This window comes from Streptomyces megasporus (assembly GCF_000718985.1).
In the GTDB taxonomy this organism is placed as follows: domain Bacteria; phylum Actinomycetota; class Actinomycetes; order Streptomycetales; family Streptomycetaceae; genus Streptomyces; species Streptomyces megasporus.
This window is the reverse complement of record NZ_JODL01000002.1, coordinates 1-377252: the sequence shown is the minus strand read 5'-3', so window position 1 is coordinate 377252 and position 377252 is coordinate 1. Positions and strand designations below refer to the sequence as shown.

Sequence of the window (377252 nt, the reverse complement as noted above, 5' to 3'; positions counted from 1 at the left end):
AGAACTGATGCGGATAGTCGTTCACCCGCGCCCTCGCCGCCGGGATCTTCACCCGGTCCATCAACTCCACGGCCTTGGCCTTGGCGTCCTTCCGGGACAGCCCCTGATGCACCCGGGGGATGCGGCCCGGCGGCATGTCGAGGATGCCCATGATCGCCTGCGCGGTCACGGACTTGCCCGACCCGGACTCGCCCAGCACCGCCAGGGTCTCACCCGCGGAGACGGAGTAGTTGACGCCGTTGACCGCCTTGGCGACGCCGTCCCGGGTGTGGAACTCCACGTGGAGGTCGCGGACCTCCAGCAGCGGGCCGCCCTCCCCGCCCGTGCTCCGGTCCGGGGTGGGCGCGGTCTTGTCGATGGTGATCATGTGGTACGCCTCCCTCAGCGCAGCTTGGGGTCGAGGGCGTTGCGCACCGCATCGCCGAGCATGATGAACGCCAGCACGGTGATGGAGACCATCAGGGCCGGCGAGAGCAGGACGAACGGCGCGTTCCTCAGTTGGTCCTTGCCCCGGGAGACGTCACCGCCCCAGGAGACCGTCGGCTCGGAGAGGCCGATGCCGAGGTAGGACAGGGTCGCCTCGGCCGCGATGTAGCCGCCCAGCGCGATGGTGGCGACCACGATCACCGGGGCGATGGCGTTGGGCAGCACGTGGCGCAGCAGGATGCGACGGGTGCCGGCGCCCAGCGCCCGGGCGGCCTGGACGTAGTCCGTCCCCTTGACCGAGATCACCGAGCCGCGCGCGACACGGGCGATCTGGGTCCATCCGAGGAACGCCAGGGCCAGGGTGACGATCCAGATGCTGCGGACGTCGAAGACGTTGAGGATCACCATGGCGCCGACCAGGAAGGGGATGCCGGCGAAGGTGTCGATGATCCGCGACAGGATGCTGTCGAGGATGCCCCCGAAGTAGCCGGCCAGCATGCCGATCGTGCCGCCGAGGAGGGTGACCAGCAGCGTCACCGCGACACCGACGATCACCGACGCGCGGGCGCCGTAGACGACCCGGGCGTAGATGCTGCGGCCCTGCGCGTCGTAGCCCAGCCACTCCGGCGAGAAGAACTTGGTGAGCTGGGGCTCCTGGAGGTAGTGGTTCGCCAGGTCGCCGTGGCGCGGCGAGGCGCTGGTGAACAGCCCCGGCCAGGCGACCATCACCATCAGGAGCGCGATGATGACGGCGGAGGCCACGAACAGCGGGTTGCGCCGCAGGTCGTGCCAGGCGTCGGTCCACAGGCTCCGAGGCTTGCCGACCGTGCCGCCCAGGCTGCCGACCCCCTTGTCGGGCTCCACCGCGAGCGAGGAGGGCGCGGGAACGCCGGGGCCCGTCACCGGTCCGGTCTCGGTCTTCTTCACGTCAGGCATAGCGAATCCTCGGGTCCAGGACCGCGTAGAGCAGGTCGACGATCAGGCTGGCGCAGAGGTAGATGATGATGATCAGCGTCGCGATGCCGACCACGGTCGAGCCCTCGCGCTGGAGCAGTGCCTCGTAGACGGCGTTGCCGATGCCCTGGACGTTGAAGATGCCCTCGGTGACGACCGCGCCGCTCAGCAGCGCTCCGAGGTCGGTGCCCAGGAAGGTCACCACGGGGATGAGGGAGTTGCGCAGCAGGTGGACCCCGACCACCCGGCGCCGCGGGAGGCCCTTGGCGACGGCGGTGCGGATGTAGTCGGAGCGCAGGTTCTCCGCGATGGAGGTGCGGGTGAGCCGCACCACGTAGGCCAACGACAGCGAGGCCAGCACGATGGCCGGCATCAGCAACTCGCCGAAGTCCTCGGAGTCGCGCACCGTCGGCGTGACGACGCCCATCTTGAACGCGAGGAAGAACTGGGCGGTGTAGCCGAGCACGAACGAGGGCACCGAGATCAGCAGCAGGGTGAAGATCAGCATGCCGCGGTCGAGCAGCGTGTCGGCCTTCAGGCCGGCGATCACACCGAGGGAGATGCCGACCAGCACCACGAAGGTGAACGCGAACAGGGCCAGCCTGATCGTCACCGGCAGAGCGTCGCCGATGACATCGGCGACCGGTCTGCCGCTGGCGATCTGGGTGCCGAAGTCCCCTTGGAAGATGCCCGTCAGGTAGTTCCAGTACTGGTGCCAGAGCGGCAGGTCCAGCCCGAGGTCCTTCTTGATCTGGGCGATCTGGGCCTCGTCGAGCGCCTGCTCACCGTACAGCGCGCGCACGGGGTCGCCGGGCAGGCTGTACATCATCAGGAAGACCAGCAGTGTCGACCCGATGAACACCGGGATCATCTGGAGCAGTCGCCGTGCGACGTAACGCCCCATTTTTCCTCCATTGGTTACGACAGGCCCAGGGGCCGTCCCGCTGTGGCAGGAACGGCCCCCGGATGCCTTGCCCCGTCGCCCGCCCGCGAGGGCGGGCGACGGGGGACGGCCGGATGCGGACGGACCGCGGACGGGCTTACTTGACGGTGACCTCGTTCACGACCAGGTCGCCGTGCCAGTCCACCTTCACGTTGTCCACGCGCTCGCTGTAACCGGCGTTCAGCTTGTAGTTGAACATCGGGATGGCGGGCATCTGCTCGACCAGCTTCCGCTCGGCCTCCTGGTAGAGCTTGATCGACTCTTCCAGGCTGGAGGCGCTGTCGCCCTTCTCGAAGAGGGCGTCGATCTCCTTGTTGGAGAAGCGACCGCTGTTGGCCTCGGCCTTGGAGTGGTACAGCTCCCGCATGAAGTTGACGTTCAGCGGGTAGTCGGCGACCCAGCCACCGCGGTACATGCCCTTGACCTTGTTGGAGTCACGCAGGTCCAGGTCGGTCTGGAAGTCCGGCTTGGAGTCCGGGATGCACTCCACACCGGTGTTCTGGCGGATGTTCTCGCAGACCGCGGTGACCCACTCGGCGTGGCCGCCGTCGGCGTTGAACTGGATCCAGATCTTGTTGCCCGGGACGCCGCCACCCTCCTCGACGAGCTCCTTCGCCTTCTTCGGGTTGAAGGTGAAGACATCGGTGTCGAGGTCCTGGTTGCCGTTGACCTGCGGCGGCGTGAAACTGGTGGCCGGCTCACGGGTGCCGTTGAGGACGGTCTTGGCGATGGTCTCGCGGTCGATCGCCATCGACAGGCCCTGGATGACCTTGGGGTCGATGTCCTTGAAGGGCTTGCTGTAGAAGGCCGGGACGATGCTCTGGACCGCCGCGTAGGGCTGCTCGATGGCGCGGTCGCCCAGGTCCTCCTTGTACTTCGGCAGGTCCTTGGAGCCGATGCTGCGGACCATGTCGACGTTGCCGGAGAGGAGCTCCTGGTAGGCGGCCTCGACGGTCGAGTAGTTCTTGAACTTGATGCCGTCGTTGTGGGCCTTGTCCTCGCCCTTGTACTTGTCGTAGGCGGCGACCTGGAAGAGCTTGTTGTGGTCCCACTTCTCGAACTTGTAGGGACCGTTGCCGATCGGCTTCTCGCCGAACGCCTTCGGGTCCTCGAAGGCGACGCTGGGCAGCGGGGCCCAGGTGGTGTAGCCGAGCTTGTACTGGAAGTACGGGACCGGCTTGCTCAGCTCGATGGTGAAGGTGAGGTCGTCGACGACCTTGAGACCGGACATCGTCTCGGCCTTGGGGTCACCCTTCTCCGGGTGGACGTCCTCGTAACCCTTGATGTCGGAGAACCAGAAGCTGTTCTTCTGGTTGTTCTTGATGTTGGCGGCCCAGTTCCAGGTGTCCACGTAGGACTTGGCGGTGACCTTCTCGCCGTTGTGGAAGGTCCAGCCGTCCTTCAGCTTGACCGTCCAGACCTTGGCGTCGTCGCTCTCCACCGACTCGGCGTTGAGGTAGACGATCTCACCGTTGTTGTCGAACTCCAGCAGCTGGGTGAAGAGCGCCTTGACCAGGTAGGACCCGTTGCTCTCGTTGGTGTCCGAGGGGATCGGCGGGTTCTGCGGCTCGCCGACCTCGATCGAGACATAGCCGTCACCCGAGCCCGACTTCGACTCGTTGCCGCTGTCGCCACCACCGCAAGCGGTCGCGGCCAGGGCCACGGCTATCGCGCTTGCGACCCACTTGGCGCTCTTGGCACCGCGCATGGGTTTGCCTCCTCAGGAGTCCACTGTCTTCACGGACGGTCCGCCGCTGCCTCCACCGGCTCTGTGCCGACCTCAGCGGGTCCCGTTGTCACGAGTCAGCGCGGTCAGAACGCACGCTCCTCGATCCGGATTCAATGACCCAACTATTGGGTACTCAGCGCGCGTAAACCACTGTTAAGGGATCTCGGTTTGGTCACATCACCGGGGGCCTGTTGCTCGAAATCCGGACAAAATAATCCGTTACAGACGCCCGCGAAACGGACTGTTAACACTTCTTCCGGTACAGCCAGTCCGCATTCCGGACACACTGTGAGCGAAATCGCTTGACTTCCCGGCATTCGCCCGCTGTGCCCCGACCGCGCGGAGCGTGCCCGCGGCCGTCGGACCGACCGACCGGTCGCCGCGCACGGCGGGTGCCTCGCCCCCCCCCCCGAGGGGGGGCGAGGCACCCGCCGATCCGGCTCCGCGGGGCCGGCCCCGGATCAGGCGTGCTTGGCCCGGGAGGCGGCGCGGGCGCGCTCCCTCTGGTCCAGGACGACCTTGCGGATGCGCACGGCCTCCGGGGTCACCTCCACGCACTCGTCGTCGCGGCAGAACTCCAGGCACTGCTCCAGCGACAGCTTCCGCGGCGGCACGATGGACTCCGCCACGTCGGCCGTCGAGGACCGCATGTTGGTGAGCTTCTTCTCCTTGGTGATGTTCACGTCCATGTCGTCGGAGCGCGAGTTCTCGCCGACGATCATGCCCTCGTACACCTCGGTGCCCGGCTCCACGAAGAGCACGCCGCGCTCCTGGAGGTTGGTCATCGCGAAGGCCGTGACGCTCCCGGCGCGGTCCGCGACGAGCGAGCCGTTGTTGCGGGTCTTCAGCTCGCCCGCCCACGGCTCGAAGCCCTCGTGGACGGAGTGGGCGATGCCCATGCCCCGGGTGTTGGTCAGGAACTCCGTGCGGAAGCCGATCAGACCGCGGGAGGGCACCACGAACTCCATGCGGACCCAGCCGGAGCCGTGGTTGGTCATGCTCTCCATCCGGCCCTTGCGGGTGCCCATGAGCTGCGTGACCGCGCCCATGTGCTCCTCCGGCACGTCGATGGTCATGCGCTCGACCGGCTCGTGGAGCTTGCCGTCGATCTCCCTGGTGACCACCTGCGGCTTGCCGACGGTCAGCTCGTAGCCCTCCCGGCGCATCGTCTCCACCAGGATGGCCAGCGCCAACTCGCCGCGGCCCTGCACCTCCCAGGCGTCGGGACGGCCGGTGTCCAGGACCCGGAGCGAGACGTTGCCGATCAGCTCGCGGTCGAGGCGGTCCTTGACCTGGCGGGCGGTGACCTTGCGGTCCTTGACGGCCGCCTTGGCGTCCGCCCCCTTGCCGGTGCCGCCTCGGCCGACCAACGGCGAGGTGTTGGTGCCGATGGTCATGGAGATCGCCGGCTCGTCGACGGTGATCAGCGGCAGCGCGACCGGGTTCTCCGGGTCCGCCAGCGTCTCGCCGATCGTGATCTCCGGGATGCCGGCGACCGCGCAGATGTCGCCCGGCCCCGCCTCCTCGGCGGGCTTGCGGACGAGCGCCTCGGTCATCAGCAGCTCGGTGATGCGGACGTTCTGCACGCCGCCGTCGCGCTTCAGCCAGGCCACGGTCTGGCCCTTGCGCAGTGTGCCCTGCCTCACGCGGCACAGCGCGATGCGGCCGAGGAAGTTGTCGGCGTCGAGGTTGGTGACGTGCGCCTGGAGGGGGGCGTCCTCCTCGTACACCGGCGCCGGGACCGTCTCCAGCAGGGTGGTGAAGAACGGCTCCAGGCTGTCGCTGTCGGCCGGTACGGTGCCGTCCTCCGGCTTGGTCAGCGAGGCGATGCCGTCGCGGGCGCAGGCGTAGACGATGGGGAACTCGATCTGGCTCTCGTCCGCGTCCAGGTCCAGGAAGAGATCGTAGGCCTCGTCGACGACCTCGTCGATCCGGGCGTCGGGGCGGTCGGTCTTGTTGACGCACAGGATGACCGGCAGCCGGGCCTGGAGCGCCTTGCGCAGCACGAAGCGGGTCTGCGGCAGCGGTCCCTCGGAGGCGTCCACCAGCAGCACCACCGCGTCCACCATGGACAGGCCGCGCTCGACCTCGCCGCCGAAGTCGGCGTGTCCGGGGGTGTCGATGATGTTGATGGTGACCGGGTCGCCGCCGTCCTTGGGGTGGTACTTGACCGCGGTGTTCTTGGCGAGAATGGTGATGCCCTTCTCGCGTTCCAGGTCGTTGGAGTCCATCACGCGGTCGTCCACCTGGCCGAGCTGGTGGGCGGCGAAGGCGCCGGCCTGCTTGAGCATGGCGTCGACCAGGGTGGTCTTGCCGTGGTCGACATGGGCGACAATGGCGACGTTACGGATGTCGTGGCGCGTGGGCATACTGGGGGCGCTTCTCCGGGAATTGTCGATGGCCACACGACCGGGTGCGGCCGCGCGCTCGCCGGGCTGATCATCGCCACGGCACTCTTCCCCCATGGTACGGGCCCGAGAACGGTGGACATGGGCCCGAATCCCCCGTGGGCGCCGCCTGCCGCGGCCCGTCGGGGTCGCCCTCGAGCCGCCGCCACCCCGGTGGCCGGGAACTTTTCCGCCGGGGAATCCCGTCCCGCCGCCCCTTGTGGGAGGAATGTGACGCGCGACACCTCCGGAGGCCGGCGCGCGACGGCCCGTGGAACTCGCCCACGTCACCGGCCCGTTGGCGCGGGGGTCCGGGCCGGCGGACGGTGCGGGCTCTCGGTGCCGTGCTCGCCCGTTCGGTACCCGCCCGTTCAGAACAGGCTCAGCAGGGCCTCCGCCGTGTCCGGCGGCTTGGGTTCCCCCTCACGGGGGAGGTCGAGCTCGAACCAGACGATCTTCCCCTTGGGGGTGCGACGGCTGCCCCAGCCCGCGGAGAGCAGGTCGACGAGCTGCAGGCCGCGCCCGCCCTCGTCGGTGTCGCGGGCACGGCGCCGGCGCGGCTGGACCAGGCCCGTGTCCCACACCTCGCAGACCAGGGTGCGGTCCAGCAGCAGGCGCAGTCGGATGTCCCCTTCGCCGTGGCGCAGGGCGTTGGTGACCAGTTCGCTGACGAGCAGTTCGGCGGTGTCGACGAGGTCGTCCAGCTTCCACTCGGCGAGCCGACGGCACGCCAGTTCGCGGGCGCGGGCGACCGAGCGGGGTTCGGCGGGGAGTCTCCAGTCCCCCACCGAGCCCTCGGGCAGCCCGTGGATCCGGGCCAGCAGCAGGGCTATGTCGTCCTCGCCGTGGTGGGTCTCCAGGGCGCCCAGCACTCCGTCGCAGACGTCCTCCAACGGACGTTCGGCACCCGCCAGGGTGACGCGCAGCGCCTGGAGCCCCTCCTCCAGCGGCTGCCGGCGGGACTCCACCAGGCCGTCGGTGTAGAGGGCGAGCAGGGCGCCGTCCGGCAGCTCGACCTCCATCTCCTCGAAGGGCTCGCCGCCCACGCCCAGCGGCACGCCCTTGGGGACCTTCAGCAGCCGGGCGGGCCGTCCGCCGCCGGGCTCGACGACCGCGGGCGGCAGGTGTCCGGCGTTGGCGAAGGTGCAGCGGCGGGTGACGGGGTCGTAGACGGCGTAGATGCAGGTGGCCAGGTAGACCTCGGAGAGGTCGTCGACCCTGCCGCCCGAGGAGGGGTCACTGGCCCTGCCGCCCGAGGAGAGGTCACCGATCCTGCCTCCGGCACGGGAGCCGGCGGCAGGGCCGGACCGTTCGCCGCGTCCGCGGCGGGGGGCGCCGAGTCCGCGGGCGATCTCGTCGAGGGCGCCCAGCACCTCGGCGGGCTCCAGGTCCAGCATGGCGAGCGTCCGTACGGCCGTGCGCAGTTCGCCCATGGCCACGGCCGCGCGCAGGCCACGTCCCATCACGTCGCCCACCACCAGGGCGGTGCGGTGGCCGGGCAGCTCTATGACGTCGAACCAGTCGCCGCCCACCTCGCTCGCGGCGCTGCCCGGCAGGTAGCGGCAGGCGATGTCGAGTCCGGCGGCCTCCGGGTCGTCCGGCGGCAGCAGGCTGCGCTGGAGTATGAGGGCGCGCTCGTGCTCCCTGCGGTACAGCCGCGCGTTGTCGACGCACACGGCGGCGCGGGCGGCCAGTTCCGCGCCGAGGGCGGCGTCGCGCTCACCGAAGGGCTCGCTGCCCTTGGTGCGGGAGAACTGGACCAGCCCCAGCACCCGGCCGCGCGCGACCATCGGCACGGCCAGGGTGGACTGCACCAGGGTGCCCGTGGCGCGCTGGACACGGGCGGTGCGGAGGGCGTCGGCGTAGGGGGAGCCGGCGGGATAGCGGTGGATGCTGCCGAGTTCGACGGGGTCGGGGTCGGGGGCGCCGGCGGTGCGCCGGCCGAGGGTGATGGGCCCGTCGGAGACGGCGCTGGCGAAGGCCACGCGCCGCAGCGGGCGGGTTCCGTCCAGGCCCTCTCCGGCCCGGGGGTCCTCTCCGGAGAACACCTCGGGGAACAGGTCCACGGAGGCCAGGTCGCAGAACTGGGGTACGGCGACGTCGAGCAGTTCGCGGGCGGTGGTGTCCAGGTCGAGAGAGTTGCCTATCCGGGCTCCCGCCGCGTTCAACAGGGCCAGGGCCCGGCGGACGTCGTCCGGCTTTCCCGCCTCGGCTGGAATGTCGCTCAACGCCGCCCCTTCCTGTACCGGTCCGGTGCTCCGGGCCCAAACCGCCCGGACACACCGGTCCCGTTCACCGCGCGGCCCCGTCTCTTCTCGACGGAGCTCCGCGCCAGTCCCGTTCCCCCCTCTCTCCTAACCAGACGGAGTCGGCTCGAACCACACGCCACGGCGGTGCGGCCTGCGGACCGGCCCGGCGGCGAAGGGCTGCCGGGAGCGGGGACACGTGGCGTGGCGCATTTTTCCGGTGTTCTCGACACAGCGTCAAGGCGCAGGTGAGGCCTCGATTCCGGAAAGGGCGGTGGGAACGCGCCCATCGCTCTCAGGGCAGCGGCAGTTCGAACCAGACGGTCTTGCCGATCGGCCCGTGCCGCGTTCCCCAGCGGCGCGAGCCGCGGGCCACGAGCTGGATGCCCCTCCCGCCCTCGTCGTCGACGCCGGCGGTGCGTTCGTGGGGCGGCGCGGGCAGCGGGTCGGAGACCTCGACGAGCAGGGAGGTGCCGCGCACCATGCGCACGCCGATGGGGCCGTGGGCGTGGCGCATGGAGTTGGTGACCAGTTCGCTGACGAGCAGCACCGTGTCGTCGACGAGCGCGTCCAGGCCCCAGTCGCGCAGGGTCTCGCGGACGGCGTCCCGAGCCCGGCGCACGGCGGGGGTCTCGGCGGGGAAGACCCAGGAGGTGGCGCTGCCCTCGGGGAGGCCGCCGAGTCGGGCCAGGAGCAGGGCCACGTCGTCGACGGTGCCGCGGGCGCCGGGGGCGTCGGACTCGTCACCCGGTTCCAGGTCGGCGAGGACCCGGTCGCAGGTGTCCTCCAGACAGGCCTGGGCCGGGAGGCCGCCGAGCAGGGACACCAGGCGGTCCAGGCCCTCGGTGATGTCCTCGCCCCGGTGTTCGATCAGCCCGTCGGTGTAGAGGACGAGGACGGCCCCCTCCTCCACGGTCAGCTCCACGGTCTCGAACTCCACGTCGCCGACGCCGAGCGGGGGCCCGACGGGACCTTCCACGGGGACGACGTTCCAGGTGCCGGTGCCCGGCCCGGTGAGCAGCAGCGGCGGCACGTGCCCGGCCATCGAGAGGGTGCAGCGCCGGGTGGAGGGGTCGTAGACGGCGTAGACGCAGGTGGCCATCAGGGGTTCGTCGGGCCGCTGGACGAGGTCGTCGGCGAGGTCGTCCACCCGGCGCAGCAGTTCGTCGGGCGGCAGGTCCAGGCCGGCCAGGGTCCGCACGGCCGTGCGGAGGCGGCCCATGGTGGCCGCGGCGCGCAGTCCGTGGCCCATCACGTCGCCGACGACGAGGGCGACCCGTCCGCCCGCCAGGGGGATCACGTCGAACCAGTCCCCGCCCGCCACGGCGTCGGCCTCGGCGCTGCTGCTGCCGGGGACGTAGCGGTAGGCGACCCGCACGCCGGGCGGGGAGGGCACGTGTTGGGGCAGCAGGCTGCGCTGGAGCATCAGGGCGCTCTCGCGCTCGCGGGTGTAGAGGCGGGCGTTGTCCAGGCTGATCCCGGCGCGTCCGGCCAGTTCCACGGTGAGCGCGAGGTCGTCGCGGTCGAAGGGAGCGCGTTCGCTCACGCGGCCGAGCACCAGCAGCCCCAGGACGGTGCCGCGGGCGCGCAGGGGGACGGCCATCAGCGAGTGGATGCCCAGGTCGACGGCCGCTTGGACCTTGGGATCGCCGGGGTAGGTGGCGGAGAGCAGTTCGTGTTGGGTCAGCACCAGGTGGGGCACGGCGGAGGTGAGCACCTTGTCGAAGATCGACCCCGGCTCGAAGGCGACGTCCTGGCCGATCCGCAGCAGGTCGTCGACGTCCGGGCCGTGTTCCCTGGCCTCGGCGCCGAGTTGGAGCAGCGGGGTTTCCGGGGGGTGGTCGGGGTGGGGCAGCTCCCCGCCGTACGCGACGGCGGCGTGGAGCATCACGCCGGCGTAGTCGGCGAAGCGCGGCACCAGCGAGTGGGCGAGCGCCTTGGCGATCCGGTGGACGTCGAGCAGGTCGCCGAGGGTCACTCCGATGTCGTCGAGGAGCTTCAGCCGCTGGCGGGCGCGCTCGATCTTCTCCATCGCGTCGCGCCGCTCGGTGACGTCCATGATCGTGGAGCTGATGCCGAGGACGCGCCCGTCACGGCCGGTGAGCCTGCCGTACGACACCGAGTGCCAGCTATGCCCGTCGGCGCTCAGGACGACGGTGTCCACCACGGACCGGCCGGTGTCCAGCACGAGCTTCTGGATCTGGGCGAGGTCGTCGGCCATGCGCCTCGGCAGGACCTCGTGGAGGGTCCTGCCGAGGATGTCGGCGACCGGTTTTCCGATGAGCCGGGAGAGTGCCTCGTTGACGCGGACGTACCGCTGCTCGGTGTCGAAGATGGCGATGCCGAGCGGTGAGGTGGCGAACAGGGCGTCGAGGGCCGCGAGGTCGTGTTCGACGGCACGCAGTCGGGAGGTCTCGACGATGTTGGCCAGAATGAATGGTTTGCCGTTCGAGGGGGTGAGCAGCGAGGCTCGGGCCTCGACCTCCACGGTGTGGCCGTCGCGGTGCCGCACGCAGAGGATGCCTCGCCAGTACCGCTCGCTTCGGAGGGCGGCGTAGATGCCGCCGGCCTCGACGGGGGCGGCGGTGGGGGAGGTGCCGCGGACGAGGTAGTCGCCGTAGTAACGGCCGACCATGTGCTCGCCGGGCCAACCGAGGATCTCCTCGACCGTCGGGCTCCACAGCAGCACGTACCCGTCCGTGTCGAACATGACGACACCGACGCGGAGGGTGTCGAGCAGCGAGGTGGCCACTCGTTCGACCGCGCCTTGGAATGACCTGGGGGTGTCGCTCACGCCGTCCCCGTCCACGCTCGGGCCATCGTCGGGCATCACATCCTGACAATAAGGACTAAATGTCCATATACCCGATTGTGCCTGGAGTCAGGCTTGATCACCGTTTCCGCGCCGCAGGCGCTCGACGATGTAGCGCCGTTCCTCCGCTCCCCCGCTCGCCCCTTCCGCGCCGGAGCCGCCGCCCGGCCGCGCCCCGCCCAGGCGTTCGGCCATGCTGTGCGCCTCGGCGCGGGTGGCGTACCTGCCGACGCAGTAGCGGTTCCCGTTCGCGTCCTGCCGGATCACCATCCAGGGGAGCGCGATCCCGCTCTCGCTCATCGGACGCTCCCCGCTCCCCGCACTCCGTGCCGCGCGCCGTCACCTGACCATCCACCGGTCCGCATATGCCCGAGCCTACGCCCGGACTTAACGCACCGCATTCGCCTTGGCACAATGCGGCATGATTTCGGCCACGTGTGCGAGTGGAGAGGGGGCGCGCGGGGGCTTCTCAGCGCACGGGGAGGTGGTACACCATGCGGTGCCTGTCCGCCGGGACGACCACGTCCGCCGTCTCCACCGGGCGCCCGCCGGCGCGGTACGTCCGCTCGATCACCAACACGGTGTGCCCCGGCACCCCGCCCAGCGCGATCATCTCCTCCGCCGCCCCCGGACGGGCCGCGATCTCCTCCACCACGTTGTCCACGACCAGGTCGATGGCCGCCATCCTCTCGACCACCCCGCGCCCGCCGAGGGGGCCCTCCTCCGGCAGCATCACGGGGGTGCGTCCGGTGATGGCCAGCGGCTCCCACGAGGTAGAGAGCATCGACGGCTCCCCGTCGACCCGGAAGAGGTAGCGGGTGCGCATCACCCGCTCCCCCTCCTTGACGCCCAGCCGCTCCGCGATCGCGGGGCTCGCCTCCTCCTGTTCGCTGTGGGACTCCCAGGTGCCGCTCACCGACTCGTCGGCCTGCTCCTGCCGGAACGGGCCGACCGCGCCGGCCGTCCGGTAGCCCGTGCGGAACACCCTGCGCGGCTCGGGCCGCTCGCGCACGTACGTTCCCGAGCCGGAGCGGCCCTCCACGAGCCCCTCGGCCATCAACACCTTGCGGGCCTCCAGCGCGACGGTGTCCGAGACGCCGTACTCGGCGCGGATGCGGGCCTGCGACGGCAGCCGGGTGCGCGGCGGCAGCGTGCCGTCGGCGATCTTCCGACGGAGATCCCCGGCCACACGCAGGTATGCGGGCTGCTCACCGAAGGGCACGTGTCCTCCCAACAGCTTGACGGTGGGCAACAGCTTGGCAACGGAACGTTTTCATCCGCAACAATCGGCCAGGGTTTCACCCGATGTGATGAAGTGCTGCTCAGAGCAGGTTTCGGCCCCCATGGCCGGGCCATGGGGGCCGACCGACGCGGAGGCGCCGGGCCGCTCGCTCACATGTCGTTCACCCGCGTGTCACTCACTCGCCGGGCGCGTCAGAACTGCAGCGCCCAGGAGTTGATCGTGCCCGTGTCGAACCAGCCGCTGTCCCTGACCCGCAGCCGCCAGGTGCCGTTGGCGGTCTCCGAGGAGGCGTCGACCGTGTAGGTGCCGATCACGTTGTCGGCGCTGCCGCCCTCGTAGAGGTTCTTGATCCGGTAGGCGGTGCCGTCCGGGGCCACCAGGTCGATCTGCAGGTCACCGATGTAGGTGTGCCGGATGTCGATCTCGACCTTCAGGTCCGAGGGGGCGTTGCCGCTGATGCCGGAGACGGTGATCGGGGACTCCACCGTGCTGTAGTCCCGGATGGGGTAGTCGGTGGTGTTCTCGAAGCGGCCGCCCGGCTCGCCGGGGTCACCCGGGTCACCGGGGTCGCCCGGATCGCCGAAGTTCACGTTCAGCAGCTTGTTCGGGGAGCCGGTGCCGGGGCCGGAGATCTTGCCGGTCACCGCGGCGGAGTCCAGGCCCGCGGCGACCTGGGACGGGGTGGCGCCGGGGTTCTCTCCCAGGTACAGCGCGGCGGCGCCGGCGACGTGCGGCGCGGCCATCGAGGTGCCGGAGATGGTGTTGGTGGCGCTGTCCGAGGTGTGCCAGGTCGAGGTGATGGACGAGCCCGGCGCGAAGATGTCGAGGATGCTGCCGTAGTTGGAGAAGGAGGACCGGGCGTCGGTGTTGGTGGTCGAGCCGACGGTCAGCGCCTCGGCGACCCGGGCCGGCGAGGAGGACGACGCGTTGGTGTTGGAGTTGCCCGCGGCCACCGCGTAGGTGACGCCGGAGGCGATGGAGTTGCGCACGGCGGCGTCCAGGGTGCTGTTCGCGCCGCCGCCCAGGCTCATGTTGGCCACGGCGGGCTTGACGGCGTTCCGGGTCACCCAGTCGACGCCCGCGACGACGCCGGAGATGGTGCCGGAACCGTTGTTGTCCAGCACGCGCACGGCGACGATCCTCGCCTTCTTGGCGACACCGTGGGACGTGCCCGCGACGGTGCCCGCCACATGGGTGCCGTGGCCGTTGCCGTCCTGCGCGACGCTGTCGCCGTCCACGGCGTCGTAGCCGTTCACGGCCCGGCCGCCGAAGTCGGCGTGGCTGATTCGCACCCCGGTGTCGATGATGTAGGCGGTCACGCCCTGACCGGCGGAGTCCGGGTAGGTGTAGCGGTTGTCGAGCGGCAGGGACTGCTGGTCGATCCGGTCCAGGCCCCAGGACGGCGGGTTGGTCTGGGTGGCGGAGATGGAGACCTTCTGGTCCTGCGCCACCGCCTCCACCGCGGGGTCGGCGGCGAGCCGCTTGGCCTCCGCCTCCGTCAGTTGCACGGCATAGCCGTTGAGCGCCTCGTGGTAGGTCCGCTTGATCGTGGCCCCGTACTTCCTCACCAGGGACTTGCCCTTCGAGGAGCCGGAGTCGACCGCGTCCTCGTCGAGGGTCACGATGTAGCTGTTCTTGATCGCTCCCGGAGCGCCGGCGTTCTGGATGACGCCCTCGGCGGGTGGGGCGGCCACGGCGGTCGCCGCGGGCGCGAAGCCGATGGCCAGGGCCGCGGCGGTCACCGCGGCCATGTGGGCACGTCTGCGTCGGGTGGGACGCATCGCTGCCATGTGGGGTCCTCCTCCTGTGGGGTGCGCCTGTGAGGGAAAGCATGCGCATGACAAATCCAGCCACCACGTCCATGCGGTGCGCAATGATTCGCCGCCCGAAAGATTCGCCGATACACAGGAAAGGCACAAGGGTGCGTGCACGAAAGACCCACGCATGTCACATGCCGTCAACACGTTTCTTTTCCGGCCGTGTCGCCCCGCCACATGGCCCGACCCCGCCGAGGGGCGGCGCACACCCCGATCGACCGCACCGACCCCGCCCCCGGTTCGGGACGCCCGCCGCGCCGGCTGCCTCACTCGATCCGATTCACTCGGGCTTCGCGGTTCCGTCCGCCACGCCCAGACGCTCCTGCTCCTCCTCGACGATCCGACGGGCCAGTTCGGTGTCCGACACGTCGACCGCGTCCGGGGTGGCCTCCGCCACGGCGCTGCGGCGAGCGTAGGCGTCGAACAGACGGGTCTTGCTCTCCAACATCCGCACCATGCGCTCGTCCACCCCGCCGGGAGCGAGGATGCGGTGCACCCGGACCGGCCTGACCTGGCCCATCCGGTGGGCCCGGGCCACCGCCTGGTGTTCCAGGGTCGGCTTGACCTGGGGTTCGCAGAGGACGACGACGGAGGCGGCCTGCATGTTGAGGCCCACCCCCGCCGCCTGGATCTGCGCCAACAGCACCGCGGGACCCGAGACGGCCGCGAAGTCGTCGACGATCCGCTGCCGCCGTCCGGCCGGCACGCTCCCGGTGAGCGGACCGAGCACCGTGGCGCCGTCGGCGGTGAGCGCCTCCTCCACCACGCTCAGCACGTCCCTGAAGTTGGAGAAGACCACCGTCTTCCGCCCGTTCTCCCCGGCCTCCCGGACGATCTCCCTGAGCCGGCCCAGCTTGGCGGACTGCTCGGGGTGCTGGTACGCGGCCCTGCGCATCGCCATGAAGTTGCCGTCACGGACGGCCTCGCGGTAGGCCGCCTCGTCAAAGGCGCTCAACTCCTCCCACTCGTCCGTGTGCTGGAGGCTGGGCAGTTCCGTCAGCACGTCCACCTGATTGCGGCGCAGATAGACCGGGGCGACGGCCTTGCGGAAGGCCACGGACCCGACCGGCGTCTCACGGTCGCCGAGGGACTCCGCCAGGTCGGGGTCGAGCATCCGGACCAGATTGCGGAACTCGGCCACGCGGTTCTCCATCGGAGTGCCCGTCATGAAGAGGGTGCGCTCGCAGCGCTCGGCCCACCGGGCCACGGCCTGGGAGCGCAGGGCTTTCGGGTTCTTCACGGAGTGCGCCTCGTCGACCACGAGCATGCCGATCTCCCCGCCGCCCGGGGTCGGGAATCCACGCAGCGCGTCGAAGGTGGTCACACCGACACCACCCCGCCCCTTCCAGTCGGCGAACGCGTCGTGCCGGTCCGGGCCGTGCAGGACCATGACGCGCAGGGTGCTGCGGGCCTCGACCTCGCGCGTCCAGTTCACCAGGACGCTCGCCGGGCAGACGACCATGAAGTGGCTCTGTCCCTCGGCGGCCAGATGCGTCAGCGCGGCCAACGCCTGGATGGTCTTCCCCAGGCCCATCTCGTCGCCGAGGATCACCCTGCGCTGCGCCAGGGCGAACCGTGCGCCGAACGCCTGGTAACCGCGCAGGGAGACCCGGCGGTGGGAGTCGTCGAGACGCTGGTTCCGGACCCGCTCCGCGATCTCCTCGGGCAGGAATCCCTCGGCCGCTACCGCGTCGGGCGCGCGGCCGGAGATCTCGGCGAGCAGGCCGTGGTACTCGGCGGAGCGGAGTTCGAAGTCGACCCAGGCCGCGATGTCGCTCGACGGCACCCGCAGCAGATCCACCGACGCCTGGGCGAGCAGCCCGGGGACACCCGCCCGATCCGCCTCGTCCACCACCGACCGGATCTCCGCGACCGCCGCCAGTGCGCGGGCCCTCTTGTCCCGGCCGGCCAGCAGCATCCCCAGCCGCCCGGCGGCGGGCCCGGCGTCGGCCAGCGGCGGACCGAGCCGTCTCGACAGGTCACCGGCCACGTCGACCGCGCGCCGGGCGTCCGGGCCGGCCTCCACCAGCACGTGCAGGGCCGTGACGAGCGCGGTGGTCCGCGGCTCCGGCCGGTCCACGTCGATGTGGACGGCGACGGTCTCGTGCGCGGCCTCGGACAGCCGGCGGGCGGCGGCGAGGATCCGCTCGGCGGTGTGCCGGCCGACCCCGGGGATCTGCCGCAGTTGGTAGGGACCCGCGTCGAGCACCTGCCCGACCGTGCGCAGTCCGCTCTTCTCGACGCTCCCCAGGCGCAGTCGCCCTTCGGTGACCTCCTGCAGTCGGGCGACGGGGATGGCACCGAGTTCCCGTGCCACCGCCTCGTCCTGGATCGGTCTCAGGGCCGCCCGTACCGCCTCGACGGCCCTGCCGTGGTCGCCGACCACCGACAGGGCCGCCTCGTGCAGCCGCTTCCCTCTCGCGATCACGTCCCGTTCGCTGCGCCCCACCCGGCTTGCCCCCCTTTCCGCACCCCGCATCCTCCCACCGCCGCGCCGGGGGCCCGCACGGGCTCGGTGACCGCCGCCGTACCGCGTCACGCGGTCCCTGCCGTTGTGGGCCCGTCACCGTCCGGCTCTCGACGACGGCCGGGACGTCCACGTCCCTTCCGTTGTCGTCGGCCGGGCATGGCGGAACTCCCGCCGGCGGGCCAGGCCCGGCAGGTTCCTCGCCGGGTGCCACGTCGTGCCCGTCGGCCTCGAAACCGCCGAAGCCGCAGGCGTTCTCTGCGGCAAGGCCGGAACCGCCGACCTCGTCGACGCCACCGTCGTCGTCATGGCGGCCGGTCTCGGCGCCATCGTCCGGACCTCCGGCCCGGACGGCGTCCGCGCTCTCATCGATGCCCAGGGCATCAGGCCCGCCCCCGTCGTCCGCACCGTCTGACCTCCCACGGTCTCCGGCCGGCGCCAAGTCGGCGCACGGCCCGGAAGAGCCCGGAACCCGCAGGAGGGAACAGGAAGGGGCCGGACCTTGCGATCCGGCCCCTGACCTGGGTTTTCCTGCTCTGACCGGCGACTCGGCCGATCCTGGGTTCAGCCGTCAGACGTTGAAGCGGAACGTTCAAAAAGCCCCCTCCTCCCCAGTATCCCCAAGGGCTCCGCCCCCTCTTCCCTGCGTCGGGTCAGCACCAAGTCAGCACCGTGTCGCAAGGTCAGCACCTCACGCCGCCATGGCCATGGGCGTCCCAGGATGGAGCGCCTTCTGGATCACGTCCCGGCAGCGGTCCCACGCCTCCGGCACCAGGTGCCCGTACGTGTCGACGGTCGTCTTGATGTTCCGGTGCCCCAGCCAGCGGCTCACTTCGTGGATCGGTACGCCGTTCGCCAGAGCGGTCGAGGCGAAGAAGTGGCGCAGCGAGTGCGGCGTGTACTTGGGCTTGCCGTCCGGCTTCACCACACCCGCGGCCTTGAGCGCCTTGCCCCAGTGGTAGCCGTAGGTCGAGGTCGTGGGCATCTTCCCCTTGCCCCGCTCTCGCGGCGCGAACAGCACCTCCAGGCCGTCGATCTCCACCGTGCCCCAGCGCTTCAGGTGGTTGCCTATCTCCTGTTCGAGGAACGGCGGGATCGGCACGTCCCGGAACTCGTCCGCAGTGCGGTGCTTCAGAGGCACGAAGCGCGTCACGCAGTCGCTCTGGTTGGCCTTGGCGCTGATCTGTCGGCGCAGCCGGAGGAAGCCGTCCCTCTGGCAGTCCGCGGTCAGGCCCAGCGTCTCGCTGATGCGCAGCCCAGCGCCCGCCTGGAGCCACACCGTGAGCCGGTACTGCTCGGACATGGCCGCGGCGATGGCATACACCTCGGCCAGGGTCGGTATCTCGTCAGGGTCGACGGCCGCGCCCGCTTCCTTGAGCGGTGGTACGCCGTCGCACGGACTGAACGGGATGCGCCGCTCTTTCACGGCCGCCGCCATCATGGCCCGCAGGATGTTCATGCGGTCGTTGATGGTGGAGGCGGCAAGCCCGTCCGCGGCCAGGGATGTCTGGAACTTCTTCACGTCCGAGACCGTCAGGCCGGCGATGGTGCGCGCCCCCAGGGCAGGCTCCAGGTGGTTCGAGATGAAGCCCTGGTAGTTGCGGCGGGTGGACTCGTTGACCGGGTGCTGGGCCAGCCACTCCTCGGCCCACTTGCGCAGGGAGACACGGCCGAGCTGGTGGTCTATGTAGACGCCCTCGCGCTTGTCGTTCTCCGCCTTGATGCCGAAGTCCTCGGCCTCCCGCTTCGTCGGGAACGACTTCTCACGCTGACGGCCGCTGCGCCCTCCCGGCTCCCTGTAGCGGACCGTCCACAGGTGTGAGCACCGCGACTGGTTGCGGCAGTCACACTTCTTGAGAACCTTCGCCATCCTTCATCCCCTCCAGAATCCCGATCGCCTTCTCCGTCAGGCGCCCACCGGCCTTGCCCTCCACCTTGGTCAGGAACCCTCGCTGCCGAGCAGCACGGAGGTGGCCCTTCAACGTGGGCTGCTTCGCGCCCGTGATCTCTTCGAGCGCCTGGATCGGCGCCCGCTCCCCGATGTCGACCACACGCACGTAGAAGGCTGCGAGCATCGCCAGGTAGCGGTCCGACAGCCGCTTCGAGGCCTCCGCCAGCTCTGCCCGAAGACGTTCCGCCTCCCTCTCGGCATCGTCGTCAGACGGTTGTCCCGTGCTACCGAGCGCGTCGATGAACGCGCCCGTGTCGACTTGCCGAAGAACAGTGCTTGAGATGCCCCGAGCGATCTCCTGGGGATCACCGTCCTCATGCGGCTCAACCCGAATCTCCACTGGGCCACCCGAGGAGGAGGTGATCGGCCTCCACATGACTACTTTCCACGAACCGATGCGCTGCTCCATCTCGATCCCCTCCCGAAGGGGGAGGCTGCCAGCGCCGTGTGTGATCTCCATGCCTGAAACCCTATGCAGCTAATCCTCATCTGACAACTCCGGGTGTGACACATCTAGACTTGACATAGATCAACCAGGAGATCAGGATGGCCCCGCAAAGCCGTCCGCCCATCTGGAGGAATCAGCCCTTGCAGGACAAGCGACTCATGACCGTGAACGAGCTGGCCGACTACCTGGCGGTCAAGCCGGCGTGGATCTACAACAACCACCGGGCTCTCGGTATCCCGTCGCGCAAGGTCGGAGGCAGCCTGCGCTTCCGGCTCTCCGAAGTCGACAGGTGGCTCGACAGGGAGTGCCCCGCCGCCGCCTGACCAGCACGGTCATCCCCGTTCCAGCCACAGAGAGGAGGTACATGCCCCGCCACCCGGCGGGACAGCGGGCGCGGCTGCGCCCTGCTTCGGCATATCCGAAGGGAGTCCCACACCCGTGGGAGTCATCAGCAACACCGGACGTACCCTCGATCAGATCGAGACCGTCCCCTACGAGCAGGCGTTCCTCATCGGGGACCTGCTCACCACCAGCATCACGATGCTGTCCGGAGAGCCCAAGGCCGGTAAGACCCTGCTCGCCGCGGGCATGGCCATCGCTCTGATCAACGGACACAGCGAATTCCTCGGGCTGCCCGTGCACCAGCGCCTCGACCACATCATCTTCGGAGTGACCGACGAAGGGGCCAGCGCGGAGCTGAAGGCCCGCCTCACCGGCGCCGTACCGGACAACAGCGTGACTGTCTTCCCCGTCGAAGACACCGGACGAGACGGCTTCTGGGCCAGCGTCCTGGAAGACCTCGTACAGATGCGGCCCGGCCTGTTCGTCCTGGACAACGTGATCGGCGCTCTCTCACCTGGCGAGGACATCTCCGAGCCCTCCGCCGCCGCACGCTTCATGCGCAGCGTGCGCCCCATCAGCTCGGCTGGCATCCCCGTCCTGCTGGTCACCCACACCCCGAAGGGCACTGCCGAGGGCATGTCCGTCGCGTCCTCCCCGATCGGAGGACGACAGTTCGGTGCAGCCGCTCGGTCACTCATCACCCTCCGCAACTCCGGCAAGAAGGGGCGCCGCATCCAGACGGCGATCAACCGGGCACGCGAAGAGCTCGACCTGAAGGTCACCGTTCGCCGCGCCGACGCGAACAGCGAGGTCCCCCTGTGGGAACTCGAAGAGACACGGCCGAACGTCGTCCCCCTTCGCAAGGCGAAGCCCTGGCACCTCGACCTCGCGGACCGGATCGTCCGGGAGCAACCGGAGGGGACTTCCATCAAGGCACTGGCACACAAGTACGCCCAGGACGTGGGCAGAAAGCCCGAAACCATCCGTCCGAAGCTCGCCGAGCTGCTGACGCACTCCGGCGGCCTGTGGGTCAGGAGGCCCACAGAAGCAGCCTGACCTCTGGTGGTGGTGGCCCAGTCCCCTTATAGAGAGTGTCACCACCACCGTCTACCTCGCTCCGCTCGGCAAGCCTCGCTCCGCTCTGCGCTTGCGCAGGCAGAGATACAAGTACGTGCTGACCTAGACAGTCGGCCGCTCCCGCGGCCGTCAGCCGTAGGCTCAACGGCAGGAAAGAGCGGGGCTGGCCGAAGGCCAGCTCCGAGGGCAAAGGCCAAGAGCGGTGCGGCCCCTTACGGGGCCGACAGGGCCAAGCCGCTTATCTCAACGGCAAACAGATGAGGGGCGCGGCAGCGCCCCTCCTGCATGGGCTCCTGCAAGTAGGCCAGCGACAGGGGCGGCCGGAAGGCCGCCACAACGGCAAGCTAAGCCGCCAGCGGCCTCCCAACGAGCAGGACATGGGGGCGCTACCGCACCCACTTGCCGCTGGGGTAGCCCCCTACAACTGGCGATGACGGCCCCTTGTGCTAGCTGCCGAAGATCGTCTTGTCGAAGACCGACTTGCACTGGGAGCACCTCATGCGGTTGGTGCTCATCGGGTGCACCGTGTGCGTGCCGCACACCGGGCACTTATGCCCCTTGGCCATCTACCTTCTCCTGCCTACACGCAAGCGCGCGACCCAGCATCACGCATTAGCTCGGAGAGTACCTCCTGACCTGCAGGGAGGAGAGCGAAATCAACTAATCATTAATCAGCGCAGGAGCAAACGAAACAGCCGCCGACGATGACTCACTCGTACCGTCGGCGGCTGATCGGCTGTCGAACCGGCCTTGAGCGTGCCTCGCACGGCTACTCGGCCTACCCCGCAGTCATGTCCCTTGGTGTGGTGTAACGGAGCATCCGCCGGCAGCCGGGGCACACAGAGGCACTGACAGAGCGCACTTACCGGCCAAGGTCAGCTACAGCACTCCGAAAGACGCCATCGCCCCTGGAGGGCCACGCTGTGTAAGGCGCCGCCATAGCGGGAGCCGCTACGCGGCCTCCTGCTCGCATCGCTTCGCCGTCGCTACCAGGACTGTGGAGCATCCTCCAGTCAACTCGTCGGTACTCAGCTCTACTCCAAGATGTCGAGCGCGGGGAGGCTGTCCACGATCTTCATCGTCTCCAAGCTGACCGTGACGATCCGCTTGAGCAGGTCGATGATGTAGCGCGGGTTGTCAGACCAGTCGTTGGGATCGTTGACGATCCCCGATGCCTTGTCCACCTTGACCTGATAACGGTCGATGATCCACTCGATCGCGGAGCGAGCACCAAGCTGGTAGCGGTACGCCTCCTCGGGGATGTTGGTCAGCTTGACCCGAGTGTTGTAGACGATCGTCGACCGGTCGGCCTGCCCTTTGACCTTCGGGATCTTCATCTTGGCAACCCGGTACAGCTCGCTGGGAGGCGTGGCGGATGCGTCGCCGGTCACCGTCTCGACGATGCCCTTGTACGGCTCGGCCTGCTCGTACCCCAGGTGCAGGTCAGCAAGCTTACGGCCAGCCTCAGCGAAACCCTGGAAGTCCCGGACTTTCGGGATGCGCGGCAGGGACTTTTTCAGGTCCGCAGCAAAACGCTCGCGGTACTCCGAGGAGTGGAGCAGGCCGTAGGTGTAGTAGAAGATGTCGTCCTTAGTAATGGCTGACCCGGTGTACGCCTTACGGTAGTCAGTCAAGGCTGCATCAGTGACGTTATCAACGCGCTCATAGCCTCCGCCATCTTCATCGAAATCAAATCCGCCCTCAACAGCCAGCTTTCGGTATGTGTAGCGAGCGAAGTGCGGGCCGACGCTTTTAGTTCCGACTGCATGCCTGTCCGGTACGCCATCCACCATCAGCAAAGAGAACGGCTCGTCAGCACCAGTTCCTGTGATGTAGAACCCAAAGTTGCGATGTAGGGGTGTCGGGAACAGGTGATCAAGTTGATAAACCGTATTATTGAGCTTCCGGTCAAAGTAAACATGCTGGCGCGTGAAGGGGCGATAGGACGACGAGAATATCCTGTCCACCCGGAATACATACCGTTCCCCCTTCGCGATCCTCGCCTTATCGGCCCGGTCCCAGCTAATTTTCTTCGGATCCAGATCGATGTAATGATCCACGTCCGCAGGTCGAGGTGCAGCGATGCCGCGAGCGGCACAGTGCTCCGCAAAACCAACGACTTGATCGTTATAGAAATCGATCATGGATTCCATGTTCTCCTCAAGGCGCCCCTTAGAGAAGTTATAAACCCAAGAGTCACGAGCGGAATTAATCCCACTGGAGTGCAGGGAAAAGATTCCCCCCGCCTCGCCATCCTTGCCGCTCCTACTAATGGCTTGGAAGGTCGAGAAGCGCTCGTCGCGCTGGTTGATCCAGTCCCCATCCGCGTTCGGCTTGATTCGCTCCCAGTTCACGGTGTTCAGACTTTGCGAGTCGAGAATGCGGAGCTTGTCCTCACGGCTTAGATAGTCACCAATATCGCGATAGTACAGTTCGCAACTCTTCGCGGAGACGCTACCCAGTCCGCCCTTTACCAAGATCAGGATAGCAACAGTGTTGCGACTGCCCGAGGCGAAGATCTTGCCACCTTCCCTACGGGATAGCTCCCCGGAGGTGCGCTGATTACCGCGCAGGTTGTAGCAGTAGATCGCATCGAACTCATCGGTTAGAGATTTTCGCAGGCCGTCCGCTGTATTTCCGTCGATGTAGCCGCCGTTCGAGACGAAGGCGACGACTCCTTCATCCTTGATTCGATCTGATGCCCAGCGAATGGCGCGAACGTATGAATCGTAGAGGGAAGTCTTTAGTTTCGCACTGGACTGAGCAACATAGGTTTTCGAGATGCGCTCATCCAACGTCTCATACTTCAAATTCTGGTTGTTATCGTTTGCGCTGTCCTGCCCCACAGAGTACGGCGGGTTGCCGACCACGACAGTGATCCTCTGCCTTTGCTGCCGCTTCGCCCGCTCACTGTTTCCTTCCAACACGTCCAAACCATCAAGCTTCGCAGCACCGCCTTCGGCAAGCTGGAAGGTGTCAGCCAGTACGATGCCTTCAAAGGGCACATAGGCGTCCTTCTCGCCAGCGAGGTCGGCGTAGGCCGCTTCGATGTTGATCGCCGCGATGTAGTAGGCGAGTAGCACGATCTCGTTTGCGTGCAGCTCCTCACCATACTTGCGTGCTAGGTCCTCCGGCTTGATAAGGCCGGACTGCAGCAGCCGCACCGGGAAGGTGCCAGTCCCGGTGAACGGGTCGATGACGTGGACGCCCTCGTCGGTCAGTGAGCGGCCGAGATGCTTAGTCAGGGCCTGCTCGGTAGATCGCAGGATGAAGTCGACGACTTCTACCGGGGTGTAGACGATGCCGAGCGCGTCAGCGGTCTTAGGCAAAGCAGTCTTGAAGAACTTGTTGTACAGCTCGACGATGACGTGCTGGCGGCCTTCGTGGTTGTCGATGCCTTCAGCGCGGACGCGCACCGAGTGGTAAAAGTCCTCCAGTGTCTTGACCTCGGCGTCCAAGCCCTGGTCGTCGAGGACATCAAGCATGCGCTGCATCGCCTTGGAGACCGGGTTGTGTTCGGTGAAGGCGTAGTCCTTGAAGAGCGCGTCGAACACCGGCTTAGTGATGATGTGCTGCGCCAGCATGTCGATGGCGCTGGAGTCGGTGACACCGGGGTTTATGGTGGCGCGCAACTCAGCGACAAACTCTTGGAAAGCAGCCTGCTTCTCTGGGATGTTCAGGGCAGCCTTGATACGGGTGACGTGCCGGTCGGCGATCTGGGCGATGTCCTTTGCCCAGTCTTCCCAGTAGTGGCGCTCGCCGACCTTGTCGACGATGCGAGCGTAGATCGCTTCGCGCCAGTCGCTTACGGAGAACAAGGCGTCCTGAACATGCTGAGCGTTCTGGGCTTCCTGCTCCTTGGCAGCCTTGGCGCTGTCTGCGGTACTGGATCCGTCCCTATCGCCGACCTCCTCATCGCCGGCACCGATGTGACCGTGGCCGATGATGTCGGGCTTCTTCTTGTTCAGCTCGATTTGGTTGACGGTCGCGTTGAAGCGGTCGTCGTGGGCGCGGAGGGCCTGGAGGACCTGCCAGACGGTCTTGAAGCGCTGGTTGTCCGCAAGGGCCTTCTCCGGTGAGACACCCGCGGGGACAGCGACGGGCAGGATTATATAGCCGTAGTTCTTACCCGGCGCCACGCGCATGACACGTCCAACAGACTGGACGACATCCACGACGGAGTTGCGCGGGTTGAGGAACAACACCGCGTCGAGGCTCGGAACGTCCACACCTTCGGACAGGCAACGGGCGTTAGACAGGATGCGGGCGTTGTTCTGGCCAGGGTCCTGCTTGAGCCAGTCAAGGAGCTGGTTACGCCGCAGGGTGTTGAACGTACCGTCGACGTGTTCAACCTCGCAGTGCAACACGTCGTCATCAGCGTCGTCATACGCGTCAACGACCTCGTTGAACCGCTCCATGATGGCCTTGGAGTCGGCGATGGAGCGGGAGAACGCGACGGCCCGCTTCATCGGTGCTTCGTCCTTGCCAAACCCGGAACCATCAGCGAAGGTGCCGGTGCGCTTGGCCAAGGCGTTCCAGCAGCCGATGATCTTAGCTGCGTCGTCGAGCCGCAGTTCGGAGTCGCCGCCGGCGAAACCCTCTTGGAGGGTCTTAGCGACCACACCCTCGTCGATCGTGAGGATAAGGACCTTGTAGTCGGTGAGCAGCCCCTGCTCCACGGCCTTGCCGAAGCCGAGGCGGTGGAACTCAGGACCGTACTTGGTCTCGTCGTCCATCGAGGCGACGGCCGCGGAGGCGCCCTTGGCTTCCTGCTTGGTGTCGTCGCTGTACACGCGCGGGGTGGCGGTCATGTACAGGCGGCGGTCGGCGCCGATGAAGCTGTCGTCGTGGACGCGGACGAACGCGGACTCGTCATGGCCGGACAGGGTGACGCCAGTGGTGCGGTGAGCCTCGTCGCAGAGGATCAGGTCGAACCGGGGCAGACCCTTCTTCTGGGCGGCGGAGACCGTGGCGATCGACTGGTAGGTGGAGAACACCACCGTCAGGCCGGGGACGGCCTCGACGCTGGCCATCTGCGCGACCAGCCGGTCCGGGTCGGTGGTGGCCGGCAGAGCGAGGTCGTGGGTGGACATGTCCTTGTCGTCACCCTGAGCCTTCTGCTTGCCGACCTGGGCGTCGGAGCAGACGGCGAAAGCGCGGAGCGGAACCTCGGCCTCGTACGACCACTCACGCAGTGACTGCGAGAGCAGGGCGATGGAGGGCACCAGGAACAGGACAGTGGTGTGCTCGCCCTGACCGGCCTCGGCACGCTCCTGCTGCAACCGCTCGGCGATCTTCAGGCTGGTGAAGGTCTTGCCGGTACCGCAGGCCATGATGAGCTTGCCGCGGTTCTGCTTGGTGAAGCCGGCGAAGACATCGTCGATCGCCGCCTTCTGGTGCGGACGCGGGCTCTTCTTCTCCCGCAGCGTCATCTGAACTTCGTGGTCGATGCCCTCCGCGGGCAGGTGCCACTCGACCGGGCTGTTCGCGATGTCGGACAGCCCTATCCGGGTGACCGGAATCTGCTGGTCGTCCAGTGCCTCTTCCGCATGGACGCTCCACTTGTCCGTCGTGGAGATGATCATCCTGCGAGTGAAGACGCCCTTGCCGGAGGCCGTGAAGAAGGAGTCGATGTCCTCCTTGCGAACCGTGTGGTGCGGCTCGTAGAACTTGCACTGGATGGCACAGAAACCGCCAGTCTCCCGGTCCTGCGCGACCAGGTCGATACCGGTGTCGCGCTTGTCCTGCTCCGCACCCGGCCAGTCGGCCCACATCCACACTCGGGTGAACTGCTCGGTCCACTGCGGGTCGGTGCTCAGGTACTGGACCATGAGCTCCTCGAAGCGGGTACCGCGGTCCCTGTTCCCGGTGGCTCCGTTACGGATCGCCCTGAGTACGTCGTGCACCGTCGTCGTAGCCGTAGCCAACTCGCTCCGCACCCCATCACAGTCAGCGGCGCGCGTGTCCGCGCGCCCGGTATTCCACCCCAAACAGCCTGACAACTCTACTGCTCAAGAGCGTGATCCAAGTCCTGATCAGAGAGTTCTGATCGACCTGGAAACCGTGGCGGAATCTCGGCTGCTATGACCTGGCGATCCCCAGTTCCCCTCTGGGGGGTCACCCCCCACCCCATGGGGCAAGTAAGACGCGGGGGCTCTTGCCTGCCTGGGCCAACGCGCCGTGTCCAGATGGACAGGTCGCCGCTACTCAGTCCGCACGACCAGGGCGAGGGATGTACAGACTCGCCGGAAGCTCTGGTGCCCGGCCCTGCCGGTGTGCCGCATGCACTCCAGGTCGACGGCTGCCCCGTCCTCCGAAGGCCCGGCCTTCCAGTCGCACCGCAGACACTCGGCCTCGTACGTGACGTCCGTGTCCGGGTGCTGTGTGATCCGGTGCGTCACGTACCGAAGGATGGAGCGGGTCATCGAGGGCTCCCCGTGGTCCTCACAGCTTCCGCGATCCGCTCCGCGGCCTCCGCTCGCACCATGCCCACGTGTACGTACGCCGCACCCTTGTGGGTGACTGTGGGGCGAACAGAGCCCCAGACGCTCTCAGGAAGGCCGAGGGCCGCCAGTGCCGACCGGAGAGTCTCTGCCGCCTCAACGGCTCTCGTACGGGCGTCTCGCCATGTCTGCATGTCCACCGCTTCAGCGCCTCCGCGTCCGGTGCGGGTGGTTGCGAATCTCGACATCGGCGTCTGTCGCCGCCGACAGGTCTCCTCTGTCGCGCGCTTCCTGTCGTTGCTTGACCAGTGCCCCGCACACATCACACCCCGGTGCCGGCTCCGGGAGCGGGAGGGGGAGTGCCAAGTTCACCGGCCCCGCCATCGTCGTCTTCCTTGTGCTCACTGCACGACCTTCCGCCGACTGCCTGTGCGGCAGCGATACTCCCGCGAGACGTGCGCCGGTTCGCGCTTTAGTCGCGTTGTGGGGTAAAGATCAAGAGCGGCACGCAGCCGACCACTCGGCAAGTCTCGCTCTGGCCGCTTCACCGAATAGGGCGGATTCCTCGTACCCGGAGAACTCCTTCAGGTAGCTCTGGATGTCTCGGCCGTCGTGCAGCACGAGACTGCCCGCCGAGGTCTCGATGGTGACCAGCGATGCGTCATAGATGGTGAAGGTGTTCAGCGGGTTCGTGGGAGTAGGAGTCCCCATCGGGATCACTCCGATACGCACGTTCGGCAAGTAGGTGAGCGAGGCCAGGCGATCCATCTGTTCAGCCAGCGCCAGTGGAGAAACGACGGGCCAGCGGACCGCCTGCTCGGTAAGGATGAACGTGAACTGCTTCGATGTGTCGTAGAGGACAGCTTGCCTCTCCAGCTTTCCCGCTATCGCTTTGCTCGTGTCCGCCGGGGAGTGAGCGAGGCTCGCCCGCACGTATTCCGGGGTGGCCAGCAGGCCGGTAACCATCGAGAGCAGAAAGTACCGCATGTGCGTCGAGGACGCTTCGAGCGCCTTCAGCTCCGTCTGCCTCGTCCCGAGCCCTTTACGGCGCAGCTCCCGCAGGTTCCTCCACTCCGTGTTGGCCATCCTGGCGAGTGCCAAGACCTCGGCGACCATGCTCGGTGGCGCATCGAGGGCTCGGAGGATCTGCTCGACGTCGACAAGGGACGGCCGCACCTTACCGTTCTCGATGCGGCTCACCTTGGACTGCGACATGTTGCAGCGCGCGGCGAGCCGAACCCCGGAGAGTCCGGCTCGCTTGCGCAGGTCTCGGAGCATCGAGGCCAGTTCCTGACCGGACTGGCCGAGCTGCTCGGGCTCGAACGTCACTCGTTCACGTACTCCAAGAACGGCACCGACTCGGCGATCGCGACCCGCTGGTATTCGATGAACGGCGTCGGGTCGCCCTCGTACAGCTCCCGGCCGATCTGCGTTCCGTCTTCCTCGTAGTGCATGAGGACGACCCTCGAACGGTCGAACATCCAGAAGTCCTGGACTCCCGGCAGGGGGTTCTCCCGGTCCGTTACGTCGAGAATTCGGATGTCCTCGCCGGCCAACACATGCGGGGCGTAGTACCGCGAGAACTCGAACCGCAGGTACTCGGAAAGCGGACGGGTCACGATGTGCACTCGTCCCTTTCGTTTCCCCTCCCCTCGTATCCGCTTCAGATTCTCGGTGTACGCGGATGAGTAAGTGTGCGGGTCGACTCGCTTACCGGCCCGGAACGCTTCGAGTTCTTCGGTCTCCTGGGGGACGAGGTACTGCGGCAAGGTCTCCAGCCGCCACGCTTCCGACTGGAATTCCCGGAGCGTCGCCCGCCACTCGTCACCATCCAAGAGCACGGAACGCCTCCCGGAGGACGCTTTCCGGAATCTCGACCAGCCCCTCTCCCTGCGGTGGCGCGAAGGCGTCGGACACGTCGCCCTGCACGATGAACGTTCCCCGCTCGGTGCGGTACACGTTCGGGCAGTCGTCCTCGCCGCACTCGCCGTTCCCGTTGCCGGTCAGTCGGGTCAGCTCTGCACGTTCGGACATATCCACTCCCCTGTCCGCGGCTCCCGGTGGAGCCGTTCAGGACGACCGTACGAGGGCCGCAGAGGGCCGGTCTATGCACTTTGGCGACTATGCACGTTCTTGCATAAAGAGGCCGCGAGTGGCCCGTCAGAGGCAGCCCTCGCGCTTGGGGCACCAGCCGGGAAGTAGAGCCGACCGGCACCCGAAGAAGGCCAGGTCACAGGCGCTTCCAGCCGTGCCGGCGCGTCAGCACCAAGTCAGCACAGGGCCAGGAAACAGCCTGAAACAGCCAGGGAAAACAGGAAGGGACCAGACCTTGCGATCTGGCCCCTGACCTGGGGTTTCCTGCCCTGATCGGCGACTCGGCCGATCCGGGGTTCAGCCGTCAGACGTTGAAGCGGAACTCCACCACGTCGCCGTCCTGCATGACGTAGTCCTTGCCCTCCATGCGGGCCTTGCCGCGGGCCCGGGCCTCGGCGACCGAGCCCGCCTCGACCAGGTCCTCGAAGGAGATGATCTCGGCCTTGATGAAGCCCTTCTGGAAGTCGGTGTGGATCACGCCGGCCGCCTCGGGGGCCGTGGAGCCCTTCTTGATCGTCCAGGCGCGGGCCTCCTTCGGGCCCGCCGTGAGGTAGGTCTGCAGGCCGAGCGTGTCGAAGCCGACGCGGGCGAGGGTGGCCAGGCCCGGCTCCTCCTGGCCGACCGACTGCAGGAGTTCGAGGGCGTCGGCCTCGTCCAGCTCCACGAGCTCGGACTCCAGCTTGGCGTTGAGGAAGATCGCCTCGGCGGGGGCGACCAGCGCCCGCTGCTCGTCCTTGAAGGCGTCGTCGGTCAGCTCCTCCTCGTCCACGTTGAAGACGTAGAGGAAGGGCTTGGTGGTGAGCAGGTGCAGGTCGTGCAGGAGCGCGGCCCGCTCGGTGCCCTGGGCGATGCCGGCGGAGAACAGGGTGCGGCCCTCGTCGAGGATGCCCTTGGCCTCCTCGACGGCCTTCACCTTGGGCTGGACGTCCTTCTTGACCCGGGCCTCCTTCTGGAGCCGGGGCAGGACCTTCTCGATCGTCTGGAGGTCGGCGAGGATCAACTCGGTGTTGATCGTCTCGATGTCGTCCTTGGGCGAGACCTTGCCGTCGACGTGGACGACGTTCTCGTCCTTGAAGGCGCGGATGACCTGGCAGATCGCGTCCGATTCGCGGATGTTCGCCAGGAACTTGTTGCCCAGGCCCTCGCCCTCGCTCGCGCCGCGCACGATGCCCGCGATGTCGACGAAGTCCACGGTCGCCGGGACGATGCGCTCCGAGCCGAAGATCTCGGCGAGCCCGGCCAGCCGGGCGTCGGGCACGCCGACGACGCCGATGTTCGGCTCGATGGTGGCGAACGGGTAGTTGGCCGCCAGGACGTCGTTCTTGGTCAGGGCGTTGAACAGGGTCGACTTGCCGACATTGGGCAGGCCGACGATTCCGATCGTGAGCGACACGTGGCGACTTCCCGTAACGAGAGGATCTTGGTGGACCGGCCCGGACGGGGCCGATCCACCAGTCTACGGGCACCCGAAGGGCGGGCAGGGCGCGTGTCCGAGCCCCCTCGGGACCGGCGCGCGCCCTACGTTGGTTCGGTGGAGCAACACATCGCGCGCATCACCCGTGACCGTCGGCGGCGCCGGACGGCGCGCCCCCCGTCCTCCGACGCCCGGAGCGACACGCCCGGAACCGGACGGGAACGGCCCGCCGGGGACCGGCCCCGCCCCGCTCCCACGACCGCCCGGCGCACCTGGCCACCCGGCGCGCGGCTCACCGCGCTGGGGTGCGGACTGCTGACCTGCGGTGCGATGACGGTGGCCGGCGGGCTGGACGCGTGGCTGCTGGACGGGCACGCCACCGCGTACGGGATCTGCTTCGTGCTGGTCGCCGCCGTGTGCGCGCTGTGGGTGCGGCCGGCGGACCTGGCCGCGGCGCCGATCGCGGCGCCGATCGCCTTCACCGCCGGACTGCTGTTCCTCGGCGGCGACTCGGATGGGTCGGCCGGGTGGCTCCTGGAGATGGTGACCGCGCTGGCCGTCAACGCCGGATGGGTGTACGGCGGCACGCTGGCCTCCGTGCTGGTCGTCCTCGCCCGCGCCGGCGTCGGCCGCCGCGGGTCCGGCAGGTTCGCCCGTCCCGGCAGGACCGCCAAGCGCGCCAAACGCGCCAAACGCGCCAAACGCGCCGAGCCCGCCAAACGCGCCGGGCTCGCCAGGGCGAGGCTCGCCCGGCCGGGCGGGCTCGGCCGGTCGGCCGACCGGGGCCTGTCGGGTTAGCCGGCGGCCTTCCGCGCCGCCTCGGCGCGCAGGTCCCGGCGGAGTTCCTTGGGGAGCGAGAAGGTGATGGACTCCTCGGCGGCCTTGACCAGCTCCACGTCCGTGAAGCCCCGCCCCGCCAGCCACTCCAGGACCTCCTCCACCAGCACCTCGGGCACGGAGGCGCCGGAGGTGACGCCGACGGTGCGCACCTCGTCGGTCAGCCAGGCCTCGTCGATCTCGGAGGCGAAGTCCACCAGGTACGCGGCCTTGGCGCCCGCGCCGAGGGCGACCTCGACGAGCCGCTTGGAGTTCGAGGAGTTCTGCGAGCCGACCACGATGACCAGATCGGCCTCGGCCCCCATCAGCTTGACCGCGTTCTGCCGGTTCTGCGTGGCGTAGCAGATGTCGTCGCTGGGCGGGGAGACCAGCGCCGGGAAGCGCTGCTTGAGCCGGTCGACGGTCTCCATGGTCTCGTCGACGGAGAGAGTGGTCTGGGAGAGCCAGACGACCTTGGACTCGTCGCGCACGGTGACGTTGTCCACGTCCTCCGGGCCGTCGACGAGGGTGATGTGGTCGGGCGCCTCCCCGGAGGTGCCGATGACCTCCTCGTGACCCTCGTGGCCGATCAGGAGGATGTCGTAGTCCTCCTTGGCGAAGCGGACCGCCTCCTTGTGGACCTTGGTGACCAGCGGGCAGGTCGCGTCGATGGTGGCGAGCTTCCGCCGCTCGGCCTCCTCGTGCACGGTCGGCGCCACGCCGTGTGCGGAGAACATGACGATGGAGCCCTCGGGGACCTCGTCCGTCTCGTCGACGAAGATCGCCCCCTTCTTCTCCAGCGTCTGGACCACGTACTTGTTGTGGACGATCTCGTGGCGGACGTAGATCGGCGCGCCGTACTGCTCCAAGGCCTTCTCGACGGCGATCACGGCGCGGTCGACCCCCGCGCAGTAGCCGCGAGGCGCGGCGAGGAGGACCCGGCGTGCGGTCGTGGAAGTCATGGGCCCATCGTACGGGCCCCCGGTTCCGGACTCGGGGGCGAGGCGACGGGACGGACGGCGGCGGGGTGGGGACCGCTGTCGGTTCCGACGGTTAGCCTCCTCGCATGGCTCTCAACACGTCGCCCGAGGCGCCGGTTCCCGTCGGCGAGGTGTCGCGGCTGATCGGCGGATGGATCGACCGGCTCGGCGCCGTCTGGGTGGAGGGGCAGATCACACAGTTGTCCCGACGCCCCGGCGCGGGGGTGGTGTTCATGACCCTGCGCGATCCCTCCCAGGACGTCTCCCTGACCGTGACCTGCTACCGAGCCGTCTTCGACCGGGTCGCGGACGTGGTCTCCGAGGGCGCCCGGGTGGTGGTGCACGGCAAGCCGGAGTGGTACGCGCAGCGTGGCCGGCTCTCCCTGCGGGTGGCGGACATCCGGCCGGTCGGGGTCGGCGAGCTGCTGGCGCGGCTGGAGCGGCTGAAGAGGACGCTGGCCGCCGAGGGCCTGTTCGCGGCCGAGCGGAAGAAGCCGCTGCCCTTCCTCCCCCGGCTGATCGGCCTGGTCACCGGCCGTGCCTCGGCGGCCGAGCGGGACGTGCTGGAGACGGCGCGGCAGCGCTGGCCCGCCGTCCGTTTCGCGGTGCGCAACGTGGCCGTGCAGGGTGTGCACGCGGTGCCGCAGGTGATCCAGGCGGTCAAGGAGCTGGACGCCGACCCGGCCGTGGACGTGATCGTCGTGGCTCGGGGCGGCGGCAGCGTCGAGGATCTGCTGCCGTTCTCCGACGAGCAGTTGGTGCGGGCCGTGGCCGAGTGCGTCACGCCCGTGGTCTCGGCCATCGGGCACGAGCCGGACACCCCGCTGCTGGACCTGGTGGCCGACCTGCGCTCCAGGACGCCGACGCACGCCGCCAAGGACGTGGTGCCGGACGTCCGCGAGGAGCTGGAGCGGGTGCGGCAGTTGCGCGAGCGGGCACTGCGGGCCGTGGAGACGATGGTGGAGCGGCAGGAACGCGGCCTGGCGGACACCATGAGCCGCCCGGTGATGGCCCGCCCGTACACGATGGTGGAGGAGCGCGAGGAGCAGATCGAGGCGTTGCTCGACCGGAGCCGCCGGACGTTCGGCCACCTGCTGGACCGGGCCGGGACGGAGCTGGAGCACACCCTCGCCCGGGTCGTCGCGCTGTCGCCCGCGGCGACGCTCAGGCGCGGCTACGCGGTGCTCCAGCGGGCCGACGGGAGCGCGGTGCGGGCGCCGGGCGAGGTGGCGGACGGCGAGGAGCTGCGCGCCCGCCTCGCCGAGGGCGAGCTGACGGTGGTCGCCCGGCGCGCGGACGGGGACGAGTGAGCGGCCGTGCTGTCCGAGCGCGGCTCTAGGCTGGGCGCATGACGGATGTGAGCACCCCGCCGCCGATCGGGGAGATGGGCTATGAGCAGGCGCGCGACGAACTGATCGCCGTGGTCCGGCGCCTGGAGGCGGGCGGTTCCACGCTGGAGGAGTCGCTCGCCCTGTGGGAGCGCGGTGAGGAGCTGGCTGCGGTCTGCCGTCGCCTGCTGGACGGCGCCCGGGCCCGGCTGGACGCCGTGCTGGCGGAGGAGTCCGGCGCGGAGGACGGCGAGCCGGACGATGAGGGGGACGGCGAGGAGGAGTCCGCGGAGGACGACGGCCTCGGCGAGAGGGACGAGGAGGGCCGGGCGTGACGGTTCCGTCTCACGGAGCCCCGCGTTCGATCGTCCGCCCGCCGCCCCTAGAGTAGATGGTACAAAGTTCAACCATCTATGCGAAGAGGGACGCCCCCATGACTCTGGCTCTCGACAGCGCCGCCCAGGACCTGCTCTTCCGCGAGGCCCACACCGCCCACGCCTTCGCCGACGAACCGGTGTCCGACGAGCAGATCCGGGCGATCCACGACCTGGTGAAGTACGGGCCGACCGCTTTCAACCAGTCGCCGCTGCGGGTCACCCTGGTCCGCTCCCCCGAGGCCCGGGAGCGGCTGGTCCGGCAGCTCTCCGAGGGGAACCGGGCCAAGACGGCGTCCGCGCCGCTGACCGCCATCCTCTCGGTGGACCTCGACTTCCACGAGCGGCTGCCGAAGCTGGCTCCGCACGCCCCGGGCCTGAAGGACCGGTTCTTCTCCGAGCTCCCGGTCCGCGAGGCGTCGGGCTCCTTCAACGCCGCGATCCAGATCGGCTACTTCATCATCGGCGTCCGCGCCGCCGGACTGGCCGCCGGGCCGATGACCGGCTTCGACGCCGCGGGCATCGACAAGGAGTTCTTCGGGGACGGCAAGCAGAAGGTGCTGGCCGTGGTCAACATCGGCAAGCCCTGCGCGGAGTCCTACCGCCCCCGGTCGCCGCGCCTGGCCTACGAGGACGTCGTCACCACCGTCTGACCCCCTCGCACGGCCACTCCCCCGGCCGCCCGCGCTCAGTCCTTCTCGGTCTCGAGCGCGGCGGCCAGTCGCGCGAGGCTGTCGAACGGCGCCGTGCCGGTGACCACCGTGGTCACCCCGGACTCCTCCAACACCAGCGCGTCGTACTTCGGGCCCTCGTAGCGCGTCCACTCCTCGCCCTCGACCGCCTGGGTGCGCTCGGTCCGCTCCGCGCCGTGGGTGACCTTCTCCACGAACCTCGCGGCGTCGCCGTCGCTCTGCTCGACGGCCGCGTACTCGTTCTCCGGGTCCATGAAGCCCAGGTGCCACGCGGCCCCGTGGTCGCTTCGGGCGTCGTACCTCACCGAGGTCGCGCGCCAGGTGTCGGGCAGCCCCACCGGCGCGGCCACCGGGTACGGCGCCGCGCGCCGGGCCGTGACCAGCTCCGTTTCGTAGGTGATCGGACGGACCGGGTCCAGCGAGTCGTCGTGCGGGATGAACAGGTACACGAAGCCGGCGCCGAGAAGGACCACCAGCATCGAGAGCACCATGTTCCGCGCCGTCTGCGTGTCGCTCTTTCTTGCCACACGTCCATCGTCCCCCATGCCCGCATCCCCCCGGACCACCGCCCCCGCGCATCCCCGCGCACCCCTCGTCCGCCCCCGCCCACCCTCCGCGCTCATCCGTGGGGCACCCTGCTCAGTTTGTCGTCGTCCGGATAGGGTCGAAGCACCCTCAAACTTCGGCCGTCGCGTTCGGAGGCCGTACAGACGTGCAGAAAGGTGCGTCACGATGACCGATCACCACCTTCCCTCCCAGCTCGAGGTCAGCCCCGAAGCCCCCGACCGCAACCTCGCCCTGGAACTCGTCCGCGTCACCGAGGCGGGTGCCATGGCGTCGGGCCGCTGGGTCGGCCGAGGCGACAAGAACGGCGCGGACGGCGCCGCCGTCAAGGCCATGCGCACCCTGATCTCCACCGTCTCGATGAACGGCGTCGTCGTCATCGGCGAGGGGGAGAAGGACGAGGCCCCGATGCTCTACAACGGCGAGCGGTTGGGCGACGGGACGGGCCCGGAGTGCGACGTGGCCGTGGACCCGGTGGACGGCACGACGCTGACGGCCAAGGGCATGGGCAACGCGGTGTCGGTGCTGGCCGTCGCCGAGCGCGGTTCGATGTTCGACCCGAGTGCCGTGTTCTACATGGACAAGCTGGTCACCGGCCCGGAGGCGGCGGAGTTCGTCGACATCACCGCCCCGCCCTCGGTGAACATCCGCCGGGTGGCCAAGGCCAAGGGCAGCGCTCCCGAGGACGTCACCGTGGTGATCCTCGACCGGCCCCGCCACGCGGACATCGTGCGGGAGGTCCGGGAGTCGGGCGCCCGGATCAAGTTCATCTCGGACGGCGACGTCGCGGGAGCGATCATGGCCACCCGGGAGGGCACCGGCATCGACCTGCTCCTGGGCATCGGCGGCACGCCGGAGGGCGTCATCGCGGCCTGTGCGATCAAGTGCCTGGGCGGGGTCATCCAGGGCAGGCTGTGGCCGAAGGACGACGAGGAGCGGCAGAGGGCGATCGACGCGGGCCACGACCTGGACCGCGTCCTGACCACCGACGACCTGGTCAGCGGCGACAACGTGTTCTTCGTCGCCACCGGCGTCACGGACGGCGAACTGCTGCGGGGGGTGCGCTACCGCGGGGAGACCGCCACCACCCAGTCGCTGGTGATGCGGTCGAAGTCCGGCACGATCCGCACGATCGACTCCACCCACAGGCTGTCGAAGCTGCGCGCCTACAGCGCCATCGACTTCGACCGGGCCCGCTGAACCGGGCGCCGACCGTCCCGGCGGCGGGCCGGGAGCCCGCCGCCGCCCGGGGAGCCGGCCGGCCACGCCGCGCCGGAGCGCCGTCGGGTCGGTCGGTCAGGCGATGCGGGACACCTGGGGGGACTGCCCCAACTCGGTGTCGCGGCGGCGTCGACGGGCGAGCATCACCCGGCGCTCGGCCGCCGTCAGGCCGCCCCACACCCCGTACGGTTCGGGCTGGAGCAGCGCGTGCTCACGGCACTCGATGAGCACCGGACACCGCGCGCAGACCCGTTTGGCCGCCTGCTCCCGGGAGAGACGGGCGGCGGTGGGCTCCTTCGAAGGGGCGAAGAACAACCCGGCCTCGTCCCTGCGGCAGACCGCCTCGGAGTGCCACGGCCCCGCGTGATCGCTCGAGGACGTGCGCTGAACAGGGACGACGGCGGCCTGCGGAGACTGATGCGGCGTTGGCAGCACGGTCTACTCCTGACGACGGCTACGGCTGTTCTGTCTGTCGATTGAGTCACCTTGTTCCGCCTTGCTGCGCACGGCAGTTCGCGCTGCGGCCGTACGAGAGACGATGCATCGGGCCTACCCACTGTGCGCACGCTTATGCATACGGTGGCGTATCACCGGAACGCCTCGGCCACCCTTCGGGCTTTCGCGTCCCGTGAGGGACGCGGCGCGGCGTGCGCGGCGTGTGCCCCCGCGGCGGACGGGCGGCGACGGGCGGCCGGCCGTCACTCCACGATCCGCACCGGAAGCGGACGCATTGCCTCCCGCAAATCCTTGGCGAGCACCTCGAACTCGTGCCGCCGGGCCGCGCTCTCCCGCATCACCAGGCCGATCCGCCGCGAGGGCGCCGGGTCGGCGAACCGGGCGGTCGCCAGCAGCTCGTTCCGCTCCGTCTCCACGTGCAGCGAGGTGCGCGGCAGCAGCGTCACCCCGAGCCCGCCCGCGACGAGTTGGACCAGCGTGGAGAGTCCCGCCGCGCTCGTGGCGGCCGGCACGCCCTCGAACCGCCCGGCCTCCCGACAGACGTCCAGGGCCTGTTGGCGCAGGCAGTGCCCCTCGTCCAGGAGCAGCAGGTCCAGATCGCGCAGGGCCTCGCGCGGCAGACCGTCCCGACCGGCCAGTTCGTGATCGCGGGGCGTCACCAGGACGAAGTCCTCGTCGAACAGGGGCACCGTCGTCACCCCGGAGGCTCCCGCGGGCCCCGAGGCGCCGAGCGGCACCGCGAGCAGCAGCGTGTCCAACCGCCCGCCCAGCAACCCCTCCAGCAGCGAGGCCGTCTGCTCCTCGTTGACCTGGAGGTCCAGCTTGGGATAGCGATCGTGAACGAGCCGCAGCACCGTCGGCAGCAGGTACGGCGCGCAGGTGGGGATCACCCCGAGCCGCAGCGGCCCCGTGAACGGCGCCCGCACCGCGTCCGCCTCCTCCAGCAGTTCGCCGACCGCGTCCAGGACCGTGCGGGCGCGGACGGCCAACCGCTCCCCCGCCGGGGAGAGCATCACTCTGCGCGTCGTACGCTCGACCAGTTGGACACCCAGCGACTCCTCCAGCGCCGCGACGGCTCCCGACAGGGCGGGTTGGCTCATGCCGATCTCCGCGGCGGCCTCACGGAAGTGCAGGCACTCCGCCACGGCCGTGAACGCCCGCAGTTGGGACAGGGTGGGGGGACGTCCCTGGCGGGAGTGTCGGGCCGGGAGAGTCACCGATAGCCTCCTTCGATCAATGTCAGTGAGTCTAGTTATTTCTTTGATCAATGGCGTCTATGGCAGTGTGGATCATGCCCAACCCTCAGGAAACCCCCGCCCTGGGGTATTTCCACGCAACAAGGAGAGCGTGTGCTCACTGTCGGTGACAAGTTCCCCGAGTTCGACCTGACCGCTTGTGTGGACCTCGACGCCAGCAAGGCGTTCGAGCAGATCAACCACAAGACCTACGAGGGCAAGTGGAAGGTCGTCTTCTTCTGGCCGAAGGACTTCACCTTCGTCTGCCCGACCGAGATCGCCGCTTTCGGCAAGCTGAACGACGAGTTCGCGGACCGCGACGCCCAGATCCTGGGTGTCTCCGGTGACTCCGAGTTCGTCCACCACGCCTGGCGCAAGGACCACCCCGACCTGCGCGACCTGCCCTTCCCGATGCTGGCCGACCCCAAGCACGAGCTGATGCGGGCCTGTGGCGTCGAGGGCGAGGACGGCTACGCCCAGCGCGCGGTCTTCATCGTGGACCAGAACAACGAGATCCAGTTCACCATGGTGACCGCCGGCTCCGTCGGCCGTAACCCCAAGGAGGTCCTGCGGGTGCTGGACGCCCTGCAGACCGACGAGCTGTGCCCCTGCAACTGGACCAAGGGCGAGGAGACCCTCGACCCGGTCAAGCTGCTCGCGGGTGAGTGAGGATCTGAGGACGACATGGCTCTCGACGACCTGAAGTCGGCCCTGCCCGACTACGCCAAGGACCTCAAGCTGAACCTCGGTTCGGTGATCGGCAACTCCGACCTGCCCCAGCAGCAGTTGTGGGGCGCGGTGCTGGCCTGCGCGATCGCCTCCCGCTCGCCCAAGGTGCTGACCGAGCTGGAGCCCGAGGCGAAGGCCAACCTCTCCCCCGAGGCGTACACCGCGGCCAAGGCCGCCGCCGCCATCATGGCGATGAACAACGTCTTCTACCGGACCCGGCACCTGCTGTCGGACCCGGAGTACGGCACCCTGCGCGCGGGCCTGCGGATGAACGTCATCGGCAACCCCGGCGTGGACAAGACCGACTTCGAGCTCTGGTCGCTGGCCGTCTCCGCCATCAACGGCTGCGGACAGTGCCTGGACTCCCACGAGCAGGTGCTGCGCAAGGCCGGTGTGGACCGCGAGACGGTCCAGGAGGCGTTCAAGATCGCGGCCGTCATCCAGGCGGTGGGCACCGTCCTGGACGCCGAGGCGGCCCTGGCCGACCCGGCCCCGGCCGGGGTCTGACCCACCGTCGGCCCCGCGCCACCGCACGGCCGAACGGCCCCGGACCCGTCACGGGTTCGGGGCCGTTTCGCGTGTCGCCCGCCGGCCGCGGGGCGGGGTGCCGGAGCCGACCGGACCGCCCTCACGGGAACGGGATCTCGAACCAGACCACCTTGCCGGTGCTCAGCCTCGTCGCGCCCCAGCGCCGGGCGAGCCGGTTGACCAGGTACAGGCCCCGACCGCCCTCGTCCGTGGCCCGGGCCTGCCGCAGCCGCGGCAGTTGCGGCACGTCGTCCCCGACCTCGCAGCGCAGCACGTCGGTGCGGAGCAGCCGCAGCGTGATGGGACGCTCGGCGTAGCGGACGGCGTTGGTCACCACCTCGCTGACCAGCAGCTCCACGGAGTCCGTCAGCTCCTCCAGGCCCCAGCGCTCCAGCGCGCGCCGCGCCAGCCGGCGGGCCTGCCGCGCGGTCTGGGCGCGCGGGTCGAGGTACCAGTAGGCCACGTCGCTGGGCGGTATCCCGTCGAAGCGGGCCGCCAGCAGCGCGATGTCGTCGTCCCGGTCGCCCGGCCCGAGGATGTCCAACACCTCGTCGCAGAGCGGCTCCAGGGGCGGTGGGGTGTCGGGGCGGGTCAGCCCGGCCGTCTCCGCCAGTTTCTCGCGCAGGTAGTCGATCCCCGTCCAGATGTCGCGGTGCCTCGACTCCACCAGGCCGTCGGTGTAGAGCAGCAGCGTCGCGCCCGCCGGGGCGTTCAGCTCCACCGCCTCGAAGTCCACTCCCCCGACGCCGATGGGCGCGCCGGCCGGGATGCGCAGCACCTCCGCCCGGCCGTCGCGGTAGAGCATCACCGGCGGCGGATGCCCGGCGTTGGCCACCACCATCCGGTGCGCGACCGGGTCGTAGACGGCGTACAGGCAGGTCGCCATCCGGTCGGAGCCGAGCCGCTGGGCCTGCTCGTCGAGGTGGTGGAGCACCTCCTGCGGCGGCAGGTCGAGTCCGGCCAGGGTCTGCGCGGTGGTGCGGAGCTGTCCCATGATCGCCGCGGAGGTCATGGAGTGGCCCATGACGTCCCCGACGACGAGGGCCACCCGGCCGCCGGGCAGCGGTATCGCGTCGTACCAGTCGCCGCCCACCCGGGCGGTCTCGGCGGCCGGGAGGTAGCGGCTGGCCAGCGTCACCCCGGTGGGCTGGGGCAGTTCGTCGGGGAGCATGGTGCGCTGCAACTCGTCGGCGATGTACGCCTCACGGCCGTAGAGCACCGCTTTGTCCACGCCCAGCGCGGTGTGTGTGGCCAGTTGCGCGGCCACCAGCAGGTCGTCGGACTCGAAGGCGGCCCGGTCCGGGCGGCGCAGGAACACGGCCGCGCCGATCACCCGGCGCCGGCCGCGCAGCGGCGCGAGGATCGCCCGGCGCCCGGCCGGGGCGTCGCACCCGGCGCCGAGCAGTTCCGGCAGCGCCTCGCGGGCGGTGGACGAGTCGCCGAACACCGGACGCACCCCGCGCAGCACCTCGGCCAGCGGTCCGCCGCCCCGCACCTCGACCAGCTCCTGCGCCCCGCCCACGGCGCCCTCCGTCGGGCCGACCGGCGGGGGCAGCGGGAACTCCCCGGTGTCGGACGGGTCCTGGTCGGCGGGGGCCGGGGCCGCGTGGTCGGGCAGCCGGTCGGTGCGGCGCAGCCGCAGCAGGAAGGCCCCGGTGGGCCGTTCGTCCCCCACCGGCAGCGGGTCGCGCAGGTAGACCAGGATCGCGTCGGTGAACGCGGGCACGCTGGCCCGGCACAGGCCGAGGACGGTCTCGTCCAGGTCCACTCCGCGGGCGATCCGCCGGGTGGCGGCGCCCACGAACCGCAGCCGATCGCCTCCGCGCCGCTCCCGCTCGGCCCGCTCGTCCCCGCTGGGGTGCTCGGTCGCACCGGGCGCGGCGCCCCGGCCGGCCTCCTCCGGCGCGCCGGGACGGTGACGCCCCACGGGCTCGTCGCCACCCGCGGGCCGGGCGTGGCCCGTCTCCGTCGCGGACTTCGGAGCCGACTGCGCCGACGGTACCGACGGCATCGGCGTCTCCACCGGCAGACCGGGGGCGCCGTGGGAGGAATCCTGGGCCCCGTCGGGCGTGTGCCGGCCGCCGCGCGGGTCGGGCAGCGCGGCGGGCGCGGCGTCCGCGTGGCCCGCCACGGGCATGGCCGTGCGGGCGCCGCCGCCCATCGGCCGGGCAGCGGGCTGCTGAGGGGTGGGGTGCTCCGTCACGCGTAGGGTTCCATCCGTCCGGGGCCGCGCATCGGGCGTGCCCAGCGCTTGGGGACTCAAGGGCGTCGTCGGCAGTTCAGGAAGACCTGGATCTCGGGGGACACGTCCGTGCTGGCCGGCGCGTACGCGAACGACTCCTCCCCGGCGATCTCGAAGCCCGCGTCCCGCACCACCTGGCGCAGTTCGTCCCGTAGGTACCCCGATACCCGAATGGTGTTGCCCAGGAACGGGATTCCGAAGTCGTCCACGTCGGCCTCGACCATCCCCAGGGCCAGCGGTCCGCCGGGCTTCACCTGGCCGTGCAGCATGCGCAGGGCGACGGGGATCTCCGCCCGCGGCAGCATCAGCAGCGAGAAGAAGGCGGCGGCGCCGTCGAAGGGCCCCAGGCCACTGTTCTCCAGGTCGGCGATGTCCATCTGGTGGAACTCGGCGTCGGGGACGTTCTCCCGGCTGAGCTTGACCATGGCGGAGGAGAAGTCGATGCCGACGACCCGGTGCCCGGCCTCCGTGAGCTGACGGGCCGTGGGGACTCCGGTGCCGCACCCGATGTCGAGCACCCGGGACCCGGCGGGCAGTTGCCCCGCCAACCAGGCGCCGGCGGCGACCTGGCCCTCCTTGTGGGGGAACACCTCGTCGTACCGGTCGCCGATCGTGTCGAATGCCTCGGCCTGGCCGGTGCGGTCGATCGCCGTCCGGTCGTAGTCCGCGTACACCTGATGACCGTCCGTGCTGCTCACGTCTGGGCTCCTCTCGCGGACATGCGCCAATTCCCTTGTCGGGTGGTCGAGTTCGTGTCGGGTGGGGCTTTCCGTCAAGTCCGGGTCGATCCTACGGTCGCGGTCCGGGGACACAGCAAGGGGTTGCGGCATCTCCGTGGCCATCATGCGAGAAGCGGGGGCGACGTCACCAGCCCTTCAGCCGATCCGTACCGGTTCGCGGTCCCAGTCCCGGGGCAGCGCCGGCACCGGCCAGGCGGGATCGGGGCGCCAGTTCTCCCAGCCGTCGCGGAAGGGGCTGCCCCACGCGCGGATCGTCGCCACGGCCCGGCGGCCGGCGTCCCGTACCCGCTCGGCCTGGTCCGTCTCCATCAGGCCGGCGCGCTGCGCCTGGTCGAACTCGTCCTCGTCCTTCCACTCCCAGGTGCGGTCGGGGTAGACGGCGATGTCCAGGAAGTGGTCCTCGGAGTCCACCCCGCCCGCCCAGCGGCGCAGCGGCTCCTCCAGGTTCACGTACCAGTTCCTGAACCGCCAGCCGCGGTCCCAGAACAGCCACACCGACCAGGGCTCGCCGGCTCGCGCCAGCTTGAGCACGCCGGTGCCGAACCACCGCGAGCGGACGGTCCTGCGCGGCTTGGTGTAGCGGGTGGCGAGCGGCTCGCGGTGCACGGGCGTGCCGTCGGCCAGCTCCGGCTTGACGCAGGCGGTGCCGGGAGCCATCCACACGGCGAGCAGCTCGGGCGTGTCGCGGACGACGGTCACGGGCCGGCAGATGTGGACGTGGTCGCCGCCGTTGGCCCGGTAGCGCCACAGGATGTGCTCCCCCGCCCTCCAGCGCGGGCCGCCGCCCTCCGTGTCCGTTTCGTCCTCCGTCTGCGCTCTCATGCGCGGATCCTAATCGCGGTCCGGGGAGCGTTCCGCGATCCACGACACGATCCGCGCCACGGTCCGCCCCGCCGCCGCGGGACGGCGGGGCGGGTGGCACGGGGCTCAGGGACGGGTCATGCGCAGCACGTCCAGGGCCTCGTCCAACTGCTCCGGCGTGAGCAGACCGCGCTCGACGTAGCCGGACTCCAGGACCACCTCGCGGATCGTCTTCCGCTCCGCCAGGGACCGCTTGGCGACCTTCGCGGCCTCCTCGTAGCCGATGTACCTGTTCAGCGGGGTCACCACGGACGGTGAGGACTCCGCGTACTCGCGGGCGCGCTCGACGTCCGCCTCGATGCCGTCGACCGTGCGGTCGGCCAGCAGCCGGGAGGCGTTGGCCAACAGCCGGATGGACTCCAGCAGGTTCTTGCCCATCACCGGGAGCATCACGTTCAGCTCGAAGTTGCCGGACGCCCCGGCCACGGCGACCGCCGTGTCGTTCCCCGTGACCTGGGCGGCGACCATCAGGACCGCCTCGGGGATCACCGGGTTGACCTTGCCGGGCATGATCGAGGAGCCGGGCTGGAGGTCGGGCAGGCGGATCTCGGCCAGACCGGTGCGCGGGCCGGAGGACATCCAGCGCAGGTCGTTGCAGATCTTGGTCAGGCCGACGGCGATCGTGCGGAGCTGCCCGGAGGTCTCCACCAGGGCGTCGCGGGCGCCCTGCGCCTCGAAGTGGTCGCGGGCCTCGGTCAGCGGCAGCCCGGTGGTGCGGGCGACCTCGGCGATCACGGCCGCCGAGAAGCCGGGCGGGGTGTTGATGCCGGTGCCCACCGCGGTGCCGCCCAGCGGCAGCTCGGCCAGGCGCGGCAGACAGGCCCGCAGCCGCTCCACCCCGTACCGCGTCTGCGCCGCGTAGCCGCCGAACTCCTGGCCGAGTGTGACGGGCGTGGCGTCCATCAGATGGGTGCGGCCCGACTTGACGACCTCGGCGAACTCCTCCGCCTTGCGCTCCAGCGCCTCGGCGAGGTGCTCCAGCGCCGGGATCAGGTCCCCGGTGACGGCCGCGGTCGCCGCGATGTGGATGGAGGAGGGGAAGACGTCGTTGGAGGACTGGCTGGCGTTGACGTGGTCGTTGGGGTGCACCGGGGCCCCCAGCCGCTCGCTCGCGAGCGTGGCGACGACCTCGTTCATGTTCATGTTGGAGGAGGTGCCGGAGCCGGTCTGGAAGACGTCCACGGGGAAGTGGTCGTCCCAGCGCCCGTCGGCGACCTCGGCGGCGGCCTCGGCGATGGCCCGGGCCGGCTCCGGCTCCAGGACGCCGAGCTCGGCGTTGACCTTGGCCGCCGCCTCCTTGATCCGGGCCAGCGCCTGGATGTGCGCGCGCTCCAGACGCCGGCCCGAGATCGGGAAGTTCTCCACGGCGCGCTGGGTCTGTGCCCGCCACTTGGCGTGCGCGGGCACCCGCACCTCGCCCATGGAGTCGTGTTCGATCCGGTGTTCCGCGCTGTTCCTGTCGTGTTCCTCGCTCGTCCCGCTCATGGGGACGAATCTACTTCTTCGGAGTGTCAGTCCGCGGAACGAACCGGGATGGACGTGACGAACGGCTTCGTCGGGCCGGGGTCGGTGAAGAAGTCGTTGCCCTTGTCGTCGACGACGATGAACGCCGGGAAGTCCTCCACCTCGATTCGCCAGACCGCCTCCATGCCCAACTCCTCGTACTCCAGGACCTCGACCTTCTTGATGCAGTCCTGGGCCAGACGCGCGGCCGGGCCGCCGATGGAGCCGAGGTAGAAGCCGCCGTGCTTGGCGCAGGCGTCGGTGACCTGCTGGGAGCGGTTGCCCTTGGCCAGCATCACGAAGGAGCCGCCGGCCGCCTGGAACTGCTCGACGTAGGCGTCCATCCGGCCCGCGGTGGTCGGGCCGAAGGAGCCGGAGGCGTAGCCTTGCGGGGTCTTGGCCGGGCCCGCGTAGTAGACGGCGTGGTCGCGCAGGTACCGCGGCATCTCCTCGCCCGCGTCCAGCCGCTCCTTGATCTTGGCGTGGGCGATGTCGCGGGCGACGACCAGCGGTCCGGTCAGCGACAGCCGGGTCTTGACCGGGTACTTGGACAGCTCGGCGCGGATCTCGTCCATCGGACGGTTGAGGTCGATCCGCACCACGTCCGAATCGAGGTCGGCGTCGGTGGTGTCGGGCAGGAAGCGCGCCGGGTCGGTCTCGAGTTGCTCCAGGAAGACGCCCTCGGCGGTGATCTTCGCCAGCGCCTGGCGGTCGGCGGAGCAGGAGACGGCGAGGGCCACCGGGCAGGACGCGCCGTGCCGGGGCAGCCGGACGACGCGCACGTCGTGGCAGAAGTACTTGCCGCCGAACTGGGCGCCGATGCCCAGCTTCTGGGTCAGTTCGAAGACCTTCTCCTCCAGCTCCAGGTCGCGGAAGCCGTGGCCGGTCGGGGAGCCGGAGGTGGGCAGGGAGTCCAGGTAGTGCGCGGAGGCGTACTTGGCGGTCTTGAGCGCGTACTCCGCCGAGGTGCCGCCGACGACGATCGCCAGGTGGTACGGGGGGCAGGCGGCCGTGCCCAGGGAGCGGATCTTCTCCTCCAGGAAGCGCATCATGGACGCCTCGTTGAGGACGGCCTTGGTCTCCTGGTAGAGGAAGGACTTGTTGGCGCTGCCGCCGCCCTTGGCCATGAACAGGAACTTGTAGGCGTCGCCGTCGGTGGCGTACAGCTCGATCTGCGCCGGCAGGTTGGTGCCGGTGTTCCTCTCCTCCCACATGGTCAGCGGGGCCATCTGGGAGTAGCGCAGGTTGAGCTTGGTGTACGCGTCGTGGATGCCTCGGGAGAGGGCCTCCTCGTCCCCGCCGTCGGTGAGCACGTTCTGGCCGCGCTTGCCCATCACGATCGCGGTGCCGGTGTCCTGGCACATCGGGAGGACTCCGGCGGCGGCGATGTTGGCGTTCTTCAGCAGGTCCAGCGCGACGAACCGGTCGTTGGGGGACGCCTCGGGGTCCTCCAGGATGCGGCGGAGCTGGGCCAGGTGCGCGGGGCGCAGGAAGTGCGAGATGTCGCGCATCGCCTCGGCCGCGAGCAGGCGCAGCGCCTCCGGCTCGACCTTCAGGAAGGTGCGCCCACCGGCCTCGAAGGTGCTGACGCCCTCGGAGGTGACCAGGCGGTACGGGGTGGTGTCCTCGCCCAGCGGGAGCAGGTCCGTGTAGGCGAACTCGGGGGCACTGGAACCAGTGGACATGGACGTCTCTTCCTCTCGACGACGGCGCCTCACAGCGTAAGACCCCAGGGGGCGGGCGACGGCCGTGAGGTCCCGCTCGTCCGCCCGTCGGGGCCCCTGGTCGCGATGTATCGCGTTCGCTAGTCTGGGGCCGTGGATGAGAAGCGCTCCCTGGAGAAACAGCCCGAGCCCCGGCCCGAGCGGCCCGTGGCCGAGGCGGACGTACGCGCCTCGGACGCCGACCGCGACCGGATCGCGGAGATCCTGCGCGAGGCGCTCGCGGAGGGGCGGCTGGACACCGAGGAGCACGCCGAGCGGATCGACGCGGTCTACCGGGCCAAGACGATGGGCGAGTTCGCGCCGCTGGTGCGCGACCTGCCGGCGGGGCGGCGGGAGGCCCTCCGGCCCGATCCGACGGCGCCGCCCGCCGCTCCCTCCTCGCACGGGTACGGGGCGCACGGCGGCGAGAACCTGGTCGCCGTCTTCAGCAGCGCCTCCCGCAAGGGGCGTTGGCGCGTGGGCGGCAGGCTCAACGCCTTCGCCCTCTTCGGCAGCGTCGAGATCGACCTGAGCGAGGCCCTGTTCGACCACCGGCAGGTCGTCGTCAACGCCACGTCGGTCTTCGGCAGCGTCGAGATCAAGGTGCCGGAGAACGTCACCCTGCACGGCAGCGGCACCGGCGTCCTGGGCAGTTACGAGGTGAAGTCCCTGGAGTCCGACGACCCCGAGGCGCCGATGATCGTGGTGCGCGGCGCCGCGGTCCTCGGCAGCGTCGAGGCCAAGCCCAAGCGCGGCAAGCGCGGCAAGCGGCTGCGCGGGCGCTGACGGGGCGACAGAGCGGCGGAGCGGCGGAGCGGCGAAGGACACAGACGCCTCGCCGTCCGCACGGCCCTCCCCCGGTACGGGCCGTGCGGACGGCGTCTACGCCCGGTCGGCGTGCCGGTCGGTCACTCCGTGCGCAGACCGTCCGGGCGCATCATCCGCCACAGCGGCGGAAGACTGAGGAGCGTCACCAGGGCGACCACCGCCGCGCCGGTGCCCGTCATGGCGGCCAGCCCGGTCCAGTGGACCGCGAACGGCTCGGAGACCATCGCCAGCAGGACCGCTCCCAGCCCGATGCCGCCGACCGCCGCCAGCGCCATACCGAGCACCACGGGCACGGCCGTCTGCCACAGCACCGACCAGCCCAGTGTGGAGCGGCGGGTTCCGAAGGCGACCAGCACCGAGAGCAGCTTCCGGCGCTCGCGCAGTTGCTCCAGGGTGGAGACGACCATGCCGGCACCGATCAACGCCATCACCCCGGCCGCTCCCGCGTACAGGGCACGCTGGACGAACACGAACTCCCCGGCGCGCTCGGTGCTCGCCAGCTCCCACACGTCGACACCGGGGTCGCCGGTCTCCACGGCGTTGCGGACGTACTCCTTCGCGTCGGGCACCGACGGGTCGATTCGCACCATGACCTCGGCGCGCAGGTCCGTCAGGCGGGAGAGGTCGAACGCCGCGGGGGTGGCGAGGATGCCGTCGACGGTCGTCCCCAACGGGCTGATCCTCCCCTCGGCCTCGCGGATGTCGGTGGGGACGGTCCACAGGACGGGCTCGCCCACCTGGACGAGTGCGTCCTTCTCCGGCAGGTACCGCGGGGGGTTCAGGTTCAGCCGCGCGCCGGGGCGGGTGCCGGTGTCCTCCTCCCGGTCCGGGGAGAGGACCACGAAGATGTCCCCGTCCTCGCAGGCCCCGACTCGGGCCAGTTCCGCCAGGGTCGCGCAGTCGGCCACGGTGATCGGTGTGTGGTACTCGTCGTCCACTCCCTTGTCGTACTCCGTGAGGTACGTGTGCGTCGTGCCCAGCGCCTGGTCCACCCCGCGGGCCTCCGTGATCCTCCGGACCAGCTCACGAGCCTCCGCGTCGTCCTCGACCTCGGCGATGACCTGCAGTTGGGCACGGGTCGGGTCCTGGCCGGTCTCGGCGGTGTACGACTTCTCCACCGTTCCGAACAGCATCTGGACGGCGATGGCCCCGGCGACGGCGACGGTGATGCCGCTGACCGCGCGGGCCGCCGACCCGCTGTCGAGTTGGAGGCGGCGGACGGCGAGTTGGAAGGGCAGCGGCCCGCCCCGCACCCGCCCGACGACCCACTCGATCAGCCAGGGCAGCATGGAGGTGACGCCGACCAGCAGCAGCACGATGCCCGCGGCAATGCGGTAGGTGGCGATCGAGCCCTGGTCGGGGTCCAGCCCGCCGAACGTGGGAGCCAGCAGCAGCAGTCCGGCGGCGGGCGGCAGCAGCCGCCACCACAGCCGGCGCCGGCGGACCCCGGAGCCGCGCACCACGCCGAGCGGTTCGATGGCGACCCCGCGCAGCGCCAGCAGGGTGACGGCCACGGCGGAGGCGGGCACGGCCGGCACGATCAGCGCGATCAGCGCGGCGCTGGGCCGTACGTCGGAGGGGAAGACGTTGAGGCCGAAGAGCGTGACCTCGCCGATCAGCTCGCGGACCGGCAGGAACAACACCGTTCCCACGGCCAGTCCGAGGAGGGCTCCGACCATGGACTCCCCCGCGGCGATGCGCCGCACCATCCGGCTGTCCGAGCCGACCAACCGCAGCGCGGCGAGCCTGCGGTCGCGGCGCTCGCCGCCGAAGCGCACGGCGGCGGCGATGAACACCCCGACCGGGAGCAGCAGCACCACGCAGGTGACGACCACCAGCAGCAGCAGGAAGGCGTCCAGCGGTTCCGAGTCGTGGGTCTGGCCGAAGCGGTCGACGCGGAAGGTGGATCCCTCGCCCTCGACGAGTCCGTCCGCGCCCGCCACGTAGACGAGTTCGGCCGGGCCCAGCAGGCCCTCGTCGCCGATGGTGCCGACGATCCGCTGGGGCAGCCGCTCCCTGAGGAGTTCGCCCTCGGGAGAGGCGAGCAACTCTCTCAGGGCGGGTGAGACGAGCATCTCGCCGGGGGCCGGGGCCTCCTCCACTCCCGGGGGCAGCGGCGGGTGGTCGCCCTCGGGCTGGAGGTACCGGCCGCGGACGCTCTCGCCGCGGAACTCGCTGTCGGCCCTGGCGTACAGGGCGCTGCGGTCGGAGCGCTCGACCGTTTCGGAGGGGCCGAAGTTCTCCCGGGCGTCGGCGCGGGCGTCACGGGAGGCGAGCATGTGCGGTATCGAGGCGGCGATCATCAGCACGGCCACGCCGAGACCGACGCCGATCGCGGTGAGCACGGTGCGGGCCCAGCCCTCGCGTCCCCCGAGGAGTGCGAAGCGGGCGCCCATGGACAGGTCGGCCGCCCAGCGGGTCACTCCCGTCGAGCCGACGGAGGGTGCGGGCGGCACCGGCGGTTCACCGGCGGGCGCGGCGATGGGCACGGCATCCCCGGGCGCCCCGGGGGCCGGCGCCCTCATATGGTGCCCGCCAGGTCCCGCACCCTGCCGTCGCGGACGACGATCTCCCGGTCGGAGTAGGCGGCGACCCGGGCCTCGTGGGTCACCAGCACCACGGCGGCCCGGGTGTCGTGGGCGGCGTCGGTGAGGAGCCGCATCACCCGCTCGCCGTTGAGGGAGTCCAGCGCGCCGGTGGGCTCGTCGGCGAAGACCACGCGCGGTGTGGTGACCAGGGCGCGGGCGACGGCGACGCGCTGGCCCTGACCGCCGGAGACCTGGCCGGGCCGGTGCCGGCCCACGTCCTCGACCTCCAGCCGCTCCAGCCACTCCACCGCCCTGGCCTCGGCCTCCTTGCGGGCCACGCCGGTCAGGCGCAGCGGCAGGGCGACGTTCTCCACACAGGTCAGTTCCGGGACGAGTTGGCCGAACTGGAAGACGAAGCCGAACTCCGAGCGGCGCAGGGCGCTGCGCTCGGTGTCCGGCATCGCCGACAGTTCGCGACCGCGGTAGTGGACCGTTCCGGAGTCGGGTCGGACGATCCCGGCCAGGCAGTGCAGCAGGGTGGACTTGCCGGAGCCGGAGGGGCCCATCACGGCGACGACCTCGCCGGGGTGGACGGCGAAGGAGGCGCCGTCCAGGGCGGGGGTGGGACCGTAGGACTTGCGCAGGTCCGCGGCGTGCAGGAGTGGTTCGGCGGTGGTCATCCGCGTACCTCCCGGGCGAGTTGGTCGAGGCGCGCGGCGGTCAGTTCCAGCCAGCGCAGATCGGCTTCGAGGTGGAACAGGGCGTGGTCGCAGATGAGTTGGTCGGCGAGGTCGCCGCTCTTCTTGCGCCGGGTCAGTTCGCGCATCAGCCGCAGGTGTTCGGAGCGCTGGACGTCCAGCAGTTCCGCCGCGTCACGCCCGGTCAGCAGCGCGAGGACGACCTTGGTGTAGAGGGTGGACTGCAGGTACGGCTCGGGTTTCTCCGCCCGGCCGAGCCAGGCGGCGACGTCGGTGATGCCGGCGTCGGTGATGGCGTAGCGCTTGCGCTCGGGGCCCTCGCCGGGTTCGATCCCCTCGACCTCCACCAGGCCGTTCTTCAGCAGCCTGGACATGGTCGAGTAGACCTGCCCGTAGTGGAGCGGACGGTCGTGGCCGAAGCGTTCGTCGAAGGCGCGCTTGAGGTCGTAGCCGTGGCGGGGTCCGGTCTCCAGGAGCCCCAGCAGGGTGTGGCCGATGGACATGCCGACGACTGTACACCACGTGTATACACATGATGTATACACACGGTGGGCACGGCCGGCGGGCCGTGTCTCGCGCGCCGGCCGCGTCCCGCGCGGGGACCGCCCCCGTTCCCCGGCGTCAGTCCTCCGTGCGGGGCGGCCGGCCCCGGCGGGGGTGGGGGCGGGCGTCCCTCGGCATGCGGCCCGCCTCGGCCAGAGCCCTGCGCAGCAGGTAGTCGATCTGGGCGTTGGTGCTGCGCAGCTCGTCCGCGGCCCACTTGGCGAGGGCGTCGTGGACGGCGGGGTCCAGCCGCAGCAGCACCTGTTTGCGTTCCCGCCGGCGCTGCTGCCGCCTCTCCCGTTCGGGGTCCCTCTCCTCGGAGGGCCGCTCCGGCCGCGCGGTCACTGGTAGAGCGACCCCGCGTTGAGGACCGGCTGCGGGGACCGGTCGCCGCAGAGCACCACCAGCAGGTTGCCGACCATGGCGGCCTTGCGCTCCTCGTCGAGTTCGACGAAGTCCTGCGCGGCGATCCGGGCGACGGCGTCCTCGACCATCCCGCAGGCGCCCTCCACGATCGTCCGGCGGGCCGCCACCACCGCGCCCGCCTGCTGGCGCTGGAGCATCGCGGCGGCGATCTCGGGGGCGTACGCCAGGTGCGTGAAGCGCGACTCGATGATCCGCACGCCCGCCGCCCGCACCCGGGCGGTCAGCTCGACGGCGAGCTTCTCGGTGATCTCCTCGGCGTTGCCCCGCAGCGACAGACCGTCCTCGTCGTGGGCGTCGTACGGGTACTCGATGGCGATGTGCCGCACGGCGGCCTCGGTCTGTGTGGAGACGAACTCCACGAAGTCGTCCACTTCGAAGGTGGCCTGGGCGGTGTCCTCCACCTGCCAGACGACGACGGCCGCCAACTCGACCGGGTTGCCGTAGGCGTCGTTGACCTTGAGCACGGCCGTCTCGTGGTTGCGCACCCGCGTGGAGATCTTCTTCCGGGTGGTCAGCGGGTTGACCCAGCGCAGGCCGTCCTTGCGGATGGTGCCGGTGTAACGCCCGAAGAGTTGGACGACCCGGGCCTCGCCCGGCGCGACCATGTTGAGCCCGGCCATCGCGAAGACCGAGCCGATCACCAGCAGCACCCCGAGGACTATCAGCGCCGCCCCCGGACCGCCCGATCCGCCGGAGGCGAGCCGGGCGCCGGCGAGGACGCCGCCGGCTCCGGCCAGCAGCCCCAGCAGGCCGAGCAGCAGGGCGAGGCCGCCCGACACGGAGTGGGCGGGCACCTCGCGCACCTGCGGCACGGGCATCTCGGGAAGCTCTCCGATGGTGGGCGTGGTCTCAGCGGACATGGCGGTCCCCCGTTTCCGTCTGTCGATCGTCTAGCAAAGTGATATCACTTTAGCCGAAGGCGAGTCCTCGCGGAACCCTCCCCCTTCCGTCCGCGACCCGGCGGGGGCGGACGGACCCCGAAACGCCCGGGACCCCGCCGTGTGGCGGGGTCCCGGGCGTCGAACCGGTCGCGCTCGCGAGCGCCCTACCTCTCCGGGGACTCCGGGGGCCCCGGGGTTTCCGGAGAGGCGGAGGGCCCGGGCCTCGGGGCACCCGGCTCGGACGGGCCGGACGGCCGAGTGGCCGTCTCGGCGGTGGCGCCGTGGGGTTTGGCCCCGCCGTGCAGCGCGTTCTCGGCCGCGTACCTCCGCAGGTAGGCGACCACCGTGTTGAGCACCGCCACCACCGGAACCGCCGTCACCGCTCCGGGGATGCCCGCGATGAGGCTGCCGCCGGTCACCGCCAGCACCACGCCCAGGGGGTGCACGCTCACCAGCCGGCCCAGGATGAGCGGCTGGAGCACGTGCCCCTCGAGCTGCTGCACGGCCAGGACCACCGCCAGGACGAGCAGCGCGGTGACCACGCCGTTGGCGACGAGCGCCACGAGGACCGCCAGCGTCCCGGAGGCGAAGGCGCCGACGATCGGGATGAAGGAGAACAGGAAGATGAAGACGGCCAGCGGCACCGCCATCGGGACGTCGAGGAAGTAGATGCCGATGCCGATGAAGAACGCGTCGATGAAGGCCACGATCACCGTGCCGCGCACATAGCCGGTGAGCGTCGCCCAGGCCATCGGGCCGGCGCCCGCGACACCGTCGCGGGCGACCGCCGGCACGAAGTTGAGCGTCCAGTTCCACACGCGCCGACCGTCGTAGAGCAGGAAGATCGACACGAACAGCGCCAGCAGCGCCCCGGAGAGGAACTCCACCACGACGGTGACGCCCTGCCACCCGGCGCTGGTGATCTGCTCGCTGTTGCTGCCGATCCAGTCGTTCAGACTGTTGGCGACGTTGTTGATCTGCTCCTCGGTGACGTGGAAGGGCCCGTCGAGCAGCCAGGTCTTCAGCTCCTCGATGCCGCCCTGGACCTGCTTGGTGAGGTCGTCGAGGTTCTCCATCACCTGCCAGACCGCGAACCAGCCGACCAACCCGATCGCCACCACACCGGTGACGAAGGTGATCACCGCGGCCAGACCCCGCCCTATCCCCAGTCGGCGCAGCCGGGCGACCGTCGGCTGGAGCAGCGCGGTGATCAGCAGACCGACGGCGAAGGCCAGGACGAGCAGGCTGAAGGTGCTGATCACCTTGACCAGGACGTATATGACCCCGGCCAGGATCAGCAGCCGCCACCCCACCTCGGCGGCCACCCGCACCCCCCACGGCACCATGGACGCGGGCGGGGGCGGCCCGTCCGGGGGGGCCGCCACGATCGGTGTGGTGGGCGGGGGCGGCGGCACGGCCTCCTCCGCCTCCTTCTCGGCGCGTTCCCGGCGTTCGGTCACCCGGTCGGCGAAGCGCGACACGCCAACCCTCAACCTCTGAAGTCTCGACATGACGCTTCCTTCGCCCCCTGTGTCCAGTCCGGCCGGTTCCAGTATGGTCCGGCCGGGGCCGATCCGACGCATATGCCGTACCGTTCGCCCCATCGTGGGACGACCCCGACGGGGTAAAGGGTTGCTTCTCTCCGAACACGCCAAACCCCCCGCCCATCGGACGGGGGGTTCGCACCGGAACGAGTCGGCCGGCTCAGTACCAGTGGTTGGCCTGCCAGAACTCCCAGGCGCCGCAGGGGCTGCCGTAGCGTTCGTTCATGTAGTTCAGGCCCCACTTGATCTGGGTGGCCGGGTTGGTCCGCCAGTCTGCGCCGGCGGAGGCCATCTTCGAGCCCGGCAGCGCCTGGACGAGGCCGTACGCGCCCGAAGAGGGGTTCTGCGCCTGGTAGTTCCAGCCGCTCTCGCGCTCGACGATGTTGGAGAAGCACTGGAACTGGCCCCCGCCCACGATCTGCTGGGCCATCGCCTTGACCTGGGCGACCGTGTACGAGCTCTGCACCGCGAAGTCGGTGCGCTCCGCCGAACGGCTGGCGGCCTGCTGCGCCTCCTGACGCTTCTTGGCCTCCTCGGCGGCCCTCTTCTCCGCCGCTTCCCTCTTGGCCTGGGCGTCCTTGGCGGCCTGCACACGAGCTGCTTCCTCGGCGGCCTTCTTCGCTGCCGCGTCCGCGGCGATGGCGGCGTTGTCCGCCTGCTGTGTGAGGGAAGCGGTCTGTACCTGGCCCTGCGGGCCTGCGGGTATGTCTGCGAGGAGCGTCGCGTCCGCGGCAGTGGCCTCGACCGAGTCGGTCGTGCCCTGCTCACTCCCCGAGGCAACACCGACGACCGCGCCGACGGTGGTGACCGCGGTGGCGGACGCCACGGCGAATCCCCGGACCGAGATCCGAGTCACACGGTTTCCTTCCACACTGCCCGCTCAGGTGACCCCGCGGGCGCAATCGTGCCCCTGACACGGGCCTCCCCACGCACTGGTCACGGGAGGCACTGGCCCGGTCGGGTCCCTCCGAGGAGGGATCCCGCGTGGTACTTCGGGCGGCATACGACTCGCTGCTGTTGACTTGTGGACCCACACCCGATGGTGCGGATGGTGCGTGTGTGCCGTATGCGGGGCCTGACAGGAACCACACCCTGCCGGAAACGGAACGACGGACGCAATTCCATGGCGCGTGGGAAAGCTCACACCTCCTCAGGAGCTTCCGTTCCGTGGAAAAGCACGCGCGAAAGGGCCCCGCACCGCTACGCTTCTGCGTTTCGCCGTGCGGGGCCCTCTCAAGAGGTCCTGAACCGGCCTAAACCCGTCCGTCCTCCAGCATCTCGGTCACCAGGGCCGCGATCGGCGACCGCTCGGACCGGGTCAGGGTGATGTGCGCGAAGAGCGGGTGCCCCTTGAGCCGCTCGACCACGGCCGCCACCCCGTCGTACCGCCCCACGCGCAGGTTGTCGCGCTGGGCGACGTCGTGGGTGAGGACGACACGGGAGTTCTGCCCGATCCGCGACAACACCGTCAGCAGGACGTTCCGCTCCAGCGACTGGGCCTCGTCGACGATCACGAACGCGTCGTGCAGGGAGCGACCGCGGATGTGGGTGAGCGGCAGCACCTCCAGCATGTCGCGGGCCACGATCTCCTCGACGACCTCACGGGTCGTCACCGCCGAGAGGGTGTCGAAGACGGCCTGCGCCCAGGGGTTCATCTTCTCGTCGGCGGTACCCGGCAGGTAACCCAGATCCTGGCCGCCGACCGCGTACAGCGGCCGGAACACCATCACCTTGCCGTGCTGCCGCTTCTCCAGCACCGCCTCCAGGCCGGCGCACAGCGCCAGCGCCGACTTGCCCGTCCCGGCCCGGCCGCCCATGGAGACGATGCCCACCTCCGGGTCGAGCAGCAGGTCCAGCGCGACGCGCTGCTCGGCGCTGCGCCCGTGGATGCCGAACGCCTCGCGGTCCCCACGCACCAGTCTGATCCGCCCCTCGGGGGTCACCCGTCCGAGGGCTCTGCTCCGTTCGGAGTGCAGGACCAGGCCGGTGTGCACGGGCAGCTCCGCGGCCTCGGGCACGTACACGCTCTCCGCGGCGAACAGTTCGTCCACGTCCTCGGCGGCCAGCGTCAGCTCGGCCATGCCCGTCCAGCCGGATTCGGTGATCGCCAACTCGGCCCGGTACTCCTCGGCCAGGAGACCGACGGAGGACGCCTTGATCCGCAGCGGCAGGTCCTTGGAGACGACGGTGACGTCGTACCCCTCGGCCTGGAGGTTCCGGGCCACCGCGAGGATGCGCGAGTCGTTGTCGATCGGCCTGCCGTGGTCGCCGCGCATGGTGGAGGGCAGGACGGCCGGGTCGGAGTGGTTCAGTTCGACCCTGAGCGTGCCGCCCAGCTCACCGATCGGTATCGGCGCGTCCAGCCGTCCGTGCAGGATCCGGTACTCGTCCAGCCGCCGCAGCGCTTGGCGGGCGAAGTAGCCCAATTCGGGGTGGTGGCGCTTGGCCTCCAACTCCGTGACCACGACCACCGGGAGCACGACCTCGTGCTCGTCGAAGCGGGTCATGGCCGCCGGGTCGGCGAGCAGGACGCTGGTGTCGATGACGTAGGTGCGCCGGTCGTGGTCTCGGCGCTTCGTGCTGGTCACCACGGATGGACCTACCCCCTCGGAAGAGGTCGGGGTGCGACGGCGTCGCGGGGGATGCGGCCGGGCTCCGGCCCGTGCACGGGCCGGGCACCGGCCCTCCGCGTACACCGTGCGCCTGGGCACGGTCGTCCGTGGTGTGCAAAGGGCCTCCCGGGGCCTGCTCCCTGGACCGGGAGTCGACCTGCAGGGGATATTCCCTGTCCGTGCCGACACCATGCAATGGCATATGCCGTAGGTCGGATGAACGGATGATGACCGATGAGCGCGTGAGGGGGCGAAGGGGCGCGGAGGGAGGAATCCCGGCCTCTCAGCCCCCGTAACGGCGGTGGCGGGCCGCGTAGTCCCGCAGCGCGCGCAGGAAGTCCACCTTCCGGAACGCGGGCCAGAAAACGTCGCAGAAGTAGTACTCCGAATGGGCGCTCTGCCAGAGCATGAAGCCCGACAGCCGCTGTTCGCCGCTGGTGCGGATCACCAGGTCCGGGTCGGGCTGGCCGCTCGTGTACAGGTGTTCGGCGATGTCCTGGAGGTCGAGGTCCTCCGCCAACTCCTCCAGGGTCGCCCCCTGCGCCGCCCGCTCGGCGAGCAGGGAGCGCACGGCGTCGACGATCTCCTGCCGTCCGCCGTAGCCGACCGCGACGTTGACGAGTATCCCCGTGTTGTTCCGGGTGGCCTCCTCGGCGTCCTTCAGGACCCGCTGGGTGTGGTCGGGCAGCAGGTCCAGGGTGCCGACGTGGTGCACGCGCCAGCGGCCGTCGGCGGCCAGGTCCCGCACGGCGTCCTCGATGATGCCCAGCAGCGGGACGAGTTCCTCGGCGGGCCGGCCGAGGTTGTCCGTGGACAGCAGCCACAGGGTGACGACCTCGACGTCCGTCTCGCCGCACCACCCGAGCAGTTCCCGGATCTTCTCGGCCCCCGCCTGGTGGCCCTGCTCCGTCGTGCCGCCCGCGGCCCGCGCCCAGCGGCGGTTGCCGTCGAGGATGACGCCGATGTGCTTGGGCACCTGCTCGTGGTCGAGGCGGCCCTCCACCCGCAGTGCGTAGAGCCTGTAGACCAGCCGGCGCAGCCAACGGGGATACCACCGGGTCCGTTCCCGGGAAGATTGCAGCATCGGTTCGTCAGCCCCTCCATGCCGGTGCCGAGCGTTTAGAACCTTACTGCGCGTTCGCACTGCCGCACGAACCGGGAACGTCACAGAACGGTGATAAGCAGGGAGCCATGAACGACTCACACCCGTATCGCGCCGCCGACTCCCGCTACGACACCATGCGCTACCGCCGCACCGGCCACAGCGGCCTGAAGCTCCCGGAGATCTCGCTGGGCCTGTGGCACAACTTCGGTGACGACCGGCCGTTGGAGACGCAGCGCGCGATCCTGCGCCGCGCCTTCGACCTGGGCATCACCCACTTCGACCTGGCCAACAACTACGGCCCGCCGCCCGGCTCCGCCGAGGAGAACTTCGGCCGGATCCTCGCGGCGGACTTCCGCTCCCACCGCGACGAGCTGATCGTCTCCACCAAGGCGGGCTATCTGATGCACCCCGGCCCCTACGGCGAGTGGGGCTCGCGGAAGTACCTGCTGTCCTCCCTGGACGCCTCGCTGAAGCGGATGGGGCTGGAGTACGTCGACATCTTCTACTCGCACCGCTTTGACCCCGACACCCCGCTGGAGGAGACGATGGGCGCGCTGGCGTCCGCCGTCCGGCAGGGCAAGGCGCTCTACGTCGGCATCTCCTCCTACGGCGCGCGGCGCACGCGCGAGGCGGCCCGCATCCTGCGCGACATGGGGGTCCGGCCGCTGATCCACCAGCCGTCCTACTCCATGATCAACCGCTGGACGGAGGACGACGGCCTCCTGGACACCCTGGAGGAGGAGGGCATGGGCTGCATCTGCTTCGCCCCCCTCGCCCAGGGGCTGCTCACGGACAAGTACCTGAACGGCGTCCCGGAGGGCTCCCGCGCCACGCGGGGCACCTCCCTGGACCCGGCCCTGCTCACCGACGAGCTGGTCGGACGGCTGCGCGGCCTGAACGCCGTCGCCGAGCGCCGCGGCCAGTCCCTGGCCCAGCTCGCGTTGAACTGGGTGCTGCGGGACCGGCGGATGACGTCGGCGCTGATCGGCGCGAGCAGCGTCGCCCAACTGGAGGCGAACGTGGCCGCGCTCGACGGCCCGGAGCTGACCGACGAGGAGCTGGCGGAGATCGACGCCCACGCGGTCTCGGCTCCCGGAGTGAACCTCTGGGCCCTCAGCAGCGAGAGCTGAGCCACCCGGCCACCGCCGGTCCGGGCACCCGGGCGTCCGGGCGTCCGGGCGTCCGGGTGTCAGGACGGGGAACGGCGGGGAACGCAAAGCGGGCCGGTCCGTGGGGGGGGTTACGGACCGGCCCGAGGGGGGGATTCCACCATAGCCCCTGCCGGGGTGTGCCGCGCGCACCGACGGGCCGGTTCACACGGTCAGCCCTCCCGACAGCAGCCCCACCAGGGCCCCCGCCACCATGAACGGCCCGAACGGCATGGCCGCCTTGCGGGTCGCCCGACGCGCGACGACCAGCGACAACCCGTAGACCGCGCCGAACAGGAAACCCGCGAACGCCCCGGTCAGGAGCGCGCCCCAGCCGTACCACCCAAGAGCTACCCCCACCGGGAGCGCCAACTTGACGTCCCCGAGGCCCATGCCGCGCGGGTTGACCAGGAACAGCACCAGGTACGCCCCGCCCAGCACCACCCCGCCCAGCAGGGCGCGGGGCCAGCTACCGCCCGCTCCGGGCAGCAGCGCGGCGACGCCGAGCAAGGCGGCGCCGCCCGCGGCGAGCGGCAGGGTCACGACGTCCGGCAGCCGGTGGACCCTGTGGTCCACCATGGCCAGCAACACCGCGAACGGCGCCAGCAGCAGCCACACGACCAGTTCCGGCCGCCCCCCGACGGCCGCGGCGACGAGCGCGCACACCACCGCCGTGACCGTGGCCGCCGACGCGGCACCCGGCCCGTACCCACCGTCCCGTCCCCTCCCGCACTCCGCGCACCGGGCGGGTCCCGCCCATCCCGGCAGCGCGTGCCCGGCGGGACAGTGCGCGCGCCACGGCGTCCCCGGCTCGACGGCGAGCCGGTAGGCGGCACGCGGCAGGAGCGATCCGGCGACGGCACCGTGGACGGCGGCGAGGGCGATCAGCGTGAGGCGCACGCCGTGAGCGTACGGCGGACGGCCGCCGGGGGCACGGGCCTCGCGCCACGCCTCCCCTCCCCCGGTGACTCTCTGGTAGAACGGCGCCCGGAGCCACGCCACGGCACACCACGGGAGGGACGCCATGGGCCGCCTGCGGGACGGGAGGGGAACGCTGCGCGTCGAGGGGGGCGCGGACGGCGTCCCGGTGGAGATCGCCGCGTCCTACCGCACCCGCACCCGCGGTCTGCTGGGGCGCGACGGCGTCGACGGGGCGCTCCTGCTCACCCCGGCGAGCGGTGTGCACACCTTCCGGATGCGCTTCGCGATCGACGTCGCCTACCTCGACCGCGAGTCGCGGGTGCTGGCCGTGCGGACCATGCGGCCCGGCCGTCTGGGACTCCCCCGGCCGCGCGCCCGCCATGTGCTGGAGGCCGAGGCGGGCGCCCTGGCGCGCTGGGGAGTGCGACCGGGCGTGCGGGTCGCGCTGGAGGCGTGAGCGGAGGGGGCCGGGTCGCGGTTCAGTCGCCGCGCGGGAAGGAGACCTCCACGCGACGGTTCTTCTTCCGTCCTTCCTCGGTGGAGTTGTCGGCGATCGGGTAATCCTCGCTGTAGCCGCGGATGTTGAAGGTGACCTCGGAGGAGAGCTCCTTCAACAACTGCCGGTGGACGGCCTCGGCGCGCTCCTTGGAGAGCTTCTCCCCGTGCTCGTAGGAGCCCAGGTCGTCGGTGAACCCGAAGACGTTGACCTCCGCGGCGCCCTGCTTGTCGATCTCCGCGGCGATGTCCTGGATGCGGGCGTGCGCGTCGGCGTTCAGTCGGGCACTGTCCCGGCCGAAGAGCACCTCGGCCTGGAGGGTGAACTTGGTCTGGCTGTTGGAGTCCTCGCGCCGTTCGGCGCCGCTCTCCTCCTCGACGATGGAGCGGATGTCGAGGACCTTGGGCTCCTTGAGGGTGGCCCCGTCCTTCATCATCAGACCGGGCGCGTTCGGGTCCACCTTCACCGGAGGAGACGGTGAGGGGGCGAAGTCCTGGGGCGCGCTCGGACTGGGTTCGGCACGGGCGGTCCCCTCCGCCGTCGCCGTCAGGGCACCGACGGCGAGGAGGACACCGGCGCTCGCCGCCACGGTGCGCCGCACCGCGAGGGTGCGCGGTCGGATCGTCATCGCTGCGCGCCTCTCACTTGTCGGTGATCCGGACGGTGGCGCTGCTCATGGTGGGGACCTGCAGGTCGACCTCGGTCGTGCTCGCCGGCGGGGCGGGGAACTGGGCGAAGAAGTCGGCGGTCTTCCCGGCTCCGAGACCACCGGGGAACATCGTGCACAGGCAGTTGTTGTCGGTGTCGCGCAGGATGTAGTAGCGCTTCTTGCCCTTCTTGTCGACCAATGTCATACCGGCGACCGAGGCGCCCTTACCCGAAAAGTCCAGGTCGCCCGTGGCCCAGCCATCGAAGAGGTACGCCTGGTTACTGGTGTTTTCGATTCTTCCCTTGACAGTGACGAAACCACCCCGGTCACGGGCCGCCGAGGTCACTATGACATTCACACCGTCCGCGCCGTTGATCGTCGCTATGGCCTTGCCGTCCTCGGAACCGCTGTCCTCGGTGTTCTCCCCGTTCTGCTGCCCCTCCTGCTCCGACGACTGGGAGGAGATGCCTGCTTCCGGTGCCTCGTCGTCTCCCCCGCCGCACGCAGTCAGGGTGAGAGCCAGCGTCGCCGTCGTCACCACGGCGGCGCCTCGCAGGAGCTTCCCGATCTCGCGTGTGCCCATGAATCATGTTCCCTCTGCTCGTCGTTCGCTCACCGGTCCGCCAAGTGGACGGAGAACAGGTCTTCCGGCTCCGGAAGGATGTCGGTGAGGCGGTCGGGGTCGATCTCGACGGGCCCGTCGAACCCTCTACAGATCAACTCGTGTCCCTTGCCGTCCTTTTCTTCAGCGCCGTCTTCCTCCTCACCGATCCCGATGTCCTCGGCCTCCCGGAGACGGCAGCGCGGCTCGATGACGGCCGTGGCGGCGGCCGTGGCGTACTGCCGCTCCGTGCCGGGGATCAACGAGTCTCCCACCGGCTTGGTGTTCCTCACCTCGACCGTGAACCCGGTGGGGGAGAACACCCTTTCGCAGGAGGTCCGTTCCGCGCCGTTCTTCCGCGCGAACTCCGATGCCCTGCCGCAGGGGTCGCCCGTGCTGCCCAGCCTCCTCCCGTCGAGCAGGTCTTCCCAGGCATCCGGGTCGAAAAGGTCCAGGAGGTTGTCCCGCAGGCCGTCCCTGGCCTCCCGTGCGGCGGCCAGCGCGGCGGCGTCCGCCGCGCCCTGGGCGTCGTTGCGGCTCGCCGAGGCCATTCCGACCGCGAAGAACGCGAACGCGAGGAAGAGCAGGCCCGCCACCACCGCCAGGTAGATGGGGTAGGCCTGTCCCGACTCGGAGGAATCCCGACTCACCTGGAGGTGATCTTCTCGATCTGCTCGGTGATCTCCGCCGAGATCCTGTCGCCGAAGTTGGTGTTGAGGATCACGATGATGATCGCCACGACCACCACGATGATGCCCATGTACTCCACCGCGGACTGGCCCTCGTCCGAGCGGCGTCGCAGTGCGTCGACCGTGGTGTTCCGCCAACCGCGAGCGCGGATACGAGCGTTGACGGCGGTCTTCAACAGTTTGTCGCTCACGGTGTTCCCCTCCGAGTCCGGCCGAGCGCGCGTCGGCCGACACATACGATTCTGTGCCCACCACACCGTTCCCGTCACCGGCTTCAGGGCAACCGGTCCTGTCGGTGGCATGGGAAACGTACGCGGGTGTACCCGACTCGTTCCAGGGGCCCAGGGGCCAATTCCCGTCCCTCGGAGGTGTGTTCCGGTCAGTCATGGCGGGTCTCTCCCCGCCGTGCCGTGTTCGGCCGGGCCGCGCCGGCCGCGCCGCGGTTGTCGGCATGCGGTTCGGCGAAGACGCGATCGGCTCCGTCACCTCCGCCTCCCCGCCGCTCAGGCCGAACCGTCCCACCCGGGAAGCCCCCGGGCCCGGTACTGACTGTGCCACATCACATTGCTGTTGCGAAGACATGAGTCAGTACTGTGGCGCATTCGAAACCTTCCGCACTCCCTGTGCTGGAGCGCCACTTGAGCGGCGATGGGAAGTTTGCTCCCGGATTTCGTGTGCGGATGCGTCCGGCACCGTGGGGCGCTTCGGTGTGGTGGTCGCCGTGCCCCGTCTCCCCCTTGCCCCCTACTCCCCCGCAAAGGAGCCGAAGTCGGTTCCGGAGCCGAGGAGGAGGCCGGCGGCCATCAGGATGATGGTCGCCGGCACCATGAAGGTGGTGACGATCATGGTGGCCTTGGGGACGGCCTTCGCCGCCCGGCGTCGGGCGTTCTGCGCGTCGGCGCGCCGCATGTCGTTCGCGATGGAGATCAGGGTGTCGACGATGGGGGCGCCCAGTTCCTCGCCCTGCTGGAGCGTGGTGACGAACATCGCGACCTGCTCGGAGTCGTTGCGCCTGCGCAGCTCGTCGAAGGCCTGACGGCGGCTGACGCCCATGTCCATCTGACGCAGGGTGATGCGCAGCTCGTCCGCCCAGGGCCCCTCGTACCGTTCCGCCACCCGCTCCAGGGCCTGGCGGAAGCCGAGTCCGGCGCTGACGACGACCGCGAGGACGTCCAGGAAGTCGGGGAGGGTGCGTTCGATGTCCTCCCGGCGCTTGCGGACGGCGACCCACAGGCCGACCTCGGCCCAGAAGAGGCCGAAGGCGACCAGCAGGACGGCCGGGATCGGCTGCCCGTCGGCCAGCATCACCAGGGCGCCGAAGAAGCCCAGGAAGCCGTAGACGGCGCGGCGGGCCGCGTAGCGGTCGATGGTCAGGCCGCCCGGGTTGCCCGCCATGCTGATCCGGCGGCGGGTGCGGTCGACGCGCTCCGGCCCCATCAGGCGCAGCACCGCCGGGGCCCAGCGCATGCCCAGCCGGTCGACGACCGAGCCGACGGCGCCGGTGCGGGAGGAGCCGACCTCCAGGGCGATCGCGAGGTCGCCGGGGAGTTTCGTCTCGCCGCGGTACATGCGGACGCCGGCGAAGATCCCGAGGACACCGAGCCCCATGAGGAGCGCGAGCAGCAGACCCATGGCTTCCCCTCCCCCTCAGACGTCGATCCGGGAGATGCGGCGGATGGCGACGAACCCCAGGACGTACAGCGCCAGGGAGACGACCACGGCGACCTGGCCGGCGAAGCTCCCGGTGACCCGGTCCAGGGCGCCGGGTTCGATGGTGTTGATCAGCAGCATGGCGCCCAGGCCGATGGCCGGCACCGTGTAGGCGGTGACGTTCACCTGGGAGAGCTGGGTGCGGACCTCGCGCCGGGTCTCCTTGCGCTCCTCCAGGGTGTGGGTGAGGTTCTGCAGGGAGCTGACGACCGCGCCCCCGGCCCGGTTGGAGAGCACCAGGGTGGTGACCAGGACGACCAGTTCGCGGGAGGGGAGCCGGTCGGCGAGTTCGTTCAGGGCGTCGTCGATGGAGTGGCCCACGGCCAGTTGGGCGGTGACCTTGGCGAGCTCGTCGCCGGCGGGGGCGTCGAGTTCCTCCGCCGCCATGTCCAGGGCGGTGCGCAGGGCGAGCCCGGCCCGGGTGGCGTTGGCCAGGACGCGGGAGAGCTCGGGGAGCTGGGCGATGAAGGCCTCGATGCGGCGGTTGCGCTGCCAGGTGAGGAAGGCGTTGGCGCTCCAGACGCCCACGAGTCCGGCGATCGGCCCGAAGAAGGGCGCCAGGACGGAGGAGGCGAGCAGCCACAGACCGGCCACCACCGCCGTCATGTAGACGAGGAACTCGCCGGGGGTCAGATCCAGGCCGGTGGCAGCGAGTCTGAGTTCGATCCTCCGGCCGAGTCCGGTCCTCCTCAGCCGCCGGTCGACGCCGGTGAACCTGCGGCGGCGTCCGTGCGTCCCCGCGCCCCCGGTCTGCGAGAGCCGCTCGATCAGTGCCCGGCGCTGCGCCCTGCCGGAGGAGTAGGCGTGGATGCCCGCGACGGCGAGCGCCCCGGCGAGCAGGGTGGCGCCGATCGTCGGCAACGCGAGATTGTCCATGTCGGGTGCCGGCTTCCTAGGTGGCTTCTCTGGTGAGCAGTTGGCTGTCGTCCCGGGCGACGCCGAAGGCCGGCGGGACGGCCTCCCCCTTCAGATGGAGGCGTTCGGCCACGCGGCGCGGCAGGGGGAGGCACCGGAAGGCGCCGCGCACCGCGCCGTCCGCGCCCATGGGCCGGGCGTCGAAGCGGCACACGGTGGCGATGCGGTACTCCTCCCGGCCGCGGGAGTCGAGGACGGCGATCTCGCTGACGCGGCGGGAGCCGTCGGGGTAGCGGCCGAGTTGGACGATGACGTCGAGGGAGCTGTTGATCTGGTCCCGCAGCGCTTCGAAGGGGATCTTCACCTCCGACATCGAGGCGAGCGTCTGCAGCCGCATCAGGGCGTCCTCGGCGCTGTTGGCGTGGACGGTGGCGAGCGACCCGTCGTGGCCGGTGGACATCGCCTGGAGCATGTCCAGGGTCTCCCCGCCGCGGACCTCGCCGACGATGATGCGGTCGGGACGCATCCGCAGGGAGTTGCGGACCAGGTCGCGGATGGTGATCCGGCCCTTGCCCTCGACGTTGGCGGGCCGGCTCTCCAGGCTGATGACGTGGCTCTGCTGGAGCCGGAGTTCGGCGGCGTCCTCGATGGTGATGATGCGTTCGCCGTCGGGGATCAGGCCGGAGAGGGCGTTGAGCAGGGTGGTCTTGCCGGAGCCGGTGGCGCCGGAGACGACGATGTTGAACCGGGCGCGGACCAGCCCGGACAGCAGCAGGAGCATCCGCTCGTCCAGGGAGCCCAGGCCGATCATCTCGTGGAGGGTGTAGGCGCGCGGGAAGCGGCGGATGGTGAGGGTGGGTCCGGACAGGGAGAGCGGCGGGATGACGACGTTGACGCGCTCGCCGGAGGGGAGCCGGGCGTCGACCATGGGGTTGGACTCGTCGACCCGGCGGTTGACGGTGGAGACGATGCGTTCGATGGTCTGCATCAACTGCTCGGTGGAGGCGAAGCGGATGGGGAGGCGCTCGACCCGGCCGGCCCGTTCCACGAACACCTGATCGGGTCCGTTGACCATGATCTCGGTGATGGAGGCGTCCTCCAGCAGCGGTTCCAGGATGCCCAGGCCCAGGGCCTCGTCCACGACGCGGCGGATGAGGAGCGCGCGTTCGTGTGTGGACAGCACGGGGCCTTCCCGGCTGATGATGTGCCCCAGGACCCTCTCCAGCCGGACCCGGCGCTCGGCCGCGGCGAGGGACGACATCTCCGCGAGGTCGATCTCCTCCAGCAGCTTGGCGCGGTAGACCGCGACGAGGTGGCTCTCCTCCTGCCGGCCGCCGGCCGTCTCGGGAGCGTTGACGCGCGCCCTCAGGCTCATCGGTGACTCCTTCTGGTGGTACGGGGGTGCGGTCGTGCGCGGGCACGGGCGGGGTGTGCCGGCCGGGCGTCGCTCGCGGGCCTCGGCTCACGGGGCCTCACTCGCGGGGCATGGTGGACCGTCTGCTCACCTCCCCGAAGTCGTCGATGCCGGGGATGACCGACGGGATGGTGACCGAGGCGGTGACGGTCACCTCGTCCTCCGAGACGCCCATGCCGAAGTCGACCGAGAGCCAGTCGCTGACGGCGGCGCGACCGGCCCGCTCGCCGCCGATCCTCCCGTCCTCGACGGACTCGGCGCGGGCGGCGGCGCGGGCCGCCGTGCCGGCCTGCTGGGCGGCGTAGGCCACGAGGCCGAGTTGGATTCCGGCGAGTCCGAGCAGCAGCAACAGCGGCAGGAAGCCCACGAACTCCAGCGAGGCCTGGCCCGCGTCCGCGCGGCGCCGCCGGTGGAACCGTCGGAGGCGGTGGGGTCGACGGGAGTGGTGCCGGTGTGAGTGGTGGACGTTCATCGCGGTTCCTCCTCCACCGCTCCCGCCTTCCCGGTGATCGTCAGCGGAAGGTTCGCGACGCCCGGGAAGAGCACCGGGACCTTCAGCCGCACCGTCGCCGTGACCATGCCGGGCGCTCCGGGGCCGCAGGCGATCTCCCCCTGCCACGCGCTCGGCAGGTCCTCCCGCGCCGCCGCCTGGCAGTCGCCGTCCACCGCCGCCGCGCGGGCGCCCTCGTCGGCCGCGTTCCCCGCGAGGGTGAAGGTGTAGCCGATCAGGACGAACTGCCACATCATCGCCAGCGCGGCCAGGATGATGGGCAGCATGCCCACGAACTCGACGATCGTCTGACCCCGGTCCCGGCCGTCCCCCGCCTCGCCGGTCGGTGTCCGTCCGACACGCATCGTCACCCCTCCCCTGCTCGCCCGTACGGTCCGGCTGTCGCTGTGGTGCCCCTACGGCCGTCGGTCGACGCCTCCCCGGCGGCGGCGGAAGCCGATCGAGCCGCGGTCGGCGTGGGCGCCGCCCCTGCTCGCGGTGTCCGCGGCGGCCCCCTTGACCAGACCCAGTTCCCCGGCCAGGGCCCACATCGCCTGTTTCACGGTGCTGCGGCTGTCGAGGTCCTGCATCCGGCCGGAGTCCACGGCTCCCTGCAGTTCCTTGAAGTTGGCCGGAATCACCCCGCGCGCGACCCGGGTCCGGACGATCTGCGCGATGAGTTGTGGCTGGATCTCGGCGCCGCGGGTGTGGCGGTTGACGACCGTCACCGTCTCCTCGGCCTTGCGGATCTGGAGCCGGTCCCAGAGCCGGATCACGCGCTTGGCCGCGCGGACGGCGACCACGTCCGGGGTGGTGACCAGGACGGCCGTGTCCGCCGTCTCCACGGCGGCGGCGTTCGCGCCGTTCATCTGGGTGCCGCAGTCGACGACCACGATCTCGTGGCGGGAGCGCAGCGCGCCGACGATCTGCCGGGCCGCGCGGTCGTCGACCTCCTCGCCGCGTTCGCCCTCGGCCGGGGCGAGGAGCAGTGCCAGCCCGGTGGAGTGGGCGAAGAGGGCGTCCTGCAGCACGCGCGGGGAGAGGTCGGTGATGCCCGCGAGGTCGACGATCGAGCGGCGGAACTGGACGTCGAGGTAGGAGGCCACGTCGCCCGCCTGGAGGTCCATGTCCACCAGGGCGACGCTGTGGCCCGAGGCGCGGGCGGCGAGGGCCAGTTGGACGGCCAGCAGCGTGGTGCCCACCCCGCCCTTGGCGCCGCTGACCGTGACCACGGTGCCGCCGGGGCCGGTGAAGGCGTCGCCGCCGGGGCCCAGGTGGCGCCGTACGCCGGCCGCCCACTGGGCGGCGGCGCCCACCCGTGCCGCCAGTTCGTCGTAGGACAGGGGCAGACCGACCACGCCCCGCGCCCCGGCGTCCATGGCCGCGGAGTACAGGCCGGGGGTGGTGTCCGCGGTGACCAGGACGATCCCGACCGTCGGGAAGCGCAGGGCGACCTCCCGGATGAGTTCCAGCGCGGGCAGGGGACCGATGCGCTCGTGGACGAGGACGACCTCCGGCAGGTCGCCCACCGACTCGGCGGCCAGGGCCGCGAGGGTGTCCAGCAGCGAGGTGGAGTCGCCGGCCGGCCGCGCGGGCTCGCCGTCGGGGAGCCGGCTCAGCAGCGCCGTGACGGATCGGGCGGCGTCGGCGTCGCCGACGGCGGGGAGGATGCGGGTGACCATCCGTTGCCTCACTTGTCCCGGGTGAGGGTGTAGGTGCGTTCGTCCTCGGGCACGGTCGCCTCGCTGCCGGGGGCGACGAGGGCCAGTCGGACGTTCACGGCGAAGGACTCGGCGAAGGCCACGCGCTGGGCGTCGAGGGTGTCCAGCGCGAAGGTGATGGGTACCGCCTCGGAGTCGCGGTCGACGTCGTCGTTCTCCCGTGTGATGGGGGTGAGTTCACCGACGTCGATGACGCGCGCGTTGTCGACGATCAGTCGGGAGACCTCGTTCTCGTCCTTGTCGCGGAAGGTCGCGTAGATGTTGACGCGGGAGCCGGAGTCGATCTTGCCCGCGACGCCGGTGGCCGCGTCGATCATGATGGCGATCTCCTGTTCTCCCTTCCTCAGTTCGGGCCGGTCGGCCACCATGTCGGACTGGAGCAGCGACCCCTTCTTCAACGGGTTGGTGGCGATTTTCCCGTCGAGGTCGTCGAGGTCGGTGATCGCGGTCTTCGACAGCCAGCGCTCGGGTATCGCGATCTCCTCCACCATTCCCTCGTCCAGGGCCTGGTAGGCCGGTACGTCTCTCGCCAGGCGGTACGCCGTGACCTCCGGCCCGACCTTCGACTCCACGTCGTCGATCACCGACAGCACTCCCACGAAGGCGCCCAGGGCGCACAGGACGGACAGGAGCAGCAGGATGACGCCACGGCGCTGGCGTGAGTTCATGGTTGCGGCTACCTCGTTCGGCGGGTGTCGGCGGTGGACTGACGGTGGACTGACGGTGGACTGACGGCAGGCAGGCGGTGGGCCGGGCGGGCGGAGCGGGCAGACGGGGCGGGCAGGCGGGGCGGAGGGGACGCGCGGTCGCGCGGGGCCGGTTCTCTTGCTCCGCGGCGGGGGTCGGGCGGGGCACCTCAGCGCGCCCGGCCGAGAGCGGCGACGGGCGGGCTGCCGGCGTCGTCGGGTGGCGCCACGGGCGCGGAGCAGAACGCGCACCGGTCGCCGATGAGTTCCAACCCGCACCAGTGGCACTCCTCCCTCCGCACCGAGCCGACGAGCTGGTAGAGGACGGAGACGTCCCGGATGGCCGCGGCGAACTCGATCAGTCGGCCGGTGGCCCACCAGCGCGGGGAGTCGGCGGGCAGCCGCGTCTCCTCCGTCCCCCGCACCCGCCACCGCGGGGCGAGCGTGCCGGTGACCCAGTCGGAGGCGAGCCGGCCGGGGGCGACGGTGAGGTGGGTGGCGAACTCCGGTCCGGCGAGGAAGTCGTCGCCGCCGACCCTGACCAGTTGGGGCGCGGGGCAGGCCAGTACCGCGAACTGTGTGCCGGGCATCCAGGACTTGGCGTGCTCGGTGAGGCTGACGGGCACCTGGTCGAGGCGGGCGACGGAGTTCAGCAGGGCCCCGCCGTAGATGTAGTGGGCCAGCAGGCGGGCGGAGGCGCCGAGGACGCCGGGACTGAAGTCGCAGAGGGAGAGTTGGCTCAGTTGACGTGCCAGGACGGCGGTGGCCAGCGGCGGGAGGTCGACGCCCAGCAGGGCGATGCGGTCGCTCTCCAGGACGGAGCGGACGGTGTGCAGACGCCGGACGAAGGCGGCGGGGACGGACGAGGGGTACAGCACCACGAGGTAGCCGTGCTGTTCGAGCAGGCGGTGCGTCTCGGCGAGCGCGGCGTCCAGCGGCTGCCGGTCGGGCGGTGTCAGCACGTGCGCCGGCGGCGTGTGCGCGTCGGCCGGAGGGAGCACCAGATCGGCACTGGTGACAGCTATCGCGGTGGGCACGTGGGGGTTCCCCTGTCCAAGAACTGTTCTGCGGTACTGCTCTGCCCTGTCGAGTCCTTTTGGTCCTGCCGACTCAGCAGCTTATCGGCGCTTTGGGCGGTGGAGAACAGTTATCGGACGTCGAGAGCTCGGGACCGTGGCCGACAGCCCGTCACGCGGTGAGAGGGCGCGGCGCGAAAAGGGGCGGGCCCCTTGACATCCCCATTGGTCTGAACCATTCTTCCGGCGCATACGGTGGCCACCGTCTCCCCACGCGCGCTCACCCCCCAACGCACGGAGGCAGTAGTGGAAGGCACGACGCGAACAGTCCGCAGGGACGGGAGAGGCCGGGCGGCCGGAGGAAGACGGAGGATCGGCACCCGTACACGGATCGGCGCGGCGCTCGGCGCGGCGGCGATCGCGGCCGGCACGCTGACGTTCGGCGGCCTGACCGGCAGCGCGGGCGCCGCCGAGCCCAACCTGGTGAAGAACCCCGGCTTCGAATCCGGGCAGGCCGACTGGACCTGCTCCGCGGGCGGCGGCGCGATCGTCGGCTCCCCGGTCCACGGCGGTTCGTCCGCCCTGAGGGCGACGCCCACGGACAGCGACAACGCCCGCTGTTCCCAGGCCGTGACCGTCCGGCCGAACTCCGAGTACCGGCTGAGCGCCTGGGTGCAGGGCTCCTACGTCTACCTGGGCGCCTCCGGCACCGGCACCACCGACGTCTCCACCTGGACCCCGGGCGGCTCCGGCTGGCAGCACCTGACGACGTCCTTCACCACCGGGCCGAACACCACCTCGGTCACCGTCCACACCCATGGCTGGTACGGCCAGGGCGCGTACGTCGTCGACGACGTCTCCCTCACCGGCCCCGGCGGCGACCCCGGGGACCCGGGCGACCCCGACCCCGAACCCGAGCCCCCGGCCGCGCCGGGCGGGCTCGCGGTCGGCGCGGCCACGTCCTCCTCGATCGACCTCAACTGGGGCGCCGTCCAGGGCGCCACCGGCTACCACGTCTACCAGGACGGCCGTAAGGTCCAGTCGGTCCAGGGCACCTCGGCGACCGTGACCGGACTGCGGCCCGCCACCTCCTACGAGTTCCGGGTCAGCGCGGTCAACGGCGCCGGCGAGTCGGCGAAGTCCGCCCCCGTGACCGGCACGACCCGGAGCGAGAACGGCGGCGGCACCCCCGGCGCGGGCGTGCCGAAGCACGCCGTGACGGGCTACTGGCAGAACTTCGACAACGGCGCGCGGGTGCAGAAGCTCCGCGACGTCCAGGACCAGTACGACATCATCGCCGTCTCCTTCGCCGACTCCACGGCCAGTCACGGCGAGATCACCTTCAACCTCGACCCGGCCCTCGGCTACGGCTCGGTCCAGGAGTTCAAGAACGACATCGCCGCCAAGCAGGCCGCCGGCAAGAAGGTGATCATCTCGGTCGGCGGCGAGAAGGGCAACGTCATCGTCAACGACTCCGCCTCCGCCGCGCGCTTCGCCGACAGCGCCCACCGGCTGATGGAGGAGTACGGCTTCGACGGCGTGGACATCGACCTCGAACACGGCATCAACTCCACGTGGCTCACCCAGGCGATCCGCTCGCTGTCGGCGAAGGCCGGGCCCGACATGGTGCTCACGATGGCGCCGCAGACGATCGACATGCAGTCCACGTCGACGGAGTACTTCAAGCTGGCGCTGAACCTGAAGGACATCCTCACGGTCGTCAACATGCAGTACTACAACAGCGGTTCGATGCTGGGCTGCGACGGCAGGGTGTACTCGCAGGGCTCGGTCGACTTCCTCACCGCGCTCGCCTGCATCCAGCTCGAAGGCGGCCTCGACCCGTCCCAGGTGGGGCTCGGCACCCCCGCCTCCACCCGTGGCGCGGGCTCCGGCTACGTGGACCCGTCCGTGGTGAACGCCGCCCTGGACTGCCTGGCCAAGGGCACGAACTGCGGGTCGTTCAAGCCCGCGAAGACCTACCCGGGCATCCGCGGCGCCATGACCTGGTCCACCAACTGGGACGCGGCGAACGGCGACAAGTGGTCCGACACGGTCGGGCCGCACGTCCACTCGCTGCCGTGACCTCCCCGGTCTGACCTCCCGCACGGGTGGGGGCCCGGTCCGCGTCGGCGCGGACCGGGCCCCCACCCGTCCTCACCAGGGCAGCTCGCGCACCTGCTGGACGCACAGCACCACGAAGAGCAACCCCGCCGCCCCCAGCATCACGTTGCTCAACGGACCGTTGCGCCACTCGCGCGGGGTGCGGGAGGAGTTGAGCAGCCACAGCAGCGTCGCGGCGAGGAAGGGCATGAAGAAGGCGCCCAGCACGCCGTAGGCGACGACCAGCCCGAACGGCTTGTCCAGCCACAGCAGCCCCATCGGGGGGAACGTCAGCCACAGCAGGTAGCCGCGGAAGGGCCGGGACCGCTCGCGCTGCCCGCGGGCCACCTCCAGGACGGGCGGCTCGCCGCCGGTGCCCTGCGCCCGGGCGGCGCGCGTGCGCTCCACGAAGTCGGCGAAGAGCAGGCTGACGCCGTGCCAGACGCCCACCACCGAGGAGAAGGCCGCGGCGAAGAAGCCGACCAGGAAGAGGTCGGCCGTCACGGCGCCGAAGCGGGCCTCCAGCACGTCGCTCAGGTCGAGCAGCCCCTCGTTCCCGGAGCCGAGGGCGATGTTCGTGGCGTGCAGCAGTTCGGCGCCGACGATCAGCATCGCCACCACGAAGACGCCGGTGGTGGCGTACGCGACCCGGTTGTCCAGCCGCATCATCGGGATCCAGCCGCTGTCGGTCCAGCCCTTGGCGTTCACCCAGTAGCCGTACGCGGCCATGGTGATCGTGCCGCCGACGCCGCCGATCAGCCCGAGGGTGTAGAGCAGCGAGCCGTCGGGCAGGACGGGCAGCAGCCCGGCGAAGGTGTCGCCGAGGTGGGGCGTGACGCGGATCGCGACGTAGACGACGACCACGAACATCACGCCGACGAAGACCATCATGATCTTCTCGACGACCGCGTACCGGTTGAACCAGACGAACGCCAGACCCGCCAGTCCGCACAGGATCGCCCAGGTCCGCAGGGACAGGACGTCGGGGAAGAGCGCCGCGAGCGGCAGCGCGCTGGAGGACATGGCGGTCGCGCCGTAGACGAAGCCCCAGACGACGACGTAGACCGCGAAGTAGACCGTGGTCCACGCCCCCAGGCCGCGCCAGCCGTCCAGGAGCGTCCGGCCCGTGGCCAGGTGCCAGCGCCCGGTCGCCTCGGCGAGCGAGATCTTCACCAGGCAGCCGATGACGGCCGCCCACAGCAGCGTGTGGCCGAACCTGCTCCCGGCCAGCAGGGTCGCCACCAGGTCCCCGGCCCCGACGCCCGTGGCCGCCACCACGATGCCGGGGCCGATGAGCTTCCAACTCGCCTTCCGGGCGGGCGCCGGCGCGGCGTCGACGTCCGCCGCCTCCACCCGTTCCGACCTGCCCGTTCCGTCCGTCTCGCCCGTACCGGTCATGTGCGACCTCCGTCTCGTCCCGTGAACGGCGTGGCGCATCAAACAGCGCGCCGACGGTCGGCACAAGGGGGCGTGGCGGGCGGTCGGAGCGGCGGGCCGCACCGGGGAAGCGGGGTGGAGTCAGTCCAGGACGGCCAGGGCGTCGATCTCGACCAGCAGGCCGGCGGGCAGGCCGACGTAGACGGTCGTACGGGCCGGCGGCGGCCCGACCAGGTCGGCGAAGTGGGCGTCGTAGAGCTCGTTGAACTCGGCGAAGTGGTCGGTGTCGGTGAGGTACACGCGGACCATCACCACGTCCTCCCAGCTCGCGCCGCCCTCCTTCAGGACCGCCTCGACGTTGGCGAGGGTTTGGAGCGTCTGCTCGCGCAGGGTCGGCCCGGCCGGGGTGGGCGGCTGCCCGGGGACGGCGGGCAGGAAGCCGACCTGTCCGGCCACCTGGAGGATGTTCCCCTTGCGCACGCCGTGCGAGAACCGCGCGGGCGGGGCGGTGTGGGTCGGCGGGGTCAGGGCGGTCTTGCCGGTCGTGGCGTTCACGTGCGGCTCTCCTCGTGGGACGGGGGCGAGTGGGACGGAAGCGAGCGGGACGGAAGCGGGCGAGGCGGGAGCGAGCGGGACGGAAGCGAGCGGGACGGAGACGCCGCCGCGGCTCCGCTCCTCGGTGCCTCGCCGCCGCTCGGGGGCCGTTGACCGGCTGTCGGCCGGGATGCTAGACAGCACCGAGCACCGCACGCAACGCGTGTCGTACACGGCGCGGCGTCAGGTCGCCGTGCTCCCACGGAGTTCGGAGTTCCCATGGCCGCCGAGCACGCCCCCGAGCCCGTCGCCCGTCTCGCCGAGGAGGTCGTCGACCACCGCTTCAAGGGCCTTCCCCCGGACGCGGTCGGAACGACCGTCGGCGCGCTCGCCGCCCAGCGGCGCTCGGTGTTCACCGGCGGCTTCACCACCCCGGTGCTGACGCTGTCGGCCGAGGCGCTGGAGCACAACCTCCGGCAGTTGGGCGACTTCTGCGCCCGCCACGGGTTGGCCTTCGCCCCGCACGGCAAGACCTCGATGGCCCCGGGTCTCTTCGCCCGGCAGCTCGACCTGGGCGCGTGGGGCATCACGGCGGCGGTGCCCTGGCACGCGCGCGTCTACCGGGCCTTCGGCGTCGAGCGGATCTTCCTGGCCAACGAGGTGGTGGACGTCGCCGCGCTGCGCTGGATGGCCGCCGAGCAGGCGGCGGACCCGGCGGTGAGGTTCGTCTGCTACGTGGACTCGGTGCGCGGCGTGGAGCTGATGGACACCGCCCTGAGCACCGCGCCGGCCGCCGCGCCGGCCGCCGGTGGGCCCGTCCGCCCGTTGGACGTCGTCGTCGAGCTGGGCGTGCCCGGTGGCCGCACCGGCGTCCGCACCGCCGAGGAGGCGGCGCGGGTGGCGGACGCGGTGGCGGCCTCGCCGGCGCTGCGGCTGGTCGGGGTCGCCGGGTACGAGGGCGAGGTGCCGGACGCCGACGCCGACCGCGTCCGCGCGTGGCTGCGCTCCCTGACCTCGCTGGCCGCCGGACTGGATACGGCGGGCCGTTTCGCCGGGCTCGGGGCGGACGAGGAGATCGTGGTGAGCGCGGGCGGCAGCGCGTGGTTCGACGTGGTGGCCGAGGAGTTCGCGGCCCTGCCCGACCTCTCCCGGCCGGTGCTGAGGCTGCTGCGCTCGGGCGCGTACGTCTCGCACGACGACGACCACTACCGCCGTCTGACGCCGTTCAACCGGATTCCCGAGGAGGGGTCGCTGCTGCCGGCGTTCCGGCTGTGGGCCCAGGTGGTCTCCCGGCCCGAGCCGCACCTGGCGTTCCTCAACGCGGGCAAGCGGGACGCCTCCTACGACCTGGGCCTGCCCCGGCCCGTGGCCGTCCGCACCCCGGAGGGGGTCGAGCGCGACGCGGAAGGGCTGGAGGTGGTGAGGCTGGCCGACCAGCACGCGTTCGTCACCGTCGCGCCGGGCGTGACGCTGGAGGTGGGCGACTGGGTGGCCCTGGGTCTGTCGCACCCGTGCACGGTCTTCGACCGCTGGCAGCTCGTCCCGGTCGTCGAGCCGGACGGCACCGTGACGGACTTCCTCCGCACGTTCTTCTGAACGCCCGCCCCCCGAGAAGCCCCCGAGCCCTGTGGAGTGGACGTGGACCTCGTCCTGCGCGGCGCGCGCGTCGTCGACGGCACCGGCGGCCCCTCGTACCGGGCCGACGTGGGGATCGACCGCGGCGTCGGCAGCGGCACCGGCGACGGGATCGGCGGCGGGCGGATCGCGGTGATCCACCGGGAGGGGGACGCCGGGCCGCGGCCCGGCGGACGGCGCGTGGTGGAGGCGGACGGGCTGGTCCTCGCGCCGGGCTTCATCGACATGCACGCCCACAGCGACCTGGCGCTGCTGCGCGATCCCGACCATCGGGCGAAGGTCGCGCAGGGCGTGACGCTGGAGGTGATCGGGCAGGACGGGCTCTCGTACGCGCCCGTGGACGACCGCACGCTGGAGGAGGTGCGGCAGGCGATCACCGGCTGGCACGGGGACGGCGGGGACGTCGACCTCGACTGGCGGACCGTCGGCGAGTACCTGGACCGCCTCGACCGCGGCATCGCCGTCAACGCCGCCTACCTCGTCCCCCACGGCACGGTGCGGGCGCTCGTCGTCGGCTGGGAGGACCGGCCCGCCACGGACGACGAGCTGCGGCGCATGCGGGGCCTGGTCGCCGAGGGCCTGGCGCAGGGCGCGGTGGGGATGTCGTCCGGGCTGACGTACGCGCCGGGGATGTACGCCTCCGACGCCGAACTGGTGGAGCTGTGCCGGGTGGTGGCCGCTCACGGCGGGTACCACTGCCCGCACCACCGCTCCTACGGCGCGGGCGCCCTGGAGGCGTATGCGCGGATGGTCGAGGTGGCGCGGGAGGCGGGTTGCGCGCTGCACCTGGCGCACGCCACCCTCAACTTCCCCGTCAACGCCGGTCGCGCGCCCGAGTTGTTGGCGCTGCTGGACGAGGCGGCGGCGGACGGCGTGGACCTGTCGCTGGACAGCTATCCGTACCTGCCCGGCTGCACCACCCTGGCGGCGCTGCTGCCGGGCTGGGCCTTTGCCGGCGGTCCGGAGGCCGGCCTCGCCCGGCTGCGGGACCCGAGGGCATGCGAACGCCTCCGGCGCGCGCTGGAGGTGGAGGGTTCGGACGGCTGCCACGGGGTGCCCGTCGACTGGGACACCGTGGAGGTCTCCGGCACCGCCGACCCGGCCCTGGCCGGGTACGTCGGCCGGACGGTCGCGCGGTCGGCGGCCGAGCGCGGCGAGGAGCCTTTCGAGGTGGCGCGGCGGCTGCTGTTGGCGGACCGGCTGGGCACCACCGTCCTCCAGCACGTCGGACACGAGGAGAACGTCCGGGCGATCATGCGGCACCGGGCCCACACCGGCGGCAGCGACGGCATCCTCGTCGGGGACCGGCCCCACCCGCGGGCGTACGGCACCTTCCCGCACTACCTCGGTCACTATGTGCGCGAGGCGGGTGTGCTGTCGCTGGAGGAGTGCGTGGCGCACCTGACCGGGCGGCCGGCCGCCCGGCTGCGGCTGCCGGACCGGGGGCTGGTGCGCGAGGGGTACCGCGCCGACCTGGTGCTCTTCGACCCCGAGACGGTGGCGGCGGGCGCGACGTTCGCCGAACCGCGCACCGCGCCGACGGGCATCCCGCACGTGCTGATCGACGGCCTGTTCGCGGTCGAGGACGGACGCCGCACGGACGTGACGGCGGGCCGCTCGGTGCGGTGCGTCGGGACCCGCGCGGCCTCCCCCGGCGCCGGAGGCCGGGCGCCGGGAGCCAGGGGCTAGGAGGCCTCGTAGGCCACCAGCGAGACCCCCACGTAGTGGACCGCGAACGCGGCCAGTGTGAGGGAGTGGAAGACCTCGTGGAAGCCGAACCAGCGCGGTGAGGGGTTCGGTCGCTTGATGCCGTAGACGACGCCGCCCACGCTGTAGAGCACGCCGCCGACGATCACGCACACCAGCACGGCGACGCCGCCCGCGCGCAGGAAGTCGGGGAGGAAGAAGACCGCGGCCCACCCCATGGCGATGTAGCAGGGGGTGTAGAGCCAGCGCGGCGCGCCGACCCAGAAGACGCGGAAGGCGATCCCGGCGACGGCCGCGGCCCAGATGCCCCACAGCAGCACCTGGCCCCGTCCGCCGGGGACGAGGAGGAGCGCGAACGGCGTGTAGGTGCCCGCGATGATCAGGAAGATGTTCGCGTGGTCCAGACGGCGGAGCACCGCGGTGGCGCGCGGGCCCCAGTCGCCGCGGTGGTACAGGGCGCTGACGCCGAACAGCAGACAGGCCGTCAGGGTGTAGACGGCGCAGGCGATCCGTCCGCGCGGGGTCTGCGCGAACGCGGTCAGGAAGAGGCCCGAGACGAGTACCGCCGGGAACATCCCGGCGTGCAGCCAGCCCCTGAGCCGGGGCTTGATCGGATGAACGGACGCATCGGCGCCACGATCCGCTTCGCGGTGGGTGTCGGAGTCGTCACGTTGCGCTTCGGGTACTGCGGCGGTCATGCGCCTCATCGTACCTACGACTCCGTAGGTTGCGGCTCGTGCGTGGCGTTGGTCACCCCGGGCCGTCTGGACAGAAACACCACGGAGGGGCGAGTATCAAATGAGCGTGGTCGGCACCGGATGAGCAACGCCGCAGCATCCGGGCCGCAGCCCCCAAGGGGCCGACGTCCGAGATACGGAAACAAGAACCGGATACACGTGCGGTATCCGGCACAAAACCCTCAACCTCTGGAGCGATTGTGGCGCGCACTACTGCGGCTCCCAGTGACACGACCCCGACCCGGCACCAGGAACTGATCGCCTGGGTCGACGAGATCGCAGCCCTCACCCAGCCCGACCGCGTGGTCTGGTGTGACGGCTCCGAGGCGGAGTACGAGCGCCTGTGTCAGGAGCTGGTCGAGAAGGGCACCTTCCGGAAACTCGATCCGATCAAGCGCCCCAACTCGTACTACGCGGCCTCCGACCCCACGGACGTGGCCCGCGTGGAGGACCGGACCTTCATCTGCTCCGAGAAGGAGGAGGACGCCGGTCCGACCAACAACTGGATGGCCCCCGCCGAGATGCGGGAGATCTTCACGGGCTCCGGCGGCGAGGGCGGCGTCTTCCGCGGTTCGATGCGCGGCCGGACGATGTACGTCGTCCCCTTCTGCATGGGCCCGCTCGGGTCCCCCCTCTCGGCGCTCGGCGTGGAGATCACCGACTCCGCGTACGTGGCCGTCTCCATGCGGACGATGACCCGCATGGGCAGCGCCGTGCTGGAGGAGCTGGGCGAGGACGGGACGTTCGTCAAGGCGGTGCACAGCGTCGGCGCCCCGCTGGAGCCGGGCCGGGAGGACGTCCCGTGGCCGTGCAACTCCACCAAGTACATCTCCCACTTCCCCGAGACACGTGAGATCTGGTCCTACGGCTCGGGTTACGGCGGCAACGCGCTGCTGGGCAAGAAGTGCTACGCGCTGCGCATCGCCTCGGTGATGGCCCGTGACGAGGGCTGGCTCGCCGAGCACATGCTGATCCTGAAGCTGACGCCGCCCCGCGGCGAGTCGAAGTACGTGGCGGCGGCCTTCCCCAGCGCGTGCGGCAAGACCAACCTGGCGATGCTGGAGCCGACGATCCCGGGGTGGACGGTCGAGACGATCGGCGACGACATCGCCTGGATGCGCTTCGGCGAGGACGGCCGCCTCTACGCCATCAACCCCGAAGCCGGCTTCTTCGGGGTGGCGCCGGGCACCGGCGAGCACACCAACGCCAACGCGATGAAGACCCTCTGGGGCAACGCCATCTTCACCAACGTCGGCCTCACCGACGACGGCGACGTGTGGTGGGAGGGCATGACCGAGGAGCCCCCGGCCCACCTGACCGACTGGCGCGGCAACGACTGGACGCCCGACTCCGGCACCCCGGCCGCCCACCCCAACGCCCGCTTCACCGTCCCGGCGGCGCAGTGCCCGATCATCGCGCCGGAGTGGGAGGACCCCAAGGGCGTGCCGATCTCGGCGATCCTCTTCGGCGGCCGGCGCGCCAGCGCCGTACCGCTGGTGACGGAGTCCTTCGACTGGCAGCACGGCGTCTTCCTGGGCGCCAACGTGGCCTCCGAGAAGACCGCCGCCGCCGAGGGCAAGGTCGGCGAGCTGCGCCGCGACCCGTTCGCCATGCTGCCGTTCTGCGGCTACAACATGGGCGACTACATGGGCCACTGGCTGGAGGTCGGCAGGAAGACGGACCCGGAGAAGCTGCCGAGGATCTACTACGTCAACTGGTTCCGCAAGAACGACAAGGGCGAGTTCGTCTGGCCGGGCTTCGGCGAGAACAGCCGCGTGCTGAAGTGGATCGTCGACCGCCTCAACGGCGAGGCGGAGGGCGTCGAGACGCCCATCGGCGTCCTGCCGACGAAGGAGGCGCTGGACACCGACGGCCTGGAGCTGCCCGAGGAGGACCTGGAGTACCTGCTCACGGTGGACGCCGAGGCCTGGCGTGAGGAGGCCGCGCTCATCCCCGAGCACCTGAACACCTTCGGCGACCACACGCCGAAGGAGCTGTGGGACGAGTACCGCGCCCTGGTCGAGCGGCTGGGCTGAGTCCGGCCCGCGGGTCGGCCCGTCGGCCCCCGCCCCGACGCCTCACGTCGGAGCGGGGGCCGACGGCTCTCGGTCGGCGGCCCGCTCGGCGGGCCCGGGCTCGACGGACGGCCCGGTCGGCTGATCTCGGCTCAGCGGATCTCGGTCAGGCCGAGTTCCCGGGCGTGGGCCTCCATCCGCTCGGCGGCCAGCGCCGCCGCCTCGTCGTTCGCGCGGGAGGTGGCCACGACCAGGGCCTGCCCGGCGAGGGTGTGCGCCCGCTGGTGGAGGGCGGCCACCCGGGCGGGGGCGCCCGCCCCGGCCGAGGGGGTCGCCCGCAGCGGGGCGCGTCCCCGACGCAACCTGGTGACCTCGGCCTCCAGCCGCTGCGCGGCGGTGTCCAGCTCCTCGTGCGGGGTGTACGCGCGCAGCTCGTCGGTCACGGTCAGCAGGGCGGTCAGGTGACCGGCGAGCCGGTTGTCCAGTTCCTCCTCGCGGGAGCGACGCGGAAGACTCTCCTCGGTCCTGGCCGGATCGGCCATGGCGTGGACCGACGGGGTGCGAATCGGTTCGTACATGGATGGCCTCCTGGCAACTACAGAAGTACATCCTAACTTGGACAGAGTCTAAAGTTGCCACCGGTACAGAAAGCGCCCCGATCGCCCGGAACCGTACCGGGAAACCTCCCCGGGCACACGGCGCGACAGCGCGACGGCCCCGCGACCCCACCGTGGTGGGCTCGCGGGGCCGTGCCCGCGCTCGGTGCCGCTCCCGGTCGGCACCGGAGGATCAGTACTGGCCGTAACCGTCGAGGAAGGTGCCGATCCGCCGCACCGCGTCGGCCAGGTCCTGCGCGGTCGGCAGCGTGACGATGCGGAAGTGGTCCGGCTCGGGCCAGTTGAAGCCCGTGCCGTGGACGACCATGATCTTCTCCTCCCGCAGCAGGTCGAGGACCAGTTGCCGGTCGTCCTTGATCTTGTAGACCTTGGGGTCCAGCCGGGGGAAGAGGTACAGCGCGCCCTTGGGCTTCACACAGCTCACCCCCGGGATGCTCGTGAGCAGCTCGTACGCGACGTCGCGCTGCTCCAGCAGCCGCCCGCCCGGCAGCACCAGGTCGTTGATCGACTGCCGTCCGCCCAGCGCGGCGGCCACCGCGTACTGAGCCGGCATGTTGGCGCACAGCCGCATGTTGGCCAGGATCGTCAGGCCCTCGATGTAGCTGGCGGCATGGGTCTTGGGGCCGCAGACGGCCATCCAGCCGCAGCGGTATCCGGCCACCCGGTAGGCCTTGGAGAGACCGTTGAAGGTGATCGTCAGCAGGTCCGGGGCGACGGCGGCCGTGGGGGTGTGGGTGGCGCCGTCGTAGAGGATCTTGTCGTAGATCTCGTCGGAGTAGACGATCAGATCGTGCCGGCGCGCTATGTCCGTCAGGCCGCGCAGCATTTCCTCGTCGTAGACGGCGCCGGTCGGGTTGTTGGGGTTGATGACGACGATCGCCTTGGTGCGGTCGGTCACCTTGCGCTCGATGTCGGCGAGGTCGGGCATCCAGTCCGCCTGCTCGTCGCAGCGGTAGTGCACCGCCGTGCCGCCGGACAGGGAGACCGAGGCCGTCCACAGCGGGTAGTCCGGCGCGGGCACCAACACCTCGTCGCCGTCGTCGAGCAGCGCCTGCATCGACATCTGGATCAGCTCGGAGGCGCCGTTGCCGATGTAGACGTCCTCGACGTCCAGCTCGATGCCCTTGGTCTGGTAGTGCTGCGCCACCGCGCGCCGGGCCGAGAGCAGGCCCTTGGCGTCGCCGTAGCCGTGCGCCGACCCCACGTTGCGCAGCACGTCCTCGAGGATCTCGGGCGGGCACTCGAAGCCGAAGGGCGCGGGATTGCCGGTGTTGAGCTTGAGGATGCGGTGACCCGCCGCCTCAAGCCGCATGGCCTCCTCGAGCACCGGACCCCGGATCTCGTAGCAGACATTGGCGAGCTTCGTCGACTGGATCACCTGCATACGGGCCACTGTACGGGCGGTTCGCGAGGGGCGCCCCGTGTTCTTCCCCACGCGGGTGACGACGACGCCCCCCGGCCCGGACCGATGGCCCCGCCCGAGTCGCCGTCCGTCACGCCCTGACGGCCTCCGCCGTCCCCACCGCCTCGGCCAGCTCCTCCGGCTCGGCCGTGGGCAGGCCGCACACGAAGTGCCGGCAGACGTACGCCGCCGGGCGGCCGTCCAGCAGCGGCCGGTCCCGCAGCAGCGGCGTGGTCTCCTCCGCCTCCGGCTCTCCGACGGCCACCACCGCGCCGGGCGCGCCGGCCAGCAGGGCGGTGCGGTGCAGCGCGGCGGTGGCGGGATCGCCGGCCGGGCCGACCACCGCGATCTCGCGCGGCCCGTCGAGGGCGGCCTCGGCGGCGGCCAGCCCCCAGCCGATGAAGCGCGGCGCGCGGGGGGCCAGCGCTCGCACCACGCCCAGCGCCCGCTCCGCCGCCTCGCGGTGGCGGGCGCTGCCGGTGTGGGCGGCATAGGTCAGCAGGGCCGCGGCGGCGGCCGTCCAGCCGGAGGGGGCGGCGTTGTCGGTGGGGTCCTGGGGGCGGCGGATGAGCCGCTCGGCGTCGTCGGCGGTGTCGTACAGGGTGCCGTCGGGTGCCGTGAAGTGGTCGAGCACGGCGTCCAGGAGAACACCGGCCAACTCCAGCCAGCAGGTCTCGCCGGTCACCGCGTACAGGGCGAGGAAGCCCTCGGCCACGTCGCCGTGGTCCTCGAGCACCCCGGCGCCGGGGCCCGCCTTCCCGTCGCGGGAGGTGCGCGCCAGACGTCCGCGCGCGTCGAGGTGGACGGCGATCAGCAGGTCGGCGGCGGCGACGGCCGCCTCGGTCAGGTCGGGACGGTCGAAGTAGGCGCCGACCTCGGCGAGCGCCGCGATCGCCAGCCCGTTCCAGGCGGCGACGACCTTGTCGTCCCGGCCGGGACGCGGGCGTCGGGAGCGGGCGTCCAGCAGTCGACGGCGCACGGACTCGATCCGCTCGGCGTCCACGGGCCCGTCGGTGTCGGGCAGCCGGAGGACGGAGGCCCCCTCCTCGAAGGTGCCCTCCTCGGTCACCCCGAAGTAGGCGGCGGCCAGGTCGGCGTCATCCTCGCCGAGGACCTCGCGCAGTTGCGCGGGCGTCCAGACGTAGTACGCGCCCTCCTTGTGGGGGCCGCCGGTGCCGCTCTCCCCGTCGGGCACGGGGCTGTCGGCGTCCAGGGCGGAGGCGAACCCGCCCTGGGGGGTGCGCAGTTCACGGACCATGAAGTCCGCGGTGTCCAACGCGACCCGCCGCGCCCGCTCGCTGCCGGTGGCCCGCCACAGGTGCGCGTAGACCCGGCACAGCAGGGCGTTGTCGTAGAGCATCTTCTCGAAGTGGGGCACCACCCACCTCGCGTCCACCGAGTAGCGGGCGAAGCCGCCGCCGAGCTGGTCGTGGATGCCGCCGCGGGCCATGGCCTCGCAGGTGGCCTCGACCATCTGCAGCGCGCCCTCGGAGCCGGTGCGGGCGTGGTGGCGCAGCAGGAACTCCAGCACCATCGACGGCGGGAACTTGGGCGCGCCGCCGAAACCGCCGTACACGGAGTCGAACTCGCGGGTCAGCGCCAGCAGCGCGGCGCCCAGCTCGTCCGGGCCGGGCGGCCGGGGGCGGGTGCCCTCGGCGTACCCGATGCCCCGTCCCGCCAGCTCGCCCACGATCCGCCCCGCGACCTCGGCGACCTCTTCCCGACGGTCGGTCCACGCGGCGTGGACGCCCTCCAGCACCTGCCGGAACGACGGCATGCCGTGCCGGGGCACGGGCGGGAAGTAGGTGCCGAAGTAGAAGGGCTCGCCGTCGGGGGTGAGGAAGACGGTCATGGGCCAGCCGCCCTGCCCGGTGGCGGCCTGGACCGCCTCCATGTACACGGCGTCCACGTCCGGGCGTTCCTCGCGGTCGACCTTGACGGACACGTAGTGGGCGTTGAGGTAGGCGGCGGTGGTCTCGTCGGCGAAGGACTCCTCCGCCATCACGTGACACCAGTGGCACGAGCTGTAGCCGACGCTGAGCAGCACCGGCACGTCCCGCCTCCGCGCCTCCTCGAACGCCTCGGGCGACCAGGGCCACCAGTCGACCGGGGTGTCGGCGTGCTGGAGGAGGTAGGGGGACGTCTCGGCGGCGAGTCGGTTGGCCATGTCCCCATCCTGCCCCCTCGGGGCCCCTCACCGGGAACCGCGGCGCGGCCTCGGCACGGTTCCCGGCGCGGTCCGCGGTCCGCGGGTCGTGGGCCGCCCGGCGACGGGGACGCCGGGCGGCCGTGCCCCGTGGCGGGTTCGCGTGGGGCGCAGTGGTCAGGAGTGTGTCGCCTGGAGCTCCGACAGGGCCTGGTTGAACCGGGTGAGCAACTCGCAGAAGGTCGTCCGTTCGTCCTCGCTCCACTCCTGCGTCAGCAGCGCCATCAACTCGCGCCGCGAGGCGCGCACCTGCTCCAGGCGCGAGATGCCGCGCGGGGAGAGCCGGAGGACGACCGCGCGCCCGTCGTCGGGGTGCGAGGTGCGTTTGACGAGACCGGACTCCACCAGCGGCGCCACCTGACGGGTCACGGTCGAGGAGTCGATCCCCATGCCCGTGGCGAGCGCCTTGACGCCTGTGGGTCCGTCCTGGTCGAGCCGGTTGAGCAGGAGATAGGCGGCCCGGTCCATGGAGTTGCGGGCCTGTCCGACACCGCCGAGCCGGGTCTGTTCCGCGCGGCGCGCGAAGAGGGCGACCTGGTGCTGGAGGGCGTCGAGGAGGGCGTCGGCCCCCGCCGGGGCCTCGTCCTGGTCCTGGGGGGCGGTTGTGGGGGGCATGCTGGCCTGCACGCTTGTCTCGCTCGTTTCGTCGTAGGGGGGGTGGGCGGTCGTCATGTCCGGATGCGTGGGCATGGCCGGTTGCTCGCTTCTTCGGAAGTACGGGAGTACGACGGTCTGAGGGTTTGCCACAGAGTACGCGGATCGGGCCCGCCCCGTACGGGCGCCGGAGGAATAGGTCGGGGACGGTTCGGAGCACCGCAGGTGGGCGCCACGGACCGGTCCGGACGCCCGAGGCGGCGTCGGGCTGCCAGACTGGCGACATGGTTGCCAGTCCTGCCCGACACACCGATTCCGGCCCTCGTTCCGACACCGATTCCGGCACCGATTCCGACCCCGTTTCCGGCACGGTCTCCGCCGACGTTCCGGCCCTCACCCTCGACGACATAAGGGCCGCCCGGAAGACGCTCTCCGGGGTGGCCCGGGTGACGGCGCTGGAGGGCAGCCGTCACCTGAGCGAACTGGTGGGCTCGCCGGTCCACCTCAAGTGCGAGAACCTCCAGCGCACCGGTTCGTTCAAGGTGCGCGGCGCGTACGTGCGGATCGCCGCGATGTCCGCCGAGGAACGCTCCCGCGGAGTCGTCGCGGCCAGCGCGGGCAACCACGCGCAGGGCGTCGCCCTGGCCGCCTCGTTGCTCGGGGTGCGCTCGACGGTCTTCATGCCGATGGGCGCGCCGCTGCCGAAGATCGCGGCGACCCGCGACTACGGCGCCCGGGTGCGGCTGCACGGACACGTGGTGGACGAGACGCTGCGGGCGGCGCGGGACTACGCGGCCGAGACCGGCGCGGTGTTCATCCACCCCTTCGACCACCCCGACATAGTGGCCGGCCAGGGCACGGTCGGGCTGGAGATCCTGGAGCAGTGCCCCCAGGTGCGCACGATCGTGGTCGGGGTCGGCGGCGGCGGGTTGGCGGCCGGGGTGGCGCTGGCGGTGAAGACGCTCCGCCCGGACGTGCGGGTGATCGGGGTGCAGGCGGAGGGCGCGGCGGCGTACCCGCCGTCGCTGGCCGCCGGGCGGCCGGTGGCGCTGGAGTCGATGGCGACGATGGCGGACGGCATCAAGGTCGGGCGGCCCGGCGATGTGCCGTTCAAGATCGTCGACGAGCTGGTCGACGAGATCCGCACGGTCTCCGAGGACGCGCTCTCCAGCGCGCTGCTGCTCTGCCTGGAGCGGGCCAAGCTCGTCGTCGAGCCGGCCGGGGCCAGTCCCGTGGCGGCCCTGCTGACCTCTCCGACCTCCTTCGAGGGGCCGGTGGTGGCCGTGCTCTCCGGCGGCAACGTCGATCCCCTGGTGCTCCAGCGGACGCTGCGGCACGGCATGGCGGCGGCGGGCCGGTACCTGTCGCTGCGGCTGCGGCTGACCGACCGTCCCGGCGCCCTGGCCGCGCTGCTCGGGGAGCTGTCGGTGGCGGACGCCAACGTCCTGGACGTGAGCCACGTGCGGACCGATCCCCGTCTCGGGCTCACGGAGGCGGAGGTGGAGCTGCACCTGGAGACCAAGGGGCCGGAGCACTGTGCCGAGGTGACGGCGGCGCTCCGCCGCGCCGGTTACACGGTGACGGGGTGAGACGCACCCGTCCCGCGCGGGTCGGCGGGCGGCACGCGCCGCAGCGCGTTGACGCGACATATCGCGTTGCTGCATAGTGCTGCTCCGCGGTCGCGTCCATGTCGCGTCCGTGTGCTCGCCCCACCGGAGACGGCCGGCGGCGGACGTGCCTCGCACACGTCCCCTTCCGCCCACCCCTCCGGACCGCCCGTCCACACCATCCATCCAGACCACCCATCCACCCATGGGAGACCTCCATGCCAGGTGCCATCCACGCCGAGGGGCTGGTCAAGACCTTCGGCGACGTCAGGGCTCTGGACGGCGTCGACCTCGACGTCCCCGAAGGCACCGTGCTGGGCCTGCTGGGGCCGAACGGCGCCGGGAAGACCACCACCGTCCGCGTGCTGACCACCCTGCTGCGGCCCGACAGCGGTCGCGCGGTCGTGGCGGGGATCGACGTCCTCGCCCAGCCCCACCAGGTGCGTCGCTCCATCGGCCTGTCTGGGCAGTTCGCCGCCGTCGACGAGTACCTGACAGGCCGCGAGAACCTGCGAATGGTCGGCCGCCTCTACCAGATGTCCGCGCGCGACGCGAAACGGCGGGCGGACGAACTGCTGGAGCGGTTCAACCTCGCCGACGCCGCCGACCGGATCGCCAAGACCTACTCGGGCGGCATGCGCCGCCGACTCGACCTCGCCGCCGCGCTCGTGGTCAGCCCGCCGGTGATGTTCATGGACGAGCCGACCACCGGCCTGGACCCCCGCAACCGTCAGGCGCTGTGGGAGGTCATCGAGGAGCTGGTCTCCGGCGGCACCACGCTGCTGCTGACCACCCAGTACCTGGAGGAGGCCGACCGCCTCGCCCACGACATCGCGGTCGTCGACCACGGCAAGGTCATCGCCCGCGGCACCTCCGACGAGCTCAAGGCGCGGATCGGCGGCGAGCGCATCGAGGTGGTCGTCCACGACCGCGACACCATCCGCACCGCCGAGGAGGTCCTGCGCGGCCTGGGCCGGGGGGCGGTCGCCATCGAGGAGCACACCCGCAAGCTGACCGTCCCGGTGGTCGGCGGCGCCAAGCTGCTCGCCGAGGCCATCCGGGAACTGGACGGTCGGGGGGTCGAGATCGACGACGTCGGCCTGCGCCGCCCGACCCTCGACGACGTGTTCATCTCGCTCACCGGTCACGCCCCCGAGGAAGCCACCGGCGGCGGCGAGGACACCGAGAGCAGCCGAGAGACCACCGGGCGGAAGGAGCCCGTCAAGTGAGCACCACCACCGACCTGGCCTCCAGGACACAGGCCCCCACGTCGGGCGGCGGCGGCATCCGCCAGTCCGTGACGGACTCGCTGGTCATCGCCCAGCGGAACCTGCTGCGGATGCTCCGCATCCCGGAGATGATCATTTTCGGCCTCATCCAGCCGATCATGTTCGTCGTGTTGTTCAGCTACGTCTTCGGCGGATCGATCAACATCCCCGGCGCCGGGCTGGACCCGGACGCCTACCGCGAGTTCCTCATGGCGGGCATCTTCGCCCAGACGGTCACCTTCGCCACGGCCGGCGCGGGCGCGGGCATCGCCGAGGACATGCACAAGGGCCTCATCGACCGCTTCCGCTCCCTGCCGATGACGCGCGGCGCGGTCCTCACCGGCCGCACCCTCGCCGACCTCGTCCAGACCACGCTGACCCTGGTGGTGCTGGCGATCGTGGCGCTGCTCGTCGGCTGGCGGGCCCACGAGGGCGTCCTCAAGGCGCTGGCGGGCTTCGGGCTGCTGCTCCTGCTGGGCTACGCCTTCACCTGGATCGGCGCGTTGATCGGCCTGTCGGTGCGCACCCCGGAGGCGGCGACCTCCGGCGGACTGATCTGGCTGTTCCCGCTGACCTTCATCTCGATCGCCTTCGTGCCGTCCGAGAACATGCCCTCGTTCCTCCAGCACGTGGCGGAGTGGAACCCGTTCAGCGCGACCGTGCTGGCGGCCCGCGAACTCTTCGGGAACCTCCCGGCGGGGTACCAGGCGCCCGACGCCTGGCCCATGCAGAATCCGGCGCTCGCCTCGCTGCTGTGGTCGGCACTGATCATCGTGGTCTTCCGCACACTGGCGGTGCGCAAGTACCGATCGGCCGGCTGACCGGCCCCGCGTCAATCGGCCTCCGGTCCCGCCTTCCGCGGGCCGGAGGCCATGTCGTCCGACGAGTCAGCTCCGGTACGGCTTGGCGGCCAGGATCTTCACCGACGCCATCTTGCCGTTCGGCAGCTCGTACCGCGCCTCGTCCCCGACCTTCTTGCCGTTCACACCCGTGCCCAGCGGGGACTGCGGCGAGTAGGTCTCCACATCCGAGCTCGCGTACTCGCGGGAGGCGAGGAGGAAGGTCAGCTTGTCGTCCTCGTCACCGTCGAAGGCGACGGTGACCACCATGCCGGGCTCCACCACTCCGTCGTCCGCCGGAGGCTCGCCGACCTTGGCGTTCTCCAGCAGCTGGGTGAGCTGGCGTACCCTCAGCTCCTGCTTGCCCTGCTCCTCCTTGGCCGCGTGGTAACCACCGTTCTCACGGAGGTCGCCCTCCTCGCGGGCCGCCTCGATCTTCTTCGCGATCTCGGCGCGGGCAGGACCCGACAGGTACTCCAGCTCGGCCTTGAGCTGGTCGTACGCCTCCTGGGTGAGCCAGGTGACGTTGTCGCTGGTCTGGGTCACAGGTGCTCCTCGTCGGTACTCGGGATATAAAGCAACGCCCTACCCGGAAGGGTGCGCCTTCATGGGTGGGCGAAACCACGAGCCTAACAATTCCGGCGGAAAAGGGAAGAAGGGCAGCCGCCGGAGGCTCGGGAAGATCGTCAGCTTCCGTCGGCCGTCGTACAGCCGGCCAGCCGCGCCGTGGCGGCCCGGTCCGTGGTCCGTACGGTGACCACCTTGTCGATTCTGGTCCGCTCCTGGTCGAAGGTGAAGTCGGCCCGGCCGACCTCGCCGCCGTCCCCCGCCACGGCGCTGAGGGTGCACACCCCCGTGACGCCCTCGTCCTTGCGGATCTCCAGGTGGACGGCGACCTCCCGGTCGGAGGTCACGTCGAATTTGATCAACTCGCCGCTGACCTTCGTTCCGGTGATGTACGACACTCCGAACCAGCCGATGACCCCCAGGAACACCACGCCCAGCACGGCGCCGACCAGCTTCAACACGCGATCCGCGCGCTCGTCCGCGGAGCGCCCGTAGCGCTCCCGGGTGAGCTTGTCGTGTGCCGAGGCCATGGTCACGTCCTGTCGGTCCTATCGGGAATACAAGCGGATACCGCTTCCGTCACTATAGAAGCCGTCTCCCGTGACCAGCCAATGAGGGATCGAGCCTTGACTGAACAGCTCAGACTGATGGCCGTGCACGCGCACCCCGACGACGAGTCGAGCAAGGGCGCGGCGACCATGGCGAAGTACGTGTCCGAGGGGGTGGACGTGCTGGTCGTGACCTGTACGGGCGGAGAGCGCGGTTCCATCCTCAACCCCAAGCTCCAGGGCGATCCCTACATCGAGGAGCACATCCACGAGGTCCGGGCCAAGGAAATGGCCGAGGCCCGCGAGATCCTGGGCGTGAAGCAGGAGTGGCTGGGCTTCGTCGACTCCGGTCTGCCCGAGGGCGACCCGCTGCCCCCACTGCCGGAGGGCTGCTTCGCCCTCCAGGACGTGGCGGAGGCGGCCGAGCGCCTGGTGCGGCTGATCCGTTCCTTCCGGCCGCACGTCGTCACGACCTACGACGAGAACGGCGGCTACCCGCACCCGGACCACATCATGACCCACAAGATCACGGTGGCGGCCTTCGACGCCGCGGGCGACCCCGAGCGGTACCCGGAGGCGGGCGAGCCCTGGCAGCCGCTGAAGCTCTACTACAACCAGGGCTTCAACCGGCGTCGCACCCTCGCCCTCCACGAGGCGATGCTGGAACGCGGCCTGGAGTCCCCCTACGGCGAGTGGCTCAAGCGCTGGGACGAGTCCGAGCGGCCCGACCGCACGCTGACGACGTTCGTGCCCTGCGCGGACTTCTTCGAGGTCCGGGACAAGGCGCTGATCGCCCACGCCACCCAGATCGATCCCGACGGCGGCTGGTTCAAGATCCCGCTGGAGCTCCAGAAGGAGGTCTGGCCGACGGAGGACTACGAGCTGGCGAAGTCCCTGGTGGACACCTCCCTCCCCGAGGACGACCTCTTCGCGGGTATCCGGGACAATTGACGTCATGAGCCCGTCCACCTCCCTCGCACTGACCCACGCCTCCGGCCTCGTCGACCTCGCCAAGGAGTTCGACGAGAACAAGGTGACGCCAGGGGTCCTCGGCTTCCTGGTCTTCGCCGTGCTGGGCGTGGCCGTCTGGATGCTGATGAAGTCGATGACCCGCCGCATCGGGAAGGTCTCCTTCGAGGAGCAGCCCTCCGGGGATCCGAAGCGGTCCTGAGCACCGGCGCCGCCCGGTCCCGGGCCGGGCGGCGCGTCGAAGAGCACCGGCCGAACCGTCGAAGGCGCCGTCCCACACCCGGCGGGTGTGGGACGGCGCCTTCGGCATGTCTTCGGCGTGTCTTCGGCGTGGCCTTCGACGCGGTGCCGACCGCGTGGTCCGGCGCGGCGACCACCGCGCCGGACCACGCCCTTGTCACACCAGGGCGCCGGTGTCGCCGGGCCTCCTCCGCTCCGTCGACCGGCGGCTCTGGCGGGCCATGGTGGCGACGGACGACTTCCCGCCCTTGGTGGGCGGCGGGGCGCTGCTGCGGGCCTCCAACTCGATGGCGAGGGGGGTCGCGGTGAACATCGAGGACCAGGTGCCCACCACGATGCCGACCAGCAGGGCCAGGGCGAAGTCGGTCAGGGAGTCGCCGCCCAGCACGGCCAGCGCGGCCAGGATGAACAGCGCGCCCATGCCGGTGTTCACGGTGCGGGGCACGGTCTGGAGGATCGCGGTGTTGGCCACCTTCGCGAAGGGGGTCTTCCGGTTGGCGCCCCACAGCTCGCGGACCCGGTCGAAGACCACCACCGAGTCGTTGACCGAGTAGCCGATCACGGTGAGCAGCGCGGCCAGGAACACCCCGTCGATCGGCTTGCCCAGCCAGGCGAAGACGCCGATGAGGACCAGCACGTCGTGGACCATCGCGGCGACCGCCGCCGCTCCGAAGGTCCACCGGAACCGGATGGCCAGGTAGAGCATCTGCGCGGCCAGGGCGATACCGAGGGCGATCAGGGCGTTGCGGCGCAGCTCGTCGCCGAGGCTGGGACCGATCAGCTCGTCGCGGATCTTCTCCGTGTCCCCGCCGAGCTCCTCGATCGCCTCGGTGACCTTGGTCTCCTCGGCGTTGGACAGTTCGTCGACGCGCACCGTGATGTCGTCCTCGCCGGAGGTCTGGACGACGGCGCGGGGGAAGCCCGCGTCGGCCAGCTCGGAGCGGGCCTCCTCCGGGTCGACGGGGGTGGTGGTGGAGTACTCGATCAGCCGTCCGCCGGTGAACTCCACCCCGAAGTTCAGCCCGCGGACCGCGATGCCCGAACCGGCCAGGACGACCGCGGCGAGGGAGATCACCAGCCAGCGCCGACCGTGGCGCATCAGGTCCGGCTGCCGTTCGTTGAGCCACTCCCGCACCTTGCCCACCCGGGCGACGCCGGTGACCGCGGGACGCTTGCGGATCGCCTTCCGGGCGGTGACGAACTCCACCAGCACCCGGGTGATGATCAGAGCGCTGATCATGGAGGCGATCACACCGATGGACAGCGTCACACCGAAGCCGCGCACCGGGCCGGAGGCGAAGAAGAACAGCAGGCCGGCGGCGAGCAGCGTGGTGATGTTGGAGTCGGCGATGGCGCTGAAGGCGTTGCGGAAGCCCTCCGTCACGGCGGTGCGCAGGCTCCTGCCGCCGCGCGCCGCGTACTCCTCGCGGGCTCGTTCGAAGACCAGCACGTTGGCGTCCACGGCCATGCCGATCGCCAGCACGAAACCGGCCAGGCCCGGCAGGGTGAGGGTGGCTCCCAGCGCGACCAGCGCGGCGTAGGAGATAAGCCCGTAGCAGGCCAGGGCGATGGCGGCGAGGAAGCCCAGGAGCCAGTAGACGGAGATGATGAACAGCGCGGTCAGCGCCGTTCCGATGACGGCGGCCCAGGCGCTGGCCTCGATGGCCTCCTTGCCCAGCGTCGGGCCGACGGTCCGCTGCTCGATGAGCTCCACCGGCACCGGCAGGGCGCCGCCGTCGATGAGGAGGGCCAGCTCCTTGGCCTCCTCCTGGCTGAAGCTGCCGGTGATCTGCGTGGATCCGCCGGCGATGCCGACGTCACAGGCGACCGAGGGGTCGACCTGTGGGGAGGAGATGACCTTGTCGTCCAGGACGATCGCGACCCGGCGCTTGGGGTCGCCGGCCGGGGAACAGGCGGCCTGGCCGGTCAGCTCGGCCCAGGCGTCCTTCCCCTTGCCCCGCAGGTCGATGGTGACGAACCAGCCGCCGCCGGTCTGCTGGTCGAGCTGGGCCTCGGCGTCCTCCACCTCCGCCCCGGTGAGCTCGGTCGGCCCCAGCCGCAGCCGCTCCCCGGACTCGTCGGCCAGGATGCGCTCCTTGTCCTTCGCCTTCTCGTCCGGTCCGGCGATGCCGAGGACGGGGTGGAAGGAGAGCTGGGCGGTGCGGCCGAGGACCTCGGCGGCCTCGCGCGGGTCCTGCACGCCGGGCAGCTCGACGATGATCCGGTTGTCCCCGGACCGGGCGATGCCGGGCTCGGAGACGCCCAGCGCGTCGACCCGGCGGCGGAGCACCTCCAGGGTGCGGTCGGTGGCCTCCCGGTCGGCCTCGGCGGTGGGCGAGTCGCGGGTCTCCAGCACGATCTGGGTACCGCCTCGCAGGTCGAGGCCGAGGCGTGGGGACGTGGTGAGGGTGAGATAGACGGACAAGGCGACGACGGCGAGGGCGATGAGCGCTCTCACCAGGTTGGCGCGTTTCAAGGGGGGAAGCCTCCAGCGGGGCGCCGCGGCCGGATCGGCAGCGGTGAAGACGGAACGAGGGAACGTCAGGGGCCCGGTGGAGACGGCGGCGCCCGGCCCGGGTGCCGCTTGGTGTGCGGGGGGTTGCCGGCGGCGTCCGGGGGCACCTCGGACGGGCGCGCGCCCCGGGTGGGCCTGGGCGGGTGGGCCCGGCCCGGCAGGGTGGCGCCGCCCGGGTGCGCGGCGTGTCGCTCCCCGGCGGCGTCCCGGTACAGCAGCGGCGGCCGTTCGCATCCGACCGCGCACGGCGCGGCGACGACGTACGGGAGGGAGGCGAGGGACGCGGGGGAGCCGGGGTCCCCGGCGGCCGGGGCGCCGTGCGCGCCCTCCGTCCGGGAGGTGCCGCCGACCGCCGCGACGGAGGGGGCCAGGCCCCCCAGCAGGAGGGCCAGCAGCGCCAGGAGCACACCGGACGCCCCGCCGTGCGGACGCGCGTCCACGCCCGTCCGCCCCGCCCGTCCCGGTCGAGGGGAGGGCGCGGTGGTCCGCTGGGCCATGCCGCCTCCTCCTCGGGCGTTCTGGGCGTTCCTCGGGCGGACCGGCCGCCCCGTGCGGGGGCGGTCGGGTCGGACGCGCGGGCGGCGTCCGCGGGTCAGGGTTCGATCAGCCCCGCCCGAATGGCGTAGCGGGTCAGTTCCAGACGGTCGCGCATCCCGAGCTTGTGCAGCATGTTCGCACGGTGGCGCTCGACAGTCTTGACGCTGATGACCAGTGTTTCGGCGATCTCCTTGGAGGAGTGTCCCTCCGCGACCAGTTTGAGCACTTCCTCCTCGCGGGCGGTGAGCACCCGGTCCGGGACGTCCTCGCCCTGCCGGACCCGGTCGAGGTAGCTGCGGATCAACGCGGTGACCGCTCCGGGGTAGAGGAACGGCTCGCCGCGCACCGCCGCCCGGCACGCCTCGACCAGGTCCCGGTCGGCGACGGACTTCAGCACGTACCCGGAGGCCCCGGCCTTGAGCGCCTCGAAGAGATACTGCTCGTTGTCGTACATGGTCAGCATCAGGATGCGCAGGCCGGGGTGGCGGGCGGACAGCTCGCGGGCCGCCTGCAGACCGGTCATCCGCGGCATGGCGACGTCGAGGACGGCCAGGTCGACGGGGTGCTCGCGGGCCGCGGCGACGGCCTCGGCGCCGTCCCCGGCCTCGGCGACCACCGTCAGGTCCGGTTCGCCGTCGAGGATGAGCCGCACGCCGCGCCGGACCAGGGCGTGGTCGTCGGCGAGCAGGATGCGGGTCGGGCCCTTCTCCTCCGGGGTGGTGTCGGTCATGCGGACGCCTCCGTCGTCTCCTCGCCGTCCTCGGTGGGCACGGACAGTCGCACCCGGGTGCCGTCGCCGGGGCGGGAGTCGACCTCCAGGGTGGCGCCGACGAGCAGCGCGCGTTCGCGCATGCCCCGGATGCCGGCGCCCTCGCGGGCCAGTCCGATCCCCCGGCCGTCGTCGGTCACGCTCAGCTCCACCCCGTCGTCGGTGCGCCGCAGCCCCACTTCGACGCGCTCGGCGTCGGCGTGGCGGGCGACGTTGGTCAGGCTCTCCTGTGCGACACGGTAGAGCACGAGCTCCCTCTCCCGGTCCAGTGCCGGCAGATCGGTGCCGAAACGACGCCGCACGATCAGCCCGGTATGGGTGGAGAAGTCCCCGGCCAGCGCGGTCAGCGCGCTGATCAGACCGAGGTCCTCCAGCACTCCGGGGCGCAGCCGGCGGGCGAGGCGCCGGACTTCGTCCAGGCTCTCGCGCGTGGTCTCCTGGGCGTGCTGCAACTCCTCGCGCAGCTCCTGGTCGGGGGTGCGGTCCGCGGCCCGCTTCAACTCCAGCAGGACGGCCGTCATGCTCTGCCCGACCTCGTCGTGGAGCTCCTGGGCGATGCGGCGCCGCTCGGCCTCCTGGGCGGACAGCGCACGGGCGCTGCTGGTCGCGCGCTCGGTCTCCAGTCGGTCGAGCATCTCGTTGAAGGCGCGGATCAGATCGGCGACCCCGCCCTGTCCGGTCACCGGCAGCCGCTGCCCCGGGCGGAGCAGGTCGACCGTGGTCATCAGGCGGGCCAGCCGGTCCAGCGGGGCCAGGCCGACGCGCAGCAGCGCGGCGTTGGCCACCAGCATGACGGCCAGGCCGCCCACCAGGACGACGGCCTCGGTGAGCAACACGGGCACCGAAACGGTCACCGGCGCCCACAGCAGCAGCGCGGTGGCCACGCCGAGCACCAGCGCGTTGAGCCCGAAGATCCGCCAGAACAGGGACACGGCGCGTACGACCTCCTCGTTCACCTGCCCCCAACTATCCGCCACGTCCGCGGTCGGCCGTCGTCTTCCGTATCCCGGCGTCCCGTGGTTCCCGGCGTCCCGCGGTCCCCGGTTCCCCGAGGGGCGCCCGCCGGCCGCGCGGGCCCCTCCGCCCGCCCGTGGGGGACGTACAGCCTCGCCCCCCGTACAGATGGGTGCCGTCACCTATGGCCATCGCGCGGCGCGCCGCCCATGGTGGAGAGGACAGGGGGCGTGCGGCCCCACGCCACGGCGGGCCGCGCGCCCTCCCCCTGTTCCCCGTCGTCTCTCCCACGGAAAGGACCAGACCGCGATGACGATCGACGCGGCCCGCGCCCAGGACCCTCCCGAACGCCTCTCCACGCACGACGCCCGGCAGCGGCTGGAGCACGAGCGCAACTCGCGCCTCTCCCAGTTGAACGCGCTGGCGGCCAGTGAGCACCACGCGGCCGACGACCTGCTGTCGGTCCAGCTCGACGCCATCCAGCGGGTGCTGAAAGAGATCGACCTCGCCTTCGAGCGGCTCGACGCCGGCACCTACGGGACCTGCCAGGGCTGCTCGACCGCCATTCCGGTCGAGCGACTGGAGATCCTGCCCTACGCACGCTGCTGTGTCGGCTGCCAGCGGCGCACGGCCTGACGGAGCGCCTCGCCGGGAGTGCGGACGGCCGACTCCCACCCTCCGCGCCCCGGCGCTCCCTCCCCACACTCCCCCGCGCTCCACAGAGGACGTGAAGCAGTGAACAACCAGGTCGCCGGCGCCGTCGGCGCCGCACTCACTCCCCGGGAACTGGCCACGCTCCGGGACGACCTGGAAGAGCAACGCCGGTTCCGCATCGACCAGCTGCGGGAGTTCTCCCGTGCCCGGGAGGAACCGCACACGGCCGGCCGGACCGAGGTCGAGGTCAGGATCGTGGCGTCCGCCCGCATGGTCCTCGCCGACGTGGAGGAGGCCCTGGAGCGGATGGACCGGGGGCACTACGGCGTCTGCCTGCGGTGCGCGCGTCCCGTCCCCTTCCACCTGCTGGAGATCGTGCCGCAGGCCCGGTACTGCGCCCCCTGCCGGCAGAGCGGGGAGGCGGGACGGTGACCCCCTCCTCCCTGCTGCCGCCCCTGCGCGACAGAGCGTGGCCGGTGCGCCGGCCGTCCCCGGGGCTGGCGGTCGACCTCGGCAGCGCCCGCACCCGGATGTGGCTGCCCGGCCGGGGCCTGATCGCCGACGCCCCCACCGTGGTCTCGCCCGGCCCCGACGGCACCCATCCCGTGCAGCGCGGCAGCGTCGTCGACGTCGAGGGGGCCGCGCGGCTCCTCGACCGTCTGCTGACCGATCCCCCGCACCACCCCGGCCACCGCCCCGTGGTCGTCCTCGCCACCCCCGTGCTCTGCGACGACGAGCACCGCGCCGCCGCGCTGACCGCCCTGGAGGTCCTCCGGCCCCGTACGGTCCTGACCATCGACAGCGTCCGGGCCGTCGCCCTGGGCGCGAGCGCCGACCTGAGCGAACCGCTGCTGGTCGTGGACATCGGGGCCCACCTCACCGAGGTGGCGCTGCTCGTCGACGGCGCGGTCGTCACCGCCCACCGCACCCCGCTGGGCACCACCGACCTGGACGAGATCACCACCGCCGCCGCCCTCGCCGACTCGGTCGTCGAGACGGTGATCGACATCCTGCGCGACGACCCCACCGCGTGGACGCTCGACGCCCTGGAGCGCGGCGTGCTGCTGTCGGGCGGCGGCGCGCGACGCCCGGAGGTCGTGCACCATCTGGCCCGCCGGCTGCGCGCCCCCGTCCAACCGGCGCCCGCGCCCCACACCGCCGCCGTGCGCGGCGCGGCGGCGGAGCTGGTCGCGGCGCGCGACCGCCCCACGCCCGTGTCCTCTCCCTCTCCCTCTCCCTCTCCCGACGCCTCACGGTGACGCGCCCCCAAGGGCTGCGCGGGAACGGGTCGGAACGCGGAAGCGGACCGCGGCGAGTTCGCCGCGGTCCGTTTCCGTTCCGTGCCCGCCCGGTGGTCGGCGGCCCCGCCCCGAAGGGGCGTGCTCAGCCGAGCGCCCGGTTCAGGTCCTCCACCAGGTCGTCGATCGCCTCGATGCCGACCGACAGCCGCACCAGGTCCCCCGGCACCTCCAGCGCCGAGCCCGCCGCCGAGGCGTGGGTCATCCGGCCCGGGTGCTCGATCAGGGACTCCACCCCGCCCAGCGACTCGCCGAGCGTGAACAGCTCCGTCCGGTTGCAGACCTCGACGGCCGCCTCCTCGCCGCCTGCGACCTGGAAGGACACCATCCCGCCGAAGTCGCGCATCTGCTTGGCGGCCACCTCGTGCCCGGGGTGGGAGTCCAGACCCGGGTAGTACACCCGGGTGACCTTCGGGTGGGCGGACAGCAGCTCGGCGATCCGGGCGGCGTTGACGCAGTGCCGGTCCATGCGCACCGCCAGGGTCTTGATGCCGCGCATCACCAGCCAGGAGTCGAACGGCCCGGCGATGGCGCCCATCGCGTTCTGGTGGAAGGCCAGCTCCTCGCCCAGGGCCGTGTCGGCGGTGATCAGCGCGCCGCCGACCACGTCGGAGTGGCCGCCCATGTACTTGGTGGTGGAGTGCACCACGACGTCCGCGCCGAGCGCGAGCGGCTGCTGGAGGTAGGGGCTGGCGAAGGTGTTGTCCACCACCAGTCGGGCGCCCGCCGTCCGGGCCACTTCGGCGACGGCGGCGATGTCGGTGATGCCCAGCAGCGGGTTGCTCGGGGTCTCCACCCAGATGGCCTTGGTGCGCGGTCGCAGCGCGGCGCGCACGGCCGCCGGGTCGGAGGAGTCGGCCACCGACCACTCCACGCCCCACCGCTCGGCGACCTTGGCGAAGAGCCGGAAGGTGCCGCCGTAGGCGTCGTTGGGGATGACGACGTGGTCGCCGGGCGTCAGCAAGGTCCGCAGCAGGCAGTCCTCGGCGGCCAGCCCGGAGGCGAAGGCCAGACCCCGTCGGCCGCCCTCCAGGGCGGCGAGGTTCTCTTCCAGGGCGGTGCGTGTCGGGTTGGCGCTGCGGCTGTACTCGTAGCCGCCGCGCAGACCCCCCACCCCGTCCTGCTTGAACGTGGACACCTGGTGGATGGGGGTCACCACCGCCCCGGTGGCGGCGTCGGGCTCCTGCCCGGCGTGGATGGCAAGGGTTTCGAAATGCTGTACCGCGTTCCGGTCCGCGTGCTGATCGCTCATGGTCACGAGCCTAGTGGGCGGGCCGTACGGTGGAGACATGGAAGCGCTGCTGTTCCTCGTCGCCATCGCCGCCGTCATCGGACTCCTGATCGTGCCCGCGGTCCGCCGCCGCAGGGAACTGAGGGACAACGGGGGGTTCCCGGTGCGGGTCGCCGAACCCGACCGGTACGGCTTCGTGCCGCCCGACCGGCTGGACGTACGGCTGCCGGGGCCGGACCGGGAACTGGTCGAGGCGCTGGAGGAGACCCAGCGGACCCAGGACTGGCGGCCCGTCGCCCGGCTCCTCGCCCTGACCGACGACGACCCGGAGCTGCGCTGGCAGCGCGTCCAGTCCCTGGCGGGCGCGGCGGCGGTGGAGCTGGCGCACGCGCGGACGGCCCCGGCGGCCGAGGGGCGGCCCCCGGCGGAGCACTCCGCCCTCTCCCTCTCCAAGGACGCCCGGGAGCCCGGCGCCCCGGTCGCGTCCCGTGACGCGCGCTGGCTGCGCGACTGGCGCGCCTCGTCCCCCCGGGACGCGGGCTGCGCCCAGGTGTACGCGCAGTTCCTGGTCTGGCAGGCGCTCGGCGACACCGGTTCGGCGGACCGGCGGATCATCCTGGAGGAGGCCCGCGACATCGCCCGCGAGGCGTCCCGACTGGCCCCGGCCGACCCCACCTCGCGCATCGTGGAACTGTTCGCCGCCCGCGCCGCGGGGGTGCGCCGCGCCGACTTCGAGGCGCTGTGGGAGGAGGTCCGCAGGCGGGCGCCGCACCACATGGGCGCGCACCTGGTGGCGCTTCCGTACTGGTCCGCCAAGGGCCAGGGCTCCCGCGAGGACGCCTACGCCTTCGCTCAGCGGGCGGCCGGCGAGGCCCCCGAGGGCACCCTGCTCCCGGCGCTTCCCCTCTTCGCCGTCTACGACCACCTGCCCGAGGCCAACATGGTGAGCGGCCTGTACCGGAGCGCGGTCGTTGAGCAGGCCGTCGCGGGCGCCCAGTACGCCCTCCACCACGCCCCCGACGACCACCCGGTCGCCCCGCACGTGCGCCATCTGCTGCTGTGCTTCCTGGTGCGCGGCGAGCGGTACGCGGAGGCCATGGAACAGGTGCGGGCCGTCGACGGTTATGTCGGTGCGGTGCCGTGGGTCGACGGCGGCGATCCCGCGGCGGAGTACGCGGCGTACCGCGCCCTGGCGGTCGCCGGCTACGAGAGCCGGGGCGGCGACGCGGCGCACACGCCGCCGACACACTGACGAGAGGTGAGCATGCTGTTCGGCTACCACAAGACCTCCCTCCCCACCCCGGAGGAGGCCCTCAAGGGCCGCCCGGAGCGTCCCTTCCCCGTCCCGGAGGCCCACACGGTCCTGGGCAACCCCCTCCTGGGCCCCTACCCGGACGGCTTGGAGGTCGCGGACTTCGGCCTGGGCTGCTTCTGGGGCGCCGAGCGGACGTTCTGGCGGACGCCGGGCGTGTGGACGACCCTGGCCGGCTACCAGGGCGGCCACACCGAGAACCCGACGTACGAGGAGGTCTGCTCGGGTCTGACCGGCCACACGGAGGTCGTCCGCGTCGTCTTCGACCCGTCGCGGGTCTCGTACGAGGCGCTGCTGAAGCTCTTCTGGGAGTCCCACGACCCCACGCAGGGCTTCCGGCAGGGCAACGACGTGGGCACCCAGTACCGCTCGGCGGTCTACACCCACTCCCCGGCCCAGCAGGCCGCCGCGGAGGCTTCCCGCGACGCCTACCAGTCGGTCCTGACGGCCTCGGGCTACGGCGCGATCACCACGGAGATCCTCCCCGCCGACACCCGCCCCTTCTACCCGGCGGAGTCCTACCACCAGCAGTACCTGGACAAGAACCCCGGCGGCTACTGCGGCATCGGCGGCACGGGCGTGAGCTGCCCGGTGGGCGTGGCCACGGCCGAGGGCTGACCCACCCGGCCGTCCGCCGTCACCACCCGTTCGGACGACGGCGGACGGCTTCCGCCGGATACGCTGCCCGCAGCGAGCAGAATTCCGCCTATGGGAGACGCCATGACCACCTCTGCCGCAGAGCGACCGCTCATCCCCCAGCCGCCCGCCACCGTGGCGGCACTGCGGCAGGCCGTCGCCCAGATCGCGCCGGCGGCCCTCCCCGCCTTCTCCCGGGAACTGGACCAGGCCGCCGACCAGGCACGACAGGGCTCCGATCTCGCACCGCTGCGGCGCTTCGTCGCCCAGTGGGCCGTCTACGTCCACATTCAGCGCCAGCCGCGTCTCGCGGAGCGGCTGCGGAACCTGGAGGAACTCGCCGCCACCGGCGACGCCGGTCAGGCCCGCGAGGCGGCCTCCGAGATCGGCCGCATCCTGGACGACGCACACGCCGCACTCTCCACCTCGCACCGGCGGTGAGCGGCACCTGGCACTGGGAGTACGACCCGGACGGCGCCCACGTCACCGACGGCGTGCCGGACGAGATCGTCACCGAGGTGGAACGCCTCGCCACCCAGCTCACCGAACTGGCCGACATGGGCGTCGACATCAGCGACATGGGCAACGGGCCACGGTCCGGAGGACTGCGCCGCATGGACGCGGCCGGTGGGTGGTTCTACTTCCTGGCCTCCCCTCGGGACTGTCTGATCATCGTCGTGAGGATCGTCCCGCCCTTCGACCATCTGTGAACGGTGGTGGGCGGGAGACTCCCACCACCGGCAGCACCTCGACCGCGGCGGAGACGGCCGCCGCGGCATCGGCGGCACGGGCGTGAGCTGCCCGGTGGGCGTGGCCACGGCCGAGGGCTGACCGGAACGGGCACGTCCGACGCACTGAGGGTGGGGCCTCCGACGGGGCCCCACCCATCGGTCTTTCCGCCCTTTTCTCCCACCGCCGAGGATCCGCACCTCAGAAGTGGCTCAAATCACTGGCTCTGAGCCAGTCATCAGCGAGACCATCTCCCTGAGGCTGGTCGCGGCCGGCGGGAAGCCGCCGTGACGACGCCCGGGAGACGGGCCGTGACGGAGACGCGCCGCGGCTCGGACGGTATGTCGGTGCCGAGGTGTGGTGGCCGGTACGGGGGTACGGCCACCACGCCCCGGCCGTCGGGGCTCGTCGCTCCCCCGCGCCCCGGCGGGTCGGCACCGCCCCGTGGCTCGTGCGGAGCGATGGGTTCAGGCGCCCGCCGCCCGCCGCAGCTCCTCGATCCTCCGCCTCGGGTGGTGGTCGGGGCCGACGCCCTCCACCAGGAAGGCCGTGCTGTCGATGTGGTCGGTCCGCAGCGACAGGATCTCCTGGTACGCCTCGGAGGCGTACCAGGCGCGGGCCTGTTCCATCCCGGGGAACTCGATCACCACCACGCTCTCCGGCCGCTCGCCCTCGTGGACCTCCAGGGCGCCTCCGTGGACGAGGAAGCGGCCGGAGTAGGGGGCGAGGGTGTCCTGAACGCGTTCCAGGTAGGCGATGACGTCCGGGTGGGCGCCGGGGTGGTTGTGGTGCTGGGCGATGGCATAGGCCGTCATGGCTCCTCCTGCGTGGCCGTGGGTGTCGGCCGCATCGGCGCGTGGGCGCGACCGCGGTGGTGCCGATGCTGCCCCGCCCCGGTGCGGGAGTCGATGACCCGCGAGGTCATGCGCGAGGCGGTCGCGAGGCGATGGAGGAGCGGCCCGCCCCGGCCCGGATTCCGGGCTGGGACGGGCCGGGGTGGGGCCGGGTCGGGTCAGGCCGAGACGGTGGAGAACTCCCGCAGGAACGCCGTGTCGAACGCCTTCAGGTCGTCCGGCATGCGGCTGGTGATCAGGGTGTTCGGTCCGTTCGTGCAGACCGAGACCTCCTCGTCGACCCAGTTGCCGCCCGCGTTGCGGATGTCCGTTCGCAGGCTGGGCCAGGAGGTGATCCTGCGGTCGCGCACCACGCCCGCCTCGATCAGCGTCCACGGCCCGTGGCAGATCGAGGCGACCGGCTTGCCGGCCTGGAAGAAGTCCCGGACGAAGGCCACGGCCTTCTCGTCCGTCCGCAGCATGTCGGGGTTGGCGACACCTCCGGGGAGTACCAGGCCGTCGAAGTCCTCGACCCGCGCCTCGGCGACCTGCTGGTCCACCGGGAAGGTGTCGGCCTTGTCGAGGTGGTTGAACGCCTGGATCCGTCCGCCCTGCGTGGAGAGCAGGGTCGGCGTCCCTCCGGCGTCCTTCACGGCCTGCCAGGGGTCGGTCAGCTCGACCTGCTCCACGCCCTCCGGGGCCACGAGAAAGGCGACCTTCACGTCTGCCACGTCCTTTCGACGGTTCGGTCCTCGTTCACAACTCCCCCGTACTCGCTCGGCTCCCCGCCACGGGCCGCCTTATGCGGGGTTCTCCCGATTTTCGGGATATCGCCGGTTTCCGGGCCGTCATGGCCGTGGCGCCCGTCACGGCCGAGCGGCCGTCACGACCGAACGGCCCGCCGGAGCGGGTGCTCCGGCGGGCCGTCCTTCCGTGGCACGTGGTGCGTCGGTGCGTTGGTGTCCCGTGAGGTCCGTGGACCTCACGGGACACATGCTCCGCGCGTTCCGGGTGTCACTTGGTGCGGTAGGCGCTGATGATCGTCTGAGAGAGGGTGTTGCCCTTCTTGTCCGTGACGTTCGCCTTGAAGGAGACGCTCTTGCCCTTGCCCGGGTTCTTGACCGTGACCTTGCCCTTCTTGACCGTGAGCTTCGTCCAGCTCTTGCCGTCGTCGTAGGAGACGTACACGCCGAGCGACTTCAGGTTCTTGCCCGCGCCCGACCCTTGGACCTTCACCGGCACGGAGACCGTGGCCTTGGCCTTGGAGGTGCCGTCCAGGGCCGTCTTCGGGGCGAAGCGCACCGCCGTCGTCGGGAGCATGGTCTGCTCCTCGGCGCGGCCGGAGGTGAAGGTGTAGGTGGCGCTCACCCTGGTGCTCAGCTTCGACACCTTCGCGCGGTCGATGGTGGTGACCAGCTTGTACGACGCCTTGCCCTTCGGCACGGTGAACTCCACGAAGTCCAGGACGTCGTCGCGCGTCGCGAACTTCTTGCCGTTGTGGTACAGCGTCGTCCGCGCCGAGTCGTACAGGCTGCCGCCGTAGTGGCCGTCCCCGTCCACGAACGGGTTGATCGCGCCGTAGATGGTGTCGCCCTCGCGGAAGATGCCGTCCCCGTCCGCCAGGTTGGGGCCGAAGACGCCGTTGTTGAAGGTGCGGCCGTACACCTTGCCCGCGGTGTACGACCGGGCGTCGGCGAAGTAGCCGGCCTCGATCTCGCCGTTCTTGTCGAACAGGGCGAAGTCCTGGGCCCATTCGATCCCCTTGGCCCTGACGTACACCGCCGTGGTGCTCGGCAGCCTCCGTTCCGTCGCGGTGGCCCAGAACGCGGTGGACGGCATCGTGTACAGGGCGCCGGTGCGGCCGGGGAGCGACGAGCCCTGCCCGACGACGATCCTGGCCATCTCCGACTGCTTGGTGTGGAGGTTCAGGCCGGTGTAGAAGCCGCTCTTGCGTTGGTGGGCGACGTGGTACTCCCTGCTGCCGTTGGTCCAGGTGGCGCCGGCGTTCGCCTCGGCCGTCACACCGTCGGTCGCGGTGCCCAGTTGCGCGGTGCGCAGACCGTGCTTCAGCCCGGGCGCGCTGACGGCGAAGCCGAAGTAGGCGTCCTCGGTCTCGACGGTGGACTCGACGTTGAGGCTGGTCTCCCGAGCCTTCTGGTCCTGCACCGTCATCGAGATCTTCTTCGCCTTGCGGGCGTCGAAGGTGACCGTGGTGTCCTTGGTGAGCTTGACCGTCGGCGCGACGATCCAGTCCATGCCCTCGAGCTCCTCACCCGAGGCGTCCGGCAGGTCCATGATCGTGGACAGGGCGTAGTTCCCCTTGGGCAGCCGGACCGTCGCGGTGCCGTTCTCGCCGTGGAGCGAGCGGAAGCCGCCCTCCCCGAAGTCGCCCAGGGTGGTGTCCCACAGCTTCGGCGTCCTGCCGTCGCGCCCGATGGATCGCACGGTCAGGTCGTAGGACTCCACCTCGCGGTCGACGGCTGCCGCGGTCCGGACGGTCTGGCCGCCGCCGGTCGCCGTGATCGCCGCGCTGTACGCACCGTTCAGGTCGCCGCCGAGTCGGGTGTCGGCGGTGACGTCGACGGTGGCCGTGCCGCCCGCGGGGACGGTGACCTTGTCGGCGGCGAGGGTGAACATGCCCTTCGGCGCCGGCTTGCCCTCGGGGTCGTTGCCGGTGACGGCCAGGTCCAGGGTGACGTCCTCGGTTCCGAGGTTGCGGTAGGTGAGGCTCTTGGTGATCGGCTTGTCGTCGCCGTGCGGCCACTGGGCCGTGCCGAAGCCGACGGACACCGGCTCGGCGACGACCGTCTGCTTGATCGCCTTGGCCACGTCGGCCCGTCCCGAGCCCTGCTGGAAGGCGGTGTACCCCTGGCCCGGCGTGGTGGAGGCCGTCAGCGCGGCCTTGATCCGCTCGCCGCTCCAGTCGGGGTGCTGCTGCGCCAGCAGTGCCGCCGCGCCCGCGACGTGCGGGGTCGCCATGGAGGTGCCGGAGATCGCCACGTAGCCGTCGGCGACCTTCTGTCCCTCCTGCTCGATGACGCTGCCCTTGGCCGCCGCGGCGCCGATGTCCACGCCGGGAGCGGTCAGGTCCGGCTTGAGCCCGCCGTCGCCGACCCTCGGTCCGATGGAGGAGAAGTCGGCGAGCTTGTCGTCCTTGTCCACGGCGCCGACGGTCAGCGCGGCGTCCGCGCTGCCCGGGGTACCGATGGTGGAGGGGCCGGGGCCCTCGTTGCCGGCCGCGATCACGAAGAGGGCGCCGCTGTCCTTCGACAGCCGGTTGACGGCGTCCTCCATCGGGTCGACCTCGGGGGTGTCGTAGTCGCCGAGGCTGAGGTTGAGGACCTTGGCGCCCCGCGCCACGGCCCACTCCATGCCCGCGATGATCTCCGAGGTGGTGCCGTAGCCGTCGTCGTCGAGGACCTTGGCGTTGAGGAGCTTGGCGCCGGGCGCGACGCCCTTGTACCGACCCTTGGAGTGGGCGCCCGAGCCGGCCGCGATGGAGGCGACGTGGGTGCCGTGTCCGAAGCGGTCCTTGGTGTCCCCGGCCGCGGAGAAGTTCTTCTCCGCCACGACCTGTCCGGCGAAGTCCCGGTGGCCGGTGTCGATGCCGGTGTCCAGGACGGCGATGGTGACGCCCGTCCCGTCGTAGCCGGCCTTCCAGGCCGTGGGGGTGCCGATCCGCGCCACGCTCTTGTCGAGTGTGGCCCGGTGGATTCCGTCGAGCGAGACGGTGGCGACCCCGGGGGCCGCGGCGAGCTGTCCGGCGGTGGCGGACGGTCGGGTCAGGGCCGCCCACGCCTCGGCCGCGGCGTCCTCGGCGACGGTCAGCGCCTCGCCGTCGACCGAGCGGAAGGTGGCGCGTACGACCGGGTCGGCCGCGGCGTGGAGTTCGGCTCTGGCCTCGGGCTTCGCGCCCCGATAGGTGACGATGACCGGGACGCCGGTCCCGGCGGTCCTGCGGTGGCGTTCGCGGCTCAGTTCGGTGACGTCGAACAGCCGCTGGTCGAGCTTGCGTTCGCGTATGAGTCGGGTGACGTCCCGCGGGAGCACATAGGTGTGTCCCTCGGAGCGGAGCACCCGGACGGGCACGTTCTCGCGCCCCTTGGCGCGGATCATCCCGGTGACCTCGCCGTGCCGGTCGAGCACGATCCGGTCGCCCGTGATGAGGGTGACGGTCCGTCGGTCCCGGTCCGTCCGGTCGGCGCCCTGTCGGGCTCCGTTCTCCGACGGCTGCTTGGGCGGAGCGGCGGACGATGCGGTGGTCAGCCCCATCGTCAGTGCGACGGCCACGGCGGTGGCTATCGCGGTGGCGCCCACTCTCTTCCGATGTGTCAATTTTCCCCCTGGTGAGCTCGTCACCATGCGTGGGGGACCCCAGCGGCCCCCCGCGCGAGCAGTATGCGGGAGGCCGCCGCACCAGCACCATATGGCGATATATGAGACTGGAGTTCTATGTGTGCCCTGGGGTCGACGTCCCTTTCCGTTGGGTCGTCGCCTTCCGGCTCGGTCGGCCTTCGCGGTGGAGGAGACGCCCCGTCACCTCCGTGTGGTTGCTCCCCGCCGCCTGCCTTCCCCTGCGGTGAGCCGCCCTCCCCGCACGGCGGGAGCGTGTCTCCGGTGCGTCGAGCGGTCCGTGAGGGGGTGTGGGGGACCCGGAACGCCCCCCGGAAAGACCGAAGGCGGCGGACGCGGCGCGTGGGCGCCGCGTCCGCCGCCCGGTGGGACGGATCACGGTGTGGCCCGGCGGGTCACTCGGACCGCCGGGCCGGGACGTCAGAGGGCGGAGCCCTTCTTCCAGTCCTCCCAGGACATGTTCCAGCCGTTGAGGCCGTTGTCCGGGGTGATCTCCTTGTCCGGCGAGTTCTTCACGATGACGATGTCGCCGAGGAGCGAGTTCTCGTAGAACCAGGCGCCGTCCTGGTTCGGGTCGTTGGCGCCCTGGACGTCGTTCAGGCCGATGCAGCCGTGGCTGGTGTTGGCGTTGCCGAAGGTCGAGTCGGCGGCCCAGTAGTTGCCGTGGATGAAGGTGCCGGACGTCGACAGGCGCATGGCGTGCGGCACGTCGGCGATGTCGTACTCGCCCTTGCCGTCGTCGTCGGTGAAGCCGACCGTGGCGCCGTTCATCCGGGTCTCCTTGAACTTCTCGGAGATCACCATCTGACCGTTGTAGGTCGGGGTGGCGGGGCTGCCGGCCGAGATCGGGATCGTCCGGATGGTCTTGCCGTCCCGGACGACCGTCATCTGCTTGGTCTTCGCGTCGACCGTGCTGACCTGGGCGCGACCGACGGTGAAGCTGATGGTCTTGTCCTGGACGCCGATGACGTTCGGCGCGCCCTCGACGCCGTCGAGGTTGAGGTCGACGGTGACCTTGGAGCCGGCCTTCCAGTACTCCTCGGGCCGGAAGTCCAGGCGCGTGTCGCTGAACCAGTGGCCCACGACCTCCTGGCCGCTGGTGGTGTTGACCTCGATCGCGGCCTGGACTTCCTTCTTGTTGGCGATGCCCTTGTCGAAGTTGATCGAGACCGGCATGCCGACGCCCACGGTCGAGCCGTCCTCGGGCGTGTAGTAGCCGATGAAGCTGTTGGACGGCGAGACCGTGGTGAAGGTGGAGTTCTCGTGCGCCGCCCGGCCCTTGGCGTCCTCGGCCTGCGCGGAGATCGTGTACTCGGTGGCCCGCTCGAGCTGACCGTTGGGCTTCCAGCTCGCCCCGTCGTCCGCGAGCGTGCCCTCCACCTCCTGTCCCGTGGCGGTGGCCTTCATGGTCACCTCGGTGAGCTTGCCGCCCTTCACCGTGACCTTGACGCCATTTATGGTGGAATTGTCCGATCCGTCCTTCGGGCTGATGACTATTCGCGCGCTGGAAGCCTTCTCCGCCGCGGCCTTGTCGACCTGCGCCTGCCCCTTCTCCGGCTTCTTCGCGGCGTCGGACCCCTCGCCGTCACCGCCCCCGCACGCCGACAGTGTGAGCACCCCACTGAGCAACGCGGCCGTCACCGCGACGCCCCTGCGGCGCTTGCCGTCCGTCATCACACGCTTCTCCATCCGCTTACGAACCTCTGGCTCCCGATCCGCATCCCACGTCGCCCGGTGAAGGCAAACGGGATGCCCAACCCCACAGCAGTACGTATGAGAACGCATGGGAGCTGTGACCCGTTCCACCCAGGGTAGGACTGTGGGGTAAGACACCCGTTCGGTGCCGGAGGTTGCGGTGCCGAGCGGGAATCCCCCACCGTCCCGGATCGTTGCCGACGTTCACCGCACGACAACACCCGGGCGTATCGGGCCGTTTTCCACTCATCGCACAGTGTATGTGCCGCTGTGACCTGAAACGCAGTGTGAGGAAGGCGTGGAGAGCGTCGCCGGAAAGGTGATCGTCATACCGGTCGCCTTTCCTGTGACCCTCTTCCGTGGCTAGCATCGTGTCCCGCACCACCATCACATCGCATCGCATCGTCGCAGCGCCAAGGGGGCTTTTCCGTGCGAGCACACCGCCGTCCGCTGGTGACCGCCGCCGTCGCGGGCGGCCTCCTGTGCGGCCTGTGGTTCGTACCGTCCGCGAACGCCACCGGCGAGAGCACCGCCGTCCGCTCCGAGGTCTCCCGGGTCCAGGCCCAGGGAGGGACGCAGACCTTCGGGGGCGACTCCGTGGACGGGGTCGAACTGGCCGACACCGGAAGCTTTGACAGCACGCCCTACGTCGTCGGGGGTCTCGGCTTCCTGGGCGCGGGCGCCGCCCTGCTGGCCCACGCCCGCATCCGTTCCGGCCGCGAGGCCCTCACGCCAGCGGCCCGGTGACGGTCTCGGCCGCCGCGATCACCCCTCCCCCGCGCACGAACTCCTCGGCCGCCGCCAACTCCGGTGCCAGGAAACGGTCTTCACCCGGCCCGGCCGTCCCCGCCGCGCGCAGCGCCGCGATCACGGCCGAGGCGGCGGGCGACGGGGTGAGCCCGTCGGCGGCGCGCAGCTCGACCGCGCGGGCGGCGGTGTAGAGCTCGACGGCCAGCACGCGGGTCAGGTCGTCCACGGCGGTCCGCAGCTTGCGGGCGGCCGACCAGCCCATCGAGACGTGGTCCTCCTGCATCGCCGAGGACGGGATCGAGTCCACCGAGGCCGGGGCGGCCAGTCGCTTCATCTCGCTCACCAGGGCGGCCTGGGTGTACTGGGCGATCATCAGGCCCGAGTCCACGCCGGCGTCGTCGGCGAGGAAGGGCGGCAGCCCGTGCGAGCGGTTCTTGTCCAACAGCCGGTCGGTCCGGCGCTCGGCGATGGAGGCCAGGTCGGCGACGGCGATGGCGAGGAAGTCCAGCACGTAGGCGACGGGCGCGCCGTGGAAGTTCCCGTTGGACTCCACCCGCCCGTCGGCCAGGACCACCGGGTTGTCCACGGCCGCGGCCAGCTCCCGCTCGGCGACGGTGCGGGCGTGCTCCAGGGTGTCGCGGCCGGCGCCGGCGACCTGGGGCGCGCAGCGCACGGAGTAGGCGTCCTGCACCCGGGGGGCGTCGTCCTGGTGGTGCCCGGTGAGCCCGGAGCCCTCCAGGAGCCTCAGCATGTTGGCGGCGGACGCGGCCTGGCCGGGGTGCGGGCGGATGGCGTGCAGTTCGGGGGCGAGCACCTTCTCCGTGCCCAGCAGCGCCTCCAGGGTGAGGGCGGCGGTGACGTCGGCGCAGGTGAACAGCCGGGCCAGGTCGTCGCAGGCGAGCAGGAGCATGCCGAGCATGCCATCGGTGCCGTTGAGCAGCGCCAGGCCCTCCTTCTCCCGCAACTCGACAGGGGCCAGTCCGTGCTCGGCGAGCAGCTCGGCCGCGGGCCGCACCTCCCCGTCCGGCCCCTCGGCGTCGCCCTCGCCCATGAGGGTCAACGCGCAGTGCGACAGCGGCGCGAGGTCGCCGGAGCAGCCGAGGGAGCCGTACTCGTGGACGACGGGGGTGATCCGCGCGTTGAGCAGGCCCGCCATGGCGCGGGCGACCTCGGGCCGCACGCCGGTGTGGCCGGAGGCGAGGGTCTTCAGCCGCAGGAACATCAGCGCCCGCACCACCTCGCGCTCCACCCGCGGCCCCATTCCGGCGGCGTGCGAGCGGACGATGTTGCGCTGGAGCTTCACGCGCAGGTCGGCGGGGATGTGGCGGACGGCGAGGGCGCCGAAGCCGGTGGAGACGCCGTAGACGGGGTCGGGCTTGGCGGCCAGGTCCTCGACGGTCCGTCGGGCGGCGGCGAGCGCCTCGAGCGCCTCGGCGGAGAGTTCGACGGGAGCCAGACCGCGGGCGACGGCGACGACGTCCTCGGCGGTGACGCCGGTGGGCCCGAGCACCACGGGATTCTGCATATCCATATTCAGGCACACTAAAGAGTGAATCGAGTTCTGTCACGGCCTGGGCGACGCCCGGCCCGGGACCGGGGCGGCGGTCACACGTCCAGACCCCGGATGCGGCGGCGGTCGCCCGCCGGCCGGGCCGTCTCCGCCGCGTCCGCCAGGCGGATCACGGCGTCCTCGGTCTCCTCCGTCTCCCGCGCGCCCTCGCGCCCCGCCACCACCGGTTTGGCCGTGCGGGCGGCCTTCGCGCGGTACTGGGCGGCGTCGGCGAGACGGAACAGCCGACGGGCCGAGCGGACCGGACCTATCGGGTCCCCCGTGGAGGCCAGTCCGCAGGCGACCCCCTCGCCCGGCTCCAGCTCGGCGGCCCGACGGCAGACCTCGTCCGCGACGCGGACCACCTCGTCGGCCGACGGCCCCACCGCCAGCAGACAGAACTCGTCCCCGCCCAACCGGGCGACCAGCGTCTCCGGGAGCATCGCGCCGCACAGCGACAGCACCGAGGCGAATCGTTCCAGCAGCCGGTCGCCCGCCTCGTGGCCCAGTTCGTCGTTGACCGCCTTGAGTCCGTTGACGTCACAGACCAACAGGCTCACCACCGTCCCGTCCGCCCGGTGCCGCTCCAGCGCCTCGTCCAGGCGCACGTCCACCGCCCGTCGGTTCGCCAGGCCCGTGAGGGGGTCGGTGAAGGCCAGCCGGCGCACCTCCTCCAACCGCTCCGTCTGGGCGATCCCGGCCGCCACCACCGACGCCAGCACGGTGGCGAAGTCGGCGTCGGCACGGTCGAAGACGGGTCGGCCGGGCTCCCGCGCCACGTACAGCTCGCCCCACGCCCGCCCGTGCAGCACGATCGGGGCCACCACGCAACAGCCCCGCCCGCGGCGGCGCAGCACGGCCGCCCGCCGCGTCCCGGGCGGGCCCGCACCGTCCCACGGCCCGTCGGCCGACTCCACCCAGGCGCACGGCTCGCCCTCGCCCGACCGGCGCCGGTACGGAAGGCCGGCGATCTCCGGAAAGTCGTGGACGGGGTACGACTCGTCCTCGGGGAACTCCTCCTCGTCCCCGCGCAGCTTCCCCACGTTCGCCAGCACCCGCAGCCGTCCGCGCTCGCGCTCCCAGACGGAGACGGCGGCGAAGGAGCCGTCCATCGCGACCCGCGCGCCCTCGGCGGCGGCACGGGCGACGTCGCGCAGGGCGGGGGCGGCGGCCATCGCCTGCGCCAGCGCCACCACGGCCCTCAATCGCGCGTCGTCACCCATGCCGTACCCAACTCATACGACCCAGGTTATGGGCCTTCCTTCCGGGCCGCCGACCGGCTCACACCGGCCCCCCGAACCTGGTGCCCACTCGTTCCCGGCTCACTCCCCGGGCCAGCGCGGGGCCCGCTTCTCGTTGAAGGCCGCCACGCCCTCAGCCCGGTCCCCGGAGAACGCCACCGAGCGCCAGGCCGCGTCCTCCACCTCCAGGCCGGCGCGCAGGTCCATGCCCCAGCCGGTGCGCAGCGCCCGCTTGGCCGCCCGCAGGCCCACCGGGGAGTTGGCGGCGATGCGCCGGGCCAGGGCCAGCGCCTCGGCGCGGTCCTCACCCTCGGCCACCAGGTGGTCCACCAGCCCCAGCTCGCGGGCCTCGGCGGCCTCCACCCGCCGCGCGGTGAAGATCAGCTCCGCGGCGCGGGCCGCGCCCACCCGGCGCGGCAGGAGCTGGGTGCCGCCCCCGCCGGGGATCACCCCGACGGACACCTCCGGCAGACCGACCACGGCGGTGGGGTCGGCGACGATCAGGTCGCAGGACAGGGCCAGCTCGAAACCGCCGCCGAGCGCGAACCCGTGCACGGCGGCGACGGTGGGCATCGGCAGCTCCAGCACCCCGGTGTAGGCGGCGCGGGCGTACGGCCGCTGCCGCGCCAGGTCCGCGTCGGTGAAGGAGTTGCGCTCCTTGAGGTCGGCGCCCACGCAGAACGCCCGCTCGTGGGTGGAGACGAGCACCACGGCCCGCACCCGCCGGTCGGCGGCGAGGGCGGCGCACGCCTCGCCGATGCACCGGGCCATCTCGGTGGAGACGGCGTTCATCGCCTTGGGTCGGTCCAGCACCAGCTCGGCGACGTGGCCGTCCGCCTCCCGCCGGACCGCGACCCACTCGCCGAACCGCTCCTCGCCCACGCCGTTCGCGTCGCTCATGTCGCTCACGTCGTCCACACAGCCCTTCCGGTTAACGATCGCTCACTGCTCCGGAGCGCATCATGCCATCCGACCGCCCGTTCGGTCAGGGGCTGTGGACGAGCGGGACGCGGCGGGGGCCGGGCCGCCCGTCAGGAGGTGCGGCGGGAGAGCAGCCACGGCTCGACGACGCCCAGACCGCGCACCGGACGCTGGTAGAGGGGCTGGAGCGCGAAGCGGTACACCGAGGCGTCGTCGGTCTCCTTCTCCGACTCCGGCGCCTGCCCGGAGGAGACCAGCTCCGCGCGGAGCTCCCCGTCGACCAGCACCGCGTCCTTGGGAGCTATGGACGTCAGTCGGCTGGCGAGGTTGACCGTGTTGCCGAAGACGTCCCCCATCCGGGTGGTGACCGTGCCGAAGGCCATGCCCACGCGCAGCTCGGGCATCGTCGCGTCGTTGGCCATCGTCTCGATCATCCGCAGGCCGATCTCGGCCGCCGTGCCCGCGTCGTCGGCGACGTAGAGCACCTCGTCGCCGAGGGTCTTGATCAGCCGCCCGCCGTGCGCGGCGATCAGGTCGGCGGCGGTGGTCTCGAACGCCTCGACCAGCTCGCCGAGCTCCTCCTCCTCCAACCGGCGGGTCAGCCGGGTGAAGCCCACCAGGTCGGCGAAGGCGACCGCCTGCCGCCGGTCCACCATCTCCTCGTCGTCCTGCGCCACCCGGCCGGTGGCCGCGGCGAGCTGCCGCCGCCAGACGTACACCAGGAACTCCTGGAGCTCGGGCAGCAACAGCTCCATCAGCGGGTACGCCACCTCGGTGCGGGTCATCCCCGGCTCGGGCGGCTCGGTCAGGCCCTCCAGGAAGGAGTCGATCTGCCACTCCGCCAGCCGTGCCGTCGTCTGCCCGGTGGAGCGCGCCACCTGGACGGCCATCGCCTTGCTGAGCAGCCCGGCCTCCACCAGGCCGGCCAGCCGCCGCAGCGCGAGCACGTCGGCCTCGGTCAGCGCCCGGGCCTGACCGATGTCGGCGAAACCCATCGCCCGCCAGAAACGGGCGGCCATCTCCATCGGGACGTCGGCCGCGCGGGCCGCCTGGAAGGGGGTGTACTGCCGCGGAGCGCCCAGGATCAGTTGCTCGATGCGGAGCGCGAGGGGGTCCTCCTCGGTCCGGTCCGCGTCGCCGGCCTCCGCCGCACCGTCCGTCGTCGGCTCTCCGGCTGGGGTGCCCGAGTCGTCCACTGCCCTTCCGATCCACTCACTGCCGCCGCGCCCACCGCGCTGGGTCGACTCAACGATACGGCAGGTGTGCCCTGGCTCACTCTCCCGGCGATCCTTCCGGGGGGCCCTCCGGAGCGGGCCTGAGGTGCACGATGTCGCCCGCCGCCACCGGGCGCCGCACTCCCTCCTCGCTCGCCAGGACCAGCCGCCCGTCGCCGTCCACCGCGATCGCCTCGCCCACCAACCCGCGGTCGCCGGGCAGCAGCGCCCGCACCCGCCGGCCCAGCGTGGCGCACCCGGCGGTGTACGCCTCCCGGACCCGGCTCGCCTCCGGGTCGCCGTCCACCGCGCGCCAGCGGCCGTACCACTCCTCCAGCGACCGGAGCACGGCCCGCAGCAGCGGGTCGCGGTCGGTGCCGGGCGCGCCCGCCAGCGTCAGCGAGCCGGCCGTGGGCACCGGCAACTCGTCCTCGCGCAGCGAGACGTTGAGCCCGACGCCGAGCACCACGGAGGCGGTCCCGTCGGGGTGCGTCACCCGCTCGGCGAGGATGCCGCCGAGCTTGCGCTCCTCGCCGCCGACCCGCACCAGGACGTCGTTGGGCCACTTCAGCGCCGTGTCCACCCCCGCGGCGCGAGCCAGGGCGGCGGCGGTGGCGACCCCGGTGAGCAGCGGGAGCCAGCCCCACCTCTCCGCGGGCGCCCGCGGGGTGAGCAGGACGGAGCAGAACAGCCCCGAGCGGGCGGGCGCCGTCCAGGCGCGCTCCAGCCGTCCGCGTCCGGCGGTCTGCCGCTCGGCGAGGAGCACCGCCCCCTCCCGGGCCTCGCCCCGCGCCGCCCGCGCGGCGAGATCGGTGTTGGTGGAGCCGGTCTCGGGCACCACCTCCACGGAGGTCCACAGCGACCCGGGACGCACCAGCGCACGGCGCAGCGCGGCGGCGTTCAGGGGCGGCCTGTCCAGGTCGGACCAGGGATTGTCCGAGGGATCTTCGCGCGTCATGCAAGACAGCGTAGGTGTGGCAAACACCGCATCTGCGCACCGCCCGGCCGCCGATACGCTACGAGTCGGTAGCCAAACGTTCACGACGAGGAGCCGCAGCCCGTGTCCGAGCAGCAGAGCCCAGCCCCCGAGGACCACGAGCGTCACACCACCGCGGGCAAGCTCGCGGACCTGCGTCGGCGCATCGAGGAGGCCACCAACGCGGGTTCGGCGCACGCCGTGGAGAAGCAGCACGCCAAGGGCAAGTTGACCGCCCGCGAGCGGATCGACCTGCTCCTGGACGAGGGGTCCTTCGTCGAGCTGGACGAGTTCGCCCGCCACCGCTCCACCCACTTCGGGCTGGAGAGGAACCGCCCCTACGGCGACGGCGTCGTCACCGGCTACGGCACGGTGGACGGGCGTCCGGTGGCCGTCTTCTCCCAGGACTTCACGGTCTTCGGCGGGGCCCTGGGCGAGGTCTACGGCCAGAAGATCGTCAAGGTGATGGACTTCGCGCTGAAGACCGGCTGCCCGGTCATCGGCATCAACGACTCCGGCGGCGCCCGCATCCAGGAGGGGGTGGCCTCGCTGGGCGCGTACGGCGAGATCTTCCGCCGCAACACCCACGCCTCCGGGGTGATCCCGCAGATCTCCCTGGTGGTGGGCCCGTGCGCGGGCGGCGCGGTCTACTCCCCGGCGATCACCGACTTCACGGTGATGGTCGACCAGACCTCGCACATGTTCATCACCGGCCCGGACGTCATCAAGACGGTGACCGGCGAGGACGTGGGCTTCGAGGAGCTGGGCGGCGCCCGCACCCACAACGCCACCTCCGGCGTCGCGCACTACATGGCCTCCGACGAGAAGGACGCCATCGAGTACGTCAAGGCGCTGCTGAGCTACCTGCCGTCCAACAACCTCTCCGAGCCGCCCGCCTTCCCCGAGGAGGCGGACACGGAGGTCACCGACGCCGACCGCGCGCTGGACGCGCTGATCCCGGACTCGGCCAACCAGCCGTACGACATGCACACCGTGATCGAGCACGTGCTGGACGACGGCGAGTTCCTGGAGACCCAGCCGCTGTTCGCGCCGAACATCCTCACCGGCTTCGGGCGGGTGGAGGGCCGGCCGGTCGGGGTGGTGGCCAACCAGCCGATGCAGTTCGCCGGCTGCCTGGACATCGACGCGTCCGAGAAGGCCGCGCGGTTCGTGCGCACCTGCGACGCCTTCAACGTCCCGGTGCTGACCTTCGTGGACGTGCCCGGCTTCCTGCCCGGCACCGACCAGGAGTACGGCGGCATCATCCGGCGCGGCGCCAAGCTGATCTACGCCTACGCCGAGGCGACGGTCCCGCTGATCACCGTCATCACGCGGAAGGCGTTCGGCGGCGCGTACGACGTCATGGGCTCCAAGCACCTGGGCGCGGACCTCAACCTCGCCTGGCCGACGGCCCAGATCGCGGTGATGGGCGCCCAGGGCGCGGTCAACATCCTGCACCGCAGGACCCTGGCCGCCGCCGCCACGCCCGAGGAGCAGGAGGAGCTGCGGGCGCGGCTCACCGCCGAGTACGAGGACACGCTCCTCAACCCGTACGTCGCGGCCGAGCGCGGGTACGTGGACGCCGTGGTGATGCCGTCCGACACCCGGCGCCACGTGGTGCGGGGACTGCGCGCGCTGCGCACCAAGCGGGAGTCCCTGCCGCCGAAGAAGCACGGCAACATCCCGCTCTGACCGGCCCGCGGGCCCCGACCGCCTTCGACAGCGAGGAGACCGTCACGTGATCAAGGTCGTACGCGGCAACCCGACCCCCGAGGAGCTGGCCGCCGCCCTGGCGGTGGTGCGGACGCGCGCGGCGGCGCGAGCGGCGGCCGAGCCCGCCGCCGAGCGGTCCTCCCAGTGGTCCGACCCGGCCCGCACCGTTCCCGGCCGCCGGCTGCCGCACCCGGGGCCGCGGGCGTGGGCCACGACGTACTGGCCCTGCTGAGGCCGTCGAGACGGAGGGTCCCCGCCCCGCGCGGGGCCGATCGGCCCGGGCGCCTGAGTACCCGTACTCAGGCGCCCGGGCCGTCTCCTGCCGGAGGATCGGTCCCATGCTCTGGTCCGATCCAGCCGACGAACCACCCCAGGAGATGCGCTCCGCCCAGGCCGGGCTCCGCCGTAGCGGCTGGCTGCTCGCCGTCGCCATGATCGCGGTCTTCCTGCTGCTGTGACCGTTCTCGACCGCTGTCGCGAAACGCCCCCGAAGCGCCGTCGGCGCCTCTTCCTAGGATGGGCCGTATGGCCCACGACACCGCCTCCCGGCGCCGGCTCGTCCTCGCCTCCCGGTCACCCGCCCGGCTCGGGCTGCTGCGCCAGGCGGGTCTGGCGCCCGAGGTGATCGTCAGCGGGGTGGACGAGGACGCGATCGACGCCCCCACACCGACGGAGCTGGCCCTGCGGCTGGCCGAGGCGAAGGCCGCGGCCGTGGCGGAACGTCCGCAGGCCGCAGGCGCGCTCGTCGTCGGCTGCGACTCGGTGCTGGAGCTGGACGGCCGGCCGTTGGGCAAGCCCGCGGACGCCGAGGAGGCCACCGCCCGTTGGAAGGCCATGCGCGGACGCGCGGGCGTCCTGGTCACCGGGCACTGCGTGGTGGACACGGCCACCGACCGCCGCGTCTCCGCGACCGCCGCCACGACCGTCCGTTTCGGTGAACCGAGCGACGCGGAGATCGCCGCCTACGTCGCCAGCGGCGAGCCGCTGCACGTCGCGGGCGCCTTCACCCTCGACGGACGCTCGGCGCCCTTCGTCGACGGCATCGACGGCGACCCCGGCAACGTCATCGGGCTCTCCCTGCCGCTGCTGCGCCGCCTGCTGGCCGAACTGGGCGTGGACATCACCCGGTTGTGGGTCTGAGCGGCGGCTCGGCGGGCGTGTCGGTGGACGGCTCGGCAGGCGTGTCGGCGGGCGGGCGTCCCGGCCCGTAGGAGACCAGGGTCAGGACGACGAGTCCCAACACGACCATCAGGGTGGCGAACGCCGCCCAGCTCACCAGGGCGGCGACGACCGCGCCGAGGACGCCGTGCGCCACGGCCACGCTCACCAGCAGGGCGCGGGCGAGGCGGCGCGGCGGTCGGTCGGCCAGGGCCGCGCGGAACAGCGGCACCGCGCACACCAGCAGGCAGACGCCGAGGACCGCGCCCCCGATCCACGCCGAGACGGCCATCAGGTGGGGGTCGAGCCCGTCCAGGGACATCCTCTGACGCTCCACCATGACACCGAGCACCCAGTGGAGCACCGCCACTCCGACGGCCTCCACCACGAGCACCACGGCCGTGACCAGGGCCACCGATCGTCTGTGCAGCATCGCGTCCCGCCCCTCGTCGTCCGCGACCGGCGTGCCGGAACGGCACGTCGCGTGCGGCAACGCGCATGCTACTAACGGGTAATGCGGCGCGGAACCCCTCGCGCGCCGGCAAAGAAACGCCCCGCCGTTCGTAGGAACCCCACAAAGTCGCCACAGCGCCCACAGCAGGCTCGGACAGTAACCTTGGCCACATCGGGGATCTCCGGCCGGACCGGGAAACCCGGCGTAACGTGTACTCACATGGGTTTTGAGCCCCGGTCGAGCCCCGGGGGGTCACCTTCCGTGTGGGCAAGCTCACCCCCCAGGGCGACTCGGCGTGCGATGTCGCCGATACCTAAACTCACCTTGTTTCAAGGAGGGAGTCATCGTGCGCAAGGTGCTCATCGCCAATCGCGGTGAAATCGCTGTCCGCGTCGCTCGGGCCTGCCGGGACGCCGGGATCGCGAGTGTGGCCGTCTACGCCGACCCGGATCGGGACGCGCTGCACGTGAAGGTGGCGGACGAGGCTTTCGCGCTGGGCGGTGACACCCCCGCCACCAGCTATCTGGACATCGCCAAGGTGCTCCAGGCCGCCAAGGATTCCGGTGCGGACGCGATCCATCCCGGCTACGGCTTCCTGTCGGAGAACGCCGAGTTCGCCCAGGCCGTCCTCGACGCCGGGCTGACCTGGATCGGTCCGCCGCCGCAGGCCATCCGCTCCCTGGGCGACAAGGTCGCCGCCCGGCACATCGCCCAGCGGGCCGGCGCCCCGCTGGTCGCGGGCACCCCCGACCCGGTCTCCGGCGCCGACGAGGTCGTCGCCTTCGCCGAGGAGCACGGCCTGCCCATCGCCATCAAGGCCGCCTTCGGCGGTGGCGGACGCGGTCTGAAGGTCGCCCGCACCCTGGAGGAGGTCCCGGAGCTGTACGAGTCGGCCGTCCGCGAGGCGGTGGCCGCCTTCGGCCGCGGCGAGTGCTTCGTCGAGCGGTACCTGGACCGTCCCCGGCACGTGGAGACCCAGTGCCTGGCCGACACCCACGGCAACGTCGTGGTGGTCTCCACCCGCGACTGCTCCCTCCAGCGGCGCCACCAGAAGCTGGTGGAGGAGGCCCCCGCGCCGTTCCTGACGGCCGAGCAGAACGCCGAGCTGTACCGCGCGTCCAAGGCCATCCTGAAGGAGGCCGGCTACGTGGGCGCCGGCACCTGCGAGTTCCTGGTCGGCCAGGATGGCACGATCTCCTTCCTGGAGGTCAACACCCGCCTCCAGGTGGAGCACCCGGTGACCGAGGAGGTCACCGGCATCGACCTGGTGCGCGAGATGTTCCGGATCGCCGACGGCGAGGAGCTGGGTTACGACGACCCGCCGGTGCGCGGTCACTCCTTCGAGTTCCGCATCAACGGCGAGGACCCGGGCCGGAACTTCCTGCCGGCGCCGGGCACGGTGACCACCTTCGCCCCGCCGGCCGGCCCTGGGGTGCGGCTGGACGCGGGCGTGGAGTCCGGTTCGGTGATCGGCCCCGCCTGGGACTCGCTGCTGGCCAAGCTGATCGTCACCGGCGCCACCCGCCGGCAGGCCTTGGAGCGCGCCGCCCGCGCCCTGGAGGAGTTCACCGTCGAGGGCATGGCCACCGCCCTGCCCTTCCACCGCGCGGTGGTGCGCGACCCGGCCTTCGCGCCGGAGGTCAACGGTCGCCCCGAGGAGCCGTTCGACGTCCACACCCGGTGGATCGAGACCGAGTTCGTCAACGAGATCAAGCCGTTCGCGGGCGCCGCGGGCGCGGAGGTCGAGGAGGACGAGCCCGGCCGGGAGACGGTGGTGGTCGAGGTCGGCGGCAAGCGGCTGGAGGTCTCCCTGCCCGCCTCGCTGGGCATGACGCTGGCCCGCACCGCGGCGGCCGGCGGGGCCCGTCCCAAGCGGCGGGCGGCCAAGAAGTCCGGTCCGGCCGTCACCGGTGACACCCTGGCCTCCCCGATGCAGGGCACCATCGTCAAGGTCGCCGTCGAGGAGGGCCAGGAGGTGGCCGAGGGTGACCTGGTCGTGGTGTTGGAGGCGATGAAGATGGAGCAGCCCATCACCGCCCACCGCGCCGGCACCGTCAAGGGCCTGACCGCCGAGGTCGGGGCGTCCATCAGCTCCGGCGCCCCCATCTGCGAGATCAAGGACTGACCCGGCCCGTATCGAAGACGTATCCGGAACACGCCCGTGGGGCGGGACGGTCGTCCCGCCCCACGGGCGTGTTCCGGATACGTTCCCCGCGGCGCCGTCAGTGGCGGCGCGGGGCCAGATCCGCGATCCTGCCCGGCGGCTGCGCCTCGCCCGGCGCGGCCAGGGGCGCCGCGCGCAACTGCGCGCCGCCCCCGCCGCCGGGCTGGTGCCGTCCGCGCTGTCCCGGCAGCGGCACCTCCCGCCGGGACCGCCGCGGCGGGACGCCCGGACCCGCCGGCGGCGCGACCTCGCCGTCCTGACCGCCCGGGCCACCCGGACCGTGTGCCGTGCCGTGTCCCGCGCCGGCCACCGTGATCTGGACGCCCTGGTCCGCCAGGGCCCGGAGCTCCGCCGTCGCGCGCTCCTCGTGCGGCGGGGGCTCGTCGGTCACCAGCCGGGTGATGAGCTCCGGGGCCACCGTCTGGAACATCGTGTCGACACCCAGCTTGGTGTGGTCCGCGAGGACGACGACCTCCGTCGCGGCCTGGACCAGCGCCCGGTCCACGCTCGCCGAGAGCATGTTGGAGGTGGAGAGCCCGCGCTCGGCCGTCAGCCCGCTGCCGGACAGGAAGGCGCGCGAGACCCGCAGCCCCTGGAGGGACTGCTCGGCGCCGCTGCCGACCAGCGCGTAGTTGGAGCCGCGCAGCGTGCCGCCCGTCATCACCACTTCGACGCGGTTGGCGTGTGCCAACGCCTGTGCCACCAGCAGGGAGTTGGTGACCACCGTCAGGCCGGGGACGCGGGCGAGGCGCCGGGCCAGTTCCTGCGTGGTCGTCCCGGCCCCGACGACGATGGCCTCGCCCTCCTCGACGAGACCGGCGGCCACGTCGGCGATGGCCGTCTTCTCCGCGGTCGCCAGGTGGGCCTTCTGGGGGAAGCCCGACTCCCGCGTGAGGCCACCGGGCAGTACCGCGCCTCCGTGCCGGCGGTCGAGCAGTCCTTCGGCCTCCAGCGCCCGGACATCGCGCCGTACGGTCACTTCGGAGGTCTGGACGACGCGCGCCAGTTCCCGGAGCGAGACGGCTCCGTTGGCGCGCACCATTTCGAGGATCAATTGGCGACGTTCTGCAGCGAACACGAAACCGACAGTAACGCGGACGACCGTCTGCTTTCAGGTGTTTCCGCTGAATAGCGGAAGTTGTCCGTACGCGCGCCCCCGTCGTGGTATAAGCGACCGCTCCGGAGCGCCCGTGCGCCGGTCAGCCGCCCTCGGAGGTCTTCCGGGTGTGGAGCTGCCGCGCCACCTCGGCGATCGAACCCGACAGCGACGGGTAGACGGTGAAGGTGTTCGCGATCTGCTCGACCGTCAGGTTGTTGTCGACCGCTATCGAGATCGGGTGGATCAGTTCGCTGGCGCGCGGCGCCACGACCACGCCGCCGACCACGATGCCCGTGCCGGGGCGGCAGAACAGCTTCACGAAACCGTCCCGGATGCCCTGCATCTTGGCGCGCGCGTTGCGCAGCAGCGGCAGCTTGACGGCACGGGCGTCGATCCGGCCGCTGTCCACGTCGGCCTGCGAGTAGCCGACGGTGGCGATCTCCGGGTCGGTGAAGACGTTCGCCGAGACCGTCTTGAGGTTCAGCGGCGCCACCGTCTCGCCCAGGAAGTGGTACATGGCGATCCGGCCCTGCATGGCCGCGACCGAGGCGAGCGCGAAGACTCCCGTGCAGTCGCCGGCCGCGTAGATGCCCGGAGCGGTCGTCCGGGAGACCCGGTCGGTCCAGATGTGACCGGACTCCTTCAGTGTGACGCCGGCCTCCTCCAGGCCGATGCCGGCGGTGTTGGGCACCGCGCCGACCGCCATCAGGCAGTGGCTGCCGGTGATGACCCGACCGTCCGAGAGGGTGACCTCCACCCGGTCCCCGACGCGCTTGGCCGAGGCCGCCCGGGAGCGGGACATCACGTTCATGCCGCGGCGGCGGAAGACGTCCTCCAGCACGACCGCCGCGTCCGGGTCCTCGCCCGGCAGCACGCGGTCGCGCGAGGAGACGAGCGTCACCCGGGAGCCGAGCGCCTGGTAGGCGCCCGCGAACTCGGCGCCGGTGACGCCGGAGCCGACCACGATCAGCTCCTCGGGCTGCTCCTCCAGGTCGTACACCTGGGTCCAGTTCAGGATGCGCTCGCCGTCGGGCTTGGCGTCGGGGAGTTCGCGCGGCTTGCCGCCGGTGGCGATGAGCACGGCGTCGGCGGTCAGCCGCTCCTCGCTGCCGTCCGCCGCCCGGACCACGACCTGACGGGAGCCGTCCGCCGCCTGGTGCGGCTCCAGCCGGCCGCGCCCGCGCAGCACGCGGGCGCCGGCGCGGGTGACCGCAGCGGTGATGTCGTGCGACTGGGCGAGCGCGAGGCGCTTGACGCGCCGATTGACCTTGCCGAGGTCCACGCCCACGACGCGGGCGGGCCGGTCGGGGTCGGGGGAGCCGTCCTCGACGATGATGCCCAGCTCCTCGTAGGAGGAGTCGAAGTTCGTCATCACCTCGGCCGTGGCGATGAGCGTCTTGGAGGGGACGCAGTCGGTCAGCACCGAGGCCCCGCCCAGACCGTCGCAGTCGACGACGGTCACATCCGCTCCGAGCTGGGCGGCCACCAGTGCCGCCTCGTACCCGCCAGGCCCACCACCGATGATCACGATCCGAGTCACGTACCCCAGTCTCGCATGGGTCGTCCACGTGGTGGACACCACCCGCCGGGCCTGTGCGACCGTCTTCCCCCGGGGACGGACCCGGCTGACGCTACCCTTCGACGCATGTCGCTCTACGCCGCCTACGCCGGAAACCTCGACGCCCGGCTGATGTCCCGCCGCGCCCCGCACTCCCCGCTGCGCGGCACCGGGTGGCTCAGCGGGTGGCGGCTCACCTTCGGCGGCGAGCAGATGGGCTGGGACGGGGCGCTGGCGACCCTGGTGGAGGACCCGGTCTCGGCGGTCTTCGTCGCGCTCTACGACATCGCGCCCATGGACGAGGACGCCCTGGATCGCTGGGAGGGCGTCGGCATGGGCGTCTACCGCCGCCTGCGGGTGCGGGTGCACACCCTGGACGGCGACGAGACGGCGTGGTGCTACGTGCTGAACGGGTACGAGGGCGGGCTGCCCTCGGCCCGCTACCTGGGGGAGATCGCCGACGCCGCGGAGTCGGCGGGCGCGCCCCACGACTATGTGATGGAACTGCGCAAACGCCCCTGCTGACCGCCCGCCGGACGGCTCGGGTGTCCGGAAAGGAACGCTCCCACCCCACCCGTCTACGCGCGTAGGCGATGACCGGCTACCCTCATCCGCGTGAACGCATCTGTCACCACGGACTACTCAGGGGACCCGTACGCCGCCGCCGAGGCCGCCGCGGCCCGCCTGCGCGAGCTGACCGGCGCGCAGAGCCACGACGTCGCCCTGGTCATGGGGTCGGGCTGGGTGCCGGCCGCCGACGCGCTCGGCGAGCCGGACCACGAGTTCCCGGTCACCGACCTGCCCGGCTTCCCGCCCCCGGCCGTCGAGGGACACGCGGGGAAGATCCGCTCGCACCGCCTCGGCGACAAGCGCGCGCTGGTCTTCCTCGGCCGCACGCACCTGTACGAGGGCCGTGGTGTCGCGCCCGTCGCCCACGGAATCCGCTCGGCGATCGCCGCGGGCTGCAAGACCGTTGTGCTGACCAACGGCTGCGGCGGCCTGCGCCCGGGGATGCGCCCCGGTCAGCCGGTGCTCATCCGGGACCACATCAACCTGACCGGCGTCTCGCCGATCGTCGGCGCCAACTTCGTCGACCTGACCGACCTGTACTCGCCGCGGCTGCGCGCGCTGTGCCGGGAGGTGGACGCCTCCCTGGAGGAGGGCGTCTACGTCCAGCTCCCCGGCCCCCACTACGAGACGCCCGCCGAGATCGGCATGGTCCGGGCGATCGGCGGGGACCTGGTCGGCATGTCCACGGTCCTGGAGGCGATCGCCGCCCGCGAGGCGGGTGCGGAGGTGCTGGGCATCTCGCTGGTCACCAACCTGGCCGCGGGCATGACCGGGGAGCCCCTCAACCACGAGGAGGTGCTCCGGGCGGGCCGCGACTCGGCCGCCCGGATGGGCGCGCTTCTGGCCAAGGTCCTCGGGCGCATCTGACCCGGCGCGCCCCGGCGCCCCGCCTCCGCACGGACGGCGGATCGCCGGGCGGCATCCGGGAACGTCCCCGGGTACTCGTGGGGAGCGGACACCGCGCCCGCCCGGCGCGGGGAGCGGCAGCGAAGCACGGGCAGGCGTCCGGCGCGGCCCGTGAGGCGACACGTAGGAGCGGAGAGAACCGTGGCAACCGTGCACGAGGAACTGACCGCGCGGGCGCGGTCCTGGCTGGCCGAGGACCCCGACCCGGAGACCCGCGAGGAACTGACCCGGCTCGTGGAGGCCCGCGACCTCGACGAACTGGCCGCCCGTTTCTCCGGCACCCTCCAATTCGGCACCGCCGGGCTGCGCGGGGAGCTGGGCGCGGGACCGATGCGGATGAACCGCGTGGTGGTCATCCGGGCCGCCGCCGGGCTCGCGGCCCACCTCCGCAAGCACGGGCACCGCGACGGTCTGGTCGTCATCGGGTACGACGCCCGCCACAAGAGCGCCGACTTCGCGCGCGACACCGCCGCCGTGATGGTCGGCGCCGGGCTCCGGGCGGCCCTGCTGCCCCGGCCCCTGCCCACCCCGGTGCTGGCCTTCGCCATCCGCCGGCTGGGCGCCGTCGCGGGCGTCACCGTCACCGCGAGCCACAACCCGCCCCGCGACAACGGCTACAAGGTCTACCTGGGCGGGGGCTCCCAGATCGTGCCGCCCGCCGACGCCGAGATCGCCGACGAGATCGCCTCGATCGGTTCGCTCGCCGACGTGCCGCGCGCCGAGTCGGGCTGGGAGGTGCTGGGCGAGGAGATCGTCGAGGACTACCTGGACCGCGCGGTCTCCGTCCTCACCCCAGGCGCTCCCCGGAACGTGCGGGTCGTCCACACCGCCCTGCACGGGGTCGGCGGCGCCACGCTGGCCGCCGCCTTCGAACGCGGGGGCTTCCCCGCCCCCGTGCCCGTCGCCGAGCAGGCCGAGCCCGACCCCGACTTCCCGACCGTGGCCTTCCCCAACCCCGAGGAGCCCGGCGCGATGGACCTGGCCTTCGCCACGGCCCGCGCCCAGGGGCAGGGCGGCGTGGACCTGATCATCGCCAACGACCCCGACGCCGACCGCTGCGCCGTGGCGGTGCCCGACCCCGGCACCGACGCCGGCTGGCGCATGCTGCGCGGCGACGAGGTGGGGGCGCTGCTCGCCACCCACCTGGTGCACAAGCGGGCGCGGGGCACCTTCGCCACCACCGTCGTCTCGTCCTCCCTGCTGTCGAAGATCGCGGCCGAGGCGGGCCTGCCGTACGCCGAGACGCTGACCGGCTTCAAGTGGCTGGCCGGCGTGGACGGCCTGCGCTACGCCTACGAGGAGGCGCTGGGCTACTGCGTCGATCCCGAGGGCGTCCGGGACAAGGACGGCATCACGGCCGCGCTGCTCGTCGCCGAGCTGGCCGCGGAGCTGAAGGAGACCGGCCGCACCCTGACGGAACTGCTGGACGACACCGCGGCCCGCTACGGGCTCCACGCCACCGACCAGCTCTCGGTGCGGGTGGCGGACCTGTCGCTGATCGAGGCGGCCATGCGCCGGCTGCGCGCGACGCCGCCCGTCCTCCTGGCCGGCCTGACCGTGATCTCCACCGAGGACCTCAGCCGGGGCGACGGCTCCCTCCCGCCGACCGACGCGCTCCGCTACCGCCTGGCCGGCGACCCCCGGCAGGGGATCTCCGAGGCCCGGATCGTCGTCCGCCCCAGCGGCACGGAGCCGAAGCTGAAGTGCTACCTGGAGGTGGTCGTCCCCGTCGAGGACGCCTCGGACCTGTCCACGGCCCGCGCCACCGCGGACTGGGCCCTGGGCGCGCTCAGGGCGGACCTCGCCGCCGCGGCGGGCATCTGATCCGGCCCGCGCGTCCCGCGCCGCGCGCGGCGGCCCGAGAACACGTGTCAGCCCAGGAACAACAGGCAGAGCAGGGCGATCCCGCCGACCGCGACGGGGGCCAGGACCTCGTAGGCCCAGCGGACGGTCGGGGCGCCCTGCGCCGCCTCCGCGGAGGCGTGACGTTCGGCCAGTTCCCGGATCTCCTCCACCGCCCGGTCGGCCTGGGCCCGGACTCCCGCGTCCAGGGCCGGTCCGGCGGACGCGGTCGCCGGGCCGGCGCCCTTCCTGACGGCCTTCTTGCGCTGGCGCAGCGAGACCGGGATCGCCCACATCTGGTACTTCGCGCCGGCGGCGAAGACCTCGCTGGAGTACGTGGCCCGCACGTCCTCCACCGACGCCCACGGCAGGGTGATCGTGCGGAAGGGGTTGCGCACCCGCAGCCGCTCGCGGCCCGCGAACACCGCGGGGCGCAGGGAGAACGCGACGATCAGCGGCACGAGGAAGACCAGCCAGGCCACCGAGAGCCACCGGATACGGCCCTCGCCGTTGACGATCCCCTCGCCGGCCAGCAGCAGGACCAGCAACAGCAGCAGCGCGCCCCCCGCCATCCCCGATCCGGAGCGGTAGACGTGGTCGGCGTACTCGGGCTGCTCGCGCGTCATGCCCCCGATTCTGCCCGACGTTCCCCGCGGGGAGCCCGACCGGTCGTGGCCTCTCCGGCGGCGGGGAGGGGGTGACATGTCGCTACGCGCGTAGATATGCTCATCTGGTGACCATGCCTGCCACGTCTCCCACCACGACCGCCGCACCACCCCCCGCATCGCCCTCCGTGTTCGCGGACGCCACCGCGTCCGACACCGCGCTGCGGCGCTTCCTCCACGGCCTGCCCGGGGTCGACGCGGTCGGCCTCGAAGCCCGCGCCGCCACGCTCGGCACCCGCTCGATCAAGACCACGGCGAAGGCGTTCGCCATCGACCTCGCCATCTCCATGATCGACCTGACGACCCTGGAGGGCGCCGACACCCCGGGCAAGGTGCGGGCCCTGTGCGCCAAGGGCGTCGTCCCCGACCCCACCGACCGCACCGCCCCGAAGGTCGCCGCGATCTGCGTCTATCCGGACATGGTGGCCACCGCCCGACAGGCCCTGGACGCCGCCGGGGGCCGGGACGTCCACGTCGCCTCCGTCGCCACGGCCTTCCCCGCCGGTCGCGCCGCCCTGTCGGTCAAGCTCGCCGACACCCGCGACGCGGTGGCCGCCGGGGCCGACGAGATCGACATGGTGATCGACCGCGGCGCCTTCCTCTCCGGCCGCTACATGCAGGTCTTCGAGGAGATCCGGGCCGTGAAGGAGGCGTGCGCCCGCGAGGACGGCGAGGACGCCCACCTGAAGGTCATCTTCGAGAACGGCGAGCTGGCCACGTACGACAACGTCCGCCGCGCCTCCTGGCTGGCGATGCTCGCCGGGGCGGACTTCATCAAGACCTCCACCGGCAAGGTGGCGGTCAACGCCACGCCGGCGAACACGCTGGTGATGCTGGAGGCCGTGCGCGACTTCCGCGCCGCAGGCGGACGCCAGGTCGGCGTCAAGCCCGCGGGCGGCATCCGCACCGCCAAGGACGCGATCAAGTACCTGGTGCTGGTGAACGAGACCCTCGGCGACGACTGGCTGCACCCCGACTGGTTCCGCTTCGGCGCCTCCAGCCTCCTGGGCGATCTGCTGATGCAGCGCCAGAAGTTGACCACCGGGCGCTACTCCGGCCCCGACTACGTGACGGTGGACTGAATCCGATGAGCCCCATTTTCGAGTACGCACCCGCGCCCGAGTCCCGCGCGGTCGTGGACATCGCGCCCTCCTACGGCCTGTTCGTCGACGGCGAGTTCCGCGAGGCCGCCGACGGCAGGGTCTTCAAGACCGTCTCGCCGTCCACCGAGGAGGTCCTGGCCGAGGTCGCCCACGCGGGCGCCGAGGACGTGGACGCGGCCGTGGCCGCCGCCCGCCGCGCCTTCGGGCCCTGGTCGGCCCTGCCCGGCTCGGAACGCGCCAAGTACCTGTTCCGGATCGCCCGGATCATCCAGGAGCGCTCGCGCGAGCTGGCCGTCCTGGAGACCCTGGACAACGGCAAGCCGATCCGCGAGACCCGCGACGTGGACCTGCCGCTGGTCGCCGCGCACTTCTTCTACCACGCGGGCTGGGCCGACAAGCTCTCCCACGCCGGCTTCGGCCCCGACCCGCGCCCGCTGGGCGTGGCGGGTCAGGTCATCCCGTGGAACTTCCCGCTGCTGATGCTGGCCTGGAAGATCGCCCCGGCCCTGGCCTGCGGCAACACCGTCGTCCTCAAGCCCGCCGAGACGACCCCGCTGTCCGCCCTGTTCTTCGCGGACGTCTGCCGCCAGGCGGGACTGCCGAAGGGCGTGGTCAACATCCTCACCGGCGACGGATCCACCGGCGCCGCGCTGGTGGCCCACGACGGGATCGACAAGGTCGCCTTCACCGGCTCCACCGCCGTCGGGAAGCGGATCGCCCGCACGGTGGCGGGGACCGCCAAGCGGCTCACCCTGGAGCTGGGCGGCAAGGGCGCCAACATCGTCTTCGACGACGCGCCGATCGACCAGGCCGTCGAGGGCATCGTGAACGGCATCTACTTCAACCAGGGCCAGGTCTGCTGCGCGGGCTCCCGGCTGCTGGTCCAGGAGTCGGTCCACGACGAGCTGATGGAGGCGCTCAAGCGCCGGCTGGCGACCCTGCGGGTCGGCGACCCGCTGGACAAGAACACCGACATCGGCGCGATCAACTCCGCCGAGCAGCTCGCCCGCATCACCGAACTCGTCGACAGCGGCGAGGCCGAGGGCGCCGTCCGCTGGTCGCCCGCGTGCGAACTGCCCGAGCGGGGTTGGTGGTTCGCCCCGACGATCTTCACCAACGTCACCCAGGCCCACCGGATCGCCCGCGAGGAGATCTTCGGCCCCGTGTTGTCGGTGCTGACCTTCCGCACCCCGGACGAGGCCGTGGCCAAGGCCAACAACTCGCAGTACGGCCTGTCCGCGGGCGTGTGGACGGAGAAGGGCTCGCGCATCCTGGCGGTGGCCGACAAGCTCCGGGCCGGCGTCGTGTGGGCCAACACGTTCAACAAGTTCGACCCGACCTCGCCCTTCGGCGGCTACAAGGAGTCGGGCTTCGGTCGCGAGGGCGGCCGTCACGGTCTGGAGGCGTACCTCGATGTCTGAGATGTCCGGCAAGCCCGGCGCGCACACGCGGCTGAGCGTTCTCAAGACCTACAAGCTGTTCGTCGGGGGGAAGTTCCCCCGGTCCGAGAGCGGACGGGTGTACGAGGTGACCGACACACGCGGCAACTGGCTGGCGAACGCCCCGCTGGCCTCCCGCAAGGACGCCCGGGACGCGGTGGTCGCGGCCCGCAAGGCGTTCGGCGGCTGGTCGAGGGCGACGGCCTACAACCGCGGTCAGATCCTCTACCGGATCGCCGAGATGCTGGAGGGCCGCCGCGACCAGTTCGTCGCCGAGGTCGCCGCCGCCGAGGGGCTGTCGAAGGCGAAGGCCACCGCCCAGGTGGACGCGGCCGTGGACCGTTGGGTGTGGTACGCGGGCTGGTCCGACAAGGTCGCCCAGGTGGTGGGCGGCGCCAACCCCGTCGCGGGCCCGTACTTCAACCTCTCCACCCCCGAACCGACCGGCGTGGTCGCCGTGTTGGCGCCTCGGGAGCCGTCCTTCCTCGGACTGGTGTCGGTGCTCGCCCCGGTGATCGTCACCGGCAACACCGCCGTGGTGGCGGCGAGCGAGCGGGCGCCGCTGCCCGCGCTCTCCCTGGCCGAGGTGCTGGCCACCTCCGACCTGCCGGGCGGCGTGGTCAACCTCCTCTCCGGGAGGACGGCCGAGATCGCCGCGCCGCTCGCCGCCCACCAGGACGTCAACGCGATCGACCTGACGGGCGCGGACGCGGAGCTCGCCAAGGAGTTGGAGACGGCCGCCGCGGAGAACCTCAAGCGGGTGCTGCGCCCGTCGGCCGGGGACGCCGGGGGCGAGGACTGGTTCGCCGACCCCGGCACACGGCGGATGCTGGCGTTCCTGGAGACCAAGACCGTCTGGCACCCCATGGGCGTCTGACGCCCCCTCGGGCGCGCCCTCGCCACCCCGTCGCGCCCCGTCGCGCCACGGCGTCCGCCGAACCCGGTGGGCGCCGCGGCGCGATGGGTCGTCCGTCAACCGGGCAGCAGCCCCGTCGCCGAGCCCACGACGGGCAGGGTGCGCAGCGTGCCGCCGTCGGCGAACGGCTCCGTGAGCGGCTCGGTGGTCAGGGGCTTGAAGTCGGCGACCTGGGTGCCCACCACGTTGCTCAACGGGTCGACCGGCGTGCCGGCCAGCGGGTGGATCCGCTGGTCCTTGGCCGGACGCAGCGCGCCGGCCGTCGCGGCCCCCGTCGCGGTCGTCGCGCCCTCCAGCGCCTTCGCCGCGTCCGGTGAGCCGCCGGTCACCAGGAGGTCGGACGTGGACGGGGCCGCGACCGCCCCCGCGGCTCCCGACATCACCGCGGCCCCTGCCGCGGAGACGGCCAGTCCGACCCGCAACAGGGCGCGGGGGATGCCGTTCCCGGCCGTACGCGCCTGCCGCTTCCGTGCGTGACGGCGGTGCTGAGCGGTCATGGGACACCTACCAGGAGAGTCGAAGTGCGTAACCGTACGGTGACGCAGCGTATATGAAGCCGCCGTCACATGCACACGCGCACAACTCCCCTCGGGGATCACGGACAATGGTCTCCCGTGACCTCCGCCGACACCGCTCGCGTGATCCTGCTGACCGGACCATCGGGTTCCGGCAAGACCTCGCTCGCCGCCCGCACGGGGCTGCCCGTCCTGCGCCTGGACGACTTCTACAAGGAGGCCGGCGACCCGTCACTGCCCCGGTCGCCCGGCGGTGGTCCGGTGGACTGGGACGACCCCGCCTCCTGGGACGCCGAGGCCGCGGTGGCGGCGATCACGGCCCTGTGCGAGCGCGGCCGTACGACCGTGCCGGTGTACGACATCTCCGTGAGCGCGCGCGTCGGCGAGGGCACGCTGGACCTGCGCGGCGCGCGCCTGTTCGTCGCCGAGGGGATCTTCGCCGCCGAGATCGCCCGGCGCTGCCGCGCCTCGGGGCTGCTGGCCGACGCGCTGTGCCTGCGCGGGCATCCCCTCACCACCTTCCGGCGGCGGCTGGTCCGTGACGTGCGCGAGGGCCGCAAGTCGCTGCCCGTCCTGGTGCGCCGCGGTTGGGCCCTGATGCGCCGGGAGGGCTCGATCGTCGCGCGCCATGTCTCCCTGGGCGCCCACGCCTGCGGCCACGACGAGGCCATGGCCCGGATCGCGGCGCTCGGCGCGTCCGCGCCGGCGCGGGTGCCGGCCCCGCGCGGGAAGTCGACCGCGCACGCGTGAGGGAGCGGGTCCGATCGACCCTCCCGGCCGATCGGACCCGCTCCCGTACCCCCCCCGTATCCCCCTGTTTCCCCCGTTCTCTCCCCCACCCTCGGGCCCGGCCGCCGTCAGGCGACCAGTTCGCCGAAGCTCTCCTCCAGGTCGCGGCCGAGGCTGAGCGCCTCGTCGTCGCGCAACCGGCGCAGGGAGCGCCAGATGCTGCTCTTGACCGTGCCGACGCTGATGTTCAGGATGTCGGCGATCTCCGGGTCGGTACGGCCCTCGTAGTAGCGCAGGACCAGCATGGTGCGCTGGAGTTCGGGCAGTCGCGCCAGCGCCTGCCACAGGACCGCGCGCAGTTCGGTGCCGCGCATCGCGTCGTTCTCGCCCGCCGACTCGGGCAGTTCCTCGGTCGGGTACTCGTTGAGCTTGCGACGACGCCAGGCGCTGATGTGCAGGTTCGTCATGGTGCGGCGGAGGTATCCGCCGACGGCCGCCTTGTCGCTGATCCGGTCCCAGGCGCGGTAGGTGGAGAACAGCGCGCTCTGGAGCAGGTCCTCGGCCTCGTGACGGTCTCCCGTCAGGTGGTAGGCGGTGGCGTACAGGGAGGCGCGGCGCTCGCGGACGTAGGCGGTGAACTCGGCCTCCGACCCGCTCTGGCGCCGCTCCCCCGGTGCCTCCCCGTACGCGTCCTCCCCCCGTCGGCCGACTCCCTCGGCCGACTTCTCCACGGCGGCGATGTGCGCCGGCCGCTGACGTCCGGTGCCACGGACGCACCCCCGACCCCCCGTGACACCGGACTTCTCGGCGCCTCGATCGGGAACCACAGGGGCGTGCAGACGCGTGTGGATAACTGCGCTGGTGATGTTGCGGTGCAGTGTGTTCATCTCGCGCCCCCCTCGTGGAGCCGGACCGTGCGCTTGCTTCGTGCCGACTACATTGCCGCCGCAGTTTCATGGCGGGGTCCGCCGTCTGTCACAGGGGTGTCACAGGGGCCGGAGAGGGCGTGACCCGACCGAGGTGCGGGTTCCGTGTACATGCCAGTCGAACTCCGTGTGGGTGATGCGCCAGAATGGCGCATGTGCCTTTCCTGTTGCTGATCGAGGACGACGAAGCCGTCCGTACGGCCCTGGAGATGGGTCTGACCCGGCAGGGTCACCGCGTGGTGACCGCCGCCTCGGGTGAGGACGGTCTCAAGCTGCTGCGCGAACAACGGCCGGACCTGATCGTGCTGGACGTCATGCTGCCCGGCATCGACGGCTTCGAGGTGTGCCGTCGCATCCGGCGCACCGACCAACTGCCGATCATCCTGCTGACCGCGCGCAGCGACGACATCGACGTCGTGGTCGGCCTGGAGTCGGGCGCGGACGACTACGTCGTCAAGCCCGTGCAGGTCCGGGTGCTGGACGCCCGCATCCGCGCGGTGATGCGGCGCGGCGAGCGCGAGGCGAACGACTCGGCGACCTTCGGCTCGCTGGTCATCGACCGCTCGGCCATGACCGTGACCAAGAACGGCAGGGACCTCCAACTGACCCCGACCGAGCTGCGGCTGCTGCTGGAACTCAGCCGCCGCCCCGGACAGGCGCTGTCGCGGCAGCAACTGCTGCGGCTGGTGTGGGAGCACGACTACCTCGGCGACTCCCGTCTGGTCGACGCGTGCGTCCAGCGGCTGCGCGCGAAGGTCGAGGACGTCCCCTCCTCCCCGACGCTGATCCGCACGGTGCGGGGGGTCGGCTACCGACTGGATCCCCCGGCGTGAGGCGGCCCCGCGGGTCCGCCTCACGCCCGGCACCGATATCCACGCCCGCGCCCGGCGGGTGGCGAGGCTCACCAGGAGAGGCACCGTGAGCGCGTTCCCCGGCAGGGTCATGGAGGCGCTGCGGCTGACGAGTCTGCGCATGCGGCTCGTGGTCGTCTTCGCGCTGGTCGCGCTGATCGCCGCGACGGCCGCCTCCGGCATCGCCTACTGGCTCAACCGCGACGCCGTCCTCACCCGGACCCAGGACGCCGCGCTCGACGACTTCCACGAATCGCTGGGCGACCACGCCGGTTCCCTGGCCAAGCGGCCGACCTGCGACGCGCTGCGCGGCGCGGCCGACGCCATGGCCACCACCACCCAGCGCTACGAGGTGGTCCTGACCGACCCGCAGGGCGGGAGCCCGGCCTGCGACGCCGTGTCCGACCCCGACTTCACCCTGGCCGACGTGCCCCGGGAGCTGCGCGCCGCGGTGAACGAGAAGCGCCCGGTCGACGCCTCCAACCCGGCGCCGTACCACCTGTACTGGCAGCGGATCACGCTGCGGGGCGAGCCGTACCTGGTGGCCGGCGCGACCGTGATCGGCGGCGGACCGACGGGCTACATGTTCAAGTCGCTGGCGCCCGAGCGGGACGACCTCAACTCCCTGGCCTGGTCGCTGGGGATCGCCACCGCGCTGGCGCTGATCGGCTCCGCCCTGCTGGCGCAGGCCGCCGCCACGACGGTGCTGCGGCCCGTGCAGCGCCTGGGGGACGCGGCGCGGCGGCTGGGCGAGGGGAAGCTGGACACCCGGCTGCAGGTGTCGGGGACCGACGAACTCGCCGAGCTCTCCCGGACGTTCAACGGCGCCGCCGAGGCGTTGGAGAAACGGGTGGCGGAGCTGAGCGCCCGCGAGGAGTCCAGCCGCCGCTTCGTGGCGGACATGTCCCACGAACTGCGCACCCCGCTGACCGCGATCACCGCGGTGACGGAGGTGCTGGAGGACGAGGTCGACTCGCTCGACCCCATGATCGCGCCCGCCGTCAGACTGGTGGTCGGCGAGACCCGACGGCTGAACGACCTCGTGGAGAACCTGATGGAGGTCACCCGCTTCGACGCGGGCACGGCCAAGCTGGTCCTGGACGACGTCGACGTCGCCGACCAGGTGACGGCCTGCATCGACGCCCGCGCGTGGCTGGACGCGGTCGAACTCGACGCCGACCGGGGCATCATGGCGCGGCTCGACCCGCGACGGCTGGACGTGATCCTGGCCAACCTGATCGGCAACGCGCTCAAGCACGGCGGCTCCCCGGTGCGGGTGTCGGTGCGCACCGGCAAGACGGCCACCGGCGAGGACGAGCTGACGATCCGGGTCGCCGACCGCGGTCCGGGGGTCCCCGAGGAGGTGCTGCCGCACGTCTTCGACCGCTTCTACAAGGCGAGCGCGTCCCGGCCCCGCTCGGAGGGCAGCGGACTCGGGCTGTCGATCGCCCTGGAGAACGCGCACATCCACGGGGGCGAGATCACCGCGGAGAACGCGCCCGAGGGCGGCGCGGTCTTCACCCTGCGGCTGCCGCGCGGCGCGAGCCGGCTCGCGCCGGACCGGGACGGTGACGACGGCGGGACCGACGTCGACGCGGACACCGGCACCGACGAGGAGAGCGAACGATGATCACCGCGCGCCGTACCGTCCGCACGGTCGCCGCCTCCCTCACCGTTCTCGCCGCGCTCGCGCTCGGCGGGTGCGGCATCCGCCCGACGCCCGTGCCGGTGGACGCCGGCTCGGCGCCGTCCCGGGTGTCGTGCACGCCACCGCGCCTCGGCGGGGAACGACCGTCCGGGGACGAGACCGTCCGGACGTCCGTCTTCCTCGTCTGCAGCGGCGAGGTGATCGCGGTGGAGCGCGCCGTGCCGTCGCCCGGGAGGAAGGGCGGGGCCACGAGGCTGGAGACGGCCCGCGCCCTGCTGGACGAGTTGCGCAAGCCCCCCTCCCGGGCCGAGGACGAGGCCGGCTTCGGCAGTTCCGTCCCCGAGGACCTGGAGGTCCGCGGGCCGGCCGAGGGGGACCCCGACGAGGCACTGCGGCTGAGCCAGGAGCCCGACGGGCTGCCGCCCTTCGCGCTGGCCCAGATCGTCTGCACGTTCGCGGGCACGGACGCCGCCGGCCGGGAGGACTCGGTGGTGCTCGCCGGCCCGGCCGGGGACGGCGCCGACGGGCGGCCGATGGAGTACTCGTGCACCCGCGCGCTGCGCGGCGGACCCGAGGCGACGAAGCCGACGGGCTCCCCGGTTCCGGGGTGATCCGGCACACTCGGATGCCACGTCACCGCGCGGAACCGCGTTCCGCGCCGCGCGCGTCTTCGTCCCCGTGCAGCATCGACACCGCGGCGGCTCCGCCGTCCACCGCATCCGCACAGCGGGCCTCGTTCTCCTCTGCTGCCATCTGCTGTTCGTCGGCTGGCTGACACTGCGACCGCTGTCCGTGCCCTGGGTCGCCCCCGCGAACCTGCGTCCCTTCGCCTCGATCCACGCCGATCTGGCGAGCGGACCCCGGGCCGCGCTGGAGGGCATAGGCGGTGATCTGGCGCTGCTCGCCCCGCTGGGGGTGCTGCTGCCGATGGTGGTGGCCCGCCCCACGTCGCGCCTGGGCTCGTGGGCCCGCACCGTCTTCGCCTCGGCGATGATCTCGCTCGGCATCGAGCTGACGCAGCCCGCCGTGCCGGGACAGGTCGCGGACGTGGACGCGCTGCTGCTCAACACCACCGGGGTGGCCCTGGTGCACCTGCTGTGCTTTCCCGCGCTGCGCGCCCGGCTGCGGGCCGCGGAGAACGCGGACGCCCCCGACGCCCGGGTCCGTCGCCCCGACGGCGAGGATCAGGGGGCGACCCCGAGGACTCCCAGGGTCGGAATCGCCCCTTAGACCGACGTTTTCGCCCGGATGGCTCATCTACGGTGGATTCGTCGCCATCGAACGGTGGCGTTCCGGGCAGAGCGAAGGAGTCTCCCATGGCCGCACTTGTCCGTCCCAGTGACGACCGGATGATCGGTGGCGTGTGCGCCGGGCTGGCCCGCCGCTTCGGCGTCTCCGCGAACACGATGCGAGTGATCTTCCTGGTCTCCTGCCTGCTGCCGGGGCCGCAGTTCCTGCTCTACATCGTGCTGTGGGTGCTGCTGCCCGACGAGCGGAAGACGCGGCACGCCGGGCTGTGACAGACGTACGACGGGCCGCACACCGGGCGTGTCCGGTGTGCGGCCCGTCGCGCCTCCCGACGGAAGAGGCGGGAGGACGGCCGTAGGAGGGAGCGGGTGCTCAGCCCAGGAGATCCCCGGTGCTCAGGGAGCCCGTGAGCTCGCCGGTCGGCAGGTTGACCATCGTCGGCTTCTTCGCGCCGCCGAGCGGCAGACCGCCGAGCAACTGCCGCAGCGGGTCCTTCTGCTCGGCGGGCGCGGGCAGCGTCCGCGCCTGCTCACCGTCAGGAGCGGGCAGCGTCCGCGCCTGCTCACCGCCGGGTGCGGGCAGCGTCCGCGCCTGTTCGCCACCGGGTGCCGGAAGCGTCCGCGCCTGTTCGCCGCCGGGCGCCGGAAGCGTCCGGGCGGCCTCCTCCACGGGCAGGGGCTTCAGCAGGCCACCGGTGGTCTTGTCCAGACCCAGGGTGTCCGCGGCGGCGGTGCCGGCACCGACGGCGGCGAAGGCGACACCGAGCACGGCGACACCGAGTGTTCTCATCGTTCGCTGGATCATCAGCTTTTACGTCCTCGTGTGGGTGGCTTGAGCGGCTTCGCGAACGTAGCCAGGGCGTCACGCTGTTCGCAAACACCCCGAAACGGTCGAGTGTCGCGGACCGGGCCGCCCCCGCTCCCCCGCCCACCACCTCGACGGAGAACGAAACGGCTGGTCACAGCCCCTTTCCGGAGGCCTCCTGGAACAGCCACTCGGACTTCAACTCGGCGTAGCCGGGCTTGATCACGTCATTGATCATGGCCAGACGTTCATCGAAAGGAAGGAAGGCCGACTTCATCCCGTTGACGGTGAACCACTGAAGGTCGTCGAGGGTGTAGCCGAACGTCTCCACCAGGTGCTCGAACTCGCGGCTCATGCTGGTGCCGCTCATCAGCCGGTTGTCGGTGTTGACCGTGACCCGGAAGCGCAGCTTCCGCAGCAGCCCGATGGGGTGCTCCGCGTACGAGGGGGCCGCGCCGGTCTGGAGGTTGGAGGTGGGGCACATCTCCAACGGGACGCGCTTGTCCCGCACGTACGCCGCGAGCCGGCCGAGTTCGACGGCACCGTCCTTCCCGATGTGGATGTCGTCGATGATGCGCACCCCGTGGCCGAGCCGGTCGGCGCCGCACCACTGGAGGGCCTGCCAGATCGACGGCAGCCCGAACGCCTCGCCGGCGTGGATGGTGAAGTGGTTGTTCTCCCGCTTGAGGTACTCGAAGGCGTCCAGGTGCCGGGTGGGCGGGTACCCCGCCTCGGCGCCCGCGATGTCGAACCCCACGACGCCCAGGTCACGGTAGCGGTTGGCGAGTTCGGCGATCTCCAGGGAGCGGGCGGCGTGCCGCATCGCGGTGAGCAGGGCGCCGACACGGATGCGGTGCCCGGCCTCGCGCGCCCGGCGCTCGCCCAGTCGGAAGCCCTCGTTGACGGCCTCGACGACCTCTTCGAGACTCAGCCCCCGCTCCAGGTGCTGCTCGGGGGCGTACCGCACCTCCGCGTAGACCACGCCGTCGGCCGCCAGGTCCTCGGCGCACTCGGCGGCGACCCGCACCAGGGCGTCGCGGGTCTGCATCACCGCGCAGGTGTGGGAGAAGGTCTCCAGGTAGCGCTCCAGGGAGCCGGAGTCGGCGGCCTCCCGGAACCAGACGCCCAGCGCCTCGGGGTCCGTCTCCGGCAGACCGTCGTAGCCGGTCTCACGGGCGAGCTCGACGACGGTGGCCGGACGGAGTCCGCCGTCGAGGTGGTCGTGCAGCAGCACCTTGGGGGCGCGGCGGATCTGGTCCGCGGTGGGGACGGTGGTGACAGTCTCGCTCGTCATTGCGGCACTCTAGCGCCTACGCGCGTAGATATCACCCCGGGACCCACCGGCGCCCCGGAGAGCGCCCAAGCCCGGCCCGCCACGCCCTTCGATATCCAATGGTGACCGCGCGACACCGCCGGTACACCCGGGCTTCTGCCATGGTTCTGCCGTGACTCGACAGGCGTTGCCGCGACGGGATGCGCGGTTGGGGCGGGCGTTCGGTGCGGACCGGTCGGCGCAGGGAGTGGTCCTCCTGCTGCCCGGAGGACGGGCGGTGAGCACCCGCCGCCGCTCCTCCAGAGCCGCGGCGGCCGTGCTGCCGCTGGCACGGCGACTGGCACGGACGGGGGCCGGCGCGGAGCTGGCCACGCACGTCGTCCACTACCGCTACCGCGGTTGGAACGGCGAGGACGCCCACCCGGTGGAGGACGTGGAGTGGGCGCTGGAACAGGTCGTGGAACTCTACGGCGACATACCGGTGTGCCTGGCCGGCTGGGACATGGGAGCCCGCGCCGCGCTGCGGGCCGCGGGCCACCCGGCCGTGGTCTCCGTGCTGGCACTGGCCCCCTGGCTGCCGGATCACCGCGAGGCGGGCGAACCGGAGCCGGTGCGCCAACTGGCCGGACGGAAGGTGCTGTTGGTGCACGGCACGGACGACGAGCACACCGATCCCGACCTGTCGTACCGCCTGGCCGCGCGGGCCAAGAAGACCAACCCGGACGTCTGCCGGTTCGAGGTCCACACCGACGGCCACGCCCTGCGACAGCACCGCGGTGAAGTGCTCGCCCTGGCCGAGAACTTCGTCCTCGGCACGCTGTGCGACCACGACTTCGCCCGCCCGGTGGTCGACGCGCTGGCGGCCCCGCCGCCGCTGGGCCTGCGGATGCCGCTGGCCGCGGGTTTCGGCCGCTCCCTGCGGCACTGATCCGCCGGTCACGCCAGGAGCCGGCCCCGGCGGCTCAGCAGGAACGTCCGGAAGGCCGTCACGGGCGGGGTCTCCGGGCGACCCTCCACCCAGGCCACCCCGATCTCCCGCACCGCACGCGGCTCGGTGACCGTCAACTCCCGCACCCCCGGCCGGGGCACGGCCGGGGGCGGCAGCAGGGCCACGCCCAGTCCGGCCGCCACCAGACCGCGCAGCGTCTCGGCCTCCTCGCCCTCGAAGGCGATCCTCGGCCGGAACCCCGCCTCGGCGCAGAGCGCGTCGAAGATGCGGCGCATCCCATAGCCGGGCTCCAGCGTGATGAACGGCTCCTCGGCCGCCTCCACCAGCCGCACCCGGCGCCGCCGCGCGAGCGGATGCTCCTCGGGAACCACCAGCCGCAGCCGCTGCTCGTCCAACCGGCGCGCGGCCAGGTCCGGGGCGTCGGGCACCGGGGAGGTCAGGCACAGGTCGAGGTCCCCGGCGCGCAGCCGCTCGATCATCGCCTCGCCGTACGTCTGGATCAGGGAGAAGCGCACCCGCGGATGGTCGACGCGGAAGGAGCGGATCAGCTCGGGGACGGTCTCGGAACCCAGGGTGTGCAGGAAGCCGAACGCGACCTTCCCCGTGGTCGGGTCGGCGTCGGCGCGCACGGCCTCGGCCGCCTGTTCCACGGAGGTCAGGGCGCGCTCCACGGACGTCAGGAACGTCAGGCCCGCCGGGGTGAGGGAGACCGTCCGCCCCCGCCGGGTGAACAGGTCCACCCCGAGGTCGTTCTCCAGCCGGGCGATCGCGCGGCTGAGCGTGGACTGCGGCACGCCCAACTCCGCCGCGGCGCGCGTGACGTGCTCGTGGCGGGCGACGGCCACGAACTGGGCCAGCCTCGGGGTGAGCGTGGCCGCCCAGGACTCGGGAGCGATGTCGGGCCCGGAGTCGGCGCCTCGGGCCGCACGGCGGGCCGCGTCCGATGTAACCGAGATGTCTTTTCTGTTGCCGACCGGTGACATGGCACCCTCCCACCTCGGCTTATGCGTCCATGGATCACCTTCCGCACTTCCGTGCATTGGACGCATGAAACCCTTGATCGTACCTTCGAGGCATGCCTTCTGTCGATACCGGGGCACCCGCTCGCCCGGGTGCCTTCTCCGATCGTTCCGTACCGTCGAACCGCCGCATCAGCCTGGCCCTCTTCGCCGTGGGCCTGGCCACCTTCAGCCTGCTGTACGCCACCCAGCCCCTGCTGCCCGCCCTCACCGCCGACCTCGGCGTGACGCCGGGCCGGGCGAGCTGGACCGTCTCCGCCGCCACCATCGGACTCGCGGTGGCCGTGCTGCCGCTCTCCGCGCTCTCCGAGCGCTTCGGGCGGCGCACGGTGATGACCTGCTCCCTGGCGGTCGCGGTGGCCGTGGCGCTGGTGCTGCCCTTCGCGCCGAACATCGAGATCCTGATCGCGCTGCGCGCCCTCCAGGGCGCCGCGATCGCCGGTATCCCCGCGTCCGCGATGGCGTACCTGGCGGACGAACTGCCGCCCCGGGCGCTGGTGGGGGCCGTCGGCCTGTTCGTGGCGGGCAACAGCGTCGGCGGGATGTCCGGCCGTGTCCTGACCGGCTGGGCGGCCGAGGGCTGGGGCTGGCGCGCCGGCCTGGCGTCGGTGGCCGTGGTGGCGCTGCTCTGCGCGGTCGTCTACCGGCTGCTGATCCCGAGGGCCCGCAACTTCACCCCGGCCTCGATCCGGCCCACCGCGGTGCTGCGCGTCGTCCGCGGCCACCTCTCCGACGGGCTGCTGGTGCGGCTGTACTCGCTCGGCCTGCTCTTCATGGTCGTCTTCGGCGCGGTCTACACCGTGATCGGCTACCGGCTGGTGGAGGAGCCCTTCGGGCTCTCTCAGGGATTGGTCGGCTCCATCTTCGTGATCTACCTGGTCGGCACGGTCTCCTCGGCCGCCGCCGGACGTCTGGTGGAGCGGATGGGCCGGCGTGGCGCGCTCTACCTGGCGATCGGCACCACCTCCACGGGCCTGCTGGTGAGCCTGGGCGAGACCCTGACGGCCGTCCTGATAGGCCTGGTGCTGATCACGGCGGGCTTCTTCGCGGGCCACGCGGTGGCGTCCAGCTCGGTGAGCCGCACCGCCAAGGAGGGCAAGGCCCAGGCTTCCGCGCTGTACCAGATGGCGTACTACCTGGGCAGCTCGCTGGGCGCCCCGCTGGGCGCGATCGCCTACCACGCGGCGGGCTGGAGCGCGACGGTCGCCTTCACACTGGGCGCGCTGGTCCTGGCGGCCGGCGTCACGCTCTACGCCACACGCCGCGCACTGACCCAGCGGCGCCTGGAGGCGGCGCGGAGCTGCTGAACTCCGCCGTCACGGGGGCTTCCCACCGACTCAGTCGACGGGGAAGACCCCCGTGTCGACGGCGAGGTCGAAGGGCTCGGGAAGATGGATGGTGTCCCCGAACTTCCCGGCGTGCAGCACCCGGTAGACGTCCCCCTTGGGCTCCCCGTACAGCGTCACCGTCGGGCCGCCCGGCGCCCAGCGATCGACCAACAGGTACAGCGGCACTCCGGCCCGGGCGTAGCCGGCGGCCTTGCTGATCCGGTCGTGCCGCGCGTTGGACGGCGAGGTGATCTCCACGACGAGCTCCGCCTCCCCGGCCGGTACCGCATGGTCGCCGGCCGCCTCGATCGCGGCCTCCGGCATCACCAGCAGGTCGGGGACGTAGATGCCGCTACGGAAAGGAACCGAGACGCCCTGGGTCTGGTAGACGTACCAGTCCTCCGGAAGTGCCCTGTCCAACAGCCGCTGCAACCTGGCGGCAATGACGTTGTGGTCACCGGCGGGCGGTGGTGACACGGTGATGACTCCATCGATGATCTCCACCTTGCAGCCCTCGGGCCAGTCCGTCTCCTCCCAGAGCCGGACCAGGTCGTCCCAGCCGTAGGCGTGCCCCGGCCCCGGATCGACGGTGAGTGCGCTCATGGCGGTCTCCTCTTATCGGTGCGTCACCGATCCCAGCATGCCGAACACCACCGACACGGGTCCACCGACCTCGTTCACCCGAACGAGGGGCGCACACATCACGCGGTGACAACCCGGTCCGGTCCGGCGAGCCAGACGATCCGGGCCGTGACGCCCTCGGCCCGCCCGAACCACCACGTGGCCCGCTCGGGCGAACCGAGGACGAACCGTGAAACCCCGTCGGCGCTGCTCACCTGCGTCCGTCCGTCCTCGTACACCACGCCCCACGCGGCGACGCACCCGTCCGGCTCCCCCTCGCCCGCGTCCCACACCTGCACCACGGCGAACTGCCGTGGCGCGAGATCGACGACCAACGCGCGCAACCTCTCCTCAAAACCCGCGAACCTCACGGCCTCTGGCCCGCCATGCGGCTCGGGGCCACTGTTCTGCGCGGATACGGTGTTCACGGAACCTCCGGGAAAAGATGTGGACTTGACACAGGACGAACCACCGAGGCGCCGTATCGATCGGTGGCATTGCCACCCTGTCGCCGTGGCCGGACAGGGCGGTGCGCTTCCGATGACCAGCGCAGCCGGTTGGAGCGGCTGCGCAACACCCTAGAGACTCACTGATAGAACTATCAGTGGTTCTGGGTTAGCTTTATCAACTTCACCCGTGTGAGTGACGCAGCCGCCCACACGCGAGAAAGAGCCGAGAGCCATGCCAGCGAGCAGCACCCCGACACTCAGGCAGCAGCGCCTGGGGACCGAACTGCGGAGACTTCGCCTGAGCGCGGGTCTGTCATCCACCGAGGCCGCTGCGAGACTCGGCGTCCAGCAAGCCCGCATGAGCATGATCGAGGCAGGCCGTTACGCGGTGAGCGCGGACCGCGTGCGCGCCCTGGCCCACGCATACTCGTGCACGGACCAAGACCTCGTCGACGCCCTCGCCTCGATGACGGGTGGACGGACGCGCGGCTGGTGGGAGGAGTATCGGGACATCCTTCCGGCCGGGGCTCTCGACCTCGCCGAGCTGGAACACCACACGGTCTCGATGCACATCGCCTCGGTGATCCACGTACCCGGTCTCCTCCAGACCACGGAGCACGCGCGTGCGGTCATCAGCGATGTCGTTCCTCCCCTCGCACCGCCCGATGTGGAGCACCGAGTCTCTTTCCGGATCAAGAGGCAGGCGATCCTCCACAGGGAAAACCCGACTCCGTTGACGGCGATCGTCCACGAAGCCGCCCTCCGCATGGGTTTCGGAGGCCCGGCCGTCTCCCGCGCTCAACTCACCCACCTCATCGAGGCGAGCGAGCGCGAGAACGTCACCGTGCTGGTGATCCCGTTCGGCGCCGGCACCTTCCCCAGCTCCGGGCAGTCCGTCGTCTACTGCCACGGTCCCGTCCCACAGCTCGACACCGTGCAGCTCGACACGGACCATGGCTCCGAATTCCTTGATGCACACGCGCAGTTGACGAAGTACCGCACCGTTGTGGACCGCATGAAGGGCTGCGCTCTCACCCCGACCGATTCCCGTGATCTGATGCGCCGCATCGCCCGAGAGATCCGATAAGGAGCGTGCATGTCCGCCCCTGTCTGGCAGAAGTCCTCCTACAGCGGCGAGGCCGCCAACTGCGTCCAGGTCGCGTCGGGCGACGACGGGACGGTCGGGATGCGCGAGAGCGACGACCCCGGCACCGTCCTGACCACCACGCCCGAGAGCCTGGCGGCCTTCATACGCGGTGTGAAGGCCGGCGAGTTCGACCACTTCCTCCGGCGCTGACCCACCGGACGCCCGACCGGCAGCCGGACGACGGCGGGAGGGGACGGGAAGGGGCGGATGTTCCGGACACTCAAGCGTGATTTGCGGCCAATACACGCTCCACACAACGTCTCACGGCAACGGCCGTAAATCATGCCGTCCGGAACGTCCGCCCCGGACCGGCCCCGACCCCCACCCCCACCGCACCCGCCGGCGCCCGCCGACCACGCGGGCCGCCGATCCGTCCGTCACCCCTCCACCGTCACCCCTCCACCGTTACCGGCCCGACGACACGTGACGGTAGGCCCGGAGGGCCAAGAGCGCGGCGAGGGTCACCGCCGGACGGGCCTCCACCTCGGTGACGGGCGACCACTTCGCCCAGCGGATCGGCCAGCCGCCGTCCTCCCGCTGTTCGGCGACCAAGTACCGCAGGCCGCGGTCCATCTCGGTGTCGGTGAACCAGGCCCGGGCGAGGCTGTCCGGGCGCGGAGCGTAGTCGTGCGGCAGGTGGTACTCGCCCGGCGCGTACCCGGGGGCGAGGGTCGCGGCCTCGGGACGCTCCGGGTCCAGCAGCACGATGCGCTGTTCCCGCACCATCTCGCCCAGCCGGACGGCCTGCCGCGTCGCCCACGTCCGGTCCGGTGCCGCGTCGAGAAAGGCGACGGCGGCCTCGGCCTCGTAGGGATGGGTCTGCCGCAGCGCCTCGACGGCGTGGCGGCAGAAGTCCACCGCCCTGTCCAGCCACGGGTGTTCCACCTCGGCGCGGAGCAGGGCGGCGACGATCGGGCCGGTCGGGAGCAGGTCTCCCACCGGTTCGTCCGGGATCGGCAGCCAGGGCGGACGCGGGTAGGGACGCAGGGTGGGCAGAACGGCGGGCACCCCGCCGTCCGCTGCGGAGTGTTCCGCCGGCCAGTCGCAGATCTCCTCGGCCCGGCCGCGCAGTGCGCCCGTCTCCTCCAGGACCTCCAGGGCGGCGATCATCGAGATCGGCTGGCTCGCGGGACCTCGTACGTCCGGTTCGAGGCCGTAGGCGTACCCCCCGTCCGGCGCTCGGTGGGCGTCCAAGGCCGTCAGGACGCCCGCCGGCGCGGTCTCGTCCCCGAAGAGGAACGCGAAGCGGCGCTGTTCCAGTACACGTCCGGACTCCCACAGGAAGCGTCCGGCCTTCTCGATCACGCTGTCGTCGACCCACACCATGCCCCGACGGTAGGCGCCCCACCGCCGGCGGGCTTGAACAAACCGGACGCGACCGGGCTCCTGTACCCCGTACGGGTGCACGGACGCCGTCCCCCGTGACCGTTCCGGCCACGCCTCCCGACCGCGGGAAGCGGGACCGGCCGCACCCGCCGCACCCCCTTCACCCGTCGCCGCACCCCCCTTCACCCGCCGCGTCCCCTTCCGGAACGACGCGCGGCACCGGAAAACGCCTGTTCGAAGAGGCGTCCTGCCGTTACGCTGTAGCCGCCTCGACGGAACGGTCCACCCCGTCCAACGGCCCACTGTGGCCGTCTTGTTGGCGGTGGAGGGGTGTTCCGGCGGGCACGGTACGACCGCCGGCGCTTCGGGGAAAGCGCCGACCGCGGTCTCCGGGGGGCGTGGGGGAAAGACAGGGGGGATGGTGCCGGCATGCCAGGAGAGTCGATGCCCGGCGCACGGGGAACGGACGTCACGGTCCGCACCACGAATGTCCCGAGCAGGCGGTCGAAACCCGCTCTCGCCGATCCCGGAATCCATTCGACGAAAGGTGAGGACGACCTGTGCGACGCATGACTTCCCTTCTCCTGACCGTGGGCGCTCTGCTGACGGCCTCCACGCTGGTGGCTCCGGCGGCGGGGGCCGCTCCCGCCGAGACCCCGGTCGCCGGCGTGCCGGCCGGTTGGGAGAAGATCGACGGCCCCGAGCTGGCCGCGATGAACGACGAGGCGGCCGGCAAGCCGTCCCTCTCCGCGACGCAGGCCACCGCGGACGAGACGGCCTACCTGGCGATCGAGTCGGTCCGCAACGAGAAGCTCGTCACCGCCGAGCTGAACTACGCGGCCCCCAACACCGGTGCGCTGCGCGCCCGGTCCACCAACCTCGGGAGCTGGGAGAGCTTCGCCTTCGAGTGGGACGACGCCACCGAGACCTACGCCCTGAGGTCCATGGCCAACAACCGGTACGTCGCCGTCGAGCTGAACCAGACCGGCAACTCCAAGAACCTGCTGCGCGCCCGGTCCACCGGCGTCGGCGGCTGGGAGCGGTTCTCCCTCTACTACAGCGAGACGCTGGACCGCTGGGCGCTGCAGTCCGAGGCGAACGGCCTCTTCGTCGCCATGGAGTACAACTTCACCGGCTCCCTCCAGTACGCGCTGCGGGCCCGTTCCGCCGACATCAGCGGCTCCTGGGAGGAGTTCGTCCTGTACGACCTGGGTCTCTGACGGACGCCCACGGGGCGTGCCGGGCCGGTTCGGCCCGGCACGCCCCGCCGTCGTCGGTGGGCCGAGGGCGGCGGGGCGAGCCCGCGCGACCGCGCGCCGGACGGCGCCGCCCCACCCCGTCACGTCACGGTGTGCGCGGTGGGCGCTCGGTGAGGCGCAGGAACGTGATCGAGTGGGCCGGGAAGGTGTGGGTGAAGGTGGTGTCCACGCCTCGGATGGTGGAGCGTTCCGGCTTGACGGGCCGGTCGTCGGCGGTGTTGACGGCGTCCGGGTCGCCCTGGAGGACGGTCAGGCGCGCGGTCGGCGCCACGTCCGTCCCGTCGCCCAGGTCGATGCGCGTACGGGCGGGGGTCTCCTGCGCGTTGACGACCTTGACGATCAGCTCTCCGGTGGCCTTGTCGCGGGTGACGACCTGGCGGAAGGGCTCGGCGACCTTGTCGTCGGTGAAGCTGCCCCACTCCTGGCCGTCGAGGTGGAGGGTCACCTGCCGGCCGCGGACCTCGACGCGGATGTCGTACTCGCGGCCGGTCTCGATCACCGTGCCGTCCTCGATCATCGTCTGCTTGCCGCCGCCGTCGGCCTTCTCCACGGCCGAGCGGGTGTTGCCCCAGCCACCCAGGTTCCACCAGTAGAAGTTGCCGGTGTCCCGCACGCCGAAGGCGACGAGGAAGCCCTCGCGGCCCGCCCGTTTGGTGGCCTTCACGTGCAGGTCGTAGTCGCGCCAGGCGGGGTCGCCGGCGGTGACCAGGGTGTTCTCGGCTGCCGTGTCGGTCTGGACGTACGCGCCGTCCTCCACCGTCCAGGTGCCGCGTCCGGCGGCCTCGGTCCACTTCCCCGCGCCGGCGGAGAAGTCGTCGGCGAACAGTTCCTCACCGCCGGCGGAGACCACCCGCACATCGTCGTACGCGGCGCTGGTGGCCCAGGTGGACAGGCCGACGGCGCCGGTGATCGGCCCGCTCGTGACGGGAGTGGCGGAGGAACGGCTCACCACGACCTCGTCGCCGACGTTGTTCATGAACAGCTTCTGCGTCTCGTAGCTGGTCGATCCCCAGGAGCGGGCGTTGTCGAACCAGATCATGTCCGGGCTCCACTGCACGTAATCGGTGTTGGCCAGCAGCGGGGCGTAGGACGCCATCTTCACGATGTCGGCGTTGCGTTCCAGGCCGGTCATGAACGCGGCCTCGGCGAGGGAGTTGCGGAAGCGGTTGTCCTGGGAGGCGTACTCGCCGAGGAACACCTCGGGGCCGGAGCGGTCGTAGGAGTCGTAGCGCTCGTTGTTCTCCAGGAACCAGCTCGGGCTGTTGTAGTAGTGCTCGTCGACCATCTCCACGCCGGAGGCGCGGGCCAGTTCCCAGGCTCGGTCGAAGACGGCGCCTGCGTCGTCGGGGCCGGAGTTGGCGATCACGGTGATCTCGGGGTGCTCCGCCTCGACGGCCGCGCGGAAGGCGGCGAAGCGCTCGAAGAACGCGTCGGGCAGGTTCTCCTCGTTGCCGACCGCGATGTGGGTAAGGCCGAACGGCTCCGGGTGGCCCATCTCGGCGCGTTTGGCTCCCCAGGTGGAGTCGGCGGGGCCGTTGGCGAACTCGATCAGGTCCAGGGTGTCCTGGATGTGGCGCTTCAGCAGCTCGGGGTCGTCGGTGGCCTTGTTCTCGCCGCAGCCGGTGACGAGGGCGGGGACGACGGGCAGCGGCATGGCCCCGATGTCCTCGGCGAACTGGAAGTACTCGTGGTAACCGAGACCGTAGGACTGGTTGTAGCCCCAGAAGTTGGCGTTGGTCGCCCGCTCCTCGACGGGGCCGATGGTGTCCTTCCACTGGTAGGAACGGCGCCGTTCCCAGTTCGGCGCCTCATACGCCTCGTGGCTGCCGGTGTTGACCAGGCAGCCGCCGGGGAAGCGCAGGAAGCCGGGGTTCAGGGCGGCGATCTTCTCCGCGAGGTCCTTGCGCATCCCGTTGGGACGGCCTTTGAAGGTGTCGCGGGGGAAGAGCGAGACCATGTCGAGGCGGAGCGTGCCGGCGCCGCCCGCGGTCACCGCCAGGCGTCCTTCCGTGCTGTCGGCCCGGGCGGTGAGGGTGCCGGTGTACTTCGTCCAGCGGTCGCCGCGCACGGTGCGGCGCAGTGGGGCGGCCAGCGCCGTCCCGGAGGCGTCGTGGAGGGTGACGGTCAGCGGGGTGCCGCCCCGACGGTCGGTGCGGGCCCACACGGAGAAGTCGTACCTCTCGCCCCTCTCGACGGCGATCCCGGTGTTGTAGCCGGCGTTGACGACGCCGTAGCGGGCGCCGTCGCCGCCGGTGCCGTCGAGGTCCAGCCGCAGGTGGTTGCGGTTGCGCTCGTTGAGGCGCTTCTCGTCGTCCACGACGTGCGCGGTGCCGGTCGCGCCGCCGGTGGCGGTCTCGGTCCAGGCCGTGAGACCGGTGTAGGAGGGGTTGTCGACGGGGGCGTACTCGAAGGAGCGGTTCTGGACGAGCTCGGCGTACAGTCCGCCGTCGGCCGCGCGGTTGATGTCCTCGTAGAAGACGCCGTACATCCGGTCGTCGATCGTCGGGCCGGTGCGGGTGGGGTCGATGGCGAGGGTGTAGTCGGCCGGTTCCGACGCCGAGGCGCCGGCGGTGGGGACGGCGGCGAGCGCGCCCGCGAGGAGGGCGCCGGTGAGGAGGGCGATGGCGGGGGCTGGTCTGGGTCGTGTGCGCGGCATGAGGCTCCCGGGTTCGGTGCGTTCGAAATCTCGTACACTGACCAGAACTTCGAACGCGAAGATAGGCAGGCCCGGGGAGGCCGTCAATGCCTCGTGCGGCAACGACCGCCGCCGGCGCCCTCTCGCGCGTCGTGCGCCTCGTGCCGGGCGGTTCCGTGACGGGGCGCCCGGTACGGCGTCCGACATAGGGTCACGGCGTGACCGAACCCGCCCCCGACCCCCGGTTCGACGCCCTCCGCGACGCGTTGGCGCGGGGCGGCGAGACCCGTACCGCCACGGTGACCGACGTCTCGCCGAGGTGCTGAGCCCACCTCGGACGGTCACCCTGGCCACGGTCCTCATGGCGGTGGAGGACGAGAACCTGATCGAATCCCCGGCCGACACACCGGCCGCGCTCGCGGCACACGGGCTGCGGATGCCCGGCGCCGACGAGTGGGAGCACGCCTGCGGGGCCGGGGCGTCCACCCTGTTCCGATGGGGCGACCACTGCCCCCTCGACCGCATCCCCTACGGGGACACCACCGGCCCCCAACACCGGCCGAACGCCTTCGGCCTGCGCATCGCGTACGACGTCCACAGCGCGGAACTGAGCGACGACACGACCGCCGTCCACGGCGGCGACGGCGGGGAGGCGGTCTGCGGCGGATACGGCAGCCTGCTCGCGTGGCTGCCCCTGGCCACCGCCAACCGCAACCCCTCCATGGCCGAGTTCGTGTACGGCCCGGACGGCGAGGACCTCTGCGAGGACTTCTCCGTCCGCCCCGTCCTCCCGCTCGCCTGAGGCCCGTTCCGGTCGGCGCTCCCCGCCGTGCCGCCGGAACGGCGGTGTCAGGTGTCAGGTGTCAGGGGCGGCGCACGGCGCGGGCCGGGTGCGCCGCGGCCAGGTCGCGGGCGAGGTGCGCGCGACGCAGGCCGCCTCGGCGCAGCCGGCGGAGATCCTCGCCGGTGTCGTACATGAGCTGCCAGTGGAAGTAGTTCACGTGCTCCAGCACGGCGAAGAGCGCGAACCCGAGTCCCGGCAGGCTTCCGCTTCCGGGGTCGCTCCGCACCGCCCAGGCGGTGAACAGCACTCCGGCCACCAGCAACGGGACGTTGAGCACACGAACGGCGGCGAACACCCGGACGCCGGGAAGAGGCGTTCCGGGGGCGGCCGTGTGCCGGAGTTTGGCCACCCAGTACCCGGCCCCCTCCACCAGCAGCAGCGCGAACAGCGCGAACCCCACCGCGTTCGCCGCCGTCACGGGCAGACCGACCGCCCCGAACCAGACGACGGCCTGGAGGGGGATGTTGAGCAGCTCCAGGAAGGCCAACGACCTCAGCCTCCGACGGATCCAGAAGCGGGAACGGTGGTCCATGCGGGAGGCGGCCCTTCCGGGTGAGAACGCGTCGGCGCGCACCCCCGGGGTCCCGGTGGGGTGCGCGCCGACGTGGGGTGGTCGGTGTGTCAGACGATGCGGTCGAGGATCAGGGGGACCGGCTCGAAGGAGGCCGTGTCGGTGATCTCGACGGCGTCGCCGGCGAGGGCTTCGAGGGCGTAGTCGAAGCGCTCGGGGGTGTCGGTGTGGAGGGTCAGCAGCGGGGCGCCCGCGCTCACCCGGTCGCCGGGCTTGGCGTGCAGTTCCACTCCGGCCCCGGCCTGCACCGGGTCCTCCTTGCGGGCGCGGCCCGCGCCCAGCCGCCAGGCGGCCACGCCCACCGCGTAGGCGTCCAGCCTGGTGAGGGTGCCGGAGGTCTCGGCGTGGAGGGTGTGCCGCTCGCGGGCGACGGGCAGCGGCGCGTCCGGGTCGCCGCCCTGGGCGGTGATCATGCGGCGCCAGTGGTCCATCGCCGAACCGTCGGCGAGCGCCTTGGCCGGGTCGGCGTCCGGCAGTCCGGCCGCGTCGAGCATCTCGCGGGCCAGGGCCAGGGTGAGTTCCACGACGTCCGCCGGGCCGCCGCCGGCCAGGACCTCCACCGACTCGCGGACCTCCAGGGCGTTGCCCGCCGTCCGGCCCAGCGGGGTGGACATGTCGGTGAGCAGGGCGACGGTCCTGACGCCGTGGTCGGTGCCGAGTCCGACCATGGTGCCGGCCAGTTCGCGGGCGTCGTCGAGGTTCTTCATGAACGCGCCGGAGCCGACCTTGACGTCCAGGACGAGCGCGCCCGTCCCCTCCGCGATCTTCTTCGACATGATCGAGGAGGCGATCAGCGGGATGGCCTCGACGGTGCCGGTGACGTCGCGCAGGGCGTAGAGCTTCCTGTCGGCCGGCGCCAGTCCGTCGCCCGCCGCGCAGATCACGCAGCCGGCCTCGCCCAGCACGTCGAGCATCTCCTCATTGGAGAGCAGCGCCCGCCAGCCGGGGATGGACTCCATCTTGTCGAGCGTGCCGCCGGTGTGGCCCAGGCCCCGGCCGGAGAGCTGGGGGACGGCCGCGCCGCAGGCGGCGACCAGCGGGGCCAGCGGCAGGGTGATCTTGTCGCCGACGCCGCCCGTGGAGTGCTTGTCGGTGGTCGGGCGGGTCAGGGAGGAGAAGTCCATCCGCTCACCGCTCGCGATCATCGCCGCGGTCCAGCGGGCGATCTCCTCGCGCTCCATGCCGTTGAGCAGGATCGCCATGGCCAGGGCCGACATCTGTTCGTCGGCGACCTCGCCTCGGGTGTAGGCGTCGATCACCCAGTCGATCTGGGCGTCGCTCAGACGGCCCCGGTCGCGTTTGGTGCGGATGACGGAGATGGCGTCCATGGAAGGTGCGGCTCCTTGTGGGGGCTTGCGAGGGGTGGGACGGCGGGGACGGTCAGCGGTCCGCGAGGTCGTCGGGGCCGAAGGCGTCGGGGAGGATGTCGGACAGGGGGCGGATGCCGGAGGCGGTGTCGACGGCCAGGTCCGGGCCGCCGTGCTCCCAGAGCAGTTGGCGGCAGCGACCGCACGGCATCAGCACCCGGCCCTTGCCGTCGCAGCAGGTGAAGGCCGTGAGCCGGCCTCCGCCGGTGGCGAACAGCTCCGAGACCAGGCCGCACTCGGCGCACAGCCCGACGCCGTAGGAGGCGTTCTCCACGTTGCATCCGCCGACCACCCGGCCGTCGTCCACCAGCGCGGCGGCGCCGACAGGGTACTTCGAGTAGGGGACGTAGGCCCGGGACATCATCTCCCGGGCCTTCGCCCGCAGCGCCGTCCAGTCGACGGCGGCTGCCGTACGGGGCTCGCTCACGTGCCCTCGCCCTTCCGGTAGGACTTGCCGACGGCCTTCGGCGCCCGCAGTCGCTGCGCGGACATCGCCAGCACCAGCAGCGTGGCGACGTAGGGGGCCGCGGTGACGAACTGGCTGGGCACCTCGTCCACCGACAGGTACCACACGAACAGCACCAGGCCGCTGACCGCCGCGACCGCCGCGGTGAGGAACTTCCTCCGGTAGATCGCCCAGGCGGTGGCCAGGACCAGCAGGATCGCCAGCAGCAGGAGCAGGGCGTGGACGTTCTGGCCGCCGCCGCGCAGGTTGAGGCTGTCGGTGTAGCCGAAGAGTCCGGCGCCCAGGGCCAGGCCGCCGGGCATCCAGTTGCCGAAGATCATCGCGGCGAGGCCGATGTAGCCGCGACCGCCGGTCTGGCCCTCCAGGTAGATGTTGGTGGCGACCTCGGCGAGGAAGACGCCGCCCAGGCCGGCGAAGCCGCCCGAGATCATCACGGCGATGTACTTGTACTTGTAGACGTTGACGCCCAGGGTCTCCGCGGCCAGCGGGTTCTCGCCGCAGGAGCGCAGCCGCAGGCCGAACGCGGTGTTCCACAGCACCCACCGGCTGAGCGGAACCATGGCGACGGCCACGATCGTCAGCAGGGAGAGGTTGGTCACCAGGCCGCCGACGAGTCCGGCGACGTCGGAGACGAGGAACCAGTGCTGGGCGTTGAGGTCCCTCATCGCGTCGGAGAGTCCGGGGACGGTGATCTGGGTGATGGACTCGATCGGCGGGGACTGCTTGCTGGTGCCGCCCTCCATCTCGGCGAAGGTGAAGCTGGACAGGTAGCGGGTGGCGCCGACGGCGAGGATGTTGATGGCCACACCGGAGACGATGTGGTTGACGCCGAAGGTGACGGTGGCGATGGCGTGCAGCAGGCCGCCCAGCGCGCCGCCGAGGATGCCCACGACCACGCCCGTCCAGGGGCCCCACTGGACACCGGCCCAGGCGCCGAACCAGGTGCCCAGGATCAGCATGCCCTCCAGGCCGATGTTGATCACACCGGCCCGTTCGGCCCACAGGCCGCCCAGGGCCGCGAGTCCGATCGGGACGGCCAGCCGCAGGGCGGTGGAGGTCTGTCCGACGGAGGTGATGCCGTGGGCGCCGGTGATCAGCCGCACGGCGGAGACCAGCAGCAGGATGCCCGCGACGACCAGCATCCACTCGGCGAGGGTGAGGCGGCGGCGTGCGGTCGGCTTGGACTGCTGCGCGGCCGGCTTGGTGAGGGTGGTGCTCACGCCGACACCTCCTTGCGGTTCTCCGGACCGGTGCCGTCCGTCGCCGCGGCAGCGGCGGCGAGCTCCTCGCCGACCTTCTGCTGCTGGCGACGCAGGCCGTAGCGGCGCACGGCCTCGTAGCTGATGACGACCGCCATCACGATCATCCCCTGCATGATCATGGCGATCTCCTTCTCGTAGCCGTTGTAGTCGAGCGTCGCCGACGCCTTGTCCAGGAAGGCGATGAGCAGGGCGCCGAGGGCGATGCCGACCGGGTGGTTGCGGCCGAGGAGGGCGATGGTGATGCCCGTGAAGCCGAGGCCGGCCGGGAAGTCGAGGCTGTAGGTGTGGGCGTCGCCGAGCAGGATGGGCATGCCGGCCAGGCCCGCGACGGCGCCGGAGATCAGCATGCTGGTGAGGACCATCCGCTTGGCGTCGACACCGCTGGCGATCGCGGCGCTCTCACCGGCGCCGGTGGCGCGCAGGTCGAAGCCGAACCGGGTCCGGTTCAGGACCAGCCAGTACAGGACGCCGCAGAGCGCGGCGACCACGACGAAGCCGTAGATCTCACCGGCGGCGCCGAGTTCGATGCCGGGGAACCAGCCCGACTCCGGGATCTCGCCGGTGGTGAGGTTGTTGCCGCGCTGCTCGCCGAACTGGGCGGGCAGGATCAGGTAGGCGACCACGCTGGTGGCGATGGAGTTGAGCATGATCGTCGAGACGACCTCGCTCACTCCGCGGGTGGTCTTGAGGATGCCCGCGATGCCCGCCCAGAAGGCGCCCACCAGCATCGCGACGACGAGGATGAGCAGGATGTGCAGCGGGCCGGGGAGGGTGACCGAGGCGCCGACCAGCGCGGCGACCATCGCGGCGAGCCGGTACTGGCCGTCGACCCCGATGTTGAACAGGTTCATCCGGAAGCCGATGGCCACCGCCAGCGCGGCCAGGTAGTACGTGGCCGCCTGGTTGACGATGAGCACCTGGATGTCCGAGTGCGCCGCGTACTCGGCCATCAGCGCGTACGGCTCGACGGGGCTGCGGCCGGAGGCGATCAGCACCACCGAGGTCAGCGCCACGGCGACGACGATGGCGAGCGCCGGTCCGCCGAGGGCCAGGATCAGCCGGTCTTTGTCGAACTTCTTCATCGGTCCTCTCCCCCGTCCCGCGCCGGACCGGGCTCCTCGTCCTCGAGGTGGCCGGAGGCCGCGCCGGTCATGGCGGATCCCAGGGCTTCAGGGGTGATCGTGGCGGGGTCGGCGTCGGCGACCAGTCGGCCGCGGTACATCACGCGCAGGGTGTCGGACAGGCCGATCAGCTCGTCCAGGTCCGCGGAGATCAGCAGGACGGCCAGGCCCTCCCGGCGGGCGGCGCGGATCTGGTCCCAGATCTGGGCCTGCGCGCCGACGTCGACGCCACGGGTGGGGTGGGCGGCGATCAGGAACCTGGGGTTGTGGCTCATCTCGCGGCCCACGATCAGCTTCTGCTGGTTGCCGCCGGAGAGGGAGCCCGCGGTGACGTCGATGCCGGGGGTGCGGACGTCGTACTCGGTGACGATCCGCTCGGTGTCGCTCCGCGCGGACTTGATGTCGAGCCAGACGCCCTTGCTGTTGGGGGCCTCGGTGACGTGGCCGAGGATGCGGTTCTCCCACAGGGGGGCCTCCAGCAGCAGCCCGTGCCGGTGGCGGTCCTCGGGGATGTAGCCGACGCCGCCCTCGCGGCGCTTGCGGGTGGGCCAGGCGGTGATGTCCTCGCCGCCCAGGGTGACGGTGCCGCCGTCGGGGCGGCGGGTGCCGATCAGGGCGTCGATCAGCTCGGTCTGCCCGTTGCCCTCGACGCCGGCCAGGCCCAGCACCTCGCCCTTGCGGATGGTGAAGGTGATGTCGTCCAGGACGGTGCGGGCGCCGTCCACCGGGTCGTTCTCGGTGAGGGTGAGCCCCTTCACCTCCAGCATCGGGGTGTCGGTGACGGTGGACTCGCGGGTCTCCGGCGAGGGCAGTTCGGCGCCGACCATCAGCTCGGCGAGCTGCTTGGCGGTGACGTCGGCCGGGTTCACGGAGGCGACGGTGGTGCCGCGGCGTATGACGGTGATGTCGTCGGCGACCGAGAGGACCTCTCCCAGCTTGTGGGAGATGAAGATGACGGTCAGGCCCTCGGCCTTCAGCTCGCGGAGGTTGTCGAAGAGCGCGTCCACCTCCTGCGGAACGAGCACGGCGGTCGGCTCGTCGAGGATGAGGGTGCGGGCGCCGCGGTAGAGGACCTTGAGGATCTCCACGCGCTGGCGGTCGGCGACGCCGAGGTCCTCCACACGGGCGTCGGGGCGGATGCCGAGGCCGTAGGCGTCGGATATCTCCTTGATCCTGGTGCGGGCCCGTGCGCCGATCCCGTACAGCTTCTCGCTGCCGAGGACGGTGTTCTCCAGGACGGTGAGGTTGTCCGCCAGCATGAAGTGCTGGTGGACCATGCCGATGCCCCGGTCGATGGCGTCGCCGGGATCGGAGAAGCTCACCTCCTGTCCGTCGACGGTGATGGTGCCCTCGTCCGGCTTCTGCATGCCGTAGAGGATCTTCATCAGGGTCGATTTGCCCGCACCGTTCTCGCCGACGATGGCGTGGACGGTGCCCTTGCGGACGGACAGGTGGATGTCGTGGTTGGCCACGACACCGGGAAAGCGTTTGGTGATCCCGGCCAGTTCGACGGCGGGAGGGCTGGACGCGTTGATGGTGCACTCTCCTCGGGGCTAAGGAGTGGCTCGTAGGAGGGTTCCGGCGGTGCGGGACGGCCGGGGCGGGCCGTTCGGTGCCGCCGGGCCGTGGGGGCGAAGGCGACGCTATCGCGTCAGCGGTTCACTACGCGCGTAGAGCCCGCTCTGCAAGGCGGGCCCGGGCGGCGGGACCCTTGTGAGGTCCTCGCCGCCGGGCCCTGGGGTCGATCGGGCGGCCGGCCTTCCGTGGGACGCCCAGGGGAAGAGGGGCGTCCCGCGGAAGGTCCGGGCCGCGTCGATCCCGCCGGATCGGATGGGATCCGAAGAACCGGGTCAGGGAGTGGTCTTGACCTTGATGTCGCCGTTCACGATGCCCTCGCGAGCCTTCTTCACGGCGTCCTGGATCTCGGTCATCTCGGCGAAGGCCGGGTTGGAGTCGGACAGGCCCACGCCGTCGGTCTTCAGGTCGAAGCGGACCACGCCCGTCTTCGGCTCGCCCTCGTGGACCGACTTGACCAGGTTGTAGACCGCGCCGGAGACGTCCTTGGTCATGGAGGTCAGGATGCTGTCCTTGTACTTGTCCAGCGTCTTCTGCTTGTACTGGTCGGAGTCGACGCCGATGACCCACTTGTCCTTGGCCGCGACCGCCTCGATGACGCCCTGGCCGGCGAGACCGGCGGCGTGGTAGAGCACGTCGGCGTCCGAGTCGAGCTGGCCGCGCGCGGCCTCCTTGCCCAGGTCGGGCTTGGAGAAGCCACCCATGTCCGGCGGCTGGGTCAGGTACTGGGTCCTGACCTTGACGGAGGGGTCGGTGTCCTTGACGCCTTGGACGAAGCCCGCCTCGAACTTCTTGATCAGCGGGACCTCGACACCGCCGACGAAGCCCACGACCTTGCTCTTGGTGGCCTTGGCCGCCGCCACGCCCGCCAGGTAGGAGCCCTGCTCCTCACTGAAGACCAGGTTGGCGATGTTCTCGCCCTTGACCGTCTCGTCGTCGATCAGGCCGAAGGTGGTCTTGGGGAACTTCTCGGCGGCCTCCTTGACCGCCGGCGCGTAGGCGAAGCCCACCCCGATCACCGGGTTGTAGCCCTGCCGGGCCAGGTCGGTGAGGCGCTGGACCTTGTCGGCGTCCGACTCGCCGTCGGAGGGCTCGACGTCCTCGCCGCCGATACCGAAGTCCTTCCGGGCCTTCTCGAAGCCGGCGTAGGCGGCGTCGTTGAACGACTGGTCGCCACGGCCGCCGACGTCGTAGGCGAGGGCTATGCCCTTGCCCTCCTTCGAGGAGCCCGAGGAAGAAGAGGAGGATTCCGTGGACGTGCTGCCACACGCGGTGGCGCTGAGGGCGAGGGCCGCGGCGGTGCCGACCGCGGCGACGAGCTTGCTTACCCGGCGCAAGAGGGACTTCCCTTCGCTCGAAGCGCCTCCGTTGGCGCTGGCTTCCGCCGCATCGTAACGCGCGTAGATGTCAGGAAAAGACATCTTGAAAAGCTGTTATCAGTTCGGTGTCGACACGGTGCGTCCCCACTCTTTTACACCCTGCCGCCAGGGCTCCGACGAGCGGCCCGCCACCTGCGCGCTCGCCCTTCCGTCCCCGTCCGTCACCCCACCCGTCACCCCGCCCGCCACCTCGTCGGACGGCCTCCGGACCGCTTGACGGGGTGACATGTGTCACCGGGGAACGCCGGAGGCCACCGGGAAACGCCGGGCGGACGGGGAGCGCCGGCACTTCCCTTGAGGGGGATGAAGCGGAAGTATCGGATATACGGCCAGTGCCAGACAGGCAGTGCCGGAGAGGAGACCGCCGTGAAGCCCGGAATCCACCCGCCGTACCGGCCCGTCGTCTTCCGTGATCGGGCCGCCGGCTTCGCCTTCCTCACCCGGTCCACGATGACCAGCGACAGGACCATCGAGTGGGAGGACGGCAACACCTACCCCGTCGTCGACGTCGAGATCTCCTCCGCCAGCCACCCCTTCTACACCGGCAAGGCCCGCCTGGTGGACACCGCCGGCCGCGTCGAGCGGTTCGAGCGGCGCTACGGCCGGCGCGAGGGGCGCTGACGGAGCCGGCGGACGGGAAGCGGACGAAAGGACGCGCGCGCCGCCCGGCGTCGGACACCGTGGGCGGCCGGTGGGCCGGTCCGTGCGGACCGGCCCACCGGCCGCCCAGGGGTCACTCGCGTTCCGCGTCCAGCAGGGCCGCGGCGGTGAACAGCTCGACGCCCGCGGTGATCGCGCTCTCGTCGACGTCGAAGTCGCCCTGGTGGAGGTCGCGCGGGGTGCGGTCGCCCGGTGGGCGCACCCCGAGGCGGGCCATCGCGCCGGGGACGTGCTCCAGGTACCAGGAGAAGTCCTCGCCGCCCAGGCTCTGCTCGGTGTCCTCGACCGACTCCGCGCCGCACCGCGCGACCATGGCGTCGCGCAGCAGCTCGGCGGTGCTCCGCTCGTTGACGACCGGGGGGACGCCCCGGATGTAGTTGATCTCGAACTTGGCCCGGTGGAGCGTGGCGACCTCGTCGATCGCGGCGTGCACCAGGTCGGGCGCGACCCGCCAGGCCTGCAGGTCCAGACAGCGGAGGGTGCCGGACAGCTCGGCGTGCTGCGGGATGACGTTGGGGGCGTGGCCCACCTCCAGCCGTCCCCAGGTCAGGGCGAGCCCGGCCCGGGTGTCGACGCGGCGGGAGAGCAGCGCCGGGACCTCGGTGGCGAGCTTGGCCGCCGCGGTGACCAGGTCGGTGGTGAGGTGGGGGCGCGCGGTGTGGCCGCCGGGGCCGTCGAGGGCGACCTCCAGGCGGTCGCAGGCGGAGGTGATGGGGCCGGCGCGCAGACCGATCCGGCCGGCCTCGACCTTGGGGTCGCAGTGCACGGCGACGATCCGTCCCACGCCCTCCAGCACCCCGGCCTCGATGGCGTCGGTGGCGCCGCCCGGCAGCACCTCCTCGGCGGGCTGGAACAGCAGCCGCACCGAGTGGGGCAGCAGGTTCCGGCGGGCCAGGTCGGCCAGGACGAGGCCGGCGCCGAGCACGGTCGTGGTGTGCACGTCGTGGCCGCAGGCGTGGGCCCGGTCCGGGACGGTGGAGCGGTAGGGCACCGTCTTGGTGTCCGGGATGGGGAGCGCGTCGATGTCGGCGCGCAGGGCCAGCATCGGGCGGACGCCGTCCCCCGCGACCGCGTTGCCGGGGTGGATGTCGCAGGTCAGCCCCGTGCCGCCCGGGAGTACGCGCGGGCGCAGCCCGGCCTTCTCCAACCGCGCCTTGAGGGCGGCGGTGGTCCGGAACTCCTGGTGCCCCAGCTCGGGGTGCATGTGGAGGTCCCGGCGGAAGGCGATGAGCTCGGTACGGAGGGCCGCTGGCAGGACGCCGGGCAAGGGCGTCTCAGCGGTGGTCCGGATGCTGGACTCTGACGACAACAACTGGCTCACCTTGTCGAGGGTAAGCCCAGGTGACGGCCCTCCGCAGAGGGAACGGGCAAAGTTCAGCCTCCAAGGGGACGGAAAAACCGGCCGGCGACCGCATACCGCCTGGTGTGGATGGGTATGCCCTCCGTTTTTGCTCGTTTCACGATGTGGTCACGAGCGGGTCATGACGTGGACGACCCGGGTGACACCGGCGGGGACGGGGTGAGCCTGCGGACGTCCCGCGCGGTGCCGGTGACCCCGGAGAGGAAGCCCTGGGCACGCGGTGAGGCGTTCGCGGTGAGCCAGGCCGGGTCCACGTCGCAGACCGCCACCGTCACCCCGGTGCCCGCCAGCGCCAGGGGCAGGGTGTGCACGACGGTGGACGGGAAGCTCAGGATCGTGCGTCCGATGGGGCCGCGGCGGGCGACCAGCTCCAGGGGAAGGTCCGGCCGGACGATCTCCAGGCCCGTCCGGTCCGCGACCCGGTGCAGCTTCTCGGCGCTCTCCCGGCGGTGGGCGAAGTAGCGGAGAGCGCCGTGGGCGCGGGCCAGGGAGGCGACGGCCTCCAGGTAGCGCTCCGGGTCCACCACACCGGTCTCGACCAGCGAGGTGCCGACCAGGTCGGCGCCGCCGGTGACCGTGGGCGGCCCGAAGCGGGCCCGGGTCCAGGAGAAGTCGTTGCGGGTGACGGTCACGTGCTCGGGCGGCTCGACCGGCATCGAGCTGAACACCTCCACCCGCCGGCCCTCGGACGGGGTCATCCGTCGGCGGGCCGAAGCGGAGACGGGCGCGAAGAGCGCCGCGCGCGCTCCCCCGGCGCCCTTGCGGTGCCACCGCACCAGGCGCTCGCCGCGCGCGAGCTGCGCGACGAACTCCATGGTCGCCGTCCCGTCGTCGACGACCACGACGCCCCGGTCATCGGCTCCGCCGGTCCCGTCGGCCCCGCCGCCCCGCTCGGTCCGGGCGAGGGCGAGCAGGAGCTGCACGTACCGCGAGAACGGGTCCCCCACCACGATCCGCGACGCGCGGCGCAGCGGTCCCAGGAGCGCGGAGACCGTCCGCAGCGGCGCTCCGGCACCGCCTCGGGCCTCCTCCCAGCGGACCGTGACGCCCTCCTCGTGCGCCAACCGGGCCATCCGCCGCAACTGGCCCCGCGTCATCGGGTCCCGCGGCGGCAGGACGGCCACGGTGAGGTCGCCGGACCGTTTCTCCCCGCCGTCCCGGTGGCCGGTGTGGGCCCACTCCAGGACGTTGAGGAGCTGTACCGGGCTCTCGACGAAGGCGAGGGTGCCCGTGGGGCGGCCCGTGGGGCGGGGGGCGCGGAGGCGACGCGCCCCCCGCCGCGCCGCCTCCGCGCCCGTCCCCCGGTCCGGCTGCGCGGGAACCACTCCCCCTGTGCTCACCGTGGCCGGCCCGTCAGACCGTCGCGGGCTCGCGGTCGACGGCCTCCTCGGCCTCGGCCACGACGCCCTTGACCCGGCGCAGCTTCTTCATGGGAGCCAGCTCGCTCTCGTAGACCTTCTTCACGCCGTCGCCGAGCGACTCCTCGATGATGCGGATGTCGCGCACCAGACGCTGCAGGCCCTGCGGCTCGACGGAGGCGGCCTGGTCCGAGCCCCACATCGCGCGGTCCAGGGTGATGTGGCGCTCGACGAAGGCGGCGCCCAGGGCGACGGCCGCGAGGGTGGTCTGCAGACCGGTCTCGTGGCCGGAGTAGCCGATCGGCACGTTCGGGTACTCGGCCTGCAGGGTGTGGATCATCCGCAGGTTGAGCTCCTCGGCCTTGGCCGGGTAGGTGCTGGTGGCGTGGCAGAGGACGATGTTCTCGCTGCCCAGCACCTCCACCGCGTGCCGGATCTGCTTCGGGGTGGACATGCCCGTGGACAGGATGACGGTGCGGCCGGTGGCGCGCAGGGCGCGCAGCAGCTCGTCGTCGGTCAGGGAGGCGGAGGCCACCTTGTGGGCGGGCACGTCGAACTTCTCCAGGAACTCGACGGCCTCCACGTCCCACGGGGAGGCGAACCAGTCGATGCCCTTCTTCTTGCAGTAGGCGTCGATGGCCCGGTAGCCCTCCTCGTCGAACTCGACGCGGTGGCGGTACTCGATGTACGTCATCCGGCCCCAGGGGGTGTCGCGCTCGATGTCCCACTGGTCGCGCGGAGTGCAGATCTCCGGGGTGCGCTTCTGGAACTTCACGGCGTCGCAGCCGGCGTCGGCGGCGGCGTCGATCAGCGCGAAGGCGTTCTCCAGATCGCCGTTGTGGTTGATGCCGATCTCGCCGGTGACGTAGACCGGACGGCCCGGGCCCACGATCTTGCTGCCGAGGGTACGGAGGCGGGGGCTGGTCATGGTCAAGACAGTTCCTTTCCGAGGATCCACGAGGCGATCTCGCGGATCGCGCCGGCCCCTCCGGGGACGGAGGTGACCGCGCGGGCCGCGCCGCGCACGACGTCGTGGGCACTGGCCACCGCGACGGGCCAGCCGACCAGGCCGAAGCACGGCAGGTCGTTGACGTCGTTTCCGACGTAGAGCACGCGCTCCGGCGCGATGCCCTGCTCCTCGCACCACTGCTTGAGGGCGAGGTCCTTCCGGTCGACGCCGTGCAGCACGGGAATCCGCAGTTTGCGGGCGCGTGCGGCGACCACCGGGTTCTGTTCCGTGGACAGGATCAGCAGCGGCAGGCCCGCGCGGCGCAGGGCGGCGATGCCCAGCCCGTCGCCGCGGTGGACCGCGACCGTCTCCCGTCCGTCGGAGTCGACGTACACCCGGTCGTCGGTCTGGGTGCCGTCGAAGTCGAGTACGACCGCGTCGACGTCGTCGCGGGTCGGCAGCGCGCCGGGCCGCTCTCCGTCGAGCAGCGGGGCGAGCGCGCGGGCGCGGGCGAGGTCGTGCGGGTCGTCGACCTCCAGCACGCGCGCCGGATCGGTGCGCACCAGCTCGGTGCGGCCGAAGAAGCGGTGCTCGGCCTCGCGGAAGCCGGCGGCGCGCATCGCGTACGCGGCGCCGGTCTCCAGCAGGTCCTGCGGCCGGTCCTGGCGGCGCGGGCGGAACGCCTTGTCGTGGTTGACGCCGTGTCCGCCGGTCCCCTTCCCGCCGCCCTCCCCGTCGCCTCCGTCACCGTCGCGCCAGACGAAACCGTGGAAGGGGGCGACGGTCAGCGCGCTGTCGGCTCCGCCGAAGGCCACCGCGGCGGTCACCCCCTCGACGTCCTCGCGGGTGAGGAAGGGGCTGGTGCACTGCACCAGCAGCACCACGTCGGCCTCCCGGCCGTGCCGCTCGGCGTGGACGTCCATGGCGTGCAGGACGGCGGCCTCGCTGGTGGCGGTGTCGCCCGCGATGTCGGCGGGCCGCTCGACGACCTCGGCGCCCGTGCCGCGGGCGGCCTCGGCGATGGCCGCGTCGTCGGTGGAGACCACCACGTGCGTCACGCCGCGGGCCGCCAGGCACTCCCGCGCCGCGCGGACGACCAGCGGAACGCCGCCGACGGTGGCGAGGTTCTTCGCGGGCACCCCCTTGGAGCCGCCACGGGCGGGGATCACGGCGAGGACGACGGGGGCGTTGGGGGGCACTGCGGCGGCTCCTTGCCGGGCTGAGGCGTCGAGAGACGCGGTGTCGGGAAGTGCGGCGTCGCGGGGTGCGGCGTCGGGAAGTGCGGCGCTCACAGCTCCCCCATCCGGCGGATGACCGGCGCCACGCGCTGGACGCCGTGGCGGTACGCGCCGCGTGCCGCGTCCCGCACGGCCGCGCGGACGGCCCGGCGCAGGCCGGAGGCGGGCTTGCCTGCCGCCGCCGTGGGCCGGGGCGCCCCGGAGGCGTCGAGCCCGTGACGGGCGAGGACGCCGGGGAGGTAACCGGGGGCGGTGGTGAGCGTGTAGTACGGGGTGATCGGCGGCAGCGTCGCGCGGGCGACGAGGGCGGCGACCCGCTCGCGGGCCGCGTCGAAGGCCGCCTCGTAGGGGCCGTCGGCCACGACGCCCTGCCGGGCCGTCCAGGCGGCGTCGGGTCGGGGCAGCAGGCCCTCGTCGAGCTGGTCCCAGGAGGCGAGGCAGCCCGAGCCCAGGAAGTGGTGGTTGCCCAGCGCCTCGCGGACGCCGAGGTCGGTGAGGATCGCGGTGGGAATGCCGCGGTGCAGGGCCTCCAGGGCGGCGGTGGAGCTGACGGTGACCAGCAGGTCGGTGCGGTCCAGCACCTCGCCCATGTGCCCGTAGACCAGGCGGCAGTTGGCCGGCAGTCCGCCGGGGAGCCGCGCCGCGAGCTTCTGGTACGGCTGCTCCTCGATGTGCGTGGTGTGCTCGCCCGGCTTGCTGCGCAGCTTGATCAGCACCTCGCGGTCCGGGTGCCGACGGGCGTGTTCGGCGGCGCGGCGCAGCAGGTACTCGCGGTCGGCGCGGCTCGCGGGCACGGACGGCTGGACGGCGAAGACGACGGTGTGGGGCCGCTCCGTCGACGCCTCGTACGGCGCGCCTCCCAGGAAGGGCAGCGCGCACTCCACGACGCTGTCGGCGTCCGCGCCCACGCCCTCGTAGACCGCGCGGAAACGCTCCGCGTCGTGGGCGGAGTTGGCCAGCACGACGTCGGCTCCGTGCCGCAGCAGCAGTCCGTCGGCGAGCTTCTCGTAGACGACGCCGACGTAGCCGGTGACGGTGACCGGGCGGCGCTCCCGCCCGTTGAGGTGGTGCGCGAGCCCGTGCAGCATCGCCTGGACGGTGCCGCCGACGCAGGCGAGGACCACCACGTCGTACGCGTCCCGGTCGACGGAGCCGAGGAACTCCGCGGCCGTCACCTCGCGCAGCGAGGCCGCGCGCACGCCGACCTCGTCGAGCTGGCGGGCGGTCGGGGTGGCCCGACCGCGCAGCAGCAGCCCGTCGACGGGCGCGCCGGGAACGATGCGGTGCGCGGTGAGCGCACCCCATTTCCAGCGCGTGTCGGAATCGGCGAGCACGGCGATGCGCGTCGACGCTTCCGGTGAATGCGAAGTGGTGGGTGATGGCACGTCGCAGACGCTAGGAAGGAATTCCGATTCTCCGCCCAACGCACATGCAACAGACGGTTAACAGCACACCGACGGACGGCCAACCCGGCTTCCGGAAAACGGGGTTCACCATTCCGCCATGGCGCGTTCACCCGTACTTACGCCACTGGTCGGCGGGTATGCCGCTCGGGTCCCTAACCTCACCGGAGTGGTCAAGCTCTCCGTCATCGTGCCGTTCCACGACGTTCGGCCCTACGCCCCCGACACCCTCCGCAGTCTGCGTCTGAACGCGGAGCTTCTCGGCAGTACGAGGAAATCCGGGGTATCCGGAAAAAGGGACGTCGAATTCATTCTGGTCGACGACGGTTCGACGGACGGCACCTCGGATCTCCTGGACCGTGCCGAAAAGGAGATTCCCGGCGCGGTGCTGGTGCGGCACGAGCGGCGCCGGGGCGTGGCCGCCGCGCGCAACACCGGGCTGGACGCCGCGCGCGGGAGGCACCTCGCCTTCCTCGACGGCGACGACTGGACGGCCCCCGACCACTTCCGCGAACTGCTGGCCGCCGCCGAGGCGCTGGACTGCGACTTCCTCCGCACCGACCACGTGCGGTGCGTCGGGCGCAGGCGCACCGTGGTGCGCGCCCCGCACGGCCGCCGCGGCACCGTGGACGACCCCCGCGCCGCGATCCTCCCCGCGCACCGCACCACCTCTGTCGACTACGCCTACGCCTGGGCCGGCGTCTACCACCGGCGGCTGCTGGAGCGCGGCGTCCTCCGCTTCGACGAGGAGTTGCGCACCGCCGAGGACCGGCCGTGGATCTGGCGGCTGCACCGCGAGGCGGCGTCCTTCGCCGTGGTCGGGCTGACGGGCGTCTTCTACCGGCGCGGGGTCGCCGGCTCCCTCACCCGGATCGGCGACGAGCGGCAGCTCGACTTCATCCCCGCCTACGACCGGCTGGTCGAGGAGACCTCCCGCGACCGGGACGCGGCGGCGCTGCTGCCCAAGGCCGTCCGCACCTACTGCGCGGTCGTCCACCACCACCTGACGAGCGACCGCTTCGATGCGCACATGGCCCGCACGGTGCGCGCCCGCTGTGCGGCCGCCCTGCGGCGGCTCCCCGACGACCTGGTGAGGCAGGCCCTGGACTCCATGGACCTCGAACGCGCCGCCCGGTTGAGGCGGTTGCGCCGCCGCCCCGTCCTCTCCCCCGCGGTCCGCGCGCGGACCGCGTCCGAGGCCGGTGCGGGGGGCGTCCGATGACCGCCTCCTCCCGCGTCCGACTCCTGGTCGCCGGCACCCCGTTGGGCGCCGCCCTGCAGGCCGCGGCGCTGGACGCCGACCTGTCGGGGGCGGGCGGGGAGCGGCTGCTGCTGGTCGCGGGCGACGCCGCCGTCCCCGAGACCACCCCCGCCCCGGACGCCCTGCCCGGCTTCGCCCCGCTGCGGCGCCGCTTCGACCGGGTGCTGTCCTGGAACGACGTGATCCGCCCCCTCCACCCCGGCTCCTGGGTGCCGCGCGCCGACGACGCGCCCCTGTGGGAGCGGCAGTTGCGGTCGCTGTGGGGGCTGGGGAACGCGGAGGTGGAGCTCGTCGTGGAGGGCGTCGACACCGCCCCGGCACAGGCCCTCGCCCGGATCTTCCCCGACGCCCCGCTGGACGTGTGCGTCACCGGGGCGGCGGCGTACGGCCCCACCCCCGGCAAGCTCGACCCGCTGCTGGGCACCCGGGTGCGGCGGCTGCTCCACCTCGGCCCGCTGCCCGGGCTGCGTCCGCTGCTGCTGACGGAGTTCGAGGCGGAGGAGCGGGTCGTGCCGGCCGACGCGCTGCGGGCCGTCCTGGCCGAGGCGGCGCGCGAACTGCCGCGGCCGGCCGTGCCCGAGGGGTGCGCGCTGCTCGTCGGGCAGGACCCGGACGCGCCGGGCGCGCTCCCGCCCGCCCGGGAGGAGCGGCTCCAGGAGCGGATGCTGCGCGCCCTGCGGGAGCTGGGGCTGCGCACGGCCGTCCTCGCCCCCCATCCGGCCGCCTCCGAGCGGCGTGTCCGGGCGCTCCTGGAGCGGGCGGACGGACTCGGCGTGGAGCTGTCCGTCGCCGAGGGCACACCGCCGCCGGAGGTGCTGTGCGAGCTGCTGCGTCCGGCGCTGGTGACCGGCTTCCCGCCGGAGACGCTGCTGGTCGCGGGCACCGTCCTGGGGCTGCCGGTGGCCCGCTGCGGCACGGACGTCCTCCTCGACCACCTGACCCCCTACGAGCACGCCGACCGCGTCCCGACGGTGATCGCCGACGCGCTGCTGCCGGATCTGGAGGACCCGGCGGCGGTCCGCGGCCGGGCCCGGTCCGTCCTCGACGGGGTGACCGAGGAGGCCTGGGAGGAACTCGCCGGGCTGGTGCGGGCGTTGGCCTTCTGCATGTGGCCGCGGGTCCACCCCGGGCTGCGGGACGAGGCCGAGCGCTTCCTGGCCGCCCACCCCGCCGAGCGCGTCCGGCGTCACTTCCCCCGTCGCCGGCTGGCCTCCCTCGCCCTGCCCGGCGCGCTCCCGACCGGTCTGGCGCCCGTCGTCCGCAACCCGACCGTGCGGCGCACGGCCCGCCGCGCGCTCGCGCTGGGGCGGAGGAAGCACCACTGAGGGTCGAGGGGCCCGGGAGGCCCGCCGGCGGCGAGTGGGGCCTCCCGGTGGCGGCCCGCGCGTGTCGTTCATCACAGCTCGGCCGGCCCGACGTGCTCGTCGATGCCCCATCCGCCCTGGTTGGGCGGCATGTTGGGATCGTCCCGGAGAGGGCCATCCGGTCCGGGAGTGATCCGCGTCTCTGTTTGGCCGGCGCCTCTCCCCGCATCCTGGAGGGGCCGCGGCGATCGGCCGCGGCGACCGCAGACCGTCGGCACGGGCGTGCCATGAGGCGAGACGAGGACACCACCATGGGCCACACGATGGCGGCGAGGATCGCAGCACCCTGGGTCCGCACCGGCGGGCCGTCGGACGAGGACCGGGAGAAGCTGGTCGAGCAGGCGCTCGGCTGGACGCTCACCGTGCTGGTCGCCGTGATCGTCACCGGGCTCGGGCTGCTCTGAGCCGGCGCTCTCGCCTTCCACATCGAAACCCGCACCGAACCCCACACCCAAACGTCCCCCCGGCCGTCGCCGGGGGGACGTTCGCGTTCGTGGCGCCCGGCGGGCCGGGCGCGGCGGCTCAGAAGGCGTCGGCGGGGACGTGGGTGCCCCACACCTCCCGCAGCGCGTCGCACACCTCGCCGACGGTGGCCCGGGCCCGCAGCGCCTCCCGCATCGGGTAGAGCACGTTGTCGCTGCCCTCGGCCGCCTTGCGCAGCTCGGCCAGCGCCGCCTCCACGGCCCGTCCGTCCCGCTCGGCCCGCAGCCGGGCCAGCCGCTCGGCCTGCTGCGCCTCGATCGCCGGGTCCACCCGCAGCGGCTCGTACGGCTCCTCCTCGTCCAGCCGGAACCGGTTGACGCCGACCACCACCCGCTCCCCGGCGTCGGTCTCCTGCGCGATGCGGTACGCCGACCGCTCGATCTCGCTCTTCTGGTAGCCGTGCTCGATGGCGGCCACCGCGCCGCCCAGCTCCTCGACCTTGGCCATCAGCTCCCGGGCCGCCTCCTCCACCTCGTCGGTCATCTTCTCGATGACGTACGACCCGGCGAAGGGGTCGACGGTGGCGGTCACGTCCGTCTCGTAGGCCAGCACCTGCTGGGTGCGCAGCGCCAGCCGGGCGGACTTGTCGGTGGGCAGCGCGATGGCCTCGTCGTAGGAGTTGGTGTGCAGCGACTGGGTGCCGCCCAGCACCGCCGCGAGACCCTGTATGGCCACCCGCACCAGGTTGACCTCCGGCTGCTGGGCGGTGAGCTGCACCCCGGCGGTCTGGGTGTGGAAGCGCAGCATCATCGACTTGGGGTTCTTCGCGCCGAACTCCTCCCGCATCACCCGCGCCCAGATCCGGCGGGCGGCACGGAACTTGGCCACCTCCTCCAGGATGGTGGTGCGGGCGACGAAGAAGAACGACAGCCGGGGCGCGAAGTCGTCCACGTCCATCCCGGCCGCCACCGCGGTGCGCACGTACTCGATGCCGTCGGCGAGGGTGAAGGCGATCTCCTGCGCGGGCGTCGCCCCGGCCTCGGCCATGTGGTAGCCGGAGATGGAGATGGTGTTCCAGCGCGGGATCTCGGCCTTGCAGTACTTGAAGATGTCCGCGATCAGCCGCAGGGACGGCTTGGGCGGGAAGATGTAGGTGCCGCGGGCGATGTACTCCTTGAGCACGTCGTTCTGGATGGTGCCGGTCAGCTTCGCCGCCGGCACGCCCTGCTCCTCGGCGACCAGTTGGTAGAGCAGCAGCAGGACCGCGGCGGGCGCGTTGATCGTCATCGAGGTGGAGACCTCGCCCAGCGGGATGCCGTCGAACAGCACCCGCATGTCGTCGATGGAGTCGATCGCCACGCCGACCTTGCCGACCTCGCCGTGGGCGATCGGCGCGTCGGAGTCGTGCCCCATCTGGGTGGGCAGGTCGAAGGCGACCGACAGGCCCATGGTGCCGTTGGCGATCAGTTGCCGGTAGCGGGCATTGGACTCCACCGCCGTGCCGAACCCGGCGTACTGCCGCATCGTCCACGGCCGGCCGGTGTACATCGTCGGGTAGACGCCCCGGGTGTAGGGGTAGGCGCCCGGCTCGCCCAGCTTCTCGGCCGGATCCCAGCCCTGGAGTGCGTCGGGTCCGTAGACCGGCTCGATCGGCAGTCCGCTCTCCGTGAGCCGAGCGTTGCCAGTCTCGCGTGCCATGTTCGATACCTCTCGGTTCGTCGCCCTGTCCGACACGGACTGTAGCGATCCGCGCGCGGGCGAGGGGAGGTCCCCCGTCTGGGACCTTCCTCACAAGAAACCTTCCTCACAAGATGACGGGGCTTTCGAAGGAACCGGATGCGACACTCGCGCAACGATTCGCGCCGTCCTCTCCCGTGCCGCTCGTGGTTCGGGCAGGGTTGCGGTCGGGAATCCACATCTCGACGCGGATCAGGTGGGAGCGGTTTCTCCGACATCCCGGGGGGTTTCATGTCATACGGGTCCACGAGGGCCGGTGTCCGCGCGGCGTGTGCCGCGGCGACCGTCGCGCTGTTGGGGGCGGGCTGCGCGGTGCAGCCGGCCGGGGCGGAGTCGCGTCGACCGGCGGCGGTGACGTCGCCGGCGGCGGAGCCGTCCACGGCCGACACCACGGCCGCCGCCTCGCCGACGCCGACACCGACGCCCACCCCGACCCCGTCGGCGTCGGCGAGCGCGGAGGCGACGGAGGAGGCCGAGCCTTCGGCGACGCCCACGACGCCCACGACGCCCGCGCCGCCCCCGCCCCTCCTGCGGGAGGGCGCGGAGGGGAAGCAGGTCCGGGAGCTCCAGGCGCGGCTGCGTCAGGCGGGGCACTTCGACCTCAACCCGACCGGCTACTACGGGTCGGTCACCACCGCGTCCGTGTCGGCCTTCCAGAAGCGGCAGGGCCTGCCGGCCGACGGTCGGGTCACGCAGGCCACCTGGGACGCGTTGACGGCTCGGACGAGGCCGCCCACGCGGCAGGAGCTGTACCCGCCGACCACCCGGCCGTTGGCCGACCCGGACCCGCGCTGCCTGACGGGCCGGGTGCTCTGCGTCAGCAAGGAGAGCCGGACGCTGGCCTGGATGATCGACGGGAAGGTCGTCTCGGCCATGGACGTGCGCTTCGGTTCGGAGCTGACCCCGACCCGTGAGGGCGAGTTCGGGATCACCTTCAAGAGCCGGCACCACCACTCGACGCTCTACGACACCCCGATGCCGTACGCGCTGTTCTTCAGCGGTGGCCAGGCGGTGCACTACTCCGCCGACTTCGCCGCCAACGGCTACAACGGCGCCTCGCACGGCTGCGTCAACGTGCGGGACAAGGCGAAGATCTCCGCCCTCTTCGACGAGGTGAGGGTGGGCGAGAAGGTGATCGTCTACTGACCGTCCCGGAAGCGGGACGCGAGGAGGACGCGAGGAGAAGGGCGCGGGCGGGGCCGGGGGAACGTGCCCCACCCGCGCCTACGCGCATCCCGCAGGTACGGGGGGAACCTCGGGTGGCGCGCTCGCCGATGACCAGTCGGCTCGTTCTGTACTGCGTCAGTGGCTCGAAAAGTGTCACACCTGCCGTGCGCGCCCCCTCGAATCGGGGCTCGGGCGGTTCGGGAGCGTCAGAAACCGGCCGGCGTGAGGGACGTCGGGGACGGGGTGACGGGGATGTCGGGACGTTCCGAGCCGCTCGGGCCGTCCGGTTCGACAGCGGCGGGGAAGGGCTCCTCCTCGGGAAGCGTGTCACCGCCCTCGCCCTTCTCGGGAAGCGTGTCACCGCTCTCGCCGATCCCCGGGCGGTCGGTCGCTCCTCCCGGACCCGCGGTGCCGCCGTTGGACGAGCCGCCGCCGTTGGAGGAACCGCCGCCGTTGGACGAACCGCCGCCGGCCGTGCCGTCGTGGCGGCGGCAGAACTCCTCGACCTTGTTGGGGCCGCCCGCCACGCGCTCCAGCTTCGCGCGGCCGGCCTTGTCGAGTTCGCCGTTCTCGCGTTTGCCGCACAGCGACGCGGCCCACACCGTCCTGCCGGATTCCCCGGTGGCGGGCGCCTCGGCCTCGTTCCCGGTCCCTTCCGACGGTCTCGCCGAGGGGGGCCGGTCGTCCGCGGCACGGTCGTCGGGGCGGGCTTCGGAGCCCGCGTCGGCGGAGTCCCCCTCGCCCGTTCCGCCTTGGGCGCCGTGCGTTCCGCCGTCTTCCGGGCCGCCCTGACGGGAGCTCCCGTCGGACAGGGTGCCGTCGCCGTCGACGGCGCGCCGATCGGAGTCCTCTTGCCCCGGTTCCCCCGATTCCCCCGGCACGGCCGACACGCCGGCCACCGAGGCGGAGGAATCGCCGCCCCGCTCGAACCTCGGCAGCACACCGCTGCCCGCCGCGACGGCGACACCGCCCACCACACAGCCGGCGAGCCCCACCGCCAGTCCCGTCCGCAGGGGGCGGCCGTACCGGCTCGCCCACAGTCTCCGGCGGACGCGCCGCTTCCCGGCCCGGTCCGCCGTCCCGGCGCGCGCCGCCCGGAAGGCCGCCAGCGCGGCGGCCTCCCCGGGCAGCTCGCCTCCGTCGTCCCGTGCGCCGGACGCCGACGTGCGACCGGCTGTGGCGGCAGCGGTCGTGGGGACGGCGGCGAGTTCGTCGAGGGCCTTCGCCAGGGCCACCGCGCGCGCGTCGTGCCGCGCGGACGGGCCGTGGTCCGGACGACCGCTCAGCAGACGCTCAGCGGCTTCCTCGTCCAGCCAGTCGTACCGGTCGTCGGCCCTCACGTTTCCCTCAGCGCTCTTCTGACCTTTTCCGTCACACCGCGGGCCGCGCCCACACACGGCGCGGGCACCCCGTCGCCCGCTCCTTCCTCGCCGTCGAGCAGTTCCGCGAGCCTGCGCAGTCCCCGGTGCGCGGCGGTCCGCACCGCGCCCGGCCGCTTGCCCAGCACCTTCGCGGCCCCCTTGGCGTCGAGCCCGACCACCACCCGCAGCACGACCGCCTCGGCCTGGTCGCGCGGCAGCCGGGAGATCAGGGCCATGGTGTGTCCGGTGCCGATCGACTCCAACGCCTCGTCGACGGTGTCGGAGCCGGCGGGCAGCACGGCCAGTTCCGCCTCGTCGTCGGCGGAGCCGGTGGCGGGCCGCCGACCTCGGGCCCGGATGTGGTCCAGCGCGCGGTTGCGGGCGATCCGCGCCGCCCAGCCGCGGAAGCGGTCGGCGTCGCCCTCGAAGCGGTCCAGGTCACGGGCGATCTGCAACCACGCCTCGGAGGCGACGTCCTCGGCGTCGGCCTCCGGGACCAGTGTCCGCACGTATCCCAACAGACGGGGGTGTACGGCGCGGTAGACGGTGCGGAAGGCGCATTCGTCCCCCTCCCGCGCCGCTCGCACCGCTGCGGTGAGTTCCGCGTCTTCCCCCTGCACGCCTTGTCCTGCCCCACTTCGCGATGTAGCGCCCGGCCGCGCTCCTGGCCGAGCGCGGTCTCGCCATGATGCTTCGATCTGCGTCGATGCGAAGCAGCACGCTACGACCTAGTGTGCTCTCCCGTCCATGCGGACGGTTCGGTAGTTACGGAGAAGAGAAGCACGAGGGTGGGCACGGGGAGACTCCGGGGAGAGGACGCGAAGGTTCCGTGCGGAGGGGCGCGGCGGAGGCGAGTAACACATTCGCGTCCTCCGACGCTGAGCTGAGTAACGGGCCCCGCTCGGCGCGGTGGCTCGTATTCGATGACGGCCGGGGTCTCTCCTGTGGGGGGTGGCGACCCCGGCCGTCTTCGCTTGTTCCCGGCCCTCTTGCCGACTCGTTCCGCCCCTTCCGGCTTTTCTCTTCCGTGGCTGTGACGTTTCGGTCTCCTCGCGCGCTGTGTGGAGAGTCCCGGCTCGGACGGGACGGACAGGTTTCGGACATCGATCCAGACGACACGACGAGGGGCGGGACACGTGGGTCCGCGAAGAGCACGTGCGCGAAGAACGATGAGTATGGGGGGGCGCGTCTGGCTGACCCTGGGCGCCATGGTGGTCGGCGGCGCCGGGGTGGTGACCGTGGCCGTGGCGAACCCGCCGGAGAACCGCGGACCGTCCGTGGCCGCGTCACCGGTCAAGGTCCACTCCGTGAAGCTCCAGGCCAAGGGCAACGGCCGGGAGGAGGTCGCCCGCCGCGACACCAGACCGTTCGCCCTGCTGGGCATCTCCTGGCCGCGGGCCGGCGCCGAGCTCGACGGCCGGGCCGAGGTCCGCACCCGCAGCATCGAGACCGGCGAGTGGTCCCCCTGGCAGGAGCTGGGCCTGGACCTGCACGCCCCCGAGGGCGAGGAGGGCCGTGAGGCCCGGGCCCGCGGCGCGACCGAACCGCGCTGGGTCGGACCCTCGGACGGTGTGGAGGCCCGCGTCGTCTCGGACGACGGGCGGACGACCGCCGGCCTCCCCCACGGGATGCGGCTGGACCTGGTCGACCCGGGTGTGACGGAGCGCGAGGCGAGGAACGCCAACGCCGCCAACCCCGCCGGCGCGGCCCGCGGCACGGACATGGAACCCGCCGTCCACGTCGCGAACGACCCCACGGGCACCCCCTCGGCGTCCCCGGCGGAGTCCACGTCCCCGACGCCGTCGACCGAGCCCTCCGGCACGCCCACCACCGACCCCGGCGGCTCTCCCACGCCCACCGGGAGCGCGACGCCGAGCCCGTCCCCGACGCCGACCGTGCCGACCGCGCCCGAGTCGACCGTCACCCGGCCGCCGATCGTCTCCCGCGCCACCTGGGGAGCCGACGAGTCCCTGGTCGAGGACCCCCCTGAGTACCTGGAGGGGATCAAGGCGGCCTTCGTCCACCACACCACGGACGCCAACAACTACGGCTGCTCGCAGTCGCCCGCGATCGTCCGGGCGATCATGGCGTACCACGTCGAGAGCAACGGCTGGAACGACCTCGGCTACAACTTCCTCGTCGACAAGTGCGGCACGGTCTTCGAGGGCCGCGGCGGCGGCGTCGACCTGCCGGTGCGCGGCGCCCACACCTACGGCTTCAACGGCGACTCCACCGGCATCGCGGTGATCGGCAACTTCGCCACCGACGGCGTGCCCGCCCGGACCGCCCTGAACGCCGTCTCACGCGTGACCGCCTGGAAGCTCGGCCAGTACGGCGTGAACCCCACCGGCAAGGTGACGCTCACCGCCGCGGGCGACACCGGCGTGTGGAGGGAGGGCGAGCAGGCGACGCTCAACACCGTCTCCGGCCACCGCGACGGCTTCGCCACCGAGTGCCCCGGCCGGTCCCTGTACGCCAAGCTGCCGGAGATCCGGCGCTTCGCCGCGAGCCCGGCCGCGAGCTCCGCCGCCCCGACCGCCGACTTCAACCGCGACGGCATGGCCGACATGGTGGCCGGCACCCACCGGGCCGCGGTCGGCACCGCGTCGGGCGCGGGCACCGTCACCGTGGTGCCCGGTGGTGTGGACGGCCCGGTCGCCGAGGCCAGGATCACCCTCTCCCAGTCCAGCCCGGGTGTCGCGGGCGGTGCCGAGGCGGGCGACAACTTCGGCGCGGCCACCGCGTACGGCGACGTCGACGGCGACGGCCACGCGGACCTGGTGGTCGGCATCCCGGGCGAGGACGACTCGGCGGGCCACACCGACTCCGGCGGGGCGACGATCATCTACGGTCCCGCCTTCGACAGGAGCCACTGGCTGGAGGCCGCCGCCGCGGACCGTGTGAACGGGGCCCGGTTCGGCTCGACGGTCGCCGTGGGCGACTTCGACAGCGACGGCCACGCCGACGTCTTCACCGCGTCCCTGACGGGACCGGCCGGCTGGTGGACGTTCGACGGCGCCGACCGCGGCGTGCGCAAGGGCACCCTGCAGGCGGCGTCCGGCACCATCTCCCACCTGGCGTCCACCACCGGCGACTTCAACCGCGACGGGTACGCCGACGTGGTCCTGAACCACCGGGACGCCGACGGCATCGGCCGGCTGACCCTCCTCAACGGCTCCGCCGAGGGCCTGAAGTACGTCGGCCTGGCCTCCGTCAAGGGCGGTCGTTCGGTCGCCGCGGGCGACATCGACGGCGACGGCTACGCGGACCTGGTGGTCGGCCAGGCGTACACCGCCGAGTCCGACGCCCACAGCGGCGGTCAGATCACCGTGCTGCCCGGCTCGGCGGACGGCCCGACCACCGTCGGGAGGAAGGTCTTCCACCAGGACACCTCCGGGGTCCCGGGCGCGGCCGAGGCCGGCGACGCGATGGGCTGGTCGGTGGCGGTCGGCGACGTCGACGGCGACGGATACGACGACGTCCTCACCGGTCTGCCCCGCGAGGACCTCACCCGCGACGGCGTCAACCGCGAGGACGCGGGCATGACGCTGCTGTTCCACGGCACCTCGTCGGGGTTGACCGCCTCCGGTTCCAGGTCCTTCCACCAGGACACCTCCGGCATCGCCGGCGTGAGCGAGAGTCACGACCGGCTCGGTACGGCGTCCCTGCTCGCCGACCTCTCCGGCTGGGGCCGCGCGGATCTGGCCATCGGCGCCGACGGCGAGGACGCCTACGACGGCACGATCCTCCAGCTCGACGCGGGCAGCGCGGGCATCTCGACGTCGGGGGCCGTCTACTACACCCGCTCGAAGCTGGGCCTCCCCGCGGGCGTCCGGCTGGGCGAGCAGCTCACGCCGTGACCGGGTGATCCCTCCGCGCGAGCGGACCGGCGGGAACGGCGCCCGCCGACGACAGGGGCCGGACGGGACACTCCCGTCCGGCCCCGCGCCGTTCGCCGTCGGTCCCCGAACCCTTCCGGCGACCGACGATCCGTGCCGCGGAACCACATCCTCGACGTGGCGTCAACTGTCCGTTGTGGAAGGTTCCGTGTCGACGTTCCCCGCGCCCCGTGGAAGGATCACGTCCGTGATGGATGCGGCGGGTGACGGCGACGGTGTCTCCCCGGAGCGCAACAGGGATCTGGGCGCCGCGGTTCTCGATGCGCAGCGGGGCGACGAGGCGGCCTTCCGTGCCGTCTACCGCCGGCTCAATCCCGAACTCCTCCGCTACGCGGCCGTCATCGTCGGCCAGGACGCCGAGGACGTGGTGGCCGAGACCTGGTTACAGATCGCCCGTGACGTGCTGCGCTTCGAGGGGGACGGCGCCGCGTTCCGCCGTTTCGCGCTGGCCGTGACGCGCAACCGCGCCCGTGACGTGCTGCGTCGTAGGAAGCGACGCGCACAGGAGATCACCGTACCGACCGACGAGTTGCCCGAGCCGCACGTGTCCGGCGTCCCCGGCGGGGGAAGCGCGCCGGACACGGCGGAGGTGGCCGGGGCAGCGCTGTCGACACGTGAGATCGTCTCCCTCATCGCCACCCTCCCCGGTTCGCAGGCGGAGGCGGTGCTGCTGCGCGTGGTGCTGGACCTGGACACGCGGAGCACCGCCGAGATCCTCGGCAAACGACCGGGCGCGGTGGCCATGGCCCTGTCGCGCGGGCTGAAGAAACTGGCCCGGCTGGTGGAACGCCCCGAGGCAACGGCGGTACGGAGGTGAACGACCCGATGCGGGACGGGAAGGAAGGCGTCCGTGTGGACGAGGCCGTACTGCGCCGTCTGATCGCCGAAGGCTCCAAGGGAGGGGGCGGGCCCCGCGGTACGGGCGACCTGCCGTCGGAGAGCAGCCTGCGCGCCCTGGCCGCCGCTCTCGAAGCCGTGGCGGCCCTGCCCGGTCCCGGTGGACTCAAGGGCGAGGAGGAGGCGTTGGCGGCCTTCCGGGCCGCCCGCGCCGAGCGGGCCGACGCCCCGGCGACCGGTCTGCGGGGCCGTCTCGCCCGGCTGGCGCGGCGTCTGGGCGGAACGCGTACGAGCGCGCTCGGCGTGGTGGCGGTCGCCGTGCTGGGCAGCGGGGTGGCGGTGGCCTCCGGCGGGGTTCCGTTCCTGCCCGGGGGCGGCTCGAACGGGACGTCCGGTTCCCCGGCGACGCCGGGCACCGCCTCGGTCGCCTCCTCCCCCGGCTCCACGACGGCGGGGTCCGGCGCGTCAAACGCGCCGTCCGACGACACCGGGCTCGACGGCCTCCGGCCGTCCGACGTCCCGGCACGGATCGTCGCGCTGTGCCGGTCCCACCAGAGGCGTCCGGACACCGAGCCGCAGAAGCCGCTGGTCGCCGCGGCGGGCGACGACGACCGGGTCGACGCCTACTGCTCGCGGGTCCTGGAGATCGCCGCGCCGGACCAGGGCGCCGAGGATCGGAAGGGCGAGCAGGGGAACGGAAGCCAGGACACCGGCAACGGGAACCAGGGGAACGGGGACCAGGGCAACGGCACGCCCGCCGGCCCCGCGGAGGGGAACCAGGGCAGCGGAAACGGCGGCCAGGGCAACGACAACGGCGCGTCCGGCGGCAACGGCAACCAGGACAACGGGAATCAGGGCGCCGGCGGCAACGGCCGGGGGAACGGCGACAGCGGCCGGGGGAACGGAACCCAGGGCAGCGGCACCGGCGGTCAGGGCAACGGAAACAGCAACGGAAACGGCAACGGCGGCCAGGGCAACGGCAGCGGAAACGGCGCGTCCGGCGACAACGGCCGGGGCACGGGCGGACAGGGCGCCGGGCCCGACGCGGGCACCCGGGGCGGCGGGACGCACGGCGGCGGAGACCGTCCCTGATCCCGAGGCGCGTTCCTCCCCCGGCGGGCGCGGCGATCCCCCGGGGGGCTCCGTGCCCGTGGCGGGACACCCCGTAGGGTCGGGCCATGGATCTCCGACTGCCCAGGACCCGCGGACGGCTGCTCGCGGCGGTCGCCGCCGTCGCCGTCCTCGCCGGAGGCGGTGCGTGGGCGGCCCTCCCCGACGACGAGCCGACCGTGCGTCACACGGAACGGACGTTCACCCTGCCCGAGTCCCCCGGCGACGGAGCGGACGGCGGAGGTGGAGGCGGTGACGGCGGTGGCACCGTCCGGATCGACACCTCCTACTTCACCGCGGGCGACCCGTCCGCACGCCGTCCCGCGGTGCTGCTGGGCCACGGCTTCGGCGGCAGCAAGGCGGACCTCCGCGCCCAGGCCGAGGAACTGGCCCGCTCCGGCTACGCCGTGCTGACCTGGTCGGCGCGTGGCTTCGGCGCCTCCACCGGTCGAATCGGGCTGAACGACCCCGAACGCGAGGTCGCCGACGTCAGCCGCCTGATCGACTGGCTGGCGAAGCGGCCCGAGGTCCGGCTGGACGAGGAGGGCGACCCCCGGGTGGGGGTGGCGGGCGCCTCCTACGGCGGCGCGGTCTCGTTGCTGGCCGCCGGGTACGACGAGCGGGTCGACGCCATCGCCCCCCGCATCACCTACTGGGACCTCTCCGAGGCCCTCTTCCCCGACGGCGTCTTCAAGAAGCTGTGGACCGGCATCTTCTTCACCACCGGCTCCACCGTCTCCGGCACCGGCACGCCCACCGCCGGACCGGCGCCGGAGCGGATCGGCTGCGGCCGGTTCGCCACGGAGCTGTGCGCGATGTACGAGCGGGTCGCCGTCTCCGGGGAGCCGGACGAGAAGGCCCGCGACCTGCTGCGGGAGCGCAGCCCGGTGGCGGTCGCCGACCGGATCGACGTGCCGACGCTGATCCTCCAGGGGCAGTCCGACTCGCTCTTCCCGCTGGACCACGCCGACGCCATGGCCGAGGCGATCCGCGCCAACGGCGCCCCGGTGGCGGTCGAGTGGATCGCGGGCGGTCACGACGGCGGGCCCGACGAGGGGGCCCGGCTGGACGACCGCACGCGCGCCTGGTTCGACCGCCACCTCAAGGGCGACACCGGGGTGGACACCGGACCGGCCTTCCGCGTCACCCGCACCGGCGGCCTGGACTCCACCGAGGGGGACGTCGAACTGCGCGCCGCCACCGCCGAGAGCTATCCCGGCCTGCGCGACGGCACCCGGACCATCCCCCTGCGCGGACGCGAGCAGACCTTCGCCAACCCGGCGGGCGGCGGCCCGCCCGCCGTCTCCGCCGTGCCCGGCCTCGGCGCCGGCGGACTGTCCGACCTGGGCGTGAGCCTGTCCCTGGACTATCCCGGCCAGCACGCCCGCTTCGAGTCGGCGCCGCTGGCGGAGTCCGTGCGGGTCACCGGCACGCCCACGGTGCGGGTGAGGGTGGAGGCGGACTCCGAGGACGGCGACGCGGTGCTGTTCGCCAAGCTCTACGACGTCGGTCCCGACGGGCGGCGGCAGTCCCTGCCCAGGCAACTGGTGGCGCCGGTGCGGGTCACCGGGGTCGAGGACGGCCGGACCGTCGAGGTGCGGCTGCCGTCGATCGACCACCGCTTCGAGTCCGGGCACCGCATGCGGCTGGTGCTGTCCGCCACCGACCTGGCCCACGCCTCGCCGGTCGAGCCCGCCTCCTACACCGTCTCCCTGGCCGGTGACGGGGTGAGCGTGCCCACCGCGCCGGGGCTGGAGGCCGCCGCGGACCCGCTGCCGTGGTGGGTGTGGGGCCTGCCGGTGGTCGGCGCGGTCGTGGGCGCGGCGCTGCTGCCGGCCGGACGCCGCCGCCGGCCCGTCGAGGGCGCCGCCGCCGCGCCGGAGACGGACCCGGAGCGGGCGGACGTGCCGTTGGAGATCACCGGCCTGTCCAAGCGGTACGCGGGGTCCACCGACCGTTACGCGGTGCGCGACCTGTCCTTCCGCGTCGAGCGCGGTCAGGTGCTCGGCCTGCTCGGTCCCAACGGCGCGGGCAAGACCACCACGCTGCGCATGCTGATGGGGCTGATCACCCCCGACAGCGGCGAGATCCGGGTCTTCGGCCGGCGCGTCCGGCCGGGCGCGCCCGTCCTGTCCAGGGTCGGCGCGTTCGTCGAGGGCGCGGGCTTCCTGCCGCACCTGTCCGGGCGGGCCAACCTGGAGCTGTACTGGAAGGCCACCGGACGCCCGGAGAGCGACGCGCACCTGGAGGAGGCGCTGGAGATCGCCGGTCTCGGCGACGCCCTGGAGCGCGCGGTGCGCACCTACTCGCAGGGCATGCGGCAGCGGCTGGCCATCGCCCAGGCCATGCTGGGCCTGCCGGACCTGCTGATCCTGGACGAGCCGACCAACGGTCTGGACCCGCCGCAGATCCGCGAGATGCGGGAGGTGATGATCCGCTACGCCTCCGGCGGGCGCACGGTGATCGTCTCCAGCCACCTGCTGTCCGAGGTCGAGCAGACGTGCACGCACCTGGTGGTCATGGACCGCGGGCGGCTGGTGCAGGCCGGTCCGGTGGAGGAGATCGTCGGCTCCGGGGACACCGTGCTCGTCGGGGTGCGGGGTCCGGTGCCCGAGTCGCTGCCGGAGAAGGTGGCGGCCCTGCCCGGTGTGGGGTCGGCCGTACGGACCGAGGAGGGTCTGCTGGTGCGGCTCGACGGCGCCGGCACGGCGCAACTGCTGGCCGAGCTCCTGCGGCTGGAGGTGCCGGTGGTCAGCGCCGGACCGCACCGCCGGCTGGAGGACGCCTTCCTCACCCTGATCGGAGGAGAGCGATGACCGCCGCCCCGTCCCCGTCCACGCCGCCGTCCACGCCCCCGGCGGCGTCGGGCGCGGCGCCCGGTTACCACCCGCGGCGGACCCTGCCGCTGCGGGTGGAGGCGGTGCGGCAGTTGCGGCGGCGCCGCACCCTGGTGACCGGTCTGGTCCTGGCCGGGCTGCCCCTGGTGCTGATCGCGGCCTTCGCGATCGGCGGCGAGCCCGAGCGCGGCGGGCGGCGGATCAACCTGATGGACACCGCCACCGCCTCGGGGCTGAACTTCGCCGCCATGGCGCTGTTCGTCTCGGCGGGCTTCCTGCTGGTGGTCCCGGTGGCGCTGTTCTGCGGCGACACGGTGGCCTCCGAGGCGAGCTGGTCCTCGCTGCGCTACCTGCTGGCCGCGCCGGTGCCGCGCTCGCGGCTGCTGCTGAGCAAGCTCGTCGTGGCGCTGGTGTTCAGCGCGGTCGCGATGGCGCTGCTGCCGTCGGTGGCGCTGGTCGCGGGCTCGGTGGCGTACGGCTGGGGGCCGCTGGAGCTGCCGATGGGCGGCACGCTGCCCGTGGGCGACGCGGTGGGACGGCTGGCGGTCGCGGTGGCGTACGTCTTCGTCGGGCAGTTGGTCACGGCCGCGCTGGCGTTCTGGCTGTCGACGGTGACGGACGCGCCGTTGGGCGCGGTCGGCGGCGCGATCGGGCTGACGATCGTCGGCAACATCCTGGACGCGGTCACCGCGCTGGGCGACTGGCGCGAGCTGCTGCCCGCGCACTGGCAGTTCGCCTGGGCGGACGTGTTCCAGCACGAGGTGGAGTGGGGCGGGATGCTCCGGGGCTCGGCGGTGTCGGTGGCGTACGCGCTGGTGCTGTTCGCCCTGGCCTTCCGCCACTTCCGCGCCAAGGACGTGGTGTCCTGAGCGGTTCCCGGGGCGGTCCCCGGGTGCCCGGCGGCCCCGCCCCCGCCACGGGGGCGGGGCGTCAGGACACCCGGTCGGCCAGGTTCCGGAACTCCGGCCAGTCCAGGGCGGGCCGTGCGGGGTTCCACAGTTTCTGGGCCACGGCCCGCAGCGGCATCCGGATGCCGCGGGCGACCTGGTCGGTGGTCTGGGCCCCGGCCAGGTCGCACCAGACGGCCAGCCGTCCGCCCGGGATGCGGTCCGGCCCGGCGAGCTCGTCCGGCACGGGCTCGGTGCCGCGCAGGACGGCCGGGGTCCACTCCTCGTAGATGCGCTCGCCGGTGGGGTAGACGAACTCGTTGGGCTCGCCGAGCACGTAGTAGAGGTACTCGTCGTTGAGGTTGATCACCTCCCAGCCCTCCCGCAGGTACTCCTCGGGCTGTCGGGCGCCGATCTCCTTGCCCGTCCAGTAGGCCACCTGGCGGGGTCTGCTGGGCCGGACGACGCCGCCGCGGTGCTGCCCGTCGTTCCACACCTGGGGGACGAAGCCCTCCTTCCGCACGGTGGCGGCGCGGTCGTTGAGCCAGGCCGTGGCCAGGTCCCGGACGCCGGCGCGGGAGCCGTGCTCGCGGCGGGCGGCCTCGGCCAGGTCCGGGTAGGCGGCCTCGGGGTCGGAGGCCATCAGCGCCCGGTACTCGTCGCCGCCCAGGTGCCAGTAGGGGCCGCCGCCGGGCTGGTCGCGGAAGAGGGGGGCGTACTCGCGCAGCAGGTCGTCCACGAGTCGGGCGGCGCGCCGGTCGGAGATGTCGACGGCGCCGGGGGCGGGGTCGCCGTCGGCGTCGCGCAGTTGCAGCTCGGGGTGGGCGTCGAGCACCGCGCCGAGGTGGCCGGGCGAGTCGATCTCGGGGATGACGGCGATGTGTCGGGAGTTGGCCAGCTCCACGATCCGGCGCAGCTCGGCCTTGGTCAGGTGCGGATCGGAGACGATCTCCGGGTGGGAGGTGCTCTCGACGCGGAACGCCTGGTCGTCGGAGAGGTGGAGCTGGAGCTGGTTGAGCTTGAGGTCGCCCATCTCGCGGACGCGGTCCTCGATCCACTCCGCGTCGAAGTGCTTGCGGGCGATGTCGATCATGAAGCCGCGCTGCGGGCGGTCGGGCCAGTCCCGGATGGTGCCGCCGGGAATCCGGCCGCCGTCGCGCAGGGCCTGGAGGAGGGTGCGGGTCCCGTAGAACACCCCGGCGTCGGTGCGGCCGGTGATGGTGACGCGGCCGAGGCCGGAGGTCAGCGTGTAGCCCTCGGGGCCCCGGATCTCCTCCTCGGGGGCGTCGGGGGCCAGGACGAGTTCGATGTCGCCGGGGCCGGGCGGGCCGGCGGCGTGGTCGAGGTCCAGCTCCTCGGCGAGCAGTTCCGCCTCGTCGGCCGCCTCGCCGGCGGGGTCGGCCACGACGCGGGTTCGGGGGCCGGGCTGCCAGCCGGGGCCGGGCGCGGGGTCCCACCGCCGTACGGAAGGGATGGTGTCGGGGGCGGCGGGGAGCGCGACGGCGGGGACGTCGGCGGCTCTCCACGCGCTTTCGGGGGAGGTGCCGTCGTCCGGTTCGTCACCGGGCAGGGCGACGAGGGCGACCGCCACCACGACGGCCACCACCACGACGATCGCCGCGACGATCGCCGGTTTCTTCCGTGAGCTGCGCCTGCGTCTGCGTCCCATGGGGTGACCGTATTGCCCCTTTCCAACCCTCACACGTCAACCATGCGCCCAGGGCTCGTCTCGTCCGGGTGAAAACCTCCGACCTCTCGGGCACGCCCTCCCGCGTATCGTTACCGTGGCGTCGTCTTCCGTCACACGATCACCCCGGACACCAGTCGTCACCGGCCGCCATGGGGTCGCCCCCACGCCCGCTTCCGTCCGCTTCCCTTCTCCGATGCCCCCCGACGCCCGAGACGCCCGAGACACCCGCGACGCCCACGCCACCCGCGATGTCCCTCGACGTCTCCGACGTCTCCCCGCGCACGAGGAGTCCATGCGCCTGCCCCCTCAACGAAGCGAGGCGACGCCGCTCCACCGCCTCAACAGCGCCTCGCCCGCCGAGCTCCAGGGCGTCCTGCTCACCTGCTGCGGCAGTCGGCGCTGGGCGAGGAGCATCGTCGCCCACCGCCCCTACCCGGATCTGGAGTCGCTGCTGGCCGCCGCCGACGAGGCCGGCTACGACCTCACCGACGAGGATCTCGCCGAGGCGTTGACCAGGGAGTCCTCCACCGGGCCGGGCTACGGGGGCCTGCTGTGGGACGGGCGTCCCACCGCCGTCTCCGGGCCCGGCACGCTCGCGGCGCACACGGCCCTGCGCGCCGCGCACGCCGCCTACGAGAGTCGCTTCGGGTACGCCTTCGTGCTGTGCGTGGACGGCGTCCGCGAGGAGGAGGCGCTCGGTCACGTCCTCGCCGCGATCCGCACCCGGCTGGGCAACGAGGCCGAGCGGGAGCGTGCCGTGGCCGCCGAGGAGTTGCGTCGCATCGCGCGCGGACGGCTGCTGCGGCTGGTCCGGGAGGGGTTCATCATGGTGACTTCTGATGGTAAAACCGACAAAGAACCTGAAAAGACACAGAAAACCACACATCATGGGTGTGTTTCTAGCCCGTCCGTGCCTGATTGATCACACCTGACCCCCCCGGGTGAACCGAACCGACAAAGCGTCGATACCATGACGGCGGCCGGTGGACCGTACCCGGCCGGGCCAGACCGACTCAGAGCCGGCCGGCCCCGTGATACCGCTCCCGGAGGGTTTTTCCGTGCCGGCTGGAACGCTGTACCGCGGCCGGGAAGGCATGTGGTCCTGGGTGGCTCACCGAGTCACCGGAGTCCTCATCTTTTTCTTCCTGTTCGTGCACGTCCTGGACACATCTCTGGTCCGCGTCTCCCCCGAGGCGTACGACGACACCGTGGCGGTCTACAAGACACCGATCGTCGCACTACTGGAGTACGGCCTGGTGGCCGCCATCCTCTTCCACGCGCTCAACGGCCTGCGGGTCGTGGCCGTCGACTTCTGGTCGAAGGGCACCAAGTACCAGCGGCAGATGCTGTGGGGCGTGATGGGCATCTGGATCGTGCTGATGATCGGGGCGCTGTACCCGATCCTCGGGCACGCCGTGAGCGAGTTGTTCGGGAGCTGAGCCATGGCCTTTGACGTAGACAATCCCGCCCCGGTCATCGAGCCGCCTCGCGCGCGCACGAGCAAGACCCCCAAGGCCACGCGCGGCAACTTCGAGATGCACGCCTGGCTGTTCATGCGACTGTCGGGCATCGTCCTGGTGGTCCTGGTCATCGGCCACCTGCTGATCCAGCTCGTCCTCGACGGCGGCGTGAGCAAGATCAACTTTGCCTTCGTGGCCGGTCGGTGGGCCTCGCCCTTCTGGATGACGTGGGACCTGTTGATGCTGTGGCTCGCCATGCTGCACGGCGCCAACGGTCTGCGGACCGTCATCAACGACTACGCCGAACGGGACGGCACGCGCTTCTGGCTGAAGATGCTGCTGTACACCGCCACGGTGTTCACCGTTCTCCTGGGCACGCTGGTGATCTTCACCTTCGACCCGAACATCCGCTAGAGCCGGGGCTGAGGCCAACCAATGAAGATCCACAAGTACGACACCGTCATCGTCGGCGCCGGCGGAGCCGGCATGCGCGCGGCCATCGAGGCCACCAAGCGCAGCCGCACCGCCGTGCTGACCAAGCTCTACCCCACCCGGTCCCACACCGGCGCCGCCCAGGGCGGCATGGCCGCCGCCCTGGCCAACGTCGAGGAGGACAACTGGGAGTGGCACACCTTCGACACGATCAAGGGCGGTGACTACCTGGTCGACCAGGACGCCGCCGAGATCCTGGCGAAGGAGGCCATCGACGCCGTCCTCGACCTGGAGAAGATGGGGCTGCCGTTCAACCGGACCCCGGACGGCCTGATCGACCAGCGCCGCTTCGGCGGCCACTCCCGCAACCACGGCGAGGCCCCGGTGCGCCGGTCCTGCTACGCCGCGGACCGCACCGGCCACATGATCCTCCAGACGCTGTACCAGAACTGCGTCAAGGAGGGCGTGGAGTTCTTCAACGAGTTCTACGTCCTGGACCTGCTGCTCAACGAGGTGGACGGGGTCAAGCGCACCGCGGGCGTCGTCGCCTACGAGCTGGCCACCGGCGACATCCACGTCTTCCAGGCGAAGTCCGTCGTCTTCGCCTCGGGCGGCAACGGCAAGTTCTTCAAGGTCACCTCCAACGCGCACACCCTGACCGGCGACGGCCAGGCCGCCGCGTTCCGCCGGGGGCTGCCGCTGGAGGACATGGAGTTCTTCCAGTTCCACCCGACCGGCATCTGGCGCATGGGCATCCTCCTCACCGAGGGCGCCCGCGGCGAGGGCGGCATCCTCCGCAACAAGGACGGCGAGCGCTTCATGGAGAAGTACGCGCCCGTCATGAAGGACCTGGCCTCGCGTGACGTCGTCTCCCGCGCGATCTACACCGAGATCCGCGAGGGCCGCGGCTGCGGCCCCGAGGGCGACCACGTCTACCTGGACCTGACCCACCTGCCGCCGGAGCAGCTCGACGCCAAGCTGCCGGACATCACCGAGTTCGCGCGCACCTACCTGGGCATCGAGCCGTACACCGACCCGATCCCGATCCAGCCGACCGCGCACTACGCGATGGGCGGCATCCCGACCAACGTCAACGCCGAGGTGCTGGCCGACAACACCACGGTGGTGCCGGGCCTGTACGCCGCCGGCGAGGTCGCCTGCGTGTCGGTGCACGGCGCCAACCGCCTGGGCACCAACTCGCTGCTGGACATCAACGTCTTCGGTCGCCGGGCGGGCATCGCCGCTGCCGAGTACGCCGCGACCAACGACTACGTCGAGCTGCCGGAGGACCCGGCCGGGTTCGTCGAGCGCCAGGTGGAGTCGCTGCGCTCCTCCGAGGGCACCGAGCGGGTCACCGAGATCCGCAAGGCGCTCCAGGAGACCATGGACAAGAACGTCATGGTCTTCCGCACCGAGCAGACGCTGAAGGAGGCCGTCGAGGAGATCGGCGCCCTGCGCAAGCGCTACAAGAACGTGTCGGTGCAGGACAAGGGCAAGCGGTTCAACACCGACCTGCTGGAGGCCATCGAGCTGGGCAACCTGCTCGAACTGGCCGAGGTGACGGCCGTCTCCGCCCTGGCCCGCAAGGAGTCGCGCGGCGGTCACTACCGCGAGGACTACCCCAACCGCGACGACGTCAACTTCATGCGCCACACGATGGCGTACCGCGAGGTCGCCGACGACGGCACCGAGTCGATCCGGCTGGACTACAAGCCGGTCGTGCAGACCCGCTACCAGCCGATGGAGCGTAAGTACTGATGGCCACTCCCGTCATGGACAAGGCCGAGGCCGGGGCCCCGGCGAACAACAGCCCCTACATCACCATCACCCTCCGCATCCGGAGGTTCAACCCGGAGGTCTCCGACGAGGCCTACTGGGAGGACTTCACGGTGGAGGTGGATCCCAAGGAACGCGTCCTGGACGTCCTCCACAAGATCAAGTGGGAGCTGGACGGCACGCTGACCTTCCGGCGTTCCTGCGCGCACGGCATCTGCGGCTCCGACGCGATGCGCATCAACGGCCGCAACCGGCTCGCGTGCAAGACGCTGATCAAGGACGTCAACCCGGAGAAGCCGATCACCGTCGAGGCGATAAAGGGCCTCACGCTCCAGAAGGACCTGGTGGTCGACATGGAGCCGTTCTTCCAGGCGTACCGGGACGTGATGCCCTTCCTGGTCACCAAGGGCAACGAGCCGACCCGCGAGCGGCTGCAGTCCCCCGAGGACCGCGAGCGCTTCGACGACACCACCAAGTGCATCCTGTGCGCCGCGTGCACCTCCTCGTGCCCGGTGTTCTGGAACGACGGCCAGTACTTCGGCCCGGCGGCGATCGTCAACGCCCACCGGTTCATCTTCGACTCCCGCGACGAGGCCGGTGAGCAGCGTCTGGAGATCCTCAACGACCGCGAGGGCGTGTGGCGCTGCCGCACCACCTTCAACTGCACGGAGGCCTGCCCGCGCGGCATCGAGATCACCAAGGCCATCCAGGAGGTCAAGCGCGCGCTGATCACGCGGCGCTACTGAGGCCCGCGCGCGGGTCGGGGAACCGGCCCGCGCCGAGCGTGACGAGAGGTCCGGCCCTCGGCGGGGTTCCCGCCGAGGGCCGGACCTCTCCGTGTGTCCCGCTCCGGCCGTCGCTCCGGCCCCCTCCGTCCGTCCCCGCCCGTGATGGGGTGGGACGGAAGGGGGCCGGACGTCAGATGCGGTCCAGCTCCCACAGCCGCCAGACGCCGCTGGTGTCCGTCAGGTACTGCGTGCCGGCGATGTCGTCCGTGCTCAGCCCGTACGCCTTCCGCTGCCACAGCGGGAGCAGCGGCACGTCCACCGCCACGCGCTGGTGGATCTCCCGGAACCGGTCGAGCACCGCTCCCCGGTCGTAGCCGCGTCGGGTGGCGCGGATCAGCCGCTCGACCCTCTCGTCCGTGTACCCGGTGTGGTAGATGCCGTCCTCGCCCACCAGCGGCGCGGTGTACGCGTCGGGGTCGGGGTAGTCCCGGAACCGGTCGACGAGGTAGGCGTCGAACGAGCCCTTCCGCATGCCGTCCCGGAAGGCGTCCCGCTCGTACTCCCGGACGGTGACCTCGAACAGCCCGGAGGACTCCAGTTGGCCGCTCAGCGTCGCGGCCTCGTCGGCCGCCGACCGCCGGTCCTCGGCGTGGGCGATCTCGAAGCGCACCGGCGTCTGGACGCCCGCCTCCTCCAGCAGGCGCGCGGCGCGCTCGGCGTCGGGGTTGCCGTAGCGCTCGTGGAACACCGCGGCGTGGCCGTTGACGCCCTGCGGGATCAGCGAGTACAGCGGCTCCACGGTGCGCTGGTGGACGTGGCGGGCGAGAGCCGTGCGGTTCACCAGGGAGGCGACGGCCTGCCGGACCGCGGTGTCGGCCGTGGGCGAGGAGGGGCGGAGGTTGAACGCCAGCAAGCGGGTCACGTTCCCGGGCTGCTCGTAGATCCTGACGCCCGCGTCGCTCGGGCTGATCCCGGCCATCTCGGCGGCCGGCATGTGTCCGACGTTGACCTCGATCTCCCGGTCCCGCCACGCCGTGGACAGGTCCTCCGGCTCCTCGTAGTACCGGATCTCCACGTGGTGGGTGGGACGCTCCTCCAGGACGCCGACGTACTCCTCGTTGGGCACCAGCGCCATCCTGCGTCCGGGCTCGTACTCGTCGAGCGCGTACGGGCCCGAGCCGAGCGTCTCGCCGCCCTGGAGCAGCCGGTCGGCCGGGTACTTCTCGCTGTCCACGATCGACCCCGCGCCGCCGGCGATCTTGAAGGGGAAGGCGGCGTCGGAGGTCTTCAGCCGGAACTCCACCGCGTTGCCGTCGGCCCGCACCTCCTTCAGGGTGTCGAACAGCTCCACCGGCCCCTGGGGATGGGCGATCTTCAGAACGCGGTCGAAGGAGTGCTTGACGTCCTCCACGGTCAGCGCGCTGCCGTCGCTGAATCTCAGGCCCGGGCGCAGGGTGCAGCGGTACACCGTCAGCTCGCTGTCCGTGAAGCGGCACTGGTCCGCCGCGTCGGGCACCGGCTCGGCGTTGCCGGGGGTGAAGGTCATCAGCGACTGGTAGAGGTTGCCGAACAGACGCCAGGAGCCCGTGTCGTACGCCCCGGCCGGGTCGAGCGAGGTGACTCCTTCGGTGGTGCCCAGGGTGATGGTCCGCTCCTCGGGGTCCGGCCGCACCAGGCTCCACCCGCCGATTCCGGCTGTGACGACCACCCCCATCGCCACCCCGAGCCAGATGGCTCTCCTGCCTCCGAACCTGCTCACGTGCGGTCGCCCCCTTTCGTGCCGGGCCAATGGCTCGATCATCGATCGCGCCCGGACCATAGAAGATCAGGAGGAAGCACCCGAATAGAAGAAGTTTCCTGGTAACAGTCGCATAACCAGGCAGTCAAGGGGTTTGGACGGCGTGTTTCGGCCTTGTCTCCGCGCCGCTCGGGTCCGCAGCGCTCAGGCCTGCCGGGACGCCAGCTCCACCACGGTGATGTCGGACTCCGCGCCCACCCGCACGGGCGGGCCCCAGGCTCCCGCGCCCCGGCTGACGTACAACTGGGTGTCGCCGTAGCGCTCCAGGCCCGCGAGGGTGGGGTTGGCGGCCTGGGCGAGGTAGTTGGCGGGCCACATCTGGCCGCCGTGGGTGTGCCCGGAGAGCTGGAGGTCGACGCCGCGGTCGGCGGCCTCGTGGATCTGGACCGGCTGGTGGGCCAGGAGCACCACCGCCCGGGAGGGGTCGCGGTCGCCGAGCGCCCGCTCGAAGTCCGGGCCCTCGCCCTCCTGCTCGCCCGCCGGGTCGTTGACCCCGGCCAGGTCGAAGTGGCGCAGTTCGCGGCGGGCGTTCTCCAGGGGCTCCACGCCCAGTTCGCGGACGTGGTCGACCCACTCGCCGGCGTCGCCGAAGTACTCGTGGTTGCCGGTGACGAAGTACGAGCCGTCGCGCGAGCGAAGCTGTGCCAGCGGTTCGGCGGCCGGGCCGAGGTCGGCGACGCTGCCGTCCACCAGGTCGCCGACGATGGCGACCATGTCGGCGTTCGCCCGGTTGATGGTGTCCACGATCCGCTGGGTGTGGGAGCGGCCCAGGATGGGGCCGAGGTGGACGTCGCTGACCACGGCGATGCGGTAGCCGTGGGCGGCTCGGGGCAGCTTGGCGAGCGGCACGGTGACGCGCTTGAGCTTCGGGCCCCTCAGCACGCCGTACGTGCCGTGGCCGACGGTGCCCACCCCGGCCACACCGGCGGCGACGGCCACGGTGCGCGCCACGAACAGTCGCCGGGACGGGCCGGTCGTCGGGCCGGTCCCGGCGCCGGCGTCGTTCCCCGCGCTCCCGGTGCCTTCCCCCGCGCCGTCGTCGCGTATCGCGACCGCGGTGGCCGCGGGCCGCGCGGCGGTCGCCCCACCGGCGCCGTCCGTCCCGACACGGGTTCCCGCGGGCTCGGACGGGGCGGTGCCGGGCACGTCCTCGGCGGCGCTGGCTGCGCCCTCCCCGGAGGTCGCGGAGGCCGCGGAGGCCGCGGAGGCCGCCCCGGCGGCGTCCCGCCGCTCCAGGAAGCGGCGCAGCAGCGGCCGGACGGCCTCGCCCACCAACAGGGCCAGGAACAGGTAGAGCAGCAGGGCGAGCCAGAGGTAGCCCGGCCAGGCGAGGATCCGTTCGGCGACGAAGGGCAGCCCGGTGCGCCGGACGACCTGCGCGGCGACGGTGGTGAGCGGCAGGAGGACGATCAGTGCCGTGCCCAGGCGTCTGTACCAGCCGCCCGGTGCCGACACGTCGCGTACCAGACGCCGCCACACGTACCAGTGCGCACCCACCAGCAGGCAGACCATCAGCAGCGCGACGGCCGCGTAGAGCACGATCATCCCCGGTTCCACTCTCCCACCCGATCCTCGGCCCGATTCTTCCCTGTCCGCGGAGCGCCGCGGACCCCGGGTCCGTGTTCGGGACAACGGTTTTCGCCGCTCGGGCGTGCCCGCGAAGGCGCGGGCCCCGGGTGGGGGCGAGTCGGTCGGGGCCGAAAGCGGCGGCAGGGGCGGCGGTCACACGGCCCCCGAGGGGCCGACCGCGGGCGTCAGCCCTCGGCCCGGCTCCCGCGCAAGGCCCGCAGGCCGCGCAGTCCGATGACGCCGATCGCCGTGCCCAGCACGATCGACGTGCCGGCCAGCAGCAGGTGGATCCAGAAGTACGTGGTGGGATCGCCCGCGTCGTCGAACGCCAGGCCGCTGCTGTCCTTCCACAGGTTTCTGACGAAGGTGGTCCAGACGAACCAGCTCCACACCCCGAAGGCGAGCAGGAACCACGAAACGGGACGAGAGAGTTTCACACCCCCCAGTATGTCCATCGGCCCAATGGAATCACCGGCAGGGGCGGTGGCAGGCACCGCGATGGTCCCCTCGGTGCCTCGTTCGGCTCCTCCGGCCGGTACGTTCGCTGCGTGTCGAAGACCCACTCCGTAATCGCCCGCGCGCTCCGCGTGCGCGGTGCCCGCGGCCTCGTGGCCGCCACCACCACCGTCCTGCTCGGCCCGTGCCTGTTCCTCGCCGCCCCGGCCACGGCCTCGGCCCGTGCCGTGCTCGAGGACCCCGTCGAGCCGAGACCCCCGACGACCATGTCCACCGTGGGCGGCGAACTCCTCGGTCTCCCCGGTGTCCGGATACGCCCCAGGCCCGGTGCGGACGCCCCCGAGCCGCCGGATTCGATCACCTCGCGTTCGTGGATCGTCGCGGACGCCGAGACCGGCGAGGTGCTGGGGGCGAAGAACGCGCACTGGCCCCTCGCCCCGGCCAGCACCCTCAAGATGCTGTTCGCCGACACGCTGATCGAGAGGTTCGACGAGGACGAGACCCACCGGGTCGACCGTGCGGAGCTGGAGGGCATCGGCCCCGGCAGCAGCATGGTCGGCATCAAGGAGGGCCTCACCTACACCGTCCGCGACCTGTGGCTGGGCGTCTTCCTCCGCTCCGGCAACGACGCGGTGCACGTGCTGTCCGCCATGAACGGCGGCGTCGACAAGACCGTGCGGGAGATGAACGAGCACGCCCGCGAGCTGGGCGCAACCGACACGCACGTGGTCAGCCCCGACGGCTACGACGCCGAGGGGCAGGTCTCCTCCGCCTACGACCTGACCCTGATCGCCCGCTCCGGGATGCAGAAGCCGAAGTTCCGCGAGTACGCGGCGACCGTCCGGGCCGAGTTCCCCGGCGAGGTGAAGAAGGGCAAGGACGGCAAGGAGAAGCGGGAGACCTTCGAGATCCAGAACACCAACCGGCTGCTCACCGGTGACGTGGGGCTGGAGCCCTACGACGGCATCGCCGGCATCAAGAACGGCTACACCTCGGAGGCCGGCTTCACCTTCACCGGCGTCGCCCAGCGCGGCGACCGGGTGCTGCTGGTGACCGTCATGCACCCCGAGGAGGGGGGCGTGCGGGTCTACAAGGAGACCGCCGAGCTCCTCGACTGGGGTTTCGAGGCCGCCGGCAAGGTCGAGCCCGTCGGCGAACTGGTCCCCCCGCGCGGGGCGCGGGCCGGCGAGGGCAAGAACAGCGACGACAAGCCCGCTGACCCGGCGGACGCGGGCGCCCGGCCCTCCGGCCACACCGCCGCCGGCGCGCAGCGGTCGTCGGACGGCGCCGGTACGGCCCTGATGGTCGCGGCCTCGGCCCTGGCCGTGATCGGCGCGGGCGCCTGGTTCGTCCACCGCCGCAGGCCACTGCCGCTGCCGGCCGGACCGGGTCGCGGGCGGCGGGAGGCGGCCGTTCTCGGCAGCCCGGAGAACCCGGGCCCGCCGGAGCGTTCCGGACCCCCCGGCCGGCAAGGCGGCGCGGGGACCGGCGACGCGAGCGAGCCGGGCGAGCCGGACAAGAAGGTCTGAGCGGCCCTCCGCCCTCCCGGACCGGCCCCCGGACCGACGCGCCGGTCGCGCGTCAGAGCGAGGGGGCCGGAGGACGGGAGAAGGTGGGCTGCTGCGGCAGTTCCAGGGACGGTGAGGAGCCGAAGGCGAACTCGCGCTGGAGGCGCCACACGCAGTCCGCGCCCTGCTCGTAGAGCGCGAACCCCGTCGCCGTCCAGGACGCCTCGAAGTCGGCCAGTTCGGCGTACGCCCGGTCCATCGCCTCCTCGGCGATGCCGTGGGCGATCGTGACGTGCGGGTGGTACGGGAACTGCAGGTCGCGCGCCAGCGGCCCGTCCGCCGCGCGGACGCGCTCCTGGAGCCGGCCGCAGGCCGCCGACCCCTCGACGACCTGCACGAAGACGACCGGCGACAGCGGACGGAAGGTGCCCGTCCCCGACAGCCGCATCGGGAAGGGCCGGCCGGCCGCGGCCACCTCGGCGAGGTGCTCCTCGATCTCGGGGCGGCGTGCGGCGTCCACCTCGGTCGGCGGCAGAAGGGTCACGTGGGTGGGGATGCCATGGGCCGCGGGGTCTCCGAAGCCCGCACGCCGCTCCTGGAGCAGGCTGCCGTAGGGCTCCGGGACCGCGACCGATACGCCGAGCGTGACGGTCCCCACGTGCGTCTCCTTCCTCTCCGTCGTCTGTCTGTCCCCCAGGTCGGCAGGTGTCCGGATCAGTGCTTGGCGGGCACGAAGCCCACCTTCTCGTAGGCCAGGGCCAGCGTCTCCGCCGCGATCGAACGCGCCTTCTCCGCGCCCTTGGCCAAAATCGAGTCCAACGTCTCCGGATCATCCAGGTATTCCCGGGTGCGCTCCCGGAAGGGTGCCACCCAGGCGGCGACGACCTCGGCGAGGTCCGTCTTGAGGGCACCGTAACCCTTGCCCGCGTACTGCTGCTCCAGTTCCGGGATGCCGGTGCCGGTGAGAGTGGCATAGATCACCAGCAGGTTGCTGATGCCCGGCTTGTTCTCCTCGTCGTGGCGGATCTCGGTGCCGGTGTCGGTCACCGCGCTCTTGATCTTCTTGGCGGAGACCTTGGGCTCGTCGAGCAGGCTGACCACGCCCTTGGGCGAGGCGGCCGACTTGCTCATCTTCACCGTCGGGTCCTGGAGGTCGTAGATCTTGGCGGTGTCCTTGAGGATGTGCGCCGAGGGCACGGTGAAGGTGTGGCCGTAGCGGCTGTTGAACCGCTCGGCGAGGTCGCGGGTCAGCTCGATGTGCTGGCGCTGGTCCTCGCCGACCGGCACCCGGTCCGCCTGGTACAGCAGGATGTCCGCGACCTGGAGGATCGGGTAGGTGAACAGGCCGACCGACGTCCCCTCGGCGCCCTGACGCGCGCTCTTGTCCTTGAACTGCGTCATCCGCGATGCCTCGCCGAACCCGGTGAGGCAGTTCATCAGCCAGGCGAGCTGCGCGTGTTCGGGCACGTGGCTCTGGACGAACAGCGTGCAGCGGTCCGGGTCCAGCCCGGCGGCCAGGAGCTGGGCGGCGGCCAGCCTCGTCGCGTCGCGGAGGTCCTTCGGGTCCTGCGGGATGGTGATGGCGTGCAGGTCCACGACCGAGTAGAACGCGTCATGGGTCTCCTGCAGCTCCACCCACTGACGGACGGCACCGAGGTAGTTGCCGAGGTGGAAGGAGCCCGCGGTGGGCTGGATGCCTGAGAAAACACGGGGGCGGTCAGTGGCCATGGCGCCATTCTCGCAGAGGGCCGCGACAGCGCTCACCGGAGTATCGAAGGTCGGGCGGAGGGTCCTGGCACCCGCCGACGCGCCGGAGACGATGGCCGAAGGGTTTCTTCGCGAAGCGGACGTACGACGATAGAGATAGGCATCACACGCGGCGAACGCCGCAGGATCGCCGGTGCACCCATCCGACTCCGCCCACCCAACCGGAGCGTTTCCATGGCTTCCTCAACGGAACAGTCCGCGGAACTGATCGCCGTCGCCGACGCGCACAGCGCGCACAACTACCATCCCCTGCCCGTCGTCGTCACCGCGGCGGAGGGGGCGTGGATGACCGATGTCGAGGGCAGGCGCTACCTCGACATGCTCGCCGGCTACTCGGCGCTCAATTTCGGCCACGGGCACCCCCGGCTGGTCGAGGCGGCGCGGAGGCAGCTCGACCGGCTCACGCTCACCTCGCGCGCCTTCCACCACGACCGCTTCGCCGCGTTCTGCACCGAGCTGGCCGACCTGTGCGGCATGGAGATGGTGCTGCCGATGAACACCGGCGCCGAGGCCGTGGAGACGGCGGTCAAGACGGCCCGCAAGTGGGGCTACCGGGTCAAGGGCGTGGCCGAGGGGCGGGCGAGGATCATCGTCGCCGAGAACAACTTCCACGGCCGCACCACCACCATCGTCAGCTTCTCCACCGACCCGGAGGCGCGCGCCGACTACGCGCCGTACACACCGGGCTTTGAGATCGTCCCCTACGGCGACCTGGCCGCGCTGGAGGCGGCGCTCGACGAGGACCCCGAGAACACCGTCGCCGTTCTGCTGGAGCCCATCCAGGGCGAGGCGGGCGTGCTGGTGCCGCCGCCGGGCTACCTGGCGGGCGTGCGCCGGCTCACCCGCGAGCGGAACGTGCTGTTCATCGCGGATGAGATCCAGTCGGGGCTGGGCCGCACGGGGAAGACGTTCGCGTGCGAGCACGAGGGGGTCGTCCCGGACGTGTACCTGCTGGGCAAGGCGCTCGGCGGCGGCATCGTGCCCGTCTCGGCGGTGGTCTCCTCGGCCGAGGTGCTGGGCGTCTTCCGGCCCGGCGAGCACGGTTCGACGTTCGGCGGCAATCCGCTGGCCTGCGCGGTGGCGCTGGAGGTCGTCGCGATGCTGCGGACCGGCGAGTTCCAGGAGCGGGCCGCGGAGCTGGGCGAGCACCTCCACCACGAGCTGGCCCTGCTGGTGGGCGGCGGCGCGGTGGAGGCCGTGCGCGGGCGCGGCCTGTGGGCGGGGGTGGACGTCTCCCCGTCGCTGGGCACGGGTCGACGGATCTCCGAGCGGCTGATGGAGCACGGCGTCCTGGTGAAGGACACCCACGGCTCCACCCTTCGCATCGCCCCGCCGCTGGTGATCTCCAAGGAGGACCTGGACTGGGGCCTGGACCGGTTCCGCGCGGTGCTGGGCGCCTGAGGAGACCGAGGGGCGCCCGGCTCGCCGGGCGCCCCTCGGCCGTTCCCGCGCTCCCTCTCGCGCCTTGTGCCGCTTTGTGTCCTATGCCGCGGCCCGCCCGAGGGCGCCGCGCAGCGCCCGGCACAGGGCGTCCACGGCCGCGGTGAAGGCGTGCTCCGGCGGGGTGCCGTAGCCGACGACGAGCCCGTCGGGTCCGGTGTCGGGGCTCTCCGGGTGCCGGAAACGGGCGAGGCCCTCCACGGCCACCCCCTCCCGCCGTGCCGCCCGCAGCGCCGCCTCCTCCGTGCCCGGCGGCAGCTCCACCACGACGTGCAGCCCGGCCGCGATGCCGGTGACCCGTGCGCCGGGGACGCGGTCGGCGAGGGCGGCCACGAGCCGGTCGCGGCGGTTCCGGTAGCGCAGCCGCATGGCGCGCACGTGCCGGTCGTACGCGCCGGACTCGACGAAGTCGGCCAGGACGAGCTGGTCCAGGGTGCCGCAGGTCTCCGCCGCCTCCCGCCGCGCGGCCAGCACCGCGTCCATCAGCGGTTCGGGCACCACCATCCAGGCCAGCCGCAGGCCCGGCGCGAGGCTCTTGCTGGCGGTGCCGAGGTAGACCACCCGCTCCGGATCGAGGTCCTGGAGGGCGCCGACGGCCCGACGGTCGTGGCGGAACTCCCCGTCGTAGTCGTCCTCCAGCACCAGCCCCCCGGTGGACCGCGCCCAGTCGACGACGGCCGCGCGCCGGTCGGGGTGGAGGGGGAAGCCGGTCGGGAACTGGTGGGCGGGGGTGAGGAGGACGGCCCGCGCCCCGGTGCCGGGCAGGGCCGCCACGTCGGCGCCCTTCTCGTCCACCGGCAGCGGGACCGTCCGCGCCCCGGCGCGGGTGAGCAGGTCGCGGTGGACCCACAGGCCGTGGGACTCCACGGCCACCGTCCGGCCGAGCAGGCCGACCAGCAGCGACAGCGCGCGGACGAAGCCCGCGCAGACCACGACCCGGTCCGCCTCGGCGCGCACTCCCCTGGCCCGGGCGAGGTAGTCGGCCAGGACACGGCGGAGTTCCGGGCGTCCGCGCGGGTCGTCGTAGTCGTATCCGAAGGCGGCGTGGGGCGCGGCGGTCAGGGCCCGGCGGGTGGCGGCGAGCCAGGCGGACCGGGGGAAGGAGGAGACGTCCGGCCGCCCGGGGCGCAGGTCGTGACGGGGAGGCGACGGCACGCGGGCGGGCCGTGCGGCGGTCTCCGACGGTGCGCGCCGCACGGCCGCGAGCCGGCGCGCGGTGGGTTCGGCGCGCCGCGCGACACGGGTGCCGGAACCCTGCCGGGCGGTGAGCCACCCCTCGGCGACGAGTTCGGCGTACGCGTCGGCCACGGTGTTGCGGGCGACGCCGAGGTCGGCGGCGAGCGAACGGGAGGAGGGCAGCCGGGCGCCGGGGGCCAGCCGTCCGGTGCGCACCGCCTCGCGCAGGGCGCGTGTCAACGACGCCCGCACCCCGCCCGGACCGTCCAGGTCCAGGTGGAGGTCGCTGCCCGAAGTGGCCCAGGATTCCCGCACGGAAATGGACCATACTCCTGGGCTACCGCCGCCCTAGGGTCATGGGTATGACGACCTCTCAGGCGACTTCTCGGACGACCCCTCAGGAGAACCGGAGCACCCACGGCCCCCGTATGAACCTCTGGAAGCTCGCGCCCGCGGTCTACCAGGGCATGTCCGCCTTCCAGGGAGCCGCGTCCAAGGAACTCGACCCGGTCATCGGCGAGTTGGTCAAGATCCGTGCCTCGCAGATCAACAAGTGCGCCTTCTGCCTGGACATGCACCTCACCGACGCCCGGAAGATGGGCGAGTCCCAGCTCCGTCTGGATCTGATCGCCGCCTGGGAGGAGTCCCCGGGCCTCTTCACCGAGAAGGAGCAGGCGGCGCTCGCGCTCACCGAGGCGATCACACTGCTGACCGACGGCTTCGTCCCGGACGAGGTGTACCGGCGGGCCGCGGAGCACTTCGACGAGACCGAACTGGCCCACCTGATCGCCCAGATCATCGCCATCAACGCCTGGAACCGCTTCCAGGTGACCACCCGCGCGGTCCCCGCCTCGCTGAAGAACGCCGACGAGGAGTGACCGCCTCCACCACCCCTGGCCCGGTGGAGGCGTTCCGGGCGCTCCACCACCGCCCGGAACCCCTGGTGCTGCCCAACGTCTGGGACGCGGTGAGCGCCCGCGCCTTCGCCGGCGCGGGCTTCCCCGCGCTCGCCACGTCCAGCAGCGCCGTGGCCGCCGTCCTGGGGTACGCCGACGGCGAGGCCACACCGGCGGACGAGATGTTCGCGGCCGTCGCCCGGATCGCGCGGTCGGTGGGCGTGCCGGTGACGGCCGACGTCGAGCGGGGCTATGGACTGCCCCCGAAGGAGATCGTCCGGCGACTGCTGGACGCCGGGGTGGTCGGCTGCAACCTGGAGGACTCCGACCCGGCCGCACGGGAACCGGTGGACCCGCGCCGGCAGGCGGAGTGGCTGGCCGAGGTGTGCGCCGAGGCGGACGGGAGGCTGCTGGTCAACGCCCGCATCGACACGTACGTGCGCGGTGTGCCCGACCCCTTGGCGGCGGCCGTCGAGCGGGGGCGGCTGTACGCGGCGGCGGGCGCCGGCTGCCTCTACCCCATCTTCGCGCCGCCGGACCACCTGGCCGTGCTCGCGTCGGAGACCGGGCTCCCGATCAACGCCCTCGGTGTGCCCGGCGCCTCGCCCACGCCCGCCGAGCTGGGCGCTCTCGGCGCCTCTCGCGTCACCTTCGGCGGCTCGCTCCACGCCCGCGTCGCCGCCGGGATCGCGGAGTCGGCCGCCGAACTGCGCGCGGGCTGATCGCCGTTCCACCGCACACGGCCGCCGCCGGGACGCCCGGTGGCGGCCTCACCGCTTCACGCGGGTGCTCACAGTCCGCGGGCGGCCGTGATGTGGTCCACGTGTTCCTCGCCCCGGTCGCCGAGCGGCAGCAGCGCCTTGTCGAGCGAGGCCCCCGCCTCGGTCGGGGAGTACTCGACCCTCGGCGGAACCTCGCGGTGGAGCTCGCGGTGGACGGCGGCCTCAACCAGCACACACCCCGGCCCACACCCGACCCGCACGGCCGTGTCCTGCCGCCTCGCGGATCGTTGTCTCGCGGGGGAATCCGTCACCGGTGCCCGTGTGTGGCCCATGATGGTGACAGCCCCCACGAGGCAGGCAGGACGGCACGGACGTGCACAGCCACAGAGAGGGGGCCCACCATGGGAGGTCTCGTGATGACGGCGCCGCTGCCCGACCAGGAGTCGCACGACATGCTCCGGACCTACGCGCAGCTCGATCTGCCCGAGGGTCGGCGAGCCGAACTCATCGGGGGGGAGATCGTCATCTCACCGACGCCCACGAACCACCACAACTGGATCTACAGCGAACTGCACTACCTCCTCGCTCACCATTCCAGGAAACGCGGCTGGTCCGTCACCAACACCACCACCGTCGCCCTCCCCGCCACCGACGAGCGCTACACCCCCGATCTCCTGGTGTGCGAGTCGGCCGTGCTGCGCAGCGCCCGGGAGTGGCAGGTCGCCGCCGAGGACGTGCTGCTCGTCGGCGAGATCGCCTCGATGTCCACCGTCCTGCGGGACCGCAAGAACAAGGTGCAGGGGTACGGCCGGTCACTCGTGCCGCTCTACCTGCTGGTGGACCCGCTGGACGGGGACGGGAGCGTGACGCTGTTCGCCGAGCCGGACGGATCTGGTCGCTACCGGGTGGAACACCGGGTGCTGTTCGGTGAGAAACTCGCCCTTCCCGAGCCGTTCGACCTGGAGGTCGACACCTCGGTCTTCGTCGGAGAGTGACCCCCACGCCCGCCGGCCGAGGCGAGCGTCGGGCGTTAGTCTCGGTGGCCCGTCATCGACGATCAGCCTTGGGGAGAGCACGTGTCGGCGAGTGACCCGGTCAGCGAGCACTTCGGCGCCGATGGCATGCGCCGCTTCTCCTCCGCCGCGCTCTACGGCTCGGCGGTGCCCGACGACGCCACGCGGACGCTGGAGGAGACCGGCGTGCCGGTGGCGGTGGGTCCGTACTTCCGCGCCTCGGGCATCGGCGAGGCCGTACGACTCGGCGTGTACGCCTCCCATCACCGGCTGGACGCGCCGCCGCCGGAGCTCGGGGGCTGGGTCCGGCTGGGCGATGACCGGGGGGCCGAGCTGTGTGTCCGGCCGGACGGCGCCGTGCAGGCGGTGTTCCTCTCCGAGGTCGTGCCGGACATGTTCGTCAACGCGAGCGTGGACGCACTGAACCGCTCCCTGACCGCCCTCGACCGCGCCCTGCCGCGCATCGCGGCGGCCGACGGCATGGAGGGGGCGGTCGCGGTCTTCCGCGAGTTGAACGGCGAGCTGCGCGAGGTGGACCCGATGGCCTTCACCGAGCGGGAGAGTTGGTGGCCGCGGGTGCTGGACGACGTGCGCCACACCCTCAACTTCCCCTTCTCCTCGGCTTTCGAGTTCATCGCGGACAGCGGGCAGAAGGAGATCGTCACCGATCGGACGGGACCAGGCCGCCTCCACCCGGAGGAGCGGATCTGGCGGCGTCTGTCCTCCTCCGGCATCACGCCCGAGCGCGTCACGCGCGTCTACTGCGAGCTGGAGCCGTGTCTGATGCCGGGTCACTACTGCGCGGTCTGGATGCGGGAGCTGTTCCCACACGCGGAGTTCACCCACAGCTTTGACTACGGGGAGACGGCCCACTCGCGCGAGGAGGGCTTCAAACAGTTGATCCTCCACGCCGCCGAGCAAGCCCGCGGGCAGCGGTGAGCAGGGCGTGACGGGCATACGTCTGCGACGACCGGGCGCCGGCCGCGAACCGGCGGCCGCGGCCCTGCTGGGTTGGCTGACCGACCCCCACGCTCCCGGCCTGTGTGTGGTGACGGGCCCGGCCGGGGCGGGGAAGTCCCATCTGCTGGCGTGGCTGGTCCAGCACGGCGGCGCTCGTTCGGACGAGGACGGCGACCGGCGCGTCCACGCGGTGGCGCCTCTGTCCGGGGTGAGCGTGCGCGGCGCGGCGTGGTTGTTCGCCGACGATCTGCGGGTGGTGGCCAGGGCGCCGGACGAACTGGTCGAGGCGGTGGCGGCCGACACCCGGCGCACGGTGATGATCGCCGCCGACCTCCACGCGGCGCGCTCCCCCGCGGCGGTCGTCGAGCGGGTGCTGCTGCCGCTGCTGCGCATCCCCCACGTCCGTCTGCTGGTGGAGTCCCGTACCGGTGAGCCGTGCACCGCCGCACTGCTCGACGCCGCGTCCGTGCCGGCCGTGCTGGACCTGGCGGAGGAGCGCTGGACGGACCGCGCCGGTTTCGCGCGCTGGGCGGCGGGCCTGGGCACGGGGGCGGACGCGGAGGAGGCGTACCCCGACCCCGGACGCGCTCTGGGCCGGCGCCCGGAGGAACCGGAAGCGTTCCGGCCGCGTGCCCTCACCCCGCCCGAGGTGGTCGGCGCCGACCCGCACGCGGTCACCGCGTGGCTGGAGGAGGCCGAGCGGGACGGGGAGCACATCGGCGCCCTGGGCCGTGCCTGGCTGCGTGCCGGGCAGTCACTCTGCCGCGACCGGTCCCCGTCCGCCCGTGCGTTCACCCTGCTCGCGGCGCTCGGCGACGGCGCGGAGGAGGGCGTGCGCGGCGAACTGACCGCCCTCGCCGAGCCCGAGCCGTGGCGGGTGGTCCGCTCCCTCACCCGGGACGACAACGGTCGGGGCTGGCCTGGCCCCGTCTCCGCCCTGGCCGCCGGGCGGGCCGGGCACGACGGTGCGCTGCTCGTCGCCGACCACCTCGGCAGTGTGCGGGTGGTGGACGCGAACCACTGGACCCCCCGCGGCAGGCTGTCCACCGACGAGGCCGGCGCGGCCCGTGCGGTGCTCTGCCTGCCGGAGGGCACGGTGGTCGTGCTGGACGAGTGGGGACGGGTCCGTCCGGCCGGGGAGATCGCGGAGCCCGTCCCCGGCCTGCGCCTGAAGGTCCTCGTCGACCCGGACGCGGACCCGTGGAGGGCTCTGCGGGACGCGGTCTTCTCCCTCCCCGGAACCGTCGACGCCCCTCTCACCGCCACGTGCTCGCTCCCCGACGGCGCCGTCTTCGGCGACGAGCGGGGGCGCGTCCATGTCCTCACCCGGGACACCGCGCGTTCCGGCCCGCTCTCCCGGCCCCTCCACCGGGGCCGCGTCACAGCGCTGGCGGGACTGTCCCTGGGCGAGGACGGCCCGGCGCTGCTCTACTCGGGCGGCCTGGACGGACGCGTACGGGCGTGGGGGGCGGGTGCGGAACCCCTGCCGGTTCCGGTTCGCGAACGTCCCGTTCCCGTCGCGGCGTTGGCCGCCGGCCCCGATGCCTTGGTGGTGGCGTGGGCGGACGGTCTGGTGGAGTACGAGCCCCTGGACGACGGTACGGCGATCTCCTTCCGACCCGGTCCTCCGGTGCGGGCGGTGTGCTGCCACGGCGGGGGCGACGGCGGCCCGCGGGTGACGATCGGCATGGACGAGGCCGTCATGACCCTCGCCCCCCGTACCGCCACTCGTTGACGCGTACTGCCCTCGAACACCAACTCCCCTTCCGCATAACCTGTTTGAGGTGTTCACGTAAGTCGCCGCGCCCCGCCACGGGACGACGGTACGGGGGGAACGGGGGGACAGCCGGGTGGGCATACAACTGCCTGACGAAGTGCGGGACGTTCTGGAGTTCATCGGCATCGACTGGCCGGACATCGACGAGGACGAGCTCAGGGATACCGCGAAGGAGTACCGCGACTTCGCGGACGAGCTGCGCGACACCATTCAGAAGGCCGACCGGGCCTGCAGTCACATCACCGCCGGCCGCAGCAAGGGCGAGGCCGTCGATGCCTTCAAACAGCGCTGGGGCAAGGTCTCCGGCCAAGACATGAAGAACCTCGCCAAGGCCGTCGACGTCCTGGCCGGCGCCATGGACTCCGGTGCGACCTACGTCACCACCTGCAAACTGGCGATCATCGGCAACGTCACGGCCTCCGCTGCCACCGTCACCGGTGGCATCGTCGGCGCCTTCTTCACCGGGGGGCTCACCGCCCTGCTGAGCGCCGCGGCCGTGGCCGCGCTCAAACAGGCCGTCAAGGAGGCGATCGACCTCCTCGTCTCCAAACTCGTCGACCTGGCCGTCCAGAAGATCGAGGGCGAGGTCATGGGGCTGCTCGAAGGGCTCTTCGATGGCAGCACCACCTCAGGCGGGCGCGGCAGGAACGGCAAACCGCTCCCCGAGGGCTCCGCCGCCCTGGGGCAGGAGCTGTGGATCGAGTTCGCGGAGTTCGAGGACGCCATCGCCGAACTCGGCCAGGAACACGAGCGCTTCACGGACAAGAAGGATCGTTTCACCGGCAAGCGCCAGAAGCGCAGCCTGGTTTCCAAGAAGGACGACCGCTTCGCCAAGTTCGGCGCCGCCATCGACAAGGCCGAGGACAAAGTCGAACAGTCCGCACACAGGATGCAGAAGGAGCTCGAGAAGAACGTCGAGGGCCTGGACAAGACGAAGCGGTCCAACGACCGGAACGAGAAGGACACCAAAGACGACTTCGACAGGTGCCGCCGCGACAGCGACGATGACGACGACGTCCCGATGTACCTCCTCAACGCCGACGGGTCGGTCAAGGTTCTTCATCCCGACGGCCGGCTGAGCGATGTCCCGAAGGACGACAAGTCAGGCATATGGAATATTCTAGAGAAAGACGGAACAGTATGGCGCCCGAAAGGCAAGGGCAAGAAGGGCAGGAACCCCTACCCTGTCCCGGCGGGGAGGCAAGGCCCCAAGGTATCTTCACGGAAGATTCCCCCTGGAAGCACCGATCTGTCGCGGGCCACCGAGATCGCGCGCTTCGCGAAAGACGACTACGGAGGCACGAACTTCGCGGCAGGGCGCTACATGGCCCCAGAGACCGGCAAGGCCATCATCCTTGTCGGCGACAGCAGGGGGCCCCATTCGGAGAAAACGATCGGGTACCCGCTACTGAAACACGGCCGGGAAGAAAATCTCCGCGAAATTTACACCGAGCGGGAGCCTTGTCAATTATCACCAAAATGCGACCAGTGGCTGGATCTGTACTTCAGATCCAGGAATCCGGACCTTGAGGTGACACACGCGAACTCTTATGACCAGTCAGACAAGACGTCCAAAAGAGACAAAGAGCACCTCGAGTACATGGAAAAACTGGAGAAGCGCCACAAAGCACAAGGGCGCCCCTGAGGAGGGATGATCGGTGTTGACCACTATTCGCGCCGAGGGCGTCCTGCAGACCTTCGGGATCTGCAACGTTGCATACTTCCCGCTGGAGGCCGACGCTCACTTGCATGCTGATACGGCCCGATTCCTGTCCACCGTGGGCATTCCTTCAAGCTCCTTCTTCACGGCTATGGTGGACCCGGAAGATCCAGCGGATTTCGAGCCTGTTCCGAGCCTGAAACTCTCGTTCGAGGAGGACGGAGCACAGTGTCCCCCTGAATCCGAAGGGTGGGAGGTGCTGGGCCAGTTCGTGTATGCCACCGTGGCTCTCGACCCAGTGGACGGTAGAATCTATTCCTTCCCGGAAGGCGAGGAATTTTACGTCCCCATGCATACCGATGTCTCCTCGCTCGTGCACGCCCTGACCGTCCTCGAAGAGGGGAAACGCCAGTACACGAAACTTCCGCCGCGCGACATGCAGGGATACGCCGACGTCGTCGAGCATATGAGACAGCGCATCACGGCCGTCGATGAAACCCCGTTCGCCAGCGCCGACGGCGAGTGGAGCAAAGTTTTCGAAGAGATTTCTCTCGGGATGTGGGGCTAGTCACAGCCCTTGCCTCGCATCCGCACCCGGCCTCCGCATGAGCCACGCCGTCAGCGCCGGCGACCTTGTCCGTCGGTTCGGCTTTCAGGGTAGGTTTCTGTTCCCCTCGGCGAGTTCACTCTGCCGCCGGCTGCTGTGGAGAAGCGTTGCCGTTCACCGTTGAGCACCGGGAGCTGGTCGCCGCCGTGGGCGCGGAGAACGTGCACGTGCTGTCCCGGGAGGACGCCGAGCGGTACGAGTTCCACGGTGAGGCACTGGAGTTCCTCACCACGGTGGAGATTCCGGAGACGGCGCAGTTCGCCTTCGGTTTCCTGGACGGCTTCTCCCCGGGACAGGTCCTGTGCGGTGAAGACCTCGCCGGGCTCGGCTGAAAACTCCCACAGGATGTGGACGGCTGGGTCCGGCTGGGCTACCTCACGCTCACCATGTTCGGCAGGGACTCGTTCGTTTCCCCGAAACCCCACGGTGGGATGCGACACAACGAACTCACGGTCAAGAGATCGGCCTGATCCTCTCCCCAGGGTCCCGGCAAAGTTGTTGATCACGCCATCAGGAGCAGGTTGATGGGGCGGTCGGTGTGGCGTGCGTGATGCCGTAGGGCGGCGGCGATGTTGTCGTGTCCGTGCAGTCGCAGCAGGGTGATCGCGGTGTCGCGCAGGCCCGCCATGACGCGGGGTGCGTTGCCGGTGCGGATATGGGAGCGGTCTTCGTCGAAGGTGACGTCGCGGACCCGGTGCAGGCGGTTCTCGACCTCCCAGTGCGACTGCACCCATGTGGCCAGGACGGCGGGCGGCGCGGTGCGGGCGTCCGCGCTGGTGATCAGGTAGACGATCTCGACGGTCCGTCGGCCCTTGCGGGTGACGGTGCGCCGCAGTTGGGCGACTTGGCGGGCCCCGGCGAACTCGACCCAGGCCGGCACGTCGACGACCTTGATGGTGCGGGTGGCGCGGCGTCCATGGCCTCGGTCCGTCCTGGTGACGGCGGGTATCGAGGTCCGGGGAAGCGTCTTGAGCTGTGCGTACAAGGATTTCTGGTTCGCCTCCACGGTCAGGACGTAGTCTCCCCCGGCCCCGGTTATCAGGGTCGCGGTGTCGTGCTGGGTGTGCAGTGCGTCCATCCTGATCGGTCGAAGCGACGGAAATTTCCACTCCGAGAGAATCATTGGACACCCACTGATACACACGGGAAATGAATCCGGACTGAAGGAGATATTCACGGAACGCGAGCCCTGTCAGAAGAATCCTAGGTGCAACCGATGGCTGGACAGCCGATTCCCGGACACCACCGTCACTCACGCCGCCGACTACAGACAAGATGATCCATCAACGAAGAACAAAGAGCACAAAGAATATCTGAAAGCCCTGAAGGAAGCACACGGAAAGTAGACTGGAATACCCCTATGGAATATCCCGCCAAACTGGAAGATCTCGTCCGCCTGTACGGCATCGAGGGGGTCGTCTTCTTCGCCCACCACCCCAGTAGCCCCTACGACGACGCGACCGCCAACCACCTTGCCTCCGTCGGGCTTCCGCACGGCGGAGTGTTCTCCTCACGAGTTGACGCCGACGACCCCGAACGTCTGCCGGCCGAAGTGGGGCCTCGATCCGACCTCTACCATCGGGGCTACCCCGAAGAGAGTCGCGAATGGCATGTCCTTGGCCACCTGCCCACCGCCTTGATGACGATTGGCCCCTCTTCCGGCAAGGTGTACGCGTTCCCGGAGGGAGACTCCGAATACCAACTACTGCACCGCGACATCCGGTCCTTCGTTTACTGTCTGGCGGAGTTCCACAAGGTGGATGAAACTTATCGGGCAGCCTACCCCGACACCCCTGATGTTGAATCCCTCGTGGAGGGATTCAAGGAAACAGTGAACCGAATCGACCCTTCGCCGTTCGAGGATCCGGATTCGGTATGGAACCTGATGCTCGAAGAAATGATCGATGAAATGTGGTGAAAGGTGAGCGACTCGGAAAAATCGATCGCGCATGGCGAGTCAGTCGCAGCGTTCAGTGTCGAGCGGTTCTCTCGGCCGACTGCCGAACGTCCAAGGAACTCGACCTGTCCGACTCTGACTTGAACCCTCTTCAAACAGTACGTCGAGGACGAGGATGCGGCGTACGAGGAACGGCAGGCCGCCATGGGCGCCATCCGGCGGCGAATCGAGAGCCACGATCCTCTTCCATTCTCCACCTCGGAGTGCCAGTGGCACGAGGGGTTCGAAGAGATCGCCGCAGGAATGTGGGCATGACAGTATGCGAGGTCAGGTGAATGGGCTGAGATTCTCGATCACGCACGACGAGCTCGTCGCCGTGTTCGGCGCCGAGTGCGTCTCCCGGTCCGACCGGCGGGAGGCCGAGGAATTCGAGTTCTCCGGCCCCACCCTGGAGTTCCTGTGCACGGTGGGGCTGCCGTCCATGCCGAAGGCGGAGGTCGCCGCTCCCGGCGGGGAGTGCCTGCTGTGGGATCCGGACGAGGCGCGGGAGAACGGCCGGGAGCAGCACGGGGAAACACGGGGCTGGGTCGTCTTGGGCAACATGCCCGGCTCCACCCTGGCCCTGGACCCGGTGACCGGAGTCGTCCACGGGAGCCACGACGACTTCGAGACGCACATGCCCTTGCACTCCGACGTCTCGTCCCTGGCCTACACCATCCATGCGGTGAAGAGATCGCTCCCCGAAATCGCCGTGGCAGCCGGCCAGGGAGAGCGCGACGAGATCATCGACGGACTGCAGCGGTTCATCGCCGAGCGCGACCCGCTTCCCTTCGCCGATGAGGACAGCGAGTGGAACGGCGCCTTCGACGAGATCGTCATGGGGATGTGGACCTGACCGGCTCCTCCCCTCCCGCCTCCACGGAGGGGAGCCGCACGGCCGTCAGAGGACGCCGCCCGCCTCGTCGTGGAAGACCTCGGGCCAGTAGCGGAAGTCGTCGGGCCCCTCCGGTGGCAGGCAGGCGACCGGATCGAGGGAGGCGAGGACGCCGATCATGGTGTCGGCGAGCTCGTGGTAGAAGTCCTGGGTGAAGTCGTGCTCCTCGTTCAGCACCTGCTCGCGGTGGTGCGTCCACACCGTGAAGGCCAGGGTGGAGACGTCGGCGTTCACCGGGGTGACGGCGCTGTCGCCGAGTTGGCCGTAGAGGACCTTCCCGGTACGGCCGTCGAGCAGCACGTCGAAGTCGTGGATCAGGCCGCCGATCGACAGCAGGTGGTCGGCGTCGGCGGGCAGGTGGTCGGCGCTCTCCGGGTCGCGGAACAGGTGCCGCAACTCCGGCATGGCCCGGTACCGCGCGTCCACCTCGGGCAGGGGCCGCAGCAGGTCGTCCTCCTCACCGTCGAGACCGAACATGAGGCCGTCGCGCGGCAGTCCCACCTCGGTCAGGAAGCGCCGGGTGGGCTCGTGCACCAGTTCCCCGGGCAGCTCCTCCGGGGCGACGCGGACGATCCGGTCCGCGCCGAACGCCTCCTCCAGCACCTGCCGGGGCAGGTCGAGCCGGAGGCCGTCGCCGGGCCCGGCGATCAGGGCGAGTGGCCGTATCAGCGCGGCGATCCGCCAGAAGACCGGCACCGGATGCCCCCAGCCAGCCCGGTCCCCGACGGGCCCCCAGTCTCCACTCCCCCAGTCCGCGCCGGCGAAGACCGACAGCAGCAGCTCGGACGCCTCGGCGACCGCTTCGGGGCCGGTGCGGCCGGCCAGGTGCCGGAAGGGGCCGCGCCGGGCCTCGAAGTCGTCCACCGCCGTCAGGAAATCCGTCAGCGTCGCGAGGGAAGGCGCCAGCGGATACAGCTCCGCGTTGCCGGGGGACTTGTCCCACAGGTACAGGCTGAAGACCCGCCCGGTGGCCCCGTCGAGGACGACCTCCTGCGTCTCCTCCTCCCGCACCGCGAGGTGACCGATCACCACCAGTTCCGCGATGTACGGGTCGAGGTCGGTCGGGTCCGCCTCCGCGGCGACCAGGTGCGGCACGGTCACCAACCGTGCCTCGGCCACCGGCGCGAACCGCGTCAGGCCGTGCTCGGCCGGCAGCCCCTCCCGCGTCAGCACCCGGCGTGTCGCCGCATGGGTGATCGCCGGATGGAGCGTGTCCTCCCCAACGGTGACCGGCCTGTCCGCCATGGCACCCCCGTGCTCGTCGTCGATCTTCGGCCGACGCCACTCTAGGGACGGCCACCGACAACGACGGCCAAGAGGCGGATGCCGGGGCCGGAAGGCGCCCACAACGAGGCGGAGGCGGACGGGTATTGAACCGATCGATGCAAAACTGCTACGGTCGCGCCATGGCCCGGCCGAGGACCTTCGACGAGGAGCGGGCCCTGGACGCGGCGATGCGCACCTTCTGGGAGAAAGGCTACGAGGCCACTTCCACCCAGGACTTGTGCGACGCCACCGGCCTGGGTCGCAGCAGCATCTACAACACGTTCAAGAGCAAGCACGACCTGTTCGAACGTGCCCTCGCCCACTACATCGACACCATGACGAACGCTCAGGTGGCGATCCTGGAGAATCCCGGGCGAACGGCGGCCGACCGTGTCCGCGACCTGCTCGCCAGGATCATCGAGAACGAGACGGACCATCGGACCGGGGGCCGCAGCATGGGATGCCTGACGGTGAACACCACCGTCGAACTGGCCGCCCGCGATGCCGGGGTGGCCGGAATCCTGGAGCGCGACACCGCCCGCCGGCTGGCCGCCCTCCGCGCCGTGATGGAGGCCGGCCGGCGCGACGGGAGCATCACTTCCCCACGGGGCCCGGAGGCGCTGGCCCGTTTCGTCGACGCGGCGATCGGTGGCATGCGGGTCTCCGGACAGGGCGGCGCCGACCGCGCCGCCCTGGAATCCATCGCCGAGGTCGTCATGGATGCCCTGACGCCTCCCTGACACCTCGGCCCCTCGACCCCCTGACCTCTCGACCCCTCGACCCCCTGACCTCTCGACCCCTCGACGTGGACGCGGTCGCCGCGGAACGTCCGCATCCACATGCCCAAGTTTTGAACTGACCAATCCATAACGCTCTCGGGAGCGTCTCGTCCGAAGGAGACCGCATCGTGCCTCGTGCCGTGTACGTCCTGGCGCTCGGCATCTTCGCGATGGTGACCAGCGAGTTCGTGGTCGCCGGACTGATGCCGCAGATGGCCGACGGTTTGAATGCGACCATCCCGCAGATCGGGTACCTGATCACCGCCTTCGCGGTGGCCATGGCAGTCGGCGGGCCCTTACTGACGGTCGCGGTGCTGAGGGTTCCGCCGCGCACGGCCCTCATGGTGCTGTTCGCCATCTTCCTGACCGGCAACGTGCTGGCCGCCACCGCGACCGACTACACCACCATGCTGATCGCCCGAATCGTCACCGGCATCGCCTCCCAGGCCTTCTTCGGCGTCGCGGTCTCGCTCTGCGCGCAGCTCACCCGACCCGAGATCCGGGGCCGGGCGATCGCGGTGGTCATGAACGGCCTCATGCTCGGCACCCTGCTCGGCCTGCCCATCTCCACCCTGGTCGGCGAGCGGTTCGGCTGGCGCGCCGCGTTCTGGACCATCTCCGCGATCACCCTGGCCGCCGCGGCGGCCACCCTGCTCGGGGTGCCCCGCATCGAACGCGCCGCGGGCGGCGGCGGCCTCCGCCAGGAGATCGGCGTCTTCAGAAACCCCGGGCTGTGGCTGGCCCTGTCCACCAGCACCCTGATCATCGGCGCCACCTTCTCCGCCTTCAGCTACTTCAACCCCATCCTCACCGAGGTCACCGGCTTCTCCACCGGCACCGTCCCCGCCCTGCTGGTCGGCTACGGTGCCGCCACCGTCATCGGCAACACCGTCGTCGGCCGCTTCGCCGACCGCCACACCGTGCCCGTGCTCACCGTCGGCCTGGTGCTCAACGCCGCGTTCCTCGGCGGCTTCGCCCTCCTGGCCGACGCGCCCGTCCCGGCCGTCGTCTGCATGCTGGGCATCGGCCTGGTGGGCGTCACCATGAACCCGGCCATGGTCACCCGCGTCCAGCGCACCGGCAACCCCGGCCCGCTGGTCAACACCGTCCACTCCTCCTTCATCACCCTCGGCATCATCCTGGGCTCCTCCATCGGCGCCGTCGCCATCGACGCCTGGGGGCTGCGAGCGCCCCTCTGGCTCGGCGCCGGCATGGCCTTGGCCGGCCTGGCCACCGTCCTGCCCGACCTGACCCGCCGCTCCTCCCCCGGCTCTCCCGCCCCCGTCCACGCCACCGGACAGACGGAACGGGTCTGAACCACCGTGCTCGATCCGTCCGGGCGGGAGGCGGTTCCTCCCGCCCGGACGCGGGCGGTCGTCAGCCGGTGTGGTGGACGGCCTGGAGGAGCAGGACCAGGGCGAGGGTGGAGGCGGCCACCAGGAGGGTGCTCCAGGTGCACGACTCCAGGCGCCGGCGGCGCCGGTCGAGGGACATCACTCCCGCTCCTCCGGTTGTCCGGTCCGGGACGGGGGTGTGGGGTGGCACGCGCAGGCGCACACCAGGTGGTGGACGCCGGGGACGCCGCTGTCGCGGGGCTCGGCGTCGGCGCAGTCGGTGTGGAGGCCGATGGCGCAGCGCGGGGAGAAGTACTCCGGCTCGCTCGTCATCGGACGCCTCCCGCCATCGCGTGGATGTCGCGGGTGTCCAGGTCCAGTCCCACCGTGGCGAGCCACAGCACCCGGCGGCGGTGCCGCCGTACGGCCCGCTCGTGCGCGGTCCAGTACGGCCGGACCAGCGCCGTCTCCTCCCCGTTCAGCGGCCGGGTCTGCTCACCGCTGTACGACGACCGCCACGCGGGAAGGCGAACGATCGGCCCCGCAGCGGCCGGTGCGGGCCGGACGTCGCTCGTCAGTGGCGGGGATTTGCGGTGCCGGCCGGTGGCCGGGAACAGTCGGGCGAGCAGCAGGGCGAGGATGGGACGGCATGCCCGTCCGAGGGCACGCGCGATAAGGTCTCGCACGTCGTCAACTCCTTGGAAGTTGGTGGCCATGCCCCCGGGCCGGTTGCAGCGGTCGCGGGGGTTCTTCGTGCGATCGAGCATATCCCTAGCATGCTAGGGGGTACTAGGGGATTGTGCAGGACACCGTGGCTCGCACTGATGTGCAGTGAGTGCCAATGTTGCTGCGTGATCGATTTCGCCCCCGACGTGCCCAGATGGATGCAGGTGGCCGATGTGATCCGGCAGCGGATCGCCGACGGCACCTACCCACCACGCACTCGCGTGCCCTCGGTGATCCAGTTGCAGGCGGAGTTCGGGATCGCCCAGGCGACAGCGCAGAAGGTGCTCTCCCGGCTGCGTGCCGAGGGCGTCACCTATACGGTGCCGGGCCTCGGCTCCTTCGTGGCCGAACCCGAGGAAGCCGGCGAACGGCCGGAGAAGAAGTAGGCACGCAGGGAAAACGGCGGGCCCGGAACGCGTGCGCGTTCCGGGCCCGTGGCCGTGGGGGTGGGCCGGTCGTCGGCCGGGTCAGTCCCCCTTCGGGAGCCACTTCTCCCAGGTGTCCCGGTTCTCCTTCACCCACTTCTCCGCCGCCCGCTCCGACGACATGCCGTCGGAGGCGATCCACTTGGCGACCTCGTTCTGCTGCTCGGTCGACCAGTGGAGGTTCTTGATGAACTCCGCCGCCTCGCCGCCCTTCTCGGCGAAGCCGGCGTTGAGGAACTTCTGCAACGGCAGTTCGGGGTAGGCGCAGGCGACCTTCTCCGGGTCGGCGTCACAGCCCTCGGTGTACGGGGGCAGCTCGACCTCGACCATCTCGACCTCGGCGTTCAGCCACTGCGGCGTCCACCAGTACGACAGGAACGGTTCCTTGTTCTTGACGTACTTCCTGATCTGGGTGATCTGGGCGGCCTCGCTGCCCGCGTAGACGGTCTTCAGGTTCAGGCCGAGGTTCTTGATGATCGCGTCGTCGTGGGTGGTGTACGACGGCGAACCCTCCAGGATCTGGCCCTTGCCGTCACTCTCGGTGGTCCTCAGCTCGTCGGCGTACTTGTTGAGGTTCTTCCAGTGGGTGACGTCGGGGTGTTCGTCCGCGAAGTACTTGGGGACGAACCAGCCGATGTGGCCGACCACGCCGAGGTCGCCGCCGGGGACGACGGTCTTCTTCTCCTCTATGTAGAGCTTCTCCTTCTTGGGGACGCCGCCCCAGTCCTCCAGGATGGCGTCGACCTTGCCGGTGCTGAGGGCGTCCCAGGCGACCGGCTCGTCCATCTGGATGATCTTGGTCCTGATGTCGAGTTCCTTCTCCAGGATGTGCTTGGCGATGGCGGCGTTCGCCTCGGCGCCCACCCAGGAGGGGATGGCGATGGTGACGATGCCGTCGCTCGCGGAGATGTTGGTCTCGGCGGCTCCGCAGGCGCTGAGCACCGTCATGCCGAGGGCGCTCGCCCCGGCGACCAGGGTGGTGCGGATGCGTCTGGTGTTCATGTCGGACGTGTCCTTCCGCGGTGTCGTCTGTGGTGTTCGGCTCCGGCAGGCGTCGGGTTCGGGACGGGCCCGTCACCGACCGCCGGGCCGCCGCGCCGCGGCGGGCTGCGTGATCCGGTCCAGGACGACGCCGAGGCAGACGATCGCCACACCGGCGGTGAGGCCGACGTCGAGCTCGCTCTTCTGGAGGCCGTAGACGATGTCGTAGCCGAGCGCGCCGCCGCCCACCATGCCGCCGATGACGACGATGGCCAGGACGAGGACGACACCCTGGTTGACGGCCAGCAACAGGGCGGGCCGGGCCAGCGGGAGCTGGACCTGCCGCAACTGCTGGAGCGGGGAGGCGCCCATGGAACGGGCCGACTCCAGGGCTCCCGGGTCGATCTGCCGGACGCCCTGGGTGGTGATGCGGATGACGGCGGGCAGCGCGTAGACGACGGCCGCGATGATCGCCGCGGTGCGGCTGGCGTTGAACAGCGCCACCACCGGGATCAGGTAGATGAACTGCGGCATCGTCTGCATCACGTCGAGCACCGGGCGGATCGCCCGCTCCACCCAGGCCACGCGGGCGGCCAGGACGCCGACGGCGAAGCCCAGCGCGAGCGTGAGCACCAGTGCGGCGAGCACCTGGGAGAGGGTGTCGAGCGAGCCGGACCACAGGCCCATCACGCCGATCGCCGCGAGGGCGGCGGTGGCGGTCAGGGCGGTGCGCCAGGTGCCGGTCAGCAGCGCGAGGGCGGCGACGGCCAGGAGCAGCAGCCACCAGGGGGCGCCCTGGAGTCCGTCGCGCAGCGGGTTGAGGACCCAGCGGGCGAAGTTCTCGGACCAGACGAGGGTGCCGCCGACGAGGGGGAGGCCGGCGTCGATGCGCTCGGTGACCCAGGTGACGGCGGTGTTGATCGGGGCGGAGATGCTGACGGTCCAGTTCACCGGCCAGTCCCTGCCGACGACGGAACCGACCGCCGCGGCGACGGCGACCGCGGCCAGGGCGCCGGCCCGGCCGGCCCAGGCGCGGGCCCGGCTCACGGGGCCGGACGAGGAGGTGTCGTCCAGCCGCGCTCCGGCGGCGGCGGTCGTGCGGTCCAGCCAGACCGCGATCAGCACGATGGCGATGCCGGGGGCGAGTGCCTGGCCGACGTCCACCCGGGCCAGGGCCTTGAAGACCGCGTCGCCCAGACCGCCCGCGCCGATCACCGAGGCGAGGACGACCATCGACAGGCTCATCATGATCGTCTGGTTGAGGCCCAGCAGCATCTGCTTGCGGGCCAGGGGCAGTCGGGCCGTCCACAGCCGCTGCCAGGGGTTCGAGCCCAGCGAGGCGGACGCCTCCAGCACGGCCGGATCGGCCTCGCGCAGCCCGAGCGCGGTGAGGCGGGCCATGGGCGGGGCCGCGTAGATGACGGTGGCGATCAGGGCCGAGGGCACGCCGACGCCGAAGAGGAGGACGAACGGCAGCAGGTAGGCGAACGCCGGCATCACCTGCATGGTGTCGAACACCGGGCGCAGCAGCTTCTCGCAGCGGTCCGAGACCCCGGAGAGCAGGCCGAGCACGGCGCCCAGGGCGGCGGAGGCGGCGACCGCGACGATCATCAGCGCCAGGGTGTCCATGGCGGGCTCCCACATGCCGAGCAGCCCGATCACCGCGAAGGTGCCCAGGGCGGTGGCGGCGGTGCGCAGGGCCCTGCGGCCGAGGTTCGCGCCGCCCGCGTACCAGGCGACGACCACGGCGGCGACGGTCACGCCCACCCAGCCGAGCCCGTCGAGGAAGGCGAACACGCCGTCCACGGCGTACTGGGTGTTGTTGCTGATGTGCAGCAGGAAGTAGAGGAAGACCCAGTGGGACTCGCGGTTGTCGACGATCCAGGCGTCCAGCCGCTCCAGCGGCGCGCGTACGTCGTAGGTCAGTGCGGAGGGCCAGCTTCCGCTGCCCCACAGGGAGGCGGCCACGGGGATGGCCACGGCGGCGACGGCGACGAGGGCGAGGAGTCTCCACCCGATGCTCACGCCGTCGGCGCGGTCGGTGAGGCGGCGCAGGACGCCCGGCGACGACGGGGGTTTCCCGCGTTGGTCCGCCTCGACGGACCCGGCCTGTTTCTTCGGGGTCTTCTGTGTTCTCTGGGGCTCCTGGGCCTTCGAGGCCGCGGAGGGGGTCGGAGCGACGGCCGTCATGCGGCGACCCCCTCCCGGCCGCCGGTATGGGAGCCACCGGCATCGGGGTCCAGTCCCGCGACGACGGCCAGCAGCCGCGCGTGGTCGACGATGCCCAGGACGCGGCCGTCCTCCACGACGCGGATGTGCCCGCCGCTGCGCGCCACGGCCTCGATGGCGTCGGCGACGACCGTGCCGGGGGCGATGGCCACCCCGGTGTCGGCCTCGCCCTCCAGCGCCGGGCGCATGGCCCGACGGACGGAGACGACCTGCTCGCGCGGCACGTCGCGGACGAAGTCGCGGACGTAGTCGTCGGCCGGTTCGGCGACGATCTGCTCGGGGGTGCCGAGCTGGACGATCTCGCCGTCGCGCATCAGCGCGATGCGGTCGCCGACGCGCAGCGCCTCGCTCAGGTCGTGGGTGATGAAGACCATCGTGCGGCCCTCCTCACGGTGGAGGCGGATGACCTCCTCCTGCATGTCACGGCGGATCAGCGGGTCCAGGGCGCTGAACGGCTCGTCGAACAGCAGTACCTCGGGGTCGACGGCCAGGGCGCGGGCCAGGCCGACGCGCTGCTGCTGGCCGCCGGAGAGCTGGCCGGGGCGGCGGTCGCCGAGCCCGGCCAGCCCGACCTTCTCGACCATCTCGGCGGCGCGAGCGCGGCGTTCTGCTCTGCCCACGCCCTGGATCTCCAGTCCGTAGGCGACGTTGTCGAGGACGGTGCGGTGGGGCAGCAGCCCGAAGTGCTGGAAGACCATGGCGGCACGCCGGCGGCGCAGTTCGCGCAACCGGCTCCTGTCCATGGCGAGGACGTCCTCGCCGAGGACGTGGAGGGCGCCGCTGGTGGGCTCGATCAGTCGGGTCAGGCAGCGCACGAGGGTGGACTTGCCGGAGCCGGACAGGCCCATGACGACGAACACCTCGCCCCGGGCGACGTCGAAGGAGACGTCGCGCACGGCCGCGGTGCAGCCGGTCCGCTCGCGGACCTCGGCGACGGACAGGCCGGTCAGGGACTCGTCGCCGGGGACGCGGTCGGCCTTGGGACCGAAGACCTTCCACAGGTTGCGGACGGAGAACACCTGGTCGGCCGCGGTGTCGGGGTCGGTGGCGGTGTCGGTGGTGTCGGTGACCGTCTCGGCGCTCACGCGGCACCTCCCGGGGTGGTGGCGGCGGCTTCGGGCCTCGGCTTGTCGTCGCGGAGCAGGTCGGCGGCCTTCTCGCCGACCATGAGCACGCCGATCATGGGGTTGACGGCGGTCATGGTGGGGAAGACGGACGCGTCGGCGACGCGGATGCCGTCCAGGCCGCGGACGCGCAGGCTCGGGTCGACGACGGCCAGTTCGTCGTCGGCCGCGCCCATCCGGCAGGTGCCGGCGGGGTGGTAGACGGTGTGCGCGACCTTGCGGGCGTACTCGCTCAGCTCCTCGTCGGAGGTGATCTCCGGTCCGGGGCAGACCTCGCGCTTGAGCCAGGAGTTCAGCGGCGCGGTCTCGGCGATCTTCCGGGCCATGCGGATGCCGTCGACGAGGGTGCGGGCGTCGTAGTCCTCCTCGTCGGTGAAGTACCGGAAGTCCAGGGCCGGCTTGACGGACGGGTCGGCGCTGGTGAGGTAGAGCCGACCGCGGCTGCGGGGCTTGGGGATGTTGGGGGTCATCGACACGCCGTGGGCGGGCTTCTCGTAGCCCAGTCGCTCGGGGTTGTCGGTGAAGGGGATCTGGTAGAAGTGGAACATCAGGTCCGGGCCGGGCGAGTTCGGGTCCCGGCGGACGAACAGGCCCGCGTCGGAGTCCATCGCGGAGTTGTCGGGGATCGGCCCGTTCGTCTCCCAGACGATGACCGACTCGGGGTGGTCGAGCAGGTTCTCGCCGACGCCCGGCAGGTCGTGGACGACGGGGATGCCCAGGCGCTCCAGGTCGTCGGCCGGGCCGACGCCGGAGAGCAGCAGGAGCCGGGGGGTGTCCACGGCGCCCGCGCACACGATCACCTCGCGGTCGGCGCGGACCAGCTTCTCCTCGCCGTCCTTGGTGCGGACGTGGACGCCGGTGACCCGCTTGCCGTCGTCGCCGGCGAACTCCAGGCGGTACGCCCAGGTCTCCAGCCACAGGTGGAGGTTGGGGCGGTCGCCGGCCTCCATGTGGGGGTGGAGGTAGGCGACGGAGGCCGAGGAGCGCTTGTTGTTCTCCGGGTGGTAGGCGAGGTCGAAGAAGCCGACGCCCTCGTGGAACGGGGCGCGGTTGAAGCCCTCCACCCGCGGCACGCCGAGCGCGGCCTGGGCGGTTTCGACGAAGTCGCGGGCGATGGCGTTCCGGTCCTTCTCGTCGACGGGGACGATGTTGTTGCGCAGCCGGTGGTAGTAGGGCTCCATCGCGATGGCGTTCCAGCCCGTCGCGCCGGCGGCCTCCCACTCCTCCCAGTCCGAGGGCAGCGGCTTGAAGGAGATCAGGGTGTTGTGCGAGGAGCAGCCGCCGAGCACGCGGGCGCGGCTGTGCCGGATGTGGGAGTTGCCGCGCGGCTGTTCGGTGGTGGGGTAGTCGTAGTCGAGGTCGCCGCCGAGCAGGCCGAGCCAGCGGCGCAGGGTCAGCACGTCCTCCCGATCGATGTCGGAGGGGCCTCCCTCGATGACGGCGACGGTGGTGTCGGGGTCCTCCACGAGTCGGGAGGCGATCACCGATCCGGCCGTGCCGCCGCCGATCACGACGTAGTCGTAGGTATGGACATCGCTGGACATGGGGTGTTGCTCCTGTAGGGGATTCATGGGGCGAGAGGGGTGGGCCGTCGAGCGGTCCGCGTCCCGGTGTCGGGGATGGGGTGGGACGCGGGCGCGGTCGGCCGGGTCAGCCGGCGAACCAGCGGACCGGTGCGGGCCGCAGGTTCTCGTAGACGTGCTTGGCCTCGCGGTACTCGTCGAGTCCCGTGGGGCCGAGTTCCCGTCCGACGCCGGACTTGCCGAAGCCTCCCCACTCCGCCTGCGGAAGGTAGGGGTGGTAGTCGTTGATCCACACGGTTCCGTGGCGCAGCCGGGCGGCCACTCGGCGGGCACGGGCGGTGTCGCCGGAGAAGACGGCGCCCGCCAGTCCGTACTCGGTGTCGTTGGCCAGGGCCACGGCCTCGTCCTCGGTGCGGAAGGTCTCCACGGTGAGGATCGGGCCGAAGGTCTCCTCGCGGACCACCCGCATCTCGCGGGTGCAGCGGTCGAGCACGGTGGGCTCGTAGAAGTAGCCGGTGGCCGGGCGCGTCTCGGACGGCTCGGGGCGCTTGCCGCCGCACCGCAGCACCGCGCCCTCGGCCAGCGCGGACGCGACGTACGCCTCGGTCTTGTCGAGCTGCTGCTGGGAGACCAGCGGGCCGCACTCGACGCCGGGCTCGGTGCCGCGTCCCAGCCGGATGCGGCGGGCGCGGCGGGCCAGTTCGGTGACGAACCGGTCGTGGAGGGACTCCTCCAGGATGAGGCGGCTGCCCGCCGAGCAGACCTGGCCGCTGTGGATGAACGCGGCGTTGAGAGCCTGGTCGACGGCGGTGTCGAAGCCCTCGTCGTCGGCGCAGGCGTCGGCGAAGACGATGTTGGGGTTCTTCCCGCCCAGCTCCAGGGCGACCTTCTTCACCGTCGCCGCCGCGGCGGCGGCGACCTTGGTGCCGCTGACCAGGCCGCCGGTGAAGGAGACGAGGTCCACGCCGGGGTGGGAGGACATTCTGGCGCCGACCGGGTCGCCGGGGCCGGTGACGAGGTTGGCCACGCCGTCCGGGAGTCCCGCCTCGGCCAGCAGCCGCATCAGGTGGGCCGTGGAGAGCGGGGTGACCTCGCTGGGCTTGAGGACGAAGGTGTTGCCCGCGGCGAGCGCCGGGGCGATCTTCCAACTCGCCTGGAGGAGGGGGTAGTTCCAGGGGGTGATCAGCGCGCAGACCCCGACCGGTTCGTGGACGACGACGCTGTGCACGTCCGCGCTGCCCGCGTCGACCACGCGCCCGCCCGACTCGTTCGTCACCAGGTCGGCGAAGTAGCGGAAGGCGGCCGTGACGTCGTCGACGTCGACGCGGCCCTCCTCGAGGGTCTTGCCGGTGTCGCGGGACTCGATGAGCGCGATCTCCTCGCGGTCCCGCTGGAGGAGGTCCGCGACGCGGCGGAGCAGGGCCGCCCGCTCGGCGGTGGGGGTGCGTGGCCAGTCTCCGGTGTCGAAGGCGCGGCGGGCGGCTTCGACCGCGGCGTCGGTGTCCTCGACGCCGCCCTCGGAGACGACCGCGAGCACCGTCGCGTCGGCCGGGTCGAGGATCTCCCGGGTGCCGCCTGACGCGGCCGGGCGCCAGTGGCCGTCGATGTGTATCGTCTCGATTGCCGACACGTTCCGTACTGCCTTCCTTGCAGGGTGTTTCCGATGTCCGGCCGGAGCCGAACGAGATCGAGCCCTGCCCCACTGGCGTGAATTCATGCCTGGAACCCGCGACAAGTGGGGCTCCTCACAAATGAACGCATGATCCACCGGGGTGGCATGTAAAGGAATTCAATACCATGTCCGGTAATACCTATTCATATCGGACGGAACGCGGCGTGCTCGGCTCCCCACGCGGAGCGTCCGGCGGAAAAACGGAAGAGACCCCCGGCGGAAAGCCGGGGGTCTCGGCGTCTCGGAGTCGCGCGGACTCGTGGAAAATCTCTCGGGCGGAGTCGAATTCCGGTCAGATGAGACCGAGACCGCGGACGGCCTCGCGCTCCTCCTCCAGCTCCTTCACGGAGGCGTCGATGCGCGTCCGGGAGAACTCGTTGATCTCCAGGCCCTGGACGATCTCGTACGCGCCGTCCTTGCAGACGACCGGGAAGGAGGAGATCAGGCCCTCGGGGACGCCGTAGGAACCGTCGGAGGGGACGGCCATGGAGGTCCAGTCGCCCTCCGGGGTGCCGTTGACCCAGGTGTGGACGTGGTCGATGGCGGCATTGGCGGCGGAGGCGGCCGAGGAGGCGCCGCGGGCCTCGATGATGGCGGCGCCGCGCTTGGCGACGGTCGGGATGAACTCCTCCGCCAGCCACTTCTCGTCGTTGACGGTCTCGGCGGCGTTCTTGCCCGCGATCTCGGCGTGGAAGATGTCCGGGTACTGGGTCGCGGAGTGGTTGCCCCAGATCGTCAGCTTGCGGATCTCGTCCACCGGGGCGCCGGTCTTCTTGGCGAGCTGCGACAGCGCCCGGTTGTGGTCCAGACGGGTCATCGCGGTGAACCGCTCGGCCGGTACGTCCGGCGCGGCGGCCTGGGCGATCAGGGCGTTGGTGTTGGCCGGGTTGCCGACGACCAGGACCTTCACGTCGTCCGCGGCGTGGTCGTTGATGGCCTTGCCCTGCGGCTTGAAGATGCCGCCGTTGGCCTCCAGCAGGTCCCCGCGCTCCATGCCCTTGGTGCGCGGACGGGCGCCGACCAGGAGGGCGACGTTGGCGCCGTCGAACGCCTTGTTCGGGTCGTCGGTGATCTCGATGCCCCTCAGCAGCGGGAAGGCGCAGTCGTCCAGCTCCATGGCGGTGCCCTCGGCGGCCTTCAGCCCCTGCGGGATCTCCAGGAGGCGCAGCGCGACCGGCACGTCCGCGCCGAGGAGGTGACCGGAGGCGATGCGGAACAGCAGCGCGTAGCCGATCTGGCCGGCGGCGCCGGTGACGGTGACATTGACGGGAGTGCGGGTCATGGCGGTCTCCGTTTTACCTGACAGTGGCGGCTGGGTCTCCAACGTATCTCTACATCAAGAGACCTGGCGTCAGGCTATCCGACAACCCGCGTGCGGAAGCAGCCGCCCGCTCAAGGAGGGGGACGCGGGCGGCTGCCGGGGGTACCGCACCCGTGGGGGGTTATGAGAATGCGTCTGCCCCGTATCCCCTCCTCCATGCAGACGGTTATCGGACATTTCCGGAGCGTCACCGAGAGGCGGTCGTGCACCCCTCCACACCGGCCGCGGTCGTCACGCAGGCCGACGGGGCCTCGGAGGGCTCGACGGCGACCATCGGGGTGAACGTCTCACCGGACTCGCCGACCGTGTCGCGCTCCGTCGCCCCCGCCGCGGTGATCCGCACCGTGTCCCCGGAGGCGGCGCCGGTGACCCGGGCCCAGGCCGCCCGGCACACCTCGCTGTAGCGGACCTCGACGCGCGCCTCGCCCACCACGGCCTCCGCGACCGTCGTGACGTTCCCGCCGCCGCACCCCATGATCTTCGGGTCCTGCCCGGTGCAGTCGTCGCCGAGGCACTCCACTCCGGCGGGCGGCTCCGATCGTCCCTCCTCCCCGGGCGACGGAGTGGACGACGGGGTGGACGCCGAGGTGGACTCCGGCGTGGGCGACGACGCGGGCGGATCGGCCACGTACTCCCCGTCCTCCCGCTGGGAGAGGACGAACGCGGCGTTGGCCACCAGCACCAGCGTGCTGAGGGCGCCCACCAGGAGCGCCGCGACCGGGCGCCGCTTGTCGGACGGGCCCCCGGCGGGCGGTCCTCCGATGGGCGGGTGACCGTGGGAGGGCCGGTCGGGGACGGCCGGGCCGGGCCGCTCGGGCTCCGCGGCGCGGAGGTCCCGCGGCACGCGCAGCACCGTGGTCCGCTCCGCGTCCTCCTCGGGCGGCGCCTCCTCCGTGCCGAAGGCGGCGCGCGCCCCGACCGTCTCCACCGCCCCGGCCGTCCCGGCCTCTCCCACCGTTCCCACCGTTCCGCTGTGCAGCGCCCCGGCCCGGCTCCAGGCCCGCTTGGCCTGTTCCCACCGCGCCTCCAAGTGCCGAACGTCGGCGCCGGTCGCCTCGGCGAGCGTCCTGACGGCACTGTGCGGGGGCAGCAGTCGGCCGGCGAGGCAGTGCTCCCACGACGTCTCGCCGTAGCCGGTGCGGTCGGCGATCACGCCCACGCTCAGCCCTGAGCGGTCGACCAGGCGCCGGAGTTCATCGGTGAACTCGCGGATCCACGGGTCCATCTCCTCCGGCAACGCCTTCCACCGAGGCATTGGCCTCCCCCTCGTGCCCTCGTACGCCCGTGCTTGCCCTTCGGTCCCGTGCCTCGCCGGCCCCGACCCACACGCCGGCCGTCTCCACGGGGATGCGGGACATCGGGCGGCGGTTCCCGGCCGGCCGCACGGGAGCGAATGCGGGACATTGTCGCACCATACGAAAACCACCCACCCCTCCCGGGGAGCGATGGACCGCCTTTCGCCCACGGCGACGGCGGCGGTCGGGACGCCTAGCGGATCGTGAAGTGGACGATCTCCTCCAGGAAGGGGATCTCCAGCCAGGGTTCCGGCTGCGCCATCATCCCCAGCAGCACGATCGCGGTGCCCAGCACGCCGTACGTCGCCACGTCCGTGAAGCGGGAACGCACCGCCAGCATCCCCACCGCCGGCACCGTCCAACGGAGCACGGCGCCGGCGAGCAGGGACGCGCCGATGATCAGGACGCCCGCGCGGAAGTCGCCGAGCGTCACCAGCAGGCCGACGGCCGCCCCGGCCAGCACGCACAGAATCGGCCACTGTCGCGCCGGGGCGGGGGCGTCGCCGGAGGCCGCCCGCCCGCCGCCCTCGGGGCGGGCCGTGTCACGCGTGAACGTGGGGAACCGGCGCGAGCGGCGCGGCGGGGTCTCGTCCGCCTCCGCGGCGCCCTTGACCGTCCCCGTCTCCCCGGTGTCAGCCGACACTGCCCGCCTCCACGGCGCGTTCGGCGGCCTGGACGACGTTCGCCAGCAGCATCGCCCGCGTCATCGGACCGACGCCGCCCGGGTTCGGGGAGAGCCACCCGGCGACCTCGGCGACGTCCGGGTGCACGTCGCCGACGATCTTCCCGGTCGCGTCCCGGCTGACGCCCACGTCCAGCACGGCGGCCCCCGGCTTGACGTGATCGGGCAGGATCAGGTGCGGCGAACCGGCCGCCGCCACCACGATGTCCGCCTCGCGCAGCCGCGCGCCCAGGTCACGGGTGCCGGTGTGGCACAGGGTCACCGTCGCGTTCTCGGTGCGGCGGGTCAGCAGCAGGCCGATGGAGCGGCCGACGGTGATCCCCCGGCCGACGACGGTCACGTTCGCCCCGTTGATCTCCACGTTGTGGCGGCGGAGCAGCTCGATGATGCCGTTCGGGGTGCACGGCAGCGGCGCCGGCTCGTTCAGCACCAGTCGGCCGAGATTGGTCGGGTGCAGCCCGTCGGCGTCCTTGGCCGGGTCCATCAGCTCCAGGACGCGGTTGGTGTCCACGCCGCGCGGCAGCGGGAGCTGCACGATGTAGCCGGTGCACGCCGGGTCGTCGTTGAGTTCGCGGACGACCGCCTCGATGTCCTCCTGGCTCGCGGTGCCGGGCAGCTCGCGCTGGATGGAGGCGATGCCGACCTGGGCGCAGTCGCGGTGCTTGCCCGCCACGTACTTCTGGCTGCCGACGTCGTCCCCGACCAGCAGCGTGCCCAGGCCGGGCTGGACGCCGCGGGCCTTGAGGGCCTCGACACGGGTGGCGAGTTCGGACTTGATCGCGGCTGCGGTGGCCTTGCCATCGAGAATCTGGGCGGTCATGGCCCCATCCTCCCGGATGCGGGCGGCTCCTCTCCAATCGCCTCCGTGCCGTTTCCGCACCGGTGGGCGGATGTGCGCGGGACGTGACCGGCACGTTGCGAATTCGCCACAGTCGCGGACCTTGACTGGACAGCGCCGGCCGGCCGCCACCACCATGGGTCGCCGTTGCCGTACCCGCCGTGAGGCCGACGGTACGGCCATCGGGGGAACCACGCTCACACGCACGATCCGATCCTCGCGCAGCGGCACTGCGGAGACGGTGCGGTGCCCCCGGACGTCCCCCGGGACACCACCTCGGCCCGCAACGTCCCCGGATCTTCCGCTCGGAGGAGACCCCGCATGAGTTACCCACCGCCGCCCGGCGGCCAGCCCTCGAACCCCTACGACCAGCAGCCGCAGCAGCCCGGATACGGATATCCCCAGCAGGGCGTGCCGCCGCAGCAGCCCGGATACGGGTACCCCCAGCAGGGCGTGCCACCGCAGCCCGGCGGCTATCCTCCGCCCCCCGGCACGGTCCAGGCCCACAACGGCTACATCAACATCGCCCACCTGGGCACCGTCCAGCTCGCGACGATGGGGCACCGCTTCCTCGCCCGCCTCATCGACGGCGCGATCATCGGCGCGATCTACACGGTGATCATCGTGGCCGGTGTGGGCGGCGCGATCGGCCTCACCTCGGACACCTCCTCCAGCCTGGAGGACTGCGGCACCTACCTGGACCCGGGCTACGACGCGTGCGTCGACCAGAACATCGCGGACGCGGCCTCCGGCGTCGGCGCCATGTTCACGGCGATGTTCACGGCCATCCTGCTGATCTCGCTGGTGACCCTGATCTACGAGTGGCTGATGATCGCCGTCAAGGGCGCCACCTTCGGCAAGATGGCGCTCGGTCTGAAGGTGGTCAAGGAGACCGACGGCCAGGTCCCGGGTGTCGGCGGCGGCTTCATCCGCTACATCATCCCGGTGGTCGGCGCGTTCCTCTGCGGCATCGGCCAGCTCCTGGTCTACCTGTCGCCGTTCTTCGACAATTCAGGCAAGTTGCAGGGATGGCACGACCGGGCAGCGGGCACTGTGGTCATCAAGAAGTAGCGCGGCCCACAGACGGGAACCGCGCTCGGGCGCGGGCACCGAGGGGCCGCGGCGCGGCCCCTCGCGTCGCGCCCACCGCGACGACCGCCCGGAGGAAGCGCATGAGCAGCTCCGATCCGAACAGCCATCCCGACGACCCGTACCGGAAGAACCCGTACGGCGAGCCTCCCGCCCAGCCCCCCGGGCAGCCCGAGCCCCCGCCGTCCCAGGGGCAACCCCAACAGCACCCCGGCGGGCCCTACGGGCAGCAGCCGCCCCACGACCAGGCCTACGGCCAGTCCTACGGACAGCCCTACGGCCATCCGCAGGCCCCGCCGCCCGGCCCGTACGGCGCTCCGGGAGGCGGACCGCCCGGAGCCATGCCGAGCAAGGTCAACACCTCTCGGATGATCTTCTTCATCGTCGGCGGGCTCCAGGCGCTCTTCTCCCTGCTGGCCATCGTCGCCTTCGCCGCGGCGCAGAACCAGTTGGAGGACGTCTACGGCGACCTGGGCATCGGCACCGGCGTCTACTACACGATGTTCGCCGTGTTCCTGATCCACGCGATCATCGGCATCGTGCTGGCCGTGAAGTTCCCACAGCGCGGCAACGGCCTGCGGATCGGGGCCGTCGTCTGGTCGGCCTTCCTCATCCTGGTCGGCCTCGCCGCGCTCCCGCTCGGACTGCTGTGGATCGCCCTCGGCATCGTCTGCATCGTGCTGCTGTCCTCCGCCGAGTCGACGGCGTGGTTCGACCGCGCGCGGGCCTGAGCCGGACGGCGGAGCCGTCCCCCACACACCGGGCGCACACCGACGGAAGGCCGCGCTCCACCGGATCGTCCGGTGGAGCGCGGCCTTCGGCGGGTTCGGCGCGGCTCGGTGGAAGCCGCCTGGAAACGGCCCGGTGGAAGCGGCTCAGTGGAAGAAGTGCCGCGTCCCGGTGAGGTACATCGTCACGCCCGCCGCCTTCGCCGCCTCGATCACCTGCTCGTCGCGGACCGAGCCGCCCGGCTGGACGACGGCCCGCACGCCGGCGTCCGTCAGGACCTCCAGGCCGTCGGGGAAGGGGAAGAAGGCGTCGGAGGCCGCGTACGAGCCGCGCGCCCGCTCCTCGCCGGCGCGCCGGACGGCCAGCTTCGCGGAGTCCACCCGGTTGACCTGGCCCATGCCGACGCCGACCGTGGCGCCGTCCTTGGCCAGCAGGATCGCGTTGGACTTCACCGCCCGGCAGGTCCGCCAGGCGAAGGCGAGCTGGGCCAGCTCCGCCTCGTCCAGCGCCTCGCCCGTGGCCAGGGTCCAGGTCGCCGGGTCGTCGCCGGCGGCCTGGAGACGGTCGGCGACCTGGAGCAGCGCGCCGCCGTCGATCGGCTTGTGCTCCACGGCCACGGCCGGCGCCTCGGGGCAGCGCAGCACGCGGATGTTCTTCTTGCGGGACAGCACCTCCACCGCGCCGTCCTCGTAGTCGGGGGCGACGATGACCTCGGTGAAGATCTCGGCGACCTGCTCGGCCATCGCCCGCGACACCGGACGGTTGACGGCGATCACGCCGCCGAACGCGGACAGCGGGTCGCAGGCGTGGGCCTTGCGGTGGGCCTCGGCGACGTCCGCGCCGATCGCGATGCCGCAGGGGTTGGCGTGCTTGATGATCGCCACGCAGGGCTCGGCGTGGTCGTAGGCGGCTCGGCGCGCGGCCTCGGTGTCCGTGTAGTTGTTGTAGGACATCTCCTTGCCGTGGAGCTGCTCGGCGCCCGCGAGGCCGCCGCTGCCGTCGCTGTAGAGGGCGGCGGGCTGGTGCGGGTTCTCGCCGTAGCGCAGGACGCCGCGGCGCTCGTAGGAGGCGCCCAGGAACTCGGGGAAGCCGGAGTCGTCGGCCGGGGCGTACTCGCTCGCGAACCAGGAGGCGACGGCCACGTCGTACGCCGCGGTGTGCGCGAACGCCTCGGCGGCCAGCCGCTTGCGGGCCGCGAGGTCGAAGCCTCCGGAGGCGACGGCCTTCAGCACCTCGTCGTAGCGGTCGGGGTTGACGACGACGGCCACCGACGGGTGGTTCTTGGCGGCGGCGCGGACCATCGAGGGGCCGCCGATGTCGATCTGCTCCACGCACTCGTCCGGGGAGGCGCCGGAGGCGACGGTCTCCCGGAAGGGGTAGAGGTTGACGACGACGAGGTCGAAGGGCTCCACCCCCAGCTCTTCGAGCTGCCGGCGGTGGTCCTCCAGCCGCAGGTCGGCGAGGATGCCCGCGTGGACGCGCGGGTGGAGCGTCTTCACCCGTCCGTCCAGGCACTCGGGGAACCCGGTCAGCTCCTCCACCGGGGTGACGTCCACGCCCGCCGCGGCGATCCGCGCCGCCGTCGAGCCGGTCGAGACGATCTTCACGCCCGCCGCGTCCAGACCGCGGGCCAGTTCCTCCAGACCCGTCTTGTCGTAGACGCTGACCAGCGCACGGCGGACCGGGCGCCCGGTGCTCTCAGAGCCTTCAGTCATGACCGAGAATGACCTTTCTTCCCTCGATGCGGTAGCCGTGGCGGGCGAGCCGTCCCACGGTGTCGACGAGCAGCCGTCGCTCGACGTCCTTGATGCGCTCGTGGAGCGTGGGTTCGTCGTCCGTGTCCCGCACCTCGACCACGCCCTGGGCGATGATCGGGCCGGTGTCGACGCCGTCGTCGACGAAGTGGACGGTGCACCCGGTGACCCGCACGCCGTACGCGAGCGCGTCGCGCACACCGTGGGCACCGGGAAAACTGGGGAGCAGGGCGGGGTGGGTGTTGACGAAGCGCCCGCCGAACCGGGCCAGGAACTCCTTGCCCACGATCCTCATGAAGCCCGCGGACACCACCAGGTCGGGCTCGTGGGCGGCGGTGGCCTCGGCCAGCGCGCGGTCCCAGGCGTCCCGGCTCTCGTGGTCCCGCACCCGGCACACGAAGGTCGGCAGCCCGGCGCGTTCGGCGCGCTCCAGCCCGGCGATGCCGTCGCGGTCGGCGCCCACGGCGACGACCTCGGCGCCGTAACCGGCCGCTCCCCACTCGGCGACGGCGTCCAACAGGGCCTGGAGGTTCGTACCGGAGCCCGAGACGAGCACCACGACACGGGCCGGGGAGTGAGCGGCGGACGAGTGGGAAGCGGAAGCCACGACGAGGCTCTTTCTCGAATGCGGGCGGTGCGGCTTTGTGTGGTCGTACGAGTTCATGGGGCGGCGGTTTCCGGGGAACCCTACGAAGCGGCCGACCGTCAGCAACGATACCGGCACACCGGACGCCCCCCTCGGGACGGGGGCGACGACCGCCCGGTAGCGTCTGGGCTTACGCATCCGTGACACGGCGGGAGGCGGAGCCGGGGCGTCCGCACCGCGCCGGGACGACACCTCAAGGGGAAGACACAGACCACATGACGGACCGACGCCGCCGCGCGGCCCTCGCATCCTCGACCGGCACCCCCACCGGCGGCATCCCCACCGGCATCCCCACCGGCACTGCCTCGGTCCTGATCCGGCGGCGGTGGTCCTCCTCCGACGCCTCTCCCGGAGCCGCCTTCGGCCCGGTCGCACGAGAGGCCCGAAACTCCCGCGACTCCGCGGACGACAACCCCTTCGCTCCGCCGCCCGAGGACCGTCCGGAACGGCCGTGGCGTCCCCGTCTCCCGGGCGGTTCCAACTCCGCCGCCTCCGGCGAGGGGCGCGACGGCGACCGGGACCGCCCGGAGAACCCCTCCCCCGAGTGGGGCGGCCGGTGGAGCAGCCGCCAGCCGCGCCGCGACAGCGGCGGATTCGGCGGGAACGACCGCCCCGAGGGGCCCGGCGCCCGGGGCGGCGGCCCGAACGGCATGCGCTGGGACCCGACCGACCCCGTCCAGCGGCGGGCACGGTACGCCCTGCTCGCGGGCATGTGGGCCTTCTTCTTCGCACTCTTCGGCTTCCCCTGGGTCGCGACCCCGCTGGGCGCCCTGGCCGTCTACTGGGCCATCGGCACGCTGCGCGCCAAGTCGGGCGAGCGGTCGGACGGCGCGCGGGCCACGGCCGAGGACGTGGCGGGCACGGAGCGTCCGGCCGTGCCCGGCGCCGATGCCGCGCCGCCCCCGGCCGACGGGCGCGGGTACCGTCCGCCCACGACCGCGGCGGTGAGCGGGCTGATCACCGGCCTCGTCGCGTTGGCGGTCATCGGGGCGCAGTTCTCGGTGCAGATCGTCTACCGCGACTACTTCGTCTGTGTGGAGGACGCCCTCACCAACTCCTCGCGCGACGCGTGCGAGCGGCACCTCCCCGAGGAGCTGCGCCCGATCTTCGGCGAGCCCGACTCCGAGTGACGCGCCCGTCCCGACCGTGACGCTCCGCGCGGGGCGTCACGGCCGGCGCCGTCACCGGCGGGGCGTCCGCAACCGCCAGGCCCGTAGGACGAGGGAGCCCGGCACCCCCAGGGCGGCGGTCCAGGCCAGCGCGGCGGCCCCGGTCCACCACCAGGCCGGGCCGAGGTGGGCCAGCGCCCCGGTGCCCAGCGGCCCGCCCGCCCAGCCGGCCAGCACCGCCATGGCCGCCCCGCAGCCGCAGGCCGCCAGCCAGGCCGCGCCCGCGGTCTGCCATCGGCCCAGCGCGCACCGTCCCGGCTCCCCCCGCTCCGGCACGGCCGCGCCCGCCACGTACCGCGCCGCGACCAGCCCGGCCGCCAGCGGCACGGAGCCCGCCAGGGTCCAGGTCAGGGGGGTGCCCTGTCCTTCCACCGGGAGCGCGGCCAGCAGGGGGAAGTCCGGCAGGCGCGGCAGGTCGGTCACGGCCATCGGCGTCACCGCGCTGTCCCCGCCGAGCGTGAAGCCGGGGCCGAGGCACCAGGCGGCGCCCCAGACGGCGGCGTTCGGCACCAGCGCCAGGGAGAGCAGCAGGGTCGCCGCGTACCCGGACCAGCTCGGAGCGAGGGGCGGGAAGGCCGCCCGCTGTCCGGTGGCGACGTGCCAGAGCAGGGCGCCCGCCGTCAGCAGCGCGCCCCCGGCGCACAAGGTGGCGGTCGACGCGGCGGCGCCGCGCAGCGCGGCCGACGTCCCGGTCCGGGTGAGCACCGCCCGGACGGCCGCCGGTGTGCGGGCCCGCGCACGCCGCACCCGGCCGGACAGGACGACGGGCCGGCCGAGTCCCGTCCAGCCGCCGGCCACGACCGTCGCGACCACCACGAGAGGCAGGCGCAGCGCGGCCCCCAGCGGATCGACCCGGATCGGTCCGGAGCCGGCGTAACCGGTGACGGCCGCCGCGACCAGCAGGTATCCGGCGCCGATCCACCAGGCGGGCCGCCACGGCCGGTCGCCGTCCGTCCCGTCGCGGACCGCGCCGCGGGCCGTGCGGTACAGCAGCCACAGCGGCAGGACGCACAGCAGCAGCGGGGTCAGGCCGACGGGCGCGGGGACACCGCTGAGGGTTTCGACGCGGACCAGCGGGGCACCGTGTGCCATCAGCCACAGGTCGGCGGCGATGTGAAGGGCTCCGCCGGGCCCGCTGTCGGGGTAGGGCGAGGTGGTCCACAGCAGCAGGACGACGACCGTGATCCCCGCCAGGCCCAGCCCGGCGGCCGTCACGCCGTCGAGCAGGCGCTCCCGAGAGGAGACAGGGGAACGGCGGACCGGGACGAGGAGCGGCGGGGGCTGTGCGGGAGGGGAGGGCGGCGTCACACCGTGGCGGGTCGCGGGATGCACGCCGTCATGGTGCCAACAACGCCCGGCTCACGGCGGTAGCGGGGAAATGATCGATGTGTCGCACACAATACGTTATGGACTTTTTCACACTGGGCATCCGTACCGAGTTCGCACAGACGTCCAGAGCGATCCATGGAAGGCGGGCGGCGTGACCGAGACGGTTTCCCTCCCTGCTCCCGGCCGCGGACCGGCCTCTGTAGCCGTGCCCGATGCCAAGCCCGAGCCCACGCCCAAGCCCGTGTCCGCTTCCGAACCCACGCCCGAGCCCACGCCCACGTCCGAGCCCACGGCGGCGAGCACCCCGGCCGGGGCCTTCGACCTGCTGTACGAGCGGCACGTGACACCGCTGCTGCGACAGACGTTCCTGCTCACCGGCGACTGGCGGGCCGCCGAGCGGTCCGTGACGCACGCCTTCCGACGGGCATGGGAACGGTGGCCCGAGGTCGCCGTGGACCGCGATCCGGGCGGCTGGGTGCGGGCGGCGGCGCACGATCACGCGCTCGCGCCCTGGCACCGCTTCCTCCCCCGCCGCCGTATGCCCGAGGGCGGGGGCGCACCGGAGCACGGCCCGCCGTCCGAGGGCGCGCGGGACGACGACCGGGAACTGTTGGAGGCGCTGCTGAGCCTGCCGCCCTCCTACCGCCGGACGCTGCTCCTGCACGACGGGCTCGGACTCGGCCTGCCGGAGACGGCCGCCGAGAGCGAGGCGAGCACCCCGGCCACGGCCGGACGGCTGATGCACGCGCGCGAGGCTCTGGCCGAGTACGTGCCCGAGCTGAGCCGCGTCGCGCCGAAGCCCCGGCGGGAGATGATCCGCTCGCTGCTGGAGGGTCTGGTGGCCGCCCGTCCCGTGCCCGAGGCCCCGCCCGCCCGCACGGTGCGCGACGGCGGCGAGCACCTGGCCCGGCGCCGTACGGGCGCGGCGCTCGGGCTGACCGCGCTGGTGGCGGCGGCGACGGTGGCCGCGGCGGTCACGGGCCCCGAGGGACACGCGCCGCGGGAGGGGACGCCGACCGTCTCCGTCCACTCCCCGGGCCGGGAGGCCGTGGACGCGGGGGCGGACGACTGACAACCGACGCCGGCCGACCGGGGATTGACGGCTGACGGCGGCCGAACACCGGAGGCCGGGCACCGGAGACGGCCGCGGGCCCGCGCCCCGACAGGCGCGGGCCCACGTCACACGGCGGGAGAAGCCGTCAGCCGGCGAGCACCTCGCGTGCCAGGCGGGCGGTCTCGGACGGGGTCTTGCCGACCTTCACGCCCGCGGCCTCCAGGGCCTCCTTCTTCGCCTGGGCGGTGCCGGAGGAGCCGGAGACGATGGCGCCGGCGTGGCCCATGGTCTTGCCCTCCGGGGCGGTGAAGCCCGCGACGTAGCCGACGACCGGCTTGGTGACGTTGGCCTTGATGAACTCGGCCGCACGCTCCTCGGCGTCGCCGCCGATCTCGCCGATCATCACGATCAGGTCGGTGTCGGGGTCCTCCTCGAACGCCTTGAGGGCGTCGATGTGGGTGGTGCCGATGATCGGGTCGCCGCCGATGCCGACACAGGTGGAGAAGCCGATGTCACGCAGCTCGTACATCATCTGGTACGTCAGCGTGCCGGACTTCGAGACCAGGCCGATGCGGCCCGGCTTGGTGATGTCGGCCGGGATGATGCCCGCGTTGGACTGGCCGGGGGTGATCAGGCCGGGGCAGTTCGGGCCGATGATGCGGGTCTTGTTGCCCTTGGCGCACGCGTACGCCCAGAACTCGGCGGTGTCGTGGACGGCGATGCCCTCGGTGATCACCACGGCGAGCGGGATCTCGGCGTCGATGGCCTCGACGACCGCGCTCTTGGTGAACTTCTCCGGGACGAAGACGACGGTGACGTCGGCGCCGGTGGCCTCGATGGCCTCCTTGACCGTGCCGAAGACGGGTACCTCGGTGCCTTCGAAATCCACGGTCGTGCCCGCCTTGCGCGGGTTCACGCCGCCGACGACGTTGGTGCCGGAGGCCAGCATGCGCCGGGTGTGCTTCTGGCCCTCGGAGCCGGTCATCCCCTGGACGATGACCTTGCTTTCCTTGGTGAGGAAGATAGCCATGGTGTGTCGGTGTCCTCGTCCTTCGTTACTTCGCGGCCAGCTCGGCGGCGCGCTCGGCAGCGCCGTCCATGGTGTCCACCTGCTGCACCAGCGGGTGGTCGGCGTCGTTCAGGATCTTGCGACCCAGCTCCGCGTTGTTGCCGTCGAGACGGACCACCAGCGGCTTGTTGACGTCCTCGCCCTTGGACTTGAGCAGCTCCAGGGCCTGGACGATGCCGTTGGCGACGGCGTCGCAGGCGGTGATGCCACCAAAGACGTTGACGAAGACGGACTTCACGTCCGGGTCGCCGAGGATGATCTCCAGGCCGTTGGCCATGACCTCGGCGGAGGCGCCGCCGCCGATGTCGAGGAAGTTGGCGGGCTTGACGCCGCCGTGGTTCTCACCGGCGTAGGCCACGACGTCCAGGGTGCTCATGACGAGGCCCGCGCCGTTGCCGATGATGCCGACCTGACCGTCGAGCTTGACGTAGTTCAGGCCCTTGGCCTTGGCGGCGGCCTCCAGCGGGTTGGCCGCGGCCTTGTCCTCCAGGGCGGCGTGGTCGGGCTGGCGGAACTCGGCGTTGGCGTCCAGGGACACCTTGCCGTCCAGCGCGACGATGTCGCCGGAGGAGGTCTTGACCAGCGGGTTCACCTCGACAAGGAGGGCGTCCTCCTTGACGAAGACCGTCCACAGCTTCTTCAGGACGTCGGTCACCTGGTCGGCGACCTCGGCCGGGAACTTCGCGGCCTCGACGATCTCGCGGGCCTTGGCGTCGGTCAGACCCTCGGAGGCGTCCACCGGGATCTTGGCCAGGGCCTCGGGCTTGGTGGCCGCGACCTCCTCGATGTCCATGCCGCCCTCGACGGAGGCCATGGCGAGGAAGGTGCGGTTGGCGCGGTCCAGCAGGAAGGAGACGTAGTACTCCTCCGCGATGTCCGCGGTCTGGGCCAGCATCACCTTGTGGACGGTGTGGCCCTTGATGTCCATGCCCAGGATCTGCCGGGCCTTCTCGACCGCGTCCTCCGGGTCGGAGGCCAGCTTCACACCGCCGGCCTTGCCACGGCCGCCGGTCTTGACCTGGGCCTTGACGACCGCGCGACCGCCGAGTCGCTCGGTCACCTCACGCGCCGCTTCGGGCACGTCGATGACTTCGCCGGCCAGAACCGGCACATCATGCTTGGCGAAGAGGTCCCTCGCCTGGTACTCGAACAGGTCCACGCGCGTCCGTCCCTACTAGTGGTGTCGCGGTTCGTTGTGAGCGTGTGGGCGTGCCGCGTGGCCGCGGCGTCTGCGGGGGCGCGCGGCATGTCCGCCTTGCAGGTTAGCCCCGTAAATGTGCCCTGCCTAAATTCCGGCTCACACCTGAGCGGTGACAACGGTCACAGACGGGCGGCCCCTCGCCGCGGGGGGCCGAACCCGTGTGAGGTGGGAATTCGGTTGATCGTCATGGTTGTCCGGGACGCACGGTGACCTCGGTCACCGGGATCACCGAAGCCGCCTGCGGGCCGGCTCGTGGTATTCGCGGCACTCGTGGCAGAGGCCGCCCGGAGAGCCGTCGGGCCGGCTCCGGGCGGCACGCGGCGGATGGCGCCGAGGCCCATGGCCGCGCCGGCCGTTCACTCGGTCCACATCGGTCCGCATCGGTCCGCATCGGTCGCCGAACGGTCACTCCGCGGGGACGGGCAGGGGCCGCTTCTCGATCGCGGCGGCCATCACCTCCGGGAAGTGGTCGGGGGTGCAGGCGAAGGCGGGCGCGCCCAGCGCGGCGAGGGCCGCGGCGTGCTCGCGGTCGTAGGCGGGGGCGCCCTCGTCGGAGAGGGCCAGCAGCGCGACGAACTGCACCCCGGCACTCTTCATCGCGGCGACCCGCTTGAGCATCTCGTCGCGTATGCCGCCCTCGTAGAGGTCGCTGATGAGGACGACGACGGTCTCGGCGGGCCGGGTGATCCTCGACTGGCAGTAGGCGAGCGCCCGGTTGATGTCGGTGCCGCCCCCGAGCTGGGTGCCGAACAGCACGTCCACCGGATCGTCGAGCTGGTCGGTGAGGTCGACGACGGAGGTGTCGAAGACGACCAGCCGGGTGGAGATCGACCGCATCGAGGCCAGCACGGCGCCGAAGACGGAGGCGTAGACCACCGAGGCGGCCATGGAGCCGGACTGGTCGATGCAGAGGACGACGTCCTTCTTCACCGCCTGGGATGCCCGGCCGTAGCCGATGAGCCGCTCGGGCACGACCGTCCGGTACTCGGGCAGGTAGTTCTTCAGGTTGGCCCGAATGGTGCGGTTCCAGTCGATGTCCCGGTGGCGGGGGCGGTGGACCCTCGCGGACCGGTCCAGGGCGCCCGTCAGGGTCGACCGTGTCCTGGTCGCAAGCCTGCGCTCCAGCTCCTCCACCACTTTGCGGACGACCGCGCGGGCCGTCTCCCGGCTGGTCTCGGGCATCACCCTGTTGAGTGAGAGCAGCGTCCCGACCAGGTGGACGTCCGGCTCCACCGCCTCCAGCATCTCCGGCTCCAGCAGCAGCGCCGACAGGCCCAGCCGGTCGATGGCGTCCTTCTGCATGACCTGGACGACGGAGGTGGGGAAGTAGGTGCGGATGTCGCCCAGCCAGCGCGCCACGCTCGGCGCGGACGCGCCCAGTCCGGCGGACCGCCGGCCCGAGCGCGCGTTCCGGCCGTCGCCCCCGCCGCCCCCACCCCCGTAGAGGGCGGCCAGGGTGCGGTCCATGGCCGCGTCCCGTCCGGTCGGTTCACAGCCCGTGCCGTCGGCCTCCCCGCCGCCGAGGACCAGCCGCCAGCGTCGCAGCCGCTCGTCCGCCTCGGCCCGCGCGTCCTCGATCGTGGTCGGGTCGCTCATCGTGCGGTCACCGCCTTCCGTGCCGTTCCGGCCGGTTCCGTCGTGTCCTTCCGGTCCTTCTGGTTCTTCCGGTCCTCCGGAGCAGCCGGGGCAGCCGAGCCCGCCGGGCGCGTCCCCAGCAGCAGCCGCAGGGTCGGCAGGACGGCGTCGGCCCGCTCCCCGTCGAGCCCCGTCCCGAAGCCGGGCACCGCCTCCCACTCCGCCGCGCCCGGCCCGCCCGACCCCGTCGGGCCGCGCCGGACCAGCTCGCCGACCGTGCGCCGCACCCCCGGCTCGTACGCGGCGAACGTCCGGCGCAGCAGCGGCAGGACGTCCGTGAACGACTCCCCCGGTATCCCCGTCAGCCAGGTGTCCACCAGGCCCAGCAGCCGTTCGTCGTGGGCGAGGAGCATGCCGCCGCCCGCCAGGAATCCCTCGATCCAGGCCGCCGCGTCCCCAGGTTCGGTGCCCGGCGAGAGGGCGAGCCCCATCAGCCGGGCCGCCTCGTCGTCCTCGAGCCGCCCGTCGTCCAGCAGCAGCCGGGCGCAGCGGCCCCGGACCACTCCGGGGACGCGGTCGCGCTCGGCGAGGGTGCGCAGCACCGCCCGCCAGCGGGCGAGCAGCTCGTCCCGCTCCAGCAGGACGATCGCCCGGTGCGCGGCGTCCACATGGCCGCGCATCTCGGCCGCGCCGTCGGCGTCGAGCCCCGCACAGGCGGGCGGCAGCCCGACGCACACCCGCTCGGCGAGCCCTTCGGCGACCTCGCGCAGCGCGGCGGCGTCCGTGCCGCGTACGTCTCCGTAGCGGACGGAGCGCACCAGCGCGGGCAGGGCCTGGGCGAGGTGGCCGACGTCGGCGTCGAGGGCGGCGCGGTCGGCCAGGGCGCGCATCACCACGGGCAGGGCGTCGCCGAGCCCGGCGAGCAGGCAGCGCTCGGCCAGCTCGGTGACCTCGGCCAGCGCCTCGGCATCGCGGGCCAGCGCCTCGGCCTTGGCGGTGGCCGCCCCGACCACGGTGGTGCCCCACACCCCGGCCTCGGCGACCCGCACCGACAGCTCCGGTCGCCAGCACAGCCGCCAGGTCTCCCGGAAGGTGCCGGTGGTGCCCGTGCGACCGCGCGCCGGTTCGCCCCAGTCGACGCCGAGCAGCCGCAGCCGGTGCAGCAGTCTGCTGCGGGCGGTGTCGTTCTCCCCGCGCAGGTCGAGGTCCAATTCCCGCTCGCGCGCCTCGGGTTTCAGGCGCAGCGACCTCTGGGTGCGGGCCAGATCGCGCTGGAGGGGCACGGCCGGCACCTCCCGGGGCACCTCGCCCAGGGCGTCGCCCACGATCAGCCGGTCGTGGACGAGGGCGAGCGGCACGTCCGATCCCTCGCACATCACGGCCCGCACCGCGTCGACCGTCTCGCCCAGTCCGGGCAGCGGTCGTCCGCGCAGGGCGGCGAGGGTGTCCGCCAGCCGGACCGCCTCGATGACGTGCGCCGACGACACGGCGATGTCCTCTTCGCGCAGCAGCCGGGCGACCTTCGTCATCCACCGCTCCACGGGCCGGTCGGGCGAGGAGAACAGGTGCCCGTACCAGCCGGGGGAGGTGATGCCGGCGCCGTAGCCGCTGTGTCGGGCCAGCCGCTCGTGGGTCCACGGCACCCAGGTGATCTCCGTCTTCGCCTTGGGCAGCCCCTTGAGGAGTCGCCGATCGGCGGTGACGGTCGTCCGGGCGGTGAGCGCGGGCACGTGCCAGGCGCCGCAGACGACGGCGACGGCGTCGTCGCCGAACTCCTTCCGCGCCTCCCGCAGCCGCAGCCGCATGTGGGCCTCGCGCACCGCGTCGCGCCGGTGGCCCGGGTCGCCGAGGGGGCCGCCGCGCGTCTCGCGCAGGGCGGCCATGGCGTCGGCGAGGACGGCGAAGGGCGCGCAGGGGTCGGCGGAGAGCCCGCCGCGGTGCTCCACGACGTCCTCCCACCAGCGCTCGGGATCGTCGTGCCCGGCCGCCTCGGCGAGCACCCGCAGCGGGTCGAGGCGCACCCCCTCGGCCTCCGGCTCCTCCTCGCCGGCGCTCTCCTCGGAACCTTCCGACATCAGCGAGTGGGCGGCGGGCAGGTCGAAGAACCGCACCGGCACCCCACGGGCCAGCGCCCAGCGGATGGCGACCCATTCGGGGGAGAACTCCGCCAGCGGCCAGAACGCCGCCCGGCCCGGCTCGTCCACCACGTGGGCCAGCAGCGCGACCGGCGGGCGCATCTCCTCGTGCGCGGCCGCCTCCACCACCGCGTCGGCCTCCGGCGGGCCCTCCACCAGCAGCACCTTCGGTTCGCGGGCCGTCAGCGCCGCCAACACCGCCCGCGCCGATCCGGGGCCGTGGTGGCGCACGCCCATCAGCAGCGGACCCGCGCCGGGCACGGTCGTCATGCGCTCACCTCGCGGCAGGCGCGGTAGAAGTCCTTCCAGCCCTCGCGCTCGCGGACGACCGCCTCCAGGTACTCCTGCCAGATCACGCGGTCGGCGGCCGGGTCGCGGACGACGGCGCCGAGGATGCCCGCGGCCACGTCGCTCGCGCGCAGCACCCCGTCGCCGAAGTGGGCGGCCAGGGCCAGCCCTCCGGTGACCACCGAGATGGCCTCGGCCGTCGACAGGGTGCCCGAGGGCGACTTGAGCTTGGTGCGGCCGTCGGTGGTGACCCCGTCCCGCAGCTCGCGGAAGACCGTGACGACGCGGCGGATCTCGTCGATGCCGTCGGGGACGGCCGGCAGGTCCAGCGAGCGGCCGATCTGCTCCACGCGCCGCGCCACGATGTCCACCTCGGCCTCGGGCGTCTCGGGCAGCGGCAGCACCACCGTGTTGAAGCGGCGGCGCAGGGCGCTGGAGAGTTCGTTGACGCCCTTGTCACGGTCGTTGGCCGTGGCGATCAGGTTGAAGCCGCGGACCGCCTGGACCTCCTCGCCCAGCTCCGGGATCGGCAGCGTCTTCTCCGACAGGATGGTGATCAGGGTGTCCTGCACGTCGGCCGGGATGCGGGTCAGCTCCTCGACCCGGGCGATCATGCCGTCGGCCATGGCCCGCATGACGGGGCTGGGCACCAAAGCCTCGCGACTGGGGCCCTTGGCCAGAAGCTGCGCGTAGTTCCAGCCGTAGCGGACGGCCTCCTCGGCCGTTCCGGCCGTGCCCTGCACCAGCAGGGTGGAGTCGCCGCTGACGGCCGCCGCCAGGTGTTCGGAGACCCACGTCTTGGCGGTGCCGGGCACCCCCAGGAGCAGCAGGGCCCGGTCGGTGGCCAGCGTGGTGACGGCCACCTCGACGATCCGGCGCGGGCCGACGTACTTGGGGCTGACGACCGTGCCGTCCGGCAGGGTGCCGCCGAGCAGGTAGGTGGCGACGGCCCAGGGCGACAGCCTCCACCGCTCCGGGCGCGGCCGGTCGTCCACGGCTTCGAGGGCTTTCAACTCCTCGGCGAAGGCGTCCTCGGCGTGGGGCCGCAGAGCGGCCGGTGCGCTGGTGGTGGCGGTCACGTTCTCCCCCTCGCAGGCGGCTGGTTCCGGTTCGCCCATCACCTTGCACGTCACCACTGACATTCCGGCCCGGATCGACGTCTCCGCAGGTCACAGCGGTGCGAACAAGATTGTCAGTGGTGGCTCATACGGTCTTTCACATGCTGCATCGCACAGAGAGCGATCTTCCGATTCCGGTCTGTGAGAGCAACGGCGACGACAGCCACGCGTCCGTGTGGGGAGAGCGAAGGGCACATGAGCACGGGGGAATCCCGCTGGTCTGCGGAGCAGGTGCTGGCGCTGGCGCCTGACGCGGCATCCCGGAAGGCCGGGGCGAAACTGGCCGCGCCCGGCCCCTGGTCCGATACCGGGGCGGGACGGGGCGCGGTCTGGGGGCAGTGCAAGGGCAGCGGAAGCAGGCCGTACCGGACGGTGGTGGACGTCGCGGGCGGCAGCGCTCCGGGGTACCGGTGTAGCTGCCCCAGTCGGAAGTTCCCCTGCAAGCACGCGTTGGGGCTCCTCCTGCTCTGGTCGGAGGGCGCCGAGGCGGTGCCGGACGCACCGGGGTCCGTTCCGGAGTGGGCCGAGTCCTGGCTGGACGGGCGCCGCGAGCGGGAGGGGAGGGAACTCCGCAAGGCAGCCGCCGCCCGCGACGGGGAGCGGGCGGCGGCCCCCGCCGACCCGAGGGCCGCGCGCCGCCGGGCCGAGCAGCGGGCCGCGCGGATCGCGGCGGGCGCCACCGAGTTGGAGCGGCGTCTGGAGGATCTGCTGCGCGGCGGGTTGGCGGGCGTCGAGCAGTCGGGGTACGCCGTCTGGGAGGAGACGGCCAAGCGCATGGTGGACGCCCAGGCGCCGGGGCTGGCCGCGCGGGTGCGGGAGTTGGGGTCGATCCCCGGTTCCGGCGCCGGATGGCCGTCCCGGATGGTGGAGGAGTGCGCCTTGCTGCACCTGCTCGGCCGAGGGTTCCTGGGCATCGACGGACTGCCGGAGCCGCTGGCCGCGACCGTGCGGTCCCGGGTGGGGCTCACCGTGGAGAGCGCCGAGGTCCTCGCCGACCGCGACGCGGTGGTGCGCGACGACTGGCTGGTGCTGGGGCAACACGACGGCGAGGACGGAAGGCTGACGACGCGCCGCGTCTGGCTGTACGGGCTGCGCACCGGGCGGCCGGCGCTGCTGCTCTCCTTCGGGGCGGCCGGACGCGCTCCGGAGTTGACGCTGCCGATCGGCTCCTCGGTGGACGCCGATCTCGCCTACCACCCGGGCGCGCGGGCGCTGCGCGCCGTCCTCGGGGAGCGTCACGCGGCGCCGGAGCCGGGCGGTGTGCCGCCGGGGGTGGGCGTCCACGACGCGCTGGCCGCGTACGGGGCCGCCCTGTGCGGCGATCCCTGGTTGGAGGGCTGGCCGGTGATCCTGGCCGACGTGGTGCCCGTGCCGGTCGGCGAGGGCTGGCAACTGGCGGACGCCGAGGGCGACTCGGCGCTGCCGGTGGCCGTGACGGAGGCGACGCGCTCCCGAATGTGGCGGCTCGCCGCCGTGTCGGGCGGCGGGCCGGTCACGGTGTTCGGGGAGTGCGGGCCCCGGGGTTTCACCCCGTACACGGTCTGGTCGAAGAGGGCGATACCGCTCACCGTTGCGGACGTCGGAGGAGGTGCCGCGTGAACTGGAACGAGCTGGTGGGCGCCGCGCTGTTGGGCGCCGAGCGACGCACCCCGCCCGGCGGGTCGGTCGCGGCGCTGCTGGACGCCGCCGCGGTGGAGACGGTGCGGCGGCGGGCCGGGCTGCGTCCCGCCGCCGCGGCGCCGCGGCCCGAGCCCGCTCCCGAGGATTCGCGTCCACCGTTGCCGCCGGCCGCCGCCCGTCGGCTGGCGCTGCTGCTCACCGACCGCCCCGGCGCCGGAGGGGGACGCCGGGGCGCCGCGCCCGACCTCGCCGAGTTGCTCCCCCAGTGGCTGACCGCCGCCAACGCCCACGGCTACCGTGCCCCGGCCGAGTCGCTGCCCGCCCTGTTGGACGCGGCCCGCGCCCGCACCGACCTGCGCGCGGGCGCCCTGACCCTGGGCGGGCCCCGAGCCCTGTGGCTGGCCCGGCTCAACCCGGACTGGAAGTTCGCGCTGCGCGGCGGGACGGGGCGCGGTGTGGAGCCCGCGTCGGGCGCGGCGGCGGCCGACACGGCCGGGCCCGACGAGGCCGCCGCCCGGCGGCTGTGGGAGGAGGGCCTGTTCGCCGAGCGGTCCGCGCTGTTGGTGTCGCTGCGGCGCCGCGACCCCGCGGCGGCCCGCGAACTGCTGGCGAGCACCTGGTCCGCGGAGCGGGCGGAGGACCGGCTGATGTTCCTCGACTCGCTGCGCGAGGGCCTGTCCCCGGACGACGAGGCGTTCCTCGAACAGGCGCTGACCGACCGCAGCCGCACCGTCCGGGCCACCGCCGCCGAACTGCTGTCGGCGCTGCCCGGCTCCGCGCTGGCCGCGCGGATGGCGGTCCGGGCCCGGGCCTGCGTCGCCCTGGATCGCACCAGCCGGTCCGTCCGGCTGGCGGTCGAGGCGCCGTACGAGTGCGACGCGGGCATGCAGCGCGACGGTGTGTCGCCCAAGCCCCCCACCGGTCGCGGCGAGCGGTCGTGGTGGCTGGCCCAGGTGGTGGAGGCCGCACCGCTCGACGGCTGGTCGGAACACCTGGGCAGCCGCACACCCGCCCAGATCGTGGCCCTTCCGGTCGCCGACGACTGGGCGTCGGAGGTGCACGCCGCCTGGGCGCAGGCGGCGGTGCGCCAGCGGAACACGGCGTGGGCGCGGGCCCTGCTGGGCAAGCCGTCCGCCCCGGTGACGGCGGTCCCCGGCGATCCGGCGCGGCTGTTGACCGTGCTGCCCCCGGAGGAACGGGCGGAGTGGGCGGCGGAGTTCATCGCGGCCCACGGGCTGTCCGAGGCGTTCCGGGTACTGGGGGTGTGCGCGGTCCCCTGGGCCGAGCCTCTGGGGCGCGCGGTGGTGGACGCGCTGGAGATCGCACGGGACGCGGGCAGCTACCCGTGGAGCTTCAGCGGGGTGATGGGCCTGGCCGAACGCTGTCTGGACCCGGCCCAGGCCGACCGCCTCGCCCCGCTGGCCGCCGTGCCCGACGAGCCGGAGGGCGGGTCGCCGGGGGCCGGCGGCTACTGGGCGGAGGCGTTCCAGCGGCTGGTGGCCACGCTCCACCTCCGCGCCACGATGCTCGCGGAGCTGGACCCGGCGCGGGGCGGCCCGGCGCCGGGGCGGTGATCCCGGTGCCTCAGGCCGCCACCGAGCCCGAGCCGATGTGCGAGCGCACCCACTCGACCACGTCGCCGGTGGGGGCCCCCGGGGTGAAGATCGCGGCGACGCCCTGCTCCTTGAGCGCGGGGATGTCGTCGTCGGGGATGATGCCGCCGCCGAAGACCTTGATGTCCTCCGCGTCACGCTCGCGCAGCAGCTCCAGCACCTTGGCGAAGAGCGTGTTGTGCGCGCCGGAGAGGATGGACAGGCCGATCGCGTCGGCGTCCTCCTGGATCGCGGTGTCCACGATCTGCTCGGGCGTCTGGTGGAGGCCGGTGTAGATGACCTCCATACCGGCGTCGCGCAGCGCCCGCGCGATCACTTTCGCACCGCGGTCGTGGCCGTCGAGGCCCGGCTTGGCGATCACTACGCGGATCGGACCCGACACACCCATCACTGCCTCCCACAACACCTGCGATCCAATCCGCCCGTCTGGCCTTCCCAGCGAGCGGCTGTCGGTGAACGCACGTTATCGCCAGCATCCCGCGCCCGGCAGTTTCGCGACACGGAGGGAGGGGGAAATCACACATGGTTCATCCACGCGTGCCCGTGTCCGCCTCCCGTCGGGCCCGTTCCGTCGAGCGTCACGTCCAGGCATCGCGACGCGACACGGCGTACCTCCCGATCGGTCGGGGAACCGCGGCGGGACACCGTGCCGCGGCGCCGCCTGCCGGGCGGCGCGGTGGCGCGGCGTACCCCGGTCCGTCCCGTCTCCCCCGGTCGCCCGCCGTCGCCGGAGCGATCGGAGCGCGGTCCGCATCACCGCCGCCCATGGGGGCACACGCAGTGATGTGCCCGTGGTGCACCGCGAGGGGAGGTCGTCGGTCATGAGGGTAACGAGGATGCCACCCTTCGTATCCGGCCTTGTCTCCGGCGTCTTCGGTTTCCTTCCCGGCGTCCTCCCGCTGTCCCTGATTCCCTTGACACCGCGTGGGCTGCGGGCCGCCGCCCTGGAGGCCGCGTTCCTGGCCGGACGCACCCTCCTCTACCCCGTCGGCATCTCACAGGAGCGGTACCCGCCCACCTCCGTGACACGGGAGCGGGAGGGGACGAACTGCCGGCGACCGTCGGACGGGGGCGGCGAGGACGGGCGGGAACGCCCGCCCGTGCTGTTGCTGCACGGCTTCATCGACAACCGCTCGGTGTTCACGCTGCTGCGCCGCTCTCTGACGCGCAACGGCTGGCGGGACGTCCACGCCCTCAACTACTCCCCGCTGACCTGCGACATCCGCCGTGCCGCCGAGCGGCTGGCGGAGTGCGTCGACGAGATCCGCAAGGCCACCGGCCGACGCCGCATCGACATCGTCGGGCACAGCATGGGCGGTCTGATCGCCCGCTACTACGTCCAGCGCATGGGCGGCGACACCCGCGTCCGCACCCTGGTGACCCTCGGAACCCCGCATTCCGGCACCCGCGTGGCACCCCTGATGTCGGCGCACCCGATCGTGCGTCAACTCCGTCCGGGGTCCGAGGTGCTCCGGGAACTGGCCGCTCCCGCGCCGCGCTGCCGCACCCGCTTCGTGGCGTTCTGGAGCGATCTGGACCAGCTCATGGACCCGGCCGAGACCGCCCGGATCGACCACCCCGACCTCGACGCCTGCAACATCCGGGTCCGCGGCCTGGGACACCTCGCGCTCCCCGCGCACTGGGAGGTGGCCGCGGCCATACGGGCCGAACTGACCGCCGGTACGCGCCCGACACGGCCGGACGGAGGAGCCGCCGGAGCCTCCTGAGGGACGGCGCCGGACAGACGAAAGACGGGACGCCGACAGGGCGGCAGGACGAGAGGGCGACGGGGACGGCGCCGGTGGCGCCTCGGCGGGGCCCGGCGCGGAGCGCCCCACCCACGGCCCCACGGTCGAACGCGCTTCGAACATCGGGCCGAGTACCGGTCCGTAGTCCTCCGAAAGACGACCGAATGCCCGTTTCTCGGTTGTCCGAAACCCACCGAAGATTGTCGCCGTCGCGTACCGCCGGGTACAGTCGCCGCACTGCTCCGCCCCTGTCGCCTAGGCGAAAGAGAAGTTGGTGGTGAACGACCGTCACCTGTCGGGAGACTCGACCCCCGCCGATTCCACTGCCAACTCCTCGTACGGTCCCTACGGCTCTCCCTACGAGCAGCCCTCGTACGACCCCCACGGGCAGCAGGACACCTCGTACGGGTACGTCACCGGCACCTTCGCCCCCTACGGAACCGCCGACCCCCTCTTCGGCCCGCTGCCGGGCGACACGTCGACGATGAGCACCGTCTCCCCGGCCGCGACCGAGGTCTCCCCGGACGGGTTCTGGGAGGGCGACACCGGACAGCTCCCCGCCCACGACGGCTACGCCGCCGCCTGGGCCCACGTCCCGGCCCAGTCCGCCGGCTCCCCGGAGGAGAGCGACCACGGCGGCCCGGACACCGGCCACGGCACCGCCGCCTATCCGGGCGACCAGTGGACCGCGGACACCGGGCAGAACCCCGTCTACGGCGCGTACGCCGCCTGGGACGACTCCGGTTCCTACCCCGCGGCGGAGCCCGATACCCAGGCCGAACACCTCGGCCACCCCGAATCCGCCTCCCCCTCCGACACGTACGCCGACGCCTACACCGGCGCGTACTCCCCGGACCCCGCCGATCCCGCCGACGGGCCCGACGGCGGCCCCGACACCGTCGACACCACCGATACCGCCGACCCCGCCGACACCGAGCCCTCCTCGGAACACGCCGAGGAGCCGGAGGACCACCACCCCCTCGAGGGAGTCGAGGAACCGGAGACGCCCGATCGATCCACGCGGTCCGGGCCGTCCGCCCGCCCCGGAGGATCGCGCCGCCGCCGCTCCGCCCGGCCCAAGCGCTCCGCGCTGCTCACCGTCGCCGTGCCGTCCGTCTGCGTCATGGGTGTCACGGCCGTGGCCGCCGCCTCCGTCAGCGGTGTCGGCGACGAGGGCGAGACCACCGCGCAGGCCGCCCCCGACACCTCCGCCATCAAGGCCACCGCGGCCAACCGCAAGCTCGACACCCAACTCGCGGGCCTCTCCAGCGAGGCCGAGGGCTTCGCCGACCGCGCCAGCCGCACCCAGGAGCGCATCGACCTCAAGGAGCGCCAGGAGGCCGAGCGCAAGCGCAAGCAGGCCGAGGCGGCGCGCAGGGAGGCGATGCGCCCCAAGTTCGCGCTGCCGGTGTCCCAACCCGGCCTCAGCGCCTACTACGGTCAGGCCGGCATCAACTGGGTGTCCCTCCACACGGGCATCGACTTCCCCGTCGGCTACGGCACCCCGGTCATGGCCGCGACCGACGGAACGGTCCGGACCCAGTGGCACAGCGCCTACGGCAACATGGCCATCGTGACCGCGCCCGACGGCACGGAGACCTGGTACTGCCACCTGAGCAGCACCCGGATCCGCACGGGCTCCGTCAAGGCGGGCGACGTCATCGCCTACGCCGGCAACTCCGGCAAGTCCACCGGACCGCACCTGCACTTCGAGGTGCGGCCGGGCGGCGGGGCCCCCATCGATCCGCTGGCCTGGCTCCGCTCCAAGGGCCTGGACCCGACCTGACCGATCCGGGGGGAGCCCCGGAGGCCGGGCACGGGCCCGGACCCCCGTCCCGGCTCTCCCCCGAGGCCACTCGGAGGCCGGCCACCGGATCGGGCATCGGATCGGGGCCCGTTCACCGGATCAGAGTTTGTCCACCGGCGCGTACCGCAGCAGCAGCCGCTTCGGCCTCTCGTCGCCGAAGTCGATCGTCGCCTCGGCGTTGTCCCCGCTGCCCTTCACGGCCAGGACCCTGCCGAGCCCGAAGGTGTCGTGCGTGACCCGGTCCCCCACCTCCAGCGACACCGCGGGACGGTCCTTCGCACGGCGGGTGGCGAATCCGCTCGGCCCGCCGCGCCGTGCCGCCGCCGCCGTGGACGACGACAGCGCCGAGGAGACCGCCGAGACCGACGACAGCGCCCGCGACGAGGCCGACGCCCCGACACCGGCCGTCCCTCCCGTGCGCCGCCACCGCAGGTACTGCTCCGGGATCTCCTCCAGGAAACGGGAGGGCGGGTTGTAGGAGGGCTGGCCCCAGGCGCTGCGCATCGACGCCCGCGTGAGGTAGAGCCGCTCGCGCGCCCGGGTGATGCCGACGTACGCCAGCCGCCGCTCCTCCTCCAACTCCTTGGCGTTGCCGAGGGTCCGCAGATGCGGGAAGACGCCGTCCTCCATGCCGGTCAGGAAGACGACCGGGAACTCCAGGCCCTTGGCCGTGTGCAGCGTCATCAGCGTGACGACGCCCGTGCCCTCGGGGTCCTCGTCGGGGATCTGGTCGGAGTCGGCGACGAGGGCGACCTGCTCCAGGAACTCGGCGAGCGTGCCCGGGTCGTCCCCGCGCTCCTGCTCGAACTCCAGCGCCACGGCGGCGAGTTCCTGGAGGTTCTCCACGCGGGTCTCGTCCTGCGGGTCGCTGGACGCCTGCAACTCGGCCAGGTAGCCGGTGCGTTCCAGGACGGCCTCCAGGACGGTGGCCGGTCCGGCCCCGGACTCCACGACCGTCCGCAGGTCCTCCATCAGCGCGTTGAAGCGCTTGACGGCGTTCACCGAGCGGGCCGCCATGCCGTACGCCTCGTCGACGCGGCGCAGCGCCTGCGGGAAGGTGATCTTCTCACGCAGGGCCAGCGCCTCGATCATCGCCTCGGCCCGCTCGCCGATGCCGCGCTTGGGCACGTTGAGGATGCGGCGCAGCGGCACGGAGTCCTCGGGGTTGGCCAGCACCCGCAGGTACGCCAGGACGTCGCGGACCTCCTTGCGCTCGTAGAAGCGCACGCCGCCCACGACCCGGTACGGCAGCCCGACGCGGATGAAGACCTCCTCGAAGACGCGGGACTGCGCGTTGGTGCGGTAGAAGACGGCGACGTCGCCCGCCTTGGCCGTCCCCTCGTCCGTCAGCCGGTCGATCTCCTCGGCGACGAACTGCGCCTCGTCGTGCTCGGTGTCGGCGACGTATCCGGTGATGGGGTCGCCGGCGCCGGCCTCGGTCCACAGGTTCTTCGGGCGGCGGTTCTCGTTCCGCTCGATGACGGCGTTGGCGGCGGAGAGGATGGTCTGCGTGGAGCGGTAGTTCTGCTCCAGCAGGACGGTGGTGGCGTCCGGGTAGTCCTCCTCGAACTGGAGGATGTTGCGGATGGTGGCGCCGCGGAACGCGTAGATCGACTGGTCGGCGTCGCCCACCACGCACAGCTCGGCGCGTCCGTCACCGGCCGCGCCCCCGTCGCTGCCGTCCACCCCGACCAGCTCCCTGATCAGGGTGTACTGCGCGTGGTTGGTGTCCTGGTACTCGTCGACCAGGACGTGGCGGAAGCGGCGGCGGTAGTGCTCGGCGACGTCCGGGAACGCCTGGAACAGGTGCACCGTCGTCATGATGAGGTCGTCGAAGTCCAGGGCGTTGGCCTCGCGCAGCCGCGCCTGGTACATCGTGTACGCCTCGGCGAGGGTCTTCTCGAAGCCGTCGGTGGCCTGGGCCGCGAAGTCCTCCTCGTCGATCAGCTCGTTCTTCAGGTTCGAGACCTTGGCGCTGAACGACTTGGGCGGGAAGCGCTTGGGGTCCAGTTCCAGGTCGCGGCAGACGAGCGCCATCAGCCGGCGGGAGTCGGCGGCGTCGTAGATCGAGAAGCTGGAGGTGAAGCCGAGCTTCTTGCTCTCCCGGCGCAGGATGCGCACGCACGCGCTGTGGAAGGTCGAGACCCACATCGACTGCGCGCGGGGGCCGACCAGCTCCGCCACGCGCTCCTTCATCTCGCCCGCGGCCTTGTTGGTGAAGGTGATCGCGAGGATCTGCCCGGGGTGTACGCCGCGCGCGCCCAGCAGGTGGGCGATGCGGTGGGTGAGCACCCGGGTCTTGCCCGATCCGGCGCCCGCGACGATCAGCAGGGGCGAGCCGGTGTGCACCACGGCCGCGCGCTGCTGTTCGTTCAGCCCCTCCAGCAGCGTCGCGGGGTCGACGACGGGCCGGGCCGCGCCGTCCCGGTAGTGGGCGTCGCGCGTCCCGCCGCCGGCGAAGGCGCCCGCGAAGAGATCGTCCGGAACGTCTTCTTCCGGGAGCACGGACTCGTCGTCCGGCGGAGGCGGCGGCTCCTCGTCCCCGGAGGGTTCGAGGTCGGCCAGGAAACTGTCGTCGAAGAGGCTGCTCATCGTCGTACGAGTCTAGGCCGCCCGGTCCACCGAGTGGCGTCCCGCTCATAGGATGACCGGCATGACCGACGCCCCCGCTCCCCGTCCCCGTCCCGGCTCCGAACTGCGCGCCGGCCACGCCGACCGCGACGCGGTGGTCGAGCGGCTGCGCGAGGCGGCCGGCGACGGCCGCCTCGATCTGGAGGAACTGGAGGAGCGGGTCGAGAAGGCCCTCTCCGCCAGGACCTACGGCGAACTGGCGGTCCTGACCGCGGACCTGCCCGATTCCCAGGCGCCGGCTCCGCCGGCGGAGGCGGAGGAGACGCTCGTCCTCAAGACGGTCGCCGGGGACATCCGGCAGGACGGCCACTGGGTGGTGCCGCGGCGGATCGTCGCCAAGAGCGGCATGGGCCACATCAGGATCGACTTCACACAGGCGGAGTGCCGGCACCGCGAGGTGTTGCTGGAGGTCAACGCGGGGATCGGCGAGATCAGGGTCATCGTGCCGGAGGGCTGGTCGGCCCGCACCCACGACCTGAGCGTCGGGCTCGGCTCCGTGCGGAACCGGGCCTCCGCCCCGCCCGCGCCCGGCATGCCGGTGCTGCGGATCACCGGCAGTTCCACGGCCGGGACGGTCGTGGTGCGCCACCCCTTCCGGTGGCCCGGCCGCCGCTCCCGCGACTGACCCCGTCCCTCGGCTGTCCCCCGTCTGCCCCCTCCGCCCCCGTCTGCCCCCGTCTGTCCCTCGTCTCCGTTCCCCCCGGTGCGGCGCCTGGCGCGACGTCCCCGAACCATCCGACAACGGACCGATAACGAATCGGTTTCGGGACATAACGACCACCGGTCTTCACAGGAGCCCCGGCAGTGGCCTACCGTCCAGCGTCGGGCGGCCCGCCCCACTCGCCGGCGACAGCGTCGGCACGGGCCGTCACCGCCGAGCCCGGCCCCGCGCCGGAGCCGGAGTCCCACCCGCCACCGGGGTGGTTCGGGCCTCGTCCCGCGAGGCGACCTTCCGACGCCCGAACCCGTCAGCCGGTCCGGTGGGCGGTGCGCACGGAAGGAGCACCTCCCTTGGCATCGCATCGCAGGCCGCGCGCTCCCCTGCCGCTGTCCCCCGCCCGACGCAGGGGGATCGGGATCACCACGGTGGCCCTCGCCTCCGTCACCCTGTTCTCCCAGCTCTCCCAGAGCCCCGCCCATGCCTCGCCCGGGGACGGCGGACCGTCGGACAGACCCTCGGTCGAGGAGGTCGGGAAGCGGGTCGACGCGCTGTACCGCGAGGCGGGCAGCGCCACCCAGAGGTACAACGCGGCCAAGGAGCGGACGGACAGGCAACGCAAGAAGGTGGACGGGCTGCTGGACCGGATCGCCGAACGCGCGGACAAGCTCAACGACGCGCGGCGCACACTGGGCTCCTACGCCGCCGCGCAGTACCGCGCCGGAGCGGTCTCCGAGACCGCGGTGTTGCTGCTCTCCCCCGACCCGCAGAGCTTCTTCGGGCACAAGCACCTGATGGGCCGGTTGACCGACCACCAACTGCGGGCCGTCGAGGACTACCGGAGGGAACAGCGCGAGGCGGGGCGGGAACGGGCGGAGGCCGGCGCCGAACTGGCCGAGCTCACCGCGTCGCAGCGGAGGTTGGCCGCCGACAAGAAGACCGTCCAGGACAAACTGGCCCAGGCGCGGAAGCTGCTGGCGAAGCTGACCGCCGAGGAGAAGGCGCGGCTGGAGAAGCGGGAACGCGAGCGCGAGGAGGAGGCCCGCCGCAAGGCCGCCGCCGCCGCTGCCGAACGCGAGAGGCAGCGGGCCGAGGCCGAACGGCGGCAGCGGGAGGAGGCCGGATCACCGGACGCCGGGACGGGCACGGACACCGGGACGGCCACCGGCACGGGCGCCGACACCGGAACCGACGGGGCGGCAGTGGACGGCTCGTACGCCGCGAAGGCGGAGAAGGTCGTCGCCTTCGCCGAGGCGCAGCTCGGCAAGCCGTACGTCTGGGGCGCCGGCGGCCCGAACTCCTATGACTGCTCCGGCCTCACCCGGGCCGCCTGGCGCGAGGCGGGCGTCTCCCTGCCCCGCACCACCTACGACCAGGCGGAGGTGGGCACCAGGGTCGCCAAGTCGCGGTTGCACCCCGGTGACCTGGTCTTCTTCTACGACGACATCAGTCATGTGGGCATCTACGTCGGCGGTGGCCAGATGATCCACGCGCCCAAGCCGGGGGCCCGGGTGCGGTACGAGTCGATCGACCACATGCCCTTCCACGGCGCGGTCCGTCCGGCCTGAGCCGTATGGTCCCGGGGTCGTGGACCCCGGGACCGTGGACGGGCCCGAGCGGCGGACGGCACGAGTGCCGGGCCCGCCGCCCGTGTCGTCCGCGGCGGCCCGGCTCAGGTCCACGCCGGGGTCAGGTCCACATGGTCGCGATGAAGATGTTGGCGATGGTCAGCAGGCCGACGGTGCCGAAGACCGGGGCGGGGACCTTCGCCTCGTCCCGCTTGACGTAGACCAGACCCAGGATCACCACCAGGATGGCCAGCTTCACGCCGATCTTGATGTGGTTGACCGTCTGGCCGTCGGCCTCGTTCAGTCCGACCAGGGCCACGCCCGTCACCAGCATGGTGAGCGCGCCGTGCAGCATGGCCGGGACGATGCGGGCCTCGCCGGCGCCCATCGCCTTCATCTGGGTCATGAAGCCGCCGAGCAGGGCGCCGATGCCGACGATGTGCAGGCCGACGAAGAAGTGGGTGAGTGCCTCCATGGAACGCGAGCGTAGTCGGGGCCGCGTCCGGCCCTGACAGGGAGGGCTCTCCTCCCACTGCCCCTCCCCTCCCGCTGTTGTCACCATGCTCTCGGATGTAGTACTTCTTATACATGAGCGAGCAGGTACACAACAGGTTGTCCGTGGTGCGCGCGGAGCGGAAGGTCTCCCGCCGGCAGCTCGCGGACGCGGTCGGCGCCCACTACCAGACCATCGGCTACATCGAGCGCGGCGAGTACAACCCGAGCCTGTACCTGGCTCTGCGGATCGCCGCCTTCTTCGACCTGCCGGTGGAGGCGCTGTTCTCCCTGGAGCCGTTCAGCCCGCTCACCGACGAGGTCTACGGGAGGAAGAAGGCATGAAGGCCACGACGCGATACGACCGGCACATGCTGAGGCTGATGAACGACCCGCGCCGGCAGCGCGCGCACGCCACCCGTGCGCGGCGCCGCGGCCTCGTCGCCGCGCACGTCGCCTTGACGGTCGCCTGGTTGGCGGTCCTGCTCACCCTCGCCGACCACGGTTGGCCGGCGCTCGCCGCGCTCGCCGTGGTGACCCTGGCGTGGTGCGTGGTCACCGGGATGCTCAACCTCGCCACCCGGGGCCTGCTGGAGCTGCGCGCCCGGGTGCTGGACGAGCGGCAGCTCGCCGAGCGCGGGCGGGCCTTCGTCATCGCGCACCGGACGTTCCTGGCCCTCCAGCTCGCCGCCCTGCTCTGGGTGTTCCTCGCGTACGGCGGCGGGGACGGGCAGGTCTCCGTCCGGGTCCTGGTCGGCACGGTCGCCGCCCTCCTGGTGGCGCACTGGCTACTGCCGCTGTGGTCCGCCGTCCTGATCACGCGGGACGCCCCGGCCGAGGACGACTGACCCCGGCGACTGACCCCGGCGACCGATCCCGGCGACCAATCCCGGCAACCGACCCCGACGCTCGACACGGGGCGGCCGGCCCCGGAGGCCGGCCGTCGCGGTTCACTCGTCCGGGTAACGGGCCCGCGGCGGCACCCGCCGCACCACCACCGGGGATCGATTCCCGCCCCTTGGAACCGCCGCGCGGCCCCCTTCCCCGTAGGGCACAATTCCCTCCCACTGCCGGTGTGTTGGCGGCTCGGGGAGAGCCGGGGAGAGGTGGGTCGATCAGTGGCCGTGGACACGGCACGGGACGGTGCGGCGGGCACGCCGCCGACAGGCGGCCCCGCGGGGTCGGCGGGCGGACCCACGGGGTCCGGCGGAGTGCCTCGGGACGCCGCGGGGGCCGGGCACGGCGGGGGCTGCGCCTGTCCGACCTGCCCGCACGGCGTGAAGGAGAACCGCCGCCGCGCGCTCGCGGAGTTCCGGCGGAGGCGCGACGAACTCGCGGCGGGCGGCGGTGTGCCCGTCGCGCTCGCCCACTCCCCGGGCGCGTCCCGCCAGTGGGTCTCCGACGAGCTGGCCCAGGCGGCGCACGCCCTCTCTGAACGCACCCGCGCCGAGGGCGACCTCTGGCTGGGCACGGTGTGGCGGCGCACCGTCGTCGCCGTCTGGGGCGCTGTCGTCGTGCTGCTGATCGGCCAGGCGCTCACCGCGGCGTTCGGCGCGGGCTGGACGACCGCGCGGACGGCCGGGTTGCTCGCCGCGCTGGTCGCCGCGGGGCTGCTCTCCGCGGCGGCCTGGCTGCACCGGGCGCGCGGCGGAGTGCTGGCGCCCGTCGTCGGCGAGGACAACCGGCTGTCCACCTCCCGCACCGTCGCCGCCGCCTGGGTGCTGCTGGTCTGCTACGCCGTGCTGCTGCTCGCCCTGGAGTTGGCGACCGCCTCCGACGTCAAGGAGCGGGACCACCTGCTGACGGGTCTGGACCTCCAGCGCGGCGCCGGGCTGCTGACCGTCCTCGCCCTCTCCTGCGCGGTGGCCGTCGTCGTGCGGCGGACGGTGGCCCTGCGGGTGCGGGCGCAGCGGCTGCAGAAGGTGCGCGCCGACCGTCCGCGCGCCGCCGACCTGCTCACCGACGACGGCGGTCGCGGCGCCTTCACCGACGTGCAGTACGTGCTGGTGAGTTCGGTCGCGGTGGTGTTCGCGGCGGTGCGGCTGGGCCGCCGTCCCGACCAACTTCCGGATCTGCCCTGGGGGTTGGCGCTGCTGGTGGTGGTCTCGGCCCTGACGTACCTGGCCGGGAAGTACGCCGAGGGCGGCCGTCCCGTCATCCTGTCGGTCGTCCGCTCCCGCGAGGTCGGCGATCTGGACGCGCCGATCCGCACCGGCGACGACATCGAGATCCGCGGTTCCGGTTTCGTTCCGCCGGGCGCGGAGGGCCCGGACCGGCTGGCGCGGATGACGGTCCGGATGGGCGCGGTCCACGTCCACGTGCCGCTGGTCCCGGTCGTCGGGGGCTTCGCCAATCCGACCGACACCGTGCTCACCGTCCCCGTTCCGGTGGACGTCGAACCCGGCCGGGTCGAGGTGCAGGTGATCACCGCGGCGGGTGTGGAGACCAACCGCTACCCCATCGACGTCCAGGACTGAGGCGACGTCCGGGGCCGACGAGACGCCGGGCCTCCGGCGGGGTGCCGGAGGCCCGGCTGACGAGGGGTGTGGGGGACGCCCCGCCGCCGGCGTCCTGCCGACGCCGGCGACGTCTCACGCGCGGGTCACCCACTACTACTTGTGGTCGGTCGTCGTCACTTGTGGGTGATGTCGGACCCGGAGTAGCGGCAGTGCTTGCCGTCCGGACCGCTGCCGATCCTGGTCGGCTCCTTGCCGGTGTCGTTGCCCTTGTAGACCTCGCACGGCGTGATCTTCTTCTTGGAGTCGCCGGTGATCGTGACGTTCCGCAGGGTGGCGGTGTCCCCGTGGTTGCCGTTGATGCCGACCAGGGACTTCCCCGGAGCGGTGACCGTCACGCCGTCGACCACGACGTGGCGCGTGTACTGCTTCTTGCAGTTGCCGCAGGCGCGCACCAGCTTGCCGAAGTCGGACACGTCGAAGTTCGTCACCGTCAGGGTGCCCGCGCCGTTGAACTGGAACACCTTGTCGGACGCCTTGCGGGCGCCGCCGCCGGTGACGGTGTACCTCGCGGAGGAGGAGGTGCCCTTGAAGGTGGCGGCGTCCTCGCCGACGTCCTCCCACCACACGTTCCGCAGGGTGCAACTGCCCATGCAGTGCACGCCGTCGGCGGCGGGAGCGCCCAGGATCACGTTCTTCAGGACGGCGCCGTCCTTCAGCTTGAAGATCGGGTCCTGGCCCTCGTCCTGCCCGTCGCCTCCCAACTTGCCGCTGCCGTGGAAGCGCTTCATTCCACCGTCGTAGGTGCCCGAGACCTCGATGGTGGAGGAGACCGGCGTGGTTCCCTTCGCGGTCGGCCAGGTGACGGCCGCGCTCGCCGGGGAAGTCAGCACGGCGCCGGTGGCGACCGCTGTGCCCGTCGCGGCGGTGGCGATCAGCGCGCCGATGGTGCGGCGGCGGGTGAACCGCCTCCGGTGGCTTCCGCGCTGCTGGGTTCTCTGACTCATGGAGGCTCTCGACTCTCGTGGGGGTGTGCTTGCGCCCCTTGGTTGCCGCCCGCGCTCGAAAGGTTGCCGCCGTCCCGGAGTTCTTCTCGAACTCCGCGAATCCACGGCTACTTACGCAACAACGTTGCGCAAACGGTTACCATGCCGATCGCCCGATGCCGGGCTTGCGCACATCACACGGAGGCCCGCCATGGTCCTGGATGACGCGTCCGCCGAGTTCCACGAGTTCTTCGAGCGCCACCACGCCGAACTCGCGCGTCTCGCGCACATGCTGACGGGCGAGACGGACGCCGCCGACGACCTGGCCGCCGACGCGCTGTTGGAACTCTGGCACCACTGGGACCGCGTCCGCCGCGCCGACCACCCGGTCGCCTACGCCCGGGGGGTCGTCGCCAACCTGGCCCGCGTCCGCGTCCGCGGCGCGGTGCGCGAGAGACGCCGTCTCGCCCTGTTCCGGCTCCCCTGGTCCGAGCGGGTCCACGACCCGGACGTCGCGGCCGTCATGGACGTCCGGACGGCCCTGGCGCGGCTGCCCTTCCGCAAGCGCGCCTGCGTCGTGCTGCGCCACGCCTTCGACCTGTCCGAGAAGGACACGGCTCTCGCCCTCGGCATATCGGTGGGTACGGTCAAGAGCCAGACCTCCAAGGGCGTGGCGGAGCTGCGCCGAATGCTGGGCCCACGGGCCGCCGACGAACTGACGGGGAGGAGGCGCTGATGGACGACCGCCTGCACGGACTGCTGCGCGAGGCCGCCGAGGCCCACCGGCCGGACGGCGCGCGCATGTACGCGCGCGTACGGCAGGGCATGTCCGCCGAGGTGTACGGAGGGCAGAGCCGTCCGCGGACGTCCGGCCTGTCCTGGCCCAGGATCGCCGTCGTCACGCTCGTGGCGACCGCGCTGCTCCTCGGCGGCGTCCACACCGTCACCTCCCTGGTGCGGGACGGCGGTTCGGCCGAGGAGGTGGCCACCGTTCCGCTCCCCCCGGCCCCGGACCCGACCGCGGTCGCGCCGCCGGACGTCGGTTCCGACGACGGGGCCGGCCCCGAGAGCGGGCCGCTGTCGTCCTCGGGTTCCGTCGATCCCCACAGCCACGACTACTGGGCGCAGAGCAACATCACCATCGACACCCGCGAGCCCCTCACCTCGTTCGAGCTCGTGGTGCGGATCGCCCAGACCGGCGGCGTGCGGGACACCGGCAACTGGCGGACCCTCCCCGAGGAGGACTTCACCGTCACCACCCGCGAGACGGACGGCGCGCTGGTCTACCGCTGGACGCTGAAGGAGGGCCGGACCGTCCCCGCGGGGGAACACGTCTTCGCCGTCCAGTACGACCACTCCGCCGGCGCGCGCGACGCCGGGCGCGACACCTACACCGCGACCGCCACGGCGGCGGACGGGGAGCACACCGTCCGCGGCTCGTTCCGGGACCCGTCCGGCCGCTCCTCGGGCTGAAGGGCCCGCGCGGGGCGGACGGTTACTCCCGATCCGGCCCGTCCGGCGGCGGCTCCACGGCCCGACGCTCCCGGGCGCGGCGGGCGGCGTACCGGACGGACCGCGTGACGGCCGCCGTGACACCCGCCGCCACCAGCGCGGCGGGCAGCAGCGGCAGCAGCACGGCCGGCGGGACGTCCCACCGGCCCACCGCCGTCATCACGTACGCCGGCGCCAGACCCAGCAGCGCCAACCCCAGCAACAGCCGGGCCGGTTCGAAGGCGTGTCGTCTCACCGCCCTTCCTCCCTCGGGTGCCGCACGACCGTGGCCTGTCCCACGCCGACGTCCAGGCGCAGCTCCAGGGTGCCGAAGGGGGCGTCCCCGTCGGCGGGGGGCAGCGTCCTGCGGTCGCGCAGCCCGATCCCGCCGCCGTATCCCGAGCCCCGCTCCATACCGGTGCCGGGCCGCTCGTGGAGCTGGTAGCCGCCGACCCCCACCTCGACGGTCACCTCGACCTCGACGTCGTCGGGCACGACGACCCGCACCTCGCCGGCGCCGACGTCCACCGCCGTGCGGACGGTGCGGCCCTCCTCGAACTCCACGCGGGACAGGTCGAGCGTGGCCGAGCCGCTGCCCAGCTCGTACCGCTCGTCGATCCGGTCGGCCGCCGCGGGACGCCAGCGCGCGTCGGCCCAGTCGGTGGTGATGTCCTTCGGCAGCGCCAGGGCCCCGGCCAACAGCGCGCCGGTGCACGCGATCGCGGTGATCGTGCCGGCCCCCACCCGTCCGTAGAAGGCGCTGACGGCCGTGCCCAGCCCGAAGACGCCCAGCGCGCAGCCGAGGCCGACGGCCAGCGCCGGGCCCAGCGGCTGTGTGGGCCAGGCCACGGCCGTGCCGAGCACGGCGGCGGCCACCGCGAGGAGGAAGAGGGGGCCGCCGATGGAGGTCCGCTCGCGCGGCGCGGTGGACGACGGGGGAGGCGGGCCGTCCGCCCGCTCCGTCCCCGAGGACGACGGGCCGAAGGCCGTGTCCTCCGGGCCCCACAGGTAGCCGGTGTCGTACGGCCGTCCGTCGAGCCCGTCCTTCGTCAGCGGCTCGCGCCACCACGACGGTCCGGCCGGGACGGGCGGCGCCTTCGTCTCGGGGGGCGCGTCGGCGACGACCTGGGCCGTCACCGGGTCCACCGGTCCCCCCTCGGCCTCCGGGTCCGTCGCGCGGTGCCGCTGCCGCGACCAGTGGGCGGCGCCGGCCAGGGCCCCGACGAGCGCCAGGGAGAACATCTGCGTGTCGCTGCCGTCGTTCCCCATCGAGGTCAGGATCAGCCCGCAGCCGACGAGCGCGCACAGCACGGCGCTCAGCGAGGTGCCCTCCACCCGGCCCGACAGCAGCCGCCGTCCCTCGTTCTCGTCCTCGCCCTCCAGCGGGACGAGCAGCCAGGCGAAGCCGTAGAGGAACAGGCCGAGACCGCCGACGACCGACAGCACGGCCAGCGGCACGCGGAAGATCACCGGGTCGAGGCCGTAGTGGCGGCCCAGGCCGCCGCACACCCCGGCGACGACCTTGTGCCGGCGGCTGCGGGAGAGCCGCTGTCCGGCATCCGGCTCCGGCACGGACTCGCCGTCGGTCGGCTGGGCGTCGTTCATGCGGTCCATGGTGACGCGCCGACGACCCGACGGACATCGGGGGGCGACCCGGAGGTGTCCCTGAGTTCTCGGGGGAGGATCAGGGGCCGCCCCTGATGTCCCGGGCGGCGCGTCCGTGTGACGATTCTGGACATGCCCACCGCCGCCCCTCCCCCCGTCGCCGACACCCCGCCGCTGCGAAGGCTCTACCGCAGCGCCGAGGGGCGGCTGATCGGCGGGGTCGCGCGGGGACTGGCCGGACACCTCGGGGTGCCCGTCTCCTGGGTGCGGCTCGTCTTCTTCGTTCTGTTCATGACCAACGGGCTGGGTGTCCTGCTGTACGCCGCCTTCTGGTTCGTGGTGCCGCTGGGCACGAGCGAGGTCCGGGCCACCCCCCGGACCGGGCCCGACGGAAGACGGTGGTCCGTCCGCAAACCCGACAAGGGGCGGCTCCTCGGCCTGCTGGCCCTGTGCGTGGCACTGGTGGTCCTGGGCGCCAACCTCCAGTTCGGTCCGGCCAACGCCTATGTGTGGCCGCTGCTCGTCGCCGGCGTCGGCGTCGCCGTCGTCTGGCGGCAGGCGGACAACTCCCGACGCGCCCGGTGGGCGGAGGTCAGCCGCCACAAGCGACTGCTGCCCATAGCGCGCAGCGCGGCCGGGGCGCTCCTGGTCTGCCTGGGGATCACCGGTTTCGCCGTCACCCAGGGGCTCGGCCCCCACCTGGGCATGGTCCTCCAGGCGTCGCTGGCCCTGCTGGTCGGCATCGCGCTGCTGGCCGGCCCGTACCTGGTCCGTCTGGTGCAGGACCTGTCGGAGGAGCGGCTGATGCGCATCCGCGCCCAGGAGCGCGCCGAGGTGGCCGCCCACGTCCACGACTCCGTCCTCCACACCCTCACCCTCATCCAGCGCAACGCCGACAACCCCCGCGAGGTGGCCCGTCTCGCCCGCGCCCAGGAACGCGAGCTGCGGGCCTGGCTCTACAAGCCGACGGGCACCGGCAAGGACGAGGAGGACGAGCCGGACACCCTGGCCGAGGCCGTGCGGCGGACGGCGGCCGAGGTGGAGGACCACCACGGGGTGCCGGTGGAGGTGGTGTGCGTCGGCGACTGCCCGCTGGACGAGAGGCTGGGGGCGCAGCTCCAGGCCGCGCGGGAGGCGATGGTCAACGCCGCCAAGTACGGTGGCGAGGACGGCCCGGTGCAGGTCTTCGCCGAGGTCGAGGGCCGTACGGTCTTCATGTCCGTGCGGGACCACGGCCCCGGCTTCGACCTGGAGTCGGTGCCCGCCGACCGGATGGGCGTGCGGGAGTCCATCATCGGCCGGATGCGGCGCAACGGCGGCACCGCCGTCCTGCGCGCCGCGCCGGACGGCGGCACGGTGGTGGAGTTGGAGATGGAGAGGGCGGAACAGCAGTGAGGGGTGCGGCATGAGCGAGCAGACGGCACACGGGGCGCGGGACGCCGAGCGACGCCGGGCCCGGGTCGTCCTCGTCGACGACCACCGGATGTTCCGCACGGGCGTCCGGGCGGAGATCGGCGACACGGACGAGACCGGGATCGAGGTCGTCGGCGAGGCCGCCGACGTGGACCAGGCGGCCTCCGTCATCGCCGCCGTCCGGCCCGACGTCGTCCTGCTCGACGTCCACCTGCCCGGCGGCGGCGGGGTGGAGGTGCTGCGGCGCAGCACCGTGCTGATGTCCGACCCGGAGCGCCCGGTGCGTTTCCTGGCCCTGTCCGTCTCGGACGCGGCCGAGGACGTCATCGGCGTCATCCGCGGCGGCGCCCGCGGCTACGTCACCAAGACGATCACGGGCGCCGATCTGATCGACGCGATCTTCCGCGTCGCCGAGGGCGACGCGGTGTTCTCCCCGCGCCTGGCGGGCTTCGTCCTGGACGCCTTCGCCTCCACCGACGCCCCGCCGGTGGACGAGGACCTGGACCGTCTCACCCAGCGCGAGCGCGAGGTGCTGCGCCTGATCGCGCGCGGCTACGCGTACAAGGAGATCGCCAAACAACTGTTCATCTCGGTGAAGACGGTCGAGAGCCACGTCTCGGCGGTGCTGCGCAAGCTCCAGCTCTCCAACCGCCACGAGCTCACCCGCTGGGCCACCGCCCGCCGCCTGGTGTGAGTCCTCCTCTTCGGCGGGTACGCCCGGGTGTGGCCCGGTTACTCTGTGCGCGAGACGAGGAGGACGCATGCTGCTGAGGTTCCGCGTGGCCAATGTACGGTCACTGCGCGACGAGCAGGAGCTGTCCTTCGCCGTCCCCACCGAGGGTGACGGCCACGCCGTACGCACCCTGCCGCTGTCCGACGGCAGGAGTCTGGACCTCTACCCCGTGCTGGGGGTCTTCGGCCCGAACGCCTCCGGCAAGTCCAACGTGATCGCGGCGCTGCGGCTGATGCGCGAGGCCGTCCTGAGTTCGTACGGCGAGTGGACGTCCTACCGAGGGCTGCCTCGGGACGCGTTCGCCCTGGATCCGGAGGCCGCCTCCGAGAGTTCGTTCTGGGAGGTCGACTTCGTCCTGGAGGACGGGGTCCGCTGGACCTACGGCTTCGAACTCGGGGACACCCGGGTGGAGAGCGAGTGGCTGCACGCCTACCCCAAGGGCCGCCGCCAGGTGTGGTTCGACCGGGACGCCACGCGGGAGAAGGAGTTCGACTTCCCCGCCGAGCGCGTCCAGGATCGGGCGCGGCTGGCGCGCACCACACGCCCCAACGCCCTGCTGCTCTCCCGCGCCGCCGCGGACAACCATCCCCAACTGACGCCCATATACCGCTGGTTCCAGGACAACCTGTGGGACGTCACCCCGGAGACCGAGCGCCCGCAGCGGGAGGCGTACACCGCCCGACGTCTGCTGGACCCGCGGGCACGGCACCGCATCGAGGAACTGCTGCGGGTGGCGGATCTCGGCATCACCGGAGCCGAAGTCGAGCAGCGGCCCGGCGAGGCCCCGAAGGTCCGCCTGCGGCACGCGGGCCAAGGCTCGAAGGGCGGGGAGTCGGTCCTCGTCGACTGGGAGAAGGAGTCCTTCGGCACCCGGTCCTGGTTCGCGCTGCTCGGCCCGGTGCTGCTGGCGCTCGACGAGGGCGCGGTGCTGCTGATCGACGAGTTGGACTCCAGTCTGCACCCCCAGGTGGCCGCCGAGGTGATCCGTCTCTTCCAGCGTCCCCAGGTCAACCGCCGCAACGCACAGTTGATCTTCACCTCGCACGCTCCCTCCCTCCTGCGGGAGCCCGGCGGCGGACGTCTGCTGGCGCCGGGCCAGATCTGGCTGACGGAGAAGGACGAGCACGGGGCGACCGAGGTCTTCCCGCTCTCCGACCTGAAACCGGCGGAGACGGAGGATTTGATGACGTCCTACCTGGCGGGGGTCTTCGGCGGCGTTCCACGCCTGTCGGAGGGCCAGGTGGGCCGCAGACTGCTGATGGCCGAGGCGATGGAGGCAGAGCGAGCCTGATGGCAAGGACCAGGGGGAAGGACGACACACGCCGACAGCCGCGGCGGGACGGGCGGAGCCGCAAACGCGCGGTCTACATCTTCGCCGAGGGCGAGGTGACGGAGGAGGAGTACCTCGACCTCGTCATGGAGCACGGCACTCCGGCCGATCCGTCCCGCGAGGCCACCCACCACATCTGCACGACCAACGTCGCCTCCAAGGACCGCAAGCCGATCACACTGGTGGAGGCGGCCGTCGCCAAGCTCCGCGAGGAGGAACGCAAGGCCAAGCGCGCCGGTCTGAAGCCCAAGGACTGGGCCTGGCCCCAGGTGTGGTGCGTCTTCGACCGCGACGACCACCCGCAGATCCCCACCGCCTTCTCCCAGGCGAGGAAGGCCGGGGTGCGCGTCGCCTACTCCCACCCCTGCTTCGAGCTGTGGCGGCTGCTGCACCACCAGAACCACACCAGCACCATGGGCGGGGTCTGCGGCGACGCCAACACCCGGCTGCGCGCCTGCCGGGGCTTCGCCCAGACCTACGGGGCGACCGTGCGGAGCGTGTCCGTGGAGCGCTCCAAGCACGTCATGATCGACCAGATCCGAGGCCGCTACGAGAAGGCCCGGGACTTCGCCAGGAAGCTAAACGAGCAGCACACCGCCACCGACCAGACCCGGTGGGACCCGTACACGGACGTGTGGAAGCTGGTCGAGGACGGCCTCGGTATCGCTCGCTACTGAGTACGACACGCACGGGAGCCTTACCGCCGGGGCGTGCGGCTCCCGAGGCCTCCGAACATCCGCGCGGGCGGGACCGCCGTTCCGCCCGCCGCGCCGGTCCGGGGCTCCCGATCGCGGCCGGGCGGCGGTCTCACATCCGGTCGATCGCGGTGAGGTCGATGTCGACGGCGAACGGGGCCGCGAGGGCCAGCCGGTCCCGGTGGACGCCCGTCTCCACGTACGCGCCGAGCTCCGGGTCGAGCGCGTGGACGTGGACGACCGGGCGGCGGCGCGCGCCTTCCTCCACCAGCCAGAAGTGCGGGATGCCCGCCCGCGCGTAGAGCTGCGGCTTGCGTTCGCGGTCGCGGATCGCCGAGTCGGGGGCGACCGTCTCCACGACGAGGACGACGTCCCGGGCCGCGTGGCGGTTGACCCCCAGGCCCGCGACGGCTTCCGCGCGGACCACCAGCACGTCCGGTTCCGGCGCCTGCCCCGGCCCCAGGACGACGATCGCCTCCCGCCGCACCCGCAGCGACGCGGGGCAGGCGCGGCTCAGCCCGTCCACCAGGAGCGAGTTGGTCAGGGAGTGGTACGCGCTCTGTCGGGCGCGGAAGACGAGGGCGCCGTCGACGAGCTGGGTGTGGGACGGGAGTTCGGGCAGGCGGAAGAGGTCGTCGACCGTGAAGCCGCGGTACGGGGGTCGCAGCCACTCGGGGAACGGTTCGTCGTCGATGCCGTTCACGCTGTCCAGATCGTCCATGTCGCCATCGTGATCACGTTCCGTCGGGCGGCTCACCGGAAATGTCCGTCTCGCCGCCCTCACGAGTGAACAACAACAAGGAGATTGACGGCCCGACACGCTACCGTCCTACCCCGGCGCCTGGGAGCGCGGGCGTGTCGAGGGGGCGGTGTGGGCGGTTCGGTCGAGGAGCGCGTGGTGGAGGCCGTCCGGGCCGGGGACGAGGGCGTGTTCACCGAGCTCGCCGAGCGCCACCGGCACGAACTGCGGGTGCACTGCTACCGGATGCTGGGCTCGTTCACCGACGCCGAGGACCTGGTGCAGGAGACCCTGCTGCGGGCGTGGCGCGGACGGGAGGGCTTCGCCGGGCGGGCGACGTTCCGCGCGTGGCTGTACGGGATCGCCACCCACGCCTGTCTGGACGCCCTGGACGCCCCGGCCCGCCGGCGGGAGGTCGCGGTGGCGGTGGACGCCTCCGGCGGCGCGGCGGACTCCACCCTGGCGGAGGTGCCCTGGTTGCAGCCCTGCCCGGACGGGCTGCTGGACCTGGCGGCCCCGGTCGGCGGCGAACCGGACGCGGTGGCGATCGCCCGGGAGACCGTCGAGTTGGCGTTCCTCGCCGCGATCCAACACCTCCCGCCCCTGCAACGGGCGGTGCTGATCCTGCGGGACGTCGTCGGTTGGCCGGCGCGGGAGACGGCCGAGGCGTTGGAGGCGAGCGTCGCCTCGGTCAAGAGCGCGCTCCAGCGGGCCCGTGCGACGCTGCGGGAGAGACTGCCCGAGCGGCGCGCGGAGTGGCGGGCCGCCACCGCCGTCGCCGAGGCCGAGCGCGCCCTGCTCCGGCGGTACGTCGACGCCTCCCGCCGGGCGGACCTGTCGGGGTTGGCGGCGCTGCTGCGGGAGGACGTCCGGCAGACCATGCCGCCCGCCCACCTGGTCTTCGACGGTCGGACGGCGATCCTCGACATGTGGCGGCCGGTCCTGGAGGGCGACCGGGCGTGGGGCGAGTGGCACTCCGTCCCGCTCGCGGTGAACCGGCAGCCCGCGGTGGCCAACTACGTCCGCCGCCCCGGCGAGGAGGCGTACACGGCGATCAACATCGACGTCCTGTGCGTCGAGGACGGTCTGATCACCGAGATCACCACGTTCGGCCCGGAGGTGCTGCCCGCCGCCGGGCCGGCTCTCACCCTCTCCCCCGAGGACATCGGGGTGTGACACACGTCACATAGAGCGGTCGATTCCTTTCCCCGACGCCACCCGTCACACGAGCGACACCGCGGCAAGAGCCGCGGAACACGGCGGAACGACGGAAGGGAATCCGACCATGGCGGAGAACGCGAGCACCACACAGGCCCCGCGCCCGGACGGGCGGATCAGGGCGCTGGACCGGCTGGTCGGCACCTGGAAGGTGACCGGCGGCGCGGAGGGCACCGTCGCCTACCGGTGGATGGAGGGCGGTTTCTTCCTGGTCCAGGACGTCGAGCTGGAGCAGTACGGGCAGCGCGTCACCGGGTTCGAGGTGATCGGTCGGGAGAGGCCCTTCGGCGCGGAGCGGCCGAGCGAGGACATCCGCTCCCGCTTCTACGACAGCCAGGGCAACACCTTCGACTACGTCTACGAACTCGACGGCGACACCCTGACCATCTGGGCCGGTGAGAAGGGCTCTCCCGCGTACTTCCGGGGCGCCTTCGACGAGGGCGGCGACGCCCTGTCCGGCGCGTGGGTCTACCCGGGCGGCGGGGGCTACGACTCGGTCATGACCCGGATCGGGTGACCCGCGCGGCGCCCCTCACAGCCGGTCGATCGCGGTGAGGTCGATGTCGATGTCGAAGGGGACGGTGAGCTTCAGCCGGTCGTGGTGGATGCCGGTGGGCACATAGCTGCCCGTCGCGGGCTCCAGCTCGAAGACGTAGACGACCGGGCGGCGCCCCGTCCCCTTCTCGACCCGCCAGAAGTGCGGGATGCCGGCCTCCGCGTAGAGTTGCGGCTTGCGCTTGCGGTCACGCTCCTCCGAGTCGGGGGAGACCACCTCGACGGCGAGCACCACGTCGGCGGCGCGGAAGCCGGTCTCCTCCGCCTCCTCGGTGACCGCCTCCGCCCGGAGGACCATGACGTCCGGCTCCGGGCGATTCCGCCGGTTCAGCAGGACGCTCATCTCACGGCAGGCCCGCAGCTCCTCCGGTACCTGCTGCCGTAGACACATCACCAACAGATCGACCGCCATCGAGTGGAAGTACTTCTGCGGGCTCGTGAAGACCAGGCTCCCGTCGATCAACTCCGTGTGCGGCGGGAGGTCCGGGATGCGGTCGAGGTCGTCCGCCGTGTAGCCGTCCGGCGGCGGCACGGGCCACGAGGTGGTGGGCAGTGGCTCGGCGGTCATGGTTCCTCCCACGGGCGGGATTCTCGGCCGTACGCCCAGCGTAGCGAGCGGAAACGCCCGCGCCACCACTCACACGAGTGAACGGTGGCGCGGGCGTTGACCTTCGGGAGGAGTCGATCGGCCGGTCACTCCCACTCGATCGTCCCCGGCGGCTTGCTGGTGACGTCCAGCACCACGCGGTTGACGTCCGGGACCTCGTTGGTGATCCGGGTCGAGATACGGGCCAGCACGTCGTACGGCAGGCGCGACCAGTCGGCCGTCATCGCGTCCTCCGACGACACCGGCCGCAGCACGATCGGGTGGCCGTAGGTGCGGCCGTCGCCCTGGACGCCGACGCTGCGGACGTCGGCGAGCAGCACCACCGGGCACTGCCAGATGTCGCGGTCCAGGCCGGCCGCGGTCAGCTCCTCGCGGGCGATGGCGTCGGCCTCGCGCAGCAGGTCCAGGCGCTCCTTGGTGACCTCGCCGACGATGCGGATGCCCAGGCCCGGACCGGGGAAGGGCTGGCGGTGGACGATCTCCTCCGGCAGGCCCAGCTCCTGGCCGACCATGCGGACCTCGTCCTTGAACAACTGCCGCAGCGGCTCGACGAGCCGGAACGTCAGGTCCTCGGGGAGGCCGCCGACGTTGTGGTGGGACTTGATGTTGGCGGTGCCGGTGCCGCCGCCGGACTCCACCACGTCGGGGTAGAGGGTGCCCTGCACCAGGAACTCCACGGCGTCGTCGCCCGCGCCGGCCTCGGCGACGATCTCGCTCGCGGCCTGCTCGAAGACGCGGATGAACTCCCGGCCGATGGTCTTCCGCTTCTCCTCGGGGTCGCTGATCCCGGCCAGCGCGTCCAGGAAGCGCCGCTCGGCGTCCACGACCTTGAGCTGGACGCCGGTGGCGGCCACGAAGTCCTTCTCGACCTGCTCGGACTCGCCCTTGCGCATCAGCCCGTGATCCACGTAGACGCAGGTCAGGCGGTCACCGATGGCCTTCTGGACGAGGGCGGCGGCCACCGCGGAGTCCACGCCGCCCGACAGTCCGCAGATGGCGCGCTTGGTGCCGATCTGCGCGCGGATGGCGGCGACCTGCTCCTCGATCACGTTGGCGGCGGTCCAGGTGGGCTTCAGACCGGCGCCCCGGTAGAGGAAGTGCTCCAGGACCTGCTGGCCGTGGGTGCTGTGCGCCACCTCGGGGTGGTACTGCACGCCGTAGAGCCTGCGCTCGTCGTCCTCGAACGCCGCGACGGGGACCCCGTCGGTGGAGGCGGTGACGGTGAAGCCCTCGGGAGCGGCCGAGCAGGCGTCGCCGTGGGACATCCACACCGACTGCTCGACGGGCGTGCCCTCGAAGAGGGTGGAGCCGGGCTTGGTGACGGTCAGCGGGGTGCCGCCGTACTCGCGGCGACCGGTGTTGTCCACGGTGCCGCCGAGCGCCTGGGCCATGAGCTGGAAGCCGTAGCACATGCCGAAGACGGGCACGCCGGCCTCGAACAGCGCGCGGTCGATGCCGGGCGCGTCCTCGGCGTAGACCGAGGCGGGACCGCCGGAGAGGATGATCGCCTTCGGGTTCTTCGCGAGCATCTCCGCCACCGGCATGGTGGACGGCACGATCTCGCTGTAGACCCGGGCCTCGCGGACGCGGCGGGCGATGAGCTGGGCGTACTGCGCGCCGAAGTCCACGACCAGGACGGTGTCCGGGGTGTCGGGTGCTGCGGTGTGCTCGGCGGTGGGCTCTGATGCCACGGGGCTGGCTGCCTTTCGGCGTGGATCGGGGTTGGGAAACCCCAGTCTACCGGGGGTGCGCGCCCGAACGGCCGTCTCACCATCCGGTCCCGCCGGCCGTTCCCGGAAGCCCTGGGGGATACTGGTCCGCATGTTCGCGCACACCCAGTTCTGGTTTACCTATGGCACCGGCCCGGCCGGCTGCCGTGGGTTCCACGTCGCGTGAACGACTGACGAGCGATTTCCCAGGCGCCCCGGGCCGGTCAAGGCCCGGGGCGCCTGTCGCGTTCCCCGAGCGTCGCCGGCCGGTGGGCCCGATCCCCAGGAGGGACGTACGACATGGCCACCCCGACCACGATCAGCACGAACACCGCGTCCGAGGCCGAGGAGCGGATCGGACGGGACCGCGACCTCGTCGACGATCTGGACCGCCGGATCATCGCCCTGGTGCGGGAGCGGATGGAGGTCTCCGCCCGTATCCAACGGACCCGTATCGAGGCGGGCGGACGCCGGGTGCACCTCTCCCGCGAGATGGAGATCCTCACCCGCTACCGCGAGGAGCTGGGCAAGCCCGGCACCTCCCTGGCCATGACCGTGCTGGAGCTGTGCCGCGGGCGCGTGTGAAGGCCACAGGGCGTCACGCTCGGTGATCACCCATACGGCGCGTTACCGCCGTCCGCCCTCTTCGTTGGACCGGACGACCCCAGAGCCAACCGGGCGCCCGGCGGCGGTGGGGGCACCGGAGCGATGAGACGCCGTCCTCCCTCGGGAGGTGAGGACCCGGCGTCGTGGGACCTCGCTCCGGTGCGGTGACCGGACGGCAGGGGACAGCAGCCCGGTCACGACAGCGGTCGGTCCTCGGGACGCCGTGGGCCGGCCGCTCCGCGGTCCCCCCGCACGCTCGCGCCATGGTCCGGTTCCGGACGACTCGTGGCTCCATGTGGCCGGGTCGGTCGAGTCCATTGCGCGCCGCGGGCGCGTCCAGCACGATGCGAGGTGAGGCCGTGCGAGGCGGACCCGCCCGCACGACCGTCCTCGCGGCGCACCCCCCGGCGCCGCGCCGCCGTCGGCGCAGCCCTGACGCCGACGCCGGCACGAGGCCCCGGGGCCGGCCGTTCGCTCGGCCGACCCCGGGGCCCTCTCCGTGTCGCGTCGTGTCGCACGGTGTCGCGCAGCGCCCTCTCTCCGTTGCTCGCCTTTGCTCGGAAAGCGACTCCCGAACGGGAGGGACGAATGAGGCAGTTGAAGGGTTGTGCCCCTTTCCGTCACGGGTCCGTAACAGCAAAACCGAATGCGTGTGTGAGATAAGCCACACCGAAACCTGGGTGAGCGTGGGCAACTGACCGCGTCCGCCCGTTATGTCGAGCGGGTCCGGATGCGGAAGCGCGGCATTCGCGGACAGCGCCCCTTCGCCCTGTCCCACCCCGCCCTTACTCTGCTGCCAGCCCGACGCGCCCCACCGCGAAGGCCCCTTCACTTCTTCACTTCTTCCTTTTCGCCTCAGACGAATGAGGTCATCGCATGAAGCTTCGCCGTGCTCTCGCGGCTGCCGCCGCCACGGCCGTCATCGCCCCCGTGGCGCTGCTCGCGGCCCCCGCCGCCTACGCCACGGAGGGCCCTTCCGAGAACCCCGCTCCGACCCAGTCCGAGGGCGAGACCACCGAGCCCGAGCCGGAGGACTCGACTCCCAGCCTCGAACCCGAGCCGGAGACCTCCGCTCCCACCACCGAGCCCGAGCCGACCGCCTCGACTCCCACCACCGAGCCCGAGCCGACCGCCTCGACTCCCGAGGAGACCCCCTCTCCCAGCCCGAGCGAGAGCACGCCGGAGGAGGACGAGGAGGAAGAGGAGCCGTTCCCGACCTGTGACGCCGACTTCAAGGCGCGCCTCTCCGGCTTCCCCAACAAGATCGTCGCCGGGTCGGGGTGGAAGGAGTTCCACCTGGTCCTGGACAACAGCGAGGGCGAGGCCCTGGAGACGGTCATCGTCGGCGCGTCCGTCCTGTACAAGAAGGACGCCGAGGGTTCCTTCGAGAGCGACCTCACCTCGAAGTACGCGAAGTTCCAGTACTTCGACGGCGAGAAGTGGTCCAGCGACCTGTCCGACGGCGGCACCATCGGCGGATTCCTGCCCGTGGAGGCCGGCGAGGAGATCTCCCTCAAGCTGCGGCTGAACATCTCCGCGTCCGCTCCGGCCGGCTCCGCGGTCGCGATCGCCTTCGGCCTGTACGGCGACGAGGAGAACTGCAGCTACGACGAGAAGTGGTACAACTTCGAGATCCTCGCCGCCGGCAAGAAGCCGCAGGGCGGTGTCGACGACGCCAAGCCGGAAGAGGGCAAGAGCCCCGTCGGCGTCAAGCCGCAGGGTGAGGTGAAGGAGTTCAAGGGACAGCTCGCCGAGACCGGTTCCTCCTCCGCCCTGCCGATGTTCGCCCTCGCGGGCGGTGCGGCCGTGGCGCTGGGCGCCGGTGCCGTGTACCTCGTGCGGCGTCGCAACGGTGCCGGGGTGGACACCTCCGCCACCGCGTGACGGCCTGACGGCGTGACGGCCCGAACGTACGGGCCACGAGAGTGATCGAGGGGTGGAGCGGCCGGGCCGCTCCACCCCTCGCGCGTATCGGGTCAGGCCCCCGCCGCTTCCACGTCCGGCTCGGTGTCCGGCTCGGCCCTCCTCGGCGGTACGGCCGGGACCGGCAGCAGCGGCAGCCGCAGCGCGGCGCCGAGATGCCGGGGTGTCCGTGGAGCCGGTGGTAGGGGTCGATGACGCCCTCCTCGGCGGTGGCGCCGATGGGGCAGCCGCCCAGGAAGTGCGCGGTCAACGGCATGCCCATCAACTCGCCGACGTTGGGCAGTCCCTTCCCCAGGCCCTTGGGCTTGCGGTAGGTGGTCAGGGAGTTGTCCAGCGACTGCATCACCAGACCGATGATCGTCCGCTCCGACCACCGGTAGTTGGAGAGCGTCCGCAGCGCCTGTACCGGGTGGCGCAGGCACTGCGCGGCGAAGGTCAGCAGCTTGGGGGCGCGTCCGCCGTGGGGCACCTGGAGGTAGGTGCCGGCGGCGAGGACGACCCGCTCGCAGCGCAGCACCGTCCGCCGGCCCCGACGGCGCCGGTTGGTCGGCACGGTGGTGACGGTGAAGCCGCCCCGGCCGTCCTCGGCGACCTCGGTGACGGTGGTCATCGGATGGACGACCGCGCCCGCCCGCTCGGCGAGGTGGAGGTAGTTCTCGGTGAGGCTGTTCTTGGCGCCGTGCCGGCAGCCGGTCATGCACTCGCCGCAGGCGCGGCCTTCGTCTTCCCCTCGGCGTCCTCGCCGTCGCCGAAGAAGACGCCGACCGGGGCGAGGTGGAAGGTGTCGCCCACGCCCATCCGCTCGGCGCCCACCCCGGCGCCCGCCAGGATCATCACCTTGTCCAGCGCCTCCAGGACGCCGACGCGGTAGCCCTTCTCGGTGAGCCGCAGCGCGGACACCGAGCCGCCGAAGCCGGAACCGACGACGATCACGTCGTAGTCGTAATCGGGCTCGTGGTCGTGACCGGGCTCGTGGTCGTTCCCGGACGTTCTCGCGGGTGTTTCCGTCATGGCGCAGACCTCCTCGTCCGCTCCGCGCGCCGGCCTGTTCGGCGCGTCACCGGTCGTAGAGGGCGTCGATCCGGTCCGCGTACGCGGCCGTCACGGCATGCCGCTTGATCTTCAGCGATGGCGTCAACAGGCCGTTCTCCTCGGTGAACTCCCCTTCGATCAGGCGGAACGCTCGGATCGACTCGGCTCTGGAGACCGCCTCGTTGGCGTAGTCCACGGCGTTCTGGACGGCGGCGAGGAGTTCGGGGTCGTTCTCCAGTTCGGCGAAGGGGGTGTCGGCGGGGCGTTTGCGCACCGCCAGCCAGTGCGCCAGGGCTTCGGCTTCGAGGGTGATCAGGGCGGCGACGAAGGGGCGGTTGTCGCCGACCACCATGCACTGGCCGATGAGCGGGCGGCTGCGCAGCCGGTCCTCCAGCACGCTCGGGGAGACGTTCTTGCCGCCGGAGGTGACCAGGATGTCCTTCTTGCGGCCGGTGATGGTCAGGTAGCCGTCCTCGTCCAGGGAACCGAGGTCGCCGGTGGCGAACCAGCCGTCCTTGAGGGCCTTCTCGGTGGCCTCGGGGTTGTTCCGGTACGAGGTGAAGACGATGCCGCCCTTGATCAGCACCTCGCCGTCGTCGGCGATCCGCACGGCGGTGCCGGGAATGGGCCGGCCCACCGTGCCGGGGCGCGGGTCCAGGGGCGGGACGAGGGTGGCTGCGGCGGTGGTCTCGGTCAGGCCGTAGCCCTCGTAGACGATGATGCCGCAGGCGGCGAAGAACAGGTTGAGCCGGCGGTCCAGGGGGGAGCCGCCGCTGATGGCGTAGTGGAGTCTGCCGCCGAGTTCCTTGCGGACGCGCCGGTAGACCAGCAGGTCGTACAGGCCCCGGGCCAGGCGGAGTTTGAGGTCGGGTCCGGGGCGACCGCGGAACGTCTCCATGAACGCCTCGCCGTAGCGCACCGCGATGCGGTCGGCGCGTTCGAAGGAGGCGCCGCGGCCGATCTTCTCGGCCGTGGCCCGTCCGGTGTCGTGGATCTTCTCGAAGAGGTAGGGCACCCCGACGACGAAGGTGGGCCTGAAGTTCTTCAACTCCGGCCGCAGTTCGTCGGGTTTGATGCTGGGGCAGTGGCCGAGTTCGATGCGCGCCTGGAGGCAGGCGATCTGGATGGTGCGGCCCAGGATGTGGGCCAGCGGCAGGAACAGCAGGGTGGACGCCGTCCGGTCGGTGACCTCCTCGAACACCGGGTGCAGCAGTTGGACGGTGTTGAGCGCCTCGGCCCGGAGGTTGCCGTGGGTGAGCACGCAGCCCTTGGGGCGGCCGGTGGTGCCGGAGGTGTAGCAGATGGTGGCGGGGGTGTCGGCGGTGAGGCCCGCGCGGCGCTCGGTCACCTCCTCGTCGGCCACGTTCCGTCCCAGGTCGGTCAGGTGGGAGACGGCACCGGCGTCGATCCGCCAGGTGCGCGGCGGTTCGGGGAGGGACACCGCGGCGGACGCGGCGGTGACGGCGTGCTCGTCGGTCTCGACCACCAGGAAGCGGGCGCCGGAGTCCCGCAGGATCCACTCGACCTGCTCGGCGGACGAGGTGGGGTAGATCGGCACGGTCTGTCCGCCCGCCGCCCAGGTGGCGAAGTCGAGCAGTTCCCACTCGTAGCGGGTGCGGGACATCAGGGCGACCCGGTCGCCGGGTCGGAGTCCGGCGGCGATCAGTCCCTTGGCCACGCCGGTCACCTCGCGGGCGAAGGCCGCGGCGGTGACCGGCCGCCACGCACCGGCCTCCTTGCGCCTGAGGACCACCGCGTCGGGGGCCTGTTCGGCGTTGGTGAAGGGGATGTCGGCGGTGGTGCCCGGGGTGGTGGGCGGCGGGGTGCGCCAGGAGGCCCGGGCCTCGCGGACGACGCCGCCTTCCCGGATCACCTCCACCGTCACGCGGTCGGCGAGATCGCCGCGCTTCTTCGCCCTCTTCAGGTCCTTGCGTACGCCCATGGTCGGCTCCTGTTCACGGGTGGGGAGGACTGGCCGGTGTAGGGGATGGGTGGGCGGGTGTGGGGGGTGGGCGTGGGGTGGTCGGGGGGTCAGCGTTCGAGGAGGGCGGTCACTCCCTGGCCGCCGGCGGCGCAGATGGAGATCAGGCCGCGGACGGTCGTCGTGCCGTCGTCGGCCGGGCCGCCGCGTTCCGCGGCCTTCTCGTGCAGCAGCTTCGCGAGGGTGCCCACGATCCGTCCGCCGGTGGCGGCGAAGGGGTGTCCGGCGGCGAGGGACGAGCCGGTGACGTTGAGCCGGTCCCGGTCGACGCTGCCCAGCGGTCCGGAAAGGCCCAGGCGACGGGTGCAGAAGTCCTCGTCCTCCCAGGCGGCCAGGGTGGCCAGCACCTGGGAGGCGAACGCCTCGTGGATCTCGTAGAGGTCGAGGTCGCCGAGGTTCAGGCCGGCCGCCTTCAGCAGTTCGGGGACGGCGTACACCGGTGCCATCAGCAGTCCGTCGGGACCGTCGACGAAGTCGACCGCGGCGGTGCGGGAGTGGGTGATCCAGGCCAGTACCGGCAGGCCGTGTTCGGCGGCCCACTCCTCGCTCGCCAGCAGCACCGTGGAGGCGCCGTCGGTCAGCGGGGTGGAGTTGCCCGCGGTCATGGTCGCGCCCTCGCCCTTGCCGAAGACCGGCTTGAGGCGGGCGAGTTTCTCCACGGTGCTGTCCGGGCGCAGGTTCTGGTCGCGTTCCAGCCCCCGGAAGGGGGTCACCAGGTCGTCGAGGAAGCCGCGGTCCCAGGCCGCCGCCAGGCGCTGGTGGCTGGTCGCCGCCAGGGCGTCCTGGTCGGCGCGGGAGATGCCCCACTCGGCGGCGGTGCGGGCGGCGTGCTCGCCCATCGACAGGCCGGTGCGCGGTTCGGCGTTGCGGGGGATGTCGGGGACGACGTGTCCGGGGCGCAGGCCCGCCAGGGCGGCCAGCCGCTTGGGGAGGGTGCGGGCCCGACGGGCCTTCAGCAGCAGTCTGCGCAGGTCGTCGTTGACGCCCAGCGGTGCGTCGCTGGCGGTGTCCACGCCGCCGGCGACGCCGCAGTCGATCTGTCCCAGGGCGATCTTGTTGGCGACGAGGATGACGGCCTCCAGGCCGGTGCCGCAGGCCTGTTGGAGGTCGTAGGCGGGGGTGCGGCGGTCCAACTCGCTGCCGAGGACCACCTCCCGGGCCAGGTTGAAGTCCCGGCTGTGCTTGAGCACCGCGCCCGCCACGAACTCCCCCAGCAGTTCGCCGCGCAGGTCGTACCGGTCGATCAGGCCGGCGAGCGCGGCGGCGAGCATCTCCTGGTTCGAGGCGGTGGCGTAGGGGCCGTCCGCCCGGGCAAAGGGGATGCGGTTGCTTCCGATGATCGCGACGCGACGCCCGACCGTTGCCATGGCCACCACTCCCTGTGGTAGGAACCCTCTACTTACTTCGGAGTAAACTTACTCATGCGTAAGGAGAAATCAATGGTCGATCGCTACCGGAAACTGACGTCCTCCGGTCCCGGCGCCTTCCTCGCCAAGCGGCTGGGCCTGCCACGCCCGGAGAACCTCGAACGTCACCGTCCGGGCCGTCCCGTTCTGTCCGGTCCCGTCGTCGTGGACGGCGCCGACGGCGGCCGGCTGACCGAGCCGCTGCGCGAGCTGGTCGCGTCCCTGCCGTCCGCCGAGCGCGCCGGCGCGGACGAGTCCCCCGCCGCGCTGGTCTTCGACGCGACCGGCATCAACGACAGCACCCGACTGCGCGCCCTGCACGCCTTCTTCCACCCGCGCGTCCGCTCCCTCGCCCCCTGCGGTCGGGTGGTGGTCGTCGGCACCCCGCCCGAACTGGCCCGTGACGCACGGGAGGCCGCCGCCCAGCACGCGCTGGAGGGCTTCGTCCGCTCGGTCGGCAAGGAGCTGCGGCGCGGGGCGACCGCGCACCTGCTGCTCGTCGCGCCGGGCGCGGAGGGGGCCGTGGAGTCCACCGTGCGGTTCGCCCTCTCGGCCCGCTCGGCCTACGTCTCCGGCCAGGTGGTGCGCGTCGCCGAGCCCGTCGGCCCGGCCGGCGTCCCGGCCGACTGGGAGCGTCCGCTGGACGGCAGGGTCGCCGTGGTCACCGGCGCCGCGCGGGGCATCGGCGAGGTGGTGGCCGAGACCCTGGCCCGGGACGGGGCGACGGTGGTCTGCCTGGACGTCCCCGGCCAGGCGGCGGAGCTGCGCGCGGTGGCGGAGCGGGTCGGCGGGGACGCGCTGCCGCTGGACGTCACCGCCGCCGACGCCGGCGACACCCTCGTGGCCCACCTGCGCGAACGCCACGGCGGGCTGGACGTGATGGTGCACAACGCGGGCATCACCCGCGACAAGACCCTGGGCCGGATGGACGCCGACCGCTGGGACGCCGTGCTGTCGGTCAACCTCACCGCCGTGGAGCGCGTGACGGAACGCCTGTTGGCCCCCGACGACTCCGGCGAACCCGTGCTGCGCGAGGGCGGCCGGATCGTGTGCACCTCCTCCATGAGCGGCATCGCCGGCAACGTGGGGCAGACCAACTACGCGGCGAGCAAGGCCGGTCTGATCGGTCTGGTCCAGGCCCTGGCGCCGACGGCGGCCGAGCGCGGGATCACCGTCAACGCCGTGGCCCCGGGTTTCATCGAGACGAGGATGACGGCGGCGATACCGCTGTTCGTCAGGGAGGCAGGTCGCCGTATGAACAGCCTCAGGCAGGGCGGTCTGCCCGTCGACGTGGCCGAGGCCATCGCCTGGTTCGCCTCGCCCGGCAGCGGTGGGGTCAACGGTCAGGTGCTGCGCGTGTGCGGCCAGTCCCTGCTGGGAGCGTGAGGATCGTGGGAAACCCGGAGAACGGGAGCACCGGGGAGCCGGAGACGCGGGAGCTGCCGTCGGCTCCCGGCACGGTGTCCCTGTACGTCCGTGCCCTGCTGTCCCGGCGCGGCGAGGGCCCGGTCCCGGCGCGGCGGCTGGTGCTGCGCGATGTGGCGGCCGATCCGGTCCGGTTGCGCCGCTACGCGGACGTCTGCGGTTTCGCGGACTCCTCCCGCCTGCCGGTGACGTATCCGCACATCGTCGCCTTCCCCCTGGCCATGTCGCTGATGACCGCCCGGGACTTCCCCCTGCCGCTGCTCGGCCTGGTCCACATCGCCAACCGGATCGAGCGGCTGCGGCCGGTGGAGGCCGGGGAGCGGCTCACCTACCGGGTGTGGGCCGACCGGTCGCGCCCGCACCCGAAGGGCACCGCCTTCGACGTGGTCGCCGAGGCCGACGACGGTTCCGTCCCGGTCTGGCGGTCCGTCAGCACCTACCTCCACCGCGAGCGTGCCGCGGAGGGCTCCCGACCGCGCGCCGACGTCTCCGCCGGCGGCCCCCGACGGGCGGGCGAGCCGGTCCTGGACGAGCGGTGGGAGGTGCCCGGCTCGGCGGGACGCCGCTACGCCGCCGTCTCGGGCGACCGCAACCCCATCCACCTCCACCCGGTGGCCGCGCGTCTCTTCGGCTTTCCCCGCGCCATCGCGCACGGCATGTGGACCAAGGCCCGCGCCCTGGCGGCGCTGGAGGACCGTCTTCCCGACGCCTACCGGGTGGACGTCTCCTTCCGGGCGCCGGTCCTGCTGCCCGCGCGGGTGCGCCTCACCGCCGCCCGGTCCGGCGCCGGTTGGGAGTTCGGGCTGCGGGGGGACGACGGGGCGCGCGAGCACCTGCGCGGCGAGGTGTCACCCCTCGGTTGACTCCTCCCCGGCCTCCTCGGAGGGGGGCGCCTCCGGGGTCCGCGGCGGCTCCGGAGGCTCCCAGAACTCCCCTCCGAGCACGTTGCGCATGCCCACCCACACCATGTTCATCAGGCGTCGGGTGACCCGCTCGGGGGTCTCGTCGGGGTGGCTCTCCATCCAGTCGGTGAGCGAGTCCGCCGCGCCCACCAGCACGTGCGCCACGAAGTCGGCCTCCTCGTCGCCGAGTCGGACCGATCCGGTGGCCTCCGCGATGCCGTCGCGGACCAGGCCCGTCACCTCCGCCATGACCGCGCGGCGGGCCCGGGCGACCTCCGCGGTGATGGCCGTGCTGAGTTCCGAGGTCTGCCGGTGGAGCACCACCCAACTGTCCCGGTGTTCGGTGACGAAGGCGAAGAACGCCGACAGCCCCGCCCACAGCCGCAGTTCCGGGGGGCCGACGTCGCGCGCCGCCTTCCGGAAGGCGGCCACCAGCCGTTCTGCCTCGCGGCGCAGGCACGCGAGGAACAGGCCCTCCTTGGAGTCGAGGTAGAGGTAGACCATCGGCTTGGAGATTCCGGCCAGTTCGGCGATCTCGTCCACCGACGCGGGGTGGTATCCGCGCCTGGCGAAGACCTGGACCGCCATGTCGATGATCTGCTGCTCCCGGACCTGCCGGGGGACCCTTCGCCTGCGCTTGTCGCTCACCTTGCCAGCCTACCTACCATCACGTAATCTTACTCGCCGGTAAACTTACTTCAGAGTAAGAATTGAGGGGTGCCCCATGGCCGACAGCGTCAAGGACGAGCTGGCCGCCCTCGACTTCGCGGCCGTCTCCCCCGAGGAGTTCGCCCGGATCGTCAAGGGCCTGTCCACCAAGGAGATCAACGAGATCATGCGCGGCGACCTGCGCCGGCGCGTGCTCGGCGAGGTCTTCCGGCGGATGGAGCGGCAGTTCCGCCCGGAGAGCGCCGGTTCGCTCGACGCCCTGATCCGGTGGAAGGTCACCGGGGAGAGCGACGTGGTGTACGACGTCGCCATCGCCGACGGGACGTGCACGGTCCACGAAGGGCGCACCGAGGCCGAGCCGCGCACCACGCTGATCCTGGGCGACGCCGAGTTCCTCAGGCTCGTCTCCGGCAACGCCAACCCGGTGACGATGTTCATCACCCGCAAGCTGCGGCTGGCCGGCGACGTCGGCCTGGCCTCCGGACTGACCCGGTACTTCGACATCCCCAAGGCGTGAGGAACGCCGACACACGGACGACGGACGACGACGGACGCGACAAGGGAAGAGACGGCATGAGTGGCTTCTCGCTCGACCTCACCGAGGAACAGAGGGACCTGCGCGACTGGGTGCGCGGCTTCGCCGCCGACGTGGTCCGCCCGGCCGCCGCCGAATGGGACGAGAGGGAGGAGACTCCCTGGCCCGTCATCCGGGAGGCCGCCCGGATCGGCCTGTACGGCTTCGAGTCCCTGGCCGACATGTACGGCGACCCCTCCGGTCTGTCCCTCCAGATCGCCAACGAGGAACTGTTCTGGGGTGACGCCGGCATCGGCATGGCGCTGTTCGGCACCTCGCTCGCCGTCGCGGGCATCTTCTCCTCCGGCACCCCCGACCAGCTCGCCGAATGGGTCCCCCAGTGCTTCGGCGACGAGGACGACCCCAAGGTCGCCGCCTTCTGCGTCTCGGAACCCGACGCCGGCTCCGACGTCTCGGCCATGCGCACCCGCGCCCGCTGGGACGAGGCCAAGGACGAGTGGGTGATCAGCGGTCAGAAGGCGTGGATCACCAACGGCGGCATCGCGAACGTCCACGTGGTGGTGGCCTCGGTGGAGCCCGAGCTCGGCGCCCGCGGCCAGGCCGCGTTCATCGTCCCGCCCGGCACCCCCGGGCTGGAGAGCGGCCGCAAGATCAAGAAGCTGGGGCTGCGGGCCTCGCACACCGCCGACGTCTTCCTGGACGAGGTCCGGGTGCCGGGCCACTGTCTGCTGGGCGGGAAGGAGAAGCTGGACGCCCGGCTCGCCCGTGCCCGGGAGGGCGGCCGGGCCAAGGGCCAGGCCGCCATGGCGACCTTCGAGGTCAGCCGTCCCACCGTGGGCGCGCAGGCGCTCGGCATCGCCCGCGCCGCCTACGAGTACGCCCTGGAGTACGCGGGCGGGCGGGAGGCCTTCGGCCGGCCCATCGTCGAGAACCAGGCGATCGCCTTCGCCCTGGCCGACCTGCGGACCGAGATCGAGGCGGTCCGCCTGCTGATCTGGCAGGCGGCCTGGATGGCCCGCAACGGTCGCGCCTTCGACGCGGGCCAGGGCTCGATGTCCAAGCTGCGCGCCGGCGAACTGGCCGTCAACGCCACGGAGAAGGCCGTCCAGATCCTCGGTGGCGCCGGATACAGCCGGGAGCACCCGGTGGAGCGGATGTACCGGGACGCGAAGATCTACACCATCTTCGAGGGAACCAGCGAGATCCAGCGGCTGGTCATCGCCCGCGCCATCTCCGGCCGGCACATCCGCTGACCTCCCCTCCCGTCTGCGCCCCGTCGGCGTCCCGTCCGCGTCTCACGGCGGCGTCTCACGGCGGCGGTGCGGCGGGAGGACCCGCGAGACCGGCCCGCCGGTGCCCGGGGCGGGCCGCCGGGCGCGCCCCGGGCACCGCCGACCGTGGTCAGTCGTACGGGACGACGGCGACGGGCGCGGGCGCGTGCTGCATGACCGCGTGGGTGATCGGCCCGACGCGGAAGCCCACCGGGGAGCGGCGCTTGCGGCGGCCGACGACCACCAGGGAGGCGTCCTTGGCGGCCTCCAGCAGGAGGCGGGCGGGCCGGCCGACCACGGCCTCCGCCCGCACCTCGACGTCGGGGTGCCTCTCCCGCCAGGGGCGCAGCGCGTCCCGCAGCGTCCGGGCGCTCTCCTCGGCCAGTTCCGTGGCCATGCGGGGATCTACGGCGACGGGGTCGATGCCGTAGACCAGCGGCGGGTTCCAGCCGTGGACGACCCGCAGCGCGGCGCCGCGCCGGGCGGCGACGTCGAAGGCGAACGCGAAGAGTTCGTCGCTGGGCCGGTACAGCTCCGCGCCCAGGACGACGTCGCGGTACGGGCCGTGGTCGGCGGCGTCCCCGACACCCTCCTTCCGCGCGTGCTCGTCGGTGGTCCCGGCCCGTACCAGGACGACCGGGCACGGCACGCGGGCCACGGTGCTCAGGGCGACGGAACCGACCAGGAAGCCGGCGACGACGCCCAGCCCTCGGGTGCCGATGACCAGCAGCTCGGCGTCCTTGGCGACATCGGTGAGGACCGCGGCGGCGTGGCCGGTGAGCTGGTCGGTGACGATCTCCAGGCCCGGGTGCCGGGCCGCCAGGTCGTTCGCCGCGTCGCGCGGGATCCGGCGGGCCCAGTGCTCCCGGGTCTCGGGGTCGGCGAAGGAGGCCGGAGGGGTGAAGGGGTCGGGTTCCCGCACGTGGACCAGCCTCAGCGGGACCTCGCGTCGCAGCGCCTCCCGGGCCGCCCAGTCGGCGGCGGCCAGGCTCTCGCCCGAACCGTCCACGCCCACGGTGACCGTACGCGCCATCACACACCTCCACACTCGGTGCGGCTCTCCGCCGTCTTCCTCTCCGGGCCTCCTCGGGTACCCGGGAAGACCCGGGGCCACCTGTCCCCTCGGGGGCCGTCCGGGCCCGCGGGGCCGGTGACCGCCGTGTGCGCGGACCGCCGGGGCGCTCGCCGTCCCCGACGAATCCCCCGCCGATCGGGCGCATCCCCACCGTCTCACGGTGGTACCGCGGCGGTGGGGGCCGAAGGTCCCGCCTCCGGTCCCCGTCCGGCCCCTGTCCCGGCGGGCGGGGCCGCTCGACGATGACGGTGAGGCCGCGTCCGCACCCGCAACGCGGCGCCCACGCGGACACCACACGCGAACAATCGACCGGACGGGAGGCTCGTCATGATCTCCGCCCCCACGAACCTGCTCGGAGCACTGCCCCCCGAGGGGCGCGAGCGGCTGATGGAATTCGCCCGCGAGGTGTCCTTCCCCGCCGGCGCCCGGATCTTCGAGGAGGGCCACCGCGCCGACCGGTTCTGGGTGATCCGGACCGGTTCGGTCACGCTCGACCTCCACGTGCCCGGTCGCCGCGCGGCCGCCGTCGAAACCCTCTCCCCCGGCGACCTGCTGGGCTGGTCGTGGCTCTTCCCGCCCCACACCTGGCACCTGGGCGCGGAGGCGCTCAGCCCGGTGCGGGCGGTGGAGTTCGACGCCGCCCGGGTGCGGGAGCTGTGCGAGGAGGACCCGGTGCTGGGGCGCGCGGTCTCCATGAAGGTGGCCGAGATCGTCGCGCACCGGCTGCAGAGCGCCCGCACCCGACTGCTGGACCTGTACGGGCCGTACGGCAGCGGCCCGCGTCCGTGAGGCCGCCGAACACCCGAACCGTCCCGGCCGCGGCCCGGCCCCCCGGCCCCGAGGAGGACACCATGGACGACACCCCCCGCATCGTCAGCGACGTGATGACCCACACCGTCGTCGCCATCGGCCGGGACGCCCCCTTCAAGCAGATCGTGGCCCTCATGGAGCAGTGGGGGATCAGCGCCCTGCCGGTCCTGGAGGGCGAGGGCCGCGTCGTCGGCGTGGTCTCCGAGGCGGACCTGCTGCCGAAGGAGGAGTACCGCGGCAGCGCTCCCAGCCGCATGGAGCAGCTTCGGCACCCGGAGGAACTGGCCCGGGTGGGGGCGGTGACCGCGGGCGAGTTGATGACGGCGCCGGCCGTCTGCGTCCGGGCCGGGGCCACCCTGGCCGAGGCGGCCCGGACCATGGCGCGCCGGCACGTCAAGCGGCTGCCCGTGGTGGACGCCGAGGGCAGGCTGGTGGGCGTCGTCAGCCGCGGTGACCTGCTCAAGGTGTTCCTGCGCCCGGACGAGGACATCGCCCGGGAGGTGCGCCGGGAGGTGCTCGTCCCCCTCTTCTCCGGCGGGGGCGACGACGTGGGGGTGCGGGTGTCGGACGGTGTGGTGACCTTCACCGGCCGCATCCGCGACACGTCCCTGGTGCCGTCGGCGGCCCGGATGGCCCGCGCGGTCGAGGGGGTCGTGGACGTCGGGTTCGACCTCGTCCGCTCGTCCGCTCCGGCCCGTTCCCCGGAGCCGCCCGTGGTCGGTCCGCTGGGTTCGCCGTCCTGAGCCTGTCCCGAGTCTGTCCCGAGTCGCCGTTCCGGGTGCCGTCGGGGACGTGCCGGTACCAGGGCCGTTCGGCCCTGGCGTCGAACGGCCCTCCACCGGCACGATCGAAGGGCGGGGGGTGTGCCCCGAACGACGGCGTGAAGGAACGGTATGACCCAAGGCCAGCAGTTCTCCCCACAGTCACCGATCCGGGTGTTCCTCCTCGACGATCACGAGGTGGTACGGCGCGGCGTGCACGACATGCTGGACGCCGAGCCCGACATCGAGGTGGTCGGCGAGGCCGGCTCGGCCGAGCAGGCCCTGGCGCGCGGTCCGGCCCTGCGTCCGCACGTCGCCGTGCTGGACGTGCGTCTGCCGGACGGCGACGGCATCACCGTCTGCCGTGAACTGCGCTCGCGGATGCCCGAGCTGGCCTGTCTGATGCTCACCTCCTTCGATGACGACGACGCCCTGCTGGACGCGATCATGGCCGGTGCCGCCGGTTACGTCCTCAAGCAGATCAGGGGCTCGGACCTGGTGTCCGCCGTCCGCACCGTCGCCTCCGGGCAGTCGATGCTCGACCCGGCCACCACCGCCCGCCTGATGAACAACCTGCGCGTCCAGGAGGCCCGGGAGGCCGCCGAGGAGCCGCAGGACGCCGCGCTGGCCTCGCTGACCCCCCGCGAGCGCGACATCCTGACCCTGATCGGCGAGGGCCTGACCAACCGGCAGATCGGCCGGCGGCTCTACCTGTCGGAGAAGACGGTCAAGAACAACATCTCCCGGCTGTTGGCCAAGCTCGGCGTCGAGCGCCGTGTCCAGGCCGCCGTCATCGCCACCCAGACCGCTCCGGCACACGGTCCGTCCTCCGGGCACCACACCCGCTGAGACCGCTTCCGCCGCCCCGCGTCCTCGCGGTGTCCTCGGGTGTCCTCGGGTGTCCTCGGGGGCGGCGGTGCCCTCCCCCTCCCCCGATGGGGACCGACCGGCCCTATCCCCGCCCGTGCCGGTGTCCGCACCATGGGGACATGCACCGACACGACGGCTTCCGCGAACTCGACCGGCAGGAGTGCCTGCGCCTGCTGCCGCAGGTCCCGCTGGGACGCGTGGTCTACACCGAGAACGCGCTGCCCGCCGTCCTGCCCGTCAACTTCTTCCTGGACCACGACCGGGCGGTGGTCCTGCGCACCTCGGCCGCCTCCCGGATGGCCCGCGCGGTGGACGACAGCGTGGTCGCCTTCGAGGCGGACTGCTTCGACGAGGCGACGCGCTCCGGATGGAGCGTGGTCGTCACCGGCCGCGCCGCCGTGGTGACCGACCCCAGCGAAATCGAACGGCTCGACCGGTCCGGCCCCGTCTCCTGGGCTCCCCTGGAGAACAGCGTCCACGTGCGGATCGAGCCGGGGTTGATCACCGGGCGCGTGCTGGAGAACGTGGCGGCGGCCCGTCCCGCCTCCCCCTGACCCGGCCCGCCACCACGTCCCTCGCCCGCCCCTCCGTCCGGCCCGCGTCCGGCCCCGCTCCCGGAGCGGTCAGCCCGGGCGGACGGTGAGCAGGACCAGCGCGTCGGTCTCCGCGTCCAGGCGGTGGGTCTCGGCGGGGATGGGCAGCAGATCGCCGTCCCCCAGCGTCCACGAGCGGTCGGCGGTGCTCAGCGTCGCCCGTCCGGTCAGGCACTGGAGGGTCGCCGGGCCCGGTGCCCGGTGGTCGTCCAGCGCGCGACCCTCGGCCAGCGCCAGCAGGGTGACGCGGAGGCCCGGCAGGGCGACGACCGTCCGTGCCGCCCTGCCGGAGGAGGCCGACGCGGCCTCGGCCAGGAGCTGCCGGCCGGTCTCCGACAGGGCGGTGACCTCATCGACCTCGTCGCCGGAGCGGGTGTCCGACGTGTGCTCCGCATTGTGGTGGGTGTTCACGGGTCGCTCTCCCATCCGCGTCGGGGACATGCGGGTCCACCTGCCCCCGGCCGCGGTGGACGATGCGGGGACAGGGGCAAGTAACCCGGCGGACCGTCAGAGAATCTTCTCGAACCAGTGGTCGGCGTACTTCTCGCCGTTGTAGTCCGGGATCTCCGCGTATCCGCTCCGGGCGTACAGGGCGCGGGCCTCGACCAGGTCGCCGCGGGTGTCGAGGCGCACCGCCCGCGCGCCCAGGAACTCGCGGGCCGCTCGTTCGACGGCCTCCAACAGCCGCCGTCCCCCGCCGCTCCCCCGCGCCTCCGGGCGTACGAAGAGTCGCTTCACCTCGGCGGTCTCGGCATCCAGTGCGCGCAGCCCGACACATCCGGAGGGCCGGCCGTCGTACCGGCCCACCAGGAAGAGCCCGGTGGGGGCGGCGAGGTCGTCGCTGGGCTCCTCGGCGAGCACCGCGTCGAGTTCCACGTCTGTGACCCGGCGTCCGTGGTAGCGGCCGACGATGTCGTCGTAGTAGGCGCGCAGCAGGGCGACCGAGTCGGGATGTGCCACGGACAGGGGTTCGATGTTCCACCGATCGTCCACGCGCACATCCTCACAGCCGCGCCCCGCCGAGTCCGGTAATTTTCCGCCGCGCCACGACTCGGCCTTGGCCATCGAGTCGATCCTCACGGCCGGCGGGAGCGACGGATCAGAAGCGGCGACTGCCGTGCGGACGCCGACGGTTGGACGCCGTGCACGGTCGGTGGCGGCTCGGGCCGCCGGGGCGCATCGCCCCGGCGGCTTCGACGCCCCCGTCACAAGGCGTCGTCACAGGGCGCGCCGCCACCCACCACGGGGCGGCGCGGGACCTCAGAGGGTGGCGAGCAGTTCGTTGCAGGCCTGCTCGCAACGGCGGCACGCCTCGGCGCAGATCCGGCAGTGCTCGTGCATGTCGGCGTGGCGCTCGCACTCCTCCGCGCAGGACTTGCAGACCATGGCGCAGGCCTGGAGCTGGGTGCGGGTGATGTTGGCGTCGTAGCCGGTGTGCCGCGAGAGGATCTTGCCGGTGGCCTCGCAGATGTCCGCGCAGTCCATGTTGGTGCGGATGCACTTGCGCAGCTCGGCGACCATGTCCTCCGACAGACAGGCGTCCGCGCACGCCGTACAGGCCTGCGAGCACTCGAAGCACGCGGAGATGCAGCGCTCCATGGCACCGCGGTTGACGCCGCCGAGATCGGCCGGGTAGGTCCGCAGCATGTCCTTGACCATCGTCGTCATCGTGGGCGCCTCTCTTCCGAGTACGGGTCTTCCGGGCACGGGGCCGGTGGCCTCGGCGCACCGACCCGCCGTGCGTTACGCCCACCGGGTGACCCGATCCCGGCACTGACAAACCAGTACACAAGCCTCGAAACGCCGGGGTCTTCCCGATGGACGTACGGCGCGCCGTCCGCCGTGTGCGGGGATTCCGGACGTCGGGTGCCACGGCGCCCAAACCGTGCGAAGAGTGTTTTTGATCAACCCCTAGGCAGCAGGGACATTGGCCGGTATTTTTCGCTCTCTGCCGCCTGAACGCGGCACGGCGGAGCGCGTCGAGGGGGTGCCGTGCGCGATTTCGGTCTTCCGCCCCTGGTGGAGCCCATGCGAACGGGAGGGCTCGCGGACTCGGTCCACGACAGGGCCGAACGCGACCCGGGGTTCACACAACTCGCCCGGCGGGGCGGCCCGGACGGCGACGAGTGGGTTCCGGTCACCGCTGCCGCCTTCCGGGACGAGGTGACCGCCCTCGCCAAGGGGCTGCTGGCCGAGGGCGTACGGTTCGGCGACCGGGTCGCCGTGATGGCCCGCACGCGTTACGAGTGGACGCTGTTCAACTACGCCCTGTGGACGGTCGGTGCGCAGGTCGTGCCCGTCTACCCCACCTCCTCCGCCGAGCAGGTGCGTTGGATCCTCTCCGACGCGCGGGTGGTGGCGATCGTGGTCGAGGACGAGGACCACGCCATGACGGTGGGCGCGGTGTGCGACGCGGTGCCGTCGCTGCGCCACATCTGGCAGCTCGACACCGACTGCGTACGGCTCCTGAGCGAGCGGGGGCGCGACGTTCCCGACGATCTGGTGGACGGTCACCGCCGCGGGGTGACGCCGGGGTCGGTCGCCGCCATCGCCTACACCTCCGGCACCACCGGGCGTTCCAAGGGGTGCGTGATCACCCATGCCAACCTCGCGGCCGAGTGCGACATCCTGTTCGCCGGGTGGTCCGAACTCCTCGCCGAGCCGGGCGAGCAGCCGTCGATCCTGGCCTTTCTGCCGCTGTCGCACATCTACGGGCTGATGGTGCAGGTGTTCTGTGTGCGGTGCGGTGTGACGCTCGGTCACCAGCCCGACATCACGCCCGCCGCGCTGCTGCCCGCTCTGGCGTCCTTCCGGCCGACCTTCGTCTTCGCGGTGCCGTACGTCTTCGAGAAGATCTTCCGCAGGGCGCGGCAGGTCGCCGTCGAGGCCGGGAAGGAGGATCTCTTCGACCGCGCGGTGGACGTCGCGGTGCGCTACGCCGAGGCCGTGGAGCGGCGGAACCTGGGCGAGGGTCCCGGTCCCGGTCCGGGGCTCCGGGCCTCGCACGCGATCTTCGACCGCCTGGTCTACCGGAAGTTGCGGGGGGTGTTGGGCGGGCGGGTGCGGTACGCCGTGTCGGGCGGATCGACGCTCCGACGCGAACTGGGTCTGATCTTCGCGGGCGCCGGGATCACGGTCTACGACGGCTACGGCCTCACCGAGACCACCGCCGCGGTGACCGGCCAGCCGCTGGGGCGCGTCAGGCACGGCACCGTGGGCCGCCCGCTGCCGGGGCACGCCGTCCACATCGCCCGGGACGGCGAGATCTGGGTGCGCGGCGACGTCGTCTTCGCCGGCTACCTGGACGATCCCGAGGCGACCGCCGCCGTGTTGCGCGACGGCTGGTTCGCCACCGGCGACGTGGGCCACCTCGACGACGAGGGGTACCTGGTCATCACCGGGCGGAAGAAGGACACCATCGTCACCAGCGGCGGCAAGAGCGTCGCCCCCCAGGTGTTGGAGGAGCGCGTCCGGGCCCATCCCCTGGTGTCGCAGTGTCTGGTGGTCGGCGACAACCGCCCCTACGTCGCGGCGTTGATCACCTTGGACCCCGAGGCGCTGGAGCAGTGGTCCCGGCTGCACGGCAAGGACCCCTCCGACCCTCGGGGAGCGCTCCGCGACGAGGAGTTGCGCGCGGAGGTCCAACGGGCGGTGTCCATGGCGAACCACGCGGTGTCGCGGGCCGAGTCCATCCGGGCGTTCCGCATCCTGCCGGCCGAGTTCAGCATGGCGGACGGTCTGGTCACACCGTCGTTGAAGATACGGCGGGCCGCGATCACGAAGATGTACGAGGCGGAGATCGAGGCGCTCTACACCTCCTGAGGTTCGTCCGGTGGCCTTCCGGCGGGGCTCGGGCCGCCGGGACGGCCGGCCCCGACCGTCGGCCGGGGCCGAACCGCGCCGCGCCGTGCGTTCAGCAGTTGCGGATGGACCAGACGGGCCCCCAGTCCTGCGACCCACTGGCCGGGGGCCTGAAGGACTTGAGGACCTTGCCGTTCCGGTCGTAGAAGTACGAAGTCGGGTTGCCGGTCTGGTTGTCGAAGTACTTGCCGGTGCCCAGCCAGTTGGACAGGCTGTACCGGTCGCAGGTGTAGAGGTAGAAGATCTCCCACTTGGACACCGTGGGGTCCCAGACCATGGTGCAGAGGTTTCCGCTACCGCAGGTGAAGTCACTGTTGGGCGGCACGTGGACGGACCTGGCGTACGGGGAGATCCCCGGGGAGGCCGCGGTCGCTCCCATGGCCGACATGGTCTTCGCGCCCTCCGGTGCCGGCGGTGTCTTCATGGTCCGGGCGGCCGGGCCGTGTTCCGCGGAGGCGACCGCCTGCGCCGATCCGGTGGTGGAGACGGCCGCCGCCAGCGAGGCTACGACAGCGGCCAGGCCGAGAGTCAGGCGCTTCATGCGCAACGCAATTCCCCCTTGTCGCAAGGGCAGCACGATGTCACGACATTCATGGATGCTGCCTTGATCGCACTCTCTGTGCGCGTACACGAGTCTGCCGGGAAGAAGATCGCGCACGGAAGGCGGAGAGCCATGACAAAACCTTCGACATCGATGCGGTGGACGCATGGGTGGTGGACGCATGGGTGAAGGCCGCCGGACGGTTCCCGTCCACGTCCGCACCCGCCGAACCGATCCACCGTTCGTCGGGCAACGCCCTCGTCATCCCACGGCGCCGGGAGTCTCTTCCCGCCGTGGCCACGCCGATCGCCGGCACCGGCCTCGGGTTCCCCCTTACGCGGGGGCGTCCCGTGTCCCGCCCTCCGCCGGTGGGTGGGAGCGGCGGGAGAACCAGGCCGCGACCAGGGCGCCCGAGACGTTGTGCCAGACGGAGAAGACCGCGGCGGGCAGGGCCGCCGCGGAGCTGAAGTGCGCCGCCGCCAGCGAGGCGGCGAGGCCGGAGTTCTGCATGCCGACCTCGAAGGTCAGCGCCCGACAGGCGGGGACACCGAGTCCGCCGAGCCGACCCGCCGCGTAGCCGAGGGCCAGGCCGAGTCCGTTGTGGAGGACGACGGCCGCGAACACCGTCCCCGCCGCCGACTTGACCGCGTCGGCGCTGCCCGCCACCACGATCGCGACGATGATCCCGATCGCCGACACCGACAGCCACGGCAGCACGGGCAGGGCGAGGGTGACCAGACGTCCCGCCAGCAGCCGTACGACCAACCCCGCGAGCACGGGCAGGAGCACGGTCTTGAGGATCGAGCCCATCATCGAACCCGTGTCCACCGGCAGGTACTCCCCCGCCAGCACCAGCGTCAACGCGGGCGTGAGAAGCGGCGAGACGACGGTGGACACGCTCGTCAGCGACACCGACAGGGCCACGTCGCCCCGCGCCAGGTACGTCACCACGTTCGACGCCGTGCCGCCGGGCGCACAGCCCACCAGGATCACGCCCGCGGCCAACTCAGGGGAGAGATCGAGCGCCTTGGCCACCAGCCAACCGGTCCCCGGCATGATCACGTACTGGGCGGTCAGGCCCAACGCGACCGCCCAGGGCCGTCGCAGCACGCCCTTGAAGTCCGGCGGGGTCATGGTGAGCCCCATGAAGAACATCACCACGCCCAGCAGGTACGGCACCGAGGGCGCCCATCCGGTGAAGGACGACGGACTCAGCAGCCCGACCGCACCCGCGAGCAGCACGAGCAGCGGGAAGAGGGTGACGGCGCGGAGGGAACCACGGTCCCCGGCGGTGGTGTCGGCGGACGGGGCGGGCGCCGTTCCGGGCTCCCGGTCGTCCCGGTGTTCGGATCGCATCCGCCCGATGGAACCCCCGCGGAAGCCCCTTCCGCAAGGCCCCGCCGCGTGTCCTCCGCCGCTGTCGGCCCTCGACGCGCCGCCGGGTGCTTCGCAAGATCGCCTGGCGGGAAATCCCCTGGGCCGTGTCGGGGCGGCACTGACAGGATGCGTCACATGACACCTTCCCCGCCGCGCCCCTCCCGCCGCGCCGCCGTCGGGGCCGAGGGGTGCGCGGGCCCGTGAGTCGGTGGCGAGCGTCCGGCGCCCTCCGGACGCGGCGGGTCGTCCGACCCTCACCGCCGTACGCCTCCCTTCACCGGAAGGAGAACGCATGACCACGGCCACGATGCCGGACGGACGTCCCGTACCGCCCCCGCGGGCGGACGAGCGCGCCATGCTGGAGAGTTGGCTGGAGTTCCACCGCTCGACCCTGGCGCTGAAGTGCTCGGGTCTGGACGACGAGCAGGCGCGACGGGCCTCGGTGCCGCCGTCGCCGATGACGCTGCTGGGGCTGGTCCGACACATGACGGAGGTGGAACGCGGCTGGTTCCAGCGCGTCTTCGCCGGGCTCGACGTGCCCTGGGTGTACGGGGAGAGCACGGAGACGGCAGGCGGGTTCACGGTCTCCTCCGACCACGGGCTGGAGGACGCGCTGACCGTCTGGCGTGCCGAGGTGGCGCGCTGCCGCGAACTGATCGCCACGGCCTCGCTGGACGACACCGGCCTGCTGCCCGAGTCCGACGCCGGATACTTCGGCGGGAGCCGGGAGGTGTCGTTGCGCTGGATCCTGATCCACATGATCGAGGAGTACGCGCGCCACAACGGTCATGCGGACCTGATCCGGGAGCGCATCGACGGCACCACGGGCGCCTGAGACCACGGCGACGACACACGGGGCGGCCGTACACCGGACTATGTCTCCACCTCCGCCCAGACCGTCTTGCCGATCGGGGCGCGTGGGGCCGCGCCCCAGCGGGTGGCGAGGATGTCCACCAGGAACAGGCCACGGCCCGACTCGTCCTCGCCGGATGACAGGGGCGGGACGGTGGGCGGCAGGACCGGGGAGGCGTCCGAGACCTCCACGCGGATCAGGTGTGCCCCCGCTTCGAGCCGGAGACGGAAGTCGCGTCCGGGTACACGGCCGTGCCGCACGGCGTTGGCGGCGAGTTCGCCGACCAGCAGGGAGACGGTGCACGCCGTGTCCGAGCCGGGGGACCACCCCCATTCCTCCAGACGTTTCAAGGCCAACCGTCGGGCGAGCCGCGCGCCTTTGGGCGACGACGTGAACTGCTGCGTGTAGAGCAGCGGTTCGGGTTCGGCGGTGCTCGCCGGACCGGGCTGTGGTTCCTCGTCCGGTGCGGTGGTCGTCATCAGCACGGCATCGCTTTCCTTCGTCTCTCCGTTCGATCCGCGCCGTATGCGGATCATTACGTTCTGTGCTCAAGGATCGGTCCACGCGCCTACGCTCGGAAGGGACCGCAGCCTTACCTTCCAGGCCGTAAGAAACGGAAGTGACGTCTTGGCCAAGGAAATCGATCCCCGTTCGTCGATGGCGGCGCTGTTCGGCTCACGAGTCCGCAGATTGAGAATCGCCGCCGGGCTCACCCAGGCCGAACTGGGTGAGAAGGCGTATGTGGTCGGCAGCCGGATCACCCAGATCGAGCGGGCCTCCGGCGCCAGACCGACGCTCGAACTGACGCGCGCGCTCGACGACGCGCTCGGCGCGGACGGTTTGTTGGTCGACTTGCTGCCGTACGTCCACCGCGAGGCCTTTCCGGACTGGTCACGGAGGTTCATCGCCCTCTCGGAACGCGCGGTGTCCATCGGGCAGTACGCGGCGCACGTGGTGCCCGGTCTGTTGCAGACCGAGGAGTACGCACGGGCCGTGCTGAGCCTCGACGTGATGCTCAGTGGTGAGGAGCAGTTGGAGGAGCGAGTCGCCGCGCGGCTGGGACGACAGGACCGTCTCCGCTCACCCGACCGTCCCGAACTCTGGGTCGTCCTGGACGAGGCGGTGCTGCGACGACCGGTTGGCGGACGGAACGTCATGCGAGGTCAGTTGACCCGACTGCTGGAAGCAGCCGCCGAACCCCACATCACCGTGCAGGTACTGCCGTTCGACCAGGGCGGGCACGGCGCGATGGGCGGCTCCCTGACGGTGCTGACCCTGCCGGACGGCACCGAAGCCGCCTACACCGAAGGTGCTGATTACGGCCAACTCATCGAGGAACCGGCCGAGGTCAAACGCTACGCGGAGATTTACGATCGGTTGCGGGCGGCAGCCCTGCCCCCGCTCATGTCGCTCGACATGATCCGATCCGTGTTGGAGGGCAACCGTGGAGCGAGTGTCCCGTCCCGATCCGAGCGGCGCCGCCTGGCGCAGGAGCAGCTACAGCAACCAGGCGGGTGGCGACTGCGTGGAGGTGGCCGACGGCTTCCCCGGCGTCGTCCCCGTCCGTGACAGCAAGGCCCCCGGCGGCCCGGTGTTGGCTTTCCCGGCGGCGTCCTGGGCTTCTTTCGTCGGTGGGTTGAAAAGCCGTCACCGTCCCTGATCCGCCCGTCTCCCGGTCGGTCGGGAACCGGTCGTCATGGGCTTCCGTGGTTCACCGGATCCTTGTTCACGAGGACCCGGTGAACCACGAACTCCCCCAAAGAACCTGGAGAAAGAACTCCCCACCCACCCACCCTTCCCTCGCTTCACCCGGACGGGTGATGGGCTTGCAGGTTTGGAATTCGGGCGGTTACGTTCACCACGACCACAAAAAGATGCGGCCCCCGGCCGGGACAGCCATCCCGCTCCGAGGGCCTCACCGATCAGGAAGAGCACAACTTCCCGATGGCTGACCCGCAGTTTAGCGCGCCCTCGCGCGCCGACACCGGGGTACCCACCTCCGGTGTGCCCCACGTCCGTACCCGTCTCACCGCCGACTTCACCGTCCTCGCCAACGCCCTTGTCCAGCGGCGAGGAAGCGCGGTCACCATCGGTGTCGCGGCCTACATCGCCTCCCTGCCGGACGGCACTCCCGTGAGCATCGCCGCCCTGTGCGAGCACTTCACCGAGGGGGAGGTCCTGATCTCCCGAGCGCTGAGGGAGCTGGAGGCGGCCGGCTACCTGGAGCGTCGGCGGGTGCAGGGGGCCGGCGGCCGGGTCCGCACGCGCACCTACTTCTACGATGTCCCACCCAGGGTCCCGCGCGGGGTCCCACGCGGGGAAGACACCCCGGCCCCCACGGCTCTGCCCCGCCCCCGGCGGCCACGGGCGGAGGCGTCTTCGGCACCCGAGCCGCTGCCCGCCACACCATCCGCCCCGTCCCCACCCTCATCTCCGTCCCCGTCTCCGTCCTCGCTCTCCGAGGCGGATCCACGGGCGGTCGCGCTCCTCGCCTCGCTCCGCACGGTCGATCCCCGGCTGCTCCTGTCCGGTGCGGAGGTGGCCCGACTCGCTCCGGCCGTCGCCCGGTGGCTCGCGGCGGGCGTCGAGCCGGCCCTGATCACCGAGACGCTCACCAGCAGACTCCCCGACCGTCTGTGGACCCGCCCGTCCGGCATCCTCGCCTTCCGCCTCGCCGAACCACCCCTCCCCGTCCCCGCCCCGCCACCGCCGCCCGCCAAGCCGGCCGTCCTGCCCTTCCAGACCTGCGACGGCTGCGAACGCGCCTTCCGCGCCGCCACCCCCGGCCTCTGCCGCGACTGCCGAACCGAAGGAGCCCTGCATGCCGCTTGCTGAGGCCGTCCTCGTCGAGGGTGCCCGCGCGGTCTTGAAGGCCAGGAAGGCCACATGATGGCGCGGGAACGGTTCGGGCGGCACCGAACCGTTCCGGCCCTAGCTTCGGGCCCATGACACACACCACGCACGAGTTCGACCGCTCTGCGGACGTGCGGGCGGCGCTCGCCGACCCGGCGCTCGTCCCGGAGCTGCCGGCCGGGGACGACGGCCCGGCCGGGGCGAGCGTCGCCTGGCTGCGCGCCACCGTGGCCCGGTTCAGCTCCGGGGAGCCGCACCGGCGGCGCCGGGCCCTGGTCGAAGCCGAACTCGCTCGGCTTGAGCCCGCCTCGCTACGGCGGGCGGCAGCCGCGGAGCCGGAGGGAGAGCCCCGGGCGCGGGTGGTGCGTACCCTCGCCGAAGCCCTGGGGATGCCGGAGCCCACAGCGGTGGCGGAGGCGGTGATCGTGGTGGCCGGAGCCTACTTCGGGGGTGGTGACGCGGCGGCGGACGAGGCGGTGGCCCGGCTGGTGGAGCGACTGGTGCCGGGGCCGAAGAGCGAAGCCGCTCTGGAGGCCGCCGCCAACCGCATCGGGTTGCTGGTCCAGGCGTGCGAGGCGACGGCCGCGCTGGTCGAGGCCACGGCCGACAGCGGCGACGTGCCACCGGCTCGGGTGCTCCGGGATTCTCCCCCGATACGGGTCATGCGTCGCGTCGCCGCCAGGGCCACCCGGGTCGCGGGCCGGGAGATCGCCGAGGGCGACGTGGTCCTCCTCGATCTCGCGACCGCCAACCGCGCGCACCCGGTGCCCCTCGCGTTCGGCGCCCCACCCCGCGTCTGCCCCGGCCGCACCCATGCCCTCGCTCTGGCCGACGGCCTGCGCGGGCGTCCGCTCACCCCCTTCGCCCGCCTCCACCACCAGGCCACCCCCCTGCTGCTGCCCAACGCCTGGGACCACGCCTCCGCCGCCGCTCTGGCAGCTCAGGGCTTCGCCGCCGTCGGCACCACCAGCCTGGGCGTGGCCGCGGCCGCCGGCCTGCCGGACGGGGCCGCCGCCACCGTCGACGCGACCGTGGCGCTGGCCCGCCGACTCGGACGGGGTTCCTTCCTGTTCACCGTCGACGCCGAAGGCGGCTTCAGCGACGACGTGGCGGACGTGGCCGAGCTGGCCCGGAAGCTGTACGAGGCGGGCGCGGCGGGGATCAACCTCGAAGACGGCCGCCCCGACGGAACGCTCGCCCCCGTGGGGCTGCACGCCGAGAAGATCGCCGCCGTCAAGGCCGCCGTTCCCGCGCTGTTCGTGAACGCGCGTACCGACACCCACTGGTCGGGCCGCCGGAAGGAGGAGACCGCGACGCGCCTCGCCCTCTACGAACAGGCCGGTGCGGACGGGGTGTTCGTGCCGGGGCTGTCGGACCCGGACGAGATCGCCGCGCTGACGGCGTCCCTCGTGGTGCCGCTGAACATCCTGTACACGCCGGCCGGTCCCTCCCTCTCCGAGTTGGCCGCGTTGGGCGTGCGCAGGATCAGCCTCGGTTCGCTGCTGTACCGCAGGGCCCTGGCGGTGGCCGTGGCCACCGCGACGGCCGTCCGGGACGGGCGGTCGGCGGACCAGGAGGCTCTGTCCTACGCCGAGGTACAGCGACTGGGGACGCCCACCGGGACGCCTCGAAGCCCCAGGTGACGTCGCACGGGCCGCCACCACACCGCATTGTCGGTGGCCTGTGCCAGGGTGGGCGGCATGCTTGAGATCACGGTACGGACGGAGCGCGGGGAGCGGCACGTCCGGCCCACCGCCGAGGAGTTCGCCGGGCTGGTTCGCCGGATCGGTGGCCGGGGCGACAACTACTTGGTGGTGCAGCGGATTCCCGACCTGCCCGAGGTTTTCGCCCAGGTGCGGCACAAGGAGGAGGAAGGGTACGAGCTGGAGCACCGCGACGGTGGGCCGGATCGACATTTCCGGGTGGAACTCGACGCCCCGGAGCGGGTGGTCGCGGCCATGACCGGCTGGGCACGTCGGGAGGGTGGCTGGGATTCCGGCTTGGAGTGGGCTCCGCTGGATCTGGGGCCGGCGCCGGATGTGCCTCCTCTCGAACTCGCCGACGAGGAGCACGAGGGACTCGAAGGTCTCCTCCGCGAGATGCTCGTCGCCGGCTACGCCACCCGGGCGGAACTGACCGAGTTCGCACAGGAGTACGCGCGGGAATACCTGACCCGCGAGGACGCCCCTCCGCCGATCTCCCCGGAACAGGCGCGAGTGTTGGTCGACCGGATGTGGCTGGAGCGCGTCGAGGAACAGGCCGGTTGGGAGGGCGAGACGGACCCGGAACGGGTCACCCGGGCCTTCGAGGCGCTGGAGGGGGCGGGCATCACGGCGCGGGAGGACTTCACCTGCTGCCCCACCTGCGGGCATGCGGAGATCGGCGGGGAAGCATCGCCGGGCTCCCGCGGTTTCGTCTACTTCCACTCCCAGAACACGGACTCGGCCGCGGCCGGGTACGGGCTGAGCCTCCAGTACGGCGGTTTCGACGGCTCACCGGAGACGACGGCGGCGATCGGACGGGAGGTCGTGGCGGCCCTCGTGGCGGCCGGACTGTCGGTGAAGTGGAACGGCATCCCCGATCACGCCATCGAGGTCACACCGCTGGACTGGCGCAAACGGCTCGTCGGTTAGGGGCCGCCCGGCCCGACGGTCGCGGACCGGACGTCATCACCGGCGCGGCTTCCGGCCGAGCGCCTTGGAGAAGACCGCCGTGTCGTCGGGGGTGGGGGCGGCGGTGCTGTCGCGGACGGTGAGGGTGGCGTCGGGTATCCGGCGGTGTTCGACGGTCCGTCCGCTCGCCACGTCGCGCAGGTGACGGGCCGCCAGCGCCCCGTAGGCGGCGATGTCGCGGCGGAGGGCGGTCAGACCGGGGTGGACCAGTTCGCACAGAGGAGAGTCGTCCCACGCCACCAGGGAGAGTTCGTCGGGGACACGGACGCCCAGGCTCTGGGCGGCGCTCAGTCCGGAGACGGCCATCACGTCGTTGTCGTACAGGATCGCGGTGGGGCGTTCGTCGCCCTCCAGCAGGGCTCGGGTGGCCGCGAATCCCTGTTCGCCGCTGTAGTCGGCCTCGACGTTCCGCCCGGTGACGCCCCGTTCGGCGGTCGCGGCGGTGAACGCCTCGGCGCGGGTGACGGAGTGTCGCAGGTCGGCGGGGCCGGTGACGTGCGCGATCGAGCGGTGGCCCAGGTCGGCCAGGTGGGTCACGGCGGTGCGCACCCCCGCCGCGTCGTCGCTCCACACCGTGGGCAGGCTTCCGGCGGCGCCGGGCGAGCCGATCACCACGGCGGGCAGGCGCAGTTCCTCCAGTGCGCGCACCCTGGGGTCGTCGACGCGCATGTCGACGAGGAAGACGCCGTCGACCTTGCGCTGCGCCCACCAGGTCCGGTAGGCGGCCGTCTCCGCCTCGACGCCGGCGGCGACGGTGAACAGCAGGGAGGTGCCGTCCTCGGACAGCTCGCTCTGGATGCCGGAGAGGAGTTGCATGAAGAACGGTTCGATGCCCAGGGAGCGGGCCGGGCGGTCCACGACCAGGCCGAACGCGCCGGCCTTGCCGTCCGACAGGGCCCTGGCCGCGCTGTTGGGCTGCCAGCCCAGTTCGTCCGCGATGGCCAGCACCCTGGCGCGGGTCGTCTCCGACACCCCCGGTCGGCCGTTGAGCGCGAAGGACACCGCGCTCTTGGTCACCCCCGCACGACGGGCGATGTCCACCATCGTGGGACGTTTCACCGCTCCTCCCTCCCGTCCGCGCCGTTGCGAACCGCGCCTCATCCTAGAGCGGGCGGGTACGCCCCGGAACAGTGGCCAAGGGGATGAACGGGCGCCCCCGTCCGGCGCCGGAACCGGTTCCGGGCCGCCTCCCCCGGACGGTCGACGAGCTGACATCAGCCGCACCCTCGGGGGTAGGAGGCAGACAGCACCATCACCGTTCGTGTGTCCGCCCGCCGGGCACGCACGACCACTTGGAGGAACCGTGCCGGGCATCCTGAGCAAGATCGCCGCGTTCGCCCGCACCCCGCAGGGGCGCCGACTGACCGCGCAGGCCAAGCGGGTCGCCTCCGACCCGCGCAAGCGCGCCGAGGCCAAGCGTGCGCTGAGCAGGTTCCGCGGGCGCCGCTGAGGCGGCCCTCCGTCGTTCCCCGTCCGTCGCCTTCGAAACGGTGACGGACGGGGGTTCGTGCTGCCAGGATGGCGCGCATGACCGAGGTCCGCACCACCAGCACCAGTGAGAACACCGGAAACGCCGGAAACACGCGAACCGTCCAGACCCTCCACACGGCCGATCTGGACACCGCCACCCGCGAGGCGGTCCGGAAACTGCTCGACGAGGCCTTCGAGGGAGACTTCGGCGACCAGGACTGGGAGCACTGCCTGGGGGGCGTGCACGCCCTGGTGTGGGAGGAGTCCGAGCTGGTCGGGCACGGCTCGCTGGTCCAGCGGCGGCTGCTGCACGGCGGACGAGCGCTGCGGGCGGGCTACCTCGAAGGCGTCGGGGTCCGCTCCGACCGGCGTGGGCTCGGGCACGGCAAGGCCGTGCTGGAGGCGCTGGAGCGGGTGATCCGCGGCGCGTACGAGGTGGGGGCGCTGAGTTCCGCCGAGGACGCGCTGGACTTCTACGCCTCGCGCGGCTGGCAGCGCTGGCAGGGCCCGACCGCGGTGCTCACGCCCACGGGCGTGGTCCGCACCGAGGGGGACGACGGCGGTGTCTTCGTCCTGCCGGTGACGGCACGCCTGGACCCGACCCGCGTGCTGGTCTGCGACTGGCGCGACGGCGACGTGTGGTGACCGCCTCGTAGCGCCCCTCCCCCTTCTCACCTCCTCCTTCTTCCGCGTTCCCCCTTCCGCGTCGTCGCCGAGCCGGACGTCCGGAACCGGCCTCGGCCGCCCGCTCGGGGTGGTCGGGGCCGGTTCACGTCGCCTCCACCGACGGATTGCCCGCGCACTCCGTGGCTGTCATGCTCACATCGTCCACCGGTAAACCGGCGGTAACCCCCCAGGCGGCACGAGAAGCACCGTGAGGAGCGCAGGTGAGCGATCCCCGAGCCCAGCGGCAGACGTCGTCCGACCGATCCCCCGACGAAGCGACCCGGCCGCCGGGCAGCAGCCGCCGCGGTGTGCTGCGCGCCGGGGCCGTCACGGCCGGCCTCGGCATGGCCGGCCTGCCGCTCTCCCCGGCGTCCGCCGCCGGGCGGACGCCCACGCGGACGCCCACGCGGACGCCCGCCGACGCGCGGGGAGCGGGCTCGTACCTGGTGGGCCGCGGCATCGCGGACGCCACCGGCGAGGTGGCCGAGGTCGGCCTGATGGGCTACGGACGGACCGACCAGCAGGCCGAGGGCCTCCACACCCGGCTGCGGGCTCGCGCCTTCGTCGTCGCCGAACGGACCCCGAACGGCGCCGCGGGCGAGCGGGTGGCCCTGGTCGTGGTCGACTCCCCCATGATCTTCTCCAGCGTGCACCAGGCGGTGCTGCGCGCCCTCGCCGAACGGTACGGCGACCTCTACACCGCCCGGAACACCATGATCACCGCCACCCACACCCACGCCGGGCCGGGCGGCCACTCCCACCACCTGCTGTACAACCTCACCACGCTCGGCTTCCACGCCAAGACCTTCGACGCCGTCGTCCGCGGCATCGTCGAGGCGGTCGGGCGGGCCCACGCCGACCTGGCCCCGTCCGACCTGACCCTCTCCCGCGGCGAGCTGCGCGACGCGAGCGTCAACCGCTCCCGCGCGGCCTTCGACCGCAACCCCGCCGACATCACGGCGCACTTCCCCGACGCCATCGACCCGCTGACCACACTGCTGCGCGTCGAGCGGCACGGGAGGCTGGTGGGGGCGGTCAACTGGTTCGCCACGCACTGCACCAGCATGTCCGGCGACAACCGCCTCGTCAGCGCCGACAACAAGGGCTACGCGGCCTACCACTGGGAGCGCGAGGTGTCCGGCGCGGACTACCTGGCCGACACCGCCCCCGAGGTGATCTGCGCCTTCGCGCAGACCAACGCCGGCGACATGTCACCCAACCTCGACCTGAGACCGCCCACCACACCGGAGGACTTCGAACGCACCCGCCGGCTCGGCCTGCGCCAGTACGAGGCCGCCGCCCGCCAATTGGAGCGCCCCGGCACCCCCTTGACCGGAGGCGTGGACTCCCGGTTGGTGTACGTGGACCTCTCCGACGTCACCGTGGAACCGGAGTTCACCGGCGACGGGCGCACCCACCGGACCGCCAAGCCCGCGGTCGGCGCGGCCATGGCGGCGGGCAGCCTGGAGGACGGTCCGGCGTTCCCGGGCTTCACCGAGGGCGAGAACCCGCTGTGGGACGCGATCTCCCACTCGGTGATCTACACCGTCTCGCCCGAACTCCGCGACGCCCACGCCCCCAAGGCGATCGCGGTGCCCATCGGGGAGATGAACCGGATCCTCCCCTGGGTGCAGGAGATCGTCCCCGTCCAACTGGTGCGGATCGGCCGGCTGTACCTGATCGGCGTGCCGGGCGAGGTCACCATCGCGGCGGGGCTGCGCCTGCGCCGCACCGTCGCGGGCATCACGGGCTCCGACCTGGACGACGTCCTGGTGGCGGGCTACGCCAACTCCTACTTCCACTACGTCACCACGCCCGAGGAGTACGACGCCCAGCACTACGAAGGCGGCAGCACCCTCTTCGGCCGCTGGCAGCTCCCCGCCCTCCAGCAGACGGCGGCGCGGCTGGCGCGGGCCATGCGCGACGGACGGGACCTGCCGGCCGGGACGCCGCCGCCCGACCTCTCCGGACGGGCCCTCGCCCTCCAGCCCCCGATCGTGCTGGACGCGCCGCAGCTCGGACGCTCCTTCGGCGACGTCCTGACCCAGCCGCGGGAGAGCTGCCGGGCGGGCGAACGGGTGACCGCCGTGTTCGCCGGCGCCCACCCGGGCAACGACCTCCACCGGGGCAGCACCTACCTGCGGGTGGAGCGGACCGAGGGCGGCGCCTGGCGCACGGTCGCCGACGACGGGGACTGGTCGACCACCTTCCGGTGGCAGCGCGACGGGATCGCCGCCTCCAAGGTGACCGTCACCTGGGACGTCCCCGCCGACGTCGAGCCCGGCATCTACCGCATCCGCTACCACGGCGACGCCAAGCCCCTGGTGGGCGCCGTCCGCTCCTTCACCGGCACCACGCGCGCCTTCACCGTCCTGGGCTGATCCCCTTCCCCGGCCCGCGGGCGTCTCCCCGGCCCGTGGGCGTCGATCAGTCGGACGACGGGACGGGTTCGGTCTCCGGGCCGCGGGAGGCGTCGAGGCACGCCAGGAACTCGTCGCGGTGCAGATCCGCGATCGGCGCCATCAGGTCGGGGTGCCGCAGCAGGGGCGCGGCCTGCCGGTCGAGGTCGTCGGGCCGGGTGAGCCTGCGGAAGTCGACGTGCATGCCCCGCGCGTGCTCGCCGCGCGCCACCTCGGCCACCGCGGCGTCCGCCAGTTCGGGGGAGGTCAGCAGGCAGGCCGCCCAGCTCGCCAGGACCTCGTCCACCCAGGTGCGCCAGGCGCCGTCCGAGTCGCCGGGCTCGCGGGGCGCGGGGACCCAGGGGAGAGCGGCCGATTCGGCGGCCTCCGGGGAGCCCGGGCCTTCCGGGGCCCCCGGGTCTTCCGGCCCCTCGGAGGACTCCGGGGGTTCCGAACCGGTGATCCGGTCCAGCCGTCGGGCGCCGCCCGGCCCGGCCACCGCGACCAGGGCGGCGTCCAGCGACGTCGGGTAGCGCAGCCACGCGGCCACCGTGACCGCCTGCCGGGCCTGCGCCTCGGCCAGGGACGCGCTGAACACGCCACCGGCGGTCGGGTAGGCCCTGACCAGCCACCGAGTGGTGGCGGCTATGACGGAGGAGAGATCTACAGACACCTTGGCCCCGCAATCGGACGAGCGGATTCCGGTTCGATGGTAGTACCGCGTGCGTTCAAGCGACCGGGACTGGTTCCGGCAGCGGCTCCGCCCCGGCCGTGGCTCCGGTCGCGCGCCGGGCGGGCGACGGCACCGGCGACGGCTCCGGCGACGACGGGCGCGCCACCGGAATCGCCCTCGGAAGCAGCCCGCGGCGGCCGTGGTACAGCGCTCCCGCGCCGATCGCGCCGACGACGATCAGACCGCCCGCGACCAGGGCCCCGCGCGCTCCGGCCACCTCCATGAGCAGGCCCAGCAGCGGAGGTCCGGCGAGCCCCCAGCCGGTGCTCGCGCTGCGCCACACCCCCAGCACCCGGCCGCGCAGGTGGGCGGGCGGGTCGGTCTGCAGCACGGTGGTGCCGGCGGTGTCGGACACCGACTCCACCACCGCCATCGGGGCCACCAGCAGGATCAGCACGACCAGGGACGGCGAGAGCCCGGCGGCGACCTGGAGCAGCGCCCCGCAGGCGGCCATGACGGCCACCAGGCGAACGGACGGCCTGCGCAGACGCCCGGCGAGCACGGCGCCGATCGTGCCGCCGACGGCCAGGACGGTGGCGACCGTCCCGAAGTCCCCCGCGCCACCGGCCAGCGGGCCCGTGACCAGGACCGCCAGGGTCAGCCCGTAGTTCCGTCCGAAGACCGCGCTCACGCCGGTGATCCCGGCCAGGGCCACCAGGCGGGGCCTGCGCAGGAAGAAGGCCAGGCCCTCGCGCGCGCCGCCGCGCCCCGCCGCCCGCTTCCTCCCGCCGCGCCCCCGCGCCGCGGCGGCGGCCGGCTCCCCGGCCCGCGGGGGCCGGGGGACCGGTTTCAGGAAGGGGATGACGGAGGCCACCACGAGGAACGACAGCCCGTTGGCGACGTAGGCGGCGGCGGTGCCGAACCAGGCCACCGCCGAGCCGGCGAGCGCGGCTCCGGCCAGCCGGCCGACGCTGTGCACCACCGAGCCCAGGGCGATGGCCGAGGGCACGTCCCGGGGTTCCACCAGGTCGTTGCCCAGCAGCGCGCACGCCGGACCGTCGACGGTGGCGATCAGGCCGGTGACCGCGGCCAGCGCCATCAGCACGCCCGTGTTCAGCAGGTCGGACGCCACCAGGGCGGCCGTGACGAAGGCCACGGTCCCCAGCACGGCCTGGCTCACCGTCGCGGTGACCTTCCGCGGCCAGGAGTCGACCACGGCGCCGCCCGCCACGCCGAGCAGCAGACCGGGAGCGGCCTGCACGGCCACCGACAGACCGGTCATCGCCGCGGAGCCCGTGACCTGGAGCACCAGCAGGTTCTGCACCGTGAGCTGCATCCAGGTGCCGGCGTTGGAGACGAGGTTGGCCGCCGACCACCACCGCATGCTCGGAACGCGCAGGGCGCGCCACGGCGTGCGGTCCTCCCCGCCTCCGGCCCTCCTCCGTCGGCGCCGGAGCGCGACGGCTTGGCGGGGGCGGCGGAGGGCGCGGGAAGCGGAGGGCGTGGGAGGGGGCTCGGAGGACCCGGGGGATCCGGAGGCGCGCGATGAGGAAGAAGACATGAGAGAGGGGGTGTCGATGGCCCGAGGGGCACGTGAACGGTCGGACGCCCGCGAGGCGAGCCGACGCCCGGGCGGCTCCGCGACGGTGCGGGCCCGGCGGTGCACCATCCTCACAGAGGATTTCCGCGGCCAAACGTCCCCGGCGGCGTGACGCTCCCCACCCGCCGTCAACCACCGTGCCGGACAGGCGATCCCACCGGCGGGTGGCGTTTCTCACAGCGCCGCGCGGCGGCCCGAACCGCCACGGTCCGTCAACACTCCGTCGCGGCACGCCCCGACGGGTGTGACGCCCGCCACCGGCCGGCGCGGCACGCCGGCCCGGACCGTCCAAGACCGGCCGTTTCCCCGGGAGTCGTCGAACGCCGTGCGGAGGACGGCATACCGAACACCGCGGCCGGGAAAGCCGGTACGCGGAGGCGTTCGCCCCCTCGGCCACGCGGACTACGGTGATCCATGAGAGTGTGACCCATGGCACCGACGAACGTCCCCCGGACATCCGGGCTTTCCGGACGTCCCCCGTATCCGGGCGGCCGAAGGACACGGACGAACGTGGCAGGAGACACGGCGGAAGGAGAACTGCCGGTGAACTGCACCACGTGCGGTGCCACGGTGATCCAAGGCCCCGACGGGGGCTGGTCCTGCGGCAACTGTGGAGCGAGCGGATGACCCCTTCCGAGATTCCCGCCCCCGACGTCGCCGTGATGCACTGCGCCCAGTGCGGCTGGGCGGTTCAGGAAGGACCTCGGGGCGGCTATGTGTGCGCCCAGTGCTTCCACACCGTCGAACCGCCCTCGGACGCCGTCCCCGGCGGGCGCTGAGCCCACGGTCCGCCCATCCGCCCCGCGGCGCCGTCGCGTTCCGCCGGCGCGGCCGGCACGCCGTCGCCGGGCACGGTCTCCCGGACGGGCTCCGGCGCCTCGCGGTCCGCGGCGCCGGACGGCGGGACACCCTCCCCCGGCGGGGGCAACAACGGGCTGCCGCTGCGCAACAGCCAACGGCGGTAGGCGGTGCTGGCCCAGGCCGCCTCGGCGTAGGAGGCCAGGAGGTCGGCGTGGACGCCGGCGATGTCCGCCGCCATGCCCCCGTCCGACCGGCAGACCAACAGCAGCCGGACCGTGAGCGGATCGCCGCGCAGTTGGCGGATGACCATTCCCTGGCGCGGCTGCGAGATCGGCTGGCACACGCTCACGGCCTCGCCCCCGGCTATCAACGCCGCGGCCGTGGTGTTGTCGGGGACGTGGACCATGCGCGGCTCCAACCCGGCCGCCTCCAGGACCCTGCGCGTCGCGAGCCACTCGTCGTCGGCCGTGAAGTCGACGATCCACCGGTCGTCGCCGAGGTCCGCCAGGTCCACCACCCGGCGCCCGGCCTGCGGATGGTCGGCGGGCAGGGCGACGAACTGCGGTTCCCGGGCGACCAGGACGTGCTGCTCCAACCCCGCGGGGAAGCGCAGTGGGAACCCCTCCAACTCGTGGACGAAGGCCACGTCCACCTGACCGTCCGCCAACGCTTGCAACAGTGAGTTGGCGGAGACGTCGATGTGGAGCGTGACGTCGGTGTCGGGGTGACGGGCCCGGAGCCTGCGGACCCATCCCGCCACGGCCCGGCTGGCCGTGCTGCCGACCCTCAGCCGGGCCTCCCCGGCGAGGGCGGCCGCGCTCCTCGCCTCGCTCACCAGAGCCGCCATGTCCGCGACAATCGGACGTGCGCGGCACAGCACGGTCTGTCCGAGGGCGGTCGGACGGCTTCCCGTGCGCTCCCTGGTGAACAACCGCCCGCCGATGGCGTTCTCGATGCGGCGGAGCTGGGTGGTCAGAGAGGGCTGCGTCATCCCCAGGCGCAGCGCCGCCTTCCGCAGACTGCCCGCGTCGGCGATGGCGCACAGCACGCGCAGATGCCTCACCTCGAGCTCCACGGCTGGAGGATAACGACACCCCAACCGAGTGCACCAGATGGCCAAACGCCGCTGAAACGGCATGCCAGACGTTCCCGGCGGACATGGCCGGAAGAGAGCGATGCCTTGGTGCTATCGCCGGTTGACATCATCCCGAACACGTGGAGGTCGAACAGAATTCTGCACGTCCGAAGTTCTTCCGCAGGAACCGGCCGCCCCCTCATCCCCCCACACCGGCGCCGGATTCACGGATGGCAAGGAGATCCCCCCACATGAAGTCCACCAGAGTCGTTCTCCCGGTCACGCTCGGCCTCGGCCTCGCCATGGGCCTGGCCTCCGTGCCGGCGTCCGCGGCCCCGGCGGCAGGCGCGTCCCAACTCCCGGCCTCGATCGCGGCGTACTCCGGCTCCGCCGAGGACAAGGCCAACACCGAGGCCTTCTTCCGAGCGGTGCTGAAGTCGGCGCTGTCCAAGCAGACGGCCACGGGCGCACAGGCCGTCACGGTCGTCTACGACGCCAGCCGGGCCCCCTCGTTCGCCACCCAGATAGCTCGCAGCGCCCAGATCTGGAACTCCTCCGTCAGCAACGTGCGGCTGGTGTCGGGCAGCAACGCCGACTTCCGGTACTACGAGGGCAACGACCCTCGCGGGTCCTACGCCAGCACCGACGGCCGCGGCAACGGATACATCTTCCTGGACCACCGGCAGAACCAGATCTACGACTCGACCCGTGTCACCTCGCACGAGACCGGTCACGTGCTCGGCCTGCGGGACAACTACTCCGGTCCGTGCAGCGAGCTGATGTCCGGTGGCGGGCCCGGCCCGTCGTGCACCAACGCCTACCCGAACGCCGCCGAGCGCAGCCGGGTGAACCAGCTTTGGGCCTCGGGCCTCAGCGCTCTCGAGAAGGAACTCACCGTCAAGATCCGCTGATTCGACCGCGGTTCCCGGTGGTTCCCCGTCGGTCCGGCATCTCCCCCCACGGTTGCCGGGCCGACGGCCTTCTCCCCCTCTCCACTCCTCTCCCCCACCCCCTCTCCTCTTCTCCCCGTGTCCTCCGGGCTCCTCGGCGCGGGGCGTCACGGTTTGAGGATCAGCCGGATCGGGTTGCCCTCCCTGCGCAGCAGACGGTCCACCGCTTCCCGGGCCTCGGTCAGCGGCAGCACGCCGCTGACCGACCGGGAGAGGTCCAGACGGTGCCGCCGCGCCAACTCCACGAGTTGCGCCACGTGCTCGTCGGCGGAGCCGTAGTGGCCCAGCACCTGCTGCTGGAAGTAGCTGAAGGCCGTGCCGTCGGCGACGGTCACCGGCCGGTCGGTGAGGCCGACCAGCACCAGCTTGCCGCCCCGGCCCAGGCAGGCCACGGCCTGCTCCCGCACGGCCGGGACCCCGGCGAAGTCGAACGCGACGGCCAGCCCCGCCCCGCCCGTCTCCGCTCGTACCAGGGCCGGGAGTTCGGGATCGTCCGGCGTGAGGACCACGTCGGCGCCGAAGGCCAGGGCCCGCTCCCGCGCCTCGGGCAGCGGGTCCACCGCGACGACGGGCGCCGCGCCGATGAGGCGCAGCAGTTGGACGGCGTGCGCGCCCAGGCCGCCCACGCCCCAGACGCCGGCCGGTCGCGCCGGCTCGGCGCGGGCGGTGGTGGTGATGGCGGCCCAGGGGGTGGACACCGCGTCCGGGATGACGGCGGCCTGTTCGAAGGGCAGGTCGTCCGGGAGTTCCACCAGCGTGGCGTCGGCGGCCACCACGTACTCCGCCCAGCCGCCGTCGTAGTCCACGCCGCGCGTCCACACCACTCCCCCGCGCTCCTCCCCGGCCTGGAGGAGGACGCGCTGCCCCGGCCGGCGGTCCACGCCCGCGCCCGGCTCGGCGACGACGCCCGACACCTCGTGACCGAGGGTGACGGTGTCCCCGGGCAGGTGGAGCGGGGTGAGCGTGCCGTCGATCAGATGCGCGTCCGACAGGCAGACGCCCGCGGCCTCGACCTTGACCAGCACTTCGCCCGGTCCCGGCCGCGGGGTGGGCACGTCCTCCACCGAGAAGGTCCGGGTCCTCACGTCGAGTCGTCCGGCGAGCACGGCGATCACCTGCTTTCCGCGTCGGCCACGGTCTCCGGGAGCCTCCCGGAGTACCCCGGGAGGCGGGGGAAACGCCGGCGGACGGTCGGCTACCGCGCGTCGGCCCCGCCCGGGGGCGGCACCTCCTCACCCGCGGGCACCGGGCCGGGCGGCGTCCCGTCCCCGAAGGGACGCCCGCCCAGTTCCTCGCGGTGGTGGGGGGTCGTCCAGGTGGAGAGGTCCGGGCCGAGCGGCACGATCCCCGTCGGGTTGATGTCGGTGTGGACCTGGTGGTAGTGCCGCTTGATGTGGTCGAAGTCGACGGTGTCGCCGAAACCGGGGGTCTGGAAGAGGTCGCGGGCGTAGGCCCACAGCACCGGGTCCTCGGCGAGTTTGTTGCGGTTGCACTTGAAGTGCCCGTGGTAGACCGCGTCGAAGCGGACCAGGGTGGTGAACAGCCGTACGTCGGCCTCGGTGATGGTGTCGCCGACCAGGTAGCGCCGTGTGGACAGGCGCTGGGACAGCCGGTCCCAGCACGCGAACAGGTTCCGGTAGGACCGCTCGTAGGCCCGCTGGGACTTGGCGAACCCGGCCGTGTAGACGCCGTTGTTGAGGTTCCGGTAGACGTCGTCCATCACCTCGTCGATCTCGTCGCGCAGCGGTTCGGGGTACAGGTCCGGCGCCCCGTCGCGGTGCAGCGCGGTCCACTCGCCGGCGAAGTCCAGGGTGATCCGCTGGTAGTCGTTGGTGACGAGCCTGCCGCTGGGGACGTCGACGATCGCCGGGACGCTGATCCCGCCGTCGTAGTCGGGCTCGCGGGCGGCGTAGGCCTCCCCCAGGAAGGCGATGCCCAGCACCGGGTCCCTGCCGCCCTCGTCCAGGGTGAAGCGCCAGCTCCGCTCGTCCTGGAGGGGATCGACGACCGCCAGGGAGATCGCGTCCTCCAGGCCGAGCAGGCGCCGCACGATCACCGCGCGGCTCGCCCACGGGCAGGCCCGGCTGACCACCAGCCGGTACCGTCCCGCCTCGACGGGCCATCCGTCCCCGCCGTCGGCCGTGATGCGGTCGGTGAAGTGGCTGGGGGCGCGCTCGTACTCGGGTGTCGTGCTGCCGGGGTTCCCCACGGTGGTGGTCATCGTCACCGTCTCTCGTGAAGCGGACGCGGAACGTGGACCGGTCGTCTACCCGTTTCCCGCGGCCGGTATCCGGGGCGACGTCGCGGGCCCGCGGCGGGCGCCTCCACCCGGCGCCGCGCGGGCCCGCGACGGGGGTCGGTCAGCCTCCTCGGACCGCCGACCGTGCCGGTTCCTTCCGCGGCGCGCCGCGGTAGGTGCCGAACTGCCAGCGGTTGCCCTCCGGGTCGCGCACGGTGAAGTCGCGGGAGCCGTGGTCGGTGTCGTACGGCGCCCTGACCACCTGGGCCCCGGCGCCGCGCGCCCGGTCGAAGAGCGCGTCGGGGTCGTCGGTGACGACGTACGCGCCGAAGCTTCCGGGCTCCAGCGGCCAGGGGTCGTCGTCCGCGTCGCGCACCGAGCCGAGCATGACTCCGCCGCCCTCGGGCCAGGCCAGTTCCGCGTGGTGGACGACGTCCCCGTCCGCCACGACGATCGTCGCCTCGAAGCCGAAGGCGTCGGTCAGGAAGCGGATCAGTGCCCGCGCGTCACGGGCCCGCAGCGTCGGCCACACCTGGGGCGCCGGTTTCGTGCCCTCCATCTCCGGTTGCCTCCTCATGGTCGCCCTCCGGTCGTTCCCGGTGGGATTCCGGCTCACCCGTTCGCGGTGAGCCCCTGCTCCTCCCACTCTTCCGTCCCGGCCTCCCGGTCGGCTTGTACGTTTCGGAACCCTCCGTGGACCTCCCGGGCCAGCCAGTGGCTGGGCGCGCTCCCGGCCAGCGCGCGGAACTCGCGGGCCAGGTGGGCCTGGTCGAAGTAGCCGCAGGCGGCGGCCACGTCGGCCAGCCCGAGTCCGCCCGTCGCGGGGGCCGCTCCGCCGTGCGGCCCGCCCGCGCCGAGCGCGGCGGCCCGGGCCTCCAGCAGGCGGCGCGCCCGGTCGAAGCGGATCACCCGGGCGGCGGCCTTGGGCGGCAGGCCGATCTCGTCGCGGAACCGGGCGGTGAGCCGGCGGGCGCTCCAGCCCGTCTCGGCGGCCAGGTCAAAGACCGTCGAGGTGCCGCCGGAGGACAGCAGCCGGCCCCAGACGTGGACGACCTCGGGGGGCGGCTCCCGCTCGGGTCCGAGCAGCCGGGGCAGCCACCGGTCCAGGACGGCGAACCGCTCCTGCCAGGTTCCGGCCTCCCGCAGTCGGTCGTGGAGTTCGGCGGCGTGCCGGCCCAGCACGGCGTCGGCCGGCACGTCGGTGTGGGCCAGTTCCCCGGCGGGCATCCCGAGCAGGGTTCGCGCGCCGAGCGGGCCGAGGGCGATCTGGACGCCCGACTGCCGGCCGCCGTGGGCGATCAGCGCGGGCGCCGTGTGGAGGCCGCCGAGCAGTGTGTCGTACCGGCCGGGCCGCTGCCGGGGGTCGGGGTGGCCCAGCACGGTCAGCCGGTCGTCGAGGGTGAGGATCAGCGTCAGGTGGGGGGGAGGGCAGACCCCGGTGGAGGCACGGCGGGACACCGGCCTGGCGGTAACCGGAGTACCAGGCCACGTACGGTCGCAGCGCGGCGGCGGGACGGCGGCGCAGGTACTCGTCGACCACGCCGTCCGTCCGCCCCTGTCCGGTCGCGTCCTCCACACCGTCCACGTCTCCCAGTATCGGCCCGGCGCCGGTCGGACGCGCCGGGCCGTGCCGGGTGTCAGTCGAGTCCGAGGGAGGCCAGGTGCTCCTGGAAGGGGACGACGGCCTCGGTGTCCGCCCCGGCCGTCTCGGGCCGGGTCCGCACCAGGTGGGCCAGTTCCCGCGCGGCCCGTCCGATCCGCGCGGACAGCTCGTCGTGCCGGGTGTCCCCGCCGCCCCAGTCCTCCGAGGCGGCGTAGACGGCGGTGGGCGCCACGGTCGCCCGCAGGTAGGAGAACATCGGACGCAGGGCGTGCTCCAGGGCCAGGGAGTGGCGCGGCGTGCCGCCGGTCGCGGCGATGAGGACGGGCTTGCCCCGCAGCGCGGCGTTGTCGATCACGTCGAAGAAGGACTTGAACAGGCCGCTGTAGGAGGCGGTGAAGATCGGCGTGACCGCTATCAGGCCGTCCGCCTCCGTCACCTCCTCGATCACCTCGCGCAGGGCGGGGGCGGGGAAGCCCGTGACCATGTTGTCGGCGATGGCGCCGGCCAGGTCGCGCAGCTCCACCACCCGCGTCTCGACCGGGCGTTCGCCGCTCTCCAGTTCCCGCCCGGTGGCCTCGGCCAGCCGGTCGGCCAACAGGCGGGTGGAGGACGGGCGGCCGAGACCGGCCGAGACGGCCACGATGCGGATGGGCTTCATCTTCTGCTCCTGTGCGTGGTCCCGTGGTGATCGACGGGGTGACGGTGGGCGGGCGTGCGGGGTGTGAGGGGGCGGCCGTCAGGCCGAGGCGGCCTCGGCCTCGCGGCGGGCGACGAGGGACTCGTGGGTCGGGGCGTCGGGGATGTTCGCCGGGCGGCCCGACGCGAACTCCTTGCGCAGCACGGGCACGACCTCCTCGCCGAGCATGTCGAGCTGCTCCAGCACGGTCTTCAGCGGCAGGCCGGCGTGGTCCATCAGGAAGAGCTGGCGCTGGTAGTCGCCGACGTACTCGCGGAAGGTGAGCGTCCGGTCGATGACCTGCTGCGGGCTGCCCACCGTGAGCGGGGTCTGCTCGGTGAACTCCTCCAGCGACGGGCCGTGTCCGTAGACGGGCGCGTTGTCGAAGTAGGGGCGGAACTCGCGCACGGCGTCCTGGGAGTTCTTCCGCATGAACACCTGGCCGCCGAGGCCGACGATCGCCTGCTCGGGGGTGCCGTGGCCGTAGTGGGCGAAGCGCTCCCGGTACAGGGCGACCATCTTCTGGGTGTGCTCCTTGGGCCAGAAGATGTTGTTGTGGAAGAAGCCGTCGCCGTAGTACGCGGCCTGCTCGGCGATCTCGGGGCTGCGGATCGAGCCGTGCCAGACGAACGGCGGGACGCCGTCCATCGGCCGGGGGGTGGAGGTGAACCCCTGCAGGGGGGTGCGGAAGCGGCCCTGCCAGTCCACCACGTCCTCGCGCCACAGCTTGTGCAGCAGCGCGTAGTTCTCGATGGCCAGCGGGATGCCCTGGCGGATGTCCTGGCCGAACCAGGGGTAGACCGGCCCGGTGTTGCCACGGCCCAGCATCAGGTCCACGCGCCCGTCGGCCAGGTGCTGGAGCATCGCGAAGTCCTCCGCGATCTTCACCGGGTCGTTGGTGGTGATCAGGGTGGTGGAGGTGGAGAGGAGGAGCCGCTCGGTGCGGGCGGCGATCCAGCCGAGCATGGTCGTGGGCGAGGACGGCACGAAGGGCGGGTTGTGGTGCTCGCCGGTGGCGAAGACGTCGAGGCCGACCTCCTCCGCCTTGAGCGCGATGGTGACCATCGCCTTGATCCGCTCGCGTTCGGTGGGCGTCCGTCCCGTGGTGGGGTCGGTGGTGACGTCGCCCACGGTGAAGATCCCGAATTGCACCGCGCTCACTGTACTCACATCCCGATAGTTGACCGTTCAATCACTTCGTCGAACACCCCACCGTACGCCCCTATTCCCGCGCCGATTCCCTCGCCCCGCCCACCCCGGGCGTCATCCCGCGCGCTTCCGACGCCCCGGCGGGCATGAACGCCGAAAGCCCGGGAACCGCATAGCTCGGTATCCACATAACGGGCATTTGACGCATGAGGTCATGCGATGAGTGCGGTGGCCGGGCGCCGGACGCCCGTACGGCACAGAGAGTTGGGACACCATGACCAAGCGCCACAAGAAGGACGAGAAACTCGACGAGGTCGCCAAGGAACACGTGCGCCACATCTCCGGGGAGACCGCCGCCGGCCGGACCGACCCGGCCGCGACCGACACCCCCGCGAAGAAGGGCGGCGCGTCGAAGCAGGCCCGCCACGACCGGATCGCCTCTCCCGGCGGCTCCGACGTGGAGGACACCGGCAAGAGCTGACCCCGCCACACCCCGACACCCTCATCACCTCGGGCCCCCTCCCATGGGTGTTCCCGCCCACGGGAGGGGGCCCGACGGCCGTCGAAGGACTGTCGACACGACAGCGCCGGCGCGTCAGTGGATGAACTTCAGGCCCACCACGCCCGCGACGATCAGCACCAGGCACACCACCCGTCCGACGGACGCCGGCTCCCCGAGCGCGACCATCCCGTACAGGGCCGCGCCGGTGGCTCCGATCCCCACCCAGATCGCGTACCCGGTGCCCATGGGGATCTCCCGCATGGCGTAGGCCAGCCCGCCCATGCTCAGGGCGAGGGTGACAAGGAACAGGAGAGAGGGCCCGAGACGGGTGAAGCCCTTCGACGCGGACAGCGCGGCCGCCCACACGGCTTCCAGGATCCCCGAGACGACCAGAACGAACCACGCCATGGCGCTACCTCCACAGTGATGACAGAGCGTGACCGCGTGCAACTGCGCCGTCTTGTCCTCACCGGGTACGGCGCGCTCGTCCGGGGCGTCCAAGCGCCGTCCTCCAACGTAGCACCGCTGATCACCGGGCCGACGCGGGTGGTCCCGGGGCCTTCCCGCCCATGCCCGTGCCCCGCCGGGGCACACGTGAGGCCACGCCGTCGACACTCGGCGGGACGAACCGCCGCGGGAGGCCCCTGCCATGCGTCACTACGCCGACCTGCACGTGCACTCCCGGTACAGCCGGGCCTGCAGCCGTGACAGCGACCTCGCGCACCTGGCCTGGTGGGCCCGGCGCAAGGGGATCACCGTGCTGGGCACCGGCGACTTCACCCACCCCGTGTGGGCGCGGACCCTGCGCGAGTCGCTGGTCCCGGCGGAACCCGGTCTGTTCCGGCTCCGGGACGACCTCGACCGCGAGGTCCTGCGCACCCTGCCGCCGACGTGCCACGGACCCCTGCGGTTCACGCTCCAGGTCGAGGTCTCCACCAACTACCGCCGCGACGGCCGGGGACGCCGGATCCATCACCTGTGCCACGTGCCCGACTTCGACGCCGCGGAGCACCTCTCCCGTCGCCTGGCCCCGTTCGGCGACCTCGCCTCGGACGGGCGGCCCGCCCTGGCGATGGACGCGCGGGACCTGCTGGAGGCCGTCCTGGCCAGTGGCGAGGGCTCCTACCTCGTCCCGGCCCACGTGTGGACCCCCTGGTTCGGCTCCCTGGGCTCGAAGTCCGGCTTCGACGGGGTGGAGGAGTGCTACGGCGATCTCGCCGGGCACGTCTTCGCGGTGGAGACCGGCCTGTCCTCCGACCCGGAGATGAACTGGCGGGTCTCCGCCCTGGACCGGTTCCGGCTGGTCAGCCACTCCGACGCGCACTCGCCGCCCGCCCTGGGCCGCAACGCCACCGTGTTCGACACCGAACTCGACTACTTCGCGCTCCGCCGCGCGCTGGAGACCGGCGAGGGCTACGTCGGCACCGTGGACCTCTACCCCGAGCAGGGCAAGTACCACCTCGACGGGCACCGCGGCTGCGGCGTGCGGATGGAACCGGCCGAGACCAGGGCGCACGGCGGGACGTGCCCGGTGTGCGGCAGGCGCCTGACGGTGGGCGTGCTCCACCGCGTCGAGGAGTTGGCCGACCGCCCCTCGGGGCGGCGGCCGGCCGGCGGCGGCGAGCCGCTGAAGATCATTCCGCTGCCGGAGATCACCGGCCGGCTCCTCGGGGTCGGCCCGAAGAGCAAGCGCGTGGCGCGCGCGGTCGACGCCCTCACCGCCGCCCTGGGGCCGGAGCTGCCCCTGTTGCTGGACGTCCCGCTGGCGGAGGTGCACGCGGCCGGCGAAGCGGAGACGGCCGACGCCCTCGGGCGGCTGCGCGCCCACCGGGTGCGGCGCGAACCCGGCTACGACGGGGTGTTCGGCACGATCTCCCTGCTCGACCCGGACGAACCCGCCCCGGCGGCGGGCCGGGGCGGGTGACGGCCCCCGGTCCTCAGCCCCCGGCCCTCAGTAGGTGACGGTGACGCGCCGCAACAGTCCGCGCTCGCCCATGCTCCACGGGACGCGGAAGACCTCCGCGGCGCTCCGGTTCCCGGGCAGCACCCGCCCGGCCCGCCAGACGTACGCCCAGCAGTGCCGCCCGTCGGTCAGGGGCAGCCGCCGCCGGTCGTACTCGTCGCCCTCGAAGGCGTCGAGGACGCGCCGCTCGGCGGGGGGTCAGGCCCTCCGGGAGCAGGCCCGTCGCCTCTCCCTCGGCGGGGACGAGACCGGGGCGGTCTCGTCAACGACGGTGCGGACCGCGGCTCCTGCGCCGCAGCGCGGTGTGCAGCGCGGCGCGGATCGGCTCGGGCAGGGGATCGCCGGCGGTGGTGGCCACGAGCCGGGCCGCCACCGTGTGCAGCTTGGTGTTGGTGTGCTGGGAGACCTCGACGAGCACCTCCCACGCGATCCGGGGAGTGCACCGGCCGGCCGCCATGACCATGCCCCGGGCCTGGTCGATGACCGGTCGGGTGGCCATCGCGCGACGCAACTGGGCCACCTCCGCGCGCAGCCGGTCGAGTTCGCCCACGGGTTCCAGGGCCAACGCGCCGGCGGCCAGTGCCGCGACGACGCCCGTCAGGACGAGCCGGTCCGCCCGGCCCGGGGCGGTGTTCCGTCGGGACGCCGACCTCATCGGCTCCCTCCCCCACGGCGCACCGCGTCTCTCCTCCCGCACCCGGCCGTCTCCGGCCGTCCATCCGCCCGTCCGACGAGGCGCCTGCCCACAACGGACCGTGTGACACACCGGGCACACGACATGATCGACATCACGTGCCCCCCTGTGTCGGCCCTCGTTCCGGGCGGCTGTTCCAAACCCTCCGGACGCGCATACCGGTCCCGTCGGCGGGTACCCCCGGCCGGGCACGGACGTCCGCAGTGTGGGAGGTAGCGATGCTCCCCGAGACCGAGACAGCCCGGATCGCCACCGGTTCGGGGGCCGTTCTGACCGGAGACCTCGCCGTGCCCCACGGGGCCCGCGGCGCCGTGGCGTTCGCCCACGGCAGCGGCAGCTCCCGACACAGTCCGCGCAACCGCGCGGTGGCCGGCGTGCTGCGGGACGCGGGCCTGGCCACGCTGCTGTTCGACCTGCTCACCGAGGACGAGGAGCGCACCGACACGGTCACCGCCGAGCACCGCTTCGACATCCCCCTGCTCGGACGGCGTCTGGTGGCCGCCGTCGACTGGCTCGCCGCCCAAACCTCCACCGCGGGGCTGCCGATCGGCTTGTTCGGGGCCAGCACGGGCGCCGCCGCGGCCCTGGTGGCGGCGGCGCAACGGCCGGAGAGGGTGCGGGCCGTGGTCTCGCGCGGCGGCAGGCCGGACCTCGCGGGGGACGCCCTGGAGCGGGTCGGCGCGCCCGTCCTGCTGATCGTCGGCGGAGAGGACCGGGAAGTGCTGCGGCTGAACGAGCGGGCCGCCGCGCGGCTGACCGCGCCGTGCTCGGTGCACGTGGTGCCCGGCGCCACCCACCTGTTCGAGGAGCCCGGCACCCTCGACCAGGCCGCCGAGGCGGCCCGCGACTGGTTCGTCCGCATGTCCCGGGAGACGGTCCCCCGGTGACGGGCCCCACGGTGGGCGGCTCTCGGGACTCGAAGGGAGAGAGACCATGCGCTTCCACGACCGCAGGGAGGCGGGCCGCCGGCTCGCCGAGCCGCTGCGCGACCTCCGGCTCGGCGGGGAACTGGAGCATCCGCTGGTCCTGGCGCTTCCCCGCGGCGGCGTCCTCGTGGGGGACGAGATCGCCCGCGTGCTGCACGCACCGCTGGACGTGCTGGTCGCCCGGAAGATCGGCGCCCCGTTCAACCCCGAGTTGGGGGTCGGCGCCATCGCGGGCGAGGGGCCCCCGCTCTTCGCCGAGCGGTCGCTGGCCATGCTCGGCCTGACGGTCGAGGGGCTCGCCCCCCAGGTGGAGCGGGAACGGGCGGAACTGCGCCGCCGCGAGGAGCTGTACCGCGGCGGCCGGCCGGCGCCCGACGTCCACGGTCGGACGGTGATCGTCGTCGACGACGGGCTGGCCACCGGCGTCACCGCGCGTGCCGCGCTGCGCGCCGTCCGCGCCCTCGGCCCGGCGCGTGTGGTCCTGGCCGTCCCGGTGTCCTCGCCGCAGGCCGCCACCGCGCTGGAGCCGGAGGCGGACCGGCTGGTGTGCCTGGCCCGGCCCCCGTCCTTCCAGGGGGTCGGTCAGTGGTACGCGGACTTCACGCAGGTGGACGACGACGAGGTGGTCTCCACCCTGCGCGCCTCCGCCGGCGCGCGGTGAGGGACGCCGGTCGGCACGTCGCGCGCCCGGGGCGCCCCCTCACGCCTCGATCGAGAGGTGAGGGGGCGCCCGTGCCCTTCGTGCTCGGGCCCTTCCCAAGGGGCCCTGGCCCCGAGGGGCCCGTCCCGTCGAAGAGGTCCCGTCGAGGGGGCTCGCCCGATCAGGCGTCGAGTCCCAGGTCGGGGCCGAAGGACTCGTAGTGGACGCGGGACGCCGGGACGCCGCGCTCCAGCAGTCGCGTCCGCACCGAGCGCATGAACGGCACCGGTCCGCACAGGTAGGCGCGGACGCCCTCGGGGATCTCCACACCGGACAGGTCGACGTACCCGGTGCGCTCGGCGGGCCACGGGCCCTCGGGGCGCTCGTACCAGACGTGGACGGAGGCGTCGGGCAGCTTGTCGGTGAGGAGTTCCAGCCGCTCGCGGTGGGCGTGGTCGGCCGGGCCGCGGTCGCCGTGCACCACGGTCACGGGGCGCGGGGAGCCGGTGTCGGCGAGGTGGGACAGCATCCCGATCATCGGGGTGCAGCCGATGCCCGCCGAGGCGAGCAGCACCGGGCCGTCCTCCTCGTCCAGCACCACGTCGCCGAACGGCTCGCCGACGGTGAGCACGTCGCCCTCGCGGACGTCGGTGTGCAGCCGGTCGGAGACCTCGCCGGCCGGGTCGCCGGCGATCCGTTTGACGGAGATCCACCACTCCTCGCCGCCGGGCGCGCAGACGAGGCTGTACTGGCGGATCTGCCGTGCCCCGTCCGGCAGGGGCACCCGCACGGAGACGTACTGGCCGGGCTTGAACGGCGGCACGGGACCGCCGTCGGCGGGGCGCAGCACGAAGGTCGCCACGTCGGCGGTCTCCTCCTGCCGGTGGACCACCCGCCAGGGCCTCCAGACGTCCCCGTCCTCGACGCCGGCGCCGGCGTACAGTCTCGCCTCCATGGCGATCAGGGCCCCGGCCATCAGCCAGTACACCTCGTCCCAGGCCGCCGCGACCTCCGGCGTCACCGCGTCGCCCAGCACCTCGGCGATGGCCTCGAACAGGTATCGGTGGACGATCGTGTACTGGTCCGCGGTGATGCCCAGGGATGCGTGCTTGTGGGCGATGCGGGCCAGCATCCGGTCGGGACGCTCGTCGGGGTGCTCCAGCAGGAGGCCGGCGAAGACCGCGATGGAGCCCGCCAACGCGCGGCTCTGGGTGCCGTTGGCCTGGTTGCCGCGGTTGAACAGGTCGCGCAGCAGCTCGGGGTGGGCGGCGAACATCTTCCGGTAGAAGAGCGGGGTGATGTCGGCGATGGCGGCGCCGACGGCCGGAAGCGTGGCTCGTACGACGGAGGTGGACTTCTCGGACAGCATCACTGCCTCCTTGATACGCATCTGACATGCGAATTTCAGAGCCCGGGGAAGCGGTCCCGTGTGACCACGGGACACTTCGGACTCATCGCATGTTCGTATGCCGGGTGTGTCTGTCCACTCACGTACCGTGTCCGCGCATCCTCGCGCGACGCCCGGTGCGTGGGCGGGGTTCCGAGGGCCGCGGAGGGCGGCCCTCGGGGGCTATGGCACGGGAGGCGGCCCGGTGAGCAACCGCACCAGCACGGGCCGGGCCGGTTCCCCGACCAGATCCCGCACGGTCAGCGGATCGAGGGCCGCGTAGAACGCCTCCTGCGCGTCGTGCAGCGCGGAGCGCAGCCTGCACGCCCCGCGCAACGGGCACGGCATGGACGGGTCCTCGCAGCCCACCACGTCACCGGTGCCCTCCAGTTGACGGACCAGCAGGCCGACCGAGGCGTCGCGACCGCGGGGGGTGAGTTCCAGCCCGCCGCCCCTGCCTCGCCTCGCCTCCAGCACCCCCAGGCGCCGCAGGCGGCTCACCGCCTTGGACACGTGCGTGTACGGCGCGGCCACGGCGTCCGCGACCTGACGGGAGGTGAGCGTCTCCGCCTCGTCCGCGACCGCCAGGCGCATCACGACACGCAGCGCCAGATCGGTGAACTTCGTCAACCGCATGCCCCGACGGTATCAATACGCATCTCACATGCCCATTTGAGGGTCCGGTGAAGGATCGGTTCGGGCCACGCGGAGACGGACAGGCGGCGCCGCCCCACTCCCGACCCCGCCCCCGACCCCGCCCGTGGCCGGCAGTCCGCGGCGGCCGGGGGTGATCGACCCCAGCACGGTGGCGTGGCGGGCGCCGGTGCAGGCCGGCACCGTGCCGGGCAGGCCGTGGACGGTCAGGAAGCCCAGGACCGCGAAGGCATACGCCTCCTTGGCGTCGGAGGGCAGGCCCAGGGCGTCGGAGGCGCGCACCGGGACGCCGTCCAGGGCCCGGCCGAGCGCGGCCATCAGGGTGGGGTTGCGGATGCCGCCGCCCGAGGCGATCACCTCGGTGCCGCCCGCGTCGCGCACGGCGTCGGCGACCGTCCGCGCCGTCAGCTCGGTGAGCGTGGCCAGCACGTCCTCGGTGGACAGGTGCTCGAAGCCGGTCAGCGCGGCCCGCAGGTAGGCCGCATTGAACAGTTCCCGCCCCGTGGTCCTGGGCGCGGGGCGGGAGTAGTACGGCTCGGCCGACAGCCGCTCCAGCAGGGGCGCGTGGACGGTGCCCGCGGCGGCCAGGGCCCCGTCCACGTCGCGGTCCGCCAGACCGCCGGTCGCCTCCCGGACGGCCGTGTCGAGCAGGACGTTGGCGGGTCCGGTGTCGTACGCCAGCGGTCCGCGCGGCCCGGTCGCCACCGTGATGTTGGCGATGCCGCCCAGGTTGAGGGCGACGGAAACACCCGGCCGGTCGCGCAGCCACATCACGTCCAGGGCGCTGACCAGCGGCGCCCCCTGGCCTCCGGCCGCGACGTCGCGCGGGCGCAGGTCGGAGACGACGGTGCGTCCGGTGCGTTCGGCGATCCAGGCGGGCTGTCCGATCTGGAGGGTGCCGCGGACCCGGCCGCCCTCCGTCCAGTGGTGGACGGTCTGCCCGTGTGAGACGACCAACTCGGCCCGCCCGTCGCACAGTTCGCGGTCGGCGCGGTCCGCCGCCGCCGCGAGGGCCTGCCCGAGGAGGGTGTCGAGCCGGCACACGTCGGCCATGGTGGTGGACGCGGGCGGCAGCGCGGCGAGCAGGTCGTGCCGCAGACGGTCGGGGAAGGCGCACTCCAGCGCGCCGAGCGGGCGCAGGACGACGGTGTCGGCCGCGTCGCCCTCGATCGTCAGGTCGGCCGCCGCCGCGTCGATCGCGTCGCAGGACGTGCCCGACATCAGCCCGATCACCCTCATCCCCACGGCTCCCTTCACTCGGTTCGCTCGGTTCGCTCGGTTCGCTCGGTGGCCGCTCGGCGGGCGCCCGACCGGCCCCGCTCGGCCTCCGGCGCACCCGTCTCCGCGTCAGTCGCGCAGCGCCCGCCGGTGGTCGTCGCCGCGCAGGGCGAGCAGCGCCGGCAGGCCCACGGCACAGACGAGCACCACGTACCAGGCGGGGATGTCGACGTCGCCGGTCCGCTTGATCAGTTCGGTGATCACCAGCCCGGCCGAGCCGGAGAAGACCGCGTTGGACAGCGCGTAGGCCAGGCCGAGTCCGGTGTAGCGGACCGTGGTGGGGAACATCTCCGCGAGCATCGCGGGGCCCGGCCCGGCCAGCAGCCCCACCGCCGCGCCGGCGGCGAACACCGCCGCCGACTTGGCCGCCGTCGAGGCGTCCGGGTCCTGGAGGAGGTTCAGCAGGGGGAAGGCGAGCACGATCAGCAGAACCGTTCCGGCGGTCATCACCGCCCGCCGGCCTATCCGGTCGCTGAGCGCCCCGGCGGGCAGGATGGCCAGCGCGAAGCCCGCGTTGGCCACGACGGTGGCGACCAGCGCCTGGCGGAAGGACGCGCCCAGGGTGGTCTGGAGGTAGGACGGCATCACGACGAGGAAGGTGTAGCCGGCCGCGGACCAGCCCATCAGACGGCCGACGCCCAGCGCGATGGCCCGGGCGGTCGCGGCCGGGGTGGGCGTCGCCGGCCGCGCGGCGGCCGGCGAGGGGGCGTCCGCCGCCGCGCGGAGCGGCCGGGCGGCGGACCGCCGGAAGGAGGGCGTCTCCTCCAGTCGCAGCCGCAGCCACAGCGCCACCAGCCCCATGGGCACCGCCAACAGGAACGGCAGCCGCCAGCCCCACTCGTTCAGGGCGGCCTCGTCGAGCACCGTGGCCAGCAACGCGGCCAGACCGGCGCCGGCGAGGAGGCCCAGCGCCACGGTGAACGACTGCCACGCCCCGTACAGTCCACGCCGGCCGGGCGGGGCGAACTCCGTCATCAGCGACACCGCGCCGCCGAACTCCCCGCCCGCGGACAGCCCTTGGACGACGCGGACGAGGGTCAGCAGCCACGGCGCGGCGGCGCCCACCGTGGCGTACGTGGGCAGCAGGCCGATCGTCGCCGTGGCCGCGGTCATCAGCGAGATCACGAGGATCAGTGTGGGGCGGCGGCCGATCCGGTCGCCCACCCGCCCGAAGACGGCGGCGCCCACCGGGCGGAAGAAGAAGGCCAGGGCGAAGGAGGCGTAGGTCTTCACCAGGGCCTCGAGGTCGCCCGTGCCCTCGGGGGCGAAGAACCGCGCGGCGATGATCGTCGCGAAGTAGCCGTAGACGCCGAACTCGTACCACTCGATGAAGTTCCCGACCGACCCCGCCACCAGCGCGCGGCGCGACGAGGGCGGTGTGCCGTCCTCGGTGCGGACCTTCGTGGTCGTCGTCATGTGGGTGCCTCCCGCTCGTCGCCCGTCCCGCCATGCCCTTCATGCCCCGCCGACGGGACGAGGATGTCCGGACTCCGGAACGAATTGTCGAGGGCACGTCATGCCGGACGGGTTCTCCCCGCCGGGGGCGTCGGCCGGGCGGGTGGTCGCGCTGCGCCGGTCGGAGACCGGGACCGCGTCGCGGCGGGAGCCCGGAGGACACCCGTCCCATCCTTGCGGCTGACCGACCCAGCGGAGGAGGAACGTTTCATGAGCGTGTGCGAGGTGTGCGGCAACGACTACGAAATGGCGTTCGAGGTGCACGCGGCGGGCGCCGTCCACGTCTTCGACAGCTTCGAGTGCGCGGCCCACAAGATGGCGCCCATCTGTGAGAACTGCGAGTGCCGCATCCTGGGCCACGGCGTGCAGTCGAGCGACGGACGGTTCTTCTGCTGCGCCCACTGCGCGCGCGTACAGGGGCACCGGGAACTGGTCGACCACGCCTGAGCCCGTCTCCGCGTCCCGGACGGGCCGGGGGCTCCCGGCCCGTCCGGGGCACGGAGTGTGCGACCATCACAGCCTGCCTCGCCGAGTGCCGTGAGGCGGAGGTCGGAAGGTCGAGACCGTCGACACACCATCGACACGCCGTCGACGGGCCTCGGCGGAGCGAGGGCGGACCGTGGAGGCTGTGAGGACCGTGGCGGATGTCGGACGGGGCGGCCGGACGGAAGGTCGGACGGGGGTGGCCGGACGATGAGGCTCGCCGTGCTGGGTGGTGGCGGTTTCCGGGTGCCGCTGGTGCACCGGGCGCTGCTCGACGACGCGGGAGGTCCCTCCTCCTCCCCCGACGGCGTCCACCACACCGTCCACCGCACCGAACTCGTCCTGTACGACACCGACCGCACCCGCCTGGACGCGATCGGCGCGGTCCTCGCCCACCAGCGGGAACAGCACGCCGGACCGGCCCCCGAGGTACGGACGACCACCGACCTCGACGAGGCGCTGCGCGGCGCCGACTTCGTGTTCTCCGCGATCCGGGTCGGCGGCCTCGCCGGCCGGGTCCGCGACGAGCGCGTTCCCCTCGCCGAGGGCGTGCTGGGACAGGAGACGGTGGGCGCGGGCGGGGTGCTGTACGGCCTGCGCACCCTGCCCGTCGCCGTGCGCATCGCCGAGCGCGTCGCCGCGCTCGCCCCCGACGCCTGGGTGATCAACTTCACCAACCCCGCGGGCATGGTGACCGAGGCGATGGGCCGGGTCTTCCGGGAACGGGGGCTGCCCGACCGGGTGATCGGCATCTGCGACTCCCCCGTCGGGCTCTGCCGGCGTGCGGCACACGCCCTGGGCGTCGACCCGGAGCGCGCCGGTTTCGACTACGTGGGGCTGAACCACCTGGGCTGGCTGCGCCGCCTGGTGGTGGACGGCGTGGACCGGCTGCCCGAACTGCTGGCCGACACCGCCGCGCTGGAGTCCTTCGAGGAGGGCAGGCTGTTCGGCGCCGACTGGCTGCGGGCGCTCGGCGCGCTGCCCAACGAGTACCTCCACTACTACTACTTCAACCGGGAGGCGCTGGCCTCCGTCCGCTCCGCCGCGGCCACCCGCGGGGAGTTCCTCCTCGACCAGCAGTCCCGCTTCTACGAGCGGGCGCGGCCGGACGATCCGGCGCAGGCGCACCGGGAGTGGGAGCGCGTCCGCCGCGAGCGCGAGGAGACCTACATGGCCGAGAGCCGCGAGGCGTCCGGCGGCTGGGAGCGCGCCGGCTGCGACCTGGAGGGCGGCGGCTACGACCGGGTGGCGCTGGCCCTGATGCGGGCGATCTCCCGGGGTGAGCGCACCACCCTGATCCTGAACGTTCCCGGCCGGGGCGCCGTGCCGGGCCTGGACGACGACGCGGTGGTCGAGGTGCCGTGCCTGGTCGACGCCACCGGGGCCCACCCGTTGGCGACCGGCCCCGTCGCCGCGGACCAGCTCGGGCTGATGCTCACGCTCAAGGCCGTCGAACGGTCCGCGATCGAGGCGGCGCGCGACGGATCGCGCCGGGCCGCGCTGCGGGCCCTGGCCCTCCACCCGCTGGTGGACTCGGTGCCGGTGGCCGAGCGGATCCTGGACGCCGCGGGCGGGTTCTGAGGGCGCTCCCACCCGAGCGGGCGGGGCGCGGCATGGATGCCCGGCCCCGATGGGGGTACGCCGTTCTGCGTCCGTGACCACCGAGACTTCGGGAGTGAGACCCGGTGAGCGAATACGAGCGTTCCCGCACCATGCCCGCCCTGCCCGAGCTGGTCTTCGACGAGGTGTCCGACCCGGACCGCCTCAACCGCTGGCTTCCGCTGGACCTCCACGCCCGTGTGGAGGACCCTCCGGCCGTCACCGTCCACGAGGACCGCACCGGGCACGACGTCCGGGCCCTGTTCCGCACCCGACCCGATCAGATGCGCGCCGAGTGGGGGACCCGCGACGAGGGCTCGTACTCGGGCTGGTTGCAGGTGGCGGGCATCGGCAGCGGCGCGAGCGAGGTGACCGTGCACCTGTCCTTCTTCGACGAGGAGCACGCTCCCTCGCGGGACGCCGTCCACGTCTCCCTCGACCAGAGCCTGGAGCGACTGGCCGAACAGGTGCGGATGCGTGTGGAGGACGCCGGCTGACGGCGTCCGGGCGGCGTGGACGGGCGCCGTTCGAAGGCCGCGGGCGGACACCGTCAGCCGTTTGGGGGCGCCTCTCGGGAACGGGGGAGGGGTAGTCCTCTCCGCATGTCGCCTTCCGAACAGGATCTGTACAGCGCCCAGGCCCGTTCCCGGCACGGCACCGGCCGTGTGGACATCTCCGGGAGGGCCGGCATCCCGGTCGGCGCCCCCAGCGAGTTGGGCGGCAGCGGGCAAGGGTACGACCCCGAGCAGCTTTACGCGGCGGCCCTGGCCACCTGCCTGCACCAGGCCGTGGTCATCGCCGCCACCGAGACCGGTGTCGATCCCACGGGCAGCGAGGTCACCGCCCAGGTCCGTCTCACCAACGGCGGTGCCCAGCACTACTCCTTCGACGCCACGGCCGAGGTGTCCCTCCCCGGCGCCGACGGCGACCGGCGGGAGCGCGTCATCGCCCAGGCCCTGCGCATCTGCCCGATCCGCGACCAGTTGAACCCGCCGCCGTCCTGAGGCGTCCGGCGGCGGGTCCGCTCCGGCCCGGCGGTCCTCAGCCCTCCGGGAAGATCGCTTCGACGAAGACCGGGTTCCCGTCCGGCTTCAGCTCCAGGATCGGGACGGCCTTCTCCACGGGGTTGCCGTCGTTCCGGAAGGACAGGAAACCGCTCGCGCCCGGCACCCGCTGCTCGCCGTGCATCTGGCGGAACATCGCGCCGACCGTCTCGCCCGTCACCTCGGCCTCGCCGCCGTCCGCCATCTGCGCCCCGGTGGCGGCCGTCAGCACGGCGTCGTGGGCCGTCATCGCCTGGCCGTCCTCGTGCCGGTCGCTGGGGAACCACTCGTCCATCGAGCCGCCCTCCTGGAAGGCCAGGATCGACGGTCGGGAGACCCGGTCGGGCCGGTCGGTCCACATGTCCGGGTGGGCCAGCCCGGTGTAGAGCACCCGAATGCCGCGCTTGGCGGCCTCGTCGAGTTCCCTCCTGGTGAGGTTGGTGGTGTCGTCCCCGGTCATCACCGTGAAGGTCCAGTCGGTGCAGGGCCGATTGGAGAGCCTCTGGATGAAGTGGGTGAGGTGCTTTCCGCGGCCGGCGAAGTAGACGACCTCGGACCGGTACTGGCACAACTGCTGGGCGATGAACGTCAACTCCGTCTCCCAGACGGCCTTCGAGCTGTCGAACGTCCTGGGCTCGGTGACCATCCGGTGGCCGTCGCCCCGGGGGAACTCCTCGGTGAAGTCCCGGCTCAGGGTGCGGGCGTACAGGTTCTCCCGCGCCACGTCCCTGACCACCACGGCGGTGCCGACCTTCTTCCGCCGGAGGTACGCCGCCGCGGCCCGGGCCTCGTCCCTGTTGGTGGGGACGACCCGCGCGAAGCCCTCTATGTCGCGGATGTTCGTGGCGGTCATCGTGCTGGCGACCGTGGCCAGACCCTCTTTCGACAGCCTCTTCAGGGCTGTGAGGTTGGGGGTGGTGCTGGGGCCGAGGCCCACCACCGCCACCAGGCGTTCCGTCTCCTTGCGGGCCACCAGTTCGTCGACGGTGTGCTCCCAGTGGCGGGACTCGCTGCCCGAGTTGGCGATCAGCAGTCTGATCCGGGGCACGCCCTTGAGGTCGCCCCGGTTGCTCCGTTGCTGGGCCAGGTAGGCGCCCTGGAGTTCGTGCCGCACCGACTCGGCCGAGTTGCTGTCCGCTTCCCCGAGCGTGAAGGAGGTGAGGTAGGCGACGCTCACATAGGGCTCGCCGCCCTTGACGAGCCGGTCGTTCTCCTCCTTGATCCGCTCGGTCACGCGCTGGAGGTGCTTCCTGAAGACGTACGTGCCGTCGGTCACCCCGACGCACTCGTCGGTCGGTCCCATCCTCACCACACCGTCGGCGCACCGGGAACTGCGCTCGGTGTGCCAGTCCCACAGGAGGATCGACGCCCCGGCCAGGACGGCCAGCACCACGGCCGCGGTGGCGGTGCGTTTGACGGTCAGCAGGGAGATTCGGCGTCCGGGCACGCGCCTCACCCCTCGTCCGGGGCGCTCAGCGGGTGGCGCCAGTGGCGGTAGCGTTCGGCCTCGTCGTACAGGGCCACGATGTCACTCCCCCTCATCTCGGACAGGCGGTCGAACCTGGCCGCTATCACACTGTTCAGTCGCAGCCCGGGGTCGCCGAGCGGATCGCTCCACAGCCAACGCGCGCACACCAGACCGCGGATCACCGAGGTGTCGGTGATCGACCGCGCGGGCTCCTCAGGAGCGAGGTCGCCCAGCAGCGCCAACGTCGGACGGTCGGACGGGAGCGGGTTGGGCGCGGAGGTGATCGCGTTCAACAGGACGATCCACTCGGCGGCGGTCCGGTCGCGGAAACGGTCGGTCAGATAGGCGACCACCTCGTCGACGCGGTGCGCCGCCAGCCGGTGGTACATCGCCTCCACCGGCCTGCCCTCCGCCTCGAAGTGGTCGGCCAGCAGTTCGTGGACGGCGTCCCACTCCCCCCGGTCGGCGGCCAGTCGCCACAGCAGGAGCCTGCGCAGCCACGGGTGGAGGCGCGGCTCGTTCCGGTCCGGTTCCAGCAGCCACCGCGAACGCACCTCGTTGAAGAGCGGCTCCTCGGCCCCGCCCGGTGTCACGGCGCCCAGGACGCGGATGCCCATGGCCAGGTCGCGGGCGGCCGAGCAGCGTGTGAGCGCCTCGCGTTGGGCGGGCGAGAAGTCCTCCAGCAGGTGGTCGAGCGCCGCGTCGGCCAGGGTGGCGTGCGGGCTGTCGCGCACCCGGTGGCCGGGCAGGGAGCGCAGCCACCGGTCGAGCTCGCCGCCCCGACCGGGCGCGTTGGGCAGGTCCAGGGCGTCCATCACCTGGCGCACCGCCACCGGCAGGCCGCGGGTGAGCCGGTAGACGAACGGCGCGAGGCCGGAGTGCCGGGGCGAGGTCAGTTCGATGCCGGTGCGCACCTCGTCGAGGGTGAGGTCGCGCAGCCGCAGCGGGTACCACCAGGAGTCGCCGCTGTCGTGGCCGGGGCGGCGCTCGCGCCAGTCGGCGAGCGAGGCCCGGTCGGGGCTGCGCAGCCGCCAGGGCCACTGGTCGCCCGAGGACGAGCCCCAGTTGTCCAGCCAGCGGTTGGAACTGCCCACCACCGTCAGCGGGTCGCAGGGGGCGCCGGCCAGAGCGGCGTCGCGGCGGGCGCCGATCAGCAGTTCCAGGAACAGCCGCCCGTGGTCGGTGTGGCAGTTGTCCAGCAGCAGCAGGTGGGAGTTGGGCGCGAACCAGCGGGTGGTGGCGTGGCGCAGGTCGTCGAGGAAGGCGGCGAACAGCACCCGGTCGAGGTTCCGCTTCTCCTGCTCGGTGCCGCTGTGCCGCCACATGTTGAGTTCCAGCAGCGCGTCCCACGGGTTCCGGGAGGGCACCAGCGGGTGGTCGGCGAACCACTGGGGGGTGCCGGCGGAACGCCGTCCCGGCAGTCCGCGTCCGCCGCCCCGGGCGGCGTCCCGCAGGATGGTGGAGACCACCGCGGGGGCGCCGTTGGGGGCGCCCAGGGCGCTGCCCGCGACCTCCAGGAAGGCGGCGAGGTAGTCGCCGTAACGGTCCTCGGCCTGCTGCCGGAACTGGTCCAGTTGCCGGGCGATGGCGCGCCGCCCCTCCGAGCGGGTGGTCATCCGCAGTTCGCGGTCCGAGGCGAGCAGTCCGAGGGTGAGACGGGGGAAGCGCGAGACACGGTACTGCGGCAGCTTGCGCTCGAGTTGTCGGGCGATGAGGGCGAGGGCGTAGCGGGGTAACAGCGCCTGGCCGGCGGAGAAGTTGAGGTACGCGAAGGGGTGGTCCACCCCGAAGCGGCCCATGATGGCGCCGTGTGCCTCGCTGGCGCCGCTCCCCCTCGGGCCGACCAGCATCGTCACCGGCCGTTCCGTGCCGGGGGGCTGGTCGAGACACTCGGCGACGAGGGCCATGACACCGTTCCGCCCCCGCATGCCCATGCTCGTTCCGATGTCCGCCACCCGATCGCCCCTCCCCCGTGGCATCCCCCGCGCCGACGAACCGTCGGACACCAGAGAATGCCACGTTCGGTCGCCGTGTGACAGCGATCAGCGACGGTTTCGCCGGGCGCGGGGCCGGGGCGTCGTTCCGGCCCCGCCCGGGTCATTCCCGCCAGGTGTAGAAGCCCTGCCCGGTCTTGCGGCCCAGTTCCCCGCGGGCGACCTTCTCCCGCAGCAGCCGGGGCGGTGCGAACCTCTCGCCCAGGGTGTCGTGGAGGTACTCGGCGATGGCCAGGCGCACGTCGAGGCCGACCAGGTCGGTCAGGCGCAGCGGCCCCATCGGGTGCTTGTAGCCCAGGGTCATCGCGGCGTCGATGGCCTCGGGTTCGGCGACCCCCTCCTCGACCATCCGGATCGCCTCCAGGCCCAGGGCCACACCCAGCCGGCTGCTGGCGAAGCCGGGCGAGTCCTTCACCACGACGTCCCGCTTGCCCAGGGCGTGGGTCCACTCCAGCGCCGCCCGCACGGTGTCCTCGGCGGTCCGCTCGGTGACGACCACCTCCACCAGCGCGGAGGCCGGCACGGGGTTGAAGAAGTGCATGCCCAGGAACCGCTCCGGACGGTTCAGGGCGGAGGCGAGTTCGGTGACCGACAGGGAGCTGGTGTTGGTGGCCAGCACCGTTCGATCGCCCACCGCCTTCTCGGCGGCGGCCAACATCCGGGCCTTGAGGGCGGCGTCCTCGGGCACGGCCTCGACGACCAGGTCCGCGCCGGCCGGCAGGTCGTCCACCGAGGCGGTGACGGTGACGCGCTCCAGCACCCGCGCGGCCGGTCCGTCCAGCCTGCCCCGCTCCTCGGCCCGGCGCAGACCGCCGGCGACACGCTCCCGGGCGGCCTCGGCCGCCTCCCGTCCGCTCTCCACGACGACCACGTCCGAGCCGGCCGTCGCGAAGGACTGGGCGATGCCCGCGCCCATGCGTCCGCCGCCGACCACGCCGACGGTCCTCGGTGCCGCTGCCATGCCTTCTCCTTCTGTCTCCTCGTGCCCCCGGGCCGCTCGCGGCCTCCGTCGCACCCTTCCGGGGCCGGGGCGTGCGGGCCTTTCGCCCGCGGGCCGCCGCCGACCGTACCGGGTGGGCGTCACACCCCTTGACAGGCGGTCCGGGTGTTGGATTACCTGACGTCGCCGCAACGCTAACCGAATGGTCGGTCGGGCTCAAGGGAGGTGCACGGCCGCCCTGCCGGACCGACGGCGCATCGGCACAACCCGCGATGAAACCCGCGACGGAACCCGCGACGGAAATGGTGGAGGCGCATGACACGGGTCACGGACACCGACCAGGGCCCCGCTCATCTGATGTTCGCCGCCGACCGGGCCTCCCGGGGCCTGGGGATCGAGCTGCTCCGGGCTGGCGACGGCACGGCGGCCGTGCGGATGACGGTGACGGGAGCCATGGTCAACGGGCACGGTGTCGCCCACGGCGGCTACCTCTTCCTGCTCGCCGACACCGCCTTCGCCTGCGCCTGCAACAGCCACGGCCCGGTGACCGTGGCGGCCGGCGCGGACGTCACCTTCGTCGCCCCGGCCCACGAGGGCGACGTGCTGGTGGCCGTCGCCGAGGAACGCACCCGGTTCGGCCGCAACGGCGTCTACGACGTGACCGTCCTGCGGGACGAGCGGGTGATAGCCGAGTTCCGCGGGCGCAGCCGCACCGTCGGCGACCGCGCCCTCTCCGGTCGGAAGGAGACCATGTGATCAGCGATCAGACGCTCCCCGCGGGCCCGGCGGCCCACTCCCCCCGACCGGCCCCGACTCCGGCCGGGGAACCCCCGGACCCGGCCGAGCACATGGGCCGCGAGGAACTGAGGGCCCTCCAGGTCGAGCGCCTCCGCCACACCCTGCGACACGCCTACGACAACGTGGAGCACTACCGGCGCGCGTTCGACGAGGCGGGCGTCACCCCGGAGGACTGTCGCTCCCCGGAGGACCTGGCGCGGTTCCCGTTCACCACCAAGGCGGACCTGCGCGAGAACTACCCCTACGGCATGTTCGCCGTCCCCATGGCCCGGGTGCGGCGCCTGCACGCCTCCAGCGGCACCACCGGACGCCCCACCGTGGTCGGCTACACCGAGGGCGACCTGTCGGTGTGGGCGGACCTGGTGGCCCGCTCCATCCGGGCGGCGGGCGGCCGGCCCGGTCACAAGGTGCACGTCGCCTACGGGTACGGGCTGTTCACCGGCGGGCTCGGCGCCCACTACGGCGCCGAGCGGGCGGGCTGCACCGTCATTCCGGCCTCCGGCGGCATGACGGCCCGTCAGGTGCGGCTGATCCAGGACTTCCGGCCCGAGATCATCATGGTCACCCCCTCCTACATGCTCACCCTCCTGGACGAGTTCGAGCGGCAGGGCGTCGATCCGCGCACCTCCTCCCTGGAGATCGGCATCTTCGGCGCGGAGCCGTGGACGGAGGAGATGCGCCGCGAGATCGAGGAGCGCGCCGGGCTCCACGCGGTGGACATCTACGGCCTGTCGGAGGTGATGGGTCCGGGCGTGGCGCAGGAGTGCGTGGAGACCAAGGACGGCCTCCACATCTGGGAGGACCACTTCCTCCCGGAGATCGTCGACCCGATCACCGGCGAGGTGCTGCCCGACGGCGAGGAGGGCGAGCTGGTGTTCACCTCCCTGACCAAGGAGGCCCTTCCGATCGTCCGTTACCGCACCCGTGACCTGACCCGGTTGCTGCCCGGCACCGCGCGTCCCGCCTTCCGCCGCATGGAGAAGGTCACCGGCCGCAGCGACGACATGATCATCCTGCGCGGCGTCAACGTCTTCCCGACCCAGATCGAGGAGATCGTCCTCCGGGTCCCCGGCGTGGCGCCGCACTTCCAGATCCGGCTCACCCGTCGCGGCCGGATGGACCACATGACGGTACGGGTCGAGGCCCGTCCCGGCGCCGGGCCCGAGGGGCGCGAGGCCGCGGCCGACGCGATCGCGCGGGGCGTCAAGGACGGGATCGGCATCACCGTCGACGTCGAGATCGTGGCGCCGGAGACCCTGGAGCGCTCGGTGGGCAAGATCCGCCGGGTCGTCGACGAGCGGGGGAGGTGACCCGGGACCGGACGCCACCCGTCCGGGCCTCCCGGGCTGCGGGGCCGGGCGCGGACTGCGATGATCGCAGTCCGCGCCGAGGGGGAACGCCGAGGGGGGAACGGAGAAACGGACCGGACACCGTGCAGACGTTCCTGCCGCTCCCCGACTTCACCGGGACGGCCCACGTGCTCGACTGGCGGCGGCTGGGGAAGCAACGGGTCGAGACCCTCCAGGTGCTGCGCGCCCTGACCGTGCCGGGCTACGGCTGGGCCAGGCACCCGGCCGTCCGCATGTGGGCGGGGTACGAGGAGGCCCTCGTCCGCTACGGCATGGAGATCTGCCGCCACTGGCGTCTGGCGGGCCGCAGCGACACCTGCGAGGTGACGATGCTGACCGACCTGCGGCACGCGACCGGCATCTCCTCCCCCCGTTCCCAAAAGGAGCTGGCGCGAGCGGGCGAGCTGCCCCCCTGGCTCGGGGACCCCGCCTTCCACCGCAGCCACCGGTCCGCCCTGCTGCGCAAGGACCCCGACCACTACGGTCCCCTCTTCCCGGACGTGCCGGACGACCTGCCCTACGTGTGGCCGGCCTCCGACCGCGACACCGACCACAACACCGACCACAACACCGACCGCGGCACCGGCGCGTCGAACGCCGAGTGAGCGCGCGGGCGTCACACGGGGCGCGTGGGCGGGCGGTCGCCCGTGCGTCGGACGGGTTCGGTCCGGCGCGTGGGCGACCGCGCGGCCCGTGCGGAAGGGCGGCGGAACGCCGGGCGGTTACGGCTTGCGGCCCACGCCGCTGTAGGCGTGCGCCTCCGTGAGGACGCCCGTGGTGCTGGTCTCCGGACGCCAGCGCGAGCACGGCGTCACGCCGGGTTCGAGCAGCTCCAGGCCGTCGAAGAACCCGGCGATCTGCTCGGGGCTGCGGAGGTGGTACATGGACGCGCCGCCCTCGTTGTGGTGCTCCTGCGCCTCGTTGAGGGTCTCGTCGGTGTCGGTGCCGTCGCACACCACCAGATGGCTGCCCGACGGCAGGGCGTCCACCAGCCGCTTCACGATCGCCCGCGCCTCCTCGTAGTCGGCGAGGTGGCCGAGGATGCCGCTGAGGATGAGCGCGACGGGACGGTCGAAGTCCAGGGTCCGGGCCGCGTCGCGCAGGATGGCGTCGGTGTCGTGCAGGTCGGCGTCGAGGTAGTCGGTGACGCCCTCGGGGGTGGAGGTGAGCAGGACCCGGGCGTGCGCCAGCACCAGCGGGTCGTTGTCGACGTAGACGATCCGCGCCTCGGGGGCGACGCGCTGCGCGATCTCGTGGGTGTTGTCGGCGGTCGGCAGGCCGGTGCCGATGTCCAGGAACTGCCGGATGCCCACCTCGCCGGCCAGATGCCGGATGGCACGGCCCAGGAAAGGTGTCGATCCGCGGGGGCACCCGCCGCTCGGCGGTGGGCGAGACGTCTGCCATGGGAGGTTCTCCTGCCGTGCATGGTGTGAACGTGCGTACCAGGAGCACAACCTAGAGCGACACGGTGGGCCGCGACCAGTGCCTTCACCGTTCGCACCGTTCCGCGCGGCTCCGTGCCGTTCCGCACCGTTTCCCCACTCTTCCGCGCCGTTCTCCGCCCTTCCGCGCTCGCGGCGCGGAACAGTGCGGAACGGCGGTCGGCTCACCCGATCGAGGCCCCACGCCCCAACAGCAGCGCCACGTCGACCGCCGCGACCGCGACCACCGCCGTGAAGGGACCCCGGGGCCTCGACCGTCCCGTCCGCGTTCCGGCGGCGACCGCCCCGCCCAGGGCCGCGGCGACGACGACGGCGACGGCCGTCCGGGCGAGGACGCCCGCCGCGCCCGGCGGCGCCGGCACCAGCAGGGCCGTGGCCACCGCGGGCGGCAGCGGCACCAGCAGCCGCACGCCCCGCGGGCCGATCCGCTGGGGCAGGCCCCGCACGCCGGCGCGCAGGTCCGCGCCGATGTCCGGCAGGGCGTCGGCCAGGTGGGCGCCCACCCCCAGCAGGGCGGCGGCGCCGGTGGCCCACCAGGCGGGCCAGGGGCGCCCGGGCAGGCCGAGGGCGACGAACGCGGGCAGGGCGCCGAAGCCCGCCGCGTACGGCAGCCAGGACCACACGGTGGACTTCGCGCCGAGGTCGTACGCCCAGCCCGCCGCCACGAAGACCAGGTGCGCCGCGCCGGCGAGGGCGCCGCAGGCCAGCGAGAGCGGCACGCACAGGGCCAGGGCGGTCCAGGCGGCGATCCACACCGTGCGGGCGGTGACCGCGCCGGAGGCCACCGGCTTGTCCGTCCGGCCGGCGCGGAGGTCCCGACGGGCGTCGACGGCGTCGTTGCACCAGCCCACCGAGAGCTGGCCGGTGAGCACCGCCGCGGCCACCGGCACGCAGTCGGGCGCGGAACGTCCGGCCGACGCGGCCAGCGCGGTCACCAGCACCGTCACCGCGACGGTGGGGAGCGGATGGCAGGCCCGGGCCAGCGCCGCCGCCGACCGCGCGGCGCGCACGGCACCGCGCCCGCGGGCGCGCGGCGGGACGTGGGGGTCCGGTGGGCGTGCGGCGGGACGCGAGGGGCCGACGGGAGGACGCGTCCGGTCCGTGGGGCGCATCCTCCCGAGCGTAGGGACCGTCCCGCCCGTCGGAGCCGTCCGGCGCGTGCGGGGTGGCCCGGACGGGTGGCAGAAGCCCCGGGGGGACATGCGGCACACCCCGGGGAGGTAATTCGGGAGGTGTCCCAAGCCCTCGATCCGGGAAGCCGATGAGCCGCATCGCCGCCGTGCACTCGGTCCTGGCGCCGCACCGGTACAGCCAGCGCGAGGTCACCGACCTGGTGGCCCGCCTCTGTCTGCCCGAGGGCGCCGACCGCCGCCCGCTGGACCGTCTCCACCGCAACGCGCGGGTGCGTTTCCGCCACACGACGCTGCCGCTGGAGGACTACGCCGCGCCGGCGGACTTCGGCACGACGAACGACGTCTTCGTCTCCGCCGCCGTGGAGCTGGGGGCCGCGGCGGTCTCGGGGGCGCTGCGGGCGGCCGGCCTGACGCCGCGCGACGTGGACCTGCTGATGTTCACCTCGGTGACCGGAGTCGCCGCCCCGTCCGTGGACGCCCGGATCGCCGGGCTCCTGGGCATGCGGCCGAACGTGCGTCGCCTTCCCGTCTTCGGTCTGGGCTGTGTGGCGGGGGCGGCCGGCATCGCCCGGCTCCACGACCACCTCCACGGCCGGCCGGACCACGTCGCCGTCCTGCTCTGCGTCGAGTTGTGCTCCCTGACCTTCCAACGCGGCGACGCCTCCCCGGCGAACCTGGTCGCCACCGGACTGTTCGGCGACGGCGCCGCCGCCGTGGTGCTGTGCGGCGCCCGGCGTGCCGCCCCGCCCGGCCCGACCGTCGTGGACACCCGCGCCCACCTCTACCCGGACACCGGGCACGTGATGGGGTGGGACGTCACCGGGTCGGGCTTCCGGGTGGTGCTGGACCCCTCCGTGCCGAAGGTCGTGCGCGAGTACCTGGCCGACGACGTCGACGGCCTGCTCGGCGACCACGGTCTGAAACGGGAGGACGTGGCCGTCTGGGTGTGCCATCCGGGCGGGCCGAGGGTGCTGGAGGCGGTGGACGAGGCGCTCGACCTGCCGGACGGCGCGCTGGAGGTCACCTGGCGCTCCCTGGAGGGGATCGGCAACCTCTCGTCCGCCTCGGTGCTGCACGTCCTGCGGGACACCCTCGCCCGGCGTCCGCCCGGCGACGGGGCGCCGGGCGTGCTGCTCGCGATGGGGCCCGGTTTCTGCTCGGAGCTGGTCCTGTTGCGCTGGTAGGAGCCGGACCGCGGGGACGGGCTGTGCGGGACGGGCGGCGGGGGACGGCGGTGGCGGGGGTCGGAGCGAGGAGGCGGGAGCGCGGGTGTTCTGGTACGCGGCGTTGGTGCTCGCCGTCGGGGCCGAGCGGGTCGCCGAGCTGGCCGTGGCACGGCGCAACGCCCGCTGGGCCGCGGCCCGCGGCGGCGTGGAGCACGGCCGGGGGCACTACCCGGCGATGGTGGTCCTGCACACGGCCCTGCTCGTCGGGGCTCCGGTGGAGGTGTGGGTGGCGGGACGGTCCTTCGACCCCGCCCTGGGGTGGTCGATGCTCGCCGTGCTGACGGCCGCCCAGGCGCTGCGCTGGTGGTGCGTCCGCACGCTGGGACCACGCTGGAACACCCGGGTGATCGTCGTTCCCGGACTCCCCCCGGTCGCCTCCGGGCCGTACCGCCTGCTGCGGCATCCCAACTACGCGGCGGTGGTCGCCGAGGGCGTCGCCCTGCCCCTGGTGCACGGCGCCTGGGTGACCGCCGTGGTCTTCACCGTGCTCGACGCGGCCCTGCTGGCCGTCCGCGTCCGCTGTGAGGACGCCGCCCTGGCCTCGGCGGCCCGGGCGCCCTCCGGGGTCCCCGCCTCCCCGGCGGGTGCGACGTGATCGACCTGCTGATCGCGGGCGGCGGACCGGCCGGGCTGGCGGCGGCGGTCTGCGGGGCGTTGGCGGGCATGGAGACGGTGGTGGTCGAGCCGCGCGAGGCGCCGGTGGACAAGGCGTGCGGCGAGGGCGTCATGCCCGGCGGGGTGCGGGCCCTGCGGGAGCTCGGCGTGGACCTCGGCCCGGCGGGCGGCCGCGAGCTGCGCGGCATCCGCTACACCGACGGCGTCCACGAGGTCCGGGCGACCTTCCCCGACGGCCCCGGACTGGGGGTGCGCCGCACCGGGCTCCACCGGGCGCTGTGGCTGCGGGCCCGTGAGCTGGGCGTGCGGATCGTGCCCGGCCGGGTCGGGGACGTGCGGCAGGAGGACGACGCGGTGCTGGCCGCCGGATGGCGGGCCCGCTGGATGATCGCCGCCGACGGTCTCCACTCCCCCGTCCGTCGGGCCCTGGGGCTCCAGGGACGGTGGCACGGGGCGCGGCGGTACGGGTTGCGCCGCCACTACCGCGTCGCGCCGTGGACGGACTTCGTCGAGGTGCACTGGTCCGCGCGCGGGGAGGCGTACGTGACGCCGGTCGGGCGGGAGTTGCTGGGGGTCGCGGTGCTCAGCACCGAACGCCTCGGGTTCGACGCCCATCTGGAGCGCTTCCCCCACCTGCTCCCGCTGCTGTCCGGTCCGGCGGCCGGTCCCGTGCGGGGCGCGGGGCCGATGCGGCAGCGGGTGCGCGGCCGGGTGGCGGGCCGGGTGCTGCTGGTCGGCGACGCGGCGGGCTACGTCGACGCGCTCACCGGCGAGGGCGTCGCGCTGGCCGTGGCGTCGGCGCGGGCGGCGGTGCGCTGCCTGGCGGCGGGCCGGCCCGCCGCGTACGAGGCCGCCTGGCGCCGTCTGTCGCGCCGTCACCGCCTGTTGACCGGGGCACTGGTGCGCGCGAGCGGACACGAACGCACGGCGCGCCTGGTGGTGCCGGTGGCCTCCCGTTTCCCCCTGGTGTTCGGCGCGGCCGTCCGGGCACTGCGATAAGGGACGGAAGATCGTGTAGAGGTTGGGAGGACATCCGGTGTCGATCCGCTCCGGACGGGAAGGGTCCGAACGTGCCTGACGTCCCCGCACCCGTGGCCCAGTTGGTCAGGCGACGCAGGGAACCGGCCGTCGTCCAGGCGCTCCGCGCCACCGCCGCCGCCACGCTCTCCTACGTGGCCGCCCTGTGGCTGCTCGAGACCAAGGCGCCGCTGCTGGCCCCGCTGACCGCGCTGCTGGTCGTCCAGGTCACTCTCTACGCCACCATCACCAGCGGCATCACCCGGGTCAACTCGGTGGTGGCGGGGGTCACGGTCGCCGTCCTCTTCAGTTCCCTGGTGGGTCTGAGCTGGTGGAGCCTGGGCCTGCTCATCCTCACCTCCCTGGCCGTCGGCCACCTGGTGCGGGCGGGCGACTTCATCAACGAGGTGGCGATCAGCGCCATGCTGGTGCTGGGGGTGGCCCAGGCGACCGACCTGGCGCTGGCTCGGGTGCTGGAGACCCTGATCGGCGCGGCGGTCGGGTTCCTGTTCAACTTCCTCTTCGTTCCCCCGGTGTGGGTCCAACCCGCCGAGGAGGCGCTGTTGGACCTGGCGGGGCGGATGCGGCGGCTGCTGCTGCACCTGGGCGAGTCGCCGGGCGCCCACACCCCGGTGCACCGCGCCGCCGCCCGGCTCCAGGAGGCCCGGCGGTTGGACAACGACATCGCGCTGGTCGACCGCGCCCTCGTCCAGGCCGAGGAGAGCCTGCGCCTCAACCCCCGGGTGAAGGAGCCCCTGCTCTCCCGGGTCGTGCTGCGGACCGGTCTGGACACCCTGGAGATCTGCACCTCCGTGCTGAGGTCGGTGTCGCGGACCCTGACCGACCTGGCCACGCACCGCCAGGACGAACCGCTGTTCCCCCCGGACGTCGCCGAGGCGCTGGAGAAGCTGTTCGGGCACCTGGCCGAGACGGTGCGCAACTTCGCCGTCCTGGTCACCAGCCCCAGCAGCGGCAGTTCCGAGGAGGCGGAGGAGCGGCTGGCCCGCGAGCTGGAAGCGGGCCGCGCCGGCCGTGAGAAGGTCGCGCACCTGCTGCTCGGCCGCGTCAAGCGGCACCCGCGCCAGTGGCACCTGCAGGGCGCGCTGCTGGCCGAGATCGACCGGCTGCTGGACGAGCTGGACGTGGAGAAGCGCTCCACTCGTCTGGCCGAGGAACTCGACCGCTACACCCGCGAGGAACGGGACCGGCATCCGATGCTCTACGAGCTCAGGCGCCGGTTCCGGCTGCCCCGCAGCCGTCGCCGCCGCCGGTAGGGCGCCGGGTGCCCGGCGCGTCCGGCCGGGGGTGGCCCGCTTCCGGGGGCGATTGTCGGTGGGCGGTGGTTTGCTGGGAGTGGGTCGGTCGCGAGGAGGCGGCCGGGCACGGTCAGGCTCTCACAGGGGGACTCGATGGGTGACGTCGCGACGACGGAGAGTGCGAGGAGCACGGCGACGCGCGAGTCGGCGGAAGGCGAGCTGGAGCGGTACCGGAGGGAACTGACGGGCTACTGCTACCGGATGCTGGGGTCGGCCTTCGAAGCGGAGGACGCCGTCCAGGAGACGATGGTGCGGGCCTGGCGTGGTCTGGAGCGGTTCGAGGGCCGGTCCTCGCTGCGGTCGTGGCTGTACCGCATCGCCACCAACGTGTGCCTGGACATGCTCGGGGGCAGCCAACGTCGCGCCCGCCCCATGGACCTGTCGTCTCCGGGCGGTGCGGACCTGCCCCCGGGGCCGGCCCTGCCCGAAGCCTGCTGGATCGAGCCGATGCCCGACGGTCGGGTCCTGCCGGAGGGCGGCGATCCGGCCGAGACGGCCGTGGCACGGGAGTCGGTGCGGCTGGCGTTCGTCGCGGTGCTGCAACACCTCGCGCCCCGGCAGCGGGCGGTGCTGATCCTGCGCGAGGTGCTGAGCTGGCGGGCGAGCGAGGTCGCCGAGCTGCTGGACACCACGGTGGCCTCGGTCAACAGCGCGCTCCAGCGAGCGCGGGCGACGCTGGCGTCGAGCGACATCACCGCCGACGGCGGGGTGGACGCGATGGACGAGGGGCAGCGGGCCCTCCTGGCCCGCTACGTCAGCGCCTTCGAGGCGTACGATCTCGACGCGCTGACCTCGGTGTTGCACGACGACGCCACCCTGTCGATGCCGCCCTACGAGCTGTGGCTGCGCGGCCACGCCGACATCCGGGCGTGGCTCACCGGGTACGGCGCCGGCTGTCGGGGGTCACGGCTGGTTCCGGTCGCGGCGAACGGCTGCCAGGGGTTCGGCCAGTACCGGCCCGCTCCGGACGGTGGTCTCACCCCGTGGGCGCTGCAGGTCGTCGAGGTGTCACGGGGGCGGGTCACCGGGATCGTCTCGTTCCTGGACACCGCCGGACTGTTTCCGCTGTTCGGGCTGCCCCCGCGGCTCGATCCCCGCTGAGCGGGCCGGTTCCGGCCCGGTGGCGTCGCACGCCTCCTCGTCCAGCCCCGTCCAGGCGAGGAGACGCCGCAGGTCGGCGTCGGCGTGGCCCAACCGGATCCGGCGGCCCAGCCTGCGTGCGGTGAGTCGCAGCCGGGCCAGGGCCTCGACCGTGACCAGGTCCGCGGTGGAGCACTCCCCCACGTCCACGGTGACCGGGTCGGTTCCGGTGTCGCGCAGCAGGCGGCGCAGACGTTCGCACAGTGGGGGGATGTCGGCACGGGTGATCGGCCCGCGCACGGCGAACACGAGCCCGGCCGACTCCGGACGCGGCCGGCGCGCCTCCTCCGGGCGGGCTGTCCGCGGTTCCTCGTGCCGCGGTTCCTCGTGAGCGGCCAAGGCCGACCTCCTGTGGTGGGCGTCGTCAGGAAGGACCAGCGGGACGGTCGAAACTCATCGCGGCCCGTCGCCACCCGCACGGTCACCGGTACGGACGGTGACATCGACGGCGCCGCGCGGGCCCGGTGCGGAGAGCGGCGTGGTGGACCGATGAGTTCTCCGCCGCCGCGTCGTCCACCCCGTGTACGGGTGGACGGGCCGCTTCCCGGTACCGCGGGCCCCGAGCCGACGCTCCGAGGCGCCGGCGGCCCGCCGGAGGGAGCGGTGGAACCACCGGAACGACGGCCCACGACCGGCGGCGACCGTGAAGGACGCGGAGACCGCCGAAACCACTGGAACCACTGGAACCGCTGAAACAGCACAAACCCCGGAAAAGAGGCCATCGTGTCGAAGAACCTCTTCGTCAACCTGCCCGTGAAGAACCTGAAGCGGTCGACCGACTTCTTCACCTCGCTCGGCTTCTCCTTCGATCCGCGGTTCACGGACGACAACGCCGGCTGCCTCGTCATCGACGAGGGCGTCTACGCCATGTTGCTGACCGAGCCGTTCTTCGCGTCCTTCACCAACAAGAAGGTCGCGGACGCCTCCGTCGGCACCGAGGCCATCCTGGCGCTGAGCCTGGACAGCAGGGAGGAGGTCGACAGGATGGCCGACAAGGCCCTGGCCTCCGGGGGGTCGCCCGCGAACGAGCCCGCCGACCAGGGCTTCATGTACACGCGCAGCTTCCAGGACCCCGACGGCCACCTGTGGGAGGTTTTCCACATGGACATGGCCGCCGCGCCGGAGCAGACCGCCGCCCAGGGGTGACGGCGACCGCCGGGCGACCCGGCGGGGCCACCCCCTCACCCGTCCGGCCGACCTTTCGGGGTCGGCCGGAGGTTCGTTCCTCCGCACTCGGGTGCCCGGCCGTTTCCGCGCCCGTCGCCGGGGCAGTTCGGGCGGGGCAGCGATCCCGCCCCCGGCCCCGCCCGCTACCTCCCCGCACACGGTGGGTTCCCGGCGGCCGGGGCGGCCGAGCGAAGGAGGGAACGCCGTGGGCGGTTCCGCGCATGTGGACCTGACGGGCAGACGCGCGCTGGTGACGGGAGGCGCCCGTGGTCTGGGCGCGTCCATCACCCGCCGCCTGGCACGCGCCGGGGCGGCGGTGCGGGTGGTGGACGTACGGCGCGAGGAGGGCGAGAAGTTCTGCGCCCGACTGAGCGAGGAGGAGGGCACGGACGTCCGCTTCCTGGGGCTGGACGTCCGCGATTCCGATGCGGTCGCGGCGGCCTTCCGCTCGTTGGACGAGGCCCCGTGGCCGCTGGACGTCCTGGTCAACAACGCCGCCGTGGACGTCTCCAAACCGATCGAGCACCTGTCCGCCGAGGAGGTCACCCGGGTGATCTCCACCAATCTGCTGGGCCCGATGTACCTGTGTCTGGAGGCCTACCGGCGCATGGTGGCCCGCGGCGGCGGACACATCGTCAACATCCTCTCCACGGCGTCGAACCGGACCTGGACCGAGGCGGGCCCCTACTCGGCAGGCAAGTCCGGGCTGCGCGCCTTCACCCACACCCTCTTCAAGGAGGCGCAGCGCGACTGCCCCGGCATCGGGGTCACCGGGGTGATCGCGGGCGGCATGGAGACCCCGTTCGTGACCGAGCGCTTCCCCGACGCCGACACCTCCAAGCTGCAGAGCCCGGACGTGGTGGCCGACGCGGTCATGTGCGCGTTGTCGGTGCCCGAGGGCAGTGTGATGTCCGAGTTGGTCGTGGTGCCGCGGAGCGAGTCCTCCTGGCCGTGACAGGAGCGACCACGGTGGGCTCGACGGGGCCGGCCCGGCGCGTCCGACTGGTGCTGGCGGCCGTCGTGGTCGTGGCGACGGCCTGCGGCTGCGGGGCGCCTCGGGAACGGATCGACGGCGCCTCGGCGGTGGCGTCCTCCTTCGCCGAGGCGGCACGGTCCGGCGACGGCACCGCGATGTGCGCCCTGCTGGCCCGCGGGACGAGGGAGGAGTTGGCGCGCTCCGAGGGGACCACCTGCGACAAGGCGGTGGTCGAACAGCGGTTGTCCACCGTCGGCCCGGTGCGGGAGGTCGACGTCCACGGCCTGCGGGCCATGGCGAGGTTCGAGGGCGACACTCTGTTCCTGTCCCGGTTCTCCACCGGGTGGAAGGTCGTCGCCGCGGGCTGCGTCCCCCGCCCCGGGCAGCCGTATCGGTGCCGGGTCAAGGGCGGGTGAGGAGAGGTGAGGACGCTGTTCACGCTGTGCCTGCTGGTGGTGCTGGCCGGATCGGCGTACTTCATCGCGATCGGGCTGACCCAGCGATGAGCGACCGGCCCGCCCGGCGGGAGAGCCGACGTGGAAACCGACGCGGGCGCCGCGGCCCGGTGCTCGGCTTCCTCCACGACAACGGCCTGACCCTGGCCTTCCTGACCGGCTTCCTGGTCGTCCTGGTGGCCCAGGCGTTCGCCGGGCGGGCGGAGTTCAACGCCCAACTGGTCTCCGAGGGGCTGGAACCGGTCTCCTTCGGTTCCTACGTGACCTCCTCGGACTTCGCCGTGGACGTCACCGAGAACTGGCAGTCGGAGTACCTGCAGTTCTTCCTCTACGTCTTCGGCACCGTCTGGCTGGTGCAACGCGGCTCCCCCGAGTCCAAGGAACTCCACAGGGTCGGCACCGAGTCCGACGAGGACCAGAGGGTCGGCGCTCACGCCCGTGCCGACTCCCCCCGCTGGGCCGCCGCTCCCGGCCTGCGGGGCCTGGTGTACTCCCGCTCCCTGGGCCTGGTGATGGGCGGGATCTTTCTCCTCACCTGGCTGGCCCAGTCCGTCACCGGCGTGGCCGCCTACAACGAACAGCAACTGCGGCAACTCCAGGACCCCATCGGCTGGTCCCGGTATCTGACCTCCGCCGACTTCTGGTCCCGCACCCTGCAGAACTGGCAGTCCGAACTGCTCGCGGTGGCCTCCATGGCCATCCTCTCCGTCTACCTGCGGCAGCGTGGCTCCCCCGAGTCCAAGCCCGTCGGCGCCGCCCACCACGCCACCGGCGTCGAGGGATGAGGGCCGAGAGCGCCGGCGTGTCCGGCCCGGTCGTGGTGGGGAGCGGGTCGGACGCGCCGGGCGGATCAGGCGGGTGCGATCAGGCAGGTTTGATCAGGCAGGTTTGATCATGCGGGGGCGATCGGCTCCCGGAGTTCGGTCACCCGTGCGGCGGTGCCCTCGGGGCACTCCGGGCACAGTTCCCGCGCGTACCCGGCCGAGCGGTGGCCGCCGGCCGGGTCGGTCCGGACAGGGCGCAGCGGTCCGATCGCTTCGTGGTGCCGTCGTGGTGCCGTCGTAGTGCCGCGGCATGCGGATCGACACGGGCCGTGCTTGGCGAAGTCTCCGGTGGTGACCGTGGTGCTTCCCGGTCGAGCGCCTCACACGGTGTCAGGGTCGAGAGACGGCCTCCGCCACCGCGATCGACCGGCCGGCGAGGCTCGTCATGCGCCGGTTCCCGAGGGCGTGGAGGCGTCCGCGACGGGGCCGGCGGCGCGGGCCGCGTTGCGGGCCACGGCGTCGACGATGGTGGGCCAGAGCGGTTCGGGGAGGTCGTGTCCCATGCCGGGGAGCACCACCAGTTCGGCGTCGGGCACGGCGGCGGCGGTCGCCTCGCCGCCGTCGCGGTCGATGAGGGGATCGTCGGCGCCGTGGACGACCAGCGTCGGAACCGTGACGGCACGCAGGTGCGGCGTGCGGTCGGGCGAGGCCAGGATCGCGGCGTACTGACGGACGAAGCCCTCGGGCCGGTGGGAGCGATCGTAGGCGGCGGCCGCCCGTTCGCGCAGTTCCTCGTCGGGGGTCGGATAGGCGGGGGAGCCTATGACGGCGGCGGAACGGACGGCCCGCTCGACGGCCTCCTCCCGGCTGCCGGGCGGCGGTGCGGTGAGCGCGGCCAGGGCCTCCGAGGTGGCCCTGCCCACCGAGCGCGCCCCGGTGGTGGACATGATCGAGCACAGCGAGAGCACCCGGTCCGGGTGGTCGATCGCGAACTGCTGGGCGATCATGCCGCCCATCGAGGCGCCGACGACGTGCGCGGCCTCGACGCCCAGGGCGTCGAGCAGTCCCACGGCGTCCCGGGCCATGTCGGCGATGAGGTAGGGCACCGTGGAGGTGTCGCCCGCCAGAACGGCCCTGATGTCCGGCGTCGGGCAGTCGTCGAGGAACGTGGACAGGCCGCAGTCGCGGTTGTCGTAGCGGACGACGTGGAAGCCCCGCTCGGCGACGGCCCGGCAGAACTCCGGTCGCCAGGCGGTCATCTGCGTGCCCAGCCCCATGATCAGCAGCACGGTCGGACGGGACGGGTCGCCGAAGGTGTCGTACTCCAGCTCCATCCCGTTGGACAGGGCACGCGGCATGGGATTCCTCCTCGGGAGACGACCGGTCGGCGACCGGGCCGGGCATCCGTTTCCCACCGGCCGGTCGGCACGATATCGGGGAGGCGGTCTCCGGGGAACAGGCGTGTCCGCCTTCCGCGCCGCCTCTCCTCGTGCGCTCCGGCCCCTCCCCCGCTCGTCGCCGGTGTCCGCTCAGCCCCGCCCGTCGGGCCGTTCGAAGACCACGGAGATCCGCTCGAAGCCCAGGGATCGCAGCAGGTTCTCCAGCATCTCCTCGGTGTTCCGCTCGGCGCGCGCCGTCAGGCCGCTCTCCCGTGCCGCCTCCTCGATGCGTCGCACGGCGAGGCGGTGCACCTCGCGCTCGTCGCCCGGGTTGTCGGAGAAGAAGTCGCCGAGCCGGTCGAGCAGTCCGCGTTCCTTGGTCACGGCGTACGAGCGCTCGACGTCCAGCGCGGGCTTCTCCAGTCGGGCGCGCGGCAGCCTGATCGTCGCGCTCCTGCGGTCGTCCGAGACCGTGACGGCGTCCTCGTCGAGGCCGCCGAGGTCCACGTAGGCGCCGACACCGCCCGTGCCGACGAACAGCGTGCGGCTGCCGCGCACCGCGTCCGGCAGGAACTTCGCGTCCTTCTCCAGGTCCACGACGACCTGGAAGGTGCCGGAGGCGCCCTCGTAACGGCTCATGTCATTCAGGGACTTCAGCAGCGCGGGGCCGGTGCGGTCCTCGGTACGGGTGGCGAAGGGGTTCAACTTCTCCGGTAAGAGGCGGAGTTGGCCCGCCAACAGGACTCCGGCCACCGACAGCACCAGGATCGCCGGAACGAGGAGGAGGGTGGGCAACCGGGACGAGGAAGATGATCTGACGGATCGTGTCATCCGGTGTGCACCTCCGGGTCGGCGAGGGGTCTCCTCCCCGTCTTCCCGGAAAGCGCCGCTCCATGGGGGCGCGTCGGGGCACGGACGCGGTCGCGCGGTCGAGGGCGCCGTCCCCGCCCGCGACCCGACCGGCGCGCCCGCGCGGACACGAGGCTTCGACGACCGCGTCCACCACCGAGTGGCTGCCCGGCCGCCTCCGCCGCGGAGTCCGCCCACGCCCGCCCACGGGGGTCGAGGAGTTCGAACGGCACCATCCGCACCTCCCCACCCGTGGACCGGCGGAGTCGGCACCGCTCCCCTCCGCCGTGTCCGCGACGGACGATTGGAGAGTCATGTCCGGAGTCCTCCTCGCCGGCGGAGCGACCGCGGCGTTGCTCGTCTCGGCCCTCGTCGGCCCCGTCCTGGCGGCGTGTGACACCCCCCGTCGGAGGCGACGCGCCCCTGAGCGCGACGGGTGCCGCGCCCGACGAGCGCGGCACCCGTGCGCCGGTGACCGCGGACGACGGCGCCCGTTCACGGGGCGGGGGCCGGAACGGGCCGGTCCGCCACCGGACCGCGAGGGTCCGGGCGTCCGCGCACGGCGATCCGGGCCCCCGCCTCGTCCACGACCCGCATCTGCAGCGAGCCGCAGGCGCACCGGGTCCACACCGTCTGCCCGGTGGAGGTGGAGTGCCGGGAGACCACCTTGATCGGTCGGGCGTCCGGCCATCCGCAGTGCGGGCACTGGCTCGTCATTCGCTTCCTCCGATTCTCACGCTTCTCCGGCGCTTCTCGGCCGCCGTCACCGACCAGGGTCGAGGTCTCGCACCCTCCATGTCCAGGTTGACTTTCCGAACCCAACTGTTAAGCGTGGGCTACATGATTGATCTGCGTCGCCTCCGTGTCCTCAGGGCGGTGGCTCACTACGGAACGGTCACCGCCGCCGCGCGGGCCCTGCACTTCACGCCGTCGGCCGCCTCCCAGCAGATCCGGCAGCTCGGCCGCGAACTGGGCGTCGACCTGCTGGAGCCGCACGGCCGCCGGGTGCGGCTCACTCCCGCCGCGCGGACCCTGCTGGCTCATGCCGACGCGATCGAGGCGCGCTGGGAACAGGCGGAGATCGAGCTGCGCGCGCAGGGCGACGAACCGGCGGGTCCACTGCGGGTGTGCGGATTCCCCGTCGCCGTGTCCACGCTGCTCGCCCCGCTGGCGGCGGCACTGCGCACCAGCCGGCCCCGGCTGACCGTGCGGATCGTCGAGACGGAGTTGCGCGACAGCTTCGACCTGCTCTTCGAGCGGGAGGCCGACCTCGCGATCGTCGAGGCCGCCTCGGACACCCCGCCCCCGAACGACGCGCGGTTCGACCAACGGCCGCTGTTGGACGACCCCTTCGACCTCGTCGTCCCCGACGACCACCCACTCGCCCGCCTACGGCAGGTGGACCTGGCCGATGCGGCCGGCGAGGGCTGGATCGTCCCGCTGCCCGGCAGCACCTGTCACGCGCACACCCTCACCGCGTGCGGCGCGGCCGGGTTCACGCCGGCGATCGCGCACCACGCGCTGGCCTGGGACGCGATCGCCACGCTCGTCGCGCACCGGCTCGGTGTGGCGCTCGTGCCGCGCCTGGCGCACCTCCCGCCCCACCTGCCCGTCGTCCGCGTGTCCTGCGCCGGGAACCCCACCCGCAGACTGCTCACCTGCACCCGCCGCGGCGGACACGAGCACCCCGCCGTCGCGGCCGCGTTGGAGGAGTTGCGGCGCATCGCGCCGACCGTCGTCTGACCCCGAGCCGTTCCCGGGCCCGTGGCCGAGCCGCCGCCCGATCCGTCCGGAACCGCCTCGCGAGGCCCACACCACCGGCATCCACCGGTATCGAACGGTATCGAACCGCCGACGGCGGGTACCGGTGCTCTCGTGGAAGGCCGCCGGACCTGCCGGCCGAACGCCGGAAGAACCCGGCCGGGCGCCCGAGAGTCGGCACGCCGCCGCGCACGCGACACCGCGACGCGGCCGACGCGGCCGACACGGCGACCCGGTGGCGGGGAACGACGAGACGACGTGGAGATCGGAGTGACTGTGACGGAGCACCCGGGCGAGACGGCACCGGCGGGGCGGAGCGCACCGCCCGGACCCCGCTCGGCGGCCGCACCCGGCGGCGGGCGGGACCGCCGGGAGCCCGGCGAGGGCCTCGGGGAACTGCCCCCGAACCGCACCCAGGCCATCCTGGAGGCCACCAAGCAGGTGGCCACCCTGCTCAAGGCCGGAGGGCACCCCTTCGCCCTGGCGGGCAGTGTCGCCGTCTACGCGCACGGCGGCCCGGACAACCTGCAGCACGACGCCGACTTCTGCATCCTCCCCGAGGACGCCGAGGCGGTGGCCGCCACGCTGCGCAAGGCGGGGCTGGAGGTCTACACGCCTCCGGAGGACTGGCTGCTCAAGGCGAAGTGCCTGGGCGAGGACATCGACCTGATCTTCGAGCTGGCACACCAGCCGGTGACCCGTGAGCTGCTGGAGCGGGCCGACCAGCTTCCCGTGGAGTCGGTCCACATGCCCGTCCTGGCCGTGACCGATCTGGTCGCCAGTCTGCTGAACGCCTTCACCGAGCACCACTGCGACTTCGGCGCCGTCCTGCCGATCGCGCGGGCCCTGCGGGAGAAGGTCGACTGGGCCCGGGTGCGGCGCGAGTGCGGGTCGGACCCGATGCCCGCCGCCTTCCTGTACCTGCTGGAGCGCCTGCAGGTCATCGAACCGGAGGAGGACTCCCATGACGGACCGTGAGAACCGCCGGACGGACCCCGCTGAAGGCGCCGTCGCCATCGAGTACCGCATCGGCCACCTCCAGGAACGGCTCGTCCACGAGGAGATCGCCGAGCAGGGCATGCGCATCGAGGCCCGCGGCGACACGGTGGTGGTCACCGGCACCGCCCCCACCACCGAGTGCCGCGAGACCATCGAGCGCGTCGTGCGGGAGGAACTGGCCGGTGTGCCGGTACGGACCGACATCGTCGTGGCCGACTCCACGGCCCCCGACCGCTCGGAGGAACTCGCATGATCCGCATCGCAGCCGTCGGTGACATCCACATGGGCCCGGACAGCAGGGGGGTGCTCCGTCCGGCCTTCGAGACCCTGCACGAGTGCGCCGATCTCCTGCTGCTGGCCGGGGACCTGACCCGCCACGGCACCCCGGAGGAGGCCCGGGTCGTCGCCGACGAGGTGGCCGGGCTCCCGGTGCCGGTGATCGCCGTCCTGGGCAACCACGACCACCAGGACGAGCGGCCGGAGGAGGTCACCGCCGTCCTGCGCGAGGCGGGCGTGACCGTCCTGGAGGGCGAGGGCACGGTCGTCGACGTGGACGGGACCGCCGTCGGGGTCGCCGGCACCAAGGGCTTCGGCGGAGGGTTCGCCGGGCGCAGCGGCAGCGAGTTCGGCGAGCGGGTGATGAAGGACTTCATGCGCCACAGCCGGCACTGCGCGGAGGGTCTGCGGACCTCCTTGGAGGAGCTGCGGGACCAGGGGTGCGCCGTGCGCGTCGCCCTGACGCACTTCTCCCCGGTGCCCGACACGCTCGCCGGAGAGCCGCTGGAGATCTACCCCTTCCTGGGCAGCTACCTGCTGGCGGAGGCCGTGGACACGGCCGGCGCCGACCTGTTCGTCCACGGACACGCGCACGCGGGCACCGAACGCGGTCTGACCAGCGGCGGGGTACGGGTGCGCAACGTGGCGCAGCCGGTCATCCGCCGCGCCTTCGCGGTGTACCACCTGGAGCCCGGGGCGGACCGTCGGCGGAACGCCGACGCCCTGGCCGAGGCATCCCGCTGAGGTCCTCCCGCCGGTCTCCCGCCGAGACCCCTTCCGGGGGCTCGCGCTCCGCGCAGGGCCCCTGGGGCGGGAGGACCGGGCGCGCCGTCCCTCACGCCCCGGCGCTCTCGATGGAGAACAGGGCGCCCTGCGGGTCACGGATCACCGCCAGCCGCCCCGTCGGCGACTCGGCGGGGGGCGACACCACCTCGGCGCCCAGGGACGCCGCCTTCGCCGCCGACGCCTCGACGTCCTCGACGCGGAAGTGGACGTGCCAGTGGGGCCTGATCCGCGGGTCGGGCGCGTCCTCCACCGCTCCTCCGCTCAGCCCCGCCACGGTCTCCTTGTCGATGCGCAGGATCACCCGGTCGTGTTCGTAGCGGATGTCGTAGCGATCGGGATCGGCCAGGTCCCAGCCGAACACCTCGCCGTAGAAGAGGGCCGCCGCGAAGGCGTCGCGGGTCATCAGCTCCAGCCAGGCCGGTCCGTTGACCCTGCCGCCCACCCGCCACCCCGGGGTCGCCGCTCCCTCCCAGATGCCGAAGACCGCTCCCGCCGGGTCGGCCGCCCACGCCACGCGGCCCGCCCCGAACCTGACCGGGCCCACGGCGACGGTGGCGCCGCGTTCCCGCACCCGCCCGGCGACGACGTCGACGCTGTCGGCGGCGAAGTACGCGGTCCAGGCGGCGAAGGCCCGCAGGCTGTCCCGCGCCTCGCCCAGACCGGCGACCGGCACCCCCTCGGAGAGGGCGACCTCGTAGGGGCCGAGCCCCTGCGAACCCGGCCGGTAGTGCCAGCCCAGCAGCTCTCCGTAGAAGTGCCGGGCGGCCTCCAGATGGGGAGCCAGCAAGGTGACCCAGCAGGGGGCGCCCTGCGGCACGCGCGCGGTCTCCGTCACTGCCGATCACCACACTGTGTCTCGTTCGAGCCGACGGCTCGTGAAGGGTTGGTCGGGTTCCGGGAGGGGGTCGCGGACGGTCTCCTCTCGGGACACCGATGCTGCCTGTTCGCGCCGCCGCTGGAAAACCGGTGCCCACCAACCGGAGCAACGGCCGTCGGTGGGCAGCCGGTCAGGGGCGGCGCCAGGAGTCGTCCGGCAGGTGGGAGCCGGCCTGCGGGCCCATCCTCAGCATCCCGCCGTCGACCGCCCACGACGCGCCGGTGACGTAGGCGGCGTCCTCCTCCGTGAGGAAGGCGATCACGGCGGCCACCTCGCGGGCGTCGCCGGGCCGGCCCGCAGGGATTCCGGGTCGGGGCTCGGTGCGGACGTCGGTGTCCTCCTGGCCGGTCATCGGGGTGGCGATCTCGCCCGGCGCGACGGCGTTGACGGTGATGCCCTCCGCGGCCAGTTCCAGCGCCATGACCTGGGTGAGCAGCCCGAGTCCGCCCTTGGCGGCGCAGTAGGGGGCGGCGCCCACTCGCGGCTGGTGCTCGTGGACGCTGGTGACGTTGACGATCCTGCCCCCGCTCCCCTGCCGGATCATGTGGCGGGCGGCGTGCTGTCCGCACAGGAAGGGCCCGAGGAGGTCGACGTCCAGCACTCGGCGGACGGTGTCGAAGTCGAGGTCGAGGAAGGGGGTGGCGGTGCCCGTCCCGGCGTTGTTGACCAGGACGTCGATCCTGCCCAGCTCGCGGGCGAGCCGGTCCACCGCGTCCGCGGCGCCGGGCAGTTCGGTGAGGTCCATCCGCTCGATCGCGGCCCGGCGACCGTGGGCCCGCACCTCCTCCGCCGTCTCCCGCGCGCCCTTCTCGTCCTCGTGCCAGGTGATGCCGATGTCCATCCCCCGCTCGGCCAGGCGCACGGCGGTGGCGCGGCCGATTCCCGAGTCCGCTCCCGTGATCACGGCGACCCGGGCGGCGGATTCGTCCTGCGTGCTCATCGAACCTCCTCGATCGGCTTCGGCCGGATTCCGGTACCCGGGGGTCTCCCCGCGAAACGGCGGGAGCCAAGGGGGCGAAACGACGGGCTCGATCACCATTCGGCCTAATCGTGGTGACCTATGGGCGGATCGGGCGTTGGTCACGGCACCACCGCCGTCGGCCGGCGGTTGGGCGAATGTTCGCTATAAGGAGTGACTTTCCATGTCGCGTATTGCCAAGGCTGCCGCCGTGACGGCCGCTGCCGGTGCCGTCCTGGTCGGTTCCGCCGGGAGCTCCTCCGCCTACGACGGGGCCCAGGGCATCGCCGCCGGCAACCCCGGCGTCGTCTCCGGCAACGTCATTCAGGTGCCGATCAACATCCCGATCAACGCCTGCGGCAACACCGTCGACGTCATCGGCGTGCTGAACCCGGCGTTCGGGAACGTCTGCATCAACGACTTCGGCCGCCACCACTACGAGAAGAAGGACCACGACAAGAAGCACGACGGCGGCAAGAAGGACGACCACCGCGGCGGCCACGACGGCGGTAAGAGGGACGACCACCGCGGCGGCCACAACGGCGGCGGCCACAACGGCGGCGGCCACTGACATCGCCGGCGCCGGCTCCGGGCGGGCCCTCGTCCGCCCGGGTCGACGACCTCCGGGGAGGAGGCCCCTGTGGGCTCCCTCCCCGGAGGTTTCCGCGTTCCGACGCGGTGCCGGCTACGCCGTGGTGGACGGGACGGCGCACCGGGCGGTGCTGCCCCGGGGCACGCACCGCGCGGTGGGGGACCACCGCTCGGCCACCGGCACCCCGTCGAGGAGCTCCAGCACCGATTCGGCGACCAGCACCCCGTACTGGTGCACCTCCACGCTCATGGTGGTCAGCGGCGGGGACGCCAACCGGCACAGGGTGGAGTCGTCCCAGGCGATCAGACTGAGCCGCTCCGGCACCGGGACGCCCATCTCCTTCGCCGCGCCCAGTCCCGCGACCGCCATCACGTCGTTGTCGTAGAGAATCGCGGTGGGCGGGTCCGGCCGGCGCAGCAGGGCCTTCGTCAGCCTCGCGCCCGCCTCGTCGGAGTAGTCGCCCTCCACGACCACCGGTTCGACCCCGACCTCGCGGCACCCCTCGACCAGTGCCGCGGTACGGGCCCGGGTGTGCAGCAGGTTGGCGGGACCACTGACCCTGGCGATGCGCCGGTGACCGAGGTCGAGCAGGTGGGCGAGCGCCTCGCGCACCGGCCCGGCGTCGTCCGTGCGGATCACGGGCATGGCCGGGCCCCCGCCGTCCCCGGTGTCGGCGGCGTCACCGCCCGCGCCGACGAGGACGGCGGGCAGTCCCAGTTCCCGCAGGACGGGCAGCCGTTTGTCGTCGACGGTGCGATTGACCACCACGACCGTGTCGACCAAGCCCCGGTCCGCCCACCGTCGGTAGGCGGCGATCTCCGCTTCCTGGGTGGCCACGACGTGGAGCAGGACGGACAGGCCGCGTTCGGCGAGGCGTTCCTCGATGCCCGCGATGAATTCCATGAAGAACGGTTCGATGCCCAGCAGGCGCGCGGGACGCGCGAGCACCAGCCCGACGGCTCCCGAGAACCCGGTTCCGTTCGTTCCGCCGTGTTCCGTGGTGTTCACTCAGGATCGCACCACCGGAGCGCTCAGGGCATTGGCGGAGCGCAGCACCAGCGGCCCCGTCAACGCGGCGGGATCGATGTCGGCCTCGGTCCTGACGGTGAAGGACCTCGACTCCCCGGCCGGCATCGGCACCAGCATCTCGTCCACGACCGCGTCGGGTGCGACCCGGTCGGCCAGGACGGCGACGTCGCGCGCGAAGGACTTCGCGTACACGTCCACCCGGTAGCCCCCGGGGACCGCGACGGCCTGTGCCTTCAGCGGCTCGGGGTCGTAGGCCAGCTCCCGGTCCTCGCGGAAGAGGTGGACGGCGCGTGCGTCCGGTGCGGTCGCCACCAGCACCTCCTCCTGCTCGTTCTCCGGGCTGACCAGGGACGAGGCCGGCTCGATGCGGGCAACCGAACGGGCCGGTACGTCAAGGGAAAGCTTAACGCTCCGCAATATCCGGCCCGAGAACGTCTGCCGCTCCAGGAGCAGCTCTCCCCTCCAGGGCTCGTCGTGGTCGTTCACCGCGACCAGGACGAGGCGGCCGTCGCGGGGCTGTGGGGTCAGCAGCCGGGGCGCGTAGGCGTGGCGCAGCCCGTACCACAGCGGCTTGGGGCGCTCGTCGCCGTCGACCGCGGCCCAGGAGGTGACCGGCCAGCAGTCGTTGAGCTGCCAGACGACCGCGCCGGCCGTCCGCGGCCACCAGGAGCGGAAGTGCTCGATGCCGAAGGCCACCGCGCGGGCCTGGTTGAGCTGGGTCGCCCAGTGCCAGTCCTCGAAGGTCCTCGGTTCGGGCAGGTGGGGGGCCATGCCGCGGGCGAGCTTCTCGTTGCCCTCCTCTGCCTTCTGGTGCAGCAGGAAGGCGGGAGAGGTGGGGGTCAGCGGATCGTCGTGGATCCACTTCGTCAGGGTCGCCCAGGTCGGGGGGCCCTGGAAGCCGAACTCCGAGCAGAACCGCGGGATGTGGTCGCGGTAGTGGGTGTAGTCGACCCGGTTCCACACCTCCCACTCGTGCCGGGTGCCGTGGTTCTCGTCGTTGGGGTGGACCCCGTCGACCGGCATGCCGGGGTTGTAGGGGCTGTTGGCGCAGTAGAAGCGGGTCGGGTCGAGTTCGGCCACGATGGACGGCAGCAGCTCGGTGTAGTAGCCCAGGCCCCAGGTCCGTCCCTGGAGCTGCTCGGGCCATCCCCAGTCGCGGAAGCCCCACATGTTCTCGTTGGCGCCGTTCCACAGGGCGAGGGAGGGGTGGGAGGCGAGGCGGACCACGTTCTCGCGGGCCTCGGCCTCGACCTCGCTCCACAGCGGCTCCTCCTCGGGGTAGGAGGCGCAGGCGAAGGGGAAGTCCTGCCAGACCAGCATGCCGCGCTCGTCGCAGACGTCGTAGAAGTCGTCGGTCTCGTAGATGCCGCCGCCCCACACCCGCAGCAGGTTCATGTGGGCGCCGACCGCCTGGTCCACACGGCGCTCCAGGCGCTCGCGCGTGACGCGGGTGAGGAAGTGGTCGTCCGGGATCCAGTTGGCCCCCTTGACGAAGATCGGTCTGCCGTTGACGACGACGGTGAAGGGGGTGCCGATCTCGTCGGGGGCGGTGTCCACGGTGACGGTGCGGAAGCCGATGCGGCGCTCCCAGACGTCCAGCGGCTCGTCGGCGCCGGCCGTCCCCAGGGCGACCCGGAGGTCGTACAGGGGCTGGTCGCCGTGGCCCACTGGCCACCACAGCCGGACGTCGGGGACGGTGAGGGTGAGCCGCGCGCCGGTCTCGCCGGCCGGGACGGTGACGCGCTCGGCGCGGCCGGCCACGGTGGCGGTGAGTTCCACCGCGCCGCTCTCCGCCAGGCCGGAGCGCTCGATCTCGACGTGCACCTCGGCACGGCCGGTGCCGTCGGCGTCCACCGTCACCAGGGGACGCACCAGCGCCAGGCGGGCGGTGTGCCAGCGCTCCAGGCGCACCGGCTTCCAGATGCCCGCCGTCTGCAGGTCCGGGCCCCAGTCCCAGCCGAAGCTGCACGCCATCTTCCGCACCATGTTGAAGGGGTGCGGGTAGACGTGGTCACGACGGCCGAGACGGCGCTCGACCTCCTCGGCGTACTCCAGGGCGGAGCGGAAGGAGACCACGAGTTCGTGAAAGCCGCCGCCCTCCAGCGCGTCGCGGACGTCGAACCGGTGACTGCGGTGCATGTTGGCCGTCTCGCCCAGCACCCGTCCGTCCAACTCGACCGTGGCCACGGTGTCCAGCCCCTCGAAGAGCAGGTCCACCCGCTCGTCCGGCCCGGCGGGCGCCGTCTCGAAGGCGAGCGCGTACCGCCAGTCGGTGCGGTGCGCCCAGACCAGTTCCTCCTCGACGCGGTCCAGGTAGGGGTCGGGGATCAGGCCCGCCGCCAGCAGGTCCAGATGGGCGCTGCCCGGAACGGCGGCCGGGACGGTCCGTCCCGCGACGTGCTCCGGCACCGGTCCGGCGATCGCCGACAACTGCCAGCCGTCGTGCAGGGTTTGGCGGATCATCGGCGTTCACTCCTCGATCGGCTCCGCTGCGCGGAGTGCTGGGTCTGGGACGGTCCGAAGGGCCTTCGGGGTGCCCTCGGAGGGTCGAAGGGAGGGCGGCCGATCACCGGTGGATTTCTCCTTCGCCGGCCGAGTATCGTCGCCCGAGATTCTTACGCCACCGAACAAAGTAAGTCAACGGCGCCTCCGGCGTCCGCCTGGCCAGGACGGAGACCCACCGTGGCACCACGTTCCGCTCCCCCTCCCTCCCTTCCCTCCGAGCCGATCCACCTGCGCGCCGCCGGCGTCGGTCTCGTGCTCGACCCGACCGGCGGCACCCTCCCCCGGGTGCTCCACTGGGGAGCCGACCTCGGCCCCCTCGCCCCCGAGGAGCTGTGGGACCTGAGACTCGCGCGGGCGCCGCAGCCCATCGGCTTCTCGGTGGACGGACCGGTCGAACCGGCCGTGCTGCCCGAGCAGTCGGCGGGTTGGCTCGGCACCCCGGGCCTGGTCGGCAACCGCGGCGGGAGGGACTTCTCCACGGCCTTCGCGGTCCGGGAGGCCACCGTGACCGTGCCGGAGGCGTCCCCGGGAACGCCGCACCACTCCGCCGGCGGCGAGGCGGGCGGACGTGTCACCGTCCTCGCCCACGACCAGGAGGCCGCGCTGGAACTGGAGTTGACGATCGAGCTGACCGCGTCCGGCCTGGTGCGCCAACGCGCCACGGTCGTCAACCGCGGCCCCTCCCCCTTCGCCGTGGACGCCGTGCACCTCACCCTGCCGGTGCCCTCCGTCGCGACCGAACTGCTGGACTTCACCGGGCACCACCTGCGCGAGCGCGGCCCGCAGCGCACCGCCTTCACCCAGGGGCTGCGGATGCGGGAGAACCGCACCGGACGCACCGGCTACGACAGCGCCTACCTGCTCGCCGCGGGCACCGAAGGGTTCGGCAACCGCTCGGGAGAGGTGTGGGCGGTGCACACCGCGTGGTCCGGCAACCACCGCACGTTCGCCGAGCGCACCTTCCACTCCGTCTCGCTGCTGGGCTCCGGCGAACTGCTGCTCTCCGGCGAGGTGGAGCTCGCGCCGGGCGAGTCCTACACCTCGCCGTGGCAGTACGGCTCCTACGGGAGGGGGCTGGACGAGGTGTCCGCCCGCTTCCACCGCTGGCTGCGGTCCCGGCCCCACCACCCCTCCTCGCCCCGGCCGGTCACGCTCAACACCTGGGAGGCCGTCTACTTCGACCACGACCTGGAGCGGCTGCGCGCCCTGGCGGACGCCGCCGCGGCGGTGGGCGCCGAGCGGTTCGTCCTGGACGACGGCTGGTTCGGGTCGCGCCGCGACGACCGGCGCGGTCTGGGCGACTGGTACGTCTCTCACGAGGTGTGGCCGGACGGGCTGGGGCCGCTGACCGACCACGTCACCGGGCTGGGCATGCAGTTCGGCCTGTGGGTGGAGCCGGAGATGATCAACGAGGACTCCGACCTGGCCCGCGCCCACCCCGACTGGATCATGGCCACGGGTGGACGACTGCCCGGCGCGGCCCGCCACCAGCAGGTGCTCGACCTCGCCCGTCCCGAGGCGTTCGCGTACATCCTGGAGCGCCTGGACGAGCTGCTGACCGCGTACCCGATCTCCTACCTGAAATGGGACCACAACCGGGATCTGGTCGAGGCCGGCCACCGGCCGACCGGCCGCGCCGGTGTGCACGGGCAGACGCTGGCGGTGTACCGACTGATGGACGAGCTGCGCCGGCGGCACCCCGGGGTGGAGATCGAGTCCTGCTCCTCCGGCGGCGGACGGGTCGATCTGGAGATCCTCCAGCGCACCGACCGGGTGTGGGTCTCGGACTGCATCGACGCCCTGGAGCGGCAGCGGATCCAGCGCTGGACCAATGTGCTGATCCCCCTCGAACTGATGGGCACGCACGTGGGCTCCGACACCGCGCACACCACCGGGCGCCGCCATCCGATCGACTTCCGGGCGGGCACGGCCCTGTTCGGCCACTTCGGCATCGAGTGGGACCTGACCGCCGCGAGCCCAAAGGACCTGGCCCGACTGGGCGAGTGGGTGGCGCTCCACAAGGAGTTGCGCGGCCTGCTCCACACGGGCACGGCCGTCCACGCCGACCACCCGGACCCGGCCTGCCGCCTGCACGGCGTGGTCGCCGAGGACGGCTCGGAGGCGGTGTACGCGCTCGTCGCCACGGCCTCCTCCGAGCTGTACCCGCCGGGTCCGGTCAGGCTGCCGGGGCTCGACCCCGAGGCCGTCTACCACGTCCGGCCGCAGGCCCCCGGCGACCTGCCCGACGGCAACGCCCACCACTGGGGCGCGCACCTGCCGTGGTGGACGCCGGAGGGGGTCCGTCTACCGGGTCGGGTGTTGGACAGCGCCGGGCTCCAAGCGCCGGTGCTCTACCCCGAGCGGCTGGTGCTGCTGCGCGCGACGCGGGTGTGAGCCGTCTCCCTCGGCGGGGCCCGGACCGGAGGTCTCCAGGGGTCGGGCCCCGCCGAGAGGACGGCCGAGGGGACGGCTGCGGGGACGGCGGAGAGCACGGTGCCGGGCGGCCGTCAGGGCGGGCCCGGAGACCGTCAGACGGGTCGTCCGGCGGTCGTGTCCGCGCCGGTCGGCCGCGCGCCGTCGTCGTCGCCGGGCCGCAGCCGGCACCTGACGTGGTGGCCCTGGCCCACCTCGAAGTCCTCGGGCCTGCGGGCGCAGATCTCCATCGCCGAGGGGCAGCGGTCCCGGAAGGTGCAGCCGGGGTCGTCGCCGGGAAGGGCGGAGTCGCCCGCCGGCTTCAGGCCCAGCGCATCCCCGAGCCGGTCCCGGTCGCGCGCCTCGGGGTCGGGGGCCGCCGCCGCGAGGATGCGGGTGTACGGGTGCCGGGGGTTGAGGATGACCTCGTCCGCCGGTCCCCTCTCGACCACGCGCCCGCGGTACATCACCAGGATGTCGTCGGAGAAGTGCCGCGCGGTGGCGAGGTCGTGGGTGATGTAGAGGACGGCGAGGTCGTCCTCGCGCTGGAGACGGGCGAGCAGGTTGAGCACGCCCAGCCGGATGGAGACGTCCAGCATGGAGACCGGTTCGTCGGCGACGACGACCCGGGCGCCGGGCGCCAGGGCCCGGGCGATCGCCACGCGCTGACGCTGGCCGCCGGAGAGTTCGTGCGGGCGGCGTCCCGCGATGTCGCCGGCCGGGGTCAGGTTGACGCGCTCCAGCAGCCGCTCGACCTCGCGCCGGGTGTCCGCCTTCCCCTTGACCCGACCGTGGAGCTTCAGCGGACGCGCCAGGTGGTGCTCGACGGTGTGGAACGGGTTGAGCGAGGCGAAGGGGTCCTGGAAGACCATCTGCACGTGGTCGCGGTAGTCGCGGTCGGCCACCCGCGTTCCGTCGGACCGGGTGGCGACGATCTCTCCGGAGGTGGGCCGCTCCAGGCGGGCGATCATCCTCGCGACCGTGGACTTGCCCGATCCGGACTCGCCGACCAGCGCCACCGTCCGGCCGGGGGTCAGGGTGAAGGAGACGTCGTCGACCGCGCGGAACCTCGACTGTCGCAGGCCGGAGCGCAGGGAGAAGTCCTTGACCAGGCCGCGTACCTCCAGGGTCGTCATCGCGGACCCGCCTCCTTCACGGTCTTCACGGTCGTTTCGGTGCGCTCGCGGGCACCGGACTCCCCGGTGCGGACGAACGCCCCCCGCTCCCCGGTGAGGCTGGGGAAGGAGTCGAGCAGCTCGCGGGTGTAGGGGTGTCGCGGTCGCTTGTGGATCTCCTCGGCGGTCGCGTACTCGACCACCTCCCCGTCGCGCATGACGGCGATCCGGTCGCTGATTTCCAGCAGCAGCGGCAGGTCGTGGGTGATGAAGACGACGGCGAAGCCGAGTTCGTCGCGGAAGCGCAGGATCTCCCGGAGAATGCCGCGCTGGACCACCACGTCGAGGGCCGTCGTGGGCTCGTCCATGATCATCACCTGGGGGTCCAGCAGCAGCGCCATGGCGATCATGACGCGCTGTCGCATGCCCCCGGAGAGCTCGTGCGGGAAGGAGTCCAGTCGCCGCGGGTCGACGCCGACCAGGCGCAGTACCTCGGCGCACCGCTCGCGACGCTCCTCGGCGGACATCCCCGGCCGGTGCGTGGTGAGGACGTCCTCCAACTGCGCCCGGATGGAGATCACCGGGTTGAGGGCGTTCATCGCACCCTGGAAGACCATCGACAGCTTCGACCAGCGGAAGGCGCGCAGCTCCTCCTTCTCCAGGGCGAGCAGGTCGATGTCCGTGCCGTCGCGGTCGTGGAAGACGACCGTTCCCGAGGTCACCTCGGCCGGCGGCCGGTGCAGGCGGTTGATCGCGTAGGCGAGGGTGGTCTTGCCGCAGCCGGACTCGCCCGCGAGACCGAGGATCTCCCCGCGGCCGAGGGTCAGCGAGACGTTCTTGACGGCGTGCGTGGGCCTCTCGCCCCGGTAGACCACGTCGAGGTTCTCGACGGTCAGGACGGCGTCCCGGCCAAAGGCGTCGCGCCGGGGCGCCGGGCTCGCCTTCCGCTTCCGAGGCCCCCCGCCCTCGGCGGTCCGGCGGGCACGGCGGCCGGTCGCGGGGACCGTGCGCAGCCTGGGGTCGATGATCTCGTCGATGCTGAAGTTGATCAGGGAGAGGCCGCAGCCGAAGAGCGCGATGACCAGACCGGGCGGGCCGAACCACCACCACGCCCCGTACTGCAGCGCGAAGCCGTTCTGGGCGTAGTAGAGCATCGTGCCGAGCGTGGGGGAGTTGGAGGCCCCCAGCCCCAGGAAGGACAGGCCCGCCTCGCTGAGGATCGCCAGGATGACGGCGAACACGAACTGCGAGGCCATCAGCGGCAGCAGGTTGGGCAGGATCTCCACGGAGATGATCCGCCACGGCTTCTCGCCGGCCACCTTCGCCGCGGCGACGTAATCGCGGTTGCGCAGAGAGAGGGTCTGGGCGCGCAGCACCCGGGCGGAGGCCGCCCAGCCGGTGACCGCCAGCACGACCGCGATGGTCCACCAGCCGCGCCGCTCGACGGGGACGAAGCCCGCGATGACGATGACCAGCGGCAGACCGGGGATGACCAGCATGACGTTGGAGAACAGGGAGAAGCCCTCGTCCACCGCCCCGCCGACGTAGCCGCCGATGACGCCGAAGACCGCGGAGAAGAGGGTGGCCAGAACGCCCACCAGCAGGCCGATCTGCAGCGATCCGCGTGTGGCGTGGGCCAGTTGGGCCAGTACGTCCTGGCCGGTCTGGGTGGTGCCCAGCCAGAACTCCCCGCCGGGGGAGGTCATTCCGATGTCGCGGACCGTGTCGGGGTCGCCCACCGCCATCGGTCCGAGGACGCCGAAGAGGGCGATCGCCACGACCAGGCCGAGGCCCACTCCGAGCTTGGGCGACCAGCGCGGCAGCATGGCGCGCCAACCGCTGGTCCCGGTGCGTCGGACGGCGGGTCCGGCGCCGGAGGTCCCGCCGGGGGTGTCCGGCGGCGCACCGTCCTCGACGGCCCCGGCGGACGGGTTGATGTTCGTCACGGTGTCGGCTCCTCGGTTATCGGTTGCCGGCGCGGGTGCGGGGGTCGATCAGGCCGTACAGCAGGTCGACGACCAGGTTGGCGCCCAGCACCGCCACCGTGATGACCAGGAAGATCCCCTGCATCAGGGCGTAGTCGTTGTTCTCCACGGCCTGTAGGAGCCTCGACCCGATGCCGGGGTAGGAGAAGACCTGCTCGGTGATGATCGAGCCGGAGACCACGAACCCCAGGGAGATCGCGAATCCGGCGACCGAGGGCAGGACCGCGTTGCGGGCGGCGTAGCGGGTCATGATGCGGCTGTCGCGCAGCCCCTTGGCCCGGGCGGTGAGGATGTGGTCCTCCGAGACCGTCGAGACCATCATGTTCCGCATGCCCAGCAGCCAGCCGCCGACCGAGGAGATCACGATCGTCAGGGCGGGCAGGGTGCCGTGGTAGACGGCGGACGCGATGAACTCGCCGTTCCAGCCGGGGCTCAGGATCACGTCGTACCCGCCGTTGAGGGGGAACCACCTCAGGGTCGAGGCGAAGATCGCGACCAGGATCAGCGCCAGCCAGAAGTACGGCACCGCGGCCAGGACGGTGGTGGCCGGGACGAGCGAGTCGAGCCAGGTGCCGCGCTTCCAGCCGACGAGGGTGCCGAGCCCGACGCCGAGCAGGAACGAGATCAGGGTCGCGAGGCCCACCAGCACGATCGTCCAGGGCAGGGCGTCGGCGATGACGGTGGAGACGTCGGTCGGGAAGACGCTCACCGAGACGCCCAGGTCGCCGCGGAACATGTTGGCCAGGTACGAGACGTACTGGCCGATCAGGGGGTCTCCGGTGTCGGTTCCGAGGAGAAGCTCGTAGGACCTGCGGATCGAGGGATCGGTTGCGCCGCCGCGCTGTTGCAGCTTCGCCATGAGGGTGTCCACCGGGTTTCCCGGCATCAGCCTCGGTATGAAGAAGTTCAGGGTCAGCGCCGCCCAGAGGGCGACGAGATAGAACCCGAGCTTCCGGGCGTAGTACCTCACCGATGTCCGCCTATCATTCTGTCCGTCCCTCCGTCTTCCCCTCGGAACCGTTCACCGCCGCGGGGCCGTCAGCCGGCCGGCTTCAGGGCCTTGTAGATCTGCGCCTGGTCGGGGCGGCTCCAGACCGCCGGGACGGCGTAGAGGTTGTACTCCGTCGGCCATCCCTCGAACTTCGAGGCGTGGTACTCGCTGGTGGTGCCGCCGGTCAGGATCGGGATGTACGGCATGTCCCGCTCCAGCTCGGTCTGGATGACGTCGTACCGCTTCTGGCGTTCCTTCGCCGCGTCGGGGGCGAGCTTCTTGAGCTCCCGGAGCGCCTTGTCGACCTTGGGGTTGCTGTACCGGGCGAAGTTCGGGTTCGCCGTCTCGCCGACCTTGGCGGTGGTCTCGGTGCCGAAGAAGTAGCTGTAGACGTAGAAGGGGTCGGGTGCCGGCCCCGGGTACAGCGAGTCGATCAGCAGTTGGTAGGTGCCCTGACCGCGGGCCTCGGACCACTCGTTCCAGGAGGACTGCTGCGGGGTGACCTTGATGCCGACCTTCTTGAGCTGCTCGGCCAGGGTGTCGACCGCGGTGATGTAGTCGGTCCAGCCGGAGACGACCCGGACGGTCAGGGAGAGCTTCCGCCCGTCCTTGGCGTAGACGCCGTCCGAGCCCTTGGCGTAGCCGGCGTCCTCGAGGATCCTCTCCGCTTTGGAGGCACTCGCCCGCATCGGCGCCAGGCTCTCCCGGAGCTTGCCGGAGATGAGTTCCTCGCTGCTCTCCACCTGCGCGAATCCGGGGGAGATCTGGCTGGAGGTGTTCTGGAACGCCAGCGAGTTGAGCTGGGTGCGGTCCATGGCGTAGTAGATCGCCCTGCGCACCGCCGGGTCCGTCTGCGGCCCCTCGCAGCCCAACTCGGCGTTGGAGCAGGTCATCAGGACGGTCTGGTTGAGCGGGACCGTCACGGCCTTGTAGCCGGGGTAGTTCTTCTCGACGTTCTGCATGTCCGGGACGGGACCGGTCTGCCAGTCGATCTTCCCGGCCGCCAGGGCGTCCGCGCCGGCCTGGTTGCCCGACAGGGCCAGGTAGCGGACCTGCTTGACGGCCGGCTCGCCGTCCCAGTAGTCGGGGTTGGCCTTGAGGGTGAAGGCCTGGCCCTTGAACTCCCCCAGCGTGAAGGGGCCGGTGCCGACGGGCTCGCGGACGGTGTCCTTGGCGGGCTCCTCGACGTCCTTCCAGACGTGCTCGGGGACGATGAAGATCTTGCCGAGGATCTGCGGCCCGTCCATGTAGGACGGCTCCTCGAAGGTGATCTTGACGTGGGTGTCGTCGAGCGCCTCGGCCTTGCCCTGGTAGCCGGTGCCGTTCATCTCCTTGTGCCGGGAGATCATGTCCAGCGTGAAGACCACGTCGTCCGCGGTGAACGCCTCGCCGTCGCTCCACTTGACGCCCTCGCGCAGGGTGACCGTCAGCTCGGTGCCGTCCTCGTTCCAGGAGTACTCGGTGCCCAGCAGCGGCTTCGCGGGCTCGTCGCGGACCTGGTTGAAGTAGAAGAGCGACTCGAAGATCGTGCCCGGTCCCTCGATGAGCGTCGGCGAGAACGGGTTGAAGTTGGCCTGGTAGTCGCCCGCCTGCCCCGTGTAGACCACCAGGGTCTCGTTCCCGCCGCCGCCTCCGGCGCTCGACTCCGCCGAGCACGCCGTGGCCAGCAGGGCGATGGCGGCCATGCCGGTCGCCGCGACGCGCGCACGGCGGCGTCTTGCTTGCTGGGACATGTTGGATCGGTTCCTCTCGTGACTGGAGGGGCACGTCGGTGTGCCATCGGGCCGCCTCGTGGGCGGGCGGGGTCGCTCGCGTGGGGCGATTGTTAAGTCGGCGAAGAAAGAAAGTCAATACTTCTGTCACACTCCGTCGCCATGGAGTCTCACGGGGGAACCGTGACCGGGCGTGAAGCCTCACCAAGGCGTCGGGGAGCCGCGACGACGTCACGGGACGGCCGTCGCCGAAGTCGCGTCGGGGGTGGGGAGTCCGCGGGCGCTCCACGGGACGCGAGGCAGGATATGAGGGGAGAGAGAGGAACGAGGCGCTTTCCGGAAGACCGTTGCGGGGAAGAGGCCCGACGGCACGGAGAAACCCGGAAGGAACCGCGTCCGGCCACGCAGACCGGACACTTGCCCCCATTCATCAGGCAAATAAACTGACGGTTCGTGTCCGGGCGGCCCGTCCGCGCGGACCGCATCGACGGTGTGAGCGCCCGGACGGGGCGCGGGCGGAGGAATCAGTGAGCGGACCGGCGCGGGCCACGGCCCACGCGAGCAGCAGGGCGGCCGTGCTCGACGTGATCCGCGCGGCTGGCACCATCAGCCGGGTCGGCCTCATCAACGCGACCGGTTTCACGGGCGCGACGATCTCGACCGTCGTGCGCCGCCTCATCGACGACGGGCTCGTGGTCGAGACCGGCCGCGCCGAGTCCACCGGCGGCAAGCGTCGGGTGCTGCTCCAGCTCAACCAGTCGTCCCGGTACGCGGTGGGGGTCCACCTCGACCACGCCGGCCTCACCTACGTCCTGACCAACCTCGGCGGTTCGGTGGTGGCCCGGATGTCCCGGGCGGGCGTGGGCGCCGAGGACCCCCCGGCGGTCGTCGAGCGGATGGCGGGCGAGGTCGACGCGCTCATCGACGGCGTGGGCGTCAAACGCGAACGCGTCCTCGGTCTGGGGCTGGTCTCCCCCGGTCCCCTCTCCCCCACCAGCGGGATGCGGCTGACCCCGCCCCTGATGCGGCACTGGGAGGACTTCCCGCTCGACCGGGCCCTCCAGGAGGCCACCGGGCTGCCGGTCGTCTCCGACAACGATGCCACGGCGGCGGCCCTCGGCGAGCACTGGTCCGGCGGCGTCGGCGGCACCGCCACCTTCGCGGCCCTGTACATGGGCACCGGCATCGGCGCGGGCCTGCTGGTCGACGGGATCACCTACCGCGGCGCCAGCGGCAACGCCGGCGAGATCGGCCACAGTTGCCTGGACGTGGAGGGGCCCGAGTGCTGGTGCGGGGCCCGCGGCTGCGTCGAGGCGCTGGCCGGGCCCGCCGCGGTCGTCGCCGCCGCCCGCGCCGACGAGGCGCTGGCCCGCGCGGCGGGTCTGGACGCCGACTCCAGGCGCCATCGGCCGCCGTCCGTGACCGCGGACTTCGCCGCGGTCACCCGCGCCGCACGCCGCGGCGAGCCGGGGGCGCGCGCCCTCCTGGAGCGTTCGGCGCGGTACCTGGCGGTGGCCGCCCGCACGCTCGCCAACATCATGGACCTCGAACTGGTGGTGCTCACCGGTCCGGGCCTGGCGATCGCCGGCTCGGTGTACCTGCCCGTGGTGCAGGAGGAACTCGACCGCGCGTTCTTCTCCCGCGCGGCGCACCCGGTGGCCGTCCGGCTCTCGCGGTCGGCCGCCACCGCGCCCGCGATCGGCGCGGCGGCCATGGTGCTCCAGTCGGAGCTCGTGCCGCTGCGGCAGGGGTTGCGCCTGCCGGACAACCTGGCGGACTCCGAGCCCGTCGCCGTGCGGTCCGCGGGCGCCTGAGCGGCACCGAACGCACGGTCGGCGCCGCGGGATCGTCCGCGGCGCCGACCGTCCCCGTACCGCCGTCCGAGGTCCCCTCAGACGGCGGTGACCCTCACCCCCTCGTCGCCGGCCGCGCGGTGGGCGCGGTCGAACAGCGAACCCAGCGCCCACGCACCGGGACCGAGAGCGGCTATCAGCAGGAAGGCCCAGCAGAACATCGCGGCGGCCTCCCCGCCGTTCTCGATGGGGAAGAGCGCGCCGGGCTGGTGCTTGACGAAGTAGGCGTACGCCATCGAGCCGGAGCAGAGCAGCGCGGCGCCCCGCGTCCCCAGACCGAGCATCACCAGGACGCCGCCGACGAGTTGGATGAGCGCCGCCCACCAGCTCGGCCACTGGCCGACCTCCGGCACGTGGCCGCCGTGGGGGCCGCCGAGCACGTCGAACAAGGTCGCCGCGCCGTGGCAGGCGAACAGCAGCCCCACCACCATGCGGTAGAGCGCGAGTACGTGGTCCTTGTGCCTGTCCAACAGTTCCACGGAGTGTCCTCTCCCGACCGTCGTGCCGCCGTTCACCGTGCCCTCACCGGTGCCGCGACGGCCATGTCATAGGCGAGCTGGGGCATGAACCGGCCGGCCGGGCCCGCGCAGCCGTCGGCCTCGCCGGGGAGCTTGACCCACAGGAAGGCGTCGATCCGGGCGTCGCCCGTCCGATCGGTGCTCGGGGTGCCGATCGCCCGTCCGGACGGGTCGCACCACTGGCCTCCGGCGGGGCCGTTGCCGTTGCGGCTGGTGTCGATCACCGCTTTCAGACTCGGTGAGCCGATCGCGTCCAGCACCGCCCTGGCGTATGCGGCCTCGTCGGCGGTGCGGTTGTAGTTGGAGACGTTGGTGGAGATGCCGTCGGCGCTGTCGAGAATCCCGGCCGCCTTCAGCCGGGCGGCCATCTCCGCCGGCGGGTGCCAGTTGGAGTGGGCCGCGTCGAAGTACACCTTGGCCCGGGGCGACGCGGCCTTGAGCGCCTTGCCCGCGTAGGCCATGGACTCCCTGGTCAGGGCCTGCCGGCTCGCGTCCTGGCAGTTGCTCATCAGCGCCAGGACGTCGGGCTCGACGACGACGGCCGCCGGATGGCCCTCCAGACCGGCGGCCAGCTCGTCGACCCACCGCCGGTACGTCGGGTGGTCGGGCGCGCCACCGCCGCTGGCGCCGCCGCAGTCGCGGTTGGGCATGTTGTAGACCACCAGGATCGGGGTCTTCCCCTGCTGAGCGGCGGCGGTGACCAGCGCGTCCACCTGTGAGCGGACCGTGTCCGTGTTGGTCGTGGTGAACCACTGCCCCTGCGGGACGTTCGCGATCCGGTCGCGGATCACGGCGGTGCGCGGATCGCCCGGGTTGGCCGCCACCCAGCGGACCGCCTGTGTCTCGGGATTGACGTAGTAGGGCGATTCCGCGTACGGCGATTCGGCACGGGACGATTCGCCGTGCGCGGGATCGGCCGCCTGCGCGGTACCGCCCGGCGCCAGTAACGCCGCGACGCCGGCCGTCGCGGCGACGGCCGCCGCGAGCACACGGCTCGCCAGGGGGAAGGTCTTGCGGAGCATGCGTACTCCTCCATGGGGGACACGAACCACCGCCTCGCGGTGGCACGACGCTCCCACCCACTCGCCCCGATCCGTCTTCCACGAGACACCGGGATTGTTATGCCCATGCCATTAATGGAGGTGAGCGCGGATCACGGGGGCGCGGTCACCGGATCGGCGGTACGGCACCACGGTGGACGCCGACCGTCGGCCACCGACCGCCGACCCGGAGTGTGTGATGGGGGACACAGCGTGGGAGCGCTCCCAAAAAGAGTAGCCGCGCTGAGTTCCGCGTCAAGGGGAACTACCGGGTAAGTCGAACGTGACGCGCATGTGAACAGGCCCGAGGCCTCAGGCGGAAGAGTGCGCCACCCCGGAGGAGCGCGAAATCCCGTGCTCCCAACATGGGAGCGGTTCCATCAAGGGGCCGCGGTCCCCCGTCCCCTCCCCCGGCGCTCCGAGTGCCCGCCCCGAGGTTCCCGACGGGCGCCCGGGGTACTCGTCTCCTCCAGCGGTACGCGCCCGACGGAGCCCGCGCACGGACCGTTGTCGTCGTGCGCGAGGGCCCCGCTCGGGTTTGAATGGCCGAAGCAGCGTCGCACTTTCCCGGAGCGAGGCAATCGAGTGGACCCGACCACGCACCTTCACGACACCGGCCCCACATCGGACGGCGCGGTCGTGTTCGTGCTGGACGGACACGGCGTCGTGCTGCAGTGCACGACCCCGGTGCTGGACCTGACCGGCCACTCCGTGACCGAGCTCCGCGGGCGGAGCATGACGGACCTGGGCACCGAGCCCGCCTCCTGGCACGAGCCGTTCGGCATGGCCCCGGGCGGGTCCTCGGAGATCCGCACGGCTCTGAGGCACCGCGACGGCTCGACGGTCGACGTGGACGCCGAGGTGCTGGCGCTCCCCGCGGGGAGCGCGGCACGGTTCCTGGTCTGCGCCGTGCCCTCGGCCCTGGGACGGCGGCGGACGGAGGACCAGGCGCTGCTGCGCGCCCTGTTCAACCAGAGCCGCATCGGCCTGGTCGTCCACGACACCGACCTGCGGATGACCCGGGTGAACCTCGATCCGGAGTACTTCGGCCTGAAGGAGCCCCCCGACACCCCGAACAAGTGGTACGGCGCCAGGCTCGAACAGATCCTGGTGGCGGAGGACGCCGAAGCCATCGAGGAGAGGCTGCGGCGAGTCCTGGAGAGCGGCGAGCCGCTGATCGACTGGGAGAGTTCGGCACGGCGGCTGATCGCTCCCCAGGAGGACCGGCTGGTGTCCTTGTCGGCCTTCCGGCTCCAGGACACACGCGAGCGCGTCATCGGGGTCGCGGTGGTCCTCACCGAGGTCACCGAGCAGCGCACGACCCGCCGGCGGATGGCCCTCCTCCACGCCGCCGCCGCCCGCCTGGGGCAGACCCTGGACATCGTCCACAACGCCGAGGAGCTGACCAGGATCCTGGTCCCCGACTTCGCCGACCTGGCGTGCGTGGACCTGGTGGATGCGATCCTCCACGGGCAGGAACCCGGCACCTACTCCCAGGACACGCCGATGTGCCGGGTCGCGGTGGCCTCCGCCGACGGCGCCTGGCCCCCGGAGGTCCACCAGCGGCAGGAGAGGCTCCACCCGCAGGGGGCCGAGAACGACGCCATCCGCGGCGGGCGGCCCGTCCTCGCGACCGATCTGACCGCCTTGCGGCGGCAGGGGCCCACCACCCCGGAGTGGCGGCGGCTGGTGCTCCCCGACACGGCGACCTCGTTGCTGGCCGTCCCCCTGCGTGCCCGCGGCCACGTCCTGGGAGCCCTGGCACTGTGGCGCACCGGGAACCGCACGCCCTTCACCGAGGACGACGTCCCCCTGGTGGAGGAGATCGCCTCCCGGGCCGCGCTGAGCGTGGAGAACGCCCGGCGCTACACCTCCGAACTCCGCACCGTCGAGAGCCTCCAGCGCAGCCTGCTGCCGCCGGCCGGGGTGGAGCTCAGCGCGGCGGAGACCGCCGGGACCTACGTGCCGGCCGGCACCGCGGCGGGGGTGGGCGGCTGCTGGTACGACGTCATCCCGCTGTCCTCCTCCCGGGTGGCCTTCGTCATCGGCGACGTGGCCGGGCACGGCCTCGGCGCGACGGCCACCATGGGCAGGCTCCGCACGGCCGTCCAGACCCTCGCCGATCTGGACCTCGCCCCGGAGGAACTGCTCACCCACCTGGACGACCTCGTCGTCCGGCTGTCCGCCACCGAGTCCCAGTCGAACGGCGGTGAGAACAGCGTGGTCGGCGCCACCTGCCTGTACTGCGTGTACGACCCGGTCACCGGACGGTGCGCCATGGCCAGCGCGGGGCATCCGCCGCCCGTCCTGACCGGTACGGGAGGAGGGGCCCGCTGCGTGGACCTCCGGCCGGGACCGGCCCTGGGCCTGGGCGGCATGCCCTTCGACCCCCTCGAACTGCACCTCGGACCGGGCCATGTGCTGGCCTTCTACACCAACGAACTGATCGACCACGGCGCCGAGGGCCACTCCGGCGCGCGGCTGGAACGGTTGAACGAGAGCCTGGAGAGCGCCGTGGCGGCCGGCAGGCCGCCCACCGAGATCGGGCACGCCGTGCTCGACCACGTCCTGACCGAGCCGCCGACCGGCGATGTGGCCCTCCTGGTGGCCAAGGTGCGGGCCCTGTCCGACGACGCCACCGCCTCCTGGCGGTTCACGGCCGACCCCACCGTCGTCGCCCAGGCTCGTGACCTGGTCACCGACCAGCTCACCGCCTGGGGCCTGGAGGAGTTGACGTTCACCACCGAGCTGATCGTCAGCGAGTTGATCACCAACGCCATCCGCTACGCCGGTCCGCCCATCGGGCTGCGGTTGATCAGGGACAAGACGCTGATCTGCGAGGTCTCCGACCCCAGCCAGACCCAGCCGCACCTGCGCCGGGCCCGGCTGACCGACGAGGGCGGCCGCGGCCTGTTCCTCATCGCCCAGGTCACCCACCGCTGGGGCAGCCGGTACACCTCGTCCGGCAAGACCATCTGGACCGAACAGTCCCTCACGAGTTCCCTGTGAATTCCGTTCCGGCTCCGCCGCCGGTCTCCGTCCGGTACCGCGGCGGGCCGACGCCGTACGGGCGTCGGAAGGCGGTACCGGGCGCGAACGCGCTGCCGTAGCCGACCTGCCGGACCGCCGCGCCGATCGTGGCGTCCGTACCGCGCGGCAGGTCGGCGGCGGGCGACGGTCGCCGGGCATCCGGCGGGTGTCGATCAGCACACCCGTGCGTGCGTCCACGGACCCGGGTGTAGACGCGCGAACATGGGGGTGAGTCTCTCGACGATGGCCTCTCCCGCCGTTTCCGGATTGACTGGGCGTCGGCGGGGGAACGGTCCCCGCTCGCGTTTTCCGTTCCGTTCCCTCCCCTGACCCAGGAGGCCGTCGTGTTCGTACTCCGCACCGCCGCGCTGCTCGTGGCGGCCGTGACCACCGGACTGGTCGCGGGCCTGTTCTACGCCTACGCCTGTTCCGTCATGCCCGGTCTGGGAAGGGCCGACGACCGGACCTTCGTGGTGGCGATGCGGCGGATCAACGCGGCGATCCTGAACGGGTGGTTCGCCCTGTGCTTCGTCGGCGCGCCCCTGGCCTGCGGGGTCGCCGCGGCGCTCCACCTGGGCGACGACGGACGTACGGTGCTGCCCTGGACGGCGGTCGCGTTCGCGCTGTACATGGTGGTCCTGTCCGTCACCTTCCGGGTCAACGTCCCCCTCAACAACGCGTTGGAGGCGGCCGGGGAGACGGACCGCGTCGCCGAACTCGCCGCGGTCCGCGAACGGTTCGAGGCCCGGTGGGTGCGGTGGAACACCGTGCGCGCGGTGGCGTCCACGGCCTCGTTCTGCTGTCTGGCCTGGGCGCTCGTGCTGCACGGGCGCGCGGCGTAACCCGGGCGGAGGCGGGCGGAGACAGGGCCCGGCCCGGCTCGGTCGCCGGGTCGGGCCCTGTCTCCCTCGGGGGCTTCCCTCAGACGAGTTGCCCGTCCTCGGTGACGGCCACGGGACGGTTGAGGCGGCGGGACAGCTCGCACGCCGTGGCGATCTCCAGGGCGTGGAGTCCGTCGCCGGGCGGGCTGGGGTTCTCCGCCTTCCCCCGGATCACGTCGATGAACTCCCTGATCTGGGCCTTGTAGGCGGTGTCGAAGCGTTCGGGGAAGCCCTCGTGGGGCTCCGCGGGCGGCGGCGCTCCCTCCTCCAGGGACGCGATCGGCGTTCGGGAGTCGACGCCCGCGGCCAGGGTGGCGCGGTCGCCGAAGACCTCGATCCGGCAGTCGTACCCCTGTCCGTTGGCCCTCGCCCCGCTGACCAGGGCCCGGGCTCCGGAGGCGAGGGTGAGGACCGCCACGGCGGCGTCGGCGTCGCCGCAGTCGGTGTAGGGCGACCCGCTGAAGGCGTTGCCCTGGGCGTAGACCTCCACGACCCGCTCCCCCAGCACCCAGGGCACGGCGTCGAAGTCGTGGATGAGCAGGTCCCGCCAGATGCCGCCGGAGGTGGGGATGTACTCCGGCGGCGGCGGAACCCTGTCGTGGGCGACGGTGCGCACCAGTTGCGGACGCCCGACCGCGCCCGCGGCCACCTCCTTCCGCAGTCGGCGGTAGGCGGGGTCGTACCGGCGTTGGAAGGCGATCAGCACCGGCACTCCGGAGGCCCTCACGTCCCGGTCGAGGGCCACCAGGGCGGGGCGGTCCATGGCCGCGGGCTTCTCGCACAGCACCGGGACGCCCGCCGCGATCGAGGCGCGGATGATGTCGGGGTGGGTGGCGGTGCTCGTCGCCACCAGGAGCCCGTCGGCCTCGGCGAGCACGTCCTCCAGGGTGGCGCGGGCGGTGGCCTTCTCCCCCAGCGCGGCGGCCTCCCGCTCCGCCTTGGCGGGGTCCCTGCTCGTCAACAGCAGTTCGGAAACCTCGTCGTCGGCGACGGCGTTGGCCGCGTGCATCAGGCCGATCCGGCCCAGGCCGATGAGACCGATTCGCATGGCGTCCCTGTTCTCCCCTTCTCTTCCGCTTCTTCCGCGTCTCGCTCGCGTCCCGCTCGCGTTTCGTCCGTGTCCCGCCCGCGTCCCGTCCGTGTCGTCCTCGTGGCTCCCGCCGGTGCGCGGGTCGGGTCAGTGGGCTCGGTTGGGTTCAGTGGGCGGCGAGGGCCGCGTCCACACCGCCGAGGAAGCGCACACCGGCGCGGACGTCCGCCAGCGGCCCCTCGTCCTCCGGTTCGCCGGTGAGCACGGTGTCCTGCTCCATCACGTACCAGCCGGCGTAGCCGGACGCCTCCAGGATGCGGACGATCTCGGCGATGTCCACGTCCCCCTCGCCCAGGGGGCGGTACATCCCGGCGCACACCGCGTCGTAGTAGGGCAGTTCGCCGGCGCGGACCCGGGCGGCGAGGGCGTCGTCGACGTCCTTCAGGTGGGTGTGCGCGATCCGTTCGGGCACCTGGCGGGCGAGGTCCACGGGGTCGGTGCCGCCGGCCAGCAGGTGGCCGGTGTCCAGGCAGAGGGGCACCTCGCTGCCCTCCAGCACCCGGTCCACCTCCTCGCGCCGCTCGACGATGGTGCCCATGTGCGGGTGGAGGGCGAGGGAGACCCCGCGTCCCGCGCAGCGCTCGGTGATGCGGTCCAGGTTGGCGAAGAGGGTGGCCCATCCGGCGTCGTCGAGGGCGGGGCGCTCGTCGTAGCCGTCCAGGCCGGTGGTCGCCGCCAGGACGAGGGTGCCGGCCCCGGCGGCGACGAAGCCGTCCAGCGCCGCGTCGATGACGGGCAGCGGGTCGCGGTCCGGGTCGTGGACGACGGTGGGGACGAAACCGCCCACGGCGCGCAGCCCGTACGACCGCAGCAGTTCCGCCTTCTTCCCCGGTTCGTCGGGGAGGAAGCCGTCGGGGCCGAACTCCGTCGCGGCGAGGCCGAGTTCGCCCATCTCGGTGAGCACCCGGTGGGGTGTGAGCTGGTGGCCCCAGCCGGGCACTTCGCACACTCCCCAGGAGATGGGGGCTCCGGCGATGCGATCCATGATCATGTCGGTGTCCAGGTTCTCTCGGTCGGATGGCGCTGGGTCGGGGACTTCGTGGGGTCCGTCCGGTGCGGGGCCGGGCGTGGGCTCGGGGTGTGGTCAGCCCACCGCGACGGTCCGTCCGGTGCGCACGCTCTCGCGCGCGGCGTCGGCCAGGACGAGGGCGGCGCGGCCGTCGGCGTAGCCGGGGCTCAGCGGGGCGCCGCTCTCCACGGCCTCGGCGAACCACTCCAGTTCGCGGCGGTAGGCGTCCTGGTAGCGCTCCAGGAAGAACCGCAGGTACGGGGAGGCGGTCTCCACGCCGGAGGCCGTGTACGCGCGGACGCCGGTGGGTGTCCGGTTCGTGGCCTGGAGCATGCCCTTGGTGCCGAACGCCTCGATCCGCTGGTCGTACCCGAAGGCACAGCTACGGCTGTTGGCGATCTGGCACAGGCGCCCGTCGACCGAGCGGAGGGTGACCACGGCGTGGTCGGCCTCTCCGCTCCCCTCCGGTCCGCCCGCCCCCACCGGGGCCGCCATGGCGTGGACCTCGACGATGTCGCCGAGGAGGAACCGGGCCATGTCGAAGTCGTGGATCGTCATGTCCCGGAAGATCCCGCCCGCGACCGCGGCGTACTCGGCGGGCGGCGGCTCGGGGTCGCGGCTGGTGATCACCAGGTGTTCCAGCCGGCCGATCTCCCCGGCCGCGACGCGGGCGTGGAGATCGGCGAAGGACGGATCGAACCTGCGATTGAAGCCGATCATCACCCGGGGGTCGAACGCGGAGATCCTCTCCCAGCAGGCATCGACCCTCTCCAGGTCCAGGTCGATGGGCTTCTCGCACAGCACGGCCTTGCCCGCGGCCGTGGCGGCGGTGATCAGGTCGAGGTGGGTGGGGGTGGGACTGGCGATCACCACCGCGTCGACCGCGGGGTCCGACAGGACCTCCTCGGCCTCCTTGGCGGCCTTGGCACCGTACTGCCCGGCGAGCCGGTCGGCGGCGTCCGGGACCGGGTCACAGACCCAGGACAGGCGTGTCCGGGCCCCGGAGGCGATCGTGTCCGCGTGCACGCGACCTATGCGGCCGCTGCCGAACAGGGCGATGTCCAGCATGGGGTGCGCCTTTCGAGGTGGTTGGCGGGACGGGGGGCGGGGGTTCGGGGCGAGAGGCGAGGAGTCGGGGCGGGGTCCGCTAGACCTCCTCGGTCCTGCGCCGCTCGCCGTGGGCCGTCAGCCTCTGTCGCAGCGTCTCCGGCTCCCACTCCTCCCGCACGGCGCGGCGCAGCAGGTCGGCCTGGGTGTGGGGGGCCAGCCCGTCGACCGGCGGGTCGCGGTCGAGGTTGGTGGGGAATGCGTAGCCCTCGGCGCAGGCGGCGATGACGTTCTCCAGGGTGTCCTCGGAGGCGCCCGACGCCTTCATCCTCAGCAGCTCGGGGTAGACGGCTTTCGACATCCGTTCGCGGTCCACGCTCTCCATCGCGCGGCCGAACGCCGAGGAGATCTGGAGCAGGTTGGCCATGCGCCTGATGTCGGCGGAGCGGTTGTGCCCGGCGCCGTGGAAGAGGGCGGGGTTGAAGAACGCCGCGTCGCCCTTGTCCAGCGGGAGTTGGACGTGGTGCTCCTCGAAGTACTCGCGGAACTCCGGCAGTCGCCAGGCGAGGTAGCCGGGCGCGTACTTCTGGGAGTGCGGCAGGTACATCGTCGGCCCGCTCTCCACCGGCATGTCGCAGTGGGCGACCGCGCCCTGGAGGGTGAGCGCGGGCGAGAGCAGGTGCACGTGGGCGGGGAAGCGTCCGACCTGCTCGTTCGAGAGGAAGCCCAGGTGGTAGTCGCGGTGCGGGTCCTGGGCGGCGCCACCGGGGTTGACCACGTTGACCTGCGAGGTGATCTGGTAGCCCGGTCCGAGCCAGGCGGTGGAGACCAGCGCGACGATCTCGTTGGCGTAGTACTCGGCGAACACCGCGGGGGCGGTGACGGCCAGTTTCTCGGCGGCGTTCCACACCCGGTCGTTGGCGCCGGGCCTGGCGAAGTGGTCGCCCACCGCCGCGCCGGCCGCGTGCTGGTCGGCGATCAGGGCCCGGAAGGCCTCGGTGGCCCGGTCGACGACGGAGGTGTCGGCGAAGGCGCGTTTGAACACCACCAGGCCGGGGCCCTCCAGCAGGGCGCGGGCCAGTTCGGCGAGCACCTCGCGGCGCGCGTCCCGCGAGCGCAGGTGCTCGCGCAGTCGGTCGCCGTCGTAGACGAGGGCGTTCCGCTCGACCGCCGCGGCGTACGGGTAGTCCGCGGGATCGGTGACGGTCTCGACGACGGTCAGGAAGTCCTCCAGCCGGCAGTCGTCCTCCGTCAACCAGGAGGGGAGGCCGGTGAGGGCGGGGGTGGAAGCGGTCATGGTTCATGTCTCCTTCGTGGAAACACCGCGTGGTGTCTGACAGCCTAGGGAGACCAATCCATCATTCCAACGGCAGAAAGCCATCAAAAACCCCTCAAGGAGCGTGATGGGCAGCCATCCCTACCCGATCCGCGAGATCGCCCTCCAGGCCGGTGTCAGCGAGGCCACCGTCGACCGTGTGCTCAACGACCGCGGCGGGGTGCGGGCCAGTACCGCGCGGACGGTCCGGCAGGCGATCGCCGACCTGGACCGGCAGCGGAGCCAGGTGCGGCTGAGCGGGCGCACCTTCATGGTCGACGTCGTCATGCAGGCCCCCGACCGGTTCTCCTCGGCCGTGCGCGCCGCGCTGGAGGCCGTGCTGCCGGCCCTGCGTCCGGCCGTCATACGCTCCCGGTTCCACTTCCGCGAGACCGGACCGGTGGGCGAGTTGGTCGCCGCCCTGGACCGGATCGCCCGTCGGGGGTCGCAGGGCATCCTCCTCAAGGCCCCCGACACCCCCGAGGTCAACGAGGCCGTCCAGCGCCTGGAGGGGCGCGGGATACCGGTCGTCACCCTGGTGACGGACCTGCCCAGCAGTCGGCGACTGGCCTATGTGGGCATCGACGACCGGGCCGCCGGCGCCACCGCCGCCTACCTCGTCCACCAGTGGCTGGGCAACCGGCCCGGCGATGTGCTGACCACCCTCAGCCGCGGCTTCTTCCGCAACGAGGAGGAGCGGGAGATGGGCTTCCGGAGCACGCTGCGGGCCCTGGCGCCACGGCGGGCCCTGGTGGAGGTCGGTGACACCGACGGGCTCGACGCCACCATGCACGACCTCGCCCTCGCCGCGTTGAGGGAGAACCCCGACATCAGGGCGGTCTACTCGATCGGCGGCGGCAACAAGGCGATCGTGACCGCCTTCGACGACCTGGGGTTGGTCCGGCCCGTGTTCGTCGCCCACGACCTGGACGGCGACAACACCCGACTGCTGCGCGAGGGGAGGCTGTCCGCGGTGCTCCACCACGACCTGCGTCAGGACATGCGCCGCGCCTGTCAGCTCGTCATGCAGGCGCACAAGGCCCTCCCCGGCGAGCCGAGGTCCGTCCCCTCCGCCGTCCAGGTGGTCACCCCGTACAACATGCCGCCCGTGGCCGGGGCGGGGGGCTGAGCCCGGCGCGACGGGCCCGCGCGACCGGCCGGGACGCCTCCGAAGGTGTCATCGGCCCGTCACCGGATACCCGGAGAGGGTAACTCCCCACCGACGCCGACTCGTACGGGAAGACGTGCCGTGGCCCAGAGCCCGCCGAACACCGGACCCTCGCGCACCGCTCCGCCGATGTCCGCCCGCGTCCGGGCGGACCGCCCGGACGCACCGTCCCGCCCTGCCCGCGGCCGGGGCGCCGACCGCGCGGAGCGGGCGGCCCGCGATCTGCGGCGCCTGCTCCTGGTGACGTTCGCCGTACCGGTCGTGGGGTCGGCGATCGACTTCGCCGCGCTGTCGGGGGCGCCGGTGCGCGGCTGGTCCGACGCGGTGCTCCCCTGGCTCCGGTTGGCCTGCTCGGCGGCCACCGGTTGGTGGCTGGCCCGGCTGACGTCGCCCCGCTCGGCGCGGCCGGCCGCGCGACCGGCGTTACGAACCTGGGCGGTGCTCCTGTGCGCGGTCGTCGCCGTCGGCGCCCGGGTCGCCGACCTGGTACGGGTCGGCGAGACGCAGAGCGCGGTGGGGAGTCTGGCCACCACCGTCCTGTTGGCCTGGCTCTGCGGGGAGTTGGCCGTCCGGCACGGAGCGGGCCCGCGCGGGTTGGGCATCGATCCGCCCGGCGCGCGCACCCTGGCGGGGCGGCTGACGGCCGTGATGGTCTTCGGCGCCGTCTTCGTCGTCGCGTACACCACGGTCGCCTGGATGGCCCACCTCCAACTGACCCTTCCGGAGGTCGCCCCGGCGCTCCCCGTCCTGGACCGGGCCCAGGGCGCGGCGCTGGGCTGGAGCGGTCCCGTCGACATGGTGGCCAACGTCCTGTTCACCGGGGTCGCCGAGGAGATGGTCCTCGTCGGCGCCGTTCTCGTGCTGGGGCGCGCGGCGGGCCGCCCGCTGTGGGCCCTGTGCGCGCTCGGTCTGCTGCTCCGGGTGGCGGCACACCTGTACCTGGGGGCGCCGGGGGTGGCCCTCGTCCTGCTGGGGTCCTGCGCCCTCCTGCTGTACCTGCGCCACGGCAGGCTCACTCCGCTGGTGGTCGGACACGTCGTCTACGACCTGGCCGCGTACTGGGCGCCCTCCACCGCCGCGCTGAACACCTGGGCCTTCGCCGTCCTGCTGGTCGGCGGCACGGCGTTCGCGGCATGGCTCGCCTGGTGCGCGCCCGCCGCCGGGGCGGGGTCCGGCCACGGCCGCTGACGGCACCCCGTCAAACACCCCGTGTTTCATCCGCCGCCACGGGGTCACTTCCCCTTGACCCGCCCGCCCCGTACCGCGCTCTCGGCGGACACGGGCTCGATGCCGTTGCCGCCGGAGGCTCACGCGCGTATGACAGAGGAAGGACGAAAACCCTAAAGGCCCTGAAAGCCCTGAAAGCCATAGAAGCGGTATCGACATCAAACGCCCACCAAAAGACCAAACGCGAGCGGGACGGGCTTCCGGTGTTATGCACGTCGAGGCGGGCCCGCCCAAGCGGCCGTCCGCCGTCATTGGCGGGAATTCCGGGGCCGACAGGTGTACGCACACCGGACGGGGAACGCGTCCGGTGCCGGTCGGAGCTGGTGGGTCGAGAGGACGCGGGTCATGTCAGTGAGGACGGAAGAGGCCAGGCGGGAGGAGGCTCCCAAGAGGAGCCTGGGAGCGGTGGTGGTCACCTGGCTGACCACCACCGACCACAAGAAGATCGGCTCCCTTTACATCACCAGCTCGTTCGGCTTCTTCCTGCTCGGCGGGATCCTGGCCCTGGTCATCAGGGCCGAGCTGGCGCGCCCCGGCATGCAGATCCTCTCCAACTACCAGTACAACCAGGCGTTCACGATGCACGGCGCGATCATGCTCCTGCTCTTCGCGACGCCGATGTTCGCCGGGTTCGCCAACGCCATCATGCCGCTGCAGATCGGCGCGCCGGACGTGGCGTTCCCACGGCTGAACATGTTCGCCTACTGGTTGTACCTCTTCGGCGGACTGATCACGGTGAGCTCCTTCCTCACCCCGGACGGCGCGCCGGACTTCGGCTGGACGGCCTACACGCCGCTGTCCGACGACACCCGCTCGCCCCAGATCGGCGGCGACCTGTGGATCATGGGGCTGGGCCTGGCCGGCTTCGGCACGATCCTGGGCGCGGTCAACTTCATCACCACGATCATCTGCATGCGCGCGCCGGGCATGACGATGTTCCGGATGCCGATCTTCACCTGGAACGTGCTGCTGACCAGCGTGCTGGTCCTGCTGGCCTTCCCGGTGCTGGCCGCCGCGCTCTTCGCACTGGAGGCGGACCGCCTCTTCCAGTCGCAGATCTACGCCCCGGACGGCGGCGGCCCGATCCTGTGGCAGCACCTGTTCTGGTTCTTCGGCCACCCCGAGGTCTACATCATCGCGGTGCCGTTCTTCGGCATCATCACGGAGATCATCCCGGTCTTCTCCCGCAAGCCGATCTTCGGCTACATCGGCCTGATCGGCGCCACCATCGGGATCACCGGTCTGTCGATCACGGTCTGGGCGCACCACATGTTCGCCACCGGCGCGGTGCTGCTGCCGTTCTTCTCCTTCATGTCGTTCCTGATCGCGATCCCCACCGGCGTGAAGTTCTTCAACTGGATCGGCACCATGTGGCGGGGCTCGCTCTCCTTCGAGACACCGATGCTGTGGTCCATCGGGTTCCTGGTCACGTTCCTCTTCGGCGGTCTGACCGGCGTCATCCTGGCCTCCCCGCCGCTGGACTGGCAGACGCACGACAGCTACTTCGTCGTCGCGCACTTCCACTACGTGGTCTTCGGCACCGTGGTGTTCGCGATGTTCGCCGGCTTCCACTTCTGGTGGCCGAAGTTCACCGGCAAGATGCTCGACGAG

Annotated in this window: 344 protein-coding genes, 4 pseudogenes and 1 riboswitch; of the genes and pseudogenes, 158 read left to right on the top strand and 190 right to left on the bottom strand. The window is 72.2% G+C overall.

The annotated features are described in order from the left end of the window. The 11 genes from IF47_RS0103530 to IF47_RS0103480 form a co-directional block, all read right to left on the bottom strand. Positions 1–367 (bottom strand): ATP-binding cassette domain-containing protein (locus IF47_RS0103530; RefSeq protein ID WP_031506512.1); only part of this gene is annotated, 367 nt, incomplete at its 3' end. A 14-nt stretch (positions 368–381) separates the two neighbouring features. After that, positions 382–1362, bottom strand: a complete 981-nt coding sequence (locus IF47_RS0103525) for an ABC transporter permease (RefSeq protein ID WP_031506511.1) — start codon at positions 1360–1362, stop codon at positions 382–384. After that, positions 1355–2284: an ABC transporter permease gene (locus IF47_RS0103520; protein WP_031506510.1), complete on the bottom strand. Its 930-nt coding sequence runs from the start codon at positions 2282–2284 to the stop codon at positions 1355–1357. Before IF47_RS0103520 ends, IF47_RS0103525 begins: the two co-directional genes overlap by 8 nt. A gap of 136 nt (positions 2285–2420) precedes the next feature. Next, positions 2421–4031, bottom strand: a complete 1611-nt coding sequence (locus tag IF47_RS0103515; protein WP_031506509.1) for a peptide ABC transporter substrate-binding protein — start codon at positions 4029–4031, stop codon at positions 2421–2423. Between the two features lie 482 nt (positions 4032–4513). Beyond that, positions 4514–6421: a translational GTPase TypA gene (gene typA / locus IF47_RS0103510; protein WP_031506507.1), complete on the bottom strand. Its 1908-nt coding sequence runs from the start codon at positions 6419–6421 to the stop codon at positions 4514–4516. A gap of 389 nt (positions 6422–6810) precedes the next feature. Continuing rightward, complete coding sequence (locus IF47_RS0103505; protein ID WP_078591530.1) at positions 6811–8667, bottom strand: ATP-binding SpoIIE family protein phosphatase; 1857 nt, start codon at positions 8665–8667, stop codon at positions 6811–6813. A 313-nt stretch (positions 8668–8980) separates the two neighbouring features. Then, on the bottom strand, positions 8981–11515 hold the full coding sequence (locus IF47_RS0103500; RefSeq protein ID WP_031506503.1) for a SpoIIE family protein phosphatase: 2535 nt from the start codon (positions 11513–11515) through the stop codon (positions 8981–8983). Positions 11516–11566: 51 nt separating this feature from the next. Then, complete coding sequence (locus tag IF47_RS27420; RefSeq protein WP_037731819.1) at positions 11567–11797, bottom strand: hypothetical protein; 231 nt, start codon at positions 11795–11797, stop codon at positions 11567–11569. A 169-nt stretch (positions 11798–11966) separates the two neighbouring features. Next, entirely contained in the window at positions 11967–12719 is a 753-nt protein-coding gene (locus IF47_RS0103490) for a GntR family transcriptional regulator (RefSeq protein WP_031506501.1), read from the bottom strand. 212 nt (positions 12720–12931) lie between these two features. After that, positions 12932–14530, bottom strand: coding sequence for a S8 family peptidase (locus IF47_RS0103485; RefSeq protein WP_031506499.1), 1599 nt, complete (start codon positions 14528–14530; stop codon positions 12932–12934). Between the two features lie 307 nt (positions 14531–14837). Beyond that, complete coding sequence (locus tag IF47_RS0103480) at positions 14838–17006, bottom strand: DEAD/DEAH box helicase (RefSeq protein WP_245640977.1); 2169 nt, start codon at positions 17004–17006, stop codon at positions 14838–14840. A 235-nt stretch (positions 17007–17241) separates the two neighbouring features. On the opposite strand from IF47_RS0103480, the gene IF47_RS31400 reads away from it, so the two are divergent. Further along, on the top strand, positions 17242–17439 hold the full coding sequence (locus tag IF47_RS31400; protein ID WP_245640976.1) for a hypothetical protein: 198 nt from the start codon (positions 17242–17244) through the stop codon (positions 17437–17439). A gap of 276 nt (positions 17440–17715) precedes the next feature. On the opposite strand, the gene IF47_RS29155 is transcribed toward IF47_RS31400, so the two are convergent. Beyond that, entirely contained in the window at positions 17716–18894 is a 1179-nt protein-coding gene (locus tag IF47_RS29155; protein ID WP_078591528.1) for a tyrosine-type recombinase/integrase, read from the bottom strand. After that, the gene (locus IF47_RS0103465) at positions 18869–19435 is read right to left on the bottom strand and encodes a hypothetical protein (RefSeq protein WP_051716901.1); all 567 of its coding nucleotides are present in this window, start codon (positions 19433–19435) and stop codon (positions 18869–18871) included. Before IF47_RS0103465 ends, IF47_RS29155 begins: the two co-directional genes overlap by 26 nt. Positions 19436–19563: 128 nt before the next feature. Here IF47_RS0103465 and IF47_RS27410 point away from each other — a divergent pair, with 128 nt between their 5' ends. Both IF47_RS27410 and IF47_RS0103455 read left to right on the top strand, forming a co-directional pair. Beyond that, positions 19564–19746 carry a helix-turn-helix domain-containing protein gene (locus IF47_RS27410; protein WP_037731817.1) on the top strand — a complete coding sequence of 61 codons (183 nt, stop codon included), beginning with the start codon at positions 19564–19566 and terminating at the stop codon, positions 19744–19746. A gap of 115 nt (positions 19747–19861) precedes the next feature. Next, positions 19862–20821, top strand: coding sequence for an AAA family ATPase (locus IF47_RS0103455; RefSeq protein ID WP_031506490.1), 960 nt, complete (start codon positions 19862–19864; stop codon positions 20819–20821). Positions 20822–21876: 1055 nt separating this feature from the next. Here IF47_RS0103455 and IF47_RS0103440 read toward each other — a convergent pair. The 6 genes from IF47_RS0103440 to ychF all read right to left on the bottom strand — a co-directional run bounded on the left by IF47_RS0103440 (position 21877) and on the right by ychF (position 30772). Beyond that, positions 21877–26673: a DEAD/DEAH box helicase gene (locus IF47_RS0103440; RefSeq protein ID WP_211257154.1), complete on the bottom strand. Its 4797-nt coding sequence runs from the start codon at positions 26671–26673 to the stop codon at positions 21877–21879. Positions 26674–27045: 372 nt separating this feature from the next. Next, positions 27046–27267 carry a DUF7848 domain-containing protein gene (locus IF47_RS32240; RefSeq protein WP_031506488.1) on the bottom strand — a complete coding sequence of 74 codons (222 nt, stop codon included), beginning with the start codon at positions 27265–27267 and terminating at the stop codon, positions 27046–27048. A gap of 513 nt (positions 27268–27780) precedes the next feature. Further along, positions 27781–28614, bottom strand: a complete 834-nt coding sequence (locus IF47_RS0103430; RefSeq protein WP_031506487.1) for a helix-turn-helix domain-containing protein — start codon at positions 28612–28614, stop codon at positions 27781–27783. After that, a complete protein-coding gene (locus tag IF47_RS0103425; RefSeq protein WP_031506485.1) occupies positions 28611–29126 on the bottom strand; it encodes a DUF6879 family protein in 516 nt (171 codons plus the stop codon). Before IF47_RS0103425 ends, IF47_RS0103430 begins: the two co-directional genes overlap by 4 nt. Then, positions 29110–29319: a hypothetical protein gene (locus IF47_RS0103420; protein WP_030408348.1), complete on the bottom strand. Its 210-nt coding sequence runs from the start codon at positions 29317–29319 to the stop codon at positions 29110–29112. Before IF47_RS0103420 ends, IF47_RS0103425 begins: the two co-directional genes overlap by 17 nt. A 364-nt stretch (positions 29320–29683) precedes the next feature. Then, complete coding sequence (gene ychF / locus IF47_RS0103415; RefSeq protein ID WP_031506481.1) at positions 29684–30772, bottom strand: redox-regulated ATPase YchF; 1089 nt, start codon at positions 30770–30772, stop codon at positions 29684–29686. Positions 30773–30910: 138 nt separating this feature from the next. On the opposite strand from ychF, the gene IF47_RS27405 reads away from it, so the two are divergent. Continuing rightward, positions 30911–31591: a DUF6542 domain-containing protein gene (locus IF47_RS27405; protein ID WP_051716899.1), complete on the top strand. Its 681-nt coding sequence runs from the start codon at positions 30911–30913 to the stop codon at positions 31589–31591. Here the strand turns inward: IF47_RS27405 and IF47_RS0103405 are convergent. Continuing rightward, complete coding sequence (locus tag IF47_RS0103405) at positions 31588–32571, bottom strand: 4-hydroxy-3-methylbut-2-enyl diphosphate reductase (RefSeq protein ID WP_031506479.1); 984 nt, start codon at positions 32569–32571, stop codon at positions 31588–31590. The two genes, IF47_RS27405 and IF47_RS0103405, sit on opposite strands and share 4 nt — an antisense overlap. A gap of 104 nt (positions 32572–32675) precedes the next feature. Between IF47_RS0103405 and xseA the strand changes: the two genes are divergently transcribed. The 3 genes from xseA to IF47_RS0103390 all read left to right on the top strand — a co-directional run bounded on the left by xseA (position 32676) and on the right by IF47_RS0103390 (position 34944). After that, a complete protein-coding gene (gene xseA / locus IF47_RS0103400; protein WP_031506477.1) occupies positions 32676–33899 on the top strand; it encodes an exodeoxyribonuclease VII large subunit in 1224 nt (407 codons plus the stop codon). Positions 33900–33937: 38 nt separating this feature from the next. Further along, complete coding sequence (locus tag IF47_RS0103395; RefSeq protein WP_031506476.1) at positions 33938–34252, top strand: exodeoxyribonuclease VII small subunit; 315 nt, start codon at positions 33938–33940, stop codon at positions 34250–34252. A 98-nt stretch (positions 34253–34350) separates the two neighbouring features. Continuing rightward, complete coding sequence (locus IF47_RS0103390) at positions 34351–34944, top strand: malonic semialdehyde reductase (protein ID WP_031506474.1); 594 nt, start codon at positions 34351–34353, stop codon at positions 34942–34944. Positions 34945–34979: 35 nt separating this feature from the next. Here IF47_RS0103390 and IF47_RS0103385 read toward each other — a convergent pair whose 3' ends face one another. Further along, complete coding sequence (locus IF47_RS0103385; protein ID WP_031506472.1) at positions 34980–35510, bottom strand: DUF4245 family protein; 531 nt, start codon at positions 35508–35510, stop codon at positions 34980–34982. A gap of 205 nt (positions 35511–35715) precedes the next feature. Here IF47_RS0103385 and glpX point away from each other — a divergent pair, with 205 nt between their 5' ends. After that, positions 35716–36747: a class II fructose-bisphosphatase gene (glpX, locus tag IF47_RS0103380; protein ID WP_031506471.1), complete on the top strand. Its 1032-nt coding sequence runs from the start codon at positions 35716–35718 to the stop codon at positions 36745–36747. A gap of 96 nt (positions 36748–36843) precedes the next feature. On the opposite strand, the gene IF47_RS0103375 is transcribed toward glpX, so the two are convergent. Next, entirely contained in the window at positions 36844–37203 is a 360-nt protein-coding gene (locus IF47_RS0103375; RefSeq protein WP_031506470.1) for a WhiB family transcriptional regulator, read from the bottom strand. 263 nt (positions 37204–37466) lie between these two features. Continuing rightward, on the bottom strand, positions 37467–38441 hold the full coding sequence (locus IF47_RS0103370) for a hydrogen peroxide-inducible genes activator (protein ID WP_051716895.1): 975 nt from the start codon (positions 38439–38441) through the stop codon (positions 37467–37469). 132 nt (positions 38442–38573) lie between these two features. On the opposite strand from IF47_RS0103370, the gene IF47_RS0103365 reads away from it, so the two are divergent. Continuing rightward, a complete protein-coding gene (locus IF47_RS0103365) occupies positions 38574–39128 on the top strand; it encodes a peroxiredoxin (protein ID WP_031506466.1) in 555 nt (184 codons plus the stop codon). Between the two features lie 15 nt (positions 39129–39143). Then, positions 39144–39695: an alkyl hydroperoxide reductase gene (locus IF47_RS0103360; RefSeq protein WP_031506464.1), complete on the top strand. Its 552-nt coding sequence runs from the start codon at positions 39144–39146 to the stop codon at positions 39693–39695. 121 nt (positions 39696–39816) lie between these two features. Here IF47_RS0103360 and IF47_RS0103355 read toward each other — a convergent pair whose 3' ends face one another. The 5 genes from IF47_RS0103355 to IF47_RS0103335 all read right to left on the bottom strand — a co-directional run bounded on the left by IF47_RS0103355 (position 39817) and on the right by IF47_RS0103335 (position 46747). Next, on the bottom strand, positions 39817–41727 hold the full coding sequence (locus IF47_RS0103355; protein WP_078591547.1) for a SpoIIE family protein phosphatase: 1911 nt from the start codon (positions 41725–41727) through the stop codon (positions 39817–39819). A 248-nt stretch (positions 41728–41975) separates the two neighbouring features. Continuing rightward, on the bottom strand, positions 41976–42656 hold the full coding sequence (locus IF47_RS0103350) for a class I SAM-dependent methyltransferase (RefSeq protein ID WP_051716893.1): 681 nt from the start codon (positions 42654–42656) through the stop codon (positions 41976–41978). Between the two features lie 177 nt (positions 42657–42833). Beyond that, positions 42834–43520 (bottom strand): cytidylyl-2-hydroxypropylphosphonate hydrolase, encoded by a 687-nt coding sequence (fomD, locus tag IF47_RS0103345; protein ID WP_031506460.1) that lies wholly within the window; start codon positions 43518–43520, stop codon positions 42834–42836. Between the two features lie 105 nt (positions 43521–43625). Next, the gene (locus tag IF47_RS0103340; protein ID WP_031506458.1) at positions 43626–45044 is read right to left on the bottom strand and encodes a class II fumarate hydratase; all 1419 of its coding nucleotides are present in this window, start codon (positions 45042–45044) and stop codon (positions 43626–43628) included. 26 nt (positions 45045–45070) lie between these two features. Next, positions 45071–46747 (bottom strand): fumarate hydratase, encoded by a 1677-nt coding sequence (locus IF47_RS0103335; protein WP_031506456.1) that lies wholly within the window; start codon positions 46745–46747, stop codon positions 45071–45073. Positions 46748–46879: 132 nt separating this feature from the next. On the opposite strand from IF47_RS0103335, the gene IF47_RS0103330 reads away from it, so the two are divergent. Beyond that, positions 46880–47551 carry a DUF1707 SHOCT-like domain-containing protein gene (locus tag IF47_RS0103330; RefSeq protein ID WP_078591524.1) on the top strand — a complete coding sequence of 224 codons (672 nt, stop codon included), beginning with the start codon at positions 46880–46882 and terminating at the stop codon, positions 47549–47551. 122 nt (positions 47552–47673) lie between these two features. On the opposite strand, the gene IF47_RS0103325 is transcribed toward IF47_RS0103330, so the two are convergent. From IF47_RS0103325 to IF47_RS0103285, 9 genes are all read right to left on the bottom strand, one after another. Beyond that, positions 47674–50082 carry an FtsX-like permease family protein gene (locus IF47_RS0103325; RefSeq protein ID WP_342667213.1) on the bottom strand — a complete coding sequence of 803 codons (2409 nt, stop codon included), beginning with the start codon at positions 50080–50082 and terminating at the stop codon, positions 47674–47676. Positions 50083–50114: 32 nt separating this feature from the next. Further along, on the bottom strand, positions 50115–50801 hold the full coding sequence (locus IF47_RS0103320) for an ABC transporter ATP-binding protein (RefSeq protein ID WP_031506452.1): 687 nt from the start codon (positions 50799–50801) through the stop codon (positions 50115–50117). After that, positions 50798–51322, bottom strand: a complete 525-nt coding sequence (locus tag IF47_RS0103315; protein WP_031506450.1) for a PadR family transcriptional regulator — start codon at positions 51320–51322, stop codon at positions 50798–50800. Before IF47_RS0103315 ends, IF47_RS0103320 begins: the two co-directional genes overlap by 4 nt. A gap of 118 nt (positions 51323–51440) precedes the next feature. Next, positions 51441–51707 carry a type II toxin-antitoxin system antitoxin gene (locus IF47_RS0103310; protein WP_037731810.1) on the bottom strand — a complete coding sequence of 89 codons (267 nt, stop codon included), beginning with the start codon at positions 51705–51707 and terminating at the stop codon, positions 51441–51443. Beyond that, complete coding sequence (locus IF47_RS0103305; protein ID WP_031506446.1) at positions 51704–52648, bottom strand: SPFH domain-containing protein; 945 nt, start codon at positions 52646–52648, stop codon at positions 51704–51706. The genes IF47_RS0103310 and IF47_RS0103305 overlap by 4 nt, the downstream gene beginning before the upstream one ends. Before the next feature lie 185 nt (positions 52649–52833). After that, the gene (locus tag IF47_RS0103300; protein ID WP_051716891.1) at positions 52834–54180 is read right to left on the bottom strand and encodes an AI-2E family transporter; all 1347 of its coding nucleotides are present in this window, start codon (positions 54178–54180) and stop codon (positions 52834–52836) included. Positions 54181–54373: 193 nt separating this feature from the next. Beyond that, positions 54374–55069, bottom strand: coding sequence for an aggregation-promoting factor C-terminal-like domain-containing protein (locus tag IF47_RS0103295; protein WP_031506443.1), 696 nt, complete (start codon positions 55067–55069; stop codon positions 54374–54376). Between the two features lie 397 nt (positions 55070–55466). Further along, entirely contained in the window at positions 55467–56804 is a 1338-nt protein-coding gene (gene phoH2 / locus IF47_RS0103290) for an RNA 5'-3' helicase PhoH2 (protein WP_031506442.1), read from the bottom strand. Positions 56805–57108: 304 nt separating this feature from the next. Next, on the bottom strand, positions 57109–57909 hold the full coding sequence (locus IF47_RS0103285) for an isoprenyl transferase (RefSeq protein ID WP_051716888.1): 801 nt from the start codon (positions 57907–57909) through the stop codon (positions 57109–57111). Positions 57910–58016: 107 nt separating this feature from the next. On the opposite strand from IF47_RS0103285, the gene mgrA reads away from it, so the two are divergent. Continuing rightward, positions 58017–59060, top strand: a complete 1044-nt coding sequence (gene mgrA, locus IF47_RS0103280; RefSeq protein WP_031506438.1) for an L-glyceraldehyde 3-phosphate reductase — start codon at positions 58017–58019, stop codon at positions 59058–59060. 183 nt (positions 59061–59243) lie between these two features. Here the strand turns inward: mgrA and IF47_RS0103275 are convergent, their stop codons facing one another. Continuing rightward, the gene (locus IF47_RS0103275) at positions 59244–59978 is read right to left on the bottom strand and encodes a prepilin peptidase (RefSeq protein ID WP_031506437.1); all 735 of its coding nucleotides are present in this window, start codon (positions 59976–59978) and stop codon (positions 59244–59246) included. Between the two features lie 124 nt (positions 59979–60102). Here IF47_RS0103275 and IF47_RS0103270 point away from each other — a divergent pair, with 124 nt between their 5' ends. Then, positions 60103–60456: a DUF192 domain-containing protein gene (locus tag IF47_RS0103270; RefSeq protein WP_031506436.1), complete on the top strand. Its 354-nt coding sequence runs from the start codon at positions 60103–60105 to the stop codon at positions 60454–60456. 22 nt (positions 60457–60478) lie between these two features. On the opposite strand, the gene IF47_RS0103265 is transcribed toward IF47_RS0103270, so the two are convergent. The 12 genes from IF47_RS0103265 to IF47_RS0103210 form a co-directional block, all read right to left on the bottom strand. Further along, a complete protein-coding gene (locus IF47_RS0103265) occupies positions 60479–61123 on the bottom strand; it encodes an OmpA family protein (protein ID WP_051716885.1) in 645 nt (214 codons plus the stop codon). A gap of 13 nt (positions 61124–61136) precedes the next feature. After that, entirely contained in the window at positions 61137–61727 is a 591-nt protein-coding gene (locus tag IF47_RS0103260) for a hypothetical protein (protein WP_031506434.1), read from the bottom strand. A gap of 29 nt (positions 61728–61756) precedes the next feature. After that, complete coding sequence (locus tag IF47_RS31390; protein WP_031506432.1) at positions 61757–62395, bottom strand: pilus assembly protein TadG-related protein; 639 nt, start codon at positions 62393–62395, stop codon at positions 61757–61759. Further along, positions 62392–62625: a hypothetical protein gene (locus IF47_RS31385; protein WP_031506430.1), complete on the bottom strand. Its 234-nt coding sequence runs from the start codon at positions 62623–62625 to the stop codon at positions 62392–62394. Before IF47_RS31385 ends, IF47_RS31390 begins: the two co-directional genes overlap by 4 nt. Positions 62626–63178: 553 nt before the next feature. Next, positions 63179–64066 (bottom strand): DUF5936 domain-containing protein, encoded by an 888-nt coding sequence (locus IF47_RS0103245; protein WP_031506429.1) that lies wholly within the window; start codon positions 64064–64066, stop codon positions 63179–63181. A 15-nt stretch (positions 64067–64081) separates the two neighbouring features. Continuing rightward, a complete protein-coding gene (locus IF47_RS0103240) occupies positions 64082–65020 on the bottom strand; it encodes a type II secretion system F family protein (protein WP_031506426.1) in 939 nt (312 codons plus the stop codon). Between the two features lie 16 nt (positions 65021–65036). Beyond that, on the bottom strand, positions 65037–66374 hold the full coding sequence (locus IF47_RS0103235) for a TadA family conjugal transfer-associated ATPase (protein ID WP_031506425.1): 1338 nt from the start codon (positions 66372–66374) through the stop codon (positions 65037–65039). A 97-nt stretch (positions 66375–66471) separates the two neighbouring features. Next, the gene (locus IF47_RS0103230) at positions 66472–66885 is read right to left on the bottom strand and encodes a TadE/TadG family type IV pilus assembly protein (RefSeq protein WP_078591521.1); all 414 of its coding nucleotides are present in this window, start codon (positions 66883–66885) and stop codon (positions 66472–66474) included. Beyond that, a complete protein-coding gene (locus IF47_RS0103225) occupies positions 66882–67268 on the bottom strand; it encodes a TadE/TadG family type IV pilus assembly protein (RefSeq protein WP_031506421.1) in 387 nt (128 codons plus the stop codon). The genes IF47_RS0103230 and IF47_RS0103225 overlap by 4 nt, the downstream gene beginning before the upstream one ends. 51 nt (positions 67269–67319) lie before the next feature. Further along, complete coding sequence (locus tag IF47_RS0103220) at positions 67320–68585, bottom strand: CpaE/TadZ family protein (protein ID WP_031506419.1); 1266 nt, start codon at positions 68583–68585, stop codon at positions 67320–67322. 8 nt (positions 68586–68593) lie between these two features. Continuing rightward, the gene (cpaB, locus tag IF47_RS0103215; protein ID WP_031506417.1) at positions 68594–69292 is read right to left on the bottom strand and encodes a Flp pilus assembly protein CpaB; all 699 of its coding nucleotides are present in this window, start codon (positions 69290–69292) and stop codon (positions 68594–68596) included. Between the two features lie 188 nt (positions 69293–69480). Further along, positions 69481–70347: a hypothetical protein gene (locus IF47_RS0103210; RefSeq protein WP_031506416.1), complete on the bottom strand. Its 867-nt coding sequence runs from the start codon at positions 70345–70347 to the stop codon at positions 69481–69483. Between the two features lie 285 nt (positions 70348–70632). On the opposite strand from IF47_RS0103210, the gene IF47_RS0103205 reads away from it, so the two are divergent. Beyond that, on the top strand, positions 70633–72408 hold the full coding sequence (locus IF47_RS0103205) for a chitinase (protein ID WP_078591520.1): 1776 nt from the start codon (positions 70633–70635) through the stop codon (positions 72406–72408). A 72-nt stretch (positions 72409–72480) separates the two neighbouring features. Here the strand turns inward: IF47_RS0103205 and IF47_RS0103195 are convergent, their stop codons facing one another. Next, positions 72481–73824, bottom strand: coding sequence for an Nramp family divalent metal transporter (locus IF47_RS0103195; protein ID WP_051716883.1), 1344 nt, complete (start codon positions 73822–73824; stop codon positions 72481–72483). Positions 73825–73944: 120 nt separating this feature from the next. Further along, positions 73945–74358, bottom strand: coding sequence for a RidA family protein (locus IF47_RS0103190; protein WP_031506411.1), 414 nt, complete (start codon positions 74356–74358; stop codon positions 73945–73947). A 258-nt stretch (positions 74359–74616) separates the two neighbouring features. Between IF47_RS0103190 and IF47_RS0103185 the strand changes: the two genes are divergently transcribed. After that, entirely contained in the window at positions 74617–75933 is a 1317-nt protein-coding gene (locus IF47_RS0103185; RefSeq protein ID WP_031506410.1) for an amino acid deaminase, read from the top strand. A 42-nt stretch (positions 75934–75975) separates the two neighbouring features. Then, on the top strand, positions 75976–77661 hold the full coding sequence (locus IF47_RS0103180) for an N-acyl-D-amino-acid deacylase family protein (RefSeq protein ID WP_051716930.1): 1686 nt from the start codon (positions 75976–75978) through the stop codon (positions 77659–77661). Here IF47_RS0103180 and trhA read toward each other — a convergent pair. Then, positions 77658–78377, bottom strand: a complete 720-nt coding sequence (trhA, locus tag IF47_RS0103175) for a PAQR family membrane homeostasis protein TrhA (RefSeq protein ID WP_031506408.1) — start codon at positions 78375–78377, stop codon at positions 77658–77660. The genes IF47_RS0103180 and trhA overlap by 4 nt on opposite strands. Before the next feature lie 239 nt (positions 78378–78616). On the opposite strand from trhA, the gene IF47_RS0103170 reads away from it, so the two are divergent. Continuing rightward, positions 78617–80452, top strand: a complete 1836-nt coding sequence (locus IF47_RS0103170) for a phosphoenolpyruvate carboxykinase (GTP) (RefSeq protein ID WP_031506407.1) — start codon at positions 78617–78619, stop codon at positions 80450–80452. A 131-nt stretch (positions 80453–80583) separates the two neighbouring features. On the opposite strand, the gene IF47_RS0103165 is transcribed toward IF47_RS0103170, so the two are convergent. The 4 genes from IF47_RS0103165 to IF47_RS0103150 all read right to left on the bottom strand — a co-directional run bounded on the left by IF47_RS0103165 (position 80584) and on the right by IF47_RS0103150 (position 85271). Then, positions 80584–81009, bottom strand: coding sequence for an SCO4983 family protein (locus tag IF47_RS0103165; RefSeq protein WP_031506406.1), 426 nt, complete (start codon positions 81007–81009; stop codon positions 80584–80586). A gap of 211 nt (positions 81010–81220) precedes the next feature. Next, positions 81221–82432, bottom strand: coding sequence for a pyridoxal phosphate-dependent aminotransferase (locus tag IF47_RS0103160; protein ID WP_031506405.1), 1212 nt, complete (start codon positions 82430–82432; stop codon positions 81221–81223). 109 nt (positions 82433–82541) lie between these two features. After that, a complete protein-coding gene (locus IF47_RS0103155; protein ID WP_031506404.1) occupies positions 82542–84617 on the bottom strand; it encodes a thioredoxin domain-containing protein in 2076 nt (691 codons plus the stop codon). Positions 84618–84773: 156 nt separating this feature from the next. Beyond that, complete coding sequence (locus IF47_RS0103150; RefSeq protein ID WP_031506403.1) at positions 84774–85271, bottom strand: MarR family winged helix-turn-helix transcriptional regulator; 498 nt, start codon at positions 85269–85271, stop codon at positions 84774–84776. Positions 85272–85534: 263 nt separating this feature from the next. Here IF47_RS0103150 and ilvA point away from each other — a divergent pair, with 263 nt between their 5' ends. The 3 genes from ilvA to IF47_RS0103135 all read left to right on the top strand — a co-directional run bounded on the left by ilvA (position 85535) and on the right by IF47_RS0103135 (position 88946). Continuing rightward, positions 85535–86839 (top strand): threonine ammonia-lyase, encoded by a 1305-nt coding sequence (gene ilvA, locus IF47_RS0103145; protein ID WP_078591519.1) that lies wholly within the window; start codon positions 85535–85537, stop codon positions 86837–86839. Between the two features lie 236 nt (positions 86840–87075). After that, positions 87076–88086, top strand: a complete 1011-nt coding sequence (locus IF47_RS0103140; protein ID WP_031506401.1) for a daunorubicin resistance protein DrrA family ABC transporter ATP-binding protein — start codon at positions 87076–87078, stop codon at positions 88084–88086. Beyond that, on the top strand, positions 88083–88946 hold the full coding sequence (locus IF47_RS0103135; protein ID WP_211257153.1) for an ABC transporter permease: 864 nt from the start codon (positions 88083–88085) through the stop codon (positions 88944–88946). The genes IF47_RS0103140 and IF47_RS0103135 overlap by 4 nt, the downstream gene beginning before the upstream one ends. Before the next feature lie 66 nt (positions 88947–89012). Here the strand turns inward: IF47_RS0103135 and greA are convergent, their stop codons facing one another. Together greA and IF47_RS0103125 are read right to left on the bottom strand one after the other, a co-directional pair. Continuing rightward, complete coding sequence (gene greA, locus IF47_RS0103130; RefSeq protein ID WP_031506399.1) at positions 89013–89510, bottom strand: transcription elongation factor GreA; 498 nt, start codon at positions 89508–89510, stop codon at positions 89013–89015. Positions 89511–89650: 140 nt separating this feature from the next. Continuing rightward, positions 89651–90061 (bottom strand): DUF4307 domain-containing protein, encoded by a 411-nt coding sequence (locus tag IF47_RS0103125; protein ID WP_031506398.1) that lies wholly within the window; start codon positions 90059–90061, stop codon positions 89651–89653. 96 nt (positions 90062–90157) lie between these two features. Here IF47_RS0103125 and mca point away from each other — a divergent pair, with 96 nt between their 5' ends. Further along, on the top strand, positions 90158–91030 hold the full coding sequence (gene mca / locus IF47_RS0103120) for a mycothiol conjugate amidase Mca (RefSeq protein ID WP_031506397.1): 873 nt from the start codon (positions 90158–90160) through the stop codon (positions 91028–91030). Between the two features lie 4 nt (positions 91031–91034). Beyond that, the gene (locus IF47_RS0103115) at positions 91035–91250 is read left to right on the top strand and encodes a hypothetical protein (RefSeq protein WP_031506396.1); all 216 of its coding nucleotides are present in this window, start codon (positions 91035–91037) and stop codon (positions 91248–91250) included. Between the two features lie 195 nt (positions 91251–91445). Here the strand turns inward: IF47_RS0103115 and secD are convergent, their stop codons facing one another. The 4 genes from secD to IF47_RS0103095 all read right to left on the bottom strand — a co-directional run bounded on the left by secD (position 91446) and on the right by IF47_RS0103095 (position 96041). Then, positions 91446–93764 carry a protein translocase subunit SecD gene (secD, locus tag IF47_RS0103110; protein ID WP_051716882.1) on the bottom strand — a complete coding sequence of 773 codons (2319 nt, stop codon included), beginning with the start codon at positions 93762–93764 and terminating at the stop codon, positions 91446–91448. Between the two features lie 65 nt (positions 93765–93829). Beyond that, entirely contained in the window at positions 93830–94300 is a 471-nt protein-coding gene (locus IF47_RS31380; RefSeq protein WP_031506394.1) for a hypothetical protein, read from the bottom strand. A 95-nt stretch (positions 94301–94395) separates the two neighbouring features. Next, positions 94396–95070, bottom strand: coding sequence for a response regulator (locus IF47_RS0103100; protein ID WP_031506393.1), 675 nt, complete (start codon positions 95068–95070; stop codon positions 94396–94398). Further along, a complete protein-coding gene (locus IF47_RS0103095; protein ID WP_031506392.1) occupies positions 95067–96041 on the bottom strand; it encodes a HAMP domain-containing sensor histidine kinase in 975 nt (324 codons plus the stop codon). The genes IF47_RS0103100 and IF47_RS0103095 overlap by 4 nt, the downstream gene beginning before the upstream one ends. A 331-nt stretch (positions 96042–96372) precedes the next feature. Between IF47_RS0103095 and IF47_RS0103090 the strand changes: the two genes are divergently transcribed. From IF47_RS0103090 to IF47_RS0103080, 3 genes are all read left to right on the top strand, one after another. Next, on the top strand, positions 96373–96699 hold the full coding sequence (locus IF47_RS0103090) for a TraR/DksA family transcriptional regulator (RefSeq protein ID WP_031506391.1): 327 nt from the start codon (positions 96373–96375) through the stop codon (positions 96697–96699). A gap of 99 nt (positions 96700–96798) precedes the next feature. Next, positions 96799–97149: a TraR/DksA family transcriptional regulator gene (locus tag IF47_RS0103085; RefSeq protein WP_031506390.1), complete on the top strand. Its 351-nt coding sequence runs from the start codon at positions 96799–96801 to the stop codon at positions 97147–97149. Continuing rightward, the gene (locus tag IF47_RS0103080) at positions 97146–97976 is read left to right on the top strand and encodes a rod shape-determining protein (RefSeq protein ID WP_051716881.1); all 831 of its coding nucleotides are present in this window, start codon (positions 97146–97148) and stop codon (positions 97974–97976) included. The genes IF47_RS0103085 and IF47_RS0103080 overlap by 4 nt, the downstream gene beginning before the upstream one ends. A 124-nt stretch (positions 97977–98100) precedes the next feature. Here the strand turns inward: IF47_RS0103080 and IF47_RS0103075 are convergent, their stop codons facing one another. Then, complete coding sequence (locus IF47_RS0103075) at positions 98101–99267, bottom strand: cystathionine gamma-synthase (protein ID WP_031506388.1); 1167 nt, start codon at positions 99265–99267, stop codon at positions 98101–98103. Positions 99268–99304: 37 nt separating this feature from the next. Here IF47_RS0103075 and IF47_RS0103070 point away from each other — a divergent pair, with 37 nt between their 5' ends. From IF47_RS0103070 to IF47_RS0103055, 4 genes are all read left to right on the top strand, one after another. Next, positions 99305–100498 (top strand): hypothetical protein, encoded by a 1194-nt coding sequence (locus tag IF47_RS0103070; RefSeq protein ID WP_031506387.1) that lies wholly within the window; start codon positions 99305–99307, stop codon positions 100496–100498. 12 nt (positions 100499–100510) lie between these two features. After that, on the top strand, positions 100511–101176 hold the full coding sequence (gene msrA / locus IF47_RS0103065; RefSeq protein ID WP_031506386.1) for a peptide-methionine (S)-S-oxide reductase MsrA: 666 nt from the start codon (positions 100511–100513) through the stop codon (positions 101174–101176). 102 nt (positions 101177–101278) lie between these two features. Continuing rightward, positions 101279–101635, top strand: coding sequence for a DUF6247 family protein (locus IF47_RS0103060; protein WP_031506385.1), 357 nt, complete (start codon positions 101279–101281; stop codon positions 101633–101635). Beyond that, a complete protein-coding gene (locus IF47_RS0103055; protein ID WP_031506384.1) occupies positions 101632–101904 on the top strand; it encodes a hypothetical protein in 273 nt (90 codons plus the stop codon). The genes IF47_RS0103060 and IF47_RS0103055 overlap by 4 nt, the downstream gene beginning before the upstream one ends. A gap of 486 nt (positions 101905–102390) precedes the next feature. Here IF47_RS0103055 and IF47_RS0103050 read toward each other — a convergent pair whose 3' ends face one another. The 4 genes from IF47_RS0103050 to IF47_RS0103035 all read right to left on the bottom strand — a co-directional run bounded on the left by IF47_RS0103050 (position 102391) and on the right by IF47_RS0103035 (position 108798). Continuing rightward, entirely contained in the window at positions 102391–102738 is a 348-nt protein-coding gene (locus IF47_RS0103050) for a DUF1330 domain-containing protein (RefSeq protein ID WP_031506383.1), read from the bottom strand. Between the two features lie 197 nt (positions 102739–102935). Continuing rightward, positions 102936–103478 carry a type 1 glutamine amidotransferase domain-containing protein gene (locus IF47_RS0103045; protein WP_031506382.1) on the bottom strand — a complete coding sequence of 181 codons (543 nt, stop codon included), beginning with the start codon at positions 103476–103478 and terminating at the stop codon, positions 102936–102938. A gap of 292 nt (positions 103479–103770) precedes the next feature. Further along, on the bottom strand, positions 103771–107073 hold the full coding sequence (locus IF47_RS0103040) for a S8 family peptidase (protein WP_342667211.1): 3303 nt from the start codon (positions 107071–107073) through the stop codon (positions 103771–103773). A 456-nt stretch (positions 107074–107529) separates the two neighbouring features. Beyond that, positions 107530–108798, bottom strand: a complete 1269-nt coding sequence (locus IF47_RS0103035) for a L,D-transpeptidase (protein WP_031506380.1) — start codon at positions 108796–108798, stop codon at positions 107530–107532. A 435-nt stretch (positions 108799–109233) separates the two neighbouring features. On the opposite strand from IF47_RS0103035, the gene IF47_RS0103030 reads away from it, so the two are divergent. Then, positions 109234–109551: a hypothetical protein gene (locus tag IF47_RS0103030; protein WP_078591516.1), complete on the top strand. Its 318-nt coding sequence runs from the start codon at positions 109234–109236 to the stop codon at positions 109549–109551. Here the strand turns inward: IF47_RS0103030 and hutH are convergent. The 5 genes from hutH to IF47_RS0103005 all read right to left on the bottom strand — a co-directional run bounded on the left by hutH (position 109532) and on the right by IF47_RS0103005 (position 115437). Further along, positions 109532–111085, bottom strand: coding sequence for a histidine ammonia-lyase (gene hutH / locus IF47_RS0103025; RefSeq protein ID WP_031506378.1), 1554 nt, complete (start codon positions 111083–111085; stop codon positions 109532–109534). The two genes, IF47_RS0103030 and hutH, sit on opposite strands and share 20 nt — an antisense overlap. A gap of 74 nt (positions 111086–111159) precedes the next feature. After that, positions 111160–112326, bottom strand: a complete 1167-nt coding sequence (locus tag IF47_RS0103020) for a GGDEF domain-containing protein (protein ID WP_031506377.1) — start codon at positions 112324–112326, stop codon at positions 111160–111162. A gap of 99 nt (positions 112327–112425) precedes the next feature. Further along, positions 112426–113226, bottom strand: coding sequence for an enoyl-CoA hydratase/isomerase family protein (locus IF47_RS0103015; RefSeq protein WP_031506376.1), 801 nt, complete (start codon positions 113224–113226; stop codon positions 112426–112428). Between the two features lie 149 nt (positions 113227–113375). Next, positions 113376–114461, bottom strand: coding sequence for an adenylate/guanylate cyclase domain-containing protein (locus IF47_RS0103010; RefSeq protein ID WP_245640975.1), 1086 nt, complete (start codon positions 114459–114461; stop codon positions 113376–113378). Positions 114462–114537: 76 nt separating this feature from the next. After that, the gene (locus tag IF47_RS0103005) at positions 114538–115437 is read right to left on the bottom strand and encodes a biotin--[acetyl-CoA-carboxylase] ligase (protein ID WP_051716879.1); all 900 of its coding nucleotides are present in this window, start codon (positions 115435–115437) and stop codon (positions 114538–114540) included. Between the two features lie 102 nt (positions 115438–115539). Between IF47_RS0103005 and IF47_RS0103000 the strand changes: the two genes are divergently transcribed. The 4 genes from IF47_RS0103000 to IF47_RS0102985 all read left to right on the top strand — a co-directional run bounded on the left by IF47_RS0103000 (position 115540) and on the right by IF47_RS0102985 (position 118308). Beyond that, on the top strand, positions 115540–117147 hold the full coding sequence (locus IF47_RS0103000; protein ID WP_031506373.1) for an acyl-CoA carboxylase subunit beta: 1608 nt from the start codon (positions 115540–115542) through the stop codon (positions 117145–117147). 46 nt (positions 117148–117193) lie between these two features. After that, a complete protein-coding gene (locus IF47_RS0102995) occupies positions 117194–117400 on the top strand; it encodes an acyl-CoA carboxylase subunit epsilon (protein WP_031506372.1) in 207 nt (68 codons plus the stop codon). 106 nt (positions 117401–117506) lie between these two features. Next, a complete protein-coding gene (gene mmpB / locus IF47_RS32080) occupies positions 117507–117626 on the top strand; it encodes a morphogenic membrane protein MmpB (protein WP_425423545.1) in 120 nt (39 codons plus the stop codon). Between the two features lie 67 nt (positions 117627–117693). Beyond that, entirely contained in the window at positions 117694–118308 is a 615-nt protein-coding gene (locus IF47_RS0102985; RefSeq protein WP_031506371.1) for a Maf family protein, read from the top strand. Here the strand turns inward: IF47_RS0102985 and IF47_RS0102980 are convergent. Continuing rightward, positions 118289–118759 (bottom strand): hypothetical protein, encoded by a 471-nt coding sequence (locus IF47_RS0102980; protein ID WP_037731806.1) that lies wholly within the window; start codon positions 118757–118759, stop codon positions 118289–118291. The genes IF47_RS0102985 and IF47_RS0102980 overlap by 20 nt on opposite strands. A gap of 367 nt (positions 118760–119126) precedes the next feature. On the opposite strand from IF47_RS0102980, the gene IF47_RS0102975 reads away from it, so the two are divergent. Next, entirely contained in the window at positions 119127–120905 is a 1779-nt protein-coding gene (locus tag IF47_RS0102975) for an acetyl/propionyl/methylcrotonyl-CoA carboxylase subunit alpha (RefSeq protein ID WP_031506369.1), read from the top strand. Between the two features lie 97 nt (positions 120906–121002). Here the strand turns inward: IF47_RS0102975 and IF47_RS0102970 are convergent, their stop codons facing one another. Together IF47_RS0102970 and IF47_RS0102965 are read right to left on the bottom strand one after the other, a co-directional pair. Next, positions 121003–121986, bottom strand: a complete 984-nt coding sequence (locus tag IF47_RS0102970) for a DeoR/GlpR family DNA-binding transcription regulator (RefSeq protein WP_031506368.1) — start codon at positions 121984–121986, stop codon at positions 121003–121005. Between the two features lie 157 nt (positions 121987–122143). Further along, on the bottom strand, positions 122144–123592 hold the full coding sequence (locus IF47_RS0102965) for an NAD(P)H-quinone dehydrogenase (RefSeq protein ID WP_031506367.1): 1449 nt from the start codon (positions 123590–123592) through the stop codon (positions 122144–122146). Between the two features lie 96 nt (positions 123593–123688). Between IF47_RS0102965 and IF47_RS0102960 the strand changes: the two genes are divergently transcribed. From IF47_RS0102960 to IF47_RS0102950, 3 genes are all read left to right on the top strand, one after another. Further along, on the top strand, positions 123689–124126 hold the full coding sequence (locus IF47_RS0102960; protein ID WP_031506366.1) for a gamma-glutamylcyclotransferase family protein: 438 nt from the start codon (positions 123689–123691) through the stop codon (positions 124124–124126). A 90-nt stretch (positions 124127–124216) separates the two neighbouring features. Further along, on the top strand, positions 124217–125038 hold the full coding sequence (locus IF47_RS0102955) for a purine-nucleoside phosphorylase (protein ID WP_031506365.1): 822 nt from the start codon (positions 124217–124219) through the stop codon (positions 125036–125038). Positions 125039–125218: 180 nt separating this feature from the next. After that, entirely contained in the window at positions 125219–126901 is a 1683-nt protein-coding gene (locus IF47_RS0102950) for a phospho-sugar mutase (protein WP_031506364.1), read from the top strand. Between the two features lie 47 nt (positions 126902–126948). Here the strand turns inward: IF47_RS0102950 and IF47_RS0102945 are convergent, their stop codons facing one another. Continuing rightward, positions 126949–127545: a PH domain-containing protein gene (locus IF47_RS0102945; protein ID WP_031506363.1), complete on the bottom strand. Its 597-nt coding sequence runs from the start codon at positions 127543–127545 to the stop codon at positions 126949–126951. A 113-nt stretch (positions 127546–127658) separates the two neighbouring features. On the opposite strand from IF47_RS0102945, the gene deoC reads away from it, so the two are divergent. From deoC to IF47_RS0102930, 3 genes are read left to right on the top strand one after another with little or no spacing between them, the layout of a single operon-like run. Then, entirely contained in the window at positions 127659–128666 is a 1008-nt protein-coding gene (gene deoC / locus IF47_RS0102940; protein WP_031506362.1) for a deoxyribose-phosphate aldolase, read from the top strand. A gap of 5 nt (positions 128667–128671) precedes the next feature. Next, positions 128672–130108: an aldehyde dehydrogenase family protein gene (locus IF47_RS0102935; protein ID WP_031506361.1), complete on the top strand. Its 1437-nt coding sequence runs from the start codon at positions 128672–128674 to the stop codon at positions 130106–130108. Continuing rightward, positions 130101–131003, top strand: coding sequence for an aldehyde dehydrogenase family protein (locus tag IF47_RS0102930; protein ID WP_078591513.1), 903 nt, complete (start codon positions 130101–130103; stop codon positions 131001–131003). The genes IF47_RS0102935 and IF47_RS0102930 overlap by 8 nt, the downstream gene beginning before the upstream one ends. Before the next feature lie 95 nt (positions 131004–131098). Here the strand turns inward: IF47_RS0102930 and IF47_RS0102925 are convergent, their stop codons facing one another. Continuing rightward, positions 131099–131539: a hypothetical protein gene (locus tag IF47_RS0102925; protein ID WP_245640974.1), complete on the bottom strand. Its 441-nt coding sequence runs from the start codon at positions 131537–131539 to the stop codon at positions 131099–131101. Between the two features lie 117 nt (positions 131540–131656). Between IF47_RS0102925 and IF47_RS0102920 the strand changes: the two genes are divergently transcribed. After that, positions 131657–132307 (top strand): ATP-binding protein, encoded by a 651-nt coding sequence (locus tag IF47_RS0102920; protein WP_031506358.1) that lies wholly within the window; start codon positions 131657–131659, stop codon positions 132305–132307. A 107-nt stretch (positions 132308–132414) separates the two neighbouring features. Here IF47_RS0102920 and IF47_RS0102915 read toward each other — a convergent pair whose 3' ends face one another. Continuing rightward, entirely contained in the window at positions 132415–133173 is a 759-nt protein-coding gene (locus IF47_RS0102915) for a SigE family RNA polymerase sigma factor (RefSeq protein ID WP_031506357.1), read from the bottom strand. A gap of 194 nt (positions 133174–133367) precedes the next feature. Here IF47_RS0102915 and afsQ1 point away from each other — a divergent pair, with 194 nt between their 5' ends. The 5 genes from afsQ1 (at position 133368) to IF47_RS0102890 (ending at position 137231) form a co-directional block, all read left to right on the top strand. After that, entirely contained in the window at positions 133368–134045 is a 678-nt protein-coding gene (gene afsQ1, locus IF47_RS0102910) for a two-component system response regulator AfsQ1 (RefSeq protein ID WP_031506356.1), read from the top strand. A 109-nt stretch (positions 134046–134154) separates the two neighbouring features. Further along, positions 134155–135693: a sensor histidine kinase gene (locus IF47_RS0102905; protein WP_078591544.1), complete on the top strand. Its 1539-nt coding sequence runs from the start codon at positions 134155–134157 to the stop codon at positions 135691–135693. Further along, positions 135690–136322 (top strand): hypothetical protein, encoded by a 633-nt coding sequence (locus tag IF47_RS0102900; protein WP_051716878.1) that lies wholly within the window; start codon positions 135690–135692, stop codon positions 136320–136322. The genes IF47_RS0102905 and IF47_RS0102900 overlap by 4 nt, the downstream gene beginning before the upstream one ends. 67 nt (positions 136323–136389) lie before the next feature. After that, positions 136390–136941, top strand: coding sequence for a VanZ family protein (locus tag IF47_RS0102895; RefSeq protein ID WP_031506353.1), 552 nt, complete (start codon positions 136390–136392; stop codon positions 136939–136941). 86 nt (positions 136942–137027) lie between these two features. Next, positions 137028–137231, top strand: a complete 204-nt coding sequence (locus IF47_RS0102890) for a PspC domain-containing protein (RefSeq protein WP_031506352.1) — start codon at positions 137028–137030, stop codon at positions 137229–137231. Positions 137232–137331: 100 nt separating this feature from the next. Here the strand turns inward: IF47_RS0102890 and IF47_RS27400 are convergent, their stop codons facing one another. Both IF47_RS27400 and IF47_RS0102880 read right to left on the bottom strand, forming a co-directional pair. Beyond that, entirely contained in the window at positions 137332–137763 is a 432-nt protein-coding gene (locus IF47_RS27400; RefSeq protein ID WP_037731798.1) for a hypothetical protein, read from the bottom strand. A gap of 154 nt (positions 137764–137917) precedes the next feature. Further along, positions 137918–139057, bottom strand: coding sequence for an adenosine deaminase (locus IF47_RS0102880; RefSeq protein WP_031506350.1), 1140 nt, complete (start codon positions 139055–139057; stop codon positions 137918–137920). Positions 139058–139208: 151 nt separating this feature from the next. Here IF47_RS0102880 and IF47_RS0102875 point away from each other — a divergent pair, with 151 nt between their 5' ends. Beyond that, the gene (locus tag IF47_RS0102875) at positions 139209–139964 is read left to right on the top strand and encodes an alpha/beta hydrolase (RefSeq protein WP_078591512.1); all 756 of its coding nucleotides are present in this window, start codon (positions 139209–139211) and stop codon (positions 139962–139964) included. Between the two features lie 8 nt (positions 139965–139972). Here IF47_RS0102875 and IF47_RS0102870 read toward each other — a convergent pair whose 3' ends face one another. Further along, positions 139973–140968 carry a LysR family transcriptional regulator gene (locus IF47_RS0102870; RefSeq protein ID WP_031506348.1) on the bottom strand — a complete coding sequence of 332 codons (996 nt, stop codon included), beginning with the start codon at positions 140966–140968 and terminating at the stop codon, positions 139973–139975. Between the two features lie 92 nt (positions 140969–141060). Between IF47_RS0102870 and IF47_RS0102865 the strand changes: the two genes are divergently transcribed. Beyond that, positions 141061–142311: an MFS transporter gene (locus IF47_RS0102865; protein ID WP_078591511.1), complete on the top strand. Its 1251-nt coding sequence runs from the start codon at positions 141061–141063 to the stop codon at positions 142309–142311. 30 nt (positions 142312–142341) lie between these two features. Here the strand turns inward: IF47_RS0102865 and IF47_RS0102860 are convergent, their stop codons facing one another. Next, positions 142342–142935, bottom strand: a complete 594-nt coding sequence (locus IF47_RS0102860; RefSeq protein ID WP_031506346.1) for a Uma2 family endonuclease — start codon at positions 142933–142935, stop codon at positions 142342–142344. A gap of 98 nt (positions 142936–143033) precedes the next feature. Further along, on the bottom strand, positions 143034–143288 hold the full coding sequence (locus IF47_RS0102855) for a hypothetical protein (RefSeq protein WP_245640972.1): 255 nt from the start codon (positions 143286–143288) through the stop codon (positions 143034–143036). A 346-nt stretch (positions 143289–143634) separates the two neighbouring features. Between IF47_RS0102855 and IF47_RS0102850 the strand changes: the two genes are divergently transcribed. Together IF47_RS0102850 and IF47_RS0102845 are read left to right on the top strand one after the other, a co-directional pair. Then, the gene (locus IF47_RS0102850; protein WP_031506344.1) at positions 143635–144489 is read left to right on the top strand and encodes a helix-turn-helix domain-containing protein; all 855 of its coding nucleotides are present in this window, start codon (positions 143635–143637) and stop codon (positions 144487–144489) included. A 9-nt stretch (positions 144490–144498) separates the two neighbouring features. Continuing rightward, on the top strand, positions 144499–144699 hold the full coding sequence (locus tag IF47_RS0102845) for a DUF397 domain-containing protein (RefSeq protein ID WP_031506343.1): 201 nt from the start codon (positions 144499–144501) through the stop codon (positions 144697–144699). 255 nt (positions 144700–144954) lie between these two features. Here the strand turns inward: IF47_RS0102845 and IF47_RS0102840 are convergent, their stop codons facing one another. Continuing rightward, a complete protein-coding gene (locus tag IF47_RS0102840; protein WP_031506342.1) occupies positions 144955–145875 on the bottom strand; it encodes a hypothetical protein in 921 nt (306 codons plus the stop codon). Between the two features lie 569 nt (positions 145876–146444). Here IF47_RS0102840 and IF47_RS0102835 point away from each other — a divergent pair. Next, positions 146445–147095 (top strand): fascin domain-containing protein, encoded by a 651-nt coding sequence (locus IF47_RS0102835; protein ID WP_031506341.1) that lies wholly within the window; start codon positions 146445–146447, stop codon positions 147093–147095. Between the two features lie 124 nt (positions 147096–147219). Here the strand turns inward: IF47_RS0102835 and IF47_RS0102830 are convergent, their stop codons facing one another. Next, the gene (locus IF47_RS0102830; protein ID WP_031506340.1) at positions 147220–149790 is read right to left on the bottom strand and encodes an alpha-L-arabinofuranosidase C-terminal domain-containing protein; all 2571 of its coding nucleotides are present in this window, start codon (positions 149788–149790) and stop codon (positions 147220–147222) included. A 289-nt stretch (positions 149791–150079) separates the two neighbouring features. Here IF47_RS0102830 and IF47_RS0102825 point away from each other — a divergent pair. After that, positions 150080–150571: pseudogene (locus IF47_RS0102825) on the top strand (hypothetical protein); the annotation flags it as partial. A gap of 61 nt (positions 150572–150632) precedes the next feature. Here the strand turns inward: IF47_RS0102825 and IF47_RS0102820 are convergent. The 7 genes from IF47_RS0102820 to IF47_RS0102790 form a co-directional block, all read right to left on the bottom strand. Continuing rightward, entirely contained in the window at positions 150633–151145 is a 513-nt protein-coding gene (locus IF47_RS0102820) for a hypothetical protein (protein WP_051716876.1), read from the bottom strand. 89 nt (positions 151146–151234) lie between these two features. Then, positions 151235–152512: a thymidine phosphorylase gene (locus IF47_RS0102815; RefSeq protein ID WP_031506337.1), complete on the bottom strand. Its 1278-nt coding sequence runs from the start codon at positions 152510–152512 to the stop codon at positions 151235–151237. Positions 152513–152564: 52 nt separating this feature from the next. Then, positions 152565–152978, bottom strand: coding sequence for a cytidine deaminase (locus tag IF47_RS31375; RefSeq protein ID WP_031506336.1), 414 nt, complete (start codon positions 152976–152978; stop codon positions 152565–152567). Further along, positions 152975–154237: an ABC transporter permease gene (locus tag IF47_RS31370; RefSeq protein WP_031506335.1), complete on the bottom strand. Its 1263-nt coding sequence runs from the start codon at positions 154235–154237 to the stop codon at positions 152975–152977. The genes IF47_RS31375 and IF47_RS31370 overlap by 4 nt, the downstream gene beginning before the upstream one ends. After that, positions 154234–155361 (bottom strand): ABC transporter permease, encoded by a 1128-nt coding sequence (locus tag IF47_RS0102800; RefSeq protein WP_031506334.1) that lies wholly within the window; start codon positions 155359–155361, stop codon positions 154234–154236. The genes IF47_RS31370 and IF47_RS0102800 overlap by 4 nt, the downstream gene beginning before the upstream one ends. Continuing rightward, positions 155358–156935 carry an ABC transporter ATP-binding protein gene (locus IF47_RS0102795; protein ID WP_037731794.1) on the bottom strand — a complete coding sequence of 526 codons (1578 nt, stop codon included), beginning with the start codon at positions 156933–156935 and terminating at the stop codon, positions 155358–155360. Before IF47_RS0102795 ends, IF47_RS0102800 begins: the two co-directional genes overlap by 4 nt. Before the next feature lie 315 nt (positions 156936–157250). Further along, entirely contained in the window at positions 157251–158312 is a 1062-nt protein-coding gene (locus IF47_RS0102790; RefSeq protein ID WP_031506332.1) for a BMP family lipoprotein, read from the bottom strand. A 408-nt stretch (positions 158313–158720) separates the two neighbouring features. On the opposite strand from IF47_RS0102790, the gene IF47_RS0102785 reads away from it, so the two are divergent. Beyond that, complete coding sequence (locus IF47_RS0102785; RefSeq protein ID WP_031506331.1) at positions 158721–158975, top strand: type B 50S ribosomal protein L31; 255 nt, start codon at positions 158721–158723, stop codon at positions 158973–158975. Positions 158976–159087: 112 nt separating this feature from the next. Here IF47_RS0102785 and IF47_RS0102780 read toward each other — a convergent pair whose 3' ends face one another. From IF47_RS0102780 to IF47_RS0102760, 5 genes are all read right to left on the bottom strand, one after another. Beyond that, the gene (locus tag IF47_RS0102780; RefSeq protein WP_106982472.1) at positions 159088–160335 is read right to left on the bottom strand and encodes an amidohydrolase; all 1248 of its coding nucleotides are present in this window, start codon (positions 160333–160335) and stop codon (positions 159088–159090) included. Between the two features lie 158 nt (positions 160336–160493). Further along, positions 160494–161699, bottom strand: a complete 1206-nt coding sequence (locus IF47_RS0102775) for a hypothetical protein (RefSeq protein WP_245640971.1) — start codon at positions 161697–161699, stop codon at positions 160494–160496. Positions 161700–161727: 28 nt separating this feature from the next. After that, a complete protein-coding gene (locus IF47_RS0102770) occupies positions 161728–162660 on the bottom strand; it encodes an N-acetylneuraminate synthase family protein (protein ID WP_031506328.1) in 933 nt (310 codons plus the stop codon). A 2-nt stretch (positions 162661–162662) separates the two neighbouring features. After that, positions 162663–163880, bottom strand: coding sequence for an N-acylneuraminate cytidylyltransferase (locus tag IF47_RS0102765; RefSeq protein ID WP_031506327.1), 1218 nt, complete (start codon positions 163878–163880; stop codon positions 162663–162665). An 89-nt stretch (positions 163881–163969) separates the two neighbouring features. After that, entirely contained in the window at positions 163970–165253 is a 1284-nt protein-coding gene (locus IF47_RS0102760) for a DUF6716 putative glycosyltransferase (RefSeq protein ID WP_031506326.1), read from the bottom strand. 238 nt (positions 165254–165491) lie between these two features. Here IF47_RS0102760 and IF47_RS0102755 point away from each other — a divergent pair, with 238 nt between their 5' ends. From IF47_RS0102755 to IF47_RS30040, 3 genes are all read left to right on the top strand, one after another. Next, positions 165492–166544 carry a glycosyltransferase family 2 protein gene (locus IF47_RS0102755; RefSeq protein ID WP_031506325.1) on the top strand — a complete coding sequence of 351 codons (1053 nt, stop codon included), beginning with the start codon at positions 165492–165494 and terminating at the stop codon, positions 166542–166544. Further along, positions 166541–167908 carry a hypothetical protein gene (locus tag IF47_RS0102750; RefSeq protein ID WP_031506324.1) on the top strand — a complete coding sequence of 456 codons (1368 nt, stop codon included), beginning with the start codon at positions 166541–166543 and terminating at the stop codon, positions 167906–167908. Before IF47_RS0102755 ends, IF47_RS0102750 begins: the two co-directional genes overlap by 4 nt. Positions 167909–168174: 266 nt before the next feature. Beyond that, positions 168175–168351: an SCO1431 family membrane protein gene (locus IF47_RS30040; RefSeq protein ID WP_106982471.1), complete on the top strand. Its 177-nt coding sequence runs from the start codon at positions 168175–168177 to the stop codon at positions 168349–168351. A gap of 118 nt (positions 168352–168469) precedes the next feature. On the opposite strand, the gene IF47_RS0102740 is transcribed toward IF47_RS30040, so the two are convergent. After that, entirely contained in the window at positions 168470–170068 is a 1599-nt protein-coding gene (locus IF47_RS0102740; RefSeq protein ID WP_031506323.1) for an acyl-CoA mutase large subunit family protein, read from the bottom strand. Positions 170069–170338: 270 nt separating this feature from the next. On the opposite strand from IF47_RS0102740, the gene IF47_RS0102735 reads away from it, so the two are divergent. Then, the gene (locus IF47_RS0102735) at positions 170339–171253 is read left to right on the top strand and encodes a L,D-transpeptidase family protein (RefSeq protein ID WP_031506322.1); all 915 of its coding nucleotides are present in this window, start codon (positions 170339–170341) and stop codon (positions 171251–171253) included. 227 nt (positions 171254–171480) lie between these two features. Here IF47_RS0102735 and IF47_RS0102730 read toward each other — a convergent pair whose 3' ends face one another. Together IF47_RS0102730 and IF47_RS0102725 are read right to left on the bottom strand one after the other, a co-directional pair. Continuing rightward, on the bottom strand, positions 171481–172614 hold the full coding sequence (locus IF47_RS0102730; protein ID WP_031506321.1) for a hypothetical protein: 1134 nt from the start codon (positions 172612–172614) through the stop codon (positions 171481–171483). Next, the gene (locus tag IF47_RS0102725) at positions 172611–173255 is read right to left on the bottom strand and encodes an RNA polymerase sigma factor (protein ID WP_037731791.1); all 645 of its coding nucleotides are present in this window, start codon (positions 173253–173255) and stop codon (positions 172611–172613) included. Before IF47_RS0102725 ends, IF47_RS0102730 begins: the two co-directional genes overlap by 4 nt. Before the next feature lie 549 nt (positions 173256–173804). Here IF47_RS0102725 and IF47_RS0102720 point away from each other — a divergent pair. The 5 genes from IF47_RS0102720 to IF47_RS0102700 all read left to right on the top strand — a co-directional run bounded on the left by IF47_RS0102720 (position 173805) and on the right by IF47_RS0102700 (position 182187). After that, a complete protein-coding gene (locus IF47_RS0102720; protein ID WP_245640970.1) occupies positions 173805–176495 on the top strand; it encodes an FG-GAP-like repeat-containing protein in 2691 nt (896 codons plus the stop codon). A gap of 229 nt (positions 176496–176724) precedes the next feature. Beyond that, positions 176725–177351, top strand: a complete 627-nt coding sequence (locus tag IF47_RS0102715; RefSeq protein WP_051716872.1) for an RNA polymerase sigma factor — start codon at positions 176725–176727, stop codon at positions 177349–177351. Positions 177352–177386: 35 nt separating this feature from the next. Continuing rightward, positions 177387–178463, top strand: coding sequence for a hypothetical protein (locus IF47_RS28545; protein WP_157839914.1), 1077 nt, complete (start codon positions 177387–177389; stop codon positions 178461–178463). A gap of 86 nt (positions 178464–178549) precedes the next feature. Then, complete coding sequence (locus tag IF47_RS0102705) at positions 178550–181297, top strand: alpha/beta fold hydrolase (RefSeq protein ID WP_031506316.1); 2748 nt, start codon at positions 178550–178552, stop codon at positions 181295–181297. Further along, a complete protein-coding gene (locus IF47_RS0102700) occupies positions 181294–182187 on the top strand; it encodes an ABC transporter permease (protein WP_031506315.1) in 894 nt (297 codons plus the stop codon). The genes IF47_RS0102705 and IF47_RS0102700 overlap by 4 nt, the downstream gene beginning before the upstream one ends. Before the next feature lie 61 nt (positions 182188–182248). Here IF47_RS0102700 and IF47_RS0102695 read toward each other — a convergent pair whose 3' ends face one another. After that, positions 182249–183874, bottom strand: coding sequence for a family 20 glycosylhydrolase (locus IF47_RS0102695; RefSeq protein ID WP_031506314.1), 1626 nt, complete (start codon positions 183872–183874; stop codon positions 182249–182251). A 313-nt stretch (positions 183875–184187) separates the two neighbouring features. On the opposite strand from IF47_RS0102695, the gene IF47_RS0102690 reads away from it, so the two are divergent. From IF47_RS0102690 to IF47_RS0102670, 5 genes are all read left to right on the top strand, one after another. After that, positions 184188–184817 (top strand): 2-oxo-4-hydroxy-4-carboxy-5-ureidoimidazoline decarboxylase, encoded by a 630-nt coding sequence (locus tag IF47_RS0102690; protein ID WP_078591507.1) that lies wholly within the window; start codon positions 184188–184190, stop codon positions 184815–184817. A gap of 136 nt (positions 184818–184953) precedes the next feature. Continuing rightward, entirely contained in the window at positions 184954–185334 is a 381-nt protein-coding gene (sdhC, locus tag IF47_RS0102685) for a succinate dehydrogenase, cytochrome b556 subunit (RefSeq protein ID WP_078591506.1), read from the top strand. Between the two features lie 3 nt (positions 185335–185337). Further along, entirely contained in the window at positions 185338–185769 is a 432-nt protein-coding gene (locus IF47_RS0102680) for a succinate dehydrogenase hydrophobic membrane anchor subunit (RefSeq protein ID WP_031506311.1), read from the top strand. Between the two features lie 21 nt (positions 185770–185790). Further along, positions 185791–187545, top strand: a complete 1755-nt coding sequence (gene sdhA / locus IF47_RS0102675) for a succinate dehydrogenase flavoprotein subunit (protein ID WP_031506310.1) — start codon at positions 185791–185793, stop codon at positions 187543–187545. After that, a complete protein-coding gene (locus IF47_RS0102670; protein WP_031506309.1) occupies positions 187545–188309 on the top strand; it encodes a succinate dehydrogenase iron-sulfur subunit in 765 nt (254 codons plus the stop codon). Before sdhA ends, IF47_RS0102670 begins: the two co-directional genes overlap by 1 nt. Positions 188310–188481: 172 nt before the next feature. Here IF47_RS0102670 and IF47_RS0102665 read toward each other — a convergent pair whose 3' ends face one another. The 3 genes from IF47_RS0102665 to IF47_RS0102655 form a co-directional block, all read right to left on the bottom strand. Continuing rightward, complete coding sequence (locus IF47_RS0102665; protein WP_245640969.1) at positions 188482–190050, bottom strand: ABC transporter substrate-binding protein; 1569 nt, start codon at positions 190048–190050, stop codon at positions 188482–188484. Positions 190051–190233: 183 nt separating this feature from the next. After that, entirely contained in the window at positions 190234–191634 is a 1401-nt protein-coding gene (locus IF47_RS0102660) for a metallophosphoesterase (RefSeq protein ID WP_031506307.1), read from the bottom strand. Positions 191635–191843: 209 nt separating this feature from the next. Continuing rightward, a complete protein-coding gene (locus IF47_RS0102655; RefSeq protein ID WP_031506306.1) occupies positions 191844–192095 on the bottom strand; it encodes an SCO4848 family membrane protein in 252 nt (83 codons plus the stop codon). A gap of 111 nt (positions 192096–192206) precedes the next feature. Between IF47_RS0102655 and IF47_RS0102650 the strand changes: the two genes are divergently transcribed. Beyond that, positions 192207–193643 (top strand): D-alanyl-D-alanine carboxypeptidase family protein, encoded by a 1437-nt coding sequence (locus tag IF47_RS0102650; protein ID WP_342667210.1) that lies wholly within the window; start codon positions 192207–192209, stop codon positions 193641–193643. Positions 193644–193695: 52 nt separating this feature from the next. On the opposite strand, the gene IF47_RS0102645 is transcribed toward IF47_RS0102650, so the two are convergent. Beyond that, entirely contained in the window at positions 193696–194280 is a 585-nt protein-coding gene (locus IF47_RS0102645; RefSeq protein WP_031506304.1) for a 2'-5' RNA ligase family protein, read from the bottom strand. A 56-nt stretch (positions 194281–194336) separates the two neighbouring features. Then, entirely contained in the window at positions 194337–195350 is a 1014-nt protein-coding gene (gene trpS, locus IF47_RS0102640) for a tryptophan--tRNA ligase (protein ID WP_031506303.1), read from the bottom strand. A 213-nt stretch (positions 195351–195563) separates the two neighbouring features. On the opposite strand from trpS, the gene rocD reads away from it, so the two are divergent. Then, the gene (gene rocD / locus IF47_RS0102635) at positions 195564–196790 is read left to right on the top strand and encodes an ornithine--oxo-acid transaminase (RefSeq protein WP_031506302.1); all 1227 of its coding nucleotides are present in this window, start codon (positions 195564–195566) and stop codon (positions 196788–196790) included. Between the two features lie 81 nt (positions 196791–196871). On the opposite strand, the gene pdxR is transcribed toward rocD, so the two are convergent. Then, positions 196872–198320, bottom strand: coding sequence for a MocR-like pyridoxine biosynthesis transcription factor PdxR (gene pdxR / locus IF47_RS0102630; RefSeq protein WP_031506301.1), 1449 nt, complete (start codon positions 198318–198320; stop codon positions 196872–196874). Positions 198321–198367: 47 nt separating this feature from the next. Between pdxR and IF47_RS0102625 the strand changes: the two genes are divergently transcribed. Together IF47_RS0102625 and IF47_RS0102620 are read left to right on the top strand one after the other, a co-directional pair. Further along, entirely contained in the window at positions 198368–198883 is a 516-nt protein-coding gene (locus tag IF47_RS0102625) for a carboxymuconolactone decarboxylase family protein (RefSeq protein WP_031506300.1), read from the top strand. After that, the gene (locus tag IF47_RS0102620) at positions 198880–199623 is read left to right on the top strand and encodes an isocitrate lyase/PEP mutase family protein (RefSeq protein WP_031506299.1); all 744 of its coding nucleotides are present in this window, start codon (positions 198880–198882) and stop codon (positions 199621–199623) included. The genes IF47_RS0102625 and IF47_RS0102620 overlap by 4 nt, the downstream gene beginning before the upstream one ends. A 68-nt stretch (positions 199624–199691) precedes the next feature. Here IF47_RS0102620 and IF47_RS31365 read toward each other — a convergent pair whose 3' ends face one another. Beyond that, complete coding sequence (locus IF47_RS31365; RefSeq protein ID WP_245640968.1) at positions 199692–199856, bottom strand: winged helix-turn-helix transcriptional regulator; 165 nt, start codon at positions 199854–199856, stop codon at positions 199692–199694. A gap of 168 nt (positions 199857–200024) precedes the next feature. On the opposite strand from IF47_RS31365, the gene IF47_RS0102610 reads away from it, so the two are divergent. From IF47_RS0102610 to IF47_RS0102580, 6 genes are all read left to right on the top strand, one after another. Continuing rightward, complete coding sequence (locus tag IF47_RS0102610; RefSeq protein ID WP_078591504.1) at positions 200025–200618, top strand: Uma2 family endonuclease; 594 nt, start codon at positions 200025–200027, stop codon at positions 200616–200618. Between the two features lie 81 nt (positions 200619–200699). After that, the gene (locus IF47_RS0102605; protein ID WP_031506297.1) at positions 200700–201575 is read left to right on the top strand and encodes an SUKH-4 family immunity protein; all 876 of its coding nucleotides are present in this window, start codon (positions 200700–200702) and stop codon (positions 201573–201575) included. A gap of 7 nt (positions 201576–201582) precedes the next feature. Continuing rightward, positions 201583–203331 carry a P-loop NTPase family protein gene (locus IF47_RS0102595; protein WP_051716867.1) on the top strand — a complete coding sequence of 583 codons (1749 nt, stop codon included), beginning with the start codon at positions 201583–201585 and terminating at the stop codon, positions 203329–203331. Positions 203332–203446: 115 nt separating this feature from the next. Then, the gene (locus tag IF47_RS0102590; RefSeq protein WP_031506295.1) at positions 203447–205018 is read left to right on the top strand and encodes a WXG100-like domain-containing protein; all 1572 of its coding nucleotides are present in this window, start codon (positions 203447–203449) and stop codon (positions 205016–205018) included. A 13-nt stretch (positions 205019–205031) separates the two neighbouring features. Further along, the gene (locus IF47_RS0102585) at positions 205032–205601 is read left to right on the top strand and encodes an SUKH-4 family immunity protein (RefSeq protein WP_031506294.1); all 570 of its coding nucleotides are present in this window, start codon (positions 205032–205034) and stop codon (positions 205599–205601) included. A 146-nt stretch (positions 205602–205747) separates the two neighbouring features. Next, positions 205748–205972: an SUKH-4 family immunity protein gene (locus IF47_RS0102580; protein ID WP_031506293.1), complete on the top strand. Its 225-nt coding sequence runs from the start codon at positions 205748–205750 to the stop codon at positions 205970–205972. A gap of 170 nt (positions 205973–206142) precedes the next feature. Here the strand turns inward: IF47_RS0102580 and IF47_RS0102570 are convergent, their stop codons facing one another. Continuing rightward, positions 206143–206763 (bottom strand): ISAs1 family transposase, encoded by a 621-nt coding sequence (locus IF47_RS0102570; protein ID WP_281179443.1) that lies wholly within the window; start codon positions 206761–206763, stop codon positions 206143–206145. Between IF47_RS0102570 and IF47_RS32075 the strand changes: the two genes are divergently transcribed. From IF47_RS32075 to IF47_RS28540, 3 genes are all read left to right on the top strand, one after another. Continuing rightward, complete coding sequence (locus IF47_RS32075) at positions 206690–206986, top strand: nucleic acid/nucleotide deaminase domain-containing protein (RefSeq protein ID WP_425423544.1); 297 nt, start codon at positions 206690–206692, stop codon at positions 206984–206986. The two genes, IF47_RS0102570 and IF47_RS32075, sit on opposite strands and share 74 nt — an antisense overlap. A 14-nt stretch (positions 206987–207000) precedes the next feature. Further along, positions 207001–207558 carry an SUKH-4 family immunity protein gene (locus IF47_RS0102565; protein ID WP_031506291.1) on the top strand — a complete coding sequence of 186 codons (558 nt, stop codon included), beginning with the start codon at positions 207001–207003 and terminating at the stop codon, positions 207556–207558. 310 nt (positions 207559–207868) lie between these two features. Continuing rightward, positions 207869–208432: an SUKH-4 family immunity protein gene (locus IF47_RS28540; RefSeq protein ID WP_051716866.1), complete on the top strand. Its 564-nt coding sequence runs from the start codon at positions 207869–207871 to the stop codon at positions 208430–208432. Between the two features lie 45 nt (positions 208433–208477). Here IF47_RS28540 and IF47_RS0102555 read toward each other — a convergent pair whose 3' ends face one another. After that, positions 208478–209716, bottom strand: coding sequence for an SUKH-4 family immunity protein (locus IF47_RS0102555; RefSeq protein ID WP_031506289.1), 1239 nt, complete (start codon positions 209714–209716; stop codon positions 208478–208480). A 161-nt stretch (positions 209717–209877) separates the two neighbouring features. On the opposite strand from IF47_RS0102555, the gene IF47_RS0102550 reads away from it, so the two are divergent. Next, positions 209878–210477: a TetR/AcrR family transcriptional regulator gene (locus IF47_RS0102550; protein WP_031506288.1), complete on the top strand. Its 600-nt coding sequence runs from the start codon at positions 209878–209880 to the stop codon at positions 210475–210477. Between the two features lie 167 nt (positions 210478–210644). After that, positions 210645–211832, top strand: a complete 1188-nt coding sequence (locus IF47_RS0102545; RefSeq protein WP_031506287.1) for an MFS transporter — start codon at positions 210645–210647, stop codon at positions 211830–211832. Between the two features lie 177 nt (positions 211833–212009). Here IF47_RS0102545 and IF47_RS30545 read toward each other — a convergent pair whose 3' ends face one another. Next, entirely contained in the window at positions 212010–212183 is a 174-nt protein-coding gene (locus IF47_RS30545; protein ID WP_157839912.1) for a hypothetical protein, read from the bottom strand. Beyond that, a complete protein-coding gene (locus IF47_RS30035) occupies positions 212180–212617 on the bottom strand; it encodes a hypothetical protein (protein WP_031506286.1) in 438 nt (145 codons plus the stop codon). Before IF47_RS30035 ends, IF47_RS30545 begins: the two co-directional genes overlap by 4 nt. A gap of 84 nt (positions 212618–212701) precedes the next feature. On the opposite strand from IF47_RS30035, the gene IF47_RS27390 reads away from it, so the two are divergent. Next, the gene (locus IF47_RS27390; protein WP_106982469.1) at positions 212702–212962 is read left to right on the top strand and encodes a GntR family transcriptional regulator; all 261 of its coding nucleotides are present in this window, start codon (positions 212702–212704) and stop codon (positions 212960–212962) included. Positions 212963–213043: 81 nt separating this feature from the next. Here IF47_RS27390 and IF47_RS0102520 read toward each other — a convergent pair whose 3' ends face one another. The 9 genes from IF47_RS0102520 to IF47_RS0102480 form a co-directional block, all read right to left on the bottom strand. Next, a complete protein-coding gene (locus IF47_RS0102520; protein ID WP_031506284.1) occupies positions 213044–214003 on the bottom strand; it encodes an ABC transporter substrate-binding protein in 960 nt (319 codons plus the stop codon). A 72-nt stretch (positions 214004–214075) separates the two neighbouring features. Then, a complete protein-coding gene (locus tag IF47_RS0102515) occupies positions 214076–216172 on the bottom strand; it encodes an ABC transporter permease subunit (protein WP_078591501.1) in 2097 nt (698 codons plus the stop codon). Next, positions 216169–217230: a quaternary amine ABC transporter ATP-binding protein gene (locus IF47_RS0102510; protein ID WP_245640979.1), complete on the bottom strand. Its 1062-nt coding sequence runs from the start codon at positions 217228–217230 to the stop codon at positions 216169–216171. The genes IF47_RS0102515 and IF47_RS0102510 overlap by 4 nt, the downstream gene beginning before the upstream one ends. 62 nt (positions 217231–217292) lie before the next feature. Further along, positions 217293–218879: a GMC family oxidoreductase gene (locus IF47_RS0102505; protein ID WP_031506281.1), complete on the bottom strand. Its 1587-nt coding sequence runs from the start codon at positions 218877–218879 to the stop codon at positions 217293–217295. A 106-nt stretch (positions 218880–218985) separates the two neighbouring features. Continuing rightward, on the bottom strand, positions 218986–220488 hold the full coding sequence (locus tag IF47_RS0102500) for an aldehyde dehydrogenase family protein (protein WP_031506280.1): 1503 nt from the start codon (positions 220486–220488) through the stop codon (positions 218986–218988). 334 nt (positions 220489–220822) lie between these two features. Then, positions 220823–221812 (bottom strand): malate dehydrogenase, encoded by a 990-nt coding sequence (locus IF47_RS0102495; RefSeq protein ID WP_031506279.1) that lies wholly within the window; start codon positions 221810–221812, stop codon positions 220823–220825. A gap of 226 nt (positions 221813–222038) precedes the next feature. After that, positions 222039–223106, bottom strand: a complete 1068-nt coding sequence (locus IF47_RS0102490; protein ID WP_031506278.1) for a helix-turn-helix domain-containing protein — start codon at positions 223104–223106, stop codon at positions 222039–222041. A 233-nt stretch (positions 223107–223339) separates the two neighbouring features. Next, positions 223340–223789, bottom strand: a complete 450-nt coding sequence (locus tag IF47_RS0102485) for a DUF3017 domain-containing protein (RefSeq protein WP_051716862.1) — start codon at positions 223787–223789, stop codon at positions 223340–223342. Continuing rightward, positions 223779–224648 carry a bifunctional methylenetetrahydrofolate dehydrogenase/methenyltetrahydrofolate cyclohydrolase gene (locus IF47_RS0102480; RefSeq protein WP_031506276.1) on the bottom strand — a complete coding sequence of 290 codons (870 nt, stop codon included), beginning with the start codon at positions 224646–224648 and terminating at the stop codon, positions 223779–223781. The genes IF47_RS0102485 and IF47_RS0102480 overlap by 11 nt, the downstream gene beginning before the upstream one ends. A gap of 339 nt (positions 224649–224987) precedes the next feature. Here IF47_RS0102480 and IF47_RS0102475 point away from each other — a divergent pair, with 339 nt between their 5' ends. Together IF47_RS0102475 and IF47_RS0102470 are read left to right on the top strand one after the other, a co-directional pair. After that, entirely contained in the window at positions 224988–225737 is a 750-nt protein-coding gene (locus tag IF47_RS0102475) for an RDD family protein (RefSeq protein WP_031506275.1), read from the top strand. 101 nt (positions 225738–225838) lie between these two features. Continuing rightward, positions 225839–226486, top strand: coding sequence for a hypothetical protein (locus IF47_RS0102470; RefSeq protein ID WP_051716860.1), 648 nt, complete (start codon positions 225839–225841; stop codon positions 226484–226486). A 144-nt stretch (positions 226487–226630) separates the two neighbouring features. Here IF47_RS0102470 and purH read toward each other — a convergent pair whose 3' ends face one another. Both purH and purN read right to left on the bottom strand, forming a co-directional pair. After that, positions 226631–228199: a bifunctional phosphoribosylaminoimidazolecarboxamide formyltransferase/IMP cyclohydrolase gene (gene purH, locus IF47_RS0102465; RefSeq protein ID WP_031506273.1), complete on the bottom strand. Its 1569-nt coding sequence runs from the start codon at positions 228197–228199 to the stop codon at positions 226631–226633. Continuing rightward, the gene (purN, locus tag IF47_RS0102460) at positions 228192–228845 is read right to left on the bottom strand and encodes a phosphoribosylglycinamide formyltransferase (RefSeq protein WP_051716857.1); all 654 of its coding nucleotides are present in this window, start codon (positions 228843–228845) and stop codon (positions 228192–228194) included. The genes purH and purN overlap by 8 nt, the downstream gene beginning before the upstream one ends. A gap of 254 nt (positions 228846–229099) precedes the next feature. On the opposite strand from purN, the gene IF47_RS0102455 reads away from it, so the two are divergent. After that, positions 229100–230014, top strand: a complete 915-nt coding sequence (locus tag IF47_RS0102455; protein WP_245640965.1) for a hypothetical protein — start codon at positions 229100–229102, stop codon at positions 230012–230014. A 51-nt stretch (positions 230015–230065) separates the two neighbouring features. Here IF47_RS0102455 and IF47_RS0102450 read toward each other — a convergent pair whose 3' ends face one another. Beyond that, positions 230066–231385 carry a cell division protein PerM gene (locus tag IF47_RS0102450; RefSeq protein ID WP_157839911.1) on the bottom strand — a complete coding sequence of 440 codons (1320 nt, stop codon included), beginning with the start codon at positions 231383–231385 and terminating at the stop codon, positions 230066–230068. Positions 231386–231623: 238 nt separating this feature from the next. Between IF47_RS0102450 and IF47_RS0102445 the strand changes: the two genes are divergently transcribed. Further along, positions 231624–232454 carry an RNA polymerase sigma factor gene (locus IF47_RS0102445; RefSeq protein WP_157839910.1) on the top strand — a complete coding sequence of 277 codons (831 nt, stop codon included), beginning with the start codon at positions 231624–231626 and terminating at the stop codon, positions 232452–232454. A gap of 127 nt (positions 232455–232581) precedes the next feature. Here IF47_RS0102445 and sucD read toward each other — a convergent pair whose 3' ends face one another. The 5 genes from sucD to IF47_RS0102420 form a co-directional block, all read right to left on the bottom strand. After that, on the bottom strand, positions 232582–233466 hold the full coding sequence (sucD, locus tag IF47_RS0102440) for a succinate--CoA ligase subunit alpha (protein WP_031506268.1): 885 nt from the start codon (positions 233464–233466) through the stop codon (positions 232582–232584). Positions 233467–233491: 25 nt separating this feature from the next. Then, positions 233492–234664 carry an ADP-forming succinate--CoA ligase subunit beta gene (gene sucC, locus IF47_RS0102435; RefSeq protein WP_031506267.1) on the bottom strand — a complete coding sequence of 391 codons (1173 nt, stop codon included), beginning with the start codon at positions 234662–234664 and terminating at the stop codon, positions 233492–233494. Between the two features lie 447 nt (positions 234665–235111). Beyond that, positions 235112–236302: a VWA domain-containing protein gene (locus tag IF47_RS0102430; protein WP_031506266.1), complete on the bottom strand. Its 1191-nt coding sequence runs from the start codon at positions 236300–236302 to the stop codon at positions 235112–235114. Next, entirely contained in the window at positions 236299–238686 is a 2388-nt protein-coding gene (locus tag IF47_RS0102425) for a DUF5682 family protein (RefSeq protein WP_078591497.1), read from the bottom strand. The genes IF47_RS0102430 and IF47_RS0102425 overlap by 4 nt, the downstream gene beginning before the upstream one ends. Then, positions 238683–239822: an ATP-binding protein gene (locus IF47_RS0102420; RefSeq protein ID WP_051716912.1), complete on the bottom strand. Its 1140-nt coding sequence runs from the start codon at positions 239820–239822 to the stop codon at positions 238683–238685. The genes IF47_RS0102425 and IF47_RS0102420 overlap by 4 nt, the downstream gene beginning before the upstream one ends. Before the next feature lie 195 nt (positions 239823–240017). Here IF47_RS0102420 and IF47_RS0102415 point away from each other — a divergent pair, with 195 nt between their 5' ends. Together IF47_RS0102415 and IF47_RS0102410 are read left to right on the top strand one after the other, a co-directional pair. Further along, a complete protein-coding gene (locus IF47_RS0102415; protein ID WP_031506263.1) occupies positions 240018–241421 on the top strand; it encodes an SWIM zinc finger family protein in 1404 nt (467 codons plus the stop codon). After that, positions 241418–243016 (top strand): DUF5691 domain-containing protein, encoded by a 1599-nt coding sequence (locus IF47_RS0102410; RefSeq protein ID WP_031506262.1) that lies wholly within the window; start codon positions 241418–241420, stop codon positions 243014–243016. The genes IF47_RS0102415 and IF47_RS0102410 overlap by 4 nt, the downstream gene beginning before the upstream one ends. Before the next feature lie 10 nt (positions 243017–243026). On the opposite strand, the gene icmB is transcribed toward IF47_RS0102410, so the two are convergent. Further along, a complete protein-coding gene (gene icmB, locus IF47_RS0102405) occupies positions 243027–243443 on the bottom strand; it encodes a coenzyme B12-dependent isobutyryl CoA mutase small subunit (protein WP_031506261.1) in 417 nt (138 codons plus the stop codon). A 433-nt stretch (positions 243444–243876) separates the two neighbouring features. Between icmB and IF47_RS0102400 the strand changes: the two genes are divergently transcribed. Further along, positions 243877–244782 carry an esterase/lipase family protein gene (locus IF47_RS0102400; RefSeq protein WP_078591496.1) on the top strand — a complete coding sequence of 302 codons (906 nt, stop codon included), beginning with the start codon at positions 243877–243879 and terminating at the stop codon, positions 244780–244782. 298 nt (positions 244783–245080) lie between these two features. Continuing rightward, positions 245081–246589: a M23 family metallopeptidase gene (locus IF47_RS29115; RefSeq protein ID WP_031506259.1), complete on the top strand. Its 1509-nt coding sequence runs from the start codon at positions 245081–245083 to the stop codon at positions 246587–246589. A 120-nt stretch (positions 246590–246709) separates the two neighbouring features. Here IF47_RS29115 and pcrA read toward each other — a convergent pair whose 3' ends face one another. Further along, positions 246710–249202, bottom strand: coding sequence for a DNA helicase PcrA (gene pcrA / locus IF47_RS0102390; protein ID WP_031506258.1), 2493 nt, complete (start codon positions 249200–249202; stop codon positions 246710–246712). Between the two features lie 61 nt (positions 249203–249263). Between pcrA and IF47_RS0102385 the strand changes: the two genes are divergently transcribed. Continuing rightward, complete coding sequence (locus IF47_RS0102385) at positions 249264–249866, top strand: DUF1707 SHOCT-like domain-containing protein (RefSeq protein WP_031506257.1); 603 nt, start codon at positions 249264–249266, stop codon at positions 249864–249866. Between the two features lie 386 nt (positions 249867–250252). Beyond that, positions 250253–251467, top strand: coding sequence for a C40 family peptidase (locus tag IF47_RS0102375; protein WP_031506256.1), 1215 nt, complete (start codon positions 250253–250255; stop codon positions 251465–251467). 121 nt (positions 251468–251588) lie between these two features. Here the strand turns inward: IF47_RS0102375 and IF47_RS0102370 are convergent, their stop codons facing one another. Continuing rightward, complete coding sequence (locus tag IF47_RS0102370; RefSeq protein ID WP_031506255.1) at positions 251589–251942, bottom strand: hypothetical protein; 354 nt, start codon at positions 251940–251942, stop codon at positions 251589–251591. Between the two features lie 113 nt (positions 251943–252055). Here IF47_RS0102370 and IF47_RS0102365 point away from each other — a divergent pair, with 113 nt between their 5' ends. The 3 genes from IF47_RS0102365 to IF47_RS0102355 all read left to right on the top strand — a co-directional run bounded on the left by IF47_RS0102365 (position 252056) and on the right by IF47_RS0102355 (position 254436). Continuing rightward, positions 252056–252304, top strand: a complete 249-nt coding sequence (locus IF47_RS0102365; protein WP_031506254.1) for a helix-turn-helix transcriptional regulator — start codon at positions 252056–252058, stop codon at positions 252302–252304. Further along, positions 252301–252807 carry a hypothetical protein gene (locus tag IF47_RS0102360; protein ID WP_031506253.1) on the top strand — a complete coding sequence of 169 codons (507 nt, stop codon included), beginning with the start codon at positions 252301–252303 and terminating at the stop codon, positions 252805–252807. Before IF47_RS0102365 ends, IF47_RS0102360 begins: the two co-directional genes overlap by 4 nt. Positions 252808–253170: 363 nt before the next feature. Beyond that, positions 253171–254436 (top strand): hypothetical protein, encoded by a 1266-nt coding sequence (locus IF47_RS0102355; RefSeq protein WP_031506252.1) that lies wholly within the window; start codon positions 253171–253173, stop codon positions 254434–254436. A gap of 155 nt (positions 254437–254591) precedes the next feature. Here IF47_RS0102355 and IF47_RS0102350 read toward each other — a convergent pair whose 3' ends face one another. Continuing rightward, on the bottom strand, positions 254592–255422 hold the full coding sequence (locus tag IF47_RS0102350; RefSeq protein WP_031506251.1) for a pectate lyase: 831 nt from the start codon (positions 255420–255422) through the stop codon (positions 254592–254594). A gap of 190 nt (positions 255423–255612) precedes the next feature. Here IF47_RS0102350 and IF47_RS0102345 point away from each other — a divergent pair, with 190 nt between their 5' ends. Then, positions 255613–256137 (top strand): SigE family RNA polymerase sigma factor, encoded by a 525-nt coding sequence (locus tag IF47_RS0102345; RefSeq protein ID WP_031506250.1) that lies wholly within the window; start codon positions 255613–255615, stop codon positions 256135–256137. Continuing rightward, on the top strand, positions 256137–256874 hold the full coding sequence (locus tag IF47_RS0102340; RefSeq protein ID WP_031506249.1) for a hypothetical protein: 738 nt from the start codon (positions 256137–256139) through the stop codon (positions 256872–256874). Before IF47_RS0102345 ends, IF47_RS0102340 begins: the two co-directional genes overlap by 1 nt. Before the next feature lie 22 nt (positions 256875–256896). On the opposite strand, the gene IF47_RS0102335 is transcribed toward IF47_RS0102340, so the two are convergent. After that, the gene (locus IF47_RS0102335; protein WP_031506248.1) at positions 256897–257148 is read right to left on the bottom strand and encodes a hypothetical protein; all 252 of its coding nucleotides are present in this window, start codon (positions 257146–257148) and stop codon (positions 256897–256899) included. After that, positions 257145–258497 carry a PspC domain-containing protein gene (locus IF47_RS0102330; protein WP_106982468.1) on the bottom strand — a complete coding sequence of 451 codons (1353 nt, stop codon included), beginning with the start codon at positions 258495–258497 and terminating at the stop codon, positions 257145–257147. The genes IF47_RS0102335 and IF47_RS0102330 overlap by 4 nt, the downstream gene beginning before the upstream one ends. A gap of 132 nt (positions 258498–258629) precedes the next feature. Between IF47_RS0102330 and IF47_RS0102325 the strand changes: the two genes are divergently transcribed. The 4 genes from IF47_RS0102325 (at position 258630) to IF47_RS0102310 (ending at position 262650) form a co-directional block, all read left to right on the top strand. Further along, complete coding sequence (locus IF47_RS0102325) at positions 258630–259892, top strand: ATP-binding protein (protein ID WP_031506246.1); 1263 nt, start codon at positions 258630–258632, stop codon at positions 259890–259892. A gap of 10 nt (positions 259893–259902) precedes the next feature. Continuing rightward, positions 259903–260604, top strand: a complete 702-nt coding sequence (locus IF47_RS0102320) for a LuxR C-terminal-related transcriptional regulator (protein WP_031506245.1) — start codon at positions 259903–259905, stop codon at positions 260602–260604. Between the two features lie 67 nt (positions 260605–260671). Then, positions 260672–261934, top strand: coding sequence for an AAA family ATPase (locus IF47_RS0102315; protein WP_031506244.1), 1263 nt, complete (start codon positions 260672–260674; stop codon positions 261932–261934). After that, positions 261934–262650 carry an RloB family protein gene (locus tag IF47_RS0102310; RefSeq protein ID WP_031506243.1) on the top strand — a complete coding sequence of 239 codons (717 nt, stop codon included), beginning with the start codon at positions 261934–261936 and terminating at the stop codon, positions 262648–262650. The genes IF47_RS0102315 and IF47_RS0102310 overlap by 1 nt, the downstream gene beginning before the upstream one ends. Positions 262651–262780: 130 nt before the next feature. On the opposite strand, the gene IF47_RS0102305 is transcribed toward IF47_RS0102310, so the two are convergent. Beyond that, positions 262781–263389, bottom strand: a complete 609-nt coding sequence (locus IF47_RS0102305; RefSeq protein ID WP_051716850.1) for a Uma2 family endonuclease — start codon at positions 263387–263389, stop codon at positions 262781–262783. 150 nt (positions 263390–263539) lie between these two features. Here IF47_RS0102305 and IF47_RS0102300 point away from each other — a divergent pair, with 150 nt between their 5' ends. Then, positions 263540–264583: an RNA polymerase subunit sigma-70 gene (locus tag IF47_RS0102300; protein WP_031506241.1), complete on the top strand. Its 1044-nt coding sequence runs from the start codon at positions 263540–263542 to the stop codon at positions 264581–264583. A 109-nt stretch (positions 264584–264692) separates the two neighbouring features. Next, positions 264693–265142 carry a hypothetical protein gene (locus IF47_RS0102295; RefSeq protein ID WP_031506240.1) on the top strand — a complete coding sequence of 150 codons (450 nt, stop codon included), beginning with the start codon at positions 264693–264695 and terminating at the stop codon, positions 265140–265142. A 15-nt stretch (positions 265143–265157) separates the two neighbouring features. Here IF47_RS0102295 and IF47_RS0102290 read toward each other — a convergent pair whose 3' ends face one another. Together IF47_RS0102290 and guaA are read right to left on the bottom strand one after the other, a co-directional pair. Further along, positions 265158–265748 carry a Uma2 family endonuclease gene (locus tag IF47_RS0102290; RefSeq protein WP_031506239.1) on the bottom strand — a complete coding sequence of 197 codons (591 nt, stop codon included), beginning with the start codon at positions 265746–265748 and terminating at the stop codon, positions 265158–265160. 125 nt (positions 265749–265873) lie between these two features. Continuing rightward, positions 265874–267478 (bottom strand): glutamine-hydrolyzing GMP synthase, encoded by a 1605-nt coding sequence (gene guaA / locus IF47_RS0102285; RefSeq protein WP_031506238.1) that lies wholly within the window; start codon positions 267476–267478, stop codon positions 265874–265876. 318 nt (positions 267479–267796) lie between these two features. Here guaA and IF47_RS0102280 point away from each other — a divergent pair, with 318 nt between their 5' ends. Then, on the top strand, positions 267797–268081 hold the full coding sequence (locus tag IF47_RS0102280; RefSeq protein WP_031506237.1) for a chorismate mutase: 285 nt from the start codon (positions 267797–267799) through the stop codon (positions 268079–268081). A gap of 897 nt (positions 268082–268978) precedes the next feature. Continuing rightward, positions 268979–269986, top strand: a complete 1008-nt coding sequence (locus IF47_RS31000; protein WP_031506236.1) for an LAETG motif-containing sortase-dependent surface protein — start codon at positions 268979–268981, stop codon at positions 269984–269986. Positions 269987–270176: 190 nt separating this feature from the next. Here IF47_RS31000 and IF47_RS29110 read toward each other — a convergent pair. From IF47_RS29110 to IF47_RS0102260, 3 genes and pseudogenes are all read right to left on the bottom strand, one after another. Further along, positions 270177–271036 (bottom strand): annotated as a pseudogene (locus IF47_RS29110) (GMC family oxidoreductase N-terminal domain-containing protein); the annotation flags it as partial. Positions 271037–271082: 46 nt separating this feature from the next. After that, on the bottom strand, positions 271083–272999 hold the full coding sequence (locus IF47_RS0102265; protein WP_031506235.1) for an AMP-dependent synthetase/ligase: 1917 nt from the start codon (positions 272997–272999) through the stop codon (positions 271083–271085). 89 nt (positions 273000–273088) lie between these two features. Next, positions 273089–274405: an acetyl-CoA C-acetyltransferase gene (locus IF47_RS0102260; RefSeq protein WP_031506234.1), complete on the bottom strand. Its 1317-nt coding sequence runs from the start codon at positions 274403–274405 to the stop codon at positions 273089–273091. A gap of 72 nt (positions 274406–274477) precedes the next feature. Here IF47_RS0102260 and IF47_RS0102255 point away from each other — a divergent pair, with 72 nt between their 5' ends. Both IF47_RS0102255 and IF47_RS0102250 read left to right on the top strand, forming a co-directional pair. After that, positions 274478–275830, top strand: a complete 1353-nt coding sequence (locus IF47_RS0102255; RefSeq protein WP_031506233.1) for a 3-oxoacyl-ACP reductase — start codon at positions 274478–274480, stop codon at positions 275828–275830. Next, entirely contained in the window at positions 275827–276732 is a 906-nt protein-coding gene (locus IF47_RS0102250) for a MaoC/PaaZ C-terminal domain-containing protein (protein ID WP_245640964.1), read from the top strand. Before IF47_RS0102255 ends, IF47_RS0102250 begins: the two co-directional genes overlap by 4 nt. Here the strand turns inward: IF47_RS0102250 and IF47_RS0102245 are convergent. Continuing rightward, on the bottom strand, positions 276718–277419 hold the full coding sequence (locus IF47_RS0102245; protein ID WP_031506231.1) for a TetR/AcrR family transcriptional regulator: 702 nt from the start codon (positions 277417–277419) through the stop codon (positions 276718–276720). The genes IF47_RS0102250 and IF47_RS0102245 overlap by 15 nt on opposite strands. Before the next feature lie 76 nt (positions 277420–277495). Between IF47_RS0102245 and IF47_RS0102240 the strand changes: the two genes are divergently transcribed. After that, positions 277496–277957: an SCP2 sterol-binding domain-containing protein gene (locus IF47_RS0102240; RefSeq protein ID WP_031506230.1), complete on the top strand. Its 462-nt coding sequence runs from the start codon at positions 277496–277498 to the stop codon at positions 277955–277957. Between the two features lie 56 nt (positions 277958–278013). After that, a complete protein-coding gene (locus IF47_RS0102235) occupies positions 278014–279228 on the top strand; it encodes an acyl-CoA dehydrogenase family protein (RefSeq protein WP_031506229.1) in 1215 nt (404 codons plus the stop codon). Between the two features lie 148 nt (positions 279229–279376). On the opposite strand, the gene IF47_RS0102230 is transcribed toward IF47_RS0102235, so the two are convergent. After that, positions 279377–280279, bottom strand: coding sequence for a universal stress protein (locus IF47_RS0102230; protein WP_031506228.1), 903 nt, complete (start codon positions 280277–280279; stop codon positions 279377–279379). Between the two features lie 369 nt (positions 280280–280648). On the opposite strand from IF47_RS0102230, the gene IF47_RS0102225 reads away from it, so the two are divergent. The 4 genes from IF47_RS0102225 to IF47_RS0102210 all read left to right on the top strand — a co-directional run bounded on the left by IF47_RS0102225 (position 280649) and on the right by IF47_RS0102210 (position 283316). Then, positions 280649–281110, top strand: a complete 462-nt coding sequence (locus tag IF47_RS0102225; RefSeq protein WP_031506227.1) for a cyclic nucleotide-binding domain-containing protein — start codon at positions 280649–280651, stop codon at positions 281108–281110. 62 nt (positions 281111–281172) lie between these two features. After that, positions 281173–281874: a CBS domain-containing protein gene (locus IF47_RS0102220; RefSeq protein WP_051716846.1), complete on the top strand. Its 702-nt coding sequence runs from the start codon at positions 281173–281175 to the stop codon at positions 281872–281874. A 150-nt stretch (positions 281875–282024) separates the two neighbouring features. Beyond that, positions 282025–282741: a response regulator gene (locus IF47_RS0102215; protein ID WP_031506225.1), complete on the top strand. Its 717-nt coding sequence runs from the start codon at positions 282025–282027 to the stop codon at positions 282739–282741. 140 nt (positions 282742–282881) lie between these two features. Next, complete coding sequence (locus IF47_RS0102210; protein ID WP_031506224.1) at positions 282882–283316, top strand: pyridoxamine 5'-phosphate oxidase family protein; 435 nt, start codon at positions 282882–282884, stop codon at positions 283314–283316. Between the two features lie 69 nt (positions 283317–283385). On the opposite strand, the gene IF47_RS0102205 is transcribed toward IF47_RS0102210, so the two are convergent. The 3 genes from IF47_RS0102205 to IF47_RS0102195 all read right to left on the bottom strand — a co-directional run bounded on the left by IF47_RS0102205 (position 283386) and on the right by IF47_RS0102195 (position 285023). Beyond that, positions 283386–283766, bottom strand: a complete 381-nt coding sequence (locus IF47_RS0102205; protein WP_245640963.1) for a cupin domain-containing protein — start codon at positions 283764–283766, stop codon at positions 283386–283388. Between the two features lie 96 nt (positions 283767–283862). Then, positions 283863–284348: a GNAT family N-acetyltransferase gene (locus IF47_RS0102200; RefSeq protein ID WP_245640962.1), complete on the bottom strand. Its 486-nt coding sequence runs from the start codon at positions 284346–284348 to the stop codon at positions 283863–283865. Between the two features lie 267 nt (positions 284349–284615). After that, complete coding sequence (locus tag IF47_RS0102195; RefSeq protein ID WP_031506221.1) at positions 284616–285023, bottom strand: four-helix bundle copper-binding protein; 408 nt, start codon at positions 285021–285023, stop codon at positions 284616–284618. 324 nt (positions 285024–285347) lie between these two features. Between IF47_RS0102195 and IF47_RS0102190 the strand changes: the two genes are divergently transcribed. Further along, entirely contained in the window at positions 285348–287177 is a 1830-nt protein-coding gene (locus IF47_RS0102190; protein WP_031506220.1) for an AMP-dependent synthetase/ligase, read from the top strand. Between the two features lie 91 nt (positions 287178–287268). On the opposite strand, the gene IF47_RS0102185 is transcribed toward IF47_RS0102190, so the two are convergent. Then, positions 287269–287757 carry a hypothetical protein gene (locus IF47_RS0102185; protein WP_245640961.1) on the bottom strand — a complete coding sequence of 163 codons (489 nt, stop codon included), beginning with the start codon at positions 287755–287757 and terminating at the stop codon, positions 287269–287271. Positions 287758–288090: 333 nt separating this feature from the next. Further along, complete coding sequence (locus IF47_RS0102180) at positions 288091–289113, bottom strand: bile acid:sodium symporter family protein (RefSeq protein WP_051716843.1); 1023 nt, start codon at positions 289111–289113, stop codon at positions 288091–288093. 313 nt (positions 289114–289426) lie between these two features. Here IF47_RS0102180 and IF47_RS0102175 point away from each other — a divergent pair, with 313 nt between their 5' ends. Then, the gene (locus tag IF47_RS0102175; protein ID WP_031506217.1) at positions 289427–289969 is read left to right on the top strand and encodes a DinB family protein; all 543 of its coding nucleotides are present in this window, start codon (positions 289427–289429) and stop codon (positions 289967–289969) included. 38 nt (positions 289970–290007) lie between these two features. On the opposite strand, the gene IF47_RS0102170 is transcribed toward IF47_RS0102175, so the two are convergent. Further along, positions 290008–290466: an ATP-binding protein gene (locus IF47_RS0102170; protein ID WP_031506216.1), complete on the bottom strand. Its 459-nt coding sequence runs from the start codon at positions 290464–290466 to the stop codon at positions 290008–290010. A 178-nt stretch (positions 290467–290644) separates the two neighbouring features. Between IF47_RS0102170 and IF47_RS0102165 the strand changes: the two genes are divergently transcribed. The 5 genes from IF47_RS0102165 to IF47_RS0102150 all read left to right on the top strand — a co-directional run bounded on the left by IF47_RS0102165 (position 290645) and on the right by IF47_RS0102150 (position 295473). Further along, positions 290645–291556: a helix-turn-helix domain-containing protein gene (locus IF47_RS0102165; RefSeq protein ID WP_031506215.1), complete on the top strand. Its 912-nt coding sequence runs from the start codon at positions 290645–290647 to the stop codon at positions 291554–291556. Continuing rightward, positions 291513–291647 carry a DUF397 domain-containing protein gene (locus IF47_RS31360; protein ID WP_078591494.1) on the top strand — a complete coding sequence of 45 codons (135 nt, stop codon included), beginning with the start codon at positions 291513–291515 and terminating at the stop codon, positions 291645–291647. The genes IF47_RS0102165 and IF47_RS31360 overlap by 44 nt, the downstream gene beginning before the upstream one ends. Positions 291648–291931: 284 nt before the next feature. After that, on the top strand, positions 291932–292822 hold the full coding sequence (locus tag IF47_RS0102160; RefSeq protein WP_031506214.1) for a hypothetical protein: 891 nt from the start codon (positions 291932–291934) through the stop codon (positions 292820–292822). Between the two features lie 110 nt (positions 292823–292932). Next, entirely contained in the window at positions 292933–294483 is a 1551-nt protein-coding gene (locus IF47_RS0102155; RefSeq protein WP_031506213.1) for an isocitrate lyase/phosphoenolpyruvate mutase family protein, read from the top strand. Between the two features lie 57 nt (positions 294484–294540). Then, on the top strand, positions 294541–295473 hold the full coding sequence (locus IF47_RS0102150; protein ID WP_031506212.1) for a DUF6891 domain-containing protein: 933 nt from the start codon (positions 294541–294543) through the stop codon (positions 295471–295473). A gap of 36 nt (positions 295474–295509) precedes the next feature. Here IF47_RS0102150 and IF47_RS0102145 read toward each other — a convergent pair whose 3' ends face one another. Continuing rightward, positions 295510–296571, bottom strand: coding sequence for a LacI family DNA-binding transcriptional regulator (locus IF47_RS0102145; protein ID WP_051716842.1), 1062 nt, complete (start codon positions 296569–296571; stop codon positions 295510–295512). Positions 296572–296815: 244 nt separating this feature from the next. Between IF47_RS0102145 and IF47_RS30995 the strand changes: the two genes are divergently transcribed. From IF47_RS30995 to IF47_RS0102130, 3 genes are all read left to right on the top strand, one after another. Continuing rightward, the gene (locus tag IF47_RS30995) at positions 296816–296962 is read left to right on the top strand and encodes a hypothetical protein (protein ID WP_169745193.1); all 147 of its coding nucleotides are present in this window, start codon (positions 296816–296818) and stop codon (positions 296960–296962) included. Positions 296963–297039: 77 nt separating this feature from the next. Continuing rightward, positions 297040–297627 (top strand): GNAT family N-acetyltransferase, encoded by a 588-nt coding sequence (locus tag IF47_RS0102135; RefSeq protein ID WP_078591493.1) that lies wholly within the window; start codon positions 297040–297042, stop codon positions 297625–297627. A gap of 365 nt (positions 297628–297992) precedes the next feature. Next, positions 297993–300029, top strand: a complete 2037-nt coding sequence (locus tag IF47_RS0102130; protein WP_078591537.1) for a neutral/alkaline ceramidase — start codon at positions 297993–297995, stop codon at positions 300027–300029. 46 nt (positions 300030–300075) lie between these two features. Here the strand turns inward: IF47_RS0102130 and IF47_RS0102125 are convergent, their stop codons facing one another. From IF47_RS0102125 to IF47_RS0102115, 3 genes are all read right to left on the bottom strand, one after another. Further along, positions 300076–300720 (bottom strand): hypothetical protein, encoded by a 645-nt coding sequence (locus IF47_RS0102125; RefSeq protein ID WP_031506208.1) that lies wholly within the window; start codon positions 300718–300720, stop codon positions 300076–300078. Positions 300721–300775: 55 nt separating this feature from the next. Then, complete coding sequence (locus tag IF47_RS0102120; protein WP_245640960.1) at positions 300776–302104, bottom strand: MFS transporter; 1329 nt, start codon at positions 302102–302104, stop codon at positions 300776–300778. Positions 302105–303032: 928 nt separating this feature from the next. Then, entirely contained in the window at positions 303033–304184 is a 1152-nt protein-coding gene (locus IF47_RS0102115; RefSeq protein ID WP_211257157.1) for a LysR family transcriptional regulator, read from the bottom strand. Positions 304185–304447: 263 nt separating this feature from the next. On the opposite strand from IF47_RS0102115, the gene snpA reads away from it, so the two are divergent. Next, positions 304448–305107 (top strand): snapalysin, encoded by a 660-nt coding sequence (gene snpA / locus IF47_RS0102110; RefSeq protein ID WP_031506205.1) that lies wholly within the window; start codon positions 304448–304450, stop codon positions 305105–305107. Positions 305108–305253: 146 nt separating this feature from the next. On the opposite strand, the gene IF47_RS0102105 is transcribed toward snpA, so the two are convergent. From IF47_RS0102105 to IF47_RS0102080, 6 genes are all read right to left on the bottom strand, one after another. Continuing rightward, complete coding sequence (locus IF47_RS0102105; protein ID WP_031506204.1) at positions 305254–306261, bottom strand: zinc-binding dehydrogenase; 1008 nt, start codon at positions 306259–306261, stop codon at positions 305254–305256. A gap of 80 nt (positions 306262–306341) precedes the next feature. Then, positions 306342–307367: a glutathione S-transferase family protein gene (locus IF47_RS0102100; protein WP_051716841.1), complete on the bottom strand. Its 1026-nt coding sequence runs from the start codon at positions 307365–307367 to the stop codon at positions 306342–306344. A 139-nt stretch (positions 307368–307506) separates the two neighbouring features. Continuing rightward, positions 307507–307944, bottom strand: coding sequence for a VOC family protein (locus IF47_RS0102095; protein WP_031506202.1), 438 nt, complete (start codon positions 307942–307944; stop codon positions 307507–307509). Between the two features lie 53 nt (positions 307945–307997). After that, a complete protein-coding gene (locus IF47_RS27380) occupies positions 307998–308843 on the bottom strand; it encodes an AraC family transcriptional regulator (RefSeq protein ID WP_245640959.1) in 846 nt (281 codons plus the stop codon). 179 nt (positions 308844–309022) lie between these two features. Then, entirely contained in the window at positions 309023–309646 is a 624-nt protein-coding gene (locus IF47_RS0102085; protein WP_031506201.1) for an FMN reductase, read from the bottom strand. Positions 309647–309724: 78 nt separating this feature from the next. Continuing rightward, entirely contained in the window at positions 309725–310816 is a 1092-nt protein-coding gene (locus IF47_RS0102080) for an LLM class flavin-dependent oxidoreductase (protein ID WP_031506200.1), read from the bottom strand. 271 nt (positions 310817–311087) lie between these two features. Here IF47_RS0102080 and IF47_RS0102075 point away from each other — a divergent pair, with 271 nt between their 5' ends. Continuing rightward, complete coding sequence (locus IF47_RS0102075) at positions 311088–311294, top strand: hypothetical protein (RefSeq protein WP_031506199.1); 207 nt, start codon at positions 311088–311090, stop codon at positions 311292–311294. Positions 311295–311408: 114 nt separating this feature from the next. Here IF47_RS0102075 and IF47_RS0102070 read toward each other — a convergent pair whose 3' ends face one another. Continuing rightward, complete coding sequence (locus tag IF47_RS0102070; RefSeq protein ID WP_031506198.1) at positions 311409–311723, bottom strand: DMT family transporter; 315 nt, start codon at positions 311721–311723, stop codon at positions 311409–311411. Positions 311724–311764: 41 nt separating this feature from the next. Beyond that, a riboswitch (guanidine-III (ykkC-III) riboswitch) is annotated at positions 311765–311826 on the bottom strand. A 138-nt stretch (positions 311827–311964) separates the two neighbouring features. On the opposite strand from IF47_RS0102070, the gene IF47_RS0102065 reads away from it, so the two are divergent. Then, a complete protein-coding gene (locus IF47_RS0102065) occupies positions 311965–313239 on the top strand; it encodes an endonuclease Q family protein (RefSeq protein WP_031506197.1) in 1275 nt (424 codons plus the stop codon). Between the two features lie 27 nt (positions 313240–313266). On the opposite strand, the pseudogene IF47_RS32070 reads toward IF47_RS0102065, so the two are convergent. Both IF47_RS32070 and IF47_RS0102055 read right to left on the bottom strand, forming a co-directional pair. Beyond that, positions 313267–313458 (bottom strand): annotated as a pseudogene (locus IF47_RS32070) (hypothetical protein); the annotation flags it as partial. 82 nt (positions 313459–313540) lie between these two features. Beyond that, positions 313541–313933: an ANTAR domain-containing protein gene (locus tag IF47_RS0102055; protein ID WP_051716840.1), complete on the bottom strand. Its 393-nt coding sequence runs from the start codon at positions 313931–313933 to the stop codon at positions 313541–313543. Positions 313934–314190: 257 nt separating this feature from the next. On the opposite strand from IF47_RS0102055, the gene IF47_RS0102050 reads away from it, so the two are divergent. Together IF47_RS0102050 and IF47_RS0102045 are read left to right on the top strand one after the other, a co-directional pair. Then, positions 314191–314859, top strand: a complete 669-nt coding sequence (locus IF47_RS0102050; RefSeq protein ID WP_031506195.1) for a dienelactone hydrolase family protein — start codon at positions 314191–314193, stop codon at positions 314857–314859. Positions 314860–314905: 46 nt separating this feature from the next. Further along, positions 314906–315559, top strand: a complete 654-nt coding sequence (locus tag IF47_RS0102045) for a phosphoribosyltransferase (protein WP_031506194.1) — start codon at positions 314906–314908, stop codon at positions 315557–315559. A 160-nt stretch (positions 315560–315719) separates the two neighbouring features. Here the strand turns inward: IF47_RS0102045 and IF47_RS0102040 are convergent, their stop codons facing one another. From IF47_RS0102040 to IF47_RS0102025, 4 genes are all read right to left on the bottom strand, one after another. Further along, on the bottom strand, positions 315720–316907 hold the full coding sequence (locus IF47_RS0102040; RefSeq protein ID WP_031506193.1) for a globin domain-containing protein: 1188 nt from the start codon (positions 316905–316907) through the stop codon (positions 315720–315722). Between the two features lie 201 nt (positions 316908–317108). After that, positions 317109–317561, bottom strand: coding sequence for an RrF2 family transcriptional regulator (locus IF47_RS0102035; RefSeq protein WP_031506191.1), 453 nt, complete (start codon positions 317559–317561; stop codon positions 317109–317111). A 24-nt stretch (positions 317562–317585) separates the two neighbouring features. Further along, entirely contained in the window at positions 317586–318818 is a 1233-nt protein-coding gene (locus IF47_RS0102030; RefSeq protein WP_078591491.1) for an anhydro-N-acetylmuramic acid kinase, read from the bottom strand. Positions 318819–318926: 108 nt separating this feature from the next. Next, the gene (locus tag IF47_RS0102025; protein WP_031506189.1) at positions 318927–320273 is read right to left on the bottom strand and encodes an MFS transporter; all 1347 of its coding nucleotides are present in this window, start codon (positions 320271–320273) and stop codon (positions 318927–318929) included. Positions 320274–320522: 249 nt separating this feature from the next. Between IF47_RS0102025 and IF47_RS0102020 the strand changes: the two genes are divergently transcribed. The 4 genes from IF47_RS0102020 (at position 320523) to IF47_RS0102005 (ending at position 323398) form a co-directional block, all read left to right on the top strand. Next, entirely contained in the window at positions 320523–320759 is a 237-nt protein-coding gene (locus IF47_RS0102020; protein WP_031506187.1) for a hypothetical protein, read from the top strand. Between the two features lie 246 nt (positions 320760–321005). Beyond that, a complete protein-coding gene (locus IF47_RS0102015; RefSeq protein ID WP_031506186.1) occupies positions 321006–322376 on the top strand; it encodes a 6-phospho-beta-glucosidase in 1371 nt (456 codons plus the stop codon). 104 nt (positions 322377–322480) lie between these two features. Further along, positions 322481–322891, top strand: a complete 411-nt coding sequence (locus IF47_RS0102010) for an SRPBCC family protein (protein ID WP_031506185.1) — start codon at positions 322481–322483, stop codon at positions 322889–322891. Between the two features lie 105 nt (positions 322892–322996). After that, complete coding sequence (locus IF47_RS0102005; protein ID WP_037731779.1) at positions 322997–323398, top strand: OsmC family protein; 402 nt, start codon at positions 322997–322999, stop codon at positions 323396–323398. 37 nt (positions 323399–323435) lie between these two features. Here IF47_RS0102005 and IF47_RS0102000 read toward each other — a convergent pair whose 3' ends face one another. The 3 genes from IF47_RS0102000 to IF47_RS0101990 form a co-directional block, all read right to left on the bottom strand. After that, positions 323436–324884 carry an ABC transporter substrate-binding protein gene (locus IF47_RS0102000; RefSeq protein WP_037731778.1) on the bottom strand — a complete coding sequence of 483 codons (1449 nt, stop codon included), beginning with the start codon at positions 324882–324884 and terminating at the stop codon, positions 323436–323438. A gap of 5 nt (positions 324885–324889) precedes the next feature. Next, positions 324890–326860 carry a hypothetical protein gene (locus tag IF47_RS0101995; RefSeq protein WP_245640958.1) on the bottom strand — a complete coding sequence of 657 codons (1971 nt, stop codon included), beginning with the start codon at positions 326858–326860 and terminating at the stop codon, positions 324890–324892. Between the two features lie 142 nt (positions 326861–327002). After that, positions 327003–327860, bottom strand: a complete 858-nt coding sequence (locus IF47_RS0101990) for a 3-hydroxyacyl-CoA dehydrogenase family protein (protein ID WP_031506180.1) — start codon at positions 327858–327860, stop codon at positions 327003–327005. Positions 327861–328154: 294 nt separating this feature from the next. Here IF47_RS0101990 and paaI point away from each other — a divergent pair, with 294 nt between their 5' ends. From paaI to IF47_RS0101975, 3 genes are all read left to right on the top strand, one after another. After that, a complete protein-coding gene (paaI, locus tag IF47_RS0101985; RefSeq protein WP_051716838.1) occupies positions 328155–328595 on the top strand; it encodes a hydroxyphenylacetyl-CoA thioesterase PaaI in 441 nt (146 codons plus the stop codon). Further along, the gene (gene paaK / locus IF47_RS0101980; protein WP_031506177.1) at positions 328592–329947 is read left to right on the top strand and encodes a phenylacetate--CoA ligase PaaK; all 1356 of its coding nucleotides are present in this window, start codon (positions 328592–328594) and stop codon (positions 329945–329947) included. Before paaI ends, paaK begins: the two co-directional genes overlap by 4 nt. Positions 329948–330069: 122 nt before the next feature. Further along, positions 330070–330591: an MSMEG_6728 family protein gene (locus IF47_RS0101975; RefSeq protein WP_051716836.1), complete on the top strand. Its 522-nt coding sequence runs from the start codon at positions 330070–330072 to the stop codon at positions 330589–330591. 117 nt (positions 330592–330708) lie between these two features. Here IF47_RS0101975 and IF47_RS0101970 read toward each other — a convergent pair. Beyond that, positions 330709–331350, bottom strand: a pseudogene (locus IF47_RS0101970) (SAM-dependent methyltransferase); the annotation flags it as partial. A gap of 242 nt (positions 331351–331592) precedes the next feature. Then, entirely contained in the window at positions 331593–332540 is a 948-nt protein-coding gene (locus IF47_RS0101965) for a UbiA family prenyltransferase (RefSeq protein WP_078591489.1), read from the bottom strand. Between the two features lie 149 nt (positions 332541–332689). On the opposite strand from IF47_RS0101965, the gene IF47_RS0101960 reads away from it, so the two are divergent. The 5 genes from IF47_RS0101960 (at position 332690) to IF47_RS0101940 (ending at position 337836) form a co-directional block, all read left to right on the top strand. Further along, positions 332690–333745: a type III polyketide synthase gene (locus tag IF47_RS0101960; protein WP_031506172.1), complete on the top strand. Its 1056-nt coding sequence runs from the start codon at positions 332690–332692 to the stop codon at positions 333743–333745. Between the two features lie 85 nt (positions 333746–333830). Next, positions 333831–334382, top strand: coding sequence for an isoprenylcysteine carboxyl methyltransferase family protein (locus IF47_RS0101955; protein WP_031506170.1), 552 nt, complete (start codon positions 333831–333833; stop codon positions 334380–334382). Then, positions 334379–335401, top strand: a complete 1023-nt coding sequence (locus IF47_RS0101950) for an NAD(P)/FAD-dependent oxidoreductase (protein ID WP_031506169.1) — start codon at positions 334379–334381, stop codon at positions 335399–335401. Before IF47_RS0101955 ends, IF47_RS0101950 begins: the two co-directional genes overlap by 4 nt. A gap of 71 nt (positions 335402–335472) precedes the next feature. Beyond that, entirely contained in the window at positions 335473–336693 is a 1221-nt protein-coding gene (locus IF47_RS0101945) for an FUSC family protein (RefSeq protein WP_031506168.1), read from the top strand. A 135-nt stretch (positions 336694–336828) separates the two neighbouring features. Then, positions 336829–337836 (top strand): sigma-70 family RNA polymerase sigma factor, encoded by a 1008-nt coding sequence (locus IF47_RS0101940; RefSeq protein ID WP_031506167.1) that lies wholly within the window; start codon positions 336829–336831, stop codon positions 337834–337836. Here the strand turns inward: IF47_RS0101940 and IF47_RS0101935 are convergent. Continuing rightward, positions 337744–338214 (bottom strand): STAS domain-containing protein, encoded by a 471-nt coding sequence (locus tag IF47_RS0101935; protein ID WP_031506166.1) that lies wholly within the window; start codon positions 338212–338214, stop codon positions 337744–337746. The genes IF47_RS0101940 and IF47_RS0101935 overlap by 93 nt on opposite strands. Before the next feature lie 384 nt (positions 338215–338598). Between IF47_RS0101935 and IF47_RS0101930 the strand changes: the two genes are divergently transcribed. The 4 genes from IF47_RS0101930 (at position 338599) to IF47_RS0101910 (ending at position 341258) form a co-directional block, all read left to right on the top strand. Further along, positions 338599–339021, top strand: coding sequence for a VOC family protein (locus tag IF47_RS0101930; RefSeq protein ID WP_031506164.1), 423 nt, complete (start codon positions 338599–338601; stop codon positions 339019–339021). A gap of 226 nt (positions 339022–339247) precedes the next feature. After that, positions 339248–339997, top strand: a complete 750-nt coding sequence (locus IF47_RS0101925) for an SDR family oxidoreductase (RefSeq protein ID WP_031506162.1) — start codon at positions 339248–339250, stop codon at positions 339995–339997. Next, positions 339994–340434, top strand: coding sequence for a hypothetical protein (locus IF47_RS31355; protein WP_245640957.1), 441 nt, complete (start codon positions 339994–339996; stop codon positions 340432–340434). Before IF47_RS0101925 ends, IF47_RS31355 begins: the two co-directional genes overlap by 4 nt. Positions 340435–340520: 86 nt before the next feature. Beyond that, a complete protein-coding gene (locus IF47_RS0101910; protein WP_245640956.1) occupies positions 340521–341258 on the top strand; it encodes a DUF6766 family protein in 738 nt (245 codons plus the stop codon). A 422-nt stretch (positions 341259–341680) separates the two neighbouring features. Here the strand turns inward: IF47_RS0101910 and IF47_RS0101905 are convergent, their stop codons facing one another. From IF47_RS0101905 to IF47_RS0101895, 3 genes are all read right to left on the bottom strand, one after another. After that, on the bottom strand, positions 341681–342595 hold the full coding sequence (locus IF47_RS0101905; protein WP_051716834.1) for an alpha/beta fold hydrolase: 915 nt from the start codon (positions 342593–342595) through the stop codon (positions 341681–341683). 171 nt (positions 342596–342766) lie between these two features. Further along, complete coding sequence (locus IF47_RS0101900; RefSeq protein ID WP_031506156.1) at positions 342767–343447, bottom strand: DUF4230 domain-containing protein; 681 nt, start codon at positions 343445–343447, stop codon at positions 342767–342769. 513 nt (positions 343448–343960) lie between these two features. Next, on the bottom strand, positions 343961–344182 hold the full coding sequence (locus IF47_RS0101895) for a hypothetical protein (RefSeq protein WP_031506155.1): 222 nt from the start codon (positions 344180–344182) through the stop codon (positions 343961–343963). A gap of 123 nt (positions 344183–344305) precedes the next feature. Between IF47_RS0101895 and IF47_RS0101890 the strand changes: the two genes are divergently transcribed. From IF47_RS0101890 to IF47_RS0101875, 4 genes are all read left to right on the top strand, one after another. Next, positions 344306–345208, top strand: coding sequence for a LysR family transcriptional regulator (locus IF47_RS0101890; RefSeq protein ID WP_031506153.1), 903 nt, complete (start codon positions 344306–344308; stop codon positions 345206–345208). A gap of 294 nt (positions 345209–345502) precedes the next feature. Next, the gene (locus IF47_RS0101885) at positions 345503–346204 is read left to right on the top strand and encodes a nucleotidyltransferase family protein (RefSeq protein ID WP_031506152.1); all 702 of its coding nucleotides are present in this window, start codon (positions 345503–345505) and stop codon (positions 346202–346204) included. After that, entirely contained in the window at positions 346191–346478 is a 288-nt protein-coding gene (locus IF47_RS0101880) for a BON domain-containing protein (protein WP_031506151.1), read from the top strand. Before IF47_RS0101885 ends, IF47_RS0101880 begins: the two co-directional genes overlap by 14 nt. Next, positions 346475–347245 carry a metallophosphoesterase family protein gene (locus IF47_RS0101875; RefSeq protein WP_031506150.1) on the top strand — a complete coding sequence of 257 codons (771 nt, stop codon included), beginning with the start codon at positions 346475–346477 and terminating at the stop codon, positions 347243–347245. The genes IF47_RS0101880 and IF47_RS0101875 overlap by 4 nt, the downstream gene beginning before the upstream one ends. A 91-nt stretch (positions 347246–347336) precedes the next feature. Here IF47_RS0101875 and IF47_RS0101870 read toward each other — a convergent pair whose 3' ends face one another. Both IF47_RS0101870 and IF47_RS0101865 read right to left on the bottom strand, forming a co-directional pair. Next, positions 347337–348122: a VOC family protein gene (locus IF47_RS0101870; RefSeq protein ID WP_037731775.1), complete on the bottom strand. Its 786-nt coding sequence runs from the start codon at positions 348120–348122 to the stop codon at positions 347337–347339. 172 nt (positions 348123–348294) lie between these two features. Further along, positions 348295–349104, bottom strand: coding sequence for an SDR family oxidoreductase (locus tag IF47_RS0101865; RefSeq protein ID WP_051716832.1), 810 nt, complete (start codon positions 349102–349104; stop codon positions 348295–348297). Between the two features lie 202 nt (positions 349105–349306). Between IF47_RS0101865 and IF47_RS32065 the strand changes: the two genes are divergently transcribed. Further along, complete coding sequence (locus IF47_RS32065) at positions 349307–349693, top strand: chaplin (RefSeq protein WP_031506145.1); 387 nt, start codon at positions 349307–349309, stop codon at positions 349691–349693. A gap of 114 nt (positions 349694–349807) precedes the next feature. Here IF47_RS32065 and IF47_RS0101855 read toward each other — a convergent pair whose 3' ends face one another. Beyond that, positions 349808–350722, bottom strand: a complete 915-nt coding sequence (locus tag IF47_RS0101855; protein ID WP_051716831.1) for a LacI family DNA-binding transcriptional regulator — start codon at positions 350720–350722, stop codon at positions 349808–349810. Next, complete coding sequence (locus IF47_RS0101850) at positions 350723–353206, bottom strand: glycoside hydrolase family 2 protein (protein WP_031506143.1); 2484 nt, start codon at positions 353204–353206, stop codon at positions 350723–350725. A 219-nt stretch (positions 353207–353425) separates the two neighbouring features. Between IF47_RS0101850 and IF47_RS0101845 the strand changes: the two genes are divergently transcribed. Further along, complete coding sequence (locus IF47_RS0101845) at positions 353426–355642, top strand: alpha-galactosidase (RefSeq protein ID WP_031506142.1); 2217 nt, start codon at positions 353426–353428, stop codon at positions 355640–355642. A 134-nt stretch (positions 355643–355776) separates the two neighbouring features. Here IF47_RS0101845 and IF47_RS0101840 read toward each other — a convergent pair whose 3' ends face one another. The 4 genes from IF47_RS0101840 to IF47_RS0101825 all read right to left on the bottom strand — a co-directional run bounded on the left by IF47_RS0101840 (position 355777) and on the right by IF47_RS0101825 (position 361484). Further along, positions 355777–356796 (bottom strand): ABC transporter ATP-binding protein, encoded by a 1020-nt coding sequence (locus tag IF47_RS0101840; protein ID WP_051716829.1) that lies wholly within the window; start codon positions 356794–356796, stop codon positions 355777–355779. Beyond that, positions 356793–358721, bottom strand: coding sequence for a dipeptide/oligopeptide/nickel ABC transporter permease/ATP-binding protein (locus tag IF47_RS31345; protein WP_245640955.1), 1929 nt, complete (start codon positions 358719–358721; stop codon positions 356793–356795). The genes IF47_RS0101840 and IF47_RS31345 overlap by 4 nt, the downstream gene beginning before the upstream one ends. Before the next feature lie 16 nt (positions 358722–358737). Then, entirely contained in the window at positions 358738–359730 is a 993-nt protein-coding gene (locus IF47_RS0101830) for an ABC transporter permease (protein ID WP_031506138.1), read from the bottom strand. Positions 359731–359798: 68 nt separating this feature from the next. Beyond that, complete coding sequence (locus tag IF47_RS0101825) at positions 359799–361484, bottom strand: ABC transporter substrate-binding protein (protein ID WP_031506137.1); 1686 nt, start codon at positions 361482–361484, stop codon at positions 359799–359801. Between the two features lie 506 nt (positions 361485–361990). On the opposite strand from IF47_RS0101825, the gene IF47_RS0101820 reads away from it, so the two are divergent. Beyond that, positions 361991–363277 (top strand): ROK family transcriptional regulator, encoded by a 1287-nt coding sequence (locus tag IF47_RS0101820; protein ID WP_031506135.1) that lies wholly within the window; start codon positions 361991–361993, stop codon positions 363275–363277. A 77-nt stretch (positions 363278–363354) separates the two neighbouring features. On the opposite strand, the gene IF47_RS0101815 is transcribed toward IF47_RS0101820, so the two are convergent. Next, positions 363355–363795, bottom strand: coding sequence for a DoxX family protein (locus tag IF47_RS0101815; RefSeq protein WP_037731774.1), 441 nt, complete (start codon positions 363793–363795; stop codon positions 363355–363357). 32 nt (positions 363796–363827) lie between these two features. Then, a complete protein-coding gene (locus IF47_RS0101810) occupies positions 363828–364856 on the bottom strand; it encodes a glycoside hydrolase family 6 protein (RefSeq protein ID WP_106982466.1) in 1029 nt (342 codons plus the stop codon). Positions 364857–365459: 603 nt separating this feature from the next. On the opposite strand from IF47_RS0101810, the gene IF47_RS0101805 reads away from it, so the two are divergent. Both IF47_RS0101805 and IF47_RS0101800 read left to right on the top strand, forming a co-directional pair. Continuing rightward, entirely contained in the window at positions 365460–367883 is a 2424-nt protein-coding gene (locus IF47_RS0101805) for an ATP-binding SpoIIE family protein phosphatase (RefSeq protein WP_031506131.1), read from the top strand. A 365-nt stretch (positions 367884–368248) separates the two neighbouring features. Further along, on the top strand, positions 368249–368746 hold the full coding sequence (locus IF47_RS0101800; protein WP_031506129.1) for an anthrone oxygenase family protein: 498 nt from the start codon (positions 368249–368251) through the stop codon (positions 368744–368746). 79 nt (positions 368747–368825) lie between these two features. Here IF47_RS0101800 and IF47_RS0101795 read toward each other — a convergent pair whose 3' ends face one another. The 4 genes from IF47_RS0101795 to IF47_RS0101780 form a co-directional block, all read right to left on the bottom strand. Then, the gene (locus tag IF47_RS0101795) at positions 368826–369833 is read right to left on the bottom strand and encodes a Gfo/Idh/MocA family protein (protein ID WP_031506128.1); all 1008 of its coding nucleotides are present in this window, start codon (positions 369831–369833) and stop codon (positions 368826–368828) included. Between the two features lie 148 nt (positions 369834–369981). Further along, positions 369982–370866, bottom strand: a complete 885-nt coding sequence (locus IF47_RS0101790; protein ID WP_031506127.1) for a sugar phosphate isomerase/epimerase family protein — start codon at positions 370864–370866, stop codon at positions 369982–369984. A 93-nt stretch (positions 370867–370959) separates the two neighbouring features. After that, positions 370960–371952 (bottom strand): inositol 2-dehydrogenase, encoded by a 993-nt coding sequence (gene iolG / locus IF47_RS0101785; RefSeq protein WP_031506125.1) that lies wholly within the window; start codon positions 371950–371952, stop codon positions 370960–370962. A 79-nt stretch (positions 371953–372031) separates the two neighbouring features. Then, positions 372032–373228 carry a phytanoyl-CoA dioxygenase family protein gene (locus tag IF47_RS0101780; RefSeq protein WP_031506124.1) on the bottom strand — a complete coding sequence of 399 codons (1197 nt, stop codon included), beginning with the start codon at positions 373226–373228 and terminating at the stop codon, positions 372032–372034. Between the two features lie 106 nt (positions 373229–373334). Here IF47_RS0101780 and IF47_RS0101775 point away from each other — a divergent pair, with 106 nt between their 5' ends. The 3 genes from IF47_RS0101775 to IF47_RS0101765 all read left to right on the top strand — a co-directional run. Further along, positions 373335–374375, top strand: a complete 1041-nt coding sequence (locus tag IF47_RS0101775; protein ID WP_031506123.1) for a LacI family DNA-binding transcriptional regulator — start codon at positions 373335–373337, stop codon at positions 374373–374375. Between the two features lie 168 nt (positions 374376–374543). After that, positions 374544–375602, top strand: coding sequence for a CPBP family glutamic-type intramembrane protease (locus IF47_RS0101770; RefSeq protein WP_157839909.1), 1059 nt, complete (start codon positions 374544–374546; stop codon positions 375600–375602). 384 nt (positions 375603–375986) lie between these two features. Beyond that, on the top strand, positions 375987–377252 hold a 1266-nt coding region (locus IF47_RS0101765; RefSeq protein WP_037731822.1), incomplete at its 3' end, for a cbb3-type cytochrome c oxidase subunit I.

What these genes read in the sequence shown, in the direction of transcription:
- IF47_RS0103525 (WP_031506511.1), bottom strand. Translation starts at nt 1,362, where the DNA reads ATGCCTGACGTGAAGAAGACCGAGACCGGACCGGTGACGGGCCCCGGC.
- IF47_RS0103520 (WP_031506510.1), bottom strand. Translation starts at nt 2,284, where the DNA reads ATGGGGCGTTACGTCGCACGGCGACTGCTCCAGATGATCCCGGTGTTC.
- IF47_RS0103515 (WP_031506509.1), bottom strand. Translation starts at nt 4,031, where the DNA reads ATGCGCGGTGCCAAGAGCGCCAAGTGGGTCGCAAGCGCGATAGCCGTG.
- typA (WP_031506507.1), bottom strand. Translation starts at nt 6,421, where the DNA reads ATGCCCACGCGCCACGACATCCGTAACGTCGCCATTGTCGCCCATGTC.
- IF47_RS0103500 (WP_031506503.1), bottom strand. Translation starts at nt 11,515, where the DNA reads ATGCCCGACGATGGCCCGAGCGTGGACGGGGACGGCGTGAGCGACACC.
- IF47_RS27420 (WP_037731819.1), bottom strand. Translation starts at nt 11,797, where the DNA reads ATGAGCGAGAGCGGGATCGCGCTCCCCTGGATGGTGATCCGGCAGGAC.
- IF47_RS0103485 (WP_031506499.1), bottom strand. Translation starts at nt 14,530, where the DNA reads ATGGCAGCGATGCGTCCCACCCGACGCAGACGTGCCCACATGGCCGCG.
- IF47_RS29155 (WP_078591528.1), bottom strand. Translation starts at nt 18,894, where the DNA reads ATGGCGAAGGTTCTCAAGAAGTGTGACTGCCGCAACCAGTCGCGGTGC.
- IF47_RS0103465 (WP_051716901.1), bottom strand. Translation starts at nt 19,435, where the DNA reads ATGGAGATCACACACGGCGCTGGCAGCCTCCCCCTTCGGGAGGGGATC.
- IF47_RS0103440 (WP_211257154.1), bottom strand. Translation starts at nt 26,673, where the DNA reads ATGGTCCAGTACCTGAGCACCGACCCGCAGTGGACCGAGCAGTTCACC.
- IF47_RS32240 (WP_031506488.1), bottom strand. Translation starts at nt 27,267, where the DNA reads ATGACCCGCTCCATCCTTCGGTACGTGACGCACCGGATCACACAGCAC.
- IF47_RS0103420 (WP_030408348.1), bottom strand. Translation starts at nt 29,319, where the DNA reads ATGTCCGAACGTGCAGAGCTGACCCGACTGACCGGCAACGGGAACGGC.
- IF47_RS0103405 (WP_031506479.1), bottom strand. Translation starts at nt 32,571, where the DNA reads ATGACTTCCACGACCGCACGCCGGGTCCTCCTCGCCGCGCCTCGCGGC.
- xseA (WP_031506477.1), top strand. Translation starts at nt 32,676, where the DNA reads ATGGCTCTCAACACGTCGCCCGAGGCGCCGGTTCCCGTCGGCGAGGTG.
- IF47_RS0103395 (WP_031506476.1), top strand. Translation starts at nt 33,938, where the DNA reads ATGACGGATGTGAGCACCCCGCCGCCGATCGGGGAGATGGGCTATGAG.
- IF47_RS0103390 (WP_031506474.1), top strand. Translation starts at nt 34,351, where the DNA reads ATGACTCTGGCTCTCGACAGCGCCGCCCAGGACCTGCTCTTCCGCGAG.
- glpX (WP_031506471.1), top strand. Translation starts at nt 35,716, where the DNA reads ATGACCGATCACCACCTTCCCTCCCAGCTCGAGGTCAGCCCCGAAGCC.
- IF47_RS0103360 (WP_031506464.1), top strand. Translation starts at nt 39,144, where the DNA reads ATGGCTCTCGACGACCTGAAGTCGGCCCTGCCCGACTACGCCAAGGAC.
- IF47_RS0103355 (WP_078591547.1), bottom strand. Translation starts at nt 41,727, where the DNA reads ATGCCGTCGGTACCGTCGGCGCAGTCGGCTCCGAAGTCCGCGACGGAG.
- fomD (WP_031506460.1), bottom strand. Translation starts at nt 43,520, where the DNA reads ATGAGAGCGCAGACGGAGGACGAAACGGACACGGAGGGCGGCGGCCCG.
- IF47_RS0103340 (WP_031506458.1), bottom strand. Translation starts at nt 45,044, where the DNA reads ATGAGCGGGACGAGCGAGGAACACGACAGGAACAGCGCGGAACACCGG.
- IF47_RS0103335 (WP_031506456.1), bottom strand. Translation starts at nt 46,747, where the DNA reads ATGTCCACTGGTTCCAGTGCCCCCGAGTTCGCCTACACGGACCTGCTC.
- IF47_RS0103320 (WP_031506452.1), bottom strand. Translation starts at nt 50,801, where the DNA reads ATGACCACCGCCGAACCACTCCTGCACGCCGCGGACCTGCGCAAGTCC.
- IF47_RS0103315 (WP_031506450.1), bottom strand. Translation starts at nt 51,322, where the DNA reads ATGTCCATCGGCCACACCCTGCTGGGGCTCCTGGAGACCGGACCCCGC.
- IF47_RS0103305 (WP_031506446.1), bottom strand. Translation starts at nt 52,648, where the DNA reads ATGTCCGCTGAGACCACGCCCACCATCGGAGAGCTTCCCGAGATGCCC.
- IF47_RS0103300 (WP_051716891.1), bottom strand. Translation starts at nt 54,180, where the DNA reads ATGTCGAGACTTCAGAGGTTGAGGGTTGGCGTGTCGCGCTTCGCCGAC.
- IF47_RS0103285 (WP_051716888.1), bottom strand. Translation starts at nt 57,909, where the DNA reads ATGCTGCAATCTTCCCGGGAACGGACCCGGTGGTATCCCCGTTGGCTG.
- mgrA (WP_031506438.1), top strand. Translation starts at nt 58,017, where the DNA reads ATGAACGACTCACACCCGTATCGCGCCGCCGACTCCCGCTACGACACC.
- IF47_RS0103270 (WP_031506436.1), top strand. Translation starts at nt 60,103, where the DNA reads ATGGGCCGCCTGCGGGACGGGAGGGGAACGCTGCGCGTCGAGGGGGGC.
- IF47_RS0103265 (WP_051716885.1), bottom strand. Translation starts at nt 61,123, where the DNA reads ATGACGATCCGACCGCGCACCCTCGCGGTGCGGCGCACCGTGGCGGCG.
- IF47_RS0103260 (WP_031506434.1), bottom strand. Translation starts at nt 61,727, where the DNA reads ATGGGCACACGCGAGATCGGGAAGCTCCTGCGAGGCGCCGCCGTGGTG.
- IF47_RS0103245 (WP_031506429.1), bottom strand. Translation starts at nt 64,066, where the DNA reads ATGGGTCTGCTGCTCGCGCTCCTCATGGGGCTCGGTGTCCTCGGGATC.
- IF47_RS0103240 (WP_031506426.1), bottom strand. Translation starts at nt 65,020, where the DNA reads ATGGACAATCTCGCGTTGCCGACGATCGGCGCCACCCTGCTCGCCGGG.
- IF47_RS0103235 (WP_031506425.1), bottom strand. Translation starts at nt 66,374, where the DNA reads ATGAGCCTGAGGGCGCGCGTCAACGCTCCCGAGACGGCCGGCGGCCGG.
- IF47_RS0103230 (WP_078591521.1), bottom strand. Translation starts at nt 66,885, where the DNA reads ATGAACGTCCACCACTCACACCGGCACCACTCCCGTCGACCCCACCGC.
- IF47_RS0103225 (WP_031506421.1), bottom strand. Translation starts at nt 67,268, where the DNA reads ATGCGTGTCGGACGGACACCGACCGGCGAGGCGGGGGACGGCCGGGAC.
- IF47_RS0103220 (WP_031506419.1), bottom strand. Translation starts at nt 68,585, where the DNA reads ATGGTCACCCGCATCCTCCCCGCCGTCGGCGACGCCGACGCCGCCCGA.
- cpaB (WP_031506417.1), bottom strand. Translation starts at nt 69,292, where the DNA reads ATGAACTCACGCCAGCGCCGTGGCGTCATCCTGCTGCTCCTGTCCGTC.
- IF47_RS0103195 (WP_051716883.1), bottom strand. Translation starts at nt 73,824, where the DNA reads ATGACCGGTACGGGCGAGACGGACGGAACGGGCAGGTCGGAACGGGTG.
- IF47_RS0103185 (WP_031506410.1), top strand. Translation starts at nt 74,617, where the DNA reads ATGGCCGCCGAGCACGCCCCCGAGCCCGTCGCCCGTCTCGCCGAGGAG.
- trhA (WP_031506408.1), bottom strand. Translation starts at nt 78,377, where the DNA reads ATGACCGCCGCAGTACCCGAAGCGCAACGTGACGACTCCGACACCCAC.
- IF47_RS0103165 (WP_031506406.1), bottom strand. Translation starts at nt 81,009, where the DNA reads ATGTACGAACCGATTCGCACCCCGTCGGTCCACGCCATGGCCGATCCG.
- IF47_RS0103160 (WP_031506405.1), bottom strand. Translation starts at nt 82,432, where the DNA reads ATGCAGGTGATCCAGTCGACGAAGCTCGCCAATGTCTGCTACGAGATC.
- IF47_RS0103155 (WP_031506404.1), bottom strand. Translation starts at nt 84,617, where the DNA reads ATGGCCAACCGACTCGCCGCCGAGACGTCCCCCTACCTCCTCCAGCAC.
- IF47_RS0103150 (WP_031506403.1), bottom strand. Translation starts at nt 85,271, where the DNA reads ATGCCCCCCACAACCGCCCCCCAGGACCAGGACGAGGCCCCGGCGGGG.
- ilvA (WP_078591519.1), top strand. Translation starts at nt 85,535, where the DNA reads ATGGTTGCCAGTCCTGCCCGACACACCGATTCCGGCCCTCGTTCCGAC.
- IF47_RS0103140 (WP_031506401.1), top strand. Translation starts at nt 87,076, where the DNA reads ATGCCAGGTGCCATCCACGCCGAGGGGCTGGTCAAGACCTTCGGCGAC.
- IF47_RS0103125 (WP_031506398.1), bottom strand. Translation starts at nt 90,061, where the DNA reads ATGGCCTCGGCACACGACAAGCTCACCCGGGAGCGCTACGGGCGCTCC.
- IF47_RS0103115 (WP_031506396.1), top strand. Translation starts at nt 91,035, where the DNA reads ATGAGCCCGTCCACCTCCCTCGCACTGACCCACGCCTCCGGCCTCGTC.
- IF47_RS31380 (WP_031506394.1), bottom strand. Translation starts at nt 94,300, where the DNA reads ATGGCCCAGCGGACCACCGCGCCCTCCCCTCGACCGGGACGGGCGGGG.
- IF47_RS0103100 (WP_031506393.1), bottom strand. Translation starts at nt 95,070, where the DNA reads ATGACCGACACCACCCCGGAGGAGAAGGGCCCGACCCGCATCCTGCTC.
- IF47_RS0103090 (WP_031506391.1), top strand. Translation starts at nt 96,373, where the DNA reads ATGACGATCGACGCGGCCCGCGCCCAGGACCCTCCCGAACGCCTCTCC.
- IF47_RS0103075 (WP_031506388.1), bottom strand. Translation starts at nt 99,267, where the DNA reads ATGAGCGATCAGCACGCGGACCGGAACGCGGTACAGCATTTCGAAACC.
- IF47_RS0103070 (WP_031506387.1), top strand. Translation starts at nt 99,305, where the DNA reads ATGGAAGCGCTGCTGTTCCTCGTCGCCATCGCCGCCGTCATCGGACTC.
- msrA (WP_031506386.1), top strand. Translation starts at nt 100,511, where the DNA reads ATGCTGTTCGGCTACCACAAGACCTCCCTCCCCACCCCGGAGGAGGCC.
- IF47_RS0103060 (WP_031506385.1), top strand. Translation starts at nt 101,279, where the DNA reads ATGACCACCTCTGCCGCAGAGCGACCGCTCATCCCCCAGCCGCCCGCC.
- IF47_RS0103050 (WP_031506383.1), bottom strand. Translation starts at nt 102,738, where the DNA reads ATGACGGCCTATGCCATCGCCCAGCACCACAACCACCCCGGCGCCCAC.
- IF47_RS0103035 (WP_031506380.1), bottom strand. Translation starts at nt 108,798, where the DNA reads ATGGAGAAGCGTGTGATGACGGACGGCAAGCGCCGCAGGGGCGTCGCG.
- hutH (WP_031506378.1), bottom strand. Translation starts at nt 111,085, where the DNA reads ATGGATATGCAGAATCCCGTGGTGCTCGGGCCCACCGGCGTCACCGCC.
- IF47_RS0103020 (WP_031506377.1), bottom strand. Translation starts at nt 112,326, where the DNA reads ATGGGTGACGACGCGCGATTGAGGGCCGTGGTGGCGCTGGCGCAGGCG.
- IF47_RS0103005 (WP_051716879.1), bottom strand. Translation starts at nt 115,437, where the DNA reads ATGACGCGCGAAGATCCCTCGGACAATCCCTGGTCCGACCTGGACAGG.
- mmpB (WP_425423545.1), top strand. Translation starts at nt 117,507, where the DNA reads ATGCTCTGGTCCGATCCAGCCGACGAACCACCCCAGGAGATGCGCTCC.
- IF47_RS0102985 (WP_031506371.1), top strand. Translation starts at nt 117,694, where the DNA reads ATGGCCCACGACACCGCCTCCCGGCGCCGGCTCGTCCTCGCCTCCCGG.
- IF47_RS0102980 (WP_037731806.1), bottom strand. Translation starts at nt 118,759, where the DNA reads ATGCTGCACAGACGATCGGTGGCCCTGGTCACGGCCGTGGTGCTCGTG.
- IF47_RS0102970 (WP_031506368.1), bottom strand. Translation starts at nt 121,986, where the DNA reads ATGGTGCGCGCCAACGGAGCCGTCTCGCTCCGGGAACTGGCGCGCGTC.
- IF47_RS0102960 (WP_031506366.1), top strand. Translation starts at nt 123,689, where the DNA reads ATGTCGCTCTACGCCGCCTACGCCGGAAACCTCGACGCCCGGCTGATG.
- IF47_RS0102945 (WP_031506363.1), bottom strand. Translation starts at nt 127,545, where the DNA reads ATGACGCGCGAGCAGCCCGAGTACGCCGACCACGTCTACCGCTCCGGA.
- deoC (WP_031506362.1), top strand. Translation starts at nt 127,659, where the DNA reads ATGCCTGCCACGTCTCCCACCACGACCGCCGCACCACCCCCCGCATCG.
- IF47_RS0102935 (WP_031506361.1), top strand. Translation starts at nt 128,672, where the DNA reads ATGAGCCCCATTTTCGAGTACGCACCCGCGCCCGAGTCCCGCGCGGTC.
- IF47_RS0102930 (WP_078591513.1), top strand. Translation starts at nt 130,101, where the DNA reads ATGTCTGAGATGTCCGGCAAGCCCGGCGCGCACACGCGGCTGAGCGTT.
- IF47_RS0102925 (WP_245640974.1), bottom strand. Translation starts at nt 131,539, where the DNA reads ATGACCGCTCAGCACCGCCGTCACGCACGGAAGCGGCAGGCGCGTACG.
- IF47_RS0102915 (WP_031506357.1), bottom strand. Translation starts at nt 133,173, where the DNA reads ATGAACACACTGCACCGCAACATCACCAGCGCAGTTATCCACACGCGT.
- IF47_RS0102905 (WP_078591544.1), top strand. Translation starts at nt 134,155, where the DNA reads ATGGAGGCGCTGCGGCTGACGAGTCTGCGCATGCGGCTCGTGGTCGTC.
- IF47_RS0102900 (WP_051716878.1), top strand. Translation starts at nt 135,690, where the DNA reads ATGATCACCGCGCGCCGTACCGTCCGCACGGTCGCCGCCTCCCTCACC.
- IF47_RS0102890 (WP_031506352.1), top strand. Translation starts at nt 137,028, where the DNA reads ATGGCCGCACTTGTCCGTCCCAGTGACGACCGGATGATCGGTGGCGTG.
- IF47_RS27400 (WP_037731798.1), bottom strand. Translation starts at nt 137,763, where the DNA reads ATGATCCAGCGAACGATGAGAACACTCGGTGTCGCCGTGCTCGGTGTC.
- IF47_RS0102880 (WP_031506350.1), bottom strand. Translation starts at nt 139,057, where the DNA reads ATGACGAGCGAGACTGTCACCACCGTCCCCACCGCGGACCAGATCCGC.
- IF47_RS0102870 (WP_031506348.1), bottom strand. Translation starts at nt 140,968, where the DNA reads ATGTCACCGGTCGGCAACAGAAAAGACATCTCGGTTACATCGGACGCG.
- IF47_RS0102865 (WP_078591511.1), top strand. Translation starts at nt 141,061, where the DNA reads ATGCCTTCTGTCGATACCGGGGCACCCGCTCGCCCGGGTGCCTTCTCC.
- IF47_RS0102860 (WP_031506346.1), bottom strand. Translation starts at nt 142,935, where the DNA reads ATGAGCGCACTCACCGTCGATCCGGGGCCGGGGCACGCCTACGGCTGG.
- IF47_RS0102850 (WP_031506344.1), top strand. Translation starts at nt 143,635, where the DNA reads ATGCCAGCGAGCAGCACCCCGACACTCAGGCAGCAGCGCCTGGGGACC.
- IF47_RS0102845 (WP_031506343.1), top strand. Translation starts at nt 144,499, where the DNA reads ATGTCCGCCCCTGTCTGGCAGAAGTCCTCCTACAGCGGCGAGGCCGCC.
- IF47_RS0102840 (WP_031506342.1), bottom strand. Translation starts at nt 145,875, where the DNA reads ATGGTGTGGGTCGACGACAGCGTGATCGAGAAGGCCGGACGCTTCCTG.
- IF47_RS0102835 (WP_031506341.1), top strand. Translation starts at nt 146,445, where the DNA reads ATGACTTCCCTTCTCCTGACCGTGGGCGCTCTGCTGACGGCCTCCACG.
- IF47_RS0102830 (WP_031506340.1), bottom strand. Translation starts at nt 149,790, where the DNA reads ATGCCGCGCACACGACCCAGACCAGCCCCCGCCATCGCCCTCCTCACC.
- IF47_RS0102820 (WP_051716876.1), bottom strand. Translation starts at nt 151,145, where the DNA reads ATGGACCACCGTTCCCGCTTCTGGATCCGTCGGAGGCTGAGGTCGTTG.
- IF47_RS0102815 (WP_031506337.1), bottom strand. Translation starts at nt 152,512, where the DNA reads ATGGACGCCATCTCCGTCATCCGCACCAAACGCGACCGGGGCCGTCTG.
- IF47_RS0102800 (WP_031506334.1), bottom strand. Translation starts at nt 155,361, where the DNA reads ATGAAGAAGTTCGACAAAGACCGGCTGATCCTGGCCCTCGGCGGACCG.
- IF47_RS0102770 (WP_031506328.1), bottom strand. Translation starts at nt 162,660, where the DNA reads ATGACCAGCCCCCGCCTCCGTACCCTCGGCAGCAAGATCGTGGGCCCG.
- IF47_RS0102750 (WP_031506324.1), top strand. Translation starts at nt 166,541, where the DNA reads ATGACCGCCTCCTCCCGCGTCCGACTCCTGGTCGCCGGCACCCCGTTG.
- IF47_RS30040 (WP_106982471.1), top strand. Translation starts at nt 168,175, where the DNA reads ATGAGGCGAGACGAGGACACCACCATGGGCCACACGATGGCGGCGAGG.
- IF47_RS0102740 (WP_031506323.1), bottom strand. Translation starts at nt 170,068, where the DNA reads ATGGCACGCGAGACTGGCAACGCTCGGCTCACGGAGAGCGGACTGCCG.
- IF47_RS0102735 (WP_031506322.1), top strand. Translation starts at nt 170,339, where the DNA reads ATGTCATACGGGTCCACGAGGGCCGGTGTCCGCGCGGCGTGTGCCGCG.
- IF47_RS0102720 (WP_245640970.1), top strand. Translation starts at nt 173,805, where the DNA reads ATGAGTATGGGGGGGCGCGTCTGGCTGACCCTGGGCGCCATGGTGGTC.
- IF47_RS0102715 (WP_051716872.1), top strand. Translation starts at nt 176,725, where the DNA reads ATGGATGCGGCGGGTGACGGCGACGGTGTCTCCCCGGAGCGCAACAGG.
- IF47_RS0102705 (WP_031506316.1), top strand. Translation starts at nt 178,550, where the DNA reads ATGGATCTCCGACTGCCCAGGACCCGCGGACGGCTGCTCGCGGCGGTC.
- IF47_RS0102700 (WP_031506315.1), top strand. Translation starts at nt 181,294, where the DNA reads ATGACCGCCGCCCCGTCCCCGTCCACGCCGCCGTCCACGCCCCCGGCG.
- IF47_RS0102695 (WP_031506314.1), bottom strand. Translation starts at nt 183,874, where the DNA reads ATGGGACGCAGACGCAGGCGCAGCTCACGGAAGAAACCGGCGATCGTC.
- IF47_RS0102690 (WP_078591507.1), top strand. Translation starts at nt 184,188, where the DNA reads ATGCGCCTGCCCCCTCAACGAAGCGAGGCGACGCCGCTCCACCGCCTC.
- IF47_RS0102680 (WP_031506311.1), top strand. Translation starts at nt 185,338, where the DNA reads ATGGCCTTTGACGTAGACAATCCCGCCCCGGTCATCGAGCCGCCTCGC.
- sdhA (WP_031506310.1), top strand. Translation starts at nt 185,791, where the DNA reads ATGAAGATCCACAAGTACGACACCGTCATCGTCGGCGCCGGCGGAGCC.
- IF47_RS0102670 (WP_031506309.1), top strand. Translation starts at nt 187,545, where the DNA reads ATGGCCACTCCCGTCATGGACAAGGCCGAGGCCGGGGCCCCGGCGAAC.
- IF47_RS0102660 (WP_031506307.1), bottom strand. Translation starts at nt 191,634, where the DNA reads ATGATCGTGCTCTACGCGGCCGTCGCGCTGCTGATGGTCTGCCTGCTG.
- trpS (WP_031506303.1), bottom strand. Translation starts at nt 195,350, where the DNA reads ATGGCCACTGACCGCCCCCGTGTTTTCTCAGGCATCCAGCCCACCGCG.
- rocD (WP_031506302.1), top strand. Translation starts at nt 195,564, where the DNA reads ATGGCTTCCTCAACGGAACAGTCCGCGGAACTGATCGCCGTCGCCGAC.
- IF47_RS0102625 (WP_031506300.1), top strand. Translation starts at nt 198,368, where the DNA reads ATGACGACCTCTCAGGCGACTTCTCGGACGACCCCTCAGGAGAACCGG.
- IF47_RS0102610 (WP_078591504.1), top strand. Translation starts at nt 200,025, where the DNA reads ATGGGAGGTCTCGTGATGACGGCGCCGCTGCCCGACCAGGAGTCGCAC.
- IF47_RS0102570 (WP_281179443.1), bottom strand. Translation starts at nt 206,763, where the DNA reads ATGATTCTCTCGGAGTGGAAATTTCCGTCGCTTCGACCGATCAGGATG.
- IF47_RS0102565 (WP_031506291.1), top strand. Translation starts at nt 207,001, where the DNA reads ATGGAATATCCCGCCAAACTGGAAGATCTCGTCCGCCTGTACGGCATC.
- IF47_RS0102555 (WP_031506289.1), bottom strand. Translation starts at nt 209,716, where the DNA reads ATGGCGGACAGGCCGGTCACCGTTGGGGAGGACACGCTCCATCCGGCG.
- IF47_RS0102550 (WP_031506288.1), top strand. Translation starts at nt 209,878, where the DNA reads ATGGCCCGGCCGAGGACCTTCGACGAGGAGCGGGCCCTGGACGCGGCG.
- IF47_RS30545 (WP_157839912.1), bottom strand. Translation starts at nt 212,183, where the DNA reads ATGACGAGCGAGCCGGAGTACTTCTCCCCGCGCTGCGCCATCGGCCTC.
- IF47_RS30035 (WP_031506286.1), bottom strand. Translation starts at nt 212,617, where the DNA reads ATGCTCGATCGCACGAAGAACCCCCGCGACCGCTGCAACCGGCCCGGG.
- IF47_RS0102520 (WP_031506284.1), bottom strand. Translation starts at nt 214,003, where the DNA reads ATGAACACCAGACGCATCCGCACCACCCTGGTCGCCGGGGCGAGCGCC.
- IF47_RS0102515 (WP_078591501.1), bottom strand. Translation starts at nt 216,172, where the DNA reads ATGACGGCCGTCGCTCCGACCCCCTCCGCGGCCTCGAAGGCCCAGGAG.
- IF47_RS0102505 (WP_031506281.1), bottom strand. Translation starts at nt 218,879, where the DNA reads ATGTCCAGCGATGTCCATACCTACGACTACGTCGTGATCGGCGGCGGC.
- IF47_RS0102495 (WP_031506279.1), bottom strand. Translation starts at nt 221,812, where the DNA reads ATGACCCGCACTCCCGTCAATGTCACCGTCACCGGCGCCGCCGGCCAG.
- IF47_RS0102490 (WP_031506278.1), bottom strand. Translation starts at nt 223,106, where the DNA reads ATGCCTCGGTGGAAGGCGTTGCCGGAGGAGATGGACCCGTGGATCCGC.
- IF47_RS0102480 (WP_031506276.1), bottom strand. Translation starts at nt 224,648, where the DNA reads ATGACCGCCCAGATTCTCGATGGCAAGGCCACCGCAGCCGCGATCAAG.
- IF47_RS0102475 (WP_031506275.1), top strand. Translation starts at nt 224,988, where the DNA reads ATGAGTTACCCACCGCCGCCCGGCGGCCAGCCCTCGAACCCCTACGAC.
- IF47_RS0102470 (WP_051716860.1), top strand. Translation starts at nt 225,839, where the DNA reads ATGAGCAGCTCCGATCCGAACAGCCATCCCGACGACCCGTACCGGAAG.
- purH (WP_031506273.1), bottom strand. Translation starts at nt 228,199, where the DNA reads ATGACTGAAGGCTCTGAGAGCACCGGGCGCCCGGTCCGCCGTGCGCTG.
- IF47_RS0102455 (WP_245640965.1), top strand. Translation starts at nt 229,100, where the DNA reads ATGACGGACCGACGCCGCCGCGCGGCCCTCGCATCCTCGACCGGCACC.
- sucD (WP_031506268.1), bottom strand. Translation starts at nt 233,466, where the DNA reads ATGGCTATCTTCCTCACCAAGGAAAGCAAGGTCATCGTCCAGGGGATG.
- IF47_RS0102430 (WP_031506266.1), bottom strand. Translation starts at nt 236,302, where the DNA reads ATGAGCGACCCGACCACGATCGAGGACGCGCGGGCCGAGGCGGACGAG.
- IF47_RS0102425 (WP_078591497.1), bottom strand. Translation starts at nt 238,686, where the DNA reads ATGACGACCGTGCCCGGCGCGGGTCCGCTGCTGATGGGCGTGCGCCAC.
- IF47_RS0102420 (WP_051716912.1), bottom strand. Translation starts at nt 239,822, where the DNA reads ATGGGCGAACCGGAACCAGCCGCCTGCGAGGGGGAGAACGTGACCGCC.
- IF47_RS0102415 (WP_031506263.1), top strand. Translation starts at nt 240,018, where the DNA reads ATGAGCACGGGGGAATCCCGCTGGTCTGCGGAGCAGGTGCTGGCGCTG.
- icmB (WP_031506261.1), bottom strand. Translation starts at nt 243,443, where the DNA reads ATGGGTGTGTCGGGTCCGATCCGCGTAGTGATCGCCAAGCCGGGCCTC.
- IF47_RS0102400 (WP_078591496.1), top strand. Translation starts at nt 243,877, where the DNA reads ATGAGGGTAACGAGGATGCCACCCTTCGTATCCGGCCTTGTCTCCGGC.
- pcrA (WP_031506258.1), bottom strand. Translation starts at nt 249,202, where the DNA reads ATGAGCAGCCTCTTCGACGACAGTTTCCTGGCCGACCTCGAACCCTCC.
- IF47_RS0102385 (WP_031506257.1), top strand. Translation starts at nt 249,264, where the DNA reads ATGACCGACGCCCCCGCTCCCCGTCCCCGTCCCGGCTCCGAACTGCGC.
- IF47_RS0102370 (WP_031506255.1), bottom strand. Translation starts at nt 251,942, where the DNA reads ATGGAGGCACTCACCCACTTCTTCGTCGGCCTGCACATCGTCGGCATC.
- IF47_RS0102365 (WP_031506254.1), top strand. Translation starts at nt 252,056, where the DNA reads ATGAGCGAGCAGGTACACAACAGGTTGTCCGTGGTGCGCGCGGAGCGG.
- IF47_RS0102360 (WP_031506253.1), top strand. Translation starts at nt 252,301, where the DNA reads ATGAAGGCCACGACGCGATACGACCGGCACATGCTGAGGCTGATGAAC.
- IF47_RS0102350 (WP_031506251.1), bottom strand. Translation starts at nt 255,422, where the DNA reads ATGAGTCAGAGAACCCAGCAGCGCGGAAGCCACCGGAGGCGGTTCACC.
- IF47_RS0102345 (WP_031506250.1), top strand. Translation starts at nt 255,613, where the DNA reads ATGGTCCTGGATGACGCGTCCGCCGAGTTCCACGAGTTCTTCGAGCGC.
- IF47_RS0102340 (WP_031506249.1), top strand. Translation starts at nt 256,137, where the DNA reads ATGGACGACCGCCTGCACGGACTGCTGCGCGAGGCCGCCGAGGCCCAC.
- IF47_RS0102330 (WP_106982468.1), bottom strand. Translation starts at nt 258,497, where the DNA reads ATGAACGACGCCCAGCCGACCGACGGCGAGTCCGTGCCGGAGCCGGAT.
- IF47_RS0102325 (WP_031506246.1), top strand. Translation starts at nt 258,630, where the DNA reads ATGCCCACCGCCGCCCCTCCCCCCGTCGCCGACACCCCGCCGCTGCGA.
- IF47_RS0102320 (WP_031506245.1), top strand. Translation starts at nt 259,903, where the DNA reads ATGAGCGAGCAGACGGCACACGGGGCGCGGGACGCCGAGCGACGCCGG.
- IF47_RS0102315 (WP_031506244.1), top strand. Translation starts at nt 260,672, where the DNA reads ATGCTGCTGAGGTTCCGCGTGGCCAATGTACGGTCACTGCGCGACGAG.
- IF47_RS0102310 (WP_031506243.1), top strand. Translation starts at nt 261,934, where the DNA reads ATGGCAAGGACCAGGGGGAAGGACGACACACGCCGACAGCCGCGGCGG.
- IF47_RS0102305 (WP_051716850.1), bottom strand. Translation starts at nt 263,389, where the DNA reads ATGGACGATCTGGACAGCGTGAACGGCATCGACGACGAACCGTTCCCC.
- IF47_RS0102295 (WP_031506240.1), top strand. Translation starts at nt 264,693, where the DNA reads ATGGCGGAGAACGCGAGCACCACACAGGCCCCGCGCCCGGACGGGCGG.
- IF47_RS0102290 (WP_031506239.1), bottom strand. Translation starts at nt 265,748, where the DNA reads ATGACCGCCGAGCCACTGCCCACCACCTCGTGGCCCGTGCCGCCGCCG.
- IF47_RS0102280 (WP_031506237.1), top strand. Translation starts at nt 267,797, where the DNA reads ATGGCCACCCCGACCACGATCAGCACGAACACCGCGTCCGAGGCCGAG.
- IF47_RS31000 (WP_031506236.1), top strand. Translation starts at nt 268,979, where the DNA reads ATGAAGCTTCGCCGTGCTCTCGCGGCTGCCGCCGCCACGGCCGTCATC.
- IF47_RS0102265 (WP_031506235.1), bottom strand. Translation starts at nt 272,999, where the DNA reads ATGGGCGTACGCAAGGACCTGAAGAGGGCGAAGAAGCGCGGCGATCTC.
- IF47_RS0102260 (WP_031506234.1), bottom strand. Translation starts at nt 274,405, where the DNA reads ATGGCAACGGTCGGGCGTCGCGTCGCGATCATCGGAAGCAACCGCATC.
- IF47_RS0102255 (WP_031506233.1), top strand. Translation starts at nt 274,478, where the DNA reads ATGGTCGATCGCTACCGGAAACTGACGTCCTCCGGTCCCGGCGCCTTC.
- IF47_RS0102240 (WP_031506230.1), top strand. Translation starts at nt 277,496, where the DNA reads ATGGCCGACAGCGTCAAGGACGAGCTGGCCGCCCTCGACTTCGCGGCC.
- IF47_RS0102235 (WP_031506229.1), top strand. Translation starts at nt 278,014, where the DNA reads ATGAGTGGCTTCTCGCTCGACCTCACCGAGGAACAGAGGGACCTGCGC.
- IF47_RS0102230 (WP_031506228.1), bottom strand. Translation starts at nt 280,279, where the DNA reads ATGGCGCGTACGGTCACCGTGGGCGTGGACGGTTCGGGCGAGAGCCTG.
- IF47_RS0102225 (WP_031506227.1), top strand. Translation starts at nt 280,649, where the DNA reads ATGATCTCCGCCCCCACGAACCTGCTCGGAGCACTGCCCCCCGAGGGG.
- IF47_RS0102220 (WP_051716846.1), top strand. Translation starts at nt 281,173, where the DNA reads ATGGACGACACCCCCCGCATCGTCAGCGACGTGATGACCCACACCGTC.
- IF47_RS0102215 (WP_031506225.1), top strand. Translation starts at nt 282,025, where the DNA reads ATGACCCAAGGCCAGCAGTTCTCCCCACAGTCACCGATCCGGGTGTTC.
- IF47_RS0102210 (WP_031506224.1), top strand. Translation starts at nt 282,882, where the DNA reads ATGCACCGACACGACGGCTTCCGCGAACTCGACCGGCAGGAGTGCCTG.
- IF47_RS0102195 (WP_031506221.1), bottom strand. Translation starts at nt 285,023, where the DNA reads ATGACGACGATGGTCAAGGACATGCTGCGGACCTACCCGGCCGATCTC.
- IF47_RS0102185 (WP_245640961.1), bottom strand. Translation starts at nt 287,757, where the DNA reads ATGAAGCGCCTGACTCTCGGCCTGGCCGCTGTCGTAGCCTCGCTGGCG.
- IF47_RS0102180 (WP_051716843.1), bottom strand. Translation starts at nt 289,113, where the DNA reads ATGCGATCCGAACACCGGGACGACCGGGAGCCCGGAACGGCGCCCGCC.
- IF47_RS0102175 (WP_031506217.1), top strand. Translation starts at nt 289,427, where the DNA reads ATGACCACGGCCACGATGCCGGACGGACGTCCCGTACCGCCCCCGCGG.
- IF47_RS0102170 (WP_031506216.1), bottom strand. Translation starts at nt 290,466, where the DNA reads ATGACGACCACCGCACCGGACGAGGAACCACAGCCCGGTCCGGCGAGC.
- IF47_RS0102165 (WP_031506215.1), top strand. Translation starts at nt 290,645, where the DNA reads ATGGCGGCGCTGTTCGGCTCACGAGTCCGCAGATTGAGAATCGCCGCC.
- IF47_RS0102160 (WP_031506214.1), top strand. Translation starts at nt 291,932, where the DNA reads ATGGCTGACCCGCAGTTTAGCGCGCCCTCGCGCGCCGACACCGGGGTA.
- IF47_RS0102155 (WP_031506213.1), top strand. Translation starts at nt 292,933, where the DNA reads ATGACACACACCACGCACGAGTTCGACCGCTCTGCGGACGTGCGGGCG.
- IF47_RS0102150 (WP_031506212.1), top strand. Translation starts at nt 294,541, where the DNA reads ATGCTTGAGATCACGGTACGGACGGAGCGCGGGGAGCGGCACGTCCGG.
- IF47_RS0102135 (WP_078591493.1), top strand. Translation starts at nt 297,040, where the DNA reads ATGACCGAGGTCCGCACCACCAGCACCAGTGAGAACACCGGAAACGCC.
- IF47_RS0102130 (WP_078591537.1), top strand. Translation starts at nt 297,993, where the DNA reads ATGGCCGGCCTGCCGCTCTCCCCGGCGTCCGCCGCCGGGCGGACGCCC.
- IF47_RS0102120 (WP_245640960.1), bottom strand. Translation starts at nt 302,104, where the DNA reads ATGCGGTGGTGGTCGGCGGCCAACCTCGTCTCCAACGCCGGCACCTGG.
- snpA (WP_031506205.1), top strand. Translation starts at nt 304,448, where the DNA reads ATGAAGTCCACCAGAGTCGTTCTCCCGGTCACGCTCGGCCTCGGCCTC.
- IF47_RS0102100 (WP_051716841.1), bottom strand. Translation starts at nt 307,367, where the DNA reads ATGACCACCACCGTGGGGAACCCCGGCAGCACGACACCCGAGTACGAG.
- IF47_RS0102095 (WP_031506202.1), bottom strand. Translation starts at nt 307,944, where the DNA reads ATGGAGGGCACGAAACCGGCGCCCCAGGTGTGGCCGACGCTGCGGGCC.
- IF47_RS0102085 (WP_031506201.1), bottom strand. Translation starts at nt 309,646, where the DNA reads ATGAAGCCCATCCGCATCGTGGCCGTCTCGGCCGGTCTCGGCCGCCCG.
- IF47_RS0102075 (WP_031506199.1), top strand. Translation starts at nt 311,088, where the DNA reads ATGACCAAGCGCCACAAGAAGGACGAGAAACTCGACGAGGTCGCCAAG.
- IF47_RS0102070 (WP_031506198.1), bottom strand. Translation starts at nt 311,723, where the DNA reads ATGGCGTGGTTCGTTCTGGTCGTCTCGGGGATCCTGGAAGCCGTGTGG.
- IF47_RS0102065 (WP_031506197.1), top strand. Translation starts at nt 311,965, where the DNA reads ATGCGTCACTACGCCGACCTGCACGTGCACTCCCGGTACAGCCGGGCC.
- IF47_RS0102055 (WP_051716840.1), bottom strand. Translation starts at nt 313,933, where the DNA reads ATGAGGTCGGCGTCCCGACGGAACACCGCCCCGGGCCGGGCGGACCGG.
- IF47_RS0102050 (WP_031506195.1), top strand. Translation starts at nt 314,191, where the DNA reads ATGCTCCCCGAGACCGAGACAGCCCGGATCGCCACCGGTTCGGGGGCC.
- IF47_RS0102045 (WP_031506194.1), top strand. Translation starts at nt 314,906, where the DNA reads ATGCGCTTCCACGACCGCAGGGAGGCGGGCCGCCGGCTCGCCGAGCCG.
- IF47_RS0102040 (WP_031506193.1), bottom strand. Translation starts at nt 316,907, where the DNA reads ATGCTGTCCGAGAAGTCCACCTCCGTCGTACGAGCCACGCTTCCGGCC.
- IF47_RS0102035 (WP_031506191.1), bottom strand. Translation starts at nt 317,561, where the DNA reads ATGCGGTTGACGAAGTTCACCGATCTGGCGCTGCGTGTCGTGATGCGC.
- IF47_RS0102030 (WP_078591491.1), bottom strand. Translation starts at nt 318,818, where the DNA reads ATGAGGGTGATCGGGCTGATGTCGGGCACGTCCTGCGACGCGATCGAC.
- IF47_RS0102025 (WP_031506189.1), bottom strand. Translation starts at nt 320,273, where the DNA reads ATGACGACGACCACGAAGGTCCGCACCGAGGACGGCACACCGCCCTCG.
- IF47_RS0102020 (WP_031506187.1), top strand. Translation starts at nt 320,523, where the DNA reads ATGAGCGTGTGCGAGGTGTGCGGCAACGACTACGAAATGGCGTTCGAG.
- IF47_RS0102015 (WP_031506186.1), top strand. Translation starts at nt 321,006, where the DNA reads ATGAGGCTCGCCGTGCTGGGTGGTGGCGGTTTCCGGGTGCCGCTGGTG.
- IF47_RS0102005 (WP_037731779.1), top strand. Translation starts at nt 322,997, where the DNA reads ATGTCGCCTTCCGAACAGGATCTGTACAGCGCCCAGGCCCGTTCCCGG.
- IF47_RS0101990 (WP_031506180.1), bottom strand. Translation starts at nt 327,860, where the DNA reads ATGGCAGCGGCACCGAGGACCGTCGGCGTGGTCGGCGGCGGACGCATG.
- paaI (WP_051716838.1), top strand. Translation starts at nt 328,155, where the DNA reads ATGACACGGGTCACGGACACCGACCAGGGCCCCGCTCATCTGATGTTC.
- IF47_RS0101965 (WP_078591489.1), bottom strand. Translation starts at nt 332,540, where the DNA reads ATGCGCCCCACGGACCGGACGCGTCCTCCCGTCGGCCCCTCGCGTCCC.
- IF47_RS0101960 (WP_031506172.1), top strand. Translation starts at nt 332,690, where the DNA reads ATGAGCCGCATCGCCGCCGTGCACTCGGTCCTGGCGCCGCACCGGTAC.
- IF47_RS0101940 (WP_031506167.1), top strand. Translation starts at nt 336,829, where the DNA reads ATGGGTGACGTCGCGACGACGGAGAGTGCGAGGAGCACGGCGACGCGC.
- IF47_RS0101910 (WP_245640956.1), top strand. Translation starts at nt 340,521, where the DNA reads ATGAGCGACCGGCCCGCCCGGCGGGAGAGCCGACGTGGAAACCGACGC.
- IF47_RS0101905 (WP_051716834.1), bottom strand. Translation starts at nt 342,595, where the DNA reads ATGCCGCGTGCCCTGTCCAACGGGATGGAGCTGGAGTACGACACCTTC.
- IF47_RS0101900 (WP_031506156.1), bottom strand. Translation starts at nt 343,447, where the DNA reads ATGACACGATCCGTCAGATCATCTTCCTCGTCCCGGTTGCCCACCCTC.
- IF47_RS0101895 (WP_031506155.1), bottom strand. Translation starts at nt 344,182, where the DNA reads ATGACGAGCCAGTGCCCGCACTGCGGATGGCCGGACGCCCGACCGATC.
- IF47_RS0101890 (WP_031506153.1), top strand. Translation starts at nt 344,306, where the DNA reads ATGATTGATCTGCGTCGCCTCCGTGTCCTCAGGGCGGTGGCTCACTAC.
- IF47_RS0101880 (WP_031506151.1), top strand. Translation starts at nt 346,191, where the DNA reads ATGACGGACCGTGAGAACCGCCGGACGGACCCCGCTGAAGGCGCCGTC.
- IF47_RS0101875 (WP_031506150.1), top strand. Translation starts at nt 346,475, where the DNA reads ATGATCCGCATCGCAGCCGTCGGTGACATCCACATGGGCCCGGACAGC.
- IF47_RS0101865 (WP_051716832.1), bottom strand. Translation starts at nt 349,104, where the DNA reads ATGAGCACGCAGGACGAATCCGCCGCCCGGGTCGCCGTGATCACGGGA.
- IF47_RS32065 (WP_031506145.1), top strand. Translation starts at nt 349,307, where the DNA reads ATGTCGCGTATTGCCAAGGCTGCCGCCGTGACGGCCGCTGCCGGTGCC.
- IF47_RS0101850 (WP_031506143.1), bottom strand. Translation starts at nt 353,206, where the DNA reads ATGATCCGCCAAACCCTGCACGACGGCTGGCAGTTGTCGGCGATCGCC.
- IF47_RS0101840 (WP_051716829.1), bottom strand. Translation starts at nt 356,796, where the DNA reads ATGACGACCCTGGAGGTACGCGGCCTGGTCAAGGACTTCTCCCTGCGC.
- IF47_RS0101825 (WP_031506137.1), bottom strand. Translation starts at nt 361,484, where the DNA reads ATGTCCCAGCAAGCAAGACGCCGCCGTGCGCGCGTCGCGGCGACCGGC.
- IF47_RS0101810 (WP_106982466.1), bottom strand. Translation starts at nt 364,856, where the DNA reads ATGCTCCGCAAGACCTTCCCCCTGGCGAGCCGTGTGCTCGCGGCGGCC.
- IF47_RS0101795 (WP_031506128.1), bottom strand. Translation starts at nt 369,833, where the DNA reads ATGCGAATCGGTCTCATCGGCCTGGGCCGGATCGGCCTGATGCACGCG.
- IF47_RS0101790 (WP_031506127.1), bottom strand. Translation starts at nt 370,866, where the DNA reads ATGATCATGGATCGCATCGCCGGAGCCCCCATCTCCTGGGGAGTGTGC.
- iolG (WP_031506125.1), bottom strand. Translation starts at nt 371,952, where the DNA reads ATGCTGGACATCGCCCTGTTCGGCAGCGGCCGCATAGGTCGCGTGCAC.
- IF47_RS0101780 (WP_031506124.1), bottom strand. Translation starts at nt 373,228, where the DNA reads ATGACCGCTTCCACCCCCGCCCTCACCGGCCTCCCCTCCTGGTTGACG.
- IF47_RS0101775 (WP_031506123.1), top strand. Translation starts at nt 373,335, where the DNA reads ATGGGCAGCCATCCCTACCCGATCCGCGAGATCGCCCTCCAGGCCGGT.
- IF47_RS0101770 (WP_157839909.1), top strand. Translation starts at nt 374,544, where the DNA reads ATGTCCGCCCGCGTCCGGGCGGACCGCCCGGACGCACCGTCCCGCCCT.